The following is a 461,373-nucleotide window of genomic DNA, read 5'->3' on the forward strand; positions in this document are numbered from 1 at the left end:
GCTTGTCGAGACTAGGGACATTGCGTGATAACCATTTGTCATATTTTTTTTCGTAGTCCACGTATCTGTTTCAGGGTTGTACTCCTCTATAACATTCAACATATCGGAAGAAGCATTTACCCCGCCCATCGTGTAGATCTTCCCATTGTACGATGCTGACGAAACCCACGTTCTTGGAGTTTTCATTGGCTTCTTACTCGTCCATGTATCAGTGATAGGGTCATACTCTTCAACTGCTGCTGAGTAATCTCCTCCGGATATACTTTGAAGATTTCCAGTATATCCGCCAATTACATAGATCTTCCCGTTCACAACAGCTGCAGAAGTGGCTCCACGCTTTGTAGGCATGCTCGACTTGGTAGTCCATGTATCGGAAATCGGATCGTACTCTTGAACATCAGCATAAGACGTCGTACCGACAGCCCCACCAATAACATAAATTTTATCGTTTACTGATACAACGGCTGCCCCTACCCTTGGATTAGGTGTATCATTTTTTATTATCCATTGATTGTTATCAGCTGAAGCTGGGTTAGTGCCCATAACAAGCATTAATATTAGAATTAGTGGAAAGACAATCTTTTTCCTCATAGGTAAATCCTCCTGTTTTTATAATAATAATGTATCGGTCACACAATTGGATTTCATTAATCAATTCTCGAACTACCATCTCCTTCACCAAAAAATATACACGCATTATTTATGCGTATTAGCCATTGACGCGCATAAATAATGCGTGTTATAATAGTATCAGAAGGGAGGGAGAAATTAAATGGGGAAACAACGTACCGTTAGGGAAGTCTTAAAAGCACTTAAAGCTGCTGGGTTTCAAAAGTCACCCAATCACGGCAAAGGTACTAGCCACCAACGGTACATACACAAAGACGACCCAACGCGATATGCCGATGTAGCCTTTCACTCCAGCGGCGATATACTAGCAAAGGGAACGTTAAAAAGCATTGAACGAACATCAGGGGTTAAATTTTAGCCCCTGAGTTCCCCAAAACTCTCTCTCCCTTCTTCGAACTATAAGGAGGTTCTGTGATGCCAAATTACATCTATCCTGTTGTTGTTGAAGAGACACAAACCGGTGTTAGTATGTACTTTCCTGATTTCCCCGGTACTGCGGTAGCAGCTCCTTCTATCGTAGTTGGTATTAAAGATGCCAAGGTCATGTTAGTTCACCGTATCGAAGAACTGCACGACAACAACGAATCTGTACCCGCTCCTTCTGAGGTTGATGCTATCCAGCTGGAGGACCCGAGCGACAGAATTATTTATGTTGAAGTCTTTGTAATTCCACCAGCTGATGATAAGACTGTCACTAAAAACTGTACAATGCCAAAATGGCTGCGCGATGCCGGGGAAGAAGCAGGACTAAACTTCTCCCAATTGCTGCAGCAATCTGTTCGTGAAGCACTGGGTATAGAAAAGCGGCCGTGAGTTTGCCGCTTTTTTTATTTATTTGAGGTAAGAAAACTTTTACTGACCTTTGTTGTATAAAATAAAAGCCGCCTATTGGCGACTAAATTTATCAATCAAAAACATTTGTTCAATTGTCCAAAGTTCCATTGTATTTCTTTTTTTTGGTCGTCCCGGTTTATGGCAATATATTAGGAAAATTACGGTTTAAAGCAAAGGCAATGGGGATCTGGCAAGGCGGCGATCGCAACTTTGTTTTTCACTCAGGTACCGGGAAACCCTATTACCATACAACGCCGTCCCAGCAGTGGAAAAACTGGTGTGAACGGAACGGCTTCCGTAATGTCTCCCTTCACGGGCTGCGTCATACAAATGCAACCTATTTGCTTGGGCAAGGAGCATCCATTAAGGAGATTCAGCATCGGCTGCGGCATTCTACATCTCAGGTGACCACAGATACCTATGCTCATGTCACCAAGAAGCTCAGCCGTAAAACGACAGCCCACCTTGATGTCTTCGATCCAAGAGTTCGTCCCCAATCCGTCCCCAAAGACAAAAAAAGCGACAACCCCCAGTGATATAGGCGTCGTGATCTTAATTCCTAAAAAATAAAAAATCCCTTGAGTATCAAGGGATTCAGAGTGAAAACTATAATGCCGAGGACCGGGCTCGAACCGGTACGGTAGTCACCTACCGCAGGATTTTAAGTCCTGTTCCGATAGCCGAACGCGCAAATCCCGCGCCACGACTGCGTTTTCCCCGTTTATCTATCGTTAAATACTCGCTAACTACCCGAGGACCTCATCGTTCATTTATACGTTATGTATTTTCGCAGCCCGCGGTACTGTGCGCCTGGCTACATTTGTAATTATACGGTAATAATAGCGTTTGTACAAGTTGCGCAATAGAACATCTCGCAGTATAATACGAATATATGTTCGTATACTTAACGAAGGAGGCCCGGCCATGGTTCCCGAGGTTACCGAAGAGGATCACGCGCTAATCAAACCATACATACTCCTGCCGCTTATCCTTTCCGCATTCGAACGCGATATGAACGCAATCAAAGCGGCGGTAAAGACGCCGGACCCGTATGTCGACGTACTCTCGACGGCGATGGATCGGGCTACGCATGAATTAACGGAACTTCGGCACGAGTTTAGGAAGCGTGGAATTAAAGTGTACGAATTGGAACGGACACGAATCGGATACACGGCGCATTATTTATGTCGGGGATATCAGCGGACATTTTCGATATTAGATGGGCTGGTTCGGGCCGAAGCCGGAGTTTTAATGCGGAAATTTCTCAGTGTGAGCGCGGATGAGTAGTATAAATCAATGACTTATTGTAGCGTTTTGTGGTAAAATGCGGAAAACGGGTATGGGGGATTATGTATGGTATTTCTACTTTTGATTATCATTCTCGCGGTACCAATAGCGTTTATCTACGTCACGATACAACAGTTACGCGCAGAGAAAGTTGATTGTCCGGTCTGCGGCCGCAATTTCCGGCTGATGAACGGTAGCCACAAATGTCCGAAGTGTAGATCACGAGTCACACGTACATCTGACGGGCGCTTAATACATACGTAAACAAAAAAATGGGCGCAATCACAACGGATATAATCCGCATGACTGCGCCCTTTCTCTTCGTTTCTATTCGGTTTTATCGTTACCCTTCGATCCGGCAGCATCCGCGGCACCTTCCGCCAGCATATACGCAATGCACGCGCCGAATGCTCCGATAACTCCCGTTACCTGTAGCGTCACGTTCTCACCCGCGCCCGCCGCCGTCAAAATCGAAGTTGCCAACGCAGCCAGCAGCGCCCAAAACTTACGCGAAGATAATTTTTTCTTCATTATATTACGCGGCCTCCTTCGTATCGAAAAATCCACGCCGGTACATAACGGTAATCAACCGGTAGAAGTCGTACGACCCGCCGGCCGTTGTATCTACCGCGCCTGCACGTTTGGCCGCCACGCATGCATCGACCGCCCATGCCGGGATATCCACCATCTTTGCGTTAGCTTCCAGCGTTGCGATTTTCTTGGCCTGCGCTTCTACCGTTTCCTGCAACGCCTTAAATGCCGCTTTTTCTTCCGCTGTCATTTCGCAATCCCCTCCGTTTTTCAATCGTTCCAACTCCGCAACGACTGCTGGAATGAATCCCTTTAGCGCAGCCGCCTTCGTGTTACCATCGCCCCAAAAGTTGGTTCCTGGGCATGTCTTGCTCGATTCTCCCGCAACATAATCACCGAGCCACGTCCCATCCGCCTTGTACCACGCGTGATAAACGATCGTATTAATGCTCGGGGCAAGTCCGAGTTTTTCGCACAGGCACGCGTACAGGTGAACGATCGTCTCGCGCTGGGCCGGCGTTATCACGTCGCCGCCTTTATCGAAATTGCCGACATTTTCGACGCAGAGTGCGCCAGTATTTGCGCCTTTGATTCCGGCCGGAGTTGCGTTAAGGTCCCGGTCAAGGCTTATCGCGATTTTGCCGTCCTCGAACGTCGTGATATTCTGGCCGGTGCCGGACCACCCTTGACTAAGATGGTAAGCACGCATCCCTTCAAGACATGCGAAATGATCTTGGCACGCGATCCCGTTAACGATTTTACGCGTCGTATAGTTGGGTGACGCCGTGTGATGCACCTGCAGCTTCGTGATTTTGTGCGTGATCTTTTGGCCGGCAAGCCAATCGCGAAACTCCGACCGGTTCATAAGCAGAAAGTTTCCGCGTTTCTCCATTCCCGTCACTCCTTTTCGCGAGGAAGCCGCTCTTTCATATCGCGCAGCTCTCCGATAATGAGGTCGTACTTTTCGCTAAACTTATCGAGCAAGTCCTGCAGCCGGCCCTCGCGCTCCTTGTTCGTTCTCATGACGTAAATAAGGAGCCAAACGAAGCCGACTGCGAATGGGCCTTGCGTGATAAAATATTTAAGCAGATCCATCTCCGCCATCAGCAGCCGCCTCCTTCGATTCTTCTAGCGCTATTAGCGCGTTAACAATTTCGTCGTCAATCTTACGCAAGACTTCGGCACGCTGGTCAACGTCCGGGATAGCGTGAAGGACTGCGGAAATGACTGCGGAAATCTCTGCGACCGGCTGCGCCACATCGATCGTACATTCGAGTAACTGACGTATTTTCATTTGCGTTCTCCTTTCGTGACAATAAAAAAAGAGCCCGCTGGTGGCGCGAGCCCTTCGTTATGAGTTCGTTTATTTATTTCCGTTTAATTTCGTCTGTAACTTTGCGATTTCTGCATTGGCGGCATCGATTTTTCCTTGTTGATCGGCGACATAGGATTGACGTTCGGCAAGGTTGTGCTGTAAGGCTTCGAGTCGGCCTGGCATTTTTTCATTGCGAGCGTTCTCTTCTTCTATCTCTTTTTTCAGATTAGCAATATCTAAATTGCCGACCTGTATGTTGCTTTCATAGGTCCTGATTGAGTTTTTCAATGATGTTATTTGGTTAGCAATAGTTAAGTCCCCGTCACTAAGTGCGTCGCCTTCTAAGGGAACGTTACTTGTAGATGTCGGTTTCTCCAAAATGATTTTCTTCCCTTCCACAGTCAGTTTTGTCCCCGTTGCCTCAGAAATTGGCCGGACGGGAACGTACGCCGAACCGTTAATAATTGCCGCATCGGCAATTTTTGTTCCGCCCTTTTCTTCGATGACATATACACCTGCGACTTTAGAACCGACCAGGTTCTTTACAGAGTCCGCAAGTACAGGAACGGCGCCAAATACCAACGCACCTACCAATACCCCAGCAATAAACTTTTTCATGATCTAGCCCCTCCTTGGAAAATCTTTCATATACCTGTATTATCGGCTAGAGGGGCGATAGATTCAATGGTTTATATCGTGTGTGAATGAGTAAATCCGTTGTATGCCGACCAGGTGTGGACGGTTCCGTTGATATCTTTAAACTGCGCACCATGCGGAAAACCGTGATTATGAGCACCTCCGGATGCCAAAGACGTACTGTCCCCTCTCGAAGCCTTTCCGTTAAGAGCAGACTCTAGCCCCGAGATATGCCCCATTTGAAGCCCAGATATGCCGTATACACTCGAAAAGTTAACGTAACCATTGAATGTTACCGAACCGCCTGTCGACGAAATCAACATGGGCACCGTAGATAGGATCGTAAACAACGAATCGTTACCGTTAACGTATCCGAGTCCCTGACCGCCAGTTCCCGCCCAATTGATCGCGCTCATTCCGTATGAATCATTCGCATTTATCGATATTCGCTGACGGTTACTCGCGTCATAAGTCCGCCAACCTCGCGTGTCAACTTCTACGCGTGCGCCACTTTCAGACGTTCGTAAGAGTGCGCCGGTTATCACCCCGCCAGTGAAGGTTGACGCGTCGATACTCCCGCGAAAGCGGCCGTTCCCCGCATACATATTGCCGGCACTATCGACAGTAAATTGACCGTTGCCGACGTTAATGGACGAACCGACGATGGCGCCATTCGTAAAATTCGAGCTAAAAATATTCGCGCTATTCGCCGTAAGCCTATTCGCGACAACATTCCCCTGCATATCGACCCGGAATGGTGCGCTACCAAAACTCGCGTGGCCGGCCGCAATCCCGTTCGGATTGATCTGCGTGACATTATTGCCGGAGCCGATCAGCAGCGAAACGAAGTTACCGAGCTGGCCGACGATTGTTTCCGCCACCACTCCCCGCGCTGTTATCGCAGTCCTTGCGGTGGCTCCTCCGTCCGTAGTTAAGACGATACCATTCGATGTCATGATGACTTGGTTACGAGCATCCGTTTTATCCTGCAGCACAATTCCGCGAGTATCGTATTTAATCTCGGTCTTCGAGTTGTTGACGTCAATAACCGCCTGTTTCGCGTATTCCTCGAACACGTCCGCACGTATCCGGCCGCCACTCATCAAATCCGTGAAATCGCGCTTGGCCTTATCGAGATCCGCGATGATCTGCGCATAATCCCGCGTCATTACGTTCGCGACCGTTACTTGCGTATGTTTGTCTCGCGCGTAAGGATACTCGGTCATTTCCGTTATCCGTGCGCTAATGCCCGTCAGGCCGAGTTCGTTGTCCACACACAGGACGGTATCGCCGAGGCCCGGCTTTGGCTCCGTTTTATCGAGCTTATATAGATCCGCCGCGTCGACGGCTACCTCAAGCGTTGGGACTTCGCGTTCGGCCAGCGCTTTACGCGTAGCTTCTAGCAGTTTTACCGGGTCCGTTATGTTTTGGTCGATAAACTCGTCGTCATAAAACGGAACGCTATCGCTCGCCCATGTGCCCGCGTATTGTGAAACGAGGTAATTGACGGCGAGGGTTCCGTTAACGATCGCGCCAGGTATCGCGCTCAATCTTGCGCGCTCATCTGCGGTCAGTATCGATGCCGGCTGCCCGATCCACGTCCGGCCGTCTTTCATCTGCGCAAACAGCCGCGTACATAACGAAGCACTGTCGTCCGTAAACGATGCACTGACGATGTTCTTGGCGAGTTGGTAACGCAGAGGCGACGAGGGATTGCCGATCTTCTTGCGCAAGTGAATCGTAAAATTGTCCGGCTCGACCTCCGCGCCATACATATTGATGACGTCGTTTAGCGCTTGTAAACAATTGCCGCGGCCGAAGTCCTTAACGTCAACGAGATCGAACGTGTCATCGACGGAAATAGTAAAGCGCCCACCCGTTGCCGCTTGGATGAGCGTTGTCAATTGCGTAATGTGGACGCCGTATCCCTCGGAGATGTACGAAGCATACGGGAACTTGTAATCCGTCAGTTTGAACATGACGTGAGAACACGAAATGGCTGCCGTCAGCTTGCGTCCGTCCCGCACACGTTGGCGCGAGTTGATTACGTAATACTGGCCGCGCTCGTCCAATACGTGGCCTTTTAACGGAAGCTTCTCGCGAAAATCGGCGGACGTCATTGGAACCGAAAACGTGAGCGAATAGTCAGCGTTGATCCGGCGTGTGCGCTGAATATCGAAAGCGTCGACGAGAATGCCGACGCGTTTTAGATTTTTATCGTACGATTGCAAATACGACAAGTTTGCTTTCCTCCCTCCGTTAATAGAGATACTTGTCGCGATGAGTGATGCGCGTGAGTATGTTCCGGGCCGCCGCGTTATCCGTGTACGTAATCTTATTGACGCCGGAAATCAGTTCGAAAAAGTTTCCGTCAATCAAGTGCAACGCATTCTGGCCGTTTAACGTAACGGTCTTGCGCTTCGTGTCGATAACGAGGCGGTCTCCGGGCTTAAACCCGCCATTGAACGTTAGCTCATCGACATGGGAGTACGTGACGGCGGCGACGAAATCCGTCTTACTCTCGATTGTCGAAGCTAAAAATAGCTCGCGTATTAGTTGCGTCAATACCTCCGTAGCCGTTTCAATATCGGCCGCAAAGTGGATTTCGCGTGTGATGAGCGCGTCCAGTTCCGTAGCGGAATCGTATGTAACCGCGATGGACATTTCGAGGTTCAGGCGCGCGTCCGCTTCGGTCAGAGATTCGAATGTGACGGAGAACAACTTTTCGATTGACGTTGCCGTACGGTTAAATGAAAGCCGGTTAAATGGACCGCCAAACATTGCGACACCCCTTACGCCTTATACTCTTTACCGGTGATTACCTTAAACTCCGCCGCTGAGATAACACCAAACTGTACATATAGCTTTAACTGAACATCAGACACCCATTTTTTCTCGTAATAATATGAAAGTCTCTCGAAGTCACTGTTAAACATCTCAATTCCCCTTTTCAGCTAAAATTTTCAGTTCTAAAGCTGCCAACATTTGCCCGAGAACTTGGTTTTGCATGTACAAATCAAGGATTGAAATATCCTTTTTAACGAGTTCCCCGCCAAGTACGCTATTTTGCTGTTTTAAATCAAGGGTAGTAAGGTCTTGCTTAACCTGCTCCGACCCGATCGCGCCCATAGTTTGTCGCTGTTCTTCTGTTCGCAGTTTGGTTTGTTCGAGATCCGAGCCCATTTTCGAAATTACCGTTTGATGCTCAGTACTCTGCGATTTGAGAGCGGCCAGCTCCGCACCGATCCGGTCCAGTTCGCTCGGATCGGCAGGCTTGTTCAGCTCCTCGATTTCTTCGGGCGTCAAGCCCTCTTTCCAATAATCCGCTGGATTAACCGGCTTATCCTCTTCTCGCGCTTCCCAGGCGGCAAGGTCAAATCGCGGCAAGTACAAGCCCGGTACAACCGGCACGCCGACGATATACCCGGCAATCTCCCGTTCAGGCTCTTCGTCTTCCGGCTGCTCCGGCGCTGGCTCCATCGGATCAGGTTCCGTTGGGGCGGCATAAAAAGGGACGACACCAGAAAAGGCATCGTCCACAAGTGCGTCCTCGATGTAGAGGCCGTCTCTATTTACTTTGGGTACGGATTTCACTGCGGTACCTCCTCTAATTAAGCGAAATTGATAATCCTTCAAAAACTACGACTCTATTTGCAAGTGCAATAAAATCGATATTTCCATTAGTGTAAACGTCAGCGACAGCTACCGACGATCCGACAGTCCCTTCGAATGCACCCACAGCTATAGTTTTAGGAACGCTTGCCCTCATCTCTGAGGGCAAAACCATAGCTGTACCCAGAACAAGGTTGGTACATTTTATCGCACCTCTAAACTCAAGCCTGTTATCCTTTACTCGTACTCCAAAGTTTAAAAGTGGTATCCACCCATTAAGCAACGTCGGTGTTATCCATCCTGAAGCATCCTTCTCCGCCTTCATCTGTTCTGCTACGGACACCCTAGTCAGAGCTTCCTGCACACCCGCAGTCAGGTCAATGAGCTGCGCCTTTTCGTTTGTCGCCACGTAGCCAGTGACCGGTACGACTGGCGATTTGTCCAGTTTAATGTAGGTAGCGCTGTAAGGCGCCGTAGGATCAAAGTCAGCAAATGGCTTGAACGCAAATTCATTCCCGTAAGCATTCCCGGTTACAATGTTCCATTTATCTTTCCGAGAGTATTTGTAAACGCTTAGGATTTTTTGTACCTTTTGTTTCAATTTACTCGCTGGGAATACGTTTGTTTCATTTATATAATATCCACTATAAGAAGTTGAACCTTGTGCATTCGCCTGTTCCCTTAATACAATCCCCGTTCCAACCTCGATTTGATTGTCGCTCTCAGTTAGCGTCAGACAACCCTCGGATGTAATCGGCTCGATTGTAGGAGATGCAAGTTTGTATAAGAGATTATACGACGACCAGTTAGGGGCTTGAGTAGTCGGGAGAGCCGATGTTCCTCCAGCCATATCTCCCGAAGTATTCGCAGTTTTTCCATCTTTACGATATGCCCACCATTTTTTCCCGCTTTCATATAAACCTGTTGCTGCATTCTGTCCCTCCGCATACATCCTCCACCCCAAAATACAAGCCTTAATCTCATCAGGAGTCGGCGTGTAGTTATCGCTCCATCCGCTGTCCGTGTTAGCAATAGAGAGAACCACTGTTGATTCCCAAGTCCGATTTGACCACATATCGCTTTGGGTCAAAATGTCATTTCCCGGATTAATGAGTTGTGTCCCGTTATACTTTATTAGGAATCCGGACTCCTGACCTGGCTTTACCCCGGTTAACGAAAACGAAATAGATTTAAATCCACTGGCTGCACCTCTGAATGAATAATTCAGTGATCCATCTAACGCGAGTTTTCTCCACTTCGCCAGCTTGAAATACTGCCCACCCCGTTCAAACAATTCGTCCGGCTCGCTGCCATCGGTCGGGTTAGCGTGCAGCTCCGTTTGAAAAGCAAGCATGACATCTTCGCGTGGAGAAAATGACAGCGATTTATCGCCGAAGTTGAGTATTGGATTTTGGGTTCTGTAGGTTCCCGGCGAGGTCACAATATTCCCTGTTCCTACCGTCGCCTGTGTTGCATTACTCACCACAATACGTAATTGCTTGCAGCTTGCTGGCACACTAAAAGTTTGAGCGGATTTTGTATTACCAGTGAAAGCAAGTATGACAACGTTGGTTAGGTCGACCACCCGGATGTTGGCGCCGGTGATCGTGTACGTCTGACCACTCATGGAGGCAAAATCGTACTGCAAAAACTCTTGGGTCGTGCTCGACGCTGTGATTGTCACGTCATAAGGAGAATCCATTCTAATATTTCCACTTTGTGCCCACTCATAAAACGGCGGCAAAAGGTTTCCATACCGTATCACATACGGATTTTCCACGCCGATAATCCCGATCCGTCCTTGTCCATTAATCTCCGTTTTGCCTTTTATGCTGCCGAGCTTAAACCGCGCATCACGTTTAGCTGTTACGATCTGTACGCCAGGCTGCAGCGTGAGAGTTTCGGATTCGGCGGTATCAAGCCGGTCGTATAGCCCATCGATGTTTTCCCGTGCGGCATCGTGATCGTAGGCGGTAAAATAGCGTGCTACTTTCGTTCCCTTACTCCACGACTTTGCAGCGCCTTGGAACCCGCGTTCGACTGTAAGAGTATTTCCGTTAACTTCCGTATATCTCACGGTTTCGGCCGTCTCATCGCTACCTAACGTCAACAGGTTCGGCGCTGCCGGAAGCTTTGTCGCATCAAGTACGCTTATTTCCGTGTCTGTTACGTTAATGTCCGCCGTGAGTTCTGTTTCAGGCGAATTGACCATCGCCGGATACATTGGTTTTTGCGTCAATTACTCCGCCTCCTTATTGCGCAAATCGTACAAGCGTGCTATCTTTCAAAAACTTCGGCCGGTCCCCGTTTAGTATAGTTCGCGGATTATCGAGCGCCTTGAACCACAGTAAATTGCCGCCTGTTGCCGCCGTCCGAATGCCGACGTGTGTAACGAGGCCCCAATCGGCAGAAGCTACCGGAAACTCAACGTCAGCGTTGTTTTTTACCGTCTGCTTACCGTTTTCAATCGTCGGGGCGGCGAAGGTGACTGCCTTTCTTGCGTAACCTCCTCCGCTTACCTCCGTACCTGTATCTACCGCAGTTGGGTCCGACAAGTATAGCGCTAAGTAAACGGTAGATGGCGGCGTAAATGTCGTGCCGCGGAGTGTCGCGTTCAACAATTGCGCTGAAAGCCAGTCCGAAATTTGCATTGCCATTCGATTTCCTCCTGTTTTTAAGCACACGAAAAAAGCCCGCCAGTGTTGGCGAGCCTTCGTGTGTTTCGTAATTATTCGATCGTGTATTCGTTCGTCAGTTTAAAACTGACCGTTGTGGTTCCCGTATTCGTCATCACAATAACCGGTTGAGCCCGCACATCTGCCGCGGATTCAATCGGTATAACTTCGGGCGACCGCGTTATCGTAACTTCCGTTACCTTTTCCGGGCCGGTCGGCCACGGGTCATTCATGCGCAAGCTTACGTTAACGAGGCGGCTGCCCACTTGCCCGTCGAGCGCCATAGTACCCGAATAAACGCCGCGATAGTATTTACCGGGCATGTCCGTAAACTCAAGTGTTATTTCGCCGCGCTTGGCGTTAAACATGCGGGCGAGCTGGGCAAGTGTCCGGTGGAACTCGGCGGGCCCCGTTAGGATTTCTAGCGTAAGGTCAATCGTGCGCGTTCCGTAGGTGCTGCCGAAATCGAGTACGCCATCGGTTCCGGCAAGTTTCAGCGTGTTTTCTTCCTCGCCCGGGAGAATTGGCAAGTGACGCTCATATAAGGCCGCGCCTACTGACGAAACTAGCACCCCATTAACGCGAACATCGTAATCAATCATCGCACCTTCACCCCTTGTGTTTGCATGCGGGCTGCCACTCGTTCGCGCTCGTTGTATAGCGCCTCCGCCGTATCCGGATCGGCCACCTCGACTTTATCGATGGACATGTCGATATGGTTAACGACGGATTGCGATGGAGTTACAGTAGCCGGGGCCAGTGCGCGTCCTCCGTTAAGCACGTCCCACAATGCCGCTTGTTGCTGCGGATTAAGTACGATCTCGCCGGCGTGTACCTGCGCAATAACCGGTTCACCGCGATTTCCTTGCACAATTCCGCCAGTGCTGAACGATTGAAGCTTTCCGGTGTCCTTCGTAATCCCGTATTTCTTCCGCAACTCATCGTTCCGTGCCGCCAGCCGCGCCATTTCCGCCGAGTCGCCGCGAGCTTTAGCCGCAGCCCATGCGTCCTTGTTCGCGTTGTATTCGGCCAGGTCGGAATCACGCGAATTGACCTCAGCAATCGTTGCCATCTTAGCGTTGTACTGCGCAACGAAGGCGTCAAGATCAGCGAGAATCTGCGCGTTTGCGTTGGCGTTCTCATTTACGCGAAAAACGGAAATGGCCGCCTCGATCATCTTAATGTCGCCGCTGTAGTTTTCGAAGGCTTGCGCCAACTCGCTGTACTGCTTTTCGGTCGCGGCCTTTTCGTCGTCGAACGCTTTGGATTGCGCATCCTTTTCGTCCTGCAATGCGGTCTTTTGCGACTCAAGCTCACGTTTGCGGAGTTCGCGGTCGTGTTCGAGTTTCATGCGCTCGATTTCTTTGAGGATGTCCTCGCGCTCTTGGATTCCCTCCGGACCAACTGCGGACGCTAACAGATCTGCCCGCGCCTGTTTCTCGGCAATCTGCGTCTCAAAATCGGCATCAACGTTTAGTTCAGCCTCTTTCGCGATCAGGTCATCAATCGCTTTTATGCGCGCATCATAGTCGGCCAGCGCAGCTTTCTTGCGTTCCTCGATCGCATCGAGTTCGGCCTTCTTCGCATCATTAATCGCGGCCTTCTGCTTTTTGACCGATTCGTCGACGAGCTTTTGCGTTTTCTCGACGAGCGACTTACGCGCTTGGTAGACCTCCTCGTCCGCTTTCTTATAAAGGTCGCTGTCCTTCGTGTAGCGGTCGCGAACGCGTGTCCAGGCATCGAGCTTCATTTGCGCAATTTCCTGCTCGGACTTGCCGGCGTCCTGCATGCGGCGCTCCTCTTTCTTGATCCACTCGGCGGATGCGTCGTACTGGCGCTTGGCTTCGTTTTCCTGCGCTCTCGCCAGCGCCTTGCGTGCGTTATAAACCTCCTCATCCGCTTGTTTATATTCGTCGGAGTCCTTTTTATAACGCTTTAGCACGCGCGTCCAGGCATCGAGTTTCATCTGCGCGACGGCGACCTCGTTCTTGCCGCTGTCCTCCATGCGCCGCTCTTCCTTCTTTATCCATTCCGCGGAAAACTCATAACGGGACTTGACGGTGTCTTCCGTAAGGCGCTTTATCTGCAGGTCGAGCGTGCGTCGGTCTTCTATTGACTCCTTTAGAAACTGCTTGTGCTTCGTACGCAATTTTTCGTAAGCTGCGATCTGCTGTTCCGCGGACCAGTCGAACATTTCGGCCTGATAACGGATGGTCGCGACATCTGAATCGTATGCCTTCTTGCGGGCTTCTGCGGCCAGTTCTTCGGCTGACTTGCCCTTTTTCGCCTTCTTTTTCTTCGCCTTTTTTTCTTTTTCAGGTTTGGTTAAGTCAATGCCTGAGCCATACTGATTTGTCGTAAATTTATCGTAGGCGCCAACGGTAATTTTATTAATGTCCTGGTTGATTTGGTTTAACGTCTTTTGATATTCGTTGGCGTTGGATTGAGCCTTCGCCTTAATTCCGCTTACTACCATGTCTCCGATGATTTCGAGGCCTTGGGCAGTTTCGCCAGGAAGTCGTTTACCGAGGGCAGAGTTGGCGAAATTAAACTTCTCGATTTTTTCGAGCGCGTTGATCTGAGCTTGCGCAAGTTTGAGCTTTGCTTCCGTCTCGACCTTCCAATTATTAAGGCGGTCCTTGGCTGCTTTTGCCGAGGCGTCAACGGATGCTTTTTCCGCGCCGATCAAATCATTAAGCGAGCCGACGTTCGTAATATGCCACTGGTTTTCCTCGTCGAGTTTCGCAATGAGCCCCGGATATTCCTTCGTTAGCGCCTCGACTACGCCCGCCAGTTGTGCTTTTTGCTGCGCAGACAACTTTTCCATGCTGGATAAGTCGTCGTATTGCTTTTTCAGTTCTTTCATTTTGTCGATGTGCTCAACTTCGGTGGCGAGCTTCGCGACCTCTGCTTCCTGCGCTTTGAGCATGGCTGGAACGGAGGCCTTAACCGCATCCGTAAGTTCCTCGAATTTTTGTTTTGCCATGTCGATGTTGTCGTAGCCCATTTCGTTGAGTTCTTGGTCGATCTCGTCCAATAGGCCACGCATCAAATCGAGTTCAGAGATGATTCCCGGTCCAATCGACAGGTCGCCATTGGCTTCGAGTTCCTTTATCCGTTCTTCGATTGCCGCGCGCTTTTCGAGTACGTCCTGCAACTCTTTGGTTTTTTCTTTGAGTGCTTCAAGTTCCTCGACGCTGTTTTGCAAGGGCGATTTACTAAGGGTTTCATTCAACGACTTTTGCGCCTCGTCGTGTTTTTTGACTGCTTCTGCTGCTTGGTTCGACTCGGAAACAAGCGCCGCAACTCCGGCAGAAACTGCACCGATTGCCAGCGAAATCGCCCCGAGAATCGGAAACGAAACATTAAGTGCCGTAAATGCGATAGACAATGCACCGACGGCCGCCACCAAACCGAGAACTGCGGCAGTTGCCGCACCAAACGCAACGATCGCAGTTTGAAGCGACGGATTCAGGCCCGTGAATCCTTGCAGAAGGCCAGTAACAAACTCCGCGACTTGACGGATAGCTGGCGCTAGTTTGTCGCCCATCGCGATTCCGGCCGCTTCGAGCGCGGACTGCAACTCTAGCGTCGCACCTTTAAGCGTATCCATTTGCGTATCGGCGACTTGTTGCGCCGTGCCACCTGCGTTTTGGAGTCCGGTCGTGTATTTATCGAGCGTTTCTTTACCTTGCGAGATTAGCGTCAGGAAGCCGGAAGCAGCCTCGCGTCCCACCAACGTCGCAGCAACATCGGCCTGTTGCGCCTGTGTCAATCGCGTAAACGACTTCTGCAGATCGCCGATTATCGTACTCAACGGCTTGATGTTTCCGGCCGAATCCTTAATACTAACGCCAAGCCGTTCCATGTAAAATGCCGCATCCTTAGACGGGGAAGCCAACGCCAGCAAAATAGCGCGAAGTTGCGTGCCGGCCATCTCGCCCTTGATACCGGCGTTGCTCAGTTCGCCGATTGCGGCCGTTGCTTCTTCGATACTCACGCTCATATTCGCAGCGACCGGCGCTACATATTTCATCGCGAATCCCAAGTCCGTTACATCTGCGTTGGTATCAATCGAGGACTTAGCGAGTACGTCCGCAACACGCCCGGCCTGGTCTGCTGCGAGACCGAATCCATTAAGCGCCGAAGCCGTAATATCCGCTGTCGTTGCGAGATCCGTTTGACCTGCGGATGCAAGCGATAGAACGCCCGGTAATGACGCGAGTATGTCCTTCGTCTTAAATCCGGCTTGTGCGAGCAAGGCCTGCGCGTCTGCCGCCTGTGCCGCGGTATAGCGCGTCGTCGCCCCGAGGTCAAGTGCCTGTTTCTTAAGGCTTTCGAACTCTGCACCGGTTGCTTGCGAAATGGCCTTAACGTTCGCCATCGATTGTTCAAAGTCCGCGGCCGTCTGAACGGATTTTGTAATGATCGCGCCCATAGCTGCGGCAAGTCCGGCATACGCGAGGCCGAGCGATTTGATTTCGTTTTTGGCGGTGTATGCTCCCGTTCCGCTCCGCTCGATAGCACGTGTAACCTTATCGATTTCTTCGGACGATGCGCCGAGCCGCTTCATTTCCGCCGAGACTTCTGTTATTTTGCTGCGGAGTACCTCCGGGTTCGCCTTATTAAACGAATGCTCAAGTTTGTCGATGTCGGCCGAGCTAACGCCGAGTTGTTTTAGCGTGTTGCTCAGGTTTTTGAAGCTATCGGCCGTTTTATTTGCGCCATCTTCGAGCGCCCATATTTTCTTGACGGTCGCGTCCGAGGTTTGCGTTAAGCGCAAAATGGACGCCTCAGTATTGACGATTTGCTCCTGCAGCTTCGACTTTCTGGCGTCATTAAACGTATTGTTATACTCGTCCTTTAACGCGGCCAGCTTCTTTTTCTGCACCTCGATCTTCGCGTTGACCATGTCGAGAGTGGCCGCTAATGGTGCGATCTTATCCTTCGCAGACCCTAATTGCCCAAAGTCCCCCGCAGTTTTTCTCCCTTGGTCTCCGAGGTCCTTCATGCTCGCTTTGGCCTTGTCGATTCCGGCGCTGTAATCCGATAAATCAAGCTCAAGTTTCGCGCGGATTCCGCCAATATCTACTGCATCGCTAATCTAACTCACCTCTTTCCGGACAAAATAAAAAGCGCCCGGTTAAAGGCGCTAAATTCCAAGTTTTAATTTCATTTGAAGTTGTTTAAAGCCGGACTCATCGAACTTACTTTCGCTCGGTTCCGTGCCATACCCGGCCTGCTTTTGGAGACCACCAGCGAAACGTTTGAAATCCTCAACGCTGGTTGTATGCGACATGACCGCAACATTCAGGTCGTCGAGAGTATCCTGTGCGTTGACCCGTTTAAATGCGTCCATCACATCAAGTAAGTCCATCACGTAGTAACCGCGCTCGAACTCGATTTGCGTTTTGCCGAGCCGGACCGCGCATTCCAAAAAGTAATCGTCAATTGTGTACTTGCGCCCTAAACCGTTTCCGCTGCCGGCGTTGCTTTCGCCAGGTTCAGAGCGCCGCGCACGTTTTTTAAGAGGTCGCCGAAATTATTGACGCGAGCCGTCTCGACAAAAAACGTAGTCAACTCGTCAATGCCCGCATTATTTTCAATCCATTCCGAATCAATGCCAGTCAAGATGGAAACCACGTTTACCACGTCCGTCAGCGACTTTTCGATCGCAACGACAAACATCGGCAACCTGTCGTCTGGTGGCGCGGTCAATACCGTAATAAGCAGTTGCGGCAACGTTTCAACTACTGTAAAAAGCTCCCGCCACTGCGCGACCGTAATCTTGCCGACTTTGACGGATTTTCCGCCGATTTTCACTGTATCTGAACGCAAAATATTGCGCATTGTATTCGCTCCTTAGTAAAGAAATAAGGCGAGCCGAAGCCCGCCCGTTAAGTTATGGTGTCTTTGTGATCGTCTCGTCGCCAAGAATAGCAATTACGTTGTCATCGTCCGGCGTAGAACGCAAAACAACGTTGGTGATGCGTTCGTTTTCGTTGTTGTAATTGTACTGCAGGTCGGTTTCCGGATAAGCCAGCGGCAGAGTAACCCAAAACGCAGGGTCCGTCTTATGCGCGACCGGTTTAATAACGACCTTCTTTGCGGCCGAAATCAAGTCGAGTCCGACTCCTGTTTTAACGCTAACTTTCGTTCCTTTTGTCGCATCCGTTACCGCCTCTGCCCCGACCATGATCTTCGGAATAATGTCGAGTTGGTATTCCGCGAATGGGACTTGTACGGAAGCATCGCGGCCGGTAATCCGCTTGGACACGATTGTCTCCCCGGTTTGGTCCGTCTTTTGTTCTCGGTATGTCGTTTCTACCTGCAGGTTGACGCCTCCGATCGTTGTCTCAAAGACGACCATTTCCTGCCCTTCTCCATACTCAACAATCGCAGGCCCTAGTTCGATTTTCTCGAAATGTTGCGCCATTTATCGTTTCCCCCTATTTGATTAATCGCAACGCAAAAAGGCCGCCCATATTCGGACAGCCCCGTTTAAATTGTTGTTATCGTAAAATTGAGCGAATACAGAGTTCGCCCATTCTCGTCCTTTCCGAGATATAGCGGCGCCGATTGATCCGCCAGGCATTTCACAACGCGCGTACTTCCGAGCATAAACTCGGTCTTGCGGTGGAGATCCGCATAAATCGCGTTGGCCTTCGGTTCGGCCGCGCTTGCTAGCTTCGTACGCAATACGATTTGAAACGACGGCTTCGCTTTTGGCGTCCATTCTGACGGAGCATACCCGCCGGTTATTCGTGTAAACGCGCAATCATCCGGACTATCAGTTTGAAATGCGTTGCCAACAAACGTCAAGCCGATTCCGGGTATCGTCCGGAGATATGCGTTTATCTCAGCAACCGAAAGCATTAGCGCAACCCCTTTCGGATGGCATCCGCAATCATCCGGTTATATCGTTTGGCGTTCGCTTTTAGCGGCCTTTCCAGGTATTTCGGCTTGGTCCCGGCGGTTGTCGGATTTTTAAACGATCCCATTTCGTGTAGGCGCAGCGCGTAGTTATACCGTTCTCCGCTTTCGGATTGATTGACCGCGCTAAAAGTAACCGTTCCGACGACTTCTTCCCCATCCGCGGAGACTTCGTTAAATGCGGTCATCCGCAGCGTTCCTTCGTCGAGTGGCGCTTCATCGCGCGATGTCGCGAGCAAATCGTCAACCGCGTCTTGTACGCCGACAACTCCACTCGCCTGTACTTCCGCTTTGGTACGGTCGAGTGCCTTCGTGATAATGTTAAAGTCGAATGTTACCGAGTTTCGCGCCATTATACGTCCACCTCCGTTAGAACCGGCTTCCCGTTGAGCGCCCTACGTACGCTTATTGCGATTGGCGTGTACGTTGTTTCCGTCCCTAATTCGTTTGTGAACGTCAAGCTGTCCGAAAACTTAATATCTGTAAGCCGATCAAAGAAGAACGTTCCGACACTTACGACTTCCTCGCCGCGCTGATTACGGACGAGTCTGCCGCCTTCTTGAAACCGGCACTTTAACAGAGTGGGCGGTCCGTAGATGGGGTCGCCATAATCCGGATCGGTTCCAATCAGCTTCGTCATAATAACCGTTTGGCGTAATGGCACCCACATTACATCGTCACCCACTTCATCGTTTTCCTGCCGAGCTTCACGCCGTTTTCCGCGCCAATAATATCGAACGCCGACTCCGGAATCCATGCCTCAACGCCCGACTTGGCCCAGTCCTTGAACGTAAAATTGGCGACGCCCGTAACGCCAAATGACGCGATTCCTTGTTGCTGCAGCCTGTTTGTGTCGTTAAATGCGATCGCCAGTTCATTCGCAAACTCATACACGGCTGCGTCCGGTATCTTGTATTGCGGATATTTGTTCGTGAGTGTGCGCTCGGCGACATTTAGTATTCGTTGTTTTTTCGCGGCGTCACAGTCCGTCCAATCCTCAATATCGATACAGTTTGCGTCAATGTACGCATCGGCTGACAATACGTTTTGCGCCATCGTAACACCTCCGTTTATTTTCCGGAGGATTTACGCGGCTTTGGTACGGCTTTTGGCTCGTCCGGCTCTTTCGGTTCCTCCGTTTTCTTCGGTTCGTCAATTCGTTTTGCATCCGCCATTGTATCGAGTACCGCGATTACCTCCGCGTCATCGGTCGAAAAGGTCCCGCTCGAAAACGAGTACCTTTCGCCGGCAACGTAGAAGGAGAGTTCGCGGTACTTCGATTGAAATACCGCCATTCACTCGTCCTCCTTTCGATTACTTCGCGCCTTTGATGCGGGCGTGTGCGGCTTCTTGATGCAGCTCAAGTGTGTATTCGCCGACGATTTGACCTTGGTAGTAGTCGCCCTTCTTGCCGAGGTATTCGTGGCCGAAGTCACGTCCCTTCAATGCGCGGATCATAGTCCGGTTCTTGTCGAGGATCAGGGCTTCATCCGCGCTCAAGTTATCGTTAATGGACACGTCAAATTCACCGAAGTCCGTAACCAAGCGGCTTACGACTGTTCCGCGTTTTTCATCGCCATTCGGGATGCGGACGATGTTCTCGCTAAACTTACCGATTACGCGTTTTTGCTTGGCCGGAACAATGATTTCGTAATTTCCACCCGTCGCGAAACCGCCTTTATTGTAAATTGCTTGGAGCGAGTCGTTAAGCACATCAAGCGTTAGGTCGGCGCCTTTCAGGTCGGTTACATTCGTTTTAATCATGCTGCGAATGCCGTCCATTTGACGGACAACGCCATTTTCATAACGCACGCCACCGATAAATGCCTTCTCTGTTTGAAGCGCCAGCTCAAGCAGTTTTTTCGCCTTTTCGTATTCGTACAGGTCGTCGATCCCGTAGTTGGCAACCGCGGCCGCCGTACCGGAAATTTCAACCGTTTCGTCGAAAATCTGAGTTATGTTCGACTTTCTTACGCGAGGTTTGAACCGTCCTTGGCGGGCATCCGCACCTTCTGCGCCCTCAACAAACTGGACGACGATTTCCGCATTTGCCGCGATGTCGGCCGCGGTTGTCCCGGCATAGCCACGCATTACCGCGAGCTTTTTGGCTGTAACATCAACGCCAGTGACCAGGATCAACTCTTCGCCAACCTTGACGACTTGGTTCGGACGGAAAGGCTCGGTGTCTGCGACAACCAGTTCCGTAACATCCGCTGCTGCTGCCGTTGTCACCTTACTTTCATCCGCGAACATGGAGTCCTCGAACCAGATATGCTCCACTTGCGTAACGGGATTACTAAACCCCAGCATCGAAATGAGCGGTGTCTGGTACGGATTCAAAAGCAAGAGTTGATCCGTTACCGACTCGCGTTTACCAATAAGTTCTCCAGACAGAATTTTAGACATCTAAATACCTCCGTTGTTTGTTTTGGAAAAACAAAAAGACGCCCAATATTCGGTACGTCTTCGCTTAAATTCCAAGTTCTCGTTTTAATTTCGCATACGCCACTTGATCTTCTAGCCGGCCGCTTTGGCGGGCTTTATCAGCGGCTTCCTTTAACAACTGTTCCTTCGTTTTGTCCGTAGGCTCATTGCCGCCACTCGCGCCGCCGATCGGCTTCGGCTGCGGTTTGGACTGTTCGGCCAAATACGGTTTATTCGTCAACAACGCCTTAACAACGTCCGCCATGCCGGTGATGTTACCTTCCTCATCGACCTTAACCGCGGACAGGTCGGCTAGTACGAGCGCATCATCCAGCGCATCGGATCGGACGTTCAGTTCGCGAGCAACCGCCCGGAACTCCGCTTTAATCAGGCGTTGGTTAGCGGCATTAAGCGCCTTATCACGTTCAGATTTCGCTTCTTCTGCGGCCTTGAGTGCTTCGGCTTTCTCGGCCTCCAAACGTTCGGCTGCGGTCATTTCCGCTCTCTTGCGTTCTTCTTCGGATTTCTCTAACTCGGCCAGTTTCGCTTTGATATCGTCGTAATCTTCGCGGCCTTTTCGGTCTCGTGCGAGTCTCTTCGCGACGATCTCGTCAACCTCCGCCTGACTAAACGTCTTTTCTGGCTCGGGATTTGCCGGCGGATTTGGATCAGCAGGCGGCGCCGGATTCGGGTCGTGCGGGTCTTCCTCCGCAAACAATTGCAGATTTAACGGATATCTATAGCGATTAGCTTCGTTTTTCATTTCGTTTCCTCCCGTTTTAGGCCCGTCGGCCATTGCTTTTCCGTTGCAGTTTAGCGTCATAAACGTTCGGACAAAAGAAAAACGCCCTAAAAGGCGTTCGCTGGGTCACGTATCGGTGTGATTGTGTGCCGGCAGCGTGGGTGGAAGATTTGACGGCGCGGAAGATCGCCAATATACGGGTAATCTCCAGGGGCGTCCGGAGTTAACTTAATTATCCGCCCCTCCCATAACTGGCAAGCATCCGTTGCGCCATGTCTTGATATGCGTGCATAAAGTGCGCCACGGCCGATCGCTTCGTTCATCGCGGCTTCACGGTGTGTTTCGGCGAGCTTCGTGCGTGTGACCATTTCGACGTACACTTCCGGCTTCCAACGGCGGCCGGCTGCGTCAACAATCCCGGAGTTAACAGAGTCACCGAGCTTTTTGCGAAGGCCGTCGAGTATATCGCGGCTTATCGTCTTGCGGCCGTTAACGCCTTTAGCAAGATTGGCGCGCATCGATTCGGCCGTGACTTGCCGGACCGCTGTTCTTACGCGCCTTTCAACGTTCTTTGTGACCGCCAGTAAGTCCGCCTGCGTGTCCGCAACGGCTGCCTTAACCATTTCTCGATTGATCTTGTTAAATGCCGCCACTTTCGTCGCATCTTTGACGTCGAGCGAAACAAGCGTGGTTAAGACGCCTTCACGCGCGGCGATTGGGATGTTGTCCGAAACCCACTGCGCGGATTCCTTGTTAAGCTCCGTCAGTATTTTCGTGACTTCAATTAACGCGGCGGCCGAATTTGCGCGCGACAAATAAGCGATGTCCAGGCGGTCGAGTTCGCCGAGAATCGCTTTGATGGCTTTTTGATAGGCGCGGACTAGTGCGGCAATTTGGCGTTCATAGGTCGGGTCCGTCATGCGGCAGCCTCGCCGTCAAGATTGTTAAAAATCGATGACTCAACGGTGCCATTAGCGCGTTCCTCGTCAGCGTCAATCCTACGGACCATCTCTTCGGCAGTCGCGTCGTCCACGCCATCCAGCCCTTTAATCGCATCGGCCACCGATTGGGTCGGCTTGCCGCCGGTCCGGATTTGCGCCACCTCTGCGGCCTCTTTCGGGTCCTGCGGAATGCCATCGCGCCAAGTAATACGTGGGTAGATCGGCTCATACGTTTCAAAGCCCTCTACGTTTTGATTAGCGTAGTTTTCGAGCTGCATCGCCGTCCATATTGCGTCGCGGAATGCGCGGTCAACATGCGCGCGGATACGGTTTACTTTCGCCAGGATCGGCATGAAGCGCGCTTTGATTGCGCCGGAATCGGTGTGTGACGTGCCGGTGCCGCCCTTATCGTTCGCGAGGGTCGTACCAAACAACCACTGCGGCGTTTCTGACATTTGATAAACGAGGCCGAGCAGGATGTCGAGTTCTTTAAACGCGGATTCGAGTTGCCCTTCCCACGTCATATATCCTGGTGTCACATCGTCCTTTTCCAAAGGCATGTACCTGCCTCCGAACCTCGCCGTGGCGTCACCGTCCCCGTCTATATCCGGACCATAAGCAGTCGGATCGCTGTGTTTCCAAAGGATATAATCGATTTGCACCAAGCGTTCATTAATCGCGCTCAACACACTTTCGAGTTTTTCAATGCCGTTGATGCCCTCCCACCGGTCATCGACGCTTTTGTACGGTATATGGTGGACGAGCAGCCGGTCCGTCCCCGTTTCGATCACGTCTTCTACCCGGCCAGTCGGCACCGGGTCCCCGATAGTAAACGTCTCGATTGGCACGCCCCATTTGGTATCGACGCCACTCTCCGACAATTTATAGCGCTCATACGAGATGTAGCCGGGCACATGCCGTTCGACATTAAGGTAAGGCACGACCGACACTGGATTGCCCGTCAGCCAACGAATAATTTTGCCGCCAGGTTCCTCGACCCATTCGACCCATGCGATATTGATCGCTTTAAATTTCTTGCGCGAACCGATCGAAAGTTCCGGAAATACAATGTTTGCCGGCACCGCTTCGATAATCGGCTCAAGCGGTACGTCCGGCGCGGGCAAGCCAAGCGCTTCCGTCTCGCTTACGTCTGCGCGCGCTCCGTAATACGTCTTAATAAACGAATCGCCGCGGTAGCCGCCACCGATTACGAGCTCATGCATCATTTGCGTTAAATCGTTCTCTTCAACGATGGAGTCGAGTCGTTCCTGTTCGCGAGAACCGGGACCCTTGCCGGATTCGTACGTAGGCGGCTCGCCTGTAAGTAGATCCGCGGGCTTCGTGAGCAAAATGTCCATCAAGTTGACTGCGATGAAAAGCGTTTGAAGCTGCGCAGCGTGTGGTGTATCTTTCAATAACGTTGAGGCGCGTTCGTATATTTCCGGGTGCCGGCCGTCAAAGATGATCCGGCCACGCTTGTAACGGGCCAAGCGCGGAATATCCTTCGGTGGCGGGTATGTTTGTCCCGGTGTGAATAGCTTCGTCAAATTTGTACCCTCCTTTCGTCATAGTTACGCCCATGCGGGCTTGTTGCGGATTTTCTTTCGCCCGGACTTCGCAATGCTTACGGCCATCTCTAAAGCGTCCGGCAAATCATCGTGTGATCCAGCCGGGTACATTTCGAATTGTTCAAGCAGCAGCGCGTGTTTCCGCGAAAATTGAATAGCGCCACTCTCGATATCCGGAAGCAATGCCTCTATGCGGAGGTCTTTACGCGACCGTTGGTGTATTTCCTTGACACGTGTATTGGCCGGGTAGCCTTTCGCTCGTAGCGCTTCTTTCAGTTGCATAACGAAAAACTCCTGCGCCGCCTGAGCTTCGGCCGCGATCGCGTTCGGCTGATACCGTAGCGCTTTTTCGACGATCACACGCAAAAAAGCGTCCGGCTTGATTCGCTCCCCGAACGTATCGATTACGTATTTTGTTCCTGTCTCCTTATGCCGCGCGATAACGACGACGGCTGAGTAGTCCCCGCGCGTCTTCCCCATCGCGAAGTCAACGCCCATGTAGATGTCAAATTCGTTGGTCGGGCGTGGATACTGCGTCAACAAGTCGTGAAATGCCCCGGAGTCCCAATACCTAAACGTTTCCGGATTGAAGATCATCGACTCTTCGTCGACGGGATTATTCATGTACTCAGTATTGAACGCTTTGCTTCCGTTGTCCCATTTCCACGTCATCAGCTTCCAAATCGGCTGCGCTTCCGGCCACAAGACGACGGCGCCGCGGTCCATTTCTTCGCGGTTCAGTTCGTACAGAGCAAGCGCATCTTTAACACGGTCCTCTTTCGGCCGATCCGGGTCCTTGTAAACGAGTCTGCACGCCTCCCACAAGTCCATCCGCTCGGGCCATTCGATTACCGCCCGATACACTCGGCTTTTGAAATCCGATCGGTTATAGAGGACGTCGACGAGCAGCGCTTCGTGGTGGACGGTGGTCCCCATGTAGATAAACGCCGTTTTCTTGCCGCGCGGATCACCGAGAGGTACAACGGTCTGCGAAAACCAGTCCTTCAACTTCTTGCGAAGCTCCGGCGTGGCCGCGTTCGACTTAATGTCTTCGAGGTCGTCGCAGATAATAAGGTCCGGCCGTACACCGTTCCAGTTCCGGCCCCGCAGCGCCTGCCCCGTCGATGCCGCCTCAACCTTCGTCAGTAGCTTTTTCGTTCCGTCTTCTCGCGGTTCCCAAGCGATAAATTCCGAGCTGTTGTCCTTCGGATTCTCCTGTTGTTTCGGCGATAACAACGGTCCAAAGTCCGCCCGCAGCTTCGCGTTACTTTTTAGTTGCATCGCAATCCAATCGAGGTTAGCGCTGGATACCGCCGGCGTTTCCGAAATAATGATCTCGTACTTACGCTTGCGGTAGCAGATTTCACGGATCGGGAACGCTTTAGACAAATACGTTGATTTCGCGTGCGATCGGGGCGCCGCCTCCGCTACCTTATCGTTGGTATGCACGTTTGATACATCGTCCATCAGGGCGCAAATTTCCTTATGAAACGCAGGCGCTTCGTCATATGACGTGATATCGAAACCGTCCCAATTGCCGTCGTTGCCGGGATTCCGCGCCTCTGAGAAATATTCAAGCGCGAACTCGATTAGGTTCGTTTCGGCGCGGTGTATCCGAGTGAGCCGTTCGTACTCCGCAAGCTGTGCGTCAATCTCGGCCGCGTCGTCCGGCGAGAGGGCGCTAATATCTACGCCTTCAAGTACGTCCAGCAACGCCGCTATTTCGTTGATTTTTTCTTCGCGTTCAGGCCGCGACAACCATTTACCGTTTAACCAGGCGATAGATATGCGCCCTCCTTTCCGTAGACTTGAAAATGAGCGGGGAATTAGCGCTTTTGATGCGAACCCTACCGAATACACTCCGGAAAGGCGAAACGCGCTAATTCCCCGCTGAAATTCGGTCACAGGTACGTGTGATTGCGTTAGGCTTCCGAAAGTCCAAACGTTTATTTTGGTGCGCGGATTGTAGATGCGCCAGAAAGCGGCCCCTCGCGACACCCCCTTGGGGGTCACGCTTCACCGCGTTAAAGCCGCGGGGCATCAGCGAAAAATCGCCGTTTTGGGGCCAATCCGTAACCATTACGTTATGCACCGATTATGCACGGACATGTTCACAAAATACGCGTTATGTGTATATGTCCAGGCCGCAAACCCGCGCCACTACTACGTTCATCCCGCGTGAATAAAACGGCCATATTCAACGCATATTCATTTCCAGCGCGGAACACGAATAAGCCGCGCCGTTACGCGATTCTACCGTTTCTATCGCTGGCAATTTATTCACGTATTTCCCGCGCCTACCCCACCGTTTATGCACCGCCTATACAACGCACATCCGTTCGTGTGATTCGCACGATAACGCTGTGTTCCGTTAAAGCATCGAAAAATTTCGGGACGGATACGCGTCGGAGGCCGCTCGTTGATAAATCCGGCCCAATGTCGTGCTTAGTCGTCATCCTCGCGCCAATCCCTACCTATATAATGCGTACCTATTCCGCATCCTCCGACTTCTGCGCCTTCAACGCCTCAAGACGCTGCTTCAACGACTCGATATCGGTGCCACTCGTATCCTTCGTCTCCACTTCGATCTTATCCGTAAGCAACCCGTTGATTTGCAGCGCAAGCTTCGCCATGGCCGCGTTGCCGTCTCGTATAGCAATCTCCGACAACGACTCGATAAGTTCCGGCAGTTTATCCTGGCTATTACGCACCATCTGCCGCTTTAACTCCGCCTCAAATGCGGGATTCTTCTTCCACTCGAAAATAGTCGAGCGATGCACGCCAACGATTTGCGCAATCTCGTCGTAAGTCTTGCCGCCTTTCTTCGGCTGCGCCAACCATGCGATCGCATCGTATTGTTCTTGCGTTAAGGATCTCGCCATGTTCTCGCCCTCCTTTCGTATAAAAAGAAAACGCCGCTCATCCGCTCAAGCACAGCGGACAAACAGCGCTGGGTTAATCTGCGTTAATCAATACGCGAACAGGTCCGTAATCATCGATAATAACGCCATCATTACCGCAGATATAAACGTTATCTTCCGGACCGTAAACGATCTCCCTCACGCCTTCCCTACGCGCTAATTCGCGGTGTAAATCAGCGGTGGATACTTGCGATAAATCAACCGGCTCTTCCGGAAAGTTTAGCGTGTGTTTCATGGCTTTAACGTACCCTCCTTCTATAACGCAACACTAAGACGGAATACGCAACGGTCAACGAAACTGTACTTAATAGCAGTACGCATAATACCGCCAACATTAACGCAATCCCTCCGTTCTATATACGTGTGTTGACGGTTGCTATCCGCAACCTTTACGCGTGGTAACGCAGTTAATTGAGGTTTGCCCTCTTGAATGTACTTCTTCGAGTATGCTTCATGATTAATACATAAAGGCTTTCGGCTTCGCCTCACTGGTCCGGTTTCACCGTCCCAGACTATTTATTTTGACTGCGCTAAATCTCTTTATAAAGGACTTTCGCGTCCTAAGATTATTAATAACTCAAGGCCGCGCTTTTCGGCCGCAGTGTCCGGTCTCGCTGTTCAGACCGGTTATCTTTTCCTCGCTGGATACGCAACAAAGACTAAGAATAAATTTGACCCCTAAAAACACGGAAGCCCGCGCCGCTCTAAGGAGCAAGGCCCGTTTTTACTGTCCGAAAATTTACCGATGAGAGGCCGATTTTGTCCGAAAATTTACCGATGAAACCTTACATGGCCTTCTTCGCGAAGTTATTCCGAATGGAAAACATCTCGCGCAAGGTCGCGTCAGGCACGCCATTCTTCCGGTAGAAGATGAACGGATTGATCTTGTAATAGCGGTATTTCCCGTAAACTACCTCGGCGAATACGTATTGGTCACCGAATTTTAGATTACGCAGCTTCGTGTACACGGATTTTTCAGTAAGTCCCGTCACTTGCGCGATATCCTCTTTCGTCAGTGGCAACGTATTTTCAACGTCACGCTCGTAAGGATTCGCGCAGATCGTATTCGTTTCGAGATGAATATAGCGCAACAGCTTGTACACGAAGCCGAGATCGCGCGCCTTTACTTCGGAATACAGCGCCTTGACTTTCGCCACGAACGTTTTCACGACGGCCGTGTTATCCGTTCTTCCCTGGAAATGGTAACGCGGATTAAGTTTGTATCGGTCGCCGTCCTCATACATAACGCCGGCTGCCGTCATCTCCGCCAGAAATTCGTAAACGGTCGATCGGCTGACTTTAAGCGTGCGCATCATATCTTCGCGACTCATTGCGGTTTTGTCCGGATTGGAAAGGATCGCGTCGTAATTAACGAAGCATTGCAAATAAAGAAGGTATCCGCAATGTTTATCGGACACCTTTTCAATGACTTCGTCGATATTATGCATGTTCGTTACGGTAAATTCCGGAGCGCGCCCGTTGGTTTGCGCCTGGATACGGCGGTATTCTTCGCGTTGGCGCTCGGATGTAATGCGGTCGCCCTCCGCAAGGACTACAGCGCGATCGTGCTTTTCGCCCGTTTCCGGATCGACTAACGTTTTATACTCGGCCATTACTCGTGTTCCTCCGCTTTCCATAACTTCGTCGGATCAATCGGTTCAATACGAGTGTACCCGTTACCCAAATCGATAATGCGGTGGTTATCGCGTAGATCGATCGCTCCTGCAGCTTCCAGTCGCTGTTCGTAAGTCTTCTCGTACTCTTTCCGCGGGATTACAAAATCGCGGTTAAAAACCGCTAATTTTCCGCTACCATCCGCCTGTACTTCCGCCTCTAACTCACGCAATGCCTGCGTCGCCTTTTTAGCTTCGCGTTGAACCGCCTTAAGTCCGGTCAGTGCTTCCGCAATGTCTACGTTAATTTTAACTGTTAAGTCGCTTAATTCGCGCTGATTGTGCGCCATTTACAACGCCTCCTTTAATTATGTAGCGCAGGATTGTCCGGAGTTTACCCGGATCGTGCGTGGACCCTGACGCTGGATTCTTTTCATAACCCGTAGCCACAAAACAGCGGAAAATACACGATTTAAGCGCAAAAAAGACGCCCAACCAGGCGTCAATCTCCGTACTCAAGTAGGCGCCAACCTTTCCATTGGCTTACCGGACGTTTCCGTTTCCCTTGCATCGAGTATTTTATTTTCGAAATACCGTCCCATGCTTGCGCGACAGTTCCGTCCAACATGTCGGAATGCTCACGGAGCCAATTTTTAAGGTTCCGGCATTTGTAAACCTCTCCATCTGGCGCTTGTATAACCCATTCTTTCGCGTGCATGTGCGTATCAAAGCGTCCAGTTAACGGACTTTTTGCGGCCATGTCGTGTGCTTTCTCCAAGGCCGCGCTATTAACGCCCGCTGCCGCAAGCTGCTTTCTATGCTCACTGGAACACTCTTGGCCGCATGTTTTAGTTAAACTACTTTTAGGGCTTGGAAACTTTGTACCGCAGACAATACATACTTTGGAGTTTGACTTTAATTCAGAAAAACACGCCATTGAGCAAGCATATTTATTGCGACCAAGAGGTTTTCCGCAAATAGGACACTCTCTCACGCCGACCCCTCCTAAACATAAAACGCTACTCTCTTTCGTAAATTCTTGGATTGTTCTGGTTTTTATCGATAACCCACGTTTTTCCTATTTTCTTGGCGCTTATTCTACCCTCGGCGCAGTAGTTCTTTATAGTACCAGGCGACAATCCCCATAATTCAGATGCTTCCTCGACGCCTATAACATTATCGAGGTCATGTTGCTGTGCGTAATACGCCTGTAGATACTTGCCACTCAATGGTTCGTTATTAAATTCGTCACCGTCAAGACTTGCCATTATTTCTCCGAACATATCCAGCAACATCATTTCATCTTTTCCAAACCGGTCCGCATATTTAAGTAGATCGGAGTGGATTCTTTCCAAGGTGAGTGCGGGTTTGCGGTCATACCGAGTAAGATGCTTATCGGCAATTCCTATTTCGTCTTTGTCTTTCGCTTTATTCGCTAGTACATTGGCAATGGCAAGCAGCCGGCCAAATTTAATATCACGATCTGTTGTATTCATATTTCTTGCACCTCTCAACTGTTTAAAGTTTCTAACGCGCGCTGATATTGCTCTTTACTGATCTTGGTCGGAATGTATCCTTCTCCGCCCTCGTTGTTTAATTCATTATAGTGCCGCCGCCAATCACGAACCTCACTTGCGCTCATAAGCCGATCAACGCCTTCCTTCTCGGCCAGCTCGACTATTTCCTTTGCGATTTCAACTTCTTCCTTATGTTGCTTTTGCTCCTCTGTTTCCGTGCCAAACTCCTTGGCAACTTCCTCTTTCATTTCTTTGATTGTTGCGTTTATTGCTTCGCCTGTTTCTGCGCCGAGTGTAATTGCTTTGTCGCCTACTCTCGTATATTTCTTGGATGGGTCTAGTTTAGCCTTTTCATAGTAGACGTCTGTCAAGAAGTTATACTCCAGAACGGTAGCAAAGTATCCATTCTCCACAACTCTATCGCCCACGACAATTTCCACTTTCGATGACGTATGTACACTAATGCTTCCCGTTTCAATACCGTCCAAGTTCTCTTTTTCTTGCCAACCACTAACCGTAATGCGAGCGGTAGCTTTGCCGAACGGTACTTCTCTGATTAACTCTATCATTTGACTTTTCCTCCTTTGAAATATGCGTCATCGCACCTTATGTCTATAATATACAATGTGCGCCATCGCATGTCAACGTGTTTTGCGATATTTGCACTCGACTGCTTCGAAATATGGTAAAATTTCGGTATTAATACGAAAGGCGGTCGAAAATGAGTCGTTATATGAAGCCGTTAACCTCCGAAATACACTTACATACCGCGATGATAGACCGGCTGCCGGTCGTTGTTTTCATCGGTGACGAGCTTGTGGGAGCCGGTCGGATCGTGGAAATAACGGAGATTAGCGTCAAAATCGGGGACGAACGGTACATGCGCGGAGTGTGTACGTTTAAATATGCTGGTTAGAACGGAGGTCTACAGGATGATATATCACGCTACAAGGGCGCCTATTGATGTTGGTTTAACTCTAACACCATCGTTTTACTATGCTAATCTAATTTCTAATAAAAATAAGCCTGATATGCAGCCGCAATATAATAAGGAGGTAGTCTTTGAGGAAATTAGAAAGGTTTTCTACCACGAAAGGCCGAGCCGACTTGCATGTAATTATGTGATGCGCGACTACCAAGATGTCGTTGAGTACAGAGACAATCATCCCCACCTTCATGCAGGTTGTATATACGAGGTAGTTCCCTCTAACCCTGAAACAGCAATATTGTTCGACGCTGATATGGTGTGGTTAGATTGCAATTACTTGAGTTTAGAGCAAATCACACAGTATGCGCATGAGTATTGGTCCGGTACCCCTTCGCAATCACCTCAATGGGAAACGTTATGTGGCGGGGACGGAATTAAGCTTATAAAACAATTGGCAGGACCTATAAAATAAACCCCATAAACACAGGAGTCCGCAGCATCCCCGTGCGTGTCCATCCACGCATCTTCACGCGCGCCTGGATACGCGGCTCCAAGTATACAAAATTACGGTCCTCGCCGGTGATTAGCTACTGCACCACGCCATAAAACGCCATCTTATGCGTTGATGTCGCGCCAAGCTCGATAATACCGGCGGGCAGCATTTTTGCGTTATCTTCCGTTGGTACTGCGTAAATAGGTGGACAGTGCCTGACTCTTGCGAAAAGATAAAGCGGTGGCCGTCGATTTTCGGTTCGAAGATATGGCGCGAATCTGAGAACGGGGCCGCCGCCGTTTCGAGTAACATCGGGCTAATAAACATCGTAAACACCCTACGCCGATTATAGCGCTAGTTGAACGTATGATGAGGCGGTAAGTGTTGGAAACGGTTAGCGCCGGCGGTTACGCAGCACCGATATTAGAACGAGCACTGAGGAGACGAGAGCCACGAGAACAACAACCCAAGTGATTACGTTTAACATTCGAATCCCTCCCGTTCCACAAAGCCCCGAGCCGTTCTCATACAGCGAACAGCCAAGTCTTTTGATGTTTCTCCAGTTCTGATTCGTTCCGCGAATTTCTCCCGTAACCATACAATAAATTGATTGCTTGTCATTTCTTTCATATCGAATACCTCCCGCGTCAGGCCGCCGCCATCATATTGTATATTCCGAATCGATTATGTTAAGATTGGGAGGAGGGAGCCACTAACTCCCTCCGAGGAACCTATTTACGATTGCGTGGGAAGCGTCGTTGTTTGGTTCCTTTTTCTTTTTTACGGCTTGTTTTGTAAACTAAGTAAGCAGTGTAACATTGAATGATTGCCGTAATCAGTGTGACCCAATCTTTCATTTGCTTGACCTCCTTTCAATATTCATTATACGATATCGTTTATTGAATTGCAATAGTTTTGACAAAATAATTCTTTATCGTATAATGAATAGCAAATACGGAGGTGCCACGAATGGAAATCAAAATAACGCCCCGGCTCGGCGAGATCCTGAAAGAACGCGGGCTAACGCAAACACAGCTCTCGGAGATGTCCGGCGTCCCACAAGGCTCTATCTCGCGATTTGATAAGAATACACGTCACGATGACGCGCACCTATTCGCTATTTCGCGCGCTCTCGGTATTCAAATCGAAGAATTATTCCGCGTCGAAACGGTTGAATAAGAACGTTTGTTCGTTATATAATGTCCGGAGAGGTGATATACGGATGAAAACGAATTGCGTGACGCCAGCACCGCCGGAGGAAATTTTGCGATATCTCATCGAGGCCCACCAAACGCGTGAACCGATCAACCTACGTATGTACGACGAATATGACGACGCACATGTCATCGGCGTAATTGAACGCGTTGATCCGCAGGGCCGCCGCTTTATGGTCGACGGCGAGTGGTTCCGCGTGTCCGATGTTCTCGCCGTTGAAAATGCGTAAAATAAAAGCGCCGCGGCTTCGCGACGCTCTTTTCATTATTTAAATTCCGACTCATTGTACGAACTCGTCCGCCAACACGCCGCCCGTATCCCGAAGATTATACGTCACAACCGGTCCCGGCGACGTATCTCGCTTATACTGTGCGTTCCTCTTCTTGTTCTTAGCCTGCGCTACCTTATCGACAAAGCGATGCTCTTTCGCAGTCCTGTGACGGCGCTCCGGCTTGGCACGGTTAACGCTGTCTGTGTCGTACGATTCCGCCAGGCCTTCGGAATATTCCTGCTCTTGCCTGCGTTCTAGCTGACGTTCGGATAAAAAAGGATATTCTTCATTTCGCGTCTTCATCCGATCCGTACACGTCAATTCCTCGCGCAATATATAATCGGTCAAGCGCTCAAGCTGCGCAGCATCCGGCGTTTCCCCATGCGCCTCGATATACCGGTCGGTCAACACCTCCACGGCCGCCATGCGCTCCTTTCTGTCTTCGATATTGGCCGCGATCAACTCGTCCACATGCACGATAAATTCCGATTTATAGTCTGTCCCCAATTACGCAGCCTCCTCGTCATCAACTTCGAATTCGACCGTGATTTCTCCGTACTCCCATCGCTTGAACACGCTAGCAATCGCTTCGGCCGCCCTGTCAACCGCTGCCGCCACGTTTTGCTGTGCGATGCCCATAATGGCCGCCGCTGTCTTCTGCGTCAGATCCCGGCCGTAAACCCACGCAATCGCTTCCGCCTGGCGCTCCGTTAGGCCCGCCGATTCGATTGCGCTGTGTAGGTCGATAATGATGTCCGATGCGGCAGTGTCCCCGCGGAACCTGCGCTCGGCTATTCGGTGGCGATCGCGGAGCAGCGCCTTAACACCGGCCACGTCGTTGAGTGCGTATTTAACTTCGTAGGCTCGCGTTTGCTTTTCCGTATCAACCTTGACTGCGCCCATTTATGCGGCCTCCTTTTCGGGAGTCAAGCGATTGCCTGTTTCGCTCAACTCCGCGTAATAATCGTTTACTATCCGATCCTGCCATCCGAAATCGAACGTGCTTACCCTTTCGCCATGCCACTCGACTTCAACGCCGGCGCCCAGCGTTAACTCGTTCCAGCGGAAGGGGCCGTCCTTGTATGTTCCGCTTGCCTCCCGATATCCGTCGCAGCTCCCATTTCCGTGCGAGAACATGAATGCGCTGACGTCCTTAACGCTGTGCCACGACGGAATGTGCGGATATAAATTCGAGCGCATCAGGTAATCGTCCGTAAAGTCTTCGAGTAGCTCGTCCAATTGCGTAAGGCCGTCGCCCAATTTATCCGTGGATTTTCCGTCCTTGTCGTAGCCGATGTCGGTTATCTGCGCGAAGTAAGCCGGCATCTGGCCTGCGAGGAACTTGGCGTCGTATCCAGTAATATCGCCATAGCCGCCACGCTTGAAGTTCGACCCCCACCGCTTTTCTGCAGAAGGAATTAGCGGAGTTCCCGGCGGTGCCTTGCGAGTGATGAGTATCTGCGTCGGAATCGTTGTGCCTGTCAGCGCAAAGGTTTCTCCCGGCAGCATTATCGTCGCCACGTGCCAACATGTTCGGTAAAGAAGTTGCCGGACTTTTTCCGCATAATTAGCGTAGTTAAGCCCCAGCGGGAGTACGAACGCAATGTAGCCGCCGGGCTTGGCCGCTTCAATCGCGAGTTCGATAAACGCGGCTTCCGACTTTCCGCCAAGACGTCCGCCCTTCTTTTTCGTCAGCGTAACGAAATCATCCGGTACGTCTTCGGCGGCAATGTCGATGCTCACGCCATACGGAGGGTTGCCGATCACGTAATCGTAATGGTCGCGCCGGCCGTGCTTAAACGCGTCGCCCTGGATGACGTTGGCGTTCGGATAGAGTAGCGAAGTTACCTTGGCGCTTGTCTCATCGAGTTCAAGCGCTGTGATCTCGGCGTCTTGCGGTAAGTGTTCGATAAATACGCCACTGCCCGCCGACGGTTCGAGGAAACGGGACCTTGCCGGAAATGAACCGCCGCTGAGCCCGCGCAGAGCCTCGACAATGAAGCGCGCAACGTGCGTCGGCGTGTAAAAGGCGCCGCCGGCGTAAGCGTTCGGGAGTAGCCCGCCCGTTGACGTGTAGTTTTGGCGAAGGAAATCGAGATCCTCCGCCGTTATTTCCTCGCGTGGTTTCGCAATGATCGCCATGCTGCGGACGTTGCCGTCCCATCTTGCGCGAGACGCCTTGCCCATTAAGCATCCACCTCCGCCTTATTTTCGCCAATCACCGCGTTCCCTTTCGAAAGCATGCGACCGCAAAGGACCGCCAGCATTCCGTCGCGATTACCACTCTCATATCCTCGCTGATAGCCCGCATCGTACGCACGGTCTACAACATCGCGGATGATTTCGTCGTACATCTCGTCTATTCTCACTCCGGCCAATCCCCCGATAAGTACGCCATGATTTCGTCAATTTGCGCATACAGTCTGTCCAGTGTGCCGCCGTTGTCTACGGTAAAGTCCGCCGGGAACCCATCGAGTGCCGTTTCGGTACCATGCATGAGGTCGCCGTAATCGAATTTGTCGCCGGATTTAATGGCGCGATCGATGCGGACGGTATCCGGTGCTGTGACGCGAACCAACGTGTAGCCGGCCGATTTGAGCGCTTGAGCTTCATTTAACTGGCGAACGTCGGTGATGACGGCGCGGAAGTCGAGGCTACCGTAATACTGGCGCTTTACTTCCGCAAGACATCTACGTATCCATATGTCCTCGTAGAGATGTTCGCGCATGAATTGGCCGTGAAATTTGTAGCCGGCGCGTGGTTTCGGTTCGCGTGGGATTTCCGGGTATCGGCGGTGGAAATCGTCTTTCAGCGCGTCGCCGAAAGCGAAACGCGTGTAGTCGTATATTTCCGCCAGATAACGAGCAACTTCGTCCTTGCCTGCGCGGAGCTTGCCGATTAGGCCGATGTTAGGTAGATGAGTTTGCGTCACTCAGCGGACACCTCCGTCCATTTACCGTCTGCGTTAACGGTACTCACGATAGTTGGCGTTCCGATAAACGATGCGACCGCGTATTGCGGCCACTTCGGTTTCCATATACGCTGCTTAATCGCCAGCTTTGCGTCACGCTTCGTTTGATATACTCGTCCGAGCGCCATCTTCCCGGTCGAAATTTCTACGACGATATATGCGGTTTCCATCAGGCGGCTGACACCTCCTTCCGTACTGCGGCGTTGTCTTCGCGAGAATCGTCGATAATCTTGAAGTTATACGTACTCAGCGCGTCTCCGTCTTCGTATCGACCGTAAACCCATCCGGAACGATTGCCGATAACGTCACCGTTACCAACATGATGAACAACGGCTTTTACGCCGGAGAGAATTCCGATAACAACGTCACCCACTCGAACCTCCGTCGGATTCGGCACGTTCAGATATTCCGCAGGCACTTCGAGGCCGAGCGCACGGCGTAACGCAATAGCCTTCCCGATATGAGCGTTGAATACGTCGTTTGGTGCGCATTTTGCGATGCCTTTACGAAACGGCTTGCCACCAATCAGACTAATTAGCGCAACAACCGTGCGTTTATCGCGATTTACGATAAATTCGCATTTATCCGTAATAGAGGCTCCGTCCTTATTCGTAAACCAAATACTTGGATGGTATCCGTCAGACCTCGGATAATTGCGATCAAGCAACTCCCTAACGTCAGCCTTCGCACGCTCAACGATTTCGTCGCGGATCTGCTGCGGGGATTTCTTCAAATGCGTATCAATCATCGTCCGTACCTTCGCATTTTCGAGTGCCGCCACGCGTGATTCTAGCGATTTGATATCGTCCGCTACGCCCTCTTCGATAAGTACAACGTCCTCTTGCGCAACGCGGAGTTGAATCGCCATTCTGCGGACAGTTTTCTCAAGCGCCTGTACCTTCGCAGCCAATGCGGCGATATTCTCCGCGGCTTGTTCAGCGGCTGGAAGCGATGAGAGTTCCGATACGGCTGCGGTTTCGTTTACTGGTTCGAGCACGCGTGAGTCTTCCGCGCGAAGAAGGTAGTATCCCGGCCCGTCGACACTGTACGCGTCACCTGCGGGTACCGTCTCGTTCTTCTTAACCGTTCGCGTTTCGCCAACTGTGAAACAAGCACGACGCGAAAACGTAATAATCACACACTCGCCCACCGCAGCCTTCCGATCGACCATGCGCAGGCGCTTGTTATCGATGCGGATGATATCGGTCGGTTCGAGGACAACGTAAGCGGCGGCGCCCCATCCCACAACCTCGCCTTCCCCGTCCTCACTATCGTATGGATTGGCAATATCGACATCGCCCGAATCCCTAACATCTTTTGCGATGTTATAGTGCGAAGGCTTGCCGGGCCACACGTATTTGATCCGCTCACCCTTCACCGCCTTCCGTTTAACCTCGCGATACTCGCGCATGACTCCGCCGAGTGATTCGTCCGGCAACAACGTATTATTTTCGTCCAAGATACGCAGCCCCTTTTCGTTAAAAATGTGACGCTCTCCGTTCGCGGCCTCAACGATCCACAACGTGTCACCTTCATACATGCTGTCATGTTCGCCTGAGACAAGCAACGTAACTATTTCACCCTCTTTCGGTGCTGCACGCGTGTCCTTTTGGCTCTTACTATAATCGTGAGCAGCCTCCGGGTAACCATGTTTTATAGCGAATCTTGTATACGTACTGAACCGTCTTCCGGGGTGAGTAATCTCCGCTTTTCTTCCGTCAATTTTACGCGGCTGCTCGTCCGTTTCGAGCGTGAACCACGTGAGGTAACTCTTGCCGTTTTCGTCCGGTTCAATCGTAAAATGGTGACGTTCGCCGGCGTCGTCAATGATTACGTAACACATATCGAAGAGGCATTTTGTTTCCCCTACGATTTCATACCGATTCCCTACCGTAATATCCCGACCGTTTTTAAAGCAACGCAAATATTTCTTCATATAATCCGCTCCCTATTTGTTTATTTCGCCGCTTGTTGCGTCGATTCGTACCTCTACCGTCTGCCTTCCGAAATCCCACGCATCCCGTGCGCTCGACATCAGAACGTCAATCTTACGCCCCTTAATCGCGCCGCCCGTATCTTCGGCGATCGCTTCGATTTCACTTCCGTCAGCCAAGCGGATAGTAAGTTCGGTCCCCAACGGAATCACCGCCGGATCGACCGCGACTATGCGGCGGCCCTTGTACTTTATCGTGTGACTTACGTCAATTCCCGTGGATGTTACACCGATGCATCCCGTATCACAGAACGCGGTGTACGCGGTGGCCGTGAATGTGCGCCATTTCTGCGGAGGAGATTTCCGGTGATTGTCCGAGGAGGGCCGATGATTGCCTGTTTCATCGGAACTCCCTGTTTCACCGGAGGGCTCCGTCCTTGCTGGCGCCTTGACCGCGCTAGAAGTTGGCGCTTCCTTCGCGTTATTCGGCGGCACGCCCTGCGGGATAGTTGATAGTGCGATGGTTATTGCGATGATTGCTCCGATTAGCTGCCGGATTCGATCGCCTCCTATTCGTCGAGATATGCGTCAATTAGATCGAACTGCAGGTGCGTTAACATGACGGCTCTTTCCGCCAGGTCGACGCCGTGCCATCCGGTAAGGACCGGCTCTGTGCCGCTTAACGGACCGGTTACCGCGAACATGACGCCAGTAACGCGGCCGGCTCGCGCTTGAGCTGCGAGGGATTCGAGTGCTGCGGCGATTTCGTTCTGTACGCAAGGGAACGGGATGATTTCGGCCATGTTACGCCTCCTTCGTAATGACAACGCTAATGTCTCCGCTATATGGCTCGATTACCGACTTCTGATAGCGGTTGTCCACTTCGTCGTCTTCGTGCCATCTGACGTAGTAATCAACGCCGTCAACCGCCATACATACGACGTCGTTCCAGCGCATAATGCGACGATACTCCGGCTTGTCCTCTACGCTGAGTCTTACGAACGCGACAGACTTATACGTGCTTTGGTATCGTGGGGTATACGTCATGGAATCGGCAATGCCGGACATATGCAAAAACGTGACGTCTTCCGGCGCGATGTCGAGTGCTTCGCAGTTTTCGAAATGGAGCGTTATTGTTGGCGTCAAAGTTATTCGTCCTCCTTCGCATCAAAGTATGCGGCCAACCACGGATCGACCTTCACGATCTCGTCGCGGACACTGACGGCAAGCTTAGCGATCTCATGCTGGGCACCGTTGCCCGGCCGCCGTTTCGCGTAGAAATCGAGGAACGTGCGCAGGTTCCCGGTCATGACGAGATTGCACGTTGCGGCGTTCGGCAGGACCATGCGGGCGTCTTCCGGCGGGACTCCGGCTGCGCGTAATGCATCGTACGCGGACTGCAAGTACTCCATTACGCTCTCATATAGCGAGAATGCGTTTGAGAATGCACCCCAGTCTTCGTTCACTATCGAACCGTCGTGTCGGCCAACGCTCGGCGGAGTCACGTACTCGAATCCGCCACTCTTGTCCGCGCTCCCCATCCGGACATAACGCTGACTCTGTACGCTGAACGAAAGGTGCCGATGTCTTGTCAATTGCGCCAGGAGCGATCGGCTTACGCCTTCGACCGCGAACGTGTACGTGATATGTTCGAGCGTGGAAGTGTGCCCGCTGCGTGTTATGTGACGGAATAGCCGGTCCGCGTCCGTGCCTCCTTCGCCGTCTGACGCTGCGTTTCCGAAATACTTGGCGCCCTCCTTTGCGACGATTTCCGTCGGCTTGAGCGGAGAGTAGCACGTTCGGATTGCGGTAAGGGCGATTGCGGCCCTGTCGTCACCTTCGTAATTAATGCCAGTTTGAGCGAAGATTTCGTCAGAGAAATCGTCTGATAGCGTGCTGTGCGCTATTAGCTTAACGTTCAATTTTCGTCCTCCCTTAATTTCGTTTAGCGAACGCAGCGACTGCTTCGCATATTGATCCGACTCCGATTACGATAATGAAAAACGTAAGAAACGGATGTTCAAGCGCCCATTGCGTCATGCCGCCGCCTCCTTCCTTTTTACGTTTTCGAGCGCCTCAATCACAGACGCCTTAATGATTCGGATGATTCGCGCATCTCCTTCGCGGACTTTGAATACCCGGTCGATCCAGTCATTAATCGTGCGCCAATCCTCGCCGTCAACCAAGTCCGTGATCCGCGAATCCCACGACTTTCCCGCGCCGGCTGCGAAATAGTGGATTGCCCACTCGCCATAAACGCAGGATACATAATAGTTCGCATTGATTGCGCAAGGTGGTACACACCATGGCCGGTCTGACAAGTCTGTCAATATGCGACAGCCATTTGAATACCAAAGACGCATGGGTTCCGAACTCTTAATCGCACCGCCTTCGATCACGTCGTGTGTTTCTCCGCAAGACTCGTCACCACACCATTGTGCGTAAGTAACACGTTCGGCGAGCGTCGGGTAAGCCGCCAGGTACTCAACCTCGGTCATTCCGCCGTCACTCCCCACGGCGCACATTCCACCGGAGGCTCACACGGCTTTGTCTCCACGGGCTGTACGTCGAACACCGCAAACACGCCAACCTCGAATTTGTCGTCGCGGTATGAGGGAAATCTCGCCAGATTCTGCGCCTCTTTCTCCGCGCGTTCCCGAGTTTTGTACGTCCTGATTGCGCCATTCTTGCGGTACGGCCGTCCGTTAATCAACATTACGTATATCGCGTCGATCACTCCCCGATCACCTCCGCCATTGTCGGTAACGACGCGAAAGCTTTGCGTACGTTTTCGGCCGCCTCTTCCTTCGTTGGCAGAACGTCGAAAGCTTTCCGTACGTTCTCGGCGACTACTTCCGCCGTCACCCCGGTATGTCCAAATCCGCCGGACCCGCGTTCCGTCTCCGTCAGCTCTTCGACAACTTCGAACGTTGCGCGGATGACCGGCGCGATCACTCCCTGCGCAATTTTATCGCCTTTGCGAATCCAATACGTATTGGCTGTAATTGCCTCATCTCCGTCATAATTATCCGGCTCGCCCAGCGTTGCCTCTCCGTCGATCAGCGTGAAACAGAACGTTGCGTCTTCGTAAATTTCGTCCTCACACACGCTATATGACTTCTGCGCAATGTTATCGACGATCACCGCAACCTCTCCGCGGAACCCCGCGTCCACCGTCCCCGGCGAGTTAGCTACGCGAAGCTTCGTCCGCAAACTGATTCCGGATCGCGGCCGCACCTGCATTTCGAAGCCTTCCGGAATTTCGAACGCGAGGCCCGTCGGAACAAGTGCCGTCTCCCCTGGCGCAATGATGACGTCTTCTACCGCGACGAGATCGAAGCCGGAGTCGCCGGGCTTTGCGTATTGCGGAATTACGGCGTCCGGATGCAGACGTTTGATTTTTACGGGGATCTCGCTCATTCCGCGCCCTCCTTTCGATTGATTGAAAACGCGGATATCACCATCTCTACCGCAAAGAATGCGATTAGGAATCCGATGATAATGCGGCCAGGCTCATACATTCCGAGAATGAACGCGATGAGTGCGAGCGCCCAATATACCGCAACAAGTGCGCTGATAATTCGCATTGTCATTATGCGTCCTCACTTTCCGCGAACATTTCCATTGCATCGTCATAACCGGACCAGTTATCGACGCCAGCGCCTTTGAGACAGTCTAATAACGTCTGGTCGCGGAGCAGCCTTTCGTACGTACTTTTCGGAATTGTAATCAGATCCTCCATTTACGCAGCCTCCTCCGCAGAGCCGACGCTATAATCAACGTCGGTGTCGTCGATGACCTTGTACTGCTTGTCCGCAATCCATCCGCTGAAACTTGTATGATAAAACGCGTAGTTACCGAAATCGGAGCCGTCGTGTTGCGGAGCTCTCTTCGTAAATGCCGTGCGAACAGGGCCGCTAAGGAAGCTATCCCAAAGCGCTACCATCCCAACACGCGGCTCGTCCGGCTGCGGCGCGTCAGTATATTCGGTCGGAATCGTCAGGCCAAGCGCCTTTCTCAGCGCGATCGCTTTGCCGAGGTCTGCGTGAAAAACGTCGCCGGGCGCGCACTTTGCGATACCTTTTGCGTGAGGACCGCCAGCTTTCCGCGGATATGGTACGTTGCTGAATCCGTTAAGTTTGTGGACAAGCGCAACAACCGTTCTCTTATCGCGGTTAACGTGGAACTCAACGTCAAACCATTCGCTACGAAACGGACTAGACTCTTGTGGTAAGCGACTATTATCATCGCGACCAATCCGAAGCAACTCCGCCACATCCTTACGTGCCATCCCGATGACATCTGCGCGGGTCAGCGGTTTAGGAACGGGCGTGGCTCCGACCACTTGCGGCTGTTCGATTTGATCGAGATACTTGCGGATGGCGTCGGCGTTCTCGCGAACGAATTGCGCGAAGGCTTGCGTCAAGTCCGCGGAGTCATCAGATAGTGCGGCCGGGGCTACCGGTTCAAGAACGACATACTCTTCATGCCAAATACCTGCGGACACCTCGTTGGGAGATATGCCGGTTTCGCGCAACTCTTTGACTGTAAACTCATCGCCATTCTGGTACTTGCCAAACGTCACCATTGCGTCAACAATCTTAATGCGCTCGCCCACCGCTGCTTTACGCTTAACCTCGTTAAACATCGAATCCCCTCCGATTGTTTTATTTGCGCTCGGCGCGGTTATTTGCGCCTTACACTTACTTTGTTGCCGGCCGCATCCGTTTCGCACACTTTCAGCGAAACTTTTTGCGCCGGTAAATTAATATAGAAAGGTTGAGCGGGCACTTTCACACTTTCCGCAAAAAAAAAAAACGGAAGACCCTCGCAGGCCCTCCGCTAAACTTCCTCGCTATTAAACCGCAGGAATCTCCGGCAAAACGAAATCCGCGTCAGTCAGCGGCACGACGTTCATGGCGCGCTGGTAGCCGTTGCCCTTACGCGAGAAGAAGTCGTGGTTTTTCGTTGCCGTATTGATTCCGTTGAGGATGATCGGGTTGATCTCTTCGTCTGGAAAATGCGTGTCCCGGCCGAGGTTCATCAACGCGCGGTTAAAGTTGTACCGCAAGAATCGCAGCACGTCGTCCTCCAAACCGAGCGGCGCGTACAAATCGACGGTATAGCCCGCCTCATTGTCGTAAAGCCGTGTCAGCAGCGCCGACACTTCGCGATCAAGTACCGCCTGGGTTTCCGGCGGCAGCTCGTCGTATATCTCGCGCGCCAGCGTGCCGACGTATTGGCCGTGGATCGCCTCATCGCGCATGATGAGGTCAATAATCTCCGCGCTGGCCGTAAGCTTTCCGTGGCCGGCGAGGAGTAGCGGATAATAAAATCCGGAGTAGAATAGCGCAGATTCAAGGAATACCGAAGCTACCATCGCCATATACAGGCGCTCTGGCGAATCGATTGCGTGATAATAACCGCTAATGATTTCGCCTTTCCGCTGCAGGAACCGGTTATCCTCGACCCAACGAAATACCTCGTCAATCTCTTCGGTTGAGGCAAGCGTCGTAAAGATACTGCTGTACGATTTCGCGTGGATCTGCTCCATCATCGCCATAAATCCGAGGACCGCTTTACGCTGCAGTCCGTCGACATGTTCGAGAATTTGCGGCATGCCGATTCCGCCTTGAACGGTATCGAGAAGCGTCAAGCCGCCGAGCACCTTTTTGTAGACGTCGCGCTCCGAATCGGATAGCGTAATCCACGTCATTTTATCGTCGGATAACGGGATCTCGTCATCCGTCCAAAATTGCGTAATGTTCTGATTCCAGAACGCCAAGCTAAATTCGTCGTCCGGCCGATTCCAATTTACAGCTCTAAATTTGTTCGTCAAGTAATCGTCCTCCTCGTATTAGACTGCGCAAGACGTGCATTCGGACACTGATAGACGTTTGTTCCGCGTATAATAAAGTGATTTAAGGCCGCGCTTGTGTGCGTACAGGTAATATCGGGCAAGCTCGTTAGTTGGCGTGTTCGAGTTCACGAATAGAATCGTCGAAATCCCTTGGTCGACATGCCGCTGAATCGTCGCAACCATATCGATAATCCGGAATTGGTCCATGTTGAACGCGGTTGTGTACGATATCATGTTGTCGCGAGCAAGGAACGGCGCCGGATAGAACGTTTGCGAATTGCCGTACGTACGCGTCTCGATTAGGTCAACGATAGGCATAACGCTTGACGTTGCGTTTTGCACGTAGCTGATTGACTGCGTTGGCGCGATCGCCAGACGGTACGCGTGCCATATTCCGTATTTTTGCACGTCCGATTTAAGCTGCGCCCAATCTTCCGGACCAGGCAGCGCTATGCCTTCGAATAGCTTCGCGACCTTTTCGGAGCGCGGTCGGAAGTCATTTTCGAGGTATTGCGTAAAGTATTCTCCGGTTGCGTAGTCACTTTCCTCGAATCGGTGGAACGTGCCGCCGCGTTCTTTCGCGATTTGCATCGAACGTTCGAGCGAGTAATAGTTCATGGCCGCGAAGAATACGTCGGCAAACTCCCGACCGAGTACGGACTGATACGAGATCTTGTTTTTAACGATGAATCCGTGCAGGTTCATCGCGCCGAGCCCGACCGAATGCATCAACTCGTTCGCTTTGCGGACGCCTGGCGCATTCTCTACGCTCGTCAAATCGGATACGGCGGTGACCGAGTCCATAGCGGAGTGAACAACGCGGCGCAAATCACCGGAAGCCATCGCGGTCACGATGTTGATGGATGCGAGGTTACACGAGATATCGAGGCCAATTTCGTCCGGCTGGCCGTATTCCGTAATGATGCTAGTTTCCATAAGCTGAAAAATTTCGGTCTTTATCTTCGCGCAGATTCGCTATGTCTGCGCCGCCTAAAGGCTGCTGCATATCGCTATGCAGAAGAGACTATATCTTCGACCACTTGGGCCGCCCGCCGTTTCGAGCGCCAATCGCTTGCGCCCTACTCTACTCCCTTCCGCATCACGCGTGGTTTCGATAGTCGTTAGGCATTTCCTCATCTACGTAAACCCAGTCACGGTATTTATCTGATTTAGCGTTGAGTCGGTAGTGTATCGTGGAAATGCCGACCCCTAGGATTTTCGAAGCCTCCGTCGTGCTTGCGTACTGATTCCCCTCTATGCGTATTCTTTTGGAGTTGGCTTCTTTTATCCTCGTGATTATAAAATCGGACTTTTCTCTTCCAAACATAGGGTTTCCCGATCCGCTCATCTGTTCACGTCTAAGCCTTCGTATCTCCTCTTTCCTCGGATTAAACGTGAAGGTGTCTCCACCGTAGGTTGAGTTGGCAATGTTGTACGATTCGCCTCTACTAGAATCAATAAGGTGTTGCTCCGCAGTGACGGACTCCTCGTAGTTATCGAACAACTGTAGTACCCTAAATTTGAAGTTATCTTCTCCGAATTCTTCCCAATCACGCTGTAGATCAGAATTACTATGTGCGCCTTTCCGCAGCATATTACGGTGAGCCCGCCATCTTTTCTGCACTTCCTGGCTTCTTCCGAAATACTTGCGCCCGTTTGGTTTACATTCAATCTCGTATACTACGAACATAACATTGCCTCCGAATGATTTAGTTTTCGGGGCTACGTAGATGAGGGTTAGCACGGGATTGTCTCCGAGGAGAGATTCCCCGTTTAGGCGGGTTTGCACTCTCAGATTGCTCCGAGAGGGTGCTAAGTCAACACAGATTAGACATTTTGATCTGGCCGATGTTTTTAAGCGGATGCGTTTTATTCGCGTTGTCCTTAAACATGATGTACGGGTAGCCAGACTCGAGCTGTGTCGTGGCGATCTTCGTTAACATGTCGCGTGCATTCATCGCCTTTTTCTTGACGTCCGGATGTGCGACCAGCTTATCGTACATTTCCGACATGTCCATATCGTCAAGGTGTGTACCGAACGCCTGGTAAACGGTGTACGGCGCGAAAACGTAATATGGCTCGTTATTTTCGGCCAGTTCGATAAATTTGGACGGAACAATAAGCCCGATCGATAGCGTTTTTAACCGCACCTTCTCATCCGCGTTGATTTTCTTCGCGTCAAGAAACTCCATAACGTCCCAGCCGAAAATGTTATAGTATCCGGCGCCCGATCCTTTTCTTTGCATTATGTTCGCGCGGGTTCGCTAGTTCCGCGCCGCCTTTCGGCAGCTACGCATTACTGCGCAGAGCAGACTATATCTTCGCCCGTTCTGGGCGTCTCCCATTTCGAGTGCCAATCGCTTGCACCCTACGGCTTTCGCTTAGTCGTTGCACGTTCAAGAAATACCGCGATCTAAGTGTTTCCAACGCGTTCTATCCGCTATTTTTGTGACTATCGATTTAGTGGCGTAGGGGTGCTTCTCAAGCAATTGGCTAGGGGTTAGGCCTTGTTTAGAGTCATCTAAAATCATGCGGGCTTGCGTTTCCGTTATTTTCGCATGGGGAGAATCTTCCCCTTTTCGAAGCAAGCCTGTTTCAGAAGCGTGCTGTGAGTTCCCTTTAGGCGTAACCCATTCCAGATTTTCAATTGCGTAGTTAGTCTTGTCGCCGTCAATGTGATTGACAAACGGAAGGTTGTCTGGGTTGTCTATAAACGCCTCTGCCAACAAGCGATGGACGCGCCTCTCAACTCTTTTGTCGCCCGCATACATGACCACTTTTACGTATCCGGTTCGGTCTAGTTTGGGCCGCAGCAAAGTCATGTTTTCTAGATTAACCACCCGGCCGAGGTTCGATATCGCATAATTTGGAGCTTCTGGAATCTGCTTCAATTCCTCTCCCTCTAATGCGACAAACGGAACTTTTGATTTCCGCAATCCCAATTTCCTTGCCCTGTGGTTTATTAATTCACGAGACACCCCTAATGCCTCTCCGATTTCCCTTGCGCTCATTTTGTAGTAATTAGCACGGATAAAATCCTCATCAATGGTCGACTTATTCCACGGTACTCTTGCTTCGCTCATGATTGTCCGCCTTTCTCGGATATCCCATGAATTAGAGAGATTTTCGACCGCTATTCCTAGCGGAAGGGGCCAAAATTAACCCATCTGATCCGCGTAAGAGAATCCATCCTCCATAAGCTTTAGAACAGGCATGATCCCCTTCGCGACGCCTTCCTCCTCCTTGATCGATTCGCCACGGCCTCGAAGCTTGGAGACGTTAATCGCCACGCCGCCGCCAATCTTCGAGAGCTGCGTCGCCACGCCGACCGCATGATTTATCGCGTTAAGGCTGTCGTCAACCTCCGTCAAGAAGCACGACACCATTTCGCCACGCCGCGCTTTGCCCGCGTTTAGAAACGTCGGCGTCGCCGGCTGTACGCCGTGAACGTAACCCCACAAGAGTTCCCGCGCCATCTCGTAGTCACCCTGCGCCAGGTAAAGCGCCGCGATCGCATATCGCTCGGCCGGCGATTCCAGGAACGTTTTCTTATCGCGTGTCTTAACCGCATAGTCCGTATAATACTTGGACGCGGCCATATACGAAGCGAACGAAAGGCCGGCCGCCTCAGCCTGGCGGTGGATCTCCGTAATCTGCTCCGGCGTGTACTGCGTCAGCACTTCCGGATAGTAATAGCCGTTATCGACCATGTATTGGATACGCGAGATTACGGAGCCAAACCGCATCGAGTTATCGGCAACGAAGCGCAAGAACTCCGCTACGGCCTCCGCGTCCTTTTCGAGTTGATAAAATCCGTCCTTCATCGCGGTAATTTCGTTGTTCAATTCAATGTAACGATAAGTTTTCGTCAAGCCGCGTCACCTCTTCGTTGAATTTTTGTATATCAGACGGCGTTCCGGCGAGCTCGAATTTAAGCAGCACCGGCACACCGTATTCACGCGCAATCTCGTCGGCCGCGCCCGCAAAGCCCCGCCCGAAATTCCGGTTGCCACTCGCAGCCACGCCCCGCATATATTCCGAATTATCACGGAGAAAGCGCCGCACAATACCTGGCGCCTCCCCGAATTTATCCGTGTATGTAACGAGCACGAACGGTTCATTAACGTGTAGATTCTCCGTTAGCTTCTGCGTCGGCCAAATGAGTCGGCGCGCGAACAACGCCACATTGCCCGTACGTGTTGCGTAGATAATCCGCATGGAGTCTCCTTTCTACGGCGCGCGCCTCGGCCAACCGCCGCTCGTAGTCCGCCAGGATCTCCGTATAGATCGCGACGGACCGTTCGAGTGCGGCCACTTCGGCGCGTTGTTTGCGAATGATGTCAGCGTCGGTCATGTACCTAACCCGGCGCTAGAATCCAATGTCTCGCCCGTAAACCGAAATCTAAGCGCCATATAGGATCGGGTTACTGGCACGAGGCTCTCCCAAGGTTTTCGCGTCCACCTATCGACATACCGCAGACCTAGCGGAGTCAGTGTTACGTCCGAATAATTTTGCACATCAGGCTCCGCTATCTGACCGAGTTTGATTCGATCAAGCATCTCCCCGAACGTCATCCAGTCGTTATTCATGCCGCAACCTCCATATCGATTAGATTTTCGCGTATCAAATACGCTAAAATTACTGCACACGCATCGGAGTCGTCGTATCCCTTCCGGAATGGGTAATCGTCTGGCAGCCGCAGCCACTTGCGTACGGCCTTAGCCACCTCGTCCTTTTCCGCCTTACCGTTGGCCTTGCCGAGTATTTCCGTCACGGTTTTCTTTACGTAAGTAGGCGCCAGTTTCGGCGGATCATCGATGTCAAGCGCGACATAACCGAAAGGATAGAGCGCACGATCAGCCGAAGTCCATGCGCTGAATACCGTTTGCGTAGCGCGCTTATTCCGTCCTGCCGTAAAGTCTTCGCGTACAACGACGTCAAACGGTCTATGCGCGTACACGAACTGCGATACAAACGACTCGACGACGGCGCTGCGGACGGCATCCGGATCACCGCTCGAAGTGGCGACGGAATCGGCCGCGATGAGATGCGGCTGTCTATTCCGCACCTCGATCGCAGCAATTCCGGGACTTAGCGACAAGTCGAGTCCAAGGATGCGCAGAGGTTTTGGTTTAGGCTGCGTTGGTTTCTTCGGCAGGGTTACCGCCTCCTTCCGCCCTCACACGTTCGATGAATTCGAGTGCTTCCGCTGGCCCGCGCTTCTTCCAATCCGGAAGGCCTGAGCGTTGGAGTGCGCTGACTTCGCGCCGTAACGCCGCCAACTCGTCCTCCGAAAGAGACAGCGATATTGCGCGCTTGAAGTCGTTGAAAATCCATTTGCCGAGGTCGAGCTTCGGCGGATTGCCTGTTTCCGCTGCCTCCACGATGCCGGCGAAATGATCGAGGACTTCCATGCGCATATCTTCCGTAATGTAGACGCCAAATGCGGCGATATCCGGATTCTTTTCAAAGTCGTCCTCCGCCATATTCCACGATTTCTTCGCGGCGTTAACGTAGAGGATAACGTAATAGTCCACGCCGTACATTTTCGAATAGCAGACGCATTGCTTAACGTGGTCTTCCTTTGGACCGTTGCGCCGCGAATAGGCGGACGTCATGGCTGCCGTTGTTTGCTTCGATTTGACTTCGAGGCCGACGCGTAGCATCTCGCCATCTTCGGATACGTAGCGCATGATTCCGTCGCCGGTGCCGAACAATGAGAACACTTTTCCGTTATGCTCGATAATTGCGTTGACCTTCGCGAAGTCTTCGAACATCGGCTCGCCGTATTTATTGCGCTCGAAACTAAACGGGGGATTCTCGCCCATGTGCCGCGCATAATGTTTCTCCGCGAAAAGGATATCGCGCTGGATCATGTCGCCGATCGCCGTGCCCAAGCGTGTCCACCGTCCTTGATGCGGTGGGCGCTCCGTTATCTCTTTCTTGGCTCCTCGCATCTTTTCGTACAGGCCGCGTGCGTCTGCGTTGGCTGACGATGGCGAGAAATACGGGATGCCGCGGGCCGGCCATACTTTGCGTGATTTGTCCGTGAGGTAATCGTGATACCACTTGTGGATTTGCGCGTCGAGTGCGTCGTCATACACCTCGGGCGCCGAATGCCAGGCGTTGAGAAACTCCGTAAAGTCTTGCGCGATTTTGTCTGCGATTGATTGGTTAGGTACCGTAATTTAAACCGCCTCCTAATAAATTTCGTATTGATAGTCGTAGAGCCCGAGTTCTCCTTCGTTCGTGACAAAAGCGATCGCGTAGCAATGAATGTCGTACCCTGGACTATCGAAGCCTCCACAATAAGTAGAGTCGCATTGGACGCCTAAAGTCGACTTAACGGTTTCTACCGCGTATTCGACAATCTCTCCGCCACTCATGTCCGGGTCATGCTCGGCCTCTTCGATTGCTTCCGCGATCTTTGCGTATACCTGTTCTTTATTCGCCAACTAAACCGCCTCCTTCGTTTTACTAATAGTCCGTACGATCGCTCCTGGCGGCACATACTTGAGCGGCCGCTCATCTGAGTCAATCACGACATTTCGGTAGCTAATTCCGTTAATTTCCGCTTTCTCACGAAGCTTTGCGTAAAGCTGCAGCGTTGCCTCTACGTCATTCATAGCGCGATGATGTCCGTTCAATTCGATTCCGTAACGCGGGCATACGTCTTTGAGACTTGCGCTTTCGTCCGGGTCAACTAAGTGAGACATGGCACGTGTACAGGCGAAATGGTCGCCGTTAGTATAGATTTTCGCGATAAAAGAGAAGTCGAACGGAGAATTGTGCGCTATCCAAACAGAACCCCGTGCGAAGTACCAAAACGCTGTCAGCGCTACATACATGTCAGGAGCGCCGCGCAAGTCTTCCGTACGAATACCGGTCAATTCCGTAATCTCCAGCGGAATTACTACGCCAGCATCCGAGCCGACGAACGTTTGGAACCGACCAATCTCACGAATGGAACCGTCCGCCCCAACTTCCGCCCGGATAGCAGCAATTTCCGTAATATGATCGGTAGCCGGATCAAGGCCCGTCGTTTCGAGATCGAGGACAGTTACGGTTTCTGACGTCAGCATCTACGCAGCCTCCTTCACAATGACTTTCCACCCATAAGCCGAGCCCTTCTTCGTTTCCTCAAGCGTCAGTTCGCCGAGTTTCAACCCGTCAATGTGTGCAAATACGTCCGACATGTAGATCGGATAGCGTTTCCCTGTCGTATCCTCAACGATTAGACCGGCGCTTGATCGCGATGAGAACCAGTCGACAACGGTGAAATTATCGGATACCTGGCGCTTGTCCCGCGAGATCATTTCGCATCGGCAGCGACATTTGCTACAGTATCCATATTCATTCACCGCGCCACATTGCGGACATTGCGGTATCTTAATCTTTCCGGCCATTTACTCACCCTCCTCGATAAGCGCGTATTCAAACGCCTCGCCGCGCTTCCCAGCCTCATACGCAAGTTTAATTGCGCGAGAGATATTGTACGCGCCGTTAAGATCACGGAAGAACACAGCGTCTTCCGGCTCACCCGCGCAAATGTCAACGTAAACTGAGTCGCCTCTGTCGTCCTTTACGTCGATGGTTAGCGAGCCCTTTCCGTCATACTCATATCCGCTGTTGTCGATATCGTGCGTTTCGGTAACCTTCATATTACGCAGCCCTCCCCGGAACGTATTTAATGACGGTAACCTCTTCCGGCACTACTTCGTTAATCTGTAATGCGAGGTCCATACCGTCCTGCATTTCCGTAGCTGGCTCCTCCCTCCAAACGGAAAAGTGCGCAACTTGACCGTCTTGCTCTACGCGGTAAACGGTTGTTTTGTAATTCGACCAGCGGCCTCCGTCCTCGAACTCCTCGTCGACGCGTTTTACAGAATAACCTTTCGGCTTATAAACGCCCAAGATAGCGTCAACATCTTCGTGTACTTCGTCCCACGCTTCACCTTCGTATCCGTCTCCGATCAATTCGCGCAGCTTTTCGATAACGTTCGTTTCCATATCCTCGCCATCTCCTTCGTTTTCATAGTCCGGGTCCCAGCCGCAAGAGCACGGATGGTCACCGTATTCGTCCGCCAGTACGCAGATTTGTCGGCGGCATTGCGGGCATGTGTACGTTGCGGTTTCGTGCGCCATTAGGCGGCCTCCTCGTCGTCTGGAATGACATTCAATCGCGCGTACTCTCCGAATAATTCGAGTGCCTTGGCGTTGTAGGCGCGTGCAGCGTCTTTTGGGTCGTGATAATATCCAATGTGGTAGTACACTCCGTCACAAATGATGCGCGCCACCCATCTGTTTGTCTGAGAGTACCAACTCACCCCTTTATACCCCGACCGACTCGGTTTCGGTTTAGAGTTTCGGACATTCTCCTTCTGGGTTACAATGCGGAGGTTGGCTTTTTGGTTATTTAGGGGATCGCCATCAATGTGATCGACGACTTGACCTGGCTGCGCCCCAGTGAGCATCCTATGCATCCTAATGTTCTTTTTATTTAAACGACCGCCGACGGTAGTGAGTGCGTAGCCGTAGGCATCAACCCACCACTTAAACTGTGAAAGTTGATCGTAGTCTTCGTCATCCACAACCGTCTGCTTACCTCTTGACAATGTGATGGTCCTCATTCACAGATCACTCCTCTGCTTGGTTCTTTGGTCGTCCGTTTTCGAAATCCCAGTCATCTGGTTTAACCTCAACCATCCATCTAGGTTCGATCACAGTGTCACACTCTAATGGGCACACGAGCGTGGCCGTGTTCGTCATAATATCCGTATAGAGAGCGACAGTTTCTGGTGTAATGTCTTCTTTAGGAGCTGCATGTTTCTGCTCATCGTGGAGCGTAAGGGAAAACTCCCATCCACGTGCTAGCGTCAGCTCGTAGTAACTTCTAATCATACAGAGTTTGAGAATGTTTGCTCCACTGCCTTGTATACTGTGGTTGAACGCAGCTCGTTCATCGCGTCCGGTCAACCGAATAAGTTGCCAGAACTCCGAACGGTCTGCCGGCGAAAGCTTGTACGATTTCTTACCGAGTTCCGGATCGTTCTTGTCGCGGATGCCGGCGCGCTTCATCAGTACGCAAAGACGCTGCCAGTTCTTGCGATATTCCGGAAATCTGCGCTTTTGTCCCCAAAGAGTCTGCGTCCAACCATGTTCACGTAAGTGTGCGAAAGAGGCGTTAACCATCGTGCTAAAACCGGGCAGGATCTCGTCGAACTTCGCATACGCACGCTTGCCGGCTTCCTCCGTTATGCCGCGCTTGACCGCAGTCTTAACGAACTGGTCCTCGGCCTGGCCGTAACCCTTCGCAAGGAACATGTCCTTCGTTAGCTTTCGGTAAGGGATCGAAGTAATCCCGGCCTTATAGGCGCTCTCTAGGCAGATTTCACGCGGCACATCGAACATCATCGACGCAAACTCAACGTACGGATCGAGGCCAGCTCGATACATGTCCGCAAAGGTCGGGTCGCCGTGCTCCGTCTCCATCTTGTGCGCCTGCAAACGTGGTTCGATCGACGAAAGGTCGCTGCCAAGGAATAAATGACCAGGCGGCGGAACGAACATCGTTCGAACCCTTTCGCCTTCCTTAGTACGAGCTGGTATATTCTGGATATTTGTCCCTTTCGCTACTTTCGAGCTGCAATCAACGAGCGCACGCATGATCGCAAGATAGTTCGCATCAGTAACCGCAGCCGGCCGAAGTTCATTCGGTTTGCCCGAATATCCCTTCGAGCTGTAACGGCCAGTCGAAACGGTATCAAGCTGCGTGTGCAGTCGCCCATCAACATCGAGCGCGTCCGGAATCTTATCGATATACGTGCCGAGTAGCTTTTCGAACGCCGACACGTTAGCGAGCGGCCGGAGCGCTTCTTCCTCTTCGAAGTAACGGTCAAGCACGTCCTTCGAGACGGCCCGCGTCTTCGATTTATCCTTAACGATTTGCTTCGTGCGGTCCTCGATGCCCAGGTGGTCATAAATTAGATAGCGCAAATGGTTGTCGTTCGTGAACGAGAACTCCGTTACAAATAACGGCGCATGCTCCTCGTCAGCCGGCACAAGGTCCCGCGCTTCCGCCTGCAGCTCTTTCAGCCGCTCGACCGCGTTCGTATATTTCTTGAGCGTAGTTTTTCCGGCCGCCTCGCATTCCGCAATAATAGCGCGTTGTTTCCTTTGCGCCTCATCATTGCGGGCGATCTTCCTGCGCTGCGACTCGATCCAGTCCGTAATCTTCTTCGCGTTGATTGTCCGGTCCATTGCGCGGATAAACTCCGGATTCGTGACGCCATATGCTTCGATAACGTCCGCCTGTGCTTGCGCAAGTCTCGGCCGGAGTTCGTCGCCAAGCGCTTTAAGTCCGTCAAGGTCAATAACGAAGCCTGTCCGCTCGATATTAACGTTTACCTCCGTAAGATACTGGCCGATTTCGAAATACGCTGTCGCCAAGTTGTCCGTCGCGATTAAGTTGTCGATTTGCCAGCGCGTTAGCCACCAGCCTTTGAGTACGTCCCATATCGCGTAGATTCCGACGAGTTCGATCGGATGCAGCATCGGCGACTCGTTTCCGAATAGATCCTCGAATGTATAATCAGGGCAGTCGACGCCGATCGCTGCCTTGTACTTCGTTATCAGCGGCTTCAAACTGTAAGTCGGTTCGTGGTCATTAAGCGTCCGCATGGCTTCGAGCGAGTCGTAACGGATGCCCTGTGGTTTTAGCCCGTCGTTCAGCAGCATCGCCAAGTCAAACGGCGCGTTATGGAACGATTTGATCTGCGAAGGTAGCGCCATGAAGCGTTCAATCGCACCCAGGGCCGCCGACCGTGTACATTGTTTCTCGCCGGTTAAGTGGCCGTACGCGACGTAATAGCCTTCGTTTAAAAGCGGAAGCCATAACGAATAGCCGCCGGTCAGGTCGATCATTTTATCGACGCCCGATGTCTCCGTATCCCATACCGTAAGGGATTGCGCGTCAGGAATCGTTATGCCGCGTTCGGCCAATTTGCGTTTAATCAGCGTGTTGTTGAATAGCGCGAACACCTTTGCGAACCACTCGTCGCCACCCTGCAGCCGCACTTCTTCGCGCAATCGGTCGACCATTCGCGGCAAGTCCGCGTCATCCGTAATAATGTAGAAATTATTCGGCTTCGTCCGCAGCGTCTCCGCAATCCTCTCGGCGCGCTCCGCCTGTTGCCTATCCGCAAGTAGCCGTTCGCCCGCAGCTATTACGTCAGCTTTTGTTACCTGGCCGCTATCGCGCGGTTTTCCGCCAGACCGAAGATTAAGTCCGGACGGGGAATTGCCTGTTTTCCCCGTCACGTACTCTTTTACGAGATCAACGAGTTGGCGCTCGCGATCCGTAAGGCTCATTCGGCTGATGCGTTCGATTGCTTCGGCTGGCGATTCTTCGGCCGCCTTCTTCCGTTTGGCCGCGTCAACCACACGCTGTTTTGCGTCCATGTCCGGCGTGGGCTGGCGCAGGTTTAGCGTGAGCTTAACGTCCACTTATGCCGCCTCCTGCTGCGTGTCGAAACGTTGTTCGACGGGGACGATGAGTTCGATCTCATCCGCGTAGATGAACGCACTGCTACCGCCACTATTTAACTGCGTGAGATACACACCGTTATGACCGCCTAACCGTTCGATCGTCGTAACGTCCCCAACTCTTGTGTCAGCGATAGGGCAGGATTTAATTACGCGAACTACATCCCCCGCCTTAAACTCGTTAACCTTGCGCTCGATCTTCGCCCATTTCGCTTCTTCTGCGGTAAGAACCTCGAACGAATCGTAGTCGGTCAGATAGACGCGGCCATCCTCGCTTCTCGCCCACGCTGTTTTCCTAGCGCCGCCCACGTCAGGTTCTGTGATTGTCACGACAGTCCCTTCCGGCCAGTTACATTGATAACGTGTAATCCGGATTTTATCGCCTACATTAAACTTCGGCTTTGGCTTCGTCGCCTCTTCGTACTCCTCTTTCGTAACTTTGCGGAGTGCGTCAGCGTTGCAGAATCCGTATAGACTACCTTTCTTCACGCGAAGATACGTCCATTGTCCGTCATCGTGCGAGTATTCTACCGGAACATAATCGCCGTTATTGAAGCCGTTAAGTCCGCCTTTACTCACGTCAACCACCACCGCATACCCACCGTCCGCAAATTCTCCGATCGCTTTCGCACGTTCAGCGGCCTTTTTGGCGGCTTCGACTTCGGATTCGGTTGCGCGGACAAATCGTTGAGCGAACATATCGATCTCACGTCCATCAAACGTTTTTCCGTTCAGCAACCGAAGGCCGCCGCTAGAATCTTCCGATTCAATTTTGACGATATCGTCGGCTTTTGCGGAACTGTCGCCGCTTGCGTCGATAACCTTCGCATAATCGCCGACCTGTAATTGTTTTGGCTGCGGTTTCTGCGCGTTGAACTCCGCCTCGGTCGCCGGCAAGCACTCGGAAGGTGCAAACCACTCAGCGCCTACACTGCGTTTATCGTGCGTCTCTCCCACGTAGGGAAGCGTCGATCCATCGTCAGTGACAATCTTTACAATTTCTCCGATGTTGTATTTATGCCCATGTACAACGTCCGTAATCTTCGCGTAATCTCCGACGGTCAGACGCTTCGGCTGCGTCTGTTCTGCTTGCTCAACCGGTTCGAGAACGACGTATTCGGAGTAATTAACGACGGCTCGACCATTACTCTTCCCTTCCGGGTGCTTAACGAAGACATCGCCGCCTAGAGCATCCCCGTCAACCACAAACTCCTCACCGTTATCCCAGCGACAGTCAATCGTGTTTACGATACGAATACGCTCGCCCACCTCGGCGTTTCGTTTAACCTCGCGATATTGAGGCGCCACCTTTTCGTAGACTTCGTAATCGTCATTACAGGCGTCATAATTGTCCCCATCATCGTCGGTAATCTGCGGGTCGCCGCAAGAGTCCAATTCATCAACAAGATAGAATCCTTCACTTACGTAAGAAGTCGGAGCCTCCGTGAATTTGATGATATCGCCTTCCTGCGCCGGGCGGTCAACCCTGCGATACTTAACACCGTTTACCTCTACGTCCGCCACCGGAATTACCACGTTCAATTTACCCATTTATACATCGCTCCCTATTCGTTTAATTTACGTTGCGGTGTTCGTCGATAACGCCACTTGCGTCGTATACCCGTTCCTCTGCGTACTTCTCCGCGCAGTCGTAGCCGAATCCGTTGTGTACATATCCGCCGCCGTCGTCAATCCGTTTAACCTCGTCGCCGGCACGGATCTCACCGCGGCACCATTCGCACTCGGCTACGTATGGCGGCTCGTGGTCAGGCAAAGCGAAACGGTCCAGTCGGTCCATGTCCGCGCCTCCTCCGTAATCGACGTCTTATTGCGTCAAGTATTCGCCTCATGCCGCGGCCTCCAATACCTCCGCAATCTCGTCCGGCTCGGGCGCGTAGACACTCCGATCCAGTGCGATTGGCAATTCGACCCAACGCTCAGACGCCGTCGCCTCGCTCGCCCAGTATTCGGTCTGCAGCCGATTTTCGAGCATATAAACGCGCGGGATTTCGCCGTCGGCCGCCCATACGCCAATGATGTAATCAGCGTCGGAAAGGTCGTAGGCTGTTCGGTCACCTTTTTTCGCGTAGATAACGAGGTCGCCGCCGCGGTCCATACGTTGCCGGATCGTCTTGACCTGGATCTTAACGTGATGGCCGTTTAACGGATCGGTCGCGAGAATGTCGTAAGCTTCGGCCGTCTTGCTTTCGTGAATGCGCCAGCCGTTCGCCAGTAACGCAATTTGCGCCACCAACTCGGAATAAGTGCCGACGACTTCATTTACGTGTGCGATACAACTCACCGTCCTCTTTCGTAAAATTCGTCACTCTCGACAGGGAACCGGACAGGCGGCTTTCTTCCGTTACCGCCCGCCGAAGTCTGAGGTCTTGCCGCCGTTGCCGCCATCAGAACGGAAGGTCCTCGTCTTTAACCTCGATTGGCGCGCCGTCTGCTGGCGGCTGGTCAGCGCCACCAAGTACGGACTTATCGACATGCTCCGGATCGGCTTCGTTCAGCAACGCAATGATGTCGTCGACCTCGCGGAAGTTGGCGAGCTCTTCATACGGGAACTCAAAGCCTACAAATTGCGCAGCCTCGGCCGGAACCTCTGCGTCGCCGGATTCAAGAGAATACGATTTGCCATCGGACGTTTTCGTAACCTTGATTACGTCGCCGACAAGCGAATACTCCTTGTTGAATTTCTTCGCAGCCTTTTCGAGTTTGTCGTAATCCCCAATCAGGTTCATCGCATGGAACTCCTTAACGTCGAGAACGCGCCACGTATTGTATTCGAGGTCAAACACCGGAATCATAAAGTAGAGTTTGCGCTTGGCCTTCGCTTTGCACGAGATACATGCGCCGCCGTTCGGTTTCTTGTAAGAATCGAGATTGGCGCCCGTTCCTTTTGGCGAGTGGAGGCACGTGTGTTTCTTGACGAAGGTTGCTCGCGTCGCAAAGTCGCCGTCTTCGTGGCAGAAATAAAAGTACCAACTGTCGGGATCTGCGAGCATTACGAATTGGCGGCCGTCTTTCAACTCGGAGCCAAGACGTACATACCGTGTGACGCCTTCCGGCAGCCCTTCGTTAAGGCCGTTGCCCTTCGGAGTGCTGCGTTCTTCCTCGCGTTTCTTCAATTGGTCGCGGATGGACATTTGATCACGTTCCTTTTCGATATGAATAGTCGGATATTTTAGGACGCTCCGCCAGGCGCCCGGACAACTTTCTACGTCCGCAGCACGGTAACAACGTAAAGCCAGCGTTACTACCGCGCGGCCGGCGCAGAACCGGCTTTAGATATATGCAACTACGCTTTTCATCAAATTCGTCTTCTCACGTTGAAGTTCGAATAGCTCACGATCAAATGCAGCAACCTTTGCGTCAATGCTGGCGATACGCTCGTTCATGTCGGCGATTACTTTGACCGAATCGGTCTTGGCAAGTCGCAACTCGTAGCCGGCCCGTTCCATCGCCAGTTCAGCCTTCGCGATATTAATCCGCTTGGTCTCGCGTTGGACTTTCCGTTCGGCCGTGCGGATTGTTCGTTGAATAATACGCTCTATTGGGTTACGAATCACTTCGTTCGCCTTATATTGAGGGTATATCGTTACCACCGTTTGTTCCGTCGGATGGACGATAAAGACAATTCGTTGGTAGCCGAACATGCGCGCGGGGTTGCCGAACTCGTCGATGACATGCGCGGATATTAATGAAGCTTTCCGGAGCCGGTCCATGACCCAAATCGGAGCATCCTTACGATCAACGCCGAAATGTTCGGTTGCGCGATCGCATGCGTGCGGCTTTACGAATATTTTGCCGACGAAATGCGTACCGGCTTTCGGATCAATTGCTACCGTCATGCGATGCGTACCCCTTTCGTAGAAATTGGCAGCGCATAGTAGTCCGCAGGGTCTTCGTACTCTTCGGGGCGGCCGTGGTACTGACTGTTGACATTAGGCTGCGGAACTTTATTAGAAAACGAAACTTTATCCGTTGTTATGCGTAGTTTATTCATAGGAACAACCTCCAATGTGATTTAAGGCGCACTTAAATAAACGTTGACAATAGGTAACTTTTTAAGGTATTATTGAAAACGTGAAAAGAATATTTTGGAAACTTTTAGGATAAACTATATCTATATTGCCTGCCAGTTAGTAACACTTGATTACTAACTTGACGGTTGTGTTATACTATGGTTGAGAAAGAGACGGGTTTCGTGCCTGATGACACCGTCCCTTCTCATAAAGGTTAAACCGCTAAGTAGTCGTAAATATTGCCGAAACGATTGGCGTCGTAGCGGCGTGCTAATTTACGAAGCTTGCGTTTAACTGTTTCAGGATGGATGCCTAACGATTTGGCGATCGCGGCATCCGATGCGCTAGGCTGCGCTAGAAAAGCTTCGACGATGGCAGTCGTCGTTGCATCCGGGGCTTCTGAGCCCGAGTGAACTAAGGAGTCGATCAGTTGGCGCTGGTCGGCTTCTTTTTTGTGTTTCCTAGCAAAGAAGTCTTCTTCCGTTGTAACATTGTCCGTAAGCTGTGTTGTCTGCGAGGAATCCGGGTCATCAGGGAAGGGTGCGTCCAAGACTATCCTGACCCTTCGATAGTGTGTGCCATGTTTCGATTTGATTAACCTACATGTGGCTTGTTTAATGTGCCGCATAACCCAGGTTTTAGTCGAACATCCTTTGTTCGGGTCATACGATCGAAGCGCGTTCCATGTCGCCTCGCACAACTCACTCTCGAAGTCCTCCTTCGGGATTCCGGTCGATCTGCTATTGGCGTAGCTTATAGCCCGGATTGTCGGTAGGAACATTTTGATATTTTCGTTAATCTCCATTGAATCAACCTCCTTGGTATTATATAGAAAGCTACTTAGGCTTGTTTCACACTTTGAAGAAGAAAAATATGATAAAATATTTTTAGATCACCGGCATGTTAATCCTCTGGAGGTTGGCGATGAGTTATGAACTTGGTCGCTGCCTTCTTTCGGACATTTTGCGTGATATCGGATGGAAACAGAAAGACCTAGTTAAGTACACCGGAATAGACAAGTGGACCATCTCAAAGTACAAGACAGGAAGTAGGACGATTACATTTATCCATTCGATTATCATCACGGAGACAATTTTCGAAAAGACGGGAATAAGATACAGCCCGCGTGACTTGTATGTCATACGAAAAGTTGACGTCTGATAGGCAGCGGAGGCGAATCTAATGGTTTGCCTTCGCGCTAAAAGTTGCCAATATGCCTACTCAATATTGACATTATACGACAGCTATAACGCACTGTCACGCTAATATCTGGAAATTAGATGTGATTTTGCGAATTTTCCCAAGTCTTTTGTCCCCCGTTGTCCATGCTTCGTTTACGTCTTTATACCCGCGTGGCACCAACGCAAGACTCACGTCAACTTTCCCACGCAAAGCCTCGTATACTTGGTTGCGCCAGGCTCGTCCGGCCGTATCGCTATCCCTTACGATAATTATCTCTTCGATTGGGCTGCGCAAAATAAGATCGCGCTTCTTAGTGCTAAACTGCGCACCTCCTGTCGCAATGGCCGGAATGCCCATCGAATAGAGCGAAAGGCAGTCGATCTCGGCCTCGCACACGGCTACGCGCTTAATGTTGCGCTGATACACGATGTCAATTCCGTAAAGCAAGTCACGTATCGGCCAGCCGCCTTTTGCGTACCAAAATCGCTTGTCCCACGTCGATCGGTACTTGACGTTGAATATCCGGCGGCCATCCGGTGCCCACCACGGCAGTATAACCGCTCTGCTGCGCGGATCGTACCCGGTCCGAAACATCTGCTGAATGTCCGCTGATATCCCACGGTTTAGTAGATATTCGGATACTTGCGGTTCGAACGTTATGTTTAGCGGTTTTCTCGGAGCCCTGACATTGTCTTGCGGTAGTCTTAACGATATGTACTCGCCAGGGCCGGCGCGTCCGTCTCCGTATATCAGCTCGCGAGCTTCTTCCTCCGTAATGTTCCGCAAAAATGCGATCAGCTTTTCCGGAGGACCTGCGCGCCAGCGGCGGTCAACTGCGCCAGAATCATTCCACCATCCGAATTTGTCCGAAGACGGGTCGAGGTTAACCGAGAAGGATGGCGTATCGTCTCCGTCACGAAACGGAGAACATGCCTGCAGCTTATTCGGGTGCCGGCGTGGATTGCGCCATGGAATTTCGCCAATTAAATCAATCAGTATCAATCGCATCCCCCTCTATTCCTCTTCCCTTTAATATCTTGGTCACTTGATTTATCTGCTCTGATAAAGCCTTAATGGCAACTTTGAGCCCAACAATCTCCTCTAACTCTCGGACATGGATATTCGCCCCCTCGTATATAATTTCATTAATTAATCCTTCAATCTCACTGAGAAAAAGGTGCCTTTCGATATCCTTAACTTTTAGCGCAAGCATGTGCAGCTTTATTGCCTTGAACTCATCTGACAACATGTACTTTAGCAGGTCCTTAGTATAATCCTCAGTAGCCCCATTTCTTTCGACCAATAGTTTAGAGGACGGAAATAATCTGACATCCCTATATGTAAATTTTTTCTTTACTACATACTCAGGAAATCGATCGCTTAAGTCCCATAAAGCATTTTTAACTGAATGTTTGTGGACTACAAATTCAGTGGAAAGCACTGCCTCAACCTCTGCAAAAAAGTCAGCTTGTTTTATTCCGTTTGCATGCTTAACAAGAACAGTCAACGCTTTGTCCCTTATCAAATCAGGCGTTAGATTGGTGTGCAAAATAATCCCACTCTCTTTTAGATTACTTATCTTTTATCTAATCTATAATCTAGCACCATGATTTTCCTGTGTCAACTAAAAGTTTGAATTAAATTGATTGCTAGGCTCTCCGTTGCTTACGATCTCTCGCACAATCCCGAAATTCGGCAGATATACGATTTCCACGCGCGCGTCCTCGCCGCCATTCCGGCCCTTCCCGAGCTCGATAATCCCACGCCCTTCATGCGCCAGCGTATCGATACCGAACGTGTTGGCCGCGTCCTCAAGAACTGCCTTAGTCTTCTTGATCTCCGCGCGCTTAGGCGGCTTCAACTCGCGCACGCCATTGTCGTCCTTTTCGCTCGGGTTCTCGTCAGCCTGCGTAATAACGTGAATTACCGTTTTAGTCCGGCCGGCTAGTAAGCGCAGCTTCTTCGACGTGGCCGCCGCGTCTCCTCCGGTTGTTTTCGACGTGTTCGCTTCGTAATCCATATAATAAATCGGATCGACCACGATCACATCTGCCTGATACTCGGCAATGTCCGCTTCAAGCTGCCGCACTGACCGATCGGTAAAGGTTTCGTCGTCAACAGCGCGGATAATGATACGGCCGGCAATGCTATCGTTAAGTGTCTGCAGAAACCTTTCGAGTTCTTGTTCATACTCTTCCGATAAGCGTCCCATCAACATCGCTTTATTATCGAAACCAGCTTCGTCGTAGACTACACCATTGATCTCCGCACTGATTATTCCAGCCCTTGCGCTGAGATATGAGTACGCGCGTGCCATCCATTCGAACCCGGACATTTCTAGAGGCCATACGAGAACAGTTGCGCCTTGGATTGCAGATTCTAGCGCCTCCACCATTACGATAACTGACTTGCCTCTGCCAGAACGTGCATACCACGTATACATGTTCGAACTAAAAAATCCGCCGATTTGTTCGTTAATGTATCCGAACGCCGAACGCCAGATTTTGAACGACTTGCCGGCTTTCCGCGCTCGATACTCTTCCAAAAAGCGACCAAAATCTGCTTTAACATCTGTTGCCTTTTGGAAACTAAGAACTAATGTTCTCATCTTAATCCTGTCAGCCAGATTTTTCAAGTAGTCGGAGAACTCTTCCGCCGACTTTTTTTGATACGCTTCGGCAAACTCCGACGGAACGAGCTTTCCCGTCTCTTCGTCTCTGTAACCGTTAACAATCTCCACGGCCATCCGTTTTGCCGCTGCGTCCTTTAGCTCACGTGCCAGGTACTCGTACGAATCCGTCACGCTCGGCAAATACGTCAGATCCGGGAACTGAGCTGTTAACGACGCGTAGCTAGGCGCCTGCCCTCCGTTTTCTTGCGCATATCGAACGATAAAGTCGAACGCCTGGCGCTCGCTGGCCGTCGGGAAGTCATCGCGCGTGATTCCGAATTTAGTTATAACTGACACATCACCGTCGTCAACAATTTTGGAGAGAATCTGTTCGCCATATATCGCCACTTATTTCCACCTCCGTAATATAGCACAACATAATCATAAACACAATATATAGTATTTTTGTAACTACAAAAACAATATGTTGTGTTTTATAGTCAACAATTGTGCTTTTGTGTACTATAGTCAATGGTTGTGTTAATTTGGGTTTATTAGCGAATACCTCTTTTACTTTCACCCTTAAACTCGACCACCCCGCACATATCCCGCACGCGGTCCGCCAATCGCTTATCGAATACCTGCGCCAGGTCTGCGATCGTCACATTCGATGTGTAAACGGTTGGCAGCCCGTTCGTCACCCGATGGTTTATGATCCCGTGAAGGTCCGCCCGAAATGGTTCCGATGCGGATCGAACGCCTATGTCGTCAAGCACTACGAACGGGGCAGCTTTGGCGCGCTGCTCCATTGCGTAATATTTTGCCGCCAGTGGCTCCGCAGTTTCAGCCGGTACGTGGCTGCGATTGAATCCGAGAAATAACGTCTGCCACGCGTTAACATCGAGAAAATAGGCCGGACGGTCCAGCGCTTGCCTGTTGCGTTGGATCGATCCGATATAGTGGCGGATGATATATTCGTTCAATATCGCAGCGGCCGACGTTGTTTTACCGGTGCCTGGCGATTCCGAAAAGAGATACAGCGACTTAATTCGCTCTCCTGATTCACCGAATTGACGCTGGAACGTATTAACGTATGCGTCGATAACTTTATAAGCCTCCGCCTGATCCCCGCGAGCTGGCGAGTTCTGCAGCGTTACTCCGCGATAGTCGGCCGGTATGTCCGCCGCTGCTACACGTCCTCCTGCGCCGTTGTACCCGTGGACCGCGATGTAGGACGAGCAGAGTGCGTTACACTTATCCGAGCCGGCAAGCGAACAATGCTGCGCTAATATGCAGTTGTCAGCGTGTGCCATTGCGTTCCTCCTTGCTATATTATTATTCTAACCACCTGTGTATAAGTTGTCATCAAACGTTCATCGCGATGAATTTTCCTTGACAACGTGGCAAGTGTATGTTAAAGCCATCCAGCAACTTCCTCCGCACTCATTCCGCCATTAACCGGATGCGCGTCCGCCTGATCCTTCCGTTTCTGCTCCGCAAGCACTTGCGGCATGATTCGCGGCAACATGTACGCAATCAGAAAGCCCGCCGTCAATTGCGGATACTGCGCGCTCGGCCGGTACTCTGCGAAGGCTCGTTCGATCGATTCTCGTAGAGCTGCGGCGCCATATTCGGTGAGTGACCGTTTTATGATGCCTTGTTCGAACGACCATCCTCTAAGCGGAATGTACTTGCTGACACCGAATTTCTCCGCATTCATGTCGATGACCATCGCATGCACTGTCGCCGTGTTCCAGTGTTCGAGCGGAAGGTTGCGCCAGTCTTTGCGCTGCTCGGCGGTGATTTTAGGACGTGGCATCTGCGGACACCTCCAACGCAGAGTCTACCGTATCGGTGGCGCTCATATACTGCTCGCGGTAGAGATGAAATTGCGTTGCCTCTAACGCCATACGCAGCCGCTTTATTTCCGCGTAGTATTCCGCTGACCTCGCGCATTGCTCATCGTGGACTCCGTTTAGCCTGCGCATACTATCTTTCAACCATGTTACCTCCGCCTCAGCCGCCAATGCCCGCCGGATTGCATGCGGCCAGCCTTCGCGTGCTTCGATAATAAAGCGTTCGTTACTCGGTTCGATAACTACATGGCACATGTCGCCTCCTTCGGCGGAAACCACATCGTCCAACGTGTATTCTTTTGCTATAGCGCGGTCAAACTCAGCTCTACGTATCCAAGGCCCTGGAGTCGCCGCCTCGCAAATCGTCATATCTGCCGCCAAGTCACGTCTAGTTTCCGTTGTCATTCGTTTGACACCTCTTTCGTTCGCGTTTTGATTATAGAATGATAAGCGCGAAATGGTCGAACGCCATATTCGGCGATTTTTAAAACAGCTAATTACGGCGCGCAGAACAAAATGTACTACCGTAATACAATGTATTTGCACAACCCATCTGTTCACCGCAAATTCTGTGTAATATAGGAATTACGTTTCAGTTTTTGTTGAAATACTTTTAATATCTAGTTAAATCTCGTTATTTTGAAGTTTTTCACTTTTGGTCAATTGCCGGCCTCATTCGGGCGTTATTAGAAACGTTTGACATAGTTACTTGCGCCCTCCTTTTCGGTAATGTTCGATAATATCGTCGACTGTGTTCAACTTGCGTCAATCCTTTCGCTATATAGTAGTTATATGGAAGTCGTGCGGAATCACACGGTATCCGTTAATTTTGCAATGATGGCAGCGAGACAAATCGCTTCTGACGCGGAGTTGGACCCGGCGCTATTCCCGCCGCATTCTGCTACGTAATTCCCAGTCACATTCGATGTCTCAGCTATCCGCATAATGCTAATCCAGTGCGTTTTGTTCATGTGTTCGAACACCGTCCACGCTGAGCGAACATCCTGCGAAGGCCGGAACCAATCTTGCGGACCAGTCGACATTGTACAATCGGACTCGATTGCGACAATACGACCGTCTGCGTTTTCCCATCCGATGTATCCACCACCGCCGCCAGGTCGCGAAACTCTACGCCAGCCCATTACAACCTCCGCAACCCAAGCGTTACGTTCCCGCGGCGTCATTCCGTTCCACTTTGCGACGATTTGATCGCGTGTCATGTGGACACCTCCTCCGTAATCTTGCCGTCCCATGCGGTGAATGCTACGTACGAAGCCTCGCGTGCTTCCTTCCGGGTTATCTGCGCTTCGACATCGCGGATTAATTTCTGCACGATCGGGATTACGTCTTCAACATCCGTTTCCCAGTACGATTCCTCTCGCACCAATATGCAAGCCAGGCGAGTCCTACCGAATAGTTGCTTGCGGATCTCATGCCGATAGACGCGAAATTCCAGTCCGTACGCGCCGAGGCAAACGTAATTACGTTCGATAGTGACTTCGTACTGCCGTCCGCTTGGCGCTGTAATCGGAAACTTTCGCAGCCTCATCTCAACACCTCCCTCACGTTTTTCGTTATCTCATGTTTAAGCCGATCTCGAGCTCGCTCCACTCCACCTATAATCGCCTGGTTCCGTTCCTGTTCACGCTCAATTTGCGTGATGAGGACCTCGATAATGTCTTCGAGACCACAGACGGGGGCAGACGGAATGTAAGTTCGTCCGTACTCATCATGTACCTCCGCCTGTTTAAACACCTTAAATGTCTCGCGTACTTTCTTCCTAACCGAAACTGTATCGAACATCTAATCGTCCTCCTTTTCGCTTATTTTCAGCGCCCTTTACCCGTACCATTACGAATACTCTACCGCACAGCCAAACCGCCTAATTCCCCGCCAATTTTAGGCGACAGGTAGGCGCGGAACACGTAAACACTCCGTAATGACCTCCGTAAGCCTGTCCGTTGCGTCCGCATAAATTCGCAGCGCCTCGGCGATCGTTTGCGCTTGGCTGACGTCGGTATCCCGCAGTACGGCGGACTTAACTGCGGCAGCCAGGCCGGTTTCATTTAGCGGATAGAACTTGAAATTGCGCCACTCTTCGGACGTCTTCGGTACAGGCGCGCCTTCCTCCGCCTTGTAGCCGGGCGCTTTCGTTGGGTCAACGATGTGTCGGCGCTGTAGGATAAATTGCGCTCCATCCGAGGTGATGCGGTAGTTTTGCGTGATTGATGCGTTGAGCATTGTCATTGCGATTCCTCCTTCGTTATATTTGCGGGCGGCGCGGCGGCCGGGTCCCGTTATGTTTTTCTTCTTCGAATAAACTTCCTTAGCGCATCTAATCTATCAATACATCCCTTAGGGCGCGAAATTGTTTTAATCGTTTGTCTTTTTCGATATTAATTATTTCGCAAGGAATGTATTCCGAAGCGATATGTTTTCCTCTTGGTTTAAACCACGCGATATTATTTATCTAGTTAATAGTGGTTCTTGTTAAAAGACTGGTTATAGTTAGTGTCTTAGTTTACCGTGTCGGTGGATACCATGTCGGCAATTACGGACATGGGCCATTACCCTGTGTCAATCGCTTCTGGTTGCGCATCAAAAATCGCAAGCTGACTGATCGGAAGCACCGTATATCGCGTGTTTTCCCACCTACCGCTATGTTCGTCACGTTTTCTCAACGCTCGGATAACCGGTCGCCCGTTCCAGCGGTATTCAAGCAACCGTTTAACGTACCGATTCGCAGTCTGTCGGTTAACGCCAAGATATCTTGCGATCTGTTCTTGCGTTGGATAACAGTCCCCTTCCGCATCCATAAACGATGCGATCACGCAAAGCGTCGTCCAGTTTTGGGCGCCCATATCCGCAATTAGACCGGCTTTAGCGGCGTCGACGTACATTTTAACGAAGATACGCGTTTCAGTGGCGCCGGATGTGACGGAGTATTCCGTTTGGGACTCGACGCTGACGAGTTTTTGTTCAGTGTGCGCGTTGTTCGCCATTATGCGGGCCTCCTTTACGTTGAATATTCGGTCTTACACTTATTACATAGAAAGCGACCTCCCCGGTTTTCACACTTTCGATTAAAAATATTTCCGGAAGCCGCCGCTAATCTTATTGCATTTCGATCCGATTCCGCACACTTTTCAGCAAAAAAAAAATAACGCCCAATCCCGAAGGACTGAGCGCTTAATTGACATTATTCTTTTATTGTATACGTCCCGCCCTTTTATTTTGCGGAAGCAGCGTATTTACCGGACTAGCCTTTTTGTGATCCGCCCGCAGGTCATTATTGACCAGCGCAACGTACCTCCGCGTCATCTCCAACGTACTATGCCCGAGGGCCTTCTGCGTCGAGAACGCGTTGGCCCCATTACGCAAAAATTCAAGCGCAAATACGTGGCGCAAGTCGTACGGCCGAATATGGTGCCCAATCCGTTTGCAATACAATTCCATGCGATCGCCCCACGTATGCCGGTTAAGTGGCCGGCCTTCATACGAGCAAAATATCGGTGTATCCTCGGACCACTCTGTCGGCCGAACTGCGATGAGCTTTCGTATAGACCTGACGGTGGGCTCCGAAATTGGCAACGTTCTGGCTACGCGAGTCTTCGCCGCTTTTGCTGGCACGTATATTTCGCGAGCCGATGCGTTAAAATCTTTCGGTACGAGCCTTAGCGCTTCCGACGGGCGGATACCCGTATCTAGCGTCAATAGAATCAGCGAGTAATCTCGCAGCCCTGCGAAAGTTGATTGGTTAGGCGCCTCAAGTAACGCGGTTAAAATTTCAGCCTCAATTGAAACGGCGCGGCTATCCGCTTTTCGTTTTTTCACACCCTTAAGCGGATTTGACGTAAGATACTGTTTCTCAATACACCAATCAAAGAACGCTCGAATGTAAACCAGTCGATTGTTAAACGTCGCCGCCTTGATCTCTTCCGACAAATGTTTAAATATCGAGTCTTTGAGCTCATCTTCATCCGCCTCCCACGCATCCGGAAATCGTTTCATGAATAACGTGACGGCCCGGTTGTAGTCTGATACCGTTTGTTCGCTGATGTTGTCGTTCACCCGTTTGTGGTCCGTAAAATCTGCGAGCGCCTCGCGCCAATGCGGCCGTTCCCCTGCCTGCGGATTGATACTGCGAACTCTTACCAAAACAAAAAACGCCTCCCTCCGTATAAAACGAAGATGAGGCGTCTCTTGCACGGGTCCTGTGTACCTGTTTTCGGGTCCGTACCAAACACGCAGGACCTCCCGCTTATTAGCGTTCATTTAACGTTGATGTAACCGTGATTTTTCGTGTAATGCCGAGGACCGGGCTCGAACCGGTACGGTAGTCACCTACCGCAGGATTTTAAGTCCTGTGCGTCTGCCAATTCCGCCACCCCGGCATATCGCGTGAATCTTTGGTGGGCCCTGAGGGACTCGAACCCCCGACCAGTCGGTTATGAGCCGACCGCTCTAACCAACTGAGCTAAGGGCCCTGATCAAATATGGGAAATCGATTCATTATAATGGCTGTAATTGGTTGCGGGGGCAGGATTTGAACCTGCGGCCTTCGGGTTATGAGCCCGACGAGCTACCGGACTGCTCCACCCCGCGTCGTTAAGCCGTAATAAATAGCGACAAGAATTAATATACAGCATGATCAATAGGTACGTCAAGTATTTTTTGCAGGAAAATATAAAAAGAGAATTCGCGGGACATCCATCTCCCGGCTTATGGAATGAACCGCACGCCGTATCTCCCTTTCCTCGAACGGAAAATTTCAACGAGACGCGGATCGTCGTATCCGTAAATCCAGCCGTTTTGCTCCAGCCGTTTTGCGAGGCAGCCTGCTTGAAATTTCGTTTTGTAAAGCTTGCCGAAATAAACCCACTGCATGTCGTTTCCTCCTTTCCTTTCGTCGAATCGGCATCGATGGCTATTGTTGCCGGAAGTGGGGCTCCTCATGCATGTTCCCGTTTTCTTTGAGATTATTTCAAAATTAATTTATAATATTTACTTAGTTTGAATCAATTTCATAAACCGTTAGCTGCTTCAATCAAGACATATATAGATCATAAACGTTTTTGTATATCTATGTATCGTTTCGTTCCGTACTTTTTGCTCCTTTATGAAATTGGTTCTGTTTAACATACTTTCTGGAAGCGAGGAATTCGAATGGCTAAAACACACAGGAAACTCACTCCCGTCGAACTGCTGAAAAAATTTATCTTCATTACGGCGGGCGCCGTATTAATGGCGGTTGCGCTCGAAGTTTTTCTTGTCCCGAACGATATCATCGACGGCGGCATTACCGGTATTTCCATCGTATTGTCCAAAATTACGACGCTCCCGCTCGGTATCTTCCTCTTTATCATCAACCTCCCGTTTTTATTCTTGGGTTACAAGCAAATCGGCAAAACCTTTGCCATCTCCACGTTGTACGGCATCGTCGTCATGTCTGTCACGACACAGCTTTTGCATCATGTCAGCCCGTTTACGAATGAAAAAATACTCGCCGTATTGTTCGGCGGACTGATTTTAGGCCTTGGCGTCGGCCTGGTGATCCGGTTTGGCGGCTCTCTGGACGGAACGGAAATCGTAGCCATCCTTCTCTCCAAAAAAACCCGCGTTCCCGTGGGCCAGATCATCATGATCATGAACGTGTTCATTTTTATCGTCGCAGGTTTCGTGTTCGGCTGGGATTCCGCGATGTACTCCATCTTTACATATTATATGGCTTCAAAAGTAATGGATATCGTCGTCGAAGGCTTGAACGAATCCAAATCCGTGACGATCATTTCCAGCGAATACGAGGAAATTTCGCAAACGATCCAGGACCGGCTCGGACGCAGCACCACCTTTATCTACGCGCGCGGCGGCTATTCCCGCGAAGATACGCAAATGATTTACTGCGTCGTGACCAGACTTGAGCTCGCCAAGCTGAAATCGGTTGTGCAGGAAATCGATCCGAAAGCGTTCATTGCCATTGAGCATGTATCGGACGTGCTCGGCGGCAATTTCGAAAAAAGCGCGATCCACTAAACAGAGCGAATGCATGCAGCATGGACAAAAAGAAAAACCCTTGTTCTTTTCGAAAAAGGACAAGGGTTTTTAACGTGAAACGAAAAGCAGCCTCTGAAGGCTGCTTTTCTGGTTTTATGCGCCGAAGGAAGAAGGATCTTCTCTCCAGGCTTTGAGGGCTTGCACGTCGTCTTGTTGAATCACGCCTTTGTCCAAAGCCACTTCCATTAAAGCCGTGTAATTGGACAAGCTTTGGAACGGGATTCCGGCCTCGTTGAAGGCTTGTACGGCCTTGTCCAGCTGGTAGCTGAAAATCGCCAGCACCGCTTGCGCCTCGGCGCCGGTATCCTGAACCGCCTTAGCGGCTTTGATCGAGCTGCCTCCGGTGGAAATGAGGTCTTCGATGACGACCACTTTTTGCCCCGGTTTGATGATGCCTTCGATTTGATTTTCCTTGCCGTGGCCTTTGGCCTTATCGCGGATGTAGGCCATCGGCAGGTTCATTTTTTGCGCCACCCAAGCGGCATGAGGAATACCCGCCGTTGCCGTTCCCGCGATCACCTCGGTATCCGGGTACTGCTCGCGGATGACCGCCGCAAACGATTCCGCGATAAATTCGCGGATTTCCGGATACGACATCGTCAACCGGTTATCGCAATAGATCGGCGATTTGATGCCGGAAGTCCAAGTAAAAGGATTTTTCGGGCGCAAGGCCACCGCCTCGATCTGCAGCAAATACGCCGCGATCCGTCCAGGGATTTCTGCAAGATTCGTCATGCTTCCAACATCTCCTTAATGATTTGTTCTGCTGCCGTTCTCGGCTTCTCTGCGGCCGTTATCGGCCGTCCGACGACAATGTAGCTGCTGCCGCCGCGTATCGCTTCTCCCGGCGTCAGAACGCGTTTCTGGTCGCCCTGATCGCTCCCCGCAGGCCGGATGCCCGGCGTCACGGTAATAAACCCTGCGCCGCAAGCGCGGGCGATATCGCCGGCTTCCTGCGCGGAAGCGACGACGCCGTCAAGGCCGGCGGCTTGGGTCAACTCGGCGTAGCGGATCACCGCGTCCCTTACCGTCCCGGGAATGCCGATTTCATCGTTCAGCATGTCCTGGCCGGTGCTCGTCAGCTGGGTGACGGCAATGACAAGCGGCTTTTGCAGCGAGCCGTCGGAAGCCAGCGCCTTGTCCGCGCCCTCAAGCGCAGCCTTCATCATGTCCGTTCCGCCTGCGGCATGCACGTTAAACATGTCCACGCCAAGACGGGTGATGCTTTCCGCTCCACCCTTGACCGTGTTGGGGATGTCATGCATTTTCAGGTCCAGGAATACTTTGTACCCCCGGGTCTTCAAATCGCGCACAAAATCGGGGCCTGCAGCATAATACAGCTGCATGCCCACCTTCATGTAACACGGGATGCCTTCAAGCTCCCGCAGCAACGCCGCGGCTTGATCCGCATCCGGGTAATCCAGGGCCACGATTAAGCGGCCCGCCATTTCCCTGTATCGTTCATTCATCTATCGTAGCCCCCTAGCGGTCGGCGAATGCCGGCATGGCTTGGGACGAGAAGTTGATCGTATCCAGCATGTGAAGAAGCGCTCTGACGGTATCCAGCGACGTCATGCAGACGACTCCGTTTTCCACCGCTTCGCGGCGGATGCGGAATCCGTCGCGTTCCGGCGTTTTGCCTTTCGTCAGCGTGTTGAAGACGAACTGCGCTTCGCCGTTGCGGATCAGGTCGAGAATGTTCGGTGTGCCGTCGCTCAGCTTTTGCACCGTCGTCACGAGGATGCCGGCTTCGCTAAGCGCTTGGGCCGTTCCGCCCGTCGCGTAAATTTTGTAGCCGAGGCGGCGGAAGCCTTTCATCAGCTCGACCGCTTCCTCTTTATCCTTGTCGGCTACGGTCACGATAATCGCACCGGTGGAAGGAATTTTCATGCCTGCGCCGATCAAGCCTTTGTAGAGCGCTTTGGCATACTGCAGGTCGCGTCCCATCACTTCGCCCGTGGATTTCATTTCGGGACCGAGCGTCGGTTCGACGCGGCGCAGCTTCGCAAAGGAGAATACCGGAACTTTGACCGACACATATTCGCTTTCAGGCCACATGCCTTCTTCGTAGCCCAGATCCTTCAGCTTTTTGCCGAGAATCGCCTGCGTGGCGAGGTTCGCCATCGGAATCGTCGTCACCTTGCTCAGGAACGGCACCGTCCGGGAAGAACGCGGGTTGACTTCGATCACGTACACCTCGTCTTGGTAGATGACGAACTGGATGTTAACCAGGCCGACCGTTTTCAATTCCTTGGCGATGCGCGTCGTGATGCTGACGATTTTGTCTTTCAGATGCTGCTCCAGATGCTGCGGCGGATACACCGCGATCGAGTCGCCGGAGTGCACCCCTGCGCGTTCGATATGTTCCATGATGCCCGGGATGACCACCGTTTCGCCGTCGCAGATCGCGTCGACTTCGACTTCCTTGCCGAGCATGTAACGGTCGATCAGAACCGGATGCTCCGGATTGATTTTGACCGCTTCTTCCATGTAGCTCAGCAGTTCGGCGTCGGAATACACGATTTCCATCGCCCGTCCGCCGAGGACGTAAGAAGGTCTCACCAGAACCGGATAGCCGAGCGATTGCGCCGTTCCAACCGCTTCGTCCACGGACGTTACCGTGCTGCCTTTCGGCTGGGCGATGTCAAGGCGGGAAAGCAGCGCTTCGAATTTTTTGCGGTCCTCCGCTTCGTCGATGCTTTTAAGGCTTGTGCCGAGAATCGGAACCCCGGCGGCGCTTAGAGGACCGGCGAGGTTGATCGCCGTTTGACCGCCGAACTGCACGATGACGCCGATCGGTTTTTCCTGCTCGATGACGTTCATGACGTCTTCGAAGAACAGCGGCTCGAAGTACAGACGATCCGACGTGTTGAAGTCCGTCGATACCGTTTCAGGGTTGTTATTGATGATCACCGCTTCGTAACCCGCATTTTGGATAGCCCATACCGCATGCACCGTCGAATAGTCGAATTCGATCCCTTGCCCGATCCGGATCGGACCGGAGCCCAGCACGACCACTTTCTCTTTGTTCGATGGCGTCACTTCGTTTTCCGTTTCATAAGTCGAGTAATAATATGGCGTGGATGCCTCGAACTCGGCCGCGCATGTATCTACCATTTTGTATACCGGGCGAAGTCCTTGCTGCTGGCGATATTCACGCACTTCAACTTCTTTCGTGTAGCTGTCCGCCAACGCCTGCGTACGGAGCTCGGCGATCGCGCGGTCGGTAAATCCCAGCCGCTTGGCTTCATACAGCGTTTCCGGCGTCAGTTCCTTTTGCTGGATTTGCGCTTCGAAAGCGATCAAGCCTTGCAGCTTATCGAGGAACCACCAGTCCACTTTGGTCAGATCCTGCACGGTTTGCAGATCGTAGCCGCGGCGGAAAGCTTCGGCGATCAGGAAGATGCGCTCGTCGTCGGCTTTGACAAGGCGTTCCTTCAGCACTTCTTCGCTCAATTCCTCGCTGCCTTTCAAGTAGAAGCGATGTACGCCGATCTCCAGAGAGCGGATCGCCTTGTGCATCGATTCCTCGAACGTCCGTCCGATCGCCATGACCTCGCCGGTCGCTTTCATTTGCGTTCCGAGCTTGCGGTTGGCGTGAATGAATTTATCGAATGGCCAGCGCGGGATTTTGCTGACGATGTAGTCCAGCGTAGGCTCAAAACATGCATAAGTTTGGCCGGTTACCGGATTGACGAGCTCGTCAAGCGTGTAACCGAGGGCGATTTTGGCCGCCATTTTTGCGATCGGATAACCGGTCGCTTTGGATGCGAGCGCAGACGAGCGGCTGACCCGCGGATTCACTTCGATGACGTAATATTGATAGCTGTGCGGATCGAGCGCGAACTGAACGTTGCATCCCCCTTCGATGTTCAGGGCGCGGATGATTTTCAGGGACGCCGATCTCAGCATTTGGTATTCACGGTCGGACAGCGTCTGGCTTGGCGCGACGACGATGCTGTCGCCGGTATGCACGCCGACAGGGTCGAAGTTTTCCATGTTGCAGACGACGATGCAGTTGTCGTTGGCGTCGCGCATGACTTCGTATTCGACTTCCTTCATGCCCGCGATGCTTTTTTCGATCAAGCATTGTCCGATCGGACTGTAGCGGATCCCGGAGGAAACCGTCTCGCGGAGCTCTTCTTCGGTCGCGCAAATTCCGCCGCCGGTGCCGCCAAGGGTATACGCCGGACGAACGATGACCGGATATCCGACTTCATCCGCAAAAGCAAGCGCTTCTTCCAGCGTCGTGACGATCGTGCTTTCCGGAACCGGCTGCTCCAGCTCGCGCATCAGCTCGCGGAACAGGTCGCGGTCCTCGGCTTTTTCGATGGATGTCAGCTGCGTGCCGAGCAGTTTCACGTTTTCCTGTTCGAGGATGCCCGCTTTCGCCAGTTCGACGGCCATGTTCAGGCCGGTCTGGCCGCCAAGCGTCGGCAGCAGTCCGTCCGGACGCTCCTGGCGGATGATCTGGGTGACAAAGTCGAGCGTGATCGGTTCAATGTACACTTTGTCGGCCATGTTGGTATCGGTCATAATCGTAGCCGGGTTGCTGTTGATCAATACGACTTCAACGCCTTCTTCTTTCAGCGCTTCACAGGCCTGCGTGCCCGCATAGTCAAATTCCGCCGCTTGGCCGATGACGATCGGCCCCGAGCCGATGACGAGGATTTTCTTAAGTTGTTTGTTCAATGGCATAATTAACGTTCTCCTTTCGCGGCTGCAGCCAGTTCAGCCTGACGCGGGTTGGCCGGGTTTTGCTGTTTATGTTCTCTGATCATGTCAAGGAATTGATCGAATAAATAGCCGTTATCGTATGGACCCGGCGCGGCTTCCGGATGGTATTGCACGGTGAACGCCGGATATGTTTTATGCTTCAAGCCTTCGATGGTTTTGTCGTTGTTGTTGATATGCGTCACTTCAAGCTCCGTGCCTGCGACCGAATCCTCTTTAACCGTATAGCCGTGGTTTTGGGAAGTGATGTAGCAGCGGTTCGTTCTCAGGTCTTTGACCGGGTGGTTGCCCCCGCGGTGTCCGAATTTCAATTTCTCCGTATCGGCGCCGCAAGCGAGCGCGAACAGCTGATGTCCGAGGCAGATGCCGAAGATCGGGTACTCGCCGAGCAGTTCCTGGATCGTGCGGATGGCATGCGGCACGTCTTTCGGGTCCCCAGGTCCATTGGACAGCTGGATGCCGTCCGGATTCAGGCGGCGGATTTCGTCTGCCGTCGTGTCGTGAGGCACTACCACCACGTCGCAGCCGCGGGCCGTCAGCTCGCGCAAAATGCCTGTTTTCGCGCCGTAATCCACCAATACGATCCGCTCTCTCGAGCCAGGGCTGCTGTACATATGTTTGGTAGATACCGTAGCGACCTGATTTGTCAGAATCGGGCTGGCCGCCAGGCGTTCTCTCAGCTCTTCAACCGATGCGGCCGAAGTCGTGAGGATCCCTCTCATCGTTCCGTGCTGGCGGATCATCCGGGTTAGCATCCGGGTATCGATGCCGCTGATGCCGACGATGCCGTATTCTTTCAGCAGGCTGTCTACGTTGTATTCCGCGCGCCAATTGCTCGGCACCGTTTCATGCCGTCTTACCACGAACCCGTTCACGAACGGGGCCACGGATTCGAAATCGTCGCGCGTAATGCCGTAGTTTCCGATCAACGGATAGGTCATCGTCACGATTTGCCCACAGTAGGACGGATCGGACAGCACCTCCTGGTAGCCGGTAATCCCCGTATTGAATACAACCTCGCCTGTTTTTTCCCCTTCGGCTCCGAATGCACTGCCCGTAAACAGTGTTCCATCCTCCAGAAGCAATCTTGCCTGCATTCTACTCACTCCCTCTGTCAAATACGTACTTCTCTTCTGTTAAATAGCGTTTAGCCTGAATCTATCTCGAATCCGGGCGAAGGTTATTCAGCCCATGCCACTTTGCCGTCCACCCATGTTTTTACCGGCCAGCCCTTCAGCTTCCAGCCGGTAAACGGCGTGTTCCGCCCTTTCGAGGCGAAGGTTTGCGGATCGACCTCTTTTTCGGTCTCGAGGTCGATCATCGTCAGGTCCGCAGGCGCACCCTCTTCCAGCCGTCCTGTATTCAGTCCGAACACTCTCGCAGGATCGGCCGTCATGCGGCGCACGAGGAAGGAAAGATCCCAAAGCCCCGTTTCCACGAATTTCGTGTACAGCAGCGGAAATGCCGTTTCGAAGCCGACGATGCCGAACGGCGCCATTTCCATGCCTTTGGCTTTCTCCTCTTCGGTGTGGGGCGCATGGTCCGTGACGATCATATCGATCGTCCCGTCCTGCAGCGCTTCGATGCACGCCTGTACGTCGCGCGGCGAGCGGAGCGGCGGGTTCATTTTCCAGTTGGCGTCCAGGCCCGGTATGTCCTCGTCGGACAGCAGCAAGTGGTGCGGACACACCTCTGCGGTGACGTTGATGCCGATCGATTTCGCCTGGCGGATCAGTCGGATCGATTGTTCCGTGCTGACATGGCATACATGGTAGTGAACGCCCGTCGCTTCGGCGAGCAAAATGTCGCGCCCGACATGAATCGCTTCCGATTCGTTCGGGATGCCGACCAGCCCGTGCTTCTCGGCAAACTTGCCTTCCGTGACGCAGCCCTTTTCCACCAGCGAGTTTTCTTCGCAATGCGCAATGACCGGCATATCGAGCTCGGCGGCGAGGCGCATCGCGTTTTTCATCATTTGCGCATTCTGAACGCCCACGCCGTCATCCGTGAAGCCAATCGCACCGGCGGCCTTCAGCGCGGCAAAATCGGTCAGTTCTCGCCCGAGCTCCCGGACCGTGATCGCCGCGTAAGGCAGGACTTTGACCAGTCCCGCTTCGCGCGCCTTGTCCAGCACCAGCCGCACCGTTTCCGGATTGTCCGTCACCGGCTTGGTGTTCGGCATGCAGGCAATCGTCGTGAAACCGCCTTTGGCTGCCGAACGGCTGCCCGTTTCAATCGTTTCCTTATGTTCAAAGCCAGGCTCGCGCAAATGAACGTGCATATCGATGAGCCCCGGCGTTACCAGCTTCCCGGCCGCATCCGTGATTTCCGCGCCATCGGCCGGTTTCCATTCCGAGTCCCCGTCGATCAAGGTGCGGATGACCCCGTCCTCCAAAACGATATGCTTTTTCGTAAGTTCGCCTTGTTCATTCAACACGCTGGCGTTCGCGATAATATGCATGCTGTTTACCTCCGCTCGTTGATTGGCGCTGTGGCTTCCAATCTATTGTATAATATTCATTCAGATTTGTGTATATTTATTAATGCAATGGCATGAAAATTCCTGCTTTCGCCTACAATAACGCTCTTTCCATGACGGCCATCCGTACCGGAACCCCGTTGCTCATCTGCGTGAATATGGCCGACTGCTCACATTCGACGACAGCGTCATCGATTTCCACGTTCCGGTTCACCGGCGCCGGATGCATGATCAGCGTATGTTTGGAAAGCTTGGCTGCCCGTTCTTCCGTTAATCCGTACTGCTTTCGGTATTCTTCCGCAGATCCCAGCATGCCCGTTTCATGGCGTTCAAGCTGTACCCGCAGCATCATGACGACATCCGATTTTAATGCTTCTTCGATGCTTACATAAGGAACGTCAAGCTCTGGCGCCTGCATATTCGGCGGCGCGCAAAATTTGACTTCGGCGCCGAACTTCCGCAGCGCCCACAGATCCGATCTGGCCACCCGGCTGTGCGATACGTCCCCGATGATCGAAACGCTGAGTCCTTGCAATGTTCCGAACTTTCTTTTCATCGTCAGCAGGTCCAGCAGCGCTTGCGTCGGGTGTTCGTTGTTTCCGTCCCCCGCGTTGATCAGCGGGACCGAAATTTTGCCTGCCAACTCTTGAAGCACGCCTACCGGCTTCAGCCGGATGACCCCGGCGTCGATCCCCATCGATTCAAGCGTTTTGACCGTATCGTAAATCGATTCGCCCTTCTCCACGCTGGAGGCCGCGGCAGCGAAGTTCAGCACCTGCGCGCCGAGCCGCTTTTCGGCCATTTCGAAGGAAAACCGGGTTCTTGTGCTGTTCTCGAAAAACATGTTGGCCACAAACCGCGTGTTCAGGACCGGGATCACCTTCTCTTCCCGAGCCGCCCAATAGGCGGCCCGTTCGAGGATGGAGTCGATTTCGCCACGGCTCAGATCCTTCAGTCCGAGCAGACTGCGTTCCTTAAGCTTCGTCATCGTCATCATCGTCATTTCTCCTCCCGGTTTTGAAAAATCGTTACCTCGTCTTTGCCGTCGGTTTCCGTCAGCGCGACTTCGATCTGCTCCTGTTTTGATGTCGGCACGTTTTTTCCGATATAATCCGGTCTTATCGGCAGTTCCCGATGCCCACGGTCCGCAAGCACCGCCAGCTGGATCATCTGCGGTCTGCCGCAATCCATGAGCGCATCCATGGCGGCCCGGATCGTCCGGCCGGTATACAGCACGTCATCGAATAAAATGACTTTTTTCTCTTCTATTTCGAGAGCTTTAAGCTCTTGGTTCCCATCCAGGGCGGTTTTCGGATCGGCTTGCTTTTGATCGTCGCGGTACGCCGTGACGTCAATCGCTCCCCATGGCACCGGCGTGCCTTCGATCTCAAGTATTTTGGCTGCAAGGCGTTTTGCCAGAAACTCGCCTCTTGTTTTGATGCCGATTAAAACGCAGTTTTCAATCCCCTTGTTCCTCTCCAGTATTTCGTGTGCAATCCGTGTCAGTGCGCGGCGGATCGCCGCTTCATCCATAATGACATGCACCTCGTTGCTCATGCTCTACACTCCTTTTTGTTAAGGGATATTGACTACATTATCGCCCGTGAACATGCAAAAAACTCCTTGCCGCTCTTGGCAAGGAGTTAAAGTCTCTTGGACATTCGGACACAAGGCACCCTTACGAGACCGCGCTAAAAAGGCATGCGCATGCCGCGAAAGTGAACCTCGGTTCACGTTACCTTGCCAGCCTCACGGGACTGATTTAAAGGTCTTATTCAGATGGATTGAACTGAAGCGACCTGCTTCAGATTCATTTCATTTCATTCAGCTACAAGAATTATGACAGACGGGCTTCGTCATGTCAACAGGCTATTCGCCGCCGCGTCATGGAAATTTATTCCGGAAGATTGCGGGACTGCCGGGGATCAGGCTGAACGGGTGCCGCCTGAGGTTCGTCCGTTTTCGGCGCTTCCGCGGTTTTCCGCGGCGCCGGCCGGGAATCCCCGAATATTTCGTTCATTTCCCTTTTCACTTCACGCAGCGCCTTTCCCGCGGAACGCCCCAGTCCCGGGAGCTTGTTCGGCCCGAACAATAGCAGGGCGAGCAACGCCAGCAAAATGAATCCGGGCAAACCGATATCGCTTAGCATTTGGTTGAAACCTCCTTTAATTCTGTAACAAGATCGCTCGATTCATAGCGGATCACACTTGTCCGATCAAGAAACCGTCCCGTAATTCATCCGGTCCTCATAGTTGCCGTCGAGCCGCTGCTGCTTGCGGTACACTACCCGGGACATAAACACGCTAATTTCGTATAACACGATAAACGGCAGCGAGACGGAAATATGCGAAAAAAACTCGGGCGGTGAAATCATGCACGCGATAAATACAAGCACCATGTAGGCGACTTTGCGGATTTTCGCCAGCTTGGCCGGCGTCAGAATGCGAAGCCTCGTCAAAAACATCGCGACCACCGGCAGCTCGAACGCCAAAGAGACCGGCGCAACGATGTTCGTCAAAAAAGAAAAATATTGCGCGATGCCGTAGGTTTCGACGAGTCCCAGGTTTTTGGTCGTGTCCGTCGTAAACCGGAACGCCATCGGAAACACGACGAAATAAGCAAACGCAAACCCGACGATGATAAGGACAAAAGCGGCCGGGATATATTTTAACGCCGCCCTGCGCTCATCCTTGCGCAGCCCTTTTTTCACGAACCCCCAGATCTGGAACAGCGTGAACGGAACGGCCACGATCAGCGACAACGCCGCGGAGAGATACATATAGATCCGGATGCCGTCAAACGGACTAAACGCGTTCCATACGACAAGCGAAGCCGGAGGCCTGCTTTTCAGAAAATGCAGCACATCCCCGGTGAAAAACATGGCGGCAATCATCGACGCCACAAAAACGGCCAGTATCCAAAACAATCTTTTCCTAAGCTCGGATAAATGTTTTTCGTAACGGGACCAGTTCATTCGGTTCATCAAATTCAGCAGGTTCAGCAAGTTGATCAGCTCCATTGCTTTTTAAACATTTGCCATTTCCTTTTCCATACCTAACACTTTACCATTTTTGCCGGCAAAAATCACGATGGTCTTCGCATCGCCTTAAGCCGCTCCATAACGATCCCGACGGCGATCGCGTCATCGATGTAACCGAAAGGAAAGCTGAAATCCGGAATAATATCCGTCGACAGGACGAAATAAAGCAAGGCGCTGCCGATGACGTGACGCTCGGGTTCCGGCAGCCGTCCCGATCCGTATTCGCCGTATAAATCCTTCAATTGGTCGATGTAATATCCTCTGCTTCGAAGCTGCTCCAGTTTGGGCAAAAATGAGCTTTCGATGAGCTCCCGCCCTTCCTCGGTTTGTGCATACGCCTCATATTTATGCAATTCCTTGCGGATTTGGTCGGCCATGTTTTCTACATGAATGCCGCTGCCTTTTAGCGCATTCCTTAATTCGCTGATGTCGTCCTTCGTTTCCTTGGCTTCAAAACCTGCGGCGGACAAAAGCTCCTGAATCGGAATCTCTAAATGCTGCGCGAACAGATGCAGATGCTCCAGCTTGGGCTGCTGCTTTCCGTTGACGATCCGCGAGATGGAAGCCGCGTCCAAGCCTGACATTCCGCCGAGCTTCCGCATCGACAACGATTTGGCGCGCAACGATGTTTTGATCAGTTCGCCAAGCCGGTTTTCCTCCTGTTTGCCTTCATGTCCGGTAGCCATCGTTTCACCGCCTCTTTCGGCCTTTTTTTTCGCCTCAACGTTTTGTTGCGATTTCTTCAACATTATATGATCCGAACGGGCACTTTTTGTTGCCGGTTTTAATAAGATACGATGAGGATTCGGCAAAATCTCTAAACATCATTCATGCAGGGGAGTGCTTAGATTATGATTGCACCATGGTTATCATCCGTTTCAATCGCGCTGGCGTCCAATCTGGACAATGCCGGCGTCGGGGCCGCTTACGGGGTAAGGAACATCAAAATTCCTTTTTATGCGAGCGCGGTCATTGCCTTTATGGGTTTTCTGCTTACGCTTATCGGAGGTTTGTCCGGGCAGGTGATCGCCTTGTGGATTCCCCCGGAAATATGCAACTTCATCGGCATGGTCATTTTGGTCGCGATCGGTCTGTGGGTGATGCTGCAGCCGTTTTTGGAGCGGAAAAAGCCGAAAAAGGAGACGCCCCCGGGGCTCATCAAGGAAATTTTGAAAAACCCGGAAGCTGCCGATTTCAATCAATCCAAAACCGTCGATTTCAAGGAATCCGTCATTCTTGGCATCGCGCTGTCGATCAATAATTTGGCCGGGGGGTTCGATGCCGGAATTACGAACATCAACATTTGGGAAACCTCCATTTTTTCCGGTTTGTTCAGCTTGATCTGCATAGGCGTCTGTTCGATGGCCGGCCGCAAAATTGCCGGTGAACGCCTCGGCAGAAGCGCCAGCTGGATTGCGGGGGCGATCCTGATCGCCATCGGCCTTCACCAAGTCATTTAATGCCGTTAAAAGAAAAACGTCTATCGACGTACTTTCACAGAAGGCAGACCGCGTTTAGCGGGAATTTTTCTTGGGATATAAGGAAGCCGTCCCTTCGAAACTTTTACTGTCTCTTATATCTTAAACCAAAAAAGAAAGGCTGCCCCTAGGGGCAGCCTTTCCCGCAATAACTTTATTTCCGAACAGAGAGAATGAACTTCTCAAGTGACGCTGTATCGGTAATGCTCTGATTGCATGCATGGCTATCGACGCATACGTATTGGCCGACGGAAGAAAAATTATCGGGCACGGCGCTTTTGGTCTTGACCGAGAAAAATGCCAGTTCCTGGTGCCGGTTGCAGAACATGCAGTAGCCCTTCTTGTTGGTCGGCATAATCCTTCCCTCGATGCCGATAAACTGCCCTTCGTACGGATATACGATGAACAGACGGCTCGTGGCGACGTCCACCCAGCCCAGATACGTCATAAATCGAAAATCGATGGACTGCAGATCAGGCACTTTCAATTTTTTATTTTTAGGGAATAACTTCTCAATCTGTTTCTGCGTAATCGGCGGATACGGCTCCAGAAATGCTTCCAATTCAATGAGATGTCTTTCAAAATCGGGTGCCGTTTCGAAGGTCGATATTCGTTCCAGCATTTTCCGCTGATCCGCCGTCAGGGAAGAAAATGCTTCCGTAACCGTCATTGCCGCACGGTACCTTACGGTTTCCAAAACGCTTCGGTCCGCAACGGTTCGCAGCGTTCTCAGAAGGAATTCCGACTGTTTTTTAATTACGTTATACTGGTGGTTTCTAATAAATGGTGTACTCATTGCTTTTCAGCCCCTTATTTATATTGAAATTCAATAAGGTGCAAAGCCTTTATTAGAAACGATAAAATGAAGTTTGGGCGATTGAATCCATTCCATCGCACCTCACGCAAAGTATCGCCCCGAAATCAGGCTTTGCATGAGGACTTCCTAGCAAATGAGCAATTCAGTATTGCCAACGATAAAACCCCCTATCATCATCGATGCGAAAAGTATAGCAAAAATAACCCGAAGCCGCAATTCATTGCCGTTCGAAAACCCCTTTAGAACACAAACGGACAGCCGCCAGGCTGCCCGTTGAACGTTCATGACTATGCTGTTAAAACTCGAATTCCACGTCGCTCAGACGCCGTTTGATTTCGCCGATGACCCGTTTTTCGTCTTCTTCGCCGTTTGCGATAAACGTGACGGAGAAACGGACGAAATGTCCGGCATCATCCCAAGGCACGCTGGAGATGAGTTTTTCGCGTATCAGGTATTGGGAGAAATCTTCGCCGGATTCGAAGCGGATGCCGCCTTTAATTCCTTTCGGCGCTTCCACGTACAGGAAGAAGGAGCCTTTCGGTTTTTCGGCTTTAAAGCCGAGTTCGTTTAGCGCAGCGACCAGCATGTCATGTCTGCGGGAGTATTTGGCCGCAATGTTTTCGGTAATTTCCGGATGGTACAAACCATAAGCGGCCGCTTTTTGGATTGCGATAAATTGTCCCGAATCATTGTTGTCCTTCACATCCCCAAAGGCTTTGACTACAAGCGGGTTGCCCGCGATGAAACCGATCCGCCAGCCGGTCATATTATAGGATTTGGACAAAGAATGGAGTTCCACTCCGACGTCTTTCGCCCCCGGAACGGACAAGAAGCTAAGCGGCTTCAGACCGTCGTAAGTCAATGCAGCATACGGCGCGTCATGAACGATGACGACGTTATGCTTTTTCGCCCATTCCACGACTTCGCCGAAAAACTCCGCGGTCGCGCTGGCCCCCGTCGGGTTGTTCGGATAGTTCAGGTAAAACAGTTTGGCGCGTTTGGCGATATCTTCGGGAATGGCATTCAAATCGGGCAGGAAGTTGTTTTCTTTTTTCAATTCGACGTTGTAAACTTCCCCGCCCAGGTATTTGGTGTGCGTTCCCATCACCGGATATCCCGGCACCGTCATGATCGTAACGTCGCCCGGGTTGATAAAACACGAAGGCAGCATGGCCAGCGCCGGTTTGGAGCCGATCGAATGCAGGACTTCGGTTTCAGGGTCGATGCCGTCGACGTTAAACACTTCTTTTAAGTAATGGACGGCAGCAACCTTGAATTCAGGGATGCCGTTGTCCGCGTAACCGCGGTTTTCAGGCTTGGCCGCTTCTTCGGCAAGCTTCGCGACGATGCCGGCATCCGCCATTTCATCCGGTTCGCCTACGCCCAGGTCGATCAGTTCGACTTCCGGAAAATCCTTTTTCGCTTGGGCTTTGGCGCGTTTAATTTTTTCAAACTTGTAAATCGCTGTATCTTTACCGTAATTGGATCCGCCAATCCGGTCCGCAAAATTGTGCTGAATATACGTATTTTGATATCGTTCGATGCTCATGTACCATTTCATCTCCTATTTAGGCAAAATTCTATCCCTAAATATGAAGGAATCCATGGCTGAATGCCATGGACTAATCATCGTATCATTTGTACTTTCATCGGCTGCGCAGATTGACGAGCAGTTGCTCCATGTCCGGCGGGATCTCCGCGGTGAATTCCAAATATTCCCCGCTCGACGGATGGACAAAACCAAGCACTTTTGCATGCAGCGCCTGCCCGTCCATTTTGATGCCTTTGCTGCGCCCGTATACCGGATCCCCCACAAGCGGATGGCCGATAAATTTCATATGGACGCGGATTTGGTGGGTTCGGCCTGTTTCGAGCTGCAGCTCGAGCAGCGTGTAATCCCCGAACCGCTCCAGCACGGCAAAATGCGTAACCGCATGTTTGCTGTTTTTTTCGGTCACCGTAAACATTTTGCGGTCCAGCGGATCACGGCCGATCGGCGCATCGACGGTTCCCTGGTCGTGGCTTACGTTGCCGTGGACGAGGGCGACATATTTGCGCGTCACGCTGTGCTCCTTTAACTGGGCGGCAAGCGAAGCATGCGCCTTATCGTTTTTGGCGGCCATCAGCAAGCCCGAGGTGTCTTTGTCGATCCGGTGAACGATCCCCGGCCGCAGCTCCCCGTTAATGCCCGACAGGTCCTTGCAGTGATACATCAGCGCATTGACAAGCGTCCCGGAGGCATGACCGGGAGCCGGATGCACGACCATCCCCCGCGGTTTGTTCACCACGATCAAGTCACTGTCTTCATAAGCTACGTCAAGCGGGATATCCTCCGGCACAATTTCCACGACCGCGGGCTCCGGCACGGTGACCTCAAGGACATCCCCTTCGGCCAGCTTGTAATTGGCTTTGACGGGTTGGCCGTTGACTTTGACATGTCCCGAACCGATCCACAGCTGTACCTGGGATCTGGATACGTCCTCCTCCCAGGATTCCGTGATGTATTTGTCGATCCGTTCTTTGGCATACGCCCCGTCGATCACCCATTCCCGGATATCGGCTTCACTCACACGATTTCATTCCCTTCCCCGCTGCCTTCTTCTTTTGGTGTTTTGTTCAAATCAATCAGTGAATCCAAAATGATCAGCGCCACCCCTACCACGATGCAGGAATCGGCGATGTTGAAGATCGGAAACGTGTAGCTTCCGAAGTTGAACATCAAAAAGTCCACGACCTCCCCGTTCAGCGCCCGATCAAGGAAATTGCCGATCGCTCCGCCAAGCACGAGGCTAAGCGCCGCCGGCAGCAGCTTGCGCGAAGAAGTTTTTCTTACTTTTTGCATGTACCAAATAATCGCAATCACAACAACGATAGTTATGACGATAAAAAACCACCGTTGGTTCGGGAGAATGCCAAAGGCGGCCCCGCGGTTGCGGCTCGAGGTGATCACAAAAAAGTTCCCGATGACCGGGATTTCCTGACCGATCTCCAATTGTTTCGCAATGATGAATTTTGTCCCCTGATCCACTAAAAACGCGATAATAGCGAGGATATAATACCACACAGCGCCAAGTCACTCCGTTCTTATCAATTAGGTCCGCAGACCCTGACGGTTTCATGTCAACTAAGACCTGTATATTGTAGCACAGCACGTCAAACATCGTCCATTAACGTCCAACCGCGAGAAGATTTTCCTTCTGTAAAACAAGCTTATTCCGCGCATTCTACAAAAGAAGGAATTGTCTCAAGCGGCATTTCGCTGCCGTCAAAGGAAAGGGGCCCGTACTTATGCAGCATCTTACCGATTCACAGCTCAAGCATCTGCGTTCCTTGCTGGAAGAGCAGCTGCAGTCGCTACAGCATAAAGATCAGGAAAACGATTCCTACGGCCTTGACGAGTCCATGCGGGACGAATCGGGCGAGCTCTCTCTCGTTGACAACCATCCAGGAGATATGGCCACCGAGATGTACGAACGTGAAAAGGACCTTATGCTTCAAAATCACGACGATCATCGGATGGAGCAGATCCGCGACGCGCTCGAACGGATGGATCAAGGAACCTACGGCATCTGTCCGGTTTGCGATAAACCGATTTCCTATGAGCGCCTCGAAGCCGTTCCGACGACGGAATATTGCGTGGAGGATTCGCCAAAACATCATGTATCCAACTATCGCCCGGTGGAGGAACATTTCCTGATGCCCCCGTTCGGCCGCACGAGTTTGGATGAACGCGAAGACCAAAACGGTTTTGACGGTGAAGACGCCTGGCAGGCGGTCGAAAATTTCGGGACATCCAACACGCCGGCCATGGCCGAAGGCAATGAAATCCACAGCTACAACGAGATGGAAATCGAAGCGTCGGAAGAACTTGAAGGCTGCGTCGAACCTTTGGAAGCTTTCGTCGCCACCGACATGTACGGCAACCTGATCGATATCGTGCGTAACCAGCAATACCGCAAATACATGGACATGGGCGAAGGAATCGACATGTACCAGCTGGCTGAAGAGGAAGAGGACGAAGAAGATTATCTCATTTGATCTTTCGTTTCGTCCGATTTCCTTCCTTGCGCCGGTCTAATATGTTTTCAGTTCCATCTGCCGCTGCACGATCCGCACGATATCCGCGATATAATCCCCGATGATGGGCAGGTTGAGCGCACCAAGCACCTGCAGGACGTAAATAATGGTGGCGGCAAAAAAAGTAAAACCGATCGCAATCCCGACCCCGCGTGCCGTTCCGGAAAGCAAATTCAGCCAGATCATCCGCATCGGCTTGTGAAGAAGCTGAGTATAGTCGGCAATGCGGGATCTTTCCATCTCGTCCGCAATTTGGGCCGTAAGCTGGTAGATCCGGCTCAGCTGCTCTTTCTCCGCCGCAGATTCGCATGTTTTCTGATCGTTGACCATAGATGACTTCCCCTTCATAAAAGCGTTGCAAAGCATCTCGCGAGAAAAACAAACGAGCCCGCAGCCGCCGGTTTTTGTCCGGCGCCTTAAGGCTCGTTTTATTCTTTGACTGCTATTATTTGCCTAAAGTCAACCTCTCATTCAAGCGGGAAGGCTATCTTGGGCTTTTTTTGTCTTTCGGAGTTACTCGGCAATGCGCACGCCAAGCGTTTTGCCTGCCAAATCAACGGTTTCCATGCCGTCTTCCTTGCCGAACACAACGTCTTTGACCAGCACGTTTTCGCGGAGCACATGGTCGAAGGCCCGAATCGCTTGGGTTAGCTCTTCGTCCGCGTCCAAAACAAGCGTTACCCGTTTTTCGATCGGCAGGTCAAGCTTTTTGCGGTAATCCTGAACGGCGCGGACCACTTCCCTGACCCAGCCTTCCTGCTCAAGCTCAGGCGTAATCTCGGTATTCAGGGCAACCGTGATGCCGTAACCGGAAGCCGAAGCGAATCCGCTCTTGGCATGTTTTTCGACGAGCAATTCGTCGGCGGTAATTTGCAGCTCTTCACCTTCCGGAGAGGTAACGTTGAGGCCTCCGGATTGAACGGCCGCTCTCGTTTCCTCCGGAGACAAACCTTTCAGGAAGCCTTGGAGGAAGCCGATGTTTTTGCCGTATTTTTTGCCGGCCACCTTCAGGTTCATTTTGAGCGTAAAGTCCACGAACCCGCTGTCGCTTGTTTCCAGCACGAGGTCCTTCACGTTGATTTCTTCTTTGATGATCTCCTGGTAGCCCTCCGCGTCAAACGGACGATCCATGGAAACAATCAGTTCGGACAACGGCTGACGGGTTTTGATGCCCGTTTCGTTTCGCACGTTGCGCGCAAGCTCGACGATTTGGCGCGCCGCTTCCATGTCGGCTTCAAGCGTTTTGTCGATCAGCGATTCGTCGGCCTGCGGGAAGTCCGCCAAGTGCACGCTTTCGCCTCCGCCGAGGTTGGTGTAAATGTCTTCGGACAGGAACGGCGTATATGGCGCCATCAATTTCGACAGCGTCAGCAGCACATGCGTCAGCGTGCCGTATGCCGCAAGTTTGTCTTCGGTCAGCCCGCTGCCCCAGAAACGGTCGCGGGAACGGCGGATGTACCAGTTGCTCAGCTCGTCGACAAATCCTTCGATGCCTTTCGCCGAGTTCAGGAAGTCGTTCACCGCAAGACCTTTGTCGACCAGTTGGATCAGGCTGTTCAAACGGGACAGAATCCAGCGGTCGAGTTTATTGTCGGAAGGCTTGAACGGATGCTCCGCCGGATCGTAGCCGTCGATGTTTGCGTACAACGTCAGGAACGAATGAGTGTTCACGAGCGTGTCGACGACTTTGGATTTCGCTTCCGCAACGATGCCTTTGGAGAAACGTTTGCTGTTCCATGGCGCGCTGTCGGCCAGCAATGCCCAGCGGAACGCGTCTGTGCCGAATTCGTTGATGATATCCCATGGATCGATGACGTTGCCTTTGGATTTGGACATCTTTTGTCCGTTTTCATCCAAAATGTGGCCCGTCGCGATAACCGCTTTGTAAGGCGCCACGCCCTTAAAGAGGGTGGAAACCGCCAGCAAGCTGTAGAACCAGCCGCGGGTTTGGTCGATCCCTTCGCAGATCATATCCGCAGGGAACTGCTCTTCGAAGGTGCTCTCGTTTTCGAACGGATAATGATGCTGCGCAAACGGCATCGAACCGCTGTCGAACCATACGTCGATGACCTCGGAGGTGCGTTCCATCACGCCGCCGTCGCAGTGCGGGCATTTGACTTTGACTTCGTCCACGTAAGGCTTGTGAAGTTCAAAATCATCCGGGAGAGCCGTTGTCGCATGTTCTCTCAAATCCGCAAAGCTGTGCGGAGCGTATTCTTTTTTACAGGATTCGCACACCCAAACATTCAGCGGCGTACCCCAGTAACGGTTCCGGCTGATATTCCAATCCACGAGATCTTCAAGGAATTTGCCGAAACGGCCTTCGCGGATATGGCCCGGGAACCACTCCACGCCGTTGTTGTTGGCGATCAACTGATCTTTGACGGCCGTCGTTTCGATGAACCAACTTTCCATCGCGTAATACAGGAGCGGCGATTTGCAGCGCCAGCAGAACGGATAGCTGTGTTCGTATTTTTCCTTGCTGAACAAAAGGCCTTTCTCCGACAGCATCTTCACGATGTCCAAATCGCAATCTTTCACAAAACGTCCGGCCAGATCCGTAACCTCATCGGTGTAGCGGCCTTGGGCGTTAACGACGCTGACGAAGCTGATCCCGTTTTCGCGGCATGTTCTGTAGTCGTCTTCACCGTGCGCAGGCGCCATATGGACAATACCGGTACCGCTTGCGTCCGTGACGAACGAAGCGCCGACGATCAGGTTGCCCTTTTCCGGATGGATGTACGTAAACGGCGGCGTGTAGGTTTTTCCGATAAACTCGGAGCCTTTATGCGTGGACAACACCTGATAATCTTCTTTCATCACGTCTTCGACCAGATTTTTGGCCACGATGTACACTTCGCCGTTTTTTTGCACGCGCGCATAATCCATATCCGGGTTCATCGCGAGCGCAACGTGAGCCGGCAGCGTCCAAGGGGTCGTCGTCCAGGCAAGCACGTAGTCGCCGCTGTCATGCAGCTTGAATTTGGCTGTTGCGCTCAAGTCTTTGACATCTTCGTAGCCTTGGGCCACTTCGTGGGAGCTGAGCGTCGTTTGGCAGCAAGGGCAATACGGGCTTACGCGGTGGCCGCGGTACAGCAGTCCTTTGTCATGGATCGTCGCGAGGATGTTCCACACGCTTTCGATGTAGTTGTTTTCAAGCGTGATGTACGGATGATCCAGGTCGGTCCAGTAGCCGATCGCCTCGGTCAGCTCTCTCCATTGTTTTTCATATTCAAATACGCTGGCTTTACATTTTTTAATAAATTCTTCAACGCCGTATTTTTCGATCTCTTGTTTGCCGGAGATGCCCAGCTGTTTTTCCACGCCAAGCTCGACCGGCAAGCCGTGAGTATCCCAGCCCGCTTTGCGGACGACGCGGTAGCCTTTCATCGTTTGGTAACGGCCGATAAAGTCTTTGATGACGCGGCCGAGAACGTGCCCGATATGCGGCGCGCCGTTCGCCGTAGGCGGACCTTCGTAAAACACGTAGTTCGGTCTGCCTTTGCGGTTTTCCATCGATCTGCGGAAGGTATCTTCCTTGTTCCATTTTTTCAGTACGCGCAGGTCGCGTGTGCGCGCTTTTTCTTTGATATCGACTTTTTGCATCATATCCATCCTTTCGTGTAATTCCTTGGAAGGAATTTCCCATCCCCCTAAATCCCCCTTCTAAGCGAATGCTTTCGAAGCGAGTTTTCCTTCGGAAAACTTTTAGGAGGACCCCAAGGGCTTCCGCCCTCTGGACTCCCGAAATGGGTCGAGGGAGTCACAGAGTACGGACTTTGATTCTTTTTATGTGATTCCCGCTTTTCGCCCCGTTCTTTGCCTTCGCAAAGACGGGGCACGCTTAACGGATGCGCTCTCTAGTTTCAAAAACAAAAAGTTACTCTTTGCACCACACCCATCGCACGCATGGAAGGTTCTCGATAGCGATCCGAAGGGAGCTGAGGAAGAACCGATCACAACTCCAACAGCAGCTTTATCGAGCCGCTCCCATCGCACGCATGGAAGGTTCCCGATGACGATTCCGAAGGAGCGTCGAGGAGGAACCGGTCACACCTCCATAAGCAGCTTTAACGCGCCACTCCCCTCGCACGCATGGAAGGTTCTCGATGGCGATCCGAAGGGAGCCGAGGAAGAACCGACCACACCACCATAAGCAGCTTTATCGCGCCACTCCCATCGCACGCATGCAAGGTTCCCGATGGCGATCCGAAGGGAGCCGAGGAAGAACCGGTCACACCTCCAAAAGCATCTTTATCGCTCCCGCACCCATCGCACGCATGGAAGGTTCCCGATAGCGATCCGAAGGGAGCTGAGGAAGAACCGATCACAACTCCAAAAGCAGCTTTATCGCGCCACTCCCCCTCCCTACGCCGAACTTTCGGGTGTCCAGAGGGCAGCGTCCTCTGGGGTCCCCCTTTGGAAAGGGGGATTTAGGGGGATTCGATAGAATTTAGGGGGATTCGATAAAACAAACACAAATAAAGCCCCATCCCTAAAAGGGACGAGGCTTCTGCTCGCGTGACCACCCTAATTCCGCTCATGGGGAAACAAAACTCCCCTGAACGACTCCTCAAGTCCTCGCCTGATCGGGGTTCCCAAGGAACATCGCCGTCAGCAAGGAGCCGATATAACGTTCGGCATGCCGGCTCGGCTTACGCACGTTAATGCTAACGCTTCAGCTTCGCTTCTCCGGGAGGATCTTCGGCTTCGGTCTGAACGTCGGCTCTCAGCAAACGCCGACTCTCTGGAGAACATGTCCAAAGCTTACTTATCCCATCATGGAATCCATATGCGCTTCAACGCTGCCGCGACTGCGCGCGACAACCGATATGACTATAGTTATAGCCCTTTTTCATTCAAAAGTCAACCAAGCAGAAGCCTAGTATACCTCATTTGCTTCGCGGGTATCCCGGGAATCGCCGGGCGATTCCAGCGCATCCCAGCCGTCTTGGCTCAAAAGCTCCAGCTGCGCTTCCACCAGCGTCCGGAATCGGGTACGGTAAATGGAAGCCTGCTTTTTCAATTCTTCCACTTCCATCGCAATTTTGCGCGACTTGGCAAGCGATTCGTTGATGATGCGATCCGCATTTTTCTCGGATTCTTTTATGATCAACTGCGCTTCCTTCTTGGCGTTGTTTTTCACTTCATCCGCCGCTTCCTGGGCGACGATGATCGTTTTCGAAAGCGTCTCTTCGATGTTAAGGAAATGGTCCAATCTTTCCTGCAATGACATCAACTGATTATGAAGATCCTTGTTTTCGCGAATGACACTCTCATAATCCTTAATGACCTGATCGAGGAATTCATTCACTTCATCTTCATCATAGCCCCGAAGCCTGCGTGAAAATTCCTTGTTATGTATGTCTAACGGCGTTAACGGCATAGATGTGCACCTCCTAAGAATGTTCAGGTCCCCCTGTTATCAAACGGATCTGATGATACAGCCCTCTTGGATTGTATCGGCCGAATAAAACCATTTTATTAGTATTCGCTTGAATTAGATTTCGACAGGAATAACCTATTTCCTGCTGCGAGTCTACACAAATTTACCTATTTTAACCCGGTAGCGTCCTTTTTTTGTAACGTCCCCCGCTTCCAGCACCTTAAAACGGCCGAAGCCCTGCATCGACACGACATCCCCCGCCTTTAGCGGAGCCGACGGATCCTCGACCGTTTTCCAATTGACGCGGCAGCGGCCGGCCCGGATCGGAATCAACACCTTGCTTCGACTGAGCCTGTACACGTCGGACGCGATCCCGTCCAGGCGCAGCGAGGCGACCGTAATATCCATCGGCTCCAGCGCGGCTTTGTTCGTTTGAAGTTGATCGATCGGCAAAATTTCGCTGTGAACTTGCACGCGATGCACCTGATTCAGGTTCATGTCCAGAAAGGCGCTGATTTCTTCGCATACGACCGTGTGACAGCCGCTCTCCAGCACGTGAATGTCGCCGATTTTGGAACGTTTAATGCCAAGGCCAAGAATCGATCCCATATAATCGCCATGCTCCAACGTCAGAAATTTCCGGTCTACGGAATCGATGCTGAGCACCTTCAGCTTCATGTCCTCGCCGCTTAAATCGCGGTAGTCGGGGGCGATCAGCGCCCTTGTCCGTTCCGCTTCCTCATAACCTCCGTCAAACCGCACGTGCACGTCCGGGTGGCGGTTCGCCAGCGATTCCACGATAAAAGCCTGCCTTGGATCCAAAAAGTCCGTCAGACGGGTTTCATGGTATTGGCCAGCGTTCACAACCCATTCCCATGCCCGATCGACGAACTCGCGCTCATCCGGATGAAAATGATCGTAAATATCCAGTTTCATCGTCACTCACACCAATAAATACATCAGAATCGCAAGAACGCCCCGCTCGGCGAACTGCAGCACGATCAGCGCGATGATCGGCGAAATATCAAGCATTCCCGCGATCGGAGGAATAAAACGGCGAAACGGCGACAAATACGGCTCCACAAGCTTGCCCAGAAGCTCGCCGATAAAGCTTTCCCGCAGGTTCGGAAGCCAGGACATCAGCACGTAAACGATAATCATGTAAAAGTAAATTTGGAACAGATAATCCACGATGGTAATTATATCTAACAAAACCGCTTCACCTCATTCTGTTGTAATCATGTTCATCCGCAAGTATTTCGGAAATGGTGCCTGAGATTTCAACGGTATCCGGGGTACATAAAAAAATGTTCCCGCCAATCTTGGAAATGCCGCCGCTCAAGGCATAAACCGTTCCGCTGAGAAAGTCGATGATCCGCAGCGCCTGGTCGGTACGAACCCGCTGCAAATTGACGACCACCGTCCGGTGGGAACGCAAGTGATCGGCGATTTCCTGGGCTTCGTCGTAGGAGCGCGGTTCATGGAGGATTACCTTGACGTTTTTTTGCGAATGAATGCTGACCACATTATTTCCCCTTGGGTTTCTACGCGCTTCCAACTGCGGAGTTTCAACTTCTTCTTCAACCGGAAGCTGCTCCCGCTCCACGATTTCTTCCTGCTCCTGCAATCCCAAAAAAGACATAAATTTATTCATCACGCTCATCCTTCCCCCTCCTCTTTCCCTACTAAAATGCTGCCTAAACGAATCCAAGTCGCTCCTTCCTCAATCGCCACTTCAAAATCGTTAGACATGCCCATGGAAAGCTCCGTTAACGGTTCCTGCGTAATGCCCCTGCGGTTCAATTCGTCCCTTAACTCGCGCAGCCCCCTGAATACAAAACGGGTATCCTCCGCCTCGTCTTCAAAAGGAGCCATGGTCATCAAGCCGATCACTTTAATATGGGAAAAGTTTTGAATTTCCTGCAAAAACGATGCCGCATCCTCGGGGGACAAGCCGTACTTGCTGTCTTCCCCGGAAATGTTGACCTGTAAAAAAGCTTTGGCCTGAAGCCCCCGCGCGGCGGCTTGCTTCTCCAGTTCCTTGGCAAGCGAGAGCCTGTCCAACGAATGGATGTACTCGAACTTTCCGATCACGTCTTTTACCTTGTTGGTCTGCAGATGACCGATAAAATGCCACGTGCCCCGGTGTCCGAGCGCCTCCCATTTATCCTGTGCGTTTTGCCAACGGTTTTCGCCAATATGCTCAAGCCCGCTGTCCAGCACCTTGGCCGTCATCGCGGGCGAAACATATTTAGTAACCGCCACGATCTTTACTTCTTCAGGCGTTCTGCCGCTGCGCCGGCAAGCCTGCTCAATGCGTCGATTGACGTCCTGTATCCGCTCTTCCAAAGTCACGGAAGGCTCACCCCTCTTTTAGCCCGATCCAACTAGCCATTCGTCCTGTCGTTCCCCCATCCTTCCGGTATGAGAAAAACAAATCGTTACGACAGCTCGTACACCATGATGTACATTCGATATGAGTCGGCAATATTCCTGCTTTAATCATAATGTGTCGATTCATTTCTTTCAAGTTGAGCATATATTTGCCGCCTTCTTTGGTTATGTACCAATCCGATACGGAATACTCGTCATTACCCAGGAAATCTTTTGCTAAATCATGGACATAAGACATAACTTTTCCATCGACTTCATAACAGCAGGACCCGATCGACGGCCCGATGGCCGCTCGTATATCTTCTGGCCGGCTGCCAAAAACCTCCGTCATGCGTTCCGCCATTTTTGCTGCGATTCGCGCCACGGTTCCTTTCCAGCCTGCATGCGCAAGACCGACCACCTGCCGAACCGGATCATAAAAAAACAAAGGCACGCAATCGGCATAAAAAGACGTGAGCATCACGCCCGGTACGTTGGTAAGCAGCCCATCCGTGTCCTGAACGGCCGATTCCCGCGTTAAGCTTCCCGCACCCGCCAGGCTTTTGTCAATAACGGCGATATCGGCGCGGTGGACCTGTTCCCCGCATGTCCATGAAGCAAGCGTAAACCCAAGCCGAGACGCGACAAGCTCGCGGTTGGCAATGACGTCCTCGGCACGGTCGCCGACGTGAAAAGCGCAATTCAGCGAATCGTAAGGCGTCTGGCCCACGCCCCCGTTCCGGCTCGTAAAGCCGGCACTGATGCCGCCATAACGGCTAACCCAAGGCTCCAGCATAAACAGCGCCGGGCGTCCCTGTTCCTCTTTCAAAACAAACGGTTCCATACCTGTTCACCTCAACATCCAGTGTACCACATGAAGACTCACAAATCCCTGTAATTTCGGCGATCCCTTTCCTGGCGGTCTCCGTGGGACGAAGCTTCCTTTTCGTTCGGCAGCGTTTTGAGTTCTTCCATTTTGACCAAAACGACATCCGAACCGATTTTGACGATGTTTTGCCATGGGATGATGAGATCCGCCCCGCCGCCGAACAAGCCCAAAAATTTATTATAACTTGGCACGACGATCGCGTCGATCCGGCCCTGGCGGAGATCCAGCTCCAAATCGCTGATTTGGCCGAGCCTTTTGCCGTCCACGATGTTGATGACGTCTTTGGTTTGAAAATCGGATATTTTCATGTTTATCCCCACCGTCTGTTTTTCTGGAATCAATGTCCGCAGCCCCTTTTCCTCCTAAATTTGCGTGCCTGCATCATCCGCTACCGTATTCTTGATATAAGTATATGTTCCCTTTGGGCAAAATGCCCTTCTTTTTCGAAAATCAAAAACGTTGACCGGCGCCCTATGCTCAGGCCTGATGCGGGTTTGCCCCGACAAATGCTTCAAGTGAAACAACCATGAATGAAACCGCTGATTGCCACATATGTCTGATGAAGAGGCCCTTCGGACATGATCCATAAAATAACCTGTTTTTTGCTTCGACGCCGATTCAGGGGCTTTATAGGTTACCTCGGAAACCATAAGCTCCGATGCATTAAAAAAAACGACCCGAAACGGATCGCTTTTAGGTTTATAGGCTTGGCATAAACGTAAATGTCTTTTCCGCCAATCCTCGATATTCAATTGTTGGTTTTACGATTTCACATGTTTTTGCATTTGCTGAATGGCCGATTTCTCGAGCCGGGACACTTGCGCCTGGGAAATGCCGATTTCGTCGGCAACCTCCATCTGGGTTTTTCCTTCAAAAAAGCGCATGGAAAGAATCATTTTTTCCCGCTGGCCGAGCCTTTGCATCGCTTCACGGAGGGCGATTTCTTCGATCCACTGCACATCCTTGTTTTTGTCGTCGCTGATTTGGTCCATCACGTAGATGGGATCGCCGCCGTCATGGTAAATCGGTTCGAACAGCGACACGGGATCCTGGATCGCGTCCAGGGCAAAAACGACATCCTCTTTGGGTACGTTCAGCACTTCGGAAATTTCGAAAATCGTCGGTTCCCGCGAATTTTGGTTGGTCAAGGAATCGCGCACCTGCAGCGCCTTATAGGCGATATCCCGCAGCGATCTCGAGACTCTGATCGGATTGTTGTCCCTCAGGTACCGGCGGATTTCCCCGATGATCATCGGGACCGCATAGGTCGAAAATTTCACGTTTTGCGACAAGTCAAAATTATCAATAGCTTTCATCAGTCCGATACAGCCTACCTGAAACAAATCGTCGACAAATTCCCCCCGATTGTTGAAGCGCTGAATGACGCTGAGCACAAGTCTCAGGTTGCCGTTCACGAGCTTTTCTCTGGCTGACCGTTCGTTGTGTTGCTGCAAGGAGTGGAATAATTCCCGCATTTCCACGTTGGTTAGGACCGGTAATTTTGCGGTATCCACGCCACAAATTTCGACTTTGTTTCGGGTCATGATGATATACCTCCCAAGGAGAAACATTAATGTACATTATCTCCCTGGGGGCTCATTTTATTCCTTGCAAAATTTCGCTACACCATCTTGTTGAACTCCTTGCGGAGGCGTTTGATAATCCTTTTTTCCAGCCTGGATATGTAGGATTGGGAAATCCCGAGCATATCCGCAACATCTTTTTGCGTTTTTTCTTCGCCGTCCTGCAGGCCGAAACGAAGCTCCATAATCGTGCGTTCCCGGTCGGTCAGCTTTTCGAGCGCTTTGTGGAGCAGCTTCCGGTCGACCTGTTCCTCGATATTGCGGTAGATCGTATCATTTTCGGTGCCGAGCACATCCGATAGAAGCAGCTCATTGCCGTCCCAGTCGATATTGAGCGGTTCGTCGAAAGAAACCTCGCTGCGGATTTTGCTGTTGCGGCGCAAATACATCAAAATTTCGTTTTCGATGCAGCGCGAGGCATACGTGGCAAGCTTGATCTTTTTTTCGGGGTCGAACGTGTTGACCGCTTTAATCAGGCCGATGGCGCCGATGGACACCAGATCCTCGATGTTGATGCCGGTATTTTCGAACTTGCGGGCAATGTAGACGACCAGGCGCAGATTGCGTTCAATCAGCATCGACCGGATGGCCGCATCCCCCGTCGGAAGCCGCTGCAGCAAATATTCCTCTTCTTCCCGGGTCAGCGGGGGAGGGAGCGCCTCGCTGCCGCCGATATAGTAGATTTCTTCGCTTTTCAGCCCCAAAAGAAACAGGATTCGGTAATATTGCAGCTGCGCTATCAATCGCCATTTTACAAGCATTTGTCGTCCTCCTAAAAGTTTCCCGAAGGGAAACTATCTTCGTAAGCATGAGCTTCGTTTCCCGAAGGGAAACTACCTTCGTAAGCATTAACTAATTTCCCGAAGGAAACGATCATCGTAACATGAGCTTCATTCCCGAAGGAAACCGTCGACGATCCATACATGTCATATCGCATTGGAACGTTATTTTTGGACCCCTAAGCATCCATTTGCAAAAGACACGCCCGCCCAAGGCATCAATTTCACCAAATCGGTTTTCCCGCTGACATTGGCTCTCACTTCGGAAAACCAGGTCCGCCGTCATCGCAGGACTTTTCCGAATGATCCGCTTGCTTCCCCTTACAAATGAGCCGACGTAGAGTTGACCGGCAGATTCGCTTCAGCCTTGACGGCGTTTTCCTCCCGTACCAGCTCCGGATGGATGATCGCCTGATAGGATCTGTCACCGGACAATTTGCCCCCATCCAGTCCGATCAACACCTTAGACGAACGGCTTGTCTGATTTCCGATTCGTATTTCGACGGCATCCGGTTTCAGGGCAAGCATAAACGCCGATCCGCGATTGACGCCCCGGTAGGGCACCAGACGCAGCCTGTCGCGCCATTCGAAATCGGCATCGTCCAGCTCTAGCAGCAGTTTGTCCGGTTCTCCCCCGTCCAGCCGCTGCAGCCAGGCCGCAGGCAGCTTTTCCTTCCACAGCGACGCTTCCATGACCATTACAGGGGTTCTCGTCAGCGGGTCCGACAGCTGGTTGCCGGTATCAAGCAATCCGGGACAGGTTACGGTAAAATCCCCGATCGCCACTTGGACTTCTCCCATGTATTCCAGCCTGTTCTCCAGTTTCCGCCGCGTGGAATAAACGAATTTGAACCACAGCAGCACCGCAAAACACATGATAAACGTAAACCAAAACCCGATTTTCAGCTCAAACGAGAGTCCTCCCGAAGCCGTAAACCAGATGCCGTTAAAAATCTCTCCCGTGTTTTTCAGCAAATAATGAATACCGATGATTCCGCCGGCTGCCGCAAAGTTGATCATATAAAAAGCTCCCATGTTCCGGATATAGTTTTGCAGACTACCAAAACCGAAAGCGATCCAGAGCATCAACAGAGACAATGCGAATTTGATGATAAAGGTATACATAAAGGAAAGCTCGGGCAGGAACATCATGACGACGTACAGCGCTCCTACCGTCGACGACGCCGCAAGGCGCCACCACCGCAGTCGCTGTTTTCTCGTCCAGGCGGTCAACCACAAAAGCGCGCCGTCGATCAACAGATTGGTGATGAAAATCAGATCAATATAAACAACCAGCCCCATCACCTGCCTGCGCAACGTGGATTCTTAATCGAATCTGCTATGATACCTTTACCGTTCATCATGGCTTTGACTTGGGAGATGTATTTAGTATAAAAAGAACCCTATCCAAAGTCTGTCTAAAATTGGGAGCCGGACATCAACTTTTTTTGTCGAGTTCCGATGATTTTTGAGGAGAAGGCGATGGCCGATTTTGCAGCGACCGATCCGGCGGAGGTTCGGCTGCAACCTTCAATCAGTCATTTGAAAACTCCTTGCTCACGCTTTGAAACATTTCGTGTCCCCCTACCGTTTATGTAAGAAAGGCTTGATCCGACTTCTACACATAGCTTTCTGGAGGAAAAAGCATGAGCAAATGGTTGATTTGGATGGTTATGTTTCTTGTTCTCGCAGCGGGACCTTCGCCCTCCGGATCTGTTGCGGATGACCGCTGGAACGTTAAAGAGGGTTTTGTTGTCGAAAAAAAACCGGGAAAGATTTTGGTGGTGCGCGACAAAGTGCAGAATCCAAATATGACGCTGGCTCAAATCCTGGAGGACGCTCAGCCGAATGCAATCTGGCTTTCGGTGAGCCAAGCCGATTATGATGCGGTCGAAAAAGGAGACCAGGTCAGCATCGCCATTCCGGACGGCTTGATCCTCGAATCCTATCCTGCCCAGGCGGCGGCGCATGTGGACAAGCTGGGTTCGCCGTGAACCGGAACAGCAAAACACCGCCAGGACGTCTTCAACCGCGGTGATTCAAGTTAAATAGGCGCTTCAGCATCTCAAAAAAAGACCCGCTTTCCATTCAATATGGAAAGCGGGTCTTGGCTTATACGGTATGAGATTAGTCCTTTTGACGCGAACGGTTCCGCAAAAACGTCGGAATGTCTAATTGGTCGCTGCTGGTCTGGTTGCCGAACGGACGAAGGTTCGACGTGCTGTTGCGGTTCTCCGCAGCCGGTGGTTCAGAAGGTGCGGCAGCTCCCGGCTTGCGGGATGGAGGCGCAGGGGTGCGGTTTTCAAATCCCGTCGCGATAACGGTGACTTTGATTTCGTCCTTCATGGCTTCATCAATGATCGCACCGAAAATCATGTTCACTTCCGGATCGGATGCGGAGGTTACGATTTCGGCCGCTTCGTTGACTTCGTACAGGGACAGGTTGGTGCCGCCTGTAATGTTCATGATGACGCCGAGTGCGCCTTCGATCGAAGTTTCGAGCAGCGGGCTCATAATCGCTTTGCGTGCAGCTTCGGCTGCACGGTTTTCGCCTGTCGCTATGCCGATCCCCATCAAAGCCGAACCGCGTTCGGTCATGATCGTTTTGACGTCGGCGAAGTCAAGGTTGATCAGGCCGGGCACCTTGATCAAGTCGGAAATGCCCTGTACCGCTTGACGCAGCACGTTGTCCGCCTCGCGGAATGCCTCCATCATCGGTGTTTTTTTATCAACGATTTCTAATAGCCGATCATTCGGAATAACGATAAGTGTATCGACTTTTTCCTTTAAGGCTTCGATACCGAGCACAGCCTGGGTGGAACGCTTGCGTCCTTCAAATGTAAACGGACGCGTTACCACGCCAACGGTCAATGCTCCGCATTCCTTGGCGATTTCGGCGATGACCGGAGCGGCTCCCGTACCGGTTCCCCCGCCCATGCCTGCGGTCACAAAAACCATGTCAGCACCTTTGAGGGTATTCATGATCAGATCGCGCGACTCTTCGGCCGCCTTTTTCCCTACTTCAGGGTTGGCTCCGGCACCGAGGCCGCGGGTCAGTTTATCCCCGATTTGCAGTTTATGTTCCGATTTGGCCATATGCAAAGCTTGGGCGTCCGTATTCACCGTGATGAATTCGACGCCTTGAACGCCGTTTTCGATCATTCGGTTCACGGCATTGCTGCCGCCGCCGCCCACGCCAATTACTTTAATTTGCGCCAAGCTCTCCATTTCAAAATCAAATTCCAACATACTTTCCCATCTCCCCCTCATTGTGCATGGATGGCCCGTCCAATTATTTAAATGGAACCTGCTTATATGAAATCACTGAAAATATTTTTCAATCGTTCAATAAAGCCTGGTTTTTGGGCAGTCTCCGGATTCGTAGCAGGACTCGCTTTTGGGCGGTTCACTGTTTTCTTGTTGCCCGCATTGCTCACGTTTGCGCTGCTGCCGCTGCGTACGCGGATACTGCGGATGACGTTATGTAAAATGCCAACGCCGCTGGTGTAACCAGGGTCTCTGACGCCGATGAAATCCGGCACGGCAATTCTGACGGAAGCCGCCAGCTCCGCTTGCGCAACCTGCAAAACGCCCGGCATGGATACCGTGCCGCCGGTAAGGATATAACCTCCCGGAAGCTCGGCATAACCGAGACGCTTGACCTCTTCGCGAACGAGATGGAAGATTTCCTGCACCCGCGGTTCCACGATGGCTGCCAGGTCTTCTTGGTTGAATTCCTTTTCGACGTTGCTGCCGATCCGGACCACCTTGAACGTAACGTCGGGCGCGGCATCGGCCATCAAAGCGCAGCCGTATTTGAGCTTCACCTTTTCCGCCTGATCCGTCAACGTCCGAAGCCCGTAAGCGATGTCGTTCGTCACGAACTCGCCGCCGATCGGCAGCGTTGAAGTCGAAATCATCGTGCCGCCTTCGAAGATGGCGATGGTCGTGGAACCGGCACCGATATCCACAAGGACCGACCCCATCGTTTTTTCGTCTTTGGACAATGCAAGCTGGCCCGCGCCCAAAGACATCAGCACCAGATCCTTGATTTTCAAGCCTGATTTTTCAACACAGCGCAAAAGATTATGTATCGCGGTCTTCGCGCCGGTAATGATGATTGCCTCCACCTCCAGGCGGACGCCGATCATGCCGCGCGGATCCTGAATTCCCTCCAAACCGTCAACGACGTATTGTTTTGCAACTACATCAATGATTTCCCGGTCAGGCGGAAGAGCGACCACTTCGGCGGCCTTAAGCACGCGTTCAATGTCCTCCTCGCCGATTTCCCGATCCTCGTTCGATACTGCCACGACGCCGTGGCTGGATTGAAGTCCGATATGGTTGCCTGAAATGCCGACATATACTTCCGATATTTCAATACCGACCATACGCTCCGCATGATCCACGGCACTACGGATGGATTGTACAGTCTGGTCAATATCTACAATTGCACCTTTACGAATTCCTTCCGAGTCGGCAGATCCAACTCCAATAATATTAAAGGTTCCATTATTCACTTCCCCAATAATAGCACGAACTTTGGATGTACCGATGTCCAAACTAACAATGATGTCATTGTTGCTCAACCGTGGCACCTCCTGTTTTCTATAGTATCTTTCCCATGAATAAAACACTCGTTTTTACATATTCAACATAGAATATTCTTTCCCTCTTTTTTCTACAAATTTTTCGACTGCCAACATTTAGTATAACAGGCTAAAAATCAAAAGAAAAAAGAGGGAGATTTTTAAGCGCGGAAAGTCCGAAAGAATGATCGGTCCCCCGCTGTTAGCATCGTTTTGATCGAAAAACAAACAAAATTTAGTTCAAACGGTATAGATAACCCATAAAGTTAATTGTAGCATTTTTTAATTGCCGTGAGTAGTGCCATTTTGGTCCGACTCTTCGCCACCGGGAGTCTCAAACGGCGTATACGTGTCGGCTTCCAGCATCGTGATCGTCCCCGGCTGGGCATTCTCGATCACCTGGTTCAAATATTCGATCTTGTCGCCCAATAGAGAGATGGCTGTAATCACCACGAATCGCGATCGCGTATACATCTTGATCCGGTCGGGAAAGGAAGCGGTCGGCGACGGAATAATCTCCGAAATGTCGGAGATCAGCTCATTCGGGATTTGCCCCAGCGCCTTGCACAGCTCCGCTTTGTTCGGATCGTTCGGACTCCATTTGGTAAGGATCGGCTTCTCCACGGCAATGCCGCTGCTGTTTACGGCGACCTTGGTGCCGTTCGCGAGAATCGCGTCCAATCGGCCGCCTTCGCCCAGCTCGTAAGCGACGGTAGGGTACTCTTCGATTCTGACGTTGATTTCACCGGGGAAATGCTTGTCCACGACAGCTTTTTGAATCGACTTGATTTGCAGCAGCTGGTTTTCGACCTTGGAAGGCGAGACGCCGAAATATTGGATTCCCGTCTTCAGCCCGCTGGCCTGCAAGAGCTGTTCCCTTGAGGAAAACGTATTGCCGGTAAATTGGATTTCCGTCACCTGGCTCACAGGCGAGCGAAAGAACAAAACCGCCAAAATCGCGATAAACAAAAGCAGTAAAATGGATATAATTTTCCGGCTGGCTTTTTTCTTGGGCCTGTTCTCTTTTAAAACGGGAATGTGAGCTTTTGGCATAGGGTTCTCTCCACAAAATACCTCTTATCCCCTCTCGCGGGAGGGAGGGGATAAGCATGGCGTTAATTTGCTAAATCTAGCGGTCTGGGCACCGGCGATAACCGGTGGATGTCAGCTCCCAGCTTTTGAAAGAGCAGCTCGATATGTTCGTAACCTCTGTCAATGTGATGAACTTGTTCGACGATGGTTTTCCCTTGGGCGGCCAGTCCGGCAATGACCAGCGCCGCTCCGGCCCTCAGGTCCGTGGCTTCGACGGTCGCGCCGTACAGCCGCTGCACACCTCGTATAAACGCACAGTTTAAGTCGGTGGATATGTCCGCGCCCATTCGCGTCAATTCATCGACATGCTTGAATCTGCCTTCAAACACCGTCTCCTTCATGACGCTGAAACCGTCGGCCAGCGACAGCAGCACCATCACCTGCGACTGCAGGTCGGTCGGAAAGGACGGATAAGGCGAAGTGACGATCCGTTCGATCGCCTTCGGGCGGCTCATGCTGCTTACGTTTATTATATCATTGCAGGTGCTGATTTGAACACCGGCCCGCTTGAGGACGTGGAACAAGGACGACAGATGCGCCGGGTTGCTGTGGGTCAACGTCACGTTTCCTCTCGTGGCTGCCGTGGCGATCATCACGGTTCCGGCTACGATCCGGTCCGGAATAATGGTATATGAACACGGTGTAAGCCGGTCTACGCCTTGGATCGTGATCGTATCCGTTCCCGCCCCGATGATGCTCGCGCCCATGGCATTCAGGAAGTTTTGCAGGTCCTGAATCTCCGGCTCGCGCGCCGCATTGGTAATGGTGGTTGTGCCTTCAGCCATCACGGCGGCCATCATAATGTTTTCGGTCGCTCCGACGCTCGGAAAATCCAGATGGATATCCGCCCCTTTTAGCTTGCGGGCTTTGCATATGATTCTCTGATCAAATTCCTCGATCTCGGCTCCCAGCGCCTGCAGCCCCCGAAGATGCAGGTCGATTTTCCGCTCGCCGATCGCGCAGCCGCCGGGTTGATAGACGGCAACCTCTCCGAACCTCGCAAGCAGCGGCCCCATCAAAAATATGGAGGAGCGCATTTGCTTCATCAAATCTTCCGGTACATGAAACGAATTGGCGGACGACGTATCCAAGGCAACCGTCTCCTGATCACGCAAAGTCGTGCAGCCGATCCGATCCAGGATGTTCAGCATCACGTCGATATCCAGAAGACGGGGGACGTTGCTCAGCTGAACTTTGCCTGCGGCCAGCAAGCTCGCTGCCAGAATAGGCAATGCGGCATTTTTTGCTCCATGGATACGTATGGTTCCTGACAGGGATTTCCCACCCTCAATCACCAATTTGTCCAATGTATCACCTCCGAGTTTACCCCTCAACCGCCGCATTCTCTCTTTGCAGGCCGCTGCCGTGCCTGCCCGCTTGGAGATTCAAAGTCTCGTACAATGAATGCTTCAGGATGAGATCGTCCTCTGCTGTCGTTTGACCGGCCTGAAATCCAGTACAACCCTTCAGCGGACTTGTTTTTGCGTGACACATCAGACCCATGTGCTCGGCCTTGCAAGGCGAAAGTTGTGCGCGAAAGCGGCTTAATGGCAACCGGTCGGCATTCTCCTGACAAAAAAAGAACATCCGTTTCGATCAAGGCCACAGCTTCGTGCCGAAAGCCGCGTCAAACTCCGCGCAGTTCGGGCGGGGCCGGCGTTCGGGTGGTGATTGTCACGATTATAGAGTATCTTATGTCGCGCGCGACAAGTGTGTGACAGTCGCCCAGCCCCTTTTACCGCCCCGATGCGAGGCGGCGCATTTCTTCGACGATCAGGTTCGCCGAATCCGGTTTCCCAAGCCTTTTCGATTGTTCGGACATCTTTTGCTGAACATGAATATCGCCCATGATATCCTCGATAGATTGAAAGAGACGCTTGCCGGATAAGTCCTTCTCCAGAATGACCTTCGCCGCTCCGGCCTTTTCCAGCTGGCGCGCGTTGGCCTCCTGATGGTTATTGGTCACGTTCGGCGAAGGGATCAGGATCGAGGGAATGCCCAAAGAATTGATTTCAGCCAGGAAGGATGCCCCCGCCCGGTTGACGATCAGCGATGTGGCCGCAAGCACCTCCGGCATGTTATGCACGTAAGGAAGCACATGCAGATGATTCGGCATGCTGCCGAGTTTGACGCGGATCTCTTCACGCGTCTTATCGAAATATTGCTCGCCCGTCACATAAACAAAATGAATGTGTTTGAGCTTCTGAAGCTGCGGAGCCATTTCGATCATCGCGTCGTTGATCGCTTTTGCCCCGCGGCTCCCGCCGACGACAAGCACGACCGAACTGTCCATCGGAATGCCCAGCGACGCGAATCCCCGTTCCCTGTTGGCGGACTGCACGGTGGTTGCCCGCGGGTTGCCCGTGTATATGACGCGTTTGGCCTTAGGGAAGGAACGCTCCGAACCTTCGAAGCTGACGGCCACCGTGCTGACGTACCTGCTCAGGAACTGGTTGGTCAAGCCGGGAATGGCGTTTTGCTCATGGATGATGGACGGGATGCCCAGCTTGGCCGCCGCATAAACGACCGGTCCGCAGACGTAACCGCCCGTGCCGATCACCACGTCCGGTTTGAATTCGGCAAGCATCCGCTTGGACGCTTTGACGCCTTTCAAAAAACGGATGACCGTCTTGATGTTTTCCGCCGACAATTTGCGGCGAAAGCCCGTAATGTCGATCGATTGAAAAGGAATTTGCTCCTGCGGTACAAGCTTGCTTTCCAAGCCTTTCGTGCCGCCGATATATAAAAACGCAGAATCGGGGTCTTCCGCTTCGCACTGCCTCGCAACGGCGATAGCCGGGTAGATGTGCCCCCCGGTCCCGCCGCCCGTTAGAACGACTCGCATGCCGATCACCTCGCATAACGTGATAGATTAAGTAAAATGCCCAGGGCGGTCAGCATCAGCGTAAGCGACGAGCCGCCGTAGCTGATCAGCGGCAACGTAATCCCCGTGACCGGCATCAGGCCGATGACGACGCCGATATTGATGATAACCTGCACGGCGACCATGCCGACGATGCCTACCGCAAACAAGCTGCCGAAACGGTCGGGAATCGTCATCGCGACACGCATGCCCCGCCAGACCAGGATCAAAAACAGGAGCAGCACGATCAGGCCGCCGATAAAACCGAGCTCCTCGGCCAAAATCGAAAATATAAAGTCCGTTTGCGGCTCCGGAACGTAGCTGTACTTTTGACGGCTCATTCCGAGTCCCAAACCTCCAAGCCCGCCCGGGCCGATGGCGTATAACGATTGAATAATCTGATAACCCGTCCCGAGCGGATCGGACCAAGGGTCGAGAAACCCGGTAATCCGCTTCAGGCGATAAGGCGCGGCCAAAATCAGGCCGACAAATCCGGCAGCGCCGGCCAACCCCAACATGCCCAAATGGCTTAAGCGCGCTCCGGCCGTAAAAATGATCATCATCGCAGCTCCCAGCATCACGGTGCCCGTACCCAAATCCGGCTGGAGCATAATCAGGCCGAAGGCTAGTCCGACCAGTCCCAGCGGCGGCATCAGGCCCCTGCCGAACGAGGTGATGTTCCACTCGTCGCTGCTCAGCCATTTCGAGAGGAACAAAATCATGCCCAGCTTCATAAATTCGGACGGCTGGATGCCGAACGAGCTGATGCCGAGCCAGCTGCGCGCCCCGCCGCGAACGACGCCGATCCCCGGTATCAACACGATGACCAACAGGACGAAGCAGACGATCAAGGCGAGCTTGGCGTATTTTTTCCATATCCGAAAATCGATGCTGGCCGTAAAAAACATGGCTACAAGTCCAAGTCCAGCAAAAAGCAGCTGGCGTTTGACGAAATAGAAAGAGTCCCCATGTTCATGGAATGCGAGCACCGAGCCTGCGCTGTATACCATAATGATGCCGATCGTGAGCAGTCCCAAGATGCAGAGAAACAGCCACAAGTCCGGCGCCGGGCGTGTCTTGTTCATGAAGAGGCCACCTTTTGCGAAAAAGTAGGGGCTTATCCACCCCCCTACTTAAAGATTATGCACCGCCTCTTTAAAAATGCGTCCACGCTCCTCATACGAGGCAAACATATCCCAGCTGGCGCAGGCGGGAGACAAAAGCACGATATCCCCCGGCTCTGCGGCGGCATGCGCTGCCTTTACGGCTGCGCGAAGCGTGTCGGCGGCGTCCTCCTCATTATCGACGACGACAATATGCTTTAATCCGGCAAGATGCGACACGTTGGCGATTTTATGCGCCGTTTCGCCAAGCGCGACCACCGCTTTGACGCGTTCCGACAAGACCGGCGCGAGCTCCATGTAATCCGAGCCCCGGTCCAGTCCCCCGGCAATCAAAACGATCGGACGATGAAAGGATGTTATGGCCATCATCGTCGCTTTGGCATTGGTCGCTTTCGAATTATTGTAATAAGCGACTCCGTTCAGTTCCTTGATGTACTCCAATCGATGTTCCACGCCATGGAAGGAGGACAACGGCCCTCTTAACCGGTTCGCGGGCACGCCGGCGGCGATGGCGATCGCGCAGGCGGCCGCCGCATTTGCGACATTGAAGCGGCCCGGGATACCGACTTCCTCCACGGGGATGATCTCTGTGACTTGGCCGTGTTCATCCCGGTATACGATGCTGCGCCGAACTTCGTCCTCTACGCCTTGGATAAAAGAAGGGCTGACGTAGACGCCTTCCACCAACTCCTCGTTGGTAGAGAAAGGCAGTAGCTTCGCCTTGATGTAGGGCACGAGCTCGCGGCAGGTCGAATCATCCCAATTGAGGACTGCGGTATCTCCTTCTCCCTGATTGGCGAACATTTTGGCTTTGGAAGCGACATAATCCTCCATATCGCCATGGTAGTCCAGATGCGTTTCCGCCAAGTTCAGCAAACATCCGATGCGCGGACGGAATTCCTTCGTTCCTTTCAGCTGGAAGCTGCTCAGTTCGGTCACCATCCAGTTGCCGCTGTCCGCGTCTTGCGCGGCTTCGCAAAGCGGCGTCCCGATGTTCCCCGCCACGATCGGACGCATGCCGGCTTCCTCCAGCATGTTTCCGACCCAGGTCGTGGTCGTCGTTTTGCCGTTCGAGCCCGTAATGCCGATGATGGGCGCACTGCAAATATGATAGGCGACCTCCACTTCGGTGACGATTTCGATACCGAGCTCCAGCGCTTGCTTGACCGGCCCGACTTTATAAGGAATCCCCGGATTTTTGATAAGCAGAGAAATACCGGGATGAACCAGATCCGCCGGATGACCGCCGCAAATGACGGTAATGCCGAGCGCCTCCAGTTCCCCGGCTTCGGGGCACTGATCTCTGTTTTTTTGGTCGTTGACGGTCACCTTCGCGCCGTAACTGTGCATCACCTTGGCAACTTGTACACCGCTTTTGGCCAGGCCCAGCACGACGACTTCCTGATCTCTGTAAGATTCTGGATGCTTCATATTCTACAACCCCTTGTTCAAGTAAAGTCCGATGCCCGCGAGTACGATGCTCACCAGCCAGAACGTTATGACGACGCGCCATTCCGACCATCCCGACAATTCGAAATGATGGTGGATCGGACTCATTTTAAATATGCGTTTGCCTCTCGTTTTAAACGACGCCACCTGCAGCACCACGGACAACATCTCGATGACGAACACGCCGCCGATGACGATGAACAGCAGCTCCGTTTTGGTCACGATCGCAATGGCGCCGATCGCCCCCCCGATGCCGAGTGAACCGGTATCGCCCATAAACACTTTGGCGGGATGCGCATTGAAGACCAGAAATCCGAGTACCGCTCCGATCATCGCCGCGGCGCAAACGGCCGCGGACAGCGACGTCGCCTGCATGGCCACCAGGGCAAAGGCGGCACAAGCGATGGCGCTGACGCCGGACAGCAAACCGTCCACTCCATCCGTAAAATTGACCGCGTTGGTGACAGCCATCATCATGATGACAATAAACGGATAATAAAACCAGCCTCCCCAGTCAAACGAGAAGGAAGTTCCCGGAACGTGGATCGCGGTGCTGTGGCCGTTTTGAATCAGCAAAATGCACATGATCGCCGAAAACAGCAGCTGGCCGATCAGCTTTTGGCGCGCCGTCAAACCCAGCGAGCGCTTAAACACGATTTTGATATAATCGTCGAGAAACCCGATAAGTCCGAATCCGAGCGTAGCCACCAGCAGTACGTAAAAATCGGTGTTGATGACCGAAAATTTCAAGAAAGACAGCGTAAAAGCCAAAATGATTACGATACCGCCCATCGTGGGCGTGCCGGCTTTTTTCAAATGGCTTTGCGGGCCGTCGTCGCGAACCTGCTGTCCAAATTTCAGCCGCCTCAAAAGCGGAATGAGGAGAGGAGCGGCAATGATCGCGAGAATAAATGAAACGCCTATCGTCAGCAGCAGCAATTGATAATCCATGGATTCACCCCCTCCTTATGTTTAGTTATGCAAGTCTTTTTTGACAAGAGCATCCACTATTTCTTCCATTTTCATCCCTCGCGAAGCTTTGATTAGCACGATGTCTTTCGGATGAACTTGCCCGGCAAGATGGGAGGCGAGTTCTTCTTTATCGGAAAAATGATAGACGGGAAGATCCGGACGCTTGCGTCTGGCCGCTTCCGCCGTTTCCTCCGACAGCGCTCCGAACGTGTACAGCATGTCGACTTTGCCGTCCGCCGCATATTCGCCGACTTCCGCATGGAACTCGAGCTCTTTCGGCCCAAGCTCAAGCATGTCCCCTAGAACGGCGATCTTCCGGCGATGTCCTTTGAGGCTGTCCAGCACGTCGATTGCCGCCTTCATCGACAGCGGACTGGCGTTGTATGCGTCGTTCAGAACGGTAAGCCCGCTTGGCGCCGTAATCTGCTCAATCCGCATCCCCGTCAGGCGCAGGCCGGACAGTCCCTTGCGAATGCCGTCCTTGCCGATGCCGAAATAATCCGCGACCGCAAGCGCGGCCAGACAGTTGATGACGTTATGCTGTCCGAGCAGCGGCAGGTCGAGGCCTTCCTCTGGATGCCTGTGGGTAGTGAAAATGACGCCTTTGCCGTGGAACATCATCCCGGTCGGGTAATCGTCGTTTTTATCCGGATCCATGCCGAACGTAAAAGTCTTCAGCCCTTCCGGTTTTACCGTCTCCGGCTCATCCAGCACAAGCGGAATCAGCGGCTCATCGCCGTGGTAAACCAGCAGACCGCCCGGCTTCATGCCGCTTATGATCTCGACCTTGGCGCGGGCGATTTCATGCCTCGACCCGAGCTGCAGCAGATGGGCTTCGCCGATGTTCGTAATGACGGCTACTTCCGGCGAAGCGATCGCCGACAAGCTTTCGATCTCGTGGCGTCCGCTCATGCCCATCTCCAGCACCGCGATTTCCGTATCCTGCGGCATTTCGAGAATCGTCAGCGGCAGGCCGATATGGTTGTTGAAGTTCCCGCCGGTTTTGTGAACCTTGAAAGAAGTGCCGAGCAGCGCGTACACCATATCCTTCGTCGTCGTTTTGCCGTTGCTGCCGGTAATGCCGACGACGCGGCAGCCGACTTCCGCCAGGTAGGCTTTGGCCAGCGCCTGCAGCGCGGCGAGCGTATCCTCAACGACAATGGCCGGCCCCGCCGGCGGAAGGCCGCGGTCCCGCTGCCATAACACGGCGCCTGCGCCGCCTTCAAGCGCGGCCGCGGCAAAGGCGTGGCCGTCGAATTTCTCGCCCACCAGCGGCACGAACAGCCTGCCGGATTCGATTTTGCGGGAATCCGTAAAGACCCCCTTTACCCGTATATCACAATCATGGTCATGCGCAAGATTTCCTCCGCACATGACCGCCACTTCGTCCAGCTTCTTCGTAATCACTTGTTCATACCCCTTATCGCTTCCTTGGCCACTACCCGATCGTCAAAATCGTATTTCGTATGTCCAATGATTTGGTAGGTCTCATGACCTTTCCCCGCAATCAATACTACATCGTCGGGGCTTGCCATTTCAATAGCCTTTTGTATGGCCGCCCGCCGGTCCACGATGAGCCGGTATTTGTCCTGCGGAACGGATTCTTCGATGAGCCCCGCCTCGATGTCCTTCAGGATCAGGTCCGGGTTTTCCGTCCGCGGATTGTCCGAAGTCACCATAACGAAATCGCTGTATTTCGCCGCAAGCTTGCCCATCAGCGGGCGCTTCGTACGGTCGCGGTCGCCGCCGCAGCCAAAGACGGTAATGACGCGGCCCTTCGCAAACTCATTGACGGTTTTCAGCACGTTCTCCAGTCCGTCCGGGGTATGCGCGTAATCGACGATCACCGCAAACGGCTGGCCTTCGTCCACCGCCTCCACGCGGCCGTCCACGCCCGGCACCGATTCCAGGCTGCGCTTGATGCCGTCAAGCTCAAGCCCTTCCACAAGTCCGGCCGTAATCGCCGCCAGCGCGTTGTATACGTTGAATTTGCCGACCATTTTCAGCTGGATGTCGGCGCTGCCCCGGAACGTGTCCACATGGAAAGACGTGCCCTGGGCGGTGACGGAAATGTTCGAGGCGCGCACGTCCGCTTTTTCGTCCAAGCCGTATGTAATGACCTCCGCAGCCGTAATCTTGGCGAAATATTGCGATGCTTCGTCGTCGGCGTTTAAAACGGCGAATTTCCGCTCGCTTTCCTGACGCCCGAATTTGTTGCCGAGCCGGGAGAAAAAGAGGCCTTTCGCGGCTCTGTACTCCTCCATGGTGTTATGGTAGTCGAGGTGATCCTGGGTCAGGTTCGTAAAGATCGCCGTGCGGAAATCGGTCCCTTTTACCCGTCCTTGCTCGAGCGCATGGGAGGAAACCTCCATTACGCAGCACTGCACGCCGCCTGCCGACATGTCGTCCAAGGAACGCTGCAGCTCGAGCGCTTCCGGGGTCGTGCCGGACATCGGAAACGTGCGGCCGCCGTAGCGGGTCTGGATCGTGCCGATCAGACCGGTCGGAATGTCATGGTCGTTCATCATCTTTTCGATCAGGTAGGTGGTCGTCGTTTTCCCGTTGGTTCCGGTGACGCCGATCATTTTCATGTGCGAGCTTGGCGAGCCGAAAAACGCATCCGCCATGACGGCCATCGCGTAACGGCTGTCCTTGACGATAACCTGCGGCAGTTCGATATCCAGTTCCCGTTCGACCACAAGCGCAACCGCGCCTTTTTCGGCCGCCTGCCCGGCGAATTCATGGCCGTCCACCGTATGCCCGGGCAAGCAAATGAACACGTCTCCGGGCGCCACCTTGCGCGAGTCGGTCTGAAGACCGGTGATGGTGATGTCCCCGCTCCCTTTGATTTGTGCAATTGTTAGTGTTGAAGCCAGTTCATTCAGTTTCATTACGTATCCCTCGCTCTAGTTTCTATTATCGTCCATTGCTGCAATGATTCAGACCTTTAATCGGCAGCTTTGTTCGGCTCGTTCGTGTCCGGGTCGGTCCCCATGTAAATGCGGATCGTCGAGCCCCGTTCCACCCGGCTGCCCGGTTTCGGCGCCTGGCTGACGACCGTGTTGCCCGTGCCCGATTTGGACAACACGAAGTTCATGTTCAAATCCTCGTACAAATCCTGCACGGTGGCCCCGACCAAGTCCGGCACCGTAACGATCGGCGTATCGCCGTATTTATATGCCTTCGGCAGCTGATCCTTGCGCGGAGGCACGTTCAGCACCTGAAGGGAATCCCGCAAAATGTTTTGCACGATCGGCGCGGCCACGACGCCCCCGAATTGGATGCCCGCCGGATTGTCCACCGCCGTGTAAACGACGATTTGCGGGTCGTCCGCCGGCGCGAACGCGATAAATGACACGATGTGCTCCGTGGCGGAATAGCGGCCGTTGACGACGATCTGCGCGGTACCCGTCTTGCCTCCGACCCGGTAGCCGTCGATAAAGGCTGGGCGTCCGGTGCCGTTGGCCACGACGCTTTCCAGCGCTTCGCGGACCTGCTTCGACGTCTCTTCGGAGATCACCTGTCTGACCAGCTGCGGTTTGTTTTCGCTGACGACCTCGCCCGTATCCGGATTCACCCAGGCTTTGGCCACAAACGGCTTATACAGGTACCCGCCGTTGATGGCCGCCGAAACCGCCGCCACCTGCTGAATCGGCGTGACGGATACGCCCTGGCCGAACGCCGTGGTCGCCAATTCGACGGGGCCGACGCGGGACGGTTTGAACAAAATCCCGTTCTCCTCGCCGTTCAAGTCGATGCCCGTTTTCGAACCGAAGCCGAAATCGCGGATATATTTGAACAACGTGTCTTTCCCGAGCCGGTTGCCCAACGTGACAAAGCCGGGGTTGCAGGAATTTTCGACCACCTGCAGGAAAGTTTCGCTGCCATGGCCGCCGCGTTTCCAGCATTTCAGCGTGGCCCCGCCGATTTTGATGTATCCCGGATCAAAAAAACGCTCGTTTTTCAGGTCGACTTTCTTCTCCTGCAGCGCCGCCGCCAGCGTGATGATTTTGAAGGTCGAACCGGGCTCGTAGGTCATCCAGATCGGCAGGTTGCGGTTAATGACCTCGGACGCGTATTGCTTATAATTGCCCGGCTCGTATCCGGGCCTGCTCGCCATCGCGTAAATTTCGCCCGTCTTCGGATTCATCGCGATCGACCAGGCGCCCCTGGCCTGATACTGCACCATGGCCTGGTCCAGCTCGCGCTCCATGATCGACTGGATGGACTTGTCAAGCGTAAGCTGCAAAGTAAGCCCGTCCTTCGGCGCGTTGTATTTTTCCGAGGAACCCGGCATAATGCGGCCGCCGGCGTCCGACAGATAGGAGATGCTGCCCTGGATGCCGTTCAGCTTGCTGTCATATCTCTGCTCGACGCCCGTCAAACCTTGGTTGTCGATTCCGGTAAAGCCGAGGATATGGCTTGCAAGATCCCCATAAGGATAATACCGCTTATTGTCTTCGGCAACAACGATACCCGGCAGGTTTAAATCACGAATTTTCTGAGCAAGCTCCATCGTAATTTTGCGTCCACCGGGTTGAAGTTTCACACTCATCTTCCTTTGGGTAATCGTGCTTTTGATTTTCTCTTCCGTCATCCCGAGCAATGGCGCAAGCAATCTTGCGGTTTTGTCGGGATCTTTCACCTGAACCGGCACCGCCATGATGGTTGGGGAGCTGATGTTGTAAGCAAGCGGCACGCCGCTGCGGTCCTGAATCTCGCCCCGCTTGGCAACGGACGGAATTTGCCTTCTCCAGTTCTCCTCCGCTTTCGCCGAAAGCTCCGCCCCTTTGCCCAGTTGAACATAGGCCAGCCTTATTATTATAGCAGCAAACAGCAAGCAAAGAACGGCCAAGCTAACGAGAAGTCTGCGTCTGCGCGTCACGTTCGAAACCTTCACTTTTGATACCTCCCTGCTTATCCAGATCGACATGTCCGTTATTCCTAACATGGTATTCGGGACAAACAGGGGATAGAACAAGCTGTCCGAAAATGACAAAACTTTTCAGGTTCCTCAGTTATCTTTGTTTTTGCCGTTGGTTCTGCCCAATGAGGATTGATTCGTACCGGTAGACTGCCTGTTAGCTCCGGTTTGCGCGTTGGACTGCTGGTTTTTCCCATCCGCGTCCGAGGTTTCGCCCCGGTCTTTACTATCGTCAGGCGCATCCGAAGGCTTTAACGTCAGCTGCACCGTACGTTTTCCGTTTTGGCTCGTCACCTTCTGGCTCGTGACATATCCTTCGCCGCTGACGTTCACCCCGACTTTCATCAACGTCAGCACGTCCAAAGCGTCGCGCAGCGATTCGCCGGTCAAGTCGGGAACTTCCATCGTCTTATCGGTTTCTGTCAACAAATAAACATGCTGCCCCGGGCTCATCGGCGTGCCTTTGGCAGGAAACTGCTTCATGACCGCGGAACCCTTGCCCAAAGTATCGAATGCAATCCCCGCTTTGAGCAGCTGCTTCTCTGCATCTTTCACACTTTTGTTGACCAGGTCCGGGGCAAGCGGACGGTTTTGCGCTTGAATGGCGGTATTTTTCTTGCCGTCCGGATCTTGTTTGGTCGTGCTTTTCGGTACCCCCATATACTGAAGTGACTGCGATACAATCTTCTTAAAAACCGGTGCGGCAGCCGTACCGCCGCCGACCGTGGCGTTGTCAGGCTGGTCTATGACGACCAGGACGGCGATTTTCGGATCGTTCACAGGGGCATAACCGATAAACGATACGACCGATTTGGAATTATCGTATTGGCCATTAATATTTTTAATGGCCGTCCCCGTTTTGCCCGCTACGCGGTAACCGTCGATGTAAGCATGGCGTCCCGTGCCGATGTCTTGATCCGCTACGACCTGTTCCAAATATTGGCCGGTTTCTTTGGCCGCCTCCGGAGTAATAACCTGTTTTTTAAATTCTGGCGGGGTTACTTTTTTTGTGCCCGTATTCGGATCATCGATCTCTTTGATAATATGCGGTTCCATTAACTTCCCGCCGTTTGCAATCGCAGAAACGGCAACAAGCTGCTGAATGGGAGTGACGTTTACCCCGTGTCCATAGGATGCCGTCGCAACCTCAACGGGACCCGGGAGATTGACGGCCCAAGAGGTTTCTCCAGGCAGGTCTATCCCCGTTTTCTTGCCAAAACCAAAGTTTCCGATATATTGAAGCAATCGCTCTTTCCCCAATAGTTCTGTACCAAGCTTGACGAATGCTACGTTACTGGAACGTTTAACCCCTTCAAGGTAAGTGATTTTCCCCCATCCTACCCTATTGATATCATGGAGGTATCTTTTAGAGCCCTTGACAAGAATGCTGCCGGATTGGTACTTGGCATTTGGATCAAACAATTTTTCGTTAACGGCAGCAGCCAAAGTTACGATTTTAAACGTCGATCCGGGTTCATAAACCGATTTTATCGCATGATTCATGAAGGCGGAGTAATCATTCGTTTTCCAATATTTGTTCGGGTCGAATGTCGGCAAATTGGCCATCCCCAGTATTTCCATCGTCTTGGGATCCGCCGCAATGACCGTCATACTAATCGGATGATATTTATCAAAAGCTTCTTTCATGGCGTCTTCGATATAATACTGGATCTGATTATCGATCGTCAGCTTATAATTTTTACCATTGACAGGCGGTTGATAGATTTCGTTCGAATTGGGAAGCTTGTCGCCCGAAGTATCCGACTCGTATTTCAGATATCCCGGCGTCCCTTCCAATTCTTTGTTGAACATGTATTCAAACCCGGCAACCGCCTTGCCGTCGCGGTCCGTATACCCAAGCACGTGGGAGGCGAGCGTACCTTTCGGATAATAGCGTTTGGATTCCTTGATCAGGCCAAGGCCCGTTTCCTGGCCTTTCTTTCTCTTTTTAAGCTCCTCTTTCAGTTTGTCGTTCAGCTGATCGATCTGCTTTTTTTTGTTTTCGTCGATTTTCCAGCCTTCGTAGCGGACTTCCTTGCTTTTCGCATAATCCCCCGTTTTGCTGTCCTTGGCGTTCACAAGCTCCTTCAGCTCATCCACATTTTTGCCCAAAACTTGATGAAGCCCATCCACAACCATGTCCTCAAGCCCGTTGGCATGGATCGCTTTCGGGCTGACCACGACCGTATAAGCGGGGGCATTAATCGCCAGGGCGTCCCCGTTCCGGTCCGAAATGGTTCCCCGTTCCGCCGGGATTTGCGATTGCTTCACCCATTTCGCGACGCCCTTTTTATGCCAATCCTCGCCTTGAACGACTTGCAGCGTAAACATGCGGATAAACAAAACAACAAAAAGGAGGGTGATGAATCCTCCTAGTAGCAGTGTGCGAAGTTTTATTCTTTTAACCATACTTTAACCTCACAAGCTCTATTTTTTGTCGGCAGAACCGTTTGCGGCGTCTCCGCCTTTGGCCGAAATCGGCGACCGTTCGACGTTGATCACTTGCCCGTCGGCGGGTTCCTCGAAGCCCATCTGCTTCGCTTTATCGCGGATCCCCACTTCCAGCTGCTGCTTCTCCACCGTCAGCCGGCTGATTTCCTGCTTCGAAGCCTTGATCGATTTGTCGATTTTTTGGTACTGCTTGTTCAGCCCGTATATGTTCGCGTTTTGCCAGATGATCAGGCTTGCTATCATGACGCATACGACGATCGTGAACAAATAAAGCAGCTTCTCTTTGATCGGAAGTTGCGTTCGGCGGGTGACCACCATCGTCTTTTCCCGGTAACCGGGAGATGTGCGCTTCGTCTGTGCTTGTTCTTTAACTGCCAAGTTACCACGGGTATAGGCCATGTCTTCTTCCCCTTCATCCTAGTCTTACGCTTATTACAAGCATAGAGCGACCTTTATCGTTTATGGTTGTTTCGCTTTTGCCATCGTTCACAGTTTCTCGGCAACCCTCAGCTTCGCCGAACGCGCCCGCGGGTTCTGCTCAAGCTCTTCTTCGCCGGGGACGATCGGCTTCCGGTTGACCAGCTTCAACTCGCCCCTCCCGCCGCCGCAGACGCACATCGGGAAATCGGGCGGACAAGTGCATTTTCCGACATAGCCGTTAAAAATCTGCTTGCAAATCCGATCTTCCAGCGAATGGAACGTAATGACGGATACGCGCCCTCCGGGAGCCAGGCACCGAACGGCCTGATGAAGCGATTCCTCGAACGCCCGTAGTTCGTCGTTGACGGCGATCCGCAGCGCCTGAAAGCTTCGTTTCGCCGGATGCCCCCCGGTTCTGCGCGCAGCCGCGGGGATTCCTTCTTTAATAATATCGACCAACTGTCCCGTTGTTTGAATAGGCGATTGCGCACGGTGTTCCATGATGAATTTAGCAATACGCCGGGAAAATTTCTCTTCCCCATACTGATATAAAACTCTTGCGATCTCTTGTTCCGGCCATTCATTGACGATATGCCAGGCCGTCAAATCCGAGGATTGGTCCATCCGCATGTCGAGCGGGGCGTCGTGGTTATAGCTGAAACCGCGTTCCCCTTCGTCAAACTGCGGCGACGAAACCCCCAAATCGTACAAAATGCCGTCGACCTGCGGTACGCCGTCTTTCATCGGCACCGCCAGTTCTTTCAGCGTTTCCTCCAAATGGCGGAAGTTCGTTTTGACCAGGGAGACCTTGTCCGCGTAGGGAGCAAGCTTTTCCCTGGCATTGTCAAGCGCCCAGTCGTCCTGATCCAGCGCAATCAGCCTGCCGTATTCTCCAAGCTTGGATGCGATCAGGGAGCTGTGCCCCGCCCCGCCAAGCGTACAGTCGACATAAATGCCGTCTCGTTTGATGTGCAGCCCTTCTGTCGCTTCTTCTTTAAGCACCGTGATGTGATGAAACAAGCTGCAGCCCTCCAGACTTATTACAATTCGAAATTAAAATCGACCAGCTTCTCAGCGATTTCGTTAAACGTGCCCTCCGACTGCTGAAAATATGCCTCCCAGGTATCCTTGCTCCAAATCTCCACGCGATTCGATACGCCGATGATCACGCATTCCTTGTCAAGTCCGGCGTACCCGCGAAGATTCCCCGGTAAATTTACCCTTCCCTGTTTGTCCCACTCGCATTCCGTCGCCCCCGAGAAAAAGAAGCGGGTAAATGCGCGGGCATCCGATTTCATAAGCGGGAGCGATTTGAGCTTCTGCTCGAGAACGCTCCATTCGTTCATCGGGTATACGAAAAGGCACTGGTCCAAGCCGCGGGTGATGACAAATGAGGAGCCCAGAAGCTCGCGGAATTTGGCAGGAATGATCAAACGGCCTTTATCATCAATGCTGTGTTGAAACTCACCCATAAACATTTCGGCCAATCAACTCCTTACCCTAAATCCCCACTTTGCACCACTTTCCACCACTTAAGGATACTAGATTCGCCACCCAAAATCAAAATCCTTCTTGACGCCTGTGTTTTTTTGGATATAAATCCAGCCGCCCTCCTTTGCCCAAACGCAATAACCCCCTTGATCCATAAGGATTCAAGGGGGTTATTCGAGAGAAATCTCTAACCATGAATTTCCTTCATTCCTGCGTCGTCCAGCTGTCCAAATATTCGATCTGCGCCTTGGTCAACGAATCGAGTCCGATGCCCAGGCTCTCCAGCTTGTAGCGGGCTACCTGCTGATCAATTTCAAGCGGCACGTTTAGCACCTTGGCGCCGATCGTTTTATAGTTGTCGTTCACGTATTTCAGGGACATTGCCTGAAGCGCAAACGTCATGTCCATAATTTCCGCCGGATGCCCGTCTCCCGCGCCCAGGTTGACGAGGCGTCCTTCCGCCAGCAGATACAGCTTGCGACCGTCCTTCAGCTCGTATTCCTCGATGTTGCGGCGGACGGTTCGGATGGAAGCAGCCCGGCTGGCCATGTCCACTTTGTTGACTTCCACGTCGAAATGGCCGGCATTGCACAAAATCGCGCCATCCTTCATGACGTCAAAATGCTCCCCGGCAATGACGTCGCGGTTGCCGGTGACGGTCACGAAGAAATCGCCGCGTTTTGCCGCCTCGATCATCGGCATCACTTCAAACCCGTCCATATGGGCCTCAACGGCGCGGATCGGATCGACTTCGGTCACGATGACTTTGGCGCCAAGGCCTTTGGCCCGCATCGCCACCCCTTTGCCGCACCAGCCGTAACCGACGACGACGGCCGTTTTGCCGGCGACGACTAGGTTGGTGGTGCGGTTAATCGCATCCCACACCGATTGTCCCGTGCCGTAGCGGTTATCGAACAGGTATTTGCAATACCCGTCATTTACGGCTACCATCGGCAGCTTCAGCAAACCTTCCTTCTCCAGCGCTTTCAGGCGGATGATGCCCGTCGTCGTCTCTTCCGCCCCGCCGCGGATCGTCTCCAGCAGGTCCGGACGCTCCGAATGCAGAATGGTGACCAGGTCGCCGCCGTCGTCGATGATCAGATCCGGTTTCGTTTCCAATGCCTGAATGAGGAAGCTTTTGTATTCGTCCGGATCAGGATTGTATTTGGCCAGCACCGTTACGCCGTCTTCCACCAGCGCCGCACAGACGTCGTCCTGCGTGGAAAGCGGGTTGCTGCCCGTAATCGTCACTTCCGCGCCTCCCGCCTTCACCACTTTCGCCAAATAAGCGGTTTTGGCTTCCAGATGAAGCGCGATCGTTACTTTGAGCCCTTTGAAAGGTTGTTCGGCTTCAAACTGCTTGCGGATTTGGTTCAATACCGGCATGTGGGCCGAAGCCCAATCGATTTTCAGATGGCCCTCCGGGGCCAAAGACATATCCTTCACAATGCTGTTTTTCAAGGACAACGTGCTCATGAAAAACCTCCTCGTCAAATGGTTTGCTTCACTTTTGCAACAATTTGCTACATTTCGATGATTTGATGTTCCGGCGTATAACGCGTACAGCTTCCGATAACGTCTTGAAGCCAGCCGAAGCCATAGCGGTTTATATAGTAGAAAATGTTGTAAACTCTCTCCTGGGGTTTGCCGTTCGGGAACAGCGATACGGCGATGTGGTCCCATTGGCGTAGCGCCGCTTCATGCCGTTTTTCCAGCGCCTGCTTCGTCTTGCGTTCAAGGTAAGCGATTTGCTCCAAAATTTTGCTTTTGTTTTTCTCCCCGAGCGGCAGCAGGCCGGACTGGATGGTGCCGAGCTCGCCGATCAGCGGATCGTACAGCTTTTCGAAGGCGGCCCGCGTCTCTTCGAACCTTGGTTCGATGTGGAGATCCGCTTGGGCGTTCAGCCAGCTTTGGCGCGCTTCGCCCAAACGGTGCTGAACGTCCTGGAACGTCAAGCCGAACTGGTTCATCTGCTTCCGAACCGTTCCGCTGACGAGCGTAAAGGACATTCTTGGCAGCAAAATCGGCATTTGCAGGCCGAGCACGGCAAAAGCGTCCTTCGTGATCGCCCAATAGGAAATTTCCCCTTGCCCCAGCACGGTACAAAGCACCGGCAGCAGGGAATCCTGCATCAGCGGCCGCGTCAGCACGTTGTTGCTGAACCGCTCCGGATGGTTCGCGAGTTCGATTTCCAGCTGTTCCTTCGTAAAGCTGACGATGCCTTTGCGGTCCGCGAAAACATCGTCATGTTTATACAGCAGCAGCCGGTTTCCTTCATAAATATAAAAGAGGTTCGCGCCATCCGCCGCAACTTCCGCCTGCAGCGGATAGCCCAGGCCTGTTATGCGGTCCGCCGCCGTCTGGTACGTCTCGCCAAGCTCATCATTTTGCTTGATCATCCGTTCGAATACCGGGATTTCCAGCCGCCGCAATGCCGGGTCCGCCGAATCCAGCAAAATAAGGCCCGATTCGCCGAAAAGACGGCCCAGCAGTTTGGCGAAGGCATCGCTCAAATTGCCCGAAGCTTCGGCCGTTTGATGCAGCAGGTCCATAATTTCCGGCTTGTTGACGCTGTCGGGCAGCAGCGAGGCCAAATGGTCCAGCGAACGTTTCCACCGCTCGTTGGATACTTCGAGCTGACTGACCGGACCGCGCGGGCCCGGAGCGGCATCCATTTTGATTTTGGCGACCTGAAGCTCCGGCGTCATGACGTACGTATGGTTCACTTCTTCCCAGTCATGATCCTCCCCGGCGATCCAAAACACCGGAACGACGGGACGCTTCAGCCGCTCCGCAGCTTCTTTGGCCGCAAGCACGATCGTGAGCGCCTTGTACACGACAAGCAGCGAACCGGTAAACAGCCCGCTCTGCTGTCCGCCAACAACCGCGAGCGTACCTGCCTGCTCAAGCAAGTCGAGCGAGTTATGTACCTCTTGATGGTCGTTATGCTTGTTATTGTATCGTCTGAGACAAGCTACGAGCGCTTTTCTGTCGATACGGGTTTCTTCGGATGCATCCAGCCACTCCGCACGGCGCGACCATGCCGCATCCTCGCGGAAATCCGCACCGTACAGATCCTGCACCCGCGCATAATGGTTTATATAATCGTCTGCGAGAGCCGAGCCGCTCTTCAGCGAATCTGTTACTACATTCATGAGGTCTGCCTCCTATTATCGTACCTGTTTGAATCTTCCGTTTCCTATGTCAGGATTTTGCAAAATTCGATTCCGGCCGCTCCCTGGTCCAGTATATAGACGAACGAGACCGTTTCGTTCTATATATTGTTGATTGAAGTCGCTCTTTGGATTCTTGCAAAATCCTCATGTGTATCATTGCCCAAAAATCTTCCTTGATTGTAACCAAAGATCCAGCATGCGTCAAAGAAATCGGAAGGAAGCTTCCTTCCCTTCCGGCAAATGCTTCCGAAATAGTTACAGTTTCATTATTATAACGCTTCTTTCTCCGGTATGCCATGCCCAAACGAAAAAAAACCGCCGGTTTTACCGGCGGCAGCCTTCGGGGCTTAAGCGTAAGGAGCGGCAACCCAGTGGCCTTTCGATACTTCGACCAGCCGGGTGTCTTCTTCCGCTGCCTGTCCGTCCTTCGCGGAATGGATCGGTCCGGACAGTTCGTCGTTCATCACGATCCGCTTTTTGTTCTCCTCGACTTCCGGATCCGGAATCGGGATCGCCGACAGCAGCGTTTTTGTGTACGGATGGATCGGGTTCGCGTATAGCTCTTCGCTGTCCGCAAGCTCGACCATTTTGCCGAGGTACATCACTGCAACGCGGTCGCTGATGTGTTTGACCATGGACAGGTCATGGGCGATGAACAGATACGTCAGGCCGAGGCGATCCTGCAGCTCCTGCAGCAGGTTGACCACCTGCGCCTGAATGGATACGTCCAGCGCGGAAATCGGCTCGTCGCAGATGATGAATTTCGGATTGACCGCAAGCGCGCGGGCAATGCCGATCCGCTGGCGCTGACCGCCGGAAAATTCATGCGGGTAACGCGTCGCATGGTCCGGATTCAACCCGACCATATCCAGCAGCTCCTCGATCCGCTTTTTCCGTTCCTTGCGGCTTCCCGCCAGCTTGTGGATGTCCAGCGCTTCCCCGATGATGTCCGACACGGTAAAGCGCGGATTCAGCGAAGCGTACGGATCCTGGAAAATCATCTGCATGTCGCGGCGCATCGCTTTCATTTTGCCCGGCGACAGCTTGTAAATGTCCGTGCCGTTAAACCGGACGCTTCCGGCGGTCGGCTCGTACAAGCGGAGAATGGTGCGGCCGGCCGTCGATTTGCCGCAGCCGGACTCGCCGACCATCCCGAGCGTCTCCCCTTCGCGGATATAGAAATTGATATCGTCGACGGCTTTGACGATTTTGCCTCCGCCGACGTTAAAGTACTTTTTCAAGCCTTCGACTTCGATCAAATGGTTCTCTTTCATGACGAACGAACCTCCTTCGCCATCTCATGCAGATTCCAGCAGCGAGCCGTTTGCGTGTCGCTGAACACCGTCTCGCCGGGGTTGATGCGTTCGCATACCTTCATCGCCTCGTCGCAGCGCGCGCAGAACGCGCAGCCGATCGGCGGCTTGATCAAGTCCGGCGGCGTGCCGATGATCGGAATGAGCGGCTCGTCTTTTTTCTGGTCGAGCCGCGGCATGGAACGGAGCAAACCTTTCGTGTACGGATGCTGCGGGTTTTTGAAAATTTCCCATTTCGTTCCGGTTTCCACCACTTCGCCGGCATACATGACGATGACGCGGTCGCACATGCCCGCCACGACGCCAAGGTCGTGCGTAATCAAAATGATGGAGGTGCCGAATTTTTTCTGCATGTCCTTCATGACGTCCATGATTTGCGCCTGAATCGTCACGTCGAGCGCCGTCGTCGGCTCGTCCGCGATGAGAAGCGCCGGATTGCAGGCCAGCGCGATCGCGATCATGACGCGCTGGCGCATGCCGCCGGAAAATTCATGCGGGTACTGCCCAAAGCGTTCTTCCGGGTTTTTGATGCCAACGAGCTTCAGCATTTCGATGCCGCGCTCTTTGGCTTCGGCTTTCGTCATTTTCTGGTGCTTCATCAGCACTTCCGTTATTTGTCTGCCTACTTTGATCGTAGGGTTGAGGGAAGTCATCGGATCCTGGAAGATCATGCCGATATCTTTGCCGCGGATCGCTTCCATCTCTTTATTCGATTTTTTCAGGATATCTTCGCCCTGAAAAATGATTTCGCCGCTTTTGATTTGGGACGGCGGCGACGGAATGAGGCGCATGATCGTCTGCGCGGTCACGCTTTTGCCGCTTCCGGATTCGCCGACGATCGCCACCGTCTCCCCTTTGCCGATTTCGAAGTTCATGCCGCGGACGGCTTTGACTTCCCCGCCTTTGACCTTAAAGGAAACCTGCAGGTCTTTCACTTGTAAAATCGGATCCATGATCTCACCTCCTGTTATTTCAATTTCGGATCGAGCGCATCACGGAGGCCATCACCGAAAATATTAAATGCAAGCATGGTCAAGCTGATAATGATCGCCGGGAAGAGCATCCGCCAAGGATAATACATCCAGCCCGTCAATGCGTCGTTGATCATCGAACCGAGCGACGCCCTCGGGGCTTGCACCCCGAGACCGAGGAAGCTCAGAAACGCTTCCGAGAAAATCGCGTTTGGCACGGACAACGTCAGCGTGACGATGATCGGCCCAACCGCGTTCGGCAGCAAGTGCCGGAACAGCAGCCGGCCGGAGCCTGCGCCCATCGAACGGGAAGCAAGCACGAACTCGCGGTTTTTGAGCTGCATGATTTCGCCGCGCACGATCCACGACATGTTGATCCATCCGGTAATCGTCAGGGCCAAAATGATCGTGCCGATGCTCGGCTCAAACACGACCAGCAGCAAAATCGTAACGAGCATATAAGGAATGGAGTACAAAACCTCCGAAAATTTATTCATAATGGCGTCCACGCGTCCGCCGAAGTAACCCATAATTCCCCCGTAGATCACGCCGATCAGCAGGTCGATGAGGGCTGCGGCCAGACCGACGATAAGGGAAATCCGCGTTCCCATCCAAGTACGGACGAACATGTCGCGTCCCAAATCGTCGGTTCCGAACCAGTGCTCTTTAGACGGCGGCTGGTTTGTGTTCAGCAGGTCGTTGGTCGAGGAATCGAAATTCGCGAACAACGGGCCGAAAATCGCTGCCAGGACGATGAGCAAAAGCACAACCAAGCTCGCCATCGCCAACTTGTTTTTGCGGAGCCGCTGCCATGCGTCTTTCCACGCCGACAGACTTTCCCGCTGAATGATCTCCGCCTGCTTTTCGTCGACGCCGATTTTCCGGAAGTCTTCCGGCGTCAACTCTGCGGCTGCGTTCGTGAAAGTAGTCTCATTCGCTGCCACCGTTATCCCTCCTTCCCGCCGGTCAATTTGATGCGAGGATCAACCAGCACATAAACGATATCCGTAATAAAACGCGCAAGCATGAGCAGAACGCCGTAGAAAATGGTGACGCCCATGATCATCGTGTAATCCCGGTTCGTGATGCATTCAACGAACACTTTGCCGATTCCGCCGATGCCGAAGATTTGTTCGATGACGACGGAACCCGTAATGATATTGGCGGTCATCGGACCGATATAAGTGACCACCGGCAAAATGCCGTTGCGGATCACGTGTCTGAACATAATCGTTATCCAGTTCAAGCCTTTGGCCTTGGCTGTCTTGATATAATCGGCATGCAGCACTTCAAGCATGCTTGAACGCGTCAAACGCGCGATAAAGGCAATCGGTTGCGCAGACAACGCTGCGACGGGCAGCACGTAATCCAGAGGACCGTCGAAGCCCATGACATGGAACCAGCCCAGCTGCTCGCCGAATATAAACTGAATGAGGGACGCCAGCACGAAACTCGGTACGGCAATCCCCAATACGGCGAGGATCATGGCGACGTTATCGATCAGCTTTCGATGGTAAAGGGCTGCGAGCATCCCGAGCAAAATCCCGACGATGATCGAGATGACGATCGCGATCAGGCCGAGCTTCAGGGAAGCCGAGAAGGTTTGCAGAATGATATCCGTAACCTCCTGGTTTTGGTGTTTCATCGAAATGCCGAAGTCTCCCGTAGCTATATCGCCCAAATATTTAAAATATTGTACATATACCGGTTTATCGAGACCGTACTGCTCCATTAGACGGGCTTGGATCTCAGGCGGGACCTTTTTCTCGGACATAAAAGGATCCCCAGGTATGGCTTTCATCAGAAAAAAGGTGGCTGATATCAAAATGAACAACGACACCAGCATGTAAAAGAACTTGTTGGCTACATAACGAACCATGCCCGATTTAACCCTCCCCGCAATTATTTTCTAATTCTACATATTTCGACAATATTCGATATAATTCGATTTTAATGAATCCGAGGCGCTTTTGTCCAATCTATTTACTACTAATTCAAGAAATATCTACCTCAAGCAAAATCATGTGAAAAAAAATCGGGACATATATGGAAGATCCACATATATATCCCGAATTACTTTCCAAATTTACACTATCATTTACTCGAAGTATGCGCGCGTAAAGTCAACGCCGCCGGAGTAATCGATTTTGACACCTTTCAAGTTCGGTTTGATCAGTGCTACGTTGGTGTAGTAGTAAATCGGTAACAGCACTTGTTGATCTTGAATCAAAAGTTTTTCTGCTTTTACGAAGTCGTCCATACGTTTTGCGTTGTCGGAGGAAGCCAGTGCATCGCTGACAAGCGCGTCGTATTCTTTATTTTTAAAGCCGATGTCGTTGTTGCCGCTCTTCGAGGTCCACAGATCAAAGAACGTCATCGGATCGTTGTAGTCAGGGCTCCAGCCTGCGCGTGCGATTTGGTAGTTCAAGCTTCTGCGGTTTTTGAGGAACACGCCCCATTCCTGGTTTTCGGTTTGCACGTTTACGCCCAGGTTTCGCTTCCACATATCCGCCACGGCGAGGGCAATTTTCTTATGCTTTTCACTGGAATTGTAAATCAGGGTTACCGGAGGAAGCGTCGTGTAACCTTCTTCTTTCATGCCTTCCTGCAGCAGTTTTTTCGCTTCGTCCATTTTTTCGGTAAAGTAATCGTCTTTATGTTCCGTGCGGAAATCTTCTTTCTCGCCCGCAATGCCCGGAGGAACGAATCCGAAAGCAGGTTTTTCTTCGCTTTGCGTTACTTTTTCGACGATTTCCTGACGGTTCAATGCCATTGCAAAAGCCTTGCGGATTTTCGCGTTGTCAAACGGCTTCGCCGTTACGTTGAACTGATAGAAGTACACGCTGCCGATCGGTTTCAGATTCAGCTCGTTTTTCAGTTCTTTTTTCACCGCAGGCATTTGGTCGGTCGGAATTTCGCCGTTCGGGTTCCCCGCATAATCCAACTGTCCGCTTCTGTAACTGGAAAGCTCGGTCGCTCCGCTGTTGGAAAGGGACATCGTGATTTTGTTCAGCTTGATGTCTTTGTTATCCCAGTAGTTTGCGTTTTTCGTTACTTCGATCTTTTGACCGGTTGTCCAAGTCGTCAGCGTGAAAGGACCGTTTGTGATCATCGTTTTTGGATCGGCAGCCCATTTCGGGTTGTCCTTCACGGATTGGTGAACCGGATAGAACGTATAGAACGACGTCAGGCTGAGGAAATAAGGCGTCGGATTTTTCAGCGTGACTTCAAGCGTGTAGTCGTCGGTCGCTTTTACGCCTACTTGATTGAAATCGGTCATTTTTTTGTTGTTGTATTCTTCGGCGCCTTTAATGTAATACAGCTGGTAAGCGTATGGCGGAGCCGGCGTCGAGTTCGGATCGAGCACGCGCTGCCATGCAAAGACGAAATCTTTGGCAGTCACAGGATCGCCGTTGCTCCATTTCGCATCTTTGCGGAGGTGGAAAACATATTTCAGTCCATCGGAAGAGATATCCCATTTCTCGGCTACCCCAGGGACCGGTTTGCTGTTTTCATCCAGGCGGACCAGGCCTTCATACATCATGTTAAGCACAGTATGAGCCTGGGAGTCTTGCGCTTGCGCCGGGTCAAAAGTTGGCGGTTCAGCGCTGAGGTTGATGTGAAGTATTTGATCTTTGGCAGCGGAGGCGTTTTCCTTGGAACCGCCGCCGGCGTTCTTCGAGCCGCAGCCCGCAAGAACGGTTCCCACAACTAGGAGCATCGTTAGCAGGGTCAATAGTGTTTTCCTTCTCATGATGTAAATCCCCCTAAGGTTATTAAGTGTATGGTAAATGATTATACAACCAGTGGTCAAAAAAATCCATACCCAAAATCAAGTTCATAACCTTGGGTATATGGCGATGCCGCTTTTTCGGGCATTTTTCGTCCTGCATATTTTCTACGACATCGTTATGAATATGTATTTTAGGATTCCAAATATTGTAAATAACAGGTAACTGAAGCTCATGATGACAAAGGACATCCGCCAAATTAGTTTTGCCATTTTTTGTATGTCTATCCTGCCCTTGAGGCGGTTTTGCGCGCTGCCGACAAGCCCTACGGAAATAAGCAAAAGCAGCAATATGAGATAAAATCCAAACCTGGAACCAAAGGTAAGATTAAACAGCGCCGATACCGAAATGATCAGGAACAACGTCGTCACGTCCATGGCAAGCTTAAGGGAAGCCTTTCGGTTATGTTTCCACCTGTAATGGATAAAGTATACGAGCAAAAAAGGAAAAAACGGGAGAAGGCTCAATAACACAAACGAATTTTCCAGAAAATCCAAACGGATCACTCCTCTCGAATCGACAATCCTTTCACAAGGGCGGCAATCAGCTCGTGGGCCGGAGCCCGCATCCCGGCTTTTTGCGCCAAAGCGATGATTGCGCCGTTGATCCAGTCCACCTCGGTTTCCGCCCCGTCCTGAACATCCTTCAGCATTGAAGACGTATTGTCTGCCGTAGCCCGGCACACGTCCAGAATCTGATCCCAAATATCCTCTTCCCAGGGGATGCCGTAGGCGTCATATACAGCGAGCGCTTCGTCAAGCAGCTGTCTCATGGCCTGCAAACGAACGTCCGAAACGAGCAGCTCCCCGTTGCGTATATTCCACAGCGCGGTAAGCGGATTGATGACCGCATTGATCAACAGCTTGCGATAAATTCTGCTATCCATGTCATTCGCTAAAACCGCCGAAAATCCTGCATTTTGCAGCATTTCCGCCAAATCTTCGAGACGTTTTTCATTCCGGCCATCCAACCTTTCTCCGCCGGCGCCGATCCATGTCGTTCCCGCTCCCGCATGCACCACTTCGTGCGATGCCGTCCGTTTCGCCCCTTCCGTCGTGACGGCCGCATACAGCGGCCAGCCGGGAAGGATCTTTTGCAGCCGCTCCATATGCCCGAAGCCGTTCTGGAAGCAGACGACCCCCGGCGGATTCCCGGCCGCTTGCTTGTCCCCCAGCAATTTCGCCGCCGACATCAAGCAGGCCTCTTCGGTGTCCTTTTGTTTGGTCATGAGCATCATCCAGCGTCCGGGCTTTTGGCTCCATGCCGGAGCAAACTCCTCCAGCGTACCCGCAGCGAACGTTCCCGGCACCGCCCGAATGCAACAATCGCCGGCAGCGTTTCGAATGAGAATGCCTTTGGAGTTAAGCTCTTTTGCCTGCTCGGCCGTTCGGCACCATATCCGCGCTTCAACCCCCGCAGCCGCGAGTTTACCGCCGTACAGCAGCCCAAGCGAGCCGCCGCCGATCAGATCTATCGTCATCGTATATCCCCACCTGTTTCGACTTTTGCTTGCGATATTATTTCTTGAGAACTTGTTCCTTCTATTGCTATTATAGCCTACGTGAAGCCCCGGAAACGAGAAAAAAGTCTGGCTTCGTCAGCACAGACTTCGTACTCCCCCCTGCAAAATACCCGTTCGGCGCTTAGGGCTCAGCTGATCCGGACGGGTCCTTCGGGTTATAACTTGATGATGTTCACGCCTATTCAATGCGTTCGAGATTGCCGTTTGCATCCATCTTAAAGCGGGTTTTAAGCTCTTCTTCTTCCTCCGTCAAAAAAGCAAGACGGCGCGCCCGGTCCATGATTTGGATCAGCGCTTTGTAATCGTCATTGACAACCCGGTAGTCCGTCTGAACCTCGTTTACTTCCTTGCTCAGCTGCTCGTTGATTCTGCGCAAATTGGCGATCTCGTCTTCTTTTTCGCGAAGCTCTTTCTCGAGCATTTTGAGTTGGCGCCCGTTTTCCTGCAGATTTCCTTTCCATTGGCGCAAAAAGCGGATGACCGCATCGATGGACAGCGACTCCTCGCTTGCCCCGTCAACCTTGAAATATCCGGCCTCGGCTTCGAGTCCCAGACCTGCAACCTGCAACCCGTTGCTCGCAGGTTGTTTTTTGTAATAGCTTCGTTTTTGCCGTTGCGATTTGGCCAGGCTGATGGCTTCCTCGTACTTTTTGCGGACGCAGCTGTTCCAGCGGAATCCGCATGCTGCCGGCGTTCTGCCGATTTTTTCGCCGACCTCCTCGAATGCGGCCAGCTGCGTGCTTCCCTCACGGATATGCCTTAAGGTAACCTCCGCCAAAATAAGATCGTCTTCGGCGCTCCACGCATCTTGTCTAACTGCTGTCATGCAACAAAACCCTCCTAACAACATCCTAAAATAACCGTCTTCAAACCCTTGATTTGCGATTTGGCTTGAATGGGGTATAACAGCTGCTTAATTTCATTTCTATGCTTCTCATAGAGTTCATAGAATCTATTTGATACTAAATTGTATTGCCAAATTTTAATGGGCTCATACTCCAAAGGCTGGAAATTTCACCTGCGATTCTTCGGGCTGAATACTTTCCATGGCAATGATCACAATAAGCAATAGAGAAATGAAAAAAGTTCACATTTGTTCATGACTTTTCGTTTACACCCATTTGCGATAACGTTATAATGATGTGTAGTAAAGCTACGACCGTACATAAGAGAGGGGGATACTTACGTGGCACGCATGTTTCGAGTACTTGGCTTCTTTACGCTCGCGATCGGTTTGATGGCATTTGCCGGAAACATGGTGGAGATGGCGTTGCTGTTTTTCGTGCAGACTGCCTTTTTCATGATTTTGGGTTACCTGAAATTTACGGAAAAAACCTATATTGTTCTCTTCTGGGGCTACATGATCGTGACGTTTACCGGTTTCAGCTACTGGACAGTCTTCAAAATGGGTCTGCCGCTGTAATTTGGATTCCCGATCAAAGCTTCAAGAATTCCAAAAGAGACGATCCGACACCGTTGCCGGACCGTCTTTTTTCATTTTGGCGGTCTCGGCTAAAGAGATATGAATTGTTTGTTGATCGTCCGTGCCTTTCGTCCGTGAACGAAGATTATGAAATGGAAGGTGCAAGCATATAGTTTAAAATAGGACTGGCAATCAAAGGTTCTAGTCTTGCCTTGAGGGGGGAAGATCTGTGAAAGGCATCTGGAGACGTCAACGGCTGCTGGTTCTGATCGTGCCGGTTTTGCTCCTCTCCCTGCTGCATCCGCAGCAAACGCTGATGGCCGATCCGGAAGTCCCTGAGGACGCCGAGCAGCAGCAGATGCTGCAAAAGGGACTGTCGATCGTGGAGATCGATCATGAGATTGAACGCATCAAAGCCCGGCAGGAGGAAACGCAAAAAGAAATCGAGAAACTTCAAACCCAGTTGGAAGACAAGGAGAAACAAATCGAGAACCGCCGGGAGCGTGCGGGCGCCGTCATCCGATCTTATTATATGGGCGATAGAGAGAGTTTGTTCACGATACTTTTTTCGGCGCAGAGCCTAAGCGAACTTATCGAAATATACAACTTTTACGAACTGATCATGGATCAGGACAAAACGGTGCTGGATGCCTACCAATCGGAATACGCGAGCATCAAGAAGACGAAAGGCCGTCTGGAGGACTCCAACCGCCAGCTGGAGCAAATTAAGGAAAATCTCGTAAAGCAAAGGGAACGCGTGCTGGCGCTGCAAAAGGAGCTGGACGGCGACATTTCCGGCAGCAGCGACCCGGAAGCGATGAAAAAAATGATTGCGGAGTTTACGGCCTATTGGGAGAACGTCGGGATTTACGAGGTAAAACGGTATTTTTCGGCCCTTTCGTCGGCCATGAACGACCTTCCCGAATTTATCCAAAGCAAAAAAGGCGCCATTCGGACGAACGGCACCACGTATACGATCGAAGTTCAGGAAAAGGATTTGAACGAATTTCTGGTCGGCAAAAACGAGCTGTTCAAAAATTTCGCCTTCCGTTTCCGGGACGGCAAGGTGATTGCGGAAGGAACAAGCGGCACGCTGACGCTACAGGTGGAAGGGCATTACAGCATCGAAAACGAACCCGAAAACTCGATCCTTTTCCATGTCGACAAACTTGTGTTCAACGGACTGGAGCTTCCGGACACCACCTGCCGCCAGCTTGAAAACGAATTCGACCTCGGCTTTTACCCGCAGCAGATCGTATCGTTCGTCAAAGCGACCGAAGTCAGCAGTACGGACCAAGTGCTTCACGTTACGCTGAAGCTGTCCATGTAGATCTTTTTGTTCTACTGGGCGGGTTTTTCGGCCGAATGGCCGCTCATCGTTTCCCTGTACTGCTGTTCGGTCGTTTTTCCGGAAAGGAAAAGCTTTGCGGCAGCGGCGAAATCATTCCACCCGGACTGCAGCGAACGGTCCAAAGCCCCGCCCTCGTTCGGCTTCAGCAGCCGGTCGAGCGGGAGCGGAGGCGATTGGAAAACGTCCCTGGCATACGCCTTTTTGCGCACGGGCAAATATCCGGTGGCATCCGTCCATATTTTTTGGGACCTATCCGACGTCATGTACGCGATCCATCCGGCGGCTTTTCCGGGATCTTCAACCTGCGACGAAACGGCAAAAGACCGCCCGCGCAGCAAAAAAGGATTCGCCGCGTACAGCCGTTCCGGCACCCGAAGCTCCACCATTTCCATATGGGCCTGGTAGGCCGCCGAGTAAGGCACGGACATCAGCGTCAGTCCCCCTTCGCTCAGGCTTGACCAGGCTGTTTGCATGTCTTTGTTGTTGATGAACTGGATGGATGGGCGAAGCTTCGCCATGGCTTCCATTTCCGCGGCCGAAGGATTGACCGGATTCGCCGTCCCGAACGCTCCCATAAATGCGGCAAACGCATACGGATCACCGGCAGGCAATCCGATCGCTTGTTTATCCTTTCGGCTTTCCAGCTTGGCCAAAAGCTCCTTCCATTCCTTTTCCCCATGCGGCGAATCGCCGGTTTCCGGCGCGGAGCCTTGTCCCCGCCACACCAGCACATAAGGATCCATATCCAACGGGACGCCCCACTGATAACCGTTCCATTCAAGCATTTGGGAAATCGGGCTGATGACGTCGCCTCCGGTCGTGCTGCTTTGATAGGATTCCGAAGGCAATATGTAGCCGCCGAGCGCAAGCGGTCGGATCCACGGGGTGTTGATCAGCATGATGTCCGGTCCTTCGCCGACCTTCAGCGTTTCCGTCAGCCGGCGGTAAGCGTCGGCATCCGGTATGTTATTTAATTCGACCTGCACTCCGGTTTCGCTGACGAAAGCTTCGTTCAAGCCGGTCAGTTCCTTGAAATCGGATTCATCGAGATGTGTGGCGATCCGGATCGGCTTGTTGTCCGTATCCTGCGGCGAGGCAGGCTGCGGATTCCAGACGTTCGTTTTTTTCTCTTCGCCGCGGCTGCCGTCAGTGGTCAAATTTTGGGCTTGGGACAAGCTCGTTAAGGACAGCAGCAGGATGGCAAACAATAACCAATAGTTTTTCCGCTTCAATTCGGCCCGCCTCCTCGGAAAATGCTTCATCCCACTCTCCATAGTTTATCAAAAAGATAGGGCGCTTGTCCTACTTTTTGTTGGAAATGTTTGGACTCCCGGCCGTCAAGATGATCAAAGCCCTGGATCCGATGCGCCATGCATGCAAGAAGATCCAGGACTTTGCAATCGCCTTGAAATGTCTACAGCAAATCCGCCGCCAGCTGAGCGAGCTTCGACCGCTCCCCTTTTTCGAGCGTTATATGTCCGCTGATGTTTTCGGCCTTGAATTTTTCGACGATGTACGTGAGTCCATTGCTTGATGCGTCGAGATAAGGGTGGTCGATTTGTTCGGGATCGCCCATCAGGATGATTTTGCTGCCTTCGCCGACCCGCGACACGATCGTTTTGACTTCATGGCGGGAAAGGTTTTGAGCTTCGTCCACGATGATGAACTGCCCCGGAATGGATCTGCCGCGAATGTACGTCAACGCCTCGACTTGGATGCTGCCGAGTCCCATCAAAATTTTGTCGATGTCGCCCGATTTTTTCGTATCGAACAGAAACTCGAGGTTGTCGTAAATCGGCTGCATCCATGGACGCAGCTTTTCCTCCTTTTCCCCGGGCAGGTAACCGATATCTTTGCCCATCGGCACGACGGGCCTTGCGATCAGCAGTTTTTTGTATTTATGCTCATCTTCCACTTTCATAAGCCCGGCCGCAAGCGCCAGCAGCGTTTTGCCCGTGCCCGCCTTGCCCGTAATCGTAACCAGCGGAATGTCGTCGTTCAGCAGCAGCTCGAGCGCCATTCGCTGCTGGGCGTTCCGGGCGCAAATCCCCCAAACGGGGTCGTTGCTCAAATAAAGCGGCTCCAGCTTGGTAGCTTCCGCGTTAACTTTCAGCAGCGCCGATTTGGTGCTTCCCATCTCGTCCTTTAAGATGACGAACTCATGCGGGTGAAGCGGGTAGGAAAGCTGCAGCGGCTTGATCGGGAGAAAACGGTACGAATAAAACTCGTCGATCACCGACGGATGAACCTTGAGCTTCAGGTTGCCCGCATACAGATCGTCCGGCCCCGCCGTCCGGTCCGACAAATAGTCCTGCGTATTCAGCCCAAGCACGTCGGCCTTAATCCGGACCAACACGTCCTTGCTGACAAGCACCACCTCGGACGGGTCCTCCTTTTCGCTCTCCTCCATATGATAATTCAAGGCTACGGCGAGTATGCGGTTGTCGTTGGAAATCTCCCCGAACATCTCCTGAACCTTGAGAAAACTTCTGTGATTCAATTCCACCTTCAGACTGCCGCCGTTATCCAAAGCAACCCCGCTGTGCAGGTGCCCGCTTTCCCGCAACCGGTCGAGCAGTCGCGACACCGTGCGGGCGTTCCGCCCGATTTCATCGGCGTTGCGCTTTTTGGAATCGATCTCCTCAAGCACCACCGCGGGAATGACGACCTCATGCTCGTCGAAAGCGTAGATCGCCCCGGGATCGTGAAGCAGCACGTTGGTATCCAGTACAAAAATTTTTCTCATACCTTCTCCCTCCACCAAACTCATAATGAACACATAAATTATTCCGTCATGGACATCCTAAGTTACAATTCGCCATTAGAATCTATGACCTGGAAAGGACGATCACATATGAGAATGCTTCTGCTTGTCGTGTTGGCACTGGCTATCGTTAGCGGCTGTAACAAGGCTCAGGACAAAAACGCATCACCCTCTCCTCAAAGTAAACAAGGACCTTCGGCAGCTTCCACCCATTACAACCGGGCAACGGTGCAGTCGACCGGAAAATCGGCGGTGCGTACGGCGGAAAACACGACCGATCTGTCGATCAAAAACCATCTCGAGGCATTGGCCGAACGCGTGGCCGGAGTGAAAAAAGCTCACGCCGTCGTGTTCGGAAACACGGCTGTCGTCGGCATCGACGTCGACGGCAATCTGACCCGGTCCCGCGTCGGCACCATCAAATATTCGGTAGCCGAAGCGCTGCGCAAGGATCCGCGGGGGAAAAACGCGCTCGTGACCGCCGACATGGATTTGTCGCACCGGATTGCCGAAATCGGGGAGCATATCAAAAAAGGAGAACCCGTCTCCGGCTTCGCTTCGGAGCTTGCCGACATCGTCGGCCGCATCGTGCCGCAGCTTCCTAAAGACGTCAAACCGAAAACCGGCACGCCGCCGGCTGCGCCGACACCTCATCGCTAAGCAGGCCCTTTTTCCGCAAAACGCAACATTTTCCGCGCGAAATGAAGAAAAAGCCCAGTGAAATATCACTAGGCTTTTTTCTTATGTGGACGCAAGAAGCAGCGCCCTGCTTTGGAACCGGCAGGCCGGCAGCTGCAGCATACGGTTGTATGATCGAAAACGGCTGACGAGATCACTTGCGCAACTGCTTCGGACATCTTCCCGACCTCCTGTACAGGTTCCAGTGTACTCTATTATATTAGGTGTCTTCGCAAATATTGCCCCCAATATTTACGGATTCGCCTTCTCCGCGTTTCCCGTCGAAGCCGGTTGGACTTTTCCCGCCATTTCGTCTTTGAGCGCCTGCTTCGCTTGATTAAGCTCGGCATCGTCCACATAGACGTACGGGCTTCTCCAAGTCCCCGTAATCGGCATAAACCGAACGTCTTCCTTATTTACCTTCCAATAAGTGGCGATCATGTTTTTCAGCTGATCGCTTTCGATGTCGGTTTCCATGTTTTTGTCCATGGCCTTCAGAACGCCGCCAAGACTTGTCACGCCCTTGAAGGTTTGCATCTTGTCGATCAGCGCGTGCAGCACTTCGTTTTGTCTGCGGTTGCGGTCGAAATCGTCCGAGCCTTTCGTTTTGGGACGGCAGTTGGATTTGCGGTACCGCACGTAATCCAGCGCTTTTGTCCCGTCAAGCTTCTGCTCGCCTTTTTTCAGGTTGATGTTCGTTCCGTCGGCGGTGTCCCGGTAACACATGTCCATATCGACATTAATGTCCACGCCGCCCAGAGCGTCCACCGCGTCCCGAAATCCCTGGAAGTTGAGGACCGTCACGTAATCGATCGGAATGTCGAAATATTTGCTCATCATCGTTTTCATTTCGTCTTCCGCCTTGATGCCGGTATCCTTTTCTTTCGAAAGGAACGTCGGATAGTAGGCGTTCGCTTTGTTGGACTTATAACCCTTCAGCTGGATTTTCGTATCCCGCGGAAGCGAAACGACCGTAACCGTTTTGGTATCCGGATGAAACGCGGTCAACATGATGACGTCGGACAGATGCGTCTTTGTCTCGGGACGGTAGTCGGTCCCAAGGAGCAGCATCGTCAACGGCTTCACTTTTGCCGATTTTTCCGGCGGAACCGGGTTGTTGTTGCCGGTATTCAGCACGCCGTTTTCGGCTTCGTAATACAAGTAACCGGCATAACCGGCCACGGCAAGTACGGCCAAGATGATCACAATGAAAACCAGCTTAAAAAATGCTTTCAATCCGCTCTTCTTTTTTTTCTTTTTGGGCGGCTGTTTGCTTTGTTTGCTGCCACTTTGAGATCGTGGAGGTAAATTATTATTGCTGAAACTCATCTCAAACACCTTTTTCATTTATTTTGAGTTATTCTCTCTATAAACGACGACGCCGCGAAAAAAGTTTCAAAAGAGCCGGAAATGGGTTGCCGCGAAACTAACTTCTTTTAGCCGCTGCCTCTGCCTTTTTCTTCTGGCGTCCTTCCACGAAATACCGGACGCGGACAAGAAGCATAAGGGCTACCGCAACAAGCAGGCACTGGATGATCGGAAGCTTGTCGTGCTGGAATATGAGCAGCATCCCTGATCCGAGCGCCATCAGGACATACAGCAAAATCTCCTTCAGCAGCGGAAGCTTCTGTTTCACGCGGAAAACTTTATTGTAAACGTACGTAATCAACACGAAAATGATAATGTAAGACACGACCGGATGCGAGGCAAACCAGGCTTGCATGTGCGGTACACTCCTTTCGGTAACGGGCCGGTCCGGCCCGTACGTTCATTACAACTTACAGATTGGCTTCGGCCATTTTGCGGTGCTTCTCGGCACGTTCGCGTTCGCTTTTGTTCAAAATTTTCTTGCGGAGACGGACCGACTTCGGCGTAATCTCGCAATATTCGTCGTCATTCAGGTACTCCAGCGCCTGCTCGAGCGAGAAGATCCGCGGCGTCTTCATTTTTACTGTATCATCTTTTGTCGCCGAACGCACGTTGGTGAGCTGTTTCTCCTTACAGATGTTGACGACGATGTCGTTGTCGCGGTTATGTTCGCCGACGATCATGCCTTCGTAAATTTCGGTTCCCGGCTCCAGGAACAGGATGCCGCGATCCTCGACGCTCATCATGCCGTAGAACGTGCTTGTCCCGGTTTCGCTGGACACGAGCACGCCTTGGTGGCGTCCGCCGACCTGGCCGCCATGCAGCGGGCCGTAGCTGTCGAATGCGTGGTTCATCACGCCGTAACCGCGCGTCAGCGTCAGGAAATGGGTACGGTAACCGATCAGGCCGCGGGCCGGAATCAGGAATTCCAGGCGGACCTGGCCGTTGCCGCTGTTGACCATGTTCACCATTTCCGCTTTGCGGGTGCCGAGGCTTTCCATGACCGCGCCCATGCTTTCTTCAGGCACGTCGATGAGCAGGCGTTCGATCGGCTCCATTTTTTTGCCGTCGATTTCGCGGACGATGACTTCAGGTTTGGACACCTGCAGTTCATATCCTTCGCGGCGCATGTTTTCGATCAGGATGCCCAAATGGAGCTCCCCGCGCCCGGAGACGACAAACGCGTCCGGGCTGTCGGTTTCTTCCACGCGCAGGCTGACATCCGTTTCAAGCTCTTTCATCAGGCGTTCGCGGAGCTTGCGGGACGTTACCCATTTCCCTTCGCGTCCGGCGAACGGGCTGTTGTTGACGAGGAACGTCATCTGCAGCGTAGGCTCGTCGATTTTCAACACAGGCAAAGCTTCCGGATGCTGCGGATCGGCGATCGTTTCCCCGATATTGATGTCTTTGATGCCGGCGATCGCCACGATATCCCCGCCGCCCGCTTCTTCGATTTCGATCCGTTTCAGGCCCTGGAAGCCGAACAGCTTCTCGATCCGGGCAGATTTGCTTTTGCCGTCCCGCATAATGACCGTCACCGGTTGTCCTTGCTTGATGATGCCGCGGTTGACGCGTCCGATGGCGATCCGGCCGAGGTATTCGTTGTAATCCATCAACGTTACGAGAAATTGCAGCGGTTCGTCCACTTTTTCCGTCGGTGCCGGAATATGGTCGACGATCGTTTCATAGAGGGCCAGCATGTTGTCGTCCTGCTTTTCGGGATCCAAGCTGGATGTGCCGTTCAGGGCCGATGCGTACACGACGGGGAAATTGAGTTGGTCGTCGTTTGCTTCCAGCTCGATGAACAGGTCGAGCACTTCGTCAATGACTTCGGCCGGGCGTGCTGCCGGACGGTCGATTTTGTTGACGACGACGATCGGGGTCAGATTTTGCTCAAGCGCTTTGCGGAGCACGAATTTGGTCTGCGGCATGCAGCCTTCATAAGCGTCCACCACCAGAAGGACGCCGTCGACCATTTTCATGATCCGTTCCACTTCGCCGCCGAAATCGGCGTGCCCCGGCGTATCGACGATGTTAATCAAAAAATCTTTATACGTAATGGCCGTGTTTTTGGCCAAGATGGTAATTCCGCGTTCACGCTCCAAATCATTGGAGTCCATGGCGCGCTCCTGCAAATGCTCATGCTCCCCGAAAATGCCGGATTGCTGCAAAAGCTGGTCTACCAGCGTCGTTTTGCCATGGTCAACGTGGGCAATAATGGCAATGTTGCGAATTTTATCTCTTGAATGCATGGTTTTATCCAGATCCTTTCCCTTTCAAATCAGTGCGGATGTCTTCACCAAAAGAAGCGCCGGGCGGTAATGCCGACGCTTCAACATATCCCTTATATTATAGTGAAATTTCAGAAAAAAACAAGTTTTTTTGTCCTGTCACCAGCCGCGGTTCCACTTGTTTCCACGGGATCGGCCTTTCCCTGCAATAAACCAAATGCCCAGCGCAATCAGCAGGACGGCCAACACGTAGATCGCGCCGGTGTGCAGCAAAGTAAAGAACAGCAGCACGAACGACACGATGCCGAGAAACAGCGCGATCAGCAGCACGCCTTCCGGTTTGGGGGATTCGAACATATGGTATTCGTATACTCCGACCGCAATGCCGAGCAAAAACACCGGCCAAAGATACGTCATGAGCCCAAAACCCCAAAAATTACAAATGGCGAACATCAAGCCGTACACCACCAGCGCGCCGCCCGGAATAAGCACATAGGCCCGGGCCCTTTTGCTGAAAAACAGCAGATGGAGCAGCAAGCCGACGATGATGATGGCAAACGGCCACAAGGTACGTCCCAAAAAACCGAACACGCCCAACTTCCCCAGCAAAATAACTACCCCGGCTATGACGATAAACAACCCCAGCCTTACATCGTTTTTGGAGGACATTTTCCCCACCCTCTTTTCTCCTGTACCTTCACGTATCGTTTCTGCACCAAACGACATGTTTTCACCCTTAGTTTATCTGAAAAAAAGCGAAAAAACCATATTCGTCCCGTAAATTTTTTACAGCCAAAGTAAGGAAAAATGTAAAATATTGTTGCCCTCGCAAACAAAAAAGCCGGCAAAAAACCGGCTCTTGCGGGAAAACTATGAACGGCGAAGCGACAGCTTCCGGAAGCCTCCGGCGGCAATGACGAGAGCGGTCACAAGCGCGGGGACAAGCTTATGAAGCTCGGGCATGAGGGAGGACAGCAACATGCCGGTCCGGGAATCCTGCAGAAGCATGTCGCCGGCGGTATATCCCAGAATGCCCGCTCCCAAATAAACGAGAAGCGGAAAGCGGTGAAGCAGCCCGACGATCAAATTGCTGCCGAAAACGACGATCGGAATACTGATGGCGATCCCGATGACGAGCAGGGCCAAGTCCCCGTTCGCCACGCCGGCGAGTGCCAGCACATTATCGAGGCTCATGATGAAATCGGCGGCCAAAATGCTTCGCACCGCCTTCCAAAGCGAAGCGGACTCGCCCATTCGTACATCGTCCTTTTCATCCGCCAGCAGCTTGCACGCGATCCAGAACAGGAGAACGCCTCCCGCTGCCTGCACGAACGGAATTTTCAGCAATAACACGGCGACGAACGTAAGGACGCACCTTAATGCGACCGCTCCGAGCGCTCCCCACCAAACCGCCTGCTTGCGCTGCCTGGGCGGCAGATTTTTGCTTGCAAGCGCAATGACGACGGCATTGTCTCCGCTCAGCACCAAATTGATCATCAAAATCTGGGCAAGCAGCCATATCGGTTCCAACAGTCAACACCCCCACACTTACTCCTATGCCTCCGTCGTCCAAGCTATGCTTGACTATAATTGAAATATTATCCTATAATGAATCCGATTTGTTAAGGCTCCGTTTACAGTCATGACGAGGAGTGACCCGATGTGGAAGCTTTACTGGCCTTTTTGGCGAAATTGATCAATATCGTATTTCTCGATCTTATCTTAGCTGGCGATAACGCCATCGTGATTGGCCTGGCTGCGAGGAACCTGCCGTCCTCAACGCAGAAAAAGGCCATTTTTTATGGAACCGGGGGCGCGGTCCTCCTGCGGATCATCGCAACGATCGTTGTGGTATGGCTGCTCAAAATCCCTTGGCTTTTGCTCGTCGGCGGCATCCTTTTGATCGGCATAGCCTACAAGCTTCTCGCTGACGATGACGACCACACCGATATTAAAGCGGGGCGCACGCTTTGGGGCGCGGTACGAACCATAATCGTGGCCGACGCCGCCATGGGGCTGGACAACGTGATTGCGGTCGCCGGCGCGGCCCAGCAAAATATTCTGCTCGTCATTCTCGGCCTGCTGATCAGCGTCCCGATCGTCGTTTGGGGAAGCACCATTTTCATTAAATTGATCGAACGTTTTACCTGGATCATCTATCTGGGATCGGCCGTGCTCGGGTATACGGCGTCCAACATGATTACGGAAGAGAAGCGGCTGCAGCCGTTTTTCGAAGAGCATCCCGCGCTACGCGTCGCTTTTATAGCGGTGGTCATCATCGGCGTGCTGATCGCCGGTTATGTAAAAAAGCGGCTGGACCAGCAAAAAAAGAAAAACGAAAGTTCGTACGGCTAAAGTAAAACGTTGGAGCGGAATGTTTGGTTCACATTGCGCTTCGGATCTTGGCAGACATGCAAAAAACCGTCTTAGGTCGCAACCCGGACGGTTTTTTTGTGTTGTTTTAAATATTGGTAATTTAAGGCTTAGAACCAATCTTCCTCGATGGCTTCCTCGCGGTCCGCCGCAATGACCGAGCTTGGCGTCAGGATGACCGTTTCGGTGCGCTGCACGGCCTCCTCCAACATCCCGGGCAGATTTTCGAGGGACGCCTCGACTCTTTCCACCACATGCAAATTCGGGTTGGTCGTCGGAGATTTCGGGACAAACAGCGTGCAGCAGTCTTCGTATGGCAGAATCGACAGTTCATAGGTGCCGATTTCCTGCGCGATCTCCACGATTTCGTTTTTGTCCATCATGACGAGCGGGCGCAGCAACGGCAGCTCCGTCGCGCGGCCGATGACGTTCATGCTTGGCAGCGTCTGGCTGGCTACTTGCCCGAGGCTGTCCCCTGTGACGATTGCAAGCGCCCCTTCGCGCTCGGCCAGCATGGTGGCGATCCGCAGCATCGAGCGGCGCATCAGCGTGATGATCAGATTATCCTGGCCCACCTGCGTAAAGGATGTCTGAATTTCCGTAAATGGAACCAGATGTATTTTGATTTTGCCCGCGTAGCCCGAAAGCACCTTCGCCAGCTCCATCACTTTCTCTTTGGCTTTCCGGCTCGTAAAAGGATAACTGTAAAAATGAACGCATTCCACTTCCAAACCGCGGCGCATCGCGGAATACCCCGCCACGGGGCTGTCGATGCCGCCGGACAAGAGCAGCATGGCCTTTCCGTTGCTTCCCCGCGGGAAGCCGCCGGCGCCAGGGATGACCTCACAGTAAATGTACGTACCGCTTTCCCTGATTTCGATCCGAAGCTCCAGTTCCGGGTTCCTCATGCTGACTTTGAGCTGTCCGAATTCGCTCAGCAGCGGCGACCCGACCAAATGGTTCATTTCCTGCGACGAATGCGGGAAAGCTTTCCATACCCGCCGGGCCGTTACCTTGAAGGTCGTCTCGTCCTTCAAATCCATTTGCTTGATAAACGCCCTGCTGGTTTCGATGATAGCATCCAGTTCCGACGGGCAGACGGCCACCGGGCTGACGGAATAAAGGCCGAACACTTTTTTCAGCACCTTGATGATCGCATTCGGGTCTTCGCCGTTCAGGACGATGTACAGCCTGCCGTATTCCTTTTGAATCGTCGCGGCCGGGAACGGCCGGATGACGGACTTCACGTGCGCCAAAACCGTTCGTTCGAACCGGCCCCGGTTTTTTCCTTTTAGTGTAAGCTCTCCGAGGCGGAGAAGCAGCATATCGTATTTCAAATTATTTCATTCCTTCCTGCCTTAACGGCTGCAAGCGGTTCACCGCAGCATTCAGCGCGGATATCAACTGCTGCAGCTCTTCATGCGTATTGGTCATGCCCATGCTGATCCGGATGGCGCTTGATGCGGCATCCCCGCTCCTTCCCATCGCCAGCAGCACCCGGCTCGGCTCGGCCGTTTTGGAGGAGCAGGCCGACTTGGTCGAAACCAACGCTCCGTGCTCCTCCAGCGAATGAAGCAGCACTTCGGCCTTCATCCCCGGAAAAGACAAGTTGACGATATGGGGAGCGCCTTCCTTGAAGCTGTTCGGCTCAAGGACGGGATGGGTCCCGATCCAGGCCAGAAGCTCGTCCCGCAACGCGCCGACCTGCGCCATGAACGCTTCCGTTTGTTCCGCGGCCATCCGCATCGCTTTGGACATCGCCACGATGCCCGGGATATTTTCTGTTCCGGCCCGCATTCCCGCTTCCTGTTTGCCACCCGTCAACAGCGGGTGAAGGGTGATGCCCTCCCGCTTGTACAGGATGCCCGTCCCTTTCGGACCGCGGATTTTATGGGCGGATAACGTATAGAGGTCGGCTTTCCACGCCTTCAAACGGACGGGAAGTTTGCCGAACCCTTGAACCCCGTCGATGTGGAACAACGTCAGCGGGTTGGCTTCTTTGACCGCCCGCCCGATATCCTCAAGCGGCTGAACGGCCCCGGTTTCGTTATTGACGTGCATGATGCTGACCAGAATCGTATCCTTCCGAACAGCGGACGCGACATGCGCTGGATCGACCTTTCCTTTGCCGTCGACGGGCAAAAACGTCACCTCGTAGCCTTGGCGCTGCAGCGCCAGGCAGGTGTCATAAACCGACGGATGTTCGATTTCCGTCGTCACGATATGTTTCCCGCGGCCGGCATACTGCATCGCCGCGCCTTTGATGGCCATATTGTTGCCTTCGGTTGCGCCGGAAGTCCATATGATTTCGGACGGCTGCACCTGCAGCGATGCCGCGCACACCTCCCGCGCCCGTTGGATCAGTCTGGCGGCATCCTCTCCCATTCGGTGAATGGAGGAAGGGTTGCCGTAATGTTTTTTCATGACCTCCGCCATCGTTTGGACGACTTCGTCATAAGGCGGCGTACTTGCCGCATGGTCCCAATATACCATGGTTGCCTCATCCTCCCGCATTGCAGTTTCCGGACAATACAAAAAGATCAAAAGGAGGGTGAGTTTTCCGAAATGATGTCATAAGCCGTTTCCCCCGTTTGATCCCGTCATTTTAACCGTTTGTTTATCGTCCTGCTCGTCTATCGTATTATGCTTCGTACTTCAACTGCGCGTCCGCGACTTTACGGATATATTTTCTCGTTTCGAGCGGCAGCATGTCAAGTTTGTCCATCAGCTGCTCGTCGGTGGATACCCCAAGTTTGGCGAGGCGGTTCGGACCCGCATTGTATGCGGCCAACGCCATGTTCACCTGACCGTTAAACCGGTTGATCTGATACGACAGGTAACGCGTGCCCGCATCGATGTTTTGCGCAGGATCAAACGGATCGGTGACGCCCAGTCCCGCTGCGGTTCCGTCCATCAGCTGCATCAGTCCCTTCGCCCCGGCGGACGACACGACGTTTGGATTAAAAGAGGACTCCGTATCGATGACCGCTTTAATCAAGGCTTCGTCGACGCCGTATTTTTCGCTCGCTTGCCGAATCAAATCGTCGTAGGCAGTAGGGCCTGATTTCGAAACCGAATGGCGCGTTTCATGGCCTGAAATATCCGAAGTTTCCGCGCTTGCCGCCTTGCCGAGCTGCTGCCACAACAAACCGTCGCGGTACGTAACCCCCGGCGCCGTCGGCGCCACCGCAGCATCGGTGCCGGATGCGTCACCGGACGAAGACTGGACGTATTGCTTCAGCATGACGCCGAAACCCGAGCCGCTCCCGCCCTGCAAAATGTCCTGGATAAGCTCGTCCCTATTTTGAATGCGGCTGTTGTCTTGAAGCGAAGACAGCTGCTTCGCGGTTGCCGAATCGATCTGCATGCTTCAATAACCTCGTTTTCGTCAAAGTAATGGAATGCTTTAGGCTATTTTATCATGCTTTCGGCAATTTACGCCATATTCCCGTGAAATATTATGTATTTTGCCATCACGGGAAGATCTTTTATCCGCAGTAATCATCTAAAATGGAGCGCCTTGGCGTCATAAAAAAAGCGTCCCTCCGCCGAGTTTACGGCAGAAAGGACGCTTTTTCGGGCTTTAGGCGGCGGATTATCGAGCGAATGGAATAAGAATAAAATAGCTTACCGTGGCCAAAATGCCAAGCCCCATTCCCCAAGCGCCCCACGTTTTTTTGCCTTTGCTGTAAGCGTAGAAGCCGGTTGCGGCAGCGATCGGCCCGAGAACGATGGACCACAGGAACAAGGATACGACGCCGCAGGCTACGCTGATGTAGCCGGCCGTTCTGCCCCATGTTTCCTCCTGGCCCGCGTCGCCGGCATCCTCATCGATTTCATACCGCGCCGATTTCGGCGGCGCTACCTCGGCGGCATATTCCTCGCGATGATTGTCGCGGCGCGGGTAATCCGTGCGCTCCCGTTTTGGTTCGTATTCCCTTTCCTCTTTCGGCTGCTCTTGCTCTTCATGTTCGCGTAAATCGTCCATCGGAATACCTCCCTGCTATGGTTGGTGACTTTGCGGACTGCATTAAGAAGATTTGGGTCTGAACGTCAGACAGCAGGTAGCGGAAGAATTCGGCGCATAGTCCTTGTGCTCGGCGAAATGTTCTTGTCCGAACTCCTCGCTGTATTTCGCGGAAGCATGCTTGTCGATTTCGATCAGGATCTGTTCCGCTTTGCAGACGTTTTGCTCGCCCCAGAAATTGCAGTTGCTGACGCTGCATTTGACGATGGTTCTTGGATCACTCATGTTTAGGTCACCTCATATAGCATTCTCCCCTTGCGGGCGACCCTGTATACCGCGATACCCATGTCAGTTGCTGGCCGGAGTTCAAAATTCATGAAACGGAAGTCTATGCGGGGAGGCTGACCATTTTCCCATTTGTTAGTGTTACATATCAGGACGGGTGGCCGTATTATAACTGACGAAGTCACACGAAAAAAAAGCGAGCGTTCGGATTTGCCTCCGAAGCTCGCTTTTGGCATATTCATTGATAACGGGCGGCTTACGCGTGAGAACGCTGGCTTTGCATTCTGCGCTCCGTCAAATAGTCGCTTTCATAATAAGTAAGGTCATCTCTGAGGTCTTCAAATACTTTCGTAATGTCCAGAATAATGTCCCGCACCGGACGCACAGGTTTCACCCGAAAACGGATCGCGTCTTGCCCGGTATAAGCGTAACGGCCATCCTCGGAATAACTTTCGCTTTTCGGATAGAAAAAGTTATTCACGCAATGGTGATATACGTTATAGAGAGCTTTCTCAGCGAATTCGGTATCGAAATTGGCGCGGCGCAGCGCGATTCCAAGCTTCTCCGAAGAAACTTCGCTAAATACTAGCAGATGGCGCAAATCCGACAGAAATCCTTTGTAAAAATGCACCGTTTCCTCGTTGGCATCCGCGGCAAGCTGCGAAAGCGAATGTTCGTTCAAAAATACCTCCAGCTTATCGATCGCATACTTCAGCTTCTCCTTCGTGGTCTCACACAACCTTTGAACATTACCTGCTGACATCGCTAATTTGCTCCCCCTTAATGATTCCTTCAGTCCAAATACTGGCATCATACAAATCAACCGCTTAACAGCATCATTTTTCCATGTACTATCCTAACACAAAACAATGTAAAGCGGTATCCCTTTTAGGGATTCCGGCCGGACAAAAACAAGCAGCCCCGCCACCCGCGATTCCAAGAATAAAATAACCCTTCTTTCCTAACGATAAAGGTAATTTCATGATCAGGGAGGTTTATCTTATGTCCCGTCGCACATGGGCGGGCATCGGCATCGCGGCCGCTGCCGCCGCGCTTATTATCGTGATGCAGATGCCCCGTTCCGCCGATACCCATACCCGCAAGGAAGCCGCGGAGCCGGTCGTTCCCACGCCGAGGCAGGAGCATATATCCAAGCAAAACCTGGTGGCCCAGGATATCGCTTCAACGGACCAACTGACCCGCCTCGACGCCAAACAGCATTTGGTTTCGATGATCGAAAGACTCAGCGAGGCCGGACCGGCTCAAATATCGGACGATATCCGGAAGCTGCAAAAATCGCATGACCATTTTACCATGATGATATGGCAGAACGCCAAACACGGCAAACAGCGCGTATATGCCGCCAAAAACGATTGGAGCGCCGCGGACCGGAAAACGTTGAAGGGATATATCGACAAAGCGGCAAGCAGCATCAACCAACAGCGATCCTATGAGTCGTCTTCTTTCAAGCTGGACGGCAAGCAGTATTTCGTCATCGCCGAGCCCTCCAAAAACAAGCCGAAGCAGGGCGTCATCGCCTTGATGAACCAACGGATTTTGATGGAAGTGGTCAATCACCAGAAGAAAAACCTGCGGCTCATACCTTATCCGAAGGAAGGCAAATTCAAGGTGGAATCGGTCCATGCCGATACGCTGCGGGATATTACCGTCCGGACGGGCCATGACAATGAAAAGGCGAGCCATTTTTACGAAAACGAAATCGTCGTTCGTTTTCGTCAGGATCCTTCCCGCCAGGAAATGAACCGGATCATGGGCGAGCTGCGGGCGGAATCGTCGCGCAAGCTGGGTTACGCTTACGTGTTTCATGCAAGCGGGATGGATTACAGCCAGTTAAAGGCGTACTTTTTGAAAAACTGGAACCCGCTGTATGTTGAACCGCATTATTTGTATATGACCAACGACAAAATCAAGGGAGCTTCAAGCACGCTTCCGAATGTGCCGAACGATCTGCTGTTCGCCAAATACCAATGGAACCTGCCGGCGACAGAAACGAACCAGGCTTGGGATTTGTCCCGCGGCAGCAGCGACATCATCGTCGGCATCGTAGATACCGGCGTCGACTTGAATCATCCCGACCTGCAGGGGCAGCTGCTGAACGGATACAACGTCATCAACCCGGACTCCGATCCGTTGGACGACGTCGGGCATGGAACGCACGTATCGGGCATTATCGGCGCTCTCGTAAACAATAACGAAGGTGTCGCCGGGATCAGCTGGTACAATAAAATGCTCCCGGTCAAAGCGCTCGATAAATCCGGATCCGGCACGACCTATTCGGTCGCCGAAGGCATCATTTGGGCGGCGGACAACGGGGCCAAGGTCATCAACATGAGCCTCGGCAACTATGCGGACTCGCAGTTTCTCCACGACGCCGTAAAATACGCCTTCGACAAGGACGTCGTGCTGGTTGCCGCCTCGGGAAACGATAATACGGAACGCCCGGGATACCCTGCCGCTTATCCGGAGGTGCTTGCCGTGGCGGCGACCGATTCCAACTGGAAACGGGCCTCGTATTCCAATTACGGGGATTATATCGACGTGGCAGCGCCGGGCACAAGCATCGCCAGCACGTACCCGGGGAACCAATATGCGGCATTGTCGGGAACATCGATGGCGAGCCCGCATGTCTCCGCGATGGCCGCCCTGATCCGTTCACGGAATCCGGATCTCACCAACAAGCAGGTGATGGACATCATGCGCAGCAGCACGATAGATTTGGGGCCCAAAGGAAAGGACAAATATTACGGGTATGGACAAATCGACATTTATAAAGCGCTGCAGGCTGCCGGAAGCACGGAAGCGCCGCTTCAGTTCTGGCCGCAGCATGTCCAGAAGAAGATGGAATCCATTTTGAAGAAGGACAAATAATTGTGACCGCCGTTTGGTGGGAGCGGTCATAAGAAAAACGTCCATCGACGTACTTTCACAGAAAGACAAACCCCGCTTAGCGGAAATTTTTACTCGAGAGATGAGAAAGCCGTCGCTTCGAAACTTACAATTTCTTGTATTTTGAAAAAAAGCAATCAGCCCTCTTGCGGCGGATTGCTTTTTTGTTCAAATCTTATTGATGTGGGAACGATGGTTTCCATGGTGCAATGTCCTTTTATTGCTTGATCCATTCCCACGGCATCAGGAAAACTCTATGCAGAGGCTCCCCGGAAACCGAAGGTCTTTCGTACCGGAAAATTAGCGTCTGCCCCGGGAACTGTGTTTCGCGCTCGTCGTTACGGGTGCTATATATTCGTCTCTTACGACATAGTTGCAGATATGCTTCGGTACGGGCACGCAGTGATGTCTTTTCACGATTTGAACCGTGTGGACGACGGGAACGACTTGGGGATAGTAAAAATCCTTGTAAACGACGGATGGATCTGTATAAACCGGGTCCGCCGGCGGACAGTGGAAGCAATGAGGATGCATTTGTAAACAGCTCCTTTCGTGATTTAGTACATTTTATTGTGGCCGAATCCCCTGTGTTTGTACGAATGTCCTTATATGGGAGGTATTTGACTAAATCAGGCTCGTCTTGCAAGTCCGCAATACACAGTTCAAAATAACTCCATGACTGGGCCTGTACGCTTCAAAACCGATTCAGTCACGTTGCGGGGACCCCGAAATGTATAAAAATAAAAAGACGGCATTCCGGTTCAACCGGGCATGCCGCCTTCAAACGAGTTCATATGAATGATACAGTTGTTGCAGTTTGGAAAGTTTTACGTAAGCCGGGTTCTGTGCTCGTTGCGGTACAGACGGGAACTACCCTCCCGCAGATAAGCGACAATCATCTATCTAGGCCAATCATTGCTGATTGGCTCAAGCGACCAACCCGAACGCGCCTCGGGCAAAGGCTGCTTCAATCAAGAAGCTGCGTTCCATTAGGTCTTGCTCCAGGTGGGGTTTACCAGGAACGATGTCACCAGCGTTCCTCGGGGTCTCTTACACCTCGGTTCCACCCTTGCCTGATCCGCTCGAAAGCGGCCATCGGCGGTCCGTTTCTGTGGCACTATCCTTCAACTCGCGCTGACTGGACGTTATCCAGCACCCTGCCCTATGGAGCCCGGACTTTCCTCTCGCGGCGCCTTACGCGCCGCCAGCGATTGTCTGTCAAACTTTCCGGACAACTGTATTATAGTATACTAGGAATTCGGCTTCGTTTCAATCCTCATCTGTCTGGCAGCGTTGGATGAATTCGCCTGCCTTTCCTTACATAAACCGGAACGGTTCGGTGTCGACGGCCGACGCGACCGCCTGGATATCGTACCGGTGCTTTTCCGCCTGTGCTTTCAGCCAGTCCGCAACTTTCGCCTTCATGATTTTTTCGGCGTTATGCCCCGGATCGATCAATGCGATTCCCGCGGCAAGCGCATCCTGTGCCGTATGGTAATCGACGTCCCCCGTTACGAGCACGTCTGCGCCGCGGAAGCGCGCCGCTTGGTAATACCGGCTGCCCGAGCCGCCGATGACCGCCGCCTTTTTGACGATCCGGTCGGGATCGCCCACGACCCGTACATGCGGCACGTCAAGCTTGTTTTTGACGACCTGGGAGAAAGCGGCGAGCGTCATCTCCTTCTCCAGCTTGCCGGCGCGGCCCAAGCCGTAGGCCTTCCCTTTCAGATCCAGCGGATACAGGTCATAAGCGACCTCTTCATACGGATGCGCTTTTAGCATCGCCTGGATGACGCTGCTGCGGATGCTCTGCGGCACGATCGTTTCGATCCGGACTTCCTCCGCCTGCTCAAGCTTTCCTGCCGAACCCAGGAACGGATTCGTGCCCTCCTGCGGCAAAAATGTGCCGGTCCCCGCCACGTTAAAGCTGCAATGGCTGTAATTTCCGATGGCTCCCGCACCGGCGCCAAGAACGGCTTCGCGCACCTGGTCGGCATGGGTCGCCGGCACGAACACGACCAGCTTGTACAGCGGCTCGCGCTGGGTTTCTTCCACCGGCACCGTGTTTCGGATGCCAAGGGCCTCGGCCATCCAATCGTTCATGCCCCATTCGGCGTTGTCGAGGTTGGTATGAGCTATGTATACGGCAATGTCATGTTTGATTAACCGCTCATAGACCTTTCCCGCGGCAGAATCGGTCTGAATAGACTTAAGCGGCCGGAAGATGATCGCATGGTGCGCGATAATCAGATCCGCCCCGATGCGAACGGCCTCATCCACGACTTCTTCGTTGACGTCGAGGGCGACCAGCACCGTTCGGATTTCCTTTTGAAGAGTGCCGAGCTGCAGCCCTATCCGGTCCCTGTCATCCGGATATGCCAGATGTTTCGGGGCAAGCTGTTCCATCCATTGAATTACGGTCTGTCCTTTTGCAAACATGCAAGTACCTCCTTGATCTGCTCCATTTCCTGTTGCAGCAGCTTTGCTTTTATTTCCGCGGATTCCAGCTTCGAAGCGGACATGGAGTCCAAAATACCTTGAAGCTTATCCAGCTCGCGGTTCCACTTTTCGATCAGAACCGGCGTGGGCTCCTTCAGAAGCCACGGCCCCATGCGCAGCAAAAGATCCCGGGTTACCGTAAAAGTTCCATCGCCGCCGCTTCGGAGCCATTCCTGGTCTTCGTACAACAACCGGCTGCTGATCCGCTGATCCGAAAGCTCGGGAACCGCGGTCAAAATCTCGTAGATTTTCCCGTCTTCCTCCAAAATGCGCTCGGAGCTGAGCAGCCAGCCATGTTCCATCAGCCATCGCCGGAGAATGTCCTCGCCGACATTGGGCTGCAGTATCAACAGTTCTACTTGCTCGAGCTTATCCCGGCCGTTATCCAGAATGTTGGCGATCAGGCTGCCGCCCATGCCGGCAATCGTAATGATGTTCGCTTCACCCGCTTCAATCACCGCCAGTCCGTCGCCCTTCCGGACCGAAATGAGTTGCCCGAGCCCGGCTTCCTGGACTTGCGCGGCAGCCGCTTTTAGCGGCCCGGGGTTCACCTCGCCCGCCACGGCCCGGACCGCGCGTCCGGATTGAACCGCCGCCACAGGCAGCAGCGCGTGGTCGGAGCCGATATCGGCCAGCCGGCTCCCTTCCGGAATGAGATTCAAAATCGTTTCTAGCCTTTTCGATAATTTCATGTCGCACCCACGTATCGTTTTTTTTAGTTTTCAAGCTTCTTTTTATACCCTAACAAACCGGAGGCCCTACGCGCAAATCCTTCCTCCCATTTGCAATGGTCCCTAAAAAGCGCTAAAATAAAAACAACAAATAAAGGAAATAGTTCTAAAACCAAGAAAAAGGTCGAACCTTATTTTCTGTTATCGACCATTTGGCTGAAAAAAAGACCTTGCTGCGCAACCGGCAGAAGGTCTGAAATAAAGAAGTTATTCGAGAAAATCTTTCAGCCGTTTGCTGCGGCTAGGATGGCGCAGTTTGCGAAGCGCCTTCGCTTCGATTTGGCGGATCCGCTCGCGCGTAACGCCAAACACTTTGCCGACTTCCTCCAACGTTCTCGTTCGGCCGTCATCGAGGCCGAAGCGGAGACGAAGGACGTTTTCCTCGCGTTCCGTCAACGTGTCCAGCACGTCCTCCAGCTGTTCTTTCAGAAGCTCATAGGCTGCAGCGTCTGCTGGCGCCAACGCCTCTTGATCCTCGATAAAATCTCCAAGATGCGAATCGTCTTCTTCGCCGATCGGCGTTTCGAGCGATACCGGCTCTTGGGCGATTTTCATAATTTCCCGAACCTTCTCAACGCTGAGTTCCATCTCGGCCGCGATTTCTTCCGGCGTAGGTTCGCGCCCCAACTCCTGAAGCAGCTGGCGGGATACCCGGATCAGCTTGTTGATCGTTTCGACCATATGAACCGGAATCCGGATCGTTCTCGCCTGGTCCGCGATGGCGCGGGTAATCGCCTGACGGATCCACCATGTTGCATAGGTACTGAATTTAAATCCTTTATTGTGGTCGAACTTCTCGACGGCCTTGATCAGACCCATATTGCCTTCCTGAATCAAATCCAGAAACAGCATGCCGCGTCCGACATAACGTTTGGCGATGCTGACCACGAGACGCAGGTTCGCTTCCGCGAGCCGGCGTTTGGCCTCTTCGTCCCCGTTCATGATCCGTTTCGCCAACTCGACCTCGTCATCGGCGGAAAGGAGCGGCACGCGTCCGATTTCCTTCAGGTACATCCTTACGGGGTCGTTGATTTTAATGCCCGGCGGCAGGGACAAATCGTCGTCAAAGTTGAAATCGTCGTTGTCGCCGTTCTCGTGATCATCCGACGGATGGTGAAGAGGGTTGTGGTCTTCATCACTTTCGTTGACCACTTCAATGCCCAGATCGCCGAGCTGCTCGTAAAATTCGTCAATCTGCTCCGCGTCCTGATCGAATGGAGAAAGTTTCTCCATAATATCTTTGTAGTTCAAAGAAGATCTTTTTTTACCCTGTTCAATCAGCTGGTCTTTTACCTGATCAAGCGTAAACTCTGTCTCTAGTTCAGTATGCTGATCATTCGCCATAACTCGACTCCCTCCTCCCTAGAAACATTCAAGCCTGTTCTTTATTGTCTCTCTAGGGCTATAATCTCACTTGCAATTTGTGCAGCACGCAAAAAGTCCCCCGAACGCTCGGCAATGATCATTTCTTCTCTCTTCTTGTCGATCTGTCTTTTCTGCGGAACTTTCTGTACTTCCCGGATACAATCCTCGAGTTCCTGCACGTTCCACTCCGGCGGTGTCTCCATCATGGAGATGGAGCTAACGGTCTTCTCCAGGCGGTCATCGTGCAAAAACGACATGAAACGGCTGATATCCGGGGGTTTGCCCTGTGCGTAATAGGCATATAGATAAGCAGCAATCGCTGCATGATCATCGATGTTAAATGCGTCGCCGAGCCTTTTTTGAACGTAGCTTGCGGCTTCGGCATCCTGCAGCATCATGGCCAAAAGGCGCCGTTCTCCGGTATGGTATGCCGGCAGTAAAACAGGTGCGGATACCTGCCCTTTTTTATGCCTACCATTATTCCACCTTTTGTCGTTATTATCCCCATCCGGCGTGTTTTTTAACATGGCTTGACGGAGCTCGTTGCAATCCTGCTTCAAGCTTTCGAAGGAAAGCTCAAGTTCCGTGGCAAGTTCCTTCAAATACACTTCCCGTTCAGTTGATGAAGGCAGCGCCGCGATAATCGGAAGCACTTCCTTCGTATACGCGATTTTGCCGTCTTCTTCTAGCAGTATATGGTTTTTTTTCAGATATATAAGCTTAAATTTTGTTGTTGAAACCGCTCCGTCAATGATTTGCCGTTTAAAGCGGTCTCCGCCGTTTTTCTTGATGAATTCGTCCGGGTCGAGGCCTTCGTTGATGACGGCGATTTTTACCCTGAGACCGACTCCCTCAAGGAGCGGAATGGTCTTCATCGCCGCGGCTTGCCCGGCACGGTCCCCATCGTAGCATACCACGACTTCGTCGGCCATCGTTTTCATCATCGCCGCATGGCTCTCCGTCAGCGAAGTGCCCATGGTCGCAACGCCGTTTTGCACACCCGCCTCCCAAGCCGAAATCACGTCGCCGTAACCTTCGAATAAAACGATTTGCCGCAGCTTGCGGATGGACGGTTTGGCCAGATGGAGGTTGTACAAAATGCGGCTTTTGTTGAACAGCTTGCTTTCGGGCGAATTCAAATATTTCGGCTGGCCGTCGCCAAGCACCCTGCCCGCGAACGCGATGACTTTGCCGTTGCGGTCGCTGATCGGGAACATGACGCGTCCGCGAAAACGGTCGAGGTAATCCTCGCCGTCGCTTCGTTTGGACAGGAGTCCGCCCTTTTCCATCTCGTCGAGATCAAAGGATCGTTTGGTCAAAAACTGAACCAGCGTATCCCAACGGTCCGGAGCGTAGCCGATCTGGAACTGATCGATGGCTTTGTCGTTAAAGCCGCGCGAACGCAAATAGTCCATCGCCGCTTTGCCATGCTCCGTATTTTTGAGCAAAAAGTGATAAAATTTGGCCGTCCACTCGTAGGCCTGAAGCAGTCGGTCTCTCTCCGGATTCGGAGGAATCACCACGGCCCCTTGTCCTTCCGGCAGTTCAATGTGGCTTTCTTCGGCCATGGCTTTGACGGCTTCGGGAAAGGATAATCCTTCGATTTCCATCCTGAATTTGATGGCATTTCCGCCCTTGCCGCAGCCATAGCAGTAGAAAATCTGCCGATCCGGCGTTACCGTAAAAGAGGGGGTTTTCTCCGAATGAAACGGGCAGAGGCCTTTCATGTATTTCCCCTGCTTGGTCAGATGAACGTACCTGCTTACCGTATCGACGATGTCATGCTTGTCCAGCACCGCGTCAATCACTTTTTCCGGTATATTGCCTTGTCCGGCATTCATCCAAACCACCTTCATCTCTTTTTGGCACGTAAAATATTATTCGCTACCGTTAAACATTCTCCTGCAACTTGTGCAAAAGTTTTGTCAGTTTCTGTTGAAAAAGCAATTTGTCCGCCTGCGTCATCGGTTTCGGGCCTTTGCCGTAGCTGCCGCTTCTTCGGGCCTTGGCCTGATGGTGGCGCCGGTCGAGCATAAACTCGATATTTTCGCCCGTGTAGCTCTGCCCCCGAAAAGAAATGGCGTGACAGCCCTTTGACAGGGCCAGCGCAGCCAAACCGTAATCCTGCGTCGCCACGATATCCCCGCGTTTGATGTGGTTGGCGATGTAGAGGTCCGCGCTTTGATCGCTGCGGTCCACTTGAATCGTTTGCACGCCCTCTTCGGCCTGGATGAAATGGTCATAAGAAGAAACCATCAGCACAGGAATGCGGAAGGCTCTGGCTGTTTCGCCAATTTCACGCTTTACGGGACAGGCGTCCGCGTCGACGACAATATGGAACGTGTGCATATCGGCCAGAATATATCACCCTGTAATCATGGTTTGCCATACTAGTGTATACGTAATAATACGCTCAAAGGATGCCAAAATCCTTCTTGCGGGCAAATAACAACTTCTGACAGCTTTCCGGCGGTTTTCCGAAAATACGGAACAGGCAGCACCAGGTGCTCGGCCCGTTCCGTACGTTCGGCAATGCTATATTGCTACCATACCAGTTTGTTAAAATCAGCAAATTGTTTGAGGCCTTGATCGATTTGAGCAAGAAGCCCCAACCGGTTGGCCCGGACTTTCTCGTCCTCCGCCATAACCATGACGGAATCGAAGAAATTCGTGATGGCCGGTTTCAGTTCCCCCAAAATGTCCAGCGCCTTGGCCCCGTCCCGCTGCTCGAGAGCGGTGGAGTACGGCTTCTGCACCCGCAGCCAAGAGGCATGCAGCTCCTTCTCCGCCCCTTCCTGCAGCAGGCTTTCGCTGACCGCCGCTTTGGAGGCTTTCGCGGCGAGGTTGCTTACCCGGTTAAAGGACTCGACCGTCGTTTTGAAATCTTCGCCGCCGCTCACGGCGTGCATCAGCGCGTCTCCGCGGGACACGACCGACATCACGTCGTCAAATCCGGCGGCAATGACCGCGTCGACGACGTCGTAGCGAAGGTTTTCGGACAGCAGCTTTTTCACGCGCAGCCCGAAGAAATCTTCGAGGTCTTTGCGGATTTCGCTGCCTTGACGCTTCAATTCCCGGAATTGGGAGTGAACGTCGATCGCGATGCCGAATACATGCGACAGCGTCAGCGGCATTTGCTTGGCAAGCAGAATTTGCACGATGCCCTGGGATTGGCGGCGCAGCGCATACGGATCCTGGGAGCCCGTCGGGATGATGCCGATCGAGAAGCAGCCCACGATCGTGTCGATTTTGTCCGCGATGCTGACGATCGAACCTACCAGCGAGGAAGGCAAATCATCCGACGCGGAACGCGGCTGGTAATGCTCGAATACCGCTTTGGCGACCGCTTCGTTTTCTCCGGCTTTGCGGGCGTAGTCTTCGCCCATGACGCCCTGAAGTTCCGGAAACTCGTATACCATTTGGGTAACGAGGTCGAATTTGCAAATGTCGGCGGCGCGGCTGACGTATTCCTGCTCGGTTCCGGAGATATTCAGCGCCTCGCCGAGCCGGTCCGCGATTTTGCGGATGCGGCGGACTTTGTCGCCGACCGTGCCGAGCTCTTCATGGAAGACGATGCTTTCGAGCTTGGACAGCGCGTCCTTGATTTCAAGCTTCTGGTCTTCGTCGTAGAAAAACTTCGCGTCGGAAAGCCGGGCGCGCAGCACCTTTTCGTTCCCTTTGGCGATTACGTCGAGCGAACGGTCGTCGCCGTTTCTGACCGTGACGAAAAACGGCAGCAGCTTGCCCGTTTCGTCAAGCACAGGGAAATAACGCTGATGCTCCCGCATGGACGTGATCAGCACTTCCTGCGGGATGTTCAGGAAGGACGGGTCGAACGTGCCGAACAACACGGTCGGCGTTTCGACCAGGAACAGCACCTCTTCGAGCAGGTCGTCCTTGATGGCGATTTTCCAGTTTTTCTCCTGCGCCAGCTTGTTGATTTGCTCGAGAATGATGTTTTCGCGTTCCTGCACGTCCACGATGACATGCTGGGAACGGAGCGCTTCCGGATAATCCGAAGCATTGGGAAGCACCGCTTCGGTTCCAAGGAAACGGTGCCCGCGCGTCACGTTGCCCGATTTGACGCCGGTGACTTCCAGATCGACAACGTCGGAGCCGAACATGGCCACGAGCCAGCGGATCGGACGGACGAATTTATAGTCGTAGCTTCCCCAGCGCATGTTTTTAGGGAACGTCATCGAGGACAAAATGCCAAGCAACCCTTCGGCCAAAATGGATGCCGTATCGACGCCCGTGCTGCTTTTGGTCACGTAAATATATTCCACGCCGTTCAATTCTTTAAAGGTAAACTGCTCCGGATCCACGCCTTGTCCGCGCGCGAAACCAAGCGCCGCTTTGCTCCAGTTTCCGTTCTCGTCCTGGGCGATTTTGCGGGAAGGACCTTTGACCTCCTCCTGCACGTCGTCCTGCTTCTCGGCTACGTCATGCACTAGAACCGCCAAACGGCGCGGAGTCGCGTAGGCCTGTACATCGCCGTGGGACAAGCGGGATTGTTCCAGCCACTGGGCCGTTTTATCCTTGAGCTGGTCCATCGCGGCGCGCAAAAAGCGCGCAGGCACTTCCTCAAGCCCGATTTCGAACAAAAGATCCTTGGCCATTACTGGTCGCCTCCTTTCTTCAACAGCGGGAAGCCGAGCTTCTCGCGTTCCTCCACGTAAGTCGCCGCCACCTGGCGGGCCAGATTGCGCACCCGCGTAATATAGCCGGTACGTTCGGTTACGCTGATCGCGCCGCGGGCATCGAGAAGGTTAAAAGTATGGGAGCATTTCAGCACGTAATCGTACGCCGGAAAAACGAGGTTTTGGTCCATCGCTTTTTTGGCTTCCTGTTCGTACATGTTGAAAAGCGTAAATAGCATTTTCACGTCGGACACTTCGAACGTGTATTTCGAATGCTCGTATTCGGGCTGATGGAACACATCCCCGTAAGTGATGCCGTCCACCCACTCCAAATCAAACACGTTTTCTTTTTCCTGGATATAGGACGCCAAACGTTCCATGCCGTACGTAATTTCGACGGATACCGGATGCGTTTCGATCCCGCCTACCTGCTGGAAGTAAGTGAATTGGGTAATCTCCATGCCGTCAAGCCACACTTCCCAGCCAAGGCCGGCGCAGCCTAGCGACGGGTTTTCCCAGTTGTCCTCGACGAAGCGGATGTCGTGATGCAGCGCATCGACACCAAGCGCCTTCAAGCTTTCCAGATACAGCTCCTGGATGTTGTCGGGGGAAGGTTTGATGATGACCTGGAACTGATGGTGCTGGTACAAACGGTTCGGGTTTTCGCCGTAACGTCCGTCGGAAGGACGGCGCGAAGGCTCAACGTAAGCAACCTTCCACGGCTCCGGCCCCAGCGAGCGCAAAAAGGTCATCGGGTTCATCGTGCCCGCGCCTTTTTCCGTGTCGTAAGGGTTCACGATAATGCAATTCTGTGCTGCCCAAAACTGCTGCAGCGTCAAAATCATCTGCTGAAAGTTCATATGAGCCTCTCCTTTACTAATCATGGCTTTGCAATGGTTGTCAGCTTGCTTCATCCGCTGCAGGCCATTTACGGGACATCAAAAAGCTCCCGCCCATGCCTGCAAATACAGACATAGGGACGAGAGCTGTCATTTCCCGCGGTTCCACCCTACTTGACTGCAGTCCCTGCTTTCGGGAATCCGCAATCCACTTTTTAGCCGATTTCATCTCATGCTCCCGGCTGCCTTTCATGAATCCGTTCCACCGGGCTTGCACCGTCCCCGGCTCGCTACTGGGAATCCGAAATCCACTACTTTTCCGTTCAACGCATGTCAGACAATGAATAGAACTTAATATATATTACCGGATTCGAGCGGAGAAGTCAACGTTTTTTACAGTCCGTACTTTTCCATCTGATCCAAAAAGCTTTGGGATTTCAATTTGAGCCCGAGCTGCATGTCCATAAAAGCGCGCATCACCGCTTTAAGCTCCGCTTTCGTCTCCTCCTTGACGTCGACGTGGCCGAGCCTTCGCAGATCCAGTCTGGCGAACAGCCGCAGCAGCTTTAAGCTTTTCGGGGATATGTTCATCGCCGGCGGATCCAGATGTTTGCAGGATCGGCATAACGTACCTCCCAATCTTGGGCTGACGGCGGCATGTTCGTCTTCGGACAAGTCTTTTCCGCAAGAAATGCAGGATAGGAGCTCGGGTCCGTATCCTGCCGTTTGTAGAATTTTCATTTCGTACAGATTGATGATGATTCCGGGATCTTTGCCTTCCTCCAGCGCATTCAGGCATGCCTTGAGCTGCTGGTACCAGAAGCTCCCCGTTTCCTCGTCCTGGAGCACTTTGTCGAGAAGCTCGCAGGCGTACGACGCATAAGCCGCCAAAACCAGATCCTGGCGAAGGCCGTGCCGGGAATTCATGATTTCGCCGGAATTAAGCGTTCCGAGGCCCGTGCCGTTTCTGAAAAATACGTATTCCGCTTCTGTGAAAAGCTGCGTTAAGGCAGCATGGCGGCTTTTGACCTTTTTGGCTCCGCGGACAAGCACGCCTACTTTGCCCGCATTTTCGGTGCAAATCGTAATGATTTTGTTCCCTTCGCCGTAGTCCATGCTGCGGATGACGATCCCTTCCACCCTATATAGCATGCCTCTTCCCCCAGCCATTCCCGGAGCAGCCACAAATCATTCGTTTTCTTCATAGTTCCCCGTCTCTTCCGCTGCCGCCGTTTCCGGCGCCGCAGCCGCTTCCTCTACAGCCATGCCCGCATATTCCTTATAAAGCAAGTAAGCATCCACATCTCCAGTCATCGCAAAATACTTCCACGAAAAGTCTCGCATTCGTATTCATCCTCTCTTTGGAAATGGCGTCTGCATCTTCAAAAATAGGATGCGGCGAACGATGAGGATCTATGTAAAGCAATTCCTGCCAGCTTGGCATGGCGCCCGTTTAAGCGTCGCGGTGGAAGCCGAGGTCACGAAGCACGCGTTCCTGGTTGCGCCAGTCTTTTTTTACTTTTACCCACAATTCCAAAAAAATCTTCGATCCGAGCAAGTTTTGGATGTCCTGCCGGGCCAGCTTGCCGACTTCCTTCAGCAGCGCTCCCTGTTTGCCGATGATGATGCCTTTTTGGGAATCCCTCTCGACGAAAATGACGGCCGAAATGTATACGACGCCGTTATCCTGCACCCGCATATCCTCAATGGTGACCGCAATCGAATGCGGGACCTCCTCCCGGGTTAAATGCAGTATTTTTTCGCGGATGAGCTCGGCGCAAACGAATTGTTCCGGATGGTCCGTAATCTGATCGGCCGGATAATACTGCGGACCTTCGGGCAAATATTTCTCCACCTGCGAAAGCAGCCGATCCACGTTATTGCCGCTTAGCGCCGAGATCGGCACGATCTCCGCAAACGTATGCAGCTTGCTGTACTCTTCGATGATCGGAAGCAGCGCGTCCGGCTCGATTTTGTCGATTTTGTTCAGCACGAGAATGACCGGCGTCTTGACGCCCTTCAATTGTTCGACGATAAACCGGTCCCCTCCGCCCAAACCTTCGGAAACGTCGGCCAAAAACAGAACGGCCTCCACCTCTTTAAGCGTATTGAGCGCCGTTTGGTTCATGTAATCGCCAAGCTTGGATTGGCGCTTGTGGATGCCCGGCGTATCGAGAAACACGATCTGGGCTTCGTCGGTCGTATATACCCCATGGATTTTGTTGCGCGTCGTTTGCGGCTTGTCGGACATGATCGCGATTTTCTGCCCGATGACCTTGTTCATCAGCGTGGACTTGCCCACGTTCGGCCGGCCGACGATCGCCACGAAGCCGGATTTGAATGCCGGTTTAGCCATATTCGAAACATTGCCTCCTCAAGTTATCATTTCATTGGTTGCATAAAGAGCTCCGGGGCCCGTCATCCGAACAAGCCGGCACGAACAAGCCCGATACCGGCCGCGGAAGCGGGCCCCAGCTGATATTATTTATTGGCGCTCGCCAAATCCGAAGGGCCAAACGCCCCCGGAAGCAGCTCGCCTACGGTCGTTTCCGTCATGTCGCCTTTCAGGTTCCCCAAGATGACTTTCATGTCCGGCGAACACAGCTCGAGCAGCACCTGCCGGCAGACGCCGCATGGGGAAATCGGCCCTTCCGTATCGCCTACGACGGCAATCGCCTGAAAACTTCCCGCTTTGTGCCCGTCGGCAACCGCACGGAACAATGCCGTACGTTCCGCGCAGTTGGTAGGCCCGAACGCCGCGTTTTCGACGTTGCAGCCGTGGTGAACATGACCGTCCTTGTCGAGCAGCGCCGCGCCGACGCCGAAATGGGAATAAGGTGTATACGCGTTCATACGCGCTTTAATCGCTTCCTGAAGCAACAATCCTGAATCCATATCAAAAACCTCCTTCGATGTTCAAAAACCTAGGGTTGCGACCCGCCCCCAAAAAGCTCGAGCAGCGGGTCGAAAAACACGATGATACCGATCGCAGCGGCAAAAACAGCCGCCAGCAGCACTGCGCCGGCAGCCGTGTCCTTTGCCGCTTTGGCCAGCGGGTGAATCTTTGGCGAGGCCAGGTCCACGACCGATTCAAGCGCCGTGTTGACCAGCTCCATAGCCATGACGAGCGCGATTGCAAACAGCAGCGCGACCCATCTGAGCCAAGATAAATGCAGCAGCGCCGCCGCCGAAATGACGACAACCGCCGCAACGGCATGGATTTTCATGTTGCGCTGCGTCCGCAGCGCGTAAACGATCCCCTGCGCCGCATATCCGAACGCGGCCCAAAACGATTTTTTCGGCATTAACGCGTAAGCCCCACTTCAGCCAGCACGGCTTCCTGCTTGCCCATCATTTCAGCTTCGCTTTCTTTGTCCTGGTGGTCGTATCCGAGCAAATGGAGGAATCCGTGCACGAACAAAAATCCGATTTCGCGTTCCAGGGAATGTCCATATTCTTCGCTTTGCGCCTTGGCGCGATTCACCGAAATGATAATGTCCCCGAGCATCTCGGGCAAATCGGCAAGCTCCTCGCCCTCTTCCAGCTCGTAAACGATGTCCAGCTCTTCGTCCGTATATTCGTTCATGGCGAACGACAATACGTCCGTCGGGCGGTCGATGCCCCGGTACTCCTTGTTCAGTTCGTGAATTTGTTTGTCGTCGACGAACGTCAGCGCGACTTCGCCGTCTTCGACGCCTTCGGCTTTTCCCGCTTTTTGCAGCAGCAGCTCAAGCGTCGCGATCAGTTCGTCGCTGATTTCAAGCTCCTGCTGCTCGTTCGTCCATGCAAGCTGCAGTCCCATCGTTTTTAACCGCTCCTTCTGGTCTCTTCAGTCGTTTTGTTCTTTTTGATCTCTTCCGGGTATTCTATTCTGGAATGGAATATGCCCATGACGCTTTCTTTCAGCGTTTTGGCAATGATGTCCAGCTCCTTCATCGTCAGGTCGCAGTCGTTAAACTGGTGGTCGTCCAAACGGCTTTTAATGATTTTTTCGATCATCGATTCCACCTGGTCCACGGTCGGATTCCGCAAGGAACGCACCGCCGCTTCCACGCTGTCCGCAATCCCGATGACGGCCGATTCCTTGGATTGGGCTTTCGGGCCGGGATAACGGAAATCCTCCTCGGTAAAGTCGGGCTCCCTGCCCTGTTCCTCCGCGAGCCGCAGCGCCTTGTGGTAGAAATAGTGAAGGAACGTCGTTCCGTGGTGCTGCTCGGCGATGTCGCGGATCGGCTTCGGAATTTTATATTCTTTCAGCATCTCGACGCCGTCCCGGGCATGGGCGATAATGATCGATTTGCTCATTTTCGGGTCCAGGGAATCATGCGGATTTTCCATATTGTTTTGGTTTTCGATGAAATATCTTGGCCGCTTCGTTTTGCCGATATCGTGATAATAAGAGCCCACCCGGCAGAGCAGCCCGTCCGCGCCGATCGCTTCCGCAGCGGCTTCGGACAGATTGCCGACCATGACGCTGTGATGATACGTTCCCGGCGTCTCCGTCAGCAGCTTCCGCAAGAGCGGATGGTTCGGATTGGAAAGCTCGACCAGCTTGAGCGCGGACAAAATGCCGAACGTGACTTCGAAAAACGGCATCAGCCCGATCGCCAAAATCGCGGTCAAGAGACCTCCGGCAAAAGCGAACCCGATCGCGTACAGCATCTGCATCTGGTTCCATTGACCGCTTCCGATCAACGTCATGATAAACACCGTCAGCGAGCCGAACAGGCAGACCATGATGCCGCCTTTCAGCAGCGTGGAACGCTGGCTTGCGCGGTGAATGGTGAAAATCGCCACCACCGACACGACCAGCGAAAAAAATCCAAACGTAAAATCGAACATCTGTCCTTGATGTACGTTCAAAATGACGCTCGCCAAAACGCAGAACAACATCGCGCAAAAATACGCAAGCTGCATGTCGAGGAGCAGCGTCACCAGCGTGGCCCCGATCGCTACGGGCGCCACGTACCCGATGTACGGCCGTTCATTGCTTTGCAGGATGCCCGCCAGATGCAGCACGATGACGGTGATGACGAAGATGAGCACCAGCATGAACAGCTGCGAGTTGTTGTATTTGAACTTGTTCGGATCCGTTTGCCGGATGAACAGGAACAGCCCTCCCGACATCAGCAAAGCCAGCAGGAACAAGCCCAGTTGCGGCCAATAGTTCACTTCGTTTTTAAGCAGGCCGTTGTCGTCGAGCAGATTGTACAGATCCTCCGTAATGAGCTGCCCTTTCGCGACGAGGATGTCCCCTTGCTTGATATAGACGGGCTGGGTGTTTTCTCTCGCTTGTACCTTGGCCTCTTTGGTCGCTTCCTCATCGTAAAACTTATTCGCCGTAATGGCAAGCTTGGACAGCTCCTGCACGACCTCCCGCGCCGTGCGCTGGCTCAGCGTGCTGGCGCTGACCAGCTCCGCCACCTTGGCGCGCGCCGCCTGCGCTTCGACCACCTGATCGTTGGTCAAGCGGGAGACGATCTCCCGGGCGACCGGCTTCATTTCGGCGATATCCTGGGACGTCAGCCGCGGGATTTTGATAAAGGTCTCTTCCGGGATTTTATAGCTCTGCTGGCTGGTCACTTTCAGCATCTCATCCAGCAGCTTGTCTGAGTAGGATGCCGACGAGCGGTTGGCATTGACGAAATTTTGAATGAAGTCCTTGGCCCGCTGTGGAATTTCCAACCGGTAGATGGCGATCTTATCCTCCCGGGACACTTGGTCGTCCTGGTTCAGACGGTCGATCCGGTCCAAAATGGACACGACCAGATTTTCGTTCGGAACGGTCACGATCGTGTAAATCGGCTGCACGCGCTCCGCTTCCTGCTCCTGGGCTTTCAGCGTCGCTTTGTTGTTCGGGATTTGCATCGGCGCCCGGATTTCCTTTTCGCTGCGCGTTCCCACCTGGATGTTGTACCGTTCGGGAAGCAGATTCGGGGCGAGGCTGACATAAAACAGCACAGCCAGACATAAAAAGAGAACATAGCGGGTTCCTGCGCTATGTTTCCAGCCGACATGTTTCATTGAGAAAGATTTGCCCGATGACGTTTCTTTCGAAGTCATAAAGATAATCCCCTCTAATCTTGGTTTTCTGCAGCTTTGTCGTAAGCAGTGATTATTTTTTGAACGAGAGAGTGGCGGACGACATCCTGCTCGGCAAACTGAACGAAGCCGATCTCCTCAATGTCTCCAAGTATATGTTTCGCCTCGATCAACCCGGATTTTTTGCCTCTCGGCAGGTCGATTTGCGTCACGTCGCCGGTAATGACCATTTTCGAGCCGAAACCTAGACGGGTTAAAAACATTTTCATTTGTTCAGGGGTCGTATTCTGGGCCTCGTCCAATATGATGAACGAGTCGTCCAGCGTACGCCCGCGCATATACGCCAGCGGCGCGATTTCGATAAGTCCTCTTTCAAGCGCTTTGGCCGTTTGCTCCGGGCCCATGACGTCATATAAGGCGTCGTAAAGCGGACGCAAATACGGATCGACTTTTTCCTGCAGATCCCCCGGCAGAAACCCGAGGCTTTCACCCGCCTCGACGGCCGGACGCGTCAGCACGATGCGCTTGACGGCCCCTTCCTTCAAAGCGGCGACGGCAAGCACGACCGCCAGATACGTTTTCCCCGTGCCGGCCGGTCCGATTCCGAACACGATGTCCCGCTTACGGATGGTCGTCACATAGTGCTTCTGGCCGATGGTCTTCACCCGGATCGGTTTGCCGCGGAACGTCGTCGTAATTTCTCCCTTGAAGAGATCAAGCAGCTGGTCGGCCCGAAAATCCTTGGCCAAATCGATGGCGTAAGAGACGTCCCGCTCCGACAGAATGTGACCGTTCCGGACGAGCTCAAGCAGCACTTCGAACAGATGCTCCAAAACCTGCACATCCCGCATTTCCCCGCGGATCGTAATTTCCGCCTCGCGGGAAACGATTTGCGCCGGGATCTGCGCTTCGATCATTTTCAGAAAAGTATCCTGAGGTCCAAAAATGGACAGTCCTTCGCTTGCACTATGCAATGAAATTTGCGCGCTGTGGTTTTTTTCTGACAAATAGCCTCATTCTCCTTGACTTTGAACTATGGGAAGTTCTTCGGCAATCTTTTCTTCCACCTCAAAAAGCACTTTCATATAAACTTTACCATTCTCTCTCTTCTCATGCAAAATTTTTTGGCTGATGATCTGCGAATCGTTGCCGTATTTCGCCAAAATATCCCGAACCGCCGCCTCCAGCCCTTGTTTTTTCGCCGCTTCGGGTTCCAGCGCCTCCTCCCTCTCGGCGACCTCCATCACTTTCTCGGTCATCCAGCCGATCGGGAGCGCAATCGAACGCCATGTCAGCGGATCAAGCTCGGTCAGCGTTTGCGATTTCGCAAACGGCTCTTTCCCGTACCCCCACAGTTGGATCGCACGGTTCCCGAGCACGAGGTAGCTTTTGTCTTTCCGTTCCCCCGTATATACTTCCCGTTTCTGGACAAGCGGGACCTCCAGCTGGTATTCATGCCATACGAGGCCCTTCACTTCGCCCTTGGCCACCACAACCTGCGAATGGGCGGAGCCGTCGCCCAAAATGCCGGAAATGAGCACTTGTCCTTTTTTGACGCGCGTATTTTTTTGAACGAGGGGGCGCCCCTGCTCCGCATAAATGCTTGTGACGACCGCATCCGACTTGCTGATCAAATGGCGCGGGCTCGCTAGCGGCTCCTTCTTCGGCTTTTCGGCTTCTACGACCTGGATGGTGATCGTCGTCCCTTTGCGTTCGACCCCGACCCATGACGTTTCAGGCAGCTTGAGGCTGAGCGCCCGCGAAAGCTTGTCCGGGTCCTTCAAGCGGAAAATCCACTGGTAAGGCCGAATGCCTTCCTCCCTCGCCGCCTTCAAAATATCCTCCGTCGCAAGCTTTTCGTTTCCCTCGACATGTATGTTCCAAACAAGGGATGAAAGCATGAAAAGCATCAGGAAAAACACGGCGATGCCCGCCGCAAAAAATTTGCGCTTGTACAGCTTGACCAAACGGAAAGGCAGTCCGATCCGGCGCGTGACATGCATCCGGCAGCCTGTCCGTTTCAGCAGGGGGCGAAGAGCGTGAAAATCCCTCAGGAGCAGCTTCATGTCGGCCGTTTGTTGGCTGGTGGGCCGAATATCCCAGACGGGAATGCCCGCTTCCGCCAAAGCATTGATCAACTGATTGATGCCCTCTCCTCTGACCGTAATCTGTACGCAGCCGCGCACACCGGATAGTGTAGGTATTTTCATGAGCTCTCCCCCATTCCTATATATTTTATATTGCGGATCATTCCTTCGATCAGGACCTCTTGCGGCAAAATCGCCCGGATCATCAGTCCGGCGCCTTCGATTTCGAGCATGCCCTCACTCAAGGAAAGAATCATTTTGTTCTCCGAAAAATGCCGCACGCCCCGGTGATTCTCGACGGTCAACTCCTTATTTCCAACCAGGGTAACCCGCGGCAGATCAAGTAAGACGTCCTGCGGCAGATCCAGCGCTTCATGGGTCCATTTCCGCAGCCTGCGGCTGATCCGGGTCATACGAAGGCCTCCCCCTTCCTGTACTTTACAACTTATGCCCGGTCCGGCCGTTTTATGAGAGATTTCAGGCTGCAGGCGGAGATTGCGCAAAATAACCCCGCAAAGCGGAGCCGATGGCTTTGAAACCGAACCAGACACTTTGCGGGGACCCCGGAAATGATAAATGATTATAGATAAAAAAGCCTTTTCCGCACGGATCGATCCTTCGGATCGTTACCCTTTGCAGAAAAGGCTTTTGTTTCGTAAAGCGGCTGCCTGTTATTTTCGACCGCCGTACGGCCGCTTCGACCGCGGCGGGCCGAGAATTTCGGCCCAGATCACGCCGTTTCGGGCTTCCTTTGCAAGCCTGGAAACCGGTTTTGGGGCTTCCGCCCGCGCTGCCGAGGCCGGCACGGGCGCCGTTTGCCCGATCCGGTCCAGCGAAGCGTCGACCTGCTCCAAACGCGTCTGCATGACGCGGTTAAAGTCCTCCAGCGTATCCGGTATATCGTCCTGCCACATGCCGGATACGCCTTCGCCGGTATCGTAGTCCGGCCCGGCTTCCGAATAATTTCCGAACGGGGAGGTCCGGCCGGCGGTTTCCGCGTACCGGCCCCGCGCCGGTTCCATTTCGACGGCCGCGGGCCAGCCCGATTCCGGCGCGCTTTCGTCCCGGCGGCTTGGGGAGGGTTGAGGCGAACCGGAAAATCCTTTTTGTTCCCGGATTTCCCGATGCTCCCCGTGTTCCCTCTGCCCCCTGCCTGCGTCTCCGCCAAATGACGGCATGCCCCGCGGATTTTGCTTTTGCTTTGATTTATTGCTTCTGTTTAAGGCGGAGAAGATAGCAAACAAAACGATCAGGATCCAATAAAAATGTTCAAAGATCCACATGGGTGCATCATTCCCTACTTGTTATTTTGGGAACCGTTCTGATCTCCCTCGCCCATTTTGCCCAGCGAGCCTCTCATTTGGGTATCCGCCTCGATGTTTTTCAAATTCATGTAATCCATCACGCCGATTTTGCCGGACCGGAGCGCTTCCGCCATCGCCAGCGGCACTTCGGATTCGGATTCGACCACGCGCGCTCTCATCTCGACGACGCGCGCCTTCATCTCCTGCTCCTGCGCGACGGCCATGGCGCGGCGTTCCTCGGCTTTCGCCTGCGCGATGCGTTTGTCGGCTTCCGCCTGTTCCGTTTGCAGGTACGCGCCGATGTTTTTGCCTACGTCCACGTCCGCGATGTCGATGGACAAAATTTCGAACGCCGTCCCTGCATCCAGCCCTTTGGCGAGCACGGTGCGGGAGATGCTGTCCGGGTTCTCAAGCACGTCCTTGTGGGCGTCGCTGGAACCGACCGTCGTTACGATCCCTTCGCCGACGCGGGCAATGATCGTCTCTTCGCCCGCGCCGCCGACGAGGCGGTCGATGTTCGCCCGGACGGTTACTCTCGCTTTTACCTTGACCTCGATGCCGTTTTTAGCCACCGCGGCCACGACAGGCGTTTCGATGACGCGCGGGTTGACGCTCATTTGCACGGCCTGAAGCACGTCCCGTCCCGCCAGGTCGATCGCGGCCGCCCGCGTAAACTCAAGCGGAATGTTCGCGCGCTGCGCAGCAATCAGGGCATTGACGACCCTGTCCACGTTACCGCCGGCCAAATAGTGGCTTTCCAGCTGGTTGATGTTAAGCCCCAACCCCGCTTTCGTCGCCTTGATCAAAGGGTTGACGATCCGGCTTGGCGTAACCCGGCGGAGCCTCATCGCCACCAGAGTAATGATGCTGATGCGAACGCCGGCCGCCAACGCGGAAATCCACAGCGTAAGCGGGAAAAAGCTGAAAAATACGCTTAATACGATGATCACCAAGACGGCGATCAGCAAAATGGGGATTAATGGACTTGTCATAACATGCCATCCTCCTATTGTTTTTACGGTTCCCACCTAAGCGGAACCGTTATTTTCCGCAGCCGCCTTATGTTAAGGATTCTGCTGCGTACAAGCTGATTCATTTCGGCTTCACGACGACGCGCGCGCCTTCGACATGAACGACAACCACCGCGGAATCCCGCGGTATAAACTCCCCTTCGGTCACCACATCCACCCGTTCGTCGTCGATCAGCGCCGTTCCGGCCGGACGCAGCGGCGTCACGCTGACGCCTTCCTTGCCGAGCAAAGACTCCCTGGATTCGGTCGGGACGTATCCCTGCTCTTTGGTTAGGGATTCATTCAGAATAAAGCGATTCCAGATGCCGCGTTCCTTGAAGACGATCGCCACGACGACAACGACGACCAGCGCCGCAATAAAGGCGATTCCTAGCGAGATCAACGCATGACTTGTGTCGTATGCCGCCCGTATCACGCCGGCCACTAAGCTGATGGCGCCCAGCACGCCCAATATGCCGAAGCTTGGCACGAACATTTCCAGGATCATCAAAATCAGGCCGATGATAAAGAGGAGCCAGGTCTCGTTGCCGGCAAAACCCGCGACATAGTTTCCGAAGAAATACAATATGAATGCCGCGGTACCGATAATGCCCGGTACGCCGAATCCCGGGACGATGAGCTCGATCACGATGCCGGCGATGCCGAGGAACAGCAAAATGGTCATCACGATCGGGTTGGTCAAAAAGGTAGCGATGTTTTCCGCCCATGTATGTTCCACTTGAATCACGTTATCGGTCGAATATCCCATCCACGAGATGACCTCCTCCGGCGAGGAGGCGATTTTGTCCGTATACCCGACCTTCAAGGCCTGCTCGCTGGATAATGCGATGATCTGGCCTTTTTCTTTCTTTTCACCGATTTCCGGCATGTCGACGACCATGTCGATGTCCGCCATACCTGCCGCTATTTTGGCGTTCCTGCCGCTTGATTCGGCTGCGGCCGACATTTCGGATTTCCACGCGGCGACAAGTTTCGGATCATCCACCCGTTTGCCCGTGCTGTCCACCATAGCGGCCGCGCCGATCATGCTTCCCGGCGACATCGCGATTTTGTCCGCGTTGAGCGCGATGTAACTCCCGGCGGAAGCGGCATTTCCGCGTATGTATGCAACGCTTTCGATTTTGCTTTCGCGAATCATTTTCCCTATCGTTTGCGCCGTCGTCACCAAGCCGCCCGGCGTGTTGATGTCCAGGACGATCAGCCCCGCGTTCATTTTTTCGGCTTCCTTGAATCCGCGCTTCATGAATTTTTCCAGTCCGGTCTCGATTTTCTGGTCAACCGGAATGATATACACCGGCGCGATTTTTGCGTCTTCGGCACTCGCTGAGCCCGGAAACGCAGCAGCCATTCCCAACATCAGCATCATGAATAGAACCAGCCACCTGTGCAGCATGTTTCCATATCCGGATCGTTTCAATAAACCACCCTCCCTTCTCCATGATTATAATATATTTTCCGGCATATGGTACTTATTACGCAGCAATCGGCCGATCGTTTCAACAAAAATGAACGAAAGCGTCTATCGGTCGGTTTCAAGAGGATATTCAGCGCTTGACAAAGGCGAGCTTAAAGATGTCTAACGTTTTGCTGTAAATTTATGGACCTTAACATGAAAAAACACCCCTTAAAAAGGGGTGTTTTACGTTATGTTTTATTGCAGAAATTGTTGAACCACCTGGTTCACCATTTTTCCGTCAGAGCGACCTTTGACTTTCGGCATCAGCGCGCTCATCACTTTCCCCATGTCGGCTTTCGAAGAAGCACCGGTTTCCTGGATGGTCTGCTGTACAATAACTTTTAATTCTTCTTCGGTAAGCTGTTCGGGAAGATACTGACTGATAATCTCAATTTCTGCTTCGACATCTGTTGCAAGATCGTCTCGATCCGCTTTCTTAAATTCTTGGAGGGCATCTTTGCGCTGTTTAATTTCACGACTGAGGATATCAAGCACTTCGTTGTCATCCAAAGTTCTTTTCAAATCTATTTCAAGATTCTTGATCGTTGAACGAACCATTCGAATAGTGGAGAGCTTGAACTTGTCTTTGCTCTTCATCGCTTGTATCATATCTTCGTTCAATCGTTCGCTAAGACTCATGACAGTTCAGTTCCTCCTAAAACTTTCTCTTACGAGCAGCCTCGGACTTTTTCTTGCGCTTTACGCTTGGCTTCTCATAATGCTTGCGTTTCTTCACCTCAGCCAATACGCCATCCTTAGCGATGGAGCGCTTAAAGCGGCGAAGTGCAGCATCAATAGACTCGTTTTTGCGAACTTTAGTTTCAGACACCAGTTTTCCCTCCCTCCGACCAGACCGTCCAAGAGCAATAACACGGTTCATCAAATTTAATTATAGGTGAAAGAGAAATAGGGTGTCAACCTTGACGCCTATTTTTTCAGAAAAACCCTTTCACGCCGCTTTCAAGCGGATTAACCAGCAGGCCGGGCCCCGCCCGTTTGTGGAACTGCTTCCTCCGTGCCTGAGCCCCCCTGCCAATTCCTTCCTGTCGTCCCGATCAAGCAGGAACCCTTCCATGATTACGCATGAGAATCGGAAATGCCCGTCAACGCGCCCAGCTTGGCGCCTCCAAGCAGATGGTAATGAATATGGTACACCGCTTGTCCGCTGTCCGGCCCGCAGTTGTTGATGAGACGGTAGCCCGTATCCGCCACCCCGAGCTCTTTGGCCACCTGCTGCGCTACCCGGTGCATCTCGGCGACGAGCGGAAGATCTTCTTCGGCCACGTCGTTCATCGTCGCGATATGTTTTTTCGGAATGATGAGCACATGCACCGGTGCTGCCGGTTGAATATCCTTGAACACCAGAATGCTGTCGTTTTCAAACACCTTTTGTGAAGGAATGCTGCCTTCGACGATTTTGCAAAAGAGACAGTCCATCGTTAGTTCGCCTCCGCTATGTATATGTTTTGAATTTATTCCTATCATAACGGATTTCGGGGGAACGCGTCCAATGCCCGGAAAAAAATCCGTCGCATAACGCGTTCATACGCCGAATCATATCATGATCCACGTTCGGGCAAAGAGCCGCTTCGCAAAGAAAAAGACCCTCCGAAGAGAGCCTGTTCCGCGTTCGTGCTGCACCGGTGTCCATCCGCCGTCCAAAAAAGCAGTCGAAAAAAAACGGTCTGTCGGCGTACTTCCTTTGAAAAAGGACACGTCTAGCGGAAATATTTCTTGCGAGATAGGGTTGCTTATGCACAGAAGGATTATATGTCCTTGTCTTTTTAAAAAAACGGCAGCAGGGAAAGCGCCGTCAAGCCGGCGAGCGGCAAAATGAACCGGTTGAAGCGGCGTCCGTATGGAAACCCGAAGAAGGGGTACCCAAATCCGTATCCGTAAGGAACGAAAGGATAAAATGCCCGGGTATCCTGTTCCGGACGGAAGCATGGGTCCCAGCCGCCGGCGTAAGGGCTCGCGTAACCGTGATGGTAAGGCATGTTTTCATGGCCGACCGGAACGGCAAGATACAGCCTTTCTTCATCCACATGTTCGATAAATCCGTCATGGACGCTACCGTCCGCCATCGTCGCTCTGACATAGCGGTACATATGTTTTTTGCAAATTTCTTTGGCCTCAAACTTCTCCACTTTTCATAATCCTCCCCAGTTGCGATTTACAGGATCATCATATTCACGACTGGGCGAATGGCTACTGATTTAATAAAAATCCGTCGGCCGCAAAATAAAAAGAAGCCCCTTGGGCCAGAGAACGAAAAACCGGGGCGCTGCCGCAGCAGCGCTGATTTTGCGTTCCCTGCCAAGGAACTTCAACGAAAAGAGAAAGTCGGCTTGTCTATTGCGATAGTAACAACCTTTAAACAGGGCCGCTATGACATGCGTCACTACAGCTGTTCCACCGCGATTTTCGAGCCTCCTCCCGCCTCGTCGGCCGGAATGACGACGAGTTTGCGCGGGAGGCGGGCGCGAAGCTCCGGAACGTGGCTGATGACGCCGACGGAAAGATGGTCGTTGTGCAGCCGTTCCAACGAGGAAATGACGGTTTCGAGCAGCTCCGGATCCAGCGTGCCGAACCCTTCATCCAGGAAAAAGAATTGAAGCGGGTATTGGCCGCGGAGCTGGATCTGGGCGGATAACGCCAAAGCGAGCGACAGCGACGTGAGGAAGGTCTCGCCCCCGGACAACGTGGACACCGGCCGGCGAACCCCTCCGTTCGCATCGTCCCGGATGAGGAAGCCGCCGCCGGAATCCACCTCCAGCGCGTAACGCTGCTTGGTCAAAAACGCCAGCCGCTGGGATGCGGACCGGCTGACCTGCATCAGCTGTTCCTCGGCGATATATTCGACAAAAGCGTTGCCGCGCAGGCATGATTGCAGCTTGCCGAGTTTATCGGCCTCATGCTGGTGCTCCGCGCGAAGCTTCTCAAGCTCCATCCAACGGAGATGCCGCTTCTTGACGTCCTCGAGATCGCGTTCGGCACGCGCCTTCATCCGAAGGGCTTCCTCATCGGCCTCGCGGGCGGATGCGAGCTCCCGGCTCACGTTCAGCCATTCTTCTTCCGTCAGGGTGCTTCCGGACAACTGCTCTTCGATGTGCCGAACCGCAGCCAGCAAGTCACGTTCGCCTTCGCGGTGCTGCCGCACCTTCGCCGCAAGCTGCTCGGACTCCGGCGCCGGCAGATAGGACTCTTCCACTTCGGCAGCCGTTGCAAAGGGCGATTCCTCCAAGAGAGCCTCCCAGCGCCGGGCGGCGGCTTCATGATGCGCGGCGGCCGATGCCGCGGCCTGCTGGGCCATCGCATGAGCCTTGGCGCTTTCATGTTTCGCCTGCTCCGCGGATTGCCTCCGCCGCTTCGCTTCGGCGGCCGTCTCACGCAGCGTCTTCAGCTCGCGCGCGCAGGCCTCCAGAAGCGCCTCCGCCTGACGGTCTCCGATCCAGGCATGCAGACGCTCCTGCTTTTCGGCCAACAGCTCCCGCTTGCCGCGAAGCTCGGCTTCGAGCTGGATGAGCCGCTTTTCGGCTTCAAGCACATCGCGTTCCAGCGATTGGACCGCCTGCTTCTTCTCGTCAAGGAACGGCACGCTCTTGCGCAAGCGTTCCTTCACTTCTTCCGCCTCGCGGTCCTTCCGCTGCACCTGCGACCAGCGGCTCTCGACCTCGTCGAACGGAAGCTCCCGCAATTCCTCCACCCATCCGGCTCTCAGCCGAACGATCTCTTCCGACAGCCGGTCGGCATTTTCCTCCAGCCGTTTCAGCAAGGAGTCGGCGGCGGCGGCTTCCGCGTCCAGCTGAAGGCTATGCTGCCGCAGCGCCTCCCGTCTTTCGGCAAGGCCGGACGACTCTTGTTTGGCATGATGCAGCGCGGACGCGAACGTTTCCCGCGAACGTTCGAGCTCCAAGACCCGCTTGTCCCAGGCTTGGGCAGAGAACATGTCAAAGGCTTCGGGTACCTCAGCCTGCTCAGCGACGGCCGCAGCCTGCAGCGCGCCGGATTCGGCTGCCGGAAGGCCGGCGGCGCCCAGCAGGCCCGTACCTTCGTGGATCAGCTGAAGCTGGGCGTATTTGACCTCCTGCAGCCGGTTTTTCGCCTGCTGCAGCCGCTGCGGCAAATGCTCGTCTCGAGCCGCGGCGGCTTCTTCCGGCAGGACGGGCGCCGGATGCTCCAAGGAACCGCAGACCGGACAAGGCCGTCCGTCATGCAGCTCCGCCGCGAGAGCGAGCGACAAGCTTCGAAGCTCATGCCGCCTGAACTCCTCCCTTAGCCGGAGTTCGGCGTGCTCCGCTTCGCGCAGCGCCTGCTCGGTCTGCTTGTTTTCCAGCCCGGCTTGCGACAGGAGCGCAGAAATGCCGCTTGCGAGCTGCTTCTCCTTCTCCTGCAGCGCGCCGAGCTCCCGCCCGGCCAGCTCGCGTTTTTTCCGCAGCGCTTCCGACTTTTCCTTCTGCTGTTCATATTCGTTCCGCGCTTGATGGAGCCGTTCCTCGGCGGAACGAAGCTGCTGGCGCAGCTCCAGCGCCCGCTGCACCAGGGAGCGTTCTTTTGCGGTCACTTCCAGCTCTCCCAGCTTCTCCTGCAAGTCCGCCTGCTTCTGGGCTCCGCGGTTCAAGAGCTCCTGCTCCTTGGCCAAAAGCTGACGCAGCTCCTGCATGCCGTCCGCCGATTCCTTTTGCTGCCGTTCCAGCCCGGCCACCAGCGTACGGAGCCCATCCCTTTCCTTCTGCAGCAGAACGGCCTGCTCCAGCTGTTCCTGCCGCTGCAGCAGCTTGGGCTCGCCGGCAGCCAGCGCTTCCTGCGCGGCATCGTCGGCAGAGCAGGCTTTTTCCGCATCTTGTTCCGCTTGGGCGGCAGCCGTTTGAAGCGCCGCCACCTCCGCTTCTTTTTTCTCCCGATCCTGCAGGCTTTCCCGAAGCAAAGCCAAAGCCGGCATCATCGCCGATGACGCCGCCGACTTGGCCAGCATTTGCTCAAGCCGCTGCATTTCCGGCTCCAAAGCCCGCAATTGCTCAAGCTGCGCCTGCTTCCGTTCTTTTTCAAGCTGGCGCTCGCGTATTTTTCCTTTTTCCTCGGCCTCCCGGTTCAAAGCATGCAGTTTTTTCCGGATCGCCTCGGCCTGCGCCACTGCGTCCTTCAAACGGCCTTCCGCCGCTTGAAGAGCATCTTCGCCGGCGTCGCCAAGCCCCTGCTGCTCCGCTTCCACCGCTTTCAGCGCCCCGTCGTTTTCCTTGATGCGGCGGCTGAGCTTGATGCCGAGCTGGTCGCCGTACTGCTCCAGGTGGAAAAGCCGCTGCAGCATTTGCCTCCGCTCGCTGCCTTTTAAGGAGAGGAATTCGGCGAATTTGCCTTGGGGAAGCACGACGGCCCGCGTGAAATCGTCCATTTTCAGGCCGATTTTGTCTTCGACGCAGCGCGTCACCTCCGCCAATTTATCGGCGATCACCGTTTCCCCATCCGCCGTGATTTCGATAAAGCGGCTGAGCGTGTTGCTGACGGAAAGGTCGCCGGTCCGTTTGAACCTCCGTTCGACGCGGAAGCGCCGCTTGCCTTCGGCCGAAGCCAGCTCAAAGCTGAAGGAAACGAACAAGGTGTCCTCCGAATGGTTCATGATGCCCTGCGTCCCGTTTGCGGCACGTTCGACCTTTCCGTACAAAGCGAGCGTCATCGCGTCCAGCAGCGTCGATTTGCCGCTTCCGGTCGGCCCGAAGATGCCGAACAGCCCCATGTCGCATAAACCTTCAAAATCGATCTGCTGCATTTCCCTGTAGCTCTGCAGCCCCGACAGCTTCAGTTGAATCGGCTTCATTCGGCTTCCGCCTCCTTCTCGTGCCCGTCCTCGGCCACCAGCTCGAGAAAGAGCTGCACCAGTTCGTCCTCCGGTTCCGCGCCGCCGGTCTGGCGCTGGTAAAACCTGCGGAACAGCTCCGACACCGGAAGTCCGGACCGCTCCTGCTGAAGCTCCTCCCGCTCCATCTCCGGATAAATCGGCCGGATATGTACGAATCCGTCCCGGCTTTTGCGCAAGCGCTGGATGTCTCCCAGCGACATCGATTCCGAAAGGGATATTTCAAGATCGATGTAGGCTTCCGCATCCCTTCCTTCGTCCAGCCAGCGGTACACCTCCTCGAGCCCGCCTTTCGCCTTCCAGCGCACCAACGGACGCCCGCAGCTCAAATAAACCTCCTCCAGCTCCGGCAACCCTCCGGGCGCGATATCCATCATCATGACCGATTTGGCCTGACCCGCTTCCGAAAAGCTGTAAGCTAGCGGCGACCCGCTGTAACGGATCATGCCGTCGCCTTTGACCGCCTGCGGCCGGTGCAGATGCCCGAGCGCCGTGTACTGGGCCCCGACGGACAGCGCCGACGGATCCACCGTGTACGCCCCGCCGACCTGGATCGGACGCTCGGAATCGCATTCGACTCCGCCGAGGACGTAAATGTGGCTCATCGCCAGGTTGACCGTTTCCGGTGAAAAAGAGCCGGCCAGCTGCTTCATCAGCATGCCTACGCGGGCGCTGTACGCCCTGCGCAGCTCCTCCTCCTTGCCTTCCGCGGACAGCAGTTCGTTCAGCCTTGCCTCGGAAGGATAAGGAAGCGCGGCGATTTTGGCGATTTCCCCCGTGCGGGATACGCCTACCGTCACCGCCTCGGCCACGGGCAGCCCGACGAGCGTGATCCCTTGGCGCGCCACCAAAGGCGAAACCGAAGAGACTCGTTCGGGCTGATCGTGATTGCCCGAGATGACGACCAGAGGCCGCCCGGTTTCCGTCAGCCTTGCGCATGCCTCGTAAAAAAGCTGCTCGGCCAGCGCGGGCGGATTGACGGAATCATACACGTCTCCCGCCATCAGGATCAAATCGGCCCGCTGGTCATCGGCGATGCGGACGAGTTCGTCCACGAAATCCTCCTGTTCCTTCAGCCTGCTGCGGCCTTCAAGCGTTTTTCCGAAATGCCAGTCCCCGGTATGCAATATCCGCATGCGGCTTTCTCCCCTTTCCCATGCGTGAAGTTCTGAATCTATAAGCGGACGGCATGTCCGCCGTCAAAAAAGTAGAGCCATTTTTCGCTGATTTCCTCGTGCAAAATGTCTTCCAGCGCTTTGGCGTACAGGTTCAGCTGAAATCTGTACTGCTCGGTAAGAGCGCCGATTCCGCCCCGATGCTCCAAGACCCGGTCCGTTTTATAGTCCACGAGCACGAGCTTTCCCTCATGGCGGAACAAACAATCGACCACGCCCTGGATGAGCACCGTTTCATCGTTTAACGCCGACATCTCAAGCAGATCGGGTTGATGGTATAGCACGCCGTCCTGCTGCGAGAACAGCCCCTTATGGGCTTCCTCCGCCGTCAGGCCGTAGCTGAACGGCATCTCCCGCGCCGTCCACTCCGCGCTCAGCAGCCGTTTTCCGACTTCCGTCGCAAAAAACATGCCCGCTTCCTCCGGACGGATCACCTCCGCCTGCTCCCGCGTCAACAGCTCGCGTTCGACCAGCCGGCTTACGGTTTCTTCGACGGCGGCGGCATCCACTTCGCCCCGGTCCAGCGGAATATGCTGCATCAGCGTATGATAGACCGTGCCTCGCTCCGCTGGCGTCAGCGCCTTTTGCTCCATAAATTTCGGCCGCCTTAGCGGAAGGGTCGTCGCGAGAGAGTCCGAAGGACTCGTCAGTTCTCTCCGAAGCATCCGTTCTTCCATCCATGGCTCGGACGGCTCGTCCTGCATCGCCAGCAGCTTTTTCATTTCCGATACCGAGGTTTTGGCCGGCAGCTTCGTAACGGTTTCGTAAGGATACCGCCAGTTCAAACGTTCCGTAACCCAAGAACCGCCGGGCACCGACTCTTCATTTTCGGCTTCGACGGGCCGACGTTCCAGAAGAGACTGAAGCCGGAGCTTTCTTTCCGGCGTGGATTCCTCCTCTTCTTCCCAGCCGCCCAGCTCGGCTAACGACAGCTCATCCGCACCCAGTACCGATATTTTCCAGACGGAAGGGTCGGAAGCGAGAACCGAAGACGGACAGCCGTCCGTCTCCGCCATCTCGCGGAGTTTGCCGGCTCCCGGATGCCGGATCAGCGCCGGACCCACCCAATCGATGTAACTTCGCCCCCTGGCAAGCACATAATCCGGAAGCGTGTATTCGGGCGACTCCAGCACCTGCGCCCAGGACGACGCTTTTTTGCTTACGTCCTTGACCGTGCCGATCAGGTACAGCTTCTCCTTCGGGCGCGTCAGCCCGACGTACAGCACCCGCATCTCTTCCGCCAGCAGCTCCAGCTGGGACCTGCGGCGGATCGCCAGGTTCGGAAGCGTCGGGAAGCTGACCCGCTTCTCCTCGTCCACGAACTTCGGACCAAACCCAAGCTCCTTGTGCATAAGGAACGGGGCATTCAGATCCTGCTGGTTAAACGTCTTGGACATGCCGGCCAAAAATACGACCGGAAATTCCAGCCCCTTACTTTTGTGGATCGTCATGATGCGAACCGTGTTATCCTTATGCTCCATGCCGCTGCCGCCGCCGAGATCGCCGCCCCGTTCGCGCAGCCGGGAGACGAAAGTCAGAAAACGGAACAACCCTCTGGATGCCGTCGTCTGCTCGAACTGGACGGCGCGGTCGTACAACGCCTTCAGGTTGTTTTGCCGCTCGACGCCGCCGGGCAAACCGCCGACCCAGTCGAGATAGCCGGTTTCCCGGTACAGCTGCCAGATCAAATCCCCCAGGCTGATTTTGCGGGCGTCGTCTCGCCAGCATTGCAGCTGCTTCACGAAATCATGGATCTTGTGCCTTAAGGCGGGCGGGATGCCGTCGCTTGCGGCGAGCACGGAGACGTCCATCCCGGACGCGTCCGGAATTTCGCCGAGGTCTGCGACCCGCAAAGTTTCCGAAGCTGCCGCCGCCTCCGCTTCGGCCATAAGGAGCTCGCGATGCGCCCCGTCCCCGGACGCGCCCGTTATCGGCCGCGCAGCCGCAATCAGCGCATCGTAAAACGATCCGCTTTGAACAAGCCGGATCTGCGCCAGCTCCTCCTCCGTCAAGCCGACGATCGGGGACCGAAGCACGCCGGCCAATGGAATATCCTGCAGCGGGTTGTCGATGATCTGCAGAAGGGACAACATCACTTCCACTTCCGTCGCTTGAAAATATCCGCGGGCCTGCTCGCCGTCGGCGGGAATCCCCAGCTGCTTCAACTCCTCCATGATCAGCGGTCCCCAAATGTAAGCGGAACGAAGAAGGATGACCATGTCGCCGTATTTGACCGGCCTCATCTCTTTAAGGCCCTTATCGTACACAAGGAGAGGTTTGCCGGACGTGTCCCCCGTCAGCTGCCTGATTTTTTTGGCAATGGCTCTGGCTTCCAGCTGCGCCGTCTCCATTTCCAGCACTTCGCTTTCCTCCATCAAGCCGCCCTGTTCGCCTTCATTGGCCTCATCCTCCGCCGCAGGCCCTTTGCCCGCGCGGTCGATGAGCAGCAGCTCCGGCGCATACGGGTTGGCAACGCCCTCCTCCGCATTCGGGAACGAGGCGCCGTACACGAGCTCGGCCCGTTCGTCGTAAGCGATCTCCGCCACCGTTTCGTTCATGATTTGGCGGAAGATCACGTTCACCGCGTCCACCACTTCCATCCGGCTGCGGAAATTCCGCGCCAGGTCGATGCGGATGCCGCTCCCGCCGCCGCTGCCGTACCTGCGGTATTTATCCAGGAACAGCCCCGGCTCCGCCAGCCGGAACCGGTAAATGCTCTGCTTGACGTCGCCGACCATAAAGCGGTTGCCCGGCTTCTCCCTGGAGATCAGCCCGACGATCGTCTCCTGGACGCTGTTGGTATCCTGATATTCGTCCAGAAGCACTTCGTCGAACTGCTCGCGGTATTCCACGGCTGCGTCGGACGGAAGCGGGCGCTCCGGCGCCGAGTCCTCATGCAGCAAAATCCGCAGGCAGTAGTGCTCCAGGTCGCTGAAATCGACCGCTCCCCGTTTGCGTTTTTCCGCTTCGTACCGTCCGCCGAATTCGATGACCAGCTCGGCCAACTCTTTCATCAGCGGCGCCGCTTCGTTCATTTCCGCAAGAAATGCCGCGGCCGGACGGCCGAACAGCGCGCCGCGCAGATCCGTCAGCGTTTTTTTGACGGCATCCCGCAGCTCCTTTACGCGCTCCTGCAGCTGCGGATCGGTATCGTCCTTGCGGACGCTTTTCAGCTTGCCGAAGGAGATGCCCTGGAACGCCTCGTACAGCTCCTCCCAAGGTCGCTGCTCCATCGCTTCCCGAAGGCTGCGGACCATCTCGAGGTCGGCGTTCAGGTTGTCCGCGTAAGGGCCCGGTCCTCCCGGCGCCATCGCCAGCCCGTGGGCCTGCATCAGCAAGCCTTCCGCTCCCGCGAGCGCAAGGCGGGCGTCCTGCAAAATGCTCCGCACCCAGGAGGTTTGCCCTAAGCTGGCGGCATCCCGGACCGCAAAAGCTTCGGCCATGCTGCGCAGCCAGTGGTCCGGCCAGGCATGGCTTCGGGAAAAGTCATACAGCTTCTGGACCAGCAGATGCATCGCATCGTCGCTGCGTTCGCCGCTGAACCAATCCACCAGCCGGATAAAATCGCTGCCCTCCGCTTCCTCACTGTATTTTTCTTCGAAAAGCTCCTCCAGCAGCTCCTGCCGGAGCAGTTCGGCTTCGTTTTCGTTGATGATCCGAAAATTCGGATCCAGCGGAATCAGCTGGTAATAACGCCGGATGACTTCCAGGCAAAAGGAGTGCAGCGTCGTGATGGAGGCCCGTCCCAGCAGGGACAGCTGGCGGCGCAGGTGGACGTTATCGGGATCCTTCTCCAGTTCCCGGTCCAGCGCCTCGCGGATCCGGTCCCGCATCTCCGCCGCGGCGGCCTTCGTGAAGGTGGCGACGAGCAGGCGATCCACGCTGAATCCCTGCTCTTCATTCGTAATTTTGCGGATGATCCGTTCCACGAGCACGGCGGTTTTGCCCGAGCCGGCCGCGGCCGCCACCAGGATGTCGTCGCCCGTTTCGGCGATCGCCCTCCACTGGTCGTCGCTCCATATGCTGCCTTCGGGTTTCGGTTGCATGCTCAATGCGTTTCTCCTCCTTTGCGCTCGGACAGCAGCTCCCATACCTGCTTTTTGTCCGGCTTGCCCAACAGATGATATTGGTAGCCTTCGACCGTCTCGTCGAATTGGCATACCGGCTTGAACGGGCAATACGTGCAGGCGGTTTCCTGCTGGATCCGGTACGGCTCGATCCGTACGTCGCCTTCCGTGATCCTCGTTCCGATATGTTCGATGCTGTTCCGTACGGAAGCCAGCAAATCGTCCCATTGCTCGGGGCTTGCGACCGAAGCGCTGCTGTAAAAGCTTCCGTCCGCTTTGACGGCGACCGGCAGGATGGAGGAATGCCCCTTGTCCAAGGACGTGTCCATCAAAGACACGACATCCCGGTCGGCAAGAAGCAGCCCTTTCATCTTGAATCGTTTGAGCAGCTCTTCCGCCGCCTGCTCCATCGTCATGCCGTTCGCCGACTGCAGCATTGGGTCGTGCACGTGGAAATACAGCGTTCCCGCCGGCAGCGCCTTGCTGCCGAGCCACTCCTCCGAGTAGGTCAGCAGCACGTCCAAATACGTCAGCATTTGCAGTGCCAGCCCGTAATACACTTCATGGAGCTTCAGGTCCTTGCTTCCGGATTTGTAGTCGATGACCCGCAGCAGCAGCCCGTCTTCCCCATGGGCCAAATCCACGCGGTCGATCCGGCCGACGACCTCCATCACGGTGCCGTTCTCCAGGCGGAACGTAAGCGGGGGCAGCGGTTTGCCTGGGCCGAAATCAAGCTCCAGGCCAACCGGCTCGAAGCTGCCGCGGCGCGCATGCTCGCCCAAAATGACGGAAGCTCTGCTTACGATGTTTTTCAGCTTTCTTGAAATGTAGCCGTACCGTTTGGAGCTGAGCAAAATTTCGCCCTGCAGCTTTGGCGCAAGACGTTCCACCGTCAGCTCGGCTTCCCTTCGGCATTCCTCCGCCGTCAGGCTTCCCCAGCTGCGGTTTTGCTCTTTTAAACGGATCGCCATTTCGCTTAAAGCCGCATGGAAAAGCTGGCCGATGTCCGGCGCCTTCAGCCGGTACAGCTGCCGTTCCCTCAGCTTCAGCCCATGGGAGGCAAAATGCGAAAACGGGCAAGCCACAAACCGCTCCATCCGCGACACGCTCGTGCGGACTTTGCTTCCGTACAGCTTGCGGCTGGTGCCTGCCGTAAGCGCCTTGGCGCCGTTGCGGTAAAACAAGGACCGCAGCAGCATATCCAGCGGGCCGCGCCACTGCGGATCCCGCAAATACCAGTTGTATACGTCCCACCACAGCTCCGGCATCCTCATGCCCTGCCGCCACCGCCGCAGCTGCACGATCAGATGCTTCAGCGTCTGGCGGGGATGTTCGATATAAGCTTCATGCTCCGAGGCGTCCCGGTCCGCCCCCGGTTCGGCGGAAAGCGGCCGAGGCGAAAGTCCCGGAAACATTTTGGCCAGGTGACGCACCACTTCGGACGGCAGCAGTTCTTTGCCTTCGTCGTCCGCGGCCGGGTAACTGATCCAGACGTGCCGGCTTGCGGAAGTCAGCGCGTTGTAGATCAGGAAACGTTCATCCAGCAGCCGCCGCGAGATTCCCGGGGCCAGCTCCAACCCCGCATCGGCAAGAACGGAGCGCTCCTGTTCGGTGATGACGCCGTCCTCCTGAAACACCGCAGGGACGACGCCGTCGTTCACTCCGAGCAAAAAAACATGCCGGATGCCGCTTGTCCGCGTACGGTCCATCGTCCCGACCAGCACCTGGTCGAGCGACGGCGGCACGAGGCCGAGCTTCAGCTCGCTGAGCCCCGTTTCCAGCATCCCCGCGAACAGGTCGAACGTCATCGACTCGGAGCCCATCATCTCGACGATCTGATCCAGCAAATCCAGCACCTCGCCCCACAGCTGCCGGTGTTCCCTTGCCGCTTCCGGCCGGCCTTCGAGCAGCGCCTGGCGGCTCCAAACATCAAGCTTTTCGGGCACGCCCGCGTCTTCAAGCAGCCCATAAACCGCCGTGCACATTTCCCGGGCCGTTTTGGCGCGTTTGATCCGTTTCTCGAACGCCGCCAGCGGCCCCGTCACCGCGCTGCGGCAGCGCTCCATGAGCTCAAGAAGCTCCTCGGCCGTTTGCTGCTGCGGCGCCCCTCCTTCTTCGAGGGACAAGCTCGGGATGCCTTTCAAAGGCCGCCCGTCCGTCCAGCGGTAACCTTGCATTCCGCTTGCCAGCGCATAGTTTTCGAGGCGGTCCATGTCTTCCCGCGTGAGCGACCCGTCGAGCGGAAGAACAAAATCGCTTTTAACGCAGCGGAACACGTCCTCGTGCCTCCAGTACCGCCGGACGACGTCCAGCGCGGCGCGCATGAACTCCGCCAGCGGATGGTGCAGCTCGCTTCTTTTCTGGTCCAGGAAAAACGGCACGCCGTAATCCTGGAACAACGGCACGACCAGATGCTCGTAATCCCCCAAATTGCGCACGAACACCGCCATTTCCCGGAAACGCACGCCTTCCTCGCGCGAAAGCCGAAGCATTTCCCGAAGCGCTCCTTCGACTTCGGCGCGCCGCCCGGATGCGGGATGGATCGAAATGCCGTCGCCTTTTTGGCCTGAGGCCGCCTGATAGCGCAGCCGCCGGTCATATCCCCGCTCCAAATGGGCAAGCACCGGACTTTCCCGAAACCGCGGCGGCACCGGCGGATCAAGCACCGTGTCGTCGATGTCCAGTCCCAGCTCCTCCGCCATCCCTCTCAGCTTGATATAGGTCGTGGCGGTCGGATGGAACAAATCCAGCTCATGCGGCATCCGCATCGCGTCGTAAGGCCGGTCCAGCGTCAACGAGATGGTGACGGAACGGGCATGCGCCATCATTTGGCCGATCGCCAGCAGCTCCTGCGGGGTGAAGCCGTGGAACCCGTCGATCCATATTTCCGCGCCCCGCAAATAAGCCGAGTCCTTCACCGATTCGGTCAACCGGATCAGATTGTCCTCCTCGTCGATATACAGCGGTGACATTTCCTGCTCAAAGTCCTTGTAAACCGTCCATAAATCCTCGAGCTTGCTGCGCAGGATCGGCGTGACGCCCGGCGCGGGAGCCAGCTTCCCGAGCAGCTGTCCCACGGCGGAGGCATCGACGCAGTACCGCTTCATTTCGGTATATACGTCGCCAAGCTTGCCGACGAACCCAAGCTGCTCGCCCGAAGCGCCAAACAGCTTCAGCTCGTCCTTCCGGCGCTGTATGATTTTGTACAGCAGCATTTTTTTGCCCTCGTCGCTGATGCCGACGCGCGCCGTTCCCCCGGTCTCCTGCATGACGCGATAGGCGAGGCGGCGGAAGCTGAGCACTTGGGCCCTTACGCTGCCTTTGATCCGGCCCGACGTTACCAGCCCGTGCTCGGCTTGAAACGAACCCTGCTCCGGTACGAGCAGAATGATCGCATTCCCCTGCGGCTCTGCTTCCAGCTTCGCGGAAATCCGCTCCAGAATCGTCGTCGTTTTTCCGCTGCCCGACCGTCCGATCAAAAAATGAACCGACATGATGCTCCCCCTTCATCTATGTAAATAATCGCTGCTAATTCATCGATAATCTATCAATCAGTATATCATACGAATCTGAAAGGCAGAACGTATGTTTGTTGAAAAAACTAATCTATCAACCAAAACGGCTATAAAGCTCCTACTATTTTACCATTAAAACTCCGCTAGCGTTTAACGTCCATTATTTGCAAAAAGCGTATTCGCCGGCGTTTCTTACCTGAGGATTTTGCGAAAATCCAAGGAGCGACTTCCAATCAGCAACATACAGAACGAAGCGGTTTAATTCGTCAATAAATCGTACCCGGGAGCGGCCTGGAATCGAATTTTGAAAATCCTGATCTCTAAAAAAACTGCCGCCGAATCCTTTTTCGGATTCAAAGCGGCAGTCCGGCTGCATTCCTATGAAAAGGCTTTGCTTCTCACTTCAAAAATCGCAAACTTCAGGTAATGCCCTTCGTCGACGCCCAAAATTTGCGGATGGTCTTTGCCTGCGGCGCGCCATTCGATCAGGCGCAATATTTTGCCCGCGTCGGCCGCGGCTTCCCGGATCGTCTCGAGGAACAAATCGGGCCGCATATGGTACGAACAGCTGGCCGTAACCAGGTATCCGCCTTCGTTCACCAGCTTCATGCCGTGCAGGTTGATGTCCTTGTATCCTCTGCAGGCGCCTTTAACCGCGTTTTTGGTTTTGGCGAAAGCCGGCGGGTCCAAAATGACGACATCCCATGTTCTGCCGCCGCCCGCGGTCATTTTTTGCGAGGTGTCGACCTTGGCCCCGGCGCCGCCGGAACGTTCTTCTCTTTCCTCAAGCCCTTTGACCTGGTTGCGCAAATACTGGAACGCATCGTCCACCACAAATTCCACGCGGTCGCCGAACCCGTTCAGCTCCACGTTTTCGCGGGCGCTGTCGATCGCATGCTGGGAGATGTCCAGGCAGGTGACCTTTTTGGCGCCGTATTTGCAGGCATGCAGCGTAAAGCTGCCTGTATGCGAAAAGCACTCCAGCACCGTCGCGCCGTCCCAGTACGGGAACGTGACGACCTTGCCGCTTTTGTTCACCGGGCGCTCTACCGTTTGCCCGTTTTCTTCGACTTCCCGGACCGTAATCCCGCTGCGCTCGCCCCAGCCCGTCATCAGCGGCTCGATCGATGCGCGGTTTTCCCGTTGGTCGAAAAAGTAGCCGGTTTTTTGCCCTTCTTCGATATCGACGCGGATCAATAGGCCGTTTTCCCGCACCGTCACGAATCTAGGGCAGTCTCCGTAGACCGGTCCTTTGGTTTGCTCGAGCCCCTCCAGCTCCCGGATCGGAACGTCGCTCCGTTCGTAAATCCCCCGGGGATCCATCACTTTGGCCAAAGCTGCGATGATCTCCTTGCGGCGGATATCCATGCCCAGCGTCAGCAGCTGAATGACCAGCACGTCATCGAAACGGTCTACGATCAGCCCCGGAAGGAAGTCGGCCTCCCCGTATACAAGGCGGTACGCGTTTCCGTCATTCAGGAAGCGCTCCCGGTGCTTCAGGCAGCCTAGGAAACGTTCCGTAAAAAAGGCTTCGTCCATCGCTTCGATTTCGCGGTAGGAAACGGCGCGCACCGTGATTTGCGATGCCGGGTTGTAATACCCCGTCGCCAAATAACGTCCTTGATGGTTCACGACATGAACCAGATCCCCGGGCTGCGGGTCGCCCTGAACCGACTCGATTTCATTTTTAAAAATCCATGGATGTCCCTGCTCCAGCCTTTTTTTTCGGTTTTTATGAAGAACGACAGTTCCCAACATGTCCACTCCTACTCGTGTGCAATTTCTTGAATCTTAAATGTGCGCCGCCCTCCAAGTCATGGTTGTCCACGCGGCGGCATATATGTAATGCATGGACAAGAATCCGCCAAAGGAGAACCTTCCCCATGTTTCATACGGTTATTTTTCCCGTCATTTACGGGCTCATCATTTTTTTGGCCGGCATGAAGGTGATGGAAGCGGCGCTCGGGAGCTGGGCGGGACCGCTGCTTACGAACTTTCTGGAAAAAGCGACCGCATCCCCTTTCAAAGGCATGCTGTTCAGCACGGGCATTACGGCCGTGCTTCAAAGCAGCACCGCCGTTACCGTGCTCACGATGGGCCTTGTGAACGCCGGGCTGCTCTCGTTCGAGCGGACGCTGGGCATCATCCTCGGCAGCAACATCGGAACCTGTCTTACGACCGAGCTCATCGGACTGCAGATCGGCCGGATCGCGCTTCCTCTGCTCGGCGTTTCCATCCTCGTATGGGCCGCGGCGGTCCTGCTCGACGAGTACAAGCTGTTTTCCATGCGCAGCGCCCCCCGGGCCTTCAGGCCGATCCAGCTGATGGCTCTGGCTGCGGCCGGTTTTGCCATGGTGATGCTCGGCATCCGCGTCATGCAGATGATCGGCCCTGCGCTCGAACAGTCGGGGCTGTTCGGCTGGTTTATCGGCCAATCCACGCATAACCTGTGGTGGAGCATCGCCGCCGGAGCGGCGCTTACCGCCCTTATGCACAGCAGCGCCGCCGTCATCGGCCTTGCGATCGCGCTTGCGGCCGCCGGAACGCTTCCGGTCGGCATCGGCATCGGCATCGTGCTCGGCGCTAACGTAGGCACTTGCGTCACGGCCGTCATTGCCGCCATCGGCAGCACGAAATCCGGCCGATTCGTCGCCTGGACGCATGTCGTCCTCAACGTAGGCGGGGCGCTGCTGTTTATGCCCTTCATCCCGCAGCTGCATTGGGCCGTCTCCTTGCTGTCGGCCGACGGCGGAGCCCAGATCGCCCACGCCCAAACGCTGTTTAACATCGTTTGTTCGCTCGCCGCGCTTCCGTTATGTTATTTGCCGGTCTGGAAAAAACTCCGCTTTCAGCATTAATCCGAAATGGCGCGCTTGCCTGCCCTTACACGCGGATCCCGAGGCGGGCGAGCGCCTTGCGGACGATCACGTCGTTGTTATCATAACCGCCTTGCTCCTGCTTGCTCCACGCCTCCGCCGGATCATACCAGGACACGCCGCTGATTTCCTCTACCTGCGGGCGCAAGGTGCCGCTCACGGCTTCGACGAGGTAATAATGGACTTCCTTGTCCACTTCCCCATGCACCGGATGCTGGTATTTATATTTGATGACGTCCACGGGGGCCACGATGTTCCCTTTGATCCCCGTTTCCTCCTCAATTTCGCGCAGCGCCGTCTGCTCCACCGTCTCGCCGGGCTCCATCTTGCCTTTCGGAAGCGAAATCTTGCCGTACCTGTCCGTAATGAGCAGCGCTTCCAGCCGGTCTCCGGCTTTGCGGTATACGACGCCTCCTGCTGAAATCTCCGTTCTGGCCATCCCGATTCCTCCCTTACCGAAGCGAATAGTGCAACAAGGATTCCACCTCCCTGGTTTGCACCGGAAATGAAATCCTTGTTTTTCATCCATTGGATTGATTGTTTACATGGCAGCGCCGGAAGCTTCTCCAAGAACGCGCACGAGCTGTCCTTCGCATTCATGCACGCCCGCTTTGGTCACCTTGACGCGGCAGAGCTGGCCCTGAAGGGCTTCGGAGCCGTCAAATACGAGCTGCAAATAGTTGTCGCTGAAGCCGTGCATTTTGCCCGGGCCGTGGGACTCCTTGGAGCCCTCCGGAATGACGTCGAGCACCTGGCCGACGAATTTCTCCGCATAGGCGAGCTGCATTTGCTCGGACAGGCTGATGAGCTCGCGCACGCGCGCATGCTTGACCTCTTCGTCGATCTGGTCCTGCATCCGCGATGCAGGCGTACCGTTCCGCTGGGAATACGGGAACACGTGCATCTCGGAGAAGTTGATCTCCTTCATGAAATTGTAACCGTTCCGGAACATTTCATCCGTTTCTCCCGGGAAACCGACGATGACGTCCGTCGTAATGCCGACATCCGGCATCGCTTGGCGGATCATCTGCATTTTATTGTAAAATTCCTCGGTCGTATATTTGCGGCGCATCCGTTTCAGGACGGTATCGTCTCCCGCCTGCAGCGGGATATGCAGATGGCGGCACATTTTCGACGAGCGGTTCAGCACGTCCAGCATGTTGTCGTCGATTTGGCTCGCTTCGATCGAACTGATGCGGATTCTTTCCAGGCCGTCCACCTTGTCCAAATCCCACAGCAGGTTCGACAAGCGGTAGTTTTCCAGGTCGTCGCCGAAGCCGCCCGTATGAATGCCCGTCAGGACGATTTCTTTATAGCCCGCTTCGACCAACTGGTGGGCCTGGGTGATGATGCTTTTCGGATCGCGGCTGCGCGACAGTCCGCGTGACCACGGAATGATGCAAAACGTGCAGAAGTTGTTGCAGCCGTCCTGGATTTTCAAAAAGGCGCGCGTGCGGTCCGCAAAGCTTGGCACGTCCATGTCCTCGAACACGCGGTTTTTCATGATGTTGCGCACGGCGTTGATCGGCTCGCGTTTTTCGCGGATTTCATTCACGAACGGAATGATTTTGTCGCGGTCCTGGTTGCCGATGACGAGATCCACGCCGGGAATGTCCATAATTTCTGCCGGGGACGTCTGCGCGTAGCAGCCGGTGACGGCGATGATCGCTTCCGGATTGCGGCGGACGGCGCGGCGGATGATCTGCCGGCTTTTTTTGTCCCCGGTGTTTGTCACGGTACATGTATTGATCAAATAAACGTCTGCGGTCTGTTCGAAATCCACCTGCTCGTAGCCTTCATTTTTGAACAGCTGCCAGATGGCTTCCGTATCGTAAAAATTAACCTTGCAACCTAATGTATAAAATGCAACGGATGGCATTTTCAAACTCCCCCCATTTCTCCGGATTCGTAAAGTATGCATGCAAGGGCAACCATACCCGCTGTTTCGCAGCGCAGGATCCGCTTGCCGAGACCGACGCTCGCCGCGCCCGCTTCCTCCGCCTGCCGGCATTCCTCTTCGCTGAACCCGCCTTCGGGACCCACGAGGAGCAGCACGCGCGGCGGACGGTCCGCCGGCAAAGCCTGCATGAAAGGTCTCAGCGCATCGCGCAGCTGAAGGCCTTCTTCCTTCTCATAGCAAAAATAAACGGCATCGTAATTTCGGAACGTAAGCAAAAGCTGCTTCCAGGCAAGCGGCTGCGCCACCTCCGGAACCGTGTTCCGGTGGCTCTGCTCGGCCGCTTCCTTTGCGATTTTGTTCCAGCGTTCCAGCCGCTTGGATTCCTTTTTGGCATCGTATTGCACGATGGTCCGCTCCGAAATAAAAGGAACGAAAGAAACCGCGCCGATTTCGGTGCATTTCTGGATGACGGTTTCCATCTTGTCCCCTTTCGGCAGACTCTGGGCGACTGTCACTTTCACGGCGGGCTCATGCGTCATCTCCAGCTGGCTCACAACCTCGGCCGTAACCTCGCCTTGTTCGATCGCCGTAATCTCAACGAGCGCCTCGCGCGAGACGCCGTCGCTGACGATGAATTGGTCCCCGGCTTTGCCGCGCATCACCTTCGAAATATGGCGCGCGTCCTCGCCGGAAATCTCCACTGTATTTTCTTTGAACTGCTCGGGCGATACGAAATACCGCTGCATGATCATCAACATCCTATTTTAAAAAAATCACAATCCTCATCATACAACATTTGCCCGGTCCATGACCAGTGCATGTTTCACGTTCGGGCGTCCCCTGCCTATGACAAAATATGCAAAAAGACCTGCATGAAGTGGTAATATAAATTTTTTGCCAACAGATAGAGAGGCGAAATCGTATATTCTCGAAGCACCGGAATAAACAAAATGAGCAAAAAGATTAACACCGACCACTGCTCCACCTGCTGCAGCTTGCCCCTCACCGGACGCGGAACGAGATCCTCCACGATCCGGTAGCCGTCCAGCGGCGGCAGCGGAATAAGGTTGAACAGGAACAGGAAAAAGTTCATCAAACCGAACAGCCGGAAAAACAACACGATCGCTTCGAGAAGTTTCGGATTCGAAATCGACGCCAGCACGCCGGTGCTGATGAGCAGCGAGTAGATTAACGTCCCGATGACCGCAAGGAAAAAGTTGCTGAGCGGCCCGGCAGCCGATACGACCACGCCCATCAGCCGCGGATTTTTGAAATTGTCGCGGTTGACCGGAACGGGCCTCGCCCAGCCGAAACCTGCGATCAGGAGCAAAATGATCCCGAGCAGGTCGAAGTGAACCGCGGGGTTCAACGTGACCCGGCCGAGCAGCTTCGCCGTCGGGTCGCCGAATTTATAGGCAAAATAAGCATGCGAAAATTCATGCACCGTAAACGCGATCACCAGCACGATCAAATAAAAAGGGAGCTGGTGAAGCGGTACGCTCAGTATTCTGTTCAAAAAATCCATCATGACCTCTTTCTGGCCACAAATGCGACCCAGTCCTCATCGCGGCATAAGTCCTCAATGGCAAAACCGGAATCCTCAAGTGCCTGCTGTACGATTTCCACTTTATTTTTATAAATGCCCGACGCGATATAAACGCCGCCCGGCTTAAGCGCTTGATACACATCATCGATGAACAGCAAAATAATTTCTGCCAAAATGTTGGCCACGACGATGTCGACCGGCAGCGTAATTCCGAGCTCGTTTCCGTTGCCGCCATTCAGCAGTCCCAGCAGATCGCTTTCTTTGACCGTAATCTGTGTTTCCATGCGGTTCAGCGCCGTATTTTCGCGCGCGCTCGACACCGCCACCGGATCCAGGTCCAGGGCGAGCACATGTTTTGCCCCGAGCAGCACCGCGCCGATGGACAAAATGCCCGAACCGGTACCGACGTCGATGATTTCCTCGCCGCCTTTGACGACCTTCTCCAGCGTGCGCAGGCAAAGCGCCGTCGTCGGATGGGTTCCCGTGCCAAACGCCATGCCGGGGTCGAGCTCGATGATTTTTTCGGACTCGTGTTCCGGCTCGTAATCCTCCCAGGTCGGTTTGATCGTCAACCGGTCGGAGACGCGCAGCGGCTTGAAATATTGCTTCCAGGCGGTCGCCCATTCATCCTCGTTGACCGTTTTGATCTCATAACGGACTTCCCCCGGATCGATCTCAAACTCGCGCAGTCCTTCGATTCTTTGCTTCACTTCTTCCAGAATGTCCTCCACCGGGGACTCCTCCGAAAAATATCCTTTGATTTCGGCTTGCCCTTCGGGAATATCGTTAAGCGGCACCTCGTACCATTGCCCGTAAGACGTGTCGCGCTTTTTGTTCAACGAACCGGATTCTTCGATCGAAACGCCGCCCGCACCCGCTTCATGCAGAAAATTGGAAATCATCTCCACGGCTTCCTCTGTCGTATGTATCGTTATTTCATGCCATAACATCGTTACTCATCTTCCTCCTCAACTCGTGCATAGCTTTTATTGTACTATACATGGGCTGCCGAGTACAAAATTTTAAGTAAATTAGCCGTTTCTTGAGCGAGGAATGCGGTTGGTAATGTTTTCAAAGCATGTATAGATCAAGAAGTAAGATGGACGTTGAATAATACATAATGGGCAATATGGATATTTTGAGTCAATCTCTGTTAAAGAAAAAGAATTTATTGTCCCGAATTATTTCCGCGCAAAAAATAACCGCGCTCGCCCTAAGGCTTATGCACGGTTATGGATAAGATACCCACTGCCTGACACGTTCAAGACGTCCAGCCGTCATCCATTTTGCGCAGCTGGCGATCGTCGGCGGCTTCGCTGCGGCGGAGCGCTTCCACGTCGTCCGCGTCGGCAAGCGCCCCGGAAAATTCGACGTCCTCGTTTTTCATGGACATGAGTTCTTTGATTTTTTCCGTTTTGGTCATGATGCGTCCCTTTTTGTCACGGTTAGCCATATCTCAGCACCTTCTTTCGATTTTTTATGCGTCGGTCCCGCAATCCGCATCGTGGAAACTATACGAAACCGCCCGCTTCTTCGATGATTTTCATCGCTTTTTCAAACGATTCTTCCTCGACCACGACGGTCAGCAAAATATCCCTTCCGGTAGGCCCCCCTTGGTCCCCGTCGCTCATGCCGCTAGCCGAGGTATTCGTGGCGGCCAGCACCCCGGCATCGCCGCCGATCGTGTTCCCGAAGGTCACGGAGGACAAGCTGTCCATGCCGGTGAGGTTCCGATCCCCGTACGGATCCGTCCCCGGGTACATGCTGAAACGGTCGATCGACATGTCCACGACACGCAGCGACTGCAGCTTCCTGGACACGCTTTCGGCTTCCTCCGGCGTTTTGAAATAGGCCAATATATTTTTTTCGGCCATTAAGCTCACCTGCCTGTCTTAAGTTTCATTCCTTGGCCATAAAATAGGCTTTCATGCCTTTGGTTAGATTTTGCCTAATGCGGATCGAATATGCGCCGGATTCCATCGAAAGCGGAAACCGCAGGCTCGAACGACCAAAAAAACCGCATAGCGCGGATATGGCTTTATAGCCGATTCAGGCACTTTGCGGGAAAACGGAAATGTATAGATTTTTATAAACCAAAAAAACCGGCCACAAAATGGCCGGTTTTGCCGGTACTGCTCTACCCTTTATTCCCCGCGGAAAGCGCGTTTCATCCGGTCGAAAAAGGACTGTTCATGCTCATGTGTCTGCTCGCCTTCAAGGGATGCAAACTGGCGAAGCAGATCCTTTTGCTCGTCGCTCAGCTTGCTTGGCGTCACGACGACGACCTTCACGTGCTGGTCGCCCTGGCCGATGCCGCGCAAACGCGGAACGCCTTTGCCTCTTAAGCGGAAAAACGTGCCTGTCTGGGTGCCTGCGGGAATTTTGAGCTTCACTTTTTCGGTCAGCGTCGGGATTTCAATCTCGTCCCCAAGCGCCGCCTGCGCAAAGGTCAGCGGAATTTCGCAATAGATATCGTCGCCTTCGCGCTCGAAGAAATCATGGGCTTTAACCCGAATGACGATGTACAGGTCGCCCGGAGGACCGCCGCGCAGACCGCCCTCGCCTTCGCCCGTCATGCGGAGCTGGGCGCCGTCGTCCACGCCCGCAGGAATTTTGACATGGATCTTGCGCTGTTTTTTGACTTTGCCGCTGCCGCCGCAGGTCGAGCATTTTTCTTTGATGATTTGGCCGGTGCCGTTACAGTTCGAACAGCTGCGGCGGTTCACCATACGCCCGAACGGCGTGTTCTGAACCACTTCCTGCTGACCGGACCCGTGGCACACGGAACAGGTTTGCGGCTTCGTGCCCGGCTTGGCGCCGGTGCCGTGGCAGGTATCGCAGTTTTCGGTACGCGGAATGGTAATATCCTTTTCGACGCCGAAAACCGCTTCCTTGAATTCGATCGTCATCGTGTATTGAAGATCATTCCCCCGCTGCGGCGCATTCGGATCGCGACGGCCTCCGCCGCCGAAAAACATGTCGAAAATGTCGCCGAAGCCGCCGAAGTCGGCTCCCGAAAAACCTCCGCCCATGCCCTGGTTCGGATCGATATGTCCGTACTGGTCATAGGTGGCGCGTTTCTGGCTGTCGCTGAGCACGTCGTAAGCTTCCTTGACTTCCTTGAACTTCGCTTCGGCGTCATCCGCTTTGTTGACGTCCGGGTGATATTGGCGGGCAAGCTTCCGGTAGGCTTTTTTGATTTCGTCTTCCGAAGCGTTTTTGCCGACGCCAAGCACCTCGTAATAATCACGCTTTTCAGCCACTCTTCCACCCCCGTTGTTTTCTCTGGAATTGCCGCTCATGGAAAAAGGAAAGCCGAAGCACCTGGGATGCCCCGGCTTTGCCTTCCCTTCCTGAACATAACTTTCTTAAGGTTAACCTTGTTTTTTGTCCTCGTCAACAACCTCGTAATCCGCGTCGACGACGTTGTCTTTTTTGGCTGCGCCTTCCTGGCTGCCTTGTGCTCCTTCGGCGCCTTGCTGAGCTTGAGCCGCTTGCTCATACAATTTTACGGAAAGCTGCTGCACGATTTCGGTCAATTCTTCGGTAGCTTTTTTGATTTGCTCGAGATCGTCGGTTTCGATCGCCGCTTTTACTTTATCTTTAGCCGCATTCGCTTTGTCGATTTCGGCCGCGTCGACTTTGTCGCCGAGATCCTTGATCGTTTTGTCCGTGGAGTACACGAGCTGGTCGGCGTTGTTTTTCGCTTCAACCAAGTCTTTGCGCTTGCGGTCTTCTTCGGCATGCGCCTCGGCGTCCTTCATCATGCGTTCCACTTCCTCGTCGCTCAGGCCGCTGGAAGAAGTGATCGTAATTTTTTGCGTTTTGTTCGTGCCTTTATCCGTCGCAGACACGTTTACGATGCCGTTCGCGTCGATGTCGAACGTAACTTCGATTTGCGGCACGCCGCGCGGTGCAGGAGGAATGTCTCCGAGCATAAAGCGTCCGAGCGTTTTGTTGCCTGCCGCCATTTGGCGTTCGCCTTGCAAGACGTGGATTTCCACGCTTGGCTGGTTGTCGGCGTACGTAGAGAAGATTTGCGATTTGCTTGTCGGGATCGTCGTGTTGCGTTCGATCATTTTCGTAAACACGCCGCCTGCGGTTTCGATACCGAGAGACAGCGGAGTAACGTCAAGCAATACGACGTCTTTGACGTCGCCTGTCAGGACGCCGGCTTGAACCGCTGCGCCCAGCGCCACCACTTCGTCCGGGTTAACGCCTTTGTGAGGCTCTTTGCCCGTCAGCTTTTTGATCGCTTCCTGAACGGCAGGAATACGCGTCGAACCGCCGACGAGGACGATTTTGTCGATATCGTTCGGAGTCATGCCCGCATCGCTAAGCGCTTGACGGGTTGGACCCAATGTGCGTTCCACCAGGTCGGCGGAAATTTCTTCGAATTTGGCGCGGGTCAGGTTCACTTCCAAGTGCTGAGGCACGCCGTCTACGACCGTGATGAACGGCAGGGAGATCGTCGTGGTCAGGACGCCGGAAAGTTCCTTTTTCGCTTTTTCCGCCGCGTCTTTCAAACGCTGAACGGCAGCTTTGTCTTTGCTGAGGTCGATGCCTTGTTCTTTTTTGAACTCGTTCACGAGGTAATCGATGATGACTTGGTCGAAGTCGTCGCCGCCCAGATGGTTGTCCCCGCTGGTCGCTTTAACTTCGAAGAAGCCGTCGCCCAGTTCAAGAATGGATACGTCGAACGTACCGCCGCCAAGGTCATAAACCAGGATCGTTTGGTCTTCGGCTTTTTCGAGGCCGTAAGCGAGCGCCGCAGCCGTCGGCTCGTTGACGATCCGGAGCACTTCGAGGCCCGCGATTTTGCCGGCGTCTTTCGTTGCTTGGCGCTGGCTGTCGTTAAAGTATGCGGGAACCGTGATAACCGCTTGGGTTACCGGTTGTCCCAAATACGCTTCGGCGTCGGATTTCAATTTTTGCAAAATCATCGCCGAAATCTCTTGCGGCGTAAATTCCTTGCCGTCGATCACTTCCTTGTGATTCGTGCCCATATGGCGTTTGATGGAGATGATGGTGCGGTCAGGGTTCGTGATGGCTTGGCGTTTTGCCGTTTCCCCGACGATGCGCTCCCCGTCTTTTTTGAAACCGACGACGGAAGGGGTCGTGCGCGCGCCTTCCGGGTTCGGGATGACGACTGCTTCGCCGCCTTCCATCACGGCTACGCAAGAGTTCGTCGTTCCAAGGTCAATACCGATAACTTTACTCATGAGAAAATATCCTCCTTCATCAATTAGGAATCAGACGCTTATAACGTTTATATTTGAAAAGCCGCCGATTTACATGCTGACTTTGACCATAGCCGGCCGCAGTACTCTGTCCTTGAGCATGTAGCCCTTCTGGACTTCCTCCACGACGGTGCCTTCCTCGTATTCATCGCTTTCCACCTGCATGATCGCCTGATGGAACTCGGGGTTAAACGGCTGTCCAACCGTATCCATCGCTTCCAGGCCTTCGGCCTTCAGCACGCCTTCAAGCTGGCGGAAAATCATGCTCACGCCTTTGGCAAAGGATTCGATTTCGGCATTGTCGCCGGCGGCGGAAATAGCCCGATCGAAATTATCGATGATCGGCAAGAGCTCCGTAATCAGCTTGGAGGACGCGTATTTCGCGAAATCCTCTTTTTCCTTCTGGGTCCGCTTGCGGAAGTTGTCAAAGTCCGCCTGCGTCCGCAAGGCGCGCTGCTGGTATTCGTCGGCAAGCCCTTGAAGGCGCTGAACCTCGCTTTGCAGTTGGGCTGCGTTGACGGTCTCCACGTTTTCCTCTTCCGCAGAAGAAGCATCCGAACCCGCCCCGGCAGCCGAGTTTTCCTGCTCCGCCGTTTCCTCGATGTGTTGGTTTTCATTCAATTCATTTTCGTTTTCTTGAAATTGCTGGTTTTCTTTCAAGATGTCTTCACCTCCTTAATATGCTCTATCTTTTTCGGCGTCAAACCGGCTTTTCATTAGCGGCATCATTCGTTTCCGCTTGGTTTTCTCATCTTGATGACATTATGAATGCGCAGCACTGCGCAAGCGACTTCGCCTGCCGTAAGCAGTCCGTGAATTTTGACGAGCGCAGGGTCGACGATCCCGTGTTCCTCGTAATGGATGACAAGCCCGGTATCGCAATCGACGCCCATGCCGTCGCATTCTTCCGCGAGCTGCGCGGCGCGGGCTTCCTCCATTTTCTCGAGCGGGTTGTAGCCGGCATTCAGCAAAATTTGGGCCATCGGCTTGCGCAGGGCGGCGGCGACGGCGGCAATGCCGTACGCCTCCATCCCCTTCACGGCTTCGCGCCGCCGCTCCAGTTCATAGGAGACGGCCAGCTCCGCGGTTCCGCCGCCGGGAAGAATCCCCCCGGAAATCGCCGCCTGCAGCGCCGAAGCCGCATCGGCGGCAATCCGGGCCGCTTCGCCGACAACTTCCGCGGTGCTTGCCCCGACGATCAGCGTGACGACGGGATCCTCCTTCTGCCCTCCGCTGCGAATCCGCACCCGTTCGAGCAGCTCGTCGTAGCGCGCCTGCGGGGTGAATCCAAGCAGTCTGGACAAGGAATCCTGTTCCTTATGTAACGCCGTCCGGCGAAGCGGCACGGCTCCCGTCATCAAGCTGACCCGGGCGAGATCCTTCCGGCTTACCCGGGGGATCACCATGATGCCGTGATCCATGCAAAATTGCTCCGCGTCCGGGTGAATCCCTTTTTCCAGCAAAATCAAGCCGACGCCGAGTTCGGCCAACACGCTCAAATCGCGGGCGAAACGCTCCCGCAGCTCCATGTAGCGGGCAAAACCGGCCTCGGTCGTCAGCACCTCTTCATCCAACGTTTCCGGTTCGAGCGCATCATGCAAAACAAGGATGCGCGTATCGGCAAGTTCCGGCGTATCATGAGGATACAGCGGCGCCTGTCTCAGCAAAAGGCCTTCAAATACCTCATTATTGCCTTTTTCGTGGGCCGTAACCGCTTCGGCAAGGGAATAGGAAGGATCCTTCAGCTTGCGGAGCCCGACGATCGAAGCGGCCTCCATCACAAGCGCGACGATGTCTTCCCGTTCCCTGCCAGCGACATAAACGGCTTTGGCCAGCAAAGGATCGTCGAGATCGCGGATTTCCCTCTTCCTGTTTCGGAGGGAATCGGCCGCCATCCGGACGCCTTGCTGCATCCCCGCCACGACTTTGGAGGCCGGTACCCCTTTTACGATCTGGGAGACCCCTTCCTGAACAAGCGCCCCCGCAAGGACGGTGGCGGTCGTCGTGCCGTCCCCGACCTTTTTTTGCTGCGACCGGGCTACTTGTATCAGCAGCCGGGCCGCGGGGTGGCTGACGTCCATTTTGTCGAGGATGGTCACCCCGTCGTTGGTAATGATCACTTCCCCGCGGTCGCCCACCAGCATGACGTCAAGCCCTTTGGGGCCGAGGGTGCCTTCGACCGCCGAGGTGACGGCCCGAACGGCGTTGCTGTTGTTAAGCAGCGCGGCATACCGCTCCTCGCCTTCGCGCACCGGCTGCTGACCTTGACTCATCCGTCTTCAAGCCTCCTTATTTATACCGCTTCGACAGCATCTCGGTCAGGTCCTTGGACAAAATGCCGAGCAGGCCGATCACCTTGGCGTATTCCATCCGCGTCGGTCCCAATATGCCGATCGTTCCGAGCGCTTCGCCTTCCAGGGAATAGGTGGCGGTAATCAGGCTGCAGTTGGCAAACGCCTCATGGTCGTTTTCGGTGCCGATCCGAACCTGGATCCCGGCCGCTCCCTGCATCGACGCCATCATTTTTGTCAGCGTGGGCGTTTCTTCAAGCAGGTCCAGAATGTCCTTGACTTTCTCGACGTCTTTGAATTCAGGCTGCGTGAGCATATTCGTCGCGCCGCTCAAATACACGCGCTGATCGGAATCTTCCTCCACGAATATGTTGTCCAGGATGCCCATAATCTCCTCGAAATTGGTCAAATGGCGCTGCATTTCCTGACCAAGCTCGCGGTAGAGTCTCGCTTTCAGCTTGTAAAGCGGCACATTCACCAGCTTGCTGTTCAGCAGGTTGACGACTTTTTCCATTTCGGACACGGAAACGCCGGGCGGCACGGTGACCGTCTTGCTTTCAACCTGACCCGTGCTTGTGACGATGATTGCCACCGCGGTCGTTTCGTTTAACGACAGCAGCTGAAAATGGCGCAATGACGTATGAAAAACTTCCGGCCCAAGCAGGATGGAAGTGTAGTTGGTGATATTGGAAAGGATCATCGCCGCATGCTGGATGACCTGTTCCGTAGCGTTCAGCTTCTCCGCGAAAAAAGCGCGCAGCGTGCGCATCTCGACGGAAAGATTTTGATACTTCGGATCCAGATGGTCCACGTAATATCGATAACCTTTGTGAGAAGGGATGCGTCCGGCCGATGTATGCGGCTGCTCCAGAAAGCCCAGCTCCTCCAAATCGGCCATTTCGTTCCGAATGGTCGCAGGACTGAAGCCGACATCTCCCCGTTTCGATATGCTGCGCGAGCCGACGGGTTCCGCCGAACGGATGTAATCGTCCACGATGGCATTCAGAATTAATCGTTGGCGTTCGGTAAGCATGTCTTCCCCTCCCTTTGGTCGTTGTAATTTTGCTTCGTTAGCACTCGACTCCAATGAGTGCTAACCGCTAATACAAAAATACCAAACTGACCTGAGCATTGTCAAGTCAGTTCGGCATGCGGGAGAGAATCTGTGCGGGTATCCCCGCCAGGTTGTTTTTTCGTTTATTTTTGGGTCAGCGCCATCTCCACATCCCGGCCCGGATCGCTGTATCTATAGATCCCTGGATTGATTTCGAGCGTATGGCTCATATTGAAATCGGGATATCTCTCAATGTTTTTGCCAAGCGCGCCCGGGCCTCTCGGAGCGTATTCCGGATAGACGTCTTCGCCGTCGACGCGGAGCATCGATTGGCCGATGCCTTTGACGGATCCGGAAACGGGCTCCGATTCGACCACCAGATCTTTTCCATCCATATAATAGGTAAACCGGACTTGGGATGATTCGAGGTTCATCTCGGCCGTTTGCTTTTCTGCCGTCGGCCGGTGCAGCGCCAGCCAGTTTGCCGAGGTGTCCCGTTTCATGACGACGGCCTGTTTTAATATGAGCTTCATCGGAACGCCGGACCAATCCTTATACCACTCGGGCGACTCGAAGGCATACGCTTTCCGGTATTTTGCAGGGTCATCCCCTTTGATCGTGTAGGAGCCTTTGATTTCCTGGTCCCCGATTTGCAGCCGTACGTCGTCGTAGTTGACTTCGAACCATTTGCCGCGCTCCTGCGGCGTTTCCTCGTTGATGCCGGCGATAATTTCGAGCGGGGTGACCGTCAACCGGTCAAGCGACTTGCGGGCTTTTTCCCGGAATTCGCCGCTCGTCTGCAGCGGCCGCGAATAGATCGCTTCGCCTGCCTTTTTTCCGTCCGTCTGAAAATGGAACGACCAGGAGCCCCCGATCCGTTTCGATTCTTTCAAATAATTGAAACGAATGTCGGCGTTTTCCCAATCTTTTGCCGTCATCCGCGAGAACGCCTGTTCCATCGGGATGCCTTCGCCTTCGGGCGGGAGTTGCGTGACGGACCCGCGGACCGTTTGACCTCCGTACGTTACGGTCAGATGCGGGTCGCCGCTGCCGCCGTCTTTTGCGTCAGCGGCGTTGACGTTATAACGGACGGTCAGCCCCTCCGAGGAGCCGACGACCGACTTGATATTCAGGGTAGGATACCGGGTTTCCCCCGTTTTGATTTCGGTTCCCACGGCAGGCTTTTGCTTCAGCGGAACGGCCTCGGATTTGTAATAAATAAGGTTCCCTGCTTCAAGCGTGTATGTTTTTTTGCCGTCCTTCAGCGTGTCCTTCGTCTCGTAAATGCCGAGCAGCTTGCCGCTCGCCCCGTCATATTGCAAATATCCGCTCAGCGGTTCCTCATGGCCTGCCTTATCTTTAATGGCCATATGCTCCAATACGACCACATCATATTCTCCCGGCTTCATGCCGGCGTCCACCGCAACCAGCAGCTTCATTCGTTCGCCGTCGGTGACGACCCCTTTCAAGCTCACGGTGACGCCGTTGCTGCTTGCGTCAAGATCATAACGCTGCCCGATTCCGTTATCCAGAGCACGGGTCACGCTTTTGCCGCCGTATAGATGATCCCAGTTCAGCGTTACGCCCGCAAAGGCGGGGACTGCAGCGACCATAAAACACGAAAATACAATCGCGGCGGGAATGTATTTTTTTCTCGACCTTGGCGCAGCTTCGGTTGGCACGACTCCCGCCCTACGCTCCGCCACTTCGCGTTCAATCCGCGACCACATCCGGTCAAAATCCGGCCGCTCGCAGGCTTGAACGTTCTCCCGAACTTCGTTTTCAAAATACCGACTCATTTCCGATCATCTCCTTTTCCTGAAATGCCGCCATTTGCTGGAGCAGCTTGATTCCCCGGTTCAACCTCGATTTGACCGTTCCTTCCGGAATCCCGAGAACGCCTGCGATTTCCGGCACCGACATGTCGTTGGCATAACGCAGGGTGACGGCCAGCCGGATTTTGTCCGGAAGCTTGCCGTACATGCGGTCGAATTCCGCTTTGATTTCATGCCGGTCGGCGCTTTCCTCCACGGGGTTGCCCACCCTTGGACGAGCCAGCAAATAAGCCCGCAGCTCTTTGGCCCATCCGTTTTTGCGCCTTCTGAGCACGCTGTTGCATTCATTGGACGCGATTCGCAGCAGCCACGACTTCAAATCCCGCACCTGCGACCGGTCGGCCAGCAAAGCTTTTACGAACACCTCCTGGCAGAGGTCCTCGGCGTCGGACGGGTTTTGCATCATGTAGCGGCAGAGCCTGTAGACCTGTTCCTTATACGTCTCAAAAAGCTCGCGGTCATTCAATCTTGGCACCTCCTTCATGCGTGTTTCGACTATATGACCGTTAACGCGGGCAAACCGTTCATTTTCCAAACTGAAAATATATGTATCGGTAATAAGTGAATAAAAAACCGCTTCCCTGCCATCATCATACATGACTCCCCTCGGAAAAGGGCAAGAAAAAAAGCCGTTGTTAAACGCAAAAAACCACTCTCAATCAGCCGAACATCCGGTTGATATGAAAGTGGTTGATGATCAAATCTCGTTTAAGATTCATCCAGCATCTTCAGCACGGCGATTTCGTCGCAGCAGGACTGCTTGCTGCAGTTGACGCAATCGGTCCATACCTTTTCGGGGAAAATCTCTTTTTCCACGACGGAAAAGCCGTTTTTCACGAAAAAGGATACCTCGTACGTTAACGCCATAATTTTCGGAATGCCCTGCCGTCTGGCTTCCTCCGTCAGCTTGTTTACGATCATCGAACCGATGCCGAGACCTTTATGCCCGTCCAAGATCCCCAAAGAGCGGATTTCGACCAGGTCGTTTCCGAGGCGGCAAAGCGAGCCGCAGCCGATAACGGCGCCGTCCGCTTCCGCAACGACAAACTGATCGATCTGCTTCTCCAGCACTTTGCGGGAGCGGGGGAGCATGATCCCTTTTTTCGCATATCCATCGATCATCTGAAAAAGCGGCTCGACATCCTCCGGGACCGCAACTCTGCATGTGACTACAGCCGGCATCCTACTTCTCCTCCTATTCGAGGATGAAGCAAACCAGGTTATTGCCCGGGGAATTTTGCGCATCCTCTACACGTCGCTGTTTTATAATATGAATAAATATACAACATCGCGTATAGAAGTGCAAGCCTATTCTTTGACCGTCAAATAGCCGATAAATTCGCCGAAAACGTCGTTTCCGAACAAGAGGCCTTTTTCGCTGAGGCGGTATCCCGCCTCCGTCGGCTCCAGCAGTCCCGCGTTTTGCATTTTGTGCAGCGGCTCCGCGAATACGTCCTCGATCCGGGCTCCGAACTGCTCCTCGAAATGGCGGTTCGACACCCCGCTCAGCACGCGCAGGCCGACCATCATGAAGTCCTCCATCGCTTCCTCGCGCGACACCTCGAACGTCTCCAGCCGCGGCAGGCCATCTTTCGTCGCTTCCGTATACGGATTGACGCCTTTAATATTCATATGGCGCTGACGCCCGACATAACCGTGGGCCCCCGCACCGAGTCCGTAATAGTCATCGTTCAGCCAATAAGCCATGTTGTGGCGGCTGTGATAACCGGGTTTGGCAAAATTGCTGATTTCGTATTGCACGTAACCCGCTTTTTTCATCCGGTCCATGAGCAAGAGGTACATTTGGAGTTCCTCGTCTTCGCTTGGCAGCGGAAGCTGGTTCTTTTTATACATCGTATGGAAAAGCGTATTTTCCTCAACCTTCAGGCTGTAGATGGAATAATGCGGCAGCCCGAGCGCCAGCGCCTTGTCCACGCTTTCCGCCAGCATGTCCAACGTCTGGTTCGGCAAGCCGAACATGAGGTCGATCGACAAGTTTTCGAACCCCGCCTTGCGGGCGTTCTCCAGGCTTTGATACACGTCGTCCGTGTCGTGAATGCGCCCGATGCCCTTGAGCAGCTCGTTCTGGAACGATTGCACGCCAAAGCTGACGCGGTTGACGCCGCCTTCGCGCATGACCGAAAGCTTTTCCAGATCCGTCGTTCCCGGGTTCGCTTCCATCGAAAATTCAATGTCTTCGGCCCAATCCGGAAAATAAGTGCGAACCGTCTTCAAAAAATATTCCATCTCGTCCGGCTTCAGCACCGTCGGGGTGCCGCCGCCCACAAAAATCGATGTGATGACGCCGGGGGGAACCTCCTTGACCGTCCGCTCCATCTCGCGTTCAAGCCCTTGCAAATAGTCCATTACCGGCTGGTTTTTCAGCACGTAAGAGTTGAAATCGCAATAAAAGCACTTGTTCGTGCAAAAGGGAATATGAAGATAGACCGCCTGCGGCTTCCGGCTTTCTTGAGATCCGCCGCCCGTCGTTTGCGCTTGTACTGCTGCCATGGCTCAATTCCCTCCTTCTGATTCGTTAATGTATAAGAAAAACGTCTACGACGTTCCACGTTCTATTAGTTCTTTGTCCAACCATGCGAAAAGCCGCTTCAGCGGCTTTTCCGTAACGGCTTATTTGTCGTCGATTTTCAGGACGGCCATAAACGCTTCCTGCGGCACTTCCACGGATCCGACCTGCTTCATGCGCTTTTTGCCTTCCTTTTGCTTCTCCAGCAGCTTCCGTTTCCGCGAAATGTCGCCGCCGTAACATTTGGCAAGGACGTTTTTGCGCATCGCTTTGACCGTCTCGCGGGCCACGACCTTCGTTCCGACGGAGGCCTGGATCGGCACCTCGAACATTTGGCGCGGAATGAGCTCGCGAAGCTTCTCGCAAATGATCCGTCCGCGCTGGTAAGCGCGGTCGCGGTGCACGATGAACGACAACGCGTCCACCTGCTCGCCGTTCAGCAAAATGTCCATCTTCACAAGATTCGACTTGCGGTATCCCGACATTTCGTAGTCGAACGAAGCGTATCCTTTCGTTCCCGACTTCAGCTGGTCGAAGAAATCGTACACGATTTCCGACAGCGGAATTTCGTAGGTGATCGTCACGCGGGTCGTATCCAAATACTCCATGTTGACAAATTCGCCGCGTTTGCCTTGGCACAGCTCCATGACCGTTCCGACGTAATCGTTCGGCACGATGATGGCCGCTTTGACGTAAGGCTCTTCGACGGAATCGATTTTGCCGACTTCCGGATAGTTGGACGGGTTATCGATCTCGACCACGTCTCCGTTTGTCAGCGTGACGCGGTAAATAACGCTCGGCGCCGTCGTAATGAGCGGAATGTTGAATTCGCGCTCGATGCGCTCCTGGATAATCTCCATATGGAGGAGTCCGAGGAAGCCGCAGCGGAAGCCGAAGCCGAGGGCGCTCGAGGTTTCCGGCTCGAAGCTGAGCGATGCGTCGTTCAGCTGCAGCTTCTCCAGCGCTTCGCGCAAATCGTTGTATTCCGACGTTTCGATCGGATACAGGCCGCAATAAACCATCGGATTGATTTTGCGGTAGCCCGGCAGCGGTTCCGGCGTCGGGTTTTTCGCGTCCGTGACGGTATCGCCGACCCGGGTATCCCCGACATGCTTGATGCCCGCCACGATGAAGCCGACGTCCCCGACCTTCAGTTCGTCCACGATCGTCATCCGCGGCTTGAACGCCCCGACTTCGATGACCTCAAACGATTTGCCCGTCGCCATCATTTTGATTTTCGAACCCGTCTTAATGCTGCCGTTCACGACACGCACATACACGATAACACCTTTATAAGGATCGTAATGCGAGTCGAAAATGAGAGCTTTCAGCGGCTCGTCCGCTTCACCGGACGGAGGCGGAACCTGCTTGACGATCTGTTCCAAAATTTCCTTGATCCCGATCCCTGCTTTGGCCGAAGCGAGCACCGCTTCGCTGGCGTCCAGACCGATGACGTCCTCGATCTCCTGCTTGACCCGATCCGGGTCGGCGCTAGGCAGGTCGATTTTGTTGATGACCGGAATGATCTCCAGATTGTTGTCCAAAGCCAGATACACGTTGGCCAGCGTCTGGGCTTCGATCCCCTGCGCGGCGTCCACGACGAGGAGCGCGCCTTCGCAAGCGGCGAGGCTTCGCGATACCTCGTAGGTGAAATCGACGTGTCCCGGAGTGTCGATCAGATTAAGCAGATACTCTTGGCCGTCGTCCGCCTTGTAAGCAAGATTGACGGCCTGCAGCTTGATCGTAATGCCGCGTTCGCGTTCCAGATCCATCTGATCGAGCACCTGTTCCTGCATTTCACGGGAGGTCAACGCGCCGGTATATTCCAAAATCCGGTCGGCGAGCGTCGATTTGCCGTGGTCTATATGTGCAATGATGCAGAAATTCCGAATATTTTTTTGCCTTGCTTGTACGTCTGACATGCCCTACCCCCAAAACAGCCTGATGTGTCAATCAATTTATTATAGCAGTTGAAATAAAGGCGGGCAATCCCACTTGCGACCACAAGTCATTCGGTAATGGAATCGAACATGGAAACGACCAGCCGGATGCCTTTTTGCGAAAGATTTTGCAGCAAGCCGGCGGTTTTGTCCGCCAGCACGTCCACCGTCGGCTTCCCGGTTTCCGGCGACAAAATTTGTTCCGGCGTCAGGGTGCGGGTATCCTTGACCTCTACCTGCTCGGGTTCTTTTTCCTCGACCTTGAAACGGTTCGAGCTTTTTGGCGCGGGGGCTTGTCCCTTGCCGGCGGCCGCGGCTTGGCTGCTGGCGTATGCCGGGCTTGTTCCGGTGTCCGGCTGAGACCCTCCGGAGCTTGCAAGCTGCATGCCGATCAGTACGCCAATGCCGGCCCAAACCCCTACCATCCAAATTCTTTTCGCCCATTTCGACATGACCGCTTCCTCCTTCGTCCATACCGTAAATTCGACTTAATTGACGGACCCTGCCTTTTGGGCCGATCCGGACTTGTCCGCGCTTGCTTTCTCGGCATTTTGGGTTTCGAAATACAAATCCGCGATGATTTGCCCCAGCACCTCTGCCGTCCGCTTCAGTTCTTCGTTTGTGCTGTCGATGCCGCCGACTTCGATCAAGATGCTGTTTCCGGAAAGGGACTGGTTATATTCGCCGTTGCCTTGGGATGAAGTTTTGCCCCAAATGCCCCGGGATATTCCCGGATATGCCTTCTCCAGCCGCTCGTGGATCGCGTTTGCGAAAGCTTCGTTTTTGCGCCAGTTTTTGTTTTCGTGGCCGATGATAAAAAACACCTGGGCGAAACTCTTTCCGTCGATGACGGTCGTCGTTTTCGCGTGCCGTTGCGAATCGCGGTGGATATCGATCAGATAGTCCAGCCCGCCGTTTTGGGCCATGGCCTCTTTTACCGTCTGACGGGAATATTTATATGAAAAATTATAGTTGTAACCATTCACGGTATTGGCGTAATCCTTCTCCGAGTGAACCGTCCCTACCCCCAGCTTTTCCAGCTTGTCGGCCATATATTTCCCGACCAGCATGACGTTTTTTTCCGGGGAGGTCGAGCTCGGATTGTCGCTGGTTTTGCTCAGCAGCGGATTATAGGCTTCTCTCGGATGCGAGTGATAGATCATGACCACTTTTTTGCCCGAATTGGCGGCCGGAGGCGTTTCCGTTTTGCTTGGACTTTTCGGTTCCTGCTTGGACGTCCCCGTATTGCCGGGCTCCTTTTTCGGACCGGGTTCGGGCTCTTTGGCAGGCGTTTGGGGCGTTTGGTCCGTTTGCTTCGGCGGTTCCGTTTTGGCCGGTTTTTCATTCGGATCCTCCGCTTCGGGCGGCAGATGAAAATCTTCGGGCGGGACCATGTTTTGGTTGCCGGCGGCGCTCCTCAGCAGCACCGGATCGTTTGATCCCATCCCCGGCATCTCATTGGCCAGCAGGCTTTTCGGATCGCGCGGGTTGACGCTTGTCAGCATTTGAAACACAAACGTCGTCATCTTTTCGCCTGAAAACGTCGACGCGCCCTTTTCCTTGTCCAGATGCGGCACTTCCATGCCCAGCATGTCCATAAAAAACCGGCTCGACAGCGTGCCCGCAAAACCTTTCATGGACGAAACGGGGGAAGAATTCAATTTATTTTCCGCTATTCCGCCGAGCCCCAGCATGACAAAAAACAGAAACGACCCGATCACCAGCAGCAAAAACGTGCGTCCCATGGACAGCATGCGCAGCATCTTCGTTCTCCATTTGCGGATATTCCACAGCCGAAATCCATTTTTCATTGTGTCGTCCTCCTGAACTCTCTTATACTTCAAAACTATGAGCGGAGGAGAATCGCTAGAACCAAAAATGATATATTCGCAGAAAAAAAAGAAGCCGCGATAGATTCGCAGACTTCCTTTTTTGTTCGATGAGTCGACCGGATTTAGTGGGTATAGGCCCCGGCATTGCCCGGATCGACGGCTTCATGCAGCGATGCGTTCAGGCCGCTGGCCACGATGTTGGCGATATCCTCGATAAATTCGTCGATTTCTTTCGGCGTGACGATCAGGTCGTGCCCAAGCGGCTCCAGCACCTCCTTGACCAAAGCAAGCCGCTCGTTTTCGGAAATGCTGTCGAGCAGCCCCATAATTTCGCGCGTTTGCTTCTGGTCGCCGCCAAAATGCTTTTTCATCATTTCCATCACGTTGTTGACGATCGTGGACGCGTAACATACGGTCGGCACGCCGATGGCGATGCAGGGGACGCCCAGCACTTCTTTGGTCAATCCCCGTCGCTTGTTGCCGATGCCCGAACCCGGATGGATCCCGATGTCGGCGATTTGGATCGTCGTGTTCACGCGTTCCAGCGAACGGGAGGCCAGCGCGTCGATGGCGATGATCAAATCCGGCTTCGTCCGGTCGACGATGCCCTGCACGATCTCGCTGGACTCGATCCCCGTAATGCCGAGGACGCCCGGCGCGATGGCGCTGATTTGGCGGTAGCCCGGCGCGACCTGGTCCGGCATCAGCTCAAAATATTGGCGGGTCACCAGCACGTTTTCCACCACGAGCGGACCCAGCGAGTCCGGCGTCACGTTCCAGTTGCCCAATCCGACGATGAGTACGGTGTCTTTCTTTTGAATGCCGATGAGCGTCAGAAAATCCTCGAATTCTTTGGCGAAAGCTTCCGCTACCCGCTCCTGCAGACCCGTATCCCCGTTGCGGAGCCCGGGCACCTCCAGCGTGACGTAATGCCCTTTGAGGCGGCCGATCGCCTGCGAGCCCTCATCGGTCAGCACGTTCAACCGGGTCACCTTAATGCCGTCCTTTTCCGAAACCTCTTCATCGACGCCCGGAATCGAATCCGGATACTGCTTTGCGGCAAGCTCTCTGGCATCCACCGCCAAATCGGTGCGCACGTTATATTTTTGCAGATCCAACTCCATCTCAAAATCATCCTCCTTTGCCGTTTTCCTTATAGTGTGCGGGAGGCGGCCTCCGATTATGCAAGCCTTAGTATTGCTTTTTGCGGTACCCCATGCTAAACTATTTTAAGTTGTGAATCATTTCGAGTAATTCGAATGCCTTACAGGAGGTGAATGCAATGCCAAACATTAAATCCGCCGTTAAACGCGTAAAAACGAACGAAAAACGCCGTGCGCTTAATGCTTCCCAAAAATCCGCGCTCCGCACAGCTGTGAAAGCCGCTGACGTTGCGCTGGCAAATAATGAAGTTGAAGCTGCTAAAGCTGCAGTTCAAGCCGCTTCCCAAAAGCTGGACAAGGCTGTGACTAAAGGTCTCATCCACAAAAACGCAGCAAGCCGCAAGAAATCCCGCTTGGCGCAAAAACTGAACGCTCTGAATGCACAAGCATAAGGGTGTTATCCATACGATGTAAATGAAAAGTCCTGAACAGCCTAAAGCTGATCAGGACTTTTTGATTCAATATCCTTTGCGTACATATTTTCGTGATCCCAAGCCCACAACACAATTGTCAGGAGTTGACGAGCAGTGGAAATCTGGAAGAAAAACTTATGGGTTTTATGGTTCGGTTCTTTCATCGTCTCTTCAAGCTTCTCCATGGTCGTACCGTTTCTCCCGATCTTTCTCATTCAAATCGGCACGACCGAAAACGTTGAAATGTGGTCCGGCCTGCTGTTCAGCAGCGCGTTTTTGGCCGGGGCGCTGTCTTCGCCGTTCTGGGGGGCGGTTGGCGACAAATACGGCCGCAAAGCCATGATCGTCCGCGCCGGTTTTGTGCTGTGCGTCATCTACATTTTAACCTCCTTTGTCACGAGCCCGGTGCAGCTGCTCATTTTACGGATTTTGCAGGGACTACTTTCCGGCTTTATACCGGGGGCCATCGCCATCGTCGGCACCAATACGCCCGAGCACAAGGTCGGGTACGCGCTTTCGACGATGTCGACCGCGACGGCGACCGGGAGCATCATGGGGCCGCTGCTTGGCGGCGTGCTGTCAAAGCTGTTCGATAACCGGCTGGCTTTCGCCAGCGCCGGCGTGCTTTGTTTTCTGGCCACCCTGCTGGTCATCTTTTACGTCAAGGAAGAAAAGTTCGTGCCGGGCAAAGGGCGCGTGTCCGTGTTCAGCACCATCAAACTTGCCGCCAATAATAAAACGCTGCTGATCGTGCTGCTGCTGACGATGCTAACGCAGTTTTCGGTCATGACGATCGAGCCGGTGCTTCCGCTTTACATCGTGGAATTCGGCCATTCGGCCTCCGATGCCTCGATTTTGGCGGGCGTCATATTCTCGCTGGTCGGAATCGCCAGCATTCTGTTCGCGCCGCGTTGGGGCAAACTCGCCGACAAAATCGGGTTCCGGAAAATCCTTTTGATCGGGTTGTTTGCCGGAGGCGTCGGGTCGCTGCTGCAAATCCCGTTCCATAACATTTGGGCCTTCTCGATCGTCAGATTTTTGTACGGATGTTTCTTTTGCGCCGTATTCCCGGCACTGAACGGCCTTGTGGTCCGGGCGACCTCGGCCGAATTCCGCGGCAGAGCGTTCAGCCTGAGCCAAACCTCAAACCAGCTTGGCGGCATGCTTGGTCCGCTTGCGGGCGGCGCCATCAGCGGCGTGTTCAGCATCCATACCGTCTTTTTGCTCACCGGAATTTTGCTGCTGCTGACGATGGGCCTCGCCTTTTGGTCCGGACGGTTCGGCCATCAAACGAAAACGCCTTCATCCTCTAGTACGATGAATCACTAAAGAATCTTTTCCCTCCTTGACACATTGGCGTAACCGTCACCCTCAGACTTGAGTGCCGAGGAGCCTGCAAACCGTATGAGCTTCACACATCGATTTCCAACAAAAAAAGCAGGTCAGCCGTCCCGGGTCATATCCAAACCGTCCGGCTGCCTGCCTTTTTCTTTTTTATGCTGCGAGCCGCAGCAAAAACAGTTCGAGGCCCAACACTTTGTCGATGGCTCCCGTCTTCATCTGGTAATCCAACGTGCCCAGCCTGCTCAAAATTTGCTTCAGCTGCGCCGCCTGAAATTTCCGGGCCTGTTCGCCGGCAATTTTTACGGCATACGGATGAAGGCCGAGCTGAGAAGCGATCTGCTGCTGGGAGTAGCTTTGTCCTGCAAGATCCTTGACCTGAAGAATGATGCGGAATTGCCTTGCGATGAGGGCGGCGATTTTGATCGGCTCTTCCTTTTGCTTCAGCAGCTCATAGAAGATCGACAGCGCCCGGTCCACCCGCAGATTCGCAATATCCTCCACGAGCGCAAACACGTTTTGTTCCGTGCTCCGCGCAATCAGCTCGTCCACTATGTCCGGGCGAATGGTTCCGCCTTTGCCTGCGTACAGGCAGAGCTTGTCGATCTCGGCGGCGAGCGTTTGCAGCTGGGTGCCCGCATTGCGGATCACCGCCTCAGCGGCGCTCTCTTCCAGCGTGCAGCCTTGCTCTTTCGCTTTTTTGACGATCCATTTCAAAAGATCTTCGCTGCCAAGCGGCATAAACGATAAAAGCGTACCTCCGGTTTTGACGGCCTTGACGATTTTTTTGCGCTCGTCCAGCTTTTCCTGATTGACGATAAACACGAGGACGCTGTATTCAGCCGGATTTTTCATATATTCAAGGAGCGATTCCGGGCGATGCTCCACTTTGCCCTGGTCTTTGCCCGCCGTAAAAACGGACGCATCCTGCACCAGGATCAGCTTGCGGGGAACCATAAACGGCACCATTTCCGCTTCCTCGATGACCTGCTGCAGAGGCGTGTCCGCCAAATCGTAGTGAACCAGCGCAAAATCGCGCTCGCTCTCGGAAACGGCATGCTCCGTAAGGAAGGACACAAACTCGTTCATTTGATATTTTTCCGTTCCGTACAGCAAATACACGGGAGCGATGTCTCCCTGCTTCACGGCTTTGGCCGCCGCTTTTACGTCCACGCTTCCGCTCCCCCTTTCATTATGTAGCCCACGTAAGATTCGACCTGCCTTATTATATTATCAAAATTCCGCATGTGGTAAAACAGCAGAAGGACCTCTCCTAAAGGAAAGGCCCCTCCGTCCCAGCTCATCTATGATAAACACCGGCGGGCAGGACTCTAGAAATCCCGCCGCCAGTGGTTACACGACGATTCTGGTTCGCTTCCAATTCTAAGCGTATTAAATCCTATTCCATATCTCTTGAAATGGTGCATGCTGTTTTCTGTATTTTTTCGTTGCCGGAAACTTTGCGGCTTATGGATTGGAAGCTGCCGAGTCTTCGACCCTGTAAGTTTTGCTGGTCGCCGTCCCCTGATCGTCCGCCGTTTGATAGGTAAAGACGGTGCTGTCCGCGGACCAGACCCCGGATACCCAGCTGCCCTGCAGATCAATGGTTTTAACGGCCTTCTTCTGGCTTTCCTGGTCCGACACGGCGTAAATGACCAGTTTGTTGTCTTCCACCGAAGCGACGTATTTGCCGTCGGGAGAATTGATTTGCGCCGCCGGCGTTTTGAGCGCGCTGATTCCCATGCTCACTTTTTCATCGGCGAGGGACTTTTCCTGAGCCGGATCACCCGTCTCGTTGGCTTGGCCCTGCGCCCCGTCCTGGCTTGCGCCGCCGTCTCCGCCCGTATTGCCCGCTGCGGTCGCTTTATCCAGATTCGCCGTGTCATCGGCCGGCTTCTGGGCAGGATCTTGTTTCTCTTTCGGTTTTTCCGCGGGAGCGCCCTTTTGGGAAGCCGATACCGATTCATCCGGAGCTTTGGCATCGGTTTTCGCGTCGGTTTTGGCATCGGCGCTGCGGCTTGCTTCGGGATTCACCTTATCCGAAGGCGCCTCGGACTGGACCGGCTGTTCCTTCTCCGCGCGATCCGAAGACGACGTGTCCGCCGATTTCAGCTCCGACGCACCGCCAGCGCTTGCAGCGGCATCATCTTCCGCAGGCGTGTTGCCGGGTTCGGCGCTGTACAGCATCTCACGCTTCGGTTCGAGATCCTGCCGCTCTCCTCCGCTGCCCTGCGAGGAGTCGGCGGAAGTCGCCGCGCTGCCGGCCGTTTTTTGCTCCGATGCTTTGAAGGCAGGCTCTTCCGCGGTAGACAGATGTTTCTGCGGATAGCTGTATATCGCCACGCCCAGAATGACCATCGCCGCTACAGCCCCGATGGCCGTTCGTCCTGCGACGGAATTTCGAAATTTGCTGTTGCGCACTTGACGCGCCGGCACCGGCACCATTTCGGCGGGAGCTTCCTCGCGCGAGGCGCTTTTTTCCTGGCGGGCCTGGTCTATGGCGTCAAGCTGGGGCATGATGGCGTCCACGATGCTGAATTTGGGCGTTACCTTCGGCAAATCCTCCAGGTCCCGGGACAATGATTTCAGCATCCGAAAGGTTTCCGTACATTCAGGACAATGTTTCAAATGCTCATACAGCTGCACGGTTTCTTCCTCGCTCAAATCATAATCCAAATAACGGTGCATCCACTCCACCACCTCTGGACATTTCATCCTGATACACCACCTTTCTGATGCTCTTGAAGCATATTCTGGAGCTGCTGCCTGGCCCTGAACAGATAGGATTTCACGGTATTCAGCGGAAGGTTCAGGCAGTCAGCGATTTCGTTGTAAGAAAAATCCTGCAAATACCTAAGCACGATGACGCTTCGATGATGATCCGGCAGCTGGTCGATGGCCTCCTTGATATCCTGGGCCAAATACGAGGACATGACGGTTTTTTCCACGTTCTCTTTGTCCTGAAATACCAGCTCATGTTCGTCGATGGAAACCGTCGGTTTCGTGCGCCTGAATTTGTCGATGCAAATATTGGTCACGATCCGCTGGACCCATGTTTTGAACTGCGCCTTTTCCTCATAGGAGCCGATTTTGGTATAGATGCGGATCAATGCTTCCTGGGAAGCGTCCATCGCATCTTGTTCGTCGTTTAAAATATAGTAGGCTGTGCGGTACACTTGATGCTCAATTTCTCTTAATAGGGTGATTAGAGCGTCGCGATCGCCCGATTGAGCGGCTCTTATGAGTCCCTGCTCTACCACAAAGGATCCCCCTCTCCCTGCATTCTAACAGACGTGCAGGCGTGTAAAATTGTTGCAATTTGTAACCAACTTTTTTTATCATTATAAGTTCGATATATCCTATGTACGTAAGACCGCTTCGGGCCGCGTTTCTCCCGAAAATGGCAAACCCCAATTAAGGATACCAAATTCTAGTGAACCCGTCACCAACAATCCTGTTTTGCTTACGCAACTCATCCATTTTACGTTGTTTTTTCGATCATTTCTTTAAAATTTTGTCAGAAACGGACCGGATTCATCCCCTATTGATGTCAATTCCGTCATGTTTATGAGCAAAACATAGTAACACCGTCTGCTAGCGCATCAGACCCAGCTTGCTCCGGATTCGGATGCCTTCAGGCCGGATTAGCATCTGAACTTCGCCGTTTTGGTCCGTCCGGAACAGTTCGGCGCCTTCGTCTTCGATCCGCTGCACGACTTCGGCATGCGGATGGCCGTATAAGTTGTTCACGCCCGCCGATATTACGGCGGCTTTCGGCTTCCAATAATGAAGCCAATCCTCGCCGCTGGACGATTTGCTGCCGTGATGGGCGATTTTGATCACGTCGATGCCCGCTTGGGAGACCTTGGCTGTCATTGTGCCGGCAGCGTCTGAAGCTGCGGCAGTCATAGCCGTTTGGCTGCTCCTTGCCGTCCACTCCAGCACGGCCTCCTCCGCAGCCTTGTCCATATCGCCTGTAAACAGCAGTCTCCTCTCGTTCATGGTCAGCACGAATGCCACCGACACATGATTCTGGCTTTTTTCGACCGGAACCTCCTCCTGCTCCGTGTCGTCCATAAGCGGCGATATAAAAGCCAATTCCGTATGCCGATCCGGCTTCAGTTTCATGCCCTGATGGACGGCATACACGGGAATCCGGCGCTTCAGGGCCGTATCCATCAGCTTGTCGAATGCCTTCGTACCGGCAAGCGTTCCGTTAAACAGGAAAGCTTTTACGGGGATTTGCTCCAAAACGGCCTGAAGCCCCCCGGCATGGTCCTGGTCCCCGTGCGTAACGATCACTGCGTCCAAACGGTGGATTCCCCGCTGCTTTAACAGGGGCACGACAACCTTGGCGCCGACTTCGAACGGTTTTTTCCGCTCCTTCCAGCCGTCCGCGGGTTTGCGGAAATTGACCGTGCCTCCCCCGTCCACCAGAATGTTCCGTCCTTCCGGAGTCGTAATCAGGATGCCGTCCCCCTGCCCGACGTCCAGAAACTGCACCAGTCCCGCCCCGTTGAGGAAAGTAGGCCGATATTCCCAATATATCAGAAACAGAAAGGCAAGCATAATACCGGTCAGCGCCATTCTCATTTTTTTGTTGTTAGGTGCATTTCCGGCATCAATGGAACGTCCGGTCCCCCCGAGTTCCGCCGTTTCGTCTTCAACGATTCCCGCCGGTATCCGGCTGCGGCTTCCGGCGAGGCGGCTCGCCAAATATAAAATCAGGTACATGAAAACAAAATAAGCGGCGATCCACGCCAAAGACGGCGATTTCCAAATGGTGACGAACTGCGGAAACCCGTTCAGCCAACGAACCAGCCGGAACGTCCAGTCGCTTGTGAACTCCGTCACCCATCCCGCGGCCTTTCCGGCCGGAAGCCAAATCCAGCCGAGCAGCAGCGACACGGCGCCAAGCGGAAGCGTAACAAAGGTAATAAACGGCACCAACACGAAATTGGCCGCAAACGACAGCAGCGAAAACTGATTAAAGTAATAAACGGTAAGCGGAAACGAAACCAGCTGGGCGACCAACGTTACATTCAGAGCCCCGGCGATGCGCTTGGGGAGGAATCGAAGCAACTTACTCATCAAGGGAACGTAAACCATCAGCCCGGCGGTCACCAGAAAGGACAATTGGAAGCTGACGCTCAGCAGGTAATACGGGTTCCACAGCATCATCAGCAGAGCCGCCGCCGCCAATACGTTCATGCCGTCCTTCAGCCACCCTTTTCTCGCTGCATAAAGCCCGATCATGCCCATAATACCGGCTCTTACAACAGAGGGACTTACGCCCGATATGAGCACGTATACGGGAATAAGGAGCATCGTCAGAAGAAGCGCCTTTTCCCGGGTCATTTTCAATAAGGAGAACAAAAACAGCAGGCTTGCGACGAACACCGCGACATGCATGCCGGAGATCGCCAATATATGCGTCAAACCCAGCTGGGAAAATTGCGAATACGTTTCGGGATCAATATCGTCCTGCATGCCGATGAGCAGGCCCTTCATATATCCGGCATGCGGCTCCCGGAAAATTTGCCCGAGCTTGTCTCCGAGGCCGCTGCGCGCGCCGTCGTTCCACCGGAAAATCATGAGCGCGCTCCACGGCGAAGCCGGCGGCGAAACTTGCGCGTTTTGCGTCCCTTTCACTTTAAAAAGCCAATGGATATGCTGCGTCCGCAGGTAGGCCGCGTAATCGAAACCGCCGAAATTGCGGGCGTTGCCCGGAAGCTCAAGCGTTCCGACCAGTTTAATCCGGTCGCCGCGCCGCCATGCCCGCGCCTCCGCCTGCTGCTCCATGCTCTGGAGTTTGACTTGCACCATCACACGCTCATGAAGCCCTTCGGCCGCAGGTATGCTTGTCCCGCCTTCGCCCCAAGGGGCCTCCCCCTGCATGCGTGCCGTCCGAAGCTCCAGTTGAAAATCGGCACGGTCCCCGTCGACGTCCACCGCCGAAACGACCGTTCCCTCGCCATGCAGCATCATGCCGTCCAAACCGCCGGCTTCGGCCGCCAGCGCCTCCGGCAGCTTCGTGACGTTTCGGCCATCGTTTAAAAGCCAGTACGCGCCCGACAACGTTACCGCAATCCACAAGATGAGCATGCTCCGAAGCAGCTGCCTGCGGAGCAGGACCGCAGCGGAGAACAGAAGCGTCACTCCACCCCAAATCAAAAGCAGCCGCATTCCCAAAAACGCGTACGCCAGACTGCTCCCGGCCAGCCATCCGGCCGTACCGACGATCAATGGCCTTCCTTTCACGGCGGTTCACTCCCATCCCCATATTCTAGATCTACGCTAAAACAAAAAAACCTCCGCCTGCGGTCAATCGCCGCTTTGGCAGAGGTCCTTCCCCAAAAACATCATGGTGAGTCTTTTTTCCTTCCCAATCAATTGCAAACGTTCATGACGGTTTCGCGCGGAGGTTCGTAGGATGGCAGCCCGCGGAACACGATCCCCTTCTGCTTCATCATCTCCGTCACCTTATCCGAATCCTTCGGATAGGAGCGGTGAAACACGATTTCCGTCACGCCGCTGTTCGCGAGCATATTGGCGCAGGTCCAGCACGGCTCGTCCGTAACGTAAACCGAACTTCCTTCCCGGTCGATCCGGTCCGTAAAAAGCAGCAAATTTTGCTCGGCATGAATGGTACGCACGCAGCGCTGCTTTTTGACCATTTCCTGTTTGCCGTCATGCTCGATCATTTCGATTTCCTCCGCAATCATGCAGCCGGCCTCCGAGCAATCCGGTACGCCCATCGGCGCGCCGTTGTATGCGGTGCCCAGCAGCTTTTTGCCCTGAACAAGCACGGCGCCGACATGCCTGCGGGGACAGCGGGAACGCGTCGAGACCATGTAAGCAATGTCCATAAAGTAGGTATCCCAGTCTTTTCGTGTTTCGACGTTCACGTGTAATCACCTGTTTATCATAGAATGTTTGTCTTATTGTAGCACATCTCCGGGCTAAAGCTCTATGTAAGGCTTCATTTTTTCAAGCATTTTCGGGCCGATGCCCTTGACCTTGTCCAAATCCGAGATTCTTTTGAACGGTCCGCGCTCGTTTCTGTAGTCGATGATCGCCTGCGCTTTTTTGGCTCCGATCCCGGGAATGTTCATCAGTTCGGAAGCCGGCGCCGTGTTGATGTTGATTTTTTTGCCCGAAGGCGCCGTCTCGGCGCCCGCTTGCACATCTGCGGCGTTTTGAGGCGCGGTATTAGCTTGCGTACCGCTCGTCCCTTGATCCGGCTGTTTCGAAGATCCGGACGGTTCCGTTCCCGGCAAAGCCGAACCGTTATCCTGCCCTGCCGGGTGAGTAGCTTGCGTGGCTTCTCCTGGCTGCCGGTTCGATTGCGAAGCCTGCCCGGATTGCTGCGTTTGGGAGGCCTGTCCGGGTTGCTGCGTTTTTGCCGGATTTGCTCCTGTTTCCGCATTCACGGTCCCTGACCCGGATTTCTCCGTGCCGGATGAAACCTCGCCGTTTTTCTTCCCGGGTTCTATCTCCTGCTCCTCTTTCATAGCGGCGGCGAGATGATCGTTGAGCGGTTTCCACCCTTCCACCCCGTCTTCATGCCCTATGCCGGACAGCAGAATGAGGGCGCTCCCCAACACCGCGCAGCATACGCTTGCTGCCAACGTCCGTCTTTTCACAGAAAAACACCTCTTTTATGAAATGTGATCGAATATTGCTTTACTCTCACAAGGTTGCCTTTGCGCTGTCCTTAGACGCAAACAAATCATTCCGCCCCAGCCTGTTCTGCCGAAAAGCCGTCATGAGGTACATGCTCATGTGCATACATTATTGAGAAGGACTGCGCTGTTACGACAAAGCACGAAAGGAGGGGAACGATATGAAGGTAGGCTTCATCGGAACCGGCAGTATGGGAAGTATATTGATCGATGCCTTCATTGCTTCCGGTGCGCTTAGGCCCACGCAAGTCTTCGCAAGCAACCGCACCTTGGAAAAAGCCACTTTGCTCGCGCAGCGTCACCCCGGACTGAATGTATGCAGCAGCAATTCGGAAACCGTAAAAAACTGCGATATCGTGTTTGTATGCGTAAAACCGCTTCAGTATAAAGCATTAGTGGAGGAAATCAGAGATGACGTAAGACCGGATCAAATATTGGTATCCATTACAAGTCCGGTTCAAATTCACCATCTCGAACATGCCCTCGCCTGCAAAATCGCCAAAGTCATTCCAAGCATCACGCATTTAACCTTAAGCGGCGCATCCCTTTGCATGTACGGCGCCCGCATCGACGCGGAAGACAGGCTCGTGCTTGAAAAACTGCTGAGTTCGATCAGTGAGCCGCTTGAAATCAAGGAAGCCCACGTGCGGATTTCCTCGGATTTCTCCAGCTGCGGCCCCGCTTTTATCAGCTTTTTCGTGGACCAATGGGTCGAAGCCGCCGTGGAAATGACCGGAATCGGACGCGAGCAGGCTATCTCCCTTGCCGGCGAAATGCTGCTCGGCACGGGCAGGCTGCTCACGGAAGGAGGTTTTCATCCGCTTGAGCTGCAGGAGCGTGTCGCCGTCCCCGGCGGCATAACCGCCGAAGCGCTTGCGCTGCTCAAACAAAGCCTGAACGGCGTGTTCAACCAATTGATTGCCACGACGCATGCCAAATACGAAGAGGATCTGCATAAATGCGACAGCCTCTTTGGCGATGCCGGCACCTAGCCGGGCTGGACTTACGGTTAACATGAAGCAGGATCATAAAGGCGTGGTTTCAAACAAAAATCCCCGTACAACAATGTACGGGGATTTTAATGCTTTTAAATCCTGGTTTGGATGAGGCGGGATAGTTTTCGAATTTGCAAAACATTTCCGCCATATCCGCGGCATATGAAATTAGTTGGCGACGATATTGACCAGCTTGCCCGGAACCGCGACCACCTTGCGGACGGTTTTCCCGGCAATGGCTCCCTGAACGCTTTCCTGGGACAGGCTGAATTCCTGCATAGCCTCCTGGCTCATGTCTTTGGCGATTTTGGCGCGCTGCACGATTTTGCCGTTCACCTGGATGACGATCTCCACTTCGGAGTCCACGGTCCATGCTTCGTCGAAAGTCGGCCATGGCTCATACGTGATCGATCCCTCGTGTCCGAGACGTTCCCACAGCTCTTCGGCGATATGCGGCGCAAACGGGGACAGCAGCTGCGTGAAGTCCTCGATCGCTTTGCGCGGAAGCGCGTCGGCTTTGTAAGCATCGTTAATGAAGATCATCAGCTGGCTGATCGCCGTGTTAAAGCGCATATGCTCCATGTCTTCGGTCACTTTTTTGATCGTTTTATGCCATACGCGTTTGAAGTCGTCGCCGCCTTCGCCGTCCGTCAATTTCGGATTCAGGCTGCCGTCGTCGTTCACGACGAGGCGCCAGACGCGGGACAGGAAGCGATGCGCGCCTTCCACGCCGTTTTCGTTCCATGGTTTCGTCGCTTCCAGCGGCCCCATGAACATTTCATAGATACGGAGCGTGTCCGCGCCGTAGTTTTCGACGATTTCGTCCGGATTGATGACGTTGCCGCGCGATTTGCTCATTTTTTCGTTGTTCGTGCCAAGGATCATGCCCTGGTTGACCAGCTTCTGGAACGGCTCCTTCGTGCTGACCACGCCCAGGTCGTACAGCACCTTATGCCAGAAACGGGCATACAGCAAGTGGAGCACCGCATGCTCGACGCCGCCGATGTACAGGTCGACCGGCATCCACTCCCGTTCTTTCTCCTTCGAGACGAGCGCTTCCTTGTTGTGCGGATCGATGAACCGCAGGTAGTACCAGCAGCTGCCCGCCCATTGCGGCATCGTGTTGGTCTCGCGGCGCGCTTTCATGCCGGTTTCCGGATCGACCGTTTCCACCCATTCGGTTACGTTCGCAAGCGGGGATTCCCCGGTTCCCGAAGGTTTGATTTGGTCGATGTCCGGCAGCATCAGCGGAAGCTGATCCTCAGGCACGGTTTTCATCGTTCCGTCTTCAAGATGCAAAATCGGAATCGGTTCGCCCCAATAACGCTGGCGGCTGAACAGCCAGTCGCGCAGGCGGTAGGTCGTTTTCCCTTGGCCTTTGCCGTTCTCTTCAAGCCATGCGATCATTTTGGCGATCGCCTCTTCGGTGCCCAGTCCGTCCAGGAAGCCGGAGTTCACATGCACCCCGTCTCCGGTGTAAGCTTCTTCCTGAACGTTGCCGCCTTTGACAACCTCGATGATGTCCAGACCGAATTGCTTCGCGAATTCCCAGTCGCGCGTGTCATGGCCCGGAACCGCCATAATGGCGCCTGTTCCATAACCCGCGAGGACGTAATCGGCGATCCAGATCGGCAGCTTCGCGCCGTTGACCGGATTGACGGCATAAGCGCCCGTAAATACGCCGGTTTTGTCTTTGGCAAGATCCGTGCGCTCCAGATCGCTTTTGCGCGCGGCGAGATCCTGGTACGCTTTGACGGCTTCCCGCTGCTCCGGCGTCGTAATGTCGGCTACGAGCTCATGCTCGGGAGCCAGCACGCAATAACTCGCGCCGAACAAGGTGTCCGGACGGGTCGTAAACACCGTCAGATGGCCGTCATGTCCTTCGATGGCGAAATTCACTTCGGCCCCTTTGGATTTGCCGATCCAGTTGCGCTGCATGTCCTTGATGCTTTCGGACCAGTCGAGATCCTCCAAATCCTCAAGCAGCCGCTCGGCGTACTCGGTAATTTTCAGCACCCATTGCCGCATCGGCTTGCGGATGACCGGGTGCCCGCCGCGCTCGCTTTTGCCGTCGATGACTTCTTCATTGGCAAGCACCGTGCCCAAGGCCGGGCACCAGTTGACAGGCAGCTCCGCTACATAGGCGAGGCCCTTTTTGTACAGCTGGATGAAAATCCATTGCGTCCATTTGTAATATTCCGGATCCGTCGTGCTGATCTCCCGGTCCCAGTCGTAGGAAAAGCCGAGGGATTTGATCTGGCGGCGGAAATTGTTGATGTTTTTTACCGTGATATCGCGCGGATGTTCGCCCGTATCAAGCGCGTGCTGCTCGGCCGGCAGGCCGAACGCGTCCCATCCCATCGGGTGAAGCACATTATAGCCGCGCATTCTTTTATAACGGGATACGATGTCGGTAGCCGTATAACCTTCCGGATGGCCTACATGAAGGCCTGCGCCGGACGGATACGGAAACATGTCGAGCGCGTAAAACTTCGGCTTGCCCGGTTCTTCTCCCGTTTTGAACGTATGGTGTTCATCCCAATACTTTTGCCACTTCGGCTCGATAGACTGGTGATGATACCCCTGAGCCTGCTGCTGGTTTTCACTCATTGACTCATTGCCCCCTCTTACAGTCAGGCGGACGCTGAATGCGCCGCATCTTTCGCTAGAATCTCATTAAAAAAACCTCTGCAATCCATAGCGTATTCGCGCTAGGGACGAGAGGTTTGATTCCCGTGGTACCACCCTAGTTAGCGGGAAAACATGCTTTGCTTCCCACTCCCTTTGCACCCTTAACGGAGGTGAGACGATGGTTGTTCACGCTAGGGACCGGCCAAATCCGTCCCCCGTTCCAACCATGACTCCGAGGCGAGTTCATTCCGCTTCGTCAACCGGCTTGCACCGACCGCCGGCTCTCTGGGTGACACCGCCGAAACTACTACCCCTCATCATTGCCGTAAATATCATGAAATTGTTGCTAAACATTAAGTCATATTATATATAAAACGCGAATTATAGTCAATCCGGTCGCTTTTTCGGGCTTCCTTCGCTTAAAGGCAAATGCCGTGCGTCAGCCGAAAGTTTTGATGAAGTTTTTTTGGTCCTTCGTAAAAACGTAGCCGCGGTTTTCGTAAAATCGGTGGGCCTGCGTTCTGCTGGGATGGGACAGCAGCTTTATCCCGGAATATCCGTTATCCTTCCCCCACTGCTCAAGCCTTCCGATCAACAAGCTTCCGATTCCCTGATTGCGAAGCTCCTTTTTAACGACAAACCCCAAAACGTTAACCAGGGAGTCCGAAAAAAGCAGCTCATACGGGCTTCCGTGGATGTATCCGATCACCTTGCCGTCCCGTTCGCCGACAAAAACGACGTCTTTGGTTTTGCTTGCGATGATTTCGATCCGCCGCTTGACTCTCTCTTCCGAAAACGTACGAAAATTAGGGTTGAAATCCACGTTCAGCCAATAAACGTCGCGATCATCGGTTGGCCGGATTTCCCTGATCGTAACTTCTCCCGCGTTTTCTGCCATGCCTGCTCCTCCTCTTATTTCCGTCATCCGTTCGACGATGTATTCGGCGCGGACTTCCGTGTTTCCTCCCAAGCGAATAGCGGGCGCAGCATAACGGCCATCCAGATTAACCCTGTAAATAGGGCCGCAGCTTCAAGACCGATTCAGAAGCTTGCGGGGATGACGGAACATAAACCTTTTGAATCAAAAAAGCCGGCCCGCCGGAAATGTAATTTCCGACGGCCGGCTCGTGTTATCCTTTTGCAGCAAATCTATTTGACCGCGACATAAAACAGCCTCTGGGCATCGTCTCCGGGCTCCGCCCATTGAAAGTCCGCGAAGCATTTCACATCCCGGAAACCGGCCTTGACCAGCTCCGTTTTCATCCATTCCGGATCATAGGCGCGCTGTACATGCGTTTCCTCGAACCGGCGGTATAAACCGCCCTGCTCCTCCTTCGCGAAAATGCTCAAGTGATGTTCGATTTCGCAGCGGGAGGCATCCAGCTCGCAGGTCCATATGTACGATACCGACCGGTCATCCCAAACGAAAGGCTGTTCTTCGGCATAACGGATGATGGTGTTCGGGTGATGCACGTCGAACACGAAAATGCCTCCGGGCTTCAGCCCCCGGTACGTATGCTCGAACGCGGAAACGACGTCCCGTTTTTCGGTAAGGTAGCTGAAGCAATCGCAAAAAGAAATGACCGCATCCACCTGTTCCGGAACCTCCCATTCCCGCATATCCTGCTGAACCCAACGGATGGAGCCTTCGCGGAACAGCCTGCTCCCTTTGGACGTGCTTTCCATTTTCCGTCTGGCAACGGACAGCATATCAGCGGACAGGTCGATGCCCGTCACCTCGAAGCCCGAATTGACGAGCGGAATCGTAATGCTGCCGGTGCCGCAGCCGAGCTCGACGACGCTTTTGGGCATGCTCCCATGTTTCTCCCAGGCCTCCCGCGCAAAACGGAGCCAATCCGGATAAGGCATGTCCTCCATCAGCTGATCATAGACATATGCAAATTTCTGGTAAGAAGACATGATGACACCGCGCTTTCTGTTCATTTCGGGCAAATGGAGCCGGAAAAGCTACTCTTGCCCTTCCTGCTCCTCTTTTTCCAAATACGTCCAACTTTCCTTTTGCGTCACAAGTCCTTCCTTCATCAGCTTGCCCAGCGCCCGCTTGAAAGCCGATTTGCTGATACCGAAACGCTGCTTGATAATGTCCGGCGGCGTGGCGTCCGAATAAGGCATGGCCCCCGACGGGCGCTCTCTCAGGTAGGCCAGAATCCGTTCCGAGTCGATGTCGCGCCCGACCTCCTTGCGCTGCGCCATGGAGAGATTGACGCGGCCGTCCTCGCGGATATGGCTTACGCGCACGTCGATCTCCTCTCCCAGGCGGAGCAGGCGGATCCGTTCCGAGGAATGGATCATCCCGATGACGCCCAAACCGACCACTCCGCCGTCCACGATGACGAAAGTACCCATCTGCAGCGGCCTGTACACCGTAGCCTTGAACCATTGGTTCAGCCACGACCCCGGCGCCCTGAACGCATGCTGCGACAGCTCTTGCTCTCCCGCCAGCTTGGCGCGAAGGCGTCCCTGCTTGTCATGCTCCATGATGACGAATACCGAGTCGCCGACTTGCGGATGAAGCTCCTTCATTTCAGGCAGCTCGCGGATCGGCAGCAGCAGCTGGCGTCCAAGCCCCATCTCCAGAAAACAGCCGAGCCGCGGATGCACGTCCGCCACGACCAGCTTCGCCATTTCCCCAAGGGTAAGGTAAGGTTTTTTCATCGTGGCCGCGAGGCGGTCTTCGGTATCGTAAAAGATGAATACCTCGACAAGGTCGCCCGGCTTGATCTCGCGCGTAAGCTCCGAATAATGCAGCAGGACGTCCTGCCCTTCCGCATCGAGAAAATAACCGTACGGCGAAACCTCGCGCATCACTTCATAGGTCTGGATCGTGCCTGCAACCGGACTCATACCGTTTCCACGACCTTGGCATCCGACCACAGGCGTTCGATATTGTAATATTCGCGCTCATCCCGGTGAAAGACATGGACGATGACGTCCCCCAGGTCGATCAGCACCCACCGCGCCGAATTGAGGCCTTCAATCCCGCGGATTTCCGAGCCCGATTCGTGCACGCGCTTGCGGATTTCGTTCGTGATCGATTGGACCTGCGTATCCGAGTTCCCGTGGCAAATGACGAAATAATCCGCGATCAGCGATACGCCTTTCAAATCGAGCGCCACGATATTCATCGCTTTTTTATCTTCGGCAGCTTCCACTGCCAGGTTGAGCAATTGTTCCGATGTAAGGGTCATGAATTCGCCTCCAACTGTTTGATAAGATCGTTTCGCGCAAAAAACGTCAGCGGATAAATGATCTGCCGCCGCGACACCAGCAGGCTGATGGTGGAATCGAATCCGGCGATCAGCCCCTCTTCAAGGCTATGGTTGGCCAGTTCGCGGATATTATTCACGCCGGGAAAGTCCCTTCCCGGTTCGATGTAATCCGCCAGGCACACCACTTTGTCCATCAGCGTCATGCCGATCCGTCCGGACGTGTGGTACTTGATGGCATCCAAAATTTCCGCGTCTTCCACGCCGTAATCGCGTTTCGCGACGAATGCGCCCACCTCGGCATGCCACAGCGATTTGTCGTACAGCAGAAGGTCCTTGGACAAATCGTTGTCGCGGATGATCGCTTCCATTTGCTTGACGGGCCAATATTTGGCGACGTCATGCAAAATCGCGGCCCGCTCGGCTTTGGCCGGATCGGCGCCGTAACGCTCGGCGAGCTTTACGGCCGTTTCCATGACGCCTTGCGTATGCTTCCAGCGCATGGCCGGCATCTGCTCCGAAACCGATTTAATCAGTTCTTCGCGGCTGAATTCCATACAATCCTCTCCTTCTGATATAGTCGTAGACGCTGTCCGTTACCATATAGCGGATCGAATGGCCCGTGGCCAGCTTTTCCCTGATTTCGGTCGACGAGATGTCGACCTGGGGCATGTCGGCCAAATGCACTTTGCCCTGCAAATAGCCGGGCAGCGCATCCAAATCCAGCGTAGATCCCGGCCGCCCCACGCCAATAAACGTCATCAGGTTGACCAGTTCCTCGATGCCTTCCCATTTCGGCAAATAATTGACCATATCGGCGCCGATGATGAAATGAAAATCTATGCCTTCAAAGGATCGGCGGATTTCCTTTACCGTGTCGATGGTGTAGGAAACGCCTCCCCTTCTGATTTCAATGTCCAACGTGCGGAAGCAGGGGTGGTCCGAAATGGCTTCGGCCACCATGCCGAGCCGGTCCTCTCCCGACGCTCCGGCCTGTTCCTTGTGGGGCGGGATGTGGCTTGGCATGAACCAGACCTGGTCCAGCCCGAACGAATCCCTTGCCGCTTCGGCGGCCAACAAATGGCCGATATGAATCGGGTCAAAGGTGCCGCCCATGATGCCTACCTTCATGGTGAAACCCTCCCGCATTATGGCAACTCTATCGTTTTATGGTCTTTGGATTCTTTGTACAAAATAATCGTGCTGCCGATGACCTGCACCAGCTCGGAACCGGTGCTTTCCGCCAATTCCGCGGCGATATCGTGTTTATCTTCAAGGCAATTGTTCAGCACGCTGATTTTCATCAGTTCCCGTTTCTCGATCGCTTCGTTGATGTGACGCACCAGCTGTTCGTTGGTTCCTCCCTTTCCGACTTGAAAGATCGGCTCCAAATGATGCGCGAGGGACCGAAGATAACGTTTCTGCTTACCCGTTAGCATGTATAATCATAACTCCTTAATATTCAACTGTACTCTGAATGGTTTACCCTAGAAAATTAAGCTATCCGCCCATGTCCTTCAGCACCGCGTTTCTCATCGCGGCGACCGGAGCCGGCAGGCCGGTCCAGTATTCGAGCGCGTAAGCGCCCTGGTTCACGAACATGCCGAGGCCGCCATGGACAATGCAGCCTTTTTGCGCGCTTTCCGCCAGCAGTTTCGTTTGCAGCGGATTGTAAATGAGGTCGCTGACGACGATCCCTTCCGGGATCAAATCCGTATCGACCGGGGTATGGGCCATGTTCGGATGCATCCCGACCGAAGTCGTATTGATCAAAATGTCGGCGTCTTTCAAGCATTCCGGCAGCTGCATCATCGATATCCCGCGGATGTCCGCGAGATCCTTCCATTCGGCGGCCATCGCCTCCGCCTTGTCGACCGTCCGGTTCGCAACGTAGATCCGGTCCGGATTTTCCAGCGACAAAGCGTAGATGATGCCCCGGGCGGCGCCGCCCGCGCCGAGCACCACGATCTTTTTCCCTTTCAGATCGGGCGCCGCCTCTTCCTTCAGCGAGCGCACGTAGCCGATGCCGTCGGTGTTGTACCCGGTCAGAACGCCTTGATCGTTGACGATCGTATTGACCGCGCCGATCCGGAGCGCCGTTTCGTCGAGATGGTCCAAATGCGGAATCACCTCGAGTTTATGGGGGATCGTCACGTTGATCCCACGGAAACCAAGCGCTTTGATGCCTGCGATCGCATCCTTGACCTGCCCGGTTTTGACATGCATCGGCACGTAGGCGCCGGGAAGCCCGAGCGCTTCCAGCGCAGCCTGATGCATGACGGGCGACTTGGAGTGGGCGATCGGATCGCCGATCACGCCAAGCAGCACCGCCCCGGTGCCCGCAAGCCATTCCTTGTTTGTGACCATATCTTCCTCCTGCCTCTCCCGCAGACTCCCAAGCTCATTAGATCAAGGAAGGTCTGGCAAGCACTTTGACGCCTTTCGGCGCGTGAACGGCCGTTAAGGCCCCTTGATCGCCGTTGACTTTGATCCACCCCAGACCGGAAATAAACAGATCGAGCTTGCTGCCTTTCGGCACGCGGATTTCATGCCTCGTCCACTCCGGCATTTCGCCGAGACGGTCGGTGTCCGGCGGCGACAGCAGATCTCCGGCATGATCTTTATATAAGGCGTCAGCTTTTTCCAGCTTCGTTCTGTGGATGTTCAAGCGGTTGCTGATAAAGCAGGTAAAGGACTGCCGTTCCCCCTGGATAAAGTCAAATCGGGCCATGCCGCCAAAAAAGAGCGTTTGTCCCTCGTTCAGCTGATAAACCATCGGTTTCAGCGGATTTTCCGGCATGATCGCGCCCAGATCCTTCCGGTTTACGAGCTCGCTGTACCGCCACGGATAAACGATCCCCGGCGTATCGATGATGAAATGGCCGTCATCCAGCGGGATGCTGACCATGTCGAGCGTCGTTCCCGGATATCGCGAGACGGTCAGCTCCTGCTCAAGATCGCTGTAATCCCGAATCAAGCGGTTGATCAGCGTGGATTTGCCTACGTTGGTTCCTCCGACGACGTATACGTCGCGGTTGCCGCGGCGTTCGGCCACCGCCTCCAGGAGACGGTCGAAACCTTGGTTTTTCTTGGCGCTGCAAAGGATAATCTCCTCGGTTTTAAGCCCGTGCTCTTTGCATTGCTTTTGCACCCAATTAATGATTTTATTCCAATTCGTCACTTTTGGCAGCAGGTCGATTTTGTTGACGGCCAAAATGACGGGGTTGTTGCCTACGAACCGCTGCAGCCCCGATATCAGGCTGCCTTCGAAGTCGAACAAGTCGACGATATGGATGACGAGCGCGTCCTTCCCGCCGATTTGGCTCAACAGCCGCAGGAATTCATCCTGATCCACCGTCACGGAAGAAGCTTCGTTGTAATTTTTGATGCGGAAGCAGCGCTGGCAAACGACCGGATCCCTGCCAAGCGACTTTTCCGGAATGTATCCCGGCAAATCGGGATTCAGCGTCTGCAGCCCGATGCCGCAGCCGCTGCATTTTTGGACCCCTTGTCCTTCTATCGGACCTTTCATTAACGTTTTTCCTCCTCAAGCCATAGTCCTTTTTTTCGCAAGCGCCTCAGGGCGATTTTCTCCAGGCGGCGGTTGATCCTCGTCCCCCAGCCTTCGTCGCCGATGGAGATCGGAAGCACCAAAACCGTAAAGAGACCCAGACGGTTGCCGCCGTACACGTCGGTCATCATCTGATCGCCGACGACGATCGTTTCTTGACCGCTCAACCCCATCATGTTCATGGCCTTGCGAAACGGCGCATTGCTGGGCTTGCGCGCCTCATGGACAAACTCGATGTTCAGCGGCGTGGCGAAGGCCGACACGCGCTCCATCCGGTTATTCGACACGATGACCAGCTTAAAGCCGATTTTTTTTACGCGTTCGAACCAGGCAACAAGCTCCGGGGTGGCCAGCGGCTCCTTGGCCCCGACGAGCGTGTTGTCCAGATCGGTGATAATGCCCCGGTAGCCTTTGGCGTACAGGTCCTCCAGGTCGATGTCGAATACCGTATTCACCCTCAGTTTGGGGATAAACATTTCAAACAAATTGTTGTCACCTCAGTTTCATAGGACAAACTATACCATAATCCGCGTAGTTAGCAAAATCATCCGTTCAAGAAAAAACGGGCGTTTCCGGGCTTTTCCAAAAAGAAAGCGCCCGCGAGGGCGCCAGGTCAAAAACCCGCGTGTTATGCCGCAAGATCTTCCGTCTTTTTGATCGCTTCCCGAAGTTCCCGGCTCAGCGCCCGAACATGTTTCCATTCGTCTTCGGTGATGGCCGCAGGGCTGTATCTTGCCTTTTCGAACAGCGCCAGCAGCGGGTCCAGGGAAGGTGACAAGATCGGCATCTCCCTTTTCCATCTTTTCACCGACTCCCGTAGCGTTTCATGCGAATCCCGGCGGATGCCTTTCCGCTTCAGGTCCCGGATCCAGCGTTCCGTAAGGACGATGACCTTTTGGTCTGCCGTCAATTTCCGGCCCTTTCGGACGCCTACGAGGAAAAAGCGGAGCGGAATCCGCATCACCCAAGCCGCATACGCCGCAAACAGCACGATGATCGACGCCGTAATCCAGGCGACGGCCGCTCCGGACAGCCCCTTCTGCCCTTCAGAGGTTCCCGCCGCTTGCGTTTCTTTCTGCACCTCAGGCTCCGGCTCTTCCTCCATCTCCGGCGCGGTCACGGGCTTGCTGTCCTCCGCATGCGTCAGCAGCGGCATGTTGAAGCCCGGCGTCGCTTCGACGGGGATCCAGCCGTAAGGTCCAAAATAAATTTCCGCCCAGGAGTGCGCATCGGCATTGGTTACCGTATACGTGCCACCGTCCGGAATATCGCCGCTCTGGCGGTTCATCAAGTCGGAGTCCATTTGCTGCAGCCCCGGCGCATACCCTTTGACCCAGCGCGCGGGGATGTCAAGCGAACGGGCCATCATGACCATGGAAGTGGAGAAATAATCGCAATACCCTTCCTTGATTTCGAACAAAAAGCCGTCCACGAAATCCTTGCTCGTTTTTTTCGATAAATCGGGCTGATTCGTATATTGGAAATTGTTTATTAGATAGTTTTGCAGCAAACCGATTTTTTCATACGGCGTTTGCGCCGAAGCGGTTACCTGCTCGGCAAGCTTCCGCGCCCGTTCCGGAAAGTCCTTCGGAATTTGCAGGTAGCCGTCGTCCACGTTATGGCTGCCGTACAGCTGCTTAAACGTTTTGCTGCGGATTTCATCCTCGGGTACGACCGGGATGTCCGATTCCACGGTGTACGTTTTCGGATACTGCGGCTGTTTGGTGGAGATGCTCCAATGCAGGGCGGACTGCTGCGGGTCCCACAATATTTTGCCGCCGTCGGGTTTGTCGATTTGCTTGATTTCCGATACATGGTAAGCCCCGAACAGGACGGGATACACTTGATCGCTCAGCATCGTCACGGTCTGTACCAGCTTTTCCGTTTCGGCTGCCCGCGGCGTCTCGCTTTGAAGCCCGGTTCCCGCCGCCACTTCCTCGTAGCCGCTTTTGCCGCCTTGGTCCGACCAGCCGCTCCCCGTATAAATTTGCCTCGTCTCGCCGCGCCAATAGCTGCGTTTTTCCGATTGGATGAGCATGACGGGCGAATAATCGAAATCGAATCTCCCGCCCAAACGGGTGTCGTTCCGGCTGTACCCGGAGGAGCTGCTTTCTTTGGCAGGAACAAGCTCGCCGCTGACATCGGCCGCGTTGCCCGCTCCTCCCGTCGTATCCACCCATGCGGTGTATGGATCGGTTAACGTCGGAGGCACATTCGGCATGCTGACGCCGGCGATAAACATGGCGGAAAACAAGACGGCCGCATGAATGAAAACTTTAAGCGGATATTTGCGAAGGCGTCTCCAGCCGGCCGGAAAACGCGCCTGAAACCTGCGGAAATGCTCGGTGACAAGCCAGCCCAACGCCGCGAACGCCGTCCAGGCGACCTCCCGCCACAAATTGACGGGCGTAAAAGAGTCCAAAATGCAAAACGCGATCACGTTCATGGCCGAAAAAAGCAGAATTCTCCGCTTTGTTCCGACCAATAGGGCGCTCAGCACCATTAACAGCCAGGCACCCAACGCGATCCATACATAAGGCGACATATGATCCATAAACTGCCGAACCCGGTCCGCAAACGCGCCGGACGGCGTAAAGACCCAATACCGGACGAGTTCCCGGTAAACGATGTATATAATGACAACGGCCTCAAGAAAAAGCCGGTACATTCTTTTGACGGGGAGCAGCATTTCCGCCAACGCGACAAACGTGATCGTCAGCCATACGATGGATTTGGTTTCCTCGTACCACGTAAAATCCATGAACGAAATCCACTGCAGCCCCATAATCCAAATCCAAAAGACCGATAAGGAATAAAAAAACGAATGTTTCACATACGATAGCCAGGCGCTCATGCCACTCCTCCTCCCAGGGCTCCCGGCAGGTCCTTCAGGTCGCTAACCGAGCATCCGTACGTCCCTGCCGTTCTCAGCATGGAAACCCAGCCCTGCTTGTCGTTATCGCCGGAAGGCGCCACAAGAATGTGGGAAGGCGTATACCCGCGCGTTCCGGCCCACCGCAGCGCTTCCAGCGTTTTACCGCCCGTTTTGGGGCTAACCAGCACAAGCAGGCAGCCGGAAGGAAAGATGCGAGCATGTTTTTCGAGCTTCGGCTGAAGTTCGCCAAAACCGTCCGCCGTCACGTCCACCAGATGGTGCATCATCCGCTGAAGCTCCCCGGCATTTTCGGTCGGGGTAAAACACTTCGGCGTCTCCCCCGCCGTCATCAGCCCGAGGCACATCCTCTTTTGAGCGGCGTACTGGATCAGCGAAGCCGCCGTAGACACCGCAAGCTCGAACTGCTTGTCCGATGTGTAATGCCCTGCGACGGCGTCCAGCACGACCATGATTTTGGGCACCGAGTCGTATTCGAACTCCTTCGATTTCCAGGAGCCGGTTTTGGCGGTCGCGTTCCAGTGGATCCGCGAAATCCGGTCCCCGTAGACATAGTCCCTGACCCCGTTGATCTGCGTCGTTTCCCGCCGGGAAGCGGCGGATCTTTGCGGCCCGGCGAGCCTGGAATTCCGGTCGACCAGCTTCCAGTCCGAAATCGGAACCGTGCGCGGAAGCACCCGGAATTGCCCGGGGACATGGAAGGTGCCCTTATGTTCGACCAAACCGAAAATATCCTCGGTCACGCATTCCGTTTCGGTAAAATAATACCTTCCGCGTTCCAGCGGCGGCGTTTGGAACGTCAGCTCGCCGCTGCCGCGGAAATCGGGGATGACGCTTTCCTCGAACGACCACGTCTCCCCGTTATGCCGTTTCATCACTTCGCGGATGACGACGTACGGCATCGGCAAAAATCCGGGTACGTCAAATTGAAGGCTGACCTTCACCTGCTCTCCCGCCTGCAGTGCATGGCCTTGGTCGAGCTCGGCGGTGAGGGCCCGCCGGCCGTGCACCCGGCGGATGCCGCCCAGGCCGCCGGCGATCAAATACAACACGAGTATCGATATCATGGCGAGCAGCATCAGCGAAGTTTTGCCGCCTTGAAACAGCACGAACAGCAGGCTGGCAGCCCATACCGAAAGCACGGTCCAGAAGCGGGCATTCCGCAATATCGCCCCTTTGGCGTTCAGCGTAGCCTTCATCGCAATCAGCGCTCCAGCGCCACAGGCACCTGAACCTGCTGCAAAATCTGTTTTACGACGGATTCGGCGCTGACGTTATCCAGACGGGATTCCGGACGCAAAATGATCCGATGCGAAAGGACGTAAGGCGAAAGCACCTTAATGTCGTCGGGGAGCATGTAGTCCCGCTGCTGAATGAACGCGAAAGCTTTGCCGGCCATCATCAGGGACAGCGAAGCGCGCGGGCTCGCGCCGAGCAAAACGGAAGGATGCTGACGGGTCGCGCGGACGATTTTCAAAAGATAATCGGCGACGGCGTCGTCGATGAATACGTTCCGGACTTCCTTTTGAAGCTCCGCAATTTTGTCCATACGGGTAACCGGCTGCAGTTGATCGACGGGCTGGCCGTCGTTATGCTGCCGCAGCAGGTTCCTTTCGGTCGCCGCGTCCGGATAACCGAGGCTGATCTTCATCATGAACCGGTCGAGCTGGGCTTCCGGGAGCATGTACGTACCCTCGAAATCGATCGGATTTTGGGTGGCGCAAAGCATAAACGGCTTGGGCAGTTCGTACGTTTCCCCGTCTACCGTCACGTTTCGCTCCTCCATGACTTCCAGCAGGGCCGATTGCGTTTTCGTTGTCGCGCGGTTGATCTCGTCGGCGAGCAGGATGTTCGTCATGACGGGACCGGGCCGGAAAAAGAACCGCTCTTCGCGGGGATGGAATACGGATACGCCGGTGATGTCGCTTGGAAGAATATCGGGATTGCACTGCACCCGTCTGTAATCTCCGCTCATCGATCTGGCCAGCGCCTTGATCATCTGGGTTTTCCCGGTACCGGGAACGTCTTCGATCAGGATATGCCCTTCCGCCAGGAGCGCAGTAAGCAAGAGCTGGATTTCAAAGGATTTGCCTAAAATGCAGGATTCAAGATTCGTTCTTACGGCTGCAATGGTTTGCAGGGATTCGCTGCTTACGGGCATGGATCCGTCCTCCTTATTTCATGGTTGATGATTTGTAAAATAGAACGAATAAGTACCGAATATTGCTAAATCTTGAGATAAGAAGCATATATCTTTCATTGTACATGATCCGTTCCCCAAAAGTATATTGTGCAGGACTCCTAAATTCGTCGTATACCCCGACATCCCGTTTCGGACTTTGGCTTTCGTCCCTAGAACAACAATCGAAAAAACAAGGCGGCAAGCCTGAAAACTGCACCGGATGAAAAAAAGAAAAAGAGGCCCTCCCCGGCCGAGTACGGCCTTGGGAGAGCCCCTTCCATCATTTCGTTTATCCGCGCGGGCGAACGATAAGCGCCGCCAAAAAGGAGAAGATGATCGCCGCCGATATCCCGGCGCTTGTCACCTCGAATATGCCTGTGACGATTCCGATCCACCCGTCCCTCTGAAGCTCCGACAACGCGCCATGCACAAGCGAGCTGCCGAAACTCGTGATCGGTACCGACGCGCCGGCCCCCGCGAATTTGACCAGCGGGTCGTACAGCCCGAACCCGTCGGCGACCGCCCCGGCCACCACGAGGGTACTCATCGTGTGCGCCGGCGTCAGCTTGAACACATCCATCATGATCTGCCCGATGACGCAAATTAATCCGCCGATAATAAATGCCCATAGAAACTGCATGCTGTTAATCCTCCATTTCCAGCGCGACGGCGTGGGCGATGCAGGGGATGCTTTCCCCCTGCTGGTAGGACAGCGGGGATAGCAGCGCTCCCGTCGCCACGACGAGCACCTTTTTAAGTTCTTTGTTCATCAATTTTTTTATCAGATGTCCGTAAGTCACGACGGCGGAGCAGCCGCATCCGCTGCCTCCCGCTCTCACGTAGGTTTGGTTTTGGATGTCGTAAACCATAAGTCCGCAATCGTTGAACTCCGTTTCGGCCATGCGAACCTCCGCCTTTTGCAGGAGCTCTTTGGCGATCGAAAGTCCTACCGAAGCCAGATCGCCGGTAACGATAAGGTCGTAATGCCCGGGCGTCAGCCCGGTATCCCGGAAATGGGCTTCAATGGTGTCCGCCGCCGCGGGAGCCATCGCCGCCCCCATGTTAAACGGATCCTTGACGCCCAAATCCATCACCCTGCCGATGGTCGCCCGGGCAACCGCGGGCCCGCCGCCGCTTTTGCCGACGATGCCGCAGCCGGAACCGGTCACGGTATATTGCGCGGTCGGAGGCTTTTGCGAGCCGTATTCCGTCGGGTAGCGGAACTGCTTTTCCGCCGTGCAGTTATGGCTGGTCGTGCCGGCCAGCACAAGCTCCGCCGCCCCCGTATCGACGAGCAGCGCCGCCAGCGCCAGACTTTCCATCGAGGTGGAGCAGGCTCCAAAAACGCCAAGGTAAGGAGCACCAAGCGTTCTGGCCGCAAACGTGCTGCTGATGATTTGGTTCATCAGGTCGCCGCCGATATAAAACTGGATTTGCTCCTTTGTCAGCCCCGCTTTGACCACCGCGAGCTGAGAAGCCTGCTCCAGCAGCTTTCGTTCGGCCTTTTCCCACGTTTTTTCGTTGATTTCCAGGTTGTCGTAAATGTAGTCGTAATCGGCGGCCAGCGGTCCTTGTCCTTCTTCGGGTCCCACGACCGTAGCGCTCGCAACAATGCGGGGTTTCGACGCGAATTCCCAGGTCTGGCCCTTCAGCCTCATGGATGATGCACTCCCTCCAGTCCGAAAATGGCGTATACGAGCCCGACGAAAAACGCGGCAACGGTTCCGAACACGATGACGGACCCCGCCAGCTTGAACATGTTGGCGCCCACGCCAAGAACGTAACCTTCGGCTTTATGTTCCAATGCGGCGGAGCACATCGAGTTCGCGAACCCCGTGACTGGAACCGCTGTCCCCGCTCCGGCAACCTGCGCGATTTTGTCGTACACCCCGCAGCTGGTCAATATGACGGAAATGATGATCAGCACGGCGACCGTCGGGCCTGCAGCTTCCTTGACCGTCATATCGAACAAGGACATAAATCCCTGCTGAATCGCTTGTCCAAGCAGACAGATGGCTCCGCCGATCAGGAAAGCCAACAAGCAGTTTTTGAAAACGCTCCGTTTCGGCTCGTGTTTTTGCGCTATGGTTTTGTAATCTTGCTGCGAAAGGTTATCCAGCGAAAATTTGGCGCCTTTTTTTGTGCTCGCAGGCAATGCGATACCCCCTCTTCCTCATTTTTTGGATCATGGAGAAAAACGCGGCTTGGCTTCCTTTATACTGCTTCGATGAGATGTATTATTTGTCGCGCTAAGGTTTGTTATGTATTCGGCGTCCATGCTTGCACTTACGGCAAACAGCCGCCCGGAAGGCTTTAGTCCGGGCAGCTGTCTGAGACAACGGCCTAAAGATGTATGATCACGGTCCGCTCTCTCAAAAACACATCAGGACGATGATCAACAAAATTAGCAGCACGCAGACAAGAATCACTGCTTTGTTCATTTGTATGAACTCCATGTATGATGCTCCCTTCTGCACCTTAATCAGGGCGTTCATCTATATTTATCGTATTCCGGAGCCGGGGGGAGGTGCTTCATCGCGGCAACATGGACAATCCGCATCCGGGAGTTCATACTATAGGAATGAAGGCTACATAGACTCCGGGATGGGAACATTCCGGCAGGAACAAAAAGAACGCGCAAAGGAGAATTGTTGCATGGATCAAAAAACGATGGACCTCTTCCGCAAGCTGACGGAATTTCCTGCAGCTTCGGGCTTCGAAAAAGAGCTTCGGACGTACGTCAAGGAATTGATGTCCGCTTATACAGAAGAATTTGTTCAGGACCGGCTGGGCAGCCTTTTCGGCGTGCTCCGCGGCGACGAGCAAGGACCGAAGGTCATGGTCGCCGGCCATTTTGACGAAGTCGGCTTTATGGTGACGGGCATCACCGATGCCGGCATGATCCGCTTTCAGCCGCTTGGCGGTTGGTGGAGCCAGGCCGTCTTGGCGCAGCGTCTGCAAATCATGACGCCTAACGGTCCCGTCATCGGCGTGGTCGGCTCCATCCCGACCCACCTGCTGGATGAATCCCAGCGGAACAAACCTGTGGACATCAAAGCGATGTATATCGACATCGGCGCCGACAACCGCGAAGACGCCGAATCGTTCGGGATTCGCCCGGGGCAGCAAATCGTGCCGATTTGCGAATTCACGCCGCTTGCCAATCCGAAAAAAATTATGGCCAAAGCATGGGACAACCGCTACGGTGTAGGTTTGGCGGTCGAATTGCTCGAAGCGCTCCACAAGGAAAAGCTGCCGAACACGCTGTATTGCGGGGCGACCGTGCAGGAGGAGCTTGGGCTTCGCGGCGCACGGACTTCGGCCAACCTGATTCAGCCGGACATCTTTTTTGCGCTTGACGCAAGCGCAGCCAATGATATGACCGGGGACAAAAGCTCCTTCGGCCATATCGGACAAGGCGTGCTTCTCCGCATTTTCGACCCTTCGATGCTGACGCACCGCGGATTGGTCGAATACGTGCAGGATACCGCCGACACGCACAAAATCAAATATCAATATTTCGTATCGCAGGGCGGCACCGACGCCGGACAAGTCCATTTGAGCGGCATCGGGGTGCCGTCGACCGTGATCGGCATTTGTTCGCGGTATATCCATACGTCGTCTTCGATCATTCACACGGATGATTACGACGCGGCGAAAGAGCTTTTGGTCAAACTCGTCAAAGGTCTCGACCGCACGACGTTAAATACGATCTTGGAAAACGCCTGATGCGACAAAAACCGTCCTTCCGTCATTTTCGTGACGAGGGACGGTTTTTTTATATTGTGTTTTTGAATCGACTTCGGCGAAGAATCCTGCCTTTTTGGGGCGTTTTATCCTGTCCGCCAAGCCGAAATAACGGACCTGTTTCAGGTTTTTGTCCAAGCTTACAAAAAAAATAGTAAAGTTCACAAAAAAATATAATATTTCGCCCGAAAATATGTTAAAATGAAAGCGCTAACAGCCATCATCTTCTAAAGGGGGCTTTTGTAAGATGAACCAAAACGACAAGGTGGTCACCGAATACCACGATTTCGACCCGGTCACCGATGCATTTTTCTTTAAAACCGGCACGCAGGAGCAGGTCATTTTTCACGGCAGGAATTACATTATAAAAAAGAGAATGTCCTCCGCCGAACTGGCTTCCCTCAAATCCCGGCCCAACTTCGTCCGTGCCGCCTCCAATCTTTACGTGAATGTGAACAAAATTACAAATATCGACGGCAACACGCTGCATTTCCGGGATGAATTCGCATATCCCCGCACCATTACGGTATCCCGGCGAATTTTGGAGCAGATCAAACGGCGGTTGCCTCACACTCCCGGTTTCATATCGCCCAAGCCATGAATAAGTCCCTGCACGCAGTAAGGCGGCAGCTCCCGGTTCTTCCGGGCGTCTGCCGCCTTTTTATGATAAAAAAGTAAGATGCACGTCAGTTGACGCGGAAAGGCTCCACTTTGCGAAATCCCCAGGAGGTTTTTCCATCCTCCGGCATGCCCGGCAGGATCAGCCCGCCGTCGATCCGGACCGTAATTCCCGTAATATAGGAAGCGTGTTCCGACACAAGCCAAAGCGCCGCTTGTCCGATATCGTCCGGGAAACCGATCCGGCCGAGCGGCACGAGCGAGCCCATGTTGTCGTCGGACGGTTCCGGTTCACGGACGAGAATGCCGCCGGGGGCGATGCAGTTAACCCGGATCCCGTACGGCGCCAGGTCCAGCGCCACCGATTCGGCCGCCCGCTTCAGCGCTGCTTTTATCCCTCCGTAGACGGCGTCTCCGGGATATGCCCGTTCGGCATGCGTCGATAAAATATTGATGATGTTTCCTCCGCGCCCGGCCTCGATCATACGCTTCGAAACCTCTCTCATCAACAGCATCGGCGCGCGGAAGTTGAGCTGCATCGTATAATCCAGATGCTCCAACGGCAATTCCGTGATGGATGCATACATCCCGACGCCCGCATTATTGATGAGACAGTCGATCTGCCCCATCGCCCGCATCGCCTCCGCCGCCGTTTGGACCGCTTCGTCCGCATCCGTTAAATCGCCTTCGCGGACCGTGCAGGGTCTGCCCGATCGCTTCGCAATTTCTTCGGCGGTTTGTTCGGCCATGGCGTCATCGCGGTAATGGGTGATCATGATTTCGTATCCCGCCCCGGCCAAAGCGAGCGCGATGCCGCGCCCGATGCCCCGGCTGCCCCCCGTGACGAGGGCCGTTTTTTTCGCCGTGTTTACGTTGCCGTGATGCTCCATGATTTACGCCTCCTTCTCATGCTTCGAAAAATAAGAAAAAGAATGCCCGAAAAACATGTCAGCGTTTTCAAAGGATGACTATTATGATCAAACCGCATGACGCAGAAAAAGTCAAACCTGGTATTCCATCCATCTGCTTTTTTGTTCCACCCGGCCAAAAATAACGCTTTCCCGTTATTTCGCGACGCTTTTTTTACCCGTCAGACGGACTCTCGGATCCACCAAAGTATACAGCAAATCCGCCGCCCAGTTTGCCAGGACAATAAAACCCGATACGACCATAATGATGGCGATCAAAACCGGAAAGTTGCGCTTGAGGGCCGAAGTGACCATCAACGGGCCAAGCCCGTACCAATTAAACACGTTTTCGACGATCGCCGATCCGCTGATCAGAACGGGAAGGTCGAGCGCAATCAGCGTGATGATCGGAATCAGGGCGTTTTTAAGCGCATGCCGATAGACGACCCTGCGGTCCGAAGCTCCCTTTGCCCGGGCGGTCATCAGAAAAGGAGATTCCAAAACTTCCATCATGCCGTCGCGGACAAACTTCAAATAATAGGCGAGCATGCCCATGACCAACGTAGCCACGGGGAGAATCATATGCTGTACCAAATCCCATAGATCGCCCTCCATGGAAGGGGTGTGCATGCTGCTCGGCGGCAGCCATAAAAGCTGCATGGAAAAAATCTGCTGCAGCCAATAGCCCAGCACGAAGCCGGGGACGCTGAACCCGATCGCGCCTAAAAATAATGCCGTTCGATCGGAGATGCCATAAGGTTTGGTACTGTTATGTATTCCCCACGGAATGGCGACCATAAGCGTAATCAGCCATGCGGTGCCCAAAAGGATAAAGCTGTTTTTGGCATGCCACCAAATGTAGCTGTCAATCGGAACGAAATTATAATCTACTCCCAGATACCCTTTCGCAAGTCCCTTGAGCCAACGAAAATACTGTTCGTAAATCGGCAGGTCCAGCCCGTGTAAATGCTTCTGCTCGTCCACCCACTTGTATTGCTCTTCCGTCATTCCAATGCTGGCCCACGGATTTCCCGGCATGAGATGCATCAGAACGAACGCAACCGAAGAAACGACGAACAGCACGACAACGGATTGCACCGTCCGATAAAGGATGTACTTCCACATTTTGCGCTCCTTCAAGCTCCTTTCCCTCTGAAAAATGTTTCGCAAGACTTCCACATATTAGTAGGATACATCAAGATTGCGCAAACCTAAAGACAAAGTTCCACAGAAATCGGCGGCGATTGCGATCGCGGCTGCATGGAACATGCGATTAAGAACAAAAAATTAAAAAGAGGCTGTCCCAAAAGTAAATTTCAAGTGCTTTTGAGAACAACCGAATTAAGAAAAACCGGTGGTTTATTTGAAATATGGCGGCATCAGGGATATGATCCTCATAACAGACAAAGGAGCCGCCCTGGGTCAAGTGACTTTTGGGACGACCCCTGATTGGATTGCAAACGACAAAAACATCACCTAATCGTAGAAGGAAGCCGTCAGCCGACGATGCCGGTCCGTTCCACGCTTTCGACGAAATACCGCTGCACGAACACGTACAAAATGATAATCGGGGCGATGAACAGCAGCTCCCCCGTATTTTTGATCATATAGGCATACAATCCGTCCTCGAACTGCGTGGCCGTCCACATCGTCGGCAGCATCGTCGACAGCACCTTGATTCTCGTCAGCAGCAGCGACACGTAATAATTGTCGTTCCACATCCAGACGAAAGAGAATAGAAAAACGGTCACGATCGCCGGAACGGCGTTCGGAAGCATGATCCGGTAAAACGTCTGGAATACGCCGCAGCCGTCGATATAAGCGGCCTCTTCGAGTTCTTTCGGAATCCCGCGGAAAAATTGCCGGAAAATAAAGATAAACAAGCCGCTTTTGATTCCCATGCCCGTCGCCGCCTGCAAAATGAAAGGCCAATAGCTGTCCAGCAAATTGATTCCATGCCCGCCGAACAAGGACAAAAGGCCAGCCAGATCAAAAAAGCGAAAATTCAAGTAGGTCGGAATCATCAGCGTCTGCGGCGGGACGACGATCGTAAACACCGCAAGCGCAAACAGGATGCCGCTGCCCTTGAACCGTAGCCGGGCGAAGCCGAAGGCGGCGAGCGAACAGGAGATGACCTGCAGCAGCGTCGTCAGCAGCGAAATGAACAGCGAATTCAAAAAGGTGTCGGCATAATGCAGCGTATGGGCCGCAAACCGGAAATTGTCGAGCGTGAAATGCTTCGGAATCCAAAGGACGGTCGGATCGAGCATATCCGCCCTCTCTTTAAACGAAATCGAAATTTTAAAAAATATCGGATACAAAATGACGAAACAAAGACCCGTAACCAACACCGCCCGGATGAGAACCCAGGCAAAATGCTGCATTTTGAGCAGCGGCTGCTTTTCCCTGGAATAACGGGCATAACCTGCCGCCGCCTTGACCACAACCTGTTTCAAAATCCGTCTCCCTCCTTTAATCCCTCAAAATGACAGGCATCTTCCCGCTCAATCGAAATAAAACACCTTCCGGGACACGAGGCGAACCAAGATCAGCAAAATAATGGACGCCACCGCGAAATAGGCCCACGACATCGCCGCACTCAGGCTGAAGTTCAGCGCTTTGAACGCCGTATCGTTGATCAGCACGCTCAGCTTGTTGTAATTGTAGGAATCGATGACGGTATAAACGATGTTCGTCAAAATGAGCGGGCTGACCATCGGGAACGTAATTTTCCAAAACGCCTCGTACCCGGTCGTCCCTTCGATTTTGGCGGCTTCGTACAGCGCCGGGGGCACGGATTGAAGCCCGGCCAAAAAAATCAGGATTTGCACGCCGGAATGGCTGATGATTTCGTAAATGCGGTTGACCGAACCCGTGATGTACATGGTCAAGCCGCTGCCGAACCCGGACTGCAAAAGAAGCGCTTCGAGCTCGCTGCTTTTAAGTCCCGCATCCCCTCCGCCGGTCACCGTTTGCGCCACTTCCGCCAAATTGCTGCTCTGCTCGATGGACAACAGGTTCGTGGCAAGCAGCACCGGCAGGAAAAAGATGGCGCGGGCCAGCACTCTCCCCCGGAATTTCTGGTTGAGCAGGGTGGCGGCAAACAAGCTGAAAACGACGATCGAGGGGATGTTGATCAGGAGGTCCGCAACCGCATCCAGCAGCACCCGGTTAAAGGTCGGATGTTTGTAAAAAATTTCCTTGTAAAACTGAAGCCCCGCAAACTTTGTATCGAAACCGCTCATGGCGACCGTCAAGTGATTAAAGCTGTATACAAGCGATTCGTACAAAGGGACCGCAAACAAAAACACGAAGCCTAAAAACCACGGACCGATGAACAACACGCCGAGCAGCGACTTTTTTTGCGACAACGTCAGCTTCTTTTTCATCGCTTTCCACCGCCTATTCGATAGCTTTCGCCTTCAAGGACAACGCCGCCGTCCAGACTCACGCCCGAAGCGTTGTAATTGACCGTGACGGTTTTGCCGTTTTCGTAGGTTGTACGGAATACGCCCTCTGCCAGCTTCTCGTGGCCTACGATCCTCTGGTCCCGGACGTCCTTCAACACCCCGTTTGCTTCCTTGTAATAACGCACCGCTTCGTCGAGCCAATCCTTGTACCGGGCCGAATACAAATCGTTGAAGTCGGTGTTCCTCACGGCGGAAGCTTTTTCGTAAAACCATCTGTAATACACGCCGGAACCGGTCTCAAGCGTTTTAAGCAAGCTGGCCCGCCCGCTTTGGTCCCGATCCAGATTGACGGGTTCTCCCGAATAGTCGACATATCCGTGCAGCACCATTTGATAAAAAGGGACTTCCTCGTCGGCGATATTAAACCCGCTGCTGCGGGCCGGCGCATTGACCACGATATCCGCGTATGGCAGCACGCCTGCGTTGCCGCCGCTCACCATCGTTTTTCCGGCCGCCTCTTTCAGCCTCTTCACCGCCTCCTCGTTCAGCGCCGCGCCGGCCTGCCGGTCGGTCGTCCTGCCGGACGTCACGTCGGAATGGATATCGTCCCCCAAATCACGCAGCGATACTCCGCCCACGCTCCATGTTTTATAATCCTGCAAAAAATCGTCCACGAGCTTTGGCAGCTTCTTCGGCGACAGCAGGTAATAATCCAAATCGCCCCGATTTGCCGTTACCGGATCCGTTTTGTACTGCGCGATGCCTTCGCGGAACAAAAAGCTTGCCCCGTCGCGGGAAGGCTTGAATCCATGTCCGCTGCGGTATACCTGCAGGAAGGAAACGTCCGGATAGAGCTCGACGTTTTGTTCCTTGGCGAAGCGAACCAGATGTTCGAAGCCCTTTTCGCCGCCAAGCGCGGCATCGACGTCGATGTCGTCCGGATAATGATGGGCAAGCCCGCCGTTGAACCATCCCGAATAACGCAGCTTGATGCTGCCGATGCCTTTGCCCTTCAACATGCCAACCAGCGATTCGGCCTCTTGGAAGGTCGTCAGCGCCTTCACCGACCGGTACGGGATGCCGAGGAACGTTTCGCGTACCGGAATGGAGCCGACGAGATCAAGCACAAAAGGCGTATCTTGGGAAGCTTCGAGCTTGGTCAGTTTGCCGTTTTGCACGAGATAATCCTGATAATGGCGGGCCATGCCGGCATAATCGGCCGACGCGCCGGACAGGAACGTATACCGCAGCCGGATGCCACCCCCGTACATTTCCGGAAACATCGGGCTGTCCTTTTTTACGCTGCCTGCACGGTACGTAAACAGCTCCATCGGTTTCAGCAAAAATTTGGCGCTGACCCGGTTGTAGGAATTGACCCTTCCGCTGATGTCGGCATGGATCGAAGCGACCGCATCTCCGGCCTCAATGATGCAGAAAAAGGCCTGCTCCCCTTTTTTCATGCCAAAAACGGGCAGCCTGGTCGTTTCGGTAAATTCCTTGATTTCCGTCGTCTTCTCTTTCAAGGTGCGGTCTTGGCCGTATATCGGCATTTCGTAGGGCTGGGCGGCGACTTTTCCGTTGTTCAAACGGATCAGCGCTCCCGACCCGTCGGGAACGAACATATATCCGCTTTCCTTCGTCCCGGCCGCGCCGAACATTTCAAGCAGCTGGATCGACTCGATCGGGAACGGCTCCGTATCCCGGATTTCCTTGACGGGGACCTGAACGACCAAACTCCGGCCGTCCAGCCGGTATTCGACCGGTACGGTGAATTTCGCCGCTGCCGAGGATTTCTGCTCGCCCGCCTGGTTCAGCTCGTTATCCTTTTTGGCATCCTGCGCCGTATAACCGACCGATTCCAGGATGGCCACGACGTCCTTTACGACGTACTCCGGCATTTCCTTCCGTTTGTAAACCTGCGTTTCCTCATCGAGGAAAAACCGTTTCTCGATCTCGAATTTGACGCTTTCATCCTGGATTTTGCTTAATATCAAGTCATCCATCCGCTGCTTCGAAATGAATTGCGGGACGGCTTCCAGCCCTTTCTGAAAATCCCCGAGCCGATAGATGATTTTGACGCCATGGTCCGTTTTCAAAATATCGAACTGTTTGCGTTTCACCGCCTCGGTATAGTTGTTCGCGTAAAACGTCTGCCCTTTTTCGTTGTTGTACACGATGGAAAATTGGGCGGACAGGTTTTCGAAATTGACCGCTTCCGCCTTTTTATCTTCGTCCCGGTCCTGCGGGTTGGAATACCACATCTGTCCGCTGCGCTTGTCCTTGACCGCGGTCTCCGTCGTTTCCGGATCGATGTAAAGCGCGAGATCTTCATTTTCGGTGATCAGGTTCCAGCCTTCGGCGTTACTTTCGAAACGGGCGGATTCGGGCGTCTTCCCCTCACCGGATAGGCTGCCGGGTGTTTCTGCGGATCCCGCCGCTTCGCGGCCGCCTGCAGGTTTCATGATCTGAAAGCTTGCGTAAGCGACCAGGCAAACGCCGGCGAGTGCCGCCAGCCACCATCCTGCTGTTTTGCGTCTCAACCGTTTCTCCCCCCTTTACAAGCGAACGATGATTTCGCGGTACAACGCCTGAACGAACGTCGCCATCTGCTGCACCAAACTGAAGCAAAGAATGCCCAGAAAGACGATAAAAGCCATGACCAGCACGGTTAAAAACAACGTCGCGACCGTTTTGCCGATCGAATATTGATGCACCGTCATCGTGCCGACGAAAAGCAGCCAGGCGAACCACAGGTACGCGATGGAATCGAGCAAATAATAAAACGGGCTTTCGGCTTCGGTCATGAAGTTGCTGACCCCGGTTTGCGGCAAAAAAATGATGACGAGCGGCAGCGCCGCATATCCGGCGGCCATGACGATCTCTTTGAATTTCCCTTCGCCGTCCATCAAGGTCGTCAGCGACCAGTTCGAAACGCAAAACAGCATAAACGGCAGGACGATATATTTCAGCTCATCAACGCTGCTGAACTCGCTCGGCTTGTTGAAATTGACGATGAAACCGGCATACTGCCGTTTCAAAATCATCGTCACGACAAGCATAAGCAAAATGAAAACCGCGATCGCGACTTTTCCTTTGTTTTCGTATTTCAGTTCCCAGAAGCCGCTGAACGGACGGACGATCGTGCGCAGCGGCATCCTCCACGCCGCCGTATCCGTGTAATGGACCGCAACCCTCCGCCTCGCCCGGACGATCCGAAGCGCAAGCAAAGCACCCGCCGCCCCCAGCACGACCGTCATCGCGGTGCCGAAGTGGTTCCACAAATACTCCGAACGGTACCGGTTCAACGCCTCGGAATAATACTTCCGGTTGTTCCCGTTTTTGAAATATTCCATCGCCTGTTTGTTTTCGCCCTTTTGCAAAAGCGATTTGCCAATGCCGATATAGGCGATGTCAAAATTGGCGTTCAGCTTGAGCACTTCTTCCCAATCCTTGGCCGCCTCGTCGTCTTTGCCGTTATATTGCGCCTCGACCCCGGCGCGGATCAGCGATCCGTAGCGGGTCGGAGCAAACACGGTAAGCCGGTTCATCCCGGCGTCGAGCACCACCATCCGGTCGCCGAGCATCGCCATGGCCGTCGGCTTTTGAAACCGGTTTTCGCTCATGCCGACGCCCCCGAACTGGTAGAGCATGTTGCCGTCGCCGTTGTACGCGAATATCCGGTTGCGTTTCGAGTCCAGGCCGCTATAGATGCCGCTTTTGTCGTAAATGACGTCGACGAACGTTGAGCTGCCGGCGTTTTGGATCGTTTTTTGCTTGGCGGCATCCACCTGAACGGCGGAAACGTCGCCGGCCGGATCGAAATAACCCTCCCTTCGCAATACGTCTTCCCCGCCCGGGTTAATCCGTTTTATCGGACGGGCTGCATTAACTTCCGAAGAGACCGCATAAATAAAACCTTTGTCGTCCAAATCCATATTGGCGAACTCGATCGGCAGGAACAGCTGCATTTGGCTGCTTTGCTCCTTGGTGGAGAACCGCTTCCAGAACAGGTCGACCGGACTGAACCTCACTTTGTTCGTGCCGACGTATCCCCGAAAATTCCCTTTGGCGTCAAACTCCATAATGCCTTCGTATGCGCCTTGGGCGATCACGTACAGCCTTTGCGTTTTGTCCACGGCCACTTTTAACGGAAAATATTGAAATCCTTTCGGAATGATGCTGGACACCGGAGGTCCGTACATCCGGATCAGTCTGCCGCTTCGCTCCATCTCGACCACCCGTCCGTTTTGCGTATCGGCGACGAACAGATGCCTGTTCGTCCGGTCGACGTACACGCCGCTCGGCTTGTTGAACGTATCTTTTTTCCCACCGTTGTCGAAAGCGGATATCACCCCCAGCAGCTTCCCCTTTTCGTCCAAATGAACGATCCGGTTGTTGCCCGTGTCCGCAATGAAGATGTCCCGATCCTCGTCCACGAACACGTCCTGCGGCTCATTCCAGTGGCCGATGCCTAAATCCGAGCCGTAAATCGTTGTTTCCGCCAAGTACGGATATGGCGCCGGTTCGGCTTCCCTCCAATACGAGTAGTTGTATCCATGGTCCGGCACCTCCGCTTTCACCGGGGTACCGACGGCAAGAAGCGCCAATGCAAGCAGCCACGCCGCCCATTTCCTGACACCCAATTGCACTCCCTCCTCACCATCAGTCTTTCATCCCCGACGTCGACATCGTCTGAATGACGTTGCTTTGCGTCAAAATGAAGATCGCCACCGGCACGACCATCATGATCAATGCCGCCGCGGCCATCGGTCCGGACCGGACGAAGCCGCCCGACAAAATCTGGCTGAACGCGTAATCCATCGTCTTCAGCTGCTCGCTGTAAATAAACGAAGCGCCTTGGCCTCCCGCTCCGGTTCCCCATAATCCTTTGAAGGAGAAAATGATCAGCGTCAACCATGCCGGCTTGACGATCGGCATGACGATGTTCCAGAAGATGCGGTATTCGCTGGCGCCGTCGATTTTGGCCGCTTCCATCAGCGAGTCCGGAATCTGCTCCATGAACTGCTTCATCAAAAACAACCCGAGCGAAGTGGCGAAGGCCGGAAAAATGAGCGACCAATACGTGTTCAGCAGCCCAAGCCAGCTGACGGTCAGATAGTTCGGAATCGACGTGACCTGGGACGCGAACATAAGCGACAGCACGACAAGCGTAAACAAAAACCTGCCGCCGGGCAGCTTTAATTTGGCCAGCGGATAAGCGGCCATCGAAGCGAGCACGACGTGACCGGCCGTACCGAGAAACGCGACGAAAAACGTGTTGAAAATATACCGCGACAGCGGAACCCAAGAGTTGGCGAAAATGAGAAACAAATCGTAAAAGTTGTCCAGCGTCGGATTGCGCACGATAAACGTCGGCGGGAACAGGAACATTTCGTCCAGCGGTTTCAGCGCCGTGCTGATCATAAACACAAACGGCGCGGCCATAAACGCCCCGGCGCATGCCAAAAGACCGAAAATGGCGATGTCCACCGGAAGCGAGCGGTTCACCTTCCTCTCCCTGCGCAGCCGAAGTTGAAGTTTTGCCTGCATGGGATCTATTCCCCCACTTTCCTGAGCAGCTTCTGGATCACCATGTTCGTGCCGAGCATGATGACAAACAATACGCTAGCGATGGCGCAGGCGTATCCCATCTCAAACCGGATCGTGCCGTAATCGTTCAGATGGGTTACGATCGTATGCGCCGCATATTGCGGGCTCGGAAAACCCGCCATATTCGTGGCCACGTCGGCGACGGCAAAAGAACTCGTAATTTGCATGACCGCCCCGAACATGAGCTGCGGGCGCATCGACGGCAAGGTGATATGCCACAGCTCCTGCCAGCGGTTTTTCACGCCGTCGATCGCGCCGGCTTCGATCAACGTTTTGTCGAGGCCCTGAAGCCCGGCGATAAAAGCGAGAAAAGCGGTGCCGAGGCTGAGCCACAGCTGGACGAGCATGATAATGAACAGCATGTATTTCGGATTCTGAAGCCATTGGATCGGCTCCAGGATAAATCCCCATTTCATCAAAAATGCGTTCACGTAACCGAAGGAATCGCCCGAAAAGGCGACCTGCCAGATCAAATAAACGTTGCCGGAAATCGAAGGGGCATAAAAAAGCAGCGTCACCACCGCCCGCAATTTCGGCGACAGCTCATTGATGAGCCATGCGAGCATAAAACAGGCGATATAGCTGATCGGCCCGGTAATGACCGCAAACAGCAGCGTGTTTTTCAAGGCGATCAGAAACACTTCGTCCTTGATGAACAACGTCGCGTAATTATCCCAGCCGATCCACTTCGGCGGCTCCAGCACGTTGAAATAGGTGAAGCTTAACGCAAACGCCATCAGGACGGGAAAAGCCGTAAAAACGAAAAACAAGACGAAATAAGGAGCGAGCAGAACATACCCTTGCTTTTGCTGCCTCATTTGCTTCATCAGCTCTGCCAACTTTCCCGGTTTGCGGCCGGGAACGGGCGGTGATGCGGTCCTGGCCGGGTCCGGCAACCTCAAGCGAACATTCTCTAGGTCTGACATCGGGATCACCTCTCTTTCTCGCCTTCCGGCAGCCCGAATTCCTTCCGTTTTTTCGCAATTTCGTCGTTGACGAACCTCGTGTAATTGCGGATCGCTTCCCGCGGGTCTTCATTGGAGATGACCACGCTGCGGAAGGCGTTGTCCAGATGTCTCCCCGTGAAGTAACCGCCGGGCACTTCCGGAACGCCCTTCGCCCACTGCCACTGCTCCATGAGCGTTTTGTAATCCTTGACCTGCCAAGGCAGCTGCCCGACCGCTTCGAGATTGGCTGTGGCAAACCGGCCAGCCGGCCCGAAAATGGCCTCGCTTTCCCACCCGAATTTCGCCTGCACTTTCGAACTCGTCCACCACTGCATAAATTGCCAAGCTTCGGGTTTATGCTTGCTGCTTTTCAGCATCACCGCCGCGTTGCCCGATGCCGGGACGTCGCGCCGTATGGAGCCATCCTCCCGTTTCGTGCCGGGAACGGGGGCGATATCCCACAACCCTTTCAATTCGGGGGCCGTCACGCTGATCATGTTGAACCGGGTGTAATCGGCGATGCCGATCGGCATTTCCCCGCTGCGGAAGCGGTTCGTGAAATCCGTTTCGATCGGCAGCTTATAGGTTGTGTACAGCTCCGACCATTCGATGAACGCTTGAACCGACGTTTCCGAATCAAGGGCGCTCGTTTGGCCGTCTTGCGAATACAGCGTGCCGTCCTTTTGATAAAGCAGCGTGCCGTAGGTCGGATTGACGGGCAGGTTGCCGCTCTCCTGAACGTTGGAGCCGGTTTTGACGAGCACTTGGATCGGGAATCCGAACAGCAGGTTGTTTTTTTGCAGCTCCGGGATCATGGCATACACGTCGTCCCAGGTTTGAGGCACTTCAAGGTTCAATTCCTCGAGGATATCCTTGCGGTAAAACAGCACCGGGAAGTATTGTTCCACAGGCAAACCGTAAACGGCGCCGTTAAAGGTGTAAGGGACAAAGGCGCTTTCGCTGTACTGCCGTTTCACGTCATCGAATCCCGGATATTTCGATACATCCTCGACGCCGCCGCGCAGCGCGTAATTAAGCGGCTTGTCGTTGCCGACGGAGAAAGCGACATCCGGTCCGCGGCCGGCAAGCATCGCCTGCAGCAGCACCGATTCGGTCACGACCTGGATATCGACGCCGACGCCGGTTTCCGGGGTGAAGGACTCCTCGACCATGCGCTTCAAAATTTTGGCCTGGTCAAGCCCCATCGTGATCCATACTTTGATTTTTTTTCCACCCTTGCCGTTTGACGTGCCCAATGCGTTGTAATCGTTGATAAACGACAACGCAAAAGATCCCACTTGATGCTTCACGTTTGCCCATACGCCCGCGCCGGCGGCCGGCATGTTCCGATCCGGCGAAGCGACGACGAGGTAATCGATCGACAACGGCATGTTGTTGATCGAATAAATCCATGAGCCCAGCGAGCTGACGTTCGATTTGAACGTCTCCAGCCGGCGGGCCACCGTATCGGGATGATCGGCCATCTCGCGGAGCTGATAAACGATCCGCTTCAGCGTCGCCGTCCGGTCGCCGCTGCCCCCGGCCTTTTCGATCCTTTCGGTGATCGAATCGATCAGGTCCGCCTGCCGGCGGAATACGTCCACCATCTCGGGCAGCTTGAGCTCAAGCTGGTAGTCCCGGTATTCGTCCGGCACGACGCCCGTGATCATGACGATCCGCCGGTACATGTTGTTCAGCTCCAGCACGCTGGATTCGATGGTGCGCAGGTAAAGCGACATTTCGCCCAGCGTGACGTCCATCCGGATTTGATGCTTTCCTTTCGCCAAATAAAACAGGTACGGATGTTGGCCGTCGCCGAGCTCTTTCATTTTCCAGTCCGGAGAAAAATGGAACGCGATGCTTTCCGCTTCCTTGAACGGAACGGTGCCGTCAATCAGCAATTTGCGGTACGAAGCGGCTCCCCGCTGCATGCTTTGGTTGTATTTCACGCCGATTTTATACAATCCGTCTTCAGGAACCTCGATGTCCCATGAAATCCATTGTCCCGCCTCCGACCAGTTGAACGAACCGATCGTGTTGAACCTGATTTTGGCCATGTCATAAGGTTCGGTCGCCGGGCTGCTGCGGTCCATCATCGGGTAAAGCACGGCGCTTGATTTCAGGGCCGCTGCCTCGCCCTGGATTTTGATGAAGGCGCCGGGCGCTTCCTTGTATCCCTTTGCCTTGTAGCTTCGCGACACTTCCTCATAAGACGGAACCTCAGGCAGCTGATACAGCTTGATATAATCGATCATCATCGGCTCCTTTTCGGAGACGAGGGTAATGACGTGTTTTCCTTTCGAAAAATAAAACGAATACGGCTCCTCATGCCGCCCGTCCGCGCTTTGAATGCTGGCCTCCTGCCACATCGGCACTTCCGTCTGCTTGGTATAGATGTCGTTGCCTTTTTCGTCCTGCACGGTATCGCCTTCGTTTTTCCACAGCCGGTGAAACACCAAATTTCGGGCTTCCGCAAAAGGCAGCTTCCCGTCGATCAGGAGCTCCCGGTCCATGTCCGATCCTTTTCCCGGCATCGAACGGTAACGCAGCGCCATATGGTACAAACCTTCCTCAGGAACCTCCACCGTCCATGAAACCGTCCCCGATTCGCCGGTTTGAACGACCTTTCCGTCGGCGCCTTCAACGCCCCCGATCACCGCCACGTCCATCCCATCCGTCCCTGTGAAGGCATCTCCCCGGACGATCAGCTCACGCTGCGGACGTACGGCGCTATCGTATTGACGGATGTAATGGTCGTAGCTGTACTTGCCCGTCGATCCAAGCTCAAGCTTCGCAAGCGAATCGGCGGCCGCGGCCGCCTCCTTCGCAGCCTGAAGCGGGGTAAACGGCAGCGGCTGCGGAAACAAGCTGCATATTCCAACGAATAATGCGATCAGCGCCATTCGGCGGTTCAACTTCCGCGTCATCGGTGCATCCCCTCCATATGTAATCCAGCACCCCGATGAAGCCATCGGAGTGCTGAAGCAAAGAAACTGTCACCTATTTTTTGGTCGTGACGTCGATGGCCCCTTGCGCCATCGGCTTGATCCGCTGAACGGCCTGGGATGGCGACTCCTTGCCGTTCGCGATGTTTTTGAACGCTTCTTCAAGCACGTCCGGCAAACCGACGTAAGCCTGGTAATTGATCAGCTTGTACGGACTGTCGAACATTTTTTTCATCGTGTCGAGCGACTCCTTGTTTTTCATGTTCGGCTCCTCTTTTTGCAGCTGGATCTGCTTTCCTTTTTCGACGTCAAACTCATACAACTCGCTCCATGCGGCCAGCACGGCTTTCGGATTTTCGACGCCCTGCGGAATGAACCACAGGTTCATTTTGTCGTACGGGGTAACGTATTCCGTAGCTTTTGGCCCTTTCGGGAAAAACACGTACCCGATGTCGTTCGGCTTGTCCTTGACGTAACCGAGGTTATCCCAGCGATAGCCGTTGACGAATGCCGTTTTTCCGCTGCCAAAGTCGGCCCCGTCCGTGCGGCCCACGACTTTGTGGACGTTGTACAGGTCGTTGAAAAACTGCAGCGCCTCCATCGCATTCGGCTCTTCCAGCACGAATTTGTTCGTCGCCTCGTCTTCGATTTGGCCCTCATTGGTGTAGATCAGCACGGATGCAAGCAGCGACTCGCTGTCGAAGTACAGCGGAACCTTCCCGCTAGCTTTGACCTGCTTCAGCATGTCGAGGAATTTATCCCACGTCCATTCCCCTTTTTCCTGAAGCTCGTACGGATCCGGCAGCCCTAACTTCTGCAGCAGCGTTTTGTCGTAAAACAAACCGTGGCTTTCCGTGTAAGGCAGCGTGACGCCATATTGCTTGCCCTGGTATTTGCCGTTACCGATAGTCACCGGATTTTTGCCGAAGGCTGGATTGTCTAAGTCGATGACGCCGTCCAGCGGCTGCACGTACCCTTCGATGACCAGCTTCGGAAACGCCTCGCGGATCGGAATCATGACGATGTCGGCAAAAGGTTCGCCCGCCACGGAGGACGTGATGAGACGCGCCGTCGTGTCCTCCACCGTCACGTATTCGATTTTGGTGTTGTATTTTTCTTCGACCTTCTTCTGTTTCGCCTTTTCCTCGTCGTTCAAATACGCGTCCATCCCCCACCATTGTCCGATGCGCAGCGGCTTGCCGCCGAAATCGAGCTTTTCTTCCGCTTCCTTCGGCGGCTGCTCCTCCTTCGTTTCCGGGGTCGCGGCGGTTTGGCTTTCGTTTCCGGATGCATTTTCGGCCGGTTTGGCACCTTCTCCCGTCGTTTCCGTCGCCCCTTTGCCGGAACAGCCGACCATCGACAGCATCACCGCAAAAATAAGGGCCATGGACCATGCTTTCATCGTCTTCAAGCGATTCCCCCCTAAAATGTTCAATGTAAATGATCAAACGCTAATTCGGGCGTTAACCGGGAAGCTCCTTTTTCTTCGCCGCTTTTCGGCTTCATCCGCTCTCCTGACAGGTCCTCCTTTCAAAAAAAATGACGTCACGGCCAATTGTAATCGCTTTCATATCTGCCGAACGGGAAGCTTGCTTTCAGCCCCCGGCAAAGGCCAAGCGACACCGCCATCTCCGTCAACGCCTGCGCTCTGTTCATGCACATCATTAAAGCCTTCCTCCCCAATATAACTTGAAAGCATCCACCCTTGTATTCATCCAAAAAAGGCATTCCCGTACATACGCATTCGAGCTTCTGACGCCCTGCAAAGCAAAACATCTAATTATCGTCCATGCCGAACCTAAGATTTGTCCATACCCAAACCGGATCGGACCGGCGTAACCCGGCTGACGCCCCCGGTGCGGGTTACGCAAACTGCTCCCGGAACTGGGTCGGCGTGCGGCCGGTCACTTTTTTGAACATTCTCGTGAAATAAAAATAATCCTGGTACCCCGCCTTTTCCGCGATTTCGCTTACCAAATCCTCCGTTTGCTCCAGCAGCTCGCAAGCGTAGGTTATTCGCAACCTCGTAATATAGGACGTGAACGTTTCGCCGGTTTCCTTTTTGAACAGCTGGCTGATGTAATTCGGATGGATGTAATATTTTTGCGTCAGCGTTTGGATCGAAATGGCGCTGCGGTAGTTTTCATGCACATACTGCAGCATCGTTTTGAAGGTTTCGTTGCCGGTTTCCTTCGGGCCGTATCCCGGATTTTTGCCGATCCCCTTCATGACCGCCATGTTTACGTAATCGATCATATCGGATCCTCTTGGAAAGATATCCATAAGCTGCTCGTAGCTGAGGAGCATGCCGTCGTTTTCGTCCCCATGGACACTGTACAAAAACGTAAACGCTGCGTTGTACAGGTGCAAAGCGTCTTTGACCGTTAGACGCGCCTCGCGGAAAAGCGCCTTGATTTCGTCGGAACAGCGGAGCAGCGCCGGCACGTCTTTGCTGCCGATGGCCGCGCCGAGTTTGCGGATGCAGTCCTTGATTTCCCCTTTGCCATCTTCCCGGTGCTTGAATATGCCCGGCTTGCCCGTCATGAAATATTGATTGGACAGCACATAAGCTGTTTCGATCGCCCGTTTCAGCATGCCGGCATCGCCGCATGGGAAGCTGATGCCGGCTCCCTTGAAGCCAGGCTGCGTCTGCAGAATACGGGCAGCCGTTTCCAATTGATCGTAGTCCATAAGGCGCAGCGTTTTTGATCTGCCGATTTTCACGCTGAGCCCTTGTCCGGCCTCCGGCTCCGTTCCGTCTTCAAAGGCCGCCACCAGCGCGCCGATCGCAGGCCCCGGCTGAAGGCCCCATTTCATGAGCTCCGCTTGCAAGCTGTCCGAACCGGCTTCGTTTCGTTCGGTCAGAAGGTGTAAAAGACGCGATTCGGAATGAAAACGTTCTGCGTCGAGCGCTTTTTTCAACTTGCCGAGAACGCCGGCAATTTCCTGCTCGTCGTAAGGTTTCAGGCAGTAGGCCGAAGCGCCGAAATTAAGCGCCCGCTGAGCATACGCAAATTCCGCATAACCGCTGATCACCACGAATTTCGGAGGCGAAGGCAGCTCGCTTCCTTTTTTGATCAGCTCGAGCCCCGTCATCCCCGGCATCCGGATATCGGTAAACACGACCTCCGGCCGTGTGCTTTCCATGTTTTGAAGCGCTTCCAACCCGTTGTGCGCCGCGCCGGCCACCTCAAAACCAAGGCTTCCCCAATCCACGCACGCCTTCAGGCTTTCCACGACCCAGCTTTCGTCATCGACGATCAATACTTTGTACATGAACATTCCTCCTTGCCGGCATCGATAAACGTATTTTTGTCCCTTTCCCCAGTGCGCTCTCGACTTCAAGCCCGTATTCTTCGCCGTACGTCAGCTTGATCCGGTTATTGACGTTGGCGAGTCCGATGCTCGATACCCGCGGCTCGCCGCGGCTTCCGATATCCCGTTCCTGCCGGTGCAGCGCATCGCGCACCTGCGCAAGCCGCTCCGGCTCCATGCCCAAGCCGTCGTCTTCGACGGCGAGAACAAGCTCGCGATCGTCACGGACGTTCCCACGGATCGTTAAAGTTCCCGGCTGCTCCTTCAGCTCCAGTCCGTGGAACACCGCATTTTCGACGATCGGCTGCAAAATCATTTTCGGGATCAGGCACTGCATCGCTTCGTCCTGCAGCTCGTATCGCACGTGAAACCGTCCGCCGAAACGGATTTGCTGGATCTGCATGTACGAGTCGACGATCCCCATCTCCGTTTCCAGCGTCACCACGTTTTCCCCTTTAATGCTGTAGCGGAATATTTGCCCCAGCGATTTGGCGATGTCGCGGATTTCGTGCCCCCCCCGGACCGCTGCCATCCCTTTGACCATTTCAAGCGTATTGTACAAAAAATGCGGGTTGATCTGGCTGCGCAAAAACGTCAGCTCCGATTTTTTGTTTTCCAGTTCGGCTTCGTACAGCATCGCATTCGTTTCCAGCAATTGATGCGTCAAATGGTCGACCTTGTCCAGCATGCTGTTCAGACCGGTCGACATGACCGTAATTTCGGCGTATCCCTGCAGGGAAATCCGGGTTTTCAGCTTGTCCAAATCTCCCCGCCTGATGTTGTTCATAAAGGACATCAGTTTTTTAAGCGGCAGCAGGATGTTGTTTGTGACGAGCCTGAACAGCAGCAGCATCGCGATCCCCCCGGCAAAACACACGATCAGCTCCAGTCTGCGGATTTTGGCGATGTCGGAAAAAAGCTCGGAGACGGGGATGATGCTGACGATCATGCTGCTTACCTCAGGCAGTTCCTCTTTCTGAACGACATAGGTCCTTCCGTTCAGTTTCACGTTGATCGGCTTCGAAGCGGCCGGATGGTCCGCAATGATGCCGTTCAGCTCGCTGCCGATCTCCATCGGGTCGCCGCTCGACATGATTTTGTTGTCGCCGTCGACCAAATAAACGAGCGTGGCGGATTCGCTTGATACGACGCCGGCCTGGCCGATCAGCGCTTTCGGATCGATGACGAAAAACAGCGTGCCGATGACGGAGTTGAACCGCTCGCCGGACTGCAGCGATTTCATTTTCATGCCGACCAAAAGAACGTTGCGGGAAGGGTATAAATCCCCGAAATCCTTCAGCCCGAAATAACGGACGGAATCCTCCGGCGCAATCGAACCGGCATAATAGGAAGCCGCCTTGTTGCCGCCGAACAGGTCGTACCAGCGCCCGTTTTCTCCCAACACGACGATATCGAGGATCCCTTCCTTCAAGGTGCCCATGTTGATCAGCAGGCTGTGGATCTTTTTCGAATACACGTAGGCTTCGGCGGCGTTCGGTTCGACCAGAAACTTTTGCACGTCCTGGTTGTAGGCGACGTTTGTCATCAGCCGGTCGATGACGTCCTTGTTCGAATGCACCGTCTCTTTGATCTGCGCTTCGAGGTCCCTCGTATACCTTTCGTTGTTGTCGCGGATGATCCCGGACATTTCAAAATACGTCGCCGCGATGATTGTCAACATCACGGCCGCGATCGAAGCGGCGATAAACGAAAGCTGCGAACGAATCGATAATTTGCGGTAAAAGGACACGGCCAATCCCCCGTTAATTTCGGATAATATGGTTGATTATTACGAACATCGTAACATAGTTTGGAAATCCGCGGCAGAAATCTCTTTACGCGCCTATCTTTTTCACTTACCATCTTTTAGAAAGGGACTTCTTGAAAAGGAGTGGATCGTTTTGTTCCGGTTCAAAGCTACAATTCTGGCATGGATGGCGGTTTTCCTGGCCGTGGGCGGAGCGGGATGCGGCAGCGGCGAACCCCTTGGTCCGGACGCCAAACCCCATCCCGATGCCGGTGAGCATCTCGACATTTCCATCGCGTTTTGGGATATCGGCAGGGCGTTCGAAAAAAACGACGCCGTGCTGCAGAAAATCGAGAGCGATTTCAACATTTCGATCAAACCGGTCCAAGTGAGTTACGCCGACTATGAGGAAAAATTCAAAATATGGGCGGCCTCCGGCCGGTTTCCCGACCTGTTCGCGCATTCGCTCGTCAGCGACTCTCCGGGAATTTATGCCGATTGGATCAAGCAGCGCCTCATCCGGCCGCTTCCCGACGATCTGACTCCTTATCCCAACGTGTACCGGGTGGCGCAAATCCCCGATACGCTCGCCCTCCGCCGCAACAAAAAGCTGTACATGCTGCCGCGCATCGCATACCCGACCAACGATTTATGGATGCTGGAGCGGGTGGTGTTCGTCCGCAAGGATTGGATGAATAAGCTGGGTTTCACGGACCCGACAAATTTCGATCAATTTTCCAATATGATGAAAGCGTTTACCGAAAATGATCCGGACGGCAACGGCCAACATGACACGGTCGGACTGACGGCCGCGAGCCTTGATTACTTGTCTTGGGTGTTCAGCCCCACGTTCCCGCAGTTTGCGGCAAGCAAATGGGTGCAGGAAAACAACCGGTGGATTCCCTATTATGCCTCTCCCAAAATGAACGCCGTTGCTGCGCAGTTCCGGGAGCTGTACGCAAACGGGGGCCTCGACCCGAACTTTTTTCTCGTAAAGGAAGCCGATGCGCTCGAACAATTCACCCAAGGACAAGCCGGCGCGCTCGCCTACAAGGCAACGCCCCAAAGCTTGAGCAAAATGGTCCGCATGTGGGACAAATACCACCCCGGCAAGGACTTTTACGACTCGGTCAAAATATTGCGCCTGTGGCCGGCGGAAGACGGAAACCGCTACTATTACGTCGCGTCGACCTACTGGACGGAAAGCTACTTCAGCGCCAAAGTGGATGACCGCAAAATGGACCGCATCTTAAGGCTGTACGATTATTTGCTGTCGCCCGAAGGCAAAATGCTCATGAAATACGGGATCGAAGGCAAAGATTACGAGAACAGGGACGGGCAAATCGTCATTACCCGGCCGCGGGAGGAAACGGGAGAATACATTAGCCTCCAAAAGCTGTATCCTTCCACCGAAATCTTCGGCAATCTCGCCTCCTGGGGGCTGGAGCAATCGTACCGGCTCGACCCGATCAACAAAGACAATTACGGCGAAAAAAATATCCGCGCCTGCCTCGAAGAAATGCGGTGGCTGCTGAACAACGCCAGGGCAACGCCGTTTATGTATTCCATCATTTCGCTCTCCACCGACAACAAGGACAAGCTGAGCGCCGCCATCCATCCGATGGAGGACCTGACGAAAGCGGTCCTCGGCTCGGGCGACCCGGTAATGCTGTGGCAGGAAAACGTGAAATATTACAACCAGATCGGCCTGCCTGAGGCGATCCGGGAGGTCAACGACAAGCTCGCAGCGCGTTAACAAGCGGCGGCCCGGTCGCGTAGGGAAAAAAACGGAAAAGAAAAAGGCCGCGGAATGCCGCGCGCCTTTTCGGATCTAATAGAACGAAACTGTCCAGGGCCCTGTAATGTACCTGATACGGGTTCAATGCCAAAGCCCCGCCGGTTCGATCTACGATTGAACGAGCCGTCCTTCCGGCTGATGCTCCGGCTGCCCGCGCACGACGGTCCCGTCGTTTTGGCGGATCCATGTCGCGAAATCCCTTTCCCCGGCCTTCAATTGAATGACGCGCGCTCCCGTCGGGAAGTGGTCCTTACGCTCATGGCCGACGTAGCTGACGTATTTGGTCGCCCGCCCGTAGCAAAGCCGGATGCCGTGCAGCGTGCCGCAAAAATCGTTGGCATGGTCATGCCCGACGAAAGTGCCCATCACGTCGCCCATTTCAAGCATCGCCGCAAACATGCCCGAATTGAATCGCGGCGCGGAACACGTGCCGTCCAAGCGGTGTCCATGGCACACCTCCGTATCCCATACCTCGTTGTATTCCGGCAGCGGGATATGGAAAAAGGCGAGCGCCGGCAGCGGCATGCCTCCGTTTTGCTCCGTTAACGCCCGGGACTCGGACACGTACCAATTGATCTGGTCTCTGCGGATCCAATCATACCCGCCGAACGGGGAGTAATCGCCGCTGTCGAGAAAATAAAGCGCGGCTCCCGCTTTGCCGCTGTCGTCCTGGACGGTCAACAAAAAATTGCCCGCCCCGATGACCCCCGGCGGATCTTCCTTGGCGACGCAATATTCATGCTGCAGCTGCAGCCGGTGCATCTCCGCCCGGGTGACGTGTCCTTCCGAATCGTGATTGCCGAAAACCGCAGCCCACGGTACGCGATTGTCCTCGGCGACGGCGACGGCCCTGCGGAACGACGCCATCGGGTCTTTCGTTCTCGCACTGGCGATGACGTCTCCGGTGAACACGATCAAATCGGGTCGTTCCTCCCGGATGACCATCTCCATTAAACGCCGCGTCTCTTCGTCCAACTTGGGGGATTCGGGGTCGTAATCAAATTCGTCGATAAATTCGACATCCGTAAACTGGACGATGACAAACGTGCCGTCATCGCGGAATTTCAAGCTTTTGTTCATTTTGCAGCGAGCCTCCGTTCCTGGATCAGGTTGTGCGGCATGTTCCTCATGCCGAGGCTTGCTTGCCGCCAAACAAGCCTTTGCCTGTCGTTTCAGGCGTCTATCGTCCGTCATCCTTCAGGCTTTTCGATGACAAGCCAGGTCATGCTTTTTCCCGCCACCGTAACGGGAACTTCCGCATGGAATGTCCGGTCCAGTTCATAAAACACCGGCGTCCCCTCCCGCTCCCGAATGGACGCCGCATCCGTCAAGCCGGTGTAATAAAGCGGCAGGCGGAGTGTCGTTCGGAGCGGCTCGTCAAGCGGATTATGCACGACGGCGAGCCCTCTGTGCGCCAAGCGGGGATTCACGTGCAGGATGCAATCGTAATCCCGGCCGTCGGGCCTGCGGACATGGATCATGTCCGAATCGAGGATCGGGCGGTATGTTTTATAAAAATCGACCCACTGCCGGACAACCCGCTTCGTCTCCTCCGTATCAAACAGGCGACGGCCCCTGTAAATGGCCTGCACTCCCGAGGCGAAATGGTTGGCCAGATGGGAAGCATAGTCGTCCAAATGTTCGGAAAGCGGTTCCAAAACCGCTTCGGCCCCTCCTCCATGATAAGGCATCAAAGGGACGAACATCCAGCCCATGCCCGGCGTTTTTTCCCAAGTGCCATCAAAAATGTTTTGCCGGGCCAAGATCAGCTGCCTTTCCCTCGGCAAGGCCCAGTTGACTTCGCGGTATCCCATGCCCGTTTTGTTCGAGCCGTTCAGAAAATACCAATCCGGCACGTTGAGGTACACGCCGCTTCCCCTGCACCATTTGTAATAATCGGTGATCGCCCTCCACTGCATCCACTGCGAATCCTCCCGTCCGATATGGCCCGGATGCTCCGTCGAGCCGCAAATGTCGCCTGCATACGAGCCGTCATGCTCCAATGCGTCAAAGCCGGTCCGCTCCAGAAAGGTCCTCATTTTTTGCAAATATTCGCGGCCCCAGCGGCTCCCCAAACATGGCGCATGCACATAATAAGCCCCGTTCGGGTTGACGACATCGTCTTCGGCGCCGATCGTCCGGCTCGCGAGCAGGGAGTATCCGCCGATCCGGATGCCCTTACGATGCGCATAGTCGGCCAACTCCTTCATCCGCTTTATATATGCGGGATCGTCATTCTCCATGTCAAAGCCGCTTCCGAAAGACAAGATCACCATTTCGAAGCCGACCTCGGCGCATTGGTCGATGGCCGCCCGCACCTCGTCCGGCCTGTCGCTCATGAGGTGCATGAAAATCGGATTGTCTTCGACCCAAGGGGCCAAAACGCGGTACATCCTTTTTTGAGCAAGCCCCTTGCGCTCACGGTCCGTGCTGTCATGAACCAGCTCAAACGTCCGGAACGTGTCGAACGCCTCGCCGGGCGGCAGGGTAACTCCGGGTCCAAGCGGCGGCTTGCTGACAAGCAGCAGCGGAGTATGGCAATCATAATTTACCTGCGACGTGTAATCGGGATCGGGCAGCCAGCAGGTCGTGCGGTTCGCTTTTTTCCGGGTCATCCCCTGGAAGGCGTAATCGCTCTCCACATCGATGTTCGGATAATCCCAACGGTCCGGCGTTTCCACGGGCGACTCCCACTCCACGACGGCCAGCATTTCACTCGTAAACGAATCGATCCGCCAAGCCCTTTCGCTTCCGTTGCGGAGGGAAATCCATTTGGCCAGCAGCGGCAGGCCGTCGTACATCTCGTAATGAACGGATAAAACAAGCCCTTTCAGTTCCTTCGCACGCTCCGGCGGCGCAAAATGCAGTTTGAGCGCCATCCCCGGCGGAGGCCATACGGCAGCTTCCGTTTCGGAAACGCGCCGGTACGGAAACCGCTCCTTGATCGGCCCCGTTTCATACCCTGTACATTGAAAAGCATCCGGGGTTGCCGTCAGGGCGTCGACCCACTCGCGCCGCAAGTAACCGTATTCCGCCTGCCCTTTTAAGCCGCCGATTTCGTAATCGATCCCGTTCAGGCGGATGAGCGCCTCCGGTTTCACGCCCCGGATGATCGTCTCCGAGGTCATCAGGTTGTCGAAGGCAACCGTGGCGGCATTCGGAAATAAACGCCATGTGCGGCGGATTAAACCGTTGTCCATCACAAGCTCGTGCGGATGTTCCGTGCCGTATATTCCCGTTCGGAAAGGTTCGGGGCTGAGCAGCCAATCGTCCTTCGGATGGGACGGCCTGTTGCCGGACAACCGCGGCAGCTTGACGGTTCGTTGTGCTTCAAAGATCAAATGGACCCACTCCTAATCTAAATGGCGTTACAGTTCCATTTTAGCGGGGGCCCGTTATAATGGATTTATACAATTCACAGTTGTTTTTTTCCAAGTCCGCGCTGCGGCGGCAGCGGGGCGATCTTCATGTTACTGAGGCAGGGGGCGGATTCCCATCGACCAGGGGCTTTTTAAGCAATACATATCCAACGTTCAGACCAATCTGTTTATCGCCGACATCAACAAAGTTTCTCCGGATTGGGGCAGCCCTTCCTTCATCCCCGATGCGCATAAATTTTATTTTTTTATGGAAGGGGAAGGCTGGCTCCGCATCAACGGCGCGGAGTATTCGCCCAAGCCCGGCCAGCTGTTTTTGATCCCGGAAGGCGTCCATCAGGCCCACGGCACGGTCGGCGGCAACACGTTCCTCATGTACTGGTGCCATTTTTCCGCGGGCGTTTCGGATTTAAACATTTTGCAGGCGCTTGAAAAACCGGACTATATCAACGTCGAGGAACCGGACAAGGTCGTGCGGTTGTTCAAGGATCTGATTCATTATCACCGCAGCGACGAGCTGCTGGCCGGCTGGAAGGTCAATTCCATTTTGCTGGAACTGCTCTGTTATTTTTTCGAACGCTCGGGCATCCGCCGCGTCAATTTGGCGGGTTCGCCTTCGCACCAGGCGATGGAAACGGTCATCCGTTATATGGAGGAGAATATTTCGGAGCCGCTTTCGGTAAAGGATTTGGCGAAGCAGGTTCATCTGAACCCGAACTATTTCAGCCAGCTGTTCCGCGGCATGCTTGGATTGTCGCCGATCCACTATTTGAACCGGATGCGCATAGAGAAAGCGAAAACGCTGCTGGCCGGAACCGAGCTGACCGTGTCGGAAATCGCCTCCCGGGTCGGCATCGAGCCGCATTATTTCAGCCGGATGTTCAAAGCGCAGGAGGGGTATTCGCCTTCACATTACCGGAAGATGAGATATTCGGAGGATGTATAGCGGATAAAGAAAAAAACGCCGAATGGCGTTTTGGGGCTGCCGGGAATCCATCCTGACGGCCTGAATCATCACACTTATATCTTCTGTTTTTCATGCATCGAGTAAAAAATACCTTTTCTGGACAGCAATTCATCCGGGCTGCCTTTCTCCACAATCTTGCCGTTATCGACCACGATGATGAAGTCAGCATACTTAATCGTTGATAGTCTATGCGCAATGACCAGAATGGTTTGATGACCTTTCAATTTTAATAAAGTATCATTTAAATAACTTTCCGTGATGGCATCCAAAGCAGAAGTATATTCATCTAACATGAGAATTTTGGGATCATTCATGAAAGTTCTGGCTAATAAGATCCTTTGAATTTCTCCACCTGATAAATTTTCTCCGTTGCTTTCAACCTTTGTATCATATTTGTTCGGTATGATCTCGACAAAATCTTTCACATGCGCAAGTTCAACCACATGATGAAACCTTTGGATTAGTGCCTCATTCATCTCTTCCTTTTTTATTGGATAAATAATATTCTCGAGAATGCTGTGGTTCCAAAGTATCGTTTTTTGCGGATTATAGCCCACATACTTTCTAAACTTATGGATGTTGAATTCAGAAATGCTGGTTCCGTCAAGCAATATTTCTCCAGACTCCGGTTCAATATGTCGATGAACTAATTCGAATAAAGTAGATTTTCCTGACCCGCTTAAGCCTACAATGCCGATAAAACTCCCTGGTGCTACATCTAAGTTGAAATTTGAAATTCCGGGGGAGTTTTCACCTGCATAGCTATAAGAAACATTTTTGAATTCCAATCTAGGTATTTTATTAAAATCAGGAGTTAGGATACCATATTTTAACTTTTCCAAATTAAGAATTTCATTTATATTTCCCATAATGACTTTCATTCTGGTTAAATCTATATTTACTGTAAACAACGACTTAAAAATACTGTACAGTCTTGGGAGCAATATAATAAACGCCAGTAGCGTGCCCGATGAGATTTTTCCTGATAATATTAAATAAAGGCTGTAACCATATATAATTCCCGTAATTAACGAGATCACCGTATCCGCGATCAAGTTTACGACCATGTTATGAAAAACATAGGACTGTTTTGATATTTTCCAAGCTTGATCATTCCATTGATTCCATCTCTTTTTTTCAACCTCTTGCCCGTTAAATATTTGAACCGATTTAAGATTAGAAAAGAAATCATTTAAATAACTCATGCCTTTTTCCAGGATCGAATAATAACTTCCGTCAAGTTTTTCAGTTTTTTTTCTAAATCGTTTGAAAATGTACATAAAAACCGGAAACGAAATCATTGCAACTAACGTAAGTTCAAAGCTCATTGAAAACATGATCCACAAAGTGGCAAATAATAAAATGAGATTAGAGACGACCGACATCACTGTCTCTACAACGAATACCTCACATAACATCCCGACTTGGGATGTCAGCCGGTTAATAATTTCTCCTCGTCCAACCTGATCGACCTGTTTAGGCCTAATCTGAAGTAAATGCGAAAATAATCTTACTCTTAAGTTTTTTGAAAGTTTATTTCCTAGCTCATTGTTGTAATACGCTGTAAAACTATTGAGTGCGGCAAATACAATAGGAATGAATACGATTATCAAAATATAAAAAATGGCAGTATTTATTTCCTTTTTAGGCAAAAGCTCATCGAACAAATCTTTAAAAATTACGGGTTGCAGTATGGAAACTAATGAAGCGGATATATTGAAAAATAAAATGAGAAATAGAACTTTTTTGCTTTTATTCAAAACCTCGATAATGGCACTCCTGGCCTGATTCACCATTACACCGCCTCTCGCGATCTTTTTCACGGTTCATGCGTATAGAGTACGTAATAATGATCTCTGACATCATCGAAATCATTCACTGGTCTTCTAGAAATCTCTACCCAAGAATGAAACATAAAATCTAATGACCCTCTCTTTTTGGGCTTAGCAATAATCAACTCCGATTTAATGCCTAAATACAACAATGCTGAATATAAACCTACCGATCGTTCTAAACAATTTCCAGTTTCGCCAAATAACCTTCCGAAGAATCTATAAAAACTAATTAACATCATTGAAAAGTTCAATAAATCATCGTAACTTATTTTGTCCTCGTCTGATTGTTTCTTTTTCTTTATCAAATCGGTTAAATGAAGGGCACTTTTCAAACCCTCCTTTTTATAAATTTTTAAAATTTTTAAATAAACGAATAATGATTGAATAATAGAAAAATTCTTATAAAAGATCATTTTGTAATTTGGACGAGATCCTTTCATTATTTGGTAAGAGATTTTTTTAAATTGATTCGTCATACACCCACCCCATAAAAAGGCCAAATTTTTCAACATTACATAGTTCACAATATCTGATTAAAAATCCGACTGATTGATCACTGATTGACTTCCATAGTATAAATTTTTTTTGGGTATACAAACTGGGGATAGAAGTATGGGATTCCAATAGCTCCCTTAGGTAATCAACATCATTGAGTTCCTTGATTTGAGTACAGACATCTGGATCTGTAGAAGTATCTCTCCACAAAAAATAACTATTTTTTAGCATTAATGGATCACTCAGGGTGGTTAGTCCGTCTAGTATGTAAAATTTTTCGGTATTCTCGATTATGATCTTATCCCTTAAATTTCTAACCTCTTCATTTATATCATGGTCAGATTTTAAATATCCCTCACCTGTATTAAAAGGAATCACTTTAATATCTCTATCTCCAACTTCAAAGGCAAATGTATCATCTGAAATTTTATCCAAGTTGGCAAATCTATTAGATATCAGCCTTGATACCGTGCTTTTCCCAACTCCCGAGTGCCCAAATATGACATGTGCATGATTATTTTCCCTAATGACTGCCCCATGTCCAATCAGCAAATTATAATACGGAGCAATCAATGATATTGGATCTAGTATTAGTAAATGGAATAACGTCCTTGGCTCAATCGTCTCATAGACATACCAATTCGCTTCTTGTTTATTTATATTAATCATTCCAGTAAAATAGTTACCGTCAACATAGTATAGTTCTAAGTTTTCGGGATAATAGTAGATAACATTTTTTAATTCAATCTTTTTGAAGGCTGACAGGTCTAGCCGGATATCCGGCATTTCGTTTTTTTCTTTAAATAATATATTAATCTTGCATCTTATTTCTTCACGCTCAGGAACATCGAAAATGAGAAAAGTATTTATAAAATCAGTATACAAGTCATTGTTGATCGTAATACGTATATTTAATTTACCGATAGATTTATAGTGTTCCATCCAGTTTCACCACATTCATATATTAAATTTAAATCTTTCAACTGATTGAGTGTGTTCATGATGTCCTGTCTTAGTTCCTGAGCATCCACTGTATAAGTGTTTGATACTTTCTCCATGACCTCTTCCAAATGATTTGAATTTAGTAAACACTCAATAATTAAAGTTGACGATGCATTATTGTATATGTATCTTCCAGAGTTTACGTCAATAAAATAACTCTCTGTATCTGTCTTCTCAAAAAAAAACATTTTCCGCTAATTTATACATAAGATCGGCGCCTCCGCTTCCTGATTCCATTTACCCATAATTCAATCATTCCCGATATTAGAATCGTACCGGCATTTAACTCTAATAAGTCTCTATTATTAAAAACTTTTTCCAGATTGTCGTAATCCACAATGCCAAACTGAACCAAGTTTGAGTCTCTAAAAATAGAGAGAATCTTTCTTCTATTCATATCAACATATTTAAAGATTACCTCTTCAAAGTTGGATTTGGATACTCTTGAGCAAACCTCGCGAGGTAACTCGTTTAAAAAACCAGCTCTTAATATTGGCTTGCTGATATCCTTACCTTGAAAAGGAACGCGTTTGAATATATCCTGCAAGGAATGTGCAAAAATCTGAACATCTCGATCAATATATGGTGAAAAGTGTATTACTTCATTTTCATAAAACACTGTATGATCAAGAGTTAAATACTGCAAATTGAAAACATTATAGGGACTTTTTAAGAATGTAGAAATATTTTGCTTTGATTTCTCAGTAAATATGTCTATTCCTCTATTATCCACTCCGTTAAAATTAATGTCTGAGTGAGAGGAATATGCTTTTTTAAAGTAGTTATAGTAAGGAACTCCTGCTCCATGAAAAAACAAGTGCAATCTCTCTCTTAAATTCAGTCCAACGGCTTGAGGCCTTAAGTTATTTGTATCAAGCAGAGTGTCAGCCATAAGACCACTAATCATGCAAGCATTGTTATGATATCTAGCAAGATTTGCTGCTTCCATCCACCAAGAAATTAAGCAATGATTTGATGGGAAATGAATCTCGCTACACATGTCCAACATATCAATATGTTCAAAGTTACCTACATCAATATAGTTATTATTGAATTTGTGCATATGTAAAATTTTATCTACATACTTAAAGTCATTACAAGACGTGTATTTTTGTGATCCCCAAGTATAAGTAAACAACCTGCCTAAATCATATTCTTTATAACTAAGCGCCCCAACGACTGCTCCAGAATCTATACCGCCACTTAACATTAAACCCGCCGACTGATAATGGCTCACCTTTGAAATGACCGATGCGGAAAACAATTCCTTGAATTCTGCGGTTAGTGTATCAATCTTCCCTCCCCTGAAAGGTTCTTCAAAGTATAAGCGGTCAAACACTTCTATATGTAAGCCATTTTCATTAAAAGTTAAAAATTCGCCTTCCTTAAGTATACCGATGCCTTTAAAAGGCAAAACATTTTCTCCCCAGCACAAGGATGATAATGCTACCTCATCAAAGTCAATACTACCGTCAACCAAATCCATAAATGATGTAGAAAAATATAATGTACTATTTTTTATAAGATAGAAAATGTTTTTTTGTGAGAGCGGATTCCTGAATAAAAAGAGTGAATTATTACCTACAACACCACCTGAAAACTGCCCATTGATTGATCTAATGAACTCAAAATCTTTTTGTATTACTGCGTTTTTTAATGAATTTAATATTATTTTTTCTCTATCATCATTCCCCCAAATATACCCTGCTAAAAATAAATCGTTATCGTTTATTTTCATATCCGAAAGCTTGTTTTTCGTAATTATTTGTACGATTTCATTTGTTTTACACGCGGAATACAAGTTTTCATTAGACAACCGATCTTCATAGTGAATTTCGCATTGATCGATATCCATACTAAATGACCCTTTGAATCCAAAATAGTCTTTCGACAGTTTAAGCTCTTCACTCATGAACTGCCTCCAATTTGTTATAAGTTTAGGACAAGAGAAGACCGCTATGACAAGCAGCCTTCCTGTTCTGTGCTCGACAAAAACATATTAAGCTAACCTGGAGTAGTACCAACCATCTTTATTGTTTTTTCCGCCTGAACCAGTAAGCTCAGTAATGCCTCCCAATACGATGATTACCGGCTTTTCATATTTCAACATCTTCTTCACCTCCTTTCGTGAATGACCTCCAATTCGTAATGCAATATGTTATTAGGACATGAGAGATACAAATTTTCTTGAATTTCAATTGCCGACCTAATGATTAACTGTGGGGAATATTTATGCTAACAGGAATAGCGGTTGATAATGGCCCATCGCCCCACCTCGTAATACAGATAAAAAGTCCCGCATTATCTTTCCAAGGGGCAATGAACGCCTTGACTGGTAGATTAGCAATCACTGAATACCCAGCAGGCTCTTCGATTAGTCCAATATGGCAGCCATCAACCTTCTCTTCTATCTTTACATCATTATCCGCAAATGAAAAACAACATCGCTTTCCTTCAAACGCTATTTCAAATACATCAGCAGCAGTAGCAATTGGCTTATTAATAAGAGTTATTTTAATACTCAAATTATTTTCTTTTTTCTCCAGGGTAACTAGTTTGACATGTTGTGATCCATGAGAATTATATTTCTCTATATTTGGTATTATTGATTTTATATCATTTGTGGATAAATCGATTTTCTCTGAAACAAGGGAATTAACGAAGTCACTTGAATCAAAGTATACAAATTCGTTTAATTGAGTCGGTAAATACATCGTTCCATTCCAAAACAAAAATTTCGGATATAGCATATCAAAGTCAATAGCCGGTGCCAGTCGATTATCACCAAATATTTTGAAAATTAAATAACCTACAAACGAAATTGACGTGCGCCTTTCATTGTTGCTTATCGATATAAGTTGTTCAATGTCAAAAGCAGTGTGACTCAGAAGCTCAATTACATCTAGCAGCTCTGCCAAGATGATTCCGGATGAAAAATGGAAATGAGAGTTCACATAGTCTCTAAAGATGTTCGCGCATAAAATCAATATCTGGTAGTGAACATCAGGAACAGGTATTTCTTCCAAAGTATCGCTGACCAGTGAATGCATGGCGATTTCTGGATACAGTAATGTTGATTTTTCAATCCTTGTAAATGATTCAAAGAAAATACGTCTATCCGTTGAATCTGCCTTTCTTGATTTATTGATAATTCCATCGGAATAATTTAATATTGGCACATATTTGTGTACATCTATGATGATGTCTTCCCTCACCATCATGCAATATTCATGTTCGCTGATCTCATCGTCTCCTTCTCTTTTAAATCCGATATCTGTTAATACCGACTCTAAGACTGAAGGATTGGAATAAATCATATCAATATCTTTACTTCGTTTTATATGGCGATGATCGTTTGTAATTCCGAATAACGAAACCCCTTTAATCACAATTGGCAGTTCTTTATATCCTCTTAGTTTGAACAAATCCTCGATTTCTCTTAAAACTTGACGCTGTTTTTCAAACATGCATCGGTTGTTTTTTTCACAAATTTCTAAATAGGCAAAGAAATTATGATCAAGAATCTGGAAATCATTATTATTACTCATTTGTTCTTTGTCGATTTTACCTTCGAGTTTATGAGCTGTTATTAACTGTAAAAACATTTTATTAAGCATATTATTGTATAATTCTTTTTTTTCCCTTCTGATACATTTAACAGAAATATGTTTCAATGTGTTTCCTAACAAGTCCATAAGTTTTTTTTCAACTTTCATAAGCTACTCCCCACAGTTTAGAAGCTATAATTATCGAGTTCGTATTTCGATATTTTTGTGCTTCATCAACTTGATTTGCGTAAATGGTGTCCTAAGATACTCCACGCATCATTTTAACGATCTCCATTAATGTTTCGAAGTACTGTCGTTTAGCCTCTTCTTCAGAATATTTAAGTTAGCACATACGACTTTATTACACTGTTTCACGGCCGCCACCTTTATCGCTTTGAATCCGATCCACTGTCCCTTTTCGGGCTACGTTGACGAGTTGAAGGGTTTACGTTCGGATCGTACCTGGTCCCTTTTCCCTACTGAATCTCAGCAAAGCTAGGCACATAGATGAATTCGTGATAATAATATCTTGTGCGATAGATCATTTGTACCTGTCAGAATATATGTATTTACCCTAGAAATATTAGAGTCTTATCAAATACTTTCGAACTAGACAAGGCAATTTATTGATACGCCTACGTGTGAAACGCGCCTTCCCCCCTTGTAACAGAACGCAAAAAAGCCGGGCTGCTCGCCGAGCCCCCGGCCACTCTTTACTGTTTCATTTTATAAAACTCACTGACCGGGTCGGAAACAGACTCCCGGGTCGGCATCGAGCCGCATTATTTCAGCCGGATGTTCATTTACTTTTTTTCCATCACGGCAAAGTAATTTTCTTCATCATCCGCAAAGTTAAACACTCTTCCGGCAGGCATAACGACAATTTCCCCGACCTTGACGTTTTTATTGGTTAAGTCGCCATGCAATTGATCAAGGTGTTCCGTAAAAAACATTAAGGAAGGCGTCCCGAGGTTCATTCCGGGATTCATTTTGGCAACGAACTCCTTATTATGAAGCACGATGCTTGTTTCTCCCTTGGCGGGAGCAACTTCGATCCATCTCATGTCGCCGCTCGTTTCTTCCGAAACGACGTGAAAACCCAACTTTTCCGTCCAAAAATCCCGCGACTGGTCCTGGTTGTTTACATACAGCATAATTTGACCGACTTTACTGATCATTGATTTATACACTCCTTTGGTTTCGTCTTTGCCAAACTTCTTATTGTTTTCAATCCTTCGTTGTAACCATCTTCCTGTTGTTTATAATATACTCTAAAAGGAATATTCCCGTCAAGGGATATTATGTGTAACTTGCGAAAAAAAATCTGGAGCTATCGCATGATTTCTTCTAATGTGATCATTTCGGCACCGATTAAGATCATATCCCCCAAAAAAATATCCGCCTCAAATTGCTTGAGGCAGATATTGGCTAACCCTTTTGAGTTTGTTTGAATTCACCAATTAAGATTGCTTATCGCTCTTTGTCTTATAAAACTCATGATACAGCTTCATCAGCGCCCTTTTTTCGATCCGCGATACATAGCTGCGGCTGATGCCGAGCTCCTTGGCGATTTCCCGCTGCGTCCGCTCCTCTCCGCCGAACTCGAGCCCGAAGCGCCCCTTGATGACTTCCTGCTCGCGTTCGTCCAAAATGTCGAGGTTGCGGTATATTTTGCTTTTCTCGATTTTCAACTGCACCATATCGGCGACATCGTCGGCTTCGCTGCCAAGGATGTCGATCAGGGTGATTTCATTGCCTTCCTTGTCAGTTCCGATCGGATCATGAAGGGAGACGTCTTTACGCGTCTTTTTTAGTGACCGTAAATGCATAAGTATCTCGTTTTCAATACAGCGGGCGGCAAACGTGGCGAGTTTCGTTCCTTTTCCCGTCTGAAAGCTTTCGATCGCTTTGATCAGCCCGATGGTGCCGATCGAGATCAGATCCTCCAGGTCCTCGCCGGTGTTGTCGAATTTTTTGACGATATGAGCCACCAGCCGTAAGTTATGTTCGATCAGCATATTGCGGGCATGAGCATCTCCTTCGGACATCAATTGAAGGTATTTGCTCTCCTCTTTTTCCGTTAGGGGCTGAGGAAAAGCGTTATTTTTGACATACGATACCAGCAGCGTCAGTTCTTTAATAAACAGGGCGATAAAACTGAATAATCCGGGCAAAGATGACACCTCCTGCTGAATGGCTTAGGCACCGCGACTTCGTCTAAATATGACGGCGGCTCACAAGTGCGGTCTGTTCATTCTATGTGGGCGATGACCCATCTGTGCCTGTACGGCCCGCGAAAAAGTGAAATTCGAATCGGGGGTATCTTTGATCGCCGCAGCAGATATGGCCGGAATCGAATCCAAGCTGATGATGAACCGTCCGCCGCAAAAATTCCGCCACAATACAGCCGCCGTGATAAAAAGCAAAAAACCGTACGGATTGACCGGACGGCTGCAAAAAACGATGGCTTTGACCTGTTTTCGTGAATGTCGCAGGATTTTTCGCATAAATGTCGAAATCAGTTCCTTGAAAAAGACCAAACAAGGAGGAATTTGTATAATGAAGAAAAAGATGCTACTGACGGCTTCCTTGGGCTTGGCCTTTGTGCTGGGCACGGTAACCGCCACTCAAGCTGCTTCTACCTTGGAGAAAATCCAGGCCAATTTGAATCACGGGCTCACTTTCCTGCTCAACGGGGAAGCCTGGACGCCTAAAGACGCCAACGGCGCAAAAGCCACGCCGATCAGCTACAAAGGAACGACATACGTGCCGCTCCGCGCTGTGGCCGAAGCCACAGGAGCAGAAGTGAAGTTTGACGGAGCCAAGCAGCAAATCACGATATCCACCGGCTCAAATCAAGCAGAAGCGGAAACGCCTAACAAGCAAGGAGAACGGGCACCGTTCAGCGTCAACAACGTTTCCCATCTCAAATGGAGTTATTTTGCGAGCGGCATCACGCGCAACAAAGCGGATCTGCTGTTCGGGGAAACCCAATACGAGACGGCTTTCATCGTTAACGAAGTCAACAGCGCAGGCCAAGGCGTCGCCTTTAAAGTCAAGGAAGGAACAAAACGGATGGGCGTGCTTGTCGGATTTAAATCGCCGAAAAGCGACGGCACGGCAACGTATTCCATCGCGGATAAAGACGGCCAGGCGCTCGCGACGGGCCAAGTCGGAAACGGCAAAGTCGTCAACAATGAATTGGTGCTTCCTGCCGGAACGACGGAGCTTTACGTGACGTTCAAAGGCCCGGCCGGCGAAAAATCGACAGGATACATCCTCTGGGACGAAAGCTGGCTGGAAAACTAAAATGTTTATTGCCTCAAAAGAAAACGGCTCCGCATGTTGAATGCGTGCCGAATTGCCGAGGCGTTCCGTAAGCATGCGGCGCAGGCGAGGGCATCGACTGTGCGCCCCCTTATGACGGACGCAGGACATCACTTATGTCCGGCTTGGCCGTCTCGTTCCTGCTCGCTGCAGTCGGCCATCCGCCATCCCCAGCTCCTCCCGGATCGGGCGAAGGTTTCTACTCAGCGGCGGAAACCAGGCTGACCAGCCATCCGCCGTGTAACCCGGTTGGCGCCGCATTGCCCGTCCGGGCGCCTTAAACGAAAAAACGCTGCAAGCCCTCTTCGGGCTTGCAGCGGACCATTTAACAAAAATCCATGACGCCAACGTCTTGGATATGAACCTTCACCGGAAAAATCTCCGCGGTTTTTTTCGCGAAAAACCAGCGCCGATCTTTTTTTACGACGATCAGCAGCCCGTACTCGTCCCCGACCGGCACAAATTCGAGGCCGCCTTCCCGATACTTCTGAAACCCCCGGCCGACAAGCTCATCCACAAACGGCGGCACTTCATCCTTCACGATGCCGACTTCGCTGACGCATAGCAGGCTTTCCGCATCAAAGGGTCGGTCGGACGCGTTATTCAGGCTGTGTCTTGCGATCAGCTCCAGGATATTGCCGGCGGGGTCCTCGAAATACACCGAATGGGCGTTCCAATCGGTAGAATTCGTTTCGTCTTCGCCGTCTTCCGTGTTCAGCGCCGTTTTTTCGGCGATCCAAGCTTTTGCCTCCCGGAACCGGTTTTCAGGGATGTTAAACGCAAAATGGTAAAAAGGGCGCCCTTCCGGCGTTTCTTCAAACGTCAGCTTCGTTTCGCCGATCCGCAGCGATAAAAAATCCTCCCCCTCCGCAACCACCGGCACCTGCAGCACATCCTTGTAAAAATGCTTGAGCAAATCAAGCTCGGCCGTTTTTAACGTCACATCGATAAAGCGCATCTCAACAACCTCCTTGGCGGTAATTTTTTCCTTGTCTTCGGTTAGATCTTAACGGACCCGCTCCCCGTTTTCAATTCCCTACAAGCTAAAAACCTGCCTTCGCCTTCATAAAAAAAAGCCCCGGATATCCGGGACTTCCCTTATTTATAAAATGACCCTTCCGGCTTAAAACCGGTCGGCCCACACGCATACCGGCTTTGAAATTTGGGCCGATTTGCCCGTAAAAGCCAGTTTGCCGCTGTCCGCGTCTCTCGCAAACACAGCGAGGTTGTTCGTATCCCGGTTCACGACAAGCACGTAACGTCCGCCCGGTACGATGGAAAAATGGCGCGGATGTTTGCCTTCCGCGGATACATGCTGAACCGCGTCAAGCTTGCCTGTTTCCGCATCCACCGCGTAGACGACGATGCTGTCATGCCCGCGGTTGGAACCGTACAGGAAACGTCCGTCTGCCGAAATCGCAATTTCCGCGCATCCGTTCTCGACCTTTACGCCTTCCGGCAGCGTCGATACGGTTTCGATTTCCGTCAAGGATCCCTGCTCCGCGTCGTAACGGAACGCCGTGACGGTCGATTGCAGCTCGTTGATGACGTAAGCGAATTTTCCGTTCGGATGGAACGTAAGGTGGCGCGGCCCGGCGCCTTCCTTCACCGTCGCTTCGCTCACCGGAACCAGCTTGTCCTGATCGATGCGGTATGTAAAAATCGTGTCCAGCCCCAAATCGCATACGAACAAAAACCGGCCGTCCGGACTATAGAAAGAGGAGTGAACATGCGATTTTTGCTCGGGTTTCCGTCCTTCATGGTTCCGGATGTCCAGCACCCGGCCGACCGTGCCGTCTTCCTTCATTTCGACCAGGCTGATCGAACCTTTATGGTAGCTCGTCAAAGTCAAATAACGGTTATCCGCGCTGCGCTGAATGTGGCAGGACGGTCCGTTCAGGGCATTCGCGCGGCTGGTTTCCTTCAGCTTGCCTTCTTCCGCATCGATATCGTACGATACCGCGTCGCTTTGCTTCGCCCCGTCCACCGCCGTTTCGCTGATCGCGTACAATTTGCGCCGCGGCGCTTCCAAATTCAGGAACGTCGGATTTTTGAGCCCTGATACTTGATCCAGCCGGGTAAGCTCTCCATTGGTTTCGTCAAAAGCATATACATATACGCCGTCCGCAGATTCTTCGGCATACGAACCTACGAATACGAGCATGCGCTGTTTATCTGCCATTTCGGTTTCGCCTCTTCTCAACTTTTTGTGTAACTTTGCAAATCGAATACCAGGATTTTGCAAAACGTTCGATTCCGGCCACTCCCGGGTACAATATATAGACGAATGAAACCGTTTCGCTCTATATATTGCTGATTGAAAGCCGCTCCTTGGATTTTTGCAAAATCCTCATATGAAAACATTGTATCATTTTCAGCCGGTTTTCCGCAAAACATTTCGGAAGGCTGAGAGCTTTTTCAAGCTTCTTGGACAGCGGCATCAACGCGGTTTTTCCGGCAAAAATGGGGACTTTTCCGCCGACAAAAAAGCCGCCCCGGATCGAAACGATCGCTCGGGACGGCTCCCTCTGCCGGTGTTACACGAGGCTTCCGGGTTTTTTGCGGTATTTGAGAATCCCTTCAGCCGCCCGGTACGCCAGCGCACCCACGGTGCCTGTAGGGTTGTAGCCGCTGTTGTGCGGGAATGCGGATGCCCCGATGACAAACAGATTATCGACGTCCCACATTTGCAGGTAATTGTTGACCGCGGAGGTGTCGGGGCTGCTTCCCATGATGACCCCGCCGGTGTTGTGCGTCGATTGGTACGTCGTAATTTCGTACGGCGCCAGCTTCGTATTGGCCACGACGTTGTTTGCGCCCATCTGTTTCAGGATTTCGCCGCATTTGGCCCCCATGAATTTGACCAGCTCCCTGTCCTGGTCCTCGAAGTCGAACGTAATCCGCATAAGCGGATCGCCGAATTCGTCCTTGTACGTCGGGTCGAGGTCCAGGTAATGATGGCGGAACGGCATGCAAGAGCCTTGAGCGCCGACATTCAAATGGCGGTTCGCGTATTTAATGGAAGCCGCTTTGTAGTCCTTGCCCCAGGTCGGCGTTCCCGGCGGAACCGTATTGTTCTGGATCGGCCGCGCCCCGGTTTGGCTGTAGGAAATGTTGGCTCCGTGAATGAAATTGAGGTCTTTATGGTCGAAGTTGTCGCCGTTGAAATCGTCGATGCACATGCCAAGCGACCCCGCTCCGGCAAACAGGTTGAATTCCTTGTCTTCGTAAAAGCCGACGGCGGCGCCTTTAAGCACCTGGTAGGCGTAGTTTCTGCCGATCACACCCGTTCCCGTTTTCGGATCGTAAGGTTTGCCGATGTTCGACAACAGCAGCAGGCGGGAGTTGTTGAAGACATAACTTGTCAGCACGACGATGTCAGCCGGTTGTTCGTATTCTTCGCCGGTGGTGGTATCGATGTAAAGCACGCCCGTCGCTTTGCCGCCTTTGTGCAGCACCCGTCTGACGTTGGAATGCGTGCGCAGCTCGAATTTGCCCGTGTTTTTCGCAACGGGAATGACCGTGACGACCGGATCGGCTTTCGCCCCGTATTCGCAGCCGAAACGCTCGCAATATCCGCAATATTGGCAGGCCGCGCGCGCAATGCCGTCCGGGTTCGTGTATTGGTCCGACAGGTTCGCGGAAGGCATATGGTACGGATGGTAGTTCAGCCCTTTGCAGGAGTCGGCGAACAATTTCATCCCCGGCGTCGTTTTCATCGGCCCCGTCGGATATTTTTCGGAACGTTTGCCTCCAAGCGGGTTTTCCTCCCCGGAAATGCCGGCGGTTTTTTCGAATTTGAGGAAGTACGGCTCCAGCTCATCGTATGTAATACCCCAATCCTGGATCGTCATCCCGTCAGGGATTTTATTTTTCCCGTAACGTTCGATCGTTTTGGACCGGATTTCGAAGTCGTACGGAAGGAAACGGAAGGTTTGTCCGTTCCAGTGCACGCCCGAACCTCCCAGCCCGTCGCCGAGCAAGAAGGAACCGTAGGAACGCATCGGCAGCGCCCGGATTTTTTCGTTGCCGCGGAACGTGATCGTCTCCCGGGACAAATCCTGAAACATCTCGTACCGCAGCGCGTAGCGCAATTCGTCGTGCACCATGAAATAATCTTCGGTTTTTCTTTCTTTGCCGCGTTCAAGGCCGACGACGGACAAGCCCTGCTTGGTCAGCTCCGAAGCGATGATGCCGCCTCCCCAGCCGACGCCGACGATGACGACATCCGTTTTTGGCAGTTTCGTAGCCATGATTAAATCACCTCTGGTTGTAGTTTTAGGAATGTGGCAGATGCTCTTTCAAGCTGACCGGCGGTATTTTAGCGAATTGGTCCTGCTCGATGATTTTGGTGTAAGACATTTGGTTGCCGGGATAATTTTTCAGCTTCCAGCCGTTCATGTTGGTGTTTCCGCCGTACAGCGGATCCGCATAGACGCCTTCCATCGTTGCGTTGAAAAGCGTTTTGAAAAAGCCGCTGGCCGAAATGGTCGTCAGCTTGACCTCGTCCGTTTCGAATGCCTTAAGCACGGCATCCTGCTCCTCCGGGGCAAGATCCTTGAACTTTTTCTGGTATTTTTTATTGCTGTAGTTTTGCATCTCCTGAAGGGCGATATCGAAAATTTCGCGGCGTTTCAAGCGGCCCTGGTAACCTTGCGTCGTTTCCCCTTTGTAGAAGGGACCTTGCATGTATTCCCTGCCGTTGTTGCCCCATTCGCCGGCAAGCTGGTGATCGATGTAGTAAGCAACGCCAAGCTCCTTGGCTCCGGGTCCGTTATCGTCCGCAGGGAAAAGGCGTTCCGTGGCGGCTTCCGTAATTAAAAACTGTTCCTGGGTGAAGTACATGAGCGCCTGGTTGAAATTGACGGTTTCCGTCGCCGGAGCCTGGTTGTTGGCGGTGCCGTTGTTCACGTTATTGTTCGTGGTCGCTTTTTTCGGCGTCCGCAGCAAACTGCCGACGACTCCGCCGACGATCAGGCCGCCGACGGCATAGCCCGAATTTTTCAAGAAATTCCGGCGCGATTGGTCCGGTTCTCTATGGTCTTTCAACTCTTTCTCTTCGGTTTCGTTAGCCATAAATGTCAACCTCCAACTGGTGTCGATGCACTCCAATGATTTGGGGTAACATCAGTTTTTTGTTATTTTGTCGAAATATCCCACAAATAATACATCCCCGGAAAGATAATCATAATCGTATGTTCAACATATCCAGGGAGGGATTAACAATGAAAGGATCCATCGTCAAAATCGCCGTCCCCGCGATCTGTGCCGCCATCGCCCTCAGCGGCTGCACCGGCACGCCCAAGCAAAAAGCGCAGACGAAGCCGGTCCGGATTCAATCGAACGCCAACCACCCCCACGGCGTCCATCGGTTGACGAACGACGGACTTCGGGAAGACGCAAGCACCGACGGACATCCGCATCTGAACAGCATTAAAGTCATTCCGAAATTCAACGGGGAAAAAGTCCGCACGACCAACGAAAACGGGACGACCTACAGCGGAATGGGCTCCGGCGTCTACAGCCGCATCGGCACCTCCAGCCTGCACAACACGCCGGAATCCAAAACGCTCGAAGACCGGCTGGAATCCGCCGGCATTACCGGCATCAGCGTGCTGACCCTCGGGGATTCGGTCTACATCGGCGATCCGGAGCATCACACCCACATCAAAAACTCCGAACCGCAGCCGCATAAAGTGCTCAGCCCGAACGAAGGCTCGTCCGGCAGAGGGTATATGAGCCAAAAAGGCGGGTACGGCTACACCATCGGACAGCGCGACAACACGAAAACCAATCTGCAGCTGATCCGCGCCGAAACGTTGGGCGTATACGGAAAAAAAGTAAAGGTCTACACCGTTCACGATCCAAAAGCCATCCAGGCGATCAAACGGGTCAAAACCGCGATGCGCGCAGGCACGCCGGTCTCCAAAATGAGCAAGGACATGGCCGTCATCAAAAAAAGCGCGCATTTGGAGCAAAACAAATAAAGCTTGCATGAATGGGAACGAAAACACCTCCTTTGGCGCCAAAAGCGTTATAAGGAGGTGTTTTTCGTAAAGATGCTAGTTTTTTTCGGCCAGTTTTTCCGGCTCGGCGGCAGGTTCGTTCGTAATGTCTTCGACGACACCTTTGGTGGAGGAGCGGAATTCCCGCAGCGTATCCCCCACGGCCCGGCCGAGCTGGGGAAGCTTGGACGGTCCGAATACGACCAGGGCGATCATCAGGATGATCAGAAGCCCCGGCAGCCCGATATTGTTAAACATGGTTGGCGCCTCCTTTCGGATCAAGAATCGGTTGCCCCGTCTCCTTCCGGCGCAAATACCATCCGGAAACGAGAATGCTGAGTTCGAACAGCAAAATGAGCGGAATGGTCACGGACAGATGCGAAACGAAATCCGGCGGCGAAATCATCGACCCGACGATGGCCAGGGCCAGATAGACGTATTTCCGCACTTTTTTCAGCTGCGTCGGCCCCAAAATGCCGAGCCGGGTCAGAAACAGAACGACGGCCGGCATTTCGAAGGCAAGCGCAAGCGGAAACACGACGCTGAACAGGAGGGAAAAATAACGATCCATCCCGTACGTTTCGACCGCACCAACCGTTTGGTTCATTTTGGAGAGGAAGGAGACCATCATCGGAAACGCGACGTAAAAGCTGAACGCAATCCCGATCATGAACAGAAGGAATGCCAGCGGAACGAACCAAAACGTTTTTTTGGCCTCCTCATTGGTCAAGCCGGGTCGCACGAACGCCCAAATATGGTACAGCGCAAGCGGAACGGTGAAAAATACAGCCACCAGAAAGCCGCATTTCATGTAGATGAACATGCCGTCCGTCAGGGAAAACACGTTCCACACGATATCGGCGGCGGCTGGCCGGGTTTTCATGTACAGCAGCACTTTGGGAGACATGTACAAACCCGCCGCCAGCGTTACGATAAAAAAGAGCATGACCCAGATCAGGCGTTTCCGCAGCTCCGTCAGGTGGGTGACCCATTCTTCACTGTTCATCAATGAACCGCCTCCTCATATGGCGCCTGCCTGACGGGCCGGTCCGGACATGGCGCTCAGCGATATGTATATTGTATCCAGGTTTTGCAGAATTATAGATAAATTTGTCGGCAACGTGTGAATCAGGCGCGGCCCCTGACATCATTGAAATAAAAGAACTCATCTATTTTGCAAAATAGGCTCCGTTGATAAAAAGGGAAGATGGCAAACCCAATGTAAATACCGTGAAAAAGTCATGGTCTGGTGCAAGCAATCAACAAAAAGAGGATTTTCCGCTCGGAAAATCCCCTTTTTGCTAATATTAGAAAGTATAAACTACAGAGCCACTGCCTTCCTGATATTGCAGGAAAAACTACCTTATAAACGCGGTCTGTCTTCTTAGGAGGTACGTCGAGGTACGTCGATAGACGTTTTTCTTAACAATATAAATTTATAATTTCCGGGTTCCCCGCAAAGACCTGAATCCGCTTCGAAGCCATTGACCCACGATGTTGGGCTGCTTGGTTTATTCCACCTTAGCCCCGTAAGATCGGGCCACGTTAACCGCTTGCTCCAAATCGAGCCGCACCCCTGTCAGGTCAAACGACCTGTAATCGATCCGGTCCATTTTCGCTCCCCGCAAATCCGCTCCTTTCAAAGCCGCTTTGAACAGCTTCGCGCCGGAAAGATCGGCTTCCCGCAAGTCCGCCTTTTGCAGATTGCATTCGCTGAGATCCGCTTCGATCAGGCGAATGCCTTTGAGCACCTGCTTCGACAGGTTCGCCTGCCGCAGGTTCGTATAAGACCACTCCCCGCCCTGAATCGTGATGCCGTCCAGATAGGCTCCCCCGAAATCGCTGCCCGTCATTTTGCAGTCCTCCCATTTCGAGACAAACAGGTTCGCGCCGGCAAACCGGCAATTCGTAAACGCCGACCGCGTGTGCAAGGAAGCGTTAAACGCGGCGCCTCCAAAATCGCATTCGATAAACTGGCAGCCTGCGGTCCATATTTCGTTCATTTCCGTGCCGCGGAAGAGGCAGCGCGTGAAAACGCAGCCCTTCAGCTCCCCGTTTCTTAAATCGGCCTGGCTAAAATCCTTGTTTTCATATCTCTCGTCTATGTATTGAAACATGACCGTTTACACTCCTTCGGCGGCCCGCGCCGGATGTCTTTTCCTAGATCGTAACAAACATACGTTCCTTCAACAAGGACGGATCGGGCCGAATTTTGTCGCAAGACCCGAAAAACGCAACCCTAAAAACGAAATTTTGGACCTGTTACTTTCCTCCACCCCCTTCTACAATAGAAGATGCAACAATGAAAGCACTTACAGGAGGTCGAAACTCATGCGTGCCAAGCTAGGCGCAAACATGGCGCAGCCCGAAGCTCCCGCTGCGGCGGGAAAGCGGAATTTGCTTCTCAAAAAGCTGCTCAGCCAGAAATATTTGCAGGTCATGGCGCTCCTCGGCGTCGCCTGGATGATCATTTTCAATTACATACCGATGTACGGCATCATTATCGCGTTCAAGCAGTATGTCATCACGCGTCCCATTTCGGAAGCGCCTTGGGTCGGACTCGAGCATTTCAAAGCGTTTTTCGAAGACGAGGATTTGCCGCGCGTCATCTGGAACACGATCGGCATCAGTATGATCAAGCTGATCATCGGTTTTCCGCTGCCGATTTTGTTCGCGCTGTTCCTGAACGAGCTGCGTTCGATCCGGATGAAAAAGGCGGTGCAGACGATCTCGTACCTGCCCCATTTCCTGTCCTGGGTAATCCTCGGCGGCATTTTGGCCACCTGGCTCGCTGACGTCGGCATCATCAACCATATTCTGATGGCGCTGCACGTCATCGACGAGCCGATCAGCTACTTGGCCGAACCGAAATATTTTTGGGGCATCGTCGTCGCCTCGGACATTTGGAAGGAGCTCGGATGGTCGGCCATCATTTATCTCGCCGCCATCGCCGGCGTTTCGCCCGATCTCCACGAGGCCGCAACCATCGACGGCGCCGGCCGGTTTAAGCGGATGTGGCATGTGACGCTGCCCGGCATCCGCAGCACGATCACCATCCTGCTCATTTTGGCGGTCAGCGGCATTTTGAACTCGAATTTCGATCAGATTCTTGTGCTGCGCAATTCGCTGAACGAAAGCGCCAGCAGCGTCATCGACGTGTACGTGTACCAGACGGGCCTCGTCAACAACCGTTTCTCTTATTCGACGGCGGTCGGTCTGATCAAATCTTTGATTGCTTTGGTACTGCTTCTCATCGCCAATTCGGCTTCCAAGAGAATCAACGGTACATCCCTATTTTAACGAAAAGGTGGTTGATGCCCCATGTTCAAACGGAATCGAACAACTGCCGGGGATGCGGCCTTTGACGCCGTCAACGTGCTGATCATGCTTGCCGTCTGCTTCGTGACGCTGTACCCGATCTGGTACGTGCTCGTCAATTCCTTTAACGAAGGACAAGACGCCATGCGCGGAGGTATATACTGGTGGCCGCGGATTTTCAGCCTGGAAAGCTACGAGGCCGTTTTCCGCAGCAGCGGCATCATGACGGCGATGGGGGTCACGGTGGCCAAAACGCTGATCGGCACGGCGGTGCACGTGTTTTTTACGGCGATGGTCGCCTACGCCTTCTCCCGGCGGGAGCTTGTCGGGCAGAAGCTGTACATTTTGCTCGGCACGGTCACCCTGTTTTTCAACAGCGGCCTGATTCCCTATTATTTGCTGATCCGCGATCTTCATTTGCTCGACAACTTTTTGGTGTACATCATTCCGGCTATGTTCAGCTTTTTCGACCTGATCATTTTTATGACCTTTTTCCGCGAAATACCGGACGGTCTGGAGGAAGCGGCGAAAATCGACGGAGCGAACGACCTGTCCATTTTCGTGCGCGTCATCATCCCGGTATCGATGCCCGTCATTGCGACGATCGCCCTGTTTCACGGGGTGTACCAATGGAACGACTACTTCACCGGCATGATTTATATCAACAACATGGACCTGCAGCCGATCCAAACCTATTTGTACCGGATCGTCGCCCAGTCCAGCTCCAACCAGATGGCCGCGGCCATGCCCGGAGGCATATCCAAAAACGTCACCTCCCAGTCCATCAAGCTGGCGACCATGGTCGTGACGACCGCGCCGATCGTGCTTGCCTACCCGTTCCTGCAAAGGTATTTCGTAAAAGGCCTCATGATCGGCTCCATCAAGGGGTAAGCAGCGCCGGAGTTTTTTCCCAAGCGGTAACACAGTTTCACGAAAATATAAAAAGTGGGGTAAAGACGTATGAGAAAACATGTTTTACGCAAAAGCAGCCTGCTGCTCCTGGCCTTTACGCTGATGCTTTCGCTTGCCGCATGCGGCGGCTCGTCAGGCGGGGACACCAAGGCGGCGGAACCCGAGAACAAAAACGAACCGGCGCCTGAAGCGAAGACGGTATCGGCGGACGAACCCGGCTGGAAAGCCGACACGTCCCCGATCACCTTCGACTGGTATTTGAACTTCTCGTGGTTCGCCAACAAATGGGGCGTCGACCCGACCTCCCAATACGTCACGAAAAAAACCGGCGTCAGCGTCAACTTCATCGTTCCCGCCGGCAACGAAAATGAGAAGCTGAACACGATGATCGCCTCCGGCAGCCTGCCCGATTTCATCACGCTCGGTTGGTGGGAGGACGCCGTGAAAACGATGATCGAAGGCGATCTGGTGCTTCCGCTCAACAAACTGGCCGAAGAATACGATCCTTATTTCATAAAGGTCGCCGACCCGGCGAAAATGGCTTGGTACCAGCAGGAGGACGGAAACACGTACGTTTATCCGAACTCGTCTTCCTCGCCGAAGGATTTTGAAAAATATTCGCGGGAATACGTATCCAACCAGACGTTCCTCGTCCGGAAGGATATGTACGAAGCTTTGGGCAAACCGGATATGCGCACGCCGGAAGGTTTCCTGAACGCGCTCAAGATGGCGAAGGAGAAATTCCCGGAGGTCGACGGCCAGCCGATGATCCCGCTCGGCTTGACCGAATTTAACGACGTGGGCAACAGCAGCCTTGAGGGGTATTTGCAAAACTTCCTCGCCATCCCGTACGAAAAAGACGGAAAGCTGTATGACCGCCAAACCGATCCGGAATATGTCCGCTGGCTGAAGACGCTGCGGCAGGCCAACGAGCAAGGACTGCTCGCCAAAGACATCTTTATCGACAAACGCCCGCAAATGGAAGAAAAAATCGCCCAAGGCCGCTATTTTGCCATGCTCTATCAGCGCAGCGACCTGACGGCGCAGGAAAACGCGCTGTACGCCAAAGATCCGAATTCCGTCTACATCGCGGTGGACGGCCCGGCCAATTCCAAGATGGATCCGCCGACGCTGTCAGGTCCCGGCATTTCGGGATGGACGGTCACGCTCATTTCGAAAAACGTCAAAGACAAGGCTAGAGCGATCCGCTTCCTGGAATATCTGATCAGCGAAGAAGGCCAGAAGGATCTGTACCTCGGCGAAAAAGGCGTCACCTATGATACGATTGACGGCAAAGACCAATTCAAGCCCGAAGCGCTGGAGCTGCTGAACAAAGACCGTTCCGCCTTCGACAAAAAATACGGCGCCTCCCTTACGTTCTGGATGATGCAGGATACGAACATGATTTTGCAATGGCAGCCGCCTAGCGTCGAACCGTTCAAGCAAATGGAGGACTGGACCAAAGGCAAAACGAAAAGCTTCTCCCAATACGACAACATCAACCCGACCGGCAACTCCGAGGAAGGCATCGCGAGCAACAAAATCGCCCAAACCTGGGGCAAAACGCTGCCGAAGCTTCTTTTGAGCAAATCGGACGAGGAATTCGACAAGCTTTGGAACGAATTTTTGGAAAAACGCGACAAAGCCGGCTTTGCCAAAGTCGAAGCTTTCAAGCAAACCAAATTCGAAGACAACGTGAAAAAGCTTCAAGAGTTTTTGAAATAATTTCACATGCGAATGCATATCCAAAAAGCCCCATTTTTGCGCGGGCTTTTTGGATTTTCGTCTTTCTTGCCAATCAATAAATTTCCGGATGTGATTCGAGTGCCCAGACGCTTACGATCTTTGACCCGCGTGCTAATTCAAAGGCTGGAGCAGTACTCTCTGCAGCAGCGGTTGTTTCTTTCCTATATCGTCATCATTCTTATACCCGGCATCGTGTTTTCGCTTATTATTTTCCGGCAGCTGAACGAAAGCTACACGAAAGACGCCATCCGCAAAAGCGAAAGCTCCATCGAAATCGAAAAAACGAACATCAAAAACAATATGGAAACGATGGAACGGACCGTGCAAATCGCTTTGTCGGACCGGGAAGTGATGAATTATCTCGACCGCTCCTCCGAACCGGACCCGTCCGAGCTGATCGAATTCAGCAGCAACACGATGAACAGCCTCCTGCGGCTTCAATTCAACAATCAGGATCTGGAGCATATCCGCATCTTTTCAAACAACCGGTTGATCAGCGAAATATGGCCGGTTTTCCTGAAAGAAACCCGGGTCACGAGCGAGCCGTGGTACGAAGCGGTGAACCGGCTGAACGGAGCGGCCCTTTGGGAAATATCCGAACGCGACAAAGAACTGATGCAAAACCATATCCGCGATGAGAAGGAATTCCGGCAAAAAATGTCGCTGGTGCGCGAAATCGAATATCCGAAGGGCACGCATGTCGGCATCATTCAGGTCGATATGCTGCTGAGCCGTTTTTTCCCAAGCGCTTACGCAAGCCGCAACGGCGATCAATCGCAAATGATCGTCATAGCTTCGGACGGGCGGCTGTATTACGATCAGTCCCGCTCCCTGCTCACCGATTCCGAGCTCGCCGAGGCGAAGCTTGCGGAAAAGCTCTACCCGACGGAAAATGCCGGCGCCTTCCGGCATGTCAACATAAGCCTGTCCGGCAAACCTTATCTCGCCGTGTATGCTTACATCGACGGCATCGACGCGTACGTCGTGCATATGACGTCGCTGCAAGCGGCGCTTTCGGAGCTGAATAAAACCCGGAATACGATTTTGCTGGTGAACGTCGTGTTGATCGCCATCCTGTCCGTTTCGACCTTTTTTCTCAATTCGTTAATTTTGAAAAAATTGCGGCAGCTGACGCTCTCCATGAAAAAAATCCGCCAAGGGGACTTCAACGTCCAGCTTCCGGTCGGCGGCGGCAGCGAAGTCGGCGAGCTGACCTTTCATTTCCGGAAAATGATGGGCAAAATCAACGAGCTGATCGCCGATGCGGTCAACAAGCAGGCCGCAACGAAGGAGGCCGAGCTGAAAACCTTGAAAAACCAGATCGACTCCCACTTCCTGTACAACACGCTTGAAAACATCAAGATGCTCGCCGAGGTCGAAAACCAGCGGCCGATTTCTGACGCGCTGACCTCGCTTGGCAGCATGATGCGCTACAATCTGAGATGGAGCGGCGAATACGTGCGGCTGCGAGAGGAACTGAACCATGCCCGCCATTACGTCGCGCTGATGAACCTGCGGTTTGACCAGCGGATCTTGCTGCGGGCCGAGCTGACGGAGCGGGAGCTCGACCTGGAAGTGCTGAAAATGTCGCTGCAGCCGATCATCGAAAACGCCGTCAAGCATGGCCTGAATGGAAGCGCAGCGCAGACGGGCGATTTAACCATCACGCTCAGCACCTATGCGCACCAAGGGACGCAGATGATCGTGATTGAGGATAACGGCGCCGGGATGTCCCCGGAACAAACGCGCCGGCTGAACGAAACCATCCGCGCTGCCGACGGCGGCGGCCGGAGCGGACCCGGGGCGGAATCCTCCGGAATGTCCGGCGGAGGCGGCGGAAACGGCATCGGACTTCGCAACGTCCATCAACGGCTGCAGTTGTTTTACGGGCAGGAATGCGGCCTTTGGGTCGAAAGCGAGGAACGGCGGTACACCCGGGTGATGATCAAGCTGCCCTACTTTAACCTGATCGGAGGCGAATCCGCATATGTACAGACTATTGATCGTTGACGACGAACGAAATATACGAATCGGGCTGAAAGCCATGATCGAAAGGGAATATCCCTCCCTATTCAGCATCGGATTGGCTGCGGGGGGAGCGGAGGCGTTGGAGCTGCACCGGTCCGAAAAAGCGGACATCGTCGTGACCGACATCCGCATGCCGGGCATGGACGGCCTGGAGCTCATCCGGGAGCTGAACAAGCTCCCCTCTCCCCCGGCGGTGATCATCTTAAGCGGCTATGACGATTTTCAATATGCCAAAGAAGCGATCACGCATAAGGTCCGGGAATATTTGCTCAAGCCGATCGTGCGCGAGGATCTGCACCAGGCTTTGAACCGGATGCTGACGGATCTGGGGAAGGAACAGGAGGTTGCGCGCGAGCTCTCGGAGCTTGGCAAATACCGCGCAGAGCAGGCGGCGGACCAGCTCAATTACATTTTGCTGCATCCGGACCTGCCGGAGCATGAAATCGAGCGACGCTTCGCCAAAGCCGGCCTCTCTCCCTCCTCTTCGCCTTTCGTCGTCGCCGTCGTACGCGAAGAGGGTCCGCGAAACGGCGCTTTGGCGAAGCTGGCCGAGCCGTATTGGAAGGAACGCCGGTCGATCTGCTTCGAGGACAAGGACCGGAACGTGGTCGTCATTGCGGAAGACGAGGCGGCCGTGGCCGATTTTGCCCGGCATGCGATGGACAGAGGGCTTCACGTTCATATTGGCGTCAGCCTGAAAGCGGCGGGCGCCGGACAGTTCAAACGCGGCTATGTCCAGGCCAAGCAGGCGCTGAAGTACCGGATGCTGCAGGCGCAGCCGGGCGGCGGGATCTTTTATTATTCGGACGTTTGGCATCTCCCGATGCCGCAAACGTACCCGGAAGACGCGTTCCGCAGGCTCGCCAACCTGCTCGGAACCGGAAGGAAACAGGACATCAAGGAGCAATGGCACGAGATCATGGATCTCCGCGAAATCAGGCGCCTCGACATCTCCTACCTGGAACGTCTCAGCCGGATGTTGAACGAGCAGGTCATCGACCGGGTGTTTGCCGATTACGGGGAAGCGTCGGTCGAAATTTTGAAAATCTATAAAAAAATCGGTTACCTTTATGACAGCCAAGCGGTTTTCAGCTACATCCACGACGCGGAAGCGCTGCTGCTGCGGTTGGACGATTACGTGAAGGACGTCAAGGAGGCCCATGTCGGGCATGCCGAAATGAAGGCGGCCGTCGACTACATCTGCGAAAATTATGCCAAACCGCTCAACATGGCGACCGTCTCGAACCATGTTTCGTTGAATTACTCTTATTTTAGCGAAACGTTCAAGCAGTTTACCGGGATGAGTTTCGTAAATTACGTCAAAAAGGTCCGCATCGAAAAAGCGAAAGAGCTGCTGGAGCATACCCGCGGCAAAGTGTACGAAATCGCGGAGCAGGTCGGCTTCGAAAGCGTCAAGCAGTTTAACCGGGTTTTTCGCGAGCAGGAAGGCATCTCCCCGATGGAATACCGCGAAAAGGCTTGGGTTCAGGCCGGGGTTCCGGAGTGACCGCCGTTCCAAACCGGCTGCCCAGGGCAAATGAACCAAAAAAGTCCGCGGCAATGATGCCGCGAACTTTTTTGGCCGTTCCCTACGTTTCCATTCCCGCCGAAACCAGAAGATGCTGAAGCGTAAGCTCCTTCGTCGAGGAACATATCAAATCGGCCCCGGAGGGTCCGAGGATGCCGGCCTGGCCGATGCCGACGGCATACATGCCGGCCGCTTTGATCGCCTCGATGCCCGCCTGCGAATCCTCGATACCGACGCAGCCGGCGGGATCGGCCCCGGCCAGCTTGGCGGCCTGAAGGAAAATATCCGGCGCCGGCTTGCCCGGAATACCGCCGGGGTCCACGATGGCATGAAAATATTCGTTCAGGCGGAGCGCTTCCAAAATAAGCGGCGCGTTTTTGCTGGCGGAGGCGATCACCGCAGGGATGCGCCGTTCCCGGAGTTCATGCAGCAGCTCTTGAATGCCCGGATACGTATCCTCGGGGGTCAAGCCCGCAAGCAGCGATACGTATTCGTCGTTTTTTTCCCGGGCAAGACGTTCCTTTTCTTCCTGCGAATAGGCTTGCTCCCGGCCCCCGTGGACCAGTATTCTTTCAAGCGATTGCATGCGTTCGATGCCCTTGAGGGACTCGTTAAAATCGCTGTCGATCGTAATGCCGATCCGCTTGGCCATGTTTCTCCAGGCGATGAAATGGTATTTGGCGGTATCGGTCACGACACCGTCCAGATCAAATAATACGGCTTGCAGTTTCATCGTATGCCTCCCGACTGCCTAACCTGATGCTTTATAGGCTTTATAACGTCATCGTTATTTGCGTTTCTTCGGATATATGGGTGAGCCCGTTCCATTCGAGCACGACTTTGTAACCGGACGGATTGGCGATTTCGGCATGGAGCGCCCCCTCTTTGGCAAGCAGCCGAACGTCCACGGCCGTGTCGCCGATTCTCAGCCGTTCCAGCGTGACCGCTTTGCCTTCCCAGGCGGACGGGATCAACGGTGCGATATGGATCGTCCGCAAGTGGGCCAGCGGTTTGATTCCGACGAAATGCCGGATGATCGGCACCGCCATCGCATACAGCGTCCAGGCCTGCACGGCGCAGCCGTAATCCGGGGACATTTCGCTCATCGAGCCGGGCAGCGCCATCGAAAAGGTCCGCATCATCCGCTGCAGCAGATCAAGCGCCGCGTCCGCGTTGCCGTACACCGCCTCCGCCGTCGCATGCACGCCCGTGGAAATGGTCATCGTTTCGCTTTGGTATAGGCCCGACAAATAAGTTCCGTAGTCCCCGACAAACTCGCCGGAGCGCATCCGCTCGAGTGCGCGAATCCCCTTCTCCCTGTCGGCGATCCCCGTTTCCATCGGGGTGACGATCACCCAGTTTTTGTTCAAAAGCCAGCCCCGGTCCTCTTCCTCGTCGCCGCATGCGGCAAGGAGGCCGTCCAAATATTCCCGGTAACCGGATATCCCGTGTTTCGCGGCGTTTTGGACCAAATGATCCACTTTCGGGACGATATCTTTTTTTGGCGCAACCGCATCCGTAAAAAGCCCCTCCCGCTCGGACCAATATTTGTCGTTGATCGCTTTCCTCATTCGATCGGCCAGTTCCCCATAGTGATCCGCTTTGGCGTCATCTCCCATCACCCTGCTCATTTGGGACAAGGCCCGGGCGGCTTCCGCCGTATAAACGGCCGAGTCGATCAATTCCATGTTCAGGCCGGAAATTTCAATGATGCCGTAACCTGACGGAAATAAATCCCGGTCCGGATCCATTTCCCGAAGCAGCCAATCCAAACCTTGGACGCAGGTCACGTAATTTTCCCGCAAAAATTCGAGATCCCCGTTCCAGCAAAACATATCCCAAATCATCGCGATAAAATGAGCGGTTTCCTGCGTATTGCCCGGATTGGCCACCGCGCCCATCGTCGTGATTTCGTGCACGATCCGGCCGTTGCCGTTGGCGTCCTGGGAAAACCGGCGCAAAAGTTCGACCGTATCTTTGGCCAGCTCGAACTCCCCGGTCGCCATCAACCCTTGAATCGAATACGAATTATCGCAGCCGAACCACCACGGGTAATGCGGCGAACCGGCGGTTAAGCCGCGGCCGATAAAATCCACGCGCTGCACAAGCCACCTTGTGTTCCATTTGATCCAGGCAAAAATATCGTTCAGCCGCTCTTCGCCCTCCACCCCGAAATGCGAAGCGGCTTCGATCCGCTCATAGGTTTTCTTTTTCGCGTCAAGCAGCCCGTCAAAGTCCCGCAGGCTGCGGTAAGTCGTCTCGCATTCTTCTTTGGAGGCATAAGAGCCTGCAATATATGCATGAAAGACGTACGTCTCTCCGGGAGCAAGGATTTTTTCGGCCAAGATCGAAAGCCCCGTGCCTTTCCCAGCCGTCCATTCCGGCCCGATCAGACCGGCGCCTGTGCGAAGCTGCTGTCCGGTGATCCCGGGCATATCGGCCCCGAATTTGACGTACCAGTCGTTTCCGCTGTCCTTTGCGATCCCGGCCCAATCGGACACTTCCTCGAACCGGTCCTCTTCGCCGTCCCGGATGCCGATGTCCTCCGAAAACCATACGGGCCGCAAATCGGTCCGGCAAAGCAGCTCAAGCTCCAGCTCCACCTGCTCAGCCGAATAATTATGGAGCTCGTAACGCACGACCATCCCTTTTTCCAGCTCCGGGGCGAACTGGGTCCGCTTCATGGAGACGGGGATATGGCCCAGTCCGTGGTCGTAACGGAATTCGCCGCCCCATGCGTAATTGATAAATTCGTCGGCTTTGGCCCATACCGAGATATCGCGCTTCCGATCCTTCAGACGAAGCCAAAAGCCGTCAAGCAGCTTGATGGGATGCAGCCAAACGCCGCCCATTTCGCCCGCAACATGATGCCCGAAGTCCGGAAACCATCCATCCTGGGTTCCAATGGCCTTTACGTATTCTCCTGCCGTCAAATAGATCGGAAACGGATGTCTGCTGCTCGCTTTTTTCATTGGTTTCTCCTCTTCTTTTCGTAATCTCGGTTGTTCCCCCGCAGCTTACCCCTTCGTCGCCGACGACAGGGATATTCCCTCGATAAAATATTTCTGCAGGAAGAAAAATACGATGATGGCCGGAAGCATGATCAGGATCGTAGCTGCCATCAGCATGTTCCATTCCACGTTGTACAGCCCTTTGAACATGGACAGGCCAAGCGCGAGGGTATATTTCGTATTCGTGTTCAGATAAATGAGCGGTCCCTGAAAATCGTTCCATACGCCCATAAACGTAAAGATCGATACCGCAATGAGCGGCGGCTTGCTGAGCGGCAGCATGATCCGGGTAAAAATGCTCCAGCGGGACGCGCCGTCCATAAACGCAGCCTCGTCCAAATCCCTCGGAATGCCGCGCATAAACTGCCGGATCAGGAAGATGTTAAAGGCCCCGCCCCCGAAAAACGAAGGGATGATAAGCGGCAGAAACGTATCGACCCAACCGGCTTCCTTGAACATGATAAACATCGGAATCATCGTCACCTGGCCAGGCAGCATCATCGTCGCCAGCAGCACCAGGAACAAAAAACGCTTGCCTTTGAAGCGGAAGCGGGCAAAACCGTACGCGCATAACGCGGAAGAGAACACCGTCCCGATCATGACCGGGATCAAAATGATCAGCGTATTTTTCAGAAACAGAAAAAAGGGAACGGCCGTCACCGCATTTTTGTAGTTATCCCAATGCCATACCTTCGGAATAAAAGAATCCTGGAATACCTCGGCCGGCGACTTCAGCGACGTGGACACCGTCCACAGGAGCGGAACCAGCACGACCGCCGCTCCTCCAATGAGCAGGAGAAACGCGATCAGCTTTCCGAAATTCCATTTTTGTTGTTTGATCGTCATTTTGTTTTCCTCCTCCCTTAATCCCGTTCGTCATCGCCGTTATAGTAGACCCACATGGAAGAGCTGCGGATGACAATGAGGGTGAAAAGCAGGATGATGGCGAACAAAATCCAGGACAATGCCGAAGCATATCCCATTTCGAAGCTGACGAAAGCTTTGTTGTACAAATAAAGGTTGTAGAAAAGGGTCGAATTGAGCGGACCTCCGTTTGTCATAACGAAAGCCTGCGTAAAGTATTGAAACCCGCCGATGATCCCCATGATCAGGTTAAAAAAGATCGTCGGCGAAATCATTGGCACCGTTACGCTCGCAAACCGCCGGAAAGGGCCCGCCCCGTCCAGCTGAGCGGCTTCATACAACTCTTCCGGAACGCCCTGGAGACCGGACAAATAAATGATGATGGTGTTGCCCACGCCCCAGATCCCCATCACGATCAGCGCCCCCAGCGCATAACTCGGATCCTGAAGCCAGGCCGGCCCTTCGATGCCGAACCAAGCCAGGGCCCGGTTCAAAATTCCGTATTCCGGATTGAAAATCATGATCCACATCATGGACACCGCCACCGCAGGGATCACGGAAGGCATAAAATAAATCATGCGGAACAGCTTCATGCCCCGCGTGCGCATGTTGAGCAGCAGCGCGATCAATATGGAAACGATCTGGTACAGCGGCACGGAAACAAGCGCGAATATAAACGTGACTTTCAGCGATTGGTAAAACAGTTCATCATGGAAAATGGCTTTAAAATTATCCAATCCTACAAACTCGATCGAACGAATGCCCGTAATGATGTCCCATTTGCTGAAGGACAAGATCAACGAAAACACCATCGGCCCAAGCGTAAAAAGCAGTAAGCCCAAAAACCAAGGAAGAATGAATAAGTAGCCGGCTTTTTCCGAACGTGGATTTCGCATGGAGACCTCCTTGACGATGCGGATGCCGGCCGGAGTTAACCCGGCCGCCTCATCCGAAAGTAGCTGAAAGGGTGAAGCGGCTTGCGAACCGCCCCACCCCGCTCCCGTTATTACTTGATCTTGCTGTCAACCGTCTTGGCCGCTTCGTCCAAAGCTTCCTTCACCGTGGATTTGTCCAGCAATATTTTTTCCATCGCCTTGTTGAACTCCTCCGTGAAAATCGGAGCGTTGGCGGAACGCATGGAGATCGGCTTTTTCGCAAAGTTCATCATTTCGATCACCGGTTTGTCGACAACTTCCGTGCTCTTCACCTGGTCGAGCTCGGCAACCGTTGCCGGCAGTACCTGCCCTTTTTCGGAGCGGGCTTTTTGCGCCTCGGTGCCCGACAGCCATTTCATCAGTTCAAAGGCTTCTTTTTTATGTTTGCCATTTGCGTTCATGGCCCAGCCCGCGGCGGCGATGATGCTTGCGCGCTCGCCGTTGGCGCCGGAAGGAATCAGGGCCGATCCGTACTCGACGTCCGATTTGTCCAAGTCGCTTTTTACCCAGCGTCCGGTAATCATCATGGCCAGCTTATCGGTCATAAACATGGAGGAGTCGCCGCCGAGCGTTTCGGTATCCTGCGGCGTAGGAGATACGCGGTCCTCTCCTTTGGTCAGCGCAACGTATTTTTCCATGGCTGCGATCGTCTTGTCGCTGTTCATGAAACCTTCGGCTTTCGTTCCGTCCTCGTTGCCGATGTCGGCGCCGTTCAGCCAGAGATAGATGTAAATCGGATATTCCCATTTCGTGGCGTTAAAGCCAAATTCCGTCACTTTGCCTTTGCCGTCCTTTTTGGTCAGCTTTTTGGCGGCGTCGATCATGTCGTCCCATGTCCATTTGTCGCTCGGATAAGGGATTTTCGCTTCGTCAAACATCCGTTTGTTGTACCACAGGGCAAGCGGGTTGAAATCTTTCGGCAGATAGTACAGCTTGCCGTCGATTTTGCCCATATTGATCAGGTCCGGCTGGAATATGTCCGTTTTGAACGAGCCGTCGTTTTTGACGTAATCGTCCAGCGGCTCGACGACGCCTTTGTCGACGTATTTGAAATAATCGCCTTCGCCGATCAGGAACACGTCAGGCGCCTGGCCGGCCGCAAGCGACGTCGTCAGCTTGGTGGCATAACCGTCGCCCGGAACCGGCTCGAAGGTAACCTTGATGTTCGGGTGGGTTTCGTTGAATTGGTCGGCCAGCTTTTTCTCTACGGAATCCGCCGACAATTCCCCCCATGTCGTGAATTTCAGCTCGACGGTCTTTTCCGAAGAGCCGCCGCTTTCCCCGCCGCCGGATGCGGCGTCCTTGGAAGAACCCGAAGAACATGCGCTCAGCACCATGCTGAACATCAACAAAAACGCGAGACCTGCAGAGCATTTTTTCATAACCGTTGACCTCCCTGAATGAAAAATAAATTAGATGTGCATCAGTTCAAATTGCAGCCGGCCTTGAAAACTCATCTTTTTGCCGTAGATCACAAGCTCTATTTCTTCTTGGGTGTCGGCCGAAATTTCCATCCGATCCTTCGTCATGTTGAACTGCAATTTGGTGCCCTTCCAGAACAGCGGGAAGGACAAACGCTCCCACGCATCCGGCATTTTCGGATGCACGTGCAGCGCGCCGTCCAGCATGCGGATGCCGGCAAACCCCATCACGACGCATTGCCAGATCCCGCCGAGCGAAGCGGCATGAATGCCTGCGTCCGACGAGTGTTCATGCGGTCCCAAATCGATTTCGGCGGCTCTGCGGAAAAGCTCGTAGGCCAGCTTTTTGTCATCGAAATCGCTTGCCAGAATGCTGTGCGTCGAGAAGGAAAGCGACGAATCATGCAGCGTTTTGGGCTCGTAATAATCGTAATTCGCCCGCTTGAGCTCGGGCGCGAACCTGTTTTCCAGCAGATAAAACAGCATCAGGATGTCCGCTTGTTTCGATACCTGCATTTCGTTGACCTGGTCCAGGCTGTAATCCTGGAACAAGGTGCCCACTTTCGCCTGCGATTTGTAAGGCGTCAAATCCAGCTCCTGTTTCTGCAGGTAGGTGTCGTCCTGGGCGATGATTCCGCGCCCGTCCGGCTGCGGAAGGTAGATGGCGTCCGCCTTCTCCCGCCATTCCTGCGGTCCGCGCTCCAGCCCCAGCTTGGATTCGAGGCGCTCCAGCAGCTGCGGATCGCGGTCCTTAAGCTCATCGTAATATTGAATGGCAAGCAGGAGATTAAAATGCGCCATGTAATTGGTAAAAGCGTTGTTGTCCACGTGCTCCTTGTATTCGTCCGGACCGATAACTCCGTTGATCTCGTACCTTGAAGCTTCCTCGTTCCACTCCAGGCGGCTCGCCCAGAACACCGCGGTATCGAAAATCATCTCGTAGCCGTAATCGTCCATGAACCGCTGGTCGCCGCTCGCCTTGTAGTAATGCCAAACCGCGTAGGCGATATCGGCCGTAATGTGCTGTTCGATGAATCCCGACCAAATTTTCGTCTGCTTGCCGGTTACGACATCGACCGCTCCCCACACGGGGGTCACTTCCCCGTCGCTTGGCCAAGCGACCTCCCACGGATACATCGCGCCCCGGAACCCGTTTTCTTTCGCTTTTTTTCTGGCCCCTTCAAGCCCAAGATAACGGTATTCCAGCAGCGTCCTTGCCACGCTCGGCTCGCTGTAAATGAAAAACGGAAGAATGAAAATTTCGGTATCCCAGAAGGAGTGGCCCTTGTAACCTTCGCCGCTGAGCCCTTTCGCCCCGATTCCCATGCGGCGGTCATGGACGGGCGTCATGACCGTCATGTGGTAAATCGCGAACCTGAGCGCCAGCAGATCGAAGCGGTGTGCGGATTCGATCTCGACACGGTACCGGCTCCAAATATCCGCCCATGCTTGCCGGTGCTGCTCAAACAACTCGTCGTAGCCCGCCGATTCGGCCTTCTTAAGCGCTTCCAGCGAATGTGCGCGCAGTTTTTCGAGGTCGCCCGCTGCCTCGACGTCCGCGTCCCGGCTCGTATGCACCTGCACCAGCTTGTGCAGCTCCAGCGTCTGCCCGGCCTTCAGCTCCATGCGGTACGCCATTTCCATCTTGCGCCGTTCGATCTCCATCTGCAGGGCCGGCTCGAACGGATGGCCGTCGATCAGGAACCGGTGCAGGGCGCTCAGAACGAAATCGACCTTGGACTCGGTCGTCGTCTGCACGAGCTGAAGATATTTTTTGTCAAAAATCCTTTTCTCGCCTTCATGGAAATGCTGGCTGCCCGAGTTGGCCGCCTGGGCGTTGATGCCGGATGTCAGCCGGAGCGTGATGCCCTCATCCAGCGGCGTCATCCGAAGCTTCATGCCGATCAGGTGCAGGTCATCCTTTGAAACGAAGCGGCGGAATTCGAACCGGATTCTTTTTCCGTCGGGGCTCCGCCAAACGAAGGAACGGGTCAGCTCCGCATCGCGCAGGTTGAGCGTCCGTTCGTAATCGGCCGTATCGCCGGTTTCCAGCGAGAAACGCCGGCCGTCGACCAGCAGCTCGATCTGCGTCACGTCCGCCGCATTCGGCAGTTCGGTCACCTCCAAATCGTCGAACCGGTTAAACGTGCCGTTTACGAACAAGTTCCGGGTTCCCCCGATATAAGCTTCCTCCGTGGCGGAGCGAAGTCCCATATAACCGTTCCCCAAAGACATGACCGATTCGCATTTGCCCTGAGCCAGCGGATTGAATGACGTTTCCGTAAAGCTCCACTGCTCGAGTTCGGGTGTTTGCCCGTTGTAGCTTAGCATGTATTCCAACTCCAATCTCTGTCTAAAAAGCCTTGATTTCAGGGTATCGAAATCGATTTCGAAACCCTCAAAAAAATATGGTTTATCAGGGAAAGCGCTTTCGGGCAGATTATATCATCGCCACAGATTCCCTGTCAACCAGATGAAACGGAATTTTTTGATGCACCCCTGCCGCCTTTTTTTCAAGAATGCGAATCATCTGCTCGAACGCCAAAAAGGCCATCTTCTGAAAATCTTGGTGGATCGTCGTCAGCCGAGGGGTCGTATAGCCGGACAGCACGATATCGTCAAAGCCGATGATCGAGAGCTTTTCGGGAATGCCGATTTGAAGCTCGCGGCACCGGCTCATAAATCCGATCGCCATCAAATCGCTGGCAAAAAAAACGGCCGTCATCTCCGGATGCTCCCGCAAATAGGAATCGGCCAATTCATAGGCGTATTCCTCCGTATAATCCCCGTTAACGACAAGGGATGGATCATATGGAATGCCGTTTTCCGCCAGAGCTTGGCGGTACCCTTCAAGGCGCTCCTTGCTCACGACGGCATAATTATGGCCGTTCACCATGCCGATTCGGCGATGGCCGTGGTCGATCAAATATTGCACGGCGCATTTCGCCGCCGCGATGTTGTCCGTCATGATCGAGCCGGTATACGAACCCGTGATGTCCGCATCGATGACGACGCACGGAAAGTTGCTGTCGACGATTTCGAGGAAATAAGGGTCCGTCGTTTTCAAACCGGTGATAAGCGCCCCGGACACCTTATGCTCTTTGCAAAACTGCCAATACGATTTGTCCTGCTGCTCGGACAAGCTGCGCGTATACAGCAGCACTTCATAGTTATAATGGGAAGCCGCCTCGAAAATCCCCGTCATCATTTTGAACAGCACGCCGTCTTTGCCATTGGAATACTCGAAATTGGAAAAAATGAGGGCGATGGATTTCGTCACCTTTTGCTTCAGGTTTTTGGCCAGCATGTTCGGCGAATAATTAAGCTCCTCCACGGCCTTCAGCACTTTTCTTCTCGTTTCCTCGCTGACGTCGCTGTACCCGTTCAGCGCCTTGGACACCACGGTGGTCGATACGTTCGCGTGTTTCGCCACATCTTTTATCGTCGCCACCTGGTTCACCTCCTGTAAATTTGCAACGTAATGCGGAATGATCACATATTCACTAATTAAATCACAGCGCCCAAATCCTGTCAAAATGGATTTCCCGCGGCCGTCCCAAGCCGGGAATTCGCTGTGTTCATAAAAATCCTTTTAAAGTATAATTATTCCATATGGGACATGATCAGACAAGGGGTGGCACCGATGTACAAAGTTTTTATCGTCGACGACGAAGCGGTCGTGCGCGACGGCTTGAAACGGACGATCGACTGGCGGGAGCACGGGTTTGAGCTGGCCGGCGATTTCGCCAATGGCCGCGAAGTATTGGAGGTGATGGAGCATACGGTACCGGACGTCATCATCTCCGATATTTCCATGCCGTTTATGGACGGGCTAGAGCTTGCCGCAAACGTCACCAAAAAGTACCCGTACGTCAAAATCATCATCCTGACCGGCTTCGACGAATTCGAATATGCGCAGCAGGCCATCCGGCTCAAGGTGTCGGATTTTATTTTGAAACCGATTACAGCCCATGAAATGCGGGAGCTTTTGCGGAAGGTCAAGCTTGAAATGGATGAAACGGCCCGGCAGCATGAAGATTTAAGCCGCTTGTACAGCCAGTTGAAGCAAAGCCTGCCGCTGCTCAAGGAACGTTTTTTGGAACGTTTGGTCGTCAACGGATTGCGGCCGTCCGAAATCGAGGAACGTTTCCAATACTTCGGCCTTCCTCCGCTTTCCCCGCCGCAGCTTGTCATGGTTGCGGATATCGACGATTTCGGCACCCGGCAGCTTCAGCCGGAGGCGGCAAACGACACCGAGATTCTTCGCTACGCGGCATACAATGTGCTCGAGGAAATCGCCGAACGCGAAGGTTTGCTGCTGTTCCGGACGCGGGAAGAACGGCTCGTGCTGGTCGTCTCCGGCCTTGCCGACGAAACGGAGTTGTACGAGCATGCCTGCCGCATCGCCGAGGAGGGAAGATTTTACATCGATAAATTTTTGAAATTTACCGTCAGCTTCGGCGTCGGGCAAGCGGTCGGGTCCGCCGAGGAGCTTCCCGTCTCCTACAAAAGCGCCCTCTCCGCGCTGGACTACCGCTTTTTGCTCGGCAAAAACCGCGTACTCAGCATTTTGGATTTCGAAAGCCGGCCTTCCTACGACGACCGTTCCCGCGGCGACTGGGACCGCCGGCTCGCTTCCGCGGTCAAAACCGGTTCTTTGCAGGAGGTTCGCCAGCTCATACAGCAGTTCGTCGCCGATCTGAAGGAAAGCATGGCCCCGCTTGATGCCTGCGTCCTCCAAATCCAGAAGGCCATCCTTTCGCTCATCAATACGACGCAGGAGCTGGGGCTCGACAACGCCCGGCCGATCCGCCTGACCGACGTCTACCCGTTCAAAACGCTGGACGAAATCGGGGCATGGCTCGAAGACGCGGCGTCATCGGTCATGTCGGCCATCGCCGACAACCGCAACCATCATACGCTGGCGCAGATCCGCAAAGCGGTCGAATACATCGAAACCCACTACGCGGAAGAAAAAATCTCGCTGCAGGACATATGCCGCCACTGCTTGATGAGCACAAGCTATTTCAGCCTCGTGTTCAAGCAGCATACCGGCGAAACCTTCGTCGAGTATTTGACCCGCATCCGCATGGACAAGGCCAAGGAAATGCTGCAGCATACGATGATGAAATTTTACGAAATCGCCGGCAAGGTCGGGTACGGCGACCCGAATTATTTCAGCATTTTATTCAAAAAACATGTCGGCATGACGCCGCGCGAATACCGCGACAAATACGCCAAGGAGAGCCGGGCCTGATGCTCAGACTGAACAAGCGCAATTCCGTCATACCGTTTCCGCCGTTCAAAAGCATCCAATCGAGCATTTTTTTTACGTTTTCCTGCCTGATTCTGGTGACGGTCATGGTCATCAGCTTAAACAGCTACCGCTTGTCGGTGGACGCGGTCGAAACGAACTCCCAAAGCTACGTACAGGAAATCATCAGGCAGGTCAACTCCAACATCCAATCCTACATCGACAATATGGAGAACATCAGCATGCTTGCCATGACCAACAAGGACGTCAAATATTACATTTCCAACAACAGCTTTATCAGCAAAAGCGACCGCATGCCTTACGAGAAACGGATTTCGGATTTGTTCCAAGCGATTTTGTACTCCCGCAAAGACATCTCGGCGATCATGGTGTTCGGGTACAACGGATTTTACGTGTCGGACCGGCGGATCACCCTTCTCAATCCGTACACGAAGCTGGAAGAGCAACCTTGGTACGTAGAGGCGAAACAAAAAGGAGGCCAATCCGTCATTTCTCCTCCCCACGTCCAAAACATCATCCAGAACGAATACCGCTGGGTCGTCTCCTTGAGCCGGGAGCTCAAAAGCACGGACGGGATCCGGGGCGAGGGCATTTTCCTGGTCGATCTGAACCTCAGCATCATCAACGACATTTGCAGCAAAATCAATATGGGCAAAAAGGGTTACGTCTTTATCGTCGACAAATCCGGGAACATCGTCTACCATCCGCAGCAGCAGCTCATCTACAGCAATTTGCGCTCGGAACAGATTTCGCGGGCGGCCGCGGCCAAAAGCGGCACCTCCTTTACGGTCGACGACAACAAGGGCAAACGCGTGTACTCCGTTCAGGACACCAATTTCGGCTGGAAAATCGTCGGCGTCGCCTATACGGACGATTTGATCGCCAACGAGGGCACGATCCGCAACTCGATTTTGATGTACGCCTTGATCGGAATTCTTTTTTCCCTGCTGCTGTCGCTGTTTTTGTCCTACCGGATTTCGCGGCCTTTGCGCATTTTGCAGCGCGACATGAAAAAGGTCGAGCGCGGCAATTTCGACGTGCGGACCAACATCGAGCCGATCAACGAAATCGGGCAGCTCGGACGCTCCTTCAACCTGATGACATCACAGATCAAAAACCTGATGGAAGAAATCATCGAAAACCAGGAAAGCAAGCGGAAAAGCGAGCTGATGCTTTTGCAATCCCAAATCAACCCGCATTTTTTGTACAACACGCTGGATTCGATCATCTGGATGGGCGAGCAGAAAAAACACGAGGAAGTCGTGCTGATGACCTCCGCCCTGGCGAAGCTGTTCCGGGCCAGCATTACGAAAGACAAGGAGCTTGTGCCCGTCCGCGTCGAAATAGAACATATCACCAACTATTTGCTGATCCAGAAAATGAGGTACGGCGAGCAGCTCGAATACGAAATCGACGTTTCCCCGGATATCATGCACTACAAAACGCTGAAGATCCTTCTGCAGCCATTCGTGGAAAACGCCATTTATCACGGCATTCGCAACAAGCCGGAGCCGGGCAAAATTACGATCCGCGGCCGCGAACGGGATGAAACGATTCTGTTCGAAGTCGAGGACGACGGCATGGGCATGACGCCGGAACAAGTGGAAGGCATCTGGACGACGCATGGCAAAAAGCTGGGAACCAAATCGACGAGCGGCATCGGCATCGGCAACGTCAATGAACGGATCAAGCTGTTTTTCGGGCAATCGTACGGCATTCAAATCCGAAGCGAGCCGGAAGAAGGCACGGTCGTGACCATCGCCATTCCGAAAATAAAGGAGTAGCGCCTATGCGAATACAACGTGCCACGCTGCTTTTGACCATCATTTTTGTTGCGTCCGTCGTGTATATCATTTTATATTTCAAGCTGTTTATCCCGGCGCCGGAGCATGAACGGAGCGTTACCGTCATTTTGAAGGAGCATAACATCCGCTCGGATTTTTGGCAGACGGTCAGCAGCGGGGCCAAAGCCGCCGCCAAGGAAGCGGGCTCGGAAATCACCATTACCGGCCCGCTGCAGGAAACCGACATCGACGGTCAGGTCGGGCTGCTGGAGGAAGTATTGGAGCAGAAACCGCAGGCCGTCGTGATCGCCCCGATCAATGACGACAGGGTGACGGACAAGCTGCAGAAAATTCAGGAGGCGAAAATCCCGCTCGTCATCATCGACACGCCGGTCAATCTCGCGTCTTCGCCGACTTTCGTGTCCAACGACCATACCGCCGCGGGCGTGCAGGCGGGCAAAGCGGCGCTTGCGCAGACAGGGAACCGTCCGAAATCCGTCATCATCGGCGATTTTGCCTCGTCCGGCGTCTCGGCGGAAAGGGAAAAAGGGGTGCGCCAAGCCCTCCTTCCTTATCCCCAAAGCGTATACGGCACCTACTACTGCTCGGATTCCGAGGAACGCGCGTATTTGATCGCCAAAACGATGATGCGTGACCACCGCGATTTGAACGCCATCATCGCCCTGAACGAGTCGGCGGCGCTGGGAGCGGCCAAGGCGATCAAGGACCAGAGCAAAACCGGGCTGATCAAGCTCATCGGGTTCGATACCTCGGCTTACGAAATCCGTCTGCTCGAGGAAGGGACGTTAAACGCGACGGTCGTGCAGCAGCCGTTTAACATCGGTTACCTTGGGGTGCAGACGGCGCTGGATATGCTGGACGGCAAAAAGGTAAAGCCGGTCACTTACACGAATTCGATCGTCGTCACGAAAGCAAATATGTATTCGCCTGAAAACCAAAAGCTGTTATTCCCTTTTATCGATAAATAATTGTTGCAATATAGAATGAACTAAAGAAATGAAGGTTATAGGGCCGCATCGGGCCCTTTTAACAGGAAGTTCGATGCAAGCTTTAGTTCAATCTATATAGCGATCCTTACGAAAGGTGTGAGCGCCTGATGAACTCCCGCCTGCTGCTTGGCCTGGCGAAGCTGTCGGTTTCCTTGCTGCTTCTGCCGCCGCTGCTTGCGTCCTGTTCCGGCACCGCCCAGCCGAAGCCTACGCTGAAGCCGAAGGACAACCCTCCGGCCGTCATTAATTTCATCGCATCGGAGTACAGCTCGCAGACGCGGCCGCTGCTCGAAAATTTGGTGCAGGACTTCATGCTGAAAAACCCGGATATCGTGATCAATCTTCAAGTAGCCAATTGGGATATTCTCGACATCATTTATACGACCATGATCAGCAAAAATCAGCCGCCGGACCTTTTGAACACCAACGTGTATACGCATTTTGCCAACGACGGCCTGCTGAACGACATGGACGACATCATCTCGCCCGACCTGAAAAAGAAATTTTATCCCGATCTTCTGAAGCTGGACAACTGGAACGGCAAGCAGTACGCCATTCCGTACGTGTCTTCGACCAGAAAGCTTTATTACAACAAGGAGCTGTTCCGCGAAGCGGGAATCGAAGCTCCGCCGAAAACCTGGTCCGAGCTGAAGGAAGACGCGCGCAAAATTAAAAACGGCGGCAAAGCCCGCGGGTTCGGGGTCGATTTGACCGATAACGAGATCCAGGCCTATCTTTCCTACTTTTTTTTGGGCGCCGGCGGCGGCTGGATCAAGGACGGAAAATGGACCATCAACTCGCCCGAAAACGTGGAAGGACTGACCTTTTTGCGGGATATGTACGCCGAAGGCTTAACCGATTCGGACCCGACGGTGACGACCCGTGACGAGAAGCAGCGCGTCCTGGGCGACGGCAAACTGGCGATGATGATTTCCGGCAACTATTTCAACATCGTCGTTCCGCGCGAATTTCCGAACCTCGAATACGACAAAGGCCCGATTCCCGTCAAGGACGGGGTCAAACCGATCAACTTCGGTGTCCATGATATGCTGGTGTCGTTCAAAACCGACCATACGGACAAGGAGGCGCTCTCCAAGTTTTTGGACTACCTTTACTCCAGCCCCATCTACGAGCAGATTATCCAGCAGGAAGGTTTCCTTCCCGTCACGCAGCTCACCGGGGAGCGCCTCGGATCGGCGAATGAGGAGATGAAAGCCGACTTGGCCGCGCTGCGGAAAGCCAGCTTTTACCCGATCCAGCAGCCGGAATGGCAGGCGGTGATGGACACGGCCCGCAAAATGGGCGACGCCGTCCTTCACGACCATATGTCGCCGAAGCAGGCGCTGGACGAGCTGCAGAAATTCGCCGAGGAAGAGCAGCGGGAGCTGATCAAGCATCATAAGAATAAGAAATAACGTCTCTCGACGTACTTCCTAAGAAGACAGACCGCGTTTAAAGGTAGTTGTTCTTGCGATATCAGGAAGCAATGGCTCTGTAGTTTATGCTTTCTGATATAAAAAATAACGTATGAAGCGCAGAGAAGCCGGACGATTGTCCGGCTTTTTTGGCGTCCGGGCGAGCACTTAGAACCAAATTCCCCGGAAAGAGAAAATAACAAAGAATTCATGGAAGAATTTCGATAGAGTGACAGAGCCCCCCTCATTATGATTACTGTAGGCGCTGTAATTCGAAAGCAGGAAGTTAAATATGGCGTTGAACATGATTCTCAAGGAGGGTTAGCTTTATGGTGTCTAAAACAAGATTGGCTGCGCTGGGCATCGCGGCTTTGATGGCCGTGGCTCCGCTTGCAGGCTGCGGCAGTTCCAAAGATGAAGCAAAACCACAGGAACCTGCCAAAACGGAAGAACCGTCAAAAACCGCAACGGATGAAGGGAACAAGTCCGGAACCGACGACGGGGCCAAAAAACTGACGGGCGAGTTCGAAATTCAATACTTCGTCGGCGGTTACGGCGACAAATGGTGGAAAAAGGTCATTGCCGACTTCCAGGCTGCCAACCCGGATTTGAAGATTAAAGAAAGCGGCGGCCCGAAAATCAACGATCAAATGAAACCGCGTTGGGTCGGAGGCAATCCGCCGGATTTCGTCTACATCGACGGACCGAACCTGAACGACCGGCAAATGGTCGAAGACGGGCAGCTGGAGGATTTGACCGATTGGATCAAGGACGCCAAAAATATCGACGGCGACAAAATTTCCGACATTTTGGCCCAGCCGCCGCAGCAGTTTGACGGCAAAGTTTATGACATCCCGCTCGTATTAAACTCCTGGGGCGTGTTCTGGGACAAAGCTCTTTTCAAAGAAAAAGGCTGGGAAGAACCGACCGACTGGCAGTCCTTCATGGCCGTCAGCGACAAAATCAAAGCCGCCGGCGTAACGCCGTTCATCCACACAGGCAAATATCCGTACTACATTAACGGTGCGATCCTGTATCCGGCGATCGTATCCGCGAATAACAACGACATATCGATCCTGCAGGACATGGCGGCATCCAAGGTCGAAGCGTTCCAAAAACCTGCGGTGCTGGCCGCCTTGAACAAAATCGTGGAGCTGCGCGATAAAGGGTTCATCGACAAAGCCTCCATCCAAATCAACCATACCGATTCCCAGATGCTGTTCCTGCAGCATAAGGATGCGTTCATTCCGAACGGCCTCTGGCTGCCGAACGAAATGGCGAAAGACATTCCGGGCGGATTCGCCTTCGGCTTCATCCCTTCGCTTACGCAGGATAACGGCGGCAAAGTGGTCGCCAACACGTCCACGGCGAACGTAGCCATCGCGAAAAACGCGAAAAACAAGGAAGCGGCGAAAGCGTTCCTGGAGTTCATTTTCTCGAAAGCGCAAGCTTCCCAATGGGCCGAGCTGAGCGGCGCGCCTTCCAACATCAAAGGCGACATCAGCGCTTCCAACGCACCAAGCCATGTAAAAGACGCGGCGAAATATTTGACCGACCCGAACACCGTCGTCGTGCCTGCCATCACCTTTAACGCCGACGTCGACAAGGCGATGCAGGACGCCACGGACGCGCTGACCATCGGCAAAATCACCCCTGAACAATGGGTGGAACGCGTGGTCGAAGTCGCCAAAAAAGCTTCGGGCAAAAAATAAATAACGGGACCACCCGCGTTCATCCGGATCGCAACCGAAACCGGAGTTGACGCAGGATCCTTTGGCAAGCGGCAGACGACCAGGACGGAGGATGACGGGGATATACTCTTCGGTCATCCTCCTTATCTTATTTTGAAAGGCAGGTTAAACGATGAGATTGGGAACAACCAAGTGGCAGCGGAACCTTTTTGTCGCAACGTTTATTCTCCCCACCTTTTTGTTCTTCTGCGTATTTACGGTTTATCCCGTTTTGCAGGCCATGTATTATTCGTTGTTCGACTGGTCAGGCTCCTCCGACAACAAAACGTTTATCTGGTTTGACAACTTCAAGGAAATGATCCACGATCCGATCGTTTGGAACGCCATGGGCAACGACTACTTTCTCGTCGTCGGCAAAATTATCGGCATCATGCTTTTGGCCACCTTTTTTGCCGTCGCCTTGACCCGGTTCCGGTTCAAGCTGTCCAGCTTCTTCCGGTCCATCTTTTTTATCCCGAACGTAATTTCCGTCGTCGTCATCGGCGTATTGTGGAATTTCATTTATAATCCGCAAATCGGCTTCTTGAACGCGTTTTTGTCGCTTTTTACGAAAGAAAAAGTGGACATCACCTGGCTCGGCTTCACCAGCCATACGATTTGGATGCTTTTGCCTCCGGCGATCTGGGCCGGCATCGGCTTCTACATGATTCTGCTCATTGCGGCGATCCAGGGCATTCCCGAATCGTATTACGAGGCGTCCAGCCTTGAGGGCGCGGGTCAATGGGCGCAGTTCCGCCACATTACGCTGCCGCTGATTTGGGAACAGATGAAGGTGTCGATCCTGAACATCATGATGACGACGCTTAACGGCTCTTTCGTCATCGTCATGATCATGACGAACGGCGGGCCGGACAACTCGACCCAGGTCATGGGTTCCTACTTGTATCAAATGGCCTTTTCCCAATACCATTTCGGTTACGGCGCGGCCATCGGCGTGTTGATTTTGATCGTCTCGCTTATTACCACCGTCATCATGCAGCGCTTGATGCGCCAGGAAACGATTGAAATCAGCTGATTTTAAAAGCCCGGGAGGAACGAATTATGAAATCAGGCGGTTTACATCCCATTTATAAAACCGTATTTTATGCCATTCTCGTCATCTGGGGGCTGTCCGTGCTTTATCCGCTGCTGTGGACGCTGCTCGACGCGCTCAAAAACAACGATCAGTTTTTCCGCAAAATGCCGTGGTCCCTGCCGGACCTGCCGCTCTTGTGGAGCAACTTCTCATATGTATGGAGCGAATTCAGCTTCGATAAATATTTCGTAAATTCCGTCGTCGTGACGGTCGGTTCGACGCTGCTCGGATTATTTTTGGCCGCTTCGACGGCTTACGTGCTTGCCAGATATCCGTTCAAAGGCAGCAACGTGTTATATCTCATCTACATCGCGTCGATGATGATTCCGTTCAGCTTGGCGCTCATCCCGCTCTTTTTCCTGCTCAATTCGATGCATTTGACCAACTCATCTTTTGGGCTCATCCTGGTTTATGCTTCCACGTTGATCGCTTTCGGCATTTTCGTGCTTGTCGGTTTTTTCAAAAGCTTGCCCAAAGAGCTAGAGGAAGCGGCCGCCATCGACGGCGCCTCGTATTTCGGCATCTTTTTCAGGGTGATGCTGCCCTTGTCCCAACCCGGCCTCATTACGGTCGGCATCGTCAACGTGCTGAACATTTGGAACGAATACATCATCGGGACGATTCTCGTCAACGATCCGGCGCATTATACGCTTCCCGTCGGGATCGCGATGATGCAGGCGCAAATGCAGTACCGCACCGAATGGGGGCCGCTGTTCGCAGGGCTGCTCATCACGATGGTTCCGGTGCTTGTCGTCTACATGTTCTTCCAGCGCCAGATCGCCAGCGGCATTACGGCGGGAGCGATCAAATAAGCGGCGGCGGGCGGCATGGGCATGCGGAGTTGCTGTACGGTCATGTCTTCAAAGCAAACGAACAAACCTTAGTTTGGGGATTTTCCATGCTAAGGTTATTTTTTTCGAACTTCAAAAACATCGTAAAAAATCGGTGCATCGTACCGCAGGGGACGGAAAACATGGGAAATGCCTTATTTCGCCGCCGTCATCATCACCTTCAGGCGCTGAATAGGGCCGTGCCGGTTCTTTCCGCCGCGTTCGTCAAGAGGTTCGGCCACGGCCGCTTTTTTTATCGCCATGCTCTTTTTTATTGTGACCATATCTTGCCTATTCCTCGTGTTGGCGCGCTGAGTGCTGCTTGATTTTACTTTTGGGCTGACCCAAATAAAAGGAGCTGCTGGCGCAGCCACAAAAAAAGACTCCCCCCGGCTTTAGGTTTTAAACCGGGAAAGGGAGTCTTTTAGCGTTCCTGACAACACTTGAAGTTTTCGGGACAGCTGCACCAGCCCCGAGCTGATGTTCAGCTGTTCGCCGCTGAGCGTAGCCACTTCCTCGGACGTCGCCAGCGATTGGTCGGATACGCTGCTGACGCCGGCCATCGCATCGGCCAGCTGGAGCTGGGATTGCTCCAATTCGAGGATGGAGCCGTTCACCCGCCTCAAGTGGTTCATCAGTTCGTTCATTTGGGTGCCGACCTGATTGAACAGCGTGTCGGCTTTTTTCACGGCGGAAATTTGTTCCATAAAAATCGGACCGGATTCCTGCAATACCTGTGCCGTTTCGCCGATTTCCTGCAGGATGGCGGCGGTAACCAGCCGGACGTCGTCCACCGACCGCTTCGCCTCCTCCGACAATTCGCGGATTTCGTCCGCCACCACCTTGAAACCTTTGCCGTACCTGCCCGCCCGGGCTGCCTCGATCGTCGCGTTAAGCGACAGGACGTTCGTTTGCTTCATCAGCTGCGTCAAAATTTCGAGCACTTTGGAAATGGACTCGGCGCTGGCTTGAAGATGAACCACTTTGCCCGTGATGAAGCCGATCCGCTCTTCCATATCCCCGGTTTTCCGCATAAGCCCAAGCATATATTCCGTTCCCGACCGGCTTGTTCCGTTGACGTCCTCCGCAAGGCTCTGCATCTCCCGGCTGGTCAGGACGAGCATTTCGGCCTGTTCCTTGGAGCGCTGCGCCAGCCGCTTCCCGCGTTCCGCATCGCTGGCCAGCCCTTCCCCGCCCCTCGCGATTTCCAGTGTGGCGGACGCGATTTCTTTCGCCGTTTCTTCCGTGTTCAGGGACACGTACGAAAGTTCGCCGGCCATCTCCAGCATGTCTGCCGCGGACCGTTCCGTCTGCCCCACCAGCACGGTCAGGTGGCTCATCATTTCATCGAAGCTTCGCCCGACCTGCCCGATTTCATCCTTGGAAACCGCATACGTCCGCACGCGCAAATTCCCGTCCGCCCCCTGCTTCATCAATTCCTGCAGGCGGCCGAGCGGTTTGCCGATCATCCGCGCGACAAGCCATCCGATAACGACGGCAAGCGCAAAGGCGCAGACCAGTACCCACAACGTCGCTTGAAAGATTTGCTTCGCGTCCTTCAGCATTTCGCCGACGGGGATCATCCCGATGGTGAACCAGCCGTTGACTTCGGATTTGGCCATGACCACTTGTTTCGACCCGTCGGAAGCCAGAAACGCGAATTTCGGTTTGCTCATCCCTTCCGGAGGGAGGGAAATGACCGAAGTTTTGCCCAGCTGCGAGGCGTTTTTGCTGTATATGACCTGATTTTGTGGACTGATGACCTGGATGCTGCCGCCGTCGCCCATGCCCACATGCTCCACCTGATCCTTGATGGCGGCCAAATCGATGTCGATCAGGATCACGCAGTACCCCCGGGACGCCCCTTCGCCGGAAATGACTCTGCCGATCGTGATGGTCGGATTCGTATTCCGGTTGCCGTCCAGGTTATGGTGAATCCAGACGGATTGACCGCTATTTTCGGTAATCTGTTTAAACCAATCCTCTTTGCCGTAATTTTTGCTCGCCAGCAGGCCCGAACGTGTTGGAACGACCGTCCCGTCGGTTTCGAGCACTTCGATCGACGTAATATATGCATCCGAAAACATGTACGATTGCAATATCGCGTCCAGAGCGTCGGCAAGCCGCGTATATTCCGCCGGGTCGTTTTTTTGCTTCAGCAGTTCCAGGACGGTTTCCTGCATCGTTTTGTCCACCATCATCTGCAGCAACAGCTTATCGAAGGAATGAAACAAAAAGTCGAGCTTTTGGCTCGTTTGCAAGGCAGTTTCCAAATACGCGCCGGTCACTTCGCGTTCCAGAGCCTTTTTTGAAATGTGATAGGATACCGCCCCGGTAACCGCCACAAAAACCATAACGGCAAGTATCAATATCAGCGCGATTTTCGTTCCGATCGACCTTAGCGGATTCCAGCGGAACGGATTCTTTAAAGATTTTTCCCGCATCGGCATGTCCCCCTATTTCACCGTACCTTTTTGCAAAGGGTATAATCTTACTATATCGGTCCGAATCGGAGGGCTCTATCGATTATTTTCCTCATTTTCTCGAATTTATTCCGTTCTCGCTCGGACCATAAGCGGGTTATCCCGATGCATTTGTGCCAATAATGGGAACATCTCCTTTTTAAGTTGACTAGGTGTGCAAGGTTCATCTACAATAGATTAGAAAAGCGTGTTTGGCGTATTTTCACTTAAGATGAACCGCCTTTTAAGGTGGTTTTTCTTGCGGTTACAACGATGACCGTCTTCGCGGATACGAAGGACTTTGAACAGGATATTGCCGCAATCGGGCGCCATTCGCTCTTTTTGGGGTTATGCAGCAGCATCCTCTTTTACGATAAATTAACAAGACAGGTGAAGAAAGAATGACAGAAGAATCAAAAGATTACCGTATTCTGCTATACTACAAGTTCGTGCAGATTCCGGATCCGGAGCAGTTTACCGCAGAGCATCTGCAATACTGCAAGGATCTGGGTGTCAAAGGGCGCATTCTGATCGCCGCGGAAGGCATTAACGGAACGCTGTCCGGCACGGTGGAGCAAACCGAGAAGTATATGAACGACCTGAAGGCCAATCCGCTGTTTGCCGACATCGTCTTCAAAATCGACGAGGCCGACGGCCATGCGTTCAAGAAAATTTTCGTCCGCTACCGCAAGGAACTCGTGACGTTCCGTTACGACAAACCGCTGGATCCGAACGTCATCGGCGGCAAAAGACTGTCCCCGAAAGAATGGCACGACCTGCTGGAAAGAGACGACGTGGTCGTCATCGACGGCCGGAACGATTATGAATACGACATCGGCCACTTCCGGGGCGCCATCCGTCCGGAGGTCAAATCCTTCCGCGAGTTTCCGGAATGGATCCGCAACAACCTGAGCGAGTACAAGGACAAAAAAGTGCTGACGTACTGCACGGGCGGCATCCGTTGCGAGAAGCTTACCGGATTCCTGATTCACGAAGGTTTCCAGGACGTCAACCAGCTTGAAGGCGGCATCGTGACCTACGGCAAAGACCCGGAAGTTCAGGGTCATCTTTGGGACGGAAAATGTTACGTATTCGACGAACGCATTGCGGTGCCGATCAACCGTACCGACGAAGACGTGGTCATCGCCAAATGCCATCACTGCGGCAAAACGGAAGACCGCTACATCAACTGCGCGAACCCGGTATGCAACAAGCAGCATGTATGCTGCACGGATTGCGAGGAAGAACATCAGTCCTTCTGCTCCGACGAATGCCGCGAAGCGGTGCTCGGCGTAAAAGCATAAAACATGGATTAGCAAGCGGCTTGTTTGGTCGGTTCCTTGGAGAACGATCGAACGGGCCGCTTTTTTCATGCCCGAATAACTCGCAACACGAAAAAACGCCCCGAATATCGGGACGTCTTTTATACTAAAACCGTTATTGTTCCTCCCCCAGCAAAATATCGAGCATCTTTTCCCGGTCGTTCATCATTTTGCGGGTAATGATGTAATGCTCCGTATCCTCCAGTTCCACCTCCCGAAGTCCCGATTCATCCAGCAGCCAAATCTCGGCATGGGGATAAGACATCAATATGGGCGAATGCGTCGCGATGACAAACTGTGAGTTTTGCTTTACGAGCTGATGGATGCGCGTCAGCATCGACATCTGCTTCAAGGGCGAAAGCGCCGCTTCGGGTTCGTCCATCAGGTAAAGCCCCTTCCCTCCGAAACGATGCATGAACGTCGCAAAAAAGCTTTCGCCATGGGACTGCTCATGCAGCGATTTGCCTCCGTAGGACGCCTTGATCGGGGGGCCGCCTCTTTCCATATCCAGCTTGTCGATCGTGGTCGCCACGTTGTAATAACTTTCCGCCCGGAAAAAGAATCCGTCCTTCGGCCGGACCGCGCCGCGAACGAGACGCAAATACCGATGCAGTTCCGAGTGGGAGGCCATCGTCTCGAAAGCGAAGTTTTTCGTCCCGCCTTCGGGGTTAAACCCCCAGGCGATCGCCATCGCCTCAAGCAGGGTGGATTTCCCCGAGCCGTTTTCGCCGACGATAAACGTGACCGGTTTTCGGAACGACAGGCTGGCCAAATCGTGAACCGCCGGGAGATTAAAAGGATAGGTCCGGAAAGACGGCACTTCTTCCCTTTTCAGCACCATGTTTCGCAAATAAAGCGAACGCGGATCCAGCATGAAGGTTTCAGCTCCTTTGAACGGGTTGGAATAAAAAGGGCATCATCCCGCCCTCGCACGGCGGGAATGATGCCCTCGTTTTCAGCTTGTCCAAAAAAATTACAGCAGTTCCTTGCGAAGCTGCTCGGCCGATTTGGGCGACAGCAGACCGAACGGAATGTCGAATACCGTTTTTGCGCCTTTGTCACCTTGGGCGGACAGCTTGGCAGCGGCGCGCGCGTACGCGACCAGCACGCTGGCGGTAAATTCGGGGTTGCTGTCCAGCTTCAGGCCGAACTCGATGATTTGAGTGCTGTTTTCGCCCGTACGTCCGCTGCGCAGCACCGTTCCTCCGTGAGGCATCGCCGAATGGTTTGCCTTCAGCTCCTCTTCGCCGATGAAATTCACGATCGTGTCGTAATCGGAGAAATAGTTCGGCATTTCCTTGATTTCTTTTTCGATCCGGGCAAGATCGGCGCCTTCTTCCGCAACGACAAAACATTCGCGCAGATGTTTCTGGCGGGTGCTCAGCTCCGGATTTTCCCCGGCGCGTACTTTGGCCACCGCTTCTTCAACGGGAATGGTGTACTGCACGCCATTTTTAACGCCTTCGACCCGGCGGATCGCATCGGAATGGCCTTGGCTGACGCCGCGTCCCCAGAACGTATACTCTTTGCCTTCAGGCAAAATCGCTTCCGCAAGCATGCGGTTCAGCGAGAACAGACCCGGGTCCCAACCCGTGGAAATGACGCTGACATGGCCGGCCGCAGCCGCTGCCGCATCAACGGACGCAAAATATTCGGGAATACGCGCATGCGTATCAAAGCTGTCGACGGTGTTGAACAATTTCGCAAACTGAGGGCCTTGTTCCGGCAAATCCGTCGCAGATCCTCCGCACAGAATCATAACGTCGATTTTGCCGATATATTTTTCCGCTTCGGAAATATGTACAACCGGCACGCCAGCCTCAACGCCGTTCGGCTCGCGGCGGGTGAAGATCGCTTCCAGGCGAATGTCCGGGTTTTGCCGGATCGCTTTTTCCACGCCTCTTCCCAAATTTCCGTATCCCACAATACCAACCGTAATTTGTTTCATAGAATCCTCCCAAAACAAGCAATATCGTATTTTTTCTATTTCCGTCCTCTATTTTGAAGCTCTCGCGGCCAATGCCGCAAGATGCCTGAACCCAACACTCTCATGAGGAAAGGTGAGCAGGCTATCCCCGTATATTATAAACGGATTTGCGAATACATACCATCCGATGTGAGGAAAAGTGCAAATTTTCGGCATAAAAATGCAGGGACAAGCCGTCCCTGCGCAAAAATTCTATAAAGCCCTTTTAAATTTCAAAGCATGGGATTGTCCGTTTTAGAACGCCCCTGTGCCTCCGCCCCCGCCGCTGTCTCCTCCGCTGCTGAAGCTCCCTCCCCCGTCGGAGGAACCGTATGGAGAACGCGGAAGGGTAAAATTCAGATGGTTTTGCGTGTACGCAAGCGATGCCATCAATTCGGCGTTCAGCAGAACGGGAAGCGCCGCGGCGCCCAAGGCGAGGCCGTGCACCCCTTTTTTCTGCAGGTTTTTGACGTACTTCGGAACGATGCCAAGCAAAACCGCATGCTCCGCGGCCCGTTCCGCTGCCGCGGGATCCACGCCGCTTTCGTCTTCGCCTTTTAGAAGCTTTTTCCTTAACTCAAGAAGGGCAAAGCGGTATTTCAGCATCTCCTTCGAAAGCACGGTTTTCGGCACCAAGACGGCAAACACGATCGAGCTTACCGCAAAAAGCAAATAATTTTCCATTCCCTGCTCATGCGTAATCTGAGTCCCGGCAATGAAACAGCCGACCAGATACGTGATAAACCACCGTTTGGTTTTGGTTTTCACGCAGGCGAGAATCCCGACGATTCCCAGCAATACGGCAGCCGCTATCATCCCGGCAATCGGTATCACATCGGCATAATAAAGATATAGGAGCAAAACATAATGGACGATCACGATCAGCGGTACCAGCAGTTTAAGAAGCGCGTTGAATTTGACTTCTGTCCCGTACGGCTCCGTTTGCGCCAAAGTTTCGCGCCATTTATTGAATTTTTTGGCGTTCCTTTGCGATTGCTTGCGGTACTCGGAAATCTGCCGATCATCCTGCTTTTCCTTAAAGGTCGGGGCGGCCATCGAATCCAAACGGAAGACGTTTCTTTGATTAAAAAGCCATCCTACCAGTATCCTGTCGGCTGCGTTCAGCTTAGCCTTATTTCCGTGGAAAGTGAATTCCAGCGTTGCATCGGGGGCCGTCGGCTCCTCCAAAAATCGTTTGGACGCCTGAACCTCTTTGACGGTCACGTACCCTCGGCTCCGCAATGACAGCAGACCTGCGATCACGTCTTTGGACTTCAGCTTGCCTTTACGCATACAATAGGTTTTCATCAGAGGATCCAACTCTTCCAGATCGCGTTCCGTCACGTCCCTCCGCCCGAACCAGGCCGAAATTCTTTTGACCGACAGCACGCTGTACAATGCGCCCAGCAAAATGACGGCCGTCAGCACTTGAAGGACTGTGCCTGCTTGACGCATGATCCCGTCCCGGGCATCCATCCGCTTCTCCCGCTTCCGCTCTTTCTGAAGCAGCTCCGCAGGAGATATCTTTTTGTCGGTTGCCGCCATTTGCGACAGCTGTTCCTGCGGGAAAAGAAGAAGCAAATGCGCTTCCCCGTATTCGGAAAGCTTCGGATTTTCGTAATGGACCGCCGAATCGCCTCCGGTCGTAATCCTCCCGCCCGTCCGGTCATGCAAAAAAGCATGGACATCGGCTTTGTTGTAGCCGGAAGGCAAAAACACATCAAGCGTCACATGGTTGATCTCCTGGTTGTTGTTTTTAAAAAAGCTCCAGTCCAGTTCTCCCACGTCGCTGTATTTGACGGCAGCCTTGTCAATCCGGTAGCGGTAATACACCTGCTTCGTTTCATCTTTGGCGGCATCGTAAACGTAATACGTTTCATTTTCGCCGTCCCATTCGGTTTTCAAGCGCTCCAAATTTTCATAAGAAAACTCGCCAAGCTTTTTGCCTTTCGGCGGAACATAAGCTTCAAAAAACTCGATGCCGTCGTGCTCCCCCGGGGAAATGTACCTGGTTGTTCCTTCAAACTTGCCTTTAAACGTATAGGTGAACAGTTCTTCCACATACAAATCCCCGTCAGGCGTAATATAAGCTTTCGAATCGACTTGATCCATGGAATAGGACTTTTTATCGCAACCCGCGATCATGATGACACAAACGAGTGCCCCTAACAACAGCATCCATTTTTTCATCCACTCACTCCTGATTCTGCTCTCCAAATATTCTCCAATTCATTCATATCGGGTCCCAGATTTCCAATTTATTTTTATATTCTATCAAATACTCCCTACGGCGAATCAAGAGGATATGGTACCAATTCATCCATGGATGCGTAAATCGGCCGGGCAACAATAAGCGGCATTTTAGGCACACGGTCATAGGTGAGGAGTTCGTTGACCTCCTTGCCGATACAGCTGAGGCATTCTCAGGGCGGCTTAATCACAAGCATCCGATGCCGGCCGTGGTCGGCGAATGATGGCCATTCCCTCAGACTGATTTCCTAACGAAAAAACCATCCGGCGATCAGGATGAACCTGACGGCTGGATGGTCTTTTCATTGGCTTCCTATTCCTCGTAAATTTTCGTCAGCATCTGACCAAGCTCCTGCAAAGCCTGCTCTTCCTGCTCGCCGTCGGCTTCGAGACGGATTTCGTCGCCCGCCGAAATGCCCAGCGTCAACAGGCCGAGAGAGCTTTTTCCATTGGCTTTCTTCTCCCCCTTGAACAAAGTGACCTTACAAGGGAAGGTATTGGCCTTTTCCACGAACAGCTTGGATGGACGGGCGTGAAACCCTTGCGGGTGGATGACGGTAAAAGTTTGGGATACCATAGCTATGCTTCACTCCTTAGTTGTTGATTTACAAAATCGAGCACCTCTTGCTGCGAACTCATGCCGAGCGCCTGCTCCGCCAGCCGGGACCATTCCTGCTGGGACAAGCGGGAAACCAGCTCCCGTGCCGGAAGAACGGATGACGCGCTCATGCTGAACTCATGCAATCCAAGGCCAAGCAGCAGCGGGATCGCCGCCGAATCTCCGGCCATCTCCCCGCACATGCCGGCCCATTTTCCATTCCGGTTGGCCGCTTGGATGACCAGCTGCACCAGGCGAAGAATCGATGGATGATGCGGCTGATATAAATAGGAGACCGATTCGTTCATGCGGTCGGCCGCCATCGTATATTGGATCAGATCGTTGGTGCCGATGCTGAAAAAGTCCACTTCCTTGGCCAAAATATCGGCAGCCAGGGCTGCGGCCGGAATCTCGATCATAATGCCGACCTCCAAGGAGCGAGACACTGCGATTCCTTCCTGCTCCAGCTTGGCTCTCTCCTCAGCCAGGATGCGCTTGGCTTCCCGAAGCTCGCTCAAGACGGCGATCATCGGAAACATGATCGCGAGTTTGCCGTGTACGCTTGCCCGAAGCAGCGCTCTCAGCTGCGTACGGAACAAATCCTCGCGTTCGAGGCATAGGCGGATGGCGCGAAGACCCAGAAACGGATTGCTTTCCTTCGGCAGCTGCATGTAGGACAGCTCCTTGTCTCCGCCAATGTCCAGCGTACGGATGACGACACGTTTGCCGCCCATTTTTTCCAGCACATGCTTATAAACGGAATACTGTTCTTCTTCGGACGGGAACGCGGAGCGTCCCATGTACAAAAATTCCGTTCGGAACAGGCCGATGCCGTCGGCTCCATTTGCGAGCACCTTTTCGAGGTCGTCGATGCCGCCGATGTTGCTTGCAAGCTCAACCTGGACGCCGTCCGCGGTAACCGATGGATGGTCCACATAGCTGCGCATCCGGCTTTGGTATTCCTCATACTCGCGCTTGCGTACCGAATATTCCTCAAGCTGCCGGTCCGTCGGGTTTACGATCACCTGGCCTGCGGTCGCATCCAGAATGACGGTGTCCCCCGTGCGGATCTCGGATGCGTCCACCCCCGCGCCGACAACGGCCGCCAACTCCAGCGAACGCGCCATAATCGCGGAATGGGAAGTACGGCTTCCGATTTCCGTCACGAACCCGCGCACGAATTCCAGATTCAGTTGGGCGGTGTCCGAAGGCGTCAAATCCTTGGCGACAAGGATCGTCTCGCTGTTCAGTTCGGAGAGCGCGCTGTGCTTGCGCCCTTCGAGCTTGCTGATCACCCGTCCGGTAATGTCTTTGACGTCCGCCGCCCGTTCGCGCAGCAGCTCATTGTCCATGGAACGCAGAGCTTCCATGATTCCCGATGCCACTTCATACAGCGCAAATTCGGCATTGATGCCTTCACTTTCGATCTGGTCCATGGCGGCGTCAATCAGGTCGGGATCATCAAGAAGAAACAAATGCGCCTCGAAAATTTCGGCTTTTTGCGGACCAAGCCGTTCGAGCGTCGATTCCCGGATCCGGTCGATATCGGCCTTCGCCGCTTCGACCGCTTCCTTCAACCGCTGTTTCTCGGCTGCAGTGTCGTCCACCGCTTTCCGCTGCGGCACGGATTCCTCCGATTCCAGCCGGTACGCCTTGGCAATGGCAATCCCCGGGGATGCGGGAACGCCTGTCAGCAGATGGCTCATGGCAATGCCTCCTTCGTGTTTTACGATCGTTTCTAAGCCCGATCGCCATTTCCTTTTCTGCTTTATCTATTCATCGTTATTGTTCATAATCGTGCATGACACGTTCCGTCAACTCATGATCGGCACCCAGCCCGCTGACTTCGGCAAACGCCTGGCGTGCGCCCTTCTCGGCGATCAAGCTCTGCAGCTGGGCTGCCTCCGGATCCTCAGCATAATCGAATTTAAGGGCGAGCGCCATCACCTTCGTCAAATGCCCCGTGCTTCCTCCCTGCTCCCAAGCTCGAAGCGCCGGCCGCACCAGACGGTCATCCGGCGAAAGCTTGCGGATTGGGGAACGGCCGACCCGGACGACCTCATCACGCAAATAAGGATTGCGGAAACGGTCTAAAATTTTGCGGATATAGGCTTCATGCTCCGCAGCGTCGAAGCCGTAGGCATGCACCAGCATGCTCCCCGTCTCCTGCAGCGCTCCGGCAACGAGGCCGACCACCTCTTCATCCTTCATCGCTTCCTGAATGGTGTCGTACCCCTTGCGGTAACCGGCATAGGCCGCGCTGCAGTGGCCGGTGTTTACGGTAAACAGCTTCCGCTCGATGTATGGAATCAAGTCGTCGACGTAATGAACCCCGCCGATTTCCTTCGCGCCCGGGAACATTTGGGAGCGGTTGATGACCCATTCATAGAAAGGCTCCACCGTAACCGCGAGCGGGTCTTCGTGATGCTGGAGCGGCACGATGCGGTCGACCGCCGAATCCGGAAATGCCGCAATCGAAGCCGCTTGCTGTTTCTCCTCTGACGAGAGCAGACCCATGACATGCTCTTTCAGCTGCGTGCTTGCCCCGATGGCGTTCTCGCATGCGATGATATGAAGGGGCGCACCTCCGCGCTCCATGCGAAGCTTGATCCCTGCGGCAATGCCGGGCGCAATATGCTTCAGGATCGGAACGCCGACCGCCGTCGTAACCAAGTCGGCCGTCGCCACCTCCTCGGCAACCAGAGCAAGGTTCCGGCTGTCAATGGCACGGACGCCGTGGACGGGAATATGCTCCCCATTTTCGTCCGCGATGGTTACGGTATAAGAACCGCGTTCCTGCAGCGACCGGACCAACGATTCATTGACATCGGAGAAGACGACCTCGTATCCCGACTGCGACAGCAGCAGCCCGATAAATCCTCTGCCGATATTGCCTGCGCCAAAGTGAAGAGCCTTCATTCTTCCATCCCGCTTTCGAAAATGCTCAATATTTCTTCCGCAGTCTTCGCCGTCCGGATGGCTTCCATGCTGTCTTCATCCGAGCACACCATGGCGACGCTGGTCAGAATATCCATATGTTCGCCGTTTTGCGCGGCGATTCCGACCACCAGCACGGCCGGCTCGTCGCCGCCGAAATCAACTCCGTCCGGGATTTGCAGCACCGCAAGCCCGGTTGATTTGATCATCCCTTTGGCTTCATTGGTACCGTGGGGAATGGCGAGTCCGGCGCCCATATAGGTTGAGAGCGCATTTTCGCGTTCTATCATTTTCTCGATATATTCCTGATCCGCATGACCGGCGTCGACGAGCATCTGGCCGGCCAGGCGAATGGCTTCGTATTTGTCGGATACCTTCACGTTTAAACGGATTTGATCTGCGGATAAAATACTCATTGATGATCACTCTCTCTCCAGTTTGTTTTTTAAGTAAGCGCGGAGATGGGCGGACATCAGATCCCTGATCCGATGTTCCCGGCCCTCCGCAAGCGCCTCGATCATATCGCTGTCCAGCAGCGTTGCGCTGATTTCGCTCAGCACTTTCAAGCTTTCTCCGGTCAGCTGTCTCGGGGCCAGCATCAGCAGGAAACGCGACAGCTCGATCAGGCCCGAATCGTCCATCTTGAACGGCCGATCCAGCTCAAACAGCATGAGTGCAGGCCGTTTCACCACCTCGCTCCGCGTGTGAAACAACGCCAGTTCCGTTCCCGGAATCATCTGCGTCCCTTGCTGTTCACGCTGCAGCAGCTGCAGGACGACAGCTTCCGGATCGCCGACGACCTCCCTGAGTTCCGGGTGATTGCAAGCGGCGCGAAGCCATTGGCCGAGACTCGGCTCACCCGTTATCCGTAACGGAAGAACCCGGAAGGCTTCGAGCAGCTCGATGCTTTGCTGAACGGTTTTGTTCAGGGAATGCAAGCCTTCCATCTCGGACATGCCGTCCGCTTCGCTTTGGCCGGCAGGCGACTTCAACGCTTCGGACGGTGGACCAAAATCGTCCGGAAGTCCGGGCGGCGGCTTATCGGCCCAGGTTCCGTCCCGGGCCTTCTGCATGCCGCGTTTGCGAATGTAGTCCCGCAGCTTATCCGCCTCGGCAGGGGTTAGCAGCGGACTAAGCTTCATGTATTGCTCTTCGGGGAGCGACAAATCCACGGTGCTGATGATCAGATCGTAATCCGTTCTCGGAATTCGGGCGGCTTCATACCATGACGCCTGCTCCACGATCTGCAGCTGAGGGAATTCCCTCCGAAGCCTTGCCGCCAGCATTTTGGAAGACCCAATCCCGCTCGTGCATACGATCACCGCACGGACGTCCTGATGAATCTGTCCGAGCCGTTCGCGCGAAGCCCCGAAATGCATGACCAGAAAGGCGATTTCCTCATCCGGAACGGGAATGGACGGAAACACGGCGTCCGCTGCCTGCCGCACCCGGCCGAACAGCTCCGAATAATCTTTGCGGATCGTTTCCAGCAGCGGATTGCGTATGCGCTCCCCGGCGGTAATCCGCTCCAATGCCGCCTTCAAATGGATGAACAGGCCGTCCCGCAGGGACCGGTCCGCGGCGTAGTCGTTCGCGTCGAGCTCCCCCATTTTGCGGATGAGCGATCTGACCGATCCGGCCAGCTCCAAATCGTCCGCAGGGAGCATTTCGCTCGAATGCGCGGAGGCTCTCTCCAGCAGCTCGGCGGCATACTTTACTTCAGCGGCTGAATAGGCCATATTCAGCCTTTCGCCGAGCTGGCTGCACAGGATAGCCGCCGCTTTCAGCTTGGTATCGGCTGGCGGCGGTTCGCCGGGCCGGTCGAATCTCCGCAGATTGACAAGCCGCTCGGCTTCCGCTTCGCTGACTTCAACCCCGGATCGGATGCGGGAAGCGGCTATGGAGAGACGGATCAGCAGATCGGTATAGGCGTCTTCGCCGAATGCCTCCTCCTGATCCTGCTCCTCCCATTTCCATAAAATGTCTTCGATCGCCGTGATGCGGTCCGCTCCCGCTAACGCGGCGATCTTCGCATCGACCGGATGCAGCGGCGTTTGGCCGGCTCCGGCGATAAGCGGAAGATCATCCAGCCTAAATCGCACCAAAGTGCGTATCGCCTCGCGGATGAGCGGCTCCGATCCGGTGATTTCCACCCCGTAGCCGCGACGGCGAATGAGCAGCAGTCCCTGTTTGCCGATCCAGTCCGCCAAATCGTCCAAATCCGCTCCGACGGTAGGAACGGTCACCTTCATTTCGTGAGCCAGCGCGAACAGCTTCACAGGTTCCTTGGACGCCAGCAACCTGCAGAGCAGGTAAATTTGCCGTTCATCCGCCGAGTATTCCACATTTACGGGAATGAGCAGCTCCGACCGGACCTTTTCGATCTCATCAGGTTTGCCTTCGACGCTGAGTCCGGAACCGGCCTTGCGGTGCAGGGTAATCCCGTGCCGGTGCAGATAGCTCTCTACCGCATCCAGCTCCCTGTGCACCGTCCGCGGGCTGACGCGGATGCTGCGTGCAATTTCCGCAACCGTGCTTTCATACGGGCTGCGCAGCAGCAAATCCAGGATCTGTCTAACGCGGTGTGTCAGTTCCATCCGCTCAAACCTCCAAACGGCCGCAAAAGGCGCTTGGATGCCGGCACAAATTACCCGCATCCATTCGCCTTAAACGTCGTATAGTTATTTCAAGCGTTCTACAAGCTCGTCATATTCCGGACTTTTCAGGAAGTTATCGATGGAAATATGCTCCGCTTGCGGTGCCACTCCGCGAGCGCGGTCCGTGAGCGTTTTATGCGTCACTACGATATCCGCGTCGGACGGAATGTCACTGATCGCCGTGTTGGTCACTTCAATCGGCGATCCCGCCGCTTTCATCTTTTTGCGCAGAATGGAAGCGCCCATGGCGCTGGATCCCATCCCGGCATCGCAAGCAAAGACGATTTTATGAACCTCTTCCTTGCTCTTCTGCCCTGCGTCGGCGCTCGTCTCGATGTGGGCCGCAGCTTCGGACACAGCGGCAGCCGCTGCAGCAGGGGTTCCTGCGGCTTTCATATCTTTCATTCGTTTCGTTGCTTCTTCCAGATCATCCTCATCCTCTTCCGACTTCTTGCTTGTTTTCAGCAGAAGCGCGGCTACGGCAAAGGATACGATCGCCGCGGTAACCACGCCGCTAAGTACCGGAAAAATTTCGCCGCGCGGCGCCATGGCCAGGTAAGCGATGATGCTGCCGGGCGACGGCGGGCCGACGAGGCCTGCGTCCAGCAGCGAAAACGTGAATGTTCCCGTCACGCCGCCGGCCATTGCCGCGAGAATGAGGCGCGGATTCATCAAAATGTACGGGAAGTAAATTTCATGAATCCCGCCGAAGAAGTGGATGATCGCAGCCCCCGGAGCAGATTGACGGGCGGAACCGCGGCCAAGGATCATATATGCGAGCAGGATGCCTAGCCCCGGACCCGGGTTCGATTCCAGCATGAACAGGATCGATTTGCCTACATGTTGTGCCTGCTCGATTGCGATCGGGCTCAGAACGCCATGGTTGATGGCGTTGTTCAGGAACAGCACCTTCGCCGGCTCGATCAGGATGTTGACGAGCGGAATAAGGTGATGATTGACGAGAAACTCGACGCCTGATGACAGGACGTTCGTGATGGCTTCAATAATGCGGCCCACGATCGAATAGGCGATCAGGACGAGGGCCCCGCCGATAATACCGAGCGAGAAGTTGTTGACCAGCATTTCAAAGCCGGATTTGATTTTGCCTTCAACGGCTTTGTCGAACTTTTTGAGCACCCAGGCGGCGCCCGGTCCAACCGCCATTGCCCCGAGGAACATCGGAATGTCGGTTCCGACGATGACACCCATGGTAACCAGGGCGCCGATGACCCCGCCGCGCTGCTTGTGCACCATCGTGCCGCCGGTATAGCCGATCAGCAACGGGAGGAGGTACTTGATCATGGGATCAACGAGTTTGGCAAGGTATGCGTTTGGGAACCAGCCTGTCGGAATGAATAGTGCGGTAATCAAACCCCACGCGATGAACGCTCCGATGTTCGGCATAACCATGCCGCTCAGGAAGCGCCCGAATTTTTGAACTCCGACCCGTGCCGCGCCGGATGCAGAGGAAGTAGATTGAGCCACGAGGATAACCTCCTTTGTAGACTTTTGTCGAACGATATTATTCAATATGTCGTTCGTCCTATATCCATCCTAGCCAACACGAACCTGACACTCAACAAAATGAAAACGCTATATTGTCAGGAAGCCTGATGACAAAATTTTAAGAAGCCCGCTGAACCCCTTGTCCCCCAAGGATTTTGAGGCTTTCGAAAAACAATATCGGAAACGGTAACCGGCGAGGGATGCTGACAAGATTTCCTGACCTGTCATGAGAGCCGGGCAGCGCGGATATACAATTTCATTCCATAAAATATGAAACTCCGGTATTGGATAGCATTTCCCTTTTGGTCGTCCTGATTCAAAACCGGAGCGGGCCTTTCAAATTGATAACCAAAAAAAGCGCCCTTGATTCAGGGCGCATAACGTGTCAAAAAATAATGGATGCCGGAAACGTCAAGAAAACCGCTATATGGAAAACGTTCCTGTCCGCGGAAACCTTTCCGATAGAAAACCGCCTTCGCGGCGGTACTTCGCAATTTAGAACATGGAAGGCAAATAATCCTCAGCTGCGGCGGCATAATCGTCGATCATATTTAAATGCGGTCCACCTGCTCAACCGGCAAAAATCCATAAGCGGCATCAAACTTGACGTGATGGTGAAAATGCTCCAGCAATGGCGGACAGGTCTCCGTGCCCCCGTCCAAGCCGGAAAGCGTGTCGCGGTCAAAACGGATGGACAATACCGTCACATACTCCTCTTGTCCCGATTCCCGGTTTATTTTCGTGTCGCGGGCATGGACAAGCACCGTTTCGAGCGGAAGCAGCGCAAACAGCTCGCGGGCAATCCGGAACGCGCAGCCGCATGCGTATTTATACTCCAAGGCATTTTGATCTTCAACATCGAGCGGAACGGTCACAAGGGTCCCGTCTTCCGCCAGCCGTTTGGATTCATGCGGAATGATTTGTCCCGAATTGACGTCCAATTCGACTTCGACCGTTGTCGGGTCAAGGACGGCGAACTCCAAGCCGCTTCCCAAGGCCAGCAGATCGTTTAGCGGAGCGAATTCTTCCAATACCCGCAAATACGCGGTGCGGTTTCCTTCCAGAATGTCGCGGGCAAAATCGGCGGCGCTTTTCCACCGCGAATATTCCAGACGGTCTTCCTCCTTCGCCCGTTCAAGCTCGTCCTCCAGCTGCTGCCGGATGACGGCGTCCTGTTTCAATAACTTTTGCAGACGCGTAGGTTTAAATTCGCGCAGCCGGGTTTCGGCCTGCTGCTCGCGCGGACCTTTTTCTCCTCTGCCGTACGGAGGCTCCAAGGCCGCAATCCGGCTCCAATCTGCCGATTCCCCGCAGCTCTGATGGACCGTGTCGATGAGCTCCAGAAGGTGGGCGTACCGCTCCGCTGCGGATGCAGCTTGCTCGGCTTCGTTCAGACGGGCCGGCTCCTTTTGCCGCGGGTCGTTTCGGGACAGCAGCTCCTCCCGCCTGCGGCACGTTTCGTTTTGGATTGCGCTGCCGAAAAAAGGAATATTCCATTCCGTTTCGCGTACTGTCGATTGATCTTCACTGTACCTCATATCGTTCTTCCCCTCATACGAAAGCCATGATTGAATCACAGATAATAGGCCAAATATACTATGTGCTATGCAGCTATATTTCGCCGTATCCTCCGAAACTCCTTCATAAATCCCGTGGAAGATCAGCAATTTTTGTGGAAATTTGCTAGAAGGGATGAGTACCTATGAGCTGCATGTTCAAAGGATGATCCCGGCCGGCGTCCAAACAACGAATCAAAAAAGGGCCCGTCCAAAGGACGGCCCTTTTCGTTCTGTGTGATGACAAGTCTATCGTTACAGCGCCAGCAACTCGCGGATTTCCTGCTCCGTCAGCGCCGTTAGGGTTTCGGAGCCCGGTTCCATCACTTCGCGGATCAAGTCTTTTTTGCGCTGCTGCAGCTCCATCATTTTTTCCTCCACGGTTCCTTTCGTCACCAGCCGGATGACCTGCACCACGTTTTTTTGCCCCATACGGTGGGCCCGGCCCGCCGCTTGCTCTTCGACCGCCGGGTTCCACCACAAATCGTATAAAATAACGGTATCTGCCCCGGTCAGATTGAGTCCCGTTCCCCCGGCTTTGAGCGAAATCAGGAACACGTCGTTTTCCCCGGCGTTGAAGCGGTCGCAAATGTCCAGCCGCTCTTTGGCAGGGGTTTGCCCGTCCAAGTAAAATGCCGGTATGCCAAGCTTGCCGAGCTCGCTGCGGATGATGCGCAGCATGCTCGTGAACTGGGAGAAAATCAGCATCCGCCGGCCGCTTTCCAGGCAATCCTGAACAACCTCCAGCAGCTGCTGCAGCTTCCCGGATTCCCCTTCGTATCCGTCGACGAACAATACGGGATGGCAGCACAGCTGGCGCAGCCTCGTAATGCCGGCTAAAATTTTCATCCGGCTCCGCTGGAAACCTTCGAATTCGAGGTCGCGCATCGTTTCTTCCTTGAATTCCTCCAAATACGCGGCGTAAAGCTTTTTCTGATCCCTGGACAACTCGGACTGCCGTACCGTTTCGATCCGTTCGGGTAATTCCTCCAGTACGTCCGCACGCATACGCCGCAAAATGAATGGCTGCACCATCCGTGCGATCCGGTCGCGGGAAAGCCCGCGGAAATTTTTGAGGCCGGAAAAAAGACCCGGAAATACGGCGTCGAAAATCGACCACAGCTCGTCGACCGAATTTTCGATCGGCGTGCCGGTCAGCGCGAATCTGCGTCCCGCCGTAATTTCGCGCACCGCCTGCGCGGTTTGGGTCGATGCATTTTTGATCGCCTGGGCTTCGTCCAAAACGAGAATGCCGAACGCCATCTCCCGGTAAATCCGGATATCCTTGCGCAGCGACGGGTACGAAGTAATGATGACGTCCGCATCGCCCGTTACCTCGGCGCAGCCCTCCCCGGAACTCCGAAAGCCCGCTTCGGCATCCGCCATGCGCAGAAGCATTTCGCTTCGCTCCTTCTTTGCGCCCAAAGCCACCTCGACTTTAAGGGATGGGGCGAACCGGTGAAATTCCTGCTCCCAATTGTATACGAGCGACGCCGGGGCAACGATCAGCGCGGGCTTTTGCGCCCCCTGCTCGCGGGCTTCCGACAAAATGTAGGCGATGCTCTGCAGCGTTTTGCCAAGCCCCATGTCGTCCGCCAAAATCCCGCCGAAACGGTAAGAGCCGAGCGTTTTCAGCCATTGGAAACCTTCTATTTGATAATCGCGAAGCACGGAGGACAGCTCGTCCGGAACGACAAACTCCCCTTGCTGGGGATGCAGCATATGGTCAAGCAGCGCCCGCAGCGACTTTCCGAGCTTCAGGCTGCCGTTTTCCCGGTCCCGCAGCTGAAGGCCCCTGAACACGGGCAGCTCCAATCGGCTTCCGGTGATGTCCCCTTTTTTCATTCCAAGCTCGTCGTACAGCTCGCCGAACATTTGGAAGGCTTCTCCTTCAAGCGATAAATACGAGCCTTCGGCAAGGCGGTAATATTTCTTTTTTTCGACGATGCTGAGCAAAATTTTGCGGATTTCCTTGTCGCTGATGCCGTCCAGCTCGAACCGGATTTCCAGCCAGTTGGTCGTCTCGTCCGTATCCGCTTTGATCTTGGGGGCTTTGCGGCCCGCGTGGACCAACTGCTTGACGCTGTCCGTCGCATAAACCTCGACCCACGAATCCAGCCGCGGCAGCAAATGGAACAACACGTCGTACACGCTGTCCTCCTCCGCCAGATCAAGCGACCATTCCTTGTCCAACCGGATAAAATCGCTTTCGTTCAGCGCATCCAGCAGCTTTTTCTCCTTCTCCGAGTCCCTGACGAGGATCAGGTCGGCATCTTTCCGCGCTTCCCAGTCGTCGGCGAGCGCGTCGATCACGATCCCGCCGTATACGAATTCAGCCCTCGCATGCAGCGCCGACTCGTCCCGGTCCAAATACAGCTTGGCCGACAGCGCCGGCTGGACGATGCGGTCGCGGATCGCGGAATCCACCGATACCCTTCCGATCTTGCGCAAGCCCGGAACGACCTTCTCCATCAGCGCGTCCATTTGATGCGGGGATACTTGGATTTTCGCGTGGTCGTGGCGGTATAACAGCGACTTCATCTCGGACAGCAAATAAAGCTCCCGTTCCGGCAACAGATACACTTTCCCCTCCAAAACGGCGCAGCGGTAAGCGTTCATCACCGTCGCTTTTTTCAGGCCCCGGATTTCAAGGCCGTACGCATCCTTTGCGGCTCCGCTGATTTCGAACGTAACCGGAAGGGGCTGATCGCTCGCCTCCATCCGTGCCGGTTCGCAGAAATCCCGCTCAAGCAAAGCTCCCGCAGCGGTCAAACGCGGCAGCAGCGTCTCCCATGCAAGGGGCGGCACCGTCAGCAGCCGCTGGTTTCCCGACGAAGAATATCCGGCGTAATACCTTCCCGTTTCGTCATAGGCGAATTCGCTGGCGGCAATGCGCATCAGCTGCTCGATGACCGCCCAGTCTTCGTCCCGGAACGTATGCGCGGACGGATCGTACGTGAACAGCCTCGTAAACGGCAGCGGCCGCCCTTCTTCGATATGCAGCAGCAGCTGCCGGATGTTTTGCACGACATACGGACGCTTGAGCCCCATTTTCATTTCGATCTTGAATTTGGGTTCGGGCTGGTATTCGTCGGTAATTTTGCATATGAATTCGACGCTGAGCGTTTCCTTCAAGGCGTTTGCAAGCCTTTGGCCCGCTTTGATGCGGCTTTGGTCGGCCGCTTTGTCGAATAAATCGATCAGGCCGCCGGTCAAACGAATGTCGCGGGAGGTGATGCCCGGCGTCGGCAGCGGCACCACCTCGCCTTTGCGCCGAAGCTCCCCGTTTCCGTTTTTCTCCTCGTCCAGCATCAGGATCAGGACGGCCGCAATATGCTTGCAGTACGGATAATAACCGCCGTAAGCGCCGCATTCGCATTCCGCGTGAAAATCCGCGCCGTCAATGTCGATGTGGACATGATAGATCTCTTCGTCCTGAACGACGGCCCGGCTGCAGCGGTCCTCATCGTCGCGCTCCACGACCATGACCTGTCCCTGCTCCGCCATCGCTTCTCCCCGTTTGTAGCCCGTGACGCCGCACAGGGTTCTGATTCGTTCTGCGGTAAATGCCAGCATGAATATGTCCTTTCCGAAATCTATATCGTTACATTTTGATTTATTAGTCTCTTCTTACCACTATACTATACATCCCGCAAAATCAAGAACTCTTGTTCTCGTTATTTGTTGTCGGCCGTCTCTTTGATTAGGCGGAAAACGGTGGACAGCGCATCGGAACTCGGGTTGCTCCGCATGTTTTCAACGATTTCCTTCCGGCTTTTGAACACGTCCATCACCCCCGAAAACAAGGTGTCCCCGTCAAGTTCTTCCTCCTCCAAAACTTTGCAATATCCCGCCTTTTCGAACGATTGGGCGTTCAGGATCTGATCCCCCCTGCTCTGCTGCCGGCTGAGTGGAATGAGCAGCATCGGCTTGCGCAGCGACAAAAACTCGAAAATCGAATTGGAGCCGGCGCGGGAAACGACCAAATCCGCCATGGCCAGGACGTCAGGCAATTCGTCGTTGATGTATTCGTACTGACGGTAGCCGGGGATGTCGAGATTCGGGTCGAGCTGCCCTTTCCCGCATATATGGACCACTTGAAAATATTTGAGAAGGGTAGGCAGCGCCGATCTCACCGTTTCGTTTATTTTACGGGCCCCAAGGCTTCCTCCCATGATGAGCAGCACGAACTGGTTCCGCTGGAAACCGCAAAAATCCCTTCCGCGGTCGGCATTCCCCTGATGAAGCTCCTTCCGGACCACCGCGCCCACGTAACGGCTTTTGTCCGTGTTCATTTGTTCGGCCGTTTCCGGGAACGTCGTGCAGACGACGGATGCCATCGGAATGGAGATGCGGTTGGCGAGGCCCGGCGTAATATCCGATTCATGGATGATGACGGGCACTTTGTTCAGCCAGGCTCCGATCACCACCGGAACGGACACGAAACCGCCTTTCGAAAACACGACCTGCGGCTTGCGCTTTTTGATCAATCGGTATGCTTCATACACGCCTTTGGCCACTTTGAACGGGTCTTTTACGTTTTGAATGTCAAAATAACGTCTTAATTTGCCTGTCGAGATCTGAAAATATTTGACTTCGGGCAGGGCCCCCACCAGATCTTTTTCGATGCCTGCCGCGGAACCCGCATATTCGACGGACCAGCCCTCCTCCAAAAATAACGGCATCAGCGCCAGATTTACGGTGACATGACCTGCGGAACCCCCGCCGGTAAACATAATTTTGCTCATAACTTCCCCCTGGATCTTTGTGCAGTGTTTTATTTCATTATACAGCCCAAAGGGTCGCCTGTGACGATGCCGTCGGCATCAATCCCGAATATAGTCATCAGCCTATTGCTTTTTGCGTCCGAACTCTCTAAAATGTACATATCTATATTTTGAAGGAGGTGGGGTAGCAGTGGTGCGCAATTTTTCGAACGACCGGATCAATCAGTTGCCGATGGTATTGTCCGGAATTTTTCATGCAGCGGCATTTGACGGGATCAGTCTGTCCATTTTTCCATATCCGGTTGCTTCAAAAAATTGCGAAATGCCGCTCCTACCTTAACTTCAACGGATGAATATGCGTTGAACGTTCAAGCCGCGGGGACATTTCCCTGCGGCTTTTTTTCTGTAGGTCCCGGCATCTATGGAGGAAAAACAAATGATGATTCAATGCAAAAACGTGCAAAAATACCATGGCGCCCAGCTGGTGCTGTCCGATATCAGCTTCGAAATTTCCCGCGGGGAAAAGGTTGCCCTCATCGGCCGGAACGGCAGCGGCAAAACGACCCTGCTCCGGCTTCTGAACGGGGACGAAACCCCGGATCAGGGCCAAATCGCCATCCAAAAAGGGGTGAAAACCGGTTTGCTCGCCCAAATTCCGGAAGCCGCCGCGGAAGAAACGGTTCGTGACGTGCTCCTTCGCCCGTTTGCCCTTGTCCTCGAATGGCAGAACCGGATGCGTACGCTGGAAACGCTCATGTCCGATCCGGAAAAAAGCGGCGATCCGAAAGCGCTGGCGGGCTGGCTTGACGAATATGGCAAGCTGCAGGAGCGGTTCGAACGCGCAAACGGTTATGAGATGGAAGCTTCGATCGCCAAAATCACGGCCGGCCTGGGGATTCCCGCGAAGCAGCTGCCCCAAGCCTTCGCTTCCCTCTCCGGCGGGGAGAAAACGAAAATCGGCCTCGCATCGCTCCTGCTGGAGCAGCCGGACCTTTTGCTGCTGGATGAGCCGACGAACCATCTGGACATGGCCGCGCTGGAATGGCTGGAGCAGTTTTTGGCTGAATATGCCGGCACGGTGCTGGTCATTTCGCATGACCGATATTTTCTGGACCGGCTCGTCACGAAGGTGATTGAAATCGAAGACGGCGAAGCGTTCATCTACCATGCCAACTACAGCGGCTTCCAAAAAGAGAAGGAAGAACGGCTGCTGCTGCAATTCGCGGAATATCAGGAACAGCAGAAAAAGATCAAAAAAATGCAGGAAAGCATCAAACAGCTGATCGAATGGGGCAACCAGGCCAATCCGCCGAATGCGGGTTTTCACCGGCGCGCCGCTTCGATGCAAAAAGCGCTCGACCGCATGGTGAAGGTGAAACGGCCCGTGCTCGAACGCAAAAAAATGGATCTCCGGCTCAAGCAGGATGACCGTTCGGGCAAACAGGTCGTTCTGTTTGATCAAGTCGGCAAAGCCTTCGGAGACCGCTTCCTGTTCAGGAATGTAAACGGGCTGCTCCGTTATGGCGAAACCGCTATGCTGCTGGGGGCGAACGGGTGCGGCAAAAGCACCTTGCTGCATATGCTTTTGGGACGTGAAGCGGTGACGGAAGGGGCGATTTCCTTGGGTTCCCGCGTTGTCGTCGGTTATCTTGCGCAGCAGGAGCATCCGGACGACGTTCGGCAGACGGTCCTTCAATATTACCGCGAGCACGCGGGCATCGAGGAAGGGGAAGCCAGGGGCAAGCTGGCGCGCTTTTTGTTCTACGGACCCGACGTGTTCAAAAACGTCGCCAGCCTTTCCGGGGGCGAATGGACGCGCCTGCGGTTTGCCGTGCTGATGGAGCTGAAGCCGAATCTGCTCATTCTCGACGAACCGACCAACCATCTGGATATCGACTCCAGGGAGGTGCTTGAAGAAGCGCTGGAGGAATTTCCTGGAACCATTCTTGCCGTCTCCCACGACCGCTACTTTATAAGCCGTCTTGGCAGCGTAATTTGGAGCTTGGGGCAGGGCGGGCTTGAGCTCATCCATGGAGGGCTGGAGGAATATCGATTGCGTTCTTTGCATGAAAAGCCGAAGCAGACGCGGGAGGTTCAAGCTTCGCCTGCCCCGGTTTCCGAAAAACAGCAGGCGTCGGCTTCGAAAGCGCCGCAACGAAGCTGGGAAAAAGAAATCGAAGCCGCTGAACAAGAACTGCAGAGCCTCGATTCGCAAATGTTGGACGACACAGTCGCTTGCGACGCGGAGCGCCTTGCGGAACTGCATGAACAACGCGAGCGGCTGGAGGAGCAGCTTCACCGCCTATATGGAGAATGGATGAGTTATTCCGAATAAAAAACCAGCTTGTTTCCCTTGGGAAACAAGCTGGTTTTATTGCTAACATACAGCTTCCGTTTTTTTAAACCTCAACGACGGTAGCTTAACATGTACCGTTTGAGTAAGAGAATCGGGCAAGCCTACTCCTTCGCTTCTTCTCCCGAAGCTTCCGGCGCTGCATCGCCCTCGGCTTCCGCTTCGCCTTCGGCTTGAAGCACGGCCCGCGGGGCGGTGACCGATGCGATCAATTCGTCGGGGGGAGCCACCAGCGTCACGCCTTCAGGCAGCTTGATGTCCGAAGCGGCCAGCTTGTCCCCCATCTGGAGATGCGTAATATCCACCGGGATCGTAGCCGGCAAATCTGCTGGCAGCCCTTCAACCTCAAGCTCCGTTTCCAGATGCTGAAGCACGCCGCCGACTTTCGTTCCTTCCGCGGTTCCCTGGAATTCGATCGGCACGCGGACTTTCAGCCGCTTGTTTGCGGATATTTGCAAGAAATCGACGTGGCTCACGGCCCCGCTTTTTTTCTGGAAATCTTTAATGATCACGTTAAAATCGGAGGTGCCTTCCACTTTTAGCTTAAACATTTCGGTGCGTCCCGTCCGGGCCACCTTCATCAGTTCCTTGGCATCGACGCTCAGCGGGATGCTTTCCGTTTGCGAGCCGTAAACGACGGCCGGAATGCGCCCGCTTTCCCTCAGTTTGCGCAAGCTCGAGTGCTTGGTATCTTTTCTCGGCTCAGCCGTAAGCGTATGTGACATCTAGCATTACCTCCTTGGATATCGCCAAATCTATCGCCGCCATTCGAAACGGCATACTTATGTATTACCCATTCCGGAGACAAATCAAACATTCGCCTATGAAAATTCGGCGCGGACAAAAAAAGACGGAAGCACGCCTGCCCCCGTCTTTTTTGCCGAATCACGATACGCTGCTTTTCTTTTTGTTGTAAATGTCGAAGGCGACGGCCGCAAGCAGGACAAGCCCTTTGATGCCCTGCTGCCAGTCGATGCCAAGGCCGATGAGCGACATGCCGTTGTTCAGGATGCCCATGACAAGGCCGCCGATGATCGCCCCGAACACCGTTCCGATGCCGCCTGTCGCCGAAGCCCCGCCGATGAAGCTTGCGGCGATCGCGTCGAGCTCGAAGTTGGTGCCGGCCCTTGGCGTTGCCGCGTTCAGGCGCGCGGCGAAGATCAGGCCGGAGATGGCCGCCATGACGCCCATGTTGACGAACACCCAGAACGTTACCTTTTTCGTTTTGACACCGGACAGCCCCGCCGCTTTTTCGTTGCCGCCGATCGCGTAAATATGGCGTCCCATCACCGTTTTGTTCATGACGAAGGAATAGATGAGAATAAGCGCAAGCAGCAGAATCAAAATGTTCGGCAGTCCCGCGTAACTGGCCAGCATAAACGCAAACGCTACGATGATGGCCACGATAATGACAAGCTTGAGGATGAACAAACCGCCGGGCAAAACGTCGAAGTTGTATTTTTTCTTGGATTTCCGGTCGCGAAGTTCATTGATGACAAAGATGACGGTGCAAATGACGCCGGCCGCAATCGCCACCACATTGATGCTGCCGCTGCCCAAATCCGGGATGAAACCGGAGCTGATCTTTTGAAAGCCTGCCGGGAACGGCGAGATGGATTGGCCTTTCAGCACGATCATGGTCAATCCCCGGAACAGCAGCATGCCCGCAAGCGTGACGATAAATGCCGGGATTTTGACGTAAGCGACCCAAAAACCTTGCCATGCGCCGATCAGCGCGCCGACGATGAGGGAGGCGATGACCGCGATGACCGGATGCAGGTGCATATCCACCATCATGATCCCCGCGACCGCGCCCACGAAGGCGGCGACCGATCCGACCGAAAGGTCGATGTGTCCCGTAATGATGACCAGCACCATGCCGATGGCCAGAACGAGAATATAGCTGTTTTGCAAAATCAGGTTCGTTATGTTGATCGGCTCGAGCAGCAGGCCGCCCGTAATCAATTGGAAAAAGATCATGATAACGACAAGCGCGATGATCATTCCGTATTGGCGGATGTTATTTTTGAACAATTTAACAATCGTTTCCATGCTTTGGACCTCCAGTCTTGGTCATGAATCTCATCAATGTTTCCTGCGAAGCCTCTTCCCGGCTGACTTCCCCGGTAATTCGTCCCGCGTTCATTACGTAGATCCGGTCGCAGATGCCCAAAATTTCCGGGAGCTCGGACGAGATGACCAGAACGGCTTTCCCCTCGTCGGCCAGCTGATTGATGATCGTATAAATTTCGTATTTGGCCCCGACGTCGATGCCGCGCGTAGGCTCATCCAGGATCAGAACATCCGGCTCGGAAAATATCCATTTGCTGAGAACCACCTTCTGCTGGTTGCCGCCGCTGAGGTTGCCGGTTTTCTGCAAAATGTTCGGCGCTTTGATCTTCAGCTTTTTCCGCATGTCCTCCGCGACGAGAATTTCCTGCTTGTCGTTGATGACGCCTTTGTTCGCCAGCTTGGAAAGCCCGGTAAGCGAAATGTTGCGCTTGATATCGTCGATCAGGATCAGCCCGCAATGTTTGCGGTCTTCCGTTACGTAGGCAAAGCCGTTGTTTATGGCCTGGGTCACGGTGTTGTTTTCGATGGGCTTGCCGTCCTTGTACAGCGTGCCGCTGACGTTTCGGCCGTAGGATTTGCCGAAGACGCTCATCGCCAGTTCCGTCCGCCCCGCTCCCATCAGTCCTGCAATCCCGACGATTTCTCCCCGGCGGACATGCAGGTTGACGTTGTCGAGCACTTTGCGGTCGGCCCGAACCTCGTCATATACCGTCCAGTCCTTGATCTCCAAAATAACCTCGCCGATGTTCGGCATACGTTCCGGATAGCGGTTCGTCAAATCCCGTCCGACCATGCCGCGAATGATGCGGTCCTCGTTCACATCCCCGCTTTTCATGTCGAGCGTTTCGATCGTTTGTCCGTCGCGCAGAATCGTGATCGAATCCGACACTTTCGAAACTTCGTTAAGCTTGTGGGAAATGAGGATGCAGGAAATGCCCTGCTTCTTGAACTCAAGCATCAGCTGGAGCAAGTTTTCGCTGTCGTCTTCGTTCAATGCGGCCGTCGGTTCATCCAAAATAAGCAGCTTCACTTTCTTCGAGAGCGCTTTCGCGATTTCCACCAGCTGCTGCTTGCCGACTCCGAGGTTCCCTACGGGCGTGTTCGGATGTTCGTTCAGCCCTACCTTCTGCAGCAGCTCGCGGGAACCCGCGATCGTCTCGTTCCAGTTCATCAAGCCTTTTCGGGACCGTTCGTTGCCGAGAAAAATGTTTTCCGCGATGGACAGGTAAGGAATAAGCGCCAGCTCTTGATGGATGATGACGATGCCGAGCTCTTCGCTTTGTTTGATGTTTTTGAATTCGCACACGCTGCCCTTGAACAAAATATCCCCTTCGTACGTGCCGTGCGGGTACACGCCGCTTAACACTTTCATCAGCGTGGATTTGCCCGCCCCGTTTTCCCCGCACAGCGAATGGATTTCGCCTTCCCGGATTTTCAGGTTGACGTTGTCGAGCGCTTTTACGCCCGGAAACGCTTTCGTAATGTTCCGCATTTCAAGAATGTATTCCGACATAGGTTTCACCTTCCGATCGTTCGAGTATATGGACGGCTTATTTCAGGCCGATTTGCTCCTTGGTGTAATAGCCGGTTTCCACCAGCTCCTTCTCGACGTTGGACGCGTCGACCGACACCGGAGGGAGCAAGTAAGCCGGTACGACCTTTACCCCGTTGTCGTAGGATTTGGTGTCGTTGACTTCGGCCTCTTGGCCTTTCAGGACGCTTTCCGCCATTTTGACTGCCTGCTCCGCAAGTTTCCGAGTATCCTTGAACACCGTTTGGGTTTGCTCCCCGGCCACGATGGATTTGATGGAAGCGAGCTCTCCGTCCTGCCCGGTGATGACCGGCATCGGTTTTTTCGCGGTTCCGTACCCGACGCCTTTAAGGGAAGATATGACGCCGATGCTGATGCCGTCGTACGGAGACAGGACCGCGTCCAAATGGGCGCCCGAGTAGTTGGCGCTGAGCAGGTTATCCATCCGCGACTGGGCGAGCGATCCGTCCCAACGCAGGGTGGCGATCTGCGCCATCGTCGTTTGCTTGCTGCGGACGACCAGCTGTCCGGAATCGATGTACGGCTTCAGGACGGACATGGCTCCGTCGTAAAAGAAATAGGCGTTGTTATCGTCCGGCGATCCCCCGAACAGCTCGATGTTGAACGGTCCCTTGCCCTCCTTCAGCCCGAGCTTTTTCTCGATATAGGATGCCTGCAGCACGCCGACCTGGAAGTTATCGAAGGTGGCGTAATAGGACAGGTATTCGGTGTTGCGGATGAGACGGTCGTAAGCGATCACCTTGATGCCCCGGTCATGCGCTTTTTTGATGACGTCGGTCAGCGTGTTTCCGTCGATCGAAGCCACGACGATGACATCGACTCCTTTCGTGATCATGTTCTCGATTTGCGAGATTTGATTTTCGACGACGTCTTCCGCAAACTGCAGATCGGTCTTGTATCCTTTCTCCTGAAACAGCCGCTCCATGTTTTGCCCGTCGGCTACCCAGCGCTCCGACGATTTGGTCGGCATGGCGAGCCCGACATAACCTTTGCTTTTGTCTCCGGCCCCCCTCTCGGCCAAATTGCAGGCCGTCAGGACCATGAGCATCGACGCGATCAGAAGTCCTGCGATTGCTTTCTTCATCGGTTCAATCTCCTTTCCTGGATGCTGCGCCCTGGAGCGCTTACACCATCCTGGGCGTCATGCCTCTCTGTACAAAAAGGATACACGCGAAGACCGGTCGGGGTCTTTTCACCGATTCGACCATTTTTTATAAATTTCATACCTTTGTGCAAAAGAACAAGCCGTTTGGATTGAACTTGCCTTTGTTATTAAAAAAGGGCACCCCCTTTTACCGTTGATGAACGGTTCAATGGGATGCCCTTCGGTGTACCTATGATTGAGCATGATTGCTTGGACACACGAACAGCGGTTACATGTCCTGGGAAGCTTCGCCTTTTCGGTAGCGGTTGGGCGAAACGCCCATCACTTTCTTGAAGGCGGTGCTGAAATAATGCTGGCTTTCGTACCCGACCTGCTCCGCGATTTCGTACATGGTCATCGGGGTCGAATTGAGAAGCTGTGCGGCCTTCCGGATCCGGGTCTGCGTCAGGAAGCCGACAAAAGAGGTTCCGAGCTCCTTTTTCAGCATTCTGCTTAAATACACCGGCGAAACCTGCAGGCTGGACGCAAACGATTCCAGCGTCAGCTCCGGTCGGCCGTACTGTTCTTGGATAAGCTGCCTTGCCCGCCGCACGAGCGGCGACAGCTGAGCCTCCTTGAACACGGCCTCCCGGCAGGCGTCATAGGCCTCCGCCACGGCTGAGGGTCCTACCTTTACCGGCTCGAAATGAACGTGGACCGCAATTTTCAAAAAGTTTTGCACCGCCTGTTCGATTTCCGCCGCTGTTTCCACCGGCGCTTCGTCCCACAGGCAAATTCCGATCAGTCCCGTATGCTCGCGGAAAAGCAAATGGACGGCGTGCTGAACCAATTCGGACACGATGTTCTCGATGGCGAACAATAACAGCTGCCTTTCGCCTTCCTTCATCAGCGGCTGGTTCGCGGACGTTTCAGGCCAGCGGACGACGCCGATCTGCGCCGGCTGCTTGGAAGGAAGGCCCAAAAACTCAAGCTGCTCCATCGCCTCCGATTCATCGACGAATCCTTGGACCCATTCCCGGCAAAAACGCTCGCGCAAGACCGGAATGTTTTTTTCGATTTGCTCGGAGGCTTTTTTCAAATAACGATCGCGCACATGCAGCTCGTCGAGCTCGTCCTTGACGCTGTGCAGCACTTCCCTCAAGTGGTCCGCGTTAACCGGCTTCAGGATGTAATCCTTTACGCCGAGCCGGATCGCTTCCTGCGCATATGCGAATTCGTCATGGCCCGTAATGATGACGAAACGGCAGGCCGGCTGCAGCTCCTTCAGTTTTTTCATCATGGCAATGCCGTCCATGATCGGCATGTTCATGTCTACCAATACCAGATCGATCTGGATCCGCTGCGCGATTTCGAGCGCCTCTTCTCCGTCTTCGGCCTCCGCGGCGACCTCCATGCCGAGCCCCAGCCAATCGACGGCGTCGATAATTCCTTCGCGGATAATCGGTTCATCGTCGGCAATGAGTACTTGGTACAACTTCTTCATCAACTATTTCCCCCATCGTTATCGGTTGGAGACGGCACTCCGTAAAGCAGCGGATGGCGGATCGTTACGTTCGTGCCGAAGCCCTCGGCGCTTTCGAGCGAAATCCCGTACTCCTCCCCGAAAGCGAGGAGGATTCGCGCCTGAACGTTCAGCATCCCGTAACTCCGGCCGGCCGGTCCTTCTTCTCCGCCGCTTGCTTCCATCGCCGCCAGCGGATCGCGCAGCTGCATGCGCAGCGCCTTAAGCTTTTCGGGCGGCATGCCCGCACCGTCATCCGATACCGTCAAGACCAGCATATCCTGTTCAACGGATGCCGCAATCCGGATATGGCCCGGACCTCTGCGGGCCTTGATCCCGTGATAGATCGCATTTTCGACGATCGGTTGGAGAAGAATCTTCAGCACGAACAACCCTTCCGCTTCTTCGGAAAGCAGCAGCTCGCAATGAAGCCTGTCGCGGTATCTCGTTTTTTGGATTTGCAGATAACTGGAAATATGCGTCCATTCATCCCGGATCGGGATGATGTCGCTGCCTTTGCTAAGACCGATCCGGAACAGCCTGGACAGCGACTCCACCATGTCGGACACGTCGTCGGCCCCTTTTTTCTTCGCCATCCAATGGATCGTGTCCAGCGTATTGTACAAAAAATGCGGTTTGATGTGCGCCTGAAGGCTTCGCAGCTCGGCCTCACGCTTCTGCCGCTCGCGCAGCTCGTTCAGCCTGATGAGCTTGCGTATTTCCAGCAGCATGCGGTTGAAGCTGCGGCCGAGCATCCCGACCTCGTCCTGCCGATGCCTCAAGTAGCGGACCGTCAAATCCCCGGACTCGGCCTTTTGCATGAAGGACATGAGCTGACGGATCGGCCTCGCGATGGACTGGGACAGCGTATAGGATGCGGTCAGGCCGAACAGGCAGACGACGAACAAAAAGCAGATGAGATAAAAACGGATTTCACGGACCTCGTATACCGCTTCATTCGTTTCGAATACGCCGATGGTCCGCCACCCGGTAAACGATGACGTGCCGTAGATGAACTGCAGCCGCCGCCCCGCGGTTTCCTTGACGAAAGCGCCGCTGTCCTCCCCGGGAATCCAGGCCGGAGGCACTTCGGGAACCAAAGGATCCTCCGGCGTATAAATCGGCTCGCCGCTTTTATCCGTTACCATGAGATACCCGTTTTTCCCGAGCGTCACGTCCCGCACCGCCCTCGAAACCGCCCGCAGCTTCAGGTCGATCAGCACGGCCCCCGTCACCTTTCGCGTATCGGGATCGACAAACGAGCGGACGACCGAAACCAGCTCGTCATTCGCATAATGGACATGGGTCGTTACATTCCGCTGCTGCGGATGGCCGAGCACCGTAAACAAACCTTCGTGTTTGGCGGCTTCCATGTACCAGGCATCCCGGGTAAGATTGTCCGGCGACCGCGCATACATTTCGTTGCTGACATAGTCCCCGCTGCCGTTCACGACCAGGATGGCCGCAATTTCCGGATAAAGCGTCGTAAAGCCCTGCAAATACTGCTTGATGGCGTACAGTTCGCCGTTTTTATCGTCAAGCGCCGGCTGCTGCCGCCCGCCTTCGGCCAACCCGGCATTTCCCGCGGAAATGCTTCCGTCAAGGAAACGTTTGACCTTCGGATCGAATCCGATCAGATAGGTGATGTTTTGCAGGTTTTCCATGTCGTTGTCGAGCGTCTGGTTGACCTTGCCGATCAACTGGATCGTGCCTTCCGTCACCTGCTTGTCCACGATGCGGTTTACCGTGAAATTCACCAGTATCCCGAGCGCGATCGACGGAAGGATGCCAACCATCAGAAACAACACGCTAAGCTTATACCGAAGCGGCAAATCGCTGAACCGGCTCCACTGCATCCACTTGTCGCGCCATGTTATCCGTTTATTTCGCATAATAATCATTCACATTCTCGCGGGTTACGACCGTAACCCCTGTATCTACCCGCGGCGGCAAGGGCGAAACGTCGTTGCCGAGCGTCGGGGCGGGCACCGTAAGGCCGTGATGAAGGTGAAACAGATACTGCAGGGACCAGTAACCCATGTTCCAAGTGCCCTGGGCGATCGTCGCCGAAATCGTCCCGTCCGAAATCCGGTCCAAGGTGGCCTTATTCGTATCGAACCCGATGATTTTGACCTTGCCGGTTTTGTTCGCCGCGATGACCGCATCCGCCGCCCCGGCCCCGCCGCTCGCTTCCGTGGCGAAAATGCCCTTTAATTCCGGATGTTTCTTTATCATTTCCGCCGCCGCGTTTTTGGCGATCATCGTGTCCCCTTTCCCTTCCTTGACGTCCACGACAGACATCGCCGGATATTTGGCGGCAACGGCATCGCGGAATCCCGCCATCCGGTCGTCATGGTTTTGCTGGCCGGGCTGTGTAATGATTCCTACCTGGCCTTCGCGTCCAAGGATCCTCGCCATTTCATCGGCGGCCGTCGCACCCGCTTCGTAATTGTTCGTGGCCAGAAAAGAGTAGGCTTTGCTGCTTGGGGCGTCGGCATCGAACAGCACGACGGGAATCCCCGCGTCCACCGCCTTGTTGATCGTCGAGGTCAGCGCCTTGGAATCGATGGCCGACAAGGCGATGCCCGCCGGTTTTTTGGCGATGACCTGCTCCAGCACGGTGATCTGTTCCTTCGCGTCATACTGGGTGGATCCGCGGTAATCGACGGAAACGCCCAGCGCGTCTCCCCCGTCCTCGAACCCTTTAAGGATGTTTTTCCAATATTCCATTCCGGATTGAAAGGTGACCATAACGTAGTTTTCACCGATGCTGCCGTGCAGGCCGCCGTCCTGCCAACCGGTGCTGCGGCGTTGGTCTTCAATCCGGTACATCACCACGTATCCGACAAAAGCGACGATCAGCAAAAGATAAACCATCATCAATTTCTTCATGTCAGAAGTCCCCCGTTTGCTACCCTTTCATCTGTGGAATCGGTTACATTATAACAAGTGTACTATACTGCAAGGCGCAGGGATGTTCAACAATTGTTGAAAAAGCGTTCGCAATAAAGCGGTATTCGGGGCAGAAAATCCATATTTGGCGAAACGCGCAAAAACCCTGCCGCAACATGCGCAAGCAGGGTTTCGATAAACAGAGGGTGGTTATTTTAATCAATCATCGTAAAATCGTCGAAATGAAAGCCGGGAGATACGACACAGGAAACGAGGACCGGTTCGTTGCCCAGCGGACGCGCTTCCTGCCATACGTTCGCCGGTACCAAAGCTTGGGGAACTTGTCCTTTTTCCATGTCCATGCCAAGCACGATTTCCTTCCGTTCTCCCGGATTTTCCCCATCGCCGCCGAGGACGAGCTGCAGGGGGCTGCCGGCATGCCACAGCCACAATTCATCCGAGTATACGCGATGCCATTTCGAAAATTCGTTCGGGTGCAGCAGGAAATAGATGGATGACGCCGCAGGGCGCGAACCCGAATATTTGGCGTCAAGCACTTCTTTCGGAATTTCGAATGAGGACTTCCAAAGCTCCTTATACCAACCGCCCTCGGGATGGGGCTGCAGGTCCAAGGTTTTTACCAAAGGGGATAACATTGCTTCAGTCATGTTCTGCCTTCTTTCCGTGTCAGAATTGCACATCATGGGGTAAATAATGAACCCCGTCTGTGAGGGAATCTGCCCTTTACTTTAACAAATGGGGCGGCGGATTGTAAACGGCGGATTTCGTTTGCCTAAAACGTCGGTCAACGCGCGGGACAGCTCCATGGCGGCATGACAGGCATCGGGAGTGTGGGTGATTGCCGAGATGACCGCAACGCCGTCCGCTCCGGCATGGATCACCTCGTGCACACGTTCGGCGGTAATGCCGCCGATGCCGACGATCGGCATGGCCGCATGCATCCTCCGGATATTCCGCAGCGCTGCCGTGCCTTGAACCGGGCGGGCATCCTCCTTGGAAACCGTCGGAAAAACCGGGCCGACCCCGAAATAATCGGCATGCCGCTCCGCACCAATACTCGCTTCTTCGAGAGTATGGACGGACAAGCCCAAAATACGGTTCCCGATTCGCTTCCTGACCTGCTCCGCCGGCTCATCCTCTTGTCCGATATGCACGCCGTCCGCATCCAAAGCGAGCGCCAGGTCGACGTCATCATTGACGATCAGCGGAACGCCGTGCTTCCGGCAGACGGCCAGAATGCGCCCGGCCAGTTCCAGCTTGGCGGCTCCTTCAAGCGCATTCCGGCCTTTTTCGCGAAATTGCACCATCGTGACGCCCCCGCGGATCGCTTCCTCCACGACCTCCGCCGCGTCTTTCCTGCAGTTGGCGCTGCCGATCACGAGATAAAGCTTCAGCCATGCTTTCAAATCGGCTGCTTCGACCGGTTTCAACGGACGCGCTCCTTTCTGCGGCCGTACGCCCAATGATTGGTCGGGCCGTGGCCTCCGCCGATGCCGGGCGCATCCTCGATCGCCGCCTGGATATATTCGCGGGCGGTCAAAACAGCCGCGTGCGGAGACGCCCCTTTCGCCAACCCGGCCGCGATGGCGGCGGAAAACGTGCAGCCCGTTCCGTGCGTATGGTTTGTCGTGATTCTGGGCTTGGCGATTTCCGTAAACGACTCCCCGTCATACAGCAGATCGACCGCTTCGTTTGAAACCGGATCGTGTCCGCCCTTAATGACGACCATCCGGGGGCCGAACCCGGCGATTTTCAGCGCCGCCCGGCGGCGTTGTTCCATCGAGTCGATCCGCATGCCGGCCATCGCCTCCGCTTCCGGGATGTTCGGCGTGACGACCAGCGCCAGGGGAAGCAGCCTGCGCATCAGGGCGTCGACGGCGTCGCCCTGCAGCAGCTCCGCCCCGCCTTTCGCGATCATGACCGGATCGACGACCACCCGCCGCCAGCCAAAGGCTTCGATTTTGTCCGCAACGGCCTCGATGATGTCGGCGCTAAACAACATGCCCGTCTTGACCGCATCCGCGCCCAGATCCGACCCGACCGCCTCGATTTGCGCGGCGACGGCCGCGGCCGGCAGCGGGTAGACGCCTGAAACGCCAAACGTGTTTTGCACCGTCACCGCCGTGATAGCCGACATCCCGAAGGCACCCAGCTCCTGAAACGTTTTGATGTCCGCTTGTATTCCGGCGCCGCCGCCGCTGTCGGAGCCGGCAATCGTCAATGCTTTGGGGACGCTCACTGCACGAACCCCCTTCCGGCCGAAACCCGGTGCCCGCTGAGCACCTCTTCCGGAAGCGGATATTGGTCCATCTCTGACAGGGCGTCGAGAAAGGCGGTTTGAAAGCTCCCCGGACCGCGGTTACCGGCAGCCGCGTACGCCCTCGTAGCCGCCTCCCCGTAAAAAGCAAGCGCGGCCGCGCCCGCCGTCAGCAAATCCGGTTCCACGGCGGCAAAAGCCCCGATGACCGACGTCAGCAGGCAGCCCGTTCCCGTCACCCGGGTCAGCATGGGATGTCCTCCTCGGACCACGTATCCTTTCAGGCCGTCCGTAATAACGTCCTCACGGCCTGTGATCGCAACGACGCTTCCGGTCCGGCAAGCGGCCCGGACGGCCAGGTCGACCGGAGGTTCGGCTTCGGCCTCTCCCGCATCCACGCCCTTGATGACCGCCGTTTCGCCGATCAGGTTCGCCACTTCCGCCGCATTGCCGCGGACCAAAGCGATTCGGACTTCCCGCAAAATATTCAGGGCCGCGGTCGTCCGAAACGGCGTGGCCCCTGCGCCGACGGGATCGAGGATCACCGGCACGCCGTGCAAATTCGCCGATTTGCCTGCCAGGATGGCCGCTTCGACCAGCTCCGCGCTGAGCGTGCCCAAATTCAGCACAAGCGCGTCCGCTATTTTCGCCATATCCGCCACCTCTTCACGGGCATAGGCCATCACGGGGGAAGCGCCGATGGCCAGCAAACCGTTGGCCGTAAAATTCGTGACCACCACGTTGGTTATATTGTGCACCAGCGGGCTGCGCCGCTTGACCAGCCGGGGCAAATGCTGCAGATCCGCGATCATCGTCCCGCCCCTTCCGTTTGAGCCGCCGAAACCGGCCATTCTTCCAGCGTGTATGCCATATCCCAAAACATGTACTCCAGACGGCAGCTGGCCACAAAATGTTCCGTCAGCCGCTTTTTCCGGTCCGGAGATAAACTTTCAGCCCGCTCATCAAGCAGCAATCGCATTTTTTCCGTAATGCCGCCTTCGAAGCTGCCGTAAAAATGCATCCAGTCGTAAAACGGATGGGAGCGGTCCGGCTTCACTTCCGCCAGCAATTTGGCGCCGATCTCCGTATACGTCCAAGGGCAAGGCAGCATCGCCGCCAAAATGTCCTCAAGCGTTCCCGCGTGGGCCACGCTCAGCATGTGGCGGACGTAGTGGTTCGCCGACGGGGCAAGCGGATAACCTTGCAGCTGCTCGTACGAAACGCCGGCTACGCTGCAAAAATTGTTGTGCGGATGCGTTTCGCTGTGCAGAATGAACGAAATTTGTTCGTTAAAAAGAGCCATCGCGTCGCGGCTGTCGCACTTCGAGATCGCGATTCCATATAACCGGATATAAGCGTTCAAATACTCGAAATCCTGCTTCACGTAATGAATCAGCTGTTCCTTCCGCAAATTTCCGTCCGCAATGCCGCGTACGAACGGATGATCAAAAATCGCCCGGTAAATCGGGTCTGCTTCTCTTCTGAGCTCTTCGCTAAAACGGGTCATGCCAGCACCTCCGCATCGATTTGGATGAAATCCAAACAGGGAGAAGCCGGAAGCGGCCGATAAAACTTAAAAAAGCCGCCCCGAAATGGAGCGGCTTCCAACGCTTTCGAACGCTGACCTAACGAAAGGCCGGCGTAAAACATGCGAAGTCCGTCTCCACTTCCCTACGCCGGTATGATCCGGATCAGGTTCAAAGGGTCCAAGCATCCTTGTCTCAGCCGCTCGCTTGCGGCTCCCCCAGTGGATTTCGTATGAAGATTTTCACCCTATACTTTATCTTCCATTTTGCGGCTTGTCAAACCGAAAATCATCGCCGCGGAAGTTCCCCACCGCCTTTTCGGGCTTACCCTAAATAGCGGTGATACAAGCTTTTTGCTTCCGCGATGTCTTTTGTCCCGTGCACGAACACCCGCCCGTCCTGAAAAACCGTCAACCGGCACCCTTCGGCCGCAAAAGACACGAGATACGGGTTCTCCTTTACCTCTCCGCCCTGCCGGGACAATCTGCGCGCCAGCTCCTTTAAATCGCGCCGAACCGGTGCGGGCGGACGAATTTGCACCGTATCCCGGCCGCACAGCACGGCTGCCCGGGATTGATTGGCCGGCTGCAGAAACGGATAGGTGCGGTGTAGTCCGCATGACGGACAGTCCGGCTTCTTCATGCGCTCGACCCGGATTGCGGCATAGGCCCCCGTCCATAGATCGAATGAAATGAGTTTGCCGTGCAAAGCCTCCCCATCGTCCACCAGCAGCTTCAGCGCCTCGGAGGTTTGGTAGGCCGCGACCATCTGCGCCGCCGGGCCGATGACGCCGGCCGTGTCGCAAGTTGCGCCGCCGGGCGGCATCGTTTCAAGCAAACAATGCAGGCATGGCGTACGGCCGGGTACGACCGTGAAGGTCAGTCCGTAGCTGCCGACGCAAGCCCCGTAAATCCATGGAATGCCCTTCTTTTGCGACACATCGTTGATCAGCAGGCGCGTCTCGAAATTGTCCGTCCCGTCAAGGATCACGTTCACGCCCTGCGCCAATTCTTCGATTTCCGGAATGGCGGCGTCGGCGACGACGGCCCGGATGTCGATGTCCGGGTTGATGCGTTCCAGGCGGGCTTTGGCAGCCGCCGCTTTCGGCAGGCGCTGCAGGGCGTCCTCCTCGCTGTACAGCTGCTGCCGCTGCAGATTGCTCGGTTCCACGTAGTCGCGATCCACGATGGTGACGGTGCCTACGCCTGCGCGCACGAGCGTTTCGGCGCTTCCCGACCCCAGCGCTCCCGCGCCGACGATCAGGACATGCCTCTCCCCCAGCTTCCGCTGTCCGTCCGGGCCGATTTTGGAAAACAATTCTTGCCGCGAATACCGCCCGTTCCGGGTCCCGTTCCCGCTCATGTCAGGCTCATTCCTTCGAGCGGGCTGCTGGCGGCCCCGCAGCGCCTTTTCGGAATGCGGCCGGCTTCGTAGCCGAGGCGCCCGGCTTCGATGGCGAGCTTCATGGCAAGGGCCATTTTTACCGGGTCTTTGGCTCCCGAAACGGCCGAATTGAGCAGCACGCCGTCGGCGCCCAGCTCCATCGCGATGACCGCATCCGACGGCGTGCCGATGCCGGCGTCGACGATGACGGGCACGGTCGATTGCTCGATGATGAGGCTCAAATTCAAGGGGTTCACAATCCCTTGGCCGGAGCCGATCGGCGAGGCGCCCGGCATAACCGCGTGCACGCCGAGCTCTTGCAGCCGCTTCGCAAGCAGCACGTCGTCCGACGTGTAAGGCAATACGATGAAGCCTTCCTCCAGCAGCAATTCCGAAGCTCGCAGCGTTTCGACCGGATCGGGCAGCAGCGTCTTCATGTCGCCGATCACCTCGACCTTGATCATGTCGCATAATCCGGACGCTTTGGCGAGCTTGGCGATGCGCACCGCTTCCTCCGCCGTCCGCGCGCCTGCCGTATTGGGCAGCAGCGTAAACCGCCCGACGTCGATCATCTCCAGAAAATTCGGCTGGCTTGGCTCGTAAATGTTCATCCGCCGAACGGCAAACGTCAATATTTGCGCGCCGGACACGCTTACCGCTTCCCTCTGCACGTCAAAATTCGGGAATTTCCCTGTCCCAAGCAGCATTCTTGATTGAAATTCATACGGTCCGATGTGTAACATCGCCTTATCCTCCTCCCACAAAATGCACCAGTTCGACCCGGTCCCCGTTTCGGACATCCGTGTCCTTATGCTCGTTTTTCTCGAGTATGTTCCCGTTGATTTCCACGACGACGACCTGCCGGTCCAGGTCAAAATGCGTCAGCAGCCGCGCCACCGTCGTTACCGACTCCGGCACCTGAACGTTGTTCCCGTTAATGATCAAATCCAACATGGACGATCCTCCCCTCCGATGGCCTGACGGCGTGATGCCGGTCCGGCGCAAAAGATTCCCAGCCTGTGAATGAAGGCCGCTTTCCGCTCATTTGCTCCACGATCAGCGCCCCGGTAACGGGGCTCAGCAGCACGCCGTTGCGATAATGCCCCGCGGCGACAAACAAACCTTCGCAGCCCGCAGCGGCACCCAGATAAGGAAGGCCGTCGCGGGTTTGCGGCCGCAGCCCCGCCCATGCCTTCTCCCATTGGGCAGCCGTAATCCGCGGCACAAGAGCGGCCGCTTTGGCCATCAGCCCCATCAAACCTTCGACGGATACCGTAAGTTCCTCGTTGCGCTCGATCATGGAAGCCCCGACGATGAGTCTGCCTCCGCGCTTCGGCACCAGGTAACAGCCTTCGGTGAACACCGTGCTGCTTATCAATGGGGCCTGCGTAACGACCGAGAAGCACTCGCCCTTAACCGGGTACACGTCGGCGTTGATCCCCGCTTGCGCCAGCAGCCTGCTGCCATGAACGCCCGCCGCGACGACCGCCTGACCGCAGCCGATCGTTCCTTCATCCGTGACCACGCCGGTCACCCGGCTCCGTTCCAGCCGCAGCGAATGAACGGTGCAATGCTCCTTTACTTCGGCTCCAAGCATAACGGCTGCCCGGACATAAGCGGCCGTCAATTCGGGCGCCGACACTTGCCCGTCCCCGGGAATCCGCATCACGCCTTCGATGCGCCCCGTCAGATTAGGTTCCAGCTCCCTGGCCTCGGAAGGCGTAAGCCAGGCGGCCGTTTCCCCGGCTTTGCGCTGAAAGGCGATCATCCGCTGGCATTCCATCGCCTGTTCAGGGGTCAACGCCACCTTCAAAAGTCCTTGCTGCACCAGTCCGATGTCGATGCCGGTCAGCTCCCGCAGTTCCTCCGCCAGCTTGGGAAACATCGCCCGGCTCTGCCGTGCGAGGTCGAACAGCGCGCCTGACCGGTGCATCTCCGACTGGGCGCCGAGCATGCCGGCCGCAGCGCTCGACGCGCCGGAGCCGATCTTCCCCCGCTCCAGCATGAGGACGCGCCTGCCCTGCTTTGCCAGGTGGTACGCGATCGAACCGCCGATCACGCCGCCGCCGATTACGACCACTTCAGCTTGATGGACCATGGTTGTTTTCCCTCCCTCTATGTAAGCATTGATGATAAGCAGCCGCCTCCCTGATCGGGTCCGCCGCTTCCAAAATCCCGCTCATGACGGCGATACCCGACGCGCCGGCTTTCAGCGTCTCGGCCACGTTCGCCGGCTTCACCCCGCCGATGGCGATGACGGGAATGCGGGTGCGGCTTGCGAGCAGTTTCAGTTCCCCAAGCCCGCGGGCCGGGGAATCGGGCTTCGATGCCGTCGGGTAGACATGCCCGAAAAACACGTAATCGGCCCCTTTCTTCTCGGCCTCCACCGCTTCTTTCAGCGAATGAACCGATCGGCCGATCCGCAGCTGCGGAAACCACTCCTTCACATCGGTTACATCCAAGCTGTGATAAGCGAGCTGCACGCCCTGAACGCCGGCAGATGCAGCGACGTCGGCCCGGTCGTTCACCACGATCCGGTCCGCAGGAACGCCTGCGGCCAGCAGCATTCCGATTCCGTTCAGCAGCTCGCGCGCCGTTTTCGCATGTTCCCTTAAATGAAATGCATCCACGTAAGGATGGATGAGGCCGGCAATCCTCGCCAGCTCATCAAGCGGCTGCCTTCCCGTCGAAACGACATGCAGTTCCCTTCCCGCCAATGGCCCCACTCCCGTTAAAAAAATGAAGGCCGCTTTCCCGAAAGAAAGCGGCCTTTGTCTGCACGTTGACAACCTTGCGCGCCAAAAAAAGCACAAGCGCAAGCATGAAACGCCGATTTTACCACTTCCCTCCGCTGGCATCGCTCCAGATCAGGTTCAAAGGGTCCGGAATTCGCGCTTCCGTCTCAGCCGTACAGGCACCCCTAGTGATTTGCTATGAAATTGAAATTGACTATAACATGAAATCCAACATGTGGCAATCCCTTCCATTCGGCATGCAGCTATTTTTTCATCCGGGCACGTCCCCGCATGCGTCCAAAAGCAGTCAGCCTGAAACCGTCCCAGCCAGCGAAGATCGAACCAAATACGCCGCAAGGCGGTCAGCGCGTAAGCAGAAATCGATTGGCTCTGCTGATGCCGCCCACATCCTCGAACAACACCATCATGGACAGGGCCGGAACGGTCACCTGTTCATCCGCGATCCAATCAAGCGCCTCGTTCCCGGCGCGCTCCTCGTTCACCGCCACCTTCCAGCCGGTATTGGAAAAAGGAATGTCCTGCTTGATCTCATGACCGTTCGCGTTATAGACGACGATGATGTTTTTCCAAGCGTCGCCGCCCGCAAAGTCCTTCAGCATAAAAGCGACGACATGGTCCCCGCAGCGAAGCGTCGCCAAATGATAGTCGATCTGCTCCCGGGAAGTCAGGCGAAAGGCGGGATGTTTTTTTCGAAGCTCGATTAAACCGCGGTAATAGTCGAAAACCGGTTTAAACCTCCGCTTGTTTTCCCACCGTATGGCATTGACGGCATCGCCGCTGCGGTAGCTGTTATGGTCGCCGTATTTGGTGCGGAGCAGTTCGTCGCCGGCTTGAATGAGCGGAATCCCTTGGGAGGTAAGCACGATGGCGTTGGCCAGGAGCGCGCGTTTTACCGTTTCGCTGCTCATGATGCGTTCGCCGTCGACGCTCCGGTACGGCTCGGACTTTTCCACGGCCTCCCTCAGGCTCCCTCCATGAGTCAGCTCCCCGTTGCGGATTTCCCGAAACCCGGCCTCGTCCCGAAGCCCCTGCGTCGTCAACACTTTATCCCATAAATTCAAATTGTCGTGAACGGTCACATAATTGACCGATTCGAGCGGAGATTCCGCAAAATCGTGAATCGATCCCTTGACGCCTTCAAGGATCGCCGCTTCCGTACCCGTTCCGCCCGTGGCAAACCCTTTCCCTCCGCCATCGCTGTCCCCTTTGATCGCGCCGCGGAAATGGTCGTTGAATACCGCAAAACCGAGATTTCTCTGGCTGCCTTTCAGCGTTTGCCGCGCAAGCGGCGTCTCCCCGCCCGTCCAAGGCTCCCCGTAGACGACGATGGCCGGGTCCACCTCGCGGTGCAGCTCTTCGGCCATCTGCTTGACGGTATCCGTATCGATCAATCCCATCAGGTCCAACCGGAACCCGTCGATGTGATATTCGTCCGCCCAATATCGAACCGAATCGAGGATGAATTTCCGGACCATCGGGCGTTCCGTCGCCAGCTCATTGCCGACGCCGGAACCGTTTGCCAGCCTTCCTTGGGCATCCCTGCGGTAAAAATACCCGGGCACGACCGCCTCGAACGGTCCGTCCTCGACGCTGTACGTATGGTTGTACACGACGTCCATCACGACGCGGATTCCTTTGCCATGCAGCGCCATGACCATTTCCTTGAATTCGCGGATCCGAAGCCCGGGCACGTTCGGGTCGGTCGCGTAGGAGCCTTCGGGCACGTTAAAATGCTGCGGATCGTACCCCCAGTTGTATTTTGGCTCGGGAGAGTCAGGATCGTCGACCTTCAGTTCGTTTACCGTTTTGAAATCGAATACCGGCAGCAGGTGGACATGCGTCACCCCAAGCTCCTCCAGATGGTCGATGCCGATAGCGTTTCCTTCTTCGTCGCGAAGCCCCGTTTCCGTAAACGCTTTAAATTTCCCTTTGTATTTAAAAGCAGCGTTAGGGTCTGCCGAAAAATCGCGCACATGCAGCTCATACAAAACCGTATCCTCAAGCCCTCCGATAGGCGGCCGCCGATCCGCTTCCCAGCCTTCCGGGTTCCACGCCTCCAGATCGACGATCGCCGATCTGGCACCGTTGGTGCTGACGGCCTTGGCATACGGGTCCGCCGCGTAACGGACGGTTCCATCCGGATGCTCGACCTTGTACATATAGTACCGGCCCGCGAGATCGCCGTAAAAGCGCAAAAACCATACGCCGTCCTTCCATTTTTTCATGCCGATCTCCAGGCCGCCCGCATGATCCGTCACCTCTCCGTTTGCTTCGTAACGGCCCGCATTTTCATAAAGCGCCAACGTGACTTTCACCGCCTCGGGAGCCCATACCTTAAAAATGCTCTCCGTTTTGGCATACGCGCAGCCCAAATCCCGTCCGCCGTAATATTCCGTAATTTCCCTCATCATTACACCACCACAACACGACATTTGATGTTCGAAAAAAAACGCCTCAACACATCCTATGTGCCTTTGTTGCCAATTGCAAAAGAATGTATGCATGTGCGGGAGCCCAATTTGCGGACGTGATGGCCCAGAAGGGAAAAATGGAGGTTGCGTCAATCGGCAGGCATTCTCATGCCAACGCAAATAAGGCGTACGGATGACATCGTCATCCGTACGCCTTTCCCTTGCATATTTCGCCGGCGCTACTCTTCGAGAAACTCCGCATACTGCTCCGCGCTAAGCAATGCCGACAGCTGCTCCTCCAGGTCGCCTTCCACCTCGATTTCCGCCATCCATCCGGCATCGTACGGTTCATCGTTGACAAGCTCCGGCTCATCGCCGAGCCGCGGGTTGATTTTCGTCACCTGACCGCTGACGGGACAGAACAGGTCCGACACCGTTTTAACCGATTCGATCGTGCCGATGCTTTCCTCGGCCTGCACGCTTGCACCTTCTTCAGGCAGCTCGACGAACACGATGTCGCCCAGCTGATGCTGCGCGAAATCGCTGATGCCGATGCGCACGACGTTTCCGCTTACCTTTTCCACCCATTCGTGATCCTTGCTGTACCAACGATTCTCTTTCACATTGCTCATGGTTTTCAACTCTCCTTCGAATCATGTCATAATCCTTGGAAAAATGCGTGCAGATGAGCCATTATGGAGTGTCTGACGGCGGTTGTATCGCATCTTTGGCTTCTTTTGCTTTGCGGCGGCGCTGTTCCACCAGCTCCCGGGTCAGCTTGCGCCCGGTCGGCGTGGCGGCCAAGCCGCCTTTGCCGGTCTCGCGGTGTTTGCTCGGCATGGCGCTGCCCACCTCCAGCATGACGCCGATCACTTCATCGGCGGGGATGACGCTGCCTACGCCGGCAAGGGCCATATCGGCGGCTGCCAGCGCGGTGACGGCGCCAAGGCCGTTGCGGACGATGCACGGAATTTCCACGAGTCCCGCAACGGGATCGCAAATGAGGCCGAGGCAGTTTTTCAAGGCCAAGCCGACCGCATGGACGGCCTGCCGCGGCGAGCCGCCTCTCAGCTCTACCATGGCCCCCGCCGCCATGCCGATCGCCGAGCCGACCTCGGCCTGGCACCCGCCTTCGGCGCCGGAAATCGACGCGTTGTTGGCTATGACGTACCCGATGGCCCCGGCCGTAAACAGGCCGCGCACCAGCTTGTCGTCATCCCAGCCGAATCGTTCCTGCGAGCTGACGAATACGCCGGGAATGATGCCGCACGAACCTGCCGTCGGCGTGGCGATGATTCTGCCCATGGAGGCGTTCACTTCGGAAACGGCGAGCGCGTAAGCCATCGCCATGGCGGAAGGCTCGCCGAGCGACGTGTCGCCCTGCCTCATGTAATCCGCCACCTTTTTGGCGTCGCCTCCCGTCAAGCCGCTTCGCGATTTCGTGTTGCCGGTCAGCCCCTTGCGAACGGCTTCCTTCATGACCTGGTAGTATTCGGCCATCTGACGGAATACGTCGTCCGCAGGGACGCCCGTTTCCTTGGCCTGATCCTCCACCATCACGTCGGCGATCGTTTTGTTTTCTTTCAGGCAAATGTCTGCCAGCTGTTCCAGCGTCTCGAATCTCATAGTCACCTTTAACTCCTTTGGGTCAAATCGATCATCGTCACTTCCAAAATATGCGGAAGGCGGGCCATCTCATCCAGAACGGAGGCGGAAGGCGGCGTATCCAGCTCGAACACCGTCATGGCCGCTTCGCTCCGCCCTTTGCGGTCCACGTCCATGTAGCCGATGTTGAGGCCCTCCCGGCTGAGCAGGCCCGTCAAGTCGGCGATCACGCCCCGGCTGTCGGAATGCGTGACCGCGATCGTGGGGTATTCGCCGGTAATTTGCACGTCGAAGCCGTTCAAGGCATAAACCGCGATCGTTCCTCCGCCGATGGAGGCCGCGATGACGTCTGCTTTGCGATCCCCGGCCCAAAGCTTGAGCTTGACGGAATTCGGATGCGGCCCGTTGCCTTTTCCCTGAATCCACTCGATCTCCATTCCGGCTTTTTCGGCTTCGATGTCCGCTTCCGGAATCCGTTCGTCATCCGTGTCGAAATTCAGCAGCCCCGCCGTTAACGCAAGGTCCGTACCATGTCCCCAATACGTCTCCGCAAAAGATCCGAACAAGGTGACCTCGACCTTCTCCGGCTGGCGGCCGAGCAGCTGGCGCGCCACCCTGCCGATGCGCACGGCGCCGGCGGTGTGGGAACTAGAAGGGCCCACCATGGACGGACCGATGATGGAAAATACGTTTTTGAATCTCAAAAACTCCACGCTCCTGTTTTAGGTAATTCACATCAGGAATTTGTCATTTATCCAAACGGCAGAAAAAACGCGGCCGGGCGCTGTCCGCAAACGCAAAAAAAGGGACAGCAAAAAAAGGTATGCAGCACCTTTTCTCTGTCCCTTGTACCTGAGAGTTTAAACGGAAACTTCGTTCCCGCGTTCCCCTTGGGTGGCTGACGCTCTCTCCAGAGCCGCGTCCGGCGACGGTTCCTTGTACCTGAGAGATTAGCCGCCGGTTTGTGCCCTCCCGCAGCTTGCTCCTTCGGTGCCGCCCCCCGTGCCGGGGCGGTCTCTCCCGTTCGCCATCATCCGCCTTATATTTAATCGCCTCTTACGAAACCATTTACATTCCTAATCACCTTAAGAATAAAGCAGAGCAAACGGCGCTGTCAATATAACAGGAATCTGAATTCCCGGAACAGCGAAAACCCTCTTGTTTCCCGCGCTTTTCCCCGTTGTTCCTCCGCCTTTCGGCCGCCTAAATCCGCATGCCGCTGCGCATGTATTCCATGGCGCCGAGAGCGACGATACGTTTATTGTCTTTGGCCGGGACGATCCGGCAAGCGTTGAACATGTCCGGAATGGTATGTTTTTGCGCGGTTTCGAGCGCATGCTCCATATATCCGGGATAGGTGGCGGTGCTGCCCCCGATCACGATCACATCCGGATTAAACAGGTGGATCACGTTCGTCAACGCCATTCCGAAATATTCGCCCGCCCGGGCAATCAGCTGCACGGCCGCCGGTTCGTTCCTGTCGATTCGCTCAAGGAATTCATCAATGCCGCAGCCCGCCTGCTGCAAAATGCCGATGCCCCCCGCGATGCTGTCCAGCCTTTGGGGGCCTTCTTCGGTTTGGATGATGCAGTAGCCCAGCTCCCCGGCAAAACCGTGCGCCCCCGTAAACATCCGCCCCTTCGAATAGACGCCGAGCGCAGTGCCGGAACCGGCCATAATCACCGCGAGCGTGTCTTTGTCCTTATAATGGACCGTTTCCGCAACCGTAGCGGATTTGACGTCATTAATAAGCCGGACGGGAAACCTTCCCTGCCCGAAATCATCGGCGGTCATCCCGGTCAAAGAACGTACGTCCGACAGCTGCACGCGATGGTCTCCTTCCACAAGGCCGGGCACCGCGATCCCGACCCCCTCCGGCTCAAACGGCAGCCGGCCGATAAACCCGTCGATTTCCCGCTTCAGATTCTCCCACGGGCAATCCAGCCCGGTCGGCGCTTTTTGTTCGAACGTTTCCCCGCCAACCTGCGCAAACATGTACATTTTAGTGCAGCCGATATCCACGCCTACGATTTTTTCCACGCTTTCATCCTCCCCAGATTGAAGACCGTTTTGGGCCATGCCGATATTATTGTATCAATTCGGGCGTGAAAGCAGTATGGCAAAATCCAATGTTTTCATATGTTTTTGCCGGTTGCATCGCCCTTCTCAGGGTCCGTCTTCATAACCGATATTGTTGTTGACATTCATATAAGCTTTGAGTATTAATGGTATTAGACAATACAATAGCGGATGAAAGTAATGGGAGAGATTACTGTTCACTGGTGACGCCGAAGGAGTAAGCCCGCGGGAGGCGGGGGAATCTCTCAGGCAAAAGGACCATTACCGGACGCATCTCTGGAGAGAATTCTTAAGCGAAAGAATCACCCAAGGGGAAATTTGTTGACCGGCACTGAAGTGGTGTGAAGTCTTGTAAACCCTTTTTGGCCGTTAAGCAAAGTAACTCTCAGGTACCAAGGACAGAGCGGAAGAAGCGGTATGCCGTGCATCGGCATGCTTGTTCTTTTGCCTGTCCTTTTTGTGCTTAAAAAATGTAAAGAGAAGGTGATGGAAACGTGTCCGAGCTTAAACGAACCCCGCTTTACCCGCTGTATGCCGAAATTCCGGGCGTGCGCTGCATCGATTTCGGAGGCTGGGAGCTTCCGGTCCAGTTCAGCGGCATCCACAAAGAACATGAGGCGGTCCGCGAAGCCGCGGGTTTATTCGACGTGTCCCACATGGGCGAATTTTGGGTTGGCGGCCCGCAGGCGGAAAGCTTCCTTCAGCATATGACCGTCAATGATGTAACCGTTCTCGCCCCGGGGCAAGCGCAATACAGCGCGATGTGTTATCCGGACGGCGGCGTCGTTGACGATCTGTTGGTATATAAGCTCGCGGAAGCGTCATACATGCTTGTCGTCAATGCGTCAAACATCGGCAAAGACTGGCAGTGGCTCCAAGAGCATCTCACGGACGGGGTGCGGATGACGGACCGGTCCGATGAAACGGCTCTTCTCGCGCTCCAGGGACCCAAAGCGGAAGAGATTCTCGCCCCCCTTGTCGATTGCGATTTGACGAAGCTCGGCGCGTTTCATTTCCTGCAAAACGTATCGCTGTTCGGCGCGTCCGTCCTCATCTCGCGCACCGGATACACCGGCGAGGACGGCTTCGAAATCTACCTGCCTGCCCAAGATGCCGCGGCCGTATGGAGCGGATTGCTCGAGCGCGGCGAAACCTTCGGCCTGCTTCCCGCCGGTCTAGGTGCGCGCGACACGCTCCGGTTCGAAGCCAAGCTGCCGCTTTACGGGCAAGAGCTGTCCGAAGACATCTCCCCGCTGGAAGGCGGGATCGGCTTTTTCGTCAAGCTGGGCAAGGATGATTTTATCGGCAAAGAAGCGCTGCAGCGTCAGAAGGATGCCGGCGTGCCGCGCAAACTGGTCGGCGTGGAAATGATCGACCGGGGGATTCCCCGCTCGCATTACGCGGTATATTCCGGGGACGAACCGATCGGCGAAATTACGACGGGTACCCAATCCCCTACGCTGAAGCGGAATTTGGGGCTGGCGCTCATCGACAGCCGTTACGCCGCCGTCGGCACGCAGGTAGAGGTCGACGTGCGGGGCAAACGCCTGAAAGCCGAAGTTGTCAACGTCCCATTCTATAAACGAGCCCGAAAAGGAGCTGACTCCAAGTGAAGCACCGTTATTTGCCGATGACCGAGCAGGATCAGCAGGAAATGCTGAAAACCGTCGGTGTGAATTCGATCGAAGATCTTTTTAAGGATATTCCCGAAGAAATCCGTTTCAAGGGGGAGCTTCCGGTCTCCAAGCGGCTGGACGAGTACGCCCTCACGACCCACCTGTCCGCGCTGGCCGCCAAAAACGCCAACACCGACCAATACGCCAGCTTCCTTGGCGCCGGACTTTATGATCATCATATTCCTTCCGTCATCAACCATGTCGTTTCCCGATCGGAATTTTATACCGCCTACACGCCGTACCAGCCTGAAATCAGCCAAGGCGAGCTGCAGGCGATATTCGAATTCCAATCTTATATTTGCGAACTGACGGGCATGGCCGTAGCCAATGCAAGCATGTATGACGGCGCGACGGCCCTTGCGGAGGCCGGTTCCCTGGCGAGCGCCGCCACCAAACGGACCAAGCTTGTCGTCTCCGCGGCGGTTCATCCGGAATCAAGGCAAGTGCTTCATACGTATGCGCGGGGCTTAGGCCTGGACATCGTCGAGGTCGGTACGAGCAACGGGGTAACGGACATGAACGAGCTGGCCCAAGCCGTTTCGGACGATACGGCCGCCGTACTCGTGCAGAACCCGAACTTTTTCGGCTCGGTCGAAGACCTCGCCGCCATCGGAGAGCTGGTGCACGGCCGCAAAGGCCTGCTGGTCGTAAGCTCCAACCCGCTCTCGCTTGGGCTGCTGGAAGCTCCGGGCAAGCTTGGCGCCGACATCGTGGTCGGGGACGCTCAGCCGCTTGGCATTGCGTCGTCGTTCGGCGGACCGACCTGCGGATTTTTTGCGGTGTCCAAGGACCATATGCGCAGAATGCCCGGCCGCATCGTCGGCCAGACGGTCGACCGGAACGGCAAACGCGGCTTCGTTCTGACGCTTCAGGCCCGCGAACAGCATATTCGCCGGGAAAAAGCCACCTCCAACATCTGCTCGAACCAGGCGTTACTTGCGCTTTGCGCTTCCGTCTATCTGTCGGTGATGGGCAAGCAGGGATTGATCGAGGTCGGCAAGCTGAACCTGCAAAAAAGCCATTATGCCGCGGAACGGCTCGCAAAGGTGCCTGGCGTGACGCTGCCGCATACCTCTCCTTATTTCAACGAATTCGTGATCCAGCTTCCCGAAGGCACGTCGGTCGCGGACGTCAATGCCAAGCTGCTTAAGGAAGGTTTCCTGGGCGGTTACGACCTTGGCCGCTCTTATCCGGAGCTTGCAGGCCAAATGCTGGTCGCCGTAACGGAACGCAGAACGAAAGAACAGATCGACCAATTCGCATCACTGCTGGAGGGCTGTTTATGAACCAGGAAAAAGCGTTGATATTCGAGTTGAGCCATCCGGGCCGCATCGCCTATTCCCTGCCGGAACTCGACGTGCCGGAGCTGGAAGCGGAAACCGTGATTCCGGCCTCCATGCTGCGCAGCGAGCCTGCGGCGCTGCCGGAGGTGTACGAGGTGGACGTCATCCGGCACTATACCGAGCTGTCGCGCCGCAATTTCGGCGTGGACAACGGGTTTTACCCGCTCGGGTCGTGCACGATGAAATACAATCCGAAAGTCAATGAAGACGTGGCCCGTTACCCGGGTTTTGCCAAAATCCATCCTTACCAGCCCGAAGAAAGCATCCAGGGCGCGCTTGAGCTCATGTATCAGCTGCAGCAGGATTTGGCAGGGCTCACCGGCATGGATGCGGTCACGCTGCAGCCTGCTGCCGGCGCCCACGGCGAATGGACCGGCCTGATGATGATCCGTGCGTATCATGAAAGCCGCGGGGAACGTCGCGACAAGGTTATCGTGCCGGACTCGTCGCATGGCACCAACCCGGCCAGCGCATCGGTCGCCGGGCTCAAGACCATCACGATCCCGTCCACGGACAAAGGGCTCGTCGACCTTGACGCGCTGCGCGCGGCGGTGGGCGGCGATACGGCCGCCCTGATGCTCACCAACCCGAATACGCTCGGCTTGTTCGAGGAACAGATCCAGGAGATCGCGGCCATCGTTCACGAGGCCGGCGGGCTTCTGTATTACGACGGCGCCAATTCCAACGCGATTATGGGCATTACCCGCCCGGGCGACATGGGCTTTGACGTCGTGCACCTGAATCTGCACAAAACGATGAGCACGCCCCATGGCGGCGGCGGTCCCGGCGCCGGTCCGGTCGGCGTCAAAAGCCTGCTCGTGCCTTTCCTTCCGGGTCCGGTCGTCTCGAAAAAAGAAAACGGCACGTATACGCTGGACGGCGCTAACGAATCGTCGATCGGCCGCGTAAAAGCCTATTACGGCAACTTCGGCATTCTCGTCCGCGCCTATACCTACATGCGGAGCTACGGTCCCGAAGGACTGCGCCGCGTGTCCGAATGCGCCGTGCTGAACGCCAATTACATGATGAAACGCCTCGAGCCTTATTACGACATTCCGTATCCGGGCATTTGCAAGCATGAATTCGTCATGTCCGGCACGCCGCTCAAACAATACGGCGTCCGCACGCTGGACGTGGCGAAACGGCTGCTCGACTTCGGGTATCATCCGCCGACCATCTACTTCCCGCTGAACGTCGATGAATGCATGATGATCGAACCGACGGAAACGGAGAGCAAGGACACGCTCGACGCTTTCATCGACACGATGATCCAAATCGCCAAGGAAGCCGAGGAACAGCCGGAGCTGCTGCTGAACGCCCCATACGGCACGCCGGTCACCCGTTTGGACGAAACGGCCGCCGCGCGCAAGCCGGTGCTGAACTGCGCCTGCAGTTAAGCCTGCTAAGCAGCGCCTGAATACAAAATAAAGAAGGCGGCCCAAGCCAGTTGTTGCTTGGGCCGCTTTTTTAATTAGGCATTTCGTGCAATACGAAATGAGAAATGCAGCCTTCGGCATGTCCGAAGACTATTCCGTCATGAAAAACACTACGAAAAAGGCATGGGACGGAGCCTCTCTTCCTGTCCCATGCCTTCTCTTTTTTGCGAGTCCTTCGCAATGTATGCAGCGGCCGAAACTATTCCTCTTTCGCCGCCCCCGCCTCCAGATTCACCAGCCCGCGTTCCTGCTGCGCATGCTGGGCCACGACTGGAGCGGACTTGGATTTGCCGGTCAAGTTTTTGATCAGCCCTTCCACGTCGATGCCGGACACGTTTTTCAGCATTTCCGGCGCGGTGGACATCAGCTCCGTCACATAATTGCTTACGCGGGCCGCGCCTTCGCCTTTGCCCGTATCCACCACGGTAAGCTTGTCGATCGAGGAGATCGGCTGCGCGATTTTGCCGGCCAGCTCAGGCAGCATTTTGACGATGATGTCCAGCACCGCCGCTTCGCCGAACTTCTGGAATGCCTCCGCCAGCTTTTCCTTCGCTTCCGCTTCGGCCAAACCGCGGAGGCGAATGACTTCAGCTTCGGCGGTACCCTTGGCCCGCTCGGCATCGGCAATCGCCTGGCCTTCAAGCCGTTTTTGCTCCGCGGAAGCTTTGGCCTGCGTTTCGATCGAATACTGCAAAGCGTCGGCCTCGCGCATTTTGCGCGCTTTATCCGCCTCGGCCGCCTGCTCGACGGCGTAACGGTCGGCATCCGCTTTTTTCTTCACTTCGGCGTCGTATTGCTTTTGGCGAACCATGATTTCTTTTTCCTGCAGGTCGATTTCGCGCTCCTTGCGGACCAGTTCGACCTTCATCTGTTCTTCGACCATCGTTTGCTTCGCGCGGGCTTCCTGGATGTGGTACGCCTGGTCGGCTTCCGCCTTCGCGGTGTCCTGCTCCTTCTTAAAGGAGGCAACCTTCAGCTCTTTTTCCTTGGTCGCTTCGGCGATGTTGGTGTCGCGCAGCAGTTCTGCCTTTTGCCCCTGTTCTTCCGCGTTCGCCTTCTGAATCCGCGCATCCCGCATCGCTTCGGCTTCCGCGATTTCGGCATCCCGCTTCACCGCCGCAATCCGCGGCTTGCCCAGCGCATCGAGATAACCCTGCTTGTCGCGCACGTCCTTGATCGTAAAGGAAACGATCTGCAGTCCCATTTTCTTCAAGTCGCGAGCCGCTACGCCTTGAACCTCCTGCGCGAATTTATCGCGGTTCCGGTATACTTCCTCCACGGTCATGGAGCCGAGAATCGCGCGCAGATGACCTTCCAGCACCTCTTGGGCTTCGCCCTTCAGCGCGTCGATCGGCTTGCCGATAAATTGCTCCGCCGCGGTTGCGACGTCTTCGATCGAGCTGCCTACCTTGATGATCGCGACGCCGTCGGCAATGACCGGCACCCCTTGCTCGGTGTAAACCTCGGGCGTTGATACGTCCAGCTTGTGGGAAAGCAGCGAAATAAATTCCGACCGCTGGAATACGGGCAAAATAAACGCGCCGCCCCCGCGGACGATTTTGATTTTCCGCCCCGATTCATCCTCCGCGATGTTTTTGTTACCCAAAAAGGAACCGGTCACGATCATGGCTTCGTCCGGCCCAACCGTTTTGTAGCGGGCCCAGAAGGCCAATCCCAGCACAATAATAACCCCGACGACAATGATTGGAATGATCAGGTAATCCGGCAAATCCATCAAACAACATCTCCTCTTCTCTCGTCTAATTTGGCGACACGCAGTACCCCGTCAAGCACGTCAACGACGACAACCCTAGTGCCGGCTGCCAGCAAATGGCGATCGAAGCTTGAGGCGATATGAACCGTGTTCCCGGCGCCAAGCTTGATCATGACCTCGCCGAAACCCGTTTCGGGAATCGGGATGGTGACTTCGCCGATGCGCCCTGACAGCTCGCGGATGGAATAGGCGGTGGAATTTTCGCTGTTGTCCATCGGCCTGACGTAAAACCAATAGACCAGCGCCGAAATGATCACCGCTGCCGCCGCCGACAGCAAAATCACCGGCAGGCCGCCCCATCCCGTATAGCGCTCCAATAAAACGCCTGCACCCCCAAACACCGTCACTGCGCTTGCGATGACCATCGGCTTCAGGAAATCGACCGACAAAAAGTCGAGCAGCCCGTCAAGGGCATGGCTGACCAGATCTCCCAAAACGACGCTGACCACCGCAAACAGAATTCCGCCTGCAAGACAGCTCCAGAAAAGCGTTTCCATGGTCGCATCCTCCCATGCCGGGATTTTGCAAAATTCGTCAATCCGTCCGCTTCCGGATCGCAATCGTGGAAACATACCCCTTCGATCCACCTATTGCCGCTTGGAAACCCGCTTTCATTAGACTTTTGCAAAATCCCCCAAATATGTTCAAACTGCCTATATAAGGATATACGTAATAAGGTTCGATTTGTTTCAAATATTTCCTCTCTGATAAAATCTTGGCGAAACGGCTGCAAGCGGGAACCTTTCTTCGTTTCGATTGTCTACTTGACCACAGCCGCCAATTACCCCAACTGGACGTAAAAACTCGTCTTGCCGTTTGGCACGCTTTTTGCGGAAATTTTCCCTTTATGACCTTCCACGATCGACTTGGCAATCGCCAGGCCGAGGCCGTATCCTCCGTGCTTGCGCGAGCGGGAAACATCGGCGCGGTAAAAACGGTCGAAAATATGGTTCAAATGTTCCGGCGCGATGCCCGCGCCCGTGTTTGTCACCGTCAGCAGCGGGCGGTTATGCTGTTTTTTCAGCTCAAGATGGATGGCCCCTCCCGGGTTGGCGTATTTGATGGCGTTGTCCAGCAAAATCATGACCACCTGCTTCACCTGCTCGCTGCTTCCCGTTATGGTTAATCGAGGTTCGATTTCATACGTGAAGGCGAGCTCTTTTTCGAATATGACGGCTTCCATCGTCAACATGACGCTTTCGACGGCTTCGCTGAGATCGAACGGTACGAAAATGACATGCTCGGGCCCATCGTCCATTTGGGTTAGATACAACAGATCGTTCGTCAGGGTTTTCATGCGCTCGGTTTCCGACTTGATATGCTGCAGCCATTTGGACTGGGACAGGATCGTTTCTTCGCCGTTAGCCAAAAGGACGTCGGCGTTCGTGTTAATGACCGCCAGCGGCGTCTTCAGTTCATGCGAAGCGTCGGCGATGAACTGTTTTTGCTTGTCGAAGGCTTTGCGGACGGGTTCAATCGAGCGGTTGGCAAAATAACGGCTTGTCGCGTAAATGACGGCCAGCATCACCAGCGCTACAGCCAAAAAGGTGTAAATCAGGTTTTTGATGATTTTGAGCTGGGCGGTCACATCCAAATACACGACGGAATATCCGTTCGGCGTCGGCAGCACGCTGTACGCCCAGCGCGTCCCGTCCAGCATGACCTGGCCGTTCCGTACCGGGCTTTGCGCCGCTTGTTTTTTGGCCGCCTCGTAGAAGTCCGCATCCATTTCGAAACGGGAATTGGTTTTTAGCAGATTCCATTCCCGGTCCGTCTTCAGCTCGAACGCAACGGAAAGCTCCGGAGGCGGTGTTTGGCCTCCATCCTTGAGGCGGTGCATATCGACTTCCCCCTTAAGAGGCTGTGAAGAGCCGGAATCCCCGGTTTGGACGGAACCGCCGTTGCCGCCGTTCGATGACGGACCTACGACTTCCTCCGAACCGGAATCGGCGGTATCCGGCTCCCGTCCGGCGGTGCCGGAGTCCAGCGGCGAAGCAAGCTGCCGGCCGTTTTCGGCCTTTGCGGCAGCGTCGCTCTCTTCCTGCGCCCCGGGCGACGACGGCGTTTTCCCCGAATCTTTTTTGCCGGGCCCTCCCTCTTTATGGTAAAACTCCGAAACGCGCTGAAGCTCCATGCCGATATCGCGGCGGACGTTTTGATACGTGATCGTATAAATGGCCGTAAACGCGACCAGCATGATAATCGTGATAATGGCCATGTTCATCAGCAAAAACCGGTTGCGCAGCTTCCTGAACATTATGATGTCGCCTCCAATACGTAACCGACGCCCCGGATCGTGGTGATCCGCGCCGAAGCGCCTAAAAAAGCCAGCTTTTTCCGCAGAAACGAAATGTAGACTTCGACGTTGTTATGTTCGGCATCGGAGTCGAAACCCCATAACTTCTCGATCATTTGCTCCTTGGAGGTCACCGCCTGTTTTCGCAGCATCAGCAGCTCCAGCAGCTCGCTTTCCTTCAAAATCAGCTTCAGCTCCTTGCCCTTGCAGCTCAGCTTCAGCATGGACGTATTCAGCTCGATGTCCGCGAATTTCAGGCTGTCCTCCGGGACCACCTCGCCTTTTCGCCGCAAAACCGCCCGAATGCGCGCCAACAGCTCGCCCGTAGAAAACGGCTTGGCGACGTAATCGTCGGCTCCGCAGTCCAGCCCCGCAATCGTGTCGGAAATTTCCCCTTTGGCCGTAAGCAGGATGACCGGCGTGGCGATGCCCTCGGCACGAATCGTCCGCAGCAGCGTGATGCCGTCCATCTCCGGCAGCATGATATCGAGCAGCAGCAAATCGTAAATGCCGCTGAGGGCGTTATCGAGACCCGTCAGGCCGTCATAAACGGCGTCGACGGAATAATGTTGTTTTTTCAAAATTTGGGTCAGCGCTTCCGCCAAATGTATCTCGTCTTCCACAATCAATACGCGCATAGTCGTAATCCCCTTCTTTTCCTCTATATGAATCGTTCCATGGCCTGATTGTAATAGGCGAACCTTTAACCAACCTTTAAAAAGCCAACCTGCCAAGCGGTATCTCGCTTGCGTCAAAGCGGGTGGCATGAGGTTGCGGCCGATCCGGTTCAACTGCGTCGTCCAACGGCAAAGGCCTCCCCGTTTTGTAATCGCCAATGTAAACGGAATGTTATCGCAATGTTTAAGATTCGTTAAAGGTTAGGCCATTAAGCTCAAATCCGTAAGGGCGATGACCCGATCAATCCGTTTGTGAGGAAAGGAGCGAAATCATGATGGCCATCGAAGTGTTTAACCGGTATGAGAACAAATATGTGATGGACACCAAAGCTTTCTACGATATTTATAACGACTTGATGGCATATATGGAGCCGGATGAAAACAACAAGGACGACAAGTTCTACACCATCAGCAACCTGTATTACGATACGGACTGCCATACCCTCATCCGCACCAGTTTGGCCAAGCCCAAATATCGGGAAAAGCTGCGGATCCGGTCATACGGCGTGCCGGACGGCGATGCCAAGGTATATCTGGAGCTGAAGAAAAAAGTGTTCGGCCTGGTGAACAAAAGAAGAACCTCGCTCAAGCTGAACGAAGCGTACGAGTTTGTGCGGACGGGCCTGCCGCCGGCATTCCGGAAAGGCATGAACAAGCAGGTCATCGGCGAAATCGAATATTTTTTAAGCAGGTACGAGCTGCGGCCGATGGTGTACCTGGCGTACGACCGCATCGCCCTGTTCTGCAAAGGCAACCGGGATCTGCGGATCACCTTCGATACAAACATCCGCTCGCGGCGTTACGACCTGCGGCTCGAGGCCGGCGATTACGGCGACCCGCTGCTGGAGCGGGGGCAATGGCTGATGGAAGTCAAAGCCGAAAAAACGGTGCCGGTGTGGCTGTCCAAAATGTTGTCCGAGCATCAACTGTACCGCACCGGCTTCTCCAAATACGGGAATGAATACAAAAAATCGATTCGAAACGCAAATGCGCAGGTCGTGGAAAGGGAGAGAGTTGTTTTATGATCGATTCCATCTTGAACGCGTCCGCCGCGGATACGGACCTATCGTTATCCCGCGCGCTTTTGACCTTGGCCGTGGCCATCGTCCTGGGCGCCATCATCAGCTTTACGTACATGAAAACGCAGCCTGTCTATTCGCAAAGCTTCACGCTGACGATGATGATTCTGCCGGCGATCGTCGCCATCATCATTTTGCTGATCGGCAGCAACATCGCCAGGGCGTTCAGCTTGGCCGGCGCCTTCTCGATCATCCGGTTCCGGAGCGCGCCGGGGGATGCCAAGGATATATCCTACGTGCTGTTTTCGATGGCTGCCGGGCTGTCCGCCGGCGTCGGCGCTTTCGGATATGCCGTCTTGTTCACCGTCATCCTTTGCGGACTGATGTACGTGCTCAGAAAAGTCCGATTCGGCACGAGAAAAGACGATCTCAAACTGCTCAAAATCACCATTCCGGAAAATCTCGGGTACGAAGAAGCCTTTGAGGAGGTATTCCGCAAGCATGGCGTCGAGTACGAGCTGAAGAAGGTGAAAACCACCGAGCTGGGGAGCTTGTACGAGGTCGTGTATTCGGTAAAAATGGGGCCGCAGACGAACCAGAAGGAATTTTTGGACGCCGTACGGACCCGCAACGGCAATCTAGACATCACGCTGACGATGAACCCTGCGGTGCAGGAATATTAAACGAAAAGAGGTTGAACCATGAAACCATCCTACAAAAATAAGTTTGCCGCGATTTTGATCCTGTCGGCCATGCTGGCCTCCGGCTGCACGACCAATGCGGCAGGCGACACGGCAGAAGCGGACGGAACGGCGGCCGAAACAACTGCAGCGGCGGTGGATGCGGGCAAAGCCAACGCGCAGCTGGCAAGCCTTAAAATCAAGGATCTCGTGGAGTATGACAGCGATGACACATCCGCCGAATGGACGGCGAGCGATGCCGCGGCCATTACGCTGAACGGCACGGGCGCTGCCGTGAACGGTTCCGGCGCGAAAGCGAGCGGCGGCGACGTTACGATATCCTCAGCCGGAACGTACGTGATCAGCGGCAAGCTGCAAAGCGGAAGCATCGTGGTGGACGCCGGCAAGGACGATGTCGTTCATTTGGTGCTGAACGGCGCGCAGATCGTGAACCCGGACGGCCCTGCCATCCAGGTTAAAAAGGCCGGCAAAACCGTGCTGACGCTGAACGAAGGCACGAGCAACACCTTGTCGGACGGCAAAACCTACGCGGATACGTCCGAAGATGCCCCGACGGCGGCGCTGTACAGCAAGGACGATCTGACGATCAACGGCACGGGCAAACTGACCGTGCAGGCGAACTACAAGGACGGCATAACGAGCAAGGATAATTTGAAGATCGTCAGCGGCACGCTCGACGTGAACGCGGCCGACGACGGCATCGTCGGCCGCGACTTGGCTGCGGTCAAGGCCGGCACCGTTCACGTCAATGCCGGAGGCGACGGCTTCAAGACGACCTATGACGGCGACAAGGACAAAGGCTACCTTGTCATCGAAGACGGGACGTTTGCTATCGAATCCGGGAGCGACGGATTCCAGGCAGCCGCATCGCTGTTGATCGCCGGCGGGACCTACGATGTGGTGACCGGCGGAGGCAGCGCAAACGCCGAGCCGCACGAGGAGGAAATGCCGATGTGGCGTCCCGATTTCGGCGGCCAGCCGGGAAGCGGCGGGCAAAACGGTCGGACGGCCGCTCAGGCAACGGACGGCGGCGCGAATGCGGACTCGGCGAAGGATTCGACGGCGGCGGCTTCAAACGCGGGTTCCCAGGCGAAGGATGACGGAGCGAATGCGGAAAGCGGCATCTCGGCCGGGAAAGATGACGCTCAGGCGGCTAATGGGGAGAGCGAATCGAAAAGCATGAAAGGCCTCAAGGCGGAAGCGGGCATTTCGGTTTCGGGAGGAACGTTCGGCATCGACTCGGCGGATGATTCCGTGCACAGCAACGGCAGCATCCTGGTCTCCGGCGGCCGGCTGGATCTCGCCACCGGCGACGACGGCATCCATGCCGATGTGTCGATCGTCATCTCCGGCGGAAAAGTAAACGTCAAAAACAGCTACGAAGGCATTGAAGCCGCGGATATCCTCATCTCGGGCGGCGAGATCCATGTCGTCTCCAGCGATGACGGCGTGAATGCGGCCGACGGAAGCGGCAGCGGGGAAGGTCCGGGAGGAATGTTCGGCGGCGAGCCGCCGGCAGGCATGCCGGGACAGGCGGCGGATCAAGCGGCAGGCGGCCGGGCGCAGTCCGGAACAACAGCGCAAACCGGCGGCAGCGCGCAGCCTAGTTCAGGCACGGCGCCGTCCAATGCGCAGGCGAACGGCAGCGGCCAGGCCGCGCAGGACGGTTCGGCCGACCAAAGCGGCGCCCAGCAGCGTCCGGACGGTCAAGGCATGCCTGGCGGACCGGGTGGAAGCGCCGGCAACGCAAAACTTACGATCAGCGGCGGCTATTTGACGGTGAACGCGCAAGGCGACGGCCTGGACGCCAACGGCTCCATTACGATGACCGGCGGCACCGTGCTGGTGAACGGTCCGACATCGGGCGGCAACGGCGCCCTGGACTATGACGGCACGTTCGAGCAGTCCGGCGGCCTGCTGGTTGCCGCGGGAAGCGCGGGCATGGCCCAAGCGCCATCCGAATCCTCGCCGCAGCGTTCGGTTCTTATGACATTCCCGAGCACCGTGAAAGCAGGCACACTAGTAACGCTGGCCGACGGCAAAGGGACGCCAATCTTAAGCTTTGCACCGGCCAAAGATATCCAGACCATCGTCATTTCGACGCCGGATCTGAAGTCCGGATACACATACGCCTTCTATACGGGCGGCAAATCCAGCGGCTCGGCGAAGGACGGCTTGTACACGGGCGGCAAGCTGACCGGCGGAACGAAGGTCGTCAGCTTCAAGCTTGGCGACGCGGTCACTTACGTGAACGAGTCGGGCGTAACGACCGGCGGCGGCGGACGCGGGCCGGGCCGTCCCGGCGGATTCCGGAACCAAGGGGATGCAGCCGCAAACGGAGCGCCGGCGCAAAGCGGCTCGGGCGGCACGCAAACCGGCGATTCGGAATCTTCCACCAAGTAAATGGCCGCCTCCTACGCTCTAGGCTTTCCACGCATTCCTTAAAAAGATTTCCCAAAAACCATTGCCGGCTTCGAGCCGCCGGCAATGGTTTTTGCGCGTCACGGTGTGGGCCTAGACTATGACCTCGAAGCCGATTCCGGCACTTTCGGGGACACCCGAAACGATAAATTCCCATTCATTAAAAAAAGCCCGCGAGAAGCCGCATTTCATGCGTTTTCCCGCGGGCCGCCGCATCCCTTGGATGCATTCCTTTTAACGGTTAAAGCGACATTTTATAGATTTCAACGACATCTTCTTTGTTCAGCGTTCTGAATCTGCCAAACGGCCCGAAGCGCACCGTTTTCTCGGCCATCACTTCGATTTGGCTGTCGTCGATGTCATAGTCGGCAAGGCGGCTCGGCGCGCCGATGGAGCTCCAGAAGTCGCGCAGCGCCTGCATTCCTTCAAGCCCTACCTCTTCATCGGTTTTACCCGCCGGATCGATATGGAATACGTTGACGGCCAGTTGCTTGAAGCGCCCCGGATTGGAATTCAAATTGTATTTCATCCAGTTCGGGAACAAAATCGCCAGACCGCCGCCGTGCGGAATGTCGTACACGGCCGAAACGGCGTGCTCGATGTTGTGGGTCGCCCAGTCCCCGGCAAACCCCATGTTGAGCATACCGTTCAGCGCCATCGTGCCGCAGTACATGATCGTCGAGCGGTCTTCGTAATTTTCGAGGTTCTGGATGAGACGCGGCGCCGTGTCGATCACGGTCCGGAGCACCGTTTCGCAGAAGCCGTCCTGCACCGGCGTGTTCGTTTCGGCATGGAAATAATGCTCCAGCACATGCGACATCATGTCGACCATGCCGTAGACCGTTTGGTCTTTAGGCAGCGTAAACGTCAGCACGGGATCCAGGATCGAAAAGGCGGGAAACGCGTAAGGGCTCCCCCATCCCATTTTCTCCTGGGTTTTCTCGTTCGTAATGACGGAACCTCCGTTCATTTCCGAGCCGGTTGCCGCGATCGTCAACACGGTGCCGAGCGGAAGCGCGTCCTGCGGGGTCGCTTTGCGCTCCACGAAATCCCACATGTCTCCGTCGTATTTGGCGCCGACGGCGATCGCTTTTGCGCAGTCGATGACGCTGCCTCCGCCAACGGCGAGGATCAGGTCGATGTGATGCTCGCGGCACAAGCTTACGCCTTTATGTACCGTGGATAAGCGCGGATTCGGCTCAACGCCGCTCAATTCGGTGACCTCGGCGCCGATTTCCTTGAGCAGGGCGTGCACGTCGTCGTACAAACCGCTGCGCTTGATGCTGCCTCCCCCGTATACGAGCAGGACGTTTTTGCCGTATTTCGGCACTTCTCTTTTTAATGTATCAAGCTTGCCTCTGCCAAAGATGAGCTTGGTCGGATTATGGAATTCAAATGCGTTCACGGCATGTTCGCCTCCCTAGCGTAAAAATGGATTGCTTTTTTATTATACCTCTCCACCCGAAAAAGAAACAAACCGCCCTCCCGGATAGGCCGGGATCAGGCGGTTTGCGCGTTTCTATTTGATTATACCGTGCGTTTATATGCGAATCGTTTCAACGTCTGCCCCCGGCAGAAGCAGCAAAAGGCTGTTTATTGAACGGGCGCGCAGCCCAGATGGGCAACGAATCGGCGGAACGCTTCCATGCCGGTTTCAGTCCGTTTATATACGCCCGCATGGCCCAAAATTTCCACGAAAATGCCGCCCACCTCGGACTGCACAAGCTTCCAGGCTTCCTCTTTCGTGCGGTTCGTTCCGTATTTTGCCGCCAATTGCCCGATCCAATGCTTATGCAGGTTCAAAGGATGGTCTTCCTGCTCCATGACGGCCTCGTAAAGCCCGCGGTCTCCGGCAAGGATCTCGGCCGTCAGGTCGAGTTCTTCCTTCAGCCGCCCCGGCAATATCGCGAGCCCCATCACTTCGATCAAGCCGATATTTTCCTTCTTGATATGATGCATTTCCTGATGGGGGTGAAAAATGCCGGCCGGATATTGTTCGCTGGTCCGGTTATTCCTAAGCACCAAATCCATCTCGTATTCTCCGTCTGGCGTGCGGCGCACGATCGGCGTCACCGTGTTATGCGGCACCTTGTTCCCGTTTTCTTCGCTGAAAGCCAAAATGTCGGCCGCCGGATCGCTGTACCGTTTCCACGATTCATACACCTTGTCGGCCAGCTCAAGCAGCACGTCGCTGTCCTTCCCGGTCAGCCGCAGCACGGACATCGGCCATTTGACGATGCCGACGGTGACCCCGTCATATTCCGGATGGGCAAAAACCGCTTCCTTCGGCGCGTTCTGAATCGGGAAGGTATGGCGTCCCCCTTGGAAATGGTCATGGGTCAAAATCGAGCCGCCGACGATCGGCAGATCGGCGTTGGAGCCGATAAAATAATGCGGATACTCATCCACGAACGCCAGCAAACGGCGGAACGTATCCTTCGTCAGCTTCATCGGCACATGATCGCGGTGGAACACGATGCAGTGCTCGTTGTAGTACACGTAAGGCGAATATTGGAAAAACCACGGCTCCCCGTTCAGCTTCAGCGGAATGATGCGCAGGTTTTGACGGGCCGGATGGTTGACCCTGCCGGCATAACCGACGTTTTCGCGGCACAGCTGGCATTTCGGGTACACCGGTGGCGGCAGCAGCTTCGCCATGGCGATTTCCTTCGGGCTTTTTTCCGGCTTGGACAGATTGATCGTAATTTCGATGTCTCCGAATTCCGACTCATGCTGCCAATAGACGTTTTTGTTCACCCGATCCATCCGGATATAGTTGGCGTCCACCGACAGCTGGTAGAATCGGTCCGTTGCGGCTTCGATGCCTTTCGCTTCCTTCAGTTCGCCGAATTCCCGGGTCACTTCCGATGGCCGCGGCATCAAGCCGCCCATAATTTGGGCATCAAGCAAATCGCGGTACGTGTCGGTATTCTCCGGAATAAGCCCGATTCTGTAGCCGTAATCGATCAATACGTCCAGCGCGGGCTGCGGCCCTTCCAGCGGCTCCGGAGCCTCGTCGCCGAGATAAGGCTCGTCGAAGCGGAACAGGGAGAGCAGCAGATTGCGACTGTAATCCTCATCGAGCGGTTCGATCAGCCGGCGTTCGAGCGCAAAGCGGACCAGCTGTTCGATCGCGGCCAAAGCCTTTTGCCCAAGTTCCGTCGTTCCGTTTGCTTCGTTCGTGTTCACTGATGTCTCCTCCTTAATTGTCGCCGTAGCCGTTCGGATGGCTTTGATGCCAGCTCCATGCGCTTTGAATGATGTCTTCCAGCTTTTCGCGTTTCGGATTCCAGCCGAGCACTTCCCGTGCCTTTTGCGAAGACGCGACCAGAACCGCCGGATCGCCCGCGCGGCGCGCCTGCATGACAACCGGAATGTCGAGCCCGGTCACCTTTTTCGCCGTTTCGATCACTTCTTTGACGGAGAAACCTGCGCCGATGCCGAGGTTAAATACGTTGCTGCTATCCCCTTTGCGCAAATAATCCACCGCGCAGAGATGGGCGTCGGCCAGGTCGCTCACATGGATATAGTCGCGGATGCAGGTGCCGTCCTCCGTCGGATAATCGTCCCCGAACACCGCGATGCTTTCGCGCTGCTTCAGCGCGGTTTGCAGCACCAGCGGAATCAGATGGCTTTCCGGACGGTGGTCCTCGCCGATTTTGCCGCTGTCATGCGCGCCGGCCGCGTTAAAATAACGCAGGGCGACATATTTGATGCCAAGCACCTGGTCGAACCACGACATCATCCGTTCCATCATCAGCTTCGTTTCGCCGTAAACGTTGGTCGGCTGGGTCCGGTCGCTTTCCTGGATCGGTACGCGCTCCGGCTCGCCGTAAGTCGCCGCGGTCGAAGAAAACACGATGCGGCGGACGTTCGCGGCATCCATCGCCTCGAGCAGGCATAAGGTGCCGTACACGTTATTGTCGTAATATTTCACCGGTTTCTGCATGCTTTCGCCGACAAGCGAATTGGCCGCAAAGTGGATGACGGCGTCGATGGAGTTTTCGCCGAACAATTTTGCAAGCAGCTCCTTATCGCGAAGGTCCCCTTCGTACAGCTTGCCGCCGAGCAGCGCTCCGCGGTGCCCCGTCTGCAGATTATCGAGCACGACCACTTCTTCGCCGCGTTCCAGCAGCGCCGCTACCGTATGGGAACCGATATATCCTGCCCCGCCCGTTACGAGAATCGCCATGTTATTTGCCCTCCTTCAATTCTTTTACGCCGTCGCCCGTGCCGCAAACGTAAAATTCCGCCTTCAATCCCGTTCGTTGTTCATAAGCTTGGCCCACCTGCCGTACGAACGTCTCCACCGAATCCTCATGCACCAGGGACACCGTGCATCCCCCGAATCCGGCACCGGTCATCCGTGCTCCGAGCGTTCCCGTAATGCGCCGCGCCTCTTCCACCATGACGTCCAGCTCCTCGCAGCTGACTTCGTACAAATCGCGCAGCGAATCATGCGACGCGTTCATCAATTCGCCGAACCGCTTCAGATCGTTGTTTTTGAGCGCCTCCACCGAATCCAGCACCCGTTGGTTTTCCTCGACGACATGCAGCGCGCGCCGTCTAACCGTTTCGTCCTGGATATGATGTTTCAGCGTTTCGAACTGCTCCGGCTTGATGCCGGCCAAGTATTCAAGCCCTTCCGCTTCCTCCTTCAAAATGCCGAGCGCCGTTTCGCATTGCTGCCTGCGTTCGTTGTATGCCGAATCCACCAGGCCTCTTCTTTTGTTCGTATTGCCGATCACGATTTTGTAAGCCCCGGTCCGGAACGGAACATGCTTGTATTCGAGCGTATCGCACATCAGCAAAATCGCATGGTCCTGTTTTCCGTTCGCGACCGCGAACTGGTCCATGATGCCGCAGTTGACGCCGACGTATTGGTTTTCCGCCCGCTGCGAAAGCAGCGCGATTTTTACCGTATCCGGCTCGCAGCCTTCCATCGTTTGCAGTGCGAATGCCGTCACCACTTCAATGGAAGCCGAAGAAGAGAGGCCTGCGCCGTTCGGGATTTCCCCGTGGTAAAGAAGGTCATACCCCGTCGTCACCGGACAGCCCGCTTGTTTATTTTCAACCATTACGCCAACCGCGTAATCCACCCATTCGCCCGTTTTTTCCTGGCCAAGCTCGCTGACGGCGAATTCCTTCTCATATGGAAAATTCGTCGTTGCCAGCCGGATTTTGCCGTCATCCCGTTTGCGCGCAAGCAAGGTGGTCCCAAACTCGAGCGCGGCAGGCATCACGTACCCTCCGTTATAGTCGATATGCTCTCCGATCAGGTTGACGCGTCCCGGAGCCAGAAATACCCGGATCTCCTGCCCGGCTTCCCCGTATTTTTCGATAAACTTCCCTTTCAGCGATTCGATGTTCATTGGCGATGCCCATCCTTTCCTTATGGTCACGTTCTTGCTTTAAGTATAAAAACAATGCGCTTCCCTGTTAATGCAATTATGTTTGTTCCATATGGATTTATGTGACTCCGAAGTCTATAATAACATTCATGACCAAAGATTTCGCGGACGATTTCGCCCGCCAAAAAGGAGGCCCCTCATGGCCGTTCAGGAAACCTACAGCGTCGCATCCAACCCCGTTTATCACGAAAACAGCCCGCTGCACGTGCTTTTTGCCGGCGAAAGCCAAACCAAGCCGCTGCACGTCGTCGGGCCGAAAATATACGATTATTATCTTCTCCATTACGTCGAAAGCGGCCGCGGACAGTTCCGCTCGGAGCAGCATACGTACGAATTAGGCGCTGGCAGCTGCTTTCTCATTCATCCGGGCAGGCTTGTCAGCTATGCTTCCGACGCGGAAGACCCCTGGCGCTACCGCTGGACGGCGTTTTCCGGCAACGAAGCGCCGGAACTTGTCGAATCCGCCGGGTTCGGCGGCGGCAGGTCCGTGCTCAGAGCAGGCGGCGACAGCCTCATCCCTTCTTCCATCCAACGGATTTCGGAAGCTTTTTACGGCAAAAAGGAAAGCGCCGACATGGCGGCGCTTGGTTATCTGTACCTCATTTTTTCCGAAGCAAAAAGCATTTTGGCGGACGAAACGCAGCCTGCCGGCACCGAATCCCAGGTTCAGCGCACGGTCAAGCAAATGATCCATTATTTGTCCGCCCAATACGCCCATCCCGTGTCCATCGAACAGATGAGCGAAAGTCTGGGATACAACCGCGCCTACCTCTCCCGCATTTTCAAAAGAGAAACCGGCATGTCTCCCGTTACCTATCTGCTGAAACTCCGAATCGATAAATCGCGCCAGCTACTGCGCGAGCGCCCCGAGCTTTCGATCGAACAAATCGCGGCTTCCGTCGGATTGACCGATGCTCTGTATTTCTCCAGGCAATTCAAAAGGTTGTGCGGCTATTCGCCAAGCCAATACCGCGCCAAAACCGCCGCCGCGCCGGGCGGCGAACCGTACAGCCGCAAGTGAGCGGATAAAACAAACCAAGCCCGCCGCTCCAACAGGGACGCAGACGGGCTTGGACGAGTTTCTATCGGGAAACCGGACGCCCATCGAAATCGACGCTTCCAGTTTGATCGTAAAATGGAATGATCAGGATATTTATGACTCGTTTTCCGTTTTGAGGATCGCCTCGATCCGGTCCAGCTCCTCGCGGCTGAACTCCAGGTTGTTCAGTGCCGCCACGTTGTCCTCGATTTGGCTGACGCGGCTTGCGCCGATCAGGGCGGACGTAACCTTGCCGCCGCGCAGCACCCAGGCAAGCGCCAGCTGAGCCAGGCTTTGGCCGCGGGCCGCCGCAAGCTGGTTCAAAGCACGTATTTTGCGTAAAGCTTCGGGCGTGATGTCATGCGCATTCAGAAAAACGGACGAGCTGGCCGCCCGGGAATCCTCGGGAACGCCGTTCAAATATTTGTTCGTGAGCAGGCCCTGCTGAAGCGGCGTAAAGGCGATGCTGCCGACGCCGTTTTCCAACAAAACCTCTTGCAGGCCGTTTTCGATCCAGCGGTTCAGCATGGAATAACTCGGCTGATGGATCAAAAGCGGGGTACCCAAAGACTTCAAAATCGAAACGGCTTGCGCAGTTTGTTCGGCGGAATAATTGGATATGCCGACGTACAAAGCCTTGCCGGAACGAACGGCATGGTCCAGCGCCATCATCGTTTCCTCAAGCGGCGTTTCCGGGTCGAAGCGGTGGGAGTAGAAAATGTCGACGTAATCCAGTCCAAGCCGTTTCAAGCTCTGATCGAGACTCGATAGCAAATATTTGCGGGAGCCCCATTCCCCGTAAGGTCCCGGCCACATATGGTATCCAGCCTTCGTCGATATGATCAGCTCGTCCCGGTGGCCCTGCAAATCCTGTTTGAGGATTTTCCCGAACGTTTCTTCCGCCGAGCCGGGAGGCGGCCCGTAATTATTCGCCAGGTCAAAATGCGTAATGCCGAGGTCGAACGCGCTCGTCACCATGTTCCGGGCGTTTTCGAACGTGTCGATTCCGCCGAAATTATGCCAGAGGCCGAGGGAGATGGCAGGAAGCTTAAGGCCCGAACGGCCGCAGCGGTTATAGATCATTTTGTCATAACGTGCTTCGTTAGGTGTGTAAGCCATTGCAATCCGCCTTTCTGTAATAGGATGCCACTTGCTTCGGGATTTTGCAAAATTCGATTCCTGCCGCTCCAGGGTACAATCTATAGACGAATTAAACCGTTTCGCTATATAGACGAATTAAACCGTTTCGCTCTATATATTGCTGATAGGAAGTCGCTTTTTGAATTTTTGCAAAATCCTTGCTTGGAAACATCATATCTCTTTTGCGTTCCGTTTGACAAGAAAGCGCTTAGATGCCGAGGATACGCCCAACCTGATCCATAACCTCGCCGATTTTATCGTGAATAACAAGATCGGCCCTTTTGTCGTAAGGAGTCGGATCCATGTTCAGCAGCACCGAGCGGGTGCCTTGGAAATAAGAGACGAGTTCGGCAGCCGGATGCACCGTCAGCGACGTGCCGCCTACGAGCAGCAAATCCGCGTTCGCAATTGCGTCCATGGCGCCGATCAGCACCTGCTGATCAAGCGCTTCCTCGTACAGGACGACATCCGGCTTCACGATCCCTTGGCAGTATGGGCAGCGGGGAACGAGATGTTTGCTTGCCATCACCTGCTCCAGCCCGAAAAAGCGGCGGCAATCCATGCAGTAGTTGCGGTGGACGGAGCCGTGCAGCTCCAGAACCTCCTCGCTTCCCGCCTTCTGATGGAGGCCGTCGATGTTTTGCGTGACGATCGCCTTCAGCTTGCCCAGTTCCTCCAGCTTGGCCAAAAACCGATGGCAGCCGTTGGGTTTGGCGTCGGGATGAAGCATTTTGCTGCGGTAGAAATCAAAAAAGATCTCCGGCATTTTCATGAAAAACGAGCGGCTGAGCATCTGTTCGGGCGGATACGGGGAATGCTGCTCGGTCTGGTATAATCCCGCTGCGGAACGGAAATCGGGGATGCCGCTCTCCGTCGAGGTACCCGCGCCGCCAAAAAAGACGATGTTATCGCTTTGCTCTATCCAAGAGGCCAATGTTTCGATGTTCTGCACGTTTTGTGCACCTCCACACATGTTCGGATCAATGATCGACGGATCCACGGGCGACGTAAAACCGTTTTTCGTTGAAACAACGCCAAAAAAAGCGGGCGAAAGACATGATCAGCCTGCCTCCCTCCAGGGACGGCAGGCTGTCGTAAGCCGCTTTCAGAAGCGGCGGATCGGCGGATTCCCGCGGCCGCTTTATTTTTTCGCTTCGCGATAGGCCTGCATATACTGCTCGGCTTTGCCGCGTACCAGATCCATGTTGCCCGTCTTGACGGCTTCGTTCGTCAAATCGGAACCGATCCCGACGGCAACCGCCCCGACCTGAATCCATTCCTTCAGGTTGGAAAGCGATACCCCGCCCGTCGGCATAAAGTTTGCCTGCGGCATCGGCCCTTTCATCGTTTTGATGATTCCCGGCTCATACAGGTTGCCGGGGAACAGCTTCACGATGTCGACGCCAAGCTCAAGGGCGTGCTGCACTTCGGCGATCGTCATGACCCCCGGCATAATCGGCACGCGGTACAGATTGCATATTTTCACGGTTTCCGGGTTGAGGGACGGCCCGACCACGAATTCGGCCCCGGACATGATCGCTGCGCGCGCCGTTTGCGGCTCCAGCACCGTGCCTGCGCCGATGACGGCGAATTTGTCCGGATCTTCCGTCTTCCAGCTGTACATGCGGCTCAGCTTCTCAATCGCCTGCAGCGCGCCCGGTACCGTCAAGGTCACTTCGATAACCTTAATGCCCCCGGCGATGGCCGCCTCCGCCATGGCAAACACCTGGTCCGCCGAATCGCCGCGCAGCACGGCGACCACCCCGTTATCGATAATTTTTTGTAATATTTGGAGTTTTTTCACAATCATACGCTCCTTTTCACTCATTATATGGAAATCCTGCCAGGATGTCTATGGAATGATTACCTCTCGATATGCATCTTGCGTTCAAGCTTCGCTTCCACCTGCTCCCACGTTGGCAGCGCTTCCCAATCTCCGACCGCCTGGATGACCATCGAGCCCATCAGATTGCCAAGACGTACCGCTTCTGCCGTTGGATGCCCTTTCAAAAGTCCGGCGATAAAACCCGCGCAAAAACCGTCTCCGGCCCCGACCGTGTCCAGCACCTGCTCCGCTTTGAAATACGGAACTTCCGTCAGGGTACCATCCTCGAGGACGTAGGTCAAATCCGGCCCGCCCTTGATGACCGAAACGGCGTTTAAACGGGAAAGCTTGTCGAATACGGCTTGATCGTCCTCCGTATCGTACAGCAGCTTCAATTCATCCAGCCCGGGCAAAAAATAATCCGCTTTCTCCGCCAGCCGCAACAGCACGCCGCGCGCTTCCTCCAGCGTCCACAGCTTCAGCCGCAGATTCGGGTCAAAGCTTACCTTGACGCCGGCTTCGATCGCGATGTCCATCGCTTTTTCGACGCATGCCAAAGCCGATGGGCTGATCGCCGCCGTGATGCCCGTCACGTGAAGGATTTTGGCCTGCTGAATGTACGCCGCATCCAGCTGATCCGGCCGCAGCATGCTGGCCGCGGAATGTTTGCGGTAGTAGTACACCGACGATTTGCCGGCCGTATTTTCGCGGATCATCAGTCCCGTGGGCGCCTCGCCGCTAAAAACCGCCCGAGACACGTCCACGCCTTCGCCGCGTATCGCTTTATGTATCATCATCCCGATCGGATCCCGTCCCAGCGCCCCGAACCAGCCTGAACGGCAGCCTAATCTCGCAACCCCGATCGCCACGTTGCTTTCCGCCCCGCCAAACGATTTGTGAAGCGTCGACGCATACTCCAAACCCCGGGTGTCCTGTGCCGTAAAGAGTCCCATACTTTCGCCGAAAGTAACCAACTCAGGCGTAAGTGCTGTATCCTGCTGCATAGTAGTCCCCTTCCTTATTTAAATCAGGATTTTGCAAAATTCGATTCCGGCCGCTCCACGGCACAATCTATAGACGAACGAAACCGCTTCGCTCCGGATATTGCTGATTGAAGGTCGTTTTTTGGAATCTTGCAAAATCTTCAAGTCTGTACCTATTGTCGGCGCAGGAAGATGGGTTGTCAATACGCAAACCCTTCATCACCTTGGCATAATTTAATGAAATGGCAGCGTTTTTAATGTGAAATAAATCACAACAAAAGACGGCAAAGCGTAGTAATTTAAAGGTGTCAACGATCTGGAGGGAACCACCATGGAAAAAACGCTGCCAAAACAAGGAGAAACCTACTTTCTGAATTTGCGGTTTCTGCTGATTCTTACCGTCTGCATAGCCAACGCCATCGAACCGCTGATCGCCCGGATGGGCGGCCTGCATGCGCTGTACAGTTGGATTTACACCTTTCATATTCCCCTGTTCGTTCTGGTCACCGGTTATTTTTCCAAAGGCGGGCTGGACGGTCCGGACGGACGCAAAACGCTGCTGCAGATCGGCATGCAGTATGTCATCTTTCAAAGCCTGTATTCTTTTCTGGATATAACCCTATTCCGCGTCCCGAACATTCGGCATTCGTTTTTCGCCCCTTACCTGCTGCTCTGGTTTTTGGTGAGCCATATGGGATGGCGCCTCTTGATGCTCGGGATGCGCAGGCTTCCGCCGGCCGGCCGGTTTGCGGTCGCCGCAGCGCTGGGCATCATGGTCGGGTATTTGCCGCTGGACGGGGCCTGGTTAAGCATTAGCCGAACGTTTGTGTACCTGCCCTTTTACGTGATCGGCTATCATGTTTCGTTTGACGCGTTTATGCGATTTTTCACGTTGAAAAAAAGGTTCGTAGCCGCCGCTGCCTCGGCATTGCTCCTGATCGTCATCGCCTTGACGGGGCTTGCCCCGCCCTCGGGCTGGCTGTACGGCAGCATGACCTATATGCAATTGGGGCATCCCGAATGGTATGCCGGCGCATACCGGCTTGCCATGTACGGCCTGCAAATCTGCTCGGCGGCTGCTTTCCTGGGTTGGGTTCCGTTCCGGCAAGGGCTCCTCACGGATTTGGGACGGCGCACGCTGTACGTGTTCCTGCTTCACGGCTTGATCATCCGTTTGGCGGCCGCCTCGGGGCTATACGGCTTTATTCTCCATCCGGCAGCGGCAGTGCCGGTCGTTGCGGGGGCGGCGCTGCTTGCGTTCGCTCTTGCCCAGCCCGCCGTCAAAAAAGCGGCCCGTCCGGTCATTGAACCGCCGGTCACGTGGATTTTGCGCCTGGAACGGATGGCCTTCGGCAAACCTTAAGCCGATTCGCTTTCCTTATAAAGGCGATATCCTAAAGGCAATATCCGGTCCGAAACGCTTGGATACCGGCAAAATATCCACGTAAAATGGGGCCTTGGCTTCGAAGCTGATTCAGGTACTTTGCGGAGGGCCCCGAAATTTATAAACAATATCATGTCAAAAAAAAGGCTTCTCCCCTCCTGCTTCGAATCGGGGGGAGCCTTTTTCGTCTCTTTTCGCCGCTTTTCCGCCTTTGGTTGCGGATTCACCGCTAGAAAAACCGCTCATTTTGTGATAGACTCATATAAATCGTTTATTCGGGCACTTCTACCAGTAACCGCGCTAAAGCGAGAAGCAATCATAATTTTTGTAAAAGTAGGGGGAAGAGACACCATGGCACCTAAAAAAATGCGTTCAGACATGATCAAAAAAGGCTTTGACCGCGCTCCGCACCGCAGCCTGCTGCGTGCCGCCGGCGTCAAAGAGGAGGATTTCGGCAAACCGTTTATCGCCGTCTGCAACTCCTATATCGATATCGTTCCCGGACATGTGCATCTTCAGGAATTCGGCAAGCTGGTAAAAGAAGCGATCCGCGAAGCCGGCGGCGTTCCGTTCGAATTCAACACGATCGGCGTCGACGACGGCATCGCGATGGGCCATATCGGCATGCGTTATTCGCTCCCGAGCCGCGAAATTATCGCAGACTCCCTGGAAACGGTCGTATCCGCGCACTGGTTCGACGGCATGGTCTGCATCCCGAACTGCGACAAAATTACGCCGGGCATGCTGATGGGCGCGCTGCGCGTCAACATCCCGACCATCTTCGTCAGCGGCGGTCCGATGAAGGCCGGCGTCGACAGCAAAGGCCGTAAATTGTCCCTGACCTCGGTATTCGAAGGCGTCGGCGCCCACCAGGTCGGCAAAATCTCCGACGATGACCTGCTTGAGCTCGAACAATACGGCTGTCCGACCTGCGGCTCCTGCTCGGGTATGTTCACCGCAAACTCCATGAACTGTCTGGCGGAAGCGCTCGGTCTCGCTATGCCGGGGAACGGAACGATTCTGGCCGTTGCCGAAGAACGCAAGGAGTTCGTCAAGCAATCGGCACGCCAGTTGATGGAACTTGTCAAAATGGACCTGAAACCACGCGACATCGTGACGCTGGAATCGATCGACAACGCGTTTGCCCTCGATATGGCGATGGGCGGCTCCACCAACACCGTGCTGCATACGCTGGCGCTGGCCCAGGAAGCGGGCATCGATTATCCGCTGGAGCGCATCAACGAAGTGGCGAACCGCGTGCCTCACATTTCCAAGCTGGCACCGGCCTCCGACTATTTTATCGAGGACGTGCACACAGCCGGCGGCGTCAGCGCCGTCCTGCATGAGCTTCTGAAAAAACCGGGCGCCCTTCACGGCGACTGCATCACCGTAACCGGCAAAACGCTTGCGGAAAACGTGGCCGGCTGCGAAATTCTCGACAAAAACGTCATCCATCCGATCGACCAGCCTTATTCCGAACGCGGCGGTCTCGCCGTATTGTACGGCAACCTGGCGCCGGAAGGTTCGATCATCAAGGTCGGCGCGGTCGACCCTTCGGTTGGCGGATACCATAAAGGTCCTGCCATCTGTTTCGATTCCCAGGATGAAGCGCTGGCAGGCATTGCGAACGGCAAAGTCAAGGAAGGCATGGTTGTCGTCATCCGTTATGAAGGTCCTAAAGGCGGACCGGGCATGCCGGAAATGCTCGCCCCTACGTCGCAAATCGTCGGCATGGGACTCGGCGCCAAAGTCGGCCTGATCACGGACGGACGATTCTCGGGCGCATCCCGCGGCATCAGCATCGGGCATATTTCTCCGGAAGCCGCCGAAGGCGGTCCGATCGCTTTCGTCGAAGACGGCGACATCATCGAGCTTGATCTCAACAACCGTAAAATCGAGCTTCATATCAGCGATGAAGAAATGGCCGCCCGCCGCGCCAATTGGAAAGGCTTCGAACCGAAAGTCAAAACGGGCTACCTGGCGCGTTATTCCAAACTGGTGACCAACGCCAGCCAAGGCGGAGTCATGAAAATTTAAGTCTAGTCTCCCTACGAGTAATCAAGGGGCGGCGCTGCCGGTCGTTATGACCGCGGCGCCGCCCCTTCTTCATTTTAGCCGAGGATCTTGAACATCCTCAAAATGAGAAAACCCCCGTCAAGCGGATCACGCCTGCCGGGGGTTTTCGATTGCAAATCAGATGGCCGGCGTCGAGCTTTCCAGCTCTTGCGCCGTCAAATTCAGGTCGTTTGGTTCGTTTTGCTCCGTCTGTTCGTTCCGTCGTCGTCTCGATTCATGATGATGGCGGTGCGAGCCGCTTTCGGCATAACGCTCCAAAAACTCGCCGATGGGCATCAGCAGCATTTTCGGTACGAGCTGCTGGGATTGCTCCTTCAATCTGGATTGTCCGGACGGATGAATAACGCTAAGTAAAAATTTCAGATAAAGCCGGGAAGATCTTGAAAAGAGCCCGTCCTTTAAATCCACGATCCGGAACCCGAACTGCTCCGGTCCGCGATTGACCATGGTTACGCCATAAAGCGTCTTGGCATCCATCGCTTTTGGATCCTCCAAAATACACTGGGCGAGCGCCGGAAATTCCTTCTCCATCGTCCGGATCAGATGGATCGCCAGATGAACCGCCGAACGCGACCTCACGCCGAAACGGAACAGTTTTTCGTTGTCGAAATGAAGTTCAACGACTTGATCCCCTTTTTCGAGGACCGTTCCATCGTCAAGCTCGATCTTCTGTCCGCTGTATTTGCGCACCCTGTAATGCAGCATCGGATCATACGGGTTGACGGTTTTCAACCGGAACATTTTGTGGAAAGCCACTTCCCACAAAAGCCACAGCCTGACGATCGCCAGCTTGGAGAAAGGCAATTTGTTTTCCGGAGAATTTTCCTTTGCCTTGATCATGTCGTCAACCCGGATGCTTTTCAGGCCTTGGCGCTTCGCTTCTTCCAGCACGCGCTCCAGCGCGATCAGCATTTGGCGCGGCGCGTCCGGGTTCGCCCCGGCGGTAGTGCCGCAATCGTGAAGCAGCAGCACTTCTCCCGGATGAAGCTTTTGGAGCATTCTTTCCGTCAGCTTGTCAGCGCCGATCCTTTCCCTCCAGTCGCCGAACATCGCGGACCAGAGCACGATTTTAAACTTGCCGCTGCGTTTTTTGTTCAAATCGAAAAGGTTGACGATCCCCCATGGGGGTCGGTAATACGACGAGCGCTCGCCGGTGATCGAATGAATGATCTTATCCGTCTTCATAATCTGTTTCGTTACCGTCGCCGGCCGCATCAGCCAGTTGGACTTATGAACGTAATTATGAATCCCGATCAGATGGCCTTCGTCGTACATTCGCTTGACCAGCTCCGGATGCTGCTCGGCATGGGACCCGACAACAAAAAAGGTTGCCTTGGCATCATACTTCTTGAGCAAATCCAGCAGCTGGGGCGTGTACTGCGGATCAGGGCCGTCGTCGAAGGTAAGCGCGTATTCATGTTCGGTCGAACCTCTCCGAAAAACGCGGAACCCGAAAATACGGGTGATCAGTCCGGGAATAAAAGCATAAAAAGATGAAATATAAAACAACCAAAGCAGCAAAGTCTGCATGTCATAATCCCCACTTTTCTCTGATTGACTTTGACTTGCCGAAAGGCAGGTATCTCTATACAATGAATGTTGAGCACCAGCTAGAGCTGCCGTAATAAGGAATGGATCGCCATAGCGGAAGTACTGTAAAATATAAAGACGCTATCTTTCATTTTATCACAGCATCCCGCGAAATAGGCTATTTTTTTAATCGTGGAATAGATATTTTCTTATTTATTTTAGTTGTCCCATCGAATACATATGCTTAGGAGTGATATTTGTTCATGCTTCCGCTATATAAAAAATATTGGAGGACTTTTCTCGACATCGGGATGATCGTGTTGACCGTTTTGCTCATCATGTACGTGTTCAGCAAGCTGTACCAGATCGCGGCACCCGTTTTTTTGTCTTTTCTCGTTTTTTTCATGATCGAACCGCTGGCCAAATTTCTGAATCGGAGAGGTTTGCCCAAAACGATTGCAGCGGCCGTTTCCGTCCTGCTTTTCGTGCTTGTCATTTTGGGCATACTATTCGGCATCGGACTGATCGTCGTTTCCCAAATCGCCCAAGTCCAAGATAATTTGCCCCAATACACGCAGATGATACAAACGGCTTTTGGCAAAACGACTGCTTTTCTCCAGCATAAAATCGAGGCCCTTCCCCCGAATATTACCGACAAAATGAACGACAACTTCAAAAAATTTACGGACTATGCCACAGGATGGGCCACCAGCTTCTTAAAGTATATGGTTTCGCTCTTCAGCTCGTTCTCCACGTTTATGGCCAATTTCGGCATCGCGATCATTCTCGCCTTTTTCCTGAGCACGGAAATCGGCGGCTGGCGCAAAATCGTGAAGGACAAGTCCCCGAAAACGCTAAAAAATGCCTATACGTTTATGAAGACGTACGTGCTCAAAGCGATCGGCTCCTACATCAGAGCGCAAATGCTGATGGTGTTGATCACATTCGTGTTGATTTACGTCGGGCTGCTTATTTTGGGAACGGGGAGCGAACTTTCGATTGCGCTCGTGTGCGCGATTTTCGATATTTTGCCTTTGGTGGGCGTTCCGGTCGTTTTGATCCCGTGGATCGTTTACCTGTTTATCGTCGGCAACATCAGCCTGGCCATCGGGTTATGCGTCCTGCTGGCGGTCGTTCTGCTGACGCGCCAGCTGCTCGAGCCAAGAATTACCGGCAACTCCATCGGCATTTCCTCCGCATTTCTGATGTTATCGTTTATGATCATTTCGCTATCGGTTTTTGGCGTGGCCGGCCTCATTCTTTCGCCGGTTTTGCTTATTATGCTCAAAGAGCTTCTGCAGCAGGGTTATCTCCAGCGCTGGATTCGCCTGCCGCAGGAAGAATTCGACGTTTCCCCGTTCGAAATGAGCGCGCCGGCTCCCCAGGAGACTAAGCGCTCCCGGAAGCAAGCAGATTCATAATCTCCCCGAACAAGGAGGCGGCTTGATTGCCGCCTCCCTTCGGCATATTTTGGAACACGACCGCTAACGCATATTTAGGCTCTTTCACCGGTCCATAACCGATAAACCACTGGTTGTTCCGTTCCTCGCCCCGGACCTTCACTTGTGCCGTTCCCGATTTGCCTGCAAGCTCCCATTTGGCATTCCGCAGCGATGTTCCCGTTCCTTCCGTCACCACCGTTCTCATCCATGCTTTCAGCAGGCTGGCCGTTTCCGGCCGAATGCTGCCCGAGCTTGACGGCGCAAAATGCGGTTTGAATGGTTTCATCAGCTGGCCGTTTGCATAAGAGACATGGTCGATGATTCTTGGCGCGCGGACTTGTCCGTCATGAAGGAGGGTTACGACCAGGTTGGCGGCCTGCAGCGGCGTGACCCGCACGTCCCGCTGCCCGATTCCGGACTGCGCCCTGACGCCCCCGTCCAAAGCTGCCGATTCGCTTGAAAAAATCGTCCCCGCTTCCTCATGATCAAACGGCTTCAGGACAGGCATCCCGAGCATGTCTTTCGCTTCCCATCCGACCGTCCGCCCGAACCCCAGCTTCCTTGCCGCCGATTCCAGCTCCTCCCCCGTCATCCGTTCCGCAAGCTCGGCGAAAACGACGTTGCAGGATTGGGCAAACGCCTGCTCCAGCGTCAACGCGCCATGCCCAGCCGTTTTCCAGCAGGATAACCCGTACTTGGCATATTTCCCCGAGCAGAAAAAGGCTTCGTCCACGGTTGTTACCCCCGCCTCCAATGCGGCGGCGGCCACCACCGTTTTAAAAATCGATCCCGGTGCGGTTGCCTGTACCGCTTTGTTGTTCCAAGCCCCTTGGTTCGGATCGACGTTCAGCGGATTGTAAAAAGGGCGGGAAACCATCGCGACGACGTCCGCATTGCTTGCGTCAAGCAAAACGACGGCGCCTTCCTTCATCCCCGCTTTTTCCGTCAGCTTTTCGATTTGCCGCTGAAGCGAAAGATCGATCGTGGTCGTCAAGCGCAGCGGATAATAAGGATTGTTTGGCGACTTCAGCTGGATGCCCGTCCCCGGTATCGCCCGGTTTACACCGTCGACGTTATAATAAACGGTTGTCAGCCCGACGCCGTGCAAAATCGGCTCCAACGTTTTCTCAAGCCCCGCGGCACCTTCGCGGAACGCGTAACCGGTATGGGGCATATGATTTTGACCCGGCATGTCGGACAAATATCCGAGCCACTGCATGCCGTTTGGTTTGCTCTCATACCGCTGGGTATAGGGCAGCACTTCGAGACCGCTGAAATTCAAAGCCGAAATCCGCTTCGCCTGCTGTTGGGTCAAAGCCAGCGGTGCGCCGCCGCCGCTTTTCCAAAGCACCGGCACGCTGAGTCCGCTCCATAAGTCCAAAAGACGGTTGGCGTCCGTTCCAAGCGCCCGGGCTACCGGCTCCATTTTTCCGTCCTTGTTGTCCAGCAGCCCTTTGTTCACCGGAAACAGAACTGCGGCGGATATGGTTTTCCCCGTGATCGGTCTGCCGCTGCGGTCATAAATGTTTCCCCTGCCCGAATCGAGAACGACGCCCCTTTCCCTTTGCAGGACGGACATTTCCTGCAGCGTGTACATGCTGTCCGGCAGCTTCGAAGCGCGCAGCACAAGCTGGACATAGGCCAATCGCAAAATGAGCAGGACTAAAATTCCGGTCAGGATAACCAACCCGTAAAATATGCGCTGTTTTTGTTTTAATGTCATGGCGCACCGGTCCTTTTCGACGTTTTTTTCCATTATGTCCTAATTGCGCCGCTTCCAATCGACTATCCGGCGGGATGCCGGATTGAAAAGTAACGAAAAAAAGCCGCCCCGCAAGGCCGGTCAGGCCTAACGGGACAGCTAAATAGAAAAACGTTATAGAGTAAAACGCGACAGCGTATCTTTCAGCTCAATCGAAACGTTCTCAAGTTTCGCCGAAAGCTGGACGAGATGATCCCCGATATTTTGCTGCTCGTTGCTGAGCGAAGCCACTTCTTCCGAAGTAGCGGACGATTCTTCCGCCACCGCGCTGACGTTGCTCATCGCGTCGGACAAAATCGCCTGGGACTGATTTAACGTTTGGATCGATTGCGTGACGGAATCGAGCCGTTTGGTGAAATCCACCATCTGCTCCTGCACCGATACGAAAATATCGTTTGTTTCCTTCACCGAGTCCATCTGCTGCTGGAACAACGGGTTCGCCTCCTGCAAGGCCAGCACCGTTTCATTCATTTCAGCCATAATTTTTTCGGTGATCTGGCCGACCATGTCGATGGACTGTCTGGATTGGTCCGCCAGCTGGCGGATTTCGTCCGCCACGACCATAAACCCTTTGCCCGCGGCGCCTGCCCGGGCCGCTTCGATGGTCGCGTTCAGGGACAAAATGTTTGTTTGTTTCGTGATGTTCTGCAGCACGTCAAGCACTTTGTTGACCGATTGGGTCGACGTCTTCAAATTATCGACTTTCGCCATCAAGGAACGGGTCATGTCTTCGGTCTGATGCGTTTTGTCCATCAGTTCGCTCAGATGTTTGGTGCCCCGCTCGCTGGATTGCTCGACATGATGGGCGGCGCCGCTCATTTCTTCATTGGCGGTGACGACGATCTGCATTTGCTGCGAAATATTTTCGGTCAACTCGTTGCCACGCTCCGCTTCCGTAGCCAGGCTGCCGGCGCCGTTTGCGATTTCTTCGGTGGCGATGGCGATCTCTCTGGCGGAAAGAGCGGTTTTTCTGGAGGCATCCGTCAACTCGCCGGCGGTTTCCAGAACGGCTTGCGCCGTCGTGTTCGTCTGCTGCACGAGTTTCGTGATCTGATCCATCATCAAGTTGAAGCTTGACCCGAGTTCCCCGATTTCGTCCGAAGACTTATGATCGGTGCGAACTTTCAGGTTTCCTTTGGAGCCTTCGATCATCAGGTCTTTCAAGCGGCTGAGAGGTTTGGCGATCATAAGCACCATCCACCAGCCGATCAAAATCGCGATGATCACGACGGCCACCATAAACCCGAGAGTCAACAGCAGAATGCCCTGGGCATCTTTGACGAGCAGCTTGGTAGGTACGGTTCCTACGAGTTTCCAGCCATTGACGGCCAGCGTATCGTATACTGCCAAAACGCTTTGATCCTGATGATCTTTCGTTTCCAAACTCTTCGCCGCATCCGTCTGATCTTTCATGAACGTATAGTCGGAAGCAGCCCCGGCTTCCCCGTCCTGGCTGGAAGCGACCACGTTATTATCGGTCGTGATGAGCTGCAGCTTGCTGCCGTCGCCCATGTTGATACTTTTGAGCTGGTCTTCGATCATCGACGTTTTCAGCTCGATGACAACGACGTAAGGTTTTCCGCCCCGGCTCAAGCTTTGCAAAGGACGAACCAGCTTGAAGCTCATTGCGCCGTCTTTGCCTTTTTCCGAGGTGACCCACAGCGTTTTGTTTTCGGACTGCACCTTTTTAAACCATGCTTGCTCACGGATTTGGGACGGGTCCGCTCCGGCGCTTCCGCTGATGATCGGATTTTGCCCCTCGCTCGGCGGAACGAGGTACATCGCTTTGATGGTCGTATTGCTGTTGATCTGGTTGCTCAGCTTTTTGCCGATTTTGTCGTTTAACACGAACATGTCGTAGGCGCCCGCCTGGCCCGACCCCATTTCGGCAAGCAGGCTTTGCGTTTCCGGATCAAAAAAGACCTGCAGCGCGATATCCTCGTATTGTTTCAAAATGATATCAAGCTTCTGCGACGTTTGGATGATCGTCTGTTTGTTCGCCGTCGCCGCGTTTGACTTAATGGTGCTTCGGGCCTTATTGTACGACATAAGACCTAGAATCAAAACAAAGGCCACGATCGCTATAAAAAAGATCAGGAAAAGCTTTACCCCGACGGATTTGGCCGGGTTCATTCTGCCCAGCTGCGCCCCTGCGTCGCGGATGCTGAATTTAGTCTTGCCCGGTTCCGGAAGGCCCGAAACCTCGGACGCCCCCTGATTTTCCTTCTTCCGCTGTTTTCCCCAGCGTTTCCCTTTCCCTTCTTCGTTTTTCTTCTGTTTGCCCTCTTCCATTTCCTCACCTACCAATATGATTTCATACCTTACGGGTTATGTAAAAGATACTCTACTTTATTCTTCGACATTTTCCACCATAAACCTTTGGCTTTTTTCAAAATTCTTTATAACTATTTTCCTAAGATGCATACTTCTTTCGTCCCTAAAGAAAAAAACGCCGAACGGAAGCCGATCAGCGGTTGATTTCTTCTGCTTTGGTGTTTGATTCTTGTCGAACGATGAAAAAAAGAAAAACCGCCGAACTGGCGGTTTTTGTTAGGGATAACATGATTTGCGGATGTTCCGGCCGGGTTCTCGTCATCATGCGATTTCGGGATTCGGCGCAGCCATGTCGGTTCAACGGCAACGTTCTTCGAAACCGGAACATTATTTAGCCGCTTTTTTGCTTTTTTCGATGTTTTTCAAATGCTCCTGATACGTCTTCGCAAACAAATGCTCATGGGATCCGTCTTTTTTGGTGACGTAATACAGGTAATCGGATGCTTCCGGATTGAGCGCCGCTTCGATGGAAGCCATGCTCGGGCTGCAGATCGGACCTGGCGGAAGACCTTCGTGCAAATAAGTATTGTACGGGCTTTCGACCTTCAAATCCTTGTACAAAAGCCGTTCCTTCGGCTCCGCCAGCGCGTATTGGACCGTTGCGTCGATTTCCAGCTTCATGTTTTTGTCGAGACGGTTATAAATGACGCCGGCCACAAGCGGCCGCTCTTTGTCCACCACGACCTCGCGCTCCACAAGCGAAGCGATCGTCAACATCTCATGCAGCGTGATGCCGCGGTCGCGCAGCTTTTCCTGCAAATCCGGGATGCCGTCCAGTTTGCCCTGCATCTGCTCCATCATCCGGTGGAACATCTCGGCATCGCTTGTCCCTTTTTTGAAATCATACGTATCCGGGAACAGATACCCTTCCGCCTCATGCTTCAGTTTGCCGTTTTGGGGAATGTCCTTAAACGCCGCAACCGCTTGTTCCCCGGGATGATTCGCCAGCTTGAGGAAATCATCCGCCGGGGCGCCTGTCGCTTCGCTGACTTTTTTGGCGATTTGTTCGACGGTATACCCTTCCGGAATCGTGATGCGGACCATCTCCTCCTTCACCACATCCCCTTTGTTGAGTTTGGCTATCAGCTCGTCGAGCGGGGTTCCGGGTTTGGCTTCGTATACGCCGGCTTGAAAATGCGAGCCTTCCCGTTTCCATTTCAGGTAACCTTTAAAAATCATATCATTTTTAACAAGTCCGTTTTTGTAAAGCACCTCGGCAATTTTGGAGGTTCCCATGCCGGGTTCGATCGTAAATTTCACGGGCGTGTCCGACGCTTTCGCCGGCTGCAGCCCGTTCCAAACGTAATAGGCTCCGCCGCCCGCCACAAGCAAAAGTATGATTAGAATCGCTAGCACGACTTTAACAGCTTTCAAAAAAATCCAACCCTTCACAACCAAAAAGGACGGTCTGCACCGCCCTTTTGGTGTATTCATTTTGAAATTTTGTCTTCTCCGGGAAGCTGCAGTAAAAATCAGATGTCGTCTTCCGGGAACGTCATCTCGTCGTAAAGCTCGGTAATGTTTTCCCATTCGTCATCGTCGTCGATGGTGGCCAACTCCAGATCGCCGTCCGGCGACTTCACGACTTTCAAAATGTTGTACGCGCCGCTTTGGTCGCCGGGGCTTTGCAGCACCGCATAGGTTTGGCCGCCCACTTCGAATTCCGCCGCCAGGTCGTAAACTTCGGTGGAACCGTCTTCGTCCTGCAGCTCTACAGTCGGGCCGAACGCTTCCTTCAGCACGGAAGTCCACACGGCCTGGTCTGCAGAAAAATCATTCATGCTCATTACCTCCATCAAGTTCGGCAACCAAGGTGTTGAAGGTTTCCTCGACGATTTCCCACTCTGCATCATCTTCGATCATGTAAAGCTTCAGGTCCTCCCCGTCTTCCTCGTAACGGAACGCATATACCTCGTCCGCATCCTCGTCTCCCGCCTCCAGAGGTACGACCATCATGTATTTGTTGTCGGATCCGTCGACTTCAAATTTCATGATGACTTCGAATTCTTCTTCGTTGCCTTCGTCATCGGGAATATAAATAATATCCGGTTCTTCCTCAAAAAGATTACGCTCATTGGCCATCTGTGATCACCCTCACCCTTTAGTCTTTGAGTCTAAATAATTTTGCAAAATCAAGCTTGCAGCCATTTTATCCACAACTTGCTTTCGCTTCTTCCGGCTGACATCAGCCTCAATCAGCGTCCGCTCGGCAGACACGGTTGTCAGCCGCTCATCCCACAGGTGGACGGGTAATTTCAGCATTTCTTTTAGCTTGTCAGCGAAATCGATACAGATTTCACCGCGGGGGCCGATGCTGCCGTTCATGTTTTTAGGCAGGCCGACGACGATCTCCTCCACTTCGTAGTCGCGGACCAATGACGCGATCCGCTCCAATTCGGAGCCGTCGCGCCGGCGTTCCACCACTTCAAGCCCCTGCGCGGTCCATCCGAGTAAATCACTGACGGCAACACCAATTTTGCGGTCGCCGTAGTCCAACCCCATGATTCTCATTAAGCTCTCCTATCGGTGATTGGCTAAGTAGAACCGGACCAGCTCTTCAATCAACTCATCACGCTCTTTTTTTCTTACCAAGCTTCTTGCGTTGTTGTGGCGGGGGATGTATGCCGGATCTCCGGATAGGAGATATCCGACGATCTGGTTGATGGGATTGTATTCCTTTTCAACCAGCGCATCATACACCATCAGAAGGATGTCTTTGGAAGACGCCTCCTGCTCATCGCCTTTAACGCTAAACTTCATTGTTTTATCCATGGAGTCCATTGTGACACCTCGCTTCTTCAAAAGCATGCCGAAGCCTGCTTTGACGAATTGAATCTTTAGGTTTCATCTTCTTCTAATATAACATAATCATCCTGCAGGAAGGAAACTCCAAGGACAAATTAAACAAAATTTTCTTGCGAAGCCGGCTGCAGACTCAAGCTTTTAAGCGTTCGCTACCAGTTCTTCCGCCAGTTTCAATGCTTCGTCCAGCTTGCTTGCATCTTTCGCTCCCGCCTGCGCCATGTCCGGACGTCCGCCGCCTCCGCCGCCGCAAACCGCTGCGATTTCCTTCACGAGCTTGCCTGCATGCAGGCCGGATTTGGTCAATTCCTGCGGTACCGATACGACGAAGTTGACTTTGTCTTCGATCGCCGCTCCCAACACGAGCACTGCGGACGGCAATTTGTTTTTGAGCTCATCCGCAAGGGTGCGCAGCCCGTCCATGCTGCCGACGGTGACGCGAACCGCAAGCAGATCTTTTCCGCCGACCGTTTTCACTTGATCCGTCAATTGGCCCGCTTCGATCATGCTCAGCTTGCTTTGCAGCGATTCGTTTTCGCGGCTCAACTCCTTCAGCTGGGCATGAACGGATTCGATGCGCTTCGGCACGTCGTTCAGGTTGGATTTCAACAGCTCGGCGGACTGCTTCAGCAGGTCCAGCTGGCCTTCGACAAACTGGTATGCCGCGCGTCCCGTTACCGCCTCGATCCGGCGCACCCCGGAGCCGATGCCGCTTTCGCTCACCAGCTTGAAGATGCCGATTTCCGACGTGTTGTTTACGTGGCAGCCGCCGCAAAGCTCCAGGCTGTAGTCGCCGACCTGCACGACGCGCACGATGTCGCCGTATTTTTCGCCGAACAGGGCCATGGCGCCCATCGCCTTGGCTTCGTCGATCGGTTTGTATTCGATCGTTACGTTGATCGCGTTCCATATTTGTTCGTTCACGCGGCGTTCAATGTCCGCAAGCTCTTCCGGCGCGATGCTGCCGAAATGGGAGAAGTCGAAACGCAGGCGCTGCGGCTCCACCAAAGAACCCGCTTGGTTGACATGCTCGCCCAGCACTTCTTTAAGCGCTTTGTGCAGCAGGTGAGTAGCCGTATGATTTTTGACGATATCGCGGCGCTGCGCCTGATCGACTTCGGCTTTGACCGTTTCGCCCGTTTTCAGCTCTCCGGCTTCTACCTTCACGATATGGACGTGCTGCCCATGGGGCGCCTTGTACAAGCCTTCCACTTTCGCTGTCACGCTGCCGCCGCGCAGAAGCCCCTGGTCGCTGACCTGGCCGCCGCTTTCGGCATAAAACGGCGTTTTTTCAAGGATGACGTGGCAGAGCGCTCCTTCGCCGGCGCTTTCCACCATTTCGTCGTCCACGAGAATCGCCAAAATTTTGGATTCGGTTACGGTGTCATTATAACCAACAAATTCGCTTTTAACCGTATAATCGGAAAGCGCGCCGCCCTGCACCTTCATGCCGCCGCTTTCCTGGCGGGCCGCACGGGCGCGGTCGCGCTGCTCCTGCATGGACGCGTCGAAACCTTCGCGGTCGACCGTAAGCCCGTGTTCAAGGGCGAAGTCCTCGGTCAGGTCAAACGGGAAGCCGTACGTGTCGTACAATTTGAACGCATCCGGACCGCCGATGACCTTCGTGCCGTTTTCCAGCGCCTTTTTGCTGATGTCCTCGAGAATGGACAAACCTTCGGACAGCGTTTCGTGGAAACGCTCCTCCTCGGTGCGGATCACCTTTTCGATGAATTCGCGTTTCTCGACGACTTCCGGATAGTAGACGCCCATGATGTCCCCGACCGTTTCGGTCAGCGTGTAAAGGAACGGACGGTCGAGTCCGAGCACCTTGCCGTAACGAACGGCACGGCGGAGCAAACGGCGGATGACGTAGCCGCGGCCTTCGTTGGACGGGAGCACGCCGTCGCCGACGGCAAACGCCACGGTACGGATATGGTCGGCGATGACTTTCAGCGCAACGTCTTTTTCCACGCTGTCGTTGTATTTCACGCCGGCCAGCTTGGCGGTTTGCTGGATGATCGGCTGGAACAGGTCCGTGTCGAAGTTCGAATCGACGTTTTGCAAAATGGATGCAAACCGTTCCAGACCCGCGCCGGTATCGATGTTTTTATTCGGAAGCGGCGTATAGGAGCCGTCTTTGTTATGGTTGAATTGCGAAAATACGAGGTTCCATACTTCGAGGAAACGCTCGTTTTCCCCGCCGGGGTACATTTCGGGATCGGACAGATCGCCGTAAGCCTCGCCGCGGTCGTAGAAAATTTCGGTACAAGGACCGCATGGGCCTTCGCCGATGTCCCAGAAGTTATCTTCCAGCTTGACGATGCGCTCGGCAGGCAGGCCGATTTTTTCGTTCCACAATTTGAACGCTTCTTCGTCTTCCGGGTACACCGTGACGGACAAACGCTCCGGATCGAAGCCGATCCATTCTTTGCCGGTCAGGAACTCCCATGCCCACGTAATTGCCTCTTCTTTAAAGTAATCCCCGATCGAGAAGTTGCCGAGCATTTCGAAAAACGTATGGTGGCGGCGGGTTTTGCCGACGTTTTCGATGTCGTTGGTGCGAATGCATTTCTGGGAGTTGGTCAGGCGCGGATTTTCCGGGCTGATCCGTCCGTCGAAATAAGGTTTGAGCGGCGCCATGCCGGCATTGATCCACAGCAGGGACGGGTCGTTATGCGGCACGAGCGGGGAGCTCGGTTCGATTTTGTGCCCTTTGCCGGCGAAAAACTCCAGCCATTTGGAACGGATTTCACTTGCTTTCATCGTTATACAGCCTCCAGCTTCAATTTTGTCTTTACAGGATTCAAAACCTTTTAAGAGCAGAGTGGTCGTTACGGTTACGGATCGCTCTTTCCGGTTAGAAGCCCTGCCTGATTAAAAAACAACATAAAAACGCCCCTGAATAAATTCAGGGACGATCATATCGCGGTACCACCCTGGTTATCGCCTCAAACGGTCAAACATTCGAATGAATGCTGTCTTTCGCAAGCGATCTCCTCGTACAGCCTGTAACGGGGCCAGCCGGCGGGTTTTGCCCGCACTCCGAAATCAGCTTTCCGGCAGCGCCCGCTTGCGGATTCTTGCAGCCATCGCCCGACGGGCGAAGGAATCCGTTCTCTGTCCAAGGAGCCTTTCTGCCGTACTTTATTTCATCGCCGTGTTGTCCATTTTGCACATATTCTATACAAGTATATCGGCGTCGCGAAGGAATGTCAATGAGGCGGGTTTCAGGTCGTTTTGCGCTTGATGTAATAGGCGAAAAAATGCTGCAGCAGCACCTTCAGCACCGCAAACACGGGAACGGCGAGGATGAGGCCGATGACGCCCGCCAGCTCCCCCCCGACAAGCAGCGCAAAAATGATGATGATCGGATGAAGATGCAGCTTTTTGCCGACCACCTGCGGGGAAATGACGTTGCTCTCCAAAATTTGGCATATCCAGTTGACGACGATGACAAGCAGCACCATTTTCCACGAAATCGTCGATGCCATCACGACCGCCGGGGCCGCCCCGAGAAACGGGCCGAGGTAGGGCACGATGTTAAAAATGGCGACGATGCTGGCCATAAGCAGCGCGTAAGGCATGCCGACGATCATATAGCCGATGTACGCCAGCACGCCGATGATCAGGCAGACGATAAACTGTCCCCGCACGTAATTGCCGAGCGCCAGGTCGATTTCCTTCAGTACGCTGACGGTGGCTTTCCTTCGGGAACGGGGAAGGTACGAAACGATCGCCCGCTCAAAAACGTCGAAATCTTTCAGGATGTAGAAAATAAGGAACGGCACGATAAAAATGTTGAGCACCAGGTTGATGGTCGACCCGATGTTGTCGATAAAATCGGAAATCCCCGCCGCCAGCCGGTCTTCCCATTGCAAAAACCACCGGTCCACGCCGGCCATCACCCCGCCCGGGAGCAGCTTCTGGTCAAGCCGGTTCATGAAGCTTTGCGCATGCATCGTCATTTCCGGCAAATGCTCGTTCAGTTCTTCCAACTGCTCGATAAGCACCGGAATCAGGTTGATGAGGATGACCGCCAAGCATGTAATGAACACCGCGTAGATCAGCAGCACGGCGATGCCCCTCGGCATTTTCCGATCCGCCAGCAGGCAAACGACCGGGTTCAACACGTAAGAGATGATCATCGCGACCACAAACGGCGCCAACACCGCTTTGAAAAAATGATATATATTCATGAACATCGGGCGAAGCAGCCAAATGAAATAAAGAGCGATGAGGCCGAGAATAAACCAGATGAGCAAACGGAACCATTTGTTCGCGGTCAGTTTCTCCAAGGCGGCATTCCTCCTTTCGGACTTGCTGTTCACGTTATTATATGTATGAAAGGAAAAAATTAACCTTGCGGGGCCGAACCCGAAATCGATGCCAAAATGCAAAAGAAACCCATCACTAACGCGCGCCATGGAAAGCGGACGCTAGTGATGGGTTTCTTTTTATGGCCGCAGCCGAAAAAGCATGTTCATAAGTTCACTTTCAATTGGACGCATGCAGATGCGGGAATTCCTGCTGAATTTCTTCGAAAAAGAGGTCGTCCAGCGAGCTGAGCGTTCCGTCCTCTTCGACTTGATAGACGGACATTTTGTCTCCGTTGACCGTCAGTTCGATAAAACAGCCCCAGCAATAAAATTGATGCGAACCGATTTTACCGATATCTTTGGAATTGCAGTTGGGACATCTCATATTCATAGATCACCTATCCGTTAACAGAATGAATGGTTTTTCCGAGTCGCTCCTCGCTCATCGGGGGAACCATGATTGCGTTTTTGCCGATCGACATGCCCTCGGCGAGCTGCAGCCATTTCCGGCCTTCCAGCAAATCCGAGACGAAGCCGTCGCTGATTTCCAAACCTAGTATTGTATTTCCCATTTCCTGGTCAAAATAAACATCCGTCGCTTTGCCGAGAAGAACGCCGTCCTCCGTCAATACGTTCAGGTCCTTCAGTTTATTTTTGCCCATCAGGTAAGTGTATTGTATATCGTCGGCCTTTGTCTTTCGAACAGCCTGTTGATTCCGAATCATCACAGCGTCTTCGCCGTAAGCCACGATATCCTCCCAGGATACGGACTTGGCCGAACCGGAAAAAAGGCTTCTGCCTTCAAGCTCCAAGGCTTGGATCTTCCAGTCCCCGCTGACCCAAACGTCGCTGATTTTACCGATCCGCTTGCCTTCCTCCACGTCAAAAACGGCAAGGCCGATCAATTCTTGAAACTTCATGGCCAGGACCCACCTATCCTCACAGATTGAAACGAAGGCATCCCGCAGGGCGCGGGACGGATGCCCTTCCGGGCACCGGTCCTTGTTTCCGGACGGTATGGAAGCACGCCACCTCCTTGTCCATACATAGAGAATCCTAACTTCTAATACGTAATCGACGAAGAATGGTTGCAATTTTTTGGGCGGTGTATTCCATATCTTCCGTAGTATTACCCAATCCGAAGCTAAAACGAATCGCGGAGCGCAAAACATTTTGTGGAAGTTTCATAGCCTGAAGCACGTGCGACAATTCCAGGGAACCCGAGGTGCATGCCGAGCCGCTGGCTGCCGCAATGCCTTCCAGATCGAGGTTCATCAGAAGCGTCTCCGTGTCTGTTGCCGGGAAGCTGATATTCAGTATGTGAGGTAAAAATTCAGAGGGATGTCCGTTGACGATAAACGCGTCTTGTCCAATTTCCTGTTCCAGCAAACGGATTAACGTATCCCGGAGCATGAGATCATGCTCTCTCCGCTCCTCCAAGTGCGCCGAAGCGATTTGGACGGCTTTGGCGAATCCGGCGATGCCCGCCATGTTCTCCGTGCCCGCACGGCGCTTTTTCTCTTGAAGCCCGCCGTGCAGTCTCGGCGCAAGGTGAACGCCGCGGCGCGCATACAAAGCACCGATCCCTTGCGGGCCGTTAATTTTATGAGCGGAAAAGCTCATCAAATCGACCGGCAAATCGCGCAGCGAAATCGGAATCGCCCCCAAAGCCTGAACGGCGTCGACATGGAACAAAACGCCGCGGGCTCTGGCCAGCTCCCCGATTTCCCGGATCGGCTGCACCGTGCCGACTTCGTTGTTGGCGTACATGATGCTGATCAGCGCCGTATCTTCCGTCAACGCTTGTTCCACATCCTCTACCCGCACCCGCCCCGTCCCGTCAACCGGGAGATAGGTGACGCGGTATCCTTGCTTTTCCAGCTCTTCGCAAGCATACAGCACGGCATGATGTTCGATCGAAGAAGTGACGACATGTTTGCCCGCCCCGTCCATCGCCGCCAAAACGCCGAACAGGGCCAAGTTGTCGCTTTCCGTTCCGCCGCCGGTGAACACGAGTTCATCGGGATGGCAGCCCAAATATTTCGCTATTCGATCCCTTGCGCCGCTCACCGTCCGTTTGGCGGAACGGCCGAAAGCATGAACGCTGGATGCGTTGCCGAACTGCCCCGTCATCACATTCATCATTTCCTGTGCGACTTCCGGATGGACGGGCGTGGATGCCGCATGATCCAAGTAAATGGATTTCATTATCGCATCTCCTTTTTTAAAACAGGATTTTCGCAAAATCCTTTCAATCACATCTTCTTGTTTTTATAATGGCCGACCTCCATCACCATTCATTCCCCTAATTCAAGCGTTTTTTCATCAGAAGTCTTGAATCTATATCGTATATGTTCACCTACGTACTTGGTTTTGCGATTTTTTTGGATGTTGGTTGTGAAAAAAATGATTTGCGGCCCGGTATTGCCTAATAAGTATAGTCGTTTCATTCATTTCTTACAATAAAGATTGCAAAGTCAGAATTTTGCAAAATTCGATTCCGGCCGCTCCCGGGTACAATATATAGACGAATGAAACCATTTCGCTCTATTTATTGCTGATTGAAAGTCGCTCCTTGGATTTTTGCAAAATCCTCAAGCAAAAACTGACAGCTGCTATAGGTATTTCAACAGGTTGTTTAAAATGACGGCGTATCCGTTAGCAAACATGTGGATCCCGTCGACGGCATATTCCTCTTTTAAATTCCCACCGCTATCCATCAATCCGTCGTTTACGTCAATAAATGGATATCCGTGCTTCGCCGCCAGCTGCCGGACCGCTTTATTTGCTTCCCGGATCGCCTCGTTCGTTCTGTTCTGAAACACTTCTTCCATTGAGGCTCTGGACACGAAAGGAAATTCAGCCTCGGCATTTACGGGATAATACGCCATGACGTTTACCCGGCAATCCGGCAGCCTTGATGCAATTCGACTCAAAATTTCGTCGTAGTTCGCCAGTAGCCGCTCCAGTTTGTAATCAGGCGCGCTGATATCGTTGGTACCGATGTTGATAAAAATTTTAGAGGGCTCCAGTTCAAAAATGCATGTCTCCATCGACTCCAACAATTCCGCGGTGACATAGCCGGCTATGCCGCGATTATAAATGCAGTACTGGTGCTCCAGCGTTTGCTGCAGCTCGTTGACCGGGAAAAATTCCATCAATGAGGAGCCGACAAGCACCGTTTGGCCTTTTCGGGCAAGCGTATTGAGGATCTTGTATTTTCGCAGCTTCTCCTTCTTCTCGTCAAGCATTACCGGACCACCCTCCGGCTCCTCCGGCTTCCCGCCGTTCCGGACGTCTTGAATGTATTCATGATCGTCAGATGATGACATTTAAAAGCCCCTCCTTCATCGGATGACTCCCGATTGTTGGACTGGAAGATTTGGATTATGAATAAGGGATATCGGCAGCAATATGCCTGATATCCCTTGCAGGTTTGTCGATTGAAGCGGCTAACCCCAACTTATATATAGAACATATAGTTATCCGCAGCGTCCTGCTCCTGGTAGGAGATCAGGTCAAGCAGCGTGGTCGAATCGAGCACGCTCGCAATGCCGTCGCGGATGCGGAGCCACAGGTTGCGCTTGGCTGGATCGTCTTCTTCCGTGAAATCGACCGGAGAGATCGGCCCTTCCAGCACGCGGATGACGTCCCCCGCCGTAATCTCCGAAGCTTCGCGGGAAAGCACGTAACCGCCGTATGCGCCGCGGATGCTTTTGACGAGCCCGGCGTTGCGCAGCGGCGCGATCAGCTGCTCCAGGTAGTGTTCGGAAAGCTGGTTTTTCTCGGCAATGCTTTTCAGCGAGATCGGACCTTCGCCGTATTTGGCCGCAAGCTCCATCATGATGGTCAGGCCGTAACGCCCTTTAGTCGATATTTTCAAAGATGGCACCTCTTTCGAAAAATTCAAGTTTCATTATAAATTTGGAAAGACAGCAGACCTTGAAGCCATAGGATCAAATCTGCGTATTCCGATCTTAACCCTTTGCTTATGTTAACATATCCGCCGGCTTTTTGGTATGCTGAACGTCGCCCATGTACTTCCAAGGAAGACAGGCGCACGCTGACGACTTTGCTCCTGCGGTTTATAAACCGTTTCATTCCGGCAAAAACTTCTAAACTTCAATCATAGACCATTCGTGATCAATCCGCAAGTTGTACTCCGTACACGGACAATGCCGGGGTGGGTATGACCCGATGCCCATTGTGTGTTAAAATACGGGTATGGGCACAATTTCAAAATAGAAATGGTGAGTTAATTTTGGCAAACAACAATCAAAACACGCGCGTGGTCGTCGGCATGTCCGGCGGCGTCGATTCCTCGGTGACGGCGCTTCTGCTGAAGCAGCAAGGTTACGATGTCATCGGTATTTTCATGAAAAACTGGGACGATACCGACGAATTCGGAGTCTGCACCGCGGAACAGGATGCGGAGGATGTCCGCCGCGTTTGCGAGCAAATAGATATTCCTTATTACACGGTCAATTTCGAAAAAGAATATTTCGATAAAGTATTTACCTATTTCCTCGACGAATATAAGTCGGGGCGCACGCCGAATCCGGATGTCATGTGCAACCGCGAAATCAAATTCGGCGAATTCCTGAACAAGGCGCTCGGCCTCGGCGCCGATTATGTAGCCACGGGCCATTATGCCCGCGTCGTGGAAGAGGACGGCGTCTTCAAGCTTCTCCGCGGCGTCGACGGCAACAAGGACCAAACCTACTTCCTGAACGCGCTCAGCCAGGAGCAGCTGTCGAAAGCGATGTTCCCGATCGGTCACCTGCCGAAACCCGAAGTGCGCCGCATCGCCGAAGAAGCGGGACTGTACACGGCCAAAAAGAAAGACAGCACCGGCGTCTGCTTTATCGGCGAACGCAACTTCAAAGAGTTCCTCAGCCAATATTTGCCCGCCCAATCCGGCAATATGGTGGACATCGCCACGGGCGAAATCAAGGGTCGCCATGACGGCCTCATGTATTACACGCTCGGACAGCGCCAAGGGCTCGGCATCGGCGGATCCGGCAGCGGCGAACCGTGGTTTGTCACAGGCAAGGATCTGGAGCAAAATATATTGTACGTCGTCCAAGGAGACAAACATCCGAGCCTGTATTCGACGGGATTGATCGCGACGGGCGTGAACTGGATCGCAGGCGAAGGCAACGTGCCCAAAGAGCCTTTCGACTGCACTGCCAAATTCCGCTACCGTCAGCCCGATCAAAACGTGACGCTGGAATGGCTGGATGACGGCACCGTACACGTCAAATTTGCCGAACGGCAAAAAGCGATTACCCCGGGACAAGCCGTCGTATTCTATCAAGGCGAAGTCTGCCTCGGCGGCGGCATCATCGATAAAGTGGAGAAAGTTCCGTTCGAGCTGCCGGCCGTCCAAAAAAAATAAAAGCACAGACGTCAAAGCCGTCCGCCGAAATCCAATCGGCGGCGGCTTTTTTCATGAAACGCCTGCGGCCTTCCCAAAGGACCGGCGGCCGGCGTTTCTTTTCGCCTGTGCAAAACATTCTCTGCGACTCCTGCGGAATCCTGCTCGTTTTGAAATATTTCCCCGTAAAGCGATCATCATTCCCCGGAAAGGAACTGGTTCCTTCTCCGCTGCTGGTTGATTTGGATTTTGGCCTCGTTCCCCTGCTCCGTCGCCTGATAAAATACGCGGCGGGCGATTTCCTTCGGCAAATAATCCTGCTTCACGTAATGACCCGGGTAGTCGTGCGGATATTTGTACCCCTCATGCCCCAGCTTCACGGCACCCTTATAATGCGTATCCCGCAAATGCATCGGTACCTCCGCCGATTTCAACTCGTCGATCGCCGACGTTGCCCGCGAAATCGCCGTATATACCGCGTTCGATTTCGGGCTCTCCACGGCGAACAAAATCGCCTGGGCGATGTTCAGCTTCGCCTCCGGCCAGCCGTTGTTCCGGTAAGCCTCCAGTGCGCTGACGGCCTGCACCATCGCCTGCGGATTCGCCAGGCCGATATCCTCGCTGCTCGCCGCGATCAGGCGGCGGATGAACACCATCGGGTCCATGCCCAGCTTTTCCACCGCGTACAAAAACCAGAACAAGGCGGCATCGCTGGAACCGCGGATGCTTTTATGAAATGCGGAGAGCACGTCGTACTGCGTCGACTCGTCCGCCCGTACCGTCGGACGGCGGATCGATTCTTCCGCGACGTCCAGCGTAACATGGACGGTGCCGTCGTCCTCCGGCGGCGTCGTCATCGCCGCGAGCTCAAGCGCGGTCAGCGCCCGGCGAATGTCGCCATTGGCCATCGTGGCGATATGGTCCAGCGCCTCCTCGTCCACCTGCAGCTTCATGTACCCCAGGCCTTTGTCCGGATCGGCGAGCGCCCGCTTCATCGCGGCCAGCGAATGCGCCTTCGTCAAAGGCTGCAGCTGGAACAGGGTGGAGCGGCTCATCAAAGCGCCGTTGACGTAATGGAACGGATTTTCCGTCGTCGCCCCGATAAAAATGATCGTCCCTTTTTCGACGGCCGGCAGCAGCGCGTCTTGCCGCGAGCTGTTAAAGCGGTGCACCTCGTCGAGGAAAAGGATCGTTTTCGTGCCGTACATCGCTTTATTGCTCTGGGCCCGGTCGATGACCTCGCGCACGTCTTTGACGGAAGCGTCCACGGCGTTCAGCCGGACGAAATCCGCCTGCGTTTTTTGCGAGATGATATGGGCGAGCGTCGTCTTCCCGCATCCCGGCGGCCCGTACAGAAGGATCGAGGACACCTGGTCCGCTTCGATCGCCCGGCGCAGCAGCTTGCCGGGGCCGATGATATGTTCCTGCCCGATATATTCATCCAAAGAGGTGGGACGCATCCGGTCGGCCAACAGCCTGCCGCCCCGGTCCGACTCCTGCTGGAAAGAAAATAAATCCATGTTATGTTCACGTCCTTGAAAATGAAATGGCTTGTCTTTGCTCCCTTTCAAGCTCTCCCTCTATCATAACATACCGGGCAGGTACAGATCATGCGTTCCGGTCGCCGCGATACACTTCGAATGCGGAAAGGTTCGGCCACCATCTCGATTCCTGTATCGACAGGCGGATATAGCGGCTCGTCACGGCCGGGAAAGGGCAGATCCGCTTGTAGCCGATGACCGTGCCGTTATACGCCGTTTTCCACTCGCCGTCCTCCATATATTCCAGCGCAAACCGCTCCACCCGTTGACTGTAACGGTATTCCTGCAATACAACATGGTCGAAAGTTTGCTCCGTGCCGAGATCGACCGTAAGAACGGCCTGCTCCGTTCCCTCTTGCGGAGCCCAGAACGTGTCCCGGTTGCCGTCGACCGCGTCGGCGGCCGGATGTTCTTCCATCGCTTCGGTCGCTTGGACGGCGGCGCCGGCGGCCAGGTTCGTTCCGAACGTCCCCCGGATCCAATCCCCCAGCTCTTTCAGGCGCTGCACGTCGTTTTCATGGAACAAACCGCGCGTATCCGGCGGAATATTGAGCAGGAACGTCGCGTTGCCGCCGACCGATCCGTAGTACACCTTGATCAGCTCTTCCAGCGGTTTCACCTGGTCGTCCTGGGAGGCATGGTAGAACCAGCCCGGACGGATCGAGGTGTTCACCTCCGCCGGATACCAGATCAGCTCTTTTTCTTGCGCGATGACGTCCCGGCTGCCCAGGTCCTCATCCTCCGAGCTGTATTTCTTGGCGAATTCGCCGTCGTCTTCCTGCTGGGATTTTTCCTGGATTTTCTCGTTATCCCGCAGCGATGCGGGAACGACGCTCCACTCCGACTCCCGGCAATGCCCCGCTTCGTTGCCGCACCAGCGGATGTCCGGACCGCATACGGAGATTGCGGCCCCCGGCTGCAGCTCCCGGATGAGCGCATAATACGCGTCCCAGTCGTACACCTGGCGTTTGCCGTTCGGCCCTTCGCCGCAGGCGCCGTCGAACCAGACGCAAAAAATGTCGCCGTAACCGGTCAGCAGCTCCCGCAGCTGATTTTGGAAATATTCGTTATATGCGGGCGAGTCGCCGTAAGTCTGCTCATGGCGGTCCCAAGGGGACAGATAGATCCCGAAGCGGAGTCCGCCTCTGCGGCAGGCGTCCGCCACTTCCTTGACGACGTCCCCGCTTCCGTTTTTCCACGGGCTGTTTTTGACGGAATGCTCCGTATATCGGCTCGGCCACAGACAAAAACCGTCATGATGCTTGCAAGTCAAAATCAAACCTTTCATCCCCGCCGCTTTACACGCTTCCACCCACTGGTCCGCATCCAGCTCGGCCGGATTGAAAATCGACGGGTCTTCTTTTCCGCTTCCCCATTCCTGGTCGGTAAACGCATTCACCGAAAAATGAACAAATGCATAAAATTCCATTTCCTGAACGGACAGCTGCCTTTCCGTCGGCTTCACTTCCGCAGCGTATCGAATCTTATCTTTTAACGTCATATCTAGCCCTCCAATTCTATTGGCGAAATTTTACCGGCATTTGCCGCGCAAAATCCACCCTCTAACATTCTCCGTAAAAAACATGTACCTGCCGGTCGCCGCGGATATTCTGCCGTCATTATTTTTGCAGCGCTTTTTGGTAGATGTTCAAATACTGTTCCTGCTGCAGCCCACCTCCTCCAGCTTTGCAAAAGCCTCGTATTTTTTCGCCGCCAGCCACTTTCGATTTGCCATAAATTCCTCCCTGGATTTCTCAGTTCATGATAGAGTACTTAACACATCCGTTCCAGAAAAGCGCTCTCATCTTTATTTGTTATTATATCATTGGATTTGCTTCCGTTTAACCCTCTTGTTATGTATATGAATAAAAAAAATCGCAGAAAGGCGACCGGCGCTGCCGGCCGCCCCCTGCGGATCGCTTTCGCAAAAATATGGTTTTCTTTTTTCAACTCGCCTTCACGCCGCCTTCGCAAGCTGTCCGATGGATCGACCCTAGAATAGCAGCATCCGAGGGAGGATTATTTGTCAATCAGCTCGCCGTTTTTCATGATCAGCCGATCGTCGAGATATACGTCCGGCTTGCCGACGACGCAATCGATATGGACGCCGGCCGCCACGACGCCGCCAAACGTGTTGTTGCTGCCGAAGGCGACATGGATCGTGCCGTACACCTTTTCATCCTCCAGCACGACGCCCGTAATTCTCGCTTTTTCGTTCGTGCCGATGCCGAACTCCCCGAGCAGCCTTCCGTCGCCTTCGCCAAGCATCTGCAGCAGCTTTTCGCCTTCAGCGCCGCCTTCGGCCGCCACCAGGCGCCCCTTCTCGACGGTCAAAACGACGGGGCCGTCTACCTTGCCGATCCCGGCGATCGAGCCGTCGACGACGATGGTCCCTTCGGCGCTGCCTTCCACCGGCGCGATATACGCTTCCCCGGACGGCAAATTCCCCGATTGTCCCGGCTCCAAATACATGCCCGTGCTCGGAACCCCGTCGCGGCCGTCGATCGAAAATTCAAGCGTATGGCCGTCTTTTTCGATGCGCACTTTGCGGCTGTTGGACAGCATATCCGTCACCTTCTCCGTCAGCGCTTTGACCTCGGTATAATCGGCCGCGATCGCGCCCTCCAGGAACATGTCCGCGGTGATTCCCGGCATCGTCGCAAGGCGGGCGCCCGCGGCGGCGGCCTGCTTCCGGGCTTGCGTATGCGTCAGCGAATGCTTCGTGATGCAGACGACGACCTGAGCCGCCGCCATCGCAGCCGCGATCGGCGCCGGCGGTTCCTCGCCGGATTTGCCGCGCTCCTTGATCACGGTCAGCATGCTTTCCGCGCCGATCCGTTTTCCCGCCTCGTAAAGCGATTCCGCCAGTTCCTTTCTCGAATCGTCGGAGACGATGAGGAACGTTTCCCCCGCTTTCAGCCCAAGGCAGTCCTTCAGCATATTGATGCTCGTTTCAACGATTTTTTCCTGCATGTTCGTTAACTTCCTTTCAACCATGTATTTGCGCCCCGGATCGAGCTCGTCGTTCATCCGAATCCAGGCCGATCAGATCATTTCCGACACGATTTTCGCCATGATCGCATTGGACAGAATTACCGGCAGGCCGGAGGCCTCGGCGGTCAGTTTGCGCGCTTCCTCCGTGTACCCCATGCAGTCCAGCAGCAAAATGTCCGCTTTTCCCTTCAGCCCGGCCGCGGCGGCTTGGAATTTGCCCCGGTCGAATACGTATGGCGAAGCCTCGCCGTAAACCGGATGAAGGCCATGCGGCTCGTATTTCGAGTTCATGGTTTCTTTCTGCTCCTCCAGGGGAACGATGACGCCCAACCTGCGGTTGCCGACCATCGCTTTGACGGCCGGAGGAATGATATGGTCGGGTTCGATCAAATAGGAAGAGCGGGCGGCCAACCCCGGAAATACGCCCGTGCAAAGCAGCAAAATGTTCGCGACTCCCCGGTTTTCCATCTCGTCGATTTTTTGCTGCAGGATGGGCTGGATTTTGCTGCGGCCCATAACGACGGACTCGCCTGTCGCCAGCCGGGAAGTGAGCGCGTAGTCATGCTCTCCCGGCTGCAAATGCCCGGCAATATACTCTTTCGACAAACCGTCCAAAACGCCTGCTTGAATCATGTCCACCCGCGCGGGCAAATGCTCTCTTAAAATCGGGGCGACGTCCTTGCGCGGCGCCTGCCCGATCGTGATGACCCCAAGTTTCGTCATATTTCTTCCTCCTCCCATATTCACAAAAAAAGCGCATCCGCGCCGCCTGCCTTTCCCGGCAAGCCGCGGATCCTGCGAAAAAAGGGAAGGGAACCTCATATCCCCTTCCCTCCCGTATTATTTTCCTTCGGCGTCTCCCGCCGTTTGCAGCACCTTCATCGAGCCGTAAAGCTTCACGATCCGGCCGTATTCCTCCGCGTCGTAAAACGCGCAGGTTCCGTTCGTGAATTCTTTGGCGACCTCGACCGCAAAACGCGTTGCGGCGGCGATGTCGACTTCGTGGCTGGCGCCCGTGCCGCAGCCCGGAACGACGCTTTGCGCCGTGACCGCAACGCCGACGACCGGAGCGTCCGTGGCGACGGCCGGCTGCAAAATCGAGTTGATGTGGTACAAGTCGTTGCCGTAAGGCGTAATGTCCTGCATCGTGATCGGGAACGTCACCGGCAGAAGCCCGGTCGTCATTTCCATGATGCGCAGCAGGTCTTCGCTCACCCGCAAAATGTAGCCTTCTTTGACGGTCGGCGAAATGGCAAAACCTTTATGATTGATCACACGGTTGCCTTTGGTCGTATCGATCGAAAGCACCGCCTCCATTTCCGGCAGCACTTCATGCGCGTTCATCGCGCCGATATCCACCGGAGAGTCCATGAAATCGACCGGCTCGTGCGGACGGGTTGGCGCATCCGGGCAAATGTGGGTCGTCACGATAATATCGCCCTTCAAACGGTCGCCTTTCACCTGCATGTCCGCCAGCTTAAGCGCCGAAGCAACGGCCGCAACCGCGCCGTCGGCATCGGACACGAGCCCGATCCGGCTTGGACGGGCACCGATGCCGCCCAAACGGCCGACGATGCCGAACGTCGGGGCGCTGCCGCCTTTCGATTTGCCTTCGGTGCCGGGAATGACGATTTTAATGAAGTCCGTGCTGCCCTTTTCCCCCGTTACTTTTTGCACCTCGATCGAAACTTCAGCGTAGCCGGCGAACAGCTCCTTTACCTTCTCCCCGGTTACGTAAGCGTCGTCCATCGCTTCCAGCGCGATCATCGTTTGTTTTAATGTCATCGAACCCGACCTCCATTTTCTGTCTGTAGTGTTTGCGGCTTATAGGGGTGAATCAGAACAAGTAATCCAAAATCGGCTTTTTGATGATGTCCTCGACAGGCTGCATTAAAGCTTTGTTGCTCATCGTGCTGCTTAGCAGCAGCTTTTCCCGCGGCACGGCGATGACCGCAAGCTGTTGGCCTTTTTGCAATGCGGCCGTCACGACCGGTCTAGCCGTCTTCGCATCCAGCGTCATGATCAGGTCCGGGAACGTCGCATAACGCTCCCCGCCTTTTTCCAGCGTCATGTATTCGTTCCAGAACGTCATTTCAAATCCGTCGATCAGCACTTTGCCGACGTCGAACCCGCCCGTCGTTTCCATTTCGAATTCGGTCACCTCGCCTGCCGCGACGACCTTCCCTCCAAGCTTGTCCACGACGGCGGCAATGGCGGCTTCGCCTTTGGCGCCGAGCAGCGCCTCGCCGACACCGATCGCCTGCGTGATCGCGCCCGGAGCGCCGTTTTGTTTTGCGTATGCGGCCGTCACCGGATTTCTGGCTACAGCCACGAGCCCGCCCGCTTCGACCGAAGCTTTGCGCACCAGCGAAGCGGCTTTGCCGAGCGACCCGGAAACGGCAAACTCCAGGTAGTTGTCGCCTTTGCCGCCGATGGCCGTTTGATGCGACACGTAGTCTTCGACCTCCGTCAAATTCAGCGCGCCCATCGTGCCGGTAGGATGCGCCCGGCCGTTGCAGGCAAAGTCGACGAGCGGGATCCCGGTCATGACCGATTGCAGCCAGCCGTTTACCGTCGTTCCGGCGCCGTTTTCGTTCGTATGGATCGCCGAAATCGGTTTGCCGAGCCCGCGCGCAAGCATCTCGAGCGATCTTGCGTAATGGATCGGTTTCAAATATTTATCCTTCGCTCCGGGAGCGCCGACAAGCGATACCGTCACGAACGTGTCGTCTTCGGCGAATTCGTCGATCGTGCGCAGCTCCGGCTCGCCGAGCTCCAGAGCCAGGCGTCCGATCTGCAAACCCTCTTCGATCCAGCCGCCCCCGCCGCCGCCCAAGACGGCGCCGCCGAACACGGCGCTTTCCATCATGTTTTCGTCCAGTTTGATTCTAGCCATGGAATGCACCTACTTTCTCATTTTGAACATGGAGTTAAAGAAGCTGTAAATCGCGTCGCCCGCGATGAACCCTGCCGCCAAAATGCTCATCGGCGTCTCGGCTTCTTTGCCCTTCACTTTCAGCACGACGATCCGGATCAAAAGACCTGCCAGCACCGCCCAACATGCGTTAGGCGTCGCAATAAGCAAGCCGGTCGCGAACATGACGCCGATCTGGCGTTTCGCGCCGCCAAGCCATTGCAAAATGGCGCCCGGGATGGCCCAAAGCAGCAGCTTCATCGCAACGTCCGGGGAAGTCCCCGCTTGGATGGTCGACACGTATACCGTATCGATCGGCGGAACGAGATTTTGGCCGAAATAGGAATGGTACGTCAGGGCAACGACGATCACCGCCACGCCGAAAGCGATCATGCCCGTCATGTACTGCTGCTTTCTGCCGCGCAGCTCAAATTCTTTGTCTTCGCCGTTGCCGCGAAGGATGTAACCCGTCTTCAGGTCGTAACCCATATCGGCGAACGCCGGGCCCGTAGCGGCGCTAAATCCGGCAAGCAGCGCCAGCGCAACGGTCGGGAATCCGATCAGCATGCCGAACAGCAGCGTAATAAACGCTACGGCAAAGGCCGGGAACCAGCCGGAATGCATCGCCGCGATGCCGACGATAATTTCGTGCACGAACGCGGCAAAGGCCGCAAAGATAAGGAATCCGATCAGCATGCCGATCGACATTTTCGTAATGAGGCCGCCAATGAGGGCGATGATAAGCGCGATGACGAGGTAAGCGACAAAACCAAGCCCGAGGGCGCGTCTCGCTTCGCCTTCCGAGCGGGTATATTTTTCCGCGTCCGCTGCTCTATCTTCCTTTTTCGGACGTTTCAAAATAAGAATGGCCGCCTGCACCAAGGCAACGATCCCGGCGCCGATCATGACGCCGTGCGCAATATAAAGCTTGTCGACGTCGATGCTGAACAGCGGGTTCGAATATTGGCGGATCAAAAGTCCGATCCCGAACATGCCAAGCGCCCAAATGTTGCCGATAAACGCCACGCCGAACGCGGACATGGAAATATGGAAATAAGACCCGATCAGGCCGATCACCGTCCCCACGCCGAGCAGTCCGGCGCGTTTGCCGCCTTTATCCCCGGCAATGATCGATTCGGCGGTCGCCACGCCCGGAGCCCACGTTCCGGATGCGGGGAACAGCTTCGAGTCAAACAGCTTATAGAGCAGCGCCGCGTCCACGAACATCGCAAGCGCCGCGCCGATCAACATCGGGATGATCAGCTTCGTCTCCCCCATCACGAACGGGATCCCGATCGGGATGAACAAACTGTTGGCCGCGCCAAACGTCGCCGAGGAGATGGAGGTTTGGACCATGTTTTGACGGTGGATCGATTTATACTTTTTAAATATCGCTAGCGGAATTCTTGCAATCAGCATCGCAACAAGCGCGCCGATGATCGCCGTGTTTGGCGTCACGCCAAGCGTCGTTACGATCTGTATGCCGACGATCGCGCCCAAAACGCCGGTAACGATGTTGAGGATCAGGCCAAACGGTTCGAATATGCTGGGATGTTTCTCTTTTTTGTCCGCCTGTCCGGTTTCATGTTTCATTTCGCTCATCCGTATGCCTCCAATTTGTTAGATTAATCGCTCGTTTGCTAGAAATCCGCAGGGCTTGCGTCGCGTCATGCCCCCTTTAACCTGCAGACCGCTTTCAAATCGAGGGTAGTCGTTTTCAAGCGGATCTAAACGAGTGCTCTCTTCCGAAAAAAAGGGAAGAATAAATGCTGCCGACATTCAAATCGAAGGCCGAAAGATAAATTGTAACGTTTGCAAGGTTGGGTTAAGCCCTTTTCAAATCGCGCCGGCTTGTTTATAATAGTTCGCGGCCATGAAACCTTCCGATTCTACCGTATCGATGACCGGAACTTTCAGTTCCTTCCGGAGCGTTTCGGCAAACCCGATGGTCGACAAGCCCGTGCAAGCGAATACAATCGCTTTTGCCCCTTGCCCGATGAGCGTTTTCGCTGCTTCCAGCGCTTTGCCGCGACCTTCTTCCGTCAGCAGGTCCGTCGTGTTTGTGACGCCTTCCGGACGGAGGTAACCCGAGATCAGATCCCCTAAAATATCGCGCATTACAGGCGGAACGCCTTCGGTGATGCCCATAACGCCGACAGGCAGTCCCAGGGCGCGCGCCACATGCGCTGCCGAGCTGCCCCCGCCGATGACCGGAATCGAAACGCGGCTTCGAAGCTCGCGGATGGCCGGATCTGCGGCGCAGCTAATAATGATCGCCCGGCATCCTTCGCGTTCCATCTGAACGCCGAGGTCTACGATTTTCGGTACGGCAATCCGTTCCGATTCGTCGTCATAGATCCCTAGCGGCTGATCGGGGATGCTTTTGCTTAATACGGGAATATCATGCTGCTCCTCGATAATTTTTCCATGCGATTGAAGCACCTCATTATCATTTGCGGTAAATACGCGAATTAATCCTATCAAAGCCGATCACCCTTTCGCCCCTCTTCAGGTTGATGTCAGGATATTTACCATCCCAAAAATTTTTATTAAGTAAGATTTTAATTGTTTTACCCGCCAAGCAACAATGTACCCGGCCAACAAAACTAAAAACGCCTCCTTGTGCCCGGAGCACAAAGAAGGCGTTTTTTTATCCAAAAATAAACAGATATATTTGATCGTAGAATGATGTCCGGATTCGCAACAGTCAAGCACTGGCAGTACAGGAACTATTTGAAAGCTCACATCCGGCGAAAAGTTTAGGCTCGTTTCAATAACTGATATGCCGAGCACAAATACAGTTCAAATCGGCTTTGCGCGCTGTTCAGGTCGAGCCCCGTCATCGATTTGATCCGGTCGATGCGGTAATTGACCGAATTCCGATGGATAAACATCCGGTTCGACGTTTCGTTCAGGCTGCCGCCCGTCGCCAAATAGTGGTAAAGCGTGCTGACGTAGTTGGTGCCGTTTGCCTGGTCGTGTTCGGCCAGCTTGCCGATCCTTTCGTCGACGAACCTGCCCAGCCAAGCCGAATCGGACGAATTCAGCAGCATTTGCAGCATTTCGACCTCCGCGTACGTAAACAGCTGCCGCCTCTGATTCAGCCGGAAGCCGATCGACACGGCCGTCCTTGCTTCGTTGTAGCTGCGATTCGCCTCAAAAAGCGGCGCCTGGCGGCCCATGCCGACCCGTACCGTATCCCACGGCTTCAGCCATCGCTGCAGCTCTTCGCCCCAAGGAAGCGGTCTCCTTTTGTTATCCGGCCGCTTTTCCGTGTCCGCAGTCGGTACGGAAGGCAAAAACAGCACGATTTTCCCGCCATGGATTTGCAGCTGGGGGCGAACCTTCCGGGCGGCGGATTCCTCCGACAAATAGGATTGAATGGCTTCCGCGATGGGAGCATCCTCGTTATAAAACGGCTCGTCCGCTTCAATAACGGCAACCTCCCATAGCCAATCCGGGGAAAGCCCGAGCTGCAGTCCTTTTGAAGCGGTGATCCTTTCGTCCGCGGGCGGATTCAAAATCAGCTCTTCAAAAAACGTCCCTCGCAGCCTGCTTTCGGTGTCGTAGGCGATTTTTTCCCTCATCAGCTCCAGCGAAAACACGAGCCGCGCCTGCTCGATCAGCATCAGGTCCAGCTCGTCCAGCTCCCGCTTTTCCACCACGAATTTGCCGAGCATTTTATTGTCCACGTTCACTTCCCATTGACGGTGATTGCCCGAGGGGACGTAAGGATTGCCTTCCGGAGACGAGGCGAGTACGGCGCCGCCTTTGTCGACGATCCAAATCGACGAATCGATCAGCTTCGAGACGCTGTCCGCGACCACCTGGATGCCTTTGTTGTTCAACACGAGGCCGGTCAGCGCTTTGTTGACTTCCTCGGAACGTTTCAGCAAAACAGCCTGCCTGTTCAAAATTTGCTCCATGACGTTATAGGTAATGTCGATGTAAGCCGCTGACAGCGGCAGTTGGATGACCGGAATGTGATACAAATTGCTTTTCTCGATCATTTCCTGCGGAATTTGGGAAATAAACCGTTCGGGTTTGATGGCAATCCCCGCTCCGTTCACATTGGCCAGCTGTTCGATCATTTCGGTGAGCAAGGACGGATTATCCCGTGCGGGATAACCGGCCGTAAGCACCATCTCGCCTTCCCGCAGCCAGCTCCCGATATCGGGAACCTCCCAAATATCGATATACTGCACGATCCGGTCCAGCCCCTGCTCCCCGCTGATCAGCTTTGCGTTTTTCATGACAGGCAGATTGAGCATTTCCCTTACGGTCAAGCCTCTCAAATTCATAAGTCTCACCTCTCACGGTTCACGGTTATCAAGTATTCGCGGCTTGCTGCAGCTCTCATGACCGTGTGATTGGGCCTTGCCATTCCATTGTACCGCACCTTGCGATTCTTCCGCCATGAAGCGCCGCCGATATCCAGAAGAAGGCAATTACGCGGCGGCAATTCGGGAAGTCCGATTTTTTTCGGATCATGTCCGTTAAATGAAAAAAAGGAGTCCCTCCGTTTCCTAAAAAACCATCGGGGACACCCTTTCGCAAACAAGGACTTCGCCAATCCTCGTTCCATATGCGGTTATCTATCGATCCAGCGGAGATCAACGGCGTACCTGCACTTTTTCCGCGCCATGCTCCGCACGTTTTTTAAAGATGACCTTCCGGATGCTTTCCACGGACAAGTGGAAGGTTTTCGTCAAAGATTCGAGCGAATGTCCGCTGCAGTGGAGATTGTAGATCTCCTCGTTTCTGCTCTCGATCATCTGCCGGGTGCCGCTGTTGACTCCCCAGCCGACACGCTCGCTGCTTCTTTTTGGAATGTAGATCAGCTCACCCTCAATGTGCTTCTGAAGCTCTTTGAGCAAACTAGGGGGAAGCACATCCCTCCCGTTTCGGTAATTCACGATAAACGTCCTCCTTCATCAGATGTTGGCTCCGATTTGCGATTTTTGCGTTGAACATTTTATCGTTCCCTCCTTTCTGTTATGTAGGATATATTAAAAGGTAATTAGGGAGGCCAGTTCCGGCCCCCCTGAACTTTGCGATTTCCGCTTTAGGCGGAAACCACCTCGTTATTTGTGATCAAAATTGCATCAGCTCCTTTCTTTAGGAAGTTGTCGGCCGTCCGACATCTTTATTAACTCATACTTGGAGCTCCGCTTCAAGCGAAAAAATGAGTATATACGTTTTTTACCCGGATTTTTTTACCATTCTCATCAGAACGTCGATCTGACGGCTCCAAAAGTCTTCATCGGCCGGGCTTTCCTGCAGCATCAAACCTGTAATGACGGAAAAATAACAGAGCAAAAGCTCTACCGGATCCCCTTCGTAAAACTCTCCTTCCTGCTGCCCTTTGATAAAAATCGGAATGATATTTTCGATCGTCTTTTCCGGGGGATGCTGCGCAAGAAGCTTCTTCGCCGCATCAGGCGCATCTTCGGATATTTGCACCTGCCGGATCAGCAGAAAATACAAACGATGCTCCCGATCAAGCATGATCCGCGTCAATTCCCTGATTTGATCCGCGGGCGAGCCCGGAAATTCATGCAGCCGTCCAAGCGTGGAATCGGCTTCATAAAGCGCTTCACGCACCAATTCCGTGTACAGTTCTTCCTTCGAATTAAAATACCTGTAGGAGAGTCCCTGGCTGATGCCTGCCGCGGCAGCGATGGAGCTTATTTTCGTTCCGGCGATCCCGTGCTGGGCAAACACCTTGAGCGCCGCTTGTTTGATTTGCGATTTGCGTTCCTCGTGAATCCGCTCAAGCTGCTGATCGGTTAATGGCGACACGTCTGTTTTCAACTCCATTCATGTTAATCCATGTTAATTCTATTGTAGGGGGGCTTGAACCAGGCTTCAAGACAAAACGCTGCGAATCTGCCGCTGGCTGATTTCCCAAAGACGGGCCGCGCTTTTCGGGTCGACGGCGGCTTTGGACGGAACCCCTGCTTTTAAATCCTTATAATAGTTGCCGCTTTGACCGGCCAGTTCGGCGGATTCCGCCAGCCATATGAGCGTTTCGGCCCCTTTTTCCGGCGTTCGGGAGAAAGGTTTCATGCAAGCCATCGTCATTCTGGCGAGTTTGCCGTTATTCATGTTGAAATTTGTTGATACAAGGCCCGGATCAAAGCAATTGACACTAACACCGGTTCCATGCAATTTTTTGGCAAGCTCTACTGTAACCAAAATATTCGCCAGTTTGGTCTCGCCGTAACGGAGATTGGCACCTCCTAAAAATGTTCTCAACGGGTTATATAACCGGTTGCCATCCAAATCCTCAAAATCGATTCCTCCCTTGACCATTTTATGACCGTGGGAAGAGGTGAAAATAATCCGTGCCTCCGCGTTTTCCTTTATTCGATCCAGCAGAAGCGTCGTGAGTAGAAACGGCCCCAAATGATTGACGGCCCATGTCATTTCAAAATGGTCTTCGCTCCAGTATCTCCGGTCGTAAAAGGCGCCGGCGTTGTTGATGAGCACATCGATGCGCGGGCATTTTTCAAGTATATCTTTCGCAACCTTCCGCACGGAATGCAGCGATCCCATATCCGCGGTAAAAATGTCGATCTGAGCATGGCTTGCGCCGCTTTCCAGCCGAATCCGCTCGGCGCATTCGATAGCTTTTTGCCGGTTCCTGGCTATGATTCCGATTTTTGCTCCGTCCCGTGCCAGCGCACGTGCTGCGGCCAATCCGATTCCGCTCGTAGCGCCTGTAATAAGCACGTATTTATCCCGAATCGTCCAAGGCAAAGCAGCGGCTTCCTTTTGCATATTCAACATGTTCAAACCCCTCCGTTTTTATGAATGAATAATTCATTCATTTATAAAATCAATATATTCCGTTTTTTCCCTGTTGTCAATTCTTTTCAAAAAAAGAACCGCCTCTTTTTAAAAGAGACGGTTTCCGCTTACGAAAACGTAGGTTTACCAGCCTGTAACGGCAATGTCTTCATGCATGTTTTGCAAATAATCCGGCAGCGGTCCTCCGTGCATCAGCCACAGTTCATGCAACGCGCGGGTACAGCCGACGTACAGCAGCTTGGCGTCCCATGACGAAGCGCCGTAGCGCTCGCTGTCTGCATCCGCCAAGATGACCGCATCGAACTCAAGCCCTTTCGAGAGGTAGACGGGCAGGACGGAAAGTCCCCCCTCGTATGCCTGATCACCGCCGTCGATCAAATGAAGCTCGGGCAGATCCGGCTTCAGCCGTTCGTGCAGCTCCTTCGCGTCCTTCAGCGTTCGGGTCAATACGGCCACCGTGCGGTATTCGCCTGAAGAAAGCTTTTGCAGCCCTGCGCGCAAATCATTCAGACGCCCGCCGCCGCTTCCGTAAGCAATCAAACGCACCGGGTTCCCGCTGCGGAAAACCGGCACCGCCAGCAGCTCGCTGTTTACGCCTTGCTCGAGGATGCGGTTGGCGAATTCGATGATTTCCATCGTCGACCGGTAGCTGCGCGTCAAAGCGAAATACGCCGTGTCCTCCGGCTTGAACCATGACCTCATTTCGTCCCAGCCGTGAACGCCGCGATACGCATGGATACCTTGGGACAAGTCACCGAGAATCGTAAAGGAATGCCCCTTGACGAACAGATCGAGAACCGCGACCTGGAAAGGCGAAAAATCCTGCGCTTCGTCGATGACGATGTGATCGAACCGCTGCTCCCCCGTAATGTCGTTAAGCAGATAATGAATGTACAGAAGGGCGGGCAGATCTTCTTCGCGAAGAACGTCCTTTTTCAAATCCTTTTGCGTCGATTTCATGACGCCGTCCGGAATCCCGGCCAGCAGCTCTTCGGGCCAGCCGGCCTGCAGCTTCAGCGCCTTGAACATTTGCTTGTACAACACGACCGGCTCGTATTTCGGCCATTTGGAAGCATAGGATTTTTCGCGTTGGGATGCTTTTTTCTTCCGTTCTTTCAGCGCGGCGGCGGATGGCGATTTTTTCAGCTCCATCTCGACCCAGCGGTGGATTCTTGCCATCACCCGCTCTTTCCGCTTCGCCAAAGGATACGGCTTGTATTCATCGTTGAACCAGTGAAGAATGGTGGCGCGCGAAAGCACGGCGCCTTCCCATGGCATAAAATCCGCTTCGGGCACCGACGCATCCTCCATCGCCTCGATGCAGGCGCGGATCATCTCCATGAACCGGATCGAACCTTTGAACCGCCCGGGAACTTCGTCCGTCACTTCCGGCATCCCGTCGGCAGACTCGAACCAGTAAGCCAGCGTCTCGGAAGGATCGGCAAGCGGTAAATCAATGCCGAGCAGCCGCATGGCCCAATCCGCAAACGTGCTCTGCTGGATGTCGCCGACCCCAAGCTCGGGCAGCACGTCGGATATGTAATCGAGAAACATAAGGTTCGGCGCAAAAATGATCATTTTTTCAGCCGCGACCTGCTCTTTGTACTGGTACAGCAAATACGCGAGACGATGCAGCGCCACGGTCGTTTTTCCGCTTCCCGCGACCCCTTGGATGATCAGCGCCGTATTTCGGGCCGCGCGGATGATTTTGTCCTGTTCCGCCTGAATGGTCGAGACGATGTCGCGCAGCTTGTTGTCCTTGTTTTCGCCGAGCCGGTAAACCAGAAATTCGTCCGACACCGCCGGCTGGTCGCTGTTCCGGTCATAGGTATCGGATACCCGTTCCAAAATCTGCTTCCGGATGACGAGGTTGCGCTTCAAATACACCAGCCCTTCGATCGTTCCTTCGGGAGCTTCGTACGCAGCCGGTTCGTCGCCGCCCGTGAAGGAATAAAACACGCTGGCAATCGGCGCCCGCCAATCGATCACCATCGGCTGATCCCCGACCTCCCCGTGGTCGACGCCGATTTTGCCGATATAAAGCGGCTTAGGCTCCGTATCGTTATTTTCCTGAAAGTCAAGCCGGCCAAAATAAGGGGCAGCCAGGCTTTTGGCCAAAGATTGCCTTTTTTCCTCGCGTCCGGCCTCGAGCACCTGTTCAGTGAAATCATGTCCGGTATACACCGGGATCGCGCGCAGCCGTTTCAGCTGCCTGTCAATTTCCGCTATCGTTGCATTCAGCCTTCGCTCTTCCTCTTGATAGGCACTTTGAAAAGTTTGCTCCAATTTCAGTTACCTCCTAAAAGTTCTTCCGTCAGCCAAAAGGCCGTACGGGAGCCGTTCCTGCAGCATTCGCATGCAACTCGTGCCCGATGCGGCCGAGCGCTGCAGAACTACCCTGCCCTGGTAAGCCGATGCTTAGTCGTGAGCCATAAGCCCGCTTAGAAAGGATTTTCAGTATATCACAATGAAGGCGCATTCTCCATAGCCGCGATTGAAAACGGCTGCACTAGAAAAAACATTCGGGTCTTTACAATCTTGTTCGAAGCGGTATAATGGGAACCAGCAAAAAACTGCATACGGAAAGATAGCACTAGGGGTGCCTTTTTGGCTGAGAGACAAGTAGCGAATGCATGCGCGAACGTTAACCCTTCACACCCGATCTAGGTCATACTAGCGTGGGGAAGTGCGGTGAAACGACAGCCATGAAGCCCCTCTTTCGCAACGTCTGAAGCGGGCCTTCAAGCCGTCCGGTGAGCTGCACTCTTTCGGGTGCGGTTTTTTTGTGCGCCGGCCGGCAGAAAGTTCGAATATGTATCAGCGTTCGTACAAGGAGGAAACGAAAATGGTGAGTGAAAAATGGGTTTGCGGAACGAGCCGCATCGCGGGCTGCCGCTTTTCGATCTACCCGATGAGCGGCGATTTTGTATCGATCATTGAAGACGCCTTAAAAAAAACGAATACGTCCAAAGTTTGGATGCTGACGGATGATGTCAGCACCTGCGTCCGCGGACGGATGTCCCATGTCTTCGACGTTGTGCATGCGATCTTCGCCCATGCGGCGGCAAGCGGCGAGCACGTCGTGTTCAGCGGCACGTTTTCGATCGGCTGCCCCGGGGATTCCAGCGGGGACGTTTACATGTCCGAGGATGACGTCCGGTTGAACGAAACGCCGCCTGGCATCGACACCGCGGCACAGTTTGCCCTTTACCCGCTGAACGCCCCGGGATACATGGGCATGATTGCGGGTGCGGTCGAGGCCGCCAAAAGTCTCGGCACCTTCTCCGGCAGCGTTCATTACGCAAGCCGTCTGGACGGAAGTGCAAACGACGTCTTCCGCACATTGGGGCAGGTCTTCGCCAAGGCTGCGGACGAGGTGTCCCATCTGGTGATGACCGCGACTTTGTCGTGCAACAGCCCTTCGCCGAAACCCGCGCGGAAATTGGCCGGGGAGGCGATGGCCCGATGAAAAACTGGAAGCTGCGCGACATCATCGTGCTGAGTTCGCTGTCCGTCGTTTTTGCCGTCGTGTACGTTCTTTTCCTGCAGGTCGGCAACGTGCTGGTCGGCTTTATGGGGCCGATGGGCTACGAAGTCATTTTTGGGATCTGGTTTATCGTATCGGTCATCTCGGCTTACATAATGCAGCGGCCGGGAGCCGCGCTTTTGTCGGAAACGGTAGCCGGATGCGTTGAGCTCCTGATCGGCAACACCGCCGGCCCGGTTCTGATTTTGTCGGCATTCATTCAAGGGCTTGGCGCTGAAGCGGTGTTTGCGGCGCTTCGTTACCGCAGCTATTCCGCTCCGGCCCTGATGGCTGCGGGTGCCGGCGCCGCCGTCTTCAGCTTTGCCTGGGGATTCATTCATTCCGGGTTTGCCGCGCTGTCGCCGGGATTGCTGCTCGCCATGTTCGTCACCCGCGTCATCAGCGCGGCGCTGCTGGCAGGTCTTCTCGGCAAATGGATCGCGGACGCCCTTGCAAAAACGGGCGCGCTCCGCAGCTTTCCGATCGCCAAAACCTCGCGGGGGCGGCTGGGATCCAAAGCGGAGGTTTCGTGATGGCCGCCGCGGAACGGCAGCCGGACCGCAGCCCGGTGCTTGTCGCCGACCGCATATCCCTGAGACTGGACGAAGATCAAACGGAACCGGTCCTGTCCTCGGTATCGCTGACGCTGCACGAACGGGAACTGACGCTGCTTCTCGGTCCGGGCGGCTGCGGAAAAAGCTCGCTTGCCCTCTGCCTTAACGGGATTTACCCGCATGCCGTGGAAAGCGAGGTCACCGGCTGCGTAAAGATTTTCGGGAAAACGCTCGACGGGAAACATCCCGGAGAAACGGCGCAAATCGTCGGCATCGTCTTTCAAGACCCGGACAGTCAATTTTGCATGCTGACGGTCGAGCAGGAGCTTGCATTTTGCCTCGAAAACGTCTCTTGTCCCCGGGAGGAAATCAGCGAACGGATCGACGACGCGTTAAGGCTTGTTCAGCTGAGCGATTGCAGGGATCGGCTGATCCATGAACTTTCCGGCGGACAAAAGCAGCGCGTCGCCATCGCGGCGGCGCTTGCCCTGCGGCCGAAGGTGCTCCTTCTGGATGAGCCCACCTCCAATCTCGACCCGGCTTCGGCGCGGCAGCTTGCCGAGCGGATCCATGCCATCCGCCGGCTGCTGCCCGTGACGACGCTGCTGATCGAACATCATCTGGATCCGTGGATGGAATATGTCGACCGGCTTGTCGTCATGGATCATCAAGGAACCGTTCAATATGAAGGGGATCCGGGACATTTTTTTGCAAGCCGGGATGCCGAAGCCGAAAGCGCCGGCATTTGGCTGCCCCGGGCCGTCGTGCTTCACCGGGAGCTTTCCCGGTCTGCCGGCATGACGGAAGGCGGCGATCCACCGGAGGCTGGTTCAGCCCCGCCGCCGCTTTCAATCCGCGATCTCATTCGGCGGTGGACCCGATACCCGGCTCCCGTCCAAAGCGCGGCTATCCGCCTGCTGAAAGAAAAGCTTCGCCAAGATCGCAGGTCGTCGGAACAGGACATTCCGGGAGCCCCACCGAACCCGGTGAATGCCGGTTTTGGCGATCCGGTCCCGCTGCGTGCGGAAAAAGTGTCCTTCTCCCGGGGCGGACGCGTGATCGTTCAAGAGGCGTCCTTTTCCGTCCGGGCAGGGGAACTGCTTGCGGTGGCGGGCCGCAACGGCGCCGGAAAATCGACGCTGATGGCTTTGCTGTCCGGACTGCAGATGCCTTCCTCCGGCAGCGTCTCGCTTCACGGCAAACCGCTGACAGCCTGGAAGGAAGCGGAGCTTCGCCGGAGGATCGGCTGCATTTTTCAACATCCCGAGCATCAATTTGTGGCGGACACGGTCTATGACGAGCTGGCATATTCCCTTCGTTTGCAGCACTTCAGCGAAACGGAAATCGATAACCGGGTTCGCAGCCTTCTGGAGCAATTTCGCCTCGAGGGACGGGAGAAGTTTAGCCCATTCTCGCTCAGCCAAGGCCAGAAGCGGCGCCTGAGCGTGGCTGCCATGATGTCCGACGAGCAGCAAATTTTGCTTTGCGACGAGCCGACCTACGGTCAGGACGCTTATGCGGCTAAAGAGCTGATGTCCGGCTTGCGCGCCCGCGCCGACATGGGGCTGGCCGTCGTCGTCATCACGCATGACATGGAATTCGTCCAGGAATACGCCGACCGCGTCGTCGTCATAAACAACGGTTCCGTTGATTACGACGGGGCCCCGGGTTCGCTTTGGTCGAGCCCCGAGCAGTTCCTGAAAGAACGCGGCCTGATCCCGCCGATCGCCGCACAATTGCTGCAGGCACTGGAGGGGGAACGGGCATGCTGAATGTACAAAGCGGCAAAATCGGCTCCCCCAAGCGTTCGCTCCTCCAACTCGAGCATCTGAATCCGGCCATGAAAGGGTTGACCGTCATCCTGTGCGTGCTGCCGCTGTCGCTGGCCTTCGATCCGGTAACCGTCGCCGCTGCTTTGGCGCTGACGGTGCTTGTGACCTGGCTGTTCGGGAACATCCCGTGGAAAAGATGGCTGCTGCTTTTTTCCCCGTTTCTCATTTTGGCGTTCGGCTACTTCTGGACGGCAGCCTTGTTTCCGCGCGAGCCGATAGGTCCGGATTCCGAGCTGCTGTGGTCGGTCGGAGCGGTCCGGGTGACTCAGGAAGCATGCTGGATCGCGCTTTCGCTCAGCCTGCGGGCGCTGCTGTTTTCTGCGCTGTCGCTGCTTTTTATGTTGACGACCGACCCGGTCAAGCTGATGCTCAGCCTGATGCAGCAATGCAAACTGCCTCCCAGGCTGGCGTACGGCATTTTGGCCGGCTTTCGGTTTTTGCCATTGTTCCGCGAGGAATTGTCTATTATGCAAAAAGCGCACCGCGTAAGGGGGGCCGGACGGATCCGCCGGACGCCCCGCTCGCAGCTTCAGGCTTTGAAGCGTTACGGCATTCCGCTGCTGGCGGGAGCGATCCGCAAATCGGAGAGGACGGCGGTGGCGATGATATCGAGAGGGTTTACCGGATCGGGCCGCCGCGATTTTTATACCCGGGTCCCGGTTACCTGGAAGGACGGCGTGTTTATGGCGCTCATGCTTGCCATCGTGGCGATCGGATACGGGCTTTCTTACGCTCTCGGAACGCTGCGTTGGTATAACGGCGAGCTTTGATTTTTCCGTCATCTGAATCGAGTGTTCTAGAAAGCAAGAAGCTGCCTTTATCCGTCCATCCGAAAAAAAGCTGTCCCAAAAAGGACAGCTTTTGTCATTCCAACGTTCTATTAAGCATTTCAGCCGGCGCAGAGAACGCCGGCCTTCCATCTCTGCCCGGAAAGGCTTATCTCCATTCCGCCACCTTCCACACATCCGTCACCCAATCTGCATAAAAGGCCGGCTCGTGGGAGACGAGCAAAACCGTGCCTTCGTAATCCATCAATCCTTTTTTAAGCGCCTCTTTCGCCCGGACGTCCAAATGGTTCGTCGGCTCATCCAGGACAAGCAGGTGGCTGGGCGATAACATCAGCTCGGCCAGCCGTACCTTGGCCTGCTCGCCGCCGCTGAGCGTGCGGATCGGCTTGCGGATATGTTCCGCCGTCAAGCCGGACATCGCAAGCACCTTGCGGATCTCCTTTTGCGTCAAGTCCGGCCGCAGCGCCCACACCTTTTCCATCGGCGTTTCCTCCGGCGCTGTATCCTCCTGCCGGTAGTAAGCCGTTTTAACCTTTTCGGATGCCAACAATTCTCCGCCAAGCGGCCGGAGCTGTCCGAGCAGCGTATTTACGAGCGTGGATTTGCCCGCCCCGTTTTCGCCTACGATCGCGATTTTATCGCCTTTGCGGACCTTCAGCGAAACCGGTTTGAACAGAGGGCTGCCATAACCTACTTTCAAATCTTTTGTTTCAACGATGTCGGTACCTGCCGTCGCGGACGGGACGGAAAACGCAAAACGCGGCGCGGGCCCTTCCACCGGCTTTTCGACCCGGACGATTCTGCCCAGCATTTTTTCACGGCTTTTGGCCTGCTTCGCTTTGCGGATCCGGTTTTTGTCGATAAAAGCCTCCAGCCTTTCGATCTCTTTGCTCTGTTTCTCGTAAGCAATCTGCTGCTGCGCTTGCCCGAGCGCAAACTCCTTTTGGAACTGCCGGTAGTTGCCCGCGTAACGCTTTATATTTTGATGCGCCAGATGGAAAATGACCGTCGTGATTTCATTCAGGAAATGTTCATCATGGGAAACCACGATGTAAGCATGCGGATAACGTTTCAGATACGCTGTCAGCCATTCGATATGAACCTGATCCAAATAGTTGGTCGGCTCATCCAGCAGCAGCACCTGTGGTTCTTCGAGCAGCAGCTTGGCCAGGAGCAGTTTTGTTTTCTGCCCGCCGCTGAGCGTGCCGACATCCCTTTCAAGCCCCAACTCCGTAATGCCGAGACCCGCAGCGATGTCTTCGATTTTCGAGGATACTTGGTAAAAATCGTGATGCTCTAATAGCGCCTGAAGTTCTCCGTATTTCCGCAGCAGCGCGTCCAGATCCTCGCCCGGATCCGCAAAACGCTCGGCGATCGCGTTCATTTCCTTTTCCATGTCGAACAGCCGCGAAAACGCCCGCTCCAAATATTGGCGTATCGTCGTCCCCGCCTGCAATTCGATATGCTGCTCCAGAAAACCGACCCGTACCTGCGGCGACCATGCGATGGTCCCCGCATCCGGCAGCAAGCTGCCGGTAAGCAGACGGAACAAGGTGGATTTGCCCGCGCCGTTGGGGCCGACCAAGCCGGCGTGCTCCCCGGAAAGCAAGCGGAAATGGACGTCCCTGAACGTCGTCTGATCGCCGTACATATGCGTTAATCCTTCGACATTTAATATACTCATCGTTTTTCTCTCCTTTTGGTTTCGTTGGATTCAAGCGAAAGCCATCCGGAGAAACAGCGGTATGAAATTTGCAAGCGGCGCTCCTGCGCGCTTAACGGAAGTTTTTGATTGTCAAAACTGTCCGCCCCTTCACTTTGGCGAAAAAAACGGGTAAGGCGAATACACCTTACCCGTAATTTCTATATCAGAGTAAGAAAGGATTCGGATCATATCAACTGTTCTCGAGATGGCTTGTTAAAAAAGGGCAGACTTCTCCCGTCTTAAGCCAAATCTCTTACAAGAACAGTTGATCTTTCCATACCTTTCCACCTCATATCGTCAATTTGGAATCATTGCGGCGGTTTGGGCGGGATAAAAAGATGACCTGCGCAAAACCTTCGCTATTTCAAGATTATAATGATGCTTCATTCCGGTTGTCAACCCCGATGGGCGTTAGCCTTGGCGGGCCCGGAAATTCCCGCTTAATCGATATAATCCTTTAACCGCTTGCTTCGGCTGGGGTGTCTCAGCTTCCGCAGCGCCTTCGCTTCGATTTGGCGAATCCGTTCGCGGGTAACGCCGAAGACTTGGCCTACCTCTTCCAGGGTCCGCGTCCGTCCGTCCTCCAGCCCGAATCTGAGGCGAAGCACGTTTTCCTCGCGTTCCGTGAGCGTATCCAGCACGTCGCCGAGCTGCTCCTTCAAAAATTTATGCGCAGCGGAATCGACGGGAGCCAACGCGTCATGATCTTCGATAAAATCGCCGAGCTTCGAATCGTTTTCGTCCCCGATCGGCGTCTCGAGCGATACCGGCTCCTGGGAGATTTTCATGATTTCCCGAACCTTCTCCACGCTCAGTTCCATGGCGCGCGCGATTTCTTCCTCTTCGGGCTCGCGCCCCAATTCCTGAACCAGCTGTCTCGAAATGCGCGTAAATTTATTGATCGTTTCGATCATATGAACCGGAATGCGGATCGTTCTGCCTTGGTCGGCAATGGCGCGCGTAATCGCTTGACGGATCCACCACGTCGCATAGGTGCTGAATTTGAAGCCTTTTGTGTAATCGAACTTATCCACCGCTTTGATGAGTCCCATATTCCCTTCCTGGATCAAATCAAGCAGCTGCATTCCCCGTCCCGCATATCTCCTTGCGATGCTGACGACAAGCCGGAGATTGGCCTCGACCATCATTTTTTTGGCTTCTTCGTCGCCGGCTGCGACGCGTTTCGCCAAATTCACTTCATCCTCCGCACTGAGCAAACCGACCCGGCCGATTCCCTTCAAATACATGCGCACCGAGTCGTCATTTTTCATTCCCGTCGGCAGAAGCTCTGCATCAGCAAAAGTGACGGCGTGCTCCTGATCGTTCGTATCGGCATGATTTGTCTCTAATTCATGTTCCTCGTTTGCCATACGTACGCCCTCCCCCTTCAAAGATCATTTCGACACCATCATGCATCCCTCATTGCTGCCGCCCTCAAATTAATATTGACGAACACAATAAAATATGCTAAAATATGAATGACTATATAATATCAATTTAAGGGTACACTATATAGTATCATATACGCTTGTCATATGCAACATGTTTCAAAAAATAACGCAAATCAACATACTTTTTTTTATATAACCGAAACGGGACTCTTTTCCGCAAGAGCCCGTTTCGGTTTTTTACTGCCTTGTTACTCCGATTGAGGGTCCCATTCCAAAACAGCCAGAACCGGAACATGATCCGAGGCGGTATTCTCCGGGATGGCCTCCGATGTCACCAGCTTCCACCCGCTCTGTTTATCAAACAGGATATAGTCGATTTTTCCATCCACCGGATGGGTCGGCCCGATGTGAGCCGTTGCGTCGTCCATCATCGTTTCCGTCCACGTCCGGATCGGCCCGGAATCCGGCAGCGCGTTCATATCCCCCGCCAGAATGAACGGCGTTTTGTCCTTAAGATATTCCCGGATACGGTCCGCCTGAGCCCACCGGATTCGTTCGGCCAGCTGAACGTCTTCCTGCCATTCCAGATGGGTGTCCGCAAACACGACGGACGGGAGCCCATGACCTAATGCCAGCTTTGCTGCGAGCATGACGCGCTGTTCGCCGCCGGGTTCGTTTGGCAGCATCATTGCATGAACCGATTCAAACGGAAATTTGGAAAGAATCGCAATGCCGTATTCGCCTCCGTCAAAAGCAATCGCCCGCGCGAATCGGTGATGCATGCCCGTAAGCCTGCCCAGCTCCGCCGCCTGATCCGCGCCGCCGCTTCGGGACAGATGCCGATCCACCTCCTGCAGCGCTACGAGATCGGGACGGGCGCTTCGGATCACGCCGGCAATCCGTTCCAAATCCAGAACGCCGTCCATCCCTTCTCCATGATGAATGTTGTAAGTCAATACCCGCAGAACCGGCTTTATGTTCCCTTTCGCAGTATAAACCTCCTTGGCGGTTCCGTCCGAAAAGCCCGCTGCTTTCATCGGAAAGCTCCCCACTTCCGTTTTTAGTTTCCTTTGGCCCGATAAAACGATTTGTTCTCCAGCGCCCGAACCGGCGCGGTCCAATCCTCCGTCGCCGGCATCGTCGCGATGGCGTCCTCCGCCGCCTGCAGCTTGGCATCCATTTGGTCGATCAGATGCAGCGCAAGCGCTTCGGGAATTTGCGGCTGCACGGTGCTGCCCCATTCCGGCAAATTGTGGTGCGACAAAATCATATGCTGCAGCAGCACGATTTTTTCCGAACTGACGTCGACGCCGATCGCAATCGCCGCTTCCGACACCCAGCTTGCGGCAAGCGGAATATGCCCGAGCAGCTTTCCGGTGAAGCTGTATTCGCTGACGATGCCCAATTCCGCCGTCAGTTCTTCCGTTTTGGCGATGTCATGCAGGATGATCCCTGCTACAAGCAAATCCCGGTTAAGGAAAGGCCGCTGCCTGCAGATGAACTCGGCTAGCTCCAACATCCGCACGATATGATAAGCCAACCCGGCGTAAAACGCGTGGTGCATGCCTTTGGCGGCCGGATAATGCATCAGTTTGTCCCCGATTTTGTTCAGGCAGTGGTCGATGATCATCTGAATCTCGGTATCCTGGATCGTATACGCCGCGGTTTTGATCGTGTAGACGAGATCATTGGGCGGAACCGGCGCCGACCTTACAAAATCGGTAATGTTGTAGCCGTCTTCATCGGTTGCCGGCCGGATTTTGTTTACCTTGAATTGAAGCCGATCGCGATACAGCTGAACGACCCCTCTCACCTTGACGAGCATGGGAGCAAAAAAGGTTTCCTTGTCCGTCGCCGAGGCGTCCCAAAATTTGGCGGAAATCTCTCCGCTGGCGTCCGCAAGGATCAGATCCAAATAATCTTTGGGCGGCGTGGAATTCGTTTGCTTGACCATCGCGGTTTTTAATAGATAATACCCCGTAACTTCCTGTCCTTCTGTAAATGATTGTATAAGCGTCATATGGCATCTCCTCCCCCAAATCTCGTTCAACGCTTTTGAAAGCAAGGAACCGCCTGCCGGAAGCAAGCGGCCCTATGCGTTCCATGGCTTCCGGCTTCGGCAGGACTTGCACCGCAAAGCTTACGACAACTAAGCGGCGATCATATATTACACCGAAAGAAACGTCCCTCGCTTTTCCCCTGGCGATTTAACGGTCGGATAGATGATAAAACCGAATGCCATCCACAATACTGTATGTGAAAGGAATCATCACCATGATCAGAAAGGCCGGGAACGCTTCGCTTATGTTTTCGACAAATTTATCTCCATCATGTTAGCACGGTCGGGCCGCCGGCTGCGATCCCCGTGCCAGGGTAAAACCCGCGAACAAGTTCCTTCATCCTGTTCCAAGTTTGAAACAAAAAGGCGTGATTGTCGTTTTTGCTCGACTTTTCACGCCTTTTGATTGTACCACATTTTACCTTGCGGGAGGGATTTTCTTTAAACCTCGATCCCGGCTTTTTTGAGCAGATCCTTTACGGCCACGCTGACCATGATCAGCCCCGCAACCGGAGGAACAAACGCATTGCTTGCAGGCGGCTGCTTCGCTTTGCGGATTTCCGGCGCGTTTTCCGGAACGATCTTCTCCGTCACGTCCACCCGCGGCTTTATCGGCTCTTCGGTCGAAAATACGACCTTCACGCCTTTTTTGATGCCTTCCTTGCGGAGTTTGGTACGGATGACGCGCGCGATCGGGTCGACCGTCGTTTTGGAAATGTCCGCCACCTGAAAGCGGCTCGGGTCCATTTTGTTGGCCGCGCCCATGCTTGAGATGATCGGAATTTTGCGTTTCAGACATTCCTTGATCAGATGGATTTTGTACGATACGGTGTCGGAGGCATCAAGCACATAATCCAGGTCGTATTTAAAAAGCTCTTCGTACGTCTCTTCGGTATAAAACATGTTCAGCGCGATCGCTTCGCATTCGGGGTTGATCTGCTTGATCCGCTCCACCATCAGTTCGGTTTTTTTCTGTCCGATGGTCGTCGTGAGCGCATGGATTTGCCGGTTGATATTGGTAATGTCCACGACATCCTTATCGATGAGGATCAGCTTGCCGACGCCCGTGCGGGCGAGGGCTTCCGCCGCAATGGAGCCCACGCCGCCAATGCCGAGGACGGCAACCGTGCTGTTTTTCATCGCTTCCAGACCTTCCGGTCCTATGGCCAGTTCCGTACGTGAAAATTGGTTTAGCATATCGTCAGAAGGCCTCCCTTAATTCTAAGCATGAACTTTCTTTTCTTCCCCCGGCTTCTTCACCAGCTTGATATGAAGCTGTTCAAGCTGCGCCTCATCGACCGGCGACGGCGCATCCATAAGCAGATCGGTGGCGCTTGCCGTTTTCGGGAAGGCGATCGTCTCGCGCAGGTTGCTGCGTCCGGCCAGAAGCATCACGAGACGGTCAAGTCCAAACGCGATGCCGCCATGCGGAGGCGTGCCGTATTCGAAGGCGTCCAGCAGGTGACCGAATTTGTCCTTCGCTTCCTCAGGCGACAAGCCGAGGGCCGCAAACATTTTTTCCTGCATGTCGCGTTTGTAGATCCGCATGGAACCGCCGCCGACTTCATAACCGTTCAGCACGATATCGTAAGCCTGGGCAAGAATCTGACCGGGATCGGTTTCGAACAGATGCTGGTCTTCATCGCGCGGACGGGTGAACGGATGATGCAGAGCGACATAACGTTTCTCCTCTTCATCCCACTCGAGCAGCGGGAAGTCGACCACCCAGGCGAATTTGAATTCATTTTCGTCGATCAGGCCGAGCTGTTTGCCGATCTTCAGGCGAAGCGCGCCAAGCACATCGGCTACGACCTTTTTGGTGTCGGCGGAGAAGAGCAGCAGGTCGCCTTCCTCGGCTCCGGTGCGCTCTCTCAGCGCTTCGATCTCTTCAGGCGTAAAGAACTTCACGATCGGCCCTTTGAATTCGCCTTCCTTCACTTGAATCCAAGCCAATCCTTTGGCGCCGTAACGGGCCGCGAACGGACCCAAATCGTCGATTTCCTTGCGGCTCCACGTGCCGCAGCCCTTGGCGTTGAGCACTTTAACCTCTCCGCCTTTTTCGATCACCGAAGCAAACACTTTGACGCCGCTCGTAGCGACCAGATCGCTGACTTGAATCAATTCGAGTCCGAAACGCAGGTCCGGTTTGTCGGAGCCGTATTTGTCCATGGCTTCGGCATACGTCAGGCGCTGGAAAGGCAGCGGAACGTCGACGTTAATCGTTTCTTTGAACAGACGGGCCATCAGCTTCTCCATCATGCCCAGCAGCTCGTCCTGGTTCATAAAGGAAGTCTCAATGTCGACCTGCGTAAATTCCGGCTGACGGTCGGCGCGGAGGTCTTCGTCCCGGAAACAGCGGGCGATTTGGAAATAACGTTCGATGCCGCCTACCATCAGAAGCTGTTTATACTGCTGAGGGGATTGCGGCAAAGCGAAGAACTCGCCGTCATGCACCCGGCTTGGCACGAGGTAGTCGCGAGCGCCTTCCGGAGAGCTTTTCGTCAGGATCGGCGTTTCCACTTCGATAAAGCCCTCGCCGTCCAGGAAGTCGCGGAAAATCTTCGAGGCTTTGGAGCGGAGCAGCAGCGTTTTCTGCATTTCCGGGCGGCGCAGGTCCAAATAACGGTATTTCAGGCGAAGCGACTCGTCGACTTCCACGCCGTCTTCGATGAAAAACGGAGGCGTTTTGGCCGCATTCAGCACTTCAATCTCGGTAATTTGAACTTCTATTTCCCCTGTGGCAAGGTTCGGATTGATCGTTTCCGGATCGCGTTTGACGACTTTGCCCGTAACCGCCAGCACGTATTCGCTGCGCACTTTGTCGGCAATCGCCAGCGCTTCTCCGGAATAGGCCGGGTTGAATACGATTTGCACGATGCCGCTGCGGTCGCGCAGGTCGATAAACAAGACGCCCCCGAGGTCGCGGCGGGTCTGCACCCAGCCGTTTAGTGTGACGGTTTCTCCGATATGGCCTGTCGTCAGGCTTCCGCATTGATGAGTCCTATGCATGTTTCTCAAACTCCTTTTTTTTATGTGGTATGCCTATTCGGCTAATTCCTTTAATTTCGCAACCAGTTCGTCCAGCTTCACCGTCTGCTGCTCGCCGGTGGCCATCAACTTCAGCGCGATTTCTCCCCGCTCCAGCTCGTCATCCCCGAGGATCGCCGTGATTTTGGCGTTAAAACGGTCCGCGGACTTCATTTGGGCTTTCATTTTTCTTCCCAAATAATCGCGTTCGGCCGATAACCCTTCCTTGCGGGCAAGGTACAGCAGCTTCGTAATTTCGCGGTCCGCCGCTTCGCCGAGGGCGATGAAATAAACGTCCAGCGGTTTGACGGCATTCAGCTCGATTTCCTGTTTCTCGAGGATGAGCAAAATCCGCTCGAGCCCGAGCCCAAGCCCGATTCCCGGCTGATCCGGCCCGCCGACTTCGCCGACCAGGCCGTTATAGCGGCCGCCGCCGCCGATCGTATCGATCGCGCCGATGCCTTGCGCTTTATATTCGAACGCCGTGTGCGTGTAATAATCAAGGCCGCGCACCAGGCGGTGATTCACGACGAAATCGACGTCCATATCGCTCAAATACCGTTTGACCTGCTCGAAGTGGGTCGTGCATTCCTCGTCCAGGCTGTCGAGGATCGAAGGCGCGTTCACGAATTTCTCCTGATCGACCTTGCAGTCCAGCACGCGCATCGGATTCCGTTCCATCCGCGATTGGCAGTCCTTGCACAAGCTTTCCTTCATCGGGGTGAGGAAAGCAAGCAGCTTCTCCCTGTAGGCCGCGCGGCTCGCCGGATTTCCGACGGAGTTGATCTCCACCTTCACGCCCTGCAGCCCCAGCTCTTTGCAGAACTGGTAACCAAGCGACACGACTTCCGCATCGATCGCCGGATCGACCGCGCCGAAAGCTTCGACGCCGAACTGGTGAAACTGGCGGTAACGGCCGGCCTGCGGACGTTCGTAACGGAACATCGGCCCGATGTAATACAGCTTGCTCACATCCGGCTCTCCATAGAGCTTGTTCTCCACGTAAGAACGGACGACGCCCGCCGTGCCTTCCGGACGGAGCGTCATGCTGCGGTCGCCTTTGTCCTTGAAGGTGTACATTTCTTTTTCGACGATGTCCGTCGTTTCGCCGACTCCGCGTTCAAACAGCTCGGTCTGCTCGAACAGCGGCGTGCGGATTTCCCGGTAATTAAATCGCCGGCACAAATCCCGGGCCTTTTCCTCGACGAACTGCCATTTTTCCACGATTCCAGGCAAAAAATCCTGGGTGCCTGTCGGTTTTTGGTAAGCCATCGTTTTTCCTCCTGCTCGCGTATTTCGCAAATGCCCAAAGGCTGCGATCTGCAAAATATACGTATTTTCGTTCTTTTTCCGTATTCAGGTTTTTGCAAAATTCGATTCCAGCCGCTCCCGGGTACAATATACAGACGAACTAAACCGTTTCGCCCGATATATTGCTGATTGAAAGCCGCTCCTTGGATTTTTTGCAAAATCCTCTATAAAAGCTTCGCTTATCAAAGCATAGGCTCAAGCAAACGGGTATGCCAAAAAATCCCCCGCCCTGCTGCTTCAAATAAGCAATCAGGGACGAGGGATTGTGCTTGTTCAATCTCCCGTGGTGCCACCCACATTCCGGACCCGCATGGATCGCGAATCCGCTCATACGTTTAACGCCCGTTTACGCGCAGCACGTCTACTGACAGGGATCGGTTTCATACAAAATCCCTTTCCGCGTTCGACGCCTGTTCTCGGGGAAGTCATTCATCCGGTCATCCATAGAATCCTTCCAGCCTAAGGGATTCCTCTCTGACATGGTGGGGCACGGACTACTTGGTCCCGTCATCGAATCGATTTTGGATTATTTTTAGATTGTAATGAACCGCTTCACTAAAGTCAAGTGGCAGACAAAAGAAAAACCTACAATACGGATTGTAGGTCCAAAAGTTTTATATTAAAAAAGGGGGTCATGCTGTTATTATAAACAGGCTATATTAAGGGAAGATGAAGCTTATATTACAGTTATATTACAAACAGGAAACCGTTTCAAAAAAGCTCGTTCGGCACGATATCCCATGTGACCCCACTGAGATCCTTGAGCAGATGCCTTGCATAAAGCTTAGGTCTCTGCCCGGTCTTCCCCGTCTTCGAATATTTCGACGTAACCGCCGTTGTTGCGCAGCGTGTTGACGACATCCGCGTAGTCCTTGTCCCGTACTTTGCAGGATAGAACGTATTCAAGATCATCGTATCGATCCGCATAGGGATCGAACAGTGGTTCGACTTCGTCCTGCCTGTCCTCCCATGCGTGTTCCTCCGCTGGGTGATCCCCTTCCGAAGAAACGCCGTTGGGGTCATCATCGTCAGGCGACACGACAACGGGAGGCGTATAGGCGACACCGGAAACGCCGGCCGCAGCGGATGCTCCCGTCGTTGTGCCGCTTCCCGTCATTCCCACCGGCGCGATCGGCAGCAGAATGTGGCGGTTCCCTTCCAGCGCCGTTCCGAGCCTGCCTACCTCCAAATGCTCTGCCTGAATGCCGATCAATTTTGTTTTCGCTTGTTCGGCGTCGTCTTCCGTTTTGAAATAAGCTTGAATTTGTTTCGGCATGATCGTTACCTCCTTATTTCGAGGAATAGGTTGATCTTTATACGTTGTAATTACCCCACAAAATGCAAGTGTAACAATGAATGATGTTAAAAAGCAGGCTTCCGCTAACGGGAACCCTGCTTTTGATGCCGGTCGACAAATTCGTTGATTAACGCTGCATGTACGGCAGCGATCCTTTGCCCTTATGGTATCCATGCCATAAAGGAAAAGGGATTCGGCCTGTCCGCTCCAGCTTTACCGCTTCCTTTACGGATTCGATCGGAATGAGCGGCAGCTGCTTCAGGGCGGATCCTTGGGAAGATTGGCGCATCGATGACGGCTCCTTCGGGTGAAGCTGATGATTATACATTCAGCATTCCCGCATGAAGACCGATTTATGCCGTCGCTTTGCTGTCGATGATCAGCGTGACCGGTCCCCAGTTGGTGAACTCCACATCCATCATTTCGCCGAAACGGCCGGTTTCGACCTGCAGCCCTTTTGCCGCCAGCTCGCGGTTAAAACATTCGTATAACCCAAGCGCCTGATCCGGTTTGGCCGCGGCCATAAAATTCGGGCGTTTGCCTTTGCGGCAATCGCCGTACAGCGTAAACTGCGACACGGACAAAATCCCTCCGCCCACATCGGTTACGCTGAAATTCATTTTTCCTTCTTCGTCCTCGAAAATGCGCAAGCCGGCGACTTTGTCGGCCAAATATTGCGCATCCTTTTCCGTGTCTTCATGGGTCACCCCCACAAGCACCATCAATCCTTGGTTTATCTTGCCGGTGACCTCTCCGTTTACGGTAACCTGCGCTTCCTTGCAGCGCTGAACGACGACTCTCATGCCGAAAATTCCTCCATATGCTTTGAAAAAATGAAAGGATTATCCTGTTATTGGATAATCCGATGCACGGTATACACGTCTTTGACGCGTTTGATCCGTTCAACGACCGAATGCAGGTGATCCGTATTGCGGATCAGGATCGTCATGTGGATCAGCGCCATTTTGTTTTTATCCGAACGCCCGGTAACCGCCGAAATGTTCGTTTTGCTTTCGGACACCGCCTGCAGCACCTCGTTCAGCAGCCCGTTGCGGTCATGGCCCGTAATTTCGATGTCGACGCTGTAATTCGCTTCGATTTCGTTCTCCCATTCGACCTCGATCACGCGAGCCGCTTCTTCGCCGTCCCCCGAAACCTGGATGTTCGGACAGTCCGCCCGGTGAACGGACACGCCGCGCCCGCGGGTCACGTAGCCGACGATTTCATCCCCCGGAACGGGGTTGCAGCAGCGCGCAAAACGGACGAGCAAATTGTCGATCCCTTTGACGCGCACGCCATTGGTCGGGCGCGATCTTTTTTCCGAAGGGGCCTTGATTTCCTTCTTCTCCGTCGTCAGTTCAAGCAGGTGCGCTTCTTCCTGCTCTTTGCGCAGACGTTCCGTCAGGCGCGTGCAAATTTGGGCGGCGGTGATGCCGCCGAATCCGATCCCGGACAGCATATCATCCACATCGTTAAAGGCGAACTTTTTGGCAACCTCCAGCAGCTTGTCGTCCGTCGTCCATTCGGCCGGATCAAGACCGCGGTTTTTCAGCTCGCGCTCGATCATGTCGCGGCCTTTTTCCACGTTTTCTTCTCGTTTTTCCTTCTTGAACCACTGCTTGATTTTGCTTCTTGCATGGGACGATTGGGCGATCTTCAGCCAGTCTCCGCTCGGTCCGTAGGAATGCTTGGACGTGAGGATCTCGACGATGTCCCCGGTTTTCAGGCGATGGTCCAGCGGCACGATCCGGCCGTTGACTTTGGCGCCGATCGTCCGGTTGCCGACTTCCGTGTGGATGCGGTAAGCAAAATCGAGCGGCACGGAGCCGGAAGGCAGTTCAATAACCTCGCCCTTCGGAGTAAACACGAATACGAGGTCCGAAAAGAAATCCATCTTCAGGGATTCCACGAACTCGGAAGCATCCTTCGCTTCATGCTGAAGCTCCAGAATTTCCCGGAAAAAGGTCATTTTATTTTCAAAATTGCCGCCCGGCGTCGTTCCTTCCTTATACGCCCAGTGAGCCGCGATCCCGTATTCGGCCGTCCGGTGCATTTCCCACGTCCGGATCTGCACTTCCGTCGGTTCGCCGTTGGGGCCGACCACCGTCGTATGGAGCGATTGGTACATGTTGGCTTTCGGCATGGCGATATAATCTTTGAAACGCCCGGGCATCGGCTTCCATAACGTATGAATGATCCCAAGCGTGGCATAACAATCCTTGATGTTGTCGACGATCACCCGGATCGCGATCAGGTCGTAGATTTCGTTAAACTGCTTGTTTTTGGCCGTCATTTTGTTAAAAACGCTGTAAATATGCTTCGGCCTGCCGGACAAATCCCCTTCGATGCCCATTTCGTCCAGCTTTTCGCGGATGCGGGAAATGACGTTTTCCACGAATTGCTCGCGTTCGGCGCGTTTTTTGTGGATCAGGTTGGCGATGCGGTAATATTGCTGCGGATTGAGATATCTGAGGGACAGATCCTCCATCTCGCTTTTGATCGCCGAAATCCCGAGCCGGTCCGCGATCGGACAAAAAATTTCGAGCGTTTCGTAGGCGATCCGGCGCTGGCTTTCCTCAGACTGGTATTTTAACGTACGCATGTTATGAAGCCGGTCCGCCAGCTTGATCACGATGACGCGGATATCCTGCGCCATGGCGATAAACATTTTGCGGTAATTTTCGTTCTGCTGCTCTTCTTTGGAACGGAACTGGATACGCTCCAGTTTGGTCAATCCGTCAACCAGCATCGCGCAAGCGTCGCCGAATTTATCACGGATTTCTTCCAGCGATACGGTCGTATCCTCAACGACATCATGCAGCAGCGCAGCGACGATGGAGGTCGTATCCATCATCAAGCCCACGACAATTTCTGCAACCGCAAGCGGGTGCAGAATATACGGTTCGCCGGATTTGCGGACTTGTCCGTGGTGAGCTTGCTCCGCAAATTCATAGGCTTCGCGGATGCGGCTCAAATCCGGTTCTTTGATATAGGCGCCTGCCTTTTCAAGTAATCGCTCTATGCCCATTCTAGTCGTTTCCGTGTCCCTTCTATATGAAATAGAACCCGCAAACGTTTATCCTTAGCAGGTTCCCTGGTCAAATAAGATTTCCTATAATTATGACGCTTGAAAGGCTTCGCGTCAATATTTCTTGCCAGGAACAGGGAAGACTCCCGCGAACATTCGCATCTTTTTAATATTTCGTCCATGTTTATAACAGGATTTTGCGAAAATCACATAAAAAATGATTGAAAAATGTCGGCTTCTTAGCTATTCTAGTTCATTGAATGCAATTCGTGAAACGAAAAAATTCATATTTAGGAGTGAAGAACCTTGCAACGCGAGATTCAAGTCCATGAAAGGCTTCCGCTGGGTCCGGGATTCCTTCTCAGCTTGCAGCATCTGTTCGCCATGTTCGGCAGCACGGTGCTCGTGCCTAACCTGTTCGGCGTCGATCCCGGCATGATTTTGCTGATGAACGGCATCGGCACCCTGCTGTACATTCTGATCTGCAGCGGAAAAATCCCCGCCTACCTCGGGTCCAGCTTCGCGTTTATTTCGCCCGTGCTGGCCGTCCTGAATCATAACGCGGACAACTACCCGCTGGCGCTCGGCGCTTTTATCGTCACCGGCGTCATTTTCGTCGCCGTCGGCCTGGTCGTGCAATATGCCGGAACGAAATGGATCGACGTCGTGTTCCCTCCCGCGGCAATGGGCGCCATCGTCGCCACGATCGGCCTCGAGCTCGTCCCTACAGCGGCAGGCATGGCAGGATTGATCCCGAAGGAAGGCGCTGCAGCCGACTGGTTTAATCCGAACAGCGTGATCCTGTCCATGACGACGCTTGGCGTCACCGTCATCGGCGCGGTGCTGTTCCGTGGTTTCCCGAAGATCATCCACATCCTGATCGGGATCGTGACCGGATACGCGGTCGCCTACTTTATGCCGGGCATGATCGACAAAAGCGCCATCGCAAGCGCGCATCTCTTTTCGATGCCAACGATCACCACTCCTAAATTCGAAATGAATGCGATCCTTACCATCATTCCGGTTTCGCTGGTCGTCATTGTCGAGCATATCGGGCATTTGCTTGTCACAAGCAACATCGTCGGCAAAGACTTGTCCAAAGATCCCGGACTGAACCGCTCTTTGCTCGGTAACGGCATTTCGACCATCCTGTCCGGTTTCGTCGGCTCCACGCCGAACACGACGTATGGCGAAAACATCGGAGTCATGGCGCTGACCAAAGTCTACTCCGTGTTCGTGATCGGCGGGGCAGCCGTTATCGCTATCGTGCTTTCCTTCTCCGGAACGTTCTCCTCAGTCATCGCGAACATCCCGGAACCCGTCATGGGCGGTGTATCGCTGCTGCTGTTCGGGGTTATCGCGGCTTCGGGGCTGCGTATTTTCGTCGAGCAAAAAGTGGACTTTTCAAAACCGACCAACATGATCCTCGCCACGCTCGTGCTTGTTGTCGGCATCAGCGGCGTGCAGCTCGATATCGGCAACGTCCACCTGAAAGGGATGGCGCTTGCGACGATCGTGGGCATCGTGCTCAGCTTGTTCTTCAGGCTGATTGAAGTGCTTGGCCTTTCCAACGAAAAAAGCGGCGAACTCGCCGAAAAAACTCCAGACTGATCCAAATGAAAGAGCCGGACAGGCCTCTGTTACGTGGAGCGCTGCCGGCTCTATTTTTTAATCCGCAAGATTCAATTCACGTTCCAAGGAAGGCCTGAACTATGGATCCCGATCCCGTTCCCGCCCCAATGCAGGAGCGCGAAAATGAACGCTAAGCCCCACCCCAAAGGTCCGGTTCCACGGCATGCAGCAGTCGGTAATTTCCGCTTCGTAGTTGCAGGGACGCTCATCCAGCGGAATCAAAGCGATTTTGTTCTCTTCCCCCATCGTTTCAAGCCCTCTTTGCCGCCATCGGTTTCGCGCTTCCGATGCTTAATTGGCGCTAACACAATGTGATACTCGCAATTCCATTTTTTGTATGTGGTAAACTGTTCACATCAGATGGCATCTGATCTCCTCCTCGTGGTTTAAATTTGGTTGGCAAACCGAATTTATCTTAACACTTCGGAGGATTTTTTTTATACAACGCTTTAGCTATCCTGAACCATACGCATAGCGCATGCTTTTCTTTTTACAAAAAAAAATGCCTTCAGGCCGAAATCGACCCAAAGGCATCTTGTTTTATTTCCCGGGAAACGTTAAAGTTTCCGCTTTATTTTAAGATCAGTCTTCGTATTGCATCAGGGAGAATACTTCTACCCCGGGCAGCTTCCCGCGGCCGTTCAAAGCCGAAAGCTCGATCAGGAAGGCAGCGCCGACCACGTTTCCTCCCAGCTGGCGCACAAGGTTCACGGAAGTCGAAATCGTGCCGCCGGTAGCCAGCAGATCGTCCGCGATCAGGACGTTTTGACCTTTGCGGATCGCATCCGTATGCATGGCAAGACGGTCCTTGCCGTATTCCAGGTCATATCCGACCTCAATCGTTTCATATGGAAGCTTTCCGCTTTTGCGGATCGGTGCAAAACCGACGCCAAGCGCATAGGCCAGAGGAGCGCCTACGACAAACCCGCGCGCTTCGGGACCTGCAATCACATCGATGCTCAGAGCGGATACCATTTGTTTAAGATCGTCGATGGCTTTTTTGTAAAGCTCTCCGTCCTGAAGCAATGTTGTAATGTCTTTGAAGCTGATCCCCGGCTGCGGGAAATCGGGAATGACCCGAATATGTTTCTTGTAATCCAAATAAATCTCCTCCTAAGTAATATGCAAAAAGGTCATGCGTTTAGCTGGCGCCTTCCAAACGGGATATCACCCAGCTCGTGCATTGGGAAGTGCCCGCATACAGCAAATGCTGTTCCATTTCGGCCAGACTGCCCAATGCGGAGAAATGAGCGGAACTGCTCAGCTCGCGTTTCGGCGGTTTTGGAATGACCACGATATGTCCGTCGCGGCGTTCAATGAACGAGAGCTCCTCGAACACGTCCATCATCATCGATACCATGCGTATGGTGGCCGAAGACTGCTGGCTGAGACGGACAAGCGCTTCTTTTTCGCTGATGGGCTCCGAAGCGATCCGCATCAGTAATACGTACAGCAATTTGAATTGATCCCGGCTCGGCGCCGTCAGTTTTTCCGCCCGGCTCCGCCCCGAATGGAGCAGGAACAGGTTGGACAGGTTTTTGAACGTAGCGAGCAGCGTATCCAGCTGTTCCGCAGAGTCGGGCACATGTATCATAAATAAAGTCGTAATATGATCTGGGCCATAAGTCAGCGCCGCGTCGTTATATGCCGAAATTCCAGCATTCTTATCATATACCCAAAGGGTGCTATCATTCAAATGCAATTTCGGGGAACTTTCGATGCCCGGATTAAATACGGCGGCGATATGCCGGCGATCCAATCTCATATGGGGCGAAATCCGGTCATAGATCTGTTGGACGAGCGTCCAAGGCTCCTTGGCATCGCGCAGGTCGAATACCTGCGGACCCACGATCCGCATATCCTGGAGCATCAGCTGCGGTTTGCGCGACCCGTTCCATTCGTTAACGGATACTTCGGCGAGAATATCCAGCGTCACTCCTTCTTCCAGCACGTCCGCCAGATCGCCCTTGCCAAACGCCACGGCTTCCATCCGCGTTCCGCCCTGCCGGACGACCAGCTTCAGATGTTTGCCGTCTTTCCCCATTTTCCGCGTTTCCACGAGCTCCGTGCCGCGAAAAATGAGCTTCGGCACCGGATTGGCCATGCCGAACGGCGCCAGCATATCCAGTTCGTCAATGACGGCCAGCGGAACGTCCGATAGCCGCCATTCCCCGTCCGCCGACGTGACGGGAATATAATCCTCTTCCGTCATGACTTCGGCGGCAAACCGGTTCAATGCTTCCTCAAAAGATTGAAGCTGATCCCGATGGAGACTCATCCCGGCCGCGGACGGATGGCCGCCGTAATGGTCCATCAGCTCTTTGCAGGAGGTCAGCGCCTCGTAAATGTCAAGGCCCGGGATGGATCTGGCCGATCCTTTGCACATGCCCGTTTCCGGATCGATGCCGAGAACAATGACCGGACGGTAAAAACGCTCCAAAATTTTGGAAGCGACGATGCCGACGACGCCGACGTTCCAGCCTTCGCCGGCCAGCACGATCACGTCGGGAACGCTGCCGTCCGAACTTTTGCCCTGCAGCTGGTCCAGCGCCTCCTGGACGATCGTTTCCACGACCTGCTGCCGTTCCTTGTTCAACTCATCCAAGGAATGGGACAATCGCTGCGCTTCGTCCGCATCATCGGTCGTCAGCAGGGATACGGCGGAGCCGGCATGGTCCAGCCGTCCGCTGGCATTGATTCGCGGCGCCATCCCGAACGCGACGTTCGTCGCCGTCACCGTTCCCATCGCGATCCCGCTCACTTCCATCAGGGCGCGAATCCCCGGAAACGACGTACGCCGCATGGACTCCAAACCGCGGCTGACCAAAATGCGGTTTTCCCCGGTTAGCGGCATCAAGTCGGCGATCGTGCCGATCGCCACGATTTCGGTCCATTCGACCGGGGGCTCCCCGAGCACGGCCTGCGCCAACTTGTAGGCAACGCCGACCCCGGCCAAACCTTTGAACGGATACGGACATCCCGGCTGTTTCGGATTGATCAGCGCATAAGCGTCGGGAAGCACTTCCGGCGGCTCGTGATGGTCGGTCACAATCACGTCGATGCCAAGCCCGTTGGCGTAAGCGATCTGTTCTACCGCGCTGATCCCGGTGTCGACCGTAATGACCAGGCTGACTCCCTGCTGATGCGCCCAATCCAGCGCGTGATTATGTAACCCGTAACCTTCGTTGGAGCGATGAGGAATGTAAATATCGAAAGAGGCCTTTAACTGCCGCATAAAATAAATCATTAACGAAGTGCTGGAAACGCCGTCCGCATCGTAGTCGCCGTATATTAAAATATGCTCCCCGTGTTCGATCGCCCGCCGAATCCGCGGCACCGCTTTCTCCATGCCAAGCAGCAGATACGGATCATGCAATGCCTCGAGGCCGCCGCCCAGAAACATATCCGCCTCTTCCTTGCTGGCGATGCCTCTTGCGGCAAGCAGCGAAGCGGTCAATGGGGAGATCGAAAGCTTCTCCGCCAAACTTCGTGCGGTCTCTTCATGTCCGGAAGGAGTCTGCCACGAATATTTTGATTCAAACAATCGTCTTCACCTTTCTTTCCCTGGATGCCATGAGCCTAACAATCCGCGAAAGCTCTATTGAATCAGCGTCGGCATGTCGCTATCGGTCAGATGATGGTTGGATTTGTACGGATAGCCGGGATCATAGGGAACGACTTGAATATTGACGTCACTGATATGCACGAAACGGTTCATCAGCAGTTTTTTCGCCCGCTCCGCAATCTCGTTCGCTTCAAGCACCGTGATGCGGGGGTTGACGCTGATTTTCAGATCGACCGTCACGTAATGCCCCTGCTCCTTCGCCTTCAAATCGTCCACCGTGATAATGCCGTGCACCCGCTGCACCGTTTCGATGAAATTCAATGCATCCTCCTGCTCCGTCTCCTCCGCCAGCGTACCGTAAACGGATTTTACGATCATCAGGTACCCTTTGCGGAGCACCAAAGCCGCCACGATCAAGGCCGACACCGGATCCATGTACATCATCGCTTTCCACTGCAGGTTGTCTCCCAACACGGATAGAAATACGCCGATGCAAACGGTTAGCGAGGTGTACAGGCTGAAACGGTGTTCTTCGGCATAAGCCGTATGGCTTCCGTCGCTTTGTTTTTTCGAATAACGGTATTGCAGTTGGAAAACGGCTTCTTTCACGGCAAGCGACACGAAAATGGCGATGAGCGTAAACGGATGCGGAATTTCGATGGTTCCCGACGCCATCTCCCGGATGGAAGCGATCGCGATTTGCAGCCCTCCCATCAGGACAAGCACCGCAAAAATAACCGCAAATAAAGGCTCCGTCCTGTACGAACGGCTTGGCAGTACGGCCCGGCCCCTTCTTTTTACGGACATGCGCCGCGGAATAAGCCGGTTCAAGGCGGACACCGCATCGGAAGCGGAATACAAGGCGTCGCCGAGCAGTGCCTTGCTACCCCCGAAATAACCGACGGCCCCTTTAACGACGGCCAGCGACAAATCGCCGATCATCCCCGCCCAGGTAACGGTATCGGAAGAATGTGAACGCTCTTTGCTCATGTTTGCCTCCTCTCCGGCAGTCCCAACATGCCGATTCTATTCTTTGAAATGGATATAACCCGCACGGTTCAAACCGCATCCGTTTCTTCGAGATGAATAAGCCATCGATGAGTTTCACATGGAAGATCGAAAGCCGCGTCGCATGGGACGCGGCTTTCGAATGTACAACGAACCTTACGCTTTGGAAGGCTTGACCGCTTTCCGGTTAGGTTTTTGTTTGTACTTAAAGAGCAGCCACAACGGGCTGGCGATGAAAATCGAAGAATAGGCTCCGAAGATCAGGCCGATGACCATGGCCAGCGAGAACATTTTGATCGATTCCCCGCCGAACAGGAACAGGAAAAATGCGGCAATAAATACCGTAAACGCCGTATACAAGGAACGCATCAGCATTTGGTTGACGCTGTGGTTCAGCAGCTTGGCCAAATCCTCGCGCGTCTTCTGCTTGCCGAAACGAAGGTTTTCGCGAATCCGGTCAAAAATAACGATCGTATCGTTAATCGAGTAACCGATGATCGTCAGCACCGCGACGATGAAGGTCAGGCTGACTTCCAGCCTGAAGATGGAGAAGATCGCCACGACCATAAACGCGTCATGCAGCAACGCTACGATGGCCGATACGGCGAATCGCCATTCAAACCGGATACTTACATATATGATGATCCCGATACAGGATATGAGTACGGCGTAAATCGCATTCCGTCCGAGCTCTTTCGCCATTTCCGGATCGACGGTGTTGATTTCGAAGGAAGCGGACTTGTCCAGCTTCTGGATCGCCGCCTTCAGCTTCTCGTCCTGGTCGCCTTCAAGCACCTTCGTGAAGCGGATGTTCACCCGCTTGTCGCCGGGCGTGATGTTCGCATCCTTGCCGATTCCAATTTCGTTAAGCAGCGGCTGGACTTCCTCTTTCGTTACGTTTTTGGAAAGTTTCACGTCCACGTTCGAGCCTGCCTGGAAATCAACGCCGTAGTTCAAACCGAAAGCGGCAAGCGCGATAATCCCTGCAATCGTCAGCACGATCGAAAAGATAAACGCGGATTTGCTGAGCTTCACGAAGTCAAATTCTCTCTTAAAGTGCATTGATTTCACTCTCCTTTACACCGAATTGCTTCGGTTTTTTAAGCAGCTCGCCTTTGACGAGCAAACTAAGCAGGAAGTGGGTCAAATACACGTTCGTCAAAATGCTCAGCACGATTTCGACGATCAGGACGAGGGCGAAACCTTTGACGGCGCCTGTCCCAAATGCGAACATCACGGCACCGACGATAATCGTCGTAATGTTCGAGTCGAGAATCGTACGGAAGGAAGATTTGTTCCCCGCTTTGACCGCCGAGGTGATGCTGCGGCCATTGCGGATTTCTTCCCGAATCCGTTCGTTTGTGATGATGTTCGCGTCGACGGCCATCCCGATCCCGAGAATAAACGCGGCGACACCCGGAAGGGTCAGCGTAAAGTCGGCCCAGACGAACACGAGAATCAGCAGCCAGGTATGCACGATCAGCCCGAAGCTGGCAATGATGCCCGGCAAACGGTACATCGCGATCATAAAGAGCAGAATGACGATGGAACCGATGATGCCGGCCTCCACCGTTTTTTGCAGCGACTGTTTGCCCAGCGTCGCCCCTACGCTTTGAGAGTATTTTTCGGTCAGTTTCAAAGGCAGGGCGCCCAGGTTAATCGTATCCCGGATTTGTTTGGCTTCTTCGATGGAGTAGCTGCCGGAAATTTGGGCTTTGCCGTCCGTCAGCTCCTGCCGTACCGTAGGGTCGGACAGCATGGTTTCATCCAGGAAGATGGCCAGGTTTTTCCCGATCAAACGTTTCGTCACATCGGCGAATTTCTTTTTGTCCTTCACCTTGATGTCGATGACAGGTTCGTTCAGAGGGCCATAGCCGACGGAAGCTCCGTTCTCGACGAAATCGCTGCCGACGAGTTCAACCTTGCAATATATATCTTTCGGTTGCGCGTTTTCCGCAGGCGCCTTGCAGCCATCCGCGCTGCGGAAGGTCAGCGAGGCCGGCTCTTTCATTTTCTTTCTGACTTCGGCTTCGTTGGTTACGCCTGCGATTTTAAGGCGAATCCGGTTCGTACCTTCGGTTGTTACTTCAGGTTCGCTGGTGCCAAGCGCATTGGCGCGCTTTTCCAGGCTTTCCGCCGTACGCGTGAGGGACTGTTTCGTAACCTTTTGTCCCGCTTCCAGCGGCGATGCTTCGTACAAAATCTCGAAGCCACCTTTCAGGTCAAGGCCCAGCCGGACGCCATTAAGCAATCCTGGAGTCGACCAGCCCATGATCCCCGCTGCAACGAGCACGACGATGATGAAAGTAGCAATTCTTTTCATGCCGTTCCTAGTTCCCCTTTCGTTCTCAATATTCCTATTATAGCTATGCGTCAAAAAGCAGTCAATTTATCAATATTTGTCGTTTCCGCTCGCCGGAAGGATTCCGCCGCGCCAAACCGTCCGGTTTGCGGCCTCTGCCGGCAAGCCCGAAAAGGTTCCTCTCCATTAATCGAAAGAGGAACCTTTATATGCAGAAATAGTCATATAATTCATGAACGCAGTCACTTTAAGAGAAAGGATATCGTTGGTCAGCTTATACAAGGGAGGAATGCCTTCCTTTTCGTATTTGCTGCTGATGCAGTTCCAGACGTCTTTGCTGGTCACGTGCTCGTATCCGACGAGCCTGAATTCCTCCGCTTTGCTTCTGCACAGCGCCTCAATCGCGGCATCCAGCTCGCTTTCGCTCATATGGTCCGGGCTCACTAGCGCAGCCTCCTCTCGATCTTCCTGATGTCTTCATGCCAACCTATCTATATTGATACTACTACATTCGACTCCGGATCGCCTCATTCCTTCTTTTCCGGGGCATGTTCTTTTTTTGGCGGGAATGCGATATTTTCGCGCAAAAAGTCGTGGCATGAATGGACGAGTCCGGCATATCCATATTACAAAGGTCTGTCGCAGACGACTGCAGCGGCATAAGAGGCTGGGCACAGAAAGAGGGAGTGGGCGCATTTGAACAAGCTAACACCTGACAAATGGACACCGAAAAAGCAGACGTTTATTCAAGGGACGATGATTTTGCTTGCGGCCGGGGTCATCAACCGCATATTGGGCTTCATTCCCCGAATCGCGCTTCCCCGGATCATCGGAGCCGAAGGCGTCGGAATCTATCAGCTCGGATACCCCTTTTTTCTGGTATTGGTCACGGTCATTACCGGAGGGATTCCGCTCGCGGTGGCCAAGCTGGTATCCGAGGCCGAAACGGAAAACAAGCCGCAAAATTCCGCATTCGTTCTTCGGGTCAGCCTGCTGCTGACCGTCGGCTTGGGCATCCTGTTCATGGCGCTTGCGATTTGGCTCGCGCCTTGGGTGACAAACACGATCCTGACGGATTCCCGCGTCTATCACACCTTTATCAGCATGAGTCCGATGCTCGTCATCGTTGCCGTTTCTTCCGTTTACAGAGGTTATTTCCAAGGCAAACAAAACATGATTCCGTCCGCCGCCTCAAGCATTATCGAAACGATAGCCAGAATCATATGCACGTTATGGTTCGCCTATCTGCTGCTGCCGAAAGGAGTTGCTTACGCCGCGGCAGGGGCCATGCTCGGTGTTATGGCGGGGGAATTTTTCGGCATGCTCGCTCTGTTATGGCAGTTCCGCAGGGAACGGCCGAATGCAGTCAAACCGGATAAAACCTCCCGTTCCGAAGCCGCAAGCCGGGGGCTCTTTTCGCGGCTCATGGGCATCAACGTTCCGGTTACGGCAGGCAAACTGGTCGGATCCTTTTCGTACTTGTTCGAATCGATCGTCACCGCGCAAAGCCTTGCCATCGCCGGCATCGCCACCTCCGTCGCCACCGCGCAATACGGCGCGCTGCAAGGCATGATCATCCCCGTCCTGCTGCTGCCCGGGGCGCTGACTTCTTCTCTTGCCGTATCGCTGGTTCCATCCCTTTCCGAAGCGGCTGCGCGCAACGACCGGACAACGATCCATAAACGGCTCAATCAGACGATCCGGCTCGCCCTGGTGACGGGCGCTCCCTTCTCCGTTTTGATGTATGTGCTTGCCGAACCGCTTTGCCGGTTTTTATACAACGATGCGGACATTGCGGGGATGCTGCGCATGCTGGCCCCTTTTGCGCTTTTCGTATATGTACAGGCTCCGCTTCAAGCCGCGCTGCAGGCGTTGGACCGCCCCGGAAGGGCGCTGTTCAACACGCTTGTCAGCGCAACCGTCAAGCTGCTTCTGATCTGGTATCTGTCCTCGCAGCCCAAATACGGGATCTACGGCGCCGTCATCGCGATCATCATCAACAGCATCGTTGTCGCGTTCCTTCACGGCTACAGCATCAGCCGGCTGCTTAAATACCGTTTCAAACTGTTTGAAATGGTAAAACTGCTTTGCTCCATGATCATTACGGCGGCGGTTACTTCCCTGGCCTACCGCCATCTTCCGTTTGCCGGCCTGAGTCTGGTTCAGTTTTTTGCTTCGGCGTTTATCGGCGCCGCCGGTTTCTTGATTACGGTGTTCGCCTTGAAGCTGGTGACGCCGCGGGACGTAAAAAGAATGCCGGTCATCGGCAGATGGTTCGGGAATGACGAGCCGAAAAACCCGGCGGCCTGACGCTACTTCCGGTCGACATACACTTTGCCGCGATGGTCGATCGAACATAAAAAAACATCCTTGAACTCCTTCGCGCCATGCTGCTGGATCTGATGTTTAAGCCAAAACCGGTTTTTTTTCAGCATCCGCAAATTGTCGTCCTGCACCCTTCCATCCATGATGAGCGGAACCGGGAGCACGCCGTTGTTGAAGGTTCCTGCAGGGGCAAAGATCATTTTTTTCGATCGGGAGCCGCTTGTATTGCCCGGCCTTGCCACGGCCCGCCGCGGATTGGCGGAAGAGCTTTGGGACTGTCCCGTAGGATAGACGCCGCCCCCCGTTTTTTGAGGCTGCCTGACCGGCAGCTGCTGCACGGGAGACGGGGATTTGGGAATGACCGTCAGCTGCCCGGAATTTTCCAGGATGGCAAATTCGACGTCCGCGATGTTTTGAATGTTTTTTCCCCTAAGCTGAAGCAGAAGGTCGTCCAAATTGTAGCGCTGTTTCCGCATTTCTTCCCGGTTTAGCCTGCCCCTGGCCACAAGGATGCTTGGCTCGCCCTCAAACCATAAGCGCACTTTCCGGCTTTTCAGGCTGACCAGCGCAATCAGCAATTGAATGATGACTAATGTGACCATCGGAACGATTCCATCGAATACCGGGCGCTTGATATCTTCCAGCACAAAGACGCCGATTTCGGCGATCATAATGGAAATGACGAGATCGAAAATGGACAGTTTTCCGATTTCCCTTTTCCCCATAATCCTTAACGTCAGATAGATGACAAAATACATGAGTACCGTCCGAAAAATGGTAACCAAAAGATGCAATGCCACTTGCCGTACCCTCCCTCTTGCGGCTAATTTTACGGAAGTTGTATTGGTATTTTGGCCCCGGCCCATTTTCCCCATGCATTGCCGTGCGGATTAATAATTGGAAAAAGTTATTGTACTACCCCGCAAGGCTTGGACATAAATTTACATTACGTATGCATTAGGAGAGTTCGCAAAATTCTTAGAATGATGAAGGGGGTTCTTGTTATGCACATGATCCGGCGCGTATTTTCTTTTCGGATCGCCAATCCGATCCTTTCGGGGCTTTATTATTCTTTTTTCTGGATGATGCTTGGCGCGCTTATTCTCTCCCTGCTGCTGTGGTCCAGCGGCATGAACGAACAAAGCCTTTCGCGTTACGTTTATGTGGTCCATGCGGCAGCGTCGTTGTTTGGCGGTCTCGTCGCAGGCAAGCGGTCGGGCAAAAAAGGCTGGTACCATGGCGGGCTTACAGGCATTTTGTACGGAGCGCTGGTCATCATGATCGGTTTCCTTGCGCTGGACAGCCATCTTCGGACGGGAGACCTGCTTTTGCTTGCCGCGGTTTTCGCCTCTTCGGCCATCGGCGGCATGCTGGGCGTGAATCTCAAAAAATAATTATTTATAGGGTCTCTTCTTTTGAAATGTGTTACACTATGGTCACGTGATTCTTACTAGAGGAGGCTTTTACCGATTTGTTATTCCAATCCATGCAGGGAATATCCATCGCATCGGCAGTTACGGTCATCCTGCTGATCTGGGTGGGGACGCTCCGCAACCCGTTAAAAGCGGCTTACCTCTTCATTAAAGAGCTGCTGACTTCGCGCAAATTCCTATTGCTGTTCTGTATTATGGTGGGCCTGCTCTTGGCCAACAAATACGAGCTGCAGATCGAAGAAAAAATGAATTACCATAAAGATTTCACGCCTTGGGTGTTCAGCCTCGAAGGGCATTTCGTGCAGCATTTGCAAAACTTTTTCCACAGCGGGTACATCACTCCCGTCCTCGTGTTTTTTTATGTGGTGGTTTTCCAATCGCTGCTCGTCGCGTCGCTTGGCGTCTACGTTTCCGACCAAAACAAGGTTTTCGTGCTGGCAACCTGCTTCGCCATCATCATCAACTACACCGTGGCGATTCCGTTTTACCTGTTTTTCCCGGTCAACGAGGTATGGTCTTACCCGCCGTCCGGAGCGCAGTTTTTCATGCTTGAGGTGTTCCCGAACTTTGAACAGGAGTACAGGCCGTTATCCGGACTGAACAACTGTTTCCCAAGCCTTCATACGTCGATTTCGGTTACGATGATGGTCCTCGGGCTGCGCTCGGGCAACCGCCGTTTCGGCCTTATAACGACCGTCAGCGCGGTGATCATTGTTTTCAGCATTTTCTATTTGGGCATCCATTGGCTGACCGATATGATAGCCGGCACCATACTCGGCCTGATCGCTTCAAACGCGGGAATCGCGCTCGCAAAGCTGTCCCTGAGAAGCAAAGACGGCGTGATGCTGCGCGAGCAGGGCAAAATGTTCGGCTGACTTTGAATTCGCAATCCGTTCATGATGCATGACCGATGCAAAAGCTAAAAAGGCGGCTCCCCGTGCGGGAACCGCCTTTTTGTTTGGCTGCGAGGAATTGCAATCCTCGTTAGATTCATAAGTATCTTGTTTTTCTTTATGTCTTTATCGGCTTATTTGTCGCTTTCAGCCGATGATGTGCTGATCGCATGGCTGATGGAATTGCGGTCGAATGTCAGTTTCGTGACGTCATTGACGCGCAAAACGACGACGTCGTCCGAAATTTCCATGATCGTTCCGTGAAGTCCGCCGATCGTGACCACCTTATCCCCTTTTTTCAATGCGCTGAGCATCGAGTTCCGGGTTTTCTGTTTCTTCTGCTGCGGACGAATAAGCAGGAAATAAAAAATCGCAAACATCAGCACGAGAGGCAAAATCAAGCTGAGGAAGTTGCTTCCGCCGCCTGCCGCGCCGCCTGCGCCTGCCGCAATTTCAAAACTTTCAAATTTTCCGAACATTCCCTTTCCCCCCTTTCAAGGACTAACCCCGCGAATGCATTTTTCAGGCATTTCCGAAAACCATTCGGATTAAAAACCTTTATCATTGTCATGAAGACCGTATTGTTCAAAAAACTCGTCGCGGAAATCAAGCAGCCTGTCTTCCATGATGCTCTGCCGCACTTGCTTCATCAGGTTGATGAGGAAATGCAGGTTGTGGTACGTCGTCAGCCTGAGGCCAAAGGTTTCGTCGGCTTTGATCAAATGCCGCAGATAGGCTCTTGAATAGTTCCGGCAAGTGTAGCAATCGCATGCAGGGTCAAGGGGGCCAAAATCTCTGGCGTATTGGGCGTTTCGGACCACGATCCGTCCCTGGCTTGTCATGGTCGTTCCGTTGCGGGCAATCCGCGTCGGAAGTACGCAGTCAAACATGTCCACTCCTCTGATCGAACCTTCGACCAGGGCATCCGGAGAACCGACGCCCATCAAATAACGGGGTTTGTTGTCCGGAAGAAGCGGAACGGTATAATCCAGCACTTCGTACATCAGCTGCTTGGACTCTCCAACGCTGAGTCCACCAATAGCATACCCCGGGAAATCCATGGAAGTCAAATCCCGCGCGCTTTGTTTGCGCAAATCTTCGTACATGCCCCCCTGCACGATGCCAAACAACGCCTGGTCATGAGGGCGGGCATTGCTCTTCAGGCAGCGTTCGGCCCATCTTGTCGTCCGCTCCGTCGATTTTTTAACGTATTCGTATTCCGCCGGATACGGCGGACATTCGTCGAACGCCATCATAATATCGGAGCCGAGCGAGTTCTGGATTTCCATCGCCACTTCCGGGGAAATAAAAAGCTTGTCCCCATTCAAGTGGGAGCGGAAATGAACGCCTTCTTCGGTGATCTTGCGCATTTCGCTCAAGCTGAACACCTGAAAGCCGCCGCTGTCGGTCAGGATCGGGCGGTCCCAGTTCATGAACTTGTGAAGTCCCCCCGCTTCCCGCACGATGTCATGGCCGGGACGCAGGAAAAGATGATAGGTGTTGCTCAAAATGATTTGCGCATCCATCGCCTTCAGCTCTTCCGGGCTCATCGTTTTTACGGTAGCCAGCGTTCCCACCGGCATGAAGGTCGGCGTTTCGATCACCCCGTGGGGGGTGTGAACGCGACCGAGCCGCGCTCCGGATTGTTTGCATGTTTTAATATGTTCATAATAAACGGGTGCTGTCATATATCTACCATCCTCTTAGATTCCGCTCGATCGGACTTTAGTAAATAAACATGGCGTCGCCGAAGCTGAAAAAGCGGTATTTCTCTTTGATCGCCTCTTCGTACGCATGCAAAATATGTTCTCTGCCTGCCAGCGCGCTTACCAGCATCACCAGCGTGGACTTCGGCAGATGGAAGTTGGTGATCAGGGCATCCACGACCTTGAATTCGTAACCGGGATAGATGAAAATATCCGTCCAACCGCTGCAAGCCTCGAGCTGTCCGCCCGCAAAACGGGTGCCAAGCGTTTCAAGCGTCCGGCACGAAGTCGTGCCGACCGCAATGATGCGTCCGCCCCGGCTGCGCGCCACGTTTAAAAGGTCGACCGTTTCCTGCGAAACGGAATAATACTCCGCATGCATCACATGATCCTCGACCCTGTCGACGGACATGGGACGGAAGGTTCCGAGCCCGACGTGAAGCGTCAAATAGGCGATCGTGACGCCTTTCCGGCCGATTTCCTCGAGTAGCTCTTTCGTAAAATGGAGTCCGGCCGTCGGCGCGGCCGCGGAACCTTCATGGCGGGAATATACGGTCTGATACCGCTCCCGGTCGTCCAGTTTCTCCTTGATATACGGCGGCAGGGGCATTTGGCCAAGCCGGTCCAAAATCTCCTGGAAAATCCCTTTATAATAAAACTTCAGCACGCGCTCGCCCATGTCGCCTTCGTCTTCGATGACGGCCTTCAGTTCGTCGCCGAAAAGGATCGACGTCCCCGGTTTCAGCTTTTTGCCCGGTTTTACGAGCGCTTCCCACCGGTCCTCGCCGAGGTTTTTCAGCAGCAGCACTTCGGCCTTGGCCCCCGTATCCTCCTTGGTACCGAACAATCTCGCGGGAATGACCCGCGTATCGTTTAACACGAGCGTGTCGCCGGGCTGCAGCTGATCCACGATATCCTTGAATGTATGATGGGCGATGGCGCCGGTCTGCTTGTTCAGCGTCAATAATCGAGATGCCGTGCGCTCCTTGAGCGGCGTCTGCGCAATCAATGATTCCGGCAGGTCAAAATCGTACAAATCTACGTTCATATTTCGTCATTCCTTAGTCAAAGTCACATTCTGGTAATAGTGTTTCAATATATCCTGATAACCATACCCTTCGTCCGCCATCCCTTTGGCTCCCCATTGCGAGAGTCCGAGGCCGTGCCCGTTGCCGCGGCCGACAAATAGGAAGCCTTCGCTCGGGTCTATGCTGCGGGCCGTGCCGTCCCCGGTCAGGATGACCGTTCCGCTTCCCGACACCGTGCTTTGGCCGGAAGCCGACATAACGGCGGCGCCGGACGAACCGGTCAGTTTGGTCGTCGTGCCGTTCGCACTCAGTACAGTATAGCTCCCCGTTTGGACAATATCAAACAATGTGCTCGGAAGGCTGCCGAACGCCGAGCGGAACAGGTCCGGGTATTTTACGTCAAGAATTTGGCCGTTGGCCTTGATTTCCGTCGCCCGGCCGGACGGCCCGCGTTTGGTGACCTCCAGCGTTACGATCGGAGAAGGGGGCGATGTCTGCGTCTTGCCCTGGATGGTTTTCAGCAGTTCTGCCGACGAAAACGGCCCCCGGACCCAGGAGTAGGTGCCGGACTCGTTTACTTTTTCCAGCAAAACCGCGGTATCGCCGGGATTCATTTTGGCGACAGGGCTTTTGTCGGATTGGATCAGCGGCAGCGGCCGGACGTTGGTGTCTTTGGCCGTTACCGTTACTTTGGCAAGCCCGCCGCCGGTAAAGGTCCCGGTCTCTTTTACGTTGTCTTCCCGCACATATCCGCTTACGCCGGAAGGAAGCAGCACATGGTACCACAATTTTTGGCCTTTCGTCGCGGCCGTGTCTCCTTGACTCGGCACGCTTGCGAACGCGTCCCCGCCGCTGTTCCATACTTCGGAAGGATCGGCCGACGCGCCTCCGGCATTCGAGGAGAACACCGCCTCGACCACTTTGCCGTCCTTCCGGATCACTTCGCCGCGGGTCGCGTCAACCGCTTCGACTACGCTGGGAGCTTCGGAAGATATCCCATTGTAAGCTTGGCTCAGCGTCGTATCGACGACATCGGCGATTTTGAATTTGCTGCTTTGCCCGATTTGGAATTCAGCATAACTGCGCGCGGCGACCGCTTGCGCTTTTAACGCTTCGGCAGGCCAAGAAGCCGGCACCTCGCCGCCGACAACCGAATACAAGTATTGTTCGAACGCCAGATCGTTAACCAGCGCCAGTTGCCCGTTTAAGGAGCTGATTTCCATCGCTCCGCGGTAAGAACGGTCCGATTTTTCTTTCACCTTCAGTTCCGAACCGTTACTTGATGCCCAAGCCTTGGTGTCTTGTCCGCTAACTTGAAAATGCTTTACGGCTTGCCCGAGGCTGACATCCTGGCGGATGATCAACGCCGGCAGGCTCGCGTCCGCGTTTGTTAACGCAAACTGCGGCAATTGCGAACCGGCGGAGCTTTGCAGCGCGGCCAGTTCCTGATCGTTGGCGGCTTCTCCGACCCAAACCTCGTAGCGGCTGCCGCCGTCGCCCGTCTGCTCCAACGCGACCATCGCGTCAAAACCGGCATCCTTGATGGAGGTTGCGGCGGCTGCCGCCTGCGCTTCCGAAGCATATGTGCCTGCCGTCAAATGTTTAGGTCCTTTTACCGCAGGTTTTTGCCCGTCCAAATAGGCTGCAGCCGTTTGCGCTGCTCTCGTTGCCGCTGCTGCGGCTGTCTGCTCATTGGCATAATACCCCGTATAAAGTTGGTACACTTGTCCGGAGGACGTTGAAGCCGCGAACAAAATCGGCTTGTCCGCCGTAGCCGCCAGCTTTTTATAGGCCGCGGTAGCAGCCGAAAGATCTTTGGTTTCCAGCACCTTCACGCGGAAGCCGTCAATGCTGAAACGGGCCTCTTCTCCGGCGGCAAGCGTAAGTAAGGAGGAGGCTCCCCCTGCCGCATTGAATCCGATCGACCAAGCCTGTCCGGAGGACAGCGTCACTGCCGTCGTCGTAGATTTATAGGTGCTGCCCAAATCCATAAACAACCCGACCCGGATATGGTCGGCCGAAAGAGCAGCTGCCTCGCCGGACAGCTGCAAGCTCCCGGCGGCCAGCAATACGGCCACAAGCCCTTTGCCACACCATGAAACAACCTTCGGTACCGTCGATTTTCGCACTCGTTATGTTCCTCCTTGCATCCCATGAAGTCTATTTATAAAAATGAATGTTTATAATCGCATTGGATTAACGGATTTCCGGCATCGGCAGACCCAAATGCTGATAGGCCGCGGGGGTCACGATCCTGCCCCGGGGCGTCCGCTGAAGGAAGCCGATCTGAAGCAGATAAGGCTCGTACACATCCTCAATCGTTTGGCTTTCCTCCCCGATGGTGGCGGCAATCGTATCAAGTCCGACCGGCCCGCCCTTAAAGCTCGTAATCATCGAAGTCAGCATCTTGTAGTCGATCTGGTCCAATCCGCGGGGATCGACTTGAAGCATCTTCAGCGACTCCTCCGCGATTTTGGGCGTAATCATCCCGTCGCCGCGCACCTGGGCATAGTCGCGCACCCTTTTCAGCAGACGGTTGGCGATCCGGGGAGTCCCCCTTGAACGCAAAGCGATTTCCTCGGCCGCGTCCCCGACGATTTCGATGCCGAAAATATCGGCGCCGCGCGACACGATATAGCTGAGCTCGTCCACGTTGTAAAATTCGAGCCGGCTTACGACGCCGAAACGGTCGCGTAATGGAGCGGACAGCAGGCCCGCCCGCGTCGTCGCCCCGATCAGCGTAAACGGCGGCAGATCCAATCGAACGGAGCGTGCGCTTGGGCCTTTGCCGATCATGATATCGAGCGCAAAGTCCTCCATCGCCGGGTACAACACCTCTTCCACCGTGCGGTGCAGGCGGTGAATCTCGTCGATGAACAGCACGTCCCCTTCCTGCAGGTTGGTCAGCAGCGCCGCCAGATCTCCGGGACGCTCGATCGCGGGACCCGAGGTCGTGCGCAAGTTCACGCCAAGCTCGTTGGCGATAATGTTGGCCAAAGTGGTTTTACCAAGCCCCGGAGGTCCGTACAGAAGTACGTGATCCAAGGCCTCGTTGCGCATTTTGGCCGCTTCGATATAAATCTTCAGGTTTTCTTTCACCTGGTTCTGTCCGATATATTCATTCAAATACCGGGGGCGAAGACTCAGCTCCACCGCCTGGTCTTCCATCATTAAATTTGCCGATATGATCCGGTCATCCATTCCCATCGCCCCTCTTTCAGCAGCCGAGTGCTTCGATTAACCCGCATAAAGCAGCTTCAGCGCTTTTTTCATCAATATGTCCACCGAATCGCCAAACGCCGTCTCGTCCTTGATTTTGAGCCATACCCGATCCAGCTCCGCATCGGTATATCCCAGCGCTTTAAGGCCTTCGCGCGCTTCGGACCATGCCGATCCGTCCCCTTCTTCCGGCTCCGGTACCGCAAACAGTCCGGTGGCCAGCGAAGCCGTGCCGAACCCGTCCAGCTTGTCCTTCAAGTCAAGGACCATGCGCTGCGCCGTTTTTTTGCCGATGCCCGGCATTTTCGTCAGGAACGTAATGTTTTCCTGGTAAATGGCCGTCACCAGCTGCTCCGGCGTACCTCCCGCAAGAATGCCCAAGGCCACCTTCGGCCCGATCCCCGATACGTCGATCAGCTTGCGGAACAACCTCTGTTCCTCCCGGCTCGGGAAACCGAACAGCAGGATCGCGTCCTCTCGCACATGATGGTGGGTGTACACGGTCACAGGCCCTTCCGCTTTGGCGAATATAAAAGGATTAGGGCAGAATACGCGGTATCCCACCCCTTGAACGTCCAGCACGATATATTCATTCTCCAGATGGACCACGGGTCCTCTCAAAAAATCGATCATTTTCTATATACCTCGTTTATTTTCGAATTTAACGCATGCGAATGGGCGTGGCAAATGGCTACCGCCAACGCATCCGCCACGTCATCGGGCTTGGGCACGGCCTGCAGCTTCAGAAACATGCGCACCATTTCCTGAACCTGCTTTTTCTCCGCTTTGCCGTAGCCGACGATGGCCTGCTTAACCTGCATCGGCGTGTACTCGGCAATCGGCAGGCCGCGCTGGGTCGCCGCCAGGATCAGAACGCCGCGGGCCTGGCTGACGAGCATCGCGTTCGTTACGTTCCGGTTGAAAAACAGCTTCTCGAAAGCGACGCATTCCGGCTGATATTTGTCAATCAGCTGAAGCATCGCCTCGTACACATGCAGCAGCCGCTCCTCGTCCGGCGTATGGGCTTCGGTCTGGATGCAGCCGTATTGCACCGGGGTCAGCTTGCTCCCCGCCTGATCGATGAAACCAAAGCCGACGATCGCAATCCCCGGGTCGATACCTAATATACGCAAATGAATTCTCTCCTCTAGTCTGAAAGCGAACATATGTATTCGTTCTTTTCATTATAATGTAAAACTTCATATCAAGTCTATGACTCTACCAGAAAAACGTCCGTCAAGGCTCTTTCGAATCGGCTCCAATGCTAGTTGCGCAACCGGGTTAGCGGGAATCTAATGATGTCTGGGGAGGTTGTTTTTACGATGACGATGTTTTCGGCAGTGTTCGCATTCGCGAAGAGAGAGGATCAGGCGGTCGGTTACATCTTTTGCGGCAGTTTTGTCGAATTATAGGTTTGCGTAAGTTCGTGGATAAAAGCGACCATCGAGGCGTTCAAAAATTTTTGCTTCCGGTAAACGACGCCCACCTTTTTCTGGGGAACGGGATTAACGATCGGGATGATGGCAATGTCCGAATGGAGCATCAAATTCAAATACGATTTCGGCAAAATCGTGCAGCTTACGTTCAGCTTGACCAGCTGCAGCATCGAATCCATGGTCGAGAGCTCAATGATCGGCTGCAGCCGCAGCCCGGCCTCTTTGCTGTAGGCGTCGACCATTCGGCGCACCAAAAATTTTTCCGGGAACAGCACCAGCGATTCTTGGATAAGCTCCTCCAGCTTAACGGCTTTCTTGCGGCTCAGCCGGTGTTTGGAGGAAACCGCAAGACACAGCTCTTCGGTGTACAGTTCCATGCTAACGAGTTGTTCGTCATCCAGCGGCAGAAACACCACGCCGAGGTCCAGCTTGTTGTCGAGCAGCCCTTTTCTCGTTTCTTCGGTCGCAAGCTCCAGCACGGAGATGGAGATGCCCGGCATTTTTTGATGAAAGGATATGAGCGTTTGCGTGAGGAGGTGGTTGCCCGAGCATCCGATGGTAAGTTTTCCCCTCTGCATGCCCTTGAGCTCGTTAATTTCCGTCTGGGCTTGCTCAAGCTCATGGAATATGTTCAGTGCATGCTCTTTTAGCGTCAAACCGGCTTCCGTCAAATAATTCCGCTTGCCGATTCTCTGGAACAGCGGCGTTCCTACCCGATCCTCCAGCAACCGGATTTGCTGACTGAGCGTTGGCTGGCTGATGCCCAGTTTGACGGCGGCTTTGGTAAAATGTAACTCCTCGCAAACCGCCAGAAAATATTCAAGCAGACGAAAATCCATGGGCCAACCCTCCACCATAGTTGATAACTATTATTGTAATTGATAACATTGAATTGACCAATCATTTTTTGTTATCTATAGTAGACATTATTATAAAAGTCGATAGGAGCGCATGGCCATGAGCGATGAAATCAAAATTCAATTAACCACCACTCCGGGGAACAAACCGGACAGCAGCAATCTGAGTTTCGGGAAATATTTTACCGACCATATGTTTATCATGGATTACCACATCGACAAGGGCTGGCATGATCCGAGAATCGTTCCGTATGCCCCGATTTCGCTTGACCCTGCAGCAATGGTATTTCATTACGGGCAGGCCGTTTTCGAAGGGATGAAAGCCTACCTGACCGACTCCGGCAAGGTGCTGCTGTTTAGACCGGACAAAAACATGAAACGCTTGAACCAATCAAACGACCGGTTGGGGATCCCGGAAAT

423 protein-coding genes, 4 tRNA genes, 1 other RNA gene, 2 pseudogenes, 6 riboswitches and 1 other annotated feature (2 of these 437 running past the window's edge) are annotated in these 461,373 nt (G+C 53.8%); of the genes and pseudogenes, 63 read left to right on the top strand and 367 right to left on the bottom strand.

Features of this window, described 5'->3' with window-relative positions:
- Positions 1-591, bottom strand: partial view of a Kelch repeat-containing protein gene (locus RJP21_RS04565; RefSeq protein WP_310858270.1) — the 5' portion only. 672 nt of this gene lie to the left of the window's left edge; only the first 591 of its 1,263 coding nucleotides appear in the window; its start codon is at positions 589-591; its stop codon lies off the left edge, out of view.
- Positions 592-772: 181 nt separating this feature from the next.
- Between RJP21_RS04565 and RJP21_RS04570 the strand changes: the two genes are divergently transcribed.
- The 3 genes from RJP21_RS04570 (at position 773) to RJP21_RS04580 (ending at position 2,000) form a co-directional block, all read left to right on the top strand.
- Positions 773-988, top strand: coding sequence for a type II toxin-antitoxin system HicA family toxin (locus RJP21_RS04570; RefSeq protein ID WP_310858271.1), 216 nt, complete (start codon positions 773-775; stop codon positions 986-988).
- A gap of 56 nt (positions 989-1,044) precedes the next feature.
- Entirely contained in the window at positions 1,045-1,443 is a 399-nt protein-coding gene (locus RJP21_RS04575) for a type II toxin-antitoxin system HicB family antitoxin (protein WP_310858272.1), read from the top strand.
- 113 nt (positions 1,444-1,556) lie between these two features.
- The gene (locus RJP21_RS04580) at positions 1,557-2,000 is read left to right on the top strand and encodes a tyrosine-type recombinase/integrase (RefSeq protein ID WP_310858273.1); all 444 of its coding nucleotides are present in this window, start codon (positions 1,557-1,559) and stop codon (positions 1,998-2,000) included.
- Between the two features lie 76 nt (positions 2,001-2,076).
- Here RJP21_RS04580 and RJP21_RS04585 read toward each other — a convergent pair.
- Positions 2,077-2,166: transfer RNA gene (locus tag RJP21_RS04585), tRNA-OTHER, on the bottom strand.
- A 222-nt stretch (positions 2,167-2,388) separates the two neighbouring features.
- Between RJP21_RS04585 and RJP21_RS04590 the strand changes: the two genes are divergently transcribed.
- Complete coding sequence (locus tag RJP21_RS04590) at positions 2,389-2,751, top strand: YhjD family protein (protein ID WP_310858274.1); 363 nt, start codon at positions 2,389-2,391, stop codon at positions 2,749-2,751.
- 66 nt (positions 2,752-2,817) lie between these two features.
- Positions 2,818-3,015, top strand: coding sequence for a DUF2614 family zinc ribbon-containing protein (locus RJP21_RS31225; protein ID WP_397386172.1), 198 nt, complete (start codon positions 2,818-2,820; stop codon positions 3,013-3,015).
- A gap of 63 nt (positions 3,016-3,078) precedes the next feature.
- Here the strand turns inward: RJP21_RS31225 and RJP21_RS04595 are convergent, their stop codons facing one another.
- The 32 genes from RJP21_RS04595 to RJP21_RS04745 form a co-directional block, all read right to left on the bottom strand.
- Positions 3,079-3,282: a hypothetical protein gene (locus tag RJP21_RS04595; protein WP_310858275.1), complete on the bottom strand. Its 204-nt coding sequence runs from the start codon at positions 3,280-3,282 to the stop codon at positions 3,079-3,081.
- A gap of 4 nt (positions 3,283-3,286) precedes the next feature.
- Entirely contained in the window at positions 3,287-4,174 is an 888-nt protein-coding gene (locus tag RJP21_RS04600; protein WP_310858276.1) for a peptidoglycan recognition protein family protein, read from the bottom strand.
- 5 nt (positions 4,175-4,179) lie between these two features.
- Entirely contained in the window at positions 4,180-4,386 is a 207-nt protein-coding gene (locus tag RJP21_RS04605; RefSeq protein WP_310858277.1) for a BhlA/UviB family holin-like peptide, read from the bottom strand.
- The gene (locus RJP21_RS04610; protein WP_310858278.1) at positions 4,364-4,576 is read right to left on the bottom strand and encodes a hypothetical protein; all 213 of its coding nucleotides are present in this window, start codon (positions 4,574-4,576) and stop codon (positions 4,364-4,366) included. The genes RJP21_RS04605 and RJP21_RS04610 overlap by 23 nt, the downstream gene beginning before the upstream one ends.
- Positions 4,577-4,645: 69 nt before the next feature.
- Positions 4,646-5,215 (bottom strand): hypothetical protein, encoded by a 570-nt coding sequence (locus RJP21_RS04615; RefSeq protein ID WP_310858279.1) that lies wholly within the window; start codon positions 5,213-5,215, stop codon positions 4,646-4,648.
- A 71-nt stretch (positions 5,216-5,286) separates the two neighbouring features.
- A complete protein-coding gene (locus RJP21_RS04620; protein ID WP_310858280.1) occupies positions 5,287-7,473 on the bottom strand; it encodes a phage tail protein in 2,187 nt (728 codons plus the stop codon).
- 19 nt (positions 7,474-7,492) lie between these two features.
- Positions 7,493-8,014, bottom strand: coding sequence for a phage distal tail protein (locus tag RJP21_RS04625; RefSeq protein ID WP_310858281.1), 522 nt, complete (start codon positions 8,012-8,014; stop codon positions 7,493-7,495).
- Positions 8,015-8,025: 11 nt separating this feature from the next.
- Positions 8,026-8,169 (bottom strand): XkdX family protein, encoded by a 144-nt coding sequence (locus tag RJP21_RS04630; protein WP_310858282.1) that lies wholly within the window; start codon positions 8,167-8,169, stop codon positions 8,026-8,028.
- A 1-nt stretch (position 8,170) separates the two neighbouring features.
- A complete protein-coding gene (locus RJP21_RS04635) occupies positions 8,171-8,827 on the bottom strand; it encodes a hypothetical protein (RefSeq protein ID WP_310858283.1) in 657 nt (218 codons plus the stop codon).
- 13 nt (positions 8,828-8,840) lie between these two features.
- Positions 8,841-11,084 (bottom strand): hypothetical protein, encoded by a 2,244-nt coding sequence (locus tag RJP21_RS04640; RefSeq protein WP_310858284.1) that lies wholly within the window; start codon positions 11,082-11,084, stop codon positions 8,841-8,843.
- Between the two features lie 13 nt (positions 11,085-11,097).
- Positions 11,098-11,496: a phage tail fiber protein gene (locus tag RJP21_RS04645; protein WP_310858606.1), complete on the bottom strand. Its 399-nt coding sequence runs from the start codon at positions 11,494-11,496 to the stop codon at positions 11,098-11,100.
- A gap of 77 nt (positions 11,497-11,573) precedes the next feature.
- Positions 11,574-12,050, bottom strand: coding sequence for a phage tail domain-containing protein (locus tag RJP21_RS04650; protein WP_310858285.1), 477 nt, complete (start codon positions 12,048-12,050; stop codon positions 11,574-11,576).
- 68 nt (positions 12,051-12,118) lie between these two features.
- Positions 12,119-16,432, bottom strand: coding sequence for a phage tail tape measure protein (locus RJP21_RS04655; protein WP_310858286.1), 4,314 nt, complete (start codon positions 16,430-16,432; stop codon positions 12,119-12,121).
- A gap of 240 nt (positions 16,433-16,672) precedes the next feature.
- Positions 16,673-16,957, bottom strand: coding sequence for a hypothetical protein (locus RJP21_RS04660; RefSeq protein ID WP_310858287.1), 285 nt, complete (start codon positions 16,955-16,957; stop codon positions 16,673-16,675).
- 29 nt (positions 16,958-16,986) lie between these two features.
- Positions 16,987-17,370 (bottom strand): hypothetical protein, encoded by a 384-nt coding sequence (locus tag RJP21_RS04665; RefSeq protein ID WP_310858288.1) that lies wholly within the window; start codon positions 17,368-17,370, stop codon positions 16,987-16,989.
- Positions 17,371-17,422: 52 nt separating this feature from the next.
- Complete coding sequence (locus tag RJP21_RS04670; RefSeq protein ID WP_310858289.1) at positions 17,423-17,956, bottom strand: hypothetical protein; 534 nt, start codon at positions 17,954-17,956, stop codon at positions 17,423-17,425.
- Positions 17,957-18,021: 65 nt separating this feature from the next.
- A complete protein-coding gene (locus tag RJP21_RS31230; RefSeq protein WP_397386174.1) occupies positions 18,022-18,396 on the bottom strand; it encodes a minor capsid protein in 375 nt (124 codons plus the stop codon).
- The gene (locus tag RJP21_RS04675; protein WP_310858290.1) at positions 18,396-18,806 is read right to left on the bottom strand and encodes a hypothetical protein; all 411 of its coding nucleotides are present in this window, start codon (positions 18,804-18,806) and stop codon (positions 18,396-18,398) included. Before RJP21_RS04675 ends, RJP21_RS31230 begins: the two co-directional genes overlap by 1 nt.
- On the bottom strand, positions 18,806-19,123 hold the full coding sequence (locus tag RJP21_RS04680) for a hypothetical protein (RefSeq protein ID WP_310858291.1): 318 nt from the start codon (positions 19,121-19,123) through the stop codon (positions 18,806-18,808). The genes RJP21_RS04675 and RJP21_RS04680 overlap by 1 nt, the downstream gene beginning before the upstream one ends.
- Positions 19,123-19,509: a hypothetical protein gene (locus RJP21_RS04685; protein ID WP_310858292.1), complete on the bottom strand. Its 387-nt coding sequence runs from the start codon at positions 19,507-19,509 to the stop codon at positions 19,123-19,125. Before RJP21_RS04685 ends, RJP21_RS04680 begins: the two co-directional genes overlap by 1 nt.
- A gap of 14 nt (positions 19,510-19,523) precedes the next feature.
- A complete protein-coding gene (locus RJP21_RS04690) occupies positions 19,524-19,748 on the bottom strand; it encodes a hypothetical protein (RefSeq protein ID WP_310858293.1) in 225 nt (74 codons plus the stop codon).
- 19 nt (positions 19,749-19,767) lie between these two features.
- Positions 19,768-20,859: an SU10 major capsid protein gene (locus RJP21_RS04695; RefSeq protein WP_310858294.1), complete on the bottom strand. Its 1,092-nt coding sequence runs from the start codon at positions 20,857-20,859 to the stop codon at positions 19,768-19,770.
- Between the two features lie 64 nt (positions 20,860-20,923).
- Positions 20,924-21,640, bottom strand: a complete 717-nt coding sequence (locus RJP21_RS04700; RefSeq protein ID WP_310858295.1) for a phage scaffolding protein — start codon at positions 21,638-21,640, stop codon at positions 20,924-20,926.
- Positions 21,641-21,726: 86 nt separating this feature from the next.
- Positions 21,727-22,539, bottom strand: a complete 813-nt coding sequence (locus RJP21_RS04705) for a phage minor capsid protein (protein ID WP_310858296.1) — start codon at positions 22,537-22,539, stop codon at positions 21,727-21,729.
- Complete coding sequence (locus RJP21_RS04710; RefSeq protein WP_310858297.1) at positions 22,536-24,107, bottom strand: phage portal protein; 1,572 nt, start codon at positions 24,105-24,107, stop codon at positions 22,536-22,538. The genes RJP21_RS04705 and RJP21_RS04710 overlap by 4 nt, the downstream gene beginning before the upstream one ends.
- A 24-nt stretch (positions 24,108-24,131) precedes the next feature.
- A complete protein-coding gene (terL, locus tag RJP21_RS04715) occupies positions 24,132-25,595 on the bottom strand; it encodes a phage terminase large subunit (protein ID WP_397386185.1) in 1,464 nt (487 codons plus the stop codon).
- Positions 25,596-26,617: 1,022 nt separating this feature from the next.
- The gene (locus tag RJP21_RS04720) at positions 26,618-27,010 is read right to left on the bottom strand and encodes a phBC6A51 family helix-turn-helix protein (protein ID WP_310858299.1); all 393 of its coding nucleotides are present in this window, start codon (positions 27,008-27,010) and stop codon (positions 26,618-26,620) included.
- Positions 27,011-27,083: 73 nt separating this feature from the next.
- Positions 27,084-27,284, bottom strand: coding sequence for a hypothetical protein (locus RJP21_RS04725; protein WP_310858300.1), 201 nt, complete (start codon positions 27,282-27,284; stop codon positions 27,084-27,086).
- Between the two features lie 550 nt (positions 27,285-27,834).
- Complete coding sequence (locus tag RJP21_RS04730; protein WP_310858301.1) at positions 27,835-28,662, bottom strand: hypothetical protein; 828 nt, start codon at positions 28,660-28,662, stop codon at positions 27,835-27,837.
- Positions 28,662-29,012, bottom strand: a complete 351-nt coding sequence (locus RJP21_RS04735; protein WP_310858302.1) for a hypothetical protein — start codon at positions 29,010-29,012, stop codon at positions 28,662-28,664. The genes RJP21_RS04730 and RJP21_RS04735 overlap by 1 nt, the downstream gene beginning before the upstream one ends.
- 669 nt (positions 29,013-29,681) lie before the next feature.
- Positions 29,682-30,158, bottom strand: a complete 477-nt coding sequence (locus RJP21_RS04740; protein WP_310858303.1) for a type I-C CRISPR-associated protein Cas8c/Csd1 — start codon at positions 30,156-30,158, stop codon at positions 29,682-29,684.
- Between the two features lie 14 nt (positions 30,159-30,172).
- Positions 30,173-30,748, bottom strand: coding sequence for a hypothetical protein (locus tag RJP21_RS04745; RefSeq protein WP_310858304.1), 576 nt, complete (start codon positions 30,746-30,748; stop codon positions 30,173-30,175).
- A gap of 152 nt (positions 30,749-30,900) precedes the next feature.
- On the opposite strand from RJP21_RS04745, the gene RJP21_RS04750 reads away from it, so the two are divergent.
- Both RJP21_RS04750 and RJP21_RS04755 read left to right on the top strand, forming a co-directional pair.
- Positions 30,901-31,095: a hypothetical protein gene (locus RJP21_RS04750; RefSeq protein ID WP_310858305.1), complete on the top strand. Its 195-nt coding sequence runs from the start codon at positions 30,901-30,903 to the stop codon at positions 31,093-31,095.
- A 16-nt stretch (positions 31,096-31,111) separates the two neighbouring features.
- Positions 31,112-31,579, top strand: a complete 468-nt coding sequence (locus RJP21_RS04755) for a DUF2441 domain-containing protein (RefSeq protein ID WP_310858306.1) — start codon at positions 31,112-31,114, stop codon at positions 31,577-31,579.
- A gap of 752 nt (positions 31,580-32,331) precedes the next feature.
- Here the strand turns inward: RJP21_RS04755 and RJP21_RS04765 are convergent.
- The gene (locus tag RJP21_RS04765) at positions 32,332-32,457 is read right to left on the bottom strand and encodes a hypothetical protein (RefSeq protein WP_310858307.1); all 126 of its coding nucleotides are present in this window, start codon (positions 32,455-32,457) and stop codon (positions 32,332-32,334) included.
- 112 nt (positions 32,458-32,569) lie between these two features.
- Between RJP21_RS04765 and RJP21_RS04770 the strand changes: the two genes are divergently transcribed.
- Positions 32,570-32,779, top strand: a complete 210-nt coding sequence (locus tag RJP21_RS04770; RefSeq protein ID WP_310858308.1) for a helix-turn-helix domain-containing protein — start codon at positions 32,570-32,572, stop codon at positions 32,777-32,779.
- A 43-nt stretch (positions 32,780-32,822) separates the two neighbouring features.
- On the top strand, positions 32,823-33,044 hold the full coding sequence (locus RJP21_RS04775) for a YolD-like family protein (protein WP_310858309.1): 222 nt from the start codon (positions 32,823-32,825) through the stop codon (positions 33,042-33,044).
- Positions 33,045-33,095: 51 nt separating this feature from the next.
- On the opposite strand, the gene RJP21_RS04780 is transcribed toward RJP21_RS04775, so the two are convergent.
- From RJP21_RS04780 to RJP21_RS05045, 55 genes and pseudogenes are all read right to left on the bottom strand, one after another.
- Positions 33,096-33,593: a hypothetical protein gene (locus tag RJP21_RS04780; protein ID WP_310858310.1), complete on the bottom strand. Its 498-nt coding sequence runs from the start codon at positions 33,591-33,593 to the stop codon at positions 33,096-33,098.
- Positions 33,594-33,989 (bottom strand): sigma factor-like helix-turn-helix DNA-binding protein, encoded by a 396-nt coding sequence (locus RJP21_RS04785; protein WP_310858311.1) that lies wholly within the window; start codon positions 33,987-33,989, stop codon positions 33,594-33,596.
- On the bottom strand, positions 33,990-35,273 hold the full coding sequence (locus tag RJP21_RS04790; RefSeq protein WP_310858312.1) for an HsdM family class I SAM-dependent methyltransferase: 1,284 nt from the start codon (positions 35,271-35,273) through the stop codon (positions 33,990-33,992).
- A complete protein-coding gene (locus tag RJP21_RS04795; protein WP_310858313.1) occupies positions 35,273-35,455 on the bottom strand; it encodes a hypothetical protein in 183 nt (60 codons plus the stop codon). The genes RJP21_RS04790 and RJP21_RS04795 overlap by 1 nt, the downstream gene beginning before the upstream one ends.
- A complete protein-coding gene (locus tag RJP21_RS04800; protein ID WP_310858314.1) occupies positions 35,452-36,018 on the bottom strand; it encodes a nucleoside/nucleotide kinase family protein in 567 nt (188 codons plus the stop codon). Before RJP21_RS04800 ends, RJP21_RS04795 begins: the two co-directional genes overlap by 4 nt.
- Positions 36,015-36,227 carry a hypothetical protein gene (locus tag RJP21_RS04805; protein ID WP_310858315.1) on the bottom strand — a complete coding sequence of 71 codons (213 nt, stop codon included), beginning with the start codon at positions 36,225-36,227 and terminating at the stop codon, positions 36,015-36,017. The genes RJP21_RS04800 and RJP21_RS04805 overlap by 4 nt, the downstream gene beginning before the upstream one ends.
- Positions 36,227-37,993 carry a hypothetical protein gene (locus tag RJP21_RS04810; RefSeq protein WP_310858316.1) on the bottom strand — a complete coding sequence of 589 codons (1,767 nt, stop codon included), beginning with the start codon at positions 37,991-37,993 and terminating at the stop codon, positions 36,227-36,229. Before RJP21_RS04810 ends, RJP21_RS04805 begins: the two co-directional genes overlap by 1 nt.
- A 12-nt stretch (positions 37,994-38,005) precedes the next feature.
- Positions 38,006-38,485 carry a 3D domain-containing protein gene (locus RJP21_RS04815; protein WP_310858317.1) on the bottom strand — a complete coding sequence of 160 codons (480 nt, stop codon included), beginning with the start codon at positions 38,483-38,485 and terminating at the stop codon, positions 38,006-38,008.
- A gap of 74 nt (positions 38,486-38,559) precedes the next feature.
- Positions 38,560-38,817 carry a hypothetical protein gene (locus RJP21_RS04820; protein ID WP_310858318.1) on the bottom strand — a complete coding sequence of 86 codons (258 nt, stop codon included), beginning with the start codon at positions 38,815-38,817 and terminating at the stop codon, positions 38,560-38,562.
- Positions 38,795-39,136 (bottom strand): hypothetical protein, encoded by a 342-nt coding sequence (locus tag RJP21_RS04825; RefSeq protein ID WP_310858319.1) that lies wholly within the window; start codon positions 39,134-39,136, stop codon positions 38,795-38,797. Before RJP21_RS04825 ends, RJP21_RS04820 begins: the two co-directional genes overlap by 23 nt.
- Before the next feature lie 2 nt (positions 39,137-39,138).
- On the bottom strand, positions 39,139-39,912 hold the full coding sequence (gene thyX / locus RJP21_RS04830) for an FAD-dependent thymidylate synthase (RefSeq protein ID WP_310858320.1): 774 nt from the start codon (positions 39,910-39,912) through the stop codon (positions 39,139-39,141).
- A 114-nt stretch (positions 39,913-40,026) separates the two neighbouring features.
- Positions 40,027-40,488, bottom strand: a complete 462-nt coding sequence (locus RJP21_RS04835) for a hypothetical protein (RefSeq protein WP_310858321.1) — start codon at positions 40,486-40,488, stop codon at positions 40,027-40,029.
- The gene (locus RJP21_RS04840) at positions 40,485-40,727 is read right to left on the bottom strand and encodes a hypothetical protein (protein ID WP_310858322.1); all 243 of its coding nucleotides are present in this window, start codon (positions 40,725-40,727) and stop codon (positions 40,485-40,487) included. The genes RJP21_RS04835 and RJP21_RS04840 overlap by 4 nt, the downstream gene beginning before the upstream one ends.
- Complete coding sequence (dut, locus tag RJP21_RS04845) at positions 40,724-41,410, bottom strand: dUTP diphosphatase (RefSeq protein WP_310858323.1); 687 nt, start codon at positions 41,408-41,410, stop codon at positions 40,724-40,726. The genes RJP21_RS04840 and dut overlap by 4 nt, the downstream gene beginning before the upstream one ends.
- Before the next feature lie 172 nt (positions 41,411-41,582).
- Entirely contained in the window at positions 41,583-41,732 is a 150-nt protein-coding gene (locus RJP21_RS04850) for a hypothetical protein (protein ID WP_310858324.1), read from the bottom strand.
- On the bottom strand, positions 41,733-42,638 hold the full coding sequence (locus tag RJP21_RS04855) for a hypothetical protein (protein WP_310858325.1): 906 nt from the start codon (positions 42,636-42,638) through the stop codon (positions 41,733-41,735).
- A 210-nt stretch (positions 42,639-42,848) separates the two neighbouring features.
- Positions 42,849-43,829, bottom strand: coding sequence for a class 1b ribonucleoside-diphosphate reductase subunit beta (nrdF, locus tag RJP21_RS04860; protein ID WP_310858326.1), 981 nt, complete (start codon positions 43,827-43,829; stop codon positions 42,849-42,851).
- Between the two features lie 18 nt (positions 43,830-43,847).
- Positions 43,848-44,804: pseudogene (locus RJP21_RS04865) on the bottom strand (ribonucleotide reductase large subunit); the annotation flags it as partial.
- Positions 44,805-44,949: 145 nt separating this feature from the next.
- Positions 44,950-45,540 (bottom strand): GIY-YIG nuclease family protein, encoded by a 591-nt coding sequence (locus RJP21_RS04870; RefSeq protein ID WP_310858327.1) that lies wholly within the window; start codon positions 45,538-45,540, stop codon positions 44,950-44,952.
- 130 nt (positions 45,541-45,670) lie between these two features.
- Positions 45,671-46,093, bottom strand: a pseudogene (locus RJP21_RS04875) (ribonucleotide-diphosphate reductase subunit alpha); the annotation flags it as partial.
- Positions 46,094-46,246: 153 nt separating this feature from the next.
- Positions 46,247-46,933, bottom strand: coding sequence for an HNH endonuclease (locus RJP21_RS04880; protein ID WP_310858328.1), 687 nt, complete (start codon positions 46,931-46,933; stop codon positions 46,247-46,249).
- A 75-nt stretch (positions 46,934-47,008) separates the two neighbouring features.
- Positions 47,009-47,722, bottom strand: coding sequence for a ribonucleotide reductase N-terminal alpha domain-containing protein (locus tag RJP21_RS04885; RefSeq protein WP_310858329.1), 714 nt, complete (start codon positions 47,720-47,722; stop codon positions 47,009-47,011).
- Positions 47,697-48,068, bottom strand: coding sequence for a class Ib ribonucleoside-diphosphate reductase assembly flavoprotein NrdI (gene nrdI / locus RJP21_RS04890; RefSeq protein ID WP_310858330.1), 372 nt, complete (start codon positions 48,066-48,068; stop codon positions 47,697-47,699). Before nrdI ends, RJP21_RS04885 begins: the two co-directional genes overlap by 26 nt.
- A gap of 368 nt (positions 48,069-48,436) precedes the next feature.
- Positions 48,437-49,009: a crossover junction endodeoxyribonuclease RuvC gene (locus RJP21_RS04895; protein WP_310858607.1), complete on the bottom strand. Its 573-nt coding sequence runs from the start codon at positions 49,007-49,009 to the stop codon at positions 48,437-48,439.
- Positions 48,984-49,748: a hypothetical protein gene (locus tag RJP21_RS04900; RefSeq protein ID WP_310858331.1), complete on the bottom strand. Its 765-nt coding sequence runs from the start codon at positions 49,746-49,748 to the stop codon at positions 48,984-48,986. The genes RJP21_RS04895 and RJP21_RS04900 overlap by 26 nt, the downstream gene beginning before the upstream one ends.
- Before the next feature lie 303 nt (positions 49,749-50,051).
- Complete coding sequence (locus RJP21_RS04905) at positions 50,052-50,306, bottom strand: hypothetical protein (protein ID WP_310858332.1); 255 nt, start codon at positions 50,304-50,306, stop codon at positions 50,052-50,054.
- Positions 50,307-50,933 (bottom strand): 3'-5' exonuclease, encoded by a 627-nt coding sequence (locus RJP21_RS04910; protein ID WP_310858333.1) that lies wholly within the window; start codon positions 50,931-50,933, stop codon positions 50,307-50,309. It lies immediately after the preceding gene.
- Positions 50,934-51,257, bottom strand: a complete 324-nt coding sequence (locus RJP21_RS04915) for a hypothetical protein (protein ID WP_310858334.1) — start codon at positions 51,255-51,257, stop codon at positions 50,934-50,936.
- On the bottom strand, positions 51,258-51,512 hold the full coding sequence (locus RJP21_RS04920; RefSeq protein WP_310858335.1) for a hypothetical protein: 255 nt from the start codon (positions 51,510-51,512) through the stop codon (positions 51,258-51,260).
- Between the two features lies 1 nt (position 51,513).
- Positions 51,514-51,996 (bottom strand): hypothetical protein, encoded by a 483-nt coding sequence (locus RJP21_RS04925; RefSeq protein WP_310858336.1) that lies wholly within the window; start codon positions 51,994-51,996, stop codon positions 51,514-51,516.
- Positions 51,996-52,481 carry an HNH endonuclease gene (locus RJP21_RS04930; RefSeq protein WP_310858337.1) on the bottom strand — a complete coding sequence of 162 codons (486 nt, stop codon included), beginning with the start codon at positions 52,479-52,481 and terminating at the stop codon, positions 51,996-51,998. The genes RJP21_RS04925 and RJP21_RS04930 overlap by 1 nt, the downstream gene beginning before the upstream one ends.
- A 7-nt stretch (positions 52,482-52,488) precedes the next feature.
- Complete coding sequence (locus RJP21_RS04935; RefSeq protein WP_310858338.1) at positions 52,489-55,356, bottom strand: DNA polymerase; 2,868 nt, start codon at positions 55,354-55,356, stop codon at positions 52,489-52,491.
- On the bottom strand, positions 55,357-56,946 hold the full coding sequence (locus tag RJP21_RS04940) for a hypothetical protein (protein WP_310858339.1): 1,590 nt from the start codon (positions 56,944-56,946) through the stop codon (positions 55,357-55,359).
- A 22-nt stretch (positions 56,947-56,968) separates the two neighbouring features.
- Entirely contained in the window at positions 56,969-57,193 is a 225-nt protein-coding gene (locus RJP21_RS04945) for a hypothetical protein (protein ID WP_310858340.1), read from the bottom strand.
- Positions 57,194-57,241: 48 nt separating this feature from the next.
- On the bottom strand, positions 57,242-57,697 hold the full coding sequence (locus RJP21_RS04950) for a hypothetical protein (protein ID WP_310858341.1): 456 nt from the start codon (positions 57,695-57,697) through the stop codon (positions 57,242-57,244).
- Positions 57,698-57,800: 103 nt separating this feature from the next.
- Positions 57,801-58,547: a single-stranded DNA-binding protein gene (locus RJP21_RS04955; RefSeq protein ID WP_310858342.1), complete on the bottom strand. Its 747-nt coding sequence runs from the start codon at positions 58,545-58,547 to the stop codon at positions 57,801-57,803.
- A gap of 138 nt (positions 58,548-58,685) precedes the next feature.
- Positions 58,686-59,252: a hypothetical protein gene (locus RJP21_RS04960; RefSeq protein WP_310858343.1), complete on the bottom strand. Its 567-nt coding sequence runs from the start codon at positions 59,250-59,252 to the stop codon at positions 58,686-58,688.
- Entirely contained in the window at positions 59,249-59,407 is a 159-nt protein-coding gene (locus RJP21_RS04965) for a hypothetical protein (protein ID WP_310858344.1), read from the bottom strand. The genes RJP21_RS04960 and RJP21_RS04965 overlap by 4 nt, the downstream gene beginning before the upstream one ends.
- 233 nt (positions 59,408-59,640) lie before the next feature.
- Complete coding sequence (locus tag RJP21_RS04970; protein ID WP_310858345.1) at positions 59,641-60,231, bottom strand: sigma factor; 591 nt, start codon at positions 60,229-60,231, stop codon at positions 59,641-59,643.
- A 452-nt stretch (positions 60,232-60,683) separates the two neighbouring features.
- Entirely contained in the window at positions 60,684-61,616 is a 933-nt protein-coding gene (locus RJP21_RS04975; RefSeq protein ID WP_310858346.1) for a toprim domain-containing protein, read from the bottom strand.
- On the bottom strand, positions 61,597-62,157 hold the full coding sequence (locus RJP21_RS04980) for a hypothetical protein (RefSeq protein WP_310858347.1): 561 nt from the start codon (positions 62,155-62,157) through the stop codon (positions 61,597-61,599). Before RJP21_RS04980 ends, RJP21_RS04975 begins: the two co-directional genes overlap by 20 nt.
- 75 nt (positions 62,158-62,232) lie before the next feature.
- A complete protein-coding gene (locus RJP21_RS04985; RefSeq protein ID WP_310858348.1) occupies positions 62,233-63,627 on the bottom strand; it encodes a DnaB-like helicase C-terminal domain-containing protein in 1,395 nt (464 codons plus the stop codon).
- A gap of 146 nt (positions 63,628-63,773) precedes the next feature.
- A complete protein-coding gene (locus RJP21_RS04990; protein ID WP_310858349.1) occupies positions 63,774-64,532 on the bottom strand; it encodes a P-loop NTPase family protein in 759 nt (252 codons plus the stop codon).
- A 101-nt stretch (positions 64,533-64,633) separates the two neighbouring features.
- The gene (locus RJP21_RS04995; RefSeq protein WP_310858350.1) at positions 64,634-65,038 is read right to left on the bottom strand and encodes a hypothetical protein; all 405 of its coding nucleotides are present in this window, start codon (positions 65,036-65,038) and stop codon (positions 64,634-64,636) included.
- A complete protein-coding gene (locus RJP21_RS05000; protein ID WP_310858351.1) occupies positions 65,025-65,480 on the bottom strand; it encodes a hypothetical protein in 456 nt (151 codons plus the stop codon). Before RJP21_RS05000 ends, RJP21_RS04995 begins: the two co-directional genes overlap by 14 nt.
- Before the next feature lie 404 nt (positions 65,481-65,884).
- On the bottom strand, positions 65,885-66,328 hold the full coding sequence (locus tag RJP21_RS31235; RefSeq protein WP_397386175.1) for a BC1872 family protein: 444 nt from the start codon (positions 66,326-66,328) through the stop codon (positions 65,885-65,887).
- Complete coding sequence (locus RJP21_RS05005) at positions 66,292-66,624, bottom strand: hypothetical protein (RefSeq protein ID WP_310858352.1); 333 nt, start codon at positions 66,622-66,624, stop codon at positions 66,292-66,294. The genes RJP21_RS31235 and RJP21_RS05005 overlap by 37 nt, the downstream gene beginning before the upstream one ends.
- Positions 66,621-66,878: a hypothetical protein gene (locus RJP21_RS05010; RefSeq protein WP_310858353.1), complete on the bottom strand. Its 258-nt coding sequence runs from the start codon at positions 66,876-66,878 to the stop codon at positions 66,621-66,623. Before RJP21_RS05010 ends, RJP21_RS05005 begins: the two co-directional genes overlap by 4 nt.
- Positions 66,879-66,974: 96 nt before the next feature.
- Positions 66,975-67,322: a hypothetical protein gene (locus RJP21_RS05015; RefSeq protein ID WP_310858354.1), complete on the bottom strand. Its 348-nt coding sequence runs from the start codon at positions 67,320-67,322 to the stop codon at positions 66,975-66,977.
- Between the two features lie 320 nt (positions 67,323-67,642).
- Positions 67,643-68,077 (bottom strand): helix-turn-helix domain-containing protein, encoded by a 435-nt coding sequence (locus RJP21_RS05020; RefSeq protein ID WP_310858355.1) that lies wholly within the window; start codon positions 68,075-68,077, stop codon positions 67,643-67,645.
- Between the two features lie 205 nt (positions 68,078-68,282).
- A complete protein-coding gene (locus RJP21_RS05025) occupies positions 68,283-69,233 on the bottom strand; it encodes a tyrosine-type recombinase/integrase (RefSeq protein ID WP_310858356.1) in 951 nt (316 codons plus the stop codon).
- Between the two features lie 150 nt (positions 69,234-69,383).
- Positions 69,384-69,469: transfer RNA gene (locus RJP21_RS05030), tRNA-Leu, on the bottom strand.
- A 16-nt stretch (positions 69,470-69,485) separates the two neighbouring features.
- Positions 69,486-69,562, bottom strand: a tRNA-Ile gene (locus tag RJP21_RS05035).
- A gap of 41 nt (positions 69,563-69,603) precedes the next feature.
- Positions 69,604-69,680 (bottom strand) — tRNA-Met (locus RJP21_RS05040).
- Between the two features lie 117 nt (positions 69,681-69,797).
- On the bottom strand, positions 69,798-69,962 hold the full coding sequence (locus RJP21_RS05045; RefSeq protein ID WP_201452229.1) for a hypothetical protein: 165 nt from the start codon (positions 69,960-69,962) through the stop codon (positions 69,798-69,800).
- Between the two features lie 279 nt (positions 69,963-70,241).
- Here RJP21_RS05045 and RJP21_RS05050 point away from each other — a divergent pair, with 279 nt between their 5' ends.
- Complete coding sequence (locus RJP21_RS05050) at positions 70,242-71,108, top strand: YitT family protein (protein WP_160044685.1); 867 nt, start codon at positions 70,242-70,244, stop codon at positions 71,106-71,108.
- A 114-nt stretch (positions 71,109-71,222) separates the two neighbouring features.
- Here RJP21_RS05050 and pyrE read toward each other — a convergent pair whose 3' ends face one another.
- The 10 genes from pyrE to RJP21_RS05100 form a co-directional block, all read right to left on the bottom strand.
- Positions 71,223-71,864 carry an orotate phosphoribosyltransferase gene (pyrE, locus tag RJP21_RS05055; RefSeq protein ID WP_310858357.1) on the bottom strand — a complete coding sequence of 214 codons (642 nt, stop codon included), beginning with the start codon at positions 71,862-71,864 and terminating at the stop codon, positions 71,223-71,225.
- On the bottom strand, positions 71,861-72,598 hold the full coding sequence (pyrF, locus tag RJP21_RS05060; RefSeq protein ID WP_310858358.1) for an orotidine-5'-phosphate decarboxylase: 738 nt from the start codon (positions 72,596-72,598) through the stop codon (positions 71,861-71,863). The genes pyrE and pyrF overlap by 4 nt, the downstream gene beginning before the upstream one ends.
- A 13-nt stretch (positions 72,599-72,611) precedes the next feature.
- Positions 72,612-75,827, bottom strand: coding sequence for a carbamoyl-phosphate synthase large subunit (gene carB / locus RJP21_RS05065; RefSeq protein ID WP_310858359.1), 3,216 nt, complete (start codon positions 75,825-75,827; stop codon positions 72,612-72,614).
- A 2-nt stretch (positions 75,828-75,829) separates the two neighbouring features.
- The gene (locus RJP21_RS05070; RefSeq protein ID WP_310858360.1) at positions 75,830-76,960 is read right to left on the bottom strand and encodes a carbamoyl phosphate synthase small subunit; all 1,131 of its coding nucleotides are present in this window, start codon (positions 76,958-76,960) and stop codon (positions 75,830-75,832) included.
- Positions 76,961-77,043: 83 nt separating this feature from the next.
- On the bottom strand, positions 77,044-78,324 hold the full coding sequence (locus tag RJP21_RS05075) for a dihydroorotase (protein WP_310858361.1): 1,281 nt from the start codon (positions 78,322-78,324) through the stop codon (positions 77,044-77,046).
- A 112-nt stretch (positions 78,325-78,436) separates the two neighbouring features.
- The gene (locus RJP21_RS05080; protein ID WP_310858362.1) at positions 78,437-79,339 is read right to left on the bottom strand and encodes an aspartate carbamoyltransferase catalytic subunit; all 903 of its coding nucleotides are present in this window, start codon (positions 79,337-79,339) and stop codon (positions 78,437-78,439) included.
- 2 nt (positions 79,340-79,341) lie between these two features.
- Entirely contained in the window at positions 79,342-79,899 is a 558-nt protein-coding gene (gene pyrR, locus RJP21_RS05085) for a bifunctional pyr operon transcriptional regulator/uracil phosphoribosyltransferase PyrR (RefSeq protein ID WP_310858363.1), read from the bottom strand.
- Positions 79,900-80,236: 337 nt separating this feature from the next.
- Positions 80,237-80,491 (bottom strand): twin-arginine translocase TatA/TatE family subunit, encoded by a 255-nt coding sequence (locus RJP21_RS05090; protein WP_160044677.1) that lies wholly within the window; start codon positions 80,489-80,491, stop codon positions 80,237-80,239.
- A 66-nt stretch (positions 80,492-80,557) separates the two neighbouring features.
- On the bottom strand, positions 80,558-81,346 hold the full coding sequence (gene tatC, locus RJP21_RS05095) for a twin-arginine translocase subunit TatC (RefSeq protein WP_310858364.1): 789 nt from the start codon (positions 81,344-81,346) through the stop codon (positions 80,558-80,560).
- A gap of 80 nt (positions 81,347-81,426) precedes the next feature.
- Complete coding sequence (locus tag RJP21_RS05100; RefSeq protein ID WP_310858365.1) at positions 81,427-82,068, bottom strand: DUF1232 domain-containing protein; 642 nt, start codon at positions 82,066-82,068, stop codon at positions 81,427-81,429.
- Positions 82,069-82,233: 165 nt separating this feature from the next.
- Between RJP21_RS05100 and ytaF the strand changes: the two genes are divergently transcribed.
- Positions 82,234-82,842: a sporulation membrane protein YtaF gene (ytaF, locus tag RJP21_RS05105; protein WP_310858366.1), complete on the top strand. Its 609-nt coding sequence runs from the start codon at positions 82,234-82,236 to the stop codon at positions 82,840-82,842.
- A 172-nt stretch (positions 82,843-83,014) separates the two neighbouring features.
- On the opposite strand, the gene RJP21_RS05110 is transcribed toward ytaF, so the two are convergent.
- From RJP21_RS05110 to lspA, 4 genes are all read right to left on the bottom strand, one after another.
- The gene (locus RJP21_RS05110; protein WP_310858367.1) at positions 83,015-83,656 is read right to left on the bottom strand and encodes a FusB/FusC family EF-G-binding protein; all 642 of its coding nucleotides are present in this window, start codon (positions 83,654-83,656) and stop codon (positions 83,015-83,017) included.
- A 316-nt stretch (positions 83,657-83,972) separates the two neighbouring features.
- Positions 83,973-85,226 (bottom strand): LL-diaminopimelate aminotransferase, encoded by a 1,254-nt coding sequence (locus RJP21_RS05115; RefSeq protein ID WP_310858368.1) that lies wholly within the window; start codon positions 85,224-85,226, stop codon positions 83,973-83,975.
- 97 nt (positions 85,227-85,323) lie between these two features.
- The gene (locus RJP21_RS05120) at positions 85,324-86,247 is read right to left on the bottom strand and encodes an RluA family pseudouridine synthase (protein WP_310858369.1); all 924 of its coding nucleotides are present in this window, start codon (positions 86,245-86,247) and stop codon (positions 85,324-85,326) included.
- Positions 86,244-86,741, bottom strand: a complete 498-nt coding sequence (lspA, locus tag RJP21_RS05125; RefSeq protein ID WP_160044671.1) for a signal peptidase II — start codon at positions 86,739-86,741, stop codon at positions 86,244-86,246. The genes RJP21_RS05120 and lspA overlap by 4 nt, the downstream gene beginning before the upstream one ends.
- Positions 86,742-86,965: 224 nt before the next feature.
- Here lspA and RJP21_RS05130 point away from each other — a divergent pair, with 224 nt between their 5' ends.
- Positions 86,966-87,715 (top strand): TraR/DksA C4-type zinc finger protein, encoded by a 750-nt coding sequence (locus tag RJP21_RS05130; protein ID WP_310858370.1) that lies wholly within the window; start codon positions 86,966-86,968, stop codon positions 87,713-87,715.
- A gap of 36 nt (positions 87,716-87,751) precedes the next feature.
- Here RJP21_RS05130 and RJP21_RS05135 read toward each other — a convergent pair whose 3' ends face one another.
- The 12 genes from RJP21_RS05135 to spoIIGA all read right to left on the bottom strand — a co-directional run bounded on the left by RJP21_RS05135 (position 87,752) and on the right by spoIIGA (position 100,060).
- Positions 87,752-88,084 (bottom strand): DUF5665 domain-containing protein, encoded by a 333-nt coding sequence (locus RJP21_RS05135; protein ID WP_397386176.1) that lies wholly within the window; start codon positions 88,082-88,084, stop codon positions 87,752-87,754.
- Positions 88,085-88,267: 183 nt separating this feature from the next.
- Positions 88,268-91,360: an isoleucine--tRNA ligase gene (ileS, locus tag RJP21_RS05140; RefSeq protein WP_310858608.1), complete on the bottom strand. Its 3,093-nt coding sequence runs from the start codon at positions 91,358-91,360 to the stop codon at positions 88,268-88,270.
- A gap of 1,276 nt (positions 91,361-92,636) precedes the next feature.
- The gene (locus tag RJP21_RS05145; RefSeq protein WP_160044668.1) at positions 92,637-93,140 is read right to left on the bottom strand and encodes a DivIVA domain-containing protein; all 504 of its coding nucleotides are present in this window, start codon (positions 93,138-93,140) and stop codon (positions 92,637-92,639) included.
- A gap of 153 nt (positions 93,141-93,293) precedes the next feature.
- Positions 93,294-94,076, bottom strand: a complete 783-nt coding sequence (locus RJP21_RS05150; protein ID WP_160044667.1) for a YlmH family RNA-binding protein — start codon at positions 94,074-94,076, stop codon at positions 93,294-93,296.
- 6 nt (positions 94,077-94,082) lie between these two features.
- Positions 94,083-94,352: a YggT family protein gene (locus RJP21_RS05155; protein WP_160044666.1), complete on the bottom strand. Its 270-nt coding sequence runs from the start codon at positions 94,350-94,352 to the stop codon at positions 94,083-94,085.
- 7 nt (positions 94,353-94,359) lie between these two features.
- A complete protein-coding gene (locus RJP21_RS05160; RefSeq protein WP_160044665.1) occupies positions 94,360-94,803 on the bottom strand; it encodes a cell division protein SepF in 444 nt (147 codons plus the stop codon).
- Positions 94,800-95,495 carry a YggS family pyridoxal phosphate-dependent enzyme gene (locus tag RJP21_RS05165; RefSeq protein WP_310858372.1) on the bottom strand — a complete coding sequence of 232 codons (696 nt, stop codon included), beginning with the start codon at positions 95,493-95,495 and terminating at the stop codon, positions 94,800-94,802. Before RJP21_RS05165 ends, RJP21_RS05160 begins: the two co-directional genes overlap by 4 nt.
- A gap of 7 nt (positions 95,496-95,502) precedes the next feature.
- Positions 95,503-96,357, bottom strand: coding sequence for a peptidoglycan editing factor PgeF (pgeF, locus tag RJP21_RS05170; RefSeq protein WP_310858373.1), 855 nt, complete (start codon positions 96,355-96,357; stop codon positions 95,503-95,505).
- Between the two features lie 38 nt (positions 96,358-96,395).
- Entirely contained in the window at positions 96,396-96,710 is a 315-nt protein-coding gene (locus tag RJP21_RS05175) for a YlmC/YmxH family sporulation protein (protein WP_310858374.1), read from the bottom strand.
- A gap of 453 nt (positions 96,711-97,163) precedes the next feature.
- On the bottom strand, positions 97,164-97,946 hold the full coding sequence (gene sigG / locus RJP21_RS05180) for an RNA polymerase sporulation sigma factor SigG (protein ID WP_160044661.1): 783 nt from the start codon (positions 97,944-97,946) through the stop codon (positions 97,164-97,166).
- 77 nt (positions 97,947-98,023) lie between these two features.
- Complete coding sequence (gene sigE / locus RJP21_RS05185) at positions 98,024-98,746, bottom strand: RNA polymerase sporulation sigma factor SigE (protein WP_160044660.1); 723 nt, start codon at positions 98,744-98,746, stop codon at positions 98,024-98,026.
- 339 nt (positions 98,747-99,085) lie between these two features.
- Complete coding sequence (gene spoIIGA, locus RJP21_RS05190) at positions 99,086-100,060, bottom strand: sigma-E processing peptidase SpoIIGA (protein WP_310858609.1); 975 nt, start codon at positions 100,058-100,060, stop codon at positions 99,086-99,088.
- Between the two features lie 350 nt (positions 100,061-100,410).
- On the opposite strand from spoIIGA, the gene RJP21_RS05195 reads away from it, so the two are divergent.
- Positions 100,411-100,758, top strand: a complete 348-nt coding sequence (locus tag RJP21_RS05195) for a DUF3221 domain-containing protein (RefSeq protein WP_310858375.1) — start codon at positions 100,411-100,413, stop codon at positions 100,756-100,758.
- 133 nt (positions 100,759-100,891) lie between these two features.
- Here the strand turns inward: RJP21_RS05195 and ftsZ are convergent, their stop codons facing one another.
- The 25 genes from ftsZ to RJP21_RS05320 form a co-directional block, all read right to left on the bottom strand.
- On the bottom strand, positions 100,892-102,013 hold the full coding sequence (ftsZ, locus tag RJP21_RS05200; RefSeq protein ID WP_310858376.1) for a cell division protein FtsZ: 1,122 nt from the start codon (positions 102,011-102,013) through the stop codon (positions 100,892-100,894).
- A 62-nt stretch (positions 102,014-102,075) separates the two neighbouring features.
- Positions 102,076-103,353, bottom strand: a complete 1,278-nt coding sequence (gene ftsA, locus RJP21_RS05205) for a cell division protein FtsA (protein WP_160044658.1) — start codon at positions 103,351-103,353, stop codon at positions 102,076-102,078.
- A 282-nt stretch (positions 103,354-103,635) separates the two neighbouring features.
- Positions 103,636-104,406, bottom strand: coding sequence for a cell division protein FtsQ/DivIB (locus RJP21_RS05210; RefSeq protein ID WP_310858377.1), 771 nt, complete (start codon positions 104,404-104,406; stop codon positions 103,636-103,638).
- Positions 104,407-104,468: 62 nt separating this feature from the next.
- Entirely contained in the window at positions 104,469-105,752 is a 1,284-nt protein-coding gene (gene murA, locus RJP21_RS05215) for a UDP-N-acetylglucosamine 1-carboxyvinyltransferase (protein ID WP_310858378.1), read from the bottom strand.
- A gap of 428 nt (positions 105,753-106,180) precedes the next feature.
- Positions 106,181-107,290, bottom strand: a complete 1,110-nt coding sequence (murG, locus tag RJP21_RS05220; protein ID WP_160044654.1) for an undecaprenyldiphospho-muramoylpentapeptide beta-N-acetylglucosaminyltransferase — start codon at positions 107,288-107,290, stop codon at positions 106,181-106,183.
- Positions 107,291-107,295: 5 nt separating this feature from the next.
- Positions 107,296-108,393 (bottom strand): stage V sporulation protein E, encoded by a 1,098-nt coding sequence (gene spoVE / locus RJP21_RS05225; RefSeq protein ID WP_310858379.1) that lies wholly within the window; start codon positions 108,391-108,393, stop codon positions 107,296-107,298.
- 48 nt (positions 108,394-108,441) lie between these two features.
- The gene (gene murD / locus RJP21_RS05230) at positions 108,442-109,863 is read right to left on the bottom strand and encodes a UDP-N-acetylmuramoyl-L-alanine--D-glutamate ligase (protein WP_310858380.1); all 1,422 of its coding nucleotides are present in this window, start codon (positions 109,861-109,863) and stop codon (positions 108,442-108,444) included.
- 3 nt (positions 109,864-109,866) lie between these two features.
- Complete coding sequence (mraY, locus tag RJP21_RS05235) at positions 109,867-110,832, bottom strand: phospho-N-acetylmuramoyl-pentapeptide-transferase (protein WP_160044651.1); 966 nt, start codon at positions 110,830-110,832, stop codon at positions 109,867-109,869.
- A gap of 21 nt (positions 110,833-110,853) precedes the next feature.
- The gene (locus RJP21_RS05240) at positions 110,854-112,257 is read right to left on the bottom strand and encodes a UDP-N-acetylmuramoyl-tripeptide--D-alanyl-D-alanine ligase (protein ID WP_310858610.1); all 1,404 of its coding nucleotides are present in this window, start codon (positions 112,255-112,257) and stop codon (positions 110,854-110,856) included.
- Positions 112,257-113,744, bottom strand: coding sequence for a UDP-N-acetylmuramoyl-L-alanyl-D-glutamate--2,6-diaminopimelate ligase (locus RJP21_RS05245; RefSeq protein ID WP_310858381.1), 1,488 nt, complete (start codon positions 113,742-113,744; stop codon positions 112,257-112,259). Before RJP21_RS05245 ends, RJP21_RS05240 begins: the two co-directional genes overlap by 1 nt.
- A gap of 56 nt (positions 113,745-113,800) precedes the next feature.
- Entirely contained in the window at positions 113,801-115,753 is a 1,953-nt protein-coding gene (locus RJP21_RS05250; protein WP_310858382.1) for a stage V sporulation protein D, read from the bottom strand.
- A gap of 114 nt (positions 115,754-115,867) precedes the next feature.
- Positions 115,868-118,186 (bottom strand): penicillin-binding transpeptidase domain-containing protein, encoded by a 2,319-nt coding sequence (locus RJP21_RS05255; RefSeq protein ID WP_310858383.1) that lies wholly within the window; start codon positions 118,184-118,186, stop codon positions 115,868-115,870.
- 18 nt (positions 118,187-118,204) lie between these two features.
- Positions 118,205-118,627 carry an FtsB/FtsL family cell division protein gene (locus RJP21_RS05260; protein WP_201452228.1) on the bottom strand — a complete coding sequence of 141 codons (423 nt, stop codon included), beginning with the start codon at positions 118,625-118,627 and terminating at the stop codon, positions 118,205-118,207.
- An 87-nt stretch (positions 118,628-118,714) separates the two neighbouring features.
- Complete coding sequence (gene rsmH / locus RJP21_RS05265) at positions 118,715-119,668, bottom strand: 16S rRNA (cytosine(1402)-N(4))-methyltransferase RsmH (protein WP_310858384.1); 954 nt, start codon at positions 119,666-119,668, stop codon at positions 118,715-118,717.
- A 20-nt stretch (positions 119,669-119,688) separates the two neighbouring features.
- Positions 119,689-120,126: a division/cell wall cluster transcriptional repressor MraZ gene (gene mraZ / locus RJP21_RS05270; RefSeq protein ID WP_160044645.1), complete on the bottom strand. Its 438-nt coding sequence runs from the start codon at positions 120,124-120,126 to the stop codon at positions 119,689-119,691.
- Positions 120,127-120,343: 217 nt separating this feature from the next.
- A complete protein-coding gene (locus tag RJP21_RS05275) occupies positions 120,344-121,615 on the bottom strand; it encodes an adenosylhomocysteinase (protein ID WP_310858385.1) in 1,272 nt (423 codons plus the stop codon).
- A 47-nt stretch (positions 121,616-121,662) separates the two neighbouring features.
- A complete protein-coding gene (gene bshC / locus RJP21_RS05280) occupies positions 121,663-123,294 on the bottom strand; it encodes a bacillithiol biosynthesis cysteine-adding enzyme BshC (protein ID WP_310858386.1) in 1,632 nt (543 codons plus the stop codon).
- A 368-nt stretch (positions 123,295-123,662) separates the two neighbouring features.
- On the bottom strand, positions 123,663-124,589 hold the full coding sequence (locus tag RJP21_RS05285) for an ABC transporter ATP-binding protein (protein ID WP_310858387.1): 927 nt from the start codon (positions 124,587-124,589) through the stop codon (positions 123,663-123,665).
- On the bottom strand, positions 124,586-125,581 hold the full coding sequence (locus tag RJP21_RS05290) for an ABC transporter ATP-binding protein (protein WP_310858388.1): 996 nt from the start codon (positions 125,579-125,581) through the stop codon (positions 124,586-124,588). Before RJP21_RS05290 ends, RJP21_RS05285 begins: the two co-directional genes overlap by 4 nt.
- A 14-nt stretch (positions 125,582-125,595) precedes the next feature.
- Positions 125,596-126,543: an ABC transporter permease gene (locus tag RJP21_RS05295; RefSeq protein WP_160044640.1), complete on the bottom strand. Its 948-nt coding sequence runs from the start codon at positions 126,541-126,543 to the stop codon at positions 125,596-125,598.
- A gap of 2 nt (positions 126,544-126,545) precedes the next feature.
- Positions 126,546-127,478, bottom strand: a complete 933-nt coding sequence (locus RJP21_RS05300; RefSeq protein ID WP_310858389.1) for an ABC transporter permease — start codon at positions 127,476-127,478, stop codon at positions 126,546-126,548.
- Positions 127,479-127,697: 219 nt separating this feature from the next.
- Complete coding sequence (locus tag RJP21_RS05305) at positions 127,698-129,353, bottom strand: peptide ABC transporter substrate-binding protein (protein WP_310858390.1); 1,656 nt, start codon at positions 129,351-129,353, stop codon at positions 127,698-127,700.
- A gap of 144 nt (positions 129,354-129,497) precedes the next feature.
- Positions 129,498-129,896 (bottom strand): DUF3397 domain-containing protein, encoded by a 399-nt coding sequence (locus RJP21_RS05310; protein WP_310858391.1) that lies wholly within the window; start codon positions 129,894-129,896, stop codon positions 129,498-129,500.
- A complete protein-coding gene (locus tag RJP21_RS05315) occupies positions 129,893-130,870 on the bottom strand; it encodes a ketopantoate reductase family protein (protein WP_310858392.1) in 978 nt (325 codons plus the stop codon). The genes RJP21_RS05310 and RJP21_RS05315 overlap by 4 nt, the downstream gene beginning before the upstream one ends.
- A 220-nt stretch (positions 130,871-131,090) precedes the next feature.
- Positions 131,091-131,738, bottom strand: coding sequence for an RsfA family transcriptional regulator (locus RJP21_RS05320; protein ID WP_310858393.1), 648 nt, complete (start codon positions 131,736-131,738; stop codon positions 131,091-131,093).
- Positions 131,739-132,098: 360 nt separating this feature from the next.
- Between RJP21_RS05320 and RJP21_RS05325 the strand changes: the two genes are divergently transcribed.
- Together RJP21_RS05325 and RJP21_RS05330 are read left to right on the top strand one after the other, a co-directional pair.
- Entirely contained in the window at positions 132,099-132,335 is a 237-nt protein-coding gene (locus tag RJP21_RS05325; protein WP_160044634.1) for a DUF2626 family protein, read from the top strand.
- A gap of 229 nt (positions 132,336-132,564) precedes the next feature.
- Positions 132,565-133,665 carry a coiled-coil domain-containing protein gene (locus tag RJP21_RS05330; RefSeq protein WP_310858394.1) on the top strand — a complete coding sequence of 367 codons (1,101 nt, stop codon included), beginning with the start codon at positions 132,565-132,567 and terminating at the stop codon, positions 133,663-133,665.
- 11 nt (positions 133,666-133,676) lie between these two features.
- Here RJP21_RS05330 and RJP21_RS05335 read toward each other — a convergent pair whose 3' ends face one another.
- Positions 133,677-134,918: an extracellular solute-binding protein gene (locus RJP21_RS05335; RefSeq protein ID WP_310858395.1), complete on the bottom strand. Its 1,242-nt coding sequence runs from the start codon at positions 134,916-134,918 to the stop codon at positions 133,677-133,679.
- A 182-nt stretch (positions 134,919-135,100) separates the two neighbouring features.
- A complete protein-coding gene (locus RJP21_RS05340; protein ID WP_160044632.1) occupies positions 135,101-136,432 on the bottom strand; it encodes a PhoH family protein in 1,332 nt (443 codons plus the stop codon).
- Positions 136,433-136,540: 108 nt separating this feature from the next.
- Between RJP21_RS05340 and RJP21_RS05345 the strand changes: the two genes are divergently transcribed.
- Positions 136,541-137,110, top strand: a complete 570-nt coding sequence (locus tag RJP21_RS05345) for a YhcN/YlaJ family sporulation lipoprotein (protein ID WP_160044631.1) — start codon at positions 136,541-136,543, stop codon at positions 137,108-137,110.
- Between the two features lie 270 nt (positions 137,111-137,380).
- Here RJP21_RS05345 and RJP21_RS05350 read toward each other — a convergent pair whose 3' ends face one another.
- The 5 genes from RJP21_RS05350 to RJP21_RS05370 all read right to left on the bottom strand — a co-directional run bounded on the left by RJP21_RS05350 (position 137,381) and on the right by RJP21_RS05370 (position 142,257).
- On the bottom strand, positions 137,381-138,457 hold the full coding sequence (locus RJP21_RS05350; protein WP_310858396.1) for an LCP family protein: 1,077 nt from the start codon (positions 138,455-138,457) through the stop codon (positions 137,381-137,383).
- A 97-nt stretch (positions 138,458-138,554) separates the two neighbouring features.
- Positions 138,555-138,851: a YlaH-like family protein gene (locus tag RJP21_RS05355; RefSeq protein ID WP_160044629.1), complete on the bottom strand. Its 297-nt coding sequence runs from the start codon at positions 138,849-138,851 to the stop codon at positions 138,555-138,557.
- A 55-nt stretch (positions 138,852-138,906) separates the two neighbouring features.
- Positions 138,907-140,748: a translational GTPase TypA gene (gene typA / locus RJP21_RS05360; protein WP_160044628.1), complete on the bottom strand. Its 1,842-nt coding sequence runs from the start codon at positions 140,746-140,748 to the stop codon at positions 138,907-138,909.
- 138 nt (positions 140,749-140,886) lie between these two features.
- On the bottom strand, positions 140,887-141,396 hold the full coding sequence (locus tag RJP21_RS05365) for a hypothetical protein (protein WP_160044747.1): 510 nt from the start codon (positions 141,394-141,396) through the stop codon (positions 140,887-140,889).
- A 201-nt stretch (positions 141,397-141,597) separates the two neighbouring features.
- Positions 141,598-142,257: a TerC family protein gene (locus RJP21_RS05370; protein WP_310858397.1), complete on the bottom strand. Its 660-nt coding sequence runs from the start codon at positions 142,255-142,257 to the stop codon at positions 141,598-141,600.
- Between the two features lie 132 nt (positions 142,258-142,389).
- On the opposite strand from RJP21_RS05370, the gene RJP21_RS05375 reads away from it, so the two are divergent.
- Complete coding sequence (locus tag RJP21_RS05375) at positions 142,390-143,082, top strand: TerC family protein (protein WP_310858398.1); 693 nt, start codon at positions 142,390-142,392, stop codon at positions 143,080-143,082.
- Positions 143,083-143,210: 128 nt separating this feature from the next.
- On the opposite strand, the gene thiI is transcribed toward RJP21_RS05375, so the two are convergent.
- From thiI to RJP21_RS05405, 6 genes are all read right to left on the bottom strand, one after another.
- Positions 143,211-144,437 (bottom strand): tRNA uracil 4-sulfurtransferase ThiI, encoded by a 1,227-nt coding sequence (thiI, locus tag RJP21_RS05380; RefSeq protein ID WP_310858399.1) that lies wholly within the window; start codon positions 144,435-144,437, stop codon positions 143,211-143,213.
- 1 nt (position 144,438) lies between these two features.
- The gene (locus RJP21_RS05385) at positions 144,439-145,593 is read right to left on the bottom strand and encodes a cysteine desulfurase family protein (protein ID WP_310858400.1); all 1,155 of its coding nucleotides are present in this window, start codon (positions 145,591-145,593) and stop codon (positions 144,439-144,441) included.
- Positions 145,594-145,741: 148 nt separating this feature from the next.
- Entirely contained in the window at positions 145,742-146,467 is a 726-nt protein-coding gene (locus RJP21_RS05390; RefSeq protein WP_310858401.1) for a lytic transglycosylase domain-containing protein, read from the bottom strand.
- 228 nt (positions 146,468-146,695) lie between these two features.
- A complete protein-coding gene (locus tag RJP21_RS05395) occupies positions 146,696-147,088 on the bottom strand; it encodes a hypothetical protein (protein WP_310858402.1) in 393 nt (130 codons plus the stop codon).
- Between the two features lie 42 nt (positions 147,089-147,130).
- On the bottom strand, positions 147,131-147,352 hold the full coding sequence (locus tag RJP21_RS05400) for a DUF1540 domain-containing protein (RefSeq protein WP_310858403.1): 222 nt from the start codon (positions 147,350-147,352) through the stop codon (positions 147,131-147,133).
- A gap of 256 nt (positions 147,353-147,608) precedes the next feature.
- Complete coding sequence (locus RJP21_RS05405) at positions 147,609-148,115, bottom strand: YpuI family protein (RefSeq protein ID WP_160044619.1); 507 nt, start codon at positions 148,113-148,115, stop codon at positions 147,609-147,611.
- Positions 148,116-148,354: 239 nt separating this feature from the next.
- On the opposite strand from RJP21_RS05405, the gene RJP21_RS05410 reads away from it, so the two are divergent.
- Positions 148,355-150,241 (top strand): S8 family peptidase, encoded by a 1,887-nt coding sequence (locus tag RJP21_RS05410; RefSeq protein WP_310858404.1) that lies wholly within the window; start codon positions 148,355-148,357, stop codon positions 150,239-150,241.
- Between the two features lie 318 nt (positions 150,242-150,559).
- Here the strand turns inward: RJP21_RS05410 and RJP21_RS05415 are convergent, their stop codons facing one another.
- From RJP21_RS05415 to RJP21_RS05565, 31 genes are all read right to left on the bottom strand, one after another.
- Positions 150,560-150,793 carry a hypothetical protein gene (locus RJP21_RS05415; protein ID WP_310858405.1) on the bottom strand — a complete coding sequence of 78 codons (234 nt, stop codon included), beginning with the start codon at positions 150,791-150,793 and terminating at the stop codon, positions 150,560-150,562.
- A 283-nt stretch (positions 150,794-151,076) separates the two neighbouring features.
- An RNA gene (gene rnpB, locus RJP21_RS05420) (RNase P RNA component class A) lies at positions 151,077-151,486 on the bottom strand.
- 90 nt (positions 151,487-151,576) lie between these two features.
- The gene (locus RJP21_RS05425) at positions 151,577-152,698 is read right to left on the bottom strand and encodes a Nif3-like dinuclear metal center hexameric protein (protein ID WP_310858406.1); all 1,122 of its coding nucleotides are present in this window, start codon (positions 152,696-152,698) and stop codon (positions 151,577-151,579) included.
- A complete protein-coding gene (locus RJP21_RS05430) occupies positions 152,674-153,450 on the bottom strand; it encodes a tRNA (adenine(22)-N(1))-methyltransferase (protein WP_310858407.1) in 777 nt (258 codons plus the stop codon). Before RJP21_RS05430 ends, RJP21_RS05425 begins: the two co-directional genes overlap by 25 nt.
- Before the next feature lie 246 nt (positions 153,451-153,696).
- The gene (gene rpoD / locus RJP21_RS05435; protein WP_160043333.1) at positions 153,697-154,833 is read right to left on the bottom strand and encodes an RNA polymerase sigma factor RpoD; all 1,137 of its coding nucleotides are present in this window, start codon (positions 154,831-154,833) and stop codon (positions 153,697-153,699) included.
- Positions 154,834-154,874: 41 nt separating this feature from the next.
- Positions 154,875-156,695, bottom strand: coding sequence for a DNA primase (gene dnaG / locus RJP21_RS05440; RefSeq protein WP_310858408.1), 1,821 nt, complete (start codon positions 156,693-156,695; stop codon positions 154,875-154,877).
- Positions 156,696-156,744: 49 nt separating this feature from the next.
- The gene (locus RJP21_RS05445; protein ID WP_160043335.1) at positions 156,745-157,203 is read right to left on the bottom strand and encodes a YaiI/YqxD family protein; all 459 of its coding nucleotides are present in this window, start codon (positions 157,201-157,203) and stop codon (positions 156,745-156,747) included.
- A 194-nt stretch (positions 157,204-157,397) separates the two neighbouring features.
- Positions 157,398-159,473 carry a glycine--tRNA ligase subunit beta gene (gene glyS / locus RJP21_RS05450; protein WP_310858409.1) on the bottom strand — a complete coding sequence of 692 codons (2,076 nt, stop codon included), beginning with the start codon at positions 159,471-159,473 and terminating at the stop codon, positions 157,398-157,400.
- Positions 159,473-160,354 (bottom strand): glycine--tRNA ligase subunit alpha, encoded by an 882-nt coding sequence (glyQ, locus tag RJP21_RS05455; RefSeq protein ID WP_310858410.1) that lies wholly within the window; start codon positions 160,352-160,354, stop codon positions 159,473-159,475. The genes glyS and glyQ overlap by 1 nt, the downstream gene beginning before the upstream one ends.
- 372 nt (positions 160,355-160,726) lie before the next feature.
- Entirely contained in the window at positions 160,727-161,485 is a 759-nt protein-coding gene (recO, locus tag RJP21_RS05460) for a DNA repair protein RecO (protein ID WP_310858411.1), read from the bottom strand.
- Positions 161,486-161,521: 36 nt separating this feature from the next.
- Positions 161,522-161,677 (bottom strand): YqzL family protein, encoded by a 156-nt coding sequence (locus RJP21_RS05465; protein WP_160043339.1) that lies wholly within the window; start codon positions 161,675-161,677, stop codon positions 161,522-161,524.
- Between the two features lie 109 nt (positions 161,678-161,786).
- Positions 161,787-162,689 (bottom strand): GTPase Era, encoded by a 903-nt coding sequence (era, locus tag RJP21_RS05470; RefSeq protein WP_160043340.1) that lies wholly within the window; start codon positions 162,687-162,689, stop codon positions 161,787-161,789.
- Between the two features lie 125 nt (positions 162,690-162,814).
- Positions 162,815-163,228, bottom strand: coding sequence for a cytidine deaminase (locus RJP21_RS05475; RefSeq protein ID WP_160043341.1), 414 nt, complete (start codon positions 163,226-163,228; stop codon positions 162,815-162,817).
- 29 nt (positions 163,229-163,257) lie between these two features.
- Entirely contained in the window at positions 163,258-163,638 is a 381-nt protein-coding gene (locus RJP21_RS05480) for a diacylglycerol kinase family protein (protein ID WP_160043342.1), read from the bottom strand.
- Positions 163,638-164,135: an rRNA maturation RNase YbeY gene (gene ybeY, locus RJP21_RS05485; RefSeq protein ID WP_310858412.1), complete on the bottom strand. Its 498-nt coding sequence runs from the start codon at positions 164,133-164,135 to the stop codon at positions 163,638-163,640. The genes RJP21_RS05480 and ybeY overlap by 1 nt, the downstream gene beginning before the upstream one ends.
- Positions 164,136-164,140: 5 nt before the next feature.
- On the bottom strand, positions 164,141-166,396 hold the full coding sequence (locus RJP21_RS05490; RefSeq protein WP_310858413.1) for an HD family phosphohydrolase: 2,256 nt from the start codon (positions 166,394-166,396) through the stop codon (positions 164,141-164,143).
- Between the two features lie 14 nt (positions 166,397-166,410).
- Positions 166,411-167,382 carry a PhoH family protein gene (locus RJP21_RS05495; protein WP_310858414.1) on the bottom strand — a complete coding sequence of 324 codons (972 nt, stop codon included), beginning with the start codon at positions 167,380-167,382 and terminating at the stop codon, positions 166,411-166,413.
- Positions 167,383-167,388: 6 nt separating this feature from the next.
- A complete protein-coding gene (gene yqfD / locus RJP21_RS05500) occupies positions 167,389-168,585 on the bottom strand; it encodes a sporulation protein YqfD (protein WP_310858415.1) in 1,197 nt (398 codons plus the stop codon).
- Positions 168,582-168,875, bottom strand: coding sequence for a sporulation protein YqfC (yqfC, locus tag RJP21_RS05505; protein ID WP_310858416.1), 294 nt, complete (start codon positions 168,873-168,875; stop codon positions 168,582-168,584). Before yqfC ends, yqfD begins: the two co-directional genes overlap by 4 nt.
- A gap of 258 nt (positions 168,876-169,133) precedes the next feature.
- Positions 169,134-169,745 carry a hypothetical protein gene (locus RJP21_RS05510; protein ID WP_310858417.1) on the bottom strand — a complete coding sequence of 204 codons (612 nt, stop codon included), beginning with the start codon at positions 169,743-169,745 and terminating at the stop codon, positions 169,134-169,136.
- A 14-nt stretch (positions 169,746-169,759) separates the two neighbouring features.
- Positions 169,760-170,758 carry a flotillin-like protein FloA gene (gene floA / locus RJP21_RS05515; protein WP_310858418.1) on the bottom strand — a complete coding sequence of 333 codons (999 nt, stop codon included), beginning with the start codon at positions 170,756-170,758 and terminating at the stop codon, positions 169,760-169,762.
- Positions 170,759-170,858: 100 nt separating this feature from the next.
- Positions 170,859-172,190, bottom strand: coding sequence for an NfeD family protein (locus RJP21_RS05520; protein WP_397386186.1), 1,332 nt, complete (start codon positions 172,188-172,190; stop codon positions 170,859-170,861).
- Positions 172,191-172,448: 258 nt separating this feature from the next.
- Complete coding sequence (locus RJP21_RS05525) at positions 172,449-172,892, bottom strand: GatB/YqeY domain-containing protein (protein WP_310858419.1); 444 nt, start codon at positions 172,890-172,892, stop codon at positions 172,449-172,451.
- 16 nt (positions 172,893-172,908) lie between these two features.
- Complete coding sequence (gene rpsU / locus RJP21_RS05530) at positions 172,909-173,082, bottom strand: 30S ribosomal protein S21 (protein ID WP_036712328.1); 174 nt, start codon at positions 173,080-173,082, stop codon at positions 172,909-172,911.
- A 248-nt stretch (positions 173,083-173,330) separates the two neighbouring features.
- Positions 173,331-173,690 carry a histidine triad nucleotide-binding protein gene (locus tag RJP21_RS05535; protein WP_160043351.1) on the bottom strand — a complete coding sequence of 120 codons (360 nt, stop codon included), beginning with the start codon at positions 173,688-173,690 and terminating at the stop codon, positions 173,331-173,333.
- Positions 173,691-174,037: 347 nt separating this feature from the next.
- Entirely contained in the window at positions 174,038-174,400 is a 363-nt protein-coding gene (locus RJP21_RS05540) for a hypothetical protein (RefSeq protein WP_310858420.1), read from the bottom strand.
- Positions 174,401-174,654: 254 nt separating this feature from the next.
- Complete coding sequence (locus RJP21_RS05545) at positions 174,655-178,068, bottom strand: AAA family ATPase (RefSeq protein ID WP_310858421.1); 3,414 nt, start codon at positions 178,066-178,068, stop codon at positions 174,655-174,657.
- On the bottom strand, positions 178,065-179,243 hold the full coding sequence (locus RJP21_RS05550) for an exonuclease SbcCD subunit D (RefSeq protein WP_310858422.1): 1,179 nt from the start codon (positions 179,241-179,243) through the stop codon (positions 178,065-178,067). The genes RJP21_RS05545 and RJP21_RS05550 overlap by 4 nt, the downstream gene beginning before the upstream one ends.
- 38 nt (positions 179,244-179,281) lie before the next feature.
- Complete coding sequence (addA, locus tag RJP21_RS05555; protein ID WP_310858612.1) at positions 179,282-183,328, bottom strand: helicase-exonuclease AddAB subunit AddA; 4,047 nt, start codon at positions 183,326-183,328, stop codon at positions 179,282-179,284.
- Positions 183,329-183,330: 2 nt separating this feature from the next.
- A complete protein-coding gene (addB, locus tag RJP21_RS05560; RefSeq protein ID WP_310858423.1) occupies positions 183,331-186,843 on the bottom strand; it encodes a helicase-exonuclease AddAB subunit AddB in 3,513 nt (1,170 codons plus the stop codon).
- Between the two features lie 399 nt (positions 186,844-187,242).
- Entirely contained in the window at positions 187,243-188,622 is a 1,380-nt protein-coding gene (locus RJP21_RS05565) for a class I SAM-dependent rRNA methyltransferase (RefSeq protein WP_397386177.1), read from the bottom strand.
- Positions 188,623-188,747: 125 nt separating this feature from the next.
- Here RJP21_RS05565 and RJP21_RS05570 point away from each other — a divergent pair, with 125 nt between their 5' ends.
- On the top strand, positions 188,748-189,722 hold the full coding sequence (locus tag RJP21_RS05570; protein ID WP_310858424.1) for a Na/Pi cotransporter family protein: 975 nt from the start codon (positions 188,748-188,750) through the stop codon (positions 189,720-189,722).
- Positions 189,723-189,747: 25 nt separating this feature from the next.
- On the opposite strand, the gene RJP21_RS05575 is transcribed toward RJP21_RS05570, so the two are convergent.
- The 20 genes from RJP21_RS05575 to gpr all read right to left on the bottom strand — a co-directional run bounded on the left by RJP21_RS05575 (position 189,748) and on the right by gpr (position 211,029).
- Positions 189,748-190,179 carry an NUDIX hydrolase gene (locus RJP21_RS05575; protein ID WP_160043357.1) on the bottom strand — a complete coding sequence of 144 codons (432 nt, stop codon included), beginning with the start codon at positions 190,177-190,179 and terminating at the stop codon, positions 189,748-189,750.
- 102 nt (positions 190,180-190,281) lie between these two features.
- Entirely contained in the window at positions 190,282-191,619 is a 1,338-nt protein-coding gene (gene mtaB / locus RJP21_RS05580) for a tRNA (N(6)-L-threonylcarbamoyladenosine(37)-C(2))-methylthiotransferase MtaB (protein ID WP_310858425.1), read from the bottom strand.
- A 2-nt stretch (positions 191,620-191,621) separates the two neighbouring features.
- Positions 191,622-192,386, bottom strand: a complete 765-nt coding sequence (locus RJP21_RS05585; RefSeq protein WP_310858426.1) for a 16S rRNA (uracil(1498)-N(3))-methyltransferase — start codon at positions 192,384-192,386, stop codon at positions 191,622-191,624.
- 98 nt (positions 192,387-192,484) lie between these two features.
- Positions 192,485-193,165 (bottom strand): site-2 protease family protein, encoded by a 681-nt coding sequence (locus tag RJP21_RS05590; RefSeq protein WP_310858614.1) that lies wholly within the window; start codon positions 193,163-193,165, stop codon positions 192,485-192,487.
- Entirely contained in the window at positions 193,165-194,136 is a 972-nt protein-coding gene (prmA, locus tag RJP21_RS05595; RefSeq protein WP_310858427.1) for a 50S ribosomal protein L11 methyltransferase, read from the bottom strand. Before prmA ends, RJP21_RS05590 begins: the two co-directional genes overlap by 1 nt.
- Positions 194,137-194,447: 311 nt before the next feature.
- Positions 194,448-194,639 (bottom strand): YfhD family protein, encoded by a 192-nt coding sequence (locus tag RJP21_RS05600; RefSeq protein ID WP_160043362.1) that lies wholly within the window; start codon positions 194,637-194,639, stop codon positions 194,448-194,450.
- Between the two features lie 58 nt (positions 194,640-194,697).
- Complete coding sequence (locus RJP21_RS05605; RefSeq protein WP_310858428.1) at positions 194,698-195,060, bottom strand: hypothetical protein; 363 nt, start codon at positions 195,058-195,060, stop codon at positions 194,698-194,700.
- A gap of 270 nt (positions 195,061-195,330) precedes the next feature.
- Positions 195,331-196,449 (bottom strand): molecular chaperone DnaJ, encoded by a 1,119-nt coding sequence (gene dnaJ, locus RJP21_RS05610; RefSeq protein WP_310858429.1) that lies wholly within the window; start codon positions 196,447-196,449, stop codon positions 195,331-195,333.
- A 111-nt stretch (positions 196,450-196,560) separates the two neighbouring features.
- Positions 196,561-198,408 (bottom strand): molecular chaperone DnaK, encoded by a 1,848-nt coding sequence (dnaK, locus tag RJP21_RS05615; RefSeq protein WP_310858430.1) that lies wholly within the window; start codon positions 198,406-198,408, stop codon positions 196,561-196,563.
- A 69-nt stretch (positions 198,409-198,477) separates the two neighbouring features.
- Positions 198,478-199,086 carry a nucleotide exchange factor GrpE gene (gene grpE / locus RJP21_RS05620; protein WP_310858431.1) on the bottom strand — a complete coding sequence of 203 codons (609 nt, stop codon included), beginning with the start codon at positions 199,084-199,086 and terminating at the stop codon, positions 198,478-198,480.
- A 65-nt stretch (positions 199,087-199,151) separates the two neighbouring features.
- A complete protein-coding gene (locus RJP21_RS05625; RefSeq protein WP_310858432.1) occupies positions 199,152-200,699 on the bottom strand; it encodes a TCP-1/cpn60 chaperonin family protein in 1,548 nt (515 codons plus the stop codon).
- A gap of 16 nt (positions 200,700-200,715) precedes the next feature.
- Entirely contained in the window at positions 200,716-201,750 is a 1,035-nt protein-coding gene (gene hrcA / locus RJP21_RS05630; RefSeq protein WP_160043368.1) for a heat-inducible transcriptional repressor HrcA, read from the bottom strand.
- Positions 201,751-201,914: 164 nt separating this feature from the next.
- Positions 201,915-203,570 (bottom strand): DUF4179 domain-containing protein, encoded by a 1,656-nt coding sequence (locus tag RJP21_RS05635; RefSeq protein ID WP_310858433.1) that lies wholly within the window; start codon positions 203,568-203,570, stop codon positions 201,915-201,917.
- Entirely contained in the window at positions 203,554-204,081 is a 528-nt protein-coding gene (locus tag RJP21_RS05640; RefSeq protein WP_310858434.1) for an RNA polymerase sigma factor, read from the bottom strand. Before RJP21_RS05640 ends, RJP21_RS05635 begins: the two co-directional genes overlap by 17 nt.
- A gap of 233 nt (positions 204,082-204,314) precedes the next feature.
- Positions 204,315-204,788, bottom strand: coding sequence for an N-acetyltransferase (locus RJP21_RS05645; protein WP_310858435.1), 474 nt, complete (start codon positions 204,786-204,788; stop codon positions 204,315-204,317).
- 126 nt (positions 204,789-204,914) lie between these two features.
- Positions 204,915-206,117, bottom strand: coding sequence for a radical SAM family heme chaperone HemW (gene hemW / locus RJP21_RS05650; RefSeq protein WP_310858436.1), 1,203 nt, complete (start codon positions 206,115-206,117; stop codon positions 204,915-204,917).
- 120 nt (positions 206,118-206,237) lie between these two features.
- A complete protein-coding gene (lepA, locus tag RJP21_RS05655) occupies positions 206,238-208,055 on the bottom strand; it encodes a translation elongation factor 4 (RefSeq protein ID WP_310858437.1) in 1,818 nt (605 codons plus the stop codon).
- Between the two features lie 86 nt (positions 208,056-208,141).
- Positions 208,142-208,525: a hypothetical protein gene (locus RJP21_RS05660; RefSeq protein WP_310858438.1), complete on the bottom strand. Its 384-nt coding sequence runs from the start codon at positions 208,523-208,525 to the stop codon at positions 208,142-208,144.
- Positions 208,526-208,561: 36 nt separating this feature from the next.
- Positions 208,562-209,884: a stage II sporulation protein P gene (locus RJP21_RS05665; protein WP_310858439.1), complete on the bottom strand. Its 1,323-nt coding sequence runs from the start codon at positions 209,882-209,884 to the stop codon at positions 208,562-208,564.
- 143 nt (positions 209,885-210,027) lie between these two features.
- A complete protein-coding gene (gene gpr / locus RJP21_RS05670; protein ID WP_310858440.1) occupies positions 210,028-211,029 on the bottom strand; it encodes a GPR endopeptidase in 1,002 nt (333 codons plus the stop codon).
- 158 nt (positions 211,030-211,187) lie between these two features.
- Here gpr and rpsT point away from each other — a divergent pair, with 158 nt between their 5' ends.
- Positions 211,188-211,460, top strand: coding sequence for a 30S ribosomal protein S20 (gene rpsT / locus RJP21_RS05675; RefSeq protein WP_310858441.1), 273 nt, complete (start codon positions 211,188-211,190; stop codon positions 211,458-211,460).
- Positions 211,461-211,595: 135 nt separating this feature from the next.
- Positions 211,596-212,810 (top strand): MFS transporter, encoded by a 1,215-nt coding sequence (locus RJP21_RS05680; RefSeq protein WP_310858442.1) that lies wholly within the window; start codon positions 211,596-211,598, stop codon positions 212,808-212,810.
- A gap of 165 nt (positions 212,811-212,975) precedes the next feature.
- On the opposite strand, the gene holA is transcribed toward RJP21_RS05680, so the two are convergent.
- The 6 genes from holA to RJP21_RS05710 all read right to left on the bottom strand — a co-directional run bounded on the left by holA (position 212,976) and on the right by RJP21_RS05710 (position 220,468).
- Positions 212,976-213,995 (bottom strand): DNA polymerase III subunit delta, encoded by a 1,020-nt coding sequence (gene holA / locus RJP21_RS05685; protein ID WP_310858443.1) that lies wholly within the window; start codon positions 213,993-213,995, stop codon positions 212,976-212,978.
- A 294-nt stretch (positions 213,996-214,289) separates the two neighbouring features.
- Positions 214,290-215,537 (bottom strand): zf-HC2 domain-containing protein, encoded by a 1,248-nt coding sequence (locus tag RJP21_RS05690; protein WP_310858444.1) that lies wholly within the window; start codon positions 215,535-215,537, stop codon positions 214,290-214,292.
- Positions 215,534-216,082 carry an RNA polymerase sigma factor gene (locus RJP21_RS05695; RefSeq protein ID WP_160043384.1) on the bottom strand — a complete coding sequence of 183 codons (549 nt, stop codon included), beginning with the start codon at positions 216,080-216,082 and terminating at the stop codon, positions 215,534-215,536. The genes RJP21_RS05690 and RJP21_RS05695 overlap by 4 nt, the downstream gene beginning before the upstream one ends.
- 334 nt (positions 216,083-216,416) lie before the next feature.
- A complete protein-coding gene (locus tag RJP21_RS05700; protein WP_310858445.1) occupies positions 216,417-219,083 on the bottom strand; it encodes a ComEC/Rec2 family competence protein in 2,667 nt (888 codons plus the stop codon).
- 128 nt (positions 219,084-219,211) lie between these two features.
- Entirely contained in the window at positions 219,212-219,730 is a 519-nt protein-coding gene (locus tag RJP21_RS05705) for a deoxycytidylate deaminase (protein WP_310858446.1), read from the bottom strand.
- Positions 219,731-219,784: 54 nt separating this feature from the next.
- Positions 219,785-220,468, bottom strand: coding sequence for a ComEA family DNA-binding protein (locus tag RJP21_RS05710; protein WP_310858447.1), 684 nt, complete (start codon positions 220,466-220,468; stop codon positions 219,785-219,787).
- 200 nt (positions 220,469-220,668) lie between these two features.
- On the opposite strand from RJP21_RS05710, the gene comER reads away from it, so the two are divergent.
- The gene (comER, locus tag RJP21_RS05715) at positions 220,669-221,499 is read left to right on the top strand and encodes a late competence protein ComER (protein ID WP_310858448.1); all 831 of its coding nucleotides are present in this window, start codon (positions 220,669-220,671) and stop codon (positions 221,497-221,499) included.
- A gap of 171 nt (positions 221,500-221,670) precedes the next feature.
- On the opposite strand, the gene leuS is transcribed toward comER, so the two are convergent.
- The 17 genes from leuS to spoVAC all read right to left on the bottom strand — a co-directional run bounded on the left by leuS (position 221,671) and on the right by spoVAC (position 238,161).
- Positions 221,671-224,112 (bottom strand): leucine--tRNA ligase, encoded by a 2,442-nt coding sequence (leuS, locus tag RJP21_RS05720; RefSeq protein ID WP_310858449.1) that lies wholly within the window; start codon positions 224,110-224,112, stop codon positions 221,671-221,673.
- Between the two features lie 100 nt (positions 224,113-224,212).
- Positions 224,213-224,463 (bottom strand) — a binding site (T-box leader).
- 109 nt (positions 224,464-224,572) lie between these two features.
- Positions 224,573-225,031 (bottom strand): GNAT family N-acetyltransferase, encoded by a 459-nt coding sequence (locus tag RJP21_RS05725; protein ID WP_310858450.1) that lies wholly within the window; start codon positions 225,029-225,031, stop codon positions 224,573-224,575.
- Positions 225,032-225,282: 251 nt separating this feature from the next.
- Complete coding sequence (locus RJP21_RS05730; protein ID WP_160043389.1) at positions 225,283-226,053, bottom strand: class I SAM-dependent DNA methyltransferase; 771 nt, start codon at positions 226,051-226,053, stop codon at positions 225,283-225,285.
- A gap of 48 nt (positions 226,054-226,101) precedes the next feature.
- The gene (locus RJP21_RS05735) at positions 226,102-226,998 is read right to left on the bottom strand and encodes a CvfB family protein (RefSeq protein WP_310858451.1); all 897 of its coding nucleotides are present in this window, start codon (positions 226,996-226,998) and stop codon (positions 226,102-226,104) included.
- A complete protein-coding gene (rsfS, locus tag RJP21_RS05740) occupies positions 226,995-227,342 on the bottom strand; it encodes a ribosome silencing factor (protein WP_160043391.1) in 348 nt (115 codons plus the stop codon). Before rsfS ends, RJP21_RS05735 begins: the two co-directional genes overlap by 4 nt.
- Positions 227,339-227,917 (bottom strand): bis(5'-nucleosyl)-tetraphosphatase (symmetrical) YqeK, encoded by a 579-nt coding sequence (yqeK, locus tag RJP21_RS05745; RefSeq protein WP_160043392.1) that lies wholly within the window; start codon positions 227,915-227,917, stop codon positions 227,339-227,341. The genes rsfS and yqeK overlap by 4 nt, the downstream gene beginning before the upstream one ends.
- Positions 227,889-228,491, bottom strand: a complete 603-nt coding sequence (nadD, locus tag RJP21_RS05750) for a nicotinate-nucleotide adenylyltransferase (protein WP_160043393.1) — start codon at positions 228,489-228,491, stop codon at positions 227,889-227,891. Before nadD ends, yqeK begins: the two co-directional genes overlap by 29 nt.
- A gap of 17 nt (positions 228,492-228,508) precedes the next feature.
- Positions 228,509-228,799, bottom strand: coding sequence for a ribosome assembly RNA-binding protein YhbY (yhbY, locus tag RJP21_RS05755; protein ID WP_160043394.1), 291 nt, complete (start codon positions 228,797-228,799; stop codon positions 228,509-228,511).
- A 61-nt stretch (positions 228,800-228,860) separates the two neighbouring features.
- Positions 228,861-229,727, bottom strand: coding sequence for a shikimate dehydrogenase (locus RJP21_RS05760; RefSeq protein WP_310858452.1), 867 nt, complete (start codon positions 229,725-229,727; stop codon positions 228,861-228,863).
- Between the two features lie 37 nt (positions 229,728-229,764).
- Positions 229,765-230,892, bottom strand: a complete 1,128-nt coding sequence (gene yqeH, locus RJP21_RS05765; RefSeq protein ID WP_310858453.1) for a ribosome biogenesis GTPase YqeH — start codon at positions 230,890-230,892, stop codon at positions 229,765-229,767.
- The gene (locus tag RJP21_RS05770) at positions 230,892-231,416 is read right to left on the bottom strand and encodes a YqeG family HAD IIIA-type phosphatase (RefSeq protein ID WP_160043397.1); all 525 of its coding nucleotides are present in this window, start codon (positions 231,414-231,416) and stop codon (positions 230,892-230,894) included. Before RJP21_RS05770 ends, yqeH begins: the two co-directional genes overlap by 1 nt.
- A gap of 143 nt (positions 231,417-231,559) precedes the next feature.
- Complete coding sequence (locus RJP21_RS05775; protein WP_310858454.1) at positions 231,560-233,785, bottom strand: transglutaminase TgpA family protein; 2,226 nt, start codon at positions 233,783-233,785, stop codon at positions 231,560-231,562.
- Complete coding sequence (locus RJP21_RS05780) at positions 233,782-235,023, bottom strand: DUF58 domain-containing protein (protein ID WP_160043399.1); 1,242 nt, start codon at positions 235,021-235,023, stop codon at positions 233,782-233,784. Before RJP21_RS05780 ends, RJP21_RS05775 begins: the two co-directional genes overlap by 4 nt.
- Positions 235,024-235,028: 5 nt before the next feature.
- On the bottom strand, positions 235,029-235,985 hold the full coding sequence (locus RJP21_RS05785; protein WP_310858455.1) for an AAA family ATPase: 957 nt from the start codon (positions 235,983-235,985) through the stop codon (positions 235,029-235,031).
- Positions 235,986-236,295: 310 nt separating this feature from the next.
- Positions 236,296-236,646 (bottom strand): stage V sporulation protein AE, encoded by a 351-nt coding sequence (gene spoVAE / locus RJP21_RS05790; RefSeq protein WP_310858456.1) that lies wholly within the window; start codon positions 236,644-236,646, stop codon positions 236,296-236,298.
- Positions 236,647-236,650: 4 nt separating this feature from the next.
- Positions 236,651-237,664: a stage V sporulation protein AD gene (gene spoVAD / locus RJP21_RS05795; RefSeq protein WP_310858457.1), complete on the bottom strand. Its 1,014-nt coding sequence runs from the start codon at positions 237,662-237,664 to the stop codon at positions 236,651-236,653.
- Positions 237,661-238,161 carry a stage V sporulation protein AC gene (gene spoVAC / locus RJP21_RS05800; RefSeq protein ID WP_310858458.1) on the bottom strand — a complete coding sequence of 167 codons (501 nt, stop codon included), beginning with the start codon at positions 238,159-238,161 and terminating at the stop codon, positions 237,661-237,663. The genes spoVAD and spoVAC overlap by 4 nt, the downstream gene beginning before the upstream one ends.
- Before the next feature lie 500 nt (positions 238,162-238,661).
- On the opposite strand from spoVAC, the gene RJP21_RS05805 reads away from it, so the two are divergent.
- Both RJP21_RS05805 and RJP21_RS05810 read left to right on the top strand, forming a co-directional pair.
- Complete coding sequence (locus RJP21_RS05805) at positions 238,662-239,735, top strand: M42 family metallopeptidase (protein WP_310858459.1); 1,074 nt, start codon at positions 238,662-238,664, stop codon at positions 239,733-239,735.
- 265 nt (positions 239,736-240,000) lie between these two features.
- Positions 240,001-240,354, top strand: a complete 354-nt coding sequence (locus tag RJP21_RS05810; RefSeq protein ID WP_310858460.1) for a LytTR family transcriptional regulator DNA-binding domain-containing protein — start codon at positions 240,001-240,003, stop codon at positions 240,352-240,354.
- Between the two features lie 85 nt (positions 240,355-240,439).
- Here the strand turns inward: RJP21_RS05810 and RJP21_RS05815 are convergent, their stop codons facing one another.
- From RJP21_RS05815 to RJP21_RS05870, 12 genes are all read right to left on the bottom strand, one after another.
- On the bottom strand, positions 240,440-241,261 hold the full coding sequence (locus RJP21_RS05815; RefSeq protein WP_310858461.1) for an SDR family NAD(P)-dependent oxidoreductase: 822 nt from the start codon (positions 241,259-241,261) through the stop codon (positions 240,440-240,442).
- A 174-nt stretch (positions 241,262-241,435) separates the two neighbouring features.
- On the bottom strand, positions 241,436-242,404 hold the full coding sequence (locus tag RJP21_RS05820; RefSeq protein ID WP_310858462.1) for an ABC transporter permease: 969 nt from the start codon (positions 242,402-242,404) through the stop codon (positions 241,436-241,438).
- A 371-nt stretch (positions 242,405-242,775) separates the two neighbouring features.
- A complete protein-coding gene (locus RJP21_RS05825; RefSeq protein WP_310858615.1) occupies positions 242,776-243,663 on the bottom strand; it encodes a carbohydrate ABC transporter permease in 888 nt (295 codons plus the stop codon).
- A 120-nt stretch (positions 243,664-243,783) separates the two neighbouring features.
- Positions 243,784-244,668: a carbohydrate ABC transporter permease gene (locus tag RJP21_RS05830; protein ID WP_310858463.1), complete on the bottom strand. Its 885-nt coding sequence runs from the start codon at positions 244,666-244,668 to the stop codon at positions 243,784-243,786.
- Positions 244,665-247,229 (bottom strand): DUF5696 domain-containing protein, encoded by a 2,565-nt coding sequence (locus RJP21_RS05835; protein WP_310858464.1) that lies wholly within the window; start codon positions 247,227-247,229, stop codon positions 244,665-244,667. The genes RJP21_RS05830 and RJP21_RS05835 overlap by 4 nt, the downstream gene beginning before the upstream one ends.
- A gap of 15 nt (positions 247,230-247,244) precedes the next feature.
- Complete coding sequence (locus RJP21_RS05840; protein WP_310858465.1) at positions 247,245-249,332, bottom strand: YIP1 family protein; 2,088 nt, start codon at positions 249,330-249,332, stop codon at positions 247,245-247,247.
- 19 nt (positions 249,333-249,351) lie between these two features.
- Positions 249,352-250,239, bottom strand: a complete 888-nt coding sequence (locus RJP21_RS05845) for a carbohydrate ABC transporter permease (protein ID WP_310858466.1) — start codon at positions 250,237-250,239, stop codon at positions 249,352-249,354.
- 5 nt (positions 250,240-250,244) lie between these two features.
- Positions 250,245-251,225: a carbohydrate ABC transporter permease gene (locus tag RJP21_RS05850; protein WP_310858467.1), complete on the bottom strand. Its 981-nt coding sequence runs from the start codon at positions 251,223-251,225 to the stop codon at positions 250,245-250,247.
- Between the two features lie 5 nt (positions 251,226-251,230).
- On the bottom strand, positions 251,231-254,173 hold the full coding sequence (locus RJP21_RS05855) for an extracellular solute-binding protein (protein WP_310858468.1): 2,943 nt from the start codon (positions 254,171-254,173) through the stop codon (positions 251,231-251,233).
- A gap of 73 nt (positions 254,174-254,246) precedes the next feature.
- Entirely contained in the window at positions 254,247-255,593 is a 1,347-nt protein-coding gene (locus RJP21_RS05860) for an ABC transporter substrate-binding protein (protein WP_310858616.1), read from the bottom strand.
- Between the two features lie 461 nt (positions 255,594-256,054).
- Positions 256,055-257,467 carry a response regulator transcription factor gene (locus RJP21_RS05865; RefSeq protein WP_310858469.1) on the bottom strand — a complete coding sequence of 471 codons (1,413 nt, stop codon included), beginning with the start codon at positions 257,465-257,467 and terminating at the stop codon, positions 256,055-256,057.
- Complete coding sequence (locus RJP21_RS05870; protein ID WP_310858470.1) at positions 257,442-259,256, bottom strand: sensor histidine kinase; 1,815 nt, start codon at positions 259,254-259,256, stop codon at positions 257,442-257,444. Before RJP21_RS05870 ends, RJP21_RS05865 begins: the two co-directional genes overlap by 26 nt.
- 151 nt (positions 259,257-259,407) lie before the next feature.
- Here RJP21_RS05870 and RJP21_RS05875 point away from each other — a divergent pair, with 151 nt between their 5' ends.
- Entirely contained in the window at positions 259,408-261,009 is a 1,602-nt protein-coding gene (locus tag RJP21_RS05875) for a type 2 periplasmic-binding domain-containing protein (protein ID WP_310858471.1), read from the top strand.
- 150 nt (positions 261,010-261,159) lie between these two features.
- On the opposite strand, the gene RJP21_RS05880 is transcribed toward RJP21_RS05875, so the two are convergent.
- Together RJP21_RS05880 and RJP21_RS05885 are read right to left on the bottom strand one after the other, a co-directional pair.
- Positions 261,160-262,131, bottom strand: coding sequence for a metallophosphoesterase family protein (locus tag RJP21_RS05880; protein ID WP_310858472.1), 972 nt, complete (start codon positions 262,129-262,131; stop codon positions 261,160-261,162).
- A 110-nt stretch (positions 262,132-262,241) separates the two neighbouring features.
- Positions 262,242-264,392: an alpha-amylase family protein gene (locus RJP21_RS05885; protein WP_310858473.1), complete on the bottom strand. Its 2,151-nt coding sequence runs from the start codon at positions 264,390-264,392 to the stop codon at positions 262,242-262,244.
- A 256-nt stretch (positions 264,393-264,648) separates the two neighbouring features.
- Between RJP21_RS05885 and RJP21_RS05890 the strand changes: the two genes are divergently transcribed.
- Positions 264,649-265,374, top strand: coding sequence for a helix-turn-helix domain-containing protein (locus RJP21_RS05890; protein ID WP_310858617.1), 726 nt, complete (start codon positions 264,649-264,651; stop codon positions 265,372-265,374).
- A 74-nt stretch (positions 265,375-265,448) separates the two neighbouring features.
- Here RJP21_RS05890 and RJP21_RS05895 read toward each other — a convergent pair whose 3' ends face one another.
- The 8 genes from RJP21_RS05895 to sigK form a co-directional block, all read right to left on the bottom strand.
- Positions 265,449-267,191, bottom strand: coding sequence for an ABC transporter ATP-binding protein (locus RJP21_RS05895; RefSeq protein WP_310858474.1), 1,743 nt, complete (start codon positions 267,189-267,191; stop codon positions 265,449-265,451).
- Positions 267,192-267,214: 23 nt separating this feature from the next.
- Positions 267,215-267,706: a lasso peptide biosynthesis protein gene (locus RJP21_RS05900; protein ID WP_310858475.1), complete on the bottom strand. Its 492-nt coding sequence runs from the start codon at positions 267,704-267,706 to the stop codon at positions 267,215-267,217.
- Positions 267,690-268,667, bottom strand: coding sequence for a hypothetical protein (locus RJP21_RS05905; RefSeq protein WP_310858476.1), 978 nt, complete (start codon positions 268,665-268,667; stop codon positions 267,690-267,692). The genes RJP21_RS05900 and RJP21_RS05905 overlap by 17 nt, the downstream gene beginning before the upstream one ends.
- On the bottom strand, positions 268,637-268,915 hold the full coding sequence (locus RJP21_RS31240) for a PqqD family protein (RefSeq protein ID WP_397386178.1): 279 nt from the start codon (positions 268,913-268,915) through the stop codon (positions 268,637-268,639). The genes RJP21_RS05905 and RJP21_RS31240 overlap by 31 nt, the downstream gene beginning before the upstream one ends.
- An 11-nt stretch (positions 268,916-268,926) precedes the next feature.
- Positions 268,927-270,639, bottom strand: a complete 1,713-nt coding sequence (locus tag RJP21_RS05910; RefSeq protein WP_310858477.1) for an asparagine synthase-related protein — start codon at positions 270,637-270,639, stop codon at positions 268,927-268,929.
- A gap of 301 nt (positions 270,640-270,940) precedes the next feature.
- Positions 270,941-272,443, bottom strand: coding sequence for a nucleotidyltransferase family protein (locus RJP21_RS05915; protein ID WP_310858478.1), 1,503 nt, complete (start codon positions 272,441-272,443; stop codon positions 270,941-270,943).
- Between the two features lie 635 nt (positions 272,444-273,078).
- Positions 273,079-273,453: a VOC family protein gene (locus RJP21_RS05920; protein ID WP_310858479.1), complete on the bottom strand. Its 375-nt coding sequence runs from the start codon at positions 273,451-273,453 to the stop codon at positions 273,079-273,081.
- A gap of 282 nt (positions 273,454-273,735) precedes the next feature.
- Positions 273,736-274,449, bottom strand: coding sequence for an RNA polymerase sporulation sigma factor SigK (gene sigK / locus RJP21_RS05925; RefSeq protein WP_160043423.1), 714 nt, complete (start codon positions 274,447-274,449; stop codon positions 273,736-273,738).
- Between the two features lie 385 nt (positions 274,450-274,834).
- On the opposite strand from sigK, the gene RJP21_RS05930 reads away from it, so the two are divergent.
- Positions 274,835-275,584 (top strand): stalk domain-containing protein, encoded by a 750-nt coding sequence (locus RJP21_RS05930; RefSeq protein ID WP_310858480.1) that lies wholly within the window; start codon positions 274,835-274,837, stop codon positions 275,582-275,584.
- Between the two features lie 343 nt (positions 275,585-275,927).
- On the opposite strand, the gene RJP21_RS05935 is transcribed toward RJP21_RS05930, so the two are convergent.
- The 4 genes from RJP21_RS05935 to RJP21_RS05950 form a co-directional block, all read right to left on the bottom strand.
- Positions 275,928-276,560, bottom strand: a complete 633-nt coding sequence (locus RJP21_RS05935) for a VOC family protein (RefSeq protein WP_310858481.1) — start codon at positions 276,558-276,560, stop codon at positions 275,928-275,930.
- Positions 276,561-276,725: 165 nt separating this feature from the next.
- The gene (locus RJP21_RS05940; protein WP_310858482.1) at positions 276,726-277,784 is read right to left on the bottom strand and encodes a lactonase family protein; all 1,059 of its coding nucleotides are present in this window, start codon (positions 277,782-277,784) and stop codon (positions 276,726-276,728) included.
- A 355-nt stretch (positions 277,785-278,139) separates the two neighbouring features.
- Complete coding sequence (locus RJP21_RS05945) at positions 278,140-279,855, bottom strand: GMC family oxidoreductase (protein WP_160043427.1); 1,716 nt, start codon at positions 279,853-279,855, stop codon at positions 278,140-278,142.
- A 25-nt stretch (positions 279,856-279,880) separates the two neighbouring features.
- Positions 279,881-280,678 (bottom strand): gluconate 2-dehydrogenase subunit 3 family protein, encoded by a 798-nt coding sequence (locus RJP21_RS05950; protein ID WP_160043428.1) that lies wholly within the window; start codon positions 280,676-280,678, stop codon positions 279,881-279,883.
- Positions 280,679-280,827: 149 nt separating this feature from the next.
- Here RJP21_RS05950 and RJP21_RS05955 point away from each other — a divergent pair, with 149 nt between their 5' ends.
- Complete coding sequence (locus tag RJP21_RS05955) at positions 280,828-281,589, top strand: hypothetical protein (protein WP_310858483.1); 762 nt, start codon at positions 280,828-280,830, stop codon at positions 281,587-281,589.
- 75 nt (positions 281,590-281,664) lie between these two features.
- On the opposite strand, the gene RJP21_RS05960 is transcribed toward RJP21_RS05955, so the two are convergent.
- The 3 genes from RJP21_RS05960 to RJP21_RS05970 form a co-directional block, all read right to left on the bottom strand.
- Complete coding sequence (locus RJP21_RS05960; RefSeq protein WP_160043430.1) at positions 281,665-281,865, bottom strand: twin-arginine translocase TatA/TatE family subunit; 201 nt, start codon at positions 281,863-281,865, stop codon at positions 281,665-281,667.
- Positions 281,858-282,613 (bottom strand): twin-arginine translocase subunit TatC, encoded by a 756-nt coding sequence (tatC, locus tag RJP21_RS05965; protein WP_160043431.1) that lies wholly within the window; start codon positions 282,611-282,613, stop codon positions 281,858-281,860. Before tatC (RJP21_RS05965) ends, RJP21_RS05960 begins: the two co-directional genes overlap by 8 nt.
- Before the next feature lie 505 nt (positions 282,614-283,118).
- The gene (locus tag RJP21_RS05970; RefSeq protein ID WP_310858484.1) at positions 283,119-283,724 is read right to left on the bottom strand and encodes a pentapeptide repeat-containing protein; all 606 of its coding nucleotides are present in this window, start codon (positions 283,722-283,724) and stop codon (positions 283,119-283,121) included.
- Positions 283,725-283,962: 238 nt separating this feature from the next.
- On the opposite strand from RJP21_RS05970, the gene RJP21_RS05975 reads away from it, so the two are divergent.
- The 5 genes from RJP21_RS05975 to RJP21_RS05995 all read left to right on the top strand — a co-directional run bounded on the left by RJP21_RS05975 (position 283,963) and on the right by RJP21_RS05995 (position 291,118).
- Entirely contained in the window at positions 283,963-284,907 is a 945-nt protein-coding gene (locus RJP21_RS05975; protein ID WP_310858618.1) for an ABC transporter permease, read from the top strand.
- A 21-nt stretch (positions 284,908-284,928) separates the two neighbouring features.
- Entirely contained in the window at positions 284,929-285,816 is an 888-nt protein-coding gene (locus RJP21_RS05980) for a carbohydrate ABC transporter permease (protein WP_310858485.1), read from the top strand.
- A 69-nt stretch (positions 285,817-285,885) separates the two neighbouring features.
- The gene (locus RJP21_RS05985) at positions 285,886-287,562 is read left to right on the top strand and encodes a type 2 periplasmic-binding domain-containing protein (protein ID WP_310858486.1); all 1,677 of its coding nucleotides are present in this window, start codon (positions 285,886-285,888) and stop codon (positions 287,560-287,562) included.
- Between the two features lie 99 nt (positions 287,563-287,661).
- Positions 287,662-289,593: a cache domain-containing sensor histidine kinase gene (locus RJP21_RS05990; RefSeq protein WP_310858487.1), complete on the top strand. Its 1,932-nt coding sequence runs from the start codon at positions 287,662-287,664 to the stop codon at positions 289,591-289,593.
- Positions 289,571-291,118, top strand: coding sequence for a response regulator (locus RJP21_RS05995; RefSeq protein ID WP_310858488.1), 1,548 nt, complete (start codon positions 289,571-289,573; stop codon positions 291,116-291,118). The genes RJP21_RS05990 and RJP21_RS05995 overlap by 23 nt, the downstream gene beginning before the upstream one ends.
- Positions 291,119-291,200: 82 nt before the next feature.
- Here RJP21_RS05995 and pgmB read toward each other — a convergent pair whose 3' ends face one another.
- The 7 genes from pgmB to RJP21_RS06030 all read right to left on the bottom strand — a co-directional run bounded on the left by pgmB (position 291,201) and on the right by RJP21_RS06030 (position 300,821).
- Positions 291,201-291,872, bottom strand: a complete 672-nt coding sequence (gene pgmB / locus RJP21_RS06000) for a beta-phosphoglucomutase (RefSeq protein WP_310858489.1) — start codon at positions 291,870-291,872, stop codon at positions 291,201-291,203.
- Positions 291,873-291,912: 40 nt separating this feature from the next.
- On the bottom strand, positions 291,913-294,111 hold the full coding sequence (locus RJP21_RS06005; RefSeq protein WP_310858490.1) for an MGH1-like glycoside hydrolase domain-containing protein: 2,199 nt from the start codon (positions 294,109-294,111) through the stop codon (positions 291,913-291,915).
- 45 nt (positions 294,112-294,156) lie between these two features.
- Positions 294,157-294,996 carry a carbohydrate ABC transporter permease gene (locus tag RJP21_RS06010; RefSeq protein WP_310858491.1) on the bottom strand — a complete coding sequence of 280 codons (840 nt, stop codon included), beginning with the start codon at positions 294,994-294,996 and terminating at the stop codon, positions 294,157-294,159.
- A gap of 17 nt (positions 294,997-295,013) precedes the next feature.
- On the bottom strand, positions 295,014-295,910 hold the full coding sequence (locus RJP21_RS06015; RefSeq protein ID WP_310858492.1) for a carbohydrate ABC transporter permease: 897 nt from the start codon (positions 295,908-295,910) through the stop codon (positions 295,014-295,016).
- Between the two features lie 110 nt (positions 295,911-296,020).
- Entirely contained in the window at positions 296,021-297,331 is a 1,311-nt protein-coding gene (locus RJP21_RS06020) for an ABC transporter substrate-binding protein (RefSeq protein WP_310858493.1), read from the bottom strand.
- 30 nt (positions 297,332-297,361) lie between these two features.
- Positions 297,362-299,701, bottom strand: coding sequence for a glycoside hydrolase family 65 protein (locus tag RJP21_RS06025; RefSeq protein WP_310858494.1), 2,340 nt, complete (start codon positions 299,699-299,701; stop codon positions 297,362-297,364).
- A 109-nt stretch (positions 299,702-299,810) separates the two neighbouring features.
- Positions 299,811-300,821, bottom strand: a complete 1,011-nt coding sequence (locus RJP21_RS06030) for a LacI family DNA-binding transcriptional regulator (protein WP_160043444.1) — start codon at positions 300,819-300,821, stop codon at positions 299,811-299,813.
- Between the two features lie 192 nt (positions 300,822-301,013).
- Between RJP21_RS06030 and RJP21_RS06035 the strand changes: the two genes are divergently transcribed.
- The 7 genes from RJP21_RS06035 to RJP21_RS06065 all read left to right on the top strand — a co-directional run bounded on the left by RJP21_RS06035 (position 301,014) and on the right by RJP21_RS06065 (position 310,492).
- Entirely contained in the window at positions 301,014-302,627 is a 1,614-nt protein-coding gene (locus tag RJP21_RS06035; protein ID WP_310858495.1) for a response regulator transcription factor, read from the top strand.
- Positions 302,627-304,429: a cache domain-containing sensor histidine kinase gene (locus tag RJP21_RS06040; RefSeq protein WP_310858496.1), complete on the top strand. Its 1,803-nt coding sequence runs from the start codon at positions 302,627-302,629 to the stop codon at positions 304,427-304,429. The genes RJP21_RS06035 and RJP21_RS06040 overlap by 1 nt, the downstream gene beginning before the upstream one ends.
- A gap of 5 nt (positions 304,430-304,434) precedes the next feature.
- Positions 304,435-305,418, top strand: coding sequence for a substrate-binding domain-containing protein (locus RJP21_RS06045; RefSeq protein ID WP_160043447.1), 984 nt, complete (start codon positions 304,435-304,437; stop codon positions 305,416-305,418).
- Between the two features lie 128 nt (positions 305,419-305,546).
- Positions 305,547-306,854: an extracellular solute-binding protein gene (locus RJP21_RS06050; protein WP_310858497.1), complete on the top strand. Its 1,308-nt coding sequence runs from the start codon at positions 305,547-305,549 to the stop codon at positions 306,852-306,854.
- Positions 306,855-307,183: 329 nt separating this feature from the next.
- Entirely contained in the window at positions 307,184-308,566 is a 1,383-nt protein-coding gene (locus RJP21_RS06055) for an ABC transporter substrate-binding protein (RefSeq protein ID WP_310858498.1), read from the top strand.
- Positions 308,567-308,717: 151 nt separating this feature from the next.
- Positions 308,718-309,620, top strand: a complete 903-nt coding sequence (locus RJP21_RS06060) for a carbohydrate ABC transporter permease (RefSeq protein WP_160043450.1) — start codon at positions 308,718-308,720, stop codon at positions 309,618-309,620.
- Between the two features lie 26 nt (positions 309,621-309,646).
- The gene (locus RJP21_RS06065; protein ID WP_310858499.1) at positions 309,647-310,492 is read left to right on the top strand and encodes a carbohydrate ABC transporter permease; all 846 of its coding nucleotides are present in this window, start codon (positions 309,647-309,649) and stop codon (positions 310,490-310,492) included.
- A gap of 173 nt (positions 310,493-310,665) precedes the next feature.
- Here the strand turns inward: RJP21_RS06065 and RJP21_RS06070 are convergent, their stop codons facing one another.
- The gene (locus tag RJP21_RS06070) at positions 310,666-310,884 is read right to left on the bottom strand and encodes a hypothetical protein (protein ID WP_310858500.1); all 219 of its coding nucleotides are present in this window, start codon (positions 310,882-310,884) and stop codon (positions 310,666-310,668) included.
- Between the two features lie 21 nt (positions 310,885-310,905).
- Positions 310,906-312,954: a methyl-accepting chemotaxis protein gene (locus RJP21_RS06075; RefSeq protein ID WP_310858501.1), complete on the bottom strand. Its 2,049-nt coding sequence runs from the start codon at positions 312,952-312,954 to the stop codon at positions 310,906-310,908.
- 419 nt (positions 312,955-313,373) lie between these two features.
- Between RJP21_RS06075 and trhO the strand changes: the two genes are divergently transcribed.
- Complete coding sequence (gene trhO / locus RJP21_RS06080) at positions 313,374-314,276, top strand: oxygen-dependent tRNA uridine(34) hydroxylase TrhO (RefSeq protein WP_310858502.1); 903 nt, start codon at positions 313,374-313,376, stop codon at positions 314,274-314,276.
- A gap of 133 nt (positions 314,277-314,409) precedes the next feature.
- Here the strand turns inward: trhO and RJP21_RS06085 are convergent, their stop codons facing one another.
- From RJP21_RS06085 to RJP21_RS06140, 12 genes are all read right to left on the bottom strand, one after another.
- Positions 314,410-315,168, bottom strand: a complete 759-nt coding sequence (locus tag RJP21_RS06085; protein ID WP_310858503.1) for an AAA family ATPase — start codon at positions 315,166-315,168, stop codon at positions 314,410-314,412.
- A 99-nt stretch (positions 315,169-315,267) separates the two neighbouring features.
- Positions 315,268-316,242, bottom strand: a complete 975-nt coding sequence (locus RJP21_RS06090) for a diaminopimelate dehydrogenase (protein ID WP_160043456.1) — start codon at positions 316,240-316,242, stop codon at positions 315,268-315,270.
- A gap of 273 nt (positions 316,243-316,515) precedes the next feature.
- Positions 316,516-318,450: a DUF2207 domain-containing protein gene (locus RJP21_RS06095; RefSeq protein ID WP_310858504.1), complete on the bottom strand. Its 1,935-nt coding sequence runs from the start codon at positions 318,448-318,450 to the stop codon at positions 316,516-316,518.
- Between the two features lie 373 nt (positions 318,451-318,823).
- Positions 318,824-319,087, bottom strand: a complete 264-nt coding sequence (locus RJP21_RS06100; protein ID WP_160043458.1) for an HPr family phosphocarrier protein — start codon at positions 319,085-319,087, stop codon at positions 318,824-318,826.
- Positions 319,088-319,089: 2 nt separating this feature from the next.
- Positions 319,090-320,814 (bottom strand): phosphoenolpyruvate--protein phosphotransferase, encoded by a 1,725-nt coding sequence (gene ptsP / locus RJP21_RS06105; RefSeq protein WP_310858505.1) that lies wholly within the window; start codon positions 320,812-320,814, stop codon positions 319,090-319,092.
- Between the two features lie 76 nt (positions 320,815-320,890).
- The gene (locus RJP21_RS06110) at positions 320,891-322,027 is read right to left on the bottom strand and encodes a mannitol-1-phosphate 5-dehydrogenase (RefSeq protein WP_310858506.1); all 1,137 of its coding nucleotides are present in this window, start codon (positions 322,025-322,027) and stop codon (positions 320,891-320,893) included.
- Positions 322,024-322,461 carry a PTS mannitol transporter subunit IIA gene (locus RJP21_RS06115; protein ID WP_310858507.1) on the bottom strand — a complete coding sequence of 146 codons (438 nt, stop codon included), beginning with the start codon at positions 322,459-322,461 and terminating at the stop codon, positions 322,024-322,026. The genes RJP21_RS06110 and RJP21_RS06115 overlap by 4 nt, the downstream gene beginning before the upstream one ends.
- A gap of 6 nt (positions 322,462-322,467) precedes the next feature.
- Positions 322,468-324,642, bottom strand: coding sequence for a BglG family transcription antiterminator (locus tag RJP21_RS06120; protein WP_310858508.1), 2,175 nt, complete (start codon positions 324,640-324,642; stop codon positions 322,468-322,470).
- 84 nt (positions 324,643-324,726) lie between these two features.
- A complete protein-coding gene (locus tag RJP21_RS06125) occupies positions 324,727-326,193 on the bottom strand; it encodes a PTS mannitol transporter subunit IIBC (protein ID WP_310858619.1) in 1,467 nt (488 codons plus the stop codon).
- 566 nt (positions 326,194-326,759) lie between these two features.
- Positions 326,760-327,746, bottom strand: coding sequence for a hypothetical protein (locus RJP21_RS06130; protein WP_310858509.1), 987 nt, complete (start codon positions 327,744-327,746; stop codon positions 326,760-326,762).
- A gap of 273 nt (positions 327,747-328,019) precedes the next feature.
- Positions 328,020-331,340: a DEAD/DEAH box helicase gene (locus RJP21_RS06135; protein WP_310858510.1), complete on the bottom strand. Its 3,321-nt coding sequence runs from the start codon at positions 331,338-331,340 to the stop codon at positions 328,020-328,022.
- Between the two features lie 101 nt (positions 331,341-331,441).
- On the bottom strand, positions 331,442-332,512 hold the full coding sequence (locus RJP21_RS06140) for an undecaprenyldiphospho-muramoylpentapeptide beta-N-acetylglucosaminyltransferase (protein WP_310858511.1): 1,071 nt from the start codon (positions 332,510-332,512) through the stop codon (positions 331,442-331,444).
- Between the two features lie 172 nt (positions 332,513-332,684).
- Here RJP21_RS06140 and RJP21_RS06145 point away from each other — a divergent pair, with 172 nt between their 5' ends.
- A complete protein-coding gene (locus tag RJP21_RS06145) occupies positions 332,685-332,831 on the top strand; it encodes an RAxF-45 family protein (protein WP_310858620.1) in 147 nt (48 codons plus the stop codon).
- Positions 332,832-332,927: 96 nt separating this feature from the next.
- Positions 332,928-334,826 (top strand): ribosomal protection-like ABC-F family protein, encoded by a 1,899-nt coding sequence (abc-f, locus tag RJP21_RS06150; RefSeq protein ID WP_310858512.1) that lies wholly within the window; start codon positions 332,928-332,930, stop codon positions 334,824-334,826.
- Between the two features lie 122 nt (positions 334,827-334,948).
- On the opposite strand, the gene RJP21_RS06155 is transcribed toward abc-f, so the two are convergent.
- The 22 genes from RJP21_RS06155 to RJP21_RS06260 all read right to left on the bottom strand — a co-directional run bounded on the left by RJP21_RS06155 (position 334,949) and on the right by RJP21_RS06260 (position 357,966).
- Positions 334,949-335,569 (bottom strand): 50S ribosomal protein L25, encoded by a 621-nt coding sequence (locus tag RJP21_RS06155; RefSeq protein WP_310858513.1) that lies wholly within the window; start codon positions 335,567-335,569, stop codon positions 334,949-334,951.
- Positions 335,570-335,729: 160 nt separating this feature from the next.
- A complete protein-coding gene (gene mmsB, locus RJP21_RS06160) occupies positions 335,730-336,896 on the bottom strand; it encodes a multiple monosaccharide ABC transporter permease (protein WP_310858514.1) in 1,167 nt (388 codons plus the stop codon).
- On the bottom strand, positions 336,880-338,430 hold the full coding sequence (gene mmsA / locus RJP21_RS06165; protein ID WP_310858515.1) for a multiple monosaccharide ABC transporter ATP-binding protein: 1,551 nt from the start codon (positions 338,428-338,430) through the stop codon (positions 336,880-336,882). The genes mmsB and mmsA overlap by 17 nt, the downstream gene beginning before the upstream one ends.
- A gap of 37 nt (positions 338,431-338,467) precedes the next feature.
- A complete protein-coding gene (gene chvE, locus RJP21_RS06170; RefSeq protein ID WP_310858516.1) occupies positions 338,468-339,553 on the bottom strand; it encodes a multiple monosaccharide ABC transporter substrate-binding protein in 1,086 nt (361 codons plus the stop codon).
- Positions 339,554-339,842: 289 nt separating this feature from the next.
- The gene (locus tag RJP21_RS06175) at positions 339,843-341,057 is read right to left on the bottom strand and encodes a response regulator transcription factor (RefSeq protein ID WP_310858517.1); all 1,215 of its coding nucleotides are present in this window, start codon (positions 341,055-341,057) and stop codon (positions 339,843-339,845) included.
- Positions 341,057-342,976: a cache domain-containing sensor histidine kinase gene (locus RJP21_RS06180; RefSeq protein ID WP_397386179.1), complete on the bottom strand. Its 1,920-nt coding sequence runs from the start codon at positions 342,974-342,976 to the stop codon at positions 341,057-341,059. The genes RJP21_RS06175 and RJP21_RS06180 overlap by 1 nt, the downstream gene beginning before the upstream one ends.
- Positions 342,957-343,967, bottom strand: a complete 1,011-nt coding sequence (locus RJP21_RS06185; RefSeq protein WP_310858518.1) for a substrate-binding domain-containing protein — start codon at positions 343,965-343,967, stop codon at positions 342,957-342,959. The genes RJP21_RS06180 and RJP21_RS06185 overlap by 20 nt, the downstream gene beginning before the upstream one ends.
- A gap of 215 nt (positions 343,968-344,182) precedes the next feature.
- Positions 344,183-344,635, bottom strand: a complete 453-nt coding sequence (locus tag RJP21_RS06190) for a cupin domain-containing protein (RefSeq protein WP_310858519.1) — start codon at positions 344,633-344,635, stop codon at positions 344,183-344,185.
- A gap of 81 nt (positions 344,636-344,716) precedes the next feature.
- Positions 344,717-345,418 (bottom strand): thiamine phosphate synthase, encoded by a 702-nt coding sequence (thiE, locus tag RJP21_RS06195; protein WP_310858520.1) that lies wholly within the window; start codon positions 345,416-345,418, stop codon positions 344,717-344,719.
- Positions 345,415-346,227 (bottom strand): bifunctional hydroxymethylpyrimidine kinase/phosphomethylpyrimidine kinase, encoded by an 813-nt coding sequence (thiD, locus tag RJP21_RS06200; RefSeq protein WP_310858521.1) that lies wholly within the window; start codon positions 346,225-346,227, stop codon positions 345,415-345,417. The genes thiE and thiD overlap by 4 nt, the downstream gene beginning before the upstream one ends.
- Entirely contained in the window at positions 346,224-347,057 is an 834-nt protein-coding gene (gene thiM, locus RJP21_RS06205; protein ID WP_310858522.1) for a hydroxyethylthiazole kinase, read from the bottom strand. Before thiM ends, thiD begins: the two co-directional genes overlap by 4 nt.
- Positions 347,054-347,752 (bottom strand): thiaminase II, encoded by a 699-nt coding sequence (tenA, locus tag RJP21_RS06210; RefSeq protein ID WP_310858523.1) that lies wholly within the window; start codon positions 347,750-347,752, stop codon positions 347,054-347,056. Before tenA ends, thiM begins: the two co-directional genes overlap by 4 nt.
- Positions 347,753-347,896: 144 nt before the next feature.
- A riboswitch (TPP riboswitch) is annotated at positions 347,897-348,001 on the bottom strand.
- 94 nt (positions 348,002-348,095) lie between these two features.
- Positions 348,096-349,133 (bottom strand): thiazole biosynthesis adenylyltransferase ThiF, encoded by a 1,038-nt coding sequence (locus RJP21_RS06215; RefSeq protein WP_310858524.1) that lies wholly within the window; start codon positions 349,131-349,133, stop codon positions 348,096-348,098.
- A complete protein-coding gene (locus RJP21_RS06220) occupies positions 349,130-349,897 on the bottom strand; it encodes a thiazole synthase (RefSeq protein ID WP_310858525.1) in 768 nt (255 codons plus the stop codon). The genes RJP21_RS06215 and RJP21_RS06220 overlap by 4 nt, the downstream gene beginning before the upstream one ends.
- 4 nt (positions 349,898-349,901) lie before the next feature.
- Positions 349,902-350,108 (bottom strand): sulfur carrier protein ThiS, encoded by a 207-nt coding sequence (gene thiS, locus RJP21_RS06225; RefSeq protein ID WP_373309275.1) that lies wholly within the window; start codon positions 350,106-350,108, stop codon positions 349,902-349,904.
- A complete protein-coding gene (thiO, locus tag RJP21_RS06230) occupies positions 350,089-351,252 on the bottom strand; it encodes a glycine oxidase ThiO (RefSeq protein ID WP_310858526.1) in 1,164 nt (387 codons plus the stop codon). The genes thiS and thiO overlap by 20 nt, the downstream gene beginning before the upstream one ends.
- A complete protein-coding gene (gene tenI, locus RJP21_RS06235) occupies positions 351,236-351,871 on the bottom strand; it encodes a thiazole tautomerase TenI (protein WP_310858527.1) in 636 nt (211 codons plus the stop codon). The genes thiO and tenI overlap by 17 nt, the downstream gene beginning before the upstream one ends.
- A 109-nt stretch (positions 351,872-351,980) precedes the next feature.
- A riboswitch (TPP riboswitch) is annotated at positions 351,981-352,086 on the bottom strand.
- A 165-nt stretch (positions 352,087-352,251) separates the two neighbouring features.
- Complete coding sequence (pulA, locus tag RJP21_RS06240; protein ID WP_310858528.1) at positions 352,252-354,318, bottom strand: type I pullulanase; 2,067 nt, start codon at positions 354,316-354,318, stop codon at positions 352,252-352,254.
- A 242-nt stretch (positions 354,319-354,560) separates the two neighbouring features.
- Positions 354,561-354,953: a glycine cleavage system protein GcvH gene (gene gcvH, locus RJP21_RS06245; protein ID WP_160043484.1), complete on the bottom strand. Its 393-nt coding sequence runs from the start codon at positions 354,951-354,953 to the stop codon at positions 354,561-354,563.
- 61 nt (positions 354,954-355,014) lie between these two features.
- Positions 355,015-355,947 carry an L-serine ammonia-lyase, iron-sulfur-dependent, subunit alpha gene (gene sdaAA / locus RJP21_RS06250; RefSeq protein ID WP_160043519.1) on the bottom strand — a complete coding sequence of 311 codons (933 nt, stop codon included), beginning with the start codon at positions 355,945-355,947 and terminating at the stop codon, positions 355,015-355,017.
- A gap of 8 nt (positions 355,948-355,955) precedes the next feature.
- Positions 355,956-356,630 carry an L-serine ammonia-lyase, iron-sulfur-dependent subunit beta gene (gene sdaAB, locus RJP21_RS06255; protein WP_310858529.1) on the bottom strand — a complete coding sequence of 225 codons (675 nt, stop codon included), beginning with the start codon at positions 356,628-356,630 and terminating at the stop codon, positions 355,956-355,958.
- A 216-nt stretch (positions 356,631-356,846) separates the two neighbouring features.
- A riboswitch (glycine riboswitch) is annotated at positions 356,847-356,959 on the bottom strand.
- A gap of 170 nt (positions 356,960-357,129) precedes the next feature.
- Complete coding sequence (locus tag RJP21_RS06260; RefSeq protein ID WP_310858530.1) at positions 357,130-357,966, bottom strand: ROK family protein; 837 nt, start codon at positions 357,964-357,966, stop codon at positions 357,130-357,132.
- A 210-nt stretch (positions 357,967-358,176) separates the two neighbouring features.
- Positions 358,177-358,276: riboswitch (glycine riboswitch) on the top strand.
- Positions 358,277-358,417, top strand: a riboswitch (glycine riboswitch).
- 82 nt (positions 358,418-358,499) lie between these two features.
- Between RJP21_RS06260 and gcvT the strand changes: the two genes are divergently transcribed.
- From gcvT to gcvPB, 3 genes are read left to right on the top strand one after another with little or no spacing between them, the layout of a single operon-like run.
- Positions 358,500-359,618 carry a glycine cleavage system aminomethyltransferase GcvT gene (gcvT, locus tag RJP21_RS06265; protein WP_310858531.1) on the top strand — a complete coding sequence of 373 codons (1,119 nt, stop codon included), beginning with the start codon at positions 358,500-358,502 and terminating at the stop codon, positions 359,616-359,618.
- Between the two features lie 17 nt (positions 359,619-359,635).
- On the top strand, positions 359,636-360,967 hold the full coding sequence (gene gcvPA / locus RJP21_RS06270; RefSeq protein WP_397386187.1) for an aminomethyl-transferring glycine dehydrogenase subunit GcvPA: 1,332 nt from the start codon (positions 359,636-359,638) through the stop codon (positions 360,965-360,967).
- Positions 360,964-362,421: an aminomethyl-transferring glycine dehydrogenase subunit GcvPB gene (gene gcvPB / locus RJP21_RS06275; RefSeq protein ID WP_310858533.1), complete on the top strand. Its 1,458-nt coding sequence runs from the start codon at positions 360,964-360,966 to the stop codon at positions 362,419-362,421. The genes gcvPA and gcvPB overlap by 4 nt, the downstream gene beginning before the upstream one ends.
- 238 nt (positions 362,422-362,659) lie before the next feature.
- Here the strand turns inward: gcvPB and RJP21_RS06280 are convergent, their stop codons facing one another.
- The 4 genes from RJP21_RS06280 to RJP21_RS06295 form a co-directional block, all read right to left on the bottom strand.
- The gene (locus RJP21_RS06280; RefSeq protein WP_310858534.1) at positions 362,660-364,195 is read right to left on the bottom strand and encodes a flotillin lipid rafts scaffold protein FloT; all 1,536 of its coding nucleotides are present in this window, start codon (positions 364,193-364,195) and stop codon (positions 362,660-362,662) included.
- Positions 364,195-364,731, bottom strand: coding sequence for an NfeD family membrane protein (locus RJP21_RS06285; protein WP_160043489.1), 537 nt, complete (start codon positions 364,729-364,731; stop codon positions 364,195-364,197). The genes RJP21_RS06280 and RJP21_RS06285 overlap by 1 nt, the downstream gene beginning before the upstream one ends.
- A 284-nt stretch (positions 364,732-365,015) precedes the next feature.
- A complete protein-coding gene (locus RJP21_RS06290) occupies positions 365,016-366,491 on the bottom strand; it encodes a sensor histidine kinase (protein WP_310858535.1) in 1,476 nt (491 codons plus the stop codon).
- On the bottom strand, positions 366,491-367,168 hold the full coding sequence (locus RJP21_RS06295; protein ID WP_310858536.1) for a response regulator transcription factor: 678 nt from the start codon (positions 367,166-367,168) through the stop codon (positions 366,491-366,493). Before RJP21_RS06295 ends, RJP21_RS06290 begins: the two co-directional genes overlap by 1 nt.
- A gap of 314 nt (positions 367,169-367,482) precedes the next feature.
- On the opposite strand from RJP21_RS06295, the gene RJP21_RS06300 reads away from it, so the two are divergent.
- From RJP21_RS06300 to RJP21_RS06310, 3 genes are read left to right on the top strand one after another with little or no spacing between them, the layout of a single operon-like run.
- Positions 367,483-368,232: a polyphosphate polymerase domain-containing protein gene (locus RJP21_RS06300; RefSeq protein WP_310858622.1), complete on the top strand. Its 750-nt coding sequence runs from the start codon at positions 367,483-367,485 to the stop codon at positions 368,230-368,232.
- Positions 368,229-368,909 (top strand): DUF4956 domain-containing protein, encoded by a 681-nt coding sequence (locus RJP21_RS06305; RefSeq protein WP_310858537.1) that lies wholly within the window; start codon positions 368,229-368,231, stop codon positions 368,907-368,909. Before RJP21_RS06300 ends, RJP21_RS06305 begins: the two co-directional genes overlap by 4 nt.
- An 18-nt stretch (positions 368,910-368,927) precedes the next feature.
- Entirely contained in the window at positions 368,928-371,330 is a 2,403-nt protein-coding gene (locus RJP21_RS06310) for a carbohydrate-binding domain-containing protein (RefSeq protein ID WP_310858538.1), read from the top strand.
- Between the two features lie 259 nt (positions 371,331-371,589).
- Here the strand turns inward: RJP21_RS06310 and RJP21_RS06315 are convergent, their stop codons facing one another.
- The 4 genes from RJP21_RS06315 to RJP21_RS06330 all read right to left on the bottom strand — a co-directional run bounded on the left by RJP21_RS06315 (position 371,590) and on the right by RJP21_RS06330 (position 376,720).
- Positions 371,590-372,753, bottom strand: coding sequence for an iron-containing alcohol dehydrogenase (locus tag RJP21_RS06315; protein ID WP_310858539.1), 1,164 nt, complete (start codon positions 372,751-372,753; stop codon positions 371,590-371,592).
- A 188-nt stretch (positions 372,754-372,941) separates the two neighbouring features.
- Entirely contained in the window at positions 372,942-374,537 is a 1,596-nt protein-coding gene (locus RJP21_RS06320; RefSeq protein WP_310858540.1) for a UDP-glucose--hexose-1-phosphate uridylyltransferase, read from the bottom strand.
- Between the two features lie 13 nt (positions 374,538-374,550).
- Complete coding sequence (gene galE / locus RJP21_RS06325) at positions 374,551-375,540, bottom strand: UDP-glucose 4-epimerase GalE (RefSeq protein ID WP_310858541.1); 990 nt, start codon at positions 375,538-375,540, stop codon at positions 374,551-374,553.
- 1 nt (position 375,541) lies between these two features.
- The gene (locus RJP21_RS06330) at positions 375,542-376,720 is read right to left on the bottom strand and encodes a galactokinase (RefSeq protein WP_310858542.1); all 1,179 of its coding nucleotides are present in this window, start codon (positions 376,718-376,720) and stop codon (positions 375,542-375,544) included.
- A gap of 178 nt (positions 376,721-376,898) precedes the next feature.
- On the opposite strand from RJP21_RS06330, the gene RJP21_RS06335 reads away from it, so the two are divergent.
- Positions 376,899-377,780, top strand: a complete 882-nt coding sequence (locus RJP21_RS06335) for an AraC family transcriptional regulator (protein WP_310858543.1) — start codon at positions 376,899-376,901, stop codon at positions 377,778-377,780.
- 132 nt (positions 377,781-377,912) lie between these two features.
- Here the strand turns inward: RJP21_RS06335 and mgrA are convergent, their stop codons facing one another.
- The 4 genes from mgrA to RJP21_RS06355 all read right to left on the bottom strand — a co-directional run bounded on the left by mgrA (position 377,913) and on the right by RJP21_RS06355 (position 381,767).
- Positions 377,913-378,917 (bottom strand): L-glyceraldehyde 3-phosphate reductase, encoded by a 1,005-nt coding sequence (gene mgrA, locus RJP21_RS06340; protein WP_310858544.1) that lies wholly within the window; start codon positions 378,915-378,917, stop codon positions 377,913-377,915.
- 229 nt (positions 378,918-379,146) lie between these two features.
- Positions 379,147-379,911: an NAD-dependent protein deacylase gene (locus tag RJP21_RS06345; protein ID WP_160043525.1), complete on the bottom strand. Its 765-nt coding sequence runs from the start codon at positions 379,909-379,911 to the stop codon at positions 379,147-379,149.
- A gap of 168 nt (positions 379,912-380,079) precedes the next feature.
- The gene (locus tag RJP21_RS06350) at positions 380,080-380,742 is read right to left on the bottom strand and encodes a bifunctional 2-keto-4-hydroxyglutarate aldolase/2-keto-3-deoxy-6-phosphogluconate aldolase (protein WP_310858545.1); all 663 of its coding nucleotides are present in this window, start codon (positions 380,740-380,742) and stop codon (positions 380,080-380,082) included.
- A gap of 59 nt (positions 380,743-380,801) precedes the next feature.
- Complete coding sequence (locus tag RJP21_RS06355; RefSeq protein ID WP_310858546.1) at positions 380,802-381,767, bottom strand: sugar kinase; 966 nt, start codon at positions 381,765-381,767, stop codon at positions 380,802-380,804.
- Between the two features lie 310 nt (positions 381,768-382,077).
- Between RJP21_RS06355 and RJP21_RS06360 the strand changes: the two genes are divergently transcribed.
- Both RJP21_RS06360 and ilvD read left to right on the top strand, forming a co-directional pair.
- Positions 382,078-383,109 carry an acyltransferase family protein gene (locus RJP21_RS06360; RefSeq protein ID WP_310858547.1) on the top strand — a complete coding sequence of 344 codons (1,032 nt, stop codon included), beginning with the start codon at positions 382,078-382,080 and terminating at the stop codon, positions 383,107-383,109.
- A 372-nt stretch (positions 383,110-383,481) separates the two neighbouring features.
- Positions 383,482-385,167 carry a dihydroxy-acid dehydratase gene (gene ilvD / locus RJP21_RS06365; RefSeq protein WP_201452188.1) on the top strand — a complete coding sequence of 562 codons (1,686 nt, stop codon included), beginning with the start codon at positions 383,482-383,484 and terminating at the stop codon, positions 385,165-385,167.
- Between the two features lie 156 nt (positions 385,168-385,323).
- Here ilvD and RJP21_RS06370 read toward each other — a convergent pair whose 3' ends face one another.
- The gene (locus tag RJP21_RS06370) at positions 385,324-386,736 is read right to left on the bottom strand and encodes a polysaccharide deacetylase family protein (protein WP_310858548.1); all 1,413 of its coding nucleotides are present in this window, start codon (positions 386,734-386,736) and stop codon (positions 385,324-385,326) included.
- A 263-nt stretch (positions 386,737-386,999) separates the two neighbouring features.
- On the opposite strand from RJP21_RS06370, the gene RJP21_RS06375 reads away from it, so the two are divergent.
- A complete protein-coding gene (locus RJP21_RS06375) occupies positions 387,000-388,157 on the top strand; it encodes an AI-2E family transporter (protein ID WP_310858549.1) in 1,158 nt (385 codons plus the stop codon).
- On the opposite strand, the gene RJP21_RS06380 is transcribed toward RJP21_RS06375, so the two are convergent.
- From RJP21_RS06380 to cymR, 14 genes are all read right to left on the bottom strand, one after another.
- A complete protein-coding gene (locus RJP21_RS06380; protein WP_310858550.1) occupies positions 388,126-389,901 on the bottom strand; it encodes a peptidoglycan D,D-transpeptidase FtsI family protein in 1,776 nt (591 codons plus the stop codon). The genes RJP21_RS06375 and RJP21_RS06380 overlap by 32 nt on opposite strands.
- 153 nt (positions 389,902-390,054) lie before the next feature.
- Positions 390,055-392,232 carry a methyl-accepting chemotaxis protein gene (locus RJP21_RS06385; RefSeq protein ID WP_310858551.1) on the bottom strand — a complete coding sequence of 726 codons (2,178 nt, stop codon included), beginning with the start codon at positions 392,230-392,232 and terminating at the stop codon, positions 390,055-390,057.
- A gap of 369 nt (positions 392,233-392,601) precedes the next feature.
- Complete coding sequence (gene mltG, locus RJP21_RS06390) at positions 392,602-393,648, bottom strand: endolytic transglycosylase MltG (protein ID WP_397386180.1); 1,047 nt, start codon at positions 393,646-393,648, stop codon at positions 392,602-392,604.
- A 98-nt stretch (positions 393,649-393,746) separates the two neighbouring features.
- Complete coding sequence (locus RJP21_RS06395) at positions 393,747-394,055, bottom strand: DUF1292 domain-containing protein (protein ID WP_160045271.1); 309 nt, start codon at positions 394,053-394,055, stop codon at positions 393,747-393,749.
- Positions 394,048-394,356 (bottom strand): DUF1292 domain-containing protein, encoded by a 309-nt coding sequence (locus tag RJP21_RS06400; protein ID WP_310858552.1) that lies wholly within the window; start codon positions 394,354-394,356, stop codon positions 394,048-394,050. Before RJP21_RS06400 ends, RJP21_RS06395 begins: the two co-directional genes overlap by 8 nt.
- A gap of 12 nt (positions 394,357-394,368) precedes the next feature.
- Complete coding sequence (gene ruvX, locus RJP21_RS06405; RefSeq protein WP_310858553.1) at positions 394,369-394,785, bottom strand: Holliday junction resolvase RuvX; 417 nt, start codon at positions 394,783-394,785, stop codon at positions 394,369-394,371.
- Positions 394,786-394,794: 9 nt separating this feature from the next.
- Positions 394,795-395,055, bottom strand: coding sequence for an IreB family regulatory phosphoprotein (locus tag RJP21_RS06410; protein WP_160045268.1), 261 nt, complete (start codon positions 395,053-395,055; stop codon positions 394,795-394,797).
- Between the two features lie 162 nt (positions 395,056-395,217).
- Positions 395,218-397,839, bottom strand: coding sequence for an alanine--tRNA ligase (alaS, locus tag RJP21_RS06415; protein WP_310858554.1), 2,622 nt, complete (start codon positions 397,837-397,839; stop codon positions 395,218-395,220).
- A gap of 464 nt (positions 397,840-398,303) precedes the next feature.
- The gene (locus RJP21_RS06420) at positions 398,304-399,371 is read right to left on the bottom strand and encodes an AI-2E family transporter (RefSeq protein ID WP_160045266.1); all 1,068 of its coding nucleotides are present in this window, start codon (positions 399,369-399,371) and stop codon (positions 398,304-398,306) included.
- Between the two features lie 199 nt (positions 399,372-399,570).
- On the bottom strand, positions 399,571-399,777 hold the full coding sequence (locus RJP21_RS06425) for a hypothetical protein (protein ID WP_160045265.1): 207 nt from the start codon (positions 399,775-399,777) through the stop codon (positions 399,571-399,573).
- A gap of 13 nt (positions 399,778-399,790) precedes the next feature.
- Complete coding sequence (locus RJP21_RS06430) at positions 399,791-400,312, bottom strand: PRC-barrel domain-containing protein (RefSeq protein WP_160045264.1); 522 nt, start codon at positions 400,310-400,312, stop codon at positions 399,791-399,793.
- A gap of 136 nt (positions 400,313-400,448) precedes the next feature.
- The gene (locus RJP21_RS06435; RefSeq protein WP_310858555.1) at positions 400,449-401,600 is read right to left on the bottom strand and encodes a cysteine desulfurase family protein; all 1,152 of its coding nucleotides are present in this window, start codon (positions 401,598-401,600) and stop codon (positions 400,449-400,451) included.
- Positions 401,601-402,007: 407 nt separating this feature from the next.
- On the bottom strand, positions 402,008-402,724 hold the full coding sequence (locus RJP21_RS06440) for a GDSL-type esterase/lipase family protein (protein WP_310858556.1): 717 nt from the start codon (positions 402,722-402,724) through the stop codon (positions 402,008-402,010).
- Positions 402,725-402,855: 131 nt separating this feature from the next.
- Complete coding sequence (gene cymR / locus RJP21_RS06445; protein WP_310858557.1) at positions 402,856-403,275, bottom strand: cysteine metabolism transcriptional regulator CymR; 420 nt, start codon at positions 403,273-403,275, stop codon at positions 402,856-402,858.
- 378 nt (positions 403,276-403,653) lie between these two features.
- Between cymR and mnmA the strand changes: the two genes are divergently transcribed.
- Positions 403,654-404,790, top strand: a complete 1,137-nt coding sequence (gene mnmA / locus RJP21_RS06450) for a tRNA 2-thiouridine(34) synthase MnmA (RefSeq protein ID WP_310858558.1) — start codon at positions 403,654-403,656, stop codon at positions 404,788-404,790.
- Between the two features lie 176 nt (positions 404,791-404,966).
- Here mnmA and RJP21_RS06455 read toward each other — a convergent pair whose 3' ends face one another.
- The 13 genes from RJP21_RS06455 to RJP21_RS06515 form a co-directional block, all read right to left on the bottom strand.
- Positions 404,967-406,289, bottom strand: a complete 1,323-nt coding sequence (locus tag RJP21_RS06455) for a replication-associated recombination protein A (protein ID WP_160045259.1) — start codon at positions 406,287-406,289, stop codon at positions 404,967-404,969.
- An 88-nt stretch (positions 406,290-406,377) separates the two neighbouring features.
- Positions 406,378-407,811 (bottom strand): alpha-L-fucosidase, encoded by a 1,434-nt coding sequence (locus RJP21_RS06460; protein WP_310858559.1) that lies wholly within the window; start codon positions 407,809-407,811, stop codon positions 406,378-406,380.
- 518 nt (positions 407,812-408,329) lie between these two features.
- A complete protein-coding gene (locus RJP21_RS06465) occupies positions 408,330-409,283 on the bottom strand; it encodes an aminopeptidase (RefSeq protein WP_310858560.1) in 954 nt (317 codons plus the stop codon).
- A gap of 72 nt (positions 409,284-409,355) precedes the next feature.
- On the bottom strand, positions 409,356-410,027 hold the full coding sequence (locus RJP21_RS06470; protein ID WP_310858561.1) for an AroM family protein: 672 nt from the start codon (positions 410,025-410,027) through the stop codon (positions 409,356-409,358).
- 117 nt (positions 410,028-410,144) lie between these two features.
- Positions 410,145-411,089, bottom strand: coding sequence for a DUF1177 domain-containing protein (locus RJP21_RS06475; RefSeq protein WP_160045255.1), 945 nt, complete (start codon positions 411,087-411,089; stop codon positions 410,145-410,147).
- A gap of 52 nt (positions 411,090-411,141) precedes the next feature.
- The gene (locus RJP21_RS06480) at positions 411,142-412,200 is read right to left on the bottom strand and encodes an S-methyl thiohydantoin desulfurase family protein (protein WP_310858562.1); all 1,059 of its coding nucleotides are present in this window, start codon (positions 412,198-412,200) and stop codon (positions 411,142-411,144) included.
- A 9-nt stretch (positions 412,201-412,209) separates the two neighbouring features.
- Complete coding sequence (locus RJP21_RS06485) at positions 412,210-413,811, bottom strand: OPT/YSL family transporter (protein ID WP_310858624.1); 1,602 nt, start codon at positions 413,809-413,811, stop codon at positions 412,210-412,212.
- Between the two features lie 243 nt (positions 413,812-414,054).
- Positions 414,055-414,702 carry an aspartate/glutamate racemase family protein gene (locus tag RJP21_RS06490; RefSeq protein WP_310858563.1) on the bottom strand — a complete coding sequence of 216 codons (648 nt, stop codon included), beginning with the start codon at positions 414,700-414,702 and terminating at the stop codon, positions 414,055-414,057.
- A gap of 275 nt (positions 414,703-414,977) precedes the next feature.
- Positions 414,978-416,519 (bottom strand): PucR family transcriptional regulator, encoded by a 1,542-nt coding sequence (locus RJP21_RS06495; RefSeq protein ID WP_310858564.1) that lies wholly within the window; start codon positions 416,517-416,519, stop codon positions 414,978-414,980.
- Positions 416,520-416,831: 312 nt separating this feature from the next.
- Positions 416,832-417,134 (bottom strand): CD3324 family protein, encoded by a 303-nt coding sequence (locus tag RJP21_RS06500; protein ID WP_310858565.1) that lies wholly within the window; start codon positions 417,132-417,134, stop codon positions 416,832-416,834.
- Positions 417,135-417,420: 286 nt separating this feature from the next.
- The gene (locus RJP21_RS06505) at positions 417,421-418,038 is read right to left on the bottom strand and encodes a TetR/AcrR family transcriptional regulator (RefSeq protein ID WP_310858566.1); all 618 of its coding nucleotides are present in this window, start codon (positions 418,036-418,038) and stop codon (positions 417,421-417,423) included.
- 48 nt (positions 418,039-418,086) lie between these two features.
- Entirely contained in the window at positions 418,087-419,001 is a 915-nt protein-coding gene (locus RJP21_RS06510) for an SDR family NAD(P)-dependent oxidoreductase (RefSeq protein ID WP_310858625.1), read from the bottom strand.
- 153 nt (positions 419,002-419,154) lie between these two features.
- On the bottom strand, positions 419,155-421,317 hold the full coding sequence (locus tag RJP21_RS06515; RefSeq protein WP_310858567.1) for a HelD family protein: 2,163 nt from the start codon (positions 421,315-421,317) through the stop codon (positions 419,155-419,157).
- A 299-nt stretch (positions 421,318-421,616) separates the two neighbouring features.
- Positions 421,617-421,733, top strand: a riboswitch (TPP riboswitch).
- A 143-nt stretch (positions 421,734-421,876) separates the two neighbouring features.
- Here RJP21_RS06515 and RJP21_RS06520 point away from each other — a divergent pair.
- The 4 genes from RJP21_RS06520 to RJP21_RS06535 are packed head-to-tail and all read left to right on the top strand — an operon-like array spanning position 421,877 to position 425,713.
- On the top strand, positions 421,877-422,500 hold the full coding sequence (locus RJP21_RS06520; RefSeq protein WP_310858568.1) for a YkoF family thiamine/hydroxymethylpyrimidine-binding protein: 624 nt from the start codon (positions 421,877-421,879) through the stop codon (positions 422,498-422,500).
- Positions 422,497-423,090 carry an ECF transporter S component gene (locus RJP21_RS06525; protein ID WP_310858569.1) on the top strand — a complete coding sequence of 198 codons (594 nt, stop codon included), beginning with the start codon at positions 422,497-422,499 and terminating at the stop codon, positions 423,088-423,090. The genes RJP21_RS06520 and RJP21_RS06525 overlap by 4 nt, the downstream gene beginning before the upstream one ends.
- The gene (locus RJP21_RS06530) at positions 423,090-424,883 is read left to right on the top strand and encodes an ABC transporter ATP-binding protein (RefSeq protein WP_310858570.1); all 1,794 of its coding nucleotides are present in this window, start codon (positions 423,090-423,092) and stop codon (positions 424,881-424,883) included. The genes RJP21_RS06525 and RJP21_RS06530 overlap by 1 nt, the downstream gene beginning before the upstream one ends.
- Complete coding sequence (locus RJP21_RS06535; RefSeq protein WP_310858571.1) at positions 424,877-425,713, top strand: energy-coupling factor transporter transmembrane component T family protein; 837 nt, start codon at positions 424,877-424,879, stop codon at positions 425,711-425,713. Before RJP21_RS06530 ends, RJP21_RS06535 begins: the two co-directional genes overlap by 7 nt.
- A gap of 166 nt (positions 425,714-425,879) precedes the next feature.
- Here the strand turns inward: RJP21_RS06535 and RJP21_RS06540 are convergent, their stop codons facing one another.
- The 11 genes from RJP21_RS06540 to RJP21_RS06590 form a co-directional block, all read right to left on the bottom strand.
- Positions 425,880-427,415 carry an ABC-F family ATP-binding cassette domain-containing protein gene (locus RJP21_RS06540; protein WP_310858572.1) on the bottom strand — a complete coding sequence of 512 codons (1,536 nt, stop codon included), beginning with the start codon at positions 427,413-427,415 and terminating at the stop codon, positions 425,880-425,882.
- A gap of 461 nt (positions 427,416-427,876) precedes the next feature.
- Positions 427,877-428,707 carry an RNA polymerase sigma factor RpoD gene (gene rpoD / locus RJP21_RS06545; protein ID WP_236575932.1) on the bottom strand — a complete coding sequence of 277 codons (831 nt, stop codon included), beginning with the start codon at positions 428,705-428,707 and terminating at the stop codon, positions 427,877-427,879.
- Positions 428,708-429,075: 368 nt separating this feature from the next.
- Entirely contained in the window at positions 429,076-429,864 is a 789-nt protein-coding gene (locus RJP21_RS06550; protein WP_310858573.1) for an endonuclease/exonuclease/phosphatase family protein, read from the bottom strand.
- A gap of 23 nt (positions 429,865-429,887) precedes the next feature.
- Complete coding sequence (locus tag RJP21_RS06555) at positions 429,888-430,847, bottom strand: 3'-5' exoribonuclease YhaM family protein (protein ID WP_160045239.1); 960 nt, start codon at positions 430,845-430,847, stop codon at positions 429,888-429,890.
- Positions 430,848-431,327: 480 nt separating this feature from the next.
- Positions 431,328-432,083 (bottom strand): tRNA threonylcarbamoyladenosine dehydratase, encoded by a 756-nt coding sequence (locus RJP21_RS06560; RefSeq protein ID WP_310858574.1) that lies wholly within the window; start codon positions 432,081-432,083, stop codon positions 431,328-431,330.
- 24 nt (positions 432,084-432,107) lie between these two features.
- A complete protein-coding gene (aspS, locus tag RJP21_RS06565; protein ID WP_310858575.1) occupies positions 432,108-433,895 on the bottom strand; it encodes an aspartate--tRNA ligase in 1,788 nt (595 codons plus the stop codon).
- 33 nt (positions 433,896-433,928) lie between these two features.
- Positions 433,929-435,185, bottom strand: a complete 1,257-nt coding sequence (gene hisS, locus RJP21_RS06570; RefSeq protein WP_310858576.1) for a histidine--tRNA ligase — start codon at positions 435,183-435,185, stop codon at positions 433,929-433,931.
- Between the two features lie 823 nt (positions 435,186-436,008).
- Positions 436,009-436,500, bottom strand: coding sequence for a hypothetical protein (locus tag RJP21_RS06575; RefSeq protein WP_310858577.1), 492 nt, complete (start codon positions 436,498-436,500; stop codon positions 436,009-436,011).
- 148 nt (positions 436,501-436,648) lie between these two features.
- Positions 436,649-436,849, bottom strand: coding sequence for a hypothetical protein (locus tag RJP21_RS06580; protein ID WP_310858578.1), 201 nt, complete (start codon positions 436,847-436,849; stop codon positions 436,649-436,651).
- A 25-nt stretch (positions 436,850-436,874) separates the two neighbouring features.
- Positions 436,875-437,324, bottom strand: a complete 450-nt coding sequence (dtd, locus tag RJP21_RS06585; protein WP_160045233.1) for a D-aminoacyl-tRNA deacylase — start codon at positions 437,322-437,324, stop codon at positions 436,875-436,877.
- A gap of 47 nt (positions 437,325-437,371) precedes the next feature.
- The gene (locus RJP21_RS06590) at positions 437,372-439,549 is read right to left on the bottom strand and encodes a RelA/SpoT family protein (protein ID WP_160045232.1); all 2,178 of its coding nucleotides are present in this window, start codon (positions 439,547-439,549) and stop codon (positions 437,372-437,374) included.
- Positions 439,550-439,855: 306 nt separating this feature from the next.
- On the opposite strand from RJP21_RS06590, the gene uraA reads away from it, so the two are divergent.
- Entirely contained in the window at positions 439,856-441,160 is a 1,305-nt protein-coding gene (gene uraA / locus RJP21_RS06595; protein WP_310858579.1) for a uracil permease, read from the top strand.
- Positions 441,161-441,259: 99 nt separating this feature from the next.
- Here uraA and RJP21_RS06600 read toward each other — a convergent pair whose 3' ends face one another.
- The 7 genes from RJP21_RS06600 to RJP21_RS06635 form a co-directional block, all read right to left on the bottom strand.
- Positions 441,260-441,427, bottom strand: a complete 168-nt coding sequence (locus RJP21_RS06600; RefSeq protein ID WP_310858580.1) for a hypothetical protein — start codon at positions 441,425-441,427, stop codon at positions 441,260-441,262.
- Between the two features lie 336 nt (positions 441,428-441,763).
- Positions 441,764-442,282: an adenine phosphoribosyltransferase gene (locus RJP21_RS06610; protein WP_160045230.1), complete on the bottom strand. Its 519-nt coding sequence runs from the start codon at positions 442,280-442,282 to the stop codon at positions 441,764-441,766.
- A 40-nt stretch (positions 442,283-442,322) separates the two neighbouring features.
- Entirely contained in the window at positions 442,323-444,725 is a 2,403-nt protein-coding gene (recJ, locus tag RJP21_RS06615) for a single-stranded-DNA-specific exonuclease RecJ (protein ID WP_310858581.1), read from the bottom strand.
- A 54-nt stretch (positions 444,726-444,779) separates the two neighbouring features.
- Positions 444,780-445,736 carry a cation diffusion facilitator family transporter gene (locus RJP21_RS06620; protein WP_310858582.1) on the bottom strand — a complete coding sequence of 319 codons (957 nt, stop codon included), beginning with the start codon at positions 445,734-445,736 and terminating at the stop codon, positions 444,780-444,782.
- 174 nt (positions 445,737-445,910) lie between these two features.
- Complete coding sequence (gene secF / locus RJP21_RS06625; protein ID WP_310858583.1) at positions 445,911-446,816, bottom strand: protein translocase subunit SecF; 906 nt, start codon at positions 446,814-446,816, stop codon at positions 445,911-445,913.
- Positions 446,806-448,077: a protein translocase subunit SecD gene (gene secD / locus RJP21_RS06630; RefSeq protein WP_310858584.1), complete on the bottom strand. Its 1,272-nt coding sequence runs from the start codon at positions 448,075-448,077 to the stop codon at positions 446,806-446,808. Before secD ends, secF begins: the two co-directional genes overlap by 11 nt.
- A 165-nt stretch (positions 448,078-448,242) precedes the next feature.
- The gene (locus RJP21_RS06635) at positions 448,243-448,485 is read right to left on the bottom strand and encodes a post-transcriptional regulator (RefSeq protein ID WP_310858626.1); all 243 of its coding nucleotides are present in this window, start codon (positions 448,483-448,485) and stop codon (positions 448,243-448,245) included.
- A 267-nt stretch (positions 448,486-448,752) separates the two neighbouring features.
- On the opposite strand from RJP21_RS06635, the gene spoVB reads away from it, so the two are divergent.
- Positions 448,753-450,366, top strand: a complete 1,614-nt coding sequence (spoVB, locus tag RJP21_RS06640) for a stage V sporulation protein B (RefSeq protein WP_310858585.1) — start codon at positions 448,753-448,755, stop codon at positions 450,364-450,366.
- A 2-nt stretch (positions 450,367-450,368) separates the two neighbouring features.
- Here the strand turns inward: spoVB and RJP21_RS06645 are convergent, their stop codons facing one another.
- A complete protein-coding gene (locus tag RJP21_RS06645; RefSeq protein ID WP_310858627.1) occupies positions 450,369-451,139 on the bottom strand; it encodes a DUF421 domain-containing protein in 771 nt (256 codons plus the stop codon).
- Between the two features lie 246 nt (positions 451,140-451,385).
- On the opposite strand from RJP21_RS06645, the gene RJP21_RS06650 reads away from it, so the two are divergent.
- Complete coding sequence (locus RJP21_RS06650) at positions 451,386-451,775, top strand: TIGR04086 family membrane protein (protein WP_160045225.1); 390 nt, start codon at positions 451,386-451,388, stop codon at positions 451,773-451,775.
- Between the two features lie 77 nt (positions 451,776-451,852).
- On the top strand, positions 451,853-452,689 hold the full coding sequence (locus RJP21_RS06655) for a phosphatase PAP2 family protein (protein WP_236575929.1): 837 nt from the start codon (positions 451,853-451,855) through the stop codon (positions 452,687-452,689).
- A 152-nt stretch (positions 452,690-452,841) separates the two neighbouring features.
- On the opposite strand, the gene yajC is transcribed toward RJP21_RS06655, so the two are convergent.
- The 8 genes from yajC to RJP21_RS06695 all read right to left on the bottom strand — a co-directional run bounded on the left by yajC (position 452,842) and on the right by RJP21_RS06695 (position 460,935).
- Entirely contained in the window at positions 452,842-453,186 is a 345-nt protein-coding gene (gene yajC, locus RJP21_RS06660) for a preprotein translocase subunit YajC (protein WP_310858586.1), read from the bottom strand.
- Positions 453,187-453,255: 69 nt separating this feature from the next.
- A complete protein-coding gene (tgt, locus tag RJP21_RS06665) occupies positions 453,256-454,395 on the bottom strand; it encodes a tRNA guanosine(34) transglycosylase Tgt (protein ID WP_160045223.1) in 1,140 nt (379 codons plus the stop codon).
- Positions 454,396-454,432: 37 nt separating this feature from the next.
- Positions 454,433-455,461 (bottom strand): tRNA preQ1(34) S-adenosylmethionine ribosyltransferase-isomerase QueA, encoded by a 1,029-nt coding sequence (gene queA / locus RJP21_RS06670; RefSeq protein ID WP_310858587.1) that lies wholly within the window; start codon positions 455,459-455,461, stop codon positions 454,433-454,435.
- 6 nt (positions 455,462-455,467) lie between these two features.
- Positions 455,468-457,570 (bottom strand): SpoIID/LytB domain-containing protein, encoded by a 2,103-nt coding sequence (locus RJP21_RS06675; RefSeq protein ID WP_310858588.1) that lies wholly within the window; start codon positions 457,568-457,570, stop codon positions 455,468-455,470.
- A 67-nt stretch (positions 457,571-457,637) separates the two neighbouring features.
- Entirely contained in the window at positions 457,638-458,642 is a 1,005-nt protein-coding gene (gene ruvB, locus RJP21_RS06680) for a Holliday junction branch migration DNA helicase RuvB (RefSeq protein ID WP_310858589.1), read from the bottom strand.
- A 36-nt stretch (positions 458,643-458,678) separates the two neighbouring features.
- Entirely contained in the window at positions 458,679-459,293 is a 615-nt protein-coding gene (gene ruvA, locus RJP21_RS06685; RefSeq protein WP_310858590.1) for a Holliday junction branch migration protein RuvA, read from the bottom strand.
- Complete coding sequence (gene ruvC, locus RJP21_RS06690) at positions 459,290-459,793, bottom strand: crossover junction endodeoxyribonuclease RuvC (RefSeq protein WP_160045219.1); 504 nt, start codon at positions 459,791-459,793, stop codon at positions 459,290-459,292. The genes ruvA and ruvC overlap by 4 nt, the downstream gene beginning before the upstream one ends.
- 245 nt (positions 459,794-460,038) lie before the next feature.
- Complete coding sequence (locus RJP21_RS06695; RefSeq protein ID WP_310858591.1) at positions 460,039-460,935, bottom strand: LysR family transcriptional regulator; 897 nt, start codon at positions 460,933-460,935, stop codon at positions 460,039-460,041.
- A 118-nt stretch (positions 460,936-461,053) separates the two neighbouring features.
- On the opposite strand from RJP21_RS06695, the gene RJP21_RS06700 reads away from it, so the two are divergent.
- Positions 461,054-461,373 carry the start of a branched-chain amino acid aminotransferase gene (locus RJP21_RS06700; RefSeq protein WP_160045217.1) on the top strand. Its footprint extends 748 nt past the window's final position, so 320 of the gene's 1,068 nt are visible here — the first part of the coding sequence; its start codon is at positions 461,054-461,056; its stop codon lies off the right edge, out of view.

Origin of the sequence: Paenibacillus sp. VCA1 (genome assembly GCF_031583795.1) — a bacterium.
In the GTDB taxonomy this organism is placed as follows: Bacteria; Bacillota; Bacilli; order Paenibacillales; family Paenibacillaceae; genus Paenibacillus_AQ; species Paenibacillus_AQ albilobatus.

Excerpts from the sequence above, each read along its gene's own strand:
- RJP21_RS06155 (WP_310858513.1), bottom strand. The coding sequence starts at position 335,569 with ATGTCACATACGCTTACGGCTGAGCCGAGAAAAGATACCAAGCACTCG.
- trhO (WP_310858502.1), top strand. The coding sequence starts at position 313,374 with ATGACAGAAGAATCAAAAGATTACCGTATTCTGCTATACTACAAGTTC.
- RJP21_RS04880 (WP_310858328.1), bottom strand. The coding sequence starts at position 46,933 with ATGAGCGAAGCAAGAGTACCGTGGAATAAGTCGACCATTGATGAGGAT.
- RJP21_RS04705 (WP_310858296.1), bottom strand. The coding sequence starts at position 22,539 with ATGACGGACCCGACCTATGAACGCCAAATTGCCGCACTAGTCCGCGCC.
- RJP21_RS04590 (WP_310858274.1), top strand. The coding sequence starts at position 2,389 with ATGGTTCCCGAGGTTACCGAAGAGGATCACGCGCTAATCAAACCATAC.
- RJP21_RS04850 (WP_310858324.1), bottom strand. The coding sequence starts at position 41,732 with ATGGAGGATCTGATTACAATTCCGAAAAGTACGTACGAAAGGCTGCTC.
- RJP21_RS05315 (WP_310858392.1), bottom strand. The coding sequence starts at position 130,870 with ATGACGATAGATCTGATCGGCGGCGGCTCGCTTGGGCTGCTGTACGGC.
- RJP21_RS05175 (WP_310858374.1), bottom strand. The coding sequence starts at position 96,710 with ATGAAAATATCCGATTTTCAAACCAAAGACGTCATCAACATCGTGGAC.
- RJP21_RS06045 (WP_160043447.1), top strand. The coding sequence starts at position 304,435 with ATGCGAATACAACGTGCCACGCTGCTTTTGACCATCATTTTTGTTGCG.
- RJP21_RS05475 (WP_160043341.1), bottom strand. The coding sequence starts at position 163,228 with ATGGATTCAGGATTGTTGCTTCAGGAAGCGATTAAAGCGCGTATGAAC.
- RJP21_RS05860 (WP_310858616.1), bottom strand. The coding sequence starts at position 255,593 with ATGAAAGCATGGTCCATGGCCCTTATTTTTGCGGTGATGCTGTCGATG.
- RJP21_RS05660 (WP_310858438.1), bottom strand. The coding sequence starts at position 208,525 with ATGTCGAAATGGGCGAAAAGAATTTGGATGGTAGGGGTTTGGGCCGGC.
- RJP21_RS04730 (WP_310858301.1), bottom strand. The coding sequence starts at position 28,662 with ATGGCCGAGTATAAAACGTTAGTCGATCCGGAAACGGGCGAAAAGCAC.
- RJP21_RS04915 (WP_310858334.1), bottom strand. The coding sequence starts at position 51,257 with ATGGCCGGAAAGATTAAGATACCGCAATGTCCGCAATGTGGCGCGGTG.
- ruvB (WP_310858589.1), bottom strand. The coding sequence starts at position 458,642 with ATGGATGACCGGATCATATCGGCAAATTTAATGATGGAAGACCAGGCG.
- floA (WP_310858418.1), bottom strand. The coding sequence starts at position 170,758 with ATGACAAGTCCATTAATCCCCATTTTGCTGATCGCCGTCTTGGTGATC.
- RJP21_RS06035 (WP_310858495.1), top strand. The coding sequence starts at position 301,014 with ATGTACAAAGTTTTTATCGTCGACGACGAAGCGGTCGTGCGCGACGGC.
- RJP21_RS06540 (WP_310858572.1), bottom strand. The coding sequence starts at position 427,415 with ATGAGTATATTAAATGTCGAAGGATTAACGCATATGTACGGCGATCAG.
- RJP21_RS05935 (WP_310858481.1), bottom strand. The coding sequence starts at position 276,560 with ATGCGCTTTATCGATGTGACGTTAAAAACGGCCGAGCTTGATTTGCTC.
- RJP21_RS05785 (WP_310858455.1), bottom strand. The coding sequence starts at position 235,985 with ATGCCCGTAAGCAGCGAATCCCTGCAAACCATTGCAGCCGTAAGAACG.
- RJP21_RS06025 (WP_310858494.1), bottom strand. The coding sequence starts at position 299,701 with ATGCTAAGCTACAACGGGCAAACACCCGAACTCGAGCAGTGGAGCTTT.
- mmsB (WP_310858514.1), bottom strand. The coding sequence starts at position 336,896 with ATGGAAACGATTGTTAAATTGTTCAAAAATAACATCCGCCAATACGGA.
- RJP21_RS06460 (WP_310858559.1), bottom strand. The coding sequence starts at position 407,811 with ATGACGTTAAAAGATAAGATTCGATACGCTGCGGAAGTGAAGCCGACG.
- RJP21_RS04695 (WP_310858294.1), bottom strand. The coding sequence starts at position 20,859 with ATGTCTAAAATTCTGTCTGGAGAACTTATTGGTAAACGCGAGTCGGTA.
- RJP21_RS05160 (WP_160044665.1), bottom strand. The coding sequence starts at position 94,803 with ATGAGCGTGATGAATAAATTTATGTCTTTTTTGGGATTGCAGGAGCAG.
- RJP21_RS06055 (WP_310858498.1), top strand. The coding sequence starts at position 307,184 with ATGGTGTCTAAAACAAGATTGGCTGCGCTGGGCATCGCGGCTTTGATG.
- RJP21_RS06425 (WP_160045265.1), bottom strand. The coding sequence starts at position 399,777 with ATGAGATGTCCCAACTGCAATTCCAAAGATATCGGTAAAATCGGTTCG.
- RJP21_RS05090 (WP_160044677.1), bottom strand. The coding sequence starts at position 80,491 with ATGCTAAGCGATATCGGTTTGCCCGGATTCATTTTGCTGGCGTTGCTC.
- RJP21_RS05605 (WP_310858428.1), bottom strand. The coding sequence starts at position 195,060 with ATGGCCGAAAAAAATATATTGGCCTATTTCAAAACGCCGGAGGAAGCC.
- RJP21_RS05950 (WP_160043428.1), bottom strand. The coding sequence starts at position 280,678 with ATGGCTAACGAAACCGAAGAGAAAGAGTTGAAAGACCATAGAGAACCG.
- RJP21_RS06400 (WP_310858552.1), bottom strand. The coding sequence starts at position 394,356 with ATGGCCAATGAGCGTAATCTTTTTGAGGAAGAACCGGATATTATTTAT.
- RJP21_RS06360 (WP_310858547.1), top strand. The coding sequence starts at position 382,078 with ATGGAAAAAACGCTGCCAAAACAAGGAGAAACCTACTTTCTGAATTTG.
- RJP21_RS31240 (WP_397386178.1), bottom strand. The coding sequence starts at position 268,915 with ATGTTTTTTTTTGAGAAGACAGATACAGAGAGTTATTTTATTGACGTA.
- RJP21_RS05725 (WP_310858450.1), bottom strand. The coding sequence starts at position 225,031 with ATGGCAGAAAACGCGGGAGAAGTTACGATCAGGGAAATCCGGCCAACC.
- RJP21_RS06135 (WP_310858510.1), bottom strand. The coding sequence starts at position 331,340 with ATGCTGGCATTTACCGCAGAACGAATCAGAACCCTGTGCGGCGTCACG.
- RJP21_RS06455 (WP_160045259.1), bottom strand. The coding sequence starts at position 406,289 with ATGGATTTATTTTCTTTCCAGCAGGAGTCGGACCGGGGCGGCAGGCTG.
- RJP21_RS04630 (WP_310858282.1), bottom strand. The coding sequence starts at position 8,169 with ATGTTTAACAGTGACTTCGAGAGACTTTCATATTATTACGAGAAAAAA.
- RJP21_RS06470 (WP_310858561.1), bottom strand. The coding sequence starts at position 410,027 with ATGACGAAACTTGGGGTCATCACGATCGGGCAGGCGCCGCGCAAGGAC.
- aspS (WP_310858575.1), bottom strand. The coding sequence starts at position 433,895 with ATGCATAGGACTCATCAATGCGGAAGCCTGACGACAGGCCATATCGGA.
- RJP21_RS06050 (WP_310858497.1), top strand. The coding sequence starts at position 305,547 with ATGAACTCCCGCCTGCTGCTTGGCCTGGCGAAGCTGTCGGTTTCCTTG.
- RJP21_RS04835 (WP_310858321.1), bottom strand. The coding sequence starts at position 40,488 with ATGACCGAGGTTGAGTACCTGGCGGCTTACCCGACGCTCGCCGAACGT.
- RJP21_RS05690 (WP_310858444.1), bottom strand. The coding sequence starts at position 215,537 with ATGAAATGTCCAGAGGTGGTGGAGTGGATGCACCGTTATTTGGATTAT.
- RJP21_RS05520 (WP_397386186.1), bottom strand. The coding sequence starts at position 172,190 with ATGCTGCACAGGTGGCTGGTTCTATTCATGATGCTGATGTTGGGAATG.
- RJP21_RS05340 (WP_160044632.1), bottom strand. The coding sequence starts at position 136,432 with ATGAGAAAAATTTTTGTACTGGATACCAACGTGCTGCTTCACGATCCC.
- RJP21_RS05070 (WP_310858360.1), bottom strand. The coding sequence starts at position 76,960 with ATGCAGGCAAGATTGCTTCTGGAGGATGGAACACTGTTTACGGGCAGT.
- carB (WP_310858359.1), bottom strand. The coding sequence starts at position 75,827 with ATGCCATTGAACAAACAACTTAAGAAAATCCTCGTCATCGGCTCGGGG.
- RJP21_RS06440 (WP_310858556.1), bottom strand. The coding sequence starts at position 402,724 with ATGTCATCATCTGACGATCATGAATACATTCAAGACGTCCGGAACGGC.
- RJP21_RS05490 (WP_310858413.1), bottom strand. The coding sequence starts at position 166,396 with ATGACTTCGAAAGAAACGTCATCGGGCAAATCTTTCTCAATGAAACAT.
- RJP21_RS04680 (WP_310858291.1), bottom strand. The coding sequence starts at position 19,123 with ATGTGGGTGCCATTACGCCAAACGGTTATTATGACGAAGCTGATTGGA.
- RJP21_RS05425 (WP_310858406.1), bottom strand. The coding sequence starts at position 152,698 with ATGTTTGCAAAAGGACAGACCGTAATTCAATGGATGGAACAGCTTGCC.
- RJP21_RS06410 (WP_160045268.1), bottom strand. The coding sequence starts at position 395,055 with ATGGACTCCATGGATAAAACAATGAAGTTTAGCGTTAAAGGCGATGAG.
- RJP21_RS05565 (WP_397386177.1), bottom strand. The coding sequence starts at position 188,622 with ATGTTGGGAACTGTCGTTCTTCATAAAAACCGAAAAAAAAGGCTGGAG.
- gcvPB (WP_310858533.1), top strand. The coding sequence starts at position 360,964 with ATGAACCAGGAAAAAGCGTTGATATTCGAGTTGAGCCATCCGGGCCGC.
- murD (WP_310858380.1), bottom strand. The coding sequence starts at position 109,863 with ATGAAGCATCCAGAATCTTACAGAGATCAGGAAGTCGTCGTGCTGGGC.
- addA (WP_310858612.1), bottom strand. The coding sequence starts at position 183,328 with ATGCAACCGAAACCCGAAGGCAGCATATGGAGCGACGACCAGTGGAGG.
- RJP21_RS06695 (WP_310858591.1), bottom strand. The coding sequence starts at position 460,935 with ATGGATTTTCGTCTGCTTGAATATTTTCTGGCGGTTTGCGAGGAGTTA.
- RJP21_RS04790 (WP_310858312.1), bottom strand. The coding sequence starts at position 35,273 with ATGGGCAAGGCGTCTCGCGCAAGATGGGACGGCAACGTCCGCAGCATG.
- tatC (WP_160043431.1), bottom strand. The coding sequence starts at position 282,613 with ATGAACAGTGAAGAATGGGTCACCCACCTGACGGAGCTGCGGAAACGC.
- RJP21_RS05780 (WP_160043399.1), bottom strand. The coding sequence starts at position 235,023 with ATGAAGGCTACGCTGAACGCCAAAGGGGCGATATTGCGGAATGCCCGC.
- RJP21_RS05550 (WP_310858422.1), bottom strand. The coding sequence starts at position 179,243 with ATGCGGATATTGCATACCGGGGACTGGCATTTCGGAAAAACGCTTGAA.
- yhbY (WP_160043394.1), bottom strand. The coding sequence starts at position 228,799 with ATGCTAACGGGTAAGCAGAAACGTTATCTTCGGTCCCTCGCGCATCAT.
- RJP21_RS06555 (WP_160045239.1), bottom strand. The coding sequence starts at position 430,847 with ATGACGCTTATACAATCATTTACAGAAGGACAGGAAGTTACGGGGTAT.
- RJP21_RS06550 (WP_310858573.1), bottom strand. The coding sequence starts at position 429,864 with ATGAAAGCAGCGGGCTTTTCGGACGGAACCGCCAAGGAGGTTTATACT.
- RJP21_RS06100 (WP_160043458.1), bottom strand. The coding sequence starts at position 319,087 with ATGGTATCCCAAACTTTTACCGTCATCCACCCGCAAGGGTTTCACGCC.
- RJP21_RS06130 (WP_310858509.1), bottom strand. The coding sequence starts at position 327,746 with ATGAGGTACAGTGAAGATCAATCGACAGTACGCGAAACGGAATGGAAT.
- abc-f (WP_310858512.1), top strand. The coding sequence starts at position 332,928 with ATGATGATTCAATGCAAAAACGTGCAAAAATACCATGGCGCCCAGCTG.
- RJP21_RS05825 (WP_310858615.1), bottom strand. The coding sequence starts at position 243,663 with ATGCAGCATTTTGCCTGGGTTCTCATCCGGGCGGTGTTGGTTACGGGT.
- RJP21_RS04770 (WP_310858308.1), top strand. The coding sequence starts at position 32,570 with ATGGAAATCAAAATAACGCCCCGGCTCGGCGAGATCCTGAAAGAACGC.
- yqeK (WP_160043392.1), bottom strand. The coding sequence starts at position 227,917 with ATGGAATTCAGCCGCGAAGAACTGATTAAATCGGTTTCGGAGCAGATG.
- RJP21_RS05980 (WP_310858485.1), top strand. The coding sequence starts at position 284,929 with ATGTTCAAACGGAATCGAACAACTGCCGGGGATGCGGCCTTTGACGCC.
- RJP21_RS06295 (WP_310858536.1), bottom strand. The coding sequence starts at position 367,168 with ATGCGCGTATTGATTGTGGAAGACGAGATACATTTGGCGGAAGCGCTG.
- RJP21_RS04685 (WP_310858292.1), bottom strand. The coding sequence starts at position 19,509 with ATGGCGCAAAACGTATTGTCAGCCGATGCGTACATTGACGCAAACTGT.
- RJP21_RS06040 (WP_310858496.1), top strand. The coding sequence starts at position 302,627 with ATGCTCAGACTGAACAAGCGCAATTCCGTCATACCGTTTCCGCCGTTC.
- RJP21_RS06480 (WP_310858562.1), bottom strand. The coding sequence starts at position 412,200 with ATGGCTAGAATCAAACTGGACGAAAACATGATGGAAAGCGCCGTGTTC.
- RJP21_RS05285 (WP_310858387.1), bottom strand. The coding sequence starts at position 124,589 with ATGAAAGAGAACCATTTGATCGAAGTCGAAGGCTTGAAAAAGTACTTT.
- RJP21_RS06290 (WP_310858535.1), bottom strand. The coding sequence starts at position 366,491 with ATGTTCAGGAAGCTGCGCAACCGGTTTTTGCTGATGAACATGGCCATT.
- RJP21_RS05255 (WP_310858383.1), bottom strand. The coding sequence starts at position 118,186 with ATGGTTAAAAGAATAAAACTTCGCACACTGCTACTAGGAGGATTCATC.
- RJP21_RS04595 (WP_310858275.1), bottom strand. The coding sequence starts at position 3,282 with ATGAAGAAAAAATTATCTTCGCGTAAGTTTTGGGCGCTGCTGGCTGCG.
- hrcA (WP_160043368.1), bottom strand. The coding sequence starts at position 201,750 with ATGCTTACCGAACGCCAACGATTAATTCTGAATGCCATCGTGGACGAT.
- rpoD (WP_236575932.1), bottom strand. The coding sequence starts at position 428,707 with ATGAAAAATGACGACTCGGTGCGCATGTATTTGAAGGGAATCGGCCGG.
- RJP21_RS06075 (WP_310858501.1), bottom strand. The coding sequence starts at position 312,954 with ATGCGGGAAAAATCTTTAAAGAATCCGTTCCGCTGGAATCCGCTAAGG.
- RJP21_RS05260 (WP_201452228.1), bottom strand. The coding sequence starts at position 118,627 with ATGGCCTATACCCGTGGTAACTTGGCAGTTAAAGAACAAGCACAGACG.
- RJP21_RS06370 (WP_310858548.1), bottom strand. The coding sequence starts at position 386,736 with ATGCAGACTTTGCTGCTTTGGTTGTTTTATATTTCATCTTTTTATGCT.
- glyS (WP_310858409.1), bottom strand. The coding sequence starts at position 159,473 with ATGGCCAAGGATCTTTTGTTCGAAATCGGGCTTGAGGAAGTGCCTGCG.
- pulA (WP_310858528.1), bottom strand. The coding sequence starts at position 354,318 with ATGAGGGAAATTACGGAATATTACGGCGGACGGGATTTGGGCTGCGCG.
- RJP21_RS04810 (WP_310858316.1), bottom strand. The coding sequence starts at position 37,993 with ATGAAGAAATATTTGCGTTGCTTTAAAAACGGTCGGGATATTACGGTA.
- lepA (WP_310858437.1), bottom strand. The coding sequence starts at position 208,055 with ATGTCAGACGTACAAGCAAGGCAAAAAAATATTCGGAATTTCTGCATC.
- RJP21_RS06085 (WP_310858503.1), bottom strand. The coding sequence starts at position 315,168 with ATGCTGGATCCGCGTTCGCTTTATTTGCGAAACATGGTGCTGAAAAGG.
- RJP21_RS05810 (WP_310858460.1), top strand. The coding sequence starts at position 240,001 with ATGAACCAAAACGACAAGGTGGTCACCGAATACCACGATTTCGACCCG.
- RJP21_RS04805 (WP_310858315.1), bottom strand. The coding sequence starts at position 36,227 with ATGGAAACCGCATATATCGTCGTAGAAATTTCGACCGGGAAGATGGCG.
- RJP21_RS05915 (WP_310858478.1), bottom strand. The coding sequence starts at position 272,443 with ATGAAAGTTGAAAAAAAACTTATGGACTTGTTAGGAAACACATTGAAA.
- RJP21_RS05975 (WP_310858618.1), top strand. The coding sequence starts at position 283,963 with ATGGCGCAGCCCGAAGCTCCCGCTGCGGCGGGAAAGCGGAATTTGCTT.
- sigG (WP_160044661.1), bottom strand. The coding sequence starts at position 97,946 with ATGACCCGAAACAAAGTCGAAATTTGTGGCGTGGATACCGCAAAATTA.
- RJP21_RS04700 (WP_310858295.1), bottom strand. The coding sequence starts at position 21,640 with ATGAAAAACGAAGCTAATCGCTATAGATATCCGTTAAATCTGCAATTG.
- ruvA (WP_310858590.1), bottom strand. The coding sequence starts at position 459,293 with ATGATCGATTTTTTGAGAGGACCCGTGGTCCATCTGGAGAATGAATAT.
- RJP21_RS05210 (WP_310858377.1), bottom strand. The coding sequence starts at position 104,406 with ATGCCAAAAGCTCACATTCCCGTTTTAAAAGAGAACAGGCCCAAGAAA.
- RJP21_RS04720 (WP_310858299.1), bottom strand. The coding sequence starts at position 27,010 with ATGGCGAGATCCTTAACGCAAGAACAATACGATGCGATCGCATGGTTG.
- RJP21_RS05845 (WP_310858466.1), bottom strand. The coding sequence starts at position 250,239 with ATGCAGGCAAAACTTCAACTTCGGCTGCGCAGGGAGAGGAAGGTGAAC.
- dut (WP_310858323.1), bottom strand. The coding sequence starts at position 41,410 with ATGAGCGAGATCCCCGTAAAAATCAAACGTCTGCATCCGGACGCCGTA.
- RJP21_RS05390 (WP_310858401.1), bottom strand. The coding sequence starts at position 146,467 with ATGCAGATCGATTCGGCAACCGCGAAGCAGCTGTCTTCGCTTCAAGAC.
- tenA (WP_310858523.1), bottom strand. The coding sequence starts at position 347,752 with ATGACCCGTTTTAGCGAAGAGCTCAGAAGAGAAGCAGACCCGATTTAC.
- RJP21_RS05300 (WP_310858389.1), bottom strand. The coding sequence starts at position 127,478 with ATGGTTCGTTATGTAGCCAACAAGTTCTTTTACATGCTGGTGTCGTTG.
- RJP21_RS04675 (WP_310858290.1), bottom strand. The coding sequence starts at position 18,806 with ATGGCGCGAAACTCGGTAACATTCGACTTTAACATTATCACGAAGGCA.
- RJP21_RS06560 (WP_310858574.1), bottom strand. The coding sequence starts at position 432,083 with ATGCTAAACCAATTTTCACGTACGGAACTGGCCATAGGACCGGAAGGT.
- dnaK (WP_310858430.1), bottom strand. The coding sequence starts at position 198,408 with ATGAGTAAAGTTATCGGTATTGACCTTGGAACGACGAACTCTTGCGTA.
- RJP21_RS06535 (WP_310858571.1), top strand. The coding sequence starts at position 424,877 with ATGCTGAATGTACAAAGCGGCAAAATCGGCTCCCCCAAGCGTTCGCTC.
- RJP21_RS05400 (WP_310858403.1), bottom strand. The coding sequence starts at position 147,352 with ATGAGTGATCCAAGAACCATCGTCAAATGCAGCGTCAGCAACTGCAAT.
- RJP21_RS05405 (WP_160044619.1), bottom strand. The coding sequence starts at position 148,115 with ATGTCAGCAGGTAATGTTCAAAGGTTGTGTGAGACCACGAAGGAGAAG.
- RJP21_RS05480 (WP_160043342.1), bottom strand. The coding sequence starts at position 163,638 with ATGCCGAAAAAATCGTTTTGGGCCGCGTTCGGATATGCGGCGCAGGGG.
- RJP21_RS04610 (WP_310858278.1), bottom strand. The coding sequence starts at position 4,576 with ATGAAAATACGTCAGTTACTCGAATGTACGATCGATGTGGCGCAGCCG.
- RJP21_RS06645 (WP_310858627.1), bottom strand. The coding sequence starts at position 451,139 with ATGTATTTTGTCATCTATCTGACGTTAAGGATTATGGGGAAAAGGGAA.
- RJP21_RS05110 (WP_310858367.1), bottom strand. The coding sequence starts at position 83,656 with ATGAGTACACCATTTATTAGAAACCACCAGTATAACGTAATTAAAAAA.
- RJP21_RS31230 (WP_397386174.1), bottom strand. The coding sequence starts at position 18,396 with ATGCTTTCGGTTGCTGAGATAAACGCATATCTCCGGACGATACCCGGA.
- RJP21_RS05080 (WP_310858362.1), bottom strand. The coding sequence starts at position 79,339 with ATGATGACGATGACGAAGCTTAAGGAACGCAGTCTGCTCGGACTGAAG.
- RJP21_RS05805 (WP_310858459.1), top strand. The coding sequence starts at position 238,662 with ATGGATCAAAAAACGATGGACCTCTTCCGCAAGCTGACGGAATTTCCT.
- RJP21_RS05590 (WP_310858614.1), bottom strand. The coding sequence starts at position 193,165 with ATGGATTTTTTGAACAGAATACTGAGCGTACCGCTTCACCAGCTCCCT.
- yqfD (WP_310858415.1), bottom strand. The coding sequence starts at position 168,585 with ATGAAAATACCTACACTATCCGGTGTGCGCGGCTGCGTACAGATTACG.
- RJP21_RS06430 (WP_160045264.1), bottom strand. The coding sequence starts at position 400,312 with ATGAAGTTTCAAGAATTGATCGGCCTTGCCGTTTTTGACGTGGAGGAA.
- RJP21_RS06015 (WP_310858492.1), bottom strand. The coding sequence starts at position 295,910 with ATGCGAAATCCACGTTCGGAAAAAGCCGGCTACTTATTCATTCTTCCT.
- RJP21_RS05855 (WP_310858468.1), bottom strand. The coding sequence starts at position 254,173 with ATGACGCGGAAGTTGAACCGCCGAATGGCGCTGATCGCATTATTCGTT.
- spoVE (WP_310858379.1), bottom strand. The coding sequence starts at position 108,393 with ATGAACAAGACACGCCCGGCGCCGGACTTGTGGCTGTTTCTCTGCATC.
- RJP21_RS05355 (WP_160044629.1), bottom strand. The coding sequence starts at position 138,851 with ATGCAAGCCTGGTTTGCCTCGCATCCGGTCGTGTCTTACATTATCATT.
- RJP21_RS05830 (WP_310858463.1), bottom strand. The coding sequence starts at position 244,668 with ATGAAAAAGAAGCTGACGTTGTCGCAAAAAAAGTCGCTGCTCGGCGTG.
- RJP21_RS06300 (WP_310858622.1), top strand. The coding sequence starts at position 367,483 with ATGGCCATCGAAGTGTTTAACCGGTATGAGAACAAATATGTGATGGAC.
- ytaF (WP_310858366.1), top strand. The coding sequence starts at position 82,234 with ATGATTGCACCATGGTTATCATCCGTTTCAATCGCGCTGGCGTCCAAT.
- RJP21_RS04870 (WP_310858327.1), bottom strand. The coding sequence starts at position 45,540 with ATGTTCGTAGTATACGAGATTGAATGTAAACCAAACGGGCGCAAGTAT.
- rsfS (WP_160043391.1), bottom strand. The coding sequence starts at position 227,342 with ATGACCCTTACATCGGAACAATTGCTCAACCTGGCAGTGGAAGCTGCC.
- RJP21_RS05850 (WP_310858467.1), bottom strand. The coding sequence starts at position 251,225 with ATGTCAGACCTAGAGAATGTTCGCTTGAGGTTGCCGGACCCGGCCAGG.
- RJP21_RS05320 (WP_310858393.1), bottom strand. The coding sequence starts at position 131,738 with ATGACAGCAGTTAGACAAGATGCGTGGAGCGCCGAAGACGATCTTATT.
- dnaG (WP_310858408.1), bottom strand. The coding sequence starts at position 156,695 with ATGAATGCCGGACAAGGCAATATACCGGAAAAAGTGATTGACGCGGTG.
- RJP21_RS06120 (WP_310858508.1), bottom strand. The coding sequence starts at position 324,642 with ATGGAACTGACACACCGCGTTAGACAGATCCTGGATTTGCTGCTGCGC.
- ybeY (WP_310858412.1), bottom strand. The coding sequence starts at position 164,135 with ATGGGACTGCAGCTTGCATGGACGAACGAGCAGCAGGAGCTTGAAATC.
- RJP21_RS06620 (WP_310858582.1), bottom strand. The coding sequence starts at position 445,736 with ATGAGCAAAGAGCGTTCACATTCTTCCGATACCGTTACCTGGGCGGGG.
- RJP21_RS05905 (WP_310858476.1), bottom strand. The coding sequence starts at position 268,667 with ATGGAACACTATAAATCTATCGGTAAATTAAATATACGTATTACGATC.
- RJP21_RS06375 (WP_310858549.1), top strand. The coding sequence starts at position 387,000 with ATGCTTCCGCTATATAAAAAATATTGGAGGACTTTTCTCGACATCGGG.
- RJP21_RS06335 (WP_310858543.1), top strand. The coding sequence starts at position 376,899 with ATGGCCGTTCAGGAAACCTACAGCGTCGCATCCAACCCCGTTTATCAC.
- hemW (WP_310858436.1), bottom strand. The coding sequence starts at position 206,117 with ATGGCAGCAGTACAAGCGCAAACGACGGGCGGCGGATCTCAAGAAAGC.
- RJP21_RS04665 (WP_310858288.1), bottom strand. The coding sequence starts at position 17,370 with ATGCGCAATATTTTGCGTTCAGATACAGTGAAAATCGGCGGAAAATCC.
- RJP21_RS04750 (WP_310858305.1), top strand. The coding sequence starts at position 30,901 with ATGAGTCGTTATATGAAGCCGTTAACCTCCGAAATACACTTACATACC.
- RJP21_RS05510 (WP_310858417.1), bottom strand. The coding sequence starts at position 169,745 with ATGTGGATCTTTGAACATTTTTATTGGATCCTGATCGTTTTGTTTGCT.
- bshC (WP_310858386.1), bottom strand. The coding sequence starts at position 123,294 with ATGAATGTAGTAACAGATTCGCTGAAGAGCGGCTCGGCTCTCGCAGAC.
- RJP21_RS31225 (WP_397386172.1), top strand. The coding sequence starts at position 2,818 with ATGGTATTTCTACTTTTGATTATCATTCTCGCGGTACCAATAGCGTTT.
- RJP21_RS05445 (WP_160043335.1), bottom strand. The coding sequence starts at position 157,203 with ATGCACACGTTCCATATTGTCGTCGACGCGGACGCCTGTCCCGTAAAG.
- thiO (WP_310858526.1), bottom strand. The coding sequence starts at position 351,252 with ATGGTCCATCAAGCTGAAGTGGTCGTAATCGGCGGCGGCGTGATCGGC.
- mtaB (WP_310858425.1), bottom strand. The coding sequence starts at position 191,619 with ATGCCATCCGTTGCATTTTATACATTAGGTTGCAAGGTTAATTTTTAC.
- RJP21_RS05545 (WP_310858421.1), bottom strand. The coding sequence starts at position 178,068 with ATGAAGCCGATTCAACTGAAGCTGTCGGGGCTGCAGAGCTACAGGGAA.
- RJP21_RS06465 (WP_310858560.1), bottom strand. The coding sequence starts at position 409,283 with ATGCAGGAAAAAATCGTTGAAACGAGCATCAATATGCTGAAGGACTGC.
- RJP21_RS04625 (WP_310858281.1), bottom strand. The coding sequence starts at position 8,014 with ATGTTTGGCGGTCCATTTAACCGGCTTTCATTTAACCGTACGGCAACG.
- RJP21_RS06385 (WP_310858551.1), bottom strand. The coding sequence starts at position 392,232 with ATGGAAGAGGGCAAACAGAAGAAAAACGAAGAAGGGAAAGGGAAACGC.
- RJP21_RS06495 (WP_310858564.1), bottom strand. The coding sequence starts at position 416,519 with ATGAATTTGAGAGGCTTGACCGTAAGGGAAATGCTCAATCTGCCTGTC.
- RJP21_RS05585 (WP_310858426.1), bottom strand. The coding sequence starts at position 192,386 with ATGCAGCGGTATTTCGTATCGCCCGAGCAGTTCAAAGAAAATACAGTG.
- RJP21_RS05015 (WP_310858354.1), bottom strand. The coding sequence starts at position 67,322 with ATGACAATGCTCAACGCATCAATCACGCAAAACTACCGCATCACCTCG.
- RJP21_RS06395 (WP_160045271.1), bottom strand. The coding sequence starts at position 394,055 with ATGAATGATTTTTCTGCAGACCAGGCCGTGTGGACTTCCGTGCTGAAG.
- RJP21_RS05020 (WP_310858355.1), bottom strand. The coding sequence starts at position 68,077 with ATGGCGAACAACGCGCACACTGAACAAAAACTCGTCAGCGTCGAGTCC.
- RJP21_RS06010 (WP_310858491.1), bottom strand. The coding sequence starts at position 294,996 with ATGACGATCAAACAACAAAAATGGAATTTCGGAAAGCTGATCGCGTTT.
- RJP21_RS06310 (WP_310858538.1), top strand. The coding sequence starts at position 368,928 with ATGAAACCATCCTACAAAAATAAGTTTGCCGCGATTTTGATCCTGTCG.
- RJP21_RS05665 (WP_310858439.1), bottom strand. The coding sequence starts at position 209,884 with ATGAAAAATGGATTTCGGCTGTGGAATATCCGCAAATGGAGAACGAAG.
- RJP21_RS06305 (WP_310858537.1), top strand. The coding sequence starts at position 368,229 with ATGATCGATTCCATCTTGAACGCGTCCGCCGCGGATACGGACCTATCG.
- dtd (WP_160045233.1), bottom strand. The coding sequence starts at position 437,324 with ATGAGAGTCGTCGTTCAGCGCTGCAAGGAAGCGCAGGTTACCGTAAAC.
- RJP21_RS04645 (WP_310858606.1), bottom strand. The coding sequence starts at position 11,496 with ATGCAAATTTCGGACTGGCTTTCAGCGCAATTGTTGAACGCGACACTC.
- RJP21_RS05010 (WP_310858353.1), bottom strand. The coding sequence starts at position 66,878 with ATGTTCGATACAGTTTCGGTTAGGAAGAAAGTACGCGAGACATTTAAG.
- typA (WP_160044628.1), bottom strand. The coding sequence starts at position 140,748 with ATGCATTCAAGAGATAAAATTCGCAACATTGCCATTATTGCCCACGTT.
- tgt (WP_160045223.1), bottom strand. The coding sequence starts at position 454,395 with ATGACAGCACCCGTTTATTATGAACATATTAAAACATGCAAACAATCC.
- RJP21_RS06185 (WP_310858518.1), bottom strand. The coding sequence starts at position 343,967 with ATGAAGAAATTGATGATGGTTTATCTTTTGCTGATCGTCGCTTTTGTC.
- RJP21_RS04990 (WP_310858349.1), bottom strand. The coding sequence starts at position 64,532 with ATGGCACACGCTGACAACTGCATATTAGCGCAGCATTGTTCGCTTGCC.
- RJP21_RS04605 (WP_310858277.1), bottom strand. The coding sequence starts at position 4,386 with ATGGCGGAGATGGATCTGCTTAAATATTTTATCACGCAAGGCCCATTC.
- RJP21_RS05290 (WP_310858388.1), bottom strand. The coding sequence starts at position 125,581 with ATGGATCCGATTTTACAAGTGAAAGACCTGCAGGTTTCCTTTAAGGTC.
- alaS (WP_310858554.1), bottom strand. The coding sequence starts at position 397,839 with ATGAAAGCAAGTGAAATCCGTTCCAAATGGCTGGAGTTTTTCGCCGGC.
- RJP21_RS05895 (WP_310858474.1), bottom strand. The coding sequence starts at position 267,191 with ATGGTGAATCAGGCCAGGAGTGCCATTATCGAGGTTTTGAATAAAAGC.
- RJP21_RS06380 (WP_310858550.1), bottom strand. The coding sequence starts at position 389,901 with ATGACATTAAAACAAAAACAGCGCATATTTTACGGGTTGGTTATCCTG.
- pgmB (WP_310858489.1), bottom strand. The coding sequence starts at position 291,872 with ATGAAACTGCAAGCCGTATTATTTGATCTGGACGGTGTCGTGACCGAT.
- RJP21_RS06190 (WP_310858519.1), bottom strand. The coding sequence starts at position 344,635 with ATGACTGAAGCAATGTTATCCCCTTTGGTAAAAACCTTGGACCTGCAG.
- RJP21_RS04930 (WP_310858337.1), bottom strand. The coding sequence starts at position 52,481 with ATGAGGACCATCACATTGTCAAGAGGTAAGCAGACGGTTGTGGATGAC.
- RJP21_RS05145 (WP_160044668.1), bottom strand. The coding sequence starts at position 93,140 with ATGCCGTTAACGCCGTTAGACATACATAACAAGGAATTTTCACGCAGG.
- era (WP_160043340.1), bottom strand. The coding sequence starts at position 162,689 with ATGGCTAAACCGGCATTCAAATCCGGCTTCGTGGCGATCGTCGGCCGG.
- RJP21_RS06510 (WP_310858625.1), bottom strand. The coding sequence starts at position 419,001 with ATGCAAAAGGAAGCCGCTGCTTTGCCTTGGACGATTCGGGATAAATAC.
- chvE (WP_310858516.1), bottom strand. The coding sequence starts at position 339,553 with ATGAAGAAAGCAATCGCAGGACTTCTGATCGCGTCGATGCTCATGGTC.
- RJP21_RS06580 (WP_310858578.1), bottom strand. The coding sequence starts at position 436,849 with ATGTATAATCATCAGCTTCACCCGAAGGAGCCGTCATCGATGCGCCAA.
- sdaAA (WP_160043519.1), bottom strand. The coding sequence starts at position 355,947 with ATGAGATTCGAGACGCTGGAACAGCTGGCAGACATTTGCCTGAAAGAA.
- RJP21_RS06345 (WP_160043525.1), bottom strand. The coding sequence starts at position 379,911 with ATGTGTGGAGGTGCACAAAACGTGCAGAACATCGAAACATTGGCCTCT.
- recO (WP_310858411.1), bottom strand. The coding sequence starts at position 161,485 with ATGCTATATAGGGTGGAAGGGATCGTCATCCGCAGCATGGACTACGGC.
- RJP21_RS06520 (WP_310858568.1), top strand. The coding sequence starts at position 421,877 with ATGGTGAGTGAAAAATGGGTTTGCGGAACGAGCCGCATCGCGGGCTGC.
- ileS (WP_310858608.1), bottom strand. The coding sequence starts at position 91,360 with ATGCAAAAAGTCGATATCAAAGAAAAAGCGCGCACACGCGACCTGCGC.
- RJP21_RS05910 (WP_310858477.1), bottom strand. The coding sequence starts at position 270,639 with ATGAGTGAAGAGCTTAAACTGTCGAAAGACTATTTTGGATTCAAAGGG.
- murG (WP_160044654.1), bottom strand. The coding sequence starts at position 107,290 with ATGCGAGTCGTTCTAACGGGCGGCGGGACCGGGGGGCACATCTACCCG.
- RJP21_RS04975 (WP_310858346.1), bottom strand. The coding sequence starts at position 61,616 with ATGCGATTGATACTGATTGATTTAATTGGCGAAATTCCATGGCGCAAT.
- RJP21_RS05050 (WP_160044685.1), top strand. The coding sequence starts at position 70,242 with ATGGCTAAAACACACAGGAAACTCACTCCCGTCGAACTGCTGAAAAAA.
- gcvPA (WP_397386187.1), top strand. The coding sequence starts at position 359,636 with ATGACCGAGCAGGATCAGCAGGAAATGCTGAAAACCGTCGGTGTGAAT.
- RJP21_RS06330 (WP_310858542.1), bottom strand. The coding sequence starts at position 376,720 with ATGAACATCGAATCGCTGAAAGGGAAGTTTATCGAAAAATACGGGGAA.
- RJP21_RS05880 (WP_310858472.1), bottom strand. The coding sequence starts at position 262,131 with ATGAACAAAAGCTTGAAATTCCGCGATGACGGCACGTTTGTCATCGTC.
- RJP21_RS04960 (WP_310858343.1), bottom strand. The coding sequence starts at position 59,252 with ATGACGGTAGCAATTGATCCGAAAGCCGGTACGCATTTCGTCGGCAAA.
- RJP21_RS04995 (WP_310858350.1), bottom strand. The coding sequence starts at position 65,038 with ATGCCACGTCCTAAAATCACCGCCGAGCAGCGCAAAGACTGGCGCAAC.
- RJP21_RS05600 (WP_160043362.1), bottom strand. The coding sequence starts at position 194,639 with ATGGCTAACCGTGACAAAAAGGGACGCATCATGACCAAAACGGAAAAA.
- RJP21_RS05365 (WP_160044747.1), bottom strand. The coding sequence starts at position 141,396 with ATGTCCTCCAAAAACGATGTAAGGCTGGGGTTGTTTATCGTCATAGCC.
- pyrF (WP_310858358.1), bottom strand. The coding sequence starts at position 72,598 with ATGAATGAACGATACAGGGAAATGGCGGGCCGCTTAATCGTGGCCCTG.
- RJP21_RS06600 (WP_310858580.1), bottom strand. The coding sequence starts at position 441,427 with ATGGGGGAAGAGAACAAAATCGCTTTGATTCCGCTGGATGAGCGTCCC.
- RJP21_RS05625 (WP_310858432.1), bottom strand. The coding sequence starts at position 200,699 with ATGAGTCAAGGTCAGCAGCCGGTGCGCGAAGGCGAGGAGCGGTATGCC.
- nadD (WP_160043393.1), bottom strand. The coding sequence starts at position 228,491 with ATGAAGGTAGGCATCATGGGCGGCACCTTTGACCCGATTCATATCGGC.
- RJP21_RS06635 (WP_310858626.1), bottom strand. The coding sequence starts at position 448,485 with ATGAGCGAAAGCGAGCTGGATGCCGCGATTGAGGCGCTGTGCAGAAGC.
- RJP21_RS06020 (WP_310858493.1), bottom strand. The coding sequence starts at position 297,331 with ATGAAAAAATGCTCTGCAGGTCTCGCGTTTTTGTTGATGTTCAGCATG.
- RJP21_RS05945 (WP_160043427.1), bottom strand. The coding sequence starts at position 279,855 with ATGGCTACGAAACTGCCAAAAACGGATGTCGTCATCGTCGGCGTCGGC.
- RJP21_RS04670 (WP_310858289.1), bottom strand. The coding sequence starts at position 17,956 with ATGGCGCAACATTTCGAGAAAATCGAACTAGGGCCTGCGATTGTTGAG.
- rpoD (WP_160043333.1), bottom strand. The coding sequence starts at position 154,833 with ATGGCGAATGATCAGCATACTGAACTAGAGACAGAGTTTACGCTTGAT.
- RJP21_RS05005 (WP_310858352.1), bottom strand. The coding sequence starts at position 66,624 with ATGAGGCTGCGAAAGTTTCCGATTACAGCGCCAAGCGGACGGCAGTAC.
- hisS (WP_310858576.1), bottom strand. The coding sequence starts at position 435,185 with ATGGCTTACCAAAAACCGACAGGCACCCAGGATTTTTTGCCTGGAATC.
- RJP21_RS06090 (WP_160043456.1), bottom strand. The coding sequence starts at position 316,242 with ATGAAACAAATTACGGTTGGTATTGTGGGATACGGAAATTTGGGAAGA.
- RJP21_RS05535 (WP_160043351.1), bottom strand. The coding sequence starts at position 173,690 with ATGGACTGTCTCTTTTGCAAAATCGTCGAAGGCAGCATTCCTTCACAA.
- RJP21_RS05955 (WP_310858483.1), top strand. The coding sequence starts at position 280,828 with ATGAAAGGATCCATCGTCAAAATCGCCGTCCCCGCGATCTGTGCCGCC.
- RJP21_RS06220 (WP_310858525.1), bottom strand. The coding sequence starts at position 349,897 with ATGTTACACATCGGACCGTATGAATTTCAATCAAGAATGCTGCTTGGG.
- RJP21_RS05150 (WP_160044667.1), bottom strand. The coding sequence starts at position 94,076 with ATGAAACTGGATATTTACGATCATTTTCATCCGGATGAGCGCGAGTTC.
- RJP21_RS05115 (WP_310858368.1), bottom strand. The coding sequence starts at position 85,226 with ATGAGCATCGAACGATATCAAAATACGTATATTCAGCACAATTTTGCG.
- RJP21_RS04745 (WP_310858304.1), bottom strand. The coding sequence starts at position 30,748 with ATGATAGAGTTAATCAGAGAAGTACCGTTCGGCAAAGCTACCGCTCGC.
- RJP21_RS05570 (WP_310858424.1), top strand. The coding sequence starts at position 188,748 with ATGTTTCATACGGTTATTTTTCCCGTCATTTACGGGCTCATCATTTTT.
- RJP21_RS05940 (WP_310858482.1), bottom strand. The coding sequence starts at position 277,784 with ATGGCAGATAAACAGCGCATGCTCGTATTCGTAGGTTCGTATGCCGAA.
- RJP21_RS05760 (WP_310858452.1), bottom strand. The coding sequence starts at position 229,727 with ATGGTCACAAACAAGGAATGGCTTGCGGGCACCGGGGCGGTGCTGCTT.
- RJP21_RS05900 (WP_310858475.1), bottom strand. The coding sequence starts at position 267,706 with ATGACGAATCAATTTAAAAAAATCTCTTACCAAATAATGAAAGGATCT.
- RJP21_RS05075 (WP_310858361.1), bottom strand. The coding sequence starts at position 78,324 with ATGCATATTATCGCGAACGCCAGCGTGTTGAATGAACAAGGCGAACTT.
- RJP21_RS06355 (WP_310858546.1), bottom strand. The coding sequence starts at position 381,767 with ATGCAGCAGGATACAGCACTTACGCCTGAGTTGGTTACTTTCGGCGAA.
- RJP21_RS05995 (WP_310858488.1), top strand. The coding sequence starts at position 289,571 with ATGTACAGACTATTGATCGTTGACGACGAACGAAATATACGAATCGGG.
- RJP21_RS06065 (WP_310858499.1), top strand. The coding sequence starts at position 309,647 with ATGAAATCAGGCGGTTTACATCCCATTTATAAAACCGTATTTTATGCC.
- RJP21_RS04775 (WP_310858309.1), top strand. The coding sequence starts at position 32,823 with ATGAAAACGAATTGCGTGACGCCAGCACCGCCGGAGGAAATTTTGCGA.
- RJP21_RS04945 (WP_310858340.1), bottom strand. The coding sequence starts at position 57,193 with ATGGACCGACTGGACCGTTTCGCTTTGCCTGACCACGAGCCGCCATAC.
- galE (WP_310858541.1), bottom strand. The coding sequence starts at position 375,540 with ATGGCGATTCTCGTAACGGGCGGGGCAGGATATATCGGTTCCCATACG.
- RJP21_RS05960 (WP_160043430.1), bottom strand. The coding sequence starts at position 281,865 with ATGTTTAACAATATCGGGCTGCCGGGGCTTCTGATCATCCTGATGATC.
- RJP21_RS06140 (WP_310858511.1), bottom strand. The coding sequence starts at position 332,512 with ATGAGCAAAATTATGTTTACCGGCGGGGGTTCCGCAGGTCATGTCACC.
- RJP21_RS05985 (WP_310858486.1), top strand. The coding sequence starts at position 285,886 with ATGAGAAAACATGTTTTACGCAAAAGCAGCCTGCTGCTCCTGGCCTTT.
- rpsT (WP_310858441.1), top strand. The coding sequence starts at position 211,188 with ATGCCAAACATTAAATCCGCCGTTAAACGCGTAAAAACGAACGAAAAA.
- comER (WP_310858448.1), top strand. The coding sequence starts at position 220,669 with ATGAAGGTAGGCTTCATCGGAACCGGCAGTATGGGAAGTATATTGATC.
- RJP21_RS06115 (WP_310858507.1), bottom strand. The coding sequence starts at position 322,461 with ATGAGTATTTTATCCGCAGATCAAATCCGTTTAAACGTGAAGGTATCC.
- terL (WP_397386185.1), bottom strand. The coding sequence starts at position 25,595 with ATGGACGATGTATCAAACGTGCATACCAACGATAAGGTAGCGGAGGCG.
- RJP21_RS05395 (WP_310858402.1), bottom strand. The coding sequence starts at position 147,088 with ATGGACGATTTACGCGAACATGAAGAGCAAGAGCAGCCGAAAGAGGAA.
- RJP21_RS06485 (WP_310858624.1), bottom strand. The coding sequence starts at position 413,811 with ATGAAACATGAAACCGGACAGGCGGACAAAAAAGAGAAACATCCCAGC.
- mraZ (WP_160044645.1), bottom strand. The coding sequence starts at position 120,126 with ATGTTTATGGGTGAGTTTCAACACAGCATTGATGATAAAGGCCGTTTG.
- RJP21_RS05350 (WP_310858396.1), bottom strand. The coding sequence starts at position 138,457 with ATGAGTTTCAGCAATAATAATTTACCTCCACGATCTCAAAGTGGCAGC.
- RJP21_RS04970 (WP_310858345.1), bottom strand. The coding sequence starts at position 60,231 with ATGGAGATTAACGAAAATATCAAAATGTTCCTACCGACAATCCGGGCT.
- RJP21_RS04755 (WP_310858306.1), top strand. The coding sequence starts at position 31,112 with ATGATATATCACGCTACAAGGGCGCCTATTGATGTTGGTTTAACTCTA.
- RJP21_RS05275 (WP_310858385.1), bottom strand. The coding sequence starts at position 121,615 with ATGAGCACGTTGTCCTTGAAAAACAGCATTGTGAAGGATATGTCTTTG.
- RJP21_RS04735 (WP_310858302.1), bottom strand. The coding sequence starts at position 29,012 with ATGGCGCACAATCAGCGCGAATTAAGCGACTTAACAGTTAAAATTAAC.
- RJP21_RS05970 (WP_310858484.1), bottom strand. The coding sequence starts at position 283,724 with ATGTTTCAATACATAGACGAGAGATATGAAAACAAGGATTTTAGCCAG.
- mmsA (WP_310858515.1), bottom strand. The coding sequence starts at position 338,430 with ATGTCGGAATACATTCTTGAAATGCGGAACATTACGAAAGCGTTTCCG.
- RJP21_RS04855 (WP_310858325.1), bottom strand. The coding sequence starts at position 42,638 with ATGTTTAACGAGGTTAAGCGTAAAGCAGCGGTGGGCGAGCGCATTAAG.
- RJP21_RS05345 (WP_160044631.1), top strand. The coding sequence starts at position 136,541 with ATGAGAATGCTTCTGCTTGTCGTGTTGGCACTGGCTATCGTTAGCGGC.
- RJP21_RS06180 (WP_397386179.1), bottom strand. The coding sequence starts at position 342,976 with ATGATTATTATGCGAAATAAACGGATAACATGGCGCGACAAGTGGATG.
- RJP21_RS05525 (WP_310858419.1), bottom strand. The coding sequence starts at position 172,892 with ATGAGTCTTAGCGAACGATTGAACGAAGATATGATACAAGCGATGAAG.
- ruvX (WP_310858553.1), bottom strand. The coding sequence starts at position 394,785 with ATGAGAATCATGGGGTTGGACTACGGCGACCGCAAAATTGGTGTTGCC.
- RJP21_RS06175 (WP_310858517.1), bottom strand. The coding sequence starts at position 341,057 with ATGAAGAAGTTGTACCAAGTACTCATTGCCGACGATGAACCGATTATC.
- RJP21_RS06525 (WP_310858569.1), top strand. The coding sequence starts at position 422,497 with ATGAAAAACTGGAAGCTGCGCGACATCATCGTGCTGAGTTCGCTGTCC.
- RJP21_RS05130 (WP_310858370.1), top strand. The coding sequence starts at position 86,966 with ATGCAGCATCTTACCGATTCACAGCTCAAGCATCTGCGTTCCTTGCTG.
- RJP21_RS04655 (WP_310858286.1), bottom strand. The coding sequence starts at position 16,432 with ATGGTCAACGCGAAGATCGAGGTGCAGAAAAAGAAGCTGGCCGCGTTA.
- RJP21_RS04575 (WP_310858272.1), top strand. The coding sequence starts at position 1,045 with ATGCCAAATTACATCTATCCTGTTGTTGTTGAAGAGACACAAACCGGT.
- RJP21_RS05100 (WP_310858365.1), bottom strand. The coding sequence starts at position 82,068 with ATGGCTACCGGACATGAAGGCAAACAGGAGGAAAACCGGCTTGGCGAA.
- RJP21_RS05000 (WP_310858351.1), bottom strand. The coding sequence starts at position 65,480 with ATGACAACGGAAACTAGACGTGACTTGGCGGCAGATATGACGATTTGC.
- RJP21_RS06475 (WP_160045255.1), bottom strand. The coding sequence starts at position 411,089 with ATGACATTAAAACAAACGATGATCGCGCTGGAAGCGATGGACGACGCT.
- gcvH (WP_160043484.1), bottom strand. The coding sequence starts at position 354,953 with ATGAGCAATGTGAAAGAGAATCGTTGGTACAGCAAGGATCACGAATGG.
- RJP21_RS05195 (WP_310858375.1), top strand. The coding sequence starts at position 100,411 with ATGAGCAAATGGTTGATTTGGATGGTTATGTTTCTTGTTCTCGCAGCG.
- RJP21_RS05245 (WP_310858381.1), bottom strand. The coding sequence starts at position 113,744 with ATGAAACTGAATGAACTGGCTTCAACACTAACAATTGCACAAATCAAA.
- RJP21_RS04740 (WP_310858303.1), bottom strand. The coding sequence starts at position 30,158 with ATGAATACAACAGATCGTGATATTAAATTTGGCCGGCTGCTTGCCATT.
- RJP21_RS05775 (WP_310858454.1), bottom strand. The coding sequence starts at position 233,785 with ATGAGCGCCTGGCTATCGTATGTGAAACATTCGTTTTTTTATTCCTTA.
- ftsZ (WP_310858376.1), bottom strand. The coding sequence starts at position 102,013 with ATGTTGGAATTTGATTTTGAAATGGAGAGCTTGGCGCAAATTAAAGTA.
- RJP21_RS05385 (WP_310858400.1), bottom strand. The coding sequence starts at position 145,593 with ATGGTATATTGGGACCATGCGGCAAGTACGCCGCCTTATGACGAAGTC.
- RJP21_RS04965 (WP_310858344.1), bottom strand. The coding sequence starts at position 59,407 with ATGAATAAACTACGCATAACAACGGATAAAGTTTCGTTTTCTAATAAA.
- RJP21_RS06215 (WP_310858524.1), bottom strand. The coding sequence starts at position 349,133 with ATGAGCGGGAACGGGACCCGGAACGGGCGGTATTCGCGGCAAGAATTG.
- RJP21_RS04725 (WP_310858300.1), bottom strand. The coding sequence starts at position 27,284 with ATGAAACACACGCTAAACTTTCCGGAAGAGCCGGTTGATTTATCGCAA.
- pgeF (WP_310858373.1), bottom strand. The coding sequence starts at position 96,357 with ATGGAACCGTTTGTTTTGAAAGAGGAACAGGGACGCCCGGCGCTGTTT.
- RJP21_RS06060 (WP_160043450.1), top strand. The coding sequence starts at position 308,718 with ATGAGATTGGGAACAACCAAGTGGCAGCGGAACCTTTTTGTCGCAACG.
- yqeH (WP_310858453.1), bottom strand. The coding sequence starts at position 230,892 with ATGAAAGGTCCGATAGAAGGACAAGGGGTCCAAAAATGCAGCGGCTGC.
- gpr (WP_310858440.1), bottom strand. The coding sequence starts at position 211,029 with ATGGAGTTGGATCTGCAAAAATATAACGTGCGCACCGATTTGGCGGTG.
- RJP21_RS05865 (WP_310858469.1), bottom strand. The coding sequence starts at position 257,467 with ATGTACAAAGTATTGATCGTCGATGACGAAAGCTGGGTCGTGGAAAGC.
- RJP21_RS04615 (WP_310858279.1), bottom strand. The coding sequence starts at position 5,215 with ATGAAAAAGTTTATTGCTGGGGTATTGGTAGGTGCGTTGGTATTTGGC.
- thiM (WP_310858522.1), bottom strand. The coding sequence starts at position 347,057 with ATGATCGCGGATCTGCAGCATTTGCCCCGGCTGGTCAAGCGGCGCAGC.
- RJP21_RS06095 (WP_310858504.1), bottom strand. The coding sequence starts at position 318,450 with ATGAAAAAATGGATGCTGTTGTTAGGGGCACTCGTTTGTGTCATCATG.
- mgrA (WP_310858544.1), bottom strand. The coding sequence starts at position 378,917 with ATGGCTTACACACCTAACGAAGCACGTTATGACAAAATGATCTATAAC.
- addB (WP_310858423.1), bottom strand. The coding sequence starts at position 186,843 with ATGTCGGTTCATTTTTTGATCGGACGGTCGGGCAGCGGAAAAACGACG.
- RJP21_RS06530 (WP_310858570.1), top strand. The coding sequence starts at position 423,090 with ATGGCCGCCGCGGAACGGCAGCCGGACCGCAGCCCGGTGCTTGTCGCC.
- RJP21_RS05730 (WP_160043389.1), bottom strand. The coding sequence starts at position 226,053 with ATGTCTTCTTACCAGAAATTTGCATATGTCTATGATCAGCTGATGGAG.
- RJP21_RS04765 (WP_310858307.1), bottom strand. The coding sequence starts at position 32,457 with ATGAAAGATTGGGTCACACTGATTACGGCAATCATTCAATGTTACACT.
- RJP21_RS31235 (WP_397386175.1), bottom strand. The coding sequence starts at position 66,328 with ATGGGACGGCAAGATTACGGAGGAGGTGTCCACATGACACGCGATCAA.
- RJP21_RS04910 (WP_310858333.1), bottom strand. The coding sequence starts at position 50,933 with ATGCTGACGTCAGAAACCGTAACTGTCCTCGATCTCGAAACGACGGGC.
- RJP21_RS05465 (WP_160043339.1), bottom strand. The coding sequence starts at position 161,677 with ATGCGAGACTTTTCGTGGAAGTATTTTGCGATGACTGGAGATGTGGAT.
- RJP21_RS05815 (WP_310858461.1), bottom strand. The coding sequence starts at position 241,261 with ATGGAGCATCACGGCAACGTAAACACGGCGAAAAAAACGGCCCTCGTC.
- RJP21_RS06005 (WP_310858490.1), bottom strand. The coding sequence starts at position 294,111 with ATGAAAAAAGCGAGCAGCAGACATCCGTTTCCGATCTATTTGACGGCA.
- RJP21_RS05820 (WP_310858462.1), bottom strand. The coding sequence starts at position 242,404 with ATGTGGAAGTACATCCTTTATCGGACGGTGCAATCCGTTGTCGTGCTG.
- ilvD (WP_201452188.1), top strand. The coding sequence starts at position 383,482 with ATGGCACCTAAAAAAATGCGTTCAGACATGATCAAAAAAGGCTTTGAC.
- pyrE (WP_310858357.1), bottom strand. The coding sequence starts at position 71,864 with ATGACGAATCTTGCAGAAATCCCTGGACGGATCGCGGCGTATTTGCTG.
- nrdI (WP_310858330.1), bottom strand. The coding sequence starts at position 48,068 with ATGCGGATTATCTACGCAACACGTACGGGCAATGTGGCGTTGTTCGCG.
- prmA (WP_310858427.1), bottom strand. The coding sequence starts at position 194,136 with ATGTTATGGCATGAAATAACGATACATACGACAGAGGAAGCCGTGGAG.
- RJP21_RS05635 (WP_310858433.1), bottom strand. The coding sequence starts at position 203,570 with ATGAGTCGGTATTTTGAAAACGAAGTTCGGGAGAACGTTCAAGCCTGC.
- RJP21_RS06575 (WP_310858577.1), bottom strand. The coding sequence starts at position 436,500 with ATGCCGAAACAAATTCAAGCTTATTTCAAAACGGAAGACGACGCCGAA.
- RJP21_RS06280 (WP_310858534.1), bottom strand. The coding sequence starts at position 364,195 with ATGGATTTGCCGGATTACCTGATCATTCCAATCATTGTCGTCGGGGTT.
- RJP21_RS04600 (WP_310858276.1), bottom strand. The coding sequence starts at position 4,174 with ATGGAGAAACGCGGAAACTTTCTGCTTATGAACCGGTCGGAGTTTCGC.
- RJP21_RS06590 (WP_160045232.1), bottom strand. The coding sequence starts at position 439,549 with ATGGGCATAGAGCGATTACTTGAAAAGGCAGGCGCCTATATCAAAGAA.
- RJP21_RS04920 (WP_310858335.1), bottom strand. The coding sequence starts at position 51,512 with ATGAAGGTTACCGAAACGCACGATATCGACAACAGCGGATATGAGTAT.
- secF (WP_310858583.1), bottom strand. The coding sequence starts at position 446,816 with ATGCACTTTAAGAGAGAATTTGACTTCGTGAAGCTCAGCAAATCCGCG.
- pyrR (WP_310858363.1), bottom strand. The coding sequence starts at position 79,899 with ATGAGCAACGAGGTGCATGTCATTATGGATGAAGCGGCGATCCGCCGC.
- spoVAE (WP_310858456.1), bottom strand. The coding sequence starts at position 236,646 with ATGCAGTTTCTATGGGCATTTATTATCGGCGGATTAATTTGCGTCATC.
- RJP21_RS06435 (WP_310858555.1), bottom strand. The coding sequence starts at position 401,600 with ATGAAATCCATTTACTTGGATCATGCGGCATCCACGCCCGTCCATCCG.
- glyQ (WP_310858410.1), bottom strand. The coding sequence starts at position 160,354 with ATGAACTTTCAGCAGATGATTTTGACGCTGCAGCAGTTTTGGGCAGCA.
- leuS (WP_310858449.1), bottom strand. The coding sequence starts at position 224,112 with ATGAGTGAAAACCAGCAGCAGGCTCAGGGGTATCATCACCAGTCTATC.
- RJP21_RS05430 (WP_310858407.1), bottom strand. The coding sequence starts at position 153,450 with ATGAAATTATCGAAAAGGCTAGAAACGATTTTGAATCTCATTCCGGAA.
- queA (WP_310858587.1), bottom strand. The coding sequence starts at position 455,461 with ATGAACGTAGATTTGTACGATTTTGACCTGCCGGAATCATTGATTGCG.
- RJP21_RS04925 (WP_310858336.1), bottom strand. The coding sequence starts at position 51,996 with ATGGCGCACGAAACCGCAACGTACACATGCCCGCAATGCCGCCGACAA.
- RJP21_RS06505 (WP_310858566.1), bottom strand. The coding sequence starts at position 418,038 with ATGGAGTTGAAAACAGACGTGTCGCCATTAACCGATCAGCAGCTTGAG.
- RJP21_RS04690 (WP_310858293.1), bottom strand. The coding sequence starts at position 19,748 with ATGGCGGTATTTCAATCGAAGTACCGCGAACTCTCCTTCTACGTTGCC.
- RJP21_RS05920 (WP_310858479.1), bottom strand. The coding sequence starts at position 273,453 with ATGATCAGTAAAGTCGGTCAAATTATGCTGTATGTAAACAACCAGGAC.
- RJP21_RS05410 (WP_310858404.1), top strand. The coding sequence starts at position 148,355 with ATGTCCCGTCGCACATGGGCGGGCATCGGCATCGCGGCCGCTGCCGCC.
- secD (WP_310858584.1), bottom strand. The coding sequence starts at position 448,077 with ATGAAAAGAATTGCTACTTTCATCATCGTCGTGCTCGTTGCAGCGGGG.
- RJP21_RS05930 (WP_310858480.1), top strand. The coding sequence starts at position 274,835 with ATGAAGAAAAAGATGCTACTGACGGCTTCCTTGGGCTTGGCCTTTGTG.
- sigE (WP_160044660.1), bottom strand. The coding sequence starts at position 98,746 with ATGCTTGTAAAATGGCGATTGATAGCGCAGCTGCAATATTACCGAATC.
- RJP21_RS06285 (WP_160043489.1), bottom strand. The coding sequence starts at position 364,731 with ATGGAAACGCTTTTCTGGAGCTGTCTTGCAGGCGGAATTCTGTTTGCG.
- RJP21_RS04570 (WP_310858271.1), top strand. The coding sequence starts at position 773 with ATGGGGAAACAACGTACCGTTAGGGAAGTCTTAAAAGCACTTAAAGCT.
- RJP21_RS04955 (WP_310858342.1), bottom strand. The coding sequence starts at position 58,547 with ATGTCCATCCGCGACCAATTGAAGAAACGCGAGGAAGAACGCAGCACT.
- yqfC (WP_310858416.1), bottom strand. The coding sequence starts at position 168,875 with ATGACCCGGATCAGCCGCAGGCTGCGGAAATGGACCCATGAAGCGCTG.
- RJP21_RS05575 (WP_160043357.1), bottom strand. The coding sequence starts at position 190,179 with ATGGCCAGAACGGAGATTTCAGCAGGAGGCGTCGTATACCGCAAAGCC.
- RJP21_RS04785 (WP_310858311.1), bottom strand. The coding sequence starts at position 33,989 with ATGGGCGCAGTCAAGGTTGATACGGAAAAGCAAACGCGAGCCTACGAA.
- RJP21_RS05305 (WP_310858390.1), bottom strand. The coding sequence starts at position 129,353 with ATGAGAAGGAAAACACTATTGACCCTGCTAACGATGCTCCTAGTTGTG.
- RJP21_RS06650 (WP_160045225.1), top strand. The coding sequence starts at position 451,386 with ATGCACATGATCCGGCGCGTATTTTCTTTTCGGATCGCCAATCCGATC.
- mraY (WP_160044651.1), bottom strand. The coding sequence starts at position 110,832 with ATGGATTATCAATTGCTGCTGCTGACGATAGGCGTTTCATTTATTCTC.
- RJP21_RS04940 (WP_310858339.1), bottom strand. The coding sequence starts at position 56,946 with ATGGGTAAATTGAACGTGGTAATTCCGGTGGCGGACGTAGAGGTAAAC.
- RJP21_RS05735 (WP_310858451.1), bottom strand. The coding sequence starts at position 226,998 with ATGAGTCCGGTTGCAGGCACGATCCAGACCTATGAAGTGATGCGCGAG.
- RJP21_RS05045 (WP_201452229.1), bottom strand. The coding sequence starts at position 69,962 with ATGCAGTGGGTTTATTTCGGCAAGCTTTACAAAACGAAATTTCAAGCA.
- RJP21_RS05645 (WP_310858435.1), bottom strand. The coding sequence starts at position 204,788 with ATGCCGGCTGTAGTCACATGCAGAGTTGCGGTCCCGGAGGATGTCGAG.
- ptsP (WP_310858505.1), bottom strand. The coding sequence starts at position 320,814 with ATGAGCCATCTGCTGACAGGCGTTCCCGCATCCCCGGGGATTGCCATT.
- RJP21_RS05415 (WP_310858405.1), bottom strand. The coding sequence starts at position 150,793 with ATGCATCCTCATTGCTTCCACTGTCCGCCGGCGGACCCGGTTTATACA.
- RJP21_RS05135 (WP_397386176.1), bottom strand. The coding sequence starts at position 88,084 with ATGGTCAACGATCAGAAAACATGCGAATCTGCGGCGGAGAAAGAGCAG.
- RJP21_RS06110 (WP_310858506.1), bottom strand. The coding sequence starts at position 322,027 with ATGAAGGCTCTTCACTTTGGCGCAGGCAATATCGGCAGAGGATTTATC.
- spoVAD (WP_310858457.1), bottom strand. The coding sequence starts at position 237,664 with ATGAGGCTGAAGGGCCAGACCTGGGAATTCGCGTCGAAACCCCGCATT.
- thiS (WP_373309275.1), bottom strand. The coding sequence starts at position 350,108 with ATGTTGGATTTGATCATTAACGGGAACAACGTTCAGGTGCCGGAGTCG.
- yajC (WP_310858586.1), bottom strand. The coding sequence starts at position 453,186 with ATGTTCGGAAAATTTGAAAGTTTTGAAATTGCGGCAGGCGCAGGCGGC.